Raw genomic sequence first — 446098 nt, forward strand, 5'->3', positions numbered from 1 at the left:
AATAGAGTGACTGTAGATCGCGCAGGCCGCCTTTGCCTTCTTTCACGTTGGGCTCGACCACATAGCGCTGGCCCTGCTTGCGGTGCCGGGTCTCGCGCTCGGCGAGCTTGGCCTCGACAAAGGCGCGTTCTGATCCGGAAAACAGGTCGTTGCGCAGACGCTTGGCGAGCGTCGCGGCCAGCTCGGGGTCGCCTGCCAGATGTCGCTGTTCGAGAAGTGCGGTCCGGATCGTGAAGTCTTCGCCACCAAGGCGCAGACATTCCTTGATCGTCCGGCTGGCGTGGCCCACCTTCAGCTTCAGATCCCACAGGATATAGAGCATGGATTCGATCACGCTCTCGGCCCAGGCGGTGATCTTGTAGGGCGTGAGGAACAGCAGATCGACGTCGGAAAACGGCGCCATCTCGCCCCGGCCATACCCGCCCACGGCGATCACCGAGAGGTGTTCGCTGGCTGTCGGGTTGGGCTTGGGGTGGAGGACCTCGCGCGCCACATGCAGGGCGGCTTTCACAAGTTGATCGGTCAGATAGGTATACGACCGAGTCATCGGTCGGGCGGCGAAGGGTGCAGCGGCAAAGGCTTCGGCAATCCGCGCCCGCCCTGCTGTTTGCCGCGCCTTCAGCAGGCCCACGGCAGTCGAGCGGATCTTGCTGGCCGAAGTGACGCCTTGCAAGGCCTTATGCAGTTCCTCGTCAAAGGCGGCCTGATCAAAGATCAGATCGGGCGCGCAAATCAACTCCTCAGTCGGAGCTGTGTCGACCCGCTGTGCTGTGAGAGACATGGGCCCGCCTTAGAAGCCCGCACCGCCAAAGGACTGGGGCGCGGGGCTCAGGATCGTGACCTGAGACTCGTTGATGGTCGCCACCGCAAGGCCCCGCTCGTTTGTGCCATCGGGCCGCAGGCGGAAGATACCGCTGGCGCCGCGGAAGCCCGCCCCTTGCGTCAGGGCAGCGCCGGTGAGCGCGTCGGGATTGCCTTGGCTCACAAGCGCGCCGATGGCGGCGATCCCGTCAAAGGCAAGGCCGCCGATGGGGTGGGGCAGGCTGCCGTATGCGTTCTGGTACTGCGCGCTGAAGGTCGCGGAGGCTGCGGGGTCGGGGCCGGCGAACCAGCCACCCTGCACACCCGGAAGGCTCAGCGTCTGCGGAGGGATGTCCCACCGTGTGAGGCCCATGAATTGCGAGGTCTCGGAGGTGATGCCCGCTTCGGGCAGGAGCTGCGAGAGAAGGGGTAGCGCGCTGGCGGTGTCCGTGGTCATGAACAGCGCATCTGCCGCATTGCCTTCGACCGCCGACTTGATCTGCGGGATCGAGGCGATGACGTCCTGCTGCGACAGCGCATAGCTCACCGTGCCAACGACCGAGCCGCCTTGCGCGGTCACGGCGTTGTTGATCGCGGCGCTGCCCTGGTTGCCAGCAGAATCCTGCGCATGGACGATGACGAACCGCGATTTGCCCTGCCCTCTGGCATAGCTCACCATGCGATCCGCAGTGTTCTGGAAGGTCTGGCCGAGCACGAAGACGTTGCCACCCGCAATGGCCGCATTGTTGGAGAACGACAGCACGGTGATGCCATCATCCGCCACCGCATTGCCTACTGCGTTAGCGGAGGCCGCGTAGACGGGGCCCAGGATGATCTTGGCGCCTTCATCGACAGCCTGCTGTGCGCGCGCCGCTGCGGTACCGGCGTCGCCGGCGGTCTGATATACTCGGAGGTCCACGCTGGCGCCGTTCAAGTCGCGCATCGCAAGACGTGCCGAGTTTTCAAGGCTTTGTGCGAGAATTTCATCGGTTGTCTGGCCCGATCCACTGGGAACAAGCAGTGCAACCGGCACCGCATCGCCAGTGTTGATGCTGGGCCCGCCGCCAAAGCCCGCCCCTGGAAGTGTGTCGCACGCTGCCAGCACCAAGGCGAGGACGGGCAGGGCGATCAGATGCGCCACCTTGCGGGCGGATGGGAAAACGGCAAACATATGCGGATACTCCAGCGATCAGAATTCAGGCGCAGACGCGCCCACGCCGCAATCATAGACGTCACGAAAGGCGGGTCCAGCGTTGAATTTCCAAAAGGTAGCTCTGAGCGCGGGCCTCTACTTTGTGGGCGTGCCCATCGGAACAGCACGTGACATCACGCTGCGCGCGCTCGATGTGCTGGCCTCCGCCGATGTCTTGGCCGCCGAGGACACGCGCAGCCTGCGCCGCTTGATGGACATCCACGGCGTTCCCCTGGCCGGGCGTCCGCTGATCGCTTTGCATGATCACAGCAAGAGCGGCGTCGTCGCCCGGTTGCTTGCAGAGATCACGGACGGCAAGGCGGTTGCTTATGCATCAGAGGCGGGCATGCCGCTGATCGCCGATCCGGGGTTCGAGTTGAGCCGCGCGGCGGCGGAGGCCGGTGTGCCGCAGACCTGCGCGCCGGGTCCGTCCGCGGTGCTCACCGCGTTGGTTCTGGGGGGGCTGCCGACTGACGCCTTCCATTTCGCGGGCTTCCTGCCCAATGCAAAGGCCGCGCGGCGGTCTGCGCTTGAAGGCCTGCGCGAGATAGCCGGCACGTTGGTCATGTACGAGTCTCCCAAGCGGCTGGCTGCGATGCTGTCGGATGCGCGCGATGTCCTCGGAGCCGAGCGTCTGGGCGTCGTCTGTCGTGAGCTGACCAAGAAATTCGAGGAGGTCCGGCGCGGGACGCTCGCCGAGCTGGCGGACACCTATGCTGGGCAGGCCACGAAGGGTGAGGTCGTCGTGCTGATCGATCGCAGCCGTTCAGGATTTATTAGCCAAGATACCCTAGAGAACGATCTTAAAGAGGCGCTGGCGGCCATGACCATGCGAGATGCGGTTGATGTGGTGGCCAAGGCGCATGATGTGCCGCGTCGTCAGGTCTATCAGATGGCGCTGGATTTGGCGAAAGGATGACAAATGGCGGTTCTGGCGGAACGTGCGCTGCGCGGACACCTGGCGTTTCAGGCCGGGCACGCTGCGGAATCCAGCGTGGCGCGACATTACCGCAGTCTCGGCTACTCGGTGGTCGAAAACCGGTGGCGCGGCGCGGGCGGCGAGATTGATCTGATCGTGCGGGATATCGCAGGGCTCGTCTTTGTCGAGGTCAAGAAAGCGGCATCCTTTGAGAGCGCAGCCCAGAGGTTGAACCCGCGCCAGATGCGCCGGATCTATGCGGCAGCCGAGGGTTATTTGGGCACCCAGCCTAGCGGTGCTCTGACCGAGGCGCGCTTCGATGTGGCATTGGTGGATGGTGTTGGGCAGGTTCAGATCATCGAGAACGCCTTCGGAGAGCTGTAATCTTCTGACCGCGGAGCCATTGCACCTTTTCCTGTGCTGGGCCATCTAGGGGCGAGCAACGCGAGGAGCCGCCATGAAGATCGCCTTTCAGATGGATCCCATTGGGGATGTGGATATCAACGCAGACAGCTCCTTCCGCCTCGCCGAAGAAGCCCAGACGCGCGGCCATGAGCTGTTCTTCTATTCGCCGGATCACCTCGCCTACCAGGAAGGCCGGATCACCGCGCGCGGCCATGACCTTCGTGTTCAAAGGGTGCAGGGGGCGCACGCCCAGCTCGGTCATGCGCGAGAGGTTGACTTGTCGGATTTCGACGTGGTCTGGCTGCGGCAGGACCCGCCGTTCGACATGCACTACATCACCTCGACACATCTGTTGGACCGACTGACCCCGGGGACATTGGTGGTGAATGATCCGTTCTGGGTCCGGAACTATCCAGAAAAACTGCTGGTGCTCGACTTCCCGGAGCTGACGCCACCAACCAGCATCGCGAGAGATCTGAGCACGATCAAAGCGTTCAAGGAAAAGCATGGCGATATCATTCTCAAGCCGCTCTACGGCAATGGCGGGGCCGGGGTGTTCCGGCTCGACGCCAACGACCGCAATCTGACCTCGCTGCATGAGCTCTTCACCGGCTTCTCCCGCGAGCCTTTGATCGTGCAAAAGTTCCTGCCCGATGTCTCGAAGGGAGACAAACGGGTGATCCTCGTTGATGGCGAGGTCGTGGGTGCGATCAACCGGGTGCCAGCTGAAGGTGAGACCCGCTCCAACATGCATGTGGGCGGTCGGCCCGAAAAGATCGGGTTGACCGACCGCGATCGTGAAATCTGCGCGGCCATCGGGCCGTTGTTGAAAGAGAAGGGGCAGATTTTCGTGGGGATCGACGTGATCGGGGACTATCTCACCGAGATCAATGTGACCTCGCCGACCGGTATCCAGGAACTGGAGCGGTTTGACGGCGTGAATATCGCAGGCCGGATCTGGGAGGCGATCGAGGCGCGACGAGCCTAGGCGTCTGCCGAGCTGACCAGGCGAAAGCTGATCGCTTCGGCTATATGTGGCTTGCGCACATCATCAGAGTGGTCGAGATCGGCAATCGTGCGCGCGACGCGCATCACCCGATGGTAGCCCCGCGCCGAGAGATTGAACCGTTCTGCCGCGCGCAACAACAGCTCGCGGCCCTCGGCGTCGGGACTTGCGATTTCCTCCAGGGCCTCGCCTGCGGCATCGGCATTCGAGCGCAAGTCTGTTCTCTCCGCAAAGCGGCGCTGTTGCACCGCCTGGGCGGTCGCCACGCGCGCGGCGACGGTGCTGGAGCTATCACCATTCGCCGGAAGGTCGAGATCGGTGTAAGCCACGGGCGGCACATCGACCCTGAGGTCGAACCGATCCATCAGCGGGCCAGAGATGCGGCCCAGATAGTCTTCTCCGCATTGCGGAACCCGTGCACAGGCCCGCTCGGGGTCGGGCAGGTAACCGCATCGGCAGGGGTTGGCGGCGGCCACCAGCATGAACCGGCAGGGATATCTGACATGTGCGTTTGCGCGGGAGATCATAACCTCACCCGTCTCAATGGGTTGGCGAAGCGTTTCCAGTACATTGCGTTGGTACTCGGGGAACTCATCCATGAAGAGCACACCGTTGTGCGCCAGTGACACTTCGCCCGGCTTGGCCAGACGCCCGCCGCCGATCATCGCGTCCATGGATGAGGTGTGGTGTGGGTCGCGAAACGGGCGGTCGCGGGTGATGCCACCTTCGTCCAGCAACCCGGCGACCGAGTGGATCATTGAGGTCTCGAGCGCTTCCATGGCGGTCATGGGTGGCAGGATGCCCGGCAAGCGCTGTGCCAGCATGGATTTGCCGGAGCCCGGCGTGCCGACGAAGAGCAGATGGTGACGCCCGGCCGCAGCGATCTCGAGCGCGCGCTTGGCCCGCTCCTGCCCCTTGACTTCCGACAGGTCCTTCGTCGGCGCGGTTGTCGCGACCTCGCCCGGTTCGGCCTGTGCGATGGGCACCTGCCCCGTGAAATGCCGCACGACGTCGCCCAGCGTCTTGGCGGCGATCACGCGCGCATCGCTGACCCAGGCGGCCTCCTTGCCGCAGGCTTCGGGACAAAGCAGGCCATAGCCTTCCGAAGCCGCCGTCATGGCGGCGGGCAAAGCACCCGTGACGGGGATGATCTTGCCGTCCAGTGACAGCTCTCCGAGGGCGACGACGGATTGGGTGATGTCCTGCGGGATGATTTCGAGCGCGGCGAGCAGAGAGACGGCAATCGGCAGGTCAAAGTGGCTGCCCTCTTTCGGCAGATCCGCCGGGCTCAGGTTGATAGTTACTTTTTTAGACGGGAACGCGATGGCCATGCAGGAGAGCGCCGCGCGCACACGCTCTTTGGCCTCCGACACGGCCTTGTCAGGCAGGCCTACGACGCTGAAGCCCGGAAGTCCGGGGGCGAGTGAGCATTGGACCTCGACCAGACAGGCCTCGACCCCGCGGAACGCAACGGAATGTGCAACAGCAACCATAAGTCCCCCTCTTGACCAATATGGTTAATCGGTACGTGAGGGGTGTTTATGAAAGGTTAACCGTCCTGGTGTGCCGCTGCTGGCCAATCTGCTGTGGGACAGCCCATCGGATAGGGGAAGGGGTCGTATGACACCTTCACCGCCTCTGCGCGCCAGGCGATGAACGCAGGGTCGTTGATGGTTTGCAGGCAATAGGCACGGCTGTGATCGGACACTGGCAAGTCGTAGCCAATGATGCGTGCTGCCACTGGCGCGAAGAACACATCTGGCAGCGAATAGGCCCCCATCAGCCAACCATCCGTCGCACCGGAGAGCGCACGCGCCGCAGTCCAGATTTCTTCGAGGCGCGCAAGGTCTGCGGCCACGGCATCTGAAACCTCAAAGCCCTGATTGACATGGTGCAACTGCATCGGGCAGGCGTCACGCAGCGCCGTGAAACCACTGGCCATCTGGGCGCAGAGCCACCGCGCACGTGCGCGCAGTGCTGCAGATTGTGGCCAGAGGCCCGCATCCGGATGTCGCTCGGCCAGGGTTTCCGCCATCGCAAGCGTTTCGCCGACGATGTCACCCTCCGGCGTCTTCAACACAGGCACGAGCCGGGCAGGCGCAAGCGGCGTCAGATCGGCCGCCATCGTGCCGCTATAGAGCCCGACAAGGTGTGTCCGATAGGGTAGCCCGAATTTCTCAAGCATGAGCCAGCCTCTGAGTGACCAGCTCGAAAACATCCGGTCGCCGATGTAGAGATCATATGTCATGAGCGGCACGCTAGCGCTGCGTGGGCCCTCGCATCAAACGATCATTTGTGACGGCGTTGATCACGGGCAGTGATTGATCTGATCTACGGAGGCGGAGGGCCCACTCCAAACAATGCGCGTGCATGACAGGTTGTCGATCTTGTGCGACAGCGCCTCGTAGGGCGTCACGCCCAATCCGCGTTGCACTTGTGTCAGGATCACACCGATATGCGCCGTGGCGATGATATGGGCCTCTGGATGGGCGATGTTGAGCGCGTCGACAAAAGCATTGATGCGTGCGGCCGCGGTGTTCCAGCTTTCGCCGTCCGGTGGGGCAACATCGCCAGGCGTCTCCCAATAGGCGCGGCTGAGCTCCGGGTCCCGCTCGGCCACTTCGGTGAAATGCAAACCGTCCCAGGCGCCGAAATGAAACTCCCTCAGCGCGTTTGTGTTCGACAGGCGGTGATGATCTGGGCCCTCGACCGCGTCGGCGGTCGCGGATGCGCGGATGAGATCTGATGACACCAGCAGCGCCGTTTGTGGCAGATGCGCGCGCAGCCGGGCAAGCTGCGCGGTGTCCGAGAGATCGGCGGGCACGTCGCGCCATCCAACAAATGTCTTCTCATGAGTAGGCCCGTGGCGGACCCAGTGCCAGACGGTCATGGCAACTGACCCTTCAGCACCAGCGGCAGCCCTGCCGTGACCTGAACCGCCAGATCGGCCTGCGCCGCAAGCGCGATGTTCAGACGCCCCTGGGCATCGCGGAACCTTCGCGCCAGCGCGTTTTCCGGCACAATGCCATGGCCCACTTCGTTCGAGACGATGATGACCGGTGCTGCGCAGTCACGCAGAGCGGATAGCAAGTCTTCTTGCGCGGTCTGAACGTCGAGATCGTCCATCATCAGATTCGTCAGCCACATCGTGGCACAGTCAATCAGGACAGATTGGCTCGACTCGAGCCGCGAGAGCACCGGTCTGAGTTCGATTTGTGCCTCATAATTCAGCCACCGGTCACTTCTGCGCGATCTATGGGTTTCCACGCGCATTTTTATTTCGTCATCAAAGACCCGGGATGTTGCAAGGTAAACAGGGTCTAAATGGCTGCTTAACAAAAAGTTTTCGGCCCAGACTGACTTTCCCGAGGCGGCGCCTCCTAGCACGAAGGTCAGTTTTGGCAACATTTTATAAACCTTTGAAGTGAACCAATCGACGCTATGGTGCGTACCTATATCAATTGTACACGGCAAGGTGTGCTTCATCTGACTGGGAGATGTCGCTATGGCTTTGGACACTGCAAGAGATATGTCACTGTCGCGGACCGCTATGAAAGCGGAGCTGCTGGACGCGGAAACCGAGCTTAGGCTGGCCTACGCGTGGCGCGACGAGCGATGCGAGAAATCTCTGCACAGGCTGATCACCGCATACATGCGGCTCGCCATTTCGATGGCGTCAAAGTTCAAGCGCTATGGCGCGCCCATGAACGACCTCATCCAGGAGGCCGGGCTCGGCCTGATGAAGGCCGCTGACAAGTTCGACCCGGATCGCGGGGTGCGATTTTCGACCTACGCGGTATGGTGGATCAAAGCGTCTATTCAGGACTACGTGATGCGGAACTGGTCGATGGTTCGCACGGGCTCGACCTCGTCTCAGAAGTCGCTCTTCTTCAACATGCGCCGCGTGCAGGCCCGACTTGAACGTGAAAGTGCGGCGGCTGGCGAGGTTCTGGACCGCCATCAACTGCGCCAGATGATTTCCACCGAGATCGGCGTTCCGCTGCATGATGTCGAGATGATGGAGGGCCGCCTGTCCGGTTCCGACTATTCTTTGAACGCGACCCAGTCCACAGATGATGAGGGCCGTGAATGGATCGATGCGCTGGAGGACGACAGCGCGCAAGCAGCGGAAACGGTTGAACACTCTCATGATACCGAACAGCTGCGCGAATGGCTGCTGAAGGCCATGAGTGACCTCAACGACCGCGAGCGCTTCATCGTGCGGGAGCGCAAGCTGCGGGACCAGCCGCGGACACTTGAAAGCCTCGGACAGGAACTGAAGCTCAGCAAGGAGCGGGTGCGCCAGTTGGAGGCCGCTGCTTTTGGCAAGATGCGGAAGTCTCTGGAGAGCCAGTCTCGCGAAGTTCATCACTTCCTGGTGTGATACCGCAACCGTCCAAATGGTTTATCTCGGTAGGAGCGGCCATTTCGGTCGCTTCTTTTGCCTTTGCAGACGCGGTGCCACCGGAGGCTGCGCAAAATGCCGATGTTGTTTTCATCGGCGAGCAGCATGACAATCCGGGTCATCATGCAGTGCAGGCGGAGTGGACAGGTCTGCTCGTACCCTCGGCGCTGGTCTTCGAGATGCTGACCCCGGAGCAGGCGGCACGGGTCACCGATGAGGTGCGCGGTTCGGAGGACGCGCTCGGCGCGGCTCTCGACTGGGCGGCGTCGGGCTGGCCGGATTTCGCGATGTACTACCCGATTTTTGCCGCAGCACCAGCGGCCGTGATCTATGGTGCCGGTGTCCCGCGGGACAAGATTCGCGGTGTGATGGACGAGGATATCGCCCAGATTTTCGGGGCAGCAGACGCTGCCGCATTCGGGCTCGACCAGCCCCTGCCGCCTGACCAGCAGGCCAGGCGCGAGATGATGCAGGCCGAAGCACATTGCAACGCGCTCCCCGACGAGATGCTGCCCATGATGGTCTCCGTTCAGCGGTTGCGGGATGCCACGCTTGCCCGTGCGGCGCTGGACGCGGTGGAACAGACTGGCGGACCCGTCGTCGTGATCACCGGCAACGGGCATGCAAGAGCCGATTGGGGCGCGCCATCCTATCTGCAAACCGCTGCGCCCGAGCTTACCATCTTCGCCTTGGGGCAGGGCGAACAGGGGCAGACACCGGCTGGCGCCTTCGATGTGACGGCGGACGGGCCCGCGGTCGACCGGGGCAATCCCTGCGACGCATTCAACTGAGGTGCAGGGCTGGCGATTGCTGCGCTGACGGCCTATGGTCGCCGCGATATCCACCCACTGGGGCTGCATGATGCTGACCGGAAAACATATTTTGCTCATCATCGGCGGGGGGATCGCGGCTTTCAAATCACTCGATCTGATCCGGCGGCTGCGCGAACGCGGTGCGGTGGTGACCCCCATTCTGACGAAGGCGGGTGAGGCTTTTGTCACGCCGCTGTCGGTCTCGGCCCTCGCTGGCCGGAAGGTCTATGGCGAGCTTTTTGATCTCACGGATGAAGCCGAGATGGGGCACATTCAGCTCAGCCGCGTCGCCGATCTGGTCGTGGTGGCCCCGGCGACAGCTGACCTGATGGCGAAAATGACCAGCGGCGTCGCTAACGATCTGGCGAGCACGGTGTTGCTGGCGACCGATACACCGGTGCTGATTGCACCTGCGATGAATGTCCGCATGTGGGAGCATCCCGCGACCCAGCGCAATGCGGTGCGGCTCGCCGAAGATGGTGTGGCCTTTGTCGGGCCGAATGACGGTGATATGGCCTGCGGAGAATACGGACCCGGGCGCTTGGCCGAGCCCATGGAGATCCTCGCCGCGATTGAGGCTCATCTTGCAGGTGGGCCTCTTTCGGGCAAACGCGTGCTTGTGACCTCCGGACCGACACATGAACCGATTGATCCGGTGCGTTACATCGCGAACCGATCTTCCGGTGCGCAGGGCACCGCAATTGCCCGTGCGCTTTCGGCGCTCGGGGCCGAGGTCATCTTCGTCACCGGCCCCGCAGAGGTACCACCGCCGGATGGCGTGACCGTCGTTCCCGTCGAGACGGCGCACCAGATGCTGGAGGCCGTGCAAGCTGCCTTGCCCGTGGACGCTGCGATCTTCGCGGCTGCTGTCGCCGATTGGCGCGTTCAGGGGGCCAGCGCGCACAAGCTGAAGAAGTCGAAAGACGGTTTGCCAACGCTTGCGTTTGAGGAGAACCCGGACATCCTGAAAAATATTTCTCATCTTGAGGCAGGTCGGCCGGCGCTCATCGTTGGCTTCGCCGCTGAGACGGATGATGTGCTCGACAACGCAACCGCGAAACGCGCGCGCAAAGGGTGTGACTGGATTGTCGCCAACGATGTCTCCGAGGCCTCGGGCGTGATGGGTGGCGCGGACAACACCGTGACTGTGATCGACGGGACCAGCGCGGAGACGTGGCCAAAGATGACCAAGACGGAAGTTGCCAAGCGTCTTGCGACGCGTGTCGCCGAGGCGCTGAGCTGATTTCATGACCGCGCGCTCCGAGCAGATTGAGATCACCCTGGCATGGGTGGAGGGCGCCGACCAGAGTGTCGGATTTCCCAGCTATCAGACGGCAGGCGCCGCGGGTGCAGATGTGCGGGCCAATCTGCCAGACGGTGATGTGGAGCTTGCGCCCGGTGCGCGCGCGCTGATCCCCACGGGCTTGAAAATGGAGATCCCGGAAGGATATGAGGTGCAGGTGCGGCCACGGTCCGGGCTGGCGCTCAAGCACGGGCTCATGCTGGTCAACAGCCCGGGCACGATCGACAGCGACTATCGCGGCCCGCTTGGTATCATTGTCCTGAATGGGGGGCAGGTTCCCTTCACCGTGACCCACGGGATGCGGATCGCCCAGTTGGTTGTGGCGCCCGTGGTGCAGGCCGGGTTTGTCCTCGGCGACGACCTTACCGACACGGCGCGCGGTGCTGGTGGTTTTGGCTCGACGGGGCCGAGCTGATGCTTTTGGTGCTGATCATGGCCGCCGCTCTTTGGGGGATTGGCGCGCTGATGGGCGCGCCGCGCGCGACACGCTTGACCATGATCGGGGCGCTCTATCTCGGTGTTCTGATCATCCAAGTCACCCTGCCCGATGGCAATGCGCTGCGCCTGGCAACCGGCGAGAGCCCCGCACTCTGGCTGATCCTGGGAGGATTCGTGCTGCTGATCCTTGGCTATCGCCGCGGGCTGCGGATCCTGCAGAGCCGTGCGGATGACGCACAGACGGCTGATCGCGAGCCGATCAGCAAACCCGGCTTCAGCGAGACGGAGCTGAACCGATACGCCCGCCATATCGTTTTGCGCGAAATCGGGGGGGCGGGCCAAAAGCGGCTCAAAGAGGCGAAAGTTCTGGTGATTGGCGCAGGCGGTCTGGGCGCCCCCGCCTTGCAATACCTCGCCGCTGCCGGGGTGGGCACAATCGGCGTGATTGATGACGACACGGTCGAGAATGCGAACCTCCAGCGTCAGGTGATCCACAAGGATCAGGCCATCGGGACGCCCAAGGTCTTCTCGGCGCAGGCCGAAATGATCGCGCAGAACCCTCATGTCATCGTGCGGCCCTACCACCGTCGATTGACCGAGGAGATCGCCGAGGATCTCTTTTCTGACTACGATCTGATCCTTGATGGGACCGACAACTTCGAGACGCGTTATCTGGCCAATCGTGTGGCTGTGGCGCAGGGCAAGCCTTTGATCTCGGGCGCACTCAGCCAGTGGGAGGGCCAACTTAGCGTGTTTGACCCTGCCTACGGTGCGCCCTGTTACCAATGCATCTTCCCCGAAGCACCCGCGCCAGAGCTCGCGCCGACCTGCGCCGAGGCGGGTGTTCTTGGCCCGCTGCCCGGCGTGATCGGCGCGATGATGGCGACGGAGGCGTTGAAAGTGACCACAGATGCCGGGACCGTTCTGCGCGGGCAGATGGTAATCTATGACGCGCTTTACGGTGAAAGTCGGACGATCAAGATCGCGCCACGCGCCGACTGCCCGATCTGCAGCGCGGGCCGCTCGGCATAAACCCGAACACCGCCTTGTTCATCCCGAGACCGGGACCTAGCTTGTCAGTCAAAGGAGACGCGCATGACCAATCCGCTGTTGCAGGAGTGGACGACCCCATTCCAGATCGCCCCGTTCGACGCCATTTCCGACGATGACTTTGCGCCTGCACTGGACAGCGCACTGGCCGAACACCGGGCCGAGATCGAGGCGATAGCGACCTCGCCAGAGACGCCGAGCTTTGCCAATACGGTCGAAGCGCTTGAAGCTGCAGGGAAATCGCTCGACCAGGTCTTGAGCGTGTTCTTCAGCGTTGCCGGCGCCGACAGCAACCCGGCGCGCGAGGCGCTGCAGCGGGAGTTCTCGCCAAAACTGGCGGCACATTTCTCGCAGATCTCAAGCAACAAGGCGCTGTTCGGCCGGATCGCCGAGGTTTGGGAGCGCCGTGACGAACAGAACCTGAGCGATGAGCAGGCGCGCGTATTGATGCTCACCCATCGCAGCTTTGTCCGGGCCGGAGCCGCGCTTCAGGGCGCGGATGACACGCGCATGAAGGCGATCAAGGAGCGGCTGGCAGTCCTCGGCACCGAGTTCACGCAAAACCTGCTTGCCGACGAGCGCGACTGGTTTTTGCCGCTGACCGAAGACGACCTCGACGGCCTGCCGGATTTCGTGGTGGCAGCCGCCCGCGCAGCAGGTGAGGAAAAGAAGGCGGATGGCCCGGTCGTCACACTCTCGAGGTCGTTGATCGTGCCTTTCCTGCAGTTCTCGCCTCGGCGCGATCTGCGCGAGATCGCGTTCAAGGCCTGGGCCGCGCGCGGTGCAAACGGTGGGGCCACGGACAATCGCGCTATCGCGACCGAAATCCTCGGCTTGCGGGAAGAGCGCGCCAAGCTGTTGGGCTATGCCAGTTTTGCCGACTACAAACTCGAAACCGAGATGGCTAAGACACCGAGCGCCGTGCGCGATCTTCTCATGGCGGTCTGGGAGCCCGCGGTCGCGCAGGCCAATGCTGATGCTGATGTGCTCACCGAGATGATGCAGGCGGATGGGGTCAACGGCCCGCTGGCGCCCTGGGACTGGCGCTATTATTCGGAGAAGCGCCGCGTGGCAGAGCATGATCTCGATGAGGCCGCGCTGAAGCCCTACTTCCAACTGGAGCGGATGATAGAGGCGGCCTTTGCCTGCGCAACGCGGCTTTTCGATCTGTCTTTCGCGCCGCTCGACGTGCCGCTTTACCATCCCGATTGCCGGGCATGGGAGGTGACGCGCAACGGTGAACATGTGGCGGTGTTCATCGGCGACTACTTCGCGCGTGGCTCGAAGCGCTCGGGTGCCTGGTGTTCCGCCATGCGCTCCCAAGCGAAGTTTCCGAAGGTGCAAACGCCGGTCGTGATCAACGTCTGCAACTTTGCCAAGGGTGACCCTGCGCTCTTGTCTTACGACGACGCCCGCACCTTGTTCCACGAGTTCGGCCACGCGCTGCACCAGATGCTGTCCGATGTCACCTATGAAAGTGTCTCCGGCACATCCGTGGCGCGCGATTTTGTGGAACTGCCGAGCCAGCTTTACGAGCACTGGCTGGACGTGCCGCAGGTGCTGGCCGAGTTCGCAACCCACGCCGAGACCGGCGAGGCGATGCCGCAGGAGATGCTCGACAAAGTGCTCGCCGCTGCGACCTATGACATGGGCTTCCAGACTGTCGAATACGTGGCCTCAGCGCTGGTTGACCTGGATTTCCATGAGGGTGCGGCGCCGAGCGACCCGATGGCCCGGCAGGGCGAGGTGCTGGCCGAGATTGGTATGCCTGGGGCCATCGTGATGCGCCATGCCACCCCGCATTTCGCACATGTCTTTGCAGGCGACGGATATTCCAGCGGCTACTATAGCTACATGTGGTCCGAGGTCATGGACGCGGATGCCTTCGCCGCCTTCGAGGAAGCGGGCGGGGCCTTTGACCCGGAGCGGGCGGCGGCGTTGGAAGAGCACATCCTCTCCACCGGCGGCAGCCGCGATGCGGCCGAACTCTACACCAAGTTCCGTGGCAGGCTGCCGGGTGTCGAGGCGCTGTTGAAGGGTCGTGGCCTCGCCGCGGAGTGATCAATAGCCGCTCTTGCGGTCGACCAGATGCAGGAAAGGCTCACCCGCTTCGCCGCGCCTGATGTTCTCGGCGATGACCCGGGATGCGGTCGTCGGGCGCGTCTCGGCAGCGACATGCGGGGTGACCGTGACCTTCGGATGCGCCCAGAACGGATGGTCCTGTGGCAACGGTTCGACGCGAAACACATCGAGGGTCGCGCCTGCGAGCTGCCCGCTGTCGAGCGCGGCAATCAGCGCGTCATCGTCGATCAGCGGCCCCCGCCCCGGGTTGATCACGAAGGCCCCGGTCGGCATATGCGCGAGGGTCTCGGCATTCAGCGTGTTTTCCGTTGCAGGCGTATCAGGCAGCAGCAGCACGACAATCCCGGCCTTTGACAGCGCTGTTCTCAGCCCCTCAGGGCCATGATGCATGGAGACGCCAGCGAGGTGTTTTTCACGTCGGCTCCACCCCGAGACGGCAAATCCGAGGGATTTAAGCACCTCGGCCGTAGCAGTGCCCAACTCGCCCATGCCAAGGATCGTGACCTGTCGTTCGGCGGCCAGCGGCGGTGTATGCGGTTGCCAGCGCCGGTCGGGGTTGTGGATGTGCCGATCCATCCCGAGATGGTAGCGCATCACGTGGCCCGTGACCCATTCGGTCATCGATGTGGTCATGCCCGGGTCCACCATGCGCGCCAGCGGTTGGGTCAAGGTGGGGTTGTCGACAATCGTCTCGACGCCCGCCCAGAGGTTCAGGACCGCCTTGGTGCGCGTGAAAGGTGTGAAATCCTGAAGCGGTGAATTCGGCGCGTAGACGATGTAATCGACCTCCTCGGGCGGGATATCCTGCGCCAAATGCGCATCCAGTCCAAGCTCGACAAACGCCGCATTGAGAGGTGCGTCATAGGTGGTCCAGCGATCAGGGCGGGCAGCGAAGAGGACGTTTAGTGTCACGGGCGTTCTATCTCAGTCGGTGCACATGTGCGCTTTGCATGAGGCCGAACGCCAGCATCAGAACCAGCATCGCCGAGCCCCCGAAGCTGACCAGCGGCAGCGGCACGCCGACGACAGGCGCGAGGCCCATGACCATCGACATGTTTACGGCGAAAAACAGGAAGAAGTTCAGCGCGATCCCGAGGATCAGTAGCGACGAGAACCTGTCCTTGTTGATCAGCGCCGACCAGATGCAGAAGAGGATGATCAACGCGTAGAGCCCGAGTAGGGAGATGCTGCCCAGGAAACCGAATTCCTCGGCCAGCGTCGTGAAGATGAAATCCGTATGTTTTTCGGGCAGGAAATTGAGCCGCGTTTGCGTGCCCTGCATGAACCCGCGCCCCGTCCACCCGCCGGACCCCAGAGCGATCTTTGATTGGGTAATGTGGTAGCCCGCGCCCAACGGGTCCGTGCTCGGGTCGAGGAACGTGTCGATACGGCGGAATTGGTAGTCTTTGATCAACTGCCATTCCGTCCCGCGGGATCTGAAAACGGCGGTCACTAGACCAATCGCACTGGCGAGAACGGCGGCGAAATAGGCCCAGTGAACACCCGCCAGAAACATCAGCCCGCCACCCGCCGCAAGCAACAGGATCGACGTGCCAAGATCGGGCTGTTTCAGGACAAGAAGGGTTGGGATCATGATGGCGATCAGAGGCAGCAGCACCCAGAACGGGTGTGACGTGCGCTTGGCGGGCAACCAGTCGTAGTAAGCGGCCAGGAACATCACGAGGGTGATTTTCATCAACTCGGAGGGTTGCAGACGCATGAAGCCAAGGTCGATCCAACGCTGCGCGCCCATCCCGACAGTGCCGAAAAGCTCCACCGCCACCAGCAAGGCAATGGTGACCAGATACCCGATGCCAGCGAGCGACCGCCAGAACCAGATGGGCACCATGGCGACGCCGATCATCAGCACGAAACCGACGGCAAAACGTTTCATCTGCGGCTCGGCCCACGGGTTGAACGATCCGCCTGCGACCGAGTAGAGCATCAGGAAGCCGACGCCCGAGACCGATGCCAGCAGGATCGCAACTGGCCAGTTCAGATGCAGGATTTTGCGAAAACCGGTCGGGGCGGTTTTGACCTGATACTCGAGATAGCTCATGCCTGGTCGCGCCCGACAAAGGAGGCCTGGGGTTGCATCCCGCGCAGCCGCTCCTGCTGTTCTTCGATGCGCTCGCGATCCTTGGTGGGGTAGGCCTCAAGCGGTGGCTGCCCGCCATAAAGCGCCTGTAACGTGATGTCCCGCGCGATCGGTGCCGCCGCCTTCGAGCCGCCGCCGCCGTGTTCGACGACAACCGAAACCGCGTATTTCGGCGCGCTGATTGGTGCGAAGTTCACGAAGAGCGCGTGGTCGCGCCGCTCCCACGGCAGGTCCTCGTTGCGGATCACGCCTGCGCGCCGCTCGGCTGCGGTAATGTTGCGGACCTGGCTGGTGCCGGTCTTGCCCGCCATGCGCATCTCATCCTCGATGATCCGCGAGCCATAGGCTGTGCCGCGCCGGTCGTTCACCGTGACATCCATCGCGCGGCGCATCTTGCGCAGATTGTTTTCGTTCATGCCAAGGCTTTCGCCGCCCCGTGAGGGCTGTTCGACGCCATCGATGGATTTGATCAGTCGCGGCTCGACCGCTCGCCCGGTGGCAAGCCGCGCGGTCATCACCGCAAGTTGCATCGGTGAGGCCAGCATGAAGCCCTGACCGATGGAGACGTTCACCGTGTCCCCCACCCGCCAGCTCTGGCCGTAGGTCTGCTGTTTCCACTCCATGTTGGGCGCCAGCCCTTGGGCCACGGCGGACATCGGCACATCGTGCTTGATGCCAAGTCCGAAGCGCTTGGCCATCTCTGAGACCTTTTCGATCCCGACCTTGATCGCGAGATCGTAGTAATACACATCGCAAGAGCGCTTGAGCGACGTCTCCAGGTCGACCCAGCCATGCCCGCCGCGCTTCCAGCAATGGAACCGCCGCCCGGAGACCTCGAGATGCCCCGGGCAATAGACGGTTTCATTGGGCCCAATCAGCCCGGCCTCCAGCGCGGCCATCGCCGTGATCATCTTGAAGGTTGATCCGGGCGGGTAGAGGCCCTGTACGGTCTTGCTCGCCAGCGGCCGGTACTTGTTGTTCGTGAGTGTGCTGTAGTCCTTGACCGAAATGCCGCGGACAAACAGGTTCGGATCGAAGGTCGGCGCCGAGGCGCAGGCGACCACATCACCGGTGTCGCAGTCCAGAACAACCGCGCTGGCGCTCTCCTGGTCGAGCCGCGCCTGCACATAGCCCTGCAGCTTGGCGTCGATGGTGAGCTGGATATCGGAGCCCGGAATGCCTTCGCGACGGTCAAGCTCGCGCATCACCCGGCCCGCTGCGTTCACCTCCACCCGTTTGGCGCCAGCCTTGCCGCGCAACACCGGCTCAAGCTTGGTCTCAACTCCGACCTTGCCGATCTGGAACCGGGGGATGCGCAGGACCGGTTCCGGGTCTGCGATCTTTTCCAGATCATAATCCGACACCGGACCAACATAGCCGAGAACATGCGCAAAATCGGAGCCTTGCGGGTAGACACGGCTGAGGCCGACCTCTGGCGTCACACCGGGCAGGGCGGGTGCGTTCACGGACACGCGGCTGATATCTTCCCACCGAACGTCCTCGGCGATGGTCACGGGCAGGAAGGAGGGCGACCGCGCCAGTTCTTCCTTGGTGCGGGTGATGTCCTCGGGTTCGAGGGGAATGATCCGGCTGAGGCGGTCCAGCACAGCATCGGTGTCGCCCGCATCCTCGCGCACGATGACGATCCGGTAGGATGGGGCATTCTGGGCGAGCCGCATGCCGTTGCGGTCAAAGACCTCGCCGCGCGACGGCGGGATGAGCCGGACGTTGATGCGGTTTTCTTCGGCGAGCAGACGGAACTGATCGGCCTGCTCGACCTGCAGAAACCGCATGCGCGCAGCGAGCCCGCCGATGAAAAGAAGTTGCGCACCCCCCAGCAGAGCAGCGCGCCGGGAAATGCGGCGATGGCTGAAATCGCTCTCGGCGCGTGTCTTCTTCATGCCGGTGCTCCGATTCTACATGCGATCTGCGTCATAGCCTTGCCCCCGCGCCATCCAGATCACCAGGGGCGGCCTTGCGGACGCCCATGAGGCCGTGCGTGGTGGCCACAACCAGCGGATAGAACAGCATTGTCATGACCGCTTCGAAGACCGTCAAGCCGAAGGGTGGCAAATCGACCAGGGTGATGATCAGGATCAGGCGGTACAGCAGCGCAATTCCGGCGATCACGATGCACACGCGCAGCCATTCGCTGGCAAAGCCCGTGTCACGCAAGCCGCGAGCCCGACGCTTCAGGCTCTCGCAGCCGATGAGCGCGACCATGGCCCAGAGCCCAGGAGGCCGTTGCAACAGAAGATCGGCCAGCAGAAACAGCAGGGCCAGGGCCAGCATCGGAACATACTCCGGGCGGCGCATAGACCAGGCGCAGGCAAAGGCCAGCAGAAGGTCGGGCCCCACCCAGCGGCGCGGCGTGGTTTCGAGCGGCAGCAGGTGGAAGAAGAGGATCACGCAGACCAGCAGGGCGAACCCGATCCGCATCGTCCAGAGGCGCGTTTGCGGCAACTCGCTCATTGGCTGAGCTCCTCCCGCGCGATGACGGGTTGTTGTGGTAGCTGGGGGCCAATGATCTCGGGGGTGTCAGACACCGGCTGTGTGCCGTGGTGGCGCAACACGCGCAGGAATTCGAGCCGCTGATAGTCTGCCGAGAGGCGCACGCGCAGCTTGCCGCCGGGGTCGAGGGCGACCTGGCCGATCAGCAGCCCCGGAGGGAACACACCGCCGTCGCCAGAGCTGATCACACGGTCGCCCGGACGCACCTGATCGCTGTCTTCCAGAAACTCGATGGGCGGGGCAGAGGAGTTGTCGCCCGCTACGATGACACGCTGGCCCGAGGGCTGGATCACGGCGGGAATGCGGCTAGAGGCATCGGTGAGCAGGATGACCCGCGCGGTGTTCTCGCCTACGCCCGAAATCCGCCCGACGACGCCGATCCCGTCCATGGTGGCCCAGCCATCGACCACACCATCGCGCGCGCCGACATTCAGCAGAACGGATTGCCGGAACGGCGAGCCACTGTCGGCGAGCACGACACCGGTGATATAGGTCAGCCGTGGATCGAGCCGGACCTTGTTCAGATCAAGCAGCCGTGCGTTTTCCTGTTCCAGCTGCAGCGCGGCTTCCTTCCACGCCTGCATGCGGCGCAGCTCCGAGCGCAACTCGCTGTTTTGCTCGGCAAGCCGTTGATAGCTCTGGAAGTTCTTCAGCAGGTTGATCGTGCCGGTGACCGGCGCCATCGCCCAGTCGAGGCTGGGCACGAACTTGTCCGTCACCTGCGCGCGGAACCGCTCGACCCGCGGGCTGTCGATCCGCCAGACAAGGAACACGGCAAAGAGGCACAGGACGATCACGCTCAGCAACAGCCGGCGTACCGGGCCGGTGTATTCGCTGCTGCTTGGTCGGTCCTTGGCCATATCTCGGCGGTCTCCTGCCCCGTCACAGGCAGGGCAGACCTGCCACTGAGCGGGGAGTTATGGTCGGGTGCGCTTAGCTGTCGTAGTCGATGGCGTGGCGCAGTTGTTTCTCGTATTCCAGTGCCTTACCGGTGCCGAGTGCCACACAGTTGAGCGACTCGTCTGCGATAGACACCGCGAGGCCCGTCTGTTCGCGCAGGGCAAGGTCCAGATCGCCTAGCAGCGCTCCGCCGCCGGTGAGCATCACGCCCCGATCAACGATGTCGGCGGCGAGATCCGGCGGTGTGGTCTCGAGCGCGGTCATCACCGCTTCGCAAATCTGTTGTACAGGCTCGGCCAGCGCTTCGGCAATCTGTGCCTGGGTGACTTCGATCTCTTTGGGCACCCCGTTCAGCAGGTCGCGCCCGCGGATCTGCATAGACGTGCCGCGCCCATCATCCGGCATCCGCGCGGTGCCGATGGAGGTTTTGACGCGCTCCGCCGTGGTCTCACCCACCAGCAGGTTTTGCTGGCGGCGCAGGTAGCTGATGATCGCCTCGTCCATGCGGTCGCCGCCGACGCGCACGGAGCGAGCATAGACGATGTCGCCAAGGCTCAGAACCGCCACCTCGGTGGTGCCACCGCCTATGTCGACGACCATGTTGCCCGTCGGGTCGGTGATCGGCATGCCAGCCCCGATGGCAGCCGCAATTGGTTCAGCGATCAGACCTGCGCGACGGGCGCCCGCGCTCAGCACCGACTGGCGGATCGCGCGTTTTTCAACTGGTGTCGCGCCGTGTGGCACACAGACGATGATTTTGGGCTTCGAGAAGGTCGAGCGCTTGTGCACCTTGCGAATGAAATGTTTGATCATCTCTTCGGCGGTGTCGAAATCGGCGATCACCCCTTCGCGCATGGGCCGGATCGCCTCGATGCTGCCGGGGGTGCGGCCCAGCATCAGCTTGGCATCTTCGCCCACCGCGAGCACCTTCTTTACCCCGTCCTTCACGTGGTAGGCGACCACCGAAGGCTCGGACAGGATCACGCCGCGCCCCTTGACGTAAACCAGCGTGTTGGCGGTGCCGAGATCGATGGCCATGTCGGATGAAAACAGCCCGCGAATTTTGTCAAACATTCTGTTGATACCTTGCCCGAAATTTTCTTGGCCCGCGCTTTCAGAAAGGCGGGCTTTCCTCCCTTATAGGCTTAGGCGCTAAAGGGTGAAAGGGGCGTTAACGATGATGCGGGCGACGTATTGCTTTTGACAATGAGGTGTGCCTTGCACAACACCATTCTCGCAATGTGCCACAAAACCGCCGCGATAGCGCCGCAGAACCGCCGTGGTCTCCGGACGAATACACCTATAAGGCGATCTTGCCCAGAGACGGAAAACGGCGTTTTGGGCCGGTCCAGAAGCCATTTTTGCGTCTGCCGTTCTGGCGCCGTTCCGGAGCGTCCCGACATCACCGAGACGCTCCGGAGCCGCGTTGGTCAGCTCACATCCTTGTAGCTGATCTCGCGCTTGTCTGAACCGCTCTTCTCGCGCCGCACCAGCAGACGGTTCAGGGCGTGGATATAGGCCAGCGCTGATGCGACCACCGTGTCGGTGTTGGCCGACTGGCCGGTCACGATGCGCCCGTCTTCTTCCATTCGCACCGAGACCGTGGCCTGCGCGTCGGTGCCCTCGGTCACGGCGTGCACCTGATAAAGCTGCAGCCGCGCGGTGTGCGGCACCAGCGCCTTGATCGCGTTGAAGGAGGCATCGACGGGGCCATCGCCCGTCTGCGTGGTGGATTTCTCCTCGCCGTCGATTTCCATCACAAGATCAGCCTGTTGCGGGCCATCGGTGCCGCAGACGACCTTGAGCGACTTGAGCTGCAGCCGGTCATTCTCGGGATCGGTCGAGGTGCGCATCAGCGCGATGAGATCGTCGTCGTAGATTTCCTTCTTGCGGTCGGCCAGTTCTTTGAAGCGCACGAAGACGTCCTTGAGCTGGTTGTCGCCCAGCTCGAACCCGAGGTCTTCCAGTTTCGACCGCAAGGCCGCGCGGCCCGAATGCTTGCCCATGACCAAGTTGGTCTCGGACAGGCCCACATCCTCGGGGCGCATGATCTCAAAAGTTTCGGCGTTCTTGAGCATCCCGTCCTGGTGGATGCCGCTTTCATGCGCGAAGGCGTTTTTGCCCACGATGGCTTTGTTGAACTGCACGGGGAAGCCCGAGACCGTCGCGACCCGGCGCGAGATGTTCATGATCTTGGTCGCATCGATACCGGTCTGGAAGGGCATGATGTCATTGCGCACCTTCAGCGCCATGACGACCTCTTCCAGCGCGGTGTTGCCTGCACGCTCGCCCAAGCCATTGATTGTACACTCGATTTGACGCGCACCGGCTTCGACGGCGGCGAGGCTGTTGGCCGTCGCCATGCCCAGATCGTTGTGGCAATGGGTGGCAAAGGTGATCTCGTCGGCGCCTGGCACGCGGTTGATCAGCATCGCAATCAGCTCCGCCGACTCGCGGGGCGCGGTGTAGCCCACCGTATCGGGGATGTTGATCGTCGTGGCGCCGCATTTGATGGCGATTTCAACGACCCGGCAGAGGTAATCCTCCTCCGTGCGCGTCGCATCCATAGGCGACCACTGCACGTTGTCGCAGAGGTTGCGGGCATGGGTGACCGTCTGTTCGATCCGCTCCGCCATCTGGTCCTTGTCGAGGTTCGGGATCGCGCGATGCAAGGGGGACGTGCCGATAAACGTATGAATCCGCGGGGCTTTCGCGTGTTGCACCGCTTCCCAGCAGCGGTCGATGTCGCCGATCTGGGCGCGCGCCAGCCCACAGATCACAGAGTTCTGGGTCTGCCGCGCGATCTCGCTCACCGCGGCGAAGTCACCTTCGGAGGCGATCGGGAAGCCGGCTTCGATGATGTCGACGCCCATCTCGTCGAGCAGCCCCGCGATCTCGAGCTTTTCGGCGTGGGTCATGGTTGCGCCCGGGCTCTGCTCGCCGTCGCGCAAGGTGGTGTCAAAAATCAGGACGCGGTCCTGTTTCGCTTTGTCTGTCATGTCTGGTTCTTTCGATGTCTGCTGTTGTCCTTGGCGCGCGGCACGGGTCCCTCTGAGCGGGCGCGCCGAAGGGCACGCTCAGAGGCGAGTTAGCAGCAGCAGAGCGGCGGCTGGGCGCAAGGAATAGCGCGGGCATATGATATGCGACACAGGTGCCATGCGCGTAGTTATACGCAGGCTGACGCAAATGGGAAGGTGATTTTTTGGCCCGAGGCCAGTGCGGCGACTGCGACCTTTGAGCCGCGCGGGGTTGAAGCCGCAGACCGCCCGCCTAGGTCGCCGCGGATGAAAAGAGTATTGATCATAGGGGCTTCGGGCGGGATCGGGCAGGCCATGGTTTCCGCCTGCCGGGCGCGTGGCGACGATGTGACGGCACTGTCCCGCTCGCACGATGGGTTCGAGATCACCGATGAGGCCTCGGTCGCGGGTCACCTTGAGGGGCTTGAGGGATCGTTTGATCTGGTGCTGGTGGCCACCGGCGCGCTGGAGATCAACGGCGCGGCGCCGGAGAAGTCGATCAAGGCCGTAACCGCACAGGCCATGATGGATCAGTTCGCGGTCAACGCGCTGGGGCCTGCGATGGTGCTGCGCCATGCCGCCGAGCTGTTGCCGCGGGATCGGCCCGCAGTGATGGCCGTGCTGTCGGCGCGCGTGGGCTCGATTGGCGACAACCGGATCGGCGGGTGGATCAGCTACCGCAGTGCGAAGGCAGCGGTGAACCAGATCGTGCACACGACGTCGATTGAACTGAGCCGGACGCACAAGCAGTCGGTCTGTGTGGCGCTGCATCCGGGCACGGTGGCAACACCCTTTACGGAGAAGTATCTGGGACGGCATCCGTCGGTGCCGCCGGAGGAGGCCGCGCAGAATTTGTTGAACGTGATCAGCGGGTTGACGCCTGATCAGACGGGCCAGTTTTTCGACTGGGCCGGGAAGGCGGTGCCCTGGTGAGCCGGTTGCTTCTGGTGCTGGGCGACCAGCTGAGCGTGGGGCTGAGTGCGCTGCGCGAGGCGGACCCTGACAGCGATGTCGTGGTGATGGCCGAGGTCGCGGAAGAGACGGACTATGTGCGGCATCATCCGAAGAAGATCGCGCTGATCTTCGCGGCGATGCGCAAGTTTGCGGCGCGGCTGAGAGACGACGGCTGGGACGTGCGCTATGCGCAGCTGGACGACACGCAGAATGCGGGCTCGATTGTCGGCGAGTTGCTGCGACGGGCGGAGGAGACGGGCGCCTCGGAGGTGCTGGTCACGGAGCCCGGAGAGTGGCGGTTGATCGACAAGCTGAAGCACGCGCCGATCACCACGCATATCCTGCCTGACGACCGATTTATTGCGTCACATCAGGAGTTTGAGGCTTGGGCCGACGGGCGCAAGGCGCTGCGGATGGAGTATTTCTATCGCGAGATGCGGCGCAAGACGGGGCTGTTGATGGATGGCTCGGACCCGGTGGGGGGCAAGTGGAACTTCGACCATGAGAACCGCAAGCCCGCACCGGGTGAAGTCGACTTCAACGGGCCGATGCAGTTCAGCCCGGATGAGACCGTCGAGGACGTGCTGGCGCTGGTTGAGGCGCGGTTCGGCAACCACTTCGGTGACCTGAACCCCTTCTGGTTTGCGACCACGGAAGGTGAGGCGCGGCGGGCGCTTTCGCATTTTATTTCAAAGGCTTTGCCGAAGTTCGGTGACTATCAGGATGCGATGCTGGCGGACAATCGGTTCCTCTATCACGCGGTGATCTCGGCCTATATCAACATCGGGCTGCTGGACCCGCTGGAGGTCTGCGAAAAGGTGGCCGAGGCCTATGCGGCGGGAGATGTGCCGATCAATGCCGCCGAAGGATTCATCCGCCAGATCATCGGCTGGCGCGAGTACATGCGGGGCATCTATTTCCTGAAAGGCCCGGACTATGTGACGGGCAATGCGCTGGGGCATTCCCGTGACCTGCCCGAGCTCTACTGGGGCGGTGAGACCAAGATGCGGTGCCTGTCGAAGGCGGTGGAGCAGACGGCGGCAGAGGCCTATGCGCACCACATCCAACGCCTTATGATCACAGGGAATTTCGCGCTCCTGGCGGGGATTGATCCGCACCAGGTGCACGAGTGGTATCTGGCGGTTTACATGGATGCCTTCGAGTGGGTCGAGGCGCCGAATACAGTGGGGATGAGCCAGTTTGCCGACGGCGGGGTGATTGCCTCGAAACCCTATGTGTCGAGCGGCGCCTACATCAACCGGATGTCGGATTACTGCAAGGGGTGCGCCTATTCGGTCAACACCAAGACGGGGGAGGGCGCCTGCCCGTTCAACCTGCTCTACTGGCACTTCCTCGACCGGCATCGGGACCGGTTCAAGGACAATGCGCGCATGGGGAACATGTACCGGACCTGGGACCGGATGGATGCGGACCGGCGCGCGACGGTGATCGCGGAGGCGGACGATTTCCTGCGGCGGTTGGAGGCGGGCGAAAAGGTCTGAAGGCAGCGCGCGCCTGCATTTTCGTCCGAGACGCCGAATCGGGGGTTAATCCTTTCGTTTCATGGCAAAACCGACGTCGGTATCACGTCGGTATTTTGTCGGTATTGCGTCGGTGCGGATGTCGGTGCCTGCCCGGGTTAACAGGGCGGCCTTTACTTTTGGACGTCGGGCCGGCGCTGGGCTGCGCCCTCGCCCCGCCCACCGTCCCGCATTGGCACCCAAAGGGGCGCCACCGGCACCCCGCATCCGGGTGGGGTGGTGGGGTGCCGGGGCCCACCCGCGGCCATGCACGGGAGCGGGTTCTATCAGGTATGTCGTGGAGCCCGGCGGCGCAGGAGGGCGACGGCGCCGAACCCGGCCAGCAGAAGCGGCAGGGAGGCGGGCAGCGGGACAGCGGTCACGGACGGCGGATGGGAGAGCCCGAGCGCGCTGAGCGTCCCGCTGTCGGGGCCGCCGAGGCTGTGCGTCAGGGTGTAGGTCTCTCCGGCGAGAAAGACCGGGATGGTGCCCATGTCGAAGGCAAAGGTCGCATCCGACCCGAAGCTGTTCGGCCCCGACGTTCCATTGACCCCGCTGATCTGGAACGGGCTGCTGCCCCGGCTGGATCCGACGCTGTAGGTCTCGATGATCGTATCGATGTTGAAGACCAGTTCGACGCTGGGGAGTGTGCCGACAACCAAACGCGAAAAGATGACCCCATTGGACAACACAGTGGCAGGCCTGGGCCCGAGCGGCTGGACGTTCTGGAAGGTCAGGGAAAACTCTCCGGCGCTGACGGTATCGCCGTTGTTGACGATCCCATCTGCAAAGGCGGGCGCGTTGGTTGTGAGGTCCAGCGTGACCGTGGCGGCCTGTGCGGGCAGGGCGAGGATCGCAAGCGCGCAGAGACCAGCGATGTTCAGACGCGTCATCATGGGGGTCTTCCTTTCGTTTCAGGGGGCGGTGCCGTCCTGTGAGGCCGGGTGTCGGCGGCGCAGGAGGGCGATGGCGCCGAAACCGGCCAGCAGAAGCGGCAGGGAGGCGGGCAGCGGGACAGCGGTCACGGACGGCGGATGCGAGAGGCCAAGTGCGTTGAGTTCTGCCAAGCTGGCCCCGGTCACCGTATGTGTCAGGGTGTATGTCTCTCCGGCGCGGAAGACCGGGATGGTGCCCATGTCGAAGGTGTTTGCTCCCGTTTTCTGCAAGCTGTTGCTGCCGGAGGTGCCGTTGCGCCCGGTGATCTGGAACGTACCAGGATCGGTAACTCCGATACCATAGGTCTCGATAACGGTGTCGATGTTGAAGGTCAGATCAACGCTGGCAAGATCGCCGGTGATGCGGCCTAGGATTATGCTGCCGCCCACCAACAAAGCTTCATCCCTTCCGTTGGCGTCAATATTCTGAAAGGTGAGCGAAAAGGGCCCGTCGCTCACAGTGTCGCCGTTGTTGAGAGACCTGTCTGCGAAATCAGGTGCGTTTTCCGTCAGGTCCAGCGTGACAGTGGCGGCCTGCGCGGGAAGGACGGTGATGGCGAAGGCGCAGAATAGGGCGGTGATCAGTTGTTTCATTGCGGGGTCCTTTCCGATGGATCAGGATGGGTTGCCGTGTTTTGCGGCGGGTCTGCGTCGGCGCAGGAGGGCGACGGCGCCGACACCCGCCAGCAGGAGCGGCAGGGAGGCGGGCAGCGGCACCACCGCCGGCGGGCTGGAGACTTGCAAGCTGCGGAGCATCGCGACATCACGCGATCCTCTGATGGTGTGCGTCAGGGTATAGGTTTCACCGGCCAGAAAGACCGGGATCGTGCCCATGTCGAACGTGGATACCCCGGTTTTCCCGAAGTCATTCCGGCCGGACGTGCCATTGACCCCGCTGATCTGAAAGATATCGCCGGTGGCATTGGAGTATCCGAGGTCATAGCTGTGGATGATTGTATCGGTGTTGAAGGTCAGGCCGACGCTGATGATCCCGAAGGCATGCCACTCGCCGAAAATTGTCCCAATTGGGAGAGCAAGGCCGCGTGTTGCATCCTGTGCAACGACGGATTGGAATGTCAGCGTAAAGCCCCCCGCGCTGGTGGTTGTGCCGTCCGTAAGTATTTGGTTTCCCAAGGTGGGAACGTCCGCGTGCAGACCGAGGGTGACGGTGGCGGCCTTTGCGGGCAGGGCGAGGGCGGTAAGAGCGCAGAAGAGCGCGATCTGGAGGAGTTTCATCGGTGAATCCCTTTGTGAGATGTCGAGGTGCGGCGCTGTGATCAGCGCGCCACGGAGGTCCGGCGGCGCAGGAGGGCGACGGCGCCGAACCCTGCGAGCAGCAGTGGCAGGGAGGCGGGCAGGGGGACCGCGGTCACGGACGGCGGATGCGAGAGGCCAAGTGCGTCGAGGTATCCCCTGTCTGTATCGTGGGTCAGGGTATAGGTTTCACCCGCCAGAAAGACCGGGATCGTGCCCATGTCGAAAGTGTTTGCGGTGCCCGAGGCGAAGCTGTTTACGCCTGAGGTGCCGTTGGGCCCGGTGATCTGAAACGTACCATTGCCTCTGTCTCCGCTGCCATAGGTTTCGATAACGGTGTCGATGTTGAAGACCAGATCGACGCGGGTAAAGCTTATGCTGCTTCTGGCAAAGAACACTCCATCTGTATCTACCCAAGTCCAGTTGGATCCATTGGCGACAAGATTCTGAAAGGTGAGCGAAAACGGTCCGTTGCTCACGGTGTCGCCGTTGTTGAGAAGACTGTCGGAGAACGCCGGTGCGTTGCGTGTCAGGTCCAGTGTGACCGTGGCGGCCTGCGCGGGCAGTGCGATGGCGGTCAGCGCGCAGAAGAGCGCGGTGTGCAAGAGTTTCATACTATCCCCAATTCATAAAAGTATACCTCCGTTCTGTTCAGCATCCCGGGGGGGCTTTGGGGAAGAGTGGGCGGTGCTTTTGTCCCGGATGCGTCGAGATTTGTCCGAAATGGCATGGGAGGCACCGGCGGGACGGCGCTGGGCTGCGCCCTCGCCCCGCCCGCCGTCCCGTGAAACGGGCGATGCAGCCCGCGTCGGCGCGCCTCGGTTGGTCCAGAGGCCGCCATCCCTGTTTATTTTGACGGCTGCGCCTCAGCTGCCTAAGATGCCCGATATTTGAATGCTGCCGACACCATGTCTGATCGTAAGCCACCCTATGATCCCGGTTCCGAACCCGTTGCCCTTGCGGCGCCAGCGGTGTTGCCTGCCGAGACCGAGGAGTTCCGTCTTGCCCTGCCGGTGGGGCTGGGCGCGGTGCTCGCCGCATCGGCGTCGCTGATCACCTGTTACTCGGGTATTCTGGCCAGCTATGTGGTGGGGACGCAGGCGTTCATGATCAATCCGCATGTGCAGGCGGTTCTGATGTGGGGGCTGGCGCTGTGTGCGGTGCTGTTTCTGTGGCGAGACCGGCGGCGCCATTGGAACGCGGCCCCGCTGGCCACCGGTGCGCTGGCGGCGGCGACGCTGATCGTGACGCTCTATTTCGGCTATGACGAGCGGGTGGAGGCGCTGGCCTATGTGCTGCTGGTGGTGGGCGCGCTGCTCAACCAGGTGCTGCTCTTGAACACGCTGAACCGCAAGGTGCGCGAACAGGCCCAGCAGATCGACGCGTTCAACCAGCATCTGACGCATCAGGTGCGGCGGCAGGAGCATGAGATCGACCGTCTGGGGCGGCTGAAGCAGTTCCTGGCGCCGCAGGTGGCCGAGCTGGTCGTGGCCGAGGGCAATGAGGCGCTGCTCGACACGCACCGGCGCTATATCGCGTGCCTTTTCTGCGATATCCGGAACTTTACCGCCGTCTCCGAGGCGATCGAGCCTGAGGACGTGATCGCCATTCTACAGCAGTTTCATGACCAGGTTGGCGCGCTGGTGGACAAACATGGGGGCAGCATCGGGTACCGGGCGGGCGATGGGCTGATGGTGTTCTTCAACGATCCGATCCCGCGGGAGCAGCCGGTGCTGGAGGCGGTGCGGCTGGCGCTGGAGATCCGATCCGCCTTTGAGGAGATCCGCGCGCCCTGGAGCAAGCTTGGCCATGCCATTGGGTTGGGTATGGGCGTTTCGAGCGGATATGCGACGCTGGGGCTGGTGGGGTTTCACGGACGGGCCGACTATACGGCCATCGGTGGCGTGGTGAACACGGCGGCGCGGCTCTGCGATATGGCCGAGGACCGGGAGCTTCTGATCAGCCACCGGGCGCAGATCGATGTCGACGGGGCCGTGGAGGCCGAGCCTCTGGGGCATGTCGAACTCAAGGGGCTGGCCAACCCCGTCGAGATTCACCGGGTGATGGGCTTGAGCAAAGAGGCGCTGTCTGATGACCGCTAGGACGGAAGCGCCGTCGCAGAGCCCCGCTCGTCCTGATCTAGCGCATTCTGCTGGGACGTTCTAGTCGGGCGCCTCTGCCCGCTGCGGGGTGGGCCCCCATGCCGTTGCGCGGGGCTTCCGCGCCAGCCGGCTTGTCAGCCGTCGGTCAGCGCGCCGTTTTCCCAGTCGCCCGTGGCTTCTTCGCCAGTGGCATAGCGCATGGTGCCGGTGCCCTGGCGCTTTCCGGCCTGGAACATGCCTTCGTAGACATCGCCATTGGCGTAGGTGGCCACGCCGAGGCCTTCGATCTCGCCCTCGACCCAGGCGCCTTGGTAGGTGAAGCCCGAGGGCATGGTGATCTTGCCCTGTCCATGGCGCTGGCCGTTATTGAACTCGCCCACATAGATAGTGCCGTCGGGGTAGGTGGCGGTGCCCTGGCCCTGGCGCTGGCCGTCGACCCAGGTGCCGTCGTATTTGTAGCCGTCGGCATAGGTCATCACGCCCTGGCCGTGGTTGCGGGCGTTCTTGAACTCGCCCTCGTAGACCACGCCGTTGGTGTAGGTGGCCTTGCCCTTGCCGTCGATCACGCCGGTCTTCCAGGCGCCCTCATAGGTGGAGCCATCGGGGTAGGTGATCAGCCCTTCGCCATCGGCCAGACCGTCAGAGAAGCTGCCCGCGTATACCGAGCCATCGGGATAGATCACCCGGCCCTGGCCTTCGATCTCGCCCGCGACCCAGGAGCCGGTGTAGGTATAGCCGTCCTGGGCTGTGAAGGTGCCCTGGCCGTCGCGCAGATCGTTTGCGAACTCGCCCTCATAGGTGTCGCCGTTGGCGTAGATCACCTTGCCGATGCCTTCGCGGCGCCCGGCCACGAGTTGGCCTTCATAGACATCGCCGTTGGCTTGCGTCAGCTTGCCGGTGCCGTCGATCTGCCCGTCCCGCCAGAGGCCCACGTAGACCAGACCGTCGGGCATGGTGAGCGTGCCCTGGCCTGCGCGTTTGCCCGCCTTGATCTCGCCTTCGTAGACCGCGCCATCGGGGTAGGTGATGGTGCCGGTGCCGTCCTTGACGCCATCGACCCAGTCGCCCTTGTACTCATAGCCGCCGGGGCTCTGCATCGTGCCCTTGCCGTGGTGCTTGGCGTTGCGGAACTGGCCCTCGTAACGCACGCCGTTGGCATAGAGCGCGATGCCCGTGCCCATGATCGCGCCCGCCTGCCATTCGCCTTCATAGGTGCCACCGTCGGCGAAGGTGATCTTGCCGAAGCCATCGGGCTTGCCCTTGGCGAAGACACCCTCATAGACCGAGCCGTTGGGGAAGCGCGCGATGCCCTTGCCCTTGATCTCGCCATCGACCCACTCGCCGGTGTACTCGTAGCCGTTGGGCAGTTTGTAAGTGCCGGTGCCGTGCTGCACGCCGCCGCGGAAGGTGCCTTCGTAGACGCCGCCATCGTCATATTGTTTGGTCAGGACCTGCGCCTCCTGAGCGATAAGCGTGCTCGGCAGGAAGGCAAGGCAGATGATCAGGCGGCGAAGAGACATAAGACCCCTTGGGCATGACGTGGCTGTAAGAGCGGGACCTGACCCCCTGGACGATCCCTTGCGGGAACTTAGGCAAAGGCCGCTTTGGGGGCAATCTTCTTTTGCGTGATAGCCCGGGCAGAGGCTTTTCACCGCTCTGCAATCTGCTACATGGCTGTAAACTGGTGAAAAAGGGCTGGGCGCATGGCAGATCGATTTCGGATAACTCTGGGGCAGCTCAACCCCACCGTGGGCGATCTGGCTGGAAATTCAACCTTAGCGCGAAATGCCTGGGAGGCCGGGCGCGAGGCGGGCGCCGATCTCGTGGCGCTGCCCGAGATGTTCCTGACCGGCTATAATGCCCAAGATTTATGGATGCGCCAGGCGTTTCAGCTGGATGTGGCGCGGCATGTGGAGGCACTGGCGGAGGCCTGCGCCGAGGGTCCGGCGCTGGCCATCGGTGCGCCCTGGGTCGAGGGCGCGAAGCTCTACAACGGGTACCTCATTCTGAAAGGCGGGCGGATCGCGAGCCAGGTGCTCAAACATCACCTGCCCAATGACACGGTCTTTGACGAGGTGCGCATCTTTGACGCAGGGCCTCTGGGCGGCCCCTATTCGGTGGGCAACTCCCGCGTGGGCTCGCCCATCTGCGAGGACGCCTGGCACGAGGATGTGGCCGAGACGCTGGCCGAGACGGGGGCCGAGTTCCTGCTGGTGCCCAATGGCTCGCCATACGACCGCAAGAAGTTCGAGGTGCGGCTCAATCACATGGTCGCACGGGTGGTCGAGACCGGGCTGCCGCTGGTCTACCTCAACATGGTGGGCGGGCAGGACGATCAGGTGTTTGATGGCGGCTCCTTCGCGCTGAACCCCGGAGGCGCCCTGGCGGTGCAGCTGCCCGTCTTTGAGGAAACGGTGGCGCAAGTGGACCTGGAGCGCACGCCCGAGGGCTGGCGCGTGGTCGCGGGCGAGAAGGCGCCGCGCCCGGATGCCTGGGAGCAAGACTATCGCGTGATGGTGAAATCGCTGCGCGACTATTGCCGCAAAACCGGCTTCGGCAAGGTGCTACTGGGCCTGTCGGGGGGCGTGGATTCCGCGCTGGTGGCGGCGATTGCGGTGGATGCGCTGGGGGCGGAGAACGTGCGCTGCGTGATGTTGCCGTCGGAGTATACCTCGCAAGCCTCGCTGGAGGATGCGGAGGCCGTCGCGCAGGCGCTGGGGTGCCGCTACGACTATCTGCCCATCTCGGGGCCGCGAGCGGCGGTGACCGAGACGCTGGCACCGCTTTTTGAGGGGCTGGAGGCCGATCTCACCGAGGAAAACATCCAGTCGCGGCTGCGCGGCGTCTTGTTGATGGCGCTGTCGAACAAGTTCGGCGAGATGCTGTTGACCACGGGGAACAAGTCCGAAGTGGCCGTGGGCTATGCGACGATCTATGGCGATATGGCGGGCGGCTACAATCCGATCAAGGATCTCTACAAGACGCGGGTGTTCGAGACCTGCCGCTGGCGCAACGCCAACCACCGGGCGTGGATGAAGGGCCCCGAGGGCGTTGTGATCCCTGCCCGGGTGATCGACAAGCCGCCCTCGGCCGAGCTGCGCGACGATCAGAAGGACAGCGACAGCCTGCCGGATTACCCGGATCTCGACGCGATGCTGGAGATCCTGGTGGACCGCGCGGGCTCCATCGAGGATTGCGTCGCGGCGGGGTTCCAGCGGGAGGTGGCGAAGAAGGTCGAGCACCTGATTTACATCAGCGAATACAAACGCTTCCAGTCCGCCCCCGGTGCGCGGCTGACCGAAGGCGCGTTCTGGCTTGACCGGCGGTATCCGATTGTGAATCGGTGGCGCGATCCCTCGTAAAGAGGCGGTGGCCTGAAAGCCCACCGTCACCTGCCAGAACCGACCGTCTGAGCAGGCAGGTTCGGTGGGCTTTCAGGCCACCGCGGCGCACAGGCTTGTGACTGGACGTGCGGTGATCATCAGGCCATCGTCGCGGAAATTTTGCGAGGATTTGTGATGCGCGTTTTTTCATGTCTTACCCTGTGTCTGACCGTGCTCGGCGGCCCCGCGCTGGCCTGTGGCCCGGACAGCAATTGCACATTGGGCGACCGGCATTACCGGATCGCGATGCCGGAGGGGCATGACGGCACCACCCCGGTCCCTGCCATCGTCTTCGCGCATGGCTACCGCGGGTCGGCCCAGGGTGTCATGCGCAATGGCTCGCTGCGGCGCATGGCGTCAGACATGGGTGTGGCCCTGATTGCTGCGAAATCCGAGGGTGACGATTGGGTGATCCCCAATGCACCGCGCCACATGGACACCGACGGCGCGCCCGAGTTCGACTATTTCGCCGCCGTACTGGAGGATGCGATGTCGCGCTATCCCATCGATGGCGACCGGATTGTTGCGACGGGGTTCAGTGCGGGTGGTATGATGACTTGGAACCTCGCCTGTTCCATGAGCGACCGCTTTGCCGGGTTCATCCCGATCTCCGGCACCTTCTGGCTGAAACCGCCCGAGCGTTGCACCGGCCCGGTGGCCAGCATTGTGCATATTCATGGAACCACCGACCGCACCGTCCCGCTCGATGGCCGTCCCATCGGGCCCACGCATCAGGGCAAGGTGAGCGCGGCGCTGGAGATGTATCGTGACTATGGCGATTTTCGGCCGCAGGGTGAGGCCACCTATGGTGATCTGGAGTGTGTCGAAGAGGCGAGCAGCGCGGGCGACATGCTGAAATTCTGCCTCTTCGAAGGTGGCCACTCTTTCCGTACCGAATTCGTTCGGTTCGGGTGGGACCAGTTGGATCAGGCGGGGCGGCTCTGAACCGGCAGGTTCGGCGGGCTTTCAGGCCGCCGCCCCGCTCAAGTTCAGAGCATCAGCTGGTAGCTGTGCGGCACATAGGCAAAACCATCGCCTGCCGTTTCCACATAGCCGATGCCGGGCCAGGGCATGTGGTAGCCGACAAAGGCCGTCTTGTCGGCGGCCATCATGTCGAGCAAGCGCCGACGGGTCGCCGCCGCCGCTGCTTTGTCCATGTCGAACTTCACCTCCCAGTCCGGGTGCGCCAGCGACCAGACATAGTGGTTGGCAAAATCCGCGCCGATAACCAGCTGGGTGCCGCCGTCCTCGACCATATAGACCATATGCCCCGGCGTGTGGCCGAAGGCGGCCATCGCCGTGAGGCCCGACCCGACTGAGCCACCGTCTTCAAGGAATGCGAACTGTTCGGCGAAGGGTTCGATCTTGGCCTTGAAATTGTCATTGTCCTGCGCCGCCCAGGCGTCGAACTCGGCCCGACCCGTCATGTAGCGTGCGTTGGGGTAGGTGAGCGACCCGTCCTCGCGCGTCATGCCGCCGATGTGGTCGCCGTGCATATGGGTGATCACCACCACGTCGATCTGATCGGCGGTGTAGCCCGCGGCCTCGAGCGCGGCGGTGGTGCCCTCGCCCGAGAGCCCGGTGTCGAAGATCACCAGCTCGGAGCCTGTGTTCACCACCGTGGGCGTGAAGAAGAATTGTGCGGCATCGGTGGGCAGGTTCGCCTCTGCCGAGACCGAGGCGAAGGTGTCCGCATCGACGTTCAGACCAAAGATGTTATGGGGGCCCTCGACCGCGCGGCTGCCCGCGAGCAGGGTCGTGACGTCGAAGCCACCGACTTTCACGCGGTGAAACGGTGACATGCTGGGACCCGTGATGGGGGCGGCAGCACGGGCCATACCGGAGGCGGCGGCAAGCGGCAGAGCAGCGGCGCCCGCGAGAGCCGCGCGGCGGGAGACAGTGATCCGGTCGGACATGATCATTTTCCTTTTTCCTGTTGGATACCCTTTGAGGTAGTATGGGTCCGCGATGCGCCCATGAAAAACAACAGGGGCGCGATCATATTCCTGCGAGGTGGCCCGATGAGTGCGGCGGTGGATGTGGCGACGTTTCTGGCAGCGGTCACGCCGGACCGGCGACACCGCGAGGCGGGTGTGCTCGACCGGCTCTTTCGCGAGGTGACGGGATGGGGGCCGCGGCTCTGGTCGGGCGGGATGCTGGGCTATGGCACCTATGACTACACCTATGCCTCGGGGCGGTCGGGGACGTTCTTTGCCACCGGCTTCGCACCGCGCAAGGCGAAGCTTTCGGTCTACATCATGCCGGGATATGCGGATTTCGGCGCGATCCTCGACCGCTTGGGCAAGCACAAGATCGGCAAATCCTGTCTTTACATCAACAAGCTGGAGGATGTGGACCTCGAGGTTCTGAAGCGGCTCATTCGTGCGGGGCTGGACGATTTGGCCACGCGCTGGCCGGTGCATCGGACCTGAGCGCTCGGCTGGACAAATCCGTAGACCTGTGAGAGGACGCGAGCCAACAGGAGACCTGCATGACCACCACCCGTTTCGCGCCGTCCCCCACCGGCCATATCCACATCGGCAACCTGCGCACCGCGCTGATGAACTATCTCATCGCGCGCAAAGCAGGCGGCACTTTCATTCTGCGCATTGACGACACCGACCCGGAGCGCAGCAAGGAAGAATATGTCGACGGGATCAAGCAGGATCTGGAGTGGCTGGGGCTGCATTGGGACCAGGTGGAGCGGCAGTCTGAGCGGCTCGACCGCTATGCGGCGGCGGCGGACCGCTTACGGGAGATCGGGCGGTTCTACGAGGCGTTCGAGACGCCGACGGAGCTGGACCTGAAGCGGAAAAAGCAGCTCAACATGGGCAAGCCGCCGGTCTATGACCGGGCGGCTCTGGCGTTGAGTGACGCGGAGAAGGACGCTCTGCGCGCCGAGCGGGGAGACGGCGTCTGGCGCTTCAAGCTCGATCAGCAGCGGATCGAGTGGGCGGATGGTATTCTCGGGGACATTTCGATTGATGCGGCGAGCGTGTCGGACCCGGTCCTCATTCGCGGCGACGGGCAGGTGCTCTATACGCTGGCCTCGGTCGTCGATGACACCGAGATGGGTGTGACCCATGTGGTGCGCGGCTCGGACCATGTGACCAACACGGCGACGCAGATCCAGATTATCGAAGCGCTTGGAGGCAACGTCCCCAGTTTTGCGCATCATTCGCTGCTGACCGGGCCACAGGGCGAGGCGCTCAGCAAGCGGCTGGGCACACTGTCGTTGCGCGATCTGCGCGCGCAGGGGGTGCAGCCGATGGCGCTGCTGAGCCTGATGGCACGGTTGGGGTCCAGCGATCCCGTAGAGCTGCGCGCGGAGATGGCGGAGCTGATCGAGGGGTTCGATATCTCGCGCTTTGGCTCGGCGCCGACGAAATTCGATGAGCAGGATCTCTTTCCGCTCACCGCGCGGTATCTCGCGGGGCTGCCGCTGGCAGAGGTTTCTGGTGCGATTTCTGACGCGGGCGTGCCGGAGGAGAAAGCGGCGCAGTTCTGGGAGGTCACCCGCGAGAACATCACCACGCTGCACGATCTCGCGGGCTGGTGGGCGCTGATGCGCGACGGGGCGGAGCCGGTGGTGGACACCGAGGATGCCGATTTTGTGGCTGAGGCGATGGCGCTTCTGCCGGAGGGGCCGTTTGATGATCAGACCTGGGGCGCCTGGACCGGCGCTGTGAAAGAGGCCACGGGGCGCAAGGGCCGGGGGCTCTTCATGCCGCTGCGCAAGGCGCTCACGGGGCAAGCACACGGGCCGGATATGTCGGCGCTGATGCCGCTGTTGCAGGTGGTCAAGGCGCGCGGATGAGCGCGCGTCCCGCATATGGGCTGGTGCGGGATTTGAGTATTTCTGGAAGGGTGAAGCTGCGGTGCGGTCGTGGCTGAGGCGCAGGCGAAGTTCCTGACAGGCAATCTTTTTGCCCATATCACCGTGATGGCGAGCACCTTTTCCATCGGGTTGATGGCGGTCTTTGCGGTCGATTTCATCGACATGATTTTCATCGCCATGCTGGGCAAGGAAGAGCTTGCGGCGGCGGTGGGATATGCGGCGGCGATCCTGTTTTTCAACACGTCGTTTGGCATCGGCATGGCGATTGCGGCGGGGGCGCTGGTGGCGCGGGCGCTGGGGGAGGGGAATGCCGCGCAGGCGGAGGCGCGCAAGACCCATGCGCTGACTTATGGGGCGATCTTCGGGGTGTGTTTTGCGGCCCTCGTTTGGACGCAGTTGCCCTGGCTGGTGACACTGATGGGCGCGACGGGGGAGACGGCGGATCTGGCGCTGTCGTATCTGCGGATCACGGTGCCGGCACTGCCGTTCCTGATGATCGGGATCATCGGTGGGGCGATCCTGCGGGCGCATGGGGATGCGCGGCGGGCGATGATGTCGACGATCTGGGGCGGGCTGGTGAATGCGGTCTTGGACCCGATCCTGATTTTTGGGCTGGGGCTGGAGCTGACCGGGGCGGCGCTGGCCTCGGTGGCGGCGAATATTGCGATTGCGATGACCGCGCTGCGCCCGATCATGCGGTTTTATGGCGGGTTGGGACGGCCACAGTTGGGGCCGATGCTGCGCGATCTGGGGCCGATCCTGGCGATTGCGGCGCCTGCGATCCTGACCCAGATTGCGACGCCTGTGGGGCAGGCGATTGTCACGCGGGCGATGGCGCAGTTCGGTGAGGCGGCGGTGGCGGGGATGGCCATCGTGGGGCGGCTGACGCCCTTGGCGTTTGCGATCATCTTTGCGCTTTCGGGTGCGGTGGGGCCGATCCTGGGGCAGAACTTCGGGGCGCGGGATCATGCGCGGGTGCGGAGGGGGTTTAACGATGCGGTTCTGTTCACGGGGATCGTGATTGCGCTGGTCTCGGCGGCGCTCTTTGCGCTGCGCGGGCCGATTGCGGACCTCTTTGACGCCAGTGGTGTCACCCGCGAGCTGGTGTTCCTGTTCTGCGGGCCGCTGTCGCTGCTCTTTTTCTTCAATGGGGTGCTGTTTGTCGGCAATGCGGCCTTCAACAACATGGGGCGTCCGTTCTACTCGACCTTCCTCAACTGGGGGCGGAACACCTTGGGCATGGTGCCGCTGGTGCTGGGCGGGGCCTGGCTTTTGGGGCCGGCGGGTGTGCTGATTGGGCAGGCGTTGTCGGGCGTGATCTTTGGCGTGATCGCCTGGCTGCTCGCGCGGCGGGTAATGCAGGAGGCGATGGCCGAGGCGGAACCGGTTGCGGCTTCAGAATTCGGGCGGCAGGGGCGCCTCGTGTCGCTGTTTAACCTGCGCCGATAAGGCCTCGAGGTGGCCGTCGACCAGGGCGGTTTGCTGCTTGGTGAGCTGCTGATGACGGGGGTAGCGCGGGTCATCGCGGTCGTTCAGGATCGGCGTGTCCCAGCCGTCGGTGGTCTCGAAGAACCGCTCCACGCCTGCTTCGCCGAAGACCTCGTGGAAGCCCTGGACCACCACGTCGAGATAGCTGAGCAGGATCATCTGGCTGCTGCGTTTCAGCATGTTTTCGCGCTGGACGGCGTAGACCGCGATCTCGGGCGTGGCGGGGTGGGCGTGATCGACGGCCTGATGCGCGGGCAGGCGGGCATAGCCGGTTTCGCGCGCGTCAAGGGCAGCCCAATCGGCGTTTGGCACGGCGGCGATCAGCCCGTCGATGCTGTGGCCGGGCGTCGGCACACCAGTGAGCAGGACAACGCCAAAGCGCGGCGTGGCAACCCAGGCGCGGCGCCAGCCGTTGAGCGTGGCGGGGTGCGGGTCGGGGTAGCTGTGGCTTTTGGTGTTGACCAGGCTGCCGTAGCCGAAAAAGTAAGGATCGCTCATCAGGTCTCTCGCGGAATTGCGCTGCACTCAAACATTTGATCGCGACCGGCACAAGACGTCTTGACCGCGGCGCATACCTGCGCATACCGTCCCAACATCCCGCCCGGGAGAACCGGCAGTCATGCCGGTGCCGAAGGAGCAACCGCCCCGGAAACTCTCAGGCCACCGGACCGTGTGGGACAAAACACTCTGGAGAGAGGTGCCGGATGGCATCCGCCGAAGGGATAACGATCTCAGGCGAAAAGACAGAGGGGGCATCTTGAGCGTGCGGGCGCACGCGAGATGCCGGATGCCATGACGCAGACCCGGCGGGAAAGAGAGGCCGGATGAGCGATTTGGCGATCACGCCGCTTTACGATCTGCATGTGGAGCTGGGGGCCAAGATGGTGCCCTTCGCGGGCTATTCGATGCCTGTGCAGTACCCGATGGGGGTGCTGAAGGAGCATCTGCACACGCGGGCACATGCGGGGCTCTTTGATGTGAGCCACATGGGCCAGGTGATCCTGTCGGGGCCGTCCTGGGAGGCGGTGGCTTTGGCCTTTGAGGCCTTGGTGCCGATGGATGTGCTGGGGCTGGCGGATGGGCGGCAGCGCTATGGGCTCTTCACCAATGAGGCGGGTGGGATCGAGGATGATCTGATGTTTGCGCGGCGGGGGGATGACCTGTTCGTCGTGGTGAATGCGGCCTGCAAGGCAGCGGATATCGCGCAGATGCGGGGGGGGGTGCCCGAGGAGATCACGGTGACGGAACTGGTGGACCGGGCGCTGATTGCTTTGCAGGGGCCGGGGGCGGCGGCTGTGATCGAGGATCTGGATGCGCGGGCGGCGGAGATGCGCTTCATGGATGTGGCGGACCTGAGTCTCTGCGGTCATGCGGTCTGGGCCTCGCGGTCGGGGTACACCGGAGAGGATGGGTTCGAGATGTCGGTGGCTGGGGATGAGGCCGAGACGCTTGTGCGATCGCTGCTGGAGCAGCGCGATGTGGCGCCCATTGGGCTTGGCGCGCGGGACACGCTGCGGCTGGAGGCGGGCTTGTGTCTTTACGGGCACGACATTGATGCCGAGACGGGGCCGGTGGAGGCCGGGCTGACCTGGGCGATCCAGAAGGTGCGCCGGGCCGGTGGCCCGCGCGGGGGCGGCTATCCCGGTGCCGATGTGATTGACCAGCTGTTTGAGCAGGGAGCCGAACGGCGGCGCGTCGGGCTGCGGCCCGAGGGGCGCGCGCCGATGCGGGAGGGCGTGCAGCTTTACGATGCGGAGGAGGGCGGTGCGCAGGTGGGCACGGTTACCTCCGGTGGCTATGGTCCGTCGGTCGAAGGGCCCGTGGCCATGGGCTATGTGGCGACACCGCAGGCTGATCAGGGCACGCGGGTCTGGGGTGAGGTGCGGGGCAAGCGGCTGCCGGTGGATGTGGTGCCGCTGCCGTTTGTGCCCGCAAACTTCAAGAGATGAGAAACAGGAGACAGGTATGAAATTCACGGAAGAACATGAGTGGTTGCGCGAGGAAGATGGCGTAATGGTGGTGGGCATCACCACCCATGCGGCGGAGCAGCTGGGGGATGTGGTCTTCATCGAACTGCCCGAGGAGGGCACCACGGTGAGCAAGGATGACGAGGTGGTCGTGATCGAGAGTGTGAAGGCGGCGAGTGACATTCTGGCGCCGGTCGATGGCGAGATTGTCGAGGTGAACAGCGCACTGGCAGACAATCCGGGCGCGGTGAATGACGACCCGCAGGGCGAGGCTTGGTTTTTCAAGATGTCTGTCAGCGATGCCAGTCAGATGGACGAGTTCATGGATGAGGCGGCGTATCAGAAATTCATCGCCTGAGCGGGCACGTGACGTTCGGGATTTGAGTATTTCAGGAAGGGTGAAGCGCAGGGGCGCGGAAGGAGCGATGTGATGGTCTATAAGCCAACCGAGTATTTGCCGTATGATTTTGCCAATCGGCGCCATATCGGGCCGTCGCCTGCGGAGATGGCGGAGATGCTGGAGGTGGTGGGGGCCGCGTCGCTGGAGGCGCTGATTGATGATACCTTGCCTGCGGGCATTCGGCAGGCGGAGCCCCTGGACTTCGGCAAGGCGATGTCGGAGCGGGAGGTGCTGGAGCATCTGCGCAAGGTTGGGGCGAAGAACCGGGTGCTGACCTCGCTGATCGGGCAGGGGTATCACGGGACGGTCACGCCGCCGGCGATCCAGCGGAATATTCTGGAGAACCCTGCCTGGTACACGGCTTACACGCCCTATCAGCCGGAGATCTCACAGGGCCGCTTGGAGGCCTTGCTGAACTTCCAGACGATGGTCTGCGATCTGACGGGCCTGGAGATTGCCAATGCCTCGCTTTTGGATGAGGCCACGGCTTGTGCCGAGGCCATGACCATGGCGCAGCGGGTGGCGAAATCGAAGGCCCGCGCGTTTTTTGTGGACCGCGATTGTCATCCGCAGAACATCGCGGTGATGCAGACGCGGGCGGCGCCTTTGGGGATCGAGGTCATTGTCGGCAACCCGGCGAAGATGGACGCCTCGAAGGTCTTTGGTGCGATCTTTCAATACCCGGGCACCTACGGCCATGTGCATGATTTCACTGATAACATGGCGGCATTGCATGCGCAGGGGGCGATTGGCGTGGTGTCGGCTGATCCCCTGGCGCTGACGCTCTTGAAAGAACCCGGGGCGATGGGGGCGGATATTGCCGTGGGCTCGACCCAGCGGTTTGGGGTGCCCGAGGGCTATGGCGGGCCGCATGCGGCCTATATGGCCTGTCGTGACGCCTACAAGCGGGCGATGCCGGGGCGGATTGTGGGTGTGTCGGTCGATGCCAATGGCAACCGGGCTTATCGGTTGTCGCTCCAGACGCGGGAGCAGCACATTCGGCGTGAAAAGGCGACCTCGAATGTCTGTACGGCGCAGGCGCTTCTGGCGGTGATGGCGTCGATGTATGCGGTGTTCCACGGGCCAGAAGGGCTCAAGGCCATCGCGCAGCGCATCCACCGCAAAACCGTGCGACTGGCCAAGGGGCTGGAGGCGGCAGGGTTCAAGGTGGACCCGAAGGCCTGTTTCGACACGATCACCGTGGATGTGGGGCCGTTGCAGGCAGCGGTGCTGAAATCTGCTGTCGATGAGGGGATCAACCTGCGGGTCGTGGGGGAGCGCCGGGTCGGTATCACGCTGGACGAGCGCTGCAAGCCCGCGACGTTGGAGGCGGTGTGGCGGGCGTTCGGGATTGACCGGAAGGACGAGGATTTCAGGCCCGATTATCGCTTTCCGGATGAGATGCTGCGGACCTCGGAGTATCTGACGCATCCGATCTTTCACATGAACCGGGCCGAGACCGAGATGATGCGCTACATGCGGCGGTTGGCGGATCGGGATCTGGCGCTCGATCGGGCGATGATCCCGCTGGGGTCCTGCACGATGAAGCTGAACTCGGCGGCGGAGATGATGCCGGTGAGTTGGCGTGAGTTCTCGCTGATCCACCCTTATGCGCCCAGCGATCAGGCGCAGGGCTATGCGGAGATGATCGCCGACCTCAGTGCGAAGCTTTGTGAGATCACCGGCTATGATGCGATCTCGATGCAGCCCAACTCGGGCGCGCAGGGGGAGTATGCGGGGCTGCTGACCATTGCGGGGTATCACGCGGCGCAGGGGCAGGGGCATCGCAACATCTGCCTCATTCCGATGAGTGCCCATGGCACCAACCCCGCGTCGGCCCAGATGGTCGGCTGGAAAGTTGTGGTGGTGAAATCGGCGGAGAATGGGGACATTGATCTCGACGATTTCCGGGCCAAGGCCGAGCAGCATTCGGAGCACCTGGCGGGCTGCATGATCACCTATCCCTCGACCCATGGGGTGTTCGAGGAGACGGTCACGGAAGTGACGCGCATCACCCATGCCCACGGTGGGCAGGTCTATATCGACGGGGCGAATATGAACGCGATGGTGGGGCTGTCGCGGCCCGGCGATCTGGGCGGGGATGTGAGTCACCTGAACCTGCATAAGACGTTCTGCATTCCGCATGGCGGGGGTGGCCCGGGTATGGGGCCGATTGGCGTGAAAGCGCATCTTGTGCCGCATCTGCCCGGAGAGCCGAACGGCGGAGAGGGGGCCGTGTCAGCGGCGCCCTTTGGCTCGCCGTCGCTGTTGCCGATCTCCTGGGCCTATTGCCTGATGATGGGCGGCGAGGGGCTGACACAGGCGACACGTGTTGCGATCCTGAATGCCAACTACATCGCCCGGCGGCTCGAAGGGTCTTATGACGTGCTCTACAAAGGGCCGACAGGCCGCGTGGCGCACGAATGCATCCTCGACGTACGCCCCTTTGCCGAGAGTGCGGGGATTACGGTGGAGGATATCGCCAAGCGGCTGATCGATTGCGGGTTTCACGCGCCGACGATGAGCTGGCCGGTGGCAGGCACGCTGATGGTGGAGCCGACGGAGAGCGAGACGAAGGCGGAGCTCGACCGGTTCTGCGATGCGATGCTTGCGATCCGGGCGGAGATCGCTGCGGTCGAGGCGGGCGAGATGGATGCGGAGAACAACCCGCTGAAACATGCGCCGCACACGGTTGAGGACCTCGTCGGCGACTGGGAGCGGCCTTACACGCGCGACGAGGGATGCTTCCCGCCGGGCGCCTTCCGGGTGGACAAGTACTGGCCGCCGGTGAACCGGGTCGACAATGTCTATGGTGACCGGCATCTGGTCTGCACCTGTCCGCCGATGGAGGAGTATGCCGAGGCGGCGGAGTAGGGCATCTGAGACAGAGAAACGGGGAGCGGCTCTTCCAACCCCTCCCCGCTTAAGAAGCATTTTGCTCCTCCTGGCGCGGTGACCGGTGCCCCCACCTTCGCCGCAAAATCTCTTTTGCATAGGTGGAGTTAACATCCGGTTTTCAGCGCGGTGAGGTCTATTCCCGGGCGCGCAGCACCTGGGCGGGTTTGGCGTTGATCGGGGCCCAGGCAAAGGCAAGGCCCGCCAAGAGCGTTGCCAGCGCACCGCCGAGGATGATCCCGAGCGCCGAGGACCACATGACCGAGAAGTCGGTGTCCATGATGAAATGGCTGACCGCCCAGCCGCCCGCGATACCAGCGGCCAGCGCCACAACGCCCGCGCAAAGGCCCAGCAGCGCCGAGCGCAGGGCAAAGCTCATCAGGATGCTGCGGCGACTGGCGCCGAGGGTCTTCAGCACGGCGGCCTCGTAGACCCGCGCGTTGGTGCCAGCGGCGGCGGCGCCGATCAGGACGAGGAACCCGGTGAGCAGGGTGGCCGCGGCCCCGTAGGATGTGGCAGCGGCCAGCCCGGCAAGCACATCGGCCACGCGGTCGATGGCGTCGCGCACGCGCACGGCGGTGATGTTCGGGTATTGGCCTGCGAGGTCGCGCAGGATTTGCGCTTCGGCCGCTTCCTCTGCGTAAACGGTCGAGATGAAGCTGTGCGGGGCGCCTGACAGCGCGCCCGGGTTCATCGCGAGGATGAAGCCGATGCCTGCGGTGGAGAAATCGACCTCGCGGAAACTGGCGATGGTGCCTGTGATGTCGCGCCCGAGGATGTTCACGGTCATCTCGTCACCGATCTGCAGGCCCATCTCGGTGGCCTCCTCTGCGGCGAAGCTGATGAGCGGCGCGCCTGCATAGTCAGGCGCCCACCAGTCGCCCGCGGTCAGCCGGGTGTTCTCGGGCAAGGCTTCGGAATAGGTCACGCCACGGTCGCCCTGCAGCACCCAGTGATCACCTGCCACCTCGCGCGCGGGCTGGCCGTTGATCTTCGTGATGATGCCGCGCAGCATCGGGGCGGATTGCACGCGTTTGACCGCCAGGTCGCCGGCGAGTCGGTTGGTGAATCCATCCATCTGGTCTTTCTGGATGTCGACGAAGAAGTAGGACGGCGCCACTTCCGGCAGGTTGCCGGTGATTGCGTTGCGCAGGTTGCCGTCGATCTGGCCGACGGCGGCGAGCACTGACAATCCGAGGCCCAAAGAGAGCACCACCGATGTGGCGCCTTCGCGCGGCCCGGAGATGGCGGCCAGCGCCCACCTGGCGCGGGGCGTGCCCCGCGCCAGGTGGGCGCCCCGGCGCGAGAGGTGACGGATGAGCAGGGCGGCGCCCGCGAGGAGCAGGAGTGCGCCGCAGATGCCGCCCGCGGTCCAGAAGGTCAGCCACCAGGTGCCCGAGAACCAGCCCGCGAGGCCCAACAGCAGCGCAAGCGCAAGCGTCGTGGCCGCGAGGTAGCGCGCGGCGGGCAGCGCGCGGGCGGATTGCAGCGCGTCGCGGAAGAGTGTCGCGGGTTTGATCTCCTCAGCCCGGGCGAGGGGCCAGAGGGTGAAGAGGAAGGCGGTGAGCAGCCCGTAAATGGCCGCCTCACCCAGCGGCGCGGGGTAGAGCGCGAAGGCCGCGGGGATCGGCAGGCGTGCTTCGATGAGCGGCGCAAAGACCAGCGGGGCGAGCCCGCCGAGCGCCACGCCAATGGCGATACCACATAGCGACAGCGCGCCGATCTGGAGGAAGTAAGTCTGGAAGATCACCGCCCGCGTCGCTCCCAGCGTGCGCAGCGTGGCGATGACGTTGGTCTTGCCCGCGAGATAGGCACGCACGGCGGAGGACACCCCGACGCCCCCCACCGCGAGGCCGGAGAGGCCCACCAGGATCAGGAAGGCACCGAGGCGGTCAACGAATTCCGACACACCCGGCGCGCCGTTGCGCGCATCGGTCCAGCGCAGGCCGGTGGCCTCAAACCGACCGCGCGCCTCTGCGGCCAGGGTGGCGAGGTCCGCCTCTGGGGGCAGGTCGAGGCGGTATTTGGTCGAGAAGAGCGTGCCGGGGGCGAGCAGCTGAGAGTTTTCGAGGCTCGGGGTGGTCACGATGGTGCGCGGACCAAGCGCAAAGCCACCTGCTGCGCTATCGGGTTCGCGGGTGAGCTCGGCGCTGAGGCGGAACTCTTGCGTACCGAGCCGGAAACTGTCGCCGATGGCGAGGCCAAGGCGGTCGATCAGGACGCGTTCCATCACGGCCCCGGGCAGGCCGTTTTCGACCGCCAAGGCCTGATCAAGTGGGATGTCGGGGGTCAGCACGACCGAACCGATCAGCGGGTAGGCGGTGTCAATGGCCTTGATTTGGGTGAGGCCGCGTTCGGCAGTATCCCCCTCGCCCACCACCGCCATGGAGCGGAAATCGACGATCTCGGAGACCGCATCGGAAACGTCTTCCATCCATGCCCGCTCTTCCTCGGTGGCGAAACGGTAGGTGAAGTCCATCTCGGCATCGCCACCCAGGAGAGCGGCGCCCTCGCGGGTGAGTCCGGCTTCGATGCCGGAGCGGACGGAGCCGACAGCAGCGATGGCGGCGACCCCAAGAGCGAGGCAGGCGAGGAAGATGCGGAAGCCGCGCAGACCGCCACGCAACTCGCGCCGGGCAAAGCGGGCAGCGAGAGCGAGACTCATTCCGCCGCGCGCTCCAGCGGGACCACGCGGCCATCGCCCAACCTTACCACCCGGTCGCAGCGGGCCGCGAGGCTTTGGCTGTGGGTCACCAGCACGAGCGTGGCGCCATGGCGGTCGCGCAGACCAAAGAGCAGGTCGATGATTGCAGCTCCGTTCGCGCCGTCGAGGTTGCCCGTAGGCTCATCGGCAAGCAGGATGTCCGGGCGCGGGGCGGAGGCGCGGGCGAGGGCCACGCGCTGCTGCTCGCCGCCGGACATCTGGCTGGGGTAGTGATCGGCGCGGTGGGCGAGCCCGACTTCGGCCAGCTCAGCCTCAGCCTTGGCGAAGGCGTCGGCGTCCCCAGCCAGTTCCAACGGCGTGGCGACGTTCTCCAGCGCGGTCATCGTTGGGATGAGATGAAAGGACTGGAACACCACGCCCATATGATCGCGGCGAAAACGGGCGAGTTGGTCTTCAGACATCTGCGTGAGGTCCTGCCCGAGTGCGGCCACGGTGCCGGAGGTGGCGCGTTCCAGCCCACCCATCAGCATCAGCAGCGAGGATTTGCCGGAGCCCGAGGGCCCGATCAGCCCGAGGCTTTCGCCCGTGTGGACCTCCAGCGAAATGCCGTGCAGGATATCCACCCGCCCGGCATTGCCATCGAGTGACAAAGTCGCATCTTGGAGAGAGAAGACGGGGTCGGACATGCGCGGGCTCACCTTTTGAGCGGTATACGTGTGGCATATGGAGGCTGGATCAAGATGCACAAGGTTGTGATGGGTTTGGCGCTGCTGTGGCCCGTGGCGGGTGCAGCGGAGGATGTTGTGATCGCAGCCCTGGGCGACAGTCTTACGCAGGGCTACGGGCTGATCGAGGCCGAGGGGTTTGTGCCGCAGCTGCAAGGCTGGCTGGAGGATCAGGGCGCAGAGGTGCAGCTGATCAATGCAGGCGTGTCGGGTGACACCACGGCGGGCGGGCTCTCTCGTGCGGCCTGGACGCTGACGCCCGAGGTCGATGCGATGATCGTGGCGCTGGGGGGCAATGATCTTCTGCGCGGCATCGACCCGGGTGTGAGCCGATCGAACCTTGACGGCATCCTGCAGGCGGCAGAGGCGGCGGAGGTCGAGGTTTTGCTGGTGGGGATGCAGGCGCCGGGGAACTACGGGCCGGAGTTCAAGGCAGCGTTTGATGCGATGTATCCGGAGCTGGCGGAGACCTATGGCGCGGTCTATGCGCCGAGCTTCTTTGAAGGGCTCGGCGCAGCGGCGGAGGATCCGGCAGCGGCAGCACCCTTCATGCAGCCCGATGGCATTCACCCAAGCGCGCAGGGCGTCGAACGGATCGTCGAAGGGCTGGGGCCCTACGTGATGGACCTGATTGCGCGGACCGGCGATTAGGATGCCCGGGCGGTTCTTCCTGACCTCGCCCATGACGGAGCTGGCCGCGGCTGTGGGTCAGGACCCGGAGCCGGTAGTGGATGAGCCGCCGCGGCGCAACGTGGCGCCGGGAGAGGCCATCGTGGTTTTGACGGGGAACGGCCTCGCGCGGATGCGCTGGGGCATCATCCCGGTGGGGCGGGTGAATGCGCGGGGCCGCCCGGTGATGGAGACCATCGTGAATGCGCGCAGCGAGACCGTCTTTGACAAATCCGCCTTTACCGGCACGGGCCGGGCGGTGGTGCCGATGAACGGCTGGTACGAATGGACGGGCGAGAAACGGCGCAAGACGGCGTGGCGGATCGCGCCGAAGGTCGGGGGCTTTCTGTTTTTCGCGGCCATCACCGACCGCTGGCAGGGGCCGGGTGGGATCGAGGTCGATCAGGTGGCCACGCTGACCTGCGCTCCGTCGGGGGACGTGGTGGACATCCACCACCGCATGGGTGTGATCCTGGAGCCTGAAAATATCCCGTTGTGGCTGACTGGCGCGGAGGAGGCGGTGACTCCGCTTCTCACGCCCTGGCCAGACGGCAGCCTCAAGGTCGAAAAGGCCGAGGATGTAGATTGGGACGCGCCCTGAGGCCCCGTGCGGGTTCGCAAATTTTTGGAACAGTGATGAGGCTGGGGCGCCCCGGTGGCAGGCCGATGCGCATTTAGGGCACAAAAAACGGGCACCGCGGCGCCCGTTTGCAAATCATGTGAGGTGCCTGAGATCAGGCGAGTGCGAGGTTGCCTGCGCTTTCGCGGCCGTCACGGCCCGCTTCCACGTCGAAGGTGACCTTCTGGTTGTCCGCCAGACCTGTCAGGCCTGCGCGCTCAACTGCAGAAATATGCACAAAGATGTCTTTGCCGCCGCCATCAGGGGCGATAAAGCCGTAGCCTTTTGTGGTGTTAAACCATTTCACGGTGCCAGTGGCCATTCCCGTGTCTCCTATGTAGTGCTGCCCGCAGCATGCGGCAGCTTGGCTCGGTCGAAAGCAGATCGAATGACTGGCCGGAAGGAGCAGTGGTCGATAGTTTGTCGCGTCGCTCTCTTCATATCGGGGCTGGGTGGGCCAAAAGCAAGTCAAATAAAAATGACAGCGCTTACGTCGAAAGGGTCGGCAGATTCCCGCCAGCCGTGTATTGCACAATAATTCATCACAGCGTTTTGCAGGCTGCGTGAAATAATTTTTACCAGTTGATAAAAAAATTATTCCGTGTCAGCGTTTCGGAAATGAACAAGCCAGAATGGGGTCAAACCATGTCCAGCGACGCATTTACACCGGGCATTGTGCCGGGCCGGATCGCGCCCGAGGCCTATGCCGACCAGTTCTCTGACCTGCACCCGCGGCTCGACGATCACGAGGCGCTGGTGGCCGCCGACCGGTGCTATTTCTGTCATGATGCGCCCTGCATCACGGCCTGTCCCACGGACATCGACATCCCGCTGTTCATCCGACAGATCGCGACGGGCACCCCGGATGCGGCGGCCAAGACGATCCTGAGTCAGAACATCATGGGCGGCATGTGCGCGCGCGTCTGCCCGACCGAGCAGCTCTGCGAAGAGGCCTGCGTGCGCGAGATGGCCGAGGGCAAGCCGGTGCTGATCGGGCAGTTGCAGCGCTATGCCACCGATCATCTGCAGGAGCAGGGCATCCATCCGTTCTCCCGCGCTGCGGTCACCGGCAAGTCGGTGGCCGTGGTGGGGGCGGGGCCTGCGGGGCTGTCCTGTGCGCATCGGCTGGCGATGCTGGGGCATGACGTGGTGGTCTATGATGCGCGGCCAAAGGCGGGCGGGCTGAATGAATACGGCATTGCCACCTACAAGACGGTCGATGGCTATGCGCAAGAGGAGGTCGACTGGCTGCTGAAGATCGGGGGCATCACGATTGAATACGGCAAGGCGCTGGGGCGTGATGAGACGCTGGAAAGCCTGCGCGCGGCACATGATGCGGTGTTTCTCGGCATCGGGTTGGGCGGCGTGAACGCGCTGGACGCCGAGGGCGCCGACAAGGACGGCGTGCTGGACGCGGTCGATTTCATTGCCGATCTGCGCCAGGCCGAGGATTTCGCGGACGTGCCCGTGGGCCGCGATGTGGTGGTCATCGGCGGCGGGATGACGGCGGTCGATGCGGCGGTGCAGGCGAAGCTGCTCGGCGCGCTGAACGTGACGCTGGTCTACCGGCGTGGGCGTGACCGGATGAATGCGAGTGTGTTCGAGCAGGATCTGGCGGCAAGCAAGGGCGTGCGGATCGTGACCCATGCGGTGCCAAAGGCGGTCATCGGCAATGGGGCGGTGCGCGAGATCGAGTTCGAATATGTGGACGATGCGATGCAGCCGACCGGGCAGACCTTGCGGCTGGCCGCCGATCAGGTCTTCCGCGCGATTGGTCAGACGCTGGTGGGCGAGGGCCTGCCCGAGCTCGACGGGCGCAAGATCAAGGTGACCGACGCTGGACGCACGTCGCTGGATGGCGTCTGGGCCGGGGGCGACTGTGCGGCGGGCGGTGACGACCTGACCGTCACGGCTGTCGCGGAAGGTCGCGATGCGGCGATGGATATTCACGAGGCACTGACCGGGGCGGCCTGAGCTGCGCCCGACGGAGGACCCAAAATGGCTGATCTGACAAGCGAATTTGTGGGCATCAAGAGCCCGAACCCCTTCTGGCTGGCCTCGGCGCCGCCGACGGACAAGGAATACAACGTGCGCCGCGCCTTCGAGGCGGGCTGGGGTGGTGTGGTCTGGAAGACGCTCGGGCTCGACCCGCATGTGGTGAATGTGAACGGCCCCCGCTATGGCGCGGTTTACGGGGCGGACCGGCGGCTTCTGGGGCTCAACAACATCGAGTTGATCACCGACCGGCCATTGCAGACCAATCTCGATGAGATCAAGGTCGTGAAGCGGGACTATCCGGACCGGGCCATGATCGTGTCGCTGATGGTGCCCTGCGAAGAGGAGCCGTGGAAGTTCATCCTGCCGCAGGTCGAGGAGACCGGCGCGGACGGGGTCGAGCTGAACTTCGGCTGCCCGCATGGGATGTCGGAGCGGGGCATGGGCTCGGCCGTGGGGCAGGTGCCCGAGTACATCGAGATGGTGACGCGCTGGGTCAAGGCCAACACGCGCATGCCGGTGATCGTGAAGCTGACACCGAACATCACCGACATTCGCAAGCCTGCCGAGGCGGCGATGAAAGGTGGCGCGGATGCGGTTTCGTTGATCAACACGATCAACTCGATCACGTCGGTCGATCTGGATTTGTTCGCACCCGAGCCAACGATTGACGGCAAGGGCGCGCATGGCGGCTATTGCGGCCCGGCGGTGAAGCCCATCGCGCTGAACATGGTGGCGGAAATTGCGCGCGATCCGGCGTTGGGGCAGATCCCGATTTCGGGCATAGGTGGCGTGACCACCTGGCGCGATGCGGCGGAGTTCATGGCGCTCGGCGCGGGCAATGTGCAGGTCTGCACGGCGGCGATGACCTATGGGTTCAAGATCGTGCAGGAGATGATTTCCGGCCTTAGCGATTACATGGACGGCAAGGGGCTGACCTCGGTGGATGAGATCGTGGGCCGCGCGGTGCCGAATGTGACCGACTGGCAGCATCTGAACCTGAACTACGTGGCCAAGGCCAAGATCAATCAGGATCTGTGCATCTCTTGTGGACGCTGTTTTGCGGCCTGCGAGGACACGTCGCATCAGGCGATTTCGATGTCGCCCGACCGGGTGTTCGAGGTGATCGACGAGGAATGCGTCGCCTGCAACCTCTGCGTCAATGTCTGCCCGGTTGAGGACTGCATCACCATGGAGGCGATGACGCCGGGCGCCGTGGACCCGCGCACGGGCAAAGTGGTCGAGCCGGACTATGCCAACTGGACCACGCACCCGAACAACCCGGCGGCGAAGGCGGCAGAGTAAGCGCCTAGGCGTCGTCGCGCTGCAGGATCGGCGCGGTCGGCAGCGGGTTCGGCAAATCGACCTCGGGCTCCGCTGCTTCGGCGGCGGCCTCTGCGGCGGCAGCGGCCCGCTCCGCTGCGCGTTCCGCATCGCGGGCTTCCTGTAAGGCTTTGGATTCGGCGCGGATCGCCGCTTGCTGATTGAGGAAGGCGTCGGGCACCTTGTTGTCGGCTTGCGCCTCGACCACCGATTTCGGCGAGGCGTCGACCGGTGGCATTGCCACGCGGCCGCGTTTCAGCAGGGCCGCAAGCTGTGCCCCACCGGTTCCGGTGCCATTCCCCGCGCCCTGGCCGGAGTGATCCGATGCCATGTTGGCACTGTTGCCCGATGCGGATTTGGCCAGCGGCGCAAGTGTCGAAACCGCCGCGGCCTGCGCGTCGGTCTGTGCTGGGGCCACGGGCTGTGGCGCATATGGGGCATTAAATGAAATCGCACTCATGGTAAGCTCCAATCTTGATCACAGTCAGAAGCCGCCACCCGGAAACCATTAAGCCAATATGAATCCTAACGAGGTCTTAATGACCACGGGTTTTTGGCACCAAGGTTACTGTCGGGTTAAGGCGTGAGCAGTCGGGTAAACATCGTCTGCAGGTACGTCCCGGCGCCCTCGTGCCCGCTTGCGTCGTCGCGCAAGAGCACCCGCACCTGCGCGTCGAAGTCCGCATAGTGCTGGGTCGTGGCCCAGATCGAGAAGATCAGATGGCGAGGGTCAACGGCGGCAAGCGCGCCGCGATCCATCCAAGCCTTTATGACAGCGCATTTTTCGTCGAAGAGCGGCTGCAGACCCGAGACCAGATGCGGCGCCATGCGCGGCGCGCCTTGCAAGATTTCACCGGCAAACAGCCGGCTTTCGCGGGGCAGATCACGGGCCATGTCGAGCTTGCGCTGCACGTAGCTGAGGATCTCCTGCAAGGGGTCGCCGTTGGGATCAAGTGTTACCAGCGGGTCGAGCCAGGTCTCCATCAGCTGGTTCAGGAGGGTCACGTGGATCTCTTCCTTGCCGTCGAAATAGTAAAGAATGTTTGGCTTGGAGAGCCCTGCCGCCTCGGCGATCTGGTCAAGCGTCGCGCCGCGATAGCCGTGCTTGGAGAAGACATCGAGCGCGGCATCGAGAATGCGGCGGCGGTTGCGTTGCTGGATCCGGCTGGGCTTCTTCTCTACGCCATCAGGCAAAGGAGGTCTCCGCAAAGGGGTGCTGCAAAATTTGGCATTTCAGACTATGCAGGTACACTCCCACGGGACACCCGCAAAAGGAAGTCTTGACTTGGCATATCCTAGCCGCAATCGTGTCTTTACCAAATGGTAAAAATTGCCATCGGTCAACACCAGCACTGCCAGGAAGGACCCCAGCAATGCCCGCGCCCGGACAGAACCTGAAGATCAACCCCGACCGTCTGTGGGACAGCCTGATGGAGATGGCCAAGATCGGCCCCGGTGTGGCGGGGGGCAACAACCGCCAGACGCTCACGGATGAGGATGCGGAAGGCCGTGCGCTGTTTCAAAGCTGGTGCGAGGCGGCGGGTTGCGAGATGGGACTCGACCAGATGGGCAACATGTTTGCGCGGCGCGAGGGGACCGACCCGGAGGCGCTGCCCGTCTATGTGGGCAGCCATCTGGATACCCAGCCCACGGGCGGCAAGTATGACGGGGTGCTGGGCGTGCTGGGGGGGCTCGAAATCCTGCGCACGCTGAACGATCTGAATGTGAAGACCAAGCACCCGATTGTGGTGACCAATTTCACCAATGAAGAAGGCACCCGCTATGCGCCTGCAATGCTGTCCTCAGGGGTCTTTGCGGGTATTCACACGCAGGACTGGGCTTACGCGCGGGTCGATGCGGAGGGCAAGAGCTTTGGCGATGAGCTCAAGCGCATCGGATGGCGCGGCGAGGAAGAAGTCGGCGCGCGGAAGATGCACGCTTTCTTCGAGCTGCACATCGAACAGGGGCCCATTCTGGAGGCTGAAGAGAAAGACATCGGCGTGGTCACCCACGGGCAAGGGCTGAGTTGGACCGAGGTGACGATCACCGGCAAGGACAGCCACACGGGCTCGACCCCGATGCCGATGCGCAAGAATGCGGGCCTTGGCATGGCGCGGGTGCTGGAGAAGGTGGATGAGATCGCCTGGAGCCATGCGCCGCACGCGGTGGGGGCAGCCGGGCATATCGACGTTTATCCGAACTCGCGGAACGTGATCCCGGGCAAGGTGGTTTTCACGGTCGATTTCCGCTCGCCCGACCTGAGCGTGATCGAGGATATGGAGGCGCGGCTGCGCACCGAAGCCCAGACAATTGCCGATGAGATGGGCCTGGAGATTGCCTTCGAGAAGGTCGGCGGGTTCGACCCGGTGGCTTTTGACGAAGGCTGCGTGACGGCGGTGCGCTCGGCAGCGGAGCGGCTGGGCTATTCTCATATGAACCTGATCTCGGGCGCCGGGCATGACGCCTGCTGGATCAACCGCGTCGCACCCACGGCGATGGTCATGTGCCCCTGCGTGGATGGCTTGAGCCACAACGAGGCGGAAGAGATCTCGAAGGACTGGGCCATGGCGGGTGCGGATGTGCTGCTGCATGCGGTGGTCGAAACGGCGGAGATTGTCGGGTGATCAAGCTCGACCTGACCATAGCGGAGCGGGTCTCGGGGCTGGTCGAGGCGGAACTCGCGGAGGCGCTGGACGGCACCGACATGGATCTGCGCAAGACGGCGGAGCTGATGCGCGAGGTCTTGTGCCCGCCGCGCAAGATCAAGGTGAACTTCTCTGGTGGGATCACGCAGGACTGCTGGAGCGTGACGCGAGGCGATGGCGACTACCGGGTCATGTACATGCCGGTCGCCGGATATTTTTCGCTCTGCGTTGAGAGTGATTTTGGACCTTTGGACATCGGCGTGCACGGGACGGCGCTGGGATGTTTCGGGTCTGTCTGAGATGGGAGAGATGAGATGAGCAAGGTGATCAAGGGTGGTCAGGTCTGCACGGCGGATCGGACCTGGACAGCGGACGTGCTGATCGAGGGCGAGACGATCAATCAGATCGGCGAGGACCTCAAGGGTGATGAGTATATCGACGCGGAGGGCGCCTATGTGATCCCGGGCGGGATCGACCCGCACACGCATCTGGAGATGCCGTTCATGGGCACGACCGCCGCCGAGACCTTCGAGTCCGGCACTTGGGCCGCGGCGGTGGGGGGCACCACGATGGTGGTGGATTTCTGCTTGCCCGGTGAAGACGGCTCGATCAAGAACGCGATCAACGAATGGCACCGCAAGTCTGCGCCGCAGATCTGTTCGGATGTGGGCTATCACATGGCCATCACCGGGTGGAACGAGAGTGTCTTCAACGAGATGAAAGACGCCGTCGACATGGGCGTGAACTCCTTCAAGCACTTCATGGCTTATAAGGGCGCGCTGATGGTGGAGGACGACGAGATGTTCGCCTCCTTCCAGCGTTGTGCCGAGCTGGGTGCCTTGCCGATGGTGCATGCGGAGAACGGCGATGTGGTTGCCGCACTGCAGGAGAAGTATTTCAACGAAGGCATCACGGGGCCCGAGGGCCATGCCTATTCGCGCCCACCCGAGGTGGAGGGCGAGGCCGCGAACCGCGCGATCATGATCGCGGACGCGGCGAATGTGCCACTCTACATCGTGCATGTGTCCTGTGAGCAGGCGCATGAGGCGATCCGGCGCGCGCGGCAGAAGGGCATGAGGGTCTATGGCGAGCCGCTGGTACAATTCCTGACGCTGGATGAGAGCGAGTATTTCAACAAGGATTGGGATCACGCGGCGCGGCGGGTGATGTCGCCGCCCTTCCGGTCGAAAGACCATCAAGACTCGCTCTGGGCCGGGCTGCAGGCGGGGTCCTTGCAGGTGGTGGCGACGGACCATGCGGCCTTCAACACCGAGCAGAAGCGGGCGGGGCGGAACGATTTCCGGATTATTCCGAATGGGTCAAATGGGTTGGAGGAACGCCTCGCCGTGCTCTGGACCGAAGGGGTGGAAACGGGACGGCTGACGCCCAATGAGTTCGTCGCCTGCACTTCGACCAATGTGGCGAAGATCCTGAACATCTACCCGCGCAAGGGAGCAATTGTGGAAGGGGCGGATGCCGATATCGTGGTGTGGGATCCGAAGATCACCAAGACGATTTCACCGTCGAACCACCACTCGGTGCTGGATTACAACGTGTTTGAAGGCTTCGAGGTGACGGCGCAGAGCCGCTATACGCTGAACCGCGGCGAGGTGATCTGGGCCTGGGGGCAGAATTCGCAGCCGAACCCGGGGCGCGGGCGGTTCATTCCGCGGCCAGCCTTCCCGAGCGCGCACACAGCGCTCAGCAAGTGGAAGGCGCTGACCGCGCCCAAGATGATCGAGCGCGATCCGATGAACATACCGGCGGGGATTTGATGGCTCCAGACGTTTTGCGCGTGCCAGGCGACGCGCCAGGGCGGTGCAGCGCCGTCAGGGCCAATGGGCTTGCCTTCGTCGTGGCGAATGATCCCGACTGTTTCCCGGAGATCCGGCAGCAGACCGCCGGATGCCTGCGGGAGTTGGAACGTTTGCTGGTGGACGTCGGCAGCGGCAAAGACCGAATCCTTCAGGCAACCGTTTACCTTGCCGACGTTTTGGACAAGCCCAAACTGGACGCCGAATGGGTGCCATGGATCGGACCGGAAGAGAACTGGCCGCAACGGGCGTGCGTGGGGGCTGCGCTCGATCCGGGGTATCTGGTCGAAATTGTTGCGATCGCGGACGCCGCATGAGTGTGATTTCGGCACAGGGTCTTGATCTGACCTTTCAGACGAATGACGGGCCGGTGCACGCGCTGAAGGATGTCTCCTTGCAGATCGGCAAGGGCGAGTTTGTCAGTTTCATCGGGCCTTCGGGCTGTGGGAAGACGACGTTTTTGCGCTGTATGGCGGATCTGGAGCACCCGACGGGGGGCGAGATCACCGTGAACGGCGTGAGCCCTGAGGAGGCGCGAACCGCGCGCGCCTATGGGTACGTGTTCCAGGCCGCGGGGCTTTATCCGTGGCGGACGATTGGCGGGAACATCCGGCTGCCGCTGGAGATCATGGGGTATTCGAAATCGGATCAGGCGGAGCGGGTCGCGCGGGTGCTGGAGCTGGTGGAGTTGTCGGGCTTTGAGAAGAAGTATCCCTGGCAGCTCTCGGGAGGTATGCAGCAGCGCGCGTCGATTGCGCGGGCACTGGCGTTTGATGCCGACATCCTGCTCATGGACGAGCCCTTTGGGGCGCTGGATGAGATTGTGCGGGATCATTTGAATGAGCAGCTTTTGCACCTTTGGGCGCGGACGGAGAAGACCATTGCCTTTGTGACGCACTCGATCCCGGAGGCGGTGTATCTCAGCACCAAAATTGTGGTGATGTCGCCGCGGCCGGGGCGGATCACCGATGTGATTGAAAGCCCGCTGCCGAGGGAGCGGCCCTTGGACATTCGTGATAGCCCTGAGTTTCTGGAAGTGGCGCATCGGGTCCGGGATGGGTTGCGGGCGGGGCATATAGATGACTGAGGTGCGCGCTGGTGGAGAGCGGCCCTCCGGGGGGAGTTTTTTCGGAAGGGTGAAGCTGGACGGGGCGCCGGTGATCTGGCGGCTTGTCCTTTTTGTGTTTACGGTGCTCGGTTCATTGGCAGGTCTCGTTTTCCTTGTCGGGTTGAGCGACTATAGGGTTCGAGGGTGCGTCGAGATGTCGGCAAACCAATGCTCAGATGCAGTTCGCACAACGCGGATGATGGGGGCGATGTCCGCGGTCGCTGTCTTTGCAGCCTTCTGGCTTTGGCCGAGGGGCAAGACCCGTGCGTAGTTTGGTGCCTGTTCTGACTGTCGTCGCCGCCATATTTGCGATCTGGTATCTCGCGGCGATCTGGCTGAATGCGGCCTGGGCCTATGACAAGGCGACGCGCTCGGGCGAGGAGTTGGGCGTTGTGGCGCTGGTGGCGGACACCTGGAGCCAGGAGAAGCCGAAGTTGCCTGCGCCGCATCAGGTGGGCGTGGAAATCTGGGACACGACGGTTGAGAAGAAGATCACCTCGAAGCGGTCGCTGATTTATCATTCCTGGATCACGTTGAGTGCCACGCTGTTGGGGTTTGCGCTGGGGACGGGGCTCGGGATCGCGTTGGCGGTGGGGATTGTCTATAACCGGACGATGGATATGTCGGTGATGCCCTGGGTGATCGCCAGTCAGACCATCCCGATCCTCGCGATTGCGCCGATGATCATCGTGGTGCTGAACGCCGTGGGAATCTCCGGGCTGCTGCCCAAGGCGATGATTTCGATGTATTTGTCGTTCTTTCCGGTTGTCGTTGGCATGGTGAAGGGGTTGCGCAGCCCGGATGCGATGCAGCTCGATCAGATGCGCACGTGGAATGCCTCGCCCAGCCAGATGTTCTGGCGGCTGCGGTTGCCCTCGTCGATGCCGTACCTCTTCACGTCCTTGAAGATCGGGATGGCGGCCTCGCTGGTGGGGGCCATTGTTGGTGAGCTGCCGACGGGGGCCGTGGCGGGTCTGGGCGCGCGGCTGTTGGCGGGCAGCTACTACGGGCAAACGATCCAGATCTGGTCGGCTTTGATCATGGCGGCGGTCTTGGCTGCGGCGCTGGTGGCGCTCATCGGGCTGATGCAACGGGTGACGCTCAGGCGGATGGGCATGGCATGATCTGGCTGGTCTTTGCATTCGGCGCCTGGGCCTTGGGGTGGTGGGTGAACGCCTGGCTGGCCGCCCGGCCCCGCACGCGTGTGACCGGATTGGCGGTGCCGATCATCTTCGGGATCACCCTGATCGCGATCTGGGAGGGGCTGGTGCGGGGGCTGGAGATCAGCCCGGTGCTGCTGCCCGCGCCTTCGATGATCGCGGCGCGGTTTGTGGCCTCGACCGATATCCTCTGGGAGGATTTCGTTCAGACGGTGATCAAGGGGGCGCTGAGCGGTTATGTACTGGGCTGCGGCTCGGCCTTCCTGGTGGCTATCCTGGTGGATCGGTTCGACTTTCTGCGCCGGGGGCTCTTGCCGGTGGGCAACTTCGTGGCCGCCCTGCCGGTGATCGGCATGGCGCCGATCCTCGTGATGTGGTTCGGGTTTGACTGGCAGTCGAAGGCCGCGGTGGTGGTCGTGATGGTGTTCTTCCCGATGCTGGTGAACACGGTGCAGGGGCTCGCCGACAGCTCGGCGATGCAGCGGGATCTGATGCGCACCTATGCCGCGGGCTACTGGGCGACGCTGCTGAAACTGCGGTTGCCCGCGGCGATGCCGTTTATCTTCAATGGTTTGAAGATTGCGAGTACGTTGGCCCTCATCGGGGCAATTGTTGCCGAGTTTTTCGGCTCCCCCATCCGCGGGATGGGGTTTCGGATTTCCACATCGGTGGGACAGCTTGCGCTTGATCTGGTCTGGGCGGAAATTGTTGTCGCGGCGGTGGTGGGATCGGCGTTCTACGGGATCGTGGCGCTGGTCGAACGGGCGGTGACCTTCTGGCACCCGTCCCAGAGACACACATAAAAAGACCAAACAAGGAGAGTATGATGAAGACGATAACGACAGTGGCGGCAGGTGCCGCCTGGGCGGCATGGAGCGTGGCGGCGCAGGCCGCGGACGACGTGACCCTGCAGCTGAAATGGGTCACGCAGGCGCAGTTTGCGGGCTACTACGTGGCGCTCGACAAAGGGTTCTACGAGGAGGAAGACCTCGATGTGACCATTAACCCCGGCGGCCCGGACATCGCACCCACACAGGTGCTGGCCGGTGGCGGTGCGGATGTGACCGTGGAGTGGATGCCCGCCGCGCTGGCCGCGCGGGAGAAGGGGCTGGGGATGGTCAACATCGCGCAACCCTTCAAGTCTTCGGGCATGATGTTGACCTGCCGCAAGGATGCAGGTGTCACCAGCACGGACGATTTTGCCGGTAAGACGCTGGGCGTCTGGTTCTTCGGGAATGAGTTTCCGTTTCTCAGCTGGATGAGCAAGCTCGATATTCCGACGGACGGGTCGGACAATGGGGTCACCGTTTTGAAGCAGGGCTTCAACGTCGATCCGCTGTTGCAGGGGCAGGCGGCCTGTGTCTCGACAATGACCTATAACGAGTATTGGCAGGTCATCGACGCCGGGCTGACCCCGGAGGATCTGACCGTGTTCAAATATGAAGAGCAGGGGGTCGCCACGCTGGAAGACGGGCTCTATGTGCTGGAAGAAAACCTCGAAGACCCGGCGTTCAAGGACAAGATGGTGCGCTTTGTGCGGGCCTCGATGAAGGGCTGGAAGTATGCCGAAGAGAATCCGGATGAGGCGGCCGAAATCGTGCTCGACAATGATGCGAGCGGCGCCCAGACCGAGGATCATCAGAAGCGCATGATGGGTGAGATTGCCAAGCTGACCGCGGGCAGCAATGGCGCGCTCGATCCGGCAGACTACGAGCGGACGGTGGCCTCGCTGCTGTCGGGCGGGTCGGATCCGGTGATCACGAAGGAGCCGGAAGGGGCCTGGACCCATGACATCACCGATGCGGCGCTGAACTAGGGCGTTTCCTTTCTGGAGGCGCCTCCCGATGGAGATGTGGTAGGCGGTTTTCCACAGATTGAAGGCAAGGCCGGTTGCAGGACCGGCCTTTTTCCATGTGACAGACTGGATTTCTCAGATGCTCGCCCCATCTGGACTCGCAAGCCAAGGGAGCACCGTATCACATGAGTAACATGGAAAATCTGGAACAACAGTTGAGTGAACAAGAGCGTCAATCGCAGGTAACGGCGCAGGCCCTGTCGTCCATCAAGGCGCGGGACGTCCGGCGGGAGGCCCGTGGCTATGCGGTGATGGCGAGCTTTCTTGGATATGGCGAAGGCGCTCTGGGCGATGGCAAGTTTGGCAAGATCAGCCATGCGGCCAAGCTGTTCTGCATCGGCTTCGCATTTCTCGTGCCGAGCCTGCTGGTCTGGCAGGTTTTACTGTAGCGATCTGAAGTGTTCGCGTTCGTGTGATGATGTCCCTTGCGGGACGGCCTTCGCGTGAGCCGTGCTGCGCGATCTTGGCGTATCAGCCGCTCCGCTTTGCGAGCGTTGGGTGGCCTGCTGACGGGTAGCGCGCTCTGGACGTGGTCGAGGACGCGACGGTGATCAATGCGCGCCAGGTCAGTGCTGCGGTTATCAGCAATCCGGTCAGGCCGAGCCCCACAAGCGCGTAGAGGCCGAGAGCCGACAGAAAGCCGACATTGAAGAAGATCAACGCGGTCAGAAATGTGATAAAGCCGCAGACGCCTCCGATCAGGGTAGAAATGATTGCCATTTCGCCTCCTCCTTCACCACGGTAACAAAGATTGCGTTGATCAAATGTTAACGGCAGGGCGAAATTGGGGCGTGCGCAGGCGATTTCTGTGGTGCACGGCGCAAATTTTGCTCGAATTTGAGCTTTTTCCGATCTACGGCGCGGCCAAGATATGGATGTGCGCCAAAGCCTCACGCCTAGATATAGATGATTCGGATTGGGGTGGCCGCGGTTGTCCTTGCGGGCTCAGGGCAGGACCTGCAGCCGCGTGACCTGCGGCGGCCCACCGGGCTGCAGCGTGATGACCCCGATCTCGCCATACTCCTGTGGCGCGTCTCCGGGGGCGCCCAGTTCCTCCCAGATGGTGCGCAGGTTGCCCTTGTTGCCGATCCAGATGACCGTGCCGTCCGGGTAGGCCCGCGACATCTGCGCGCCGGCACGCTCCTTTGCGATGATGGTCACCGGCAGGTCGCGCGCTTGCGACAGGGGGGCCGCCGTTTGCAGGTTGCGCAGGATGTCCGGGCTGTAGATCGCATCGAGATCATAGGCGCTCAGCGCATCAGACAGATTTGCAGCACGCGCTTCGCCCTGGGCGTTCAGGACCTCGCCCGCGCGGTCGGCGTGGCGCACCAGGATTATCGTGGTGCGTGCATCGGGGCGGATGCCAGCGGGCGCACAGGCGGCGAGGCCTGCGGCACTGAGCAGCCCAAGACAAACCAACCGTCGATCCATCACCGAAGCCTCCTTTTCGCGAGTGCTGACACCAGTTTCGCGCCACCGCCGCGGGTGTCGCCAGAAAAAAGTTAAGGATTCGGAAAAAACATGCGTTCAGTGTGAACCCGATCACATACCCCGAGTTGAAAATGCCGCAATGTGAGGACGTGAGCCGGGGTGATGTACCTCCTCGGAAGTGGAGTAAAGATTGTGACCAGAGTACCAACATTGAATGACGACCGCCGGATTATTGTTCCGGATGTCTCCCCGGTTCCGCGCACCTCTTCCTGGCGTGCAACGGAGCGCAGCCCAGTCAGCCGTCGTCCCGGCCCGAAATGCCCCTCTTCCTGGCGTTTCACAGACTGGGCTGCTCTCTGACGACAGGGAGCGCAGCCTCTCCCCCTGCGTCTCCCTCTTCCTCTGGCGGGTCGGTGTTTCACCGGCCCGCATTTTTTGCGTCGGTCCCGCATCTGTATCGCGTCGGTAAAACGTCGGTTTCACGTCGGTGCGCAGCGCGCGGCCTGCTCAGGCGGTCTTAACCCGCCCGCGGCAGGCTGCGGCGCGAAGGAGACCGCCCCATGTCCATGACCAAGACCGAACGGCTTGCCCGCCGCCGCCTGATGTATCACCTCTGGCTGCAGGATGAGGACAGCCTGCCGCTCGATGCGATGCGCGCCGAGTTGCCCGATGCCTGGCACACGGTGGAGGCGGATATTGATTGCTATGAGCCCAAGGCGAAGCTGACGCTCTACCTCGATCAATCGGTGGCCAAGCTCTTCAAGGGCATGGGCAAGGGGTACCAGGCGCGCATCAACCGCATCCTGCAACTGTGGCTGCAGATGAAGATGGCGGGGCTGATGGAAGAAGGTACCAGCCTGATCGAACGCCGCCAGGCGCTGCTCGCTGCCGAGAAGCAAACCGGTGCGCATCCGGGCTGGGGGCCGATGGTGGATTGAGGCGCCAGATTGCGCTGGCTCTGCCTGGACGGAGGTGGCAGAACCTGCCTCGGGTAGAAGAAGGACCAGCGAGATGGGCGACATGGTGGTGAGTGGCGTGATCATGGGGGTGATCGCGACGGGGCTGATGGACCTCTGGGCGCTGCTGTTGCGCCGTGTGGCTGGGGTGCCTGCGCCCAACTGGGCCATGGTCGGGCGCTGGGTCGCGCATATGCCACGCGGGCAGCTGGCGCATGCGGATATCGGTGCCGCGGCCGAGGTGCCGGGTGAGTTGGCGGTGGGCTGGCTCTTTCACTACGCGGTGGGCGTGGCCTATGGCGTGGCGCTGGCGCTGATCATGGGGCCCGCGTGGCTGGCGGCGCCGAGTGTTCTTCCGGCGTGGATCTTTGCGGTGCTGACGGTGGGCTTTGGCTGGTTCGTGCTGCACCCGGGCATGGGCCTTGGCTGGGCGGCGTCGAAGACGCCTGCACCCTGGCGCGCGCGGGGGCTGAGCCTGGCGGCGCATACGGTCTTTGGCGTGGGGCTGTGGCTGGGCGCGCTGCTCTGATCAAGCGTCCAGTGTGGACGGGTGCAGTGGCCAAGAGTGCAAGGCGCGGCGCTGTGCCATGGGCCCGTGCGGCGTAGCGCATCAGGCTTTAAACCTGAGACATCCAACAGAAGCGCCGTTCCGAGGGGTGGCGCCCTCGCGCCGCCCCGTGGGGGCGGAACGGCGCGGCGCAACAGTGCCTGTTGCGCGGGTGCTCTGAGCGACCGGTTGTCTCTAAGGTTTAAAGCCTGATGCGCTAGGGCTCGCGCGTTTCGCCGTGGACCCAGGCCTTGTAATCAGCATTGGCCTCGACCGGGATGCGGATGATCGGCGGCACCTCATAGGGGTGCAGCGCGCGGATGGCGTCTTCGGCCTGTTGCGCGAGCTCCGCGCGGGTTTTCAGGAGCAGCGGGTGCTCTTCCTCCTGTTCGAGCTTGGCCTGCCAGCGATAGCTGCTCTGAATCGGCGCGTAGCGGTTGGCGCAGGCGACGAGGCGCTGCGCGATCAGGGCCGCGCTGATGGCATCGGCAGATTCAACCGTAGGGCAGTTGACCCAGATATCGATGATCGGCAGGCTGGTCATATTGAATGATTAAAGCATTGAAAGGGAGTCATTTCATGAAAAATCGCTTTATGGCGACGGTTCTGTCGTCTGCGTGCGCTGCAATTTGTGCGACGGCGCTGGCCGCGGACCCGATCACGGATGCCATTTCCGGCAAGACGGTGAAAGACCCGCAGGGCAGCACGATCAAGTTTGCCAAGAACGGACGGCTGACCGGGAAGGTGGGGCCGAAGCAGAACGTGGCGCTCGAGGGCGCCTGGACCATCCGCGACGGCAAGTTCTGCCGGACGCTGCAGAAGCCCGAGCGCATCGCTGGGACGGCGTGTCAGGACATCACGGTGCACGGCGACGGGACAGTGACGATTGTCGGCACGAATGGGCCGGTGGTCTGGACGATCCAGTAGGATGATCGAGACCCAAGGGCAGTTGAGCTAATCACCGCACAGACGCCCCCGCGTTTGTACCGCCCCCGACCAGAGCGATTGCTGTGCAATCGCGGAGCCGACAGTTCATTGCACAGCAATGAATGAGAGGCGCCCCCTTTCGAAGCATTGGGGCTGATCACCGCGGAAACGCCCCGCGTTTTCGCCGCCCCCGACCGCCCCGTCACGCCGAAGGCGTGCCGTTAAAAGCTGGCGCACCTTTGGTGCGACGGCGGGGGCGACTGCGTCACCCCCGGGGCTATCGCCCTCTCCGGCCTCAAACTATCCACTGGACAGTTTGCAAGACGGCCTCCGACCCGCGGTCGGTGGCTTACAATCTGCAATACTCCTTGTGAGGATTCCGAAGCAGGGCAATTAAGCTCTTCGTTTCTTGGTCTGACGTTACATCGTCAAGGTTCTGAATTAGCTTTAAGCCCGCGTCGACGATCAAGCCGTTTCGCTTGGCAAAAAATCGAGGAGCCAATTCTCGCAAGTATCGCCCTTCGGTCAAGCAGTGCATTTTTTCATCTCGCCTAAGAAGGCAAAACAATGCGTGGGCACCGATGTCGGAAACCCACATACATGGCTCGTCTCTCTTCTTAATGGTCGTAATCGAAAACCGATCAATGTTTCTCAGCAACCGAGCATTGGAGTTTAACGGAGTCGCCTGAATTCGTTCAATGTAAAAGAGCAGTGAGCTGTATTGTTGCTCCCGAGCTTCAAAAACGATGCGAACGTTTTCTTTAGGGACTGAGTAAGCGCCAAGTAGCGCGCCAACTCTTTCGAGTAAGTAATGTGTGACTTTGTTGTAAAAGTGCGTTGGTGTCTGCTTTGCTGCGGCCAGGTAGTTTCCAAGGGTCAATTTGTTGGAAATTACACCCACCATCGCGACTGGTAGTTCAGAAATCACCTTGCAGGCGTGGACTTTGTCGAAGTGTCCAAGGTGTTTGGCATGTTTTCTCTTGGACGAGTTCCAAGGAAAACTAGAATAGGCGTCTTCAATCAGGCCACGGTTGTCTTCTCGAAACAAAGTGGCGCACATTGTAAAATATTGTGATGGTCCAAAACTTGGATCGGCTTGTACGCCGTTGACACCGGGATCACCAGATTCGTCAATTACTACCGTAAACACATTAGGTGTTTAGCAAACTCAACGGGGTGCTTCTACGCGCGTTTGCTACGCAAACACGCCTTCACGCACTCCTTGAGCGCAAACGTAGACAGAAAAACTCAGTTCTACCGAACGAATTTCTTGTGCTTCAACCGCTTTGGCTCCAGCGCATCTGCGCCTAGTCGCCGCTTCTTATCTTCCTCGTAATCCTCGAAGTTGCCTTCGAACCATTCCACGTGGGCTTCGCCTTCGAAGGCCAGGATGTGGGTGCATATGCGGTCGAGGAAGAAGCGGTCGTGGCTGATGACCACGGCGCAGCCTGCGAAATCGACGAGGGCGTCTTCGAGGGCGCGGAGGGTTTCGACGTCGAGGTCGTTGGTGGGTTCGTCGAGCAGCAGCACGTTGCCGCCGGATTTCAGCAGGCGCGCCATGTGGACGCGGTTGCGCTCGCCGCCTGAGAGCAGGCCCACTTTCTTCTGCTGGTCGCCGCCCTTGAAGTTGAAGGAGGAGCAATAGGCGCGGGAGTTCACCTCGGCGTCGCCGAGCTGGATGAGTTCGGCGCCGCCCGAGATGGCCTCCCACACGGTCTCGTCGGCGCCGAGGTCGTCGCGGGACTGGTCGACGTAGGCGAGATCAACCGTGTCGCCGATCTCGATGGCACCGGCGTCGGGCTGTTCCTGCCCGGTGAGCATCTTGAAGAGCGTGGATTTACCGGCACCGTTGGGGCCGATCACGCCGACGATGCCACCCGGGGGCAGGGAGAAGTCGAGCCCTTCGACCAAAAGCTTGTCGCCCATGGCCTTTTGCAACCCGGAGACGTCGATGACCTTGCTGCCCAGACGTTGGCCGGTGGGGATGACGATCTGCGCGCGGGAGAGCTTTTCGCGCTCGGACTGATCGGCGAGCTCGTTGTAGGCGTTGATGCGGGCCTTGGACTTGGCCTGCCGGGCCTTGGCGCCCTGGCGCATCCATTCGAGCTCGCGTTCGAGGGTCTTCTGGCGGGACTTGTCCTCGCGCGCTTCCTGCTCCAGCCGCTTGGCCTTCTGTTCGAGCCAGGCGGAGTAGTTGCCTTCATACGGGATGCCGCGGCCGCGGTCGAGTTCGAGGATCCAGCCGGTGATGTCATCTAGGAAGTAACGGTCGTGGGTGACGATCAGGATCGTGCCCTTGTAGTCGATGAGGTGCTGTTGCAGCCAGGCGATGGTCTCGGCGTCGAGGTGGTTGGTCGGTTCGTCGAGGAGCAGCATGTCGGGCGCTTCGAGCAGCAGTTTGCAGAGCGCGACGCGGCGCGCCTCACCGCCCGAGAGCTTGGTCACATCGGCGTCATCGGGCGGGCAGCGCAGGGCCTCCATGGAGACGTCGATTTGGCTGTCCAGATCCCAGAGGTTCTGGGCGTCGATGTCGTCCTGCAGCTTGGCCATCTCATCCGCGGTCTCGTCGGAGTAGTTCATCGCCAGCTCGTTGTAGCGGTCGAGGATCGCCTTCTTGTCGGCGACGGCGAGCATGACGTTTTCGCGCACGGAGAGGTTCGGGTCGAGTTTCGGCTCCTGCGGCAGGTAACCAACGGTGGCACCCTCGGCGGACCAGGCCTCGCCCTGAAACTCGGTGTCGAGGCCCGCCATGATCTTCATCAGCGTGGATTTACCTGCGCCGTTCACGCCCACAACGCCGATCTTCACGCCGGGCAGGAAGTTCAGGTTGATGTTCTCAAAACACTTCTTGCCGCCGGGGTAGGTCTTGGAGACGCCGGACATGTGATAGACGTATTGATAGGCGGCCATGGGATGCTCCGAGTTGGTGGTGAGATCGTTTTCGGAGTGATAACGAAGCGGCCCGGCAGGGGCAATGCGTGACGCGGCTGTGCGGGGCGTCGGGCGTGGCCCGGCTTTGCGTTATGTGACCGTGCGATGCCGCTTTTTCATGTGCGCGACATGGCGCCGAGCTGTGGCTTAAGACCCTCGCAAGTGGTACTATCTCATCATACATCATCACTGTGGAGCAGCATCAGGTGGAGCCGGTATGAGCAGACTGGGCGGATGCACGATTCTCGTCGCCGAGGATGAGGGGCTGATTGCGCTCAATCTGGAGATGTCGCTGCGGGAGGCGGGCGCAGATGTGCGCGTGGTCAGCACCGTGGGGGACGCGGTTGCGGCGGTCAGCAGCGGCATCGATGCCGCCCTGCTCGACGTCTCGCTGGCGGATGGCGATGTGTTCCCGGCAGCCGATGTGCTGGCCGAGCGAGCCCTGCCGATGGTCTTTCATTCCGGTCATGCCGAGGAGGCCGATCTGCTGGCGCGCTATCCGGAGGCGCGGGCGCTGCCCAAGCCTGCGCATGACCACCTGTTGTTGGCGACGTTGGAAGAGGTGTTGCGATGATGTCGGTTCTGGACGGACAAATGCTGCGCGGCGAAGTGCGGCGCGCCCAGCTGATGGCGCTGCCGCCGGAGGTGTTGTTCAACCAGGCGGCGCTGGCACTGGATGCCGGTGACATGGGCGCCTTTGAGTGGAACTCCACAACCGATCACCTGGCTGGTGATGCGAATTTCTGCGGGCTCTGGGGAGTGGACCCCGACGCAGACCTCACCGGTGAGGTGGTGTTTGCCCGGGTGCACCCCGATGATCTGGGTGTGCTGCGGGCCGAGATCGCCCGGTCGATGGAGACCGGCGAGGATTACAAGGCCGAATTCCGGGTCCAGGTGGCTGATGGCGAGATGCGCTGGCTGGGTGCGCGCGGCATGGTGACGAAACGCGACGCGCAGGGCGCGCCCGTGGTGCTGACGGGCTTGAACTGGGACATCTCGGAGACCAAGGCGCTGCAACACCGGCTGGAACATCTTGCGCGCGAGATGAACCACCGGGTGAACAACTCCTTTGCGGTGATCGAGTCGCTGTTGTCGCTGGGTGCGCGCACCTCGCCGGATGTGGCCAGCTTTTCCAGCATGATGAAGAACCAGATCCACGCGCTGGCGGATGCGCACCGCCTGCTGGCCGATCACGCGCTGCATGACATGGGCGCGGCCACCGGGTCGGATGAGGTCAATTTGCAGAAGCTGGCGACAACGGCGCTGAGCGCGTGGTCGCAAGGTGCGCATGGCGACCGGCTCGAGATCGATGTGGACGCGGCGCTGCATCTGACGCCGCGCAAGGTCTCGGGGCTGGCGATGCTGATCTATGAGCTGGCGACCAATGCCACCAAATACGGTCCGCTGGGCACGGCGCCTGGGCATCTGCGCTTTGCGATGACCGCCGAGGCCGAGGGCAGGTGCCGGCTCTTCTGGCGCGAGACGCTGGAGGCGCCGCGAGCCACGGCGGCAGATGTGGACGACGATGCGGCGGCCTCCTCCTCCACCGGCTTCGGAACGATGCTGATCAGGCATTGCCTGGACCTGCTGGACGCTAAGGTGGAAGAGCGCAGCATCACTGCGGACGGGTTCACATTCGCGGTCCTCTTTCCGCTGCGCTGAGCCCTGCGGTCGGGGCGGCATTCTCCGCCGGTCACGGACAGTGTGATTTGATTTTTGGCCCACCCATGTTAGCGCTGGACCGGTGAGGTCAGCAGGGGGTGGTGGCATGCGGATCATGACGGCGTTGGCGGCTCTGACACTGCTGCTGGCAGGCTGCGCGGTGCGCGAAGTGATGCTGGCGCCGCCGCCGAACCTGTATCTGGAAGGCCGGAACTATCCCGCCGCCGAGGTGCCCGAGGTGCTGCGCAACGTGGCGCCGCTGATGTTTTACGTGACCGACCGCGCACCGGAGGAAACCGAGGGGCGGCTGCTTTATGGCCCCGAGCGGTCGAACTCCATGGCGCTGGGCGCTGTGCAGGTGCAGTTCGGTGCGGCGGATTGGGACGACCTGGTGGCGCGCACCTCGATTGACGGCAACCGGCGGATTTCGCAGCTCGACGTGCAGGAGGCGGCGGAGCTGGTGCGCTTTGTCGACGTGCCGCTGGCCACCCGGCGGCAGGACGGGCAGCTGTCGTTCCAGCCGGATGCGCTGGCCGCCTACGAGGCGAGCGGGCGGGCGTTTCAGGATGCGATCCGGGCCGAGATCGCCCGCACGGGCAACCGGCGGGTGCTGATCTTCACTCATGGGGTGCGCAATGATTTCGACCGGGCGATGGCGACGCTGGCCAACCTGTGGCATTACGAGGGGCGCGACAGCATCCCCATTGCCTTCACCTGGCCTGCGGGGAATTCCGGGCTCCTGAGCTATTTCCGTGACCGCGAGGCGGGGGATTTCAGCGTCTATCACGCCAAGGAGTTCCTGCGGCTGCTGGCCGAGATCCCCGAGCTGGAGGATATCGACATCGTGGCGCATTCGCGCGGCACGGATGTGATGTCGACGGCGATCCGCGAGCTGGTGATCTATCATCGCGGGCGCGGGGTGCATCCGAAGACGGCGATGAAGGGCGGCACGCTGATCCTGGCCGCCGCTGATCTGGACATCGGCGTGGTGGAGCAGCGGCTGCAGACCGAGCGGGTGTCGGAAGCCTTTGAGCAGATCAACGTCTATGTGAACCCCAATGACAGCGCGCTGCGGCTGTCCTCGATCCTGACGAATGTGCCGCGGCTGGGCTCGATCACGCCGGAGGAGGTGGTTGTCGAGGATATCGAGCGGTTGCGGACCTCGGAGCTGGTGCATTTCATCCGGGTCGAGCAGGTGCGCGGGCGCGGTCACGCCTATTTCCGGGACAACCCGGCGGTGTTGTCGGACATCGTGCTGGCGCTCCGGACGCGGGCCTTTCCCGGCGGCACGCTGCGCCCGCTGGAGCTGGGCGAGGACGGATTCTGGCAGCTGCATCCGAACTATCCGCTGGAGCGGTTGCCGGATCTGTTGCGGGTTGAGGGCAGCGATCGCTGAGGGCGCCCGTGGCGCTGCCGTGAGATCTCGGGCCTGTTTGGGTTCTCGTCACGACCTGGACCTGAGTGCTGGAACCAACCGGTCGTGAATTATGCGACGAATGGATGGAAGAGCCCATACCTACCAAGCTGACACGATGCAGCGAACGTCGGCTTGCGGGAAACCGGTCTAGAAATTTCCGCTGATTTCGATAGGGTCCCACTATGAGTGACTGGCCTGTGTATTCCCGCAAGCAATGGATCAAAGCTGTTAATCTGTCCGCTTTGCTGGGTTACGTAGCAGTGGTTGGGGTGCCCTCTATACTCAGCGCAAATCCCGGCGGCATTATTGGTGGAGCAATTCTGGGTGTTCCGTTTGCCTTGTTGTGTTGCTGGGTAGTAGGCGCGCCAATCCTTAAGCGGGTCATGCAAGAGGAAATCAGTTGGATTTCAGCAGCTTGTTGGGGTGCAGCAATAGCTGCGGTTTTGGCGGCGATGAGTATCGCAATAGGTCGCTACTCCGGTTGGCGGCAATCAAATAACCCCAATTTTAACTCAGTTGTTGGTGGCGGTGACTATGTCAGGTCAATCGATGGAATTTTAACGCCATATGGCTGGCAGGTGTTGGCGCAAAGTACACTACTCTTCATCGCAACTGGAGCGGTTATAGCAGTTATCGTTAAGTGGTTGATCGGACAGCCTGCTGCGTTCAAGACCGATTAGATTTGAAGGTAACTGACATCTGCCTTGTAAGTTAAACGGCTGCTAAGTCCGCAGAGACGCCATTGACAAGCGCGCGTGCGGGTCTTTCAAGGGTGCGATGAGACAGCGCAAGGCAAGGCACTGATGGCGCAGGGATTTCCCATGGCACGGGCCGGTGAGGTGATCGGCCTTTTGGGCGGGTCGTTCGATCCGGCGCACGCGGGGCATGTGCATATCACCCGCGAGGCGCTCAAGCGCTTTGGGCTCACGCGCGTCTGGTGGCTGGTGAGCCCGGGCAACCCGATCAAGCCGCATGGGCCTGCGCCGCTGGCCACGCGCATGGCCCGCGCCCGCGCGCTGATGCAGCACCCGCGGGTGGAGGTCACCGACATCGAGGCGCATCTGGGCACGCGGTACACGGCAGAGACGCTGCGACGGCTGACCGCGCGCTATCCCGGCGTGCGCTTTGTTTGGCTCATGGGCGCGGACAACCTCGCGCAGTTCCACCGATGGCAGGACTGGCGCGGGATCATGGCGCGGGTGCCGGTGGGCGTTGTCGCCCGCCCCGGCGACCGCATCTCCGCCCGCATGAGCCCGGCGGCAAAGGTCTTTGCCGAGGCGCGTATCGCCGGGCGCGCCTCGCATCTGCTGGGCCGGGCCGAAGCGCCTGCGTGGTGCTTTGTGAACGTGCCGATGGTGGCGCAATCCTCCAGCGCGATCCGGGCGGCCGGCGGGTGGCAGCCATGACGCGCCGGGCCTCACGGAATTTTAAACTCTCCCGCCTAGCCTCGCGGTTGTTTCCGCCCGCATGCTGAGGTTTAGTCACCCCATGAGCAAACGATCCCTGCCGTCTCTCTCGCGCCGCGGCTTTCTCGCCGGAGCGCTGGCCAGCGTGGCGCTGCCCGCCGTGGCCGAGGCGCCTGCCGTGTCGCTGCGCCCGCGGCTGCGTGATCTGCAGCGCGCCAAGAGTTCCGGGCTCGACCGGATGCTGCGCGAGGCCGGTGTCAGCGGGCAGGTGGTCTTCGCGGTCGCCGATGCGGAGACGGGCGAAGTGCTGGAAGGGCGGCGCACCCGCGTGGGGCTGGCGCCCGCCAGCGTGACCAAGGCGATCACGGCGCTTTATGCGCTCGATGTGCTGGGCGCCGAGCACCGCTTCGTGACCGAGGTGGCCGCAGAGGGCGAGATCAAGGACGGCGTGCTGACCGGTGATCTGGTGTTGGTGGGTGGCTGTGATCCGACGCTGGACACCCGCGCGCTGGCGGGTCTTGCCGCTCAGCTGAAAGAGGCGGGGCTGCGCGAGGTGCGCGGGCGCTTCCTGGTCTTTGAGAACGAGCTGCGCCCACTGCATTCGATCGACCCGGGCCAGCCGGATCACTTGGGCTATAGCCCGGCGGTGTCGGGCATCGCGCTGAACTACAACCGCGTGCATTTCGAGTGGAAGCGCGCGGCGGCGAAGACCTACAAGGTCACCATGGACGCGCGCACCGCCGGGTACCGCCCCGAGGTGACGATGGCGAAGATGAAAGTCGTGGACCGGTCGCTGCCCGTCTACACCTATGAGGCGGCCGAGACGCACGACCAGTGGACGGTGGCGCGCGGGGCGCTGGGCCAGGAGGGTGCGCGCTGGCTGCCGGTGCGGCGCCCGGGCCTCTATGCGGGCGATGTCTTTGCCACGCTCGCGCGGTCGCATGGGATCGTGCTGAAGACGCCGGAGCTGGTCGAGACACGACCACGGGGCACGCGGGTGGGCGCGGTCAAAAGCCCGCCGCTGCGCGAGATCCTGCATGGCATGTTGAAGTATTCCAACAACCTGACAGCGGAAATGGTGGGACAGGCGGCGACGCGGGCGCGGGCCGGGCGCCCGCATACGCTGGCGGCCTCTGCCCGGCAGATGAACCTCTGGGCGATGGAGGCGCTGGGCATGGAGGGCCCGGCCTTTGTCGACCATTCGGGGCTCGGCGGGGGCAGCCGGGTGAGCGCGCAGGATATGGTGCGGGGGCTCTCTGCGGCGCATCGCGACGCGGCGCTGCGCCCGATCCTCAAGCCGGTGACCATGCGCGACGCCCAAGGCCGCCCCGTGAAGGAGCACCCCGTGAAGGTGGACGCCAAGACCGGGACGCTGAACTTCGTCTCGGGGCTGGCGGGCTATATCACGGCGCCCGGCGGGCGGCAGATGGTCTTTGCCATCTTCTGCGCTGACGAAGAGATCCGCGCGACGATCACCCGCGCCAACCGCGAGCGCCCGCAAGGTGCGCGCCCCTGGGCCAGCCGTGCGCGGCGGTTGCAGCGGGAGCTGCTGGCGCGCTGGGGGACGGTGTTTGACGGCGCGCCGGTCAGCCGGGACGCGCAGTTGTCGACCGAGCAGCTTTGAGGGCATCCACCTGATGCAGAACGGGCGACCCTGGGTGGGCCGCCCTGTCTTGAGGTGTGATGCGCGGATCAGGCCTTGCGGCGGCGCAGGACCCCGAGGCCGCCCAGACCGGCGAGCATCAGCCACATGCCAGCGGGGAGGGGCACGACGTTCACATCAGGGTTGTCGCCGCCACCGGTGTCGCCACCCGCGGAGCGCGCGGTGACGATGGTCACGCCGCATCCGGCGTTGATGCCGCTGCCTGCCAAGTTGATGGCGGTGTAGCCGGTTACGCTGTCAAAGCAGGCGTGCGAGGAGGTGCCCCAGTTCGAGAGCCCCGCATCGGTGAGCCCTTCGTTGATCGGAAAACCGCCCTGGCCCGGCCCGATGTCCACATTCTCCATTTGCAGGAAGAACGGTGCATTGCCGAGTTCATCCTTGAGGAAGCTGCCATCGGCGGTCCACCAGCCGCTGTTGTTGAGGTAGCGGTCGGTCATGGAGACGATGCCGAGGCCGGTGCCGGATGCCGCCCAGTTCACCGCGTTGATGATGAAGCCCTTTGGTCCGTTGTCGACGAGGGGGCCCGGGGAGCCATCGTAGAGGTAATGGTAATCGGCGTCCTGGCCGGAGAGGAATGTGCGGTTGCCACGTGCTGCGGCGATTTCGTCGCCGTAGCTCAGCACGCCATCCGCCGTCAGGCCGTTGCCGAAGAAGCCGTTGCTGCCGCCGCAGTTTCCACTGCCCCCCGTGTTGCAGGTCGAGCCGATGACGAGCACGTCATAGTTCGAGAAAGTAGGGTCCGAGAGCCCGTCCCAGAACGTCAGGTTCCAGTCGAGCGCGCCGTCGCCATCGGGGTCAAAGCTGCCCGCATTCGCGGCGAGCGTCGAGATGCCAGCGTTGTGAGACGCCACGCCCGATGTCCAGAGAACGTCGATCGTAACGGCCTGTGCGGTGAGCGGGAGGAGGGAAAAAACGGCAAAAGCGCCGCTGTAGAGAATGCGTTGCATAAAATGCTCCTGTTTCTGCTGCAGCTTTGCAGGGTCGAAATACGACTCTTCGCTGCCCCTCGATCATACTCCCTTTGTTCACATTTTTGTGAAAATTCTACTTTAACGCTAACATGATCAACCTAAGCGGTTGTCGGATCAGCGGGTGGTTTGACCGGTTGTCAGCCGCGCTGTCTGCGGCGCAGCAGGCCGAAACCACCCAGGGCGGCCAGCAGCATCGGCAGGGCCGCGGGCAGGGGCACGGGCTGCAGATCGAGCGCGTCGGCGAGGCTGGCCGCGGTGTAGCGTTGGCCGCCCACGCGCCAGTCGATGAAGTTCAGGAACGAGCCCGAGATCGTGTCGCCATTGGCGAGGAAAGACAGGTCCACCTGGTCGCCGGTGATCTTGAAGCTGAGGAAATCGCCCAGGCCAAGCGTGCTGAAGACCAGCCGGTTGGTGCCGGCGCCACCGTCGAAGAGCCCGTCGCCGAGCAGGCCGGAGGTCAGATCTCCGATGCGGAGGATGTCGTTGCCGCCGCCAAAGCGCACGTCGCCGAAGATCTGGCTGTCACCGAAGAGGCGCAGGCGGCTGTCGCCCTGGCCCTCGGCGAGGCGGATCGCGGTGCCGCCGCGGCCCAGCAGTGTGCCGCTGTTGACGACCCGGATTTGCGAGGTCGAGGCGGCGTCGGTTCCGATGGCGCTGGGGCCTTCGATCAGGCCGCGGTTCACGATGGTGAGCGGGCCGGGTGCGCGTTCGGGGCTGACCTCGTCGTCATAGACCTCGTCCACGTCGATGCCGCTGTTGCTGTTCTCGTCGGGGGCGGTCGAGCGGATAATGCCGGTGGCCTGGTTCACGATGCGGCCTTCGTCGACGTCGATGCCGTCGTCGCTGCCTTCGATCAGGCCCCAGTTGCGCACGCGGCCACCCGCGAATTGCACGCCGTCCTCATCCTCGATGCTCGGGTCGTTGAGCTTGATGGTGCCGTAGTTGCGCAGGGTGAAATCGCCCCGCGCTTCGACCACCTCTTCGGCGCCGATCAGCGTGCCGCGGTTGACCACGGTGGCGCCGAAGGAGCGCAGCTGCAGCGCGCGGCCCTCGGTGGAGGTGATGGTACCATTGTTGACGACGCGGGCGCCCGGCGCATCTTCCTGCGCGCGCACCGCCTGGCGGCGGGCGTCGATGGTGGCACCTGCCCGGTTGATCACGGTGAGGTCCGAGCCGTCTTCCATCACGATGCCACGGTCGCCGCTTTTGATCTGGCCGCTATTGACGACGCGCAGCCCGTCACCGTCGCCGAAGATCGCAAAGCCGCCGTCGTCGGTCTGTTCGATCAGGCCGCGGTTGCGCACGGTGGTGTCATTGCCGCTGAGCGCGATGGGGCTGATGTCTTCGTCGTCGCTGATCACGGAGGCGGGGGTGCGCACCAGGACGCGGACCCCGTCCTCGGCCGAGGACACAGGGTCGCTGTTCGGGGCGGAGCAATCGATTGTGCCCGGCAGCACCCCGCAGGTGGCGGCCTGCGCGGAGAGTGCGGTGGACAGAACCAGGGCCATGGAGGTGCCGGCAAGAAGAGATAGGCGCGTGATCATCATGAGCTTCTGAAATCCCGATCAAAACAAGTCATTTGGTGCAAATGCACGTCTGCTGCGCGCCGGAAAGGACGCGGTCCGCATCGGGCTACAGTTGGTTAATGACAGTTTTTTGACAGCAACCGTTTTTTAATGTGTCGCGCGTCGGTCAGGTCAGATGCCGCGCGCGGGCGCCGCGTTCGATGGCGGCGGCGTGCAGCCGGTCGAGGTTGAGCTCGTAGCGGATCTCTTCCAGCAGCCGCAGTTCGGCCTCGTCCAGCGTGCCATCGGCGGCGGCCACGTCACAGGCGAGCGCGTAGCCGGTCTCGAACAGCCGTTCCGGCAGGCCCTCGCGGATGAGACCGAAGAGCGCATCGAGCCCGTCTTCCTGCTCGAAGAGGTCAAAGACCGCCTGGCTCACCACCTTGAGGCGGTCATCGTCATAGCCTGCAAAGATCGGCAGCATTTGCACGGCGGACTGGATTTTCACCAGCTCGGCGGTGCGAATGTCTTCATCCGAGGCGGACACCGCCACCATGAGGGCCACGAGGCTGTCCTGGGGCGAGAAGGAATGGGGGGCGTCATCTTGCACGGGGATGGGTTCTTTCCTGAGTGTCAGCCGGGCCAGATTATTGACGCCAATGCTGCAACGCAATAGGGACGGGCGGACCCGGCGCATGGGGCGCCGCGGTGAAGCATCTGGTGAGATATGTCCGAGATACGCGACGCTGCAATGACAAGCAAAGCCTGGCCCTTTGAAGAGGCGCGCCGCATTCTCAAACGCTATGAGAAAGCGCCGCCTGAGAAGGGGCATGTGCTGTTTTCCACAGGCTACGGGCCCAGCGGTCTGCCGCATATCGGCACCTTTGGCGAGGTGCTGCGCACGACCATGGTGCGCCGCGCGTTCGAGCAGCTCTCGGATATTCCCACGCGGCTGATCTGTTTTTCCGACGATCTCGACGGGATGCGCAAGGTGCCGGGCAATGTGCCGCAGCAGGAGATGCTGGCCGAGCATATGCACAAGCCGCTGACGGATGTGCCGGACCCCTTTGGTGAGTTCGAAAGTTTCGGGCATCACAACAACGCCATGCTGCGGCGGTTTCTCGACACCTTCGGGTTCGAGTATGAGTTCTATTCGGCGCGCGAGTTCTATCGCTCGGGTCAGTTCGACGAGGTCTTGCGCCGCGCGGCGGAACGCTATGACGACGTGATGAAGGTGATGCTGAAAAGCTTGCGCGAGGAGCGGCAGCAGACCTATTCGATCTTCCTGCCGATCCACCCGGAGACGGGGCGCGTGCTCTACGTGCCGATGAAGCATGTGGATGCGGCGGAGCATACCGTCACGTTTGATGACGAGGACGGGCGCGAGTGGACGCTGCCCGTCACCGGCGGCAACGTGAAGCTGCAGTGGAAGCCGGATTTCGGCGCGCGCTGGGCCGCACTGGGCGTGGATTTCGAGATGTACGGCAAGGAGCACGCCACCAACACCGCCATTTATGACCGGATTTGCGAGATCCTGGGGGGCCGCAAGCCTGAGCATTTCAGCTATGAGCTGTTCCTCGATGAGAACGGTCAGAAGATTTCGAAGTCGTCGGGCAATGGTATCTCGATTGACGAATGGCTGAGCTATGCCAGCACCGAGAGCCTGTCGTACTTCATGTATCAGAAGCCCAAGACGGCCAAGCGGATGCATTTCGACGTGATCCCTAAGGCCGTGGATGAGTACCACCAGCAGCTGCGGGCTTACGAAGGCCAGGATATAGTTCAACGGCTGAACAATCCGGTGTGGCACATCCATTCGGGCGATGTGCCGACGTCGAACCTGCTGGTGCCCTTCTCGATGCTGCTCAATCTGGCGAGCGTGTCGGCGGCGGAAGAGAAGGCGCAGCTCTGGGGGTTCATCCAGCGCTATGCGCCTGAGACCTCGGCGGAAACCCACCCGGATATGGATGCGGCGGCGGGCTTTGCGGTGCGGTACTACAACGATTTCGTGAAGCCGAAGAAGGTGTATCGTCTGCCCAGCGATCTGGAGCGCGAGGCGCTGACAGACCTGCGTGATCAGCTTGTGGCTTATGATGGTCCCGTGGAGGACGAGGCGCTGCAAAGCCTCGTCTATGCCTGTGGGCGTGAGCGGTTCGAGCCGCTGCGGGCGTGGTTCACCGCGCTTTACGAGGTGCTGCTGGGCGCAAGCCAGGGGCCGCGGTTCGGCGGCTTCATCGCGCTTTACGGGGTGCAGGAAACCGTTGCGCTGATTGATCAGGCGCTGGCGGGGGAGCTGGTCAGCGACAGCTGATGCCTTGCCCTGCGCCCGGCGCGCCTTACTCTTTTCGCATGACAAGAGGGAGGCGCGCCATGCGCAACATGATTTTGGGGCTGACACTGGCATTGGGGATGGCGAGCGCGCTGCCCGCGCAGGAGGCCGATATCCAGGCGACGATCACCAGCCAGCTGGACGCGTTCCAGGCCGATGACTTCGTAGGCGCCTTCCAGTTTGCGAGCCCGAACATCCAGCGCCTCTTCGGCACGCCCGAGAATTTCGAGCGCATGGTCACCCAGGGCTATCCGATGGTCTGGCGTCCGGGCGAGGTGCGTTATCTCGAGCTGGAGCAGCAGGGCGGCACCTATGCGCAGCGGGTGATGATCACCGACCAGAGTGGCCGCGTGCATGTGCTGGAGTACCGCATGCTGGAAACGGGCGCGGGCTGGCGCATCAACGGGGTGCAGATCCTCGACAGTGCCGAGTTGAACGCCTGATCCTTGCGCCACCGTGACGGTGGTCAAGGGCGGCTTTAACCCTTCCGACATAGGTCTTGGCCTCACGCGATGGACGCGTTTGAGGGCAGATCATGAACAAGGCAATCACCGATGGGGCGGAGCTGATGCCGCCCCCCTATGCGCAGGCGTTTGACGCCTACGCGGGCGAGGATGGCAGCGCGGATGCGCCCGCGCTGGGCCCCGAGGTGCGCCTTGTGGAGGACGACCCGGACTTGGGCCCGTGCCTGGAGCTTGAGAAGACCGAGAGCCTGCATGCGATCCGCTACCGTGGTGAGACGCCGTTGCTGCCGGGGTGTTATCTGCGGGTGACGGTGCGGCTGAAGGTTCTGGACGGCGCGCTGCCCTCGGCCCGGATCGCGGGCTTTGCGGGCGGGCCGGGTGGTGTGCCGGTGGCCGATGCCCAAACGGCGGGCCCGACGGTGCGCCTGCCGGAGATCGGCAGCGTGGCCGAGGTCTCGGCCATCGTGGGGCCGGGCGCGCGGCTCGGGGTCGACATGGTCTGGGGGCCGGATGCGCTTTACGGGCACTTCGGGCTTGATGTGACGGGCCCCGGCGCTTCGGTGCTGCGGATTGGTCCGATTGTCATCGAGGATGTGACCGCGGTCTTTCTGACCCAGCAGATCGCGCAGGTTGATGTGCGCGATTTCGGTGCCGCCGGAGACGGCAAGACCGATGACAGCGATGCCTTCGAGGCGGCGGATGCGGCGGCCTGCGGGGGCAGTCTGCTGGTGCCGCAGGGGCGGTTTTTCTTGGGGCGGGACGTGACGCTGTCGGCGCAGGTGCGGTTTCAGGGCCATGTGGTGATGCCTGAAGAAGCAGTGCTGCTGCTGCGCGAGCAGTTCGACCTGCCCAGCTATTACGCCGCCTTTGCCGATATGCCGCTGGCGCTGGGCAAGGCGCTGCAGGCGCTGCTGCTGCCGCATGCGCCCAATCGGCTGGACATGCGGGGCCGGGCGGTGGCGCTCTCGGAACCGCTGCGGGTACCGGCACCCCGGCGCACCTCGCCTATGCCGCAGCGCAAGACGCTCTGCAACGGGCAGATCATTGCGCAGGCGGGGCCTGAGTGGATCCCGCAGGAGCGGCGCGCGATCGCGCAATGGGCGCCCGATGCGCCCCGCGTGTTGCGTGAGGTGCGCATCGCCGCACAGATCCCGCCGGGCGCGCATGTGAGCGGGCCCGGTGTGCGGGACGAGACCTATGTGTGCGGTGTCGAGGCCGCGATCGGCGCGCTGACCCTGAACGGGCGGCTCGGCGGTGGCACCGGCCAGCGCGAGCTCACCTTCACACGCTTTCAGTATCTGCTCGATTTCAGCGCCGTGCCCGCGCTCTATGATTTCACGCTGTCCGGCATGGAGCTCTGCTGTGAAGGGCTGGCGAGCGGCATCCTGCTGGCGCCGCGCGGCGCCAACTTCCGGCTGCAGGACAGCACCATCCGCGACATGCGCGACCGGGGCCTGACCTCCTGCGGGTCCGGGTGCAACTGTCTGGTGCTCGACCGCAGCGCCTTTATCAGCCGCCAACGCACCGCCTTGCCGCATCTGGGCTTCAACGCAAGCTCCAGCGGGCTGCGGATCGTGAATTGCCGCTCGGAGGGGCCGCATGCGTTCGGTCATTTCGCGGGCACGCATATGCTGATGTCGGGCTGTCACCTCAGCAACACCACCGGCGCGCTGCACCCCGGCCTGGTGCTGGCGCAGGGGCCGGTCTGCCTGCTGACCGGCAACCATTTTCAGGATTGCACGGTGATCGTGGGGCGGGACCAGGAGCCTGTGCGGCCCGATGGCAACCTGTTTTCCACCACGGCGGAGGAGTGAGCCGTGCTCAGAAGTCGCGCCAGAGGCCGAGCTTGAACTGCGTGTCGCCGCCGCCGGAGACGGGGATTTCCGCGCTGAGCTGGATCGTGGTGCGCCCCTTGCCGGGGATCACCAGCAGCGAGGGCGCGACTTTGGCAAAGACCTCGCCGCCCTGGTGGGTCAGGAAGACCTGCGCCATCCCCTTGACGTGATCGGTGAACCCGAGCCCGATGGTGCCATCGAGCTTGATGCGCGTCTCGAGTTCCGAGCCGGGGATGTTGAGGCTGCTGTCGATCACCGCCCAGCCATAGCGCTCGCCCAGCTTGATGCCGCGCCCCCAGGAGAGCCCCGCCTCGACCGCGGGCGTGATGACCGTGTTGAGCGAGCGCGCCCCGAGCCCGAGGTGCCAGGCCCATTTGTGGGTCGCATCCGGTTTGCTGAGCGGGAAGCGCAGGAAGACGATGCCCGAGCCCGATTGCTGCAGCGTGCGGTCGATGCCATAGAAGAGGTCGGCGCCGAGCGTGATGGTCTCGCGCAGCCCGTACTCGAGATAGATCGAGCCCGAGATGTCTTTCTCCGCCGTGACGCTGCTGGAGGCGGCGGCGAAGCCCTTGCCCTTCTCGCGCAGCCACGGGCCCGCGGGCGCGGTCTGCGCGCTTGCCAGCAAGATCCCAATGGCCAGCGCGAAGTGCCGCATCATACCAGTCTCCCGGCGCGGATCATGGTTAACGGGCCTTAACAATTGGTAAATGCCCGTGTGCGCGTGGAGGATCCCCTCCGCAATGCGCGCGTTACGTCAAGGACGGCGCCGGAGACTTGGGGGGAAAGCGCCCTCACCCCCATTGAGGGGGATCGGGCGCTGCGCGGGCGTCGCCGCGCGGCGACAGGCGTCACCGGCACGCACTGGCTTTCTTCTGTGGGGCGCTAAGCCCCGGCGCGGGCCTCGCAGCGGCGGAACTGCTCGACCGGCTCGGCGGCGCCTTGCAGCGGGATCGCGACGCGCTGATCGCCCAGGGTGGCGATGGCGGTGTCGTTGAAGGCAAGCCCGCGCAGCACGTTGCCAAAGCCCCGGTCGGTCACGGTGAGCGCGGTGCCGTCCCCGCTGAGCTGATGCCGGTCGGTCGCGATGCCAAGGGCCGCACTCCCTTCGAAGTCCATCGCGAAGACCGGCGCGGGGGCCCAGGGCGCGGAGCGGGTCAGCGTGATGGAATAGAGCGGCTGGGTCGGGTCATGGGTCAGTTCGACCGCCACCTCCGCCGTCTCATGGGTGAGGCGGCAGGGCAGGCCGGGCGTGAACTCCCACGCGTGGGCGGTCGTGGCGGCGAGCATCAGGGACGGGAGCACAGCTTTCATGACGCACAGCTAGGCTGGCGGCGGGGCTTGACCAGCCTAGGCGAAATCTCGGGCCTGCCGGATGAAAACCGGCGCCCGCGCCCCTACATGTACCGGAACGTATCGCAACCAGAGGAGACCGCCTTATGAAATGCCCCGTGGATGGAGCAACACTTGTGATCACCGACCGCAGTGGGGTCGAGATTGACTATTGCCCGGACTGCCGCGGGGTCTGGCTGGACCGGGGCGAGCTCGACAAGATCATCGACCGGAGTGCGGCGGCAGCCCCACCTCCGCCGCCGCAACAGCGCGGCTATGACGACCGGGGCGACCGCGGATACCGCAAGAAGAAGCGCGGCGGGTTTCTCGAAGACATCTTCGACTTTTAAGTGGGCGCGGCTGGCGGGTCAGGCCAGCCGGCTCATCAGCACCATCGACAGCAGCGCGCAGCCGAGCCCGGCGTATTCGCGCGCGTGCAGGTCTTCGCCGAACCACACGGACCCGATGATCGCCAGGGCGACCAGCGTGAGCATGGAATAGGCCACGCCCGCCTGTGCGAGGGTGACGTGCTGCATCGCAAAGAACCAGAAGAGCGCGGAGACGCCGTAGAGGGCCACGCCGATGGCGACATAGGTCGAGGTGATCGTGTGGCCCGCGTCGGCGGCGGTTTTGATGGCGAAATCGCCGATGATGACGATGAGCGCGGTGAAGAGGGCGAAAGCATAGCCGAAGGCAAATTGGGTCATAAATACTCGCGGTTTAAAATGGATTTGATCTGAAATGTGGACAGCATAGCACAAAAACCCGTCCAAGGGGACCGTGCTGCTGTTGCATGTGGCCTGCCACGGGAAAAGCGCTCAGAGCTGGCCGGAGTTGGGCTCCCGAGCGCCTATGACATTATTGTGAAACCGGCGAGATTTCAGGCAAGCGGGGGCCCTATCGCTGCGTGTTGTCAGCGGCTTATGCCACCAGTGGGGGAAAATCCGCCAGAGTGTCCCGTTCCCTCCCGTCAAAGTAGTGGCTTGACGTAACGTGAGCAAAGCTGGCAAGCGAAATTAAGGATATTTAAAGTGGGGGATTTTTCATGATGAAGCGTTTCGTTTTGGCGGCAGCTGTGATGGCGGTATCGGCCACCGCATCGGCGGCAGCCACGATTTCTTTTTCGGACACCGTGGCGATTCAGCCGACCGATTGGTCCGAAACAGCATCCGTCAGCCAGTTTGACCCGTCCCTGGGCACATTGACCAGCGTGCGCGTCACGCTGTTTGGTGAGGTGGAAGGGAATGCCGCTGCCGAGAGCCTTGATGGATCGCCGTCCGAGGTGACATTGGATGTCGAGGCCCGGATCACCGCCACGGGCGCAGGTCTGCCGGCGGCACTTGGTGTTGTCGCCCCGGTGGCGAGCGTGGTCGAGACCTTTACCGCTTTTGATGGCGTCGTCGATTTCGATGGAGGCTCCGGCGCGACGTTCCTGGGCCTTACCAGCGATGACAGCGTGGTGAATATCTTTAACGATGCGGCCACGCTGGCCTTCTTCACCGGTCTCGGCACCGCCGACATCGACCTGACCGGCGAAGGCTTGTCCAGCGGCAGCGGCGCAGGGACCCTGCTCACACAGTTCTCGACCTCCGCAGGTGCTACGTTGACGGTTGAATACACCTTTGATGAGGACGGGGGTCTGACCCCGGTCCCGCTTCCAGCGGGTGCCCCGCTTCTGCTTGGAGCATTAGCCGGGCTGCATCTGCTGCGCCGCAGACGCGGCTGACGACCGAAGGGCTCCAAAGGTATCGTCGGCGCGCTACCTTGGCGCGCCGGTCTTCATTTTCGGCCAGGCCGTTACCGCCCCTTGCGTTTCCGCCGCGTGCCACCCCGCATGCCGCCACGGCCCATGGTGCTGCGGCCTGAGGCTTTCTGGGCGTCGTCGACGGCCTTCTCGACAGCATACTGCCGAGCCATGGGGTCGTCGGCGATGGCGAGGTCCACCGCCTCAAGCCGTTTGACCTCGTCGCGCAGGCGCGCGGCTTCTTCGAATTCGAGGTTTTCCGCCGCTTTCCGCATGTCGGCGCGCAGCCCGTCGAGCACCGCCTGCAGGTTGCCACCAGCCATCTGGGTGTCGATCTTTGCCGTCACGCGCGCCTGATCGGTGTCGCCCTGGTAGAGCCCGGCGAGGATGTCCTCGACGTTCTTCTTCACGGTCTCGGGCGTGATCCCGTGTTCCTCGTTATAAGCGATCTGCTTGGCGCGGCGGCGGTCGGTCTCGGCCAGCGCGCGCTCCATCGAGCCGGTGATCTTGTCGGCATACATGATCACGCGCCCGTCGGCGTTGCGCGCGGCACGGCCGATGGTCTGGATCAGCGAGGTTTCGGAGCGCAAGAAGCCCTCTTTATCCGCATCAAGGATCGCGACCAGCCCGCATTCGGGGATGTCGAGCCCCTCGCGCAGGAGGTTGATGCCGACCAGCACGTCGAAGGCGCCGAGGCGCAGGTCGCGCAGAATCTCGATACGCTCGATCGTGTCGATGTCGGAGTGCATGTAGCGCACGCGGATGCCCTGCTCGTGCATGTATTCGGTCAGGTCCTCCGCCATGCGCTTGGTCAGCGTGGTGCAGAGCGTGCGGTAGCCCGCCTCGGCGACCTTGCGCACCTCGTCGAGCAGGTCGTCCACCTGCATCTCGACGGGTCGGATCTCCACCTCCGGGTCCAGCAGGCCGGTGGGGCGGATTACCTGTTCAGTGAACACACCACCGGTCTGTTCGATCTCCCATGACGCAGGTGTGGCCGAGACAAAGACGGACTGCGGGCGCATCGCGTCCCACTCCTCGAACTTCAGGGGGCGGTTGTCCATGCAGGAGGGCAGGCGGAAGCCGTGCTCGGCCAGCGTGAACTTGCGCCGATAGTCGCCCTTGTACATGCCGCCGATCTGCGGAACGGAGACGTGGCTTTCATCCGCAAAGACAATCGCGTGATCGGGGATGAACTCGAAGAGCGTGGGGGGCGGCTCACCCGGGGCGCGGCCCGTGAGATAGCGCGAATAGTTCTCGATGCCGTTGCAGACGCCCGTTGCCTCCAACATCTCCAGATCGAAGTTCGTGCGTTGCTCCAACCGCTGCGCTTCGAGCAGTTTTCCTTCGGAAACAAGCTGATCCAGCCTGATCTTCAGCTCTTTCTTGATACCGATGATCGCCTGCTGCATCGTCGGCTTCGGTGTCACGTAGTGGCTGTTGGCATAAACGCGGATTTGGTCAAAGTTATCGGTTTTCTCACCGGTCAGCGGGTCAAACTCGGTGATAGATTCCAGTTCTTCGCCGAAAAAAGATAACTTCCACGCGCGGTCTTCGAGGTGCGCGGGGAAGATTTCCAGGCTGTCACCACGCACGCGGAACGACCCGCGCTGGAACGCCTGATCGTTGCGGCGGTACTGCTGGGCCACGAGGTCGGCCATGACCTGTCGCTGGTCGTACATGGAGCCGGTCTTGAGGTCCTGCGTCATCGCGCCATAGGTCTCGACCGAGCCGATGCCGTAGATGCAGGAGACGGAAGCCACGATGATCACATCGTCGCGTTCGAGCAGCGCCCGGGTGGCGGAGTGGCGCATCCGGTCGATCTGTTCGTTGATCTGGCTCTCTTTCTCGATGTAGGTGTCGCTGCGCGGCACGTAAGCTTCGGGCTGGTAGTAGTCGTAATAGCTGACGAAATACTCCACCGCGTTCTCCGGGAAGAAGCCCTTGAACTCGCCATAGAGCTGCGCGGCAAGCGTCTTGTTGGGCGCGAGGATGATCGCGGGGCGCTGGGTCTCCTCGATCACCTTGGCCATGGTGAAGGTCTTGCCCGTGCCGGTGGCGCCGAGCAGCACCTGGTCGCGCTCGCCGTCCAAGACACCGGCGCTCAGCTCTTCGATGGCGGTGGGCTGGTCGCCCGCCGGTTCGAACTCCGTGGCCATGACGAATGCCTTGCCACCCTCCAGCTTGGGGCGGCTGCGCACATCGGGTGCGGGGTGGGCCATGACGGCGGGCACGTCGGACGAATCGGTCTGGGCGTAGGGCATGGGAGGTCCTTTTGGAGGTCCTCTTAAGGTGCCACGAATTGTCAGGGGTTCAAGAGGCGCAGAGGTCGCTCGTGACAAAAACTGTCAACTGGGCAGGCGGCCTTTTGCACCCGCCCGCTGCCCGATCAGCTGGCAGCCCAGCGTGCGGGTCAGCGCCTCGGTCAGCTCGTCCAGCGTCTCGGCGGAGGCATAGGTGCCGCCGGTGCGGTCGGCGAGGCAGCGGGCGACGGTCACCCGGCGCTCGTAGTCGTCATCCTGCGGATCATCCCACCCGAAATGATCGTCGCGCACCTTGAAGCCGATCACGTGAACGGTGAGGTCATGGGCCTCTGCGGCCAGCGTCGTCGCAAGCGCGCAGGGCTGACCGTCGCAGGTCTCCTTGCCGTCGGTGAGCAGCACGATCGCGCCCGGCTCCTCGCGGTAGTTCAGCACCTCCGCGGCGCGCTCGACGGCCTTGGTCAGCGGCGTCTCGCCTGCGGGCTGCAGCCGTTCCACCGCGTCGATGATGGGCTTCGCCGCGTTCGGGCGCGGGCCGAAGCGCAGCTCGATATTGCCGCAGGCCTGGGGCTGGCCGGGGCCGTAGATCACCAGGCCCACGCGGCGCACGGCGGCGATCTGCGGCATGCTGTCCTGCACCGCGCGGCGCGCCTCGAAGATGCGCGGCTCGTCCAGAAGGTTGAACCCCATCTCGGACATCGAGCCCGAGCCGTCAAAGACCAGCATCGCGTCATCGGTGCAGCTTTGCGAGGCGGGCAGGGCCGCGGGCAACAAGGCCGCGGCGAGGGTGGTCAGGGCGCGCAGGGGCAACCGCATGGGGTGTGCCTTTCGTAGGGTCTCGGCCCACTGTCACAGGGCAGGGCCGCGGCTGTCAATCTTGCAGGCGCTCAGAGCAGGCCGAGCGTCTTGAAGGAGGTCTCCTCGGTCTTGCCGATGATCACGTGGTCATGCACCCGCACATCGATGGCTTTGCAGGCCACCACGATGGTGTCGGTCATCAGCACATCGGCATCGCTGGGCGAAGGATCGCCCGAGGGGTGGTTGTGCACGAGGATCAGCGCCGAGGCATTGAGCTCCAGCGCCCGTTTGACCACCTCGCGCGGGTAGACGGGCACGTGGTTCACGGTGCCGCGCGATTGTTCCTCGTCAGCGATCACGGTGTTGCGGTTGTCGAGAAACAGGATGCGAAACTGCTCGGTGTCGCGGTGCGCCATGGTGGTGCGGCAATAGGTGATCAGGTCGTCCCAGCCCTGCAGTGCGCAGCGTTCCAGCACCTTGGCCTGCGCCATGCGATGGGCAAAGGCTTCGACGATCCGCAGTTGCAGATAGACCTTTTTCGTGGTGCCGCGCACCTGCATGAGCCGGTGTTCCGAGGCGGCGATCACGCCGTTGAGGTCGCCAAAGGTCGACAGCAGCCGCTTGGCCAGCGGTTTTACGTCGATCCGTTCGATCGCATTGAAAAGCAGAAGCTCGAGCAGCTCGTATTCGGGCATCGGCGCATGGCCGCCCTGCAGGAAGCGGTCGCGCAGGCGTCCGCGGTGGCCGATGTAATGCGGCGAGGGGCCGCCGCCGCGGCTCGGGAATTCCCCAGGGTCCAGCGCCCGTGTCTCTGCCCAGGAGGGGATGCGCCTGTCCAGATCCTCGAGCCCGCGCATGGCCTCTTCTGAAAACCCGTGTTGATTGCGTCCCACCGCCATCGCTCCTTTCCCGATTCCCAATCGGCATCAAGGGTGAAAGGACATGGTTAGCGAAACGTTAACGCGCGAAGGGATCGCGGGGCGTTGTCGCCGTTGCGCCACAGGGCGGCCCGGTCTTTGGTCAAATACCCTGCATTGCCGTCTTGCCGAAGGCACGCAAAATGCTGATATAGAGGGGATCAATGTGAGGATGTCATCGATGCGCGCCCGGATTTATCAGCCCGCCAAGACCGCCATGCAGTCGGGCACGGCCAAGACCCACAACTGGGTGCTGGAGTTTGCGCCGGCTTCGGCGCGCGAGGTCGATCCGCTGATGGGTTGGACCTCGTCGGATGACATGCAGAGCCAGGTGCGTCTGCGCTTCAAGACCAAAGAAGCGGCGGTGGAATACGCGCAGGACAACGGGATCGAGGCGGATGTGCAGGAGCCCAAGAAGCGCCGTCCCAATATCCGCGCGGGCGGATATGGCGAGAATTTCGCCACAGGACGGCGTGGTGCCTGGACCCACTGATGGCGTTTGATATCGCGCGCGCCGAGGTCACGGAGCCGGATGTCGCCGCACTGCTCGACCGGCACTTTGCGCTGATGCGGGCGCAAACCCCACCCGAAAGTTGCCATGTGTTGCCAAAGGACGAATTGGCACATCCCGATATCACCTTATGCGCCTTGCGCGAGGAGGGGGTGCTCTTGGCGGTGGGCGGCATTCGGGACTTCGGCACCTGGGGCGAGGTGAAATCCATGCACACGGCGGAAGAGGCGCGCGGGCGCGGCGTGGCGCGGGCCCTGCTCGAGGCGCTGATCGCCGCGGCGCAGGCGAAAGGTCTGCAGCATCTCAGCCTCGAGACCGGGTCTGGCCCCGAGCATCTGGCGTCGCGCCGGCTCTACGAAAGTGCGGGGTTCAGCGATTGCCCGCCCTTCGGCAGCTATACCCACGATCCGCTCAGCCATTTCATGACGCGCGCGATCTGAGGCTTGCGCGCCTCGCCCCGCTGCGGCATGAACGACAGCAGCGGTCCCTTAGCTCAACTGGATAGAGCAGCTGACTTCTAATCAGCAGGTTGAGGGTTCGAGTCCTTCAGGGATCGCCATACCTGTCACTTAGGGGTCGAGCCCCGTCACCGTCACCACCGCCTTCATCGGGAAGTGGTCCGAGCCCACGTGTTCCAGCCGCCCGAAGGACACCAGTTCGACCCCTTGGGTGAGGTAGAGCTGGTCGATGGGAAAGCGCATGATCCAGGAATTGGCGTCAAAGCTGGGCAGCATGCCCCGGCCCACGCGCGGGTCGCGAAAATCGCCATAGCGCTTGAACCGCTCCGACGTCCAGGACCAAGCGACATCGTTGAAATCGCCCATCGCCACCACTGGCAGGATGGTGCGGTCGGCCAGCTGTGCGGCGCGCTTGATCTGGGCATCACGCGCTTCGGTGTCGGTGCCCGGCACCGGGGGCTGCGGGTGCAGGCCGACGAAGAAGAAATCGCCCGTGGGCGCGGTGAGCTGGGCGAGCACCGCGGGGGTGTCGTCATCGCTGAGAAAGACCATCTCGGCGCGGGTGGTGGGCAGGCGCGTGGCAAAGACGGCGCCATAGTAGTTGGACAGCGGATGCCGCAGCACCGTCTCGTAGCGGGCAAGCTGGTCCTCCAGCGCGTCGATCCACACCTGATCGGTCTCCATCAGGAAGAGCACATCGGGGTCTTCCCGATCGATCAGCGCGCGCAGCCGGTCGTGATCGGTGTTCTCCATCAGCACGTTGACGGCAAGGACCGAGACCTGCTGGTCGGCGGGCGTTTCGGGGACGAGGGCCAACTCTTTCTGCGCCAGCGGTGTGTAGGGCATCACCCGGTAGGCCTGGTAGAGCGCGCAGCAGATCAGGACAATCATCGCACCGCGCGCGGGCAGACCGGTGATCGCGAGCCCCAGCGCCGCTGTCGCCAGTGCGGCCGCAGCGATATGGACCCGTGGGAAATCCCAGCCGCGCACCCACCACTGCGCGCTGTTGGTGAGCGGCGCCAGCGTGGTGAACAGCACCGCGGCCAGAAGGAGCCAGAAGAGAACGGTGAGGCCGAAATACATGTGGTGCACGCTCACTTGTCGATTTGGGCGCGCCCCGCGCACACCCTGAGATCAACCACACTGTCACAGGATGGTTCCAAGAGGATGACGGTATTTGCCACCGGGCGCGGCCCAGATGCAACCGCGCCGTCAGGGTGTGGCCGGTGCCGCCGCCTTGGGGATGCGCAGCGCCGTGCTGGTCGGGGTCCGCACCACCTGCCAGCCGGCGCTGGCCTCGGGCGGCTCGGGCATGGCGTCACAGCGCGTCTCGGCGGCATCGCACAGGATGATCTCATGTCCGGTGAGCTGTTCCAATCGATACTTGAGCGCGAGGTCGGACTGGATCGAGGCCGTGCGCCCGGCGGTGCTCTCCATCGCGCGGCCGAAGACATGGACGGGGCCGGGCAGGGCGGCAAGTTCTGTGCCGACGGCGCGGGTCTGCTCTTGCCACATGTGAAAGCCGGCATAGCGCTGGTACGCAGTGTTGCCATGGGCGAGCACTATGACGACGCAGGCGATCAGCCCCAGGGGCGCGACCGGGCGCGGCTCGGCACTGAGCATCTGCGCGCCGCGCATGAAGATGAGCGCCAGGAAGACCCAGGCGAAGATCATCGCGCGCGGCGGCACGAAGACGCCCAGTTTGGCGGCCTGCAGCGTCACGAGAGCCAGGCCTGTGACCAGCCCTGCGCAGAGATAGAGCAGCTCCATCGGGGCCCGGCGCAACATGATCCAGGCCGCAGCGGCCAGGCCCGCGACCTGAACCATGAGCAGTGCAGAGGAGCCCATGCTGATCCGCGCCAGCAACTTGGAAAAGGAGGTCTGGACCCAGTCGAGGTTGGCCCAGAGCCCGGCCAGATCGGCGGCGGGTTCGGCTTCGCGCCAATCCGCCAGCGGCACGCCAAAGATGCCGTGCACGTGCCAGTTCAGCGTATAGGTGATCAGTACAGCTGCCAGGAAACTGGCGCAGAAGAGCAGCAGGAGACCGGCCAGATCGGCCAGCGTGCGCCGCTCGGTGGCCACAAGGCACAGGGCCAACAGCAGCAGCGGATAGGTCGTGTAGGCCATGAAGGCCGGCACGGTGAACACGGGCAGCAGGAGCCGCGCGGTTCGTTGCGGCGCGCAGCAGACGATCACGCCATAGAGCGCGACGAGCGCGAGGCCCGGCTGCAGCGTGTTGAACCAATGCGAGATCAGCGTGGCGGGGGGCGCCACGAGGATCAGCGCCGCGATGAGCGAGGCAGCGATGAGCGACCGGTCGTGGCGCGTCGCCGCAACCGCCAACGCGGTGGCAAAGATCGCCCAGCAGAGCTGGTAGAGCGCGAAGTTGAGCCAGGCGGGCGTGATCACCCCGCGCAGGTGCCAGATGTAGTTGAGCCAGCGCCCCTCGTGCAGCGTCTTGTTCCAGAACAGATCCGCATGGCCGAGCAGAGCGGGGAAATCATCGTGCCGGATCATCGGATCCCGCAGGTTCGGCAGGGAGATGAGCGCGAGCACGGCCAGTGCGATCCAGAACACCGGCGGGATCCGAACCCGCGGGGCCGCGGGCGCCCGTGTCATCTCGGTCACCGCCATGAGATCAGGCCGAGGCCTGCGCGCGGGTGGCCGCAGAGCGCGCCCGCATGGCCAGAAGCGCTGCGCGCATCTGGGCGATGCGGGTGACCGTGGTCTGCGGCAGGCGGGCGAGCACCGCGCAGCGCAGGCGCCACAGGGAATCGCCGCCGTTCATTACCTTGGCGCCGTCGGGGAGCGCATGGCGCAGCACCGCCTCGGGCAGCCCGGCGCGGCCTGCGTCATTCACGTAGAGCACGGCGTTGTAGCGATACCAGGGCGCCACCGCGCGGGTGTCCTGCAGATGCGGGCGCACACAGTCATAGGCGCGATAGCCGCGCGCTTCGAAGAGCCCTTGCCAGTAGGATAGCGGGCGTTCGTTCACATGGAACTCGCCGCCTTGCCCGACGACGGCGGCGGAAAACAGCACCCGGTCGGAGGCGGCGGTCAGGCTGTCGACCAGCGTCTCGGCGGCGCTCGCGGGCAGGTGTTCGCCCACCTCGAGGCTCTGCGCGAGGTCAAAGCGGCGCCCGGGGGTCAGCGGCCGGGTCAGGTCCGCGGGCAGGAAGGTCGCCCGGTCGATCTCGAGCGCGTCCTGGTCCACATAATCGCCATCGGCACCCAGCACGTCTGTCGCACCCGCCCGCAGCCATTCGTCCAACCACACGCCGCGCCCGCAGCCCAGGTCGATCACGCTCGTGGGCCGCAGCATCGGGAAGAGCAGCGCGGTGAAGCGCTGCGCCGAGGCGCGCGCGCTGGCGTCGATGTAGTCAAAGAATGTGCCGCTGTAGATATGTCTCATGAGGGTGTCCCTCCCGTTTCATGTGTGGCGAAGACCCAGGCGCTCATGATGATGTAGTTCTGCACCGGCAGCACCACGGTCACGATCACCGCGGCGGCCCAATCCGGCAGGCCGAGCCCCGGCGCGAGCCAGCCGGTGATCACGGCGGAGGTCACGAAACCGAGGGCCACCATCACGCCAAAGCGCGCCATCTGCGCGTTGTTCAACAGCCTTTTGCGGAAAGTGAACCCGGCCTGGCCCACGTATTGCAGGCAAATGGCGCTTGCGAAGGCCAGCGCATTGGCCAGTCCGCGCGGCAGATCGAGCGCGAGAAAGCCCAGGTAGAGCAGCAGATAGCTCAGCGCCACGAGGCCGCCGATCAGGGCAAAGCGCGCCATCCGCATCAGGCCGACTTCCGGATGGAGGCGGCAGGTGTCTCGCGCAGCTCCTCGCTGACGAAGTAGAGCGGGCGGTTCTTGGCCTCGACATAGAGGCGCCCGATGTATTCGCCCATGATCCCGAGGGTCAGCAGTTGCACGCCTGAGAAAAAGCTGATCGCCAGCACCACCGAGGCCCAGCCGGGCGCGGTCTGGTAGAGGATCAGCGAATAGGCCACATAGACCGTCATCAGCGCCGTGATGCCGAGGCTCGCAAAGGACAGCCGCGTGGCAAGTTTCAGTGGTTTGGTCGAGAAGGACGTCATCGCGTCCACGGCAAAGCGCAGCATCGCGCGGAAAGGGTACTTCGTCTCGCCCACTTCGCGCGGGGCGCGGGTGTATTCAATGCCGATCTGCCGGAACCCGGCCCAGGCGAACATGCCCCGGATGAAGCGCGCGCGCTCGGGCATGGCCAGCACCGCGTCCAGCGTCTTGCGGTTCACCAGCCGGAAATCCCCGGTATCGCGCGGGATCGGCACATCCGACAGCGTGTTGAGGATGCGGTAGAACGCAAAGGCCGTGGCGCGTTTGAAGAGGCTCTCGCCCTGCCGCTCGATCCGGCGGCCATAGACCACGTCATAGTCCTGGTCCATCATCAGCATCATGTCGGGCAGCAGCTCGGGCGGGTCCTGCAGGTCCGCGTCGAGCATCATGATCCGTTCGCCCTGTGCCGCTTCCAGCCCGGCGGTCAGCGCGATCTGGTGGCCCCGGTTGGCCGAGAGCCTGACGCCCACGAGGTTGGGGCAGCGCAGGCGCGCGTCCTGGATGGCTTCCCAGGTGCCATCGGTCGAGCCGTCATCGACCAGCACGATCTCCGCCGTATTGCGCCAGGGCGCAATCGCAGCCGACAGCCGGTCGACCAGCGCCGGGATGACGTCCTGCTCGTTCATGCATGGAACGACGATGGAAAGATGCATTGGTGCGGCCCCGCAACTGTCGCAATTCATCGAAATCTAGCGGTGCAATGCGGTCGGAATAAGGCAATTTCAGCACGAAACTGCGGAGGCGCGGCGACCTGATTGTGCCCTGTTCTGGAAACAGAGCGTTGTCAGATCTGGCCTGCGAGGCGGGAAAAACCGTTAAATATCAAGCTCACCAACCAGCGCGGCCCAGGAGGCGCCGTGCATGTCACGGTCGCCGATCGCGCCTTGCACCGTGGGGCGGGGCAGTGAGAATTTAACCACGTTGAGATCGGGCATGTCGAAGCGTTTCACGGTCTGGCTGTCGGCCTGAAACACCGCGGCGATCTGCTGGGTGCTCAGGTCGTCGACGACACGCGCATAGGCCTCGGGGCTGCCGCAGAAGATGTCGATGGTTAGCCAGAACGGCCCCGCATTCTTGCTGCGGACCTTGCTGACAAGGGTGCGGAGCTCAGCCAATGTCGATCACCTCCAGCCGGAAGGCTTCCATCGGGTCGTCCAGATGCAGCAGGTGGTGCAGTGCGAATTCATAGACGGTGCCCTGGTGCATGTCGGGCGGCGAAAAGAGGAAGGCGAAGGTGGGCTGTTCCTCCTCCTGTGTTAGCGGGTGGTGCAGCAGGTAGGGGTTCAAGAGCTTGCCGATCTCGGCGGCCTGGTCTTCGGTGGGCGCGGTGATGATGCCGATGACGCCGATCTCCACCGGGTCACTGACCCGCGTTTCCAGTGTACCGAAGCTGGCCGACTGACCCATAAGCCGGATTTCCAGCGTGAAGTCTTGCGCCGTGATGTCCATGCGATCCAGCACTTTGGCGCTGCATTTGGTCACGATATCCGCGGCCCAGGCGGCAGCGTTGGCCACATAATGGGGATCGCGGAGGAGCGCCATGAGCACCGTTCGACAGCCCGCGGGCCGCGCGCCTTCGAGCTTGACCGTGTAGCGGTCAGAGGGCACCCATTCGGAGCCCTCGACGCGCACGGAGGTGTCGTCCACCGCGGTGTAGCGGGCGCCGGTCACATCCAGATGGCCGCCGGGTTCATGCAGGATGAACGGATCGGAGTTCTCATAGAGCATATGCGCCGAGACGGTGTGCGGACTCGCGTGGGCGCCATCGGCCAGCGGCGTCACGGTGAAGCCTGTATCGTCGAAGTCGATCAGGATGACACCTGACTGCGGGTTCGTGGCGCAGAGCGCGCCGCATTCGCCGATCTTGGCGCCGTGCCAGGCGCCGCCCGTGTGATCTCCGCGCATCAGCGGCAGGGCGGCGATGATCGCGGTGTCGGTGGTGCGCCCGGCGAGGATGATATCCGCGCCGGTCTCAATGGCCGCGGCGATCTGCTCGGCCCCCGCGAGCGCTACGATGTTGGAGCAGGCGCGGATGTCCTGCGGCGTCACCTCTGGCGCACCGGAGAGCGGGGTGATCTCGCCCGCTTCGAAGGCTGTGGCGATGCGCTCGGGGTCTTGCGAGGACCGCAAAACCGCGACCTTGAGCGGTGTGCCCTGCTCGGTGGCGATTTCGCGCGTGATGTCGAGCATCCAGTCCACGGCCGTGTCCGCGCCACAAGTGCCTGCGGTGCCGATGACCAGCGGAACCTCCGCTTCGGCGCGGGCTGTCATCAAGCCGGCCCACTCCAGCTTGGTCGAGGCGCGGGCGTATTTCGACACACCCTGTCCGAGATAGGAGGGCCCGCTGTCGGTCGAACCACCGTCGATGGCGATAATATCTGGCCTGGCCGCGATCCCGCGGGACAGGGCCGTGGCGTCGTAGTTCAGGCCAAGAGCGCCAGAGGGGATCAGAACCCGGGTCATGAGACCGAACGGTGGCGCGGAGCGCGGGGAGCCGGGGCGCAGGCGGGCGCGGGCCTTGGCCCGCGCCCGCCTGCGCCCCGGCAATGCCCGGCAAGGCCGGGCAGGGCGGCTGCGCCGCCCATCAATCCGTCACCGCTTGGGGTTTCTTCAGGATGTTGCGCAGGAACATGGGGGCGACGAAGCCCGCGATGGCCGCCACCCAGAGCCCAATCGCGATGGGGCTGGAGAAGAGATAGGTGGGGTCCCCATCCGACAGCGTCATGGCTCGGCGCAGCGCGTCTTCCATATTGCCGCCCAGCAGGATCCCCAGGATCACTGGCACAGTGGGCACATCGAGCTTACGCAGGATGTAGCCCAGCACACCGAAGCCCACCATCAGCAGCAGATCGAAGTAGCTGCCCGAGAGCGAGTAGATCCCCACGAAGGAAATCATCGTGACGCCCGGCAGCAGCACCCAGGCGGGGACCGAGAGGATCTTCACGAAGATCTTCACCATCGGCACGTTCATCAGCAGGAGCACCACATTGGCGATCAGCAGGGAGGCGATAAGCCCCCAGACCACATCCGCCCGTTCAGTGAAGAGTGTGGGCCCCGGCGTGATGTTCAGTGTCATCAGCAGGGCCAGCAGCACCGCTGTAGTCCCGGAGCCCGGAACGCCCAGCGTCAACATAGGCACCAGCGCGCCACCGGCGGCGGAGTTGTTGCCGGCCTCCGGGGCGGCTACGCCTTTCGGCACGCCAGTACCGAACCCGCCTTTCTCACCGGCCACGGATTTCTCCGACATATAGGCGAGGAAGGAGCCCAGCGAGGCGCCCGCACCCGGCAGGATGCCCGCGATGAAGCCCACACCAGAGGCGCGCAGCATGGTCCATTTCGTGGACATGATATCCTTCCAAGGGATGCGCACCTTGTCGAGTTTCACGCCGATGGAGGAGCCTTTGCCATGGCTTTCGATGAAGAAGAAGACTTCTGCGATGGCGAAGAGCCCCACGATGGCGACAAGGAAGTCGATGCCGTCAAAGAGGTGCAGGTTGCCGCCCGTGAGGCGCGGCAGTCCGGAGGAGCTGTCCACCCCGATCATCGCGATGCCGAGGCCCATACAGGCCGCCAGCGCTGCCTTCGCCTGGTTGTTCGACGCCATGCCGCCCAGCGTGCAGAAGGCCAAGAGATAGAGCGCGAAATACTCCGCCGGGCCGAAGTAGAAGGCCACCCGCGCCAGCGTCGGCGCCAAGAACATCAGGCCCACGGTTGCCAGCAAGGCACCGACGAAGGAGGCGACGCCGGAGAGCACCAGCGCGTCGCCTGCGCGGCCCTGCTTGGCCATCGGGTAGCCGTCAAGCGTGGTCATCAGCGCGGGCTCGTCGCCGGGGATGTTCAGCAGGATCGAGGAGATCCGCCCGCCGTACATCGCGCCGTAGTAAACTGAGGTCATTAGCACTAGCGCCGAAGTCGCATCGAGGCCCAGCGTGAAGGTGATGGGGATCAGGATCGCCACGCCATTGGACGGGCCGAGGCCGGGCAGCGCACCTATGATCGTGCCCAGAAAACAGCCGCAGACCGCGAGAAACAGCGTGAAGGGCGAGAGCGCCACGGAAAACCCGAGCGCAAGATTGGCAAGGATATCCATGTCAGTGCCCCACGAATGGAATGAGAATGGTGAGCGCATCCCAGAGCTTGGCGGCGGTCGGCACCTTGTAGGCGACGATATTGCCCAAGCCCAATGCGAATTTGAACAGAACGAACAGCCCCAGCGACAGCCCGACACCCGCTGCAATCGCGGGCTTCACATTGGGCGAAATCTGATAGCTCAGAATGCCCGCTGCAATCGCCGTGGGCAGGATGAAGCCCAGAGGCGTTATCATCACCGCGTAGATGCAGAGTACCAGCACCGCCACCGCCATGGCACCCCATGTGCGCGCGACCGGCCAGTTCGGGTCCGGGTCTGGCCGGAACATGATGGTGAGCGAGCAGAGCGCCGCCACGCCGCCGATCATCAGCGGGAAAAGCTTGGGCAGGAATTCACCCGAGAAGAGGTTCGTCTGGATCTGGGTGGCGGCCGCGATGTACGCGACCGCCGTGATCAGACAGACCAGACCAAAAATCCGGTCCGAGGCCATTACTGCAGGACCCCAAGCTCTTTCGACATGCTGTTGATCTCGGTCACGAGGCCATCAACATAGGCTTGGAAGTCGCCGCCCACCTTGGTGAAAGGGGCCAGGCCATTGTCGATCATCGCTTGCGCCCAGGCATCGCTGTCCGCGACCTGTTGCAGCTTGCCGGCCCACTCGTCGAACTTCTCATCCGAGATGTCCTTGGGCACGTAAAGGCCACGCCAGTTCACCGCGACCACGTCAAAGCCTTGCTCCTTCGCGGTGGGAATGTCGTCAAAGCCCGGCACCCGCTCTTCGGTCAGCACCGCGATCACGCGGATGTCGCCATTCGCAAGGAAGGAGACAATTTCCGACATGTCGCCGGTCATGGCTTGGGTGAAGCCGCCCACCGTCTGGGTGATTGCATCCGCGCCACCGTCGACACCGATGTATTTCACCTTCGTGATATCGGTGAACCCGGCCTCTTTCAGGATCATCAGGGGCTTGAGGTGGTCAAAACCACCCACCGCGGAGCCACCGGCAAAGGCCACCGAACCCGGATCGGCCTTGATCGCCTCAACCAGATCGCCAAGGTTCTGGTATTCGCTGTCTGCCGCCACGGCGATCACACCCGGGTCTGCCCCGATGGCGCCGACAAAGCGGACCTGATCCGCGGTCATACCGGCATAGGCGTTCTGCGCGAGACGCGTGGTGGTGGCCGAGGAGGCGGCGATGATCACATCCGCATCATCCGAGCGTTCGGAGACCACGTGGTTGTAGGCCAGACCGCCGCCCGCGCCGGGCATGTTGGTGACCTGCACGGGCTGATCCACCGCGCCGATGTCATACATGATCTTGCCGATCTGACGGCAGGTGAAGTCCCAGCCGCCGCCGGGGTTCGCAGGCGCGATGCACTCCGCCGCCGTGGCCCCACTTGCCACGCCAACAGACAACACGGCACCCGTCATGAGCGCCTTCAAGAAGCGTTTCGTCATTGGTTTCCTCCCATTTGACTTGACGAGTTTGCACTCGTTTCATGTGGTCAAAAGACTGTAGGAACCTGACACGAACCTGTCACGCTGGAAGAATGAGCCGATCCGAATGAGATTTTTGCTGGTCGAAGACAACGCCGACCTGGCCCGTGCGCTGACCGGGCGCTTTGCGGTGGATGGGCATGTGGTGGACCATGCGGGCAACCTGGCGGATGCGGAGCTGGCTACACGCACCGTCGCTTACGATCTGATTTTGCTCGATATTATGCTGCCCGATGGCGACGGGCGCGAGTTCCTGCGCCGCCACCGCGCGCAGGATGATCCGACGCCTGTCATTGTGCTGACCGCGCGGTCTGAGGTGTCGGACCGGGTCGGGTTGCTTGATCTCGGGGCCGATGACTACATCACCAAACCCTTCGACTTTGCCGAGCTTGAGGCGCGCGCCCGCGCCGTTATGCGCCGTCTGGGCGGGGCGGCGGACAACAAAAAGGAATTCGCGGGGCTCATATTCGATTCGAATGCGGGCACCATCTCGGCGGGGGGGCGTTCCGAACAGCTGCGCAATCGCGAGATGCGGCTGTTGGAGGTCTTCTTTGCCGCGCCCGGCCAGATCTTTTCCAAGTCGCACCTGATGGATCGGTTGTTTTCCTTTGCTGATGATGTTTCGGAGAATGCCATCGAGGTCTATGTGGGCCGGTTGCGCCGCAAGCTGAGCGAGACCCAGGCCACCATCGAGACGGTGCGCGGCCTCGGCTACCGCATGGTGCGGCGGGAATGACAGGTGCGCCCAGTTCCATACGGCGGCGTCTGGTGGTGCAGCTGGCGCTGGTCGCGGCCCTGCTGTCGGTGGTCTTCTTCCTGGCGCTGCGCGTGGTGGCCGAGCGCGCCACGGAGGCCACGCAGGACAATATCCTCGCCGCCTCCGCCACTTCCATCGCCGATGCGGTCTATACGGACGCGGGCGTCGTGCGGGTGGAAATCCCCTACTCGGCGCTCTCGATGCTGGGCACGGTCAGCGAGGACCGGGTGTTCTACCATGTGATCCTCGATGGCGAGACGCTCACGGGGTATGACGATCTGCCCGTGCCCGAGGCGCGCGGGGCCGGGCGCGACCCGCGCTTTGCCACCTATCTCTATCGCGGTGACACGGTGCGCGCGGTGGTGGTGCGCCGCGCGCTGAACGCCGAGCGTATCCACCGGGTCGAGGTGGTGGTGGCGCAGACGCGGCTGGGCCTCGCCGCGATCTCCTCGCGCATCACGACAACGGCCACGGCCATCGGCGTCGTGTTCTTCCTCGCCGCCACCGCGCTCAGCACCTTCGCGGCCCAGAACGCGCTGGCGCCGCTGAGCCGTCTGGCCGAGGCGGTGCGTCGCCGCGGCCCGCGCGACCTGCGCCCTGTGACCGCCGAGACGCCCACGGAACTCACGCCGCTGGTGGGCGGGCTCAACGGGTTCATCGACCGGCTGCGCGCGGCGCTGACACGCTCCGAAGACCTGATCGTCGAGGCTGCGCATCGGGTGCGCACGCCGCTGGCCACCGTGCGCACGCAGGCCGAGATGGTGCATCTGCAGATGGAAAAGCCGGAAAACCGCGCGGCCCTGCGCCAGATGATCCGCGCCGTCGATGAAAGCTCCCGCTCCGCCGGTCAACTGCTTGATCACGCGATGGTCACCCTGCGCTCGGACCAGCTGGAAACCGACGAGATCGACCCGGGCGAGCTGCTGCGCGACGCGGTCGACCGGCTCTCGCCCACGGCGGACCTAAAGGACATAGCGATCACGCTTGATCTGCCCGCGACCGACTTGCGGGTGCAGGGCGATGCGATCCTGCTGCAGAATGCGGTGCGCAACATTCTCGACAACGCGATCAAATACTCGCCTGCTGATACCGAGATCACCGTGCGGCTGATCCCCGGCTCTGACTGCCGACTCGAGGTCTGCGATCAGGGACGCGGGTTCGTCGCAGAAGACGTGGCCCGCATGCCCGAGCGCTTCTCGCGCGGCTCGAATGTGGAGGATGTGGTCGGCTCCGGCCTCGGCCTCACCATAGTGCGCGACGTGGCCGAGGCCCATGGCGGCAGGCTCGAGATCACGCCCAACACAGGAGGCCCCGGCGCATGCGTCACGCTTGTCTTGCCCTGCTCCTAAGCCTCTGGGCCACGTTGGCGAGCGCCTTCGAGCTTGAGGAAAGCCGCAGCTATCCGGCGCCGGGCGGCACTGAATTGCGCATCCTCTCGACCGCGGACGCGGATGTGTTCGAGCCGATCATCGAGGCGTTCCAGGCCGTGCATCCGATCCCGATCACCTATGATGTGGCAAGCTCCGCGCAGGTGATGATGGCGCTATACGACGAAAACGCGCGCTACGATCTGGCGATCTCCTCGGCGATGGATCTGCAGACCAAGCTGGCCAATGACGGGCTCGCGCAACGCTACAGCTCGGACGCCACCGCCGCGCTGCCACCCTGGGCCAAGTGGCGCGACCAGATCTTCGCCTTCACGCAGGAACCCGCCGTGCTGGTGCTCAACGCGCGCACCTTCGAGCGGCTGCCTCTGCCCAAAAACCGCGACGGGCTGATTGCCCTCCTGCGTGACCATCCGCAGGTCTTCGACGGGCGCATCGGCACCTATGATGTGCGCGTCTCTGGCCTCGGCTATCTCTTCGCCACGCAGGATTCACGCAACACCGAGAGCTTCTGGCGGCTCACGGAGGTCATGGGGCGGCTCAACACGCGGCTCTATTGCTGCTCGGGCGAGATGATCGATGCGGTGGCGCGCGGTGAGCTGGCCCTGGCCTACAACGTGCTGGGCTCCTACGCGCAGGCGCGGCTGGAGGACACGCCGGGGATCGTGATCGTCGAGATGGATGATTTTGTCTCCGTGATGCTGCGCACCGCTCTCATCCCGCAGACGGCCGAGGCACCGCAGGCGGCCGGGCTGATGATCGACTTTCTGGCCGGAATGCGCCTGCGCCCGGAACTGGTCGCGGCAACCGGCCTGCCGCCGGTGGTCAATGGCGCGGGCGCGGATGAAAGTGTGATCCGCCCGATCCGCCTCGGGCCCGGCCTGCTGGTCTTTCTCGACAAGCTGCGCCGTGACACCTTCCTGCGCAGCTGGACCGGCTCTATTGAACAGGAGTGAGCGCGGCTAGAGCCTCAGCGCGTCATTCTGCGCCTGACCGACCTGCCGGATGATCGCGCCCAGCTCCAGCAGCTGCTTGCCCAGCGGATTGGTCTTGCGCCAGACCATCCCGATGGTGCGCTTGGGCGTGTTGCGCGCAAACCGCGAGATCGACAGCTGCGCGCCCGTCGTCTCCAGCGGCACCGCCATTTCGGGGATCAGCGTGAGGCCCAGCCCCGCGCTCACCATCTGCACCAGCGTTGCCAGCGAGGAGCCCTCCATCACCAGGCTGGGGTCCGAGGGCCGCATGTCGCAGAACGAAAGCGCCTGATCGCGAAAGCAATGGCCCTCTTCGAGCAGCAAGAGCTTCATCTCCTGCAGCTTGTCGGGGCTGGGCACCGGGCGGTCCGCATCCCTGGCCGAGCGGACCAGCACGAAGTCTTCCTCGAAGAGCGCGAATTCCCGCAAGGCGGGCTCCGAGACGGGCAGGGCGGCGACAACCACATCCAGCCGGGATTGCAGCAAATCCTCGACCAGCGAGCGGGTGATCGACTCGCGCGGCATCAGCTCCAGGTCAGGCAGGCGCTTGGAAAGCTCCTGAATGATCGCAGGCAGAAGATAGGGTGCCACCGTTGGAATGACCCCGATGCGCAGCGTGCCCTGCAGCGGCCCGTCCGACAGCCGGGCCAGTTCGGACATCTCCTCCACATCGGTCAGCACCTTGCGCGCACGCAGCAGAAACTCCTCGCCCAGGGTGGTCAGACGGATCTGCCGCGCGGCCCGTTCGACCAGCGGCGCGCCCAGCATCGCCTCCAGTTCCTTGATCTGTGACGACAGCGCCGGCTGCGAGATCGAGCAGGCCTCCGCCGCCCGGCCAAAATGACCAATCCGGGCCAAAGCATCAAAATATCTGAAGTGTTTGAGGGTGAAATTTATCATAGGCTGAAGTTATCGTTAATAAAAGTTTTTTCAATTGGAATTTATGGCACCCAACCCGTATCTCGGAGGCATCACCCTAGAATCGTTTTAAACTCGAGGAGACCCAGCATGGATGGAAATCAATTCAAAGGCCTCGGCGGATGCCCCGTGAACCACGGTGGCAATACGGCGATGGACAAGCCGGTGACCAAGTGGTGGCCGAATGCGCTGAACCTCGATATCCTGCACCAGCATGGGGCGCGCACCAACCCGATGGATGCGGATTACGACCATCGCGCGGCGGTCAAGGCGCTCGATTTCGAAGCGGTCAAGGCGGATGTGAAGGCGCTGATGACCGACAGCCAGGACTGGTGGCCCGCCGACTGGGGGCACTACGGTGGTCTGATGATCCGCCTTGCCTGGCACTCCGCAGGCTCCTACCGCATGCAGGACGGCCGCGGCGGCGCGGGCTCGGGCAACATCCGCTTTGCACCGCTGAACTCCTGGCCGGATAACGCGAGCCTCGACAAGGCGCGGCGGCTGCTCTGGCCGGTGAAGAAGAAATACGGCAACGCGCTGTCCTGGGCCGACCTGATCATCCTTTCGGGCAACATGGCCTATGAATCCATGGGCTTCAAAACCTTCGGCTTCGGCTTTGGCCGCGAGGACATCTGGGGCCCGGAAACCGACGTCTACTGGGGCTCCGAGAGCGAATGGCTGGCGCCCTCCGAGCAGCGGTACGGTGATCTGGAGGATGCCAGCACGCTCGATAACCCGCTCTCAGCGGTGCACATGGGTCTGATCTATGTGAACCCCGAAGGTGTGAACGGCCAGCCCGATCCGGCCAAGACCGCCGCGCATGTGCGCGAGACCTTCGCGCGCATGGCGATGGACGACGAAGAGACAGCCGCGCTGACCTGCGGCGGTCACACGGTCGGCAAGGCGCATGGTGCCCAAGTCGGTGTGGAGATCGGCGTCGAACCCGAAGCGGCAGGCATCGAGGCGCAAGGCTTCGGCTGGGCCAATACCGAACATGGCGGCACCGCATCGAAGTCCTTCACCTCCGGCATCGAAGGCGCCTGGACGAAGGAGCCCACCAAGTTCGACATGGGCTATTTCGACTACCTGTTCGGCTATGAGTGGGAGCTGAAAAAGTCCCCCGCAGGCGCCTGGCAGTGGGAGCCGGTGGACATGCCGGACAGCGAAAAGCCGACCAACGCGGGCGACAGCACGACGCCGCAGAACCCGATGATGACCGACGCCGACATGGCGATGAAGGTCGATCCGATCTACAACGAAATCTGCCAGAAGTTCATGGCTGATCCGGAGTATTTCAAGGACACCTTCGCCCGCGCCTGGTTCAAGCTGACCCACCGTGACATGGGGCCGCGCGCCAACTACTACGGGCCGGATGTGCCTGCCGAAGACCTGATCTGGCAGGACCCGATCCCCGCAGGCCCCACCGGCTATGACGTGGCGGCGGTCAAGGCGAAGATCGAGGACAGTGACCTGACATCGGCCGAGCTGATCGCCACCGCCTGGGACAGCGCGCGGACCTTCCGTGGCTCGGACAAGCGTGGCGGCGCCAACGGTGCGCGCATCCGTCTGGCCCCCCAGAAGGACTGGGCCGGCAACGAGCCGCAGCGTCTGGCCAAGGTGCTCGGCGTGCTCGAGCCCATCGCGGCAGAGGCCGGTGCCTCCATCGCCGATGTGATCGTTCTGGGCGGCAATGTCGGTCTGGAGCAGGCGATCGAGGCCGGTGGCCATTCCGTCGAGGTGCCCTTCACCCCGGGCCGGGGTGACGCGAGCGACGCGCAGACCGATGCCGACAGCTTCGACGTGCTCGAGCCCGTCGCCGATGGCTTCCGCAACTGGCAGAAGGACGAGTATTCCGTCTCGGCTGAAGAAATGCTGCTCGACCGGGCGCAGCTCATGGGCCTCACGGCGGCGGAGATGACCGTTCTGCTGGGGGGCATGCGCGTCATGGGCACCAACCACGGCGGCAGCGCGTATGGCGTGTTCACGGATCGCGAAGGGGCCCTGACAACGGACTTCTTCGTCAACCTGACGGACATGTCCTACAGCTGGCACCCCATTGATGACGGCAGCTACGAGGTGCGCGACCGCGCCTCGGGCGAGATCAAGTGGCCTGCGACCAGCGCCGATCTGGTCTTCGGGTCCAACTCGATCCTGCGGTCCTATGCCGAGGTTTACGCGCAGGACGACAACGCCGAGAAGTTCGTGAAGGACTTCGTGGCCGCCTGGACCAAGGTCATGAACGCCGACCGCTTCGATCTGGTCGCTTAACATCTTCGCCCGGGCGGCGTGTTGCTGCCCGGGCGCTCTCCGGTTGCGCGCTCAGCTGCGCGGCGGACGGCTCTTGTAGACCGGCAGGCGCCAGCCAAAGGCCAGCGAGCCCGCGCGTAAGCTCCACGTCACCCCTGCACAGAGGATCAGCGGCACCAGCGCGTCTGGGAAATAGGGCCGCGCCAGCGCCGCCACGGTGGCCCCGGCAAAGGCGGCGGTCACATAGAGCTCGCCCTGCTTCAGCACCAGCGGCACATCGTCCAGCACCACGTCGCGCAGCAACCCGCCCATGCAGCCCGTGATCGTGCCCATCAGCACCACCACCAGCACCGGCTGCCCCAGCGCCAGCGCCACGCCTGTGCCCGCAGGCACGGCAACCGCCAGCGCGAAACTGTCGAGCCAGATGAGCGTTTTCAGCCTGCTTTCAAAGAGATGCGCGGTCAGGAAGACCAGCAGTGCCGCCGCACAGGCGACGCCGATATAGCTGGGCTGCGCGATCCAGAAGATCGGGTTTCGGTCGAGCAGCACATCGCGCACCGTCCCGCCGCCCACTGCCGTGAGGCAGGCGACAAAGGCAAAGCCCACGATGTCGAGCTGCTGGCGCGAGGCGACCAGCGCGCCGGTCAGCGCAAAGATGAAGACCGAGGCATAGTCCAGCAGGGCAATCAGGGTCATAGGTGGCCTCGAATCCAGTTAAAGGCCCGCTGAAACGGCGGCGCAAACCCCTCGGGCAGCGGCGCATCCAACTCCAGCCAGAAGAAGCGAAAGAGATGGCCGCCGTCATCTGCGCAGTGATGCTGCCAGCGCTCGCGCAGCGGCCCCGCGAGGCGGCAGAGGCTGAAATGCCAGCGTGCCTCCGCATCAATCTCCGTGCTCTCGCCCAGAGCGATCGCAGCCCGGGTCTCCAGCCCGCTTTCCTCGAAGAGCTCGCGCGCCGCCGCCTGCTCCGGCCGCTCTCCCGGCCGGATGCCGCCTTTCACCAGCTGCAGCCCCGCCTCAGGGTGCTCGAACGCCGCGATCCGCCGCGGCACCCCGTCGAGATGCAGCGCGACGGGGCAGGCGACCTCACGCACCGGCGGCCTTCTTGAAGGGCGCCATGCCCGCGCGCGCCAGCTCGTCCGCGCGCTCGTTCTCCGGGTGGCCCGCATGGCCCTTGACCCATTTCCAGGTCACATCATGGGCGGCATTGGCGGCATCCAGCCGCTGCCACAGCTCCGCATTGGCCACCGGTTTTTTCGCCGCGTTCTTCCAGCCGTTCTTCTTCCAGCCGAAGATCCAGCCGGTGATGCCATTCTTCACGTAGTTGCTGTCGGTCACGATGGTGATCGTGCTGCGGCGGCTCAGGCTTTCCAGCGCGTGGATCGCCGCCAGCAGCTCCATGCGGTTGTTGGTGGTCTCCGGCTCGCCGCCTTTCAGCTCGCGTTCCTTCACGATGGCCTCACCGTCCATCGCGCGCAGCAGCACGCCCCAGCCGCCAGGGCCCGGATTGCCCGAACAGGCGCCATCGGTATATGCGAAAAGCTCAGCCATGAGCGGCGAGGCATATCCAGTCTGCTTCGACACCGTCAAGGCCCTTTTCGCGCCCCGTCGCCCGATCCGTGACGGTCAGCCCCACGTCCGCCAGCAGCCCGGTCAGTTCCGCATCGGTGTAATAGGTGTAAAGCCGCCCGATGGGGTCGCGCTTTTCCCCGGTGCCGGTCTTCATGCCGATGTGGAACCGCCCGCCGGGTTTCAAGGCGTCGGCAATCGCCGCCAGATGCCGGGGCATGTCGGACCGAGGCGCGTGCAGCAGCGAGAAATTCGCCCAGATGCCGTCGTAAAGATCGCAGCCGGTGACATCGTCGAACCCTGCGACCCGCGCCGCCACTCCCGGCTGCGCCGCTGCGAGCGCGACCATCTCGGGCACCGGGTCAAACGCTGTGACCTGAAGGCCCGCCGCGGCCATCTCAGCGGCGGCATTGCCCGGTCCACAGCCCAGATCGAGCGCATGGCCGCCCGTGGGCAGCGCTGTGATGAAGGCGGCCAGCTGCGGGTTCTTCGCCGCTCCGCCGGTTACCAGCGTGGCATACTCGCCTGCCTTCGCGGCATAGACCTTCAGGGTTTCTTCATCGCTCATCAGATCACCGTGACCACGAGGCAGGCGACCACCACAGCGGTCAGCAGCACCCGCAAGGACATCCACCAGCGCGGCGTGAGCCCCCATTGCGAGAAGGCGAAATCCAACACCAGCAGACCCAGAAAGCCGAAGATCAGGTTCATCGCCGCCGTGGTCGGGCCACCGCCGGTCATAAAAAACGCCCAGAGCGCGGGAATGACCGACAGCGCATAGCCCGTTGCCGCCCGCGCGCCGGAGGTCTTCGTCGCAAAGCCCCAGAGCACGCCCGACATGAACGACAGGATCACCGAGCCATAAAAGAGTTGCACGTAAGGCCCCACGAAGCGCGGCCCCAGCGCCTCGGCGCCCCAGGCCGCGAGCGGGGCGCTCAAATAGGTAGCCGCCCCCCAAACAAAAGGAATGAGTCCGGCGAGGCCAAGGATCAGCGGTGCGGTGGGGATGCGGCTCATAGGCCGGAGACCAGTTTGGCGATACGCTTGGCGCGGGTCTCGGCGCGCTTGGCGGTCGTCACGTTGTGCAACAACCCGCGCTGCTTGCCGGGCGTGAGCGCAGCCCAGTCGGCTGAGCGCCCTGCACCGCGCAGGGCGGCCATCACATCCTCCGGCACCTCGACCGCATCGGGCGAGGCAGGCCGCAACCGCGCCTCGAACACCTCACCGGGTTCCAGCCCGGTCTCGCGCAACAACGCCTTCCCGGTGTAGAGAAACACGCCGTCAATCGCGGGCGATTTGGTGAGCGCGAGGTTCACCGGATGATCGTTCAACTCACCTTCCACCCGGCGCGCGCCCTGCGCCTCCAGCTCCGCCGTGACCTCATCGGGCAGGCGCAACACGGTGTAGGTGTTCTTGCCCCACTCCATCGGGGTGATCACAGCCTCGAAACTGATCCAGTCGCTCACGCGCGCTCCAGCGCCAGACGCCCGGCGAGGGCCGCAAAGATCGCCGCGAAGGAGCGGTTGAGCCAGCGCATCACCGCCTCTGAGCCCAACAGCCACGTCCGCGCCTGTGCCGCGAAGAGCCCGTAGAGCACGAAGACCGCAAAGGTCAGCGCCATGAAGATCGCGCCCAGGACGGTCATCTCCAGCGTCGCCGTGGCCGGATTGCCCGAGAGGAACGGCGGCAGGAGGGCGAGGAAGAAGATCGAGAGCTTCGGGTTCAGGATGTTGATGAGCGCCCCGCGCCGCGCGATGCGCCAGCCGTTCTCGACCTTGCGGTCCGCGGAGATCGCCAGCGCCCCGCCGGAGCGCAGCGACTGCCACGCGAGATACAGAAGATAGGCCACGCCCGCGAATTTCACGATGGTGAAGAGCACCGCCGAGGTATGCAGCACCGCCGCCAGCCCAAGCGTCGCCGCCGCCAGATGCGGCACGATCCCGAAGGTACAGCCCAGAGCCGCCCAGAGCGCCGCGATGCGCCCCTGACCCAGCCCCAACGCCAGCGTGTAGATCACGCCCGTGCCCGGGGCCAACACCACGACAATGGCCGTGAGAAGAAATTGCAGCGAAATCATGCGGGCACCCTCAATATGCGTGGAACCTTGAATTCGACGTTCTCGATGGCGGTCTCCAACACCTCGCGGGTCACGTCGTAATGCTCGGAAAAGGCGTCCATCACCTCGTTGATCAGCACCTCAGGCGCCGACGCCCCCGCCGTGATCCCGATGCTGCGGATGCCCTCCAACGCGCGCCAGTCGATATCCGTCGCGCGCTGCACCAGCTGCGCATACTCACAGCCCGCGCGCGCGCCCACCTCGACCAGCCGTTTGGAGTTTGACGAGTTGGGCGCGCCCACCACCAGCATAGCATCGCACTTCGGCGCCATCGCCTTGACCGCCTCCTGCCGGTTGGTGGTGGCGTAGCAGATATCTTCCTTGTGGGGCCCCACAATGGCCGGGAACCGCGCCTGCAGCGCCGCCACGATATCCGCCGTGTCATCCACGCTCAGCGTCGTCTGCGTGACATAGGCCAGCTGCTCCGGGTCGCGTACCGTAACTCGCGCCACATCCTCCACCGTCTCGACTAGCAGCACTTCACCCTCGGGCAGCTGCCCCATGGTGCCGACGGTCTCGGGGTGGCCCGCGTGGCCGATCATGATCATCTGCAAGCCGTTGTCGGAATGCCGCTGCGCCTCGATATGCACCTTGCTCACCAGCGGGCAGGTTGCATCCACATAGATCATCTCGCGCGCGGCGGCGGCGGCGGGCACCGCCTTCGGCACCCCATGGGCCGAGAAGATCACCGGGCGGTCATCGGGGCACTCATCGAGCTCTTCGACAAACACCGCTCCCATTTCGCGCAGCCCGTCAACCACAAATTTATTATGAACGATTTCGTGGCGCACATAGACCGGCGCCCCCCATTTTTCGAGCGCCATTTCCACGATTTTGATCGCACGGTCCACGCCTGCGCAAAAGCCGCGTGGCGCGGCGAGATAGAGGGTCAACGGGGGTTTGGTCATCGATGCGCTCCGGTCATGTCACCAGAGGTAAGGCTTCGGGCGCGCAGCGTCCAGAGCGACGTGGCCGCAGGTCAGCCGTTGGCCGCATCCGGCATGTCGCGCGGCGGGCGCCCGATCACGTCTTTCAATTCATCGAGCTCGATAAAATTGTCGGCCTGGCGGCGCAGATCATCCGAGATCATCGGCGGCTGGCTGCGGATCGTCGAGACAACCGAGACGCGAACGCCCTGGCGTTGCAGGCTCTCTACCAGCGGGCGAAAATCGCCGTCGCCCGAGAAAAGCACGATGTGATCGACCCGCGGTGCGAGCTCCATCGCGTCCACGGCGAGCTCGATATCCATGTTTCCCTTGACCTTACGGCGTCCCATGCTGTCGGTGTATTCTTTGGCGGGCTTCGTCACCATGGTGAAGCCGTTGTAGTTCAGCCAATCAACCAGAGGGCGAATGGGGGAATACTCGTCATTCTCCAGAAGGGCCGTGTAATAGAACGCACGGAGCAGCTTTCCCCGACGCATGAATTCCTGACGCAGCAGTTTGTAGTCGATGTCAAAGCCCAGTGACTTCGCCGCGGCGTAGAGATTCGAGCCGTCGATGAACAGCGCAAGCCGTTCGTCCTTGTAAAACATTTTTGGTCCTTCCGATGGGGCCGGCCGCTGGTGCTCACGAAACAATTTGATTACTTATTGGGCGAACCGATCAGTTCAAAAATAGGGTTTTTTGATCTTGCCGCAAGAGACACTCGTACCCCAAACAGGCGAAAAGCTGCCACAAATCCGAACAATTGCGCTGGTTGCCGTAGGGTCAAATCGCTCATCGCGGGAAGATGCGCCCGCGCAGGTGGTCAGAAAAGCTTTTTCTGCGGTCGCGAAATCGCTGGGGGTGATTCGCGCCACAAGCAGGCTCTACCAGACCCCGGCTTTCCCGCCCGGGAACGGTGCAGACTACGTCAACGCCGCGCTCAGCGTCGAGACGGATCTGCCGCCGCGCGCGGTCATCTCGGCGCTGCACGAGGTCGAGCAGGAGATGGGCCGCACCCGTGTCAAGAGGTGGGAGCCCCGGACCCTCGATCTCGACTTGATCGGCATGGGCGATTTGCTGCTACCCGACGTTGAAACCCATGCCCGGTGGCGCGCGCTGCCGCTTGAGGACCAGGTCCGCGCCATCCCCGACGAGCTCATCCTGCCTCACCCTCGGCTGCAGGAGCGCGCGTTCGTACTGGTCCCGCTTGCGGACGTGGCGCCCGATTGGGTGCATCCCGCGCTGGGCCAGAGCGTGCGCGAAATGCTGGACGCGCTGCCGCCCGACAACGTCGCGCAGGTCCAGGCACTTACCGACTGAGCCCGCAGCCACAGGCCGCGGAGGCCTGCGCGTCTTGCTGTTGGCCCCGAGGTTTTCTCCTCGGCGCGCGCCCACGGCGATGTGACGACATGCGCTGTGACCGCACATGCGTCAGCAGCGCCAAACCCCCTGCTTTCGGGGCATAAAATGCAAATCACGAGACGTCGATCTTCATAAAATCTCCATGGCACAAACGTCATTGGTCAGTGACCGGGTCGTTTGAGTATTGACCAAAACGCCCGCACCAGCGGGATCTTAAAATGGAGACTCATATGATCAGAAAACTTATCATGGCGTTTGCTGCCGCCCTGGGCCTTGCCATCGCCACCTCGCCCGCGATTGCAGGAAACCAGTTGGCCGTCGCAATTGGGGGTTATGATACAGTATCTTACCACCAGGGTGGTCCGACGCCGGGAGAGGCTCGGATCAACCATTTCTGGAACGGAGCAATCTGGTACTTCGCGTCGACCGAGAACCGCGACGCCTTTGCAGCCGATCCGGAACGATATGCTCCCGCTTACGATGGTTATTGCTCCTGGGCGGCCAGCCAGAACTACAAGGCACCGGGCGATCCGAACGTCTGGCAGATCGTGGATGACGTGCTTTACGTGCAGGTCCATCCGCGTGCGCAGGAGCTTTGGCAGGCCAACATCCCGGCGCATATCGTCGCGGGCGATGAGAACTGGCCGCGCATTCACCCGTTCTAAGGGATCGGACCAGGCGCCGTCTGACACCTGCTTTGGGTCCCTCGCCATCACGCGGTGAGGGACCTCTTTACCATTCAGATTTGATGGCAGATCCGATGATGAAGGTCTTGCCAGAAGCGGGCGGCCCAGGGGGCCGTTGCCCTGTCCGGAGACGCAAACGGTCGTGCGTTTTTAGCATCCGCGATCTTGGGCGCAACGCCGACGGCTCGTTGATATCGCAGCGCGATCAGCATGGGCCGCGTCTCTTGCGCCGCCAGGCACCGCAGGGCGGGTCACCGCTCCATAAATGCGAGCAGTTGCGGCGGAGGCGGTGCCCGTAATAGCCGCTTGTAAATCGGGCGAAAGGGGCCTACATAGGCCACTTCTGACCCACCCCCTCGAGATATGGAGTGTTCCATGGCCCGCGTCACCGTCGAAGATTGCGTCGATAAAGTTCCGAACCGGTTCGAACTGGTCATGCTGGCGGCCCATCGGGCGCGCGAAATCTCCTCAGGTGCTGCAATCACCGTGAACCGCGACAACGACAAGAACCCGGTCGTGTCTCTGCGCGAGATTGCGGATGAGACCCAGAGCGCGGATGAGCTGCGCGAGCGTCTGATCGAGAGCAACCAGAACCAGATCGAAGTGGACGAGCCGGAAGAGGACGCCATGGCGCTTCTCATGGGGGCCGAGCAGGACAAGCCCGAAGAAGACAGCATGTCCGAAGAGATGCTCCTGCGGCAGTTGATGGCCGCGCAAGGGCAGAGCTGAGCACAGCCTGCCCCGGAGCCCTGCGAGGCTGATGGATGACAACCACGCTGGACCCGATCGAGATTACCGCTGACGATCTGGTCGCTCTGGTCGCCAAGTACAATCCAAAGACGAACGAAGCCCTGATCCGCGCGGCCTATGATTACGGTCGCGCGATGCATGAGGGCCAGTACCGCCATTCCGGCGAGCCCTATTTCACCCACCCCGTCGCCGTCGCGGCGATCCTGACCGAACAGCAGCTGGATGATGCCACGATCATCACCGCGCTGCTGCATGACACCATCGAGGATACCAAGGCCTCCTATCAGGAGGTCTCGGACCGCTTCGGGGTCGAGGTGGCCGAGCTGGTTGACGGTGTGACCAAGCTCACCAATCTCCAGCTCAACTCGACCGAGACCAAACAGGCCGAGAACTTCCGCAAGCTCTTCATGGCGATGTCGAAGGACCTGCGCGTGATCCTGGTCAAGCTCAGCGACCGTCTGCACAACATGCGCACGATCAAGGCGATGCGCCCCGAGAAGCAGGCCCAGAAGGCGCGCGAGACGATGGAGATCTTCGCGCCGCTCGCGGGCCGCATGGGGATGCAGTGGATGCGCGAGGAGCTGGAAGACCTCGCCTTCCGCGTGCTCAACCCCGAAGGCCGCGCCAGCATCATCCGCCGCTTCATCAACCTGCAGAAGGAAACCGGTGACGTGATCGAGCGCATCACCGGTGACATGCGGCTCGAGCTAGACAAGGCCGGGGTCGAGGCGGATGTCTTTGGCCGCGCCAAGAAACCCTATTCGATCTGGCGCAAGATGCAGGAGAAGGAGCAGACCTTCTCGCGGCTGTCGGACATCTACGGCTTCCGCGTGATCACCGAGACGGAGGAGGACTGCTACCGCACCCTCGGTGCGATCCACCAGCGCTGGCGCGCGGTGCCAGGCCGGTTCAAGGACTACATCAGCCAGCCGAAATCCAACGGCTATCGCTCGATCCACACGACCGTCTCGGGGCGCGATGGCAAGCGGGTCGAGGTACAGATCCGCACCTCCCAGATGCACGATGTGGCCGAGACGGGCGTGGCCGCCCACTGGTCCTACCGCGACGGGGTGCGCAGCCAGAACCCCTTCGCCGTTGACCCCGCGAAGTGGATCACCCAGCTGACCGAGCAGTTCGACGCCGAGGAAGACCACGAGGATTTCCTCGAAGCGGTCAAGCTCGAGATGTACTCCGACCAGGTCTTCTGCTTCACGCCGAAAGGCGAGGTGGTGAAGCTGCCGCGCGGCGCCACGCCCATCGACTTCGCCTTCGCGATCCACACGCGCATCGGCACCGCCTGCGTGGGCGCCAAGGTCGATCACATGCGCGTGCCGCTCTGGACCCGGCTCAAGAACGGCCAGAACGTCGAGATCATCACCGCTGAAGGCCAAAGCCCGCAGGCGACGTGGATCGACATCGCCACCACCGGCAAGGCCCGCTCGGCGATCCGCCGCGCCCTGCGCGACGAGGACCGCGCGCGGTTTGTGAAGCTTGGCCGCGAACTGGCACGCTCCGCCTTTGAACACGTGGGCCGCAAGGCCACCGACAAGGCGCTCAGCACCGCGGCCCGCCACATGCGCTTCAAGAACCGCGACGACCTGCTTGCCCGCCTCGGCAGCGCCGAGATTACCGGGCGCGAGGTGGTGCAGGCGGTCTATCCCGATCTCACCCCCAAACCCGGCGAGCGTATCGATGCGCGCCGTGCCGTCGTCGGCCTCACCCCTGGTCAGTCCTTCGAGCGCGCCTTCTGTTGCCAGCCGCTGCCGGGCGAGCGCATCGTGGGCATCACCTTCAAGGGCCGCGGCGTGGTCGTGCATGCGATCGATTGCGACCGGCTCAGCGCCTATGAAGACCAGCTCGACCGCTGGCTCGACCTGCGCTGGCACGAAGGGCCGCATTCGGCGATCTACGGCACCACACTTGATGTGACGCTCAATAATGATGCAGGCACGCTGGGCCGCATCTGCACTTTAATCGGAGAGACCCGCGCGAATATTTCAGATTTGCAATTTATCGATAGGAAACCTGACTTTTACCGTCTTCTGATTTATGTGGAACTGCGGGACGTTGCGCATCTGCATTCGTTGATGTTGACCCTGGAAGCCGAAAGCGATGTGGCGGCGATTTCGCGCGCGCGCAATCTGGCGCAAGGGTCGGCTGAAACACCTGGCTGATGCCGCGGCCCGGCCATTGATCGGTCACATTTTCGGAGTGTTCTGCGGGGGCAGACGTCCGACATCATGCTGAAAAGGAACCCCGCCCGTTGGTCTTCAAACGCCGCGATCCCAAAAGCTGGCCCCGCGCCGTGGCAGAGTTTCTCTGGCCCCGCGGCGGATGGGCGCGCGCGTTCCACTACGTCAAGCACCGAATGCGGCGGTTGCCCGACAGCCCCGAGCGGATCGCCCGCGGCATCTGGGCCGGGGTCTTCGCGGCCTTCACACCGTTCTACGGCTTCCACTTCTTCATCGCCGCGGGCCTCGCCTTCGTGCTGCGCGGCAATGTCATCGCCTCGCTCATGGGCACCTTCTTCGGCAATCCGCTCACCTATGTGCCCATCGGGGTGGCGGCGCTCTCCACCGGGCACTGGCTGCTGGGCGACCAGGTGGACGAGCGGATGCACCGCTCCTTCGTCGGCAAATTCGCCGATGCCGCCGCTGACCTCAAAGACAACTTCATCGCCATCTTCACCGATGCCCGCGCCGACTGGACGCGGCTCAGCGTATTTTACGACGAGATTTTCTTCCCCTACCTCGTGGGCGGCATTCTGCCCGGTATCTTCTTTGCAAGTCTCTGCTATTACCTCTCCGTGCCGGTAATCCGGGTTTACCAGGCCCGCCGTAAAGGTATGATCAAAACCAAATTCGACGCCCTCAAGGCCAAGGCTGCTGCAAAAGCAGACGCAAAACGCAAAGCGGAACATCCAACCGGGGACTAACACGTGCTGCGGCTAGCAGCATGACCAGATGGGGGGTCGGAAATGGCCAATCAGGAACACCTGCGCCTCGGCGTAAACATCGATCACGTGGCCACGGTGCGCAATGCACGCGGCGGGGCTTATCCGGACCCGCTGCGCGCCGCGCGGCTGGCGGAACAGGCGGGCGCCGACGGCATCACCGCTCACTTACGCGAAGACCGCCGCCATATCTCGGACGCTGACATTGAGGGGCTGATGGAGGTGCTGACCGTGCCTTTGAACTTCGAGATGGCCGCCACCGACGAGATGCAGAAGATCGCGCTGCGTCACAAGCCGCACGCGGTCTGCATCGTGCCGGAAAAGCGTGAAGAGCGGACCACCGAAGGCGGCCTCGACGTGGCCCGCGACGAAAACCGCCTCGCGCATTTCATTGCGCCTTTGCGCGATGCGGGTTGTCGTGTCTCAATCTTCATTGCCGCCGACCAGCGCCAGGTCGAGGCGGCCCACCGCATCGGCGCCGAGGTCATCGAGTTGCATACGGGTGCGTATTGTGACGCCTATGCCGATGGCGAGCTCGACACCCACCATGACGAACTGAAGGCGCTGGGTGAGATGGCCACTTTCGCGCATTCGCTCGGTCTCGAAGTGCACGCGGGCCACGGGCTGACCTATGACACCGTGATGCCCGTCGCCGCCTTCCCCGAGGTGCGCGAGCTCAACATCGGCCACTTCCTCATTGGCGAGAGCATTTTTCTGGGCCTCGAACCTGCGATCCAGGAGATGCGCCGCCTGATGGATGAGGCCCGCGCATGATCACCGCACAATTTGCCGCGATCTGGGTCGCCTGGGTGCTCGCGGGCGGCTCGCCCGGGCCCGCCACCATGGGCATCGCGGGCACCGCCATGTCGGCGGGTCGTGGCTCGGCGCTGGCCTTCGCGCTAGGCATCCTCGCAGGCTCCGCCAGTTGGGGCATTGCCGCGGCCCTTGGCCTCTCCGCGATCATGCTCGCCAACGCCTGGGTCTTCGAGATGATCCGCTACGCAGGCGCGCTCTACCTCGGCTGGCTCGCGCTCAAGGCGCTGCGTCGCGCGGCCTCCGATGACAGTGCTGCCATGGGAACACCCTTTTCCGGCAGCGCCCGCACGCTTTTCCTCAAGGGCGCGGCGATCCACATCACCAACCCCAAGGCGATCCTCAGCTGGGGCTCGATCTACGCCATCGTCGCCCCGCACGACGCCACACCGCTGATGCTGTTTGGCTATTTCGGCCTGCTCTACGCAGGCTCCATCCTGATCTTCATCGGCTACGCGCTGCTCTTTTCCTCGGCGGCGGTGGTGCGCGCCTATGCCCGCGCCCGGCGTTGGTTCGATCTCGCCTTCGCGGGCTTTTTCGGCTTTGCCAGCTTCAAGATCCTCACCGCCCGGCTGCAATGATCCTCGGCATCGGCACAGACCTCGCGAACATCGAGCGGATCCAGGGCACCCTGGATCGCTTCGGCGACCGCTTTCGCAACCGGGTCTTCACCGAGGTCGAACAGCGCAAGGCGGAGCGGCGCAGGGATGTGGCTGGCACCTATGCCAAACGCTGGGCCGCCAAGGAGGCCTGCTCCAAGGCGCTTGGCACCGGGCTCGCAATGGGCATCGCCTGGAAGGACATGTCGGTCAGCAACCTCTCCACTGGCCAGCCTGTCATGCATGTGACCGGCTGGGCGAAGGAGCGGCTCGACGAGATGACGCCCCCGGGGCATGAGGCCGTGATCCATGTCACGCTGACCGATGATCACCCCTGGGCGCAGGCCTTCGTGGTGATCGAGGCGCTGCCGCAGAGCCGTTAACACTTTGGTCACGAACCCGGGCGCGCGCCCTGTTAACGACGCCTCGCACCGATGATCCACCGACGCAATACCGACGTCACACCGACGTGATACCGACGTGGGTTTTGCCTGCAAGTAAGGGATTAACCCCCGATTCGGGCGAAAGGTCGCAAGGGGGGCACCGACCGTTGCGTGGGGCCGCCTTGACTCGCCCCTCTCCCACCCGCATTTAGGCGCAGATCAACGAGTGGGAGCGCCCGATGGCCGCCAAAGAAGAAAAGCAGCAGAATGCCATTGTCGAGACGATCAAAACCATCGTCTACGCGCTGCTGATTGCCGGTGTCTTCCGCACCATCTTTTTCCAGCCGTTCTGGATCCCCTCGGGCTCGATGAAAGAGACGCTGCTGGTCGGCGACTTCCTCTTCGTGAACAAGATGGCCTATGGCTATTCCTACGCCTCCTGCCCCAGCCTGATCATGCCGCGGTTTGGCATCAACGTGGATGCCAAGGACATCTGCGGGGTCTTCGATGGCGACAACACGCGGCTCTTGGGGGGTGAGCCGGAACGCGGTGATGTGGTGGTCTTCCGTCACCCGGTCTCGGGCCGCGATTACATCAAGCGGCTCATTGGAATGCCGGGCGACAGCATCCAGATGCGTGACGGTATTGTCTTCATCAACGGCCAGGCAGCACCGCAGGAACCTGCTGGAATCTTTGAAGAAATCATGCAGCCGCAGGGCCCCGAAGGGCGGCGGCCCCGCTGCAGCAATGGCCCGATCGGCGATGGCGGCATCTGCCAGAAGGCCCGTGCCATCGAGACACTGCCCGGCGGTGTCCAGCACATCGTGCTCGACATCAGCCCGCAGGCCTCCGACCGCACCGGTGTCTACACGGTGCCGGAGGGGCATTATTTCTTCATGGGTGACAACCGTGACAACTCCGCGGACAGCCGCCTCGCCCAGCAGGTGCAGGGTGTGGGCTTTGTGCCCTACGAGAATCTGATCGGTCGCGCCGACCGGATCATGTTCTCCTCCGCAGGCCGCTCGATGCTGTTCTTCTGGACCTGGCGCAGCGACCGGTTCTTCAAGGCCGTCGAGTGAAGCTCTCGGCAGAACTCAAGTCCTTCCAGGACCGTCTGGGGCATACGTTCAAACGCCCCGAACTGCTCGCGCAGGCGGTCACACATGCTTCGATGTCCTCGGCCAATCGCGATGACAACCAGCGGCTGGAATTCCTTGGTGACCGGGTGCTGGGCCTGGTCATGTCCGAGGCGCTGCTCAGCCTCGACAAGGGCGCGACCGAGGGCCAATTAGCTCCGAGATTCAATGCTTTAGTACGTAAGGAAACCTGCGCGGACGTGGCGCGCCAGATCGACCTCGGCGCCGTGCTGCGGCTTGGCCGGTCCGAGATGCTCTCGGGTGGGCGGCGCAAGCAGGCGTTGCTCGGCGACAGCATCGAGGCGGTGCTGGCCGCGGTCTATCTCGACGCCGGGTTCGACGCGGCCAAGGCGCTGATTTTACGGCTTTGGGGTGACCGGTTGCACAATGTCGAAGAGGACGCGCGCGACGCCAAGACGGCTCTGCAGGAATGGGCGCAGGCGCGCGGGCTGCAGCCTCCGTCTTATGTGGAGGTGTCCCGCTCCGGCCCCGATCACGCGCCGGTCTTCACCATCGCCGCCGAGCTTGAAACAGGTGAGCGCCGCGAGGCCACTGCGGGCTCCAAGCGCCAGGCCGAACAGGCCGCGGCGGGCACATTGCTCACGGCGCTGGAGGAGACGGAATGAGCACGCGGGCTGGATTTGTTGCCCTCATTGGCGAGCCCAACGCGGGCAAATCGACCCTACTGAACCGTATGGTGGGGGCGAAGGTCTCCATCGTGACCCATAAGGTGCAGACCACGCGGGCGCGCATCCGTGGCGTCGCCATGGAAGGCGACGCGCAGATCGTCTTCGTGGACACACCGGGCCTCTTTCAGCCGCGCCGACGGCTCGACCGCGCGATGGTCGCCGCCGCCTGGGGCGGGGCGGCAGATGCCGACATCATCATGTTGCTGGTCGAGGCACAGCGCGGCGTAACCGAAGGGGTGGAGCGCATTCTCGAGGGGCTGGGCGACATCGGTGAGGGCCGCAAGGTTGCGCTGGCGATCAACAAGATCGACCGGGTGCAATCCGAGGTCTTGCTGGGCCTGACCAAGGACTTGAATGACCGCTTCCCCTTTGTGGAGACGTTCATGATCTCGGCCGAAAGGGGCCATGGCGTTGACGCCTTGCGCGTGTGGCTCGCGGCGGAGCTGCCCGAGGGGCCATGGCTCTACCCGGAAGACCAGATCGCCGATTTGCCGATGCGCATGATCGCCGCCGAAATGACGCGCGAAAAGCTGACCCTACGCCTGCATCAGGAGCTGCCGTATCAGCTGACCGTCGAGACCGAGAGCTGGGAGGAGCGCAAGGATGGCTCGGCCAAGATCGACCAGCTGATCTATGTGGTCCGGGACGGGCATAAGGGCATCGTGCTCGGCCACAAGGGCGAGACGATCAAGGCGGTGTCGAAGGCGGCGCGAGAGGAGCTGGAGGAGTTTCTGGGCCGAAAAGTTCATTTGTTCCTGCAAGTTAAGGTGCGCCCGAACTGGCTGGACGAGGCCGAGCGGTATTCAGAGATGGGGCTGGAGTTCAAGGATGGTAACGGCTGAGCGAGGACGATCCGGCGGTGTCGCGTGCCCGACGGTGGGATTGAGTATTTTGGGAAGGGTGAAGGGCGCGGCATGACCCGGCTGACGGCGCGGTTCTGGATTGATGCCTATCTGATGCGGTTGCGCGGGCTCGACATCCCCGCGTTTATCGTTGCGCATGGCGATGACGATGCGGGTAGCGTGTTGGTCAAGCTCAATCGGCTCGACGGCCAGGCGACCGTCTATCAGCGCAGCTATAACTTGATGGAGGACACGCGCAGCTGGTCGATCCTCGAGCAAGGCACAGAGGCGGATGTGGATGCCTGCATTGGCCGCCAGCGGGCCTATGACCCTGACGTCTGGGTCATCGAGGTGGAGGATCGGCAAGGTCGCCATATGCTGGATCAACCCGGTCTCGCGTGATGCAGTGGCGCGATCAGGGGATCTTGCTCAGTACCCGGCGCCACGGCGAAACCTCTGCAATCATTGAAGTTTTTACGCCCGCGCACGGTCGCCATGCCGGGGTTGTGCGCGGTGGCACCAGCCGCAAGATCGCACCCATCCTGCAGCCCGGTGCACAGCTTGATGTGACATGGCGGGCCCGGCTGGAAGATCACATCGGCAGCTTTCAGGTTGAGCCCGTGCGCAGCCGGGCCGCTGCCGCCCTCGGGGACCGCCTCGCGTTGGCGGGTCTGAATGCGGTGACGGCTCTCTTGGGTTTCTCACTGCCAGAGCGCGAACCGCACCCTCGTCTCTATCAGAGCAGTGAGCAGTTGCTCGACCTGCTTGATCAGCCAGACCTTTGGCCGCTGGCCTATCTGCGCTGGGAGCTCGGGCTGCTGGAAGAGATGGGCTATGCGCTTGCGCTCGATGTCTGCGCCGTGACTGGAACAGCGGATGATCTTGCCTTTGTCTCGCCCAAGTCCGGCCGGGCCGTGTCGCGCGGGGCGGCGGGGGCCTGGGCGGACCGGCTGTTGCCCTTGCCGGATGTGTTGCGTGGGGTCGGTACGGGGGCGGATGCGGAGGTAGCCGAAGCACTGCGCACCACCGGTCATTTTCTGTCGCAGCATCTAGCCAAAGACCTCGGCAACACACCTCTTCCGGAGGCGCGTGCGCGCTTTGTCGAGGCGTTTACTCGGCGGCTGTGAAGACCATCTTGCGCCCGTCCGGCGTCGAGAGGATCAGCGTACCTCCCAGAACCTCCGACAGCGTCATCTCGGATAGCGCTGTCAGATAGGCCGTTTCGTCCTGCAGCCCCGGGCAGGCTGCGCGGGTGGCCACGACATCTGTAGCCTCAAACCAGGGGTAGGGCACCATCATGGCCCCGCTGAAGCTGTTGCAGGGTGCGCGCCCGACGATCTGCCCAGGCTCGGGGAAGCGCAGCGTGGCGGTGTAGGAGACGGTTTCGCCGTCAAGCTCAACCAGCTGCCAGGTCTTGCCCGCGGCCCCATAGGCGGTGACCGTTTCGTCGCGGCGACAGGCGGAGAGGGCAGTGCCGAGGATCAACACGCCGACCGTAAACAGCCGCAGCGGCGTCATTGAAGCGCGAGTACGAGGTCAATCATCGTGTCGAAGGCCTGGCCGGGCTTCGTCTTGCCGTGCAACTGCGGCAGGCCGATCAGCGCGCCCAGGCAGCTTTGCGCAAAAGCCGGATTGCGCACACCGAGCTGGGTCAGAATGTTCACCAGATAGGTCAGCCGCTCGGTGTCCACATCGCTGACGGCCCGCGCGACCATCGGTGAGGTCTGCGCCCAGGCGCGGAAGGCCGGGTCCTGCTTGTCGGCGAGAAACTGTTTGCCAAAGGCGCGGAGCCGTTTTTCAGCATTGCCGCTCTTGGCCAGCTCCTCGGCGATCCGCGACAGCGCGCGCGATTGCCAATCCTTGACAACCGCCTCATGCAGCGCGGGCACATCCTTGAAATGCCAGTAAAAAGAGCCCTTGGTCGCCCCAAGCTCGCGCGCGAGCGGCTCGGCGGCCAAGGCGGGCGGTCCCTTCTTGACCAGCGCGTCAAGGGCTGCGTCGATCCACTTCTGTCGGGTGAGTCGCTGTGTTGCCATGGATCAGCCATACGCAGCTGACTGTGATGCTGCAAGTGCGAAGCGCCGATGGGACGTGGACCGGCGTTTGCCTTCTGATGGTGGCGGATTTCCGCGCGAATGCTCGCCGTTGCAGCGGTGTGAACCCTATCAGCCGAGCAGCCGTCGCGCGATGACCTGCGCCTGAATTTCAGCGGCGCCTTCAAAGATGTTCAGGATTCGCGCATCACAAAGCACGCGGCTGATCTTGTATTCCAGCGCGAAGCCGTTACCGCCATGGATTTGCAGCCCATTGTCCGCCGCCGCCCAGGCCACCCGGGCGCCGAGCAGCTTGGCCATCCCGGCCTCCACGTCACAGCGGCGCCCCTCATCCTTCTCAAAGGCCGAGAAATAGGTGAGCTGGCGCGCAATGGTCAGCTCCACCGCCATCATGGCTAGCTTGCCCGAGACGCGCGGGAAGGCGATCAGCGGTTTGCCGAACTGCTTGCGGTCCTGCGCATATTGCATGGAGATATCGAGCGCCGATTGGGCCACGCCCACGGCGCGCGCCGCGGTCTGGATGCGGGCGCTTTCGAAGGTTTCCATGAGCTGTTTGAAGCCCTTGCCTTCCTCGCCGCCGAGCAGGTTCTCGCCCTTCACATGGAAGTTGTCGAAGGCCAGCTCGTATTCCTTCATGCCGCGATAGCCCAGCACTTCGATCTCGCCTCCGGTCATGCCCTCTGTGGGGAAGGGGGCTTCGTCTGTGCCGGGCGTCTTTTCAGCCAGGAACATGGACAAGCCTTTGTAATCGGTGGTCTCGGGGTCCGTCCGCGCCAGCAAGGTCATCACATGGGTGCGGGCGGCGTGGGTGATCCAGGTCTTATTACCGGTGATCTTGTAGTCCTCGCCGTCTTTAACTGCACGGGTACGCAGGGCGCCGAGGTCAGATCCGGTGTTGGGCTCGGTGAAGACGGCGGTGGGCAGGGTCTCGGCACTGGCGAGCTGCGGCAGCCACTTTTCTTTCTGCGCGTCGGTGCCGCCTGCAAGGATGAGTTCGGCCGCGATCTCGGACCGCGTGCCCAGTGAGCCCACGCCGATATAGCCGCGCGACAGCTCTTCCGAGACCACGCACATGGACGCTTTCGACAGGCCGAAGCCGCCATATTCTTCGGGGATCGTGAGGCCAAAGACGCCCATCTCTGCCAGTTCTTCAATCACCTCCAGGGGGATGAGCTCATCATTCAGGTGCCAGTCGTGGGCGAAAGGTTCGACCTTTTCGACCGCATAGCGGCGGAACTGCTCGCGGATCATCTCAAGCTCGTCATCAAGGCCCGATGCGCCCGTGATGATGTTCGCGGAATGCTCCTGCATCAGCTCAACGAGCCGTGTACGCGCGGCTTGCGTGTTGCCCTGCTGGGTCAGCGTCATGATCGCTGGTTCCATCATCGCCCGCATGTCGGACTGGTCGAGGCCGAGGTCCTGCAGGCGCAGCATCTCGCCCTGGTTCATCTGCAGGCCGCCATAGAGCTGCCAGAGGTATTCACCGAACGCGATCTGGTGGATCAGCTGCTCGGTTTCACCGAAACTGCCATTTGCCGACAGGCGTTCCGCCCAGGCCTGCATCTGCCGCAAGGCCTGCACATAGGTCGCAACCCAGGCCAGCCCATGAGCCGCCGTCTGATGCTGTTCGACCAGTGCGCTCGAGATGCGGTCCCCGTCGGTGACCTGCGCTTTCACCCGCGCGGTTGCAGTCTCAAGCAAGGCGTCGAGGGGGGGCAGGGCGGCAGCCGTGTGGCTCAGGAGGTCGTCCAGGATCACGGGGTTTTGCGTCGGCGGGGTCTGTCCATCATGGGGCATGCTAGCATCCTTCATCGGTTGAGGGACGATGTAAGTCTTTCGCAGTTGCAGCGCAACAAAAATGCGGGAGGATGCGTCAATTTGGACGAAAATTTCGCCACGGTTTTTGTGGCTGATTGGCGGTTGATCCGGAAACACTCTGTTGAGCGCCATCATACGCAACCTGGACATGAAAAAGCGCCGCTCGCGCGGCGCTGATCAGTCACAAACTCACTAACGATTCTTGATTTACAGGAGACGCATCGGAAGACAGATCAATCCGCCTACCGATGCGCCGGTCACCAGGGGCTCAGCCCTGACGCGCTACAGTCACGCCCGAGACATCTTCAATGAATGTCACGATGCGTGTCTTGATGGTATCGTCGCGGATGGCAGCCAGTGCCGTAACGATCTCAAGGCTCGGATCACGGCGTTCAGATTTTTCTGCCGCCGCATCAAGGCCTTCGAAGAAGTAAGACGTAGGAACGTCAAGGATTCGCGATAACTCGTAAAGCCTGCTGGCGGCAATTCGATTCGATCCGATTTCGTATTTCTGAATTTGCTGAAATGACAAATCCAACTCACGGGCAACGTCTGTCTGGGACAGGCGCCGCATCGTGCGAATCTGCTTCAATTTGCGACCAACGTGAACATCGACTGGATGGGACATAACTATTTAACACCTCTGGTTGTGACTGTTCACACTCTTTCCGGGAATCACCGAATCGTTCAATTGGGTACGTTTTTCATTTTTTTGATTAAAAATGTTCTGGTGATGGGTGAAAAATGTTGCATTACTGGGTGATTTATTTACCATCTGTCTTATGAACCGTATCGTGGACCCGGCTGATACTTCTGAGGCGGTCAAGAAGACTGCGGATTCTCATGGCTTGCTGCATGAGATGATCCGGTCGTTCACGACTCTGGCGCGGACGCTCAACCTCAGTCATGCGGTGAAGGAGTTGGGCAGCACGCGTCAGACGGTGCGCCGCCATATCGCCCAGCTCGAAGAGGCAAAGGGTGAGGCGCTCTTCACGGTGGAAGACCGCCAGTATCATCTGACCGAGGCGGGCGAGCGTGCCTTGCCTGAGGCCTTGGGTATCCTGGCGCGCGGCAATGCCTGGTTGAACAGCAATGTCAGCCACGTGCATGGGTTGCAGCTCTTCAGTTCGGTTCTGCCGGATGGCTGGTGTTTCTGGCAACAGCAGCATTCGCTGGGACGGGTATGGGATTCACCCTCCTGTCTGCAGCGCGAAACGCTGCGCAGTTGGGCCATGGCAGGGGGCGATATCGAGTCGCCCCATATGGAGCATGTGCGCCCCTACCTCATCGTTTATCGGCATACGATCGCGGGCTGGATCTGCGTGGAATTCGGTGAGGAATCGTTTTTTGTTAAGTGGTTTGGTTGGGCCAAAGCGCGCAGCAGCGTGGGGCGGTCACTTGGGCGGATGCCCGGTGGTGACGACTTCGCGCGGATGCTGGACGAGCCCTTCCACGAGGTCCAAACGACCCAAAGTTTGCGCTTGGACCATGTTTTCACACTGGTGCCATCCGAGGCGGATGGGACCCTCAAACCCGTCAACTATCAACGTCTAATGCTTGGGGGGCGATTCCCTGACGGCAGTCTAGCGCTCTATTCCCTGGTCGAGCCTTCGTCCGATATTGAGATATTTGGGCTCGATCAAGGCAAGATTGTGCAACCTTCTGCCGATATTATGGTAAATTTCGATCCAGCTGGCGCAAAGTTCGAGCGTTAAGCACTTATTTAGTCTAACCTTTGCATGAGGATGCTCGTGCAAAGGAGTTTTGGCATGTCTTTTCAAAGTTTGAGTGCAGGGACACAATTCGTGGCCACAAGTCGCGATATTCTGCACCAAAACCGGATTTCTGTCACGATAGGGTCAAATTTCCTCAAGTACCGGGCCATGCTGAAGGCCGAAAGACCGCAGCAGGTCCTCGGCGCTCCGTTTGATCCTGACGTGCACGACCTCAACGATAAAAACTCCTTTTGGCTGATCGCGCGCGATGCCGATGGCATGTTGATGCACACCCAAGCCTCCAGGTTGATCGATCTGCAGGAGAAGACGCTCGGGGGGTATATGCTCAAGCGCTTCCGGGACTTCCCGCCTGCGATCCCTGATCTTGATCTGCGCCGGTCCCGGTTCCGCGCCAGCCCGGGCGCCAACCGTATCACCGGGCAGGTGGTCTATCATGGCGAGGTCTGGATGGGCGACACCGGGCCTTATCGCGGCACAGGCCTCTCAACCGTGCTCGCGCGTTATGGCATCCATGAAGCGATGTGCCGGTGGAACCCCGACACGATCTTTGGGTTCATGGCGCGCACCGTGGCCTTCAAGGGCTTTGCCGAGCGCATGGGCTACATGCACAACGAACCCGGTGCGCTACGGTGGTATCGCAAGGGCTCTGACAGGCCGCTGGAGGGCTTCCTGAGCTATCTGACGAACGAGGATACGCGCTACCTGCTGGAGATGCCCATCATCGACGTTGTCGACGTGCCTGAGCCGCAGAAAAAGGCCGCTTAGACCTGCACACCTTGTCTCCGATCAGCTGATCGCGGCGGCTTTCACGTCGTCGTCGATGAACGGCAGATATCGTTCGAAGTTGTCCGAGAACATCTTGACCAGCTTCGCTGCCTGACGGTCGTAAGCGTCCGCATCATCCCAGGTGCGGCGCGGGTCGAGCAGGATGGTCGGCACGCCTTTCACGTCCACCGGCACGTCGAAGCCGAAATTCGGGTCCTTGCGGAAACTCGCATCGGCCAGCGAGCCGTCGAGTGCAGCCGTCAGCAGTCCGCGCGTCGCCTTGATCGGCATACGTGAGCCGGTGCCGTGGGCGCCGCCTGTCCAACCGGTGTTCACAAGCCAACAGGTCGCGCCATGGGTCGCGATCTTCTCCCGCAGCAGGTTGCCATAGACCTCCGGGCGCCGGGGCATGAAGGGCGCGCCAAAGCAGGTCGAAAACGTCGGCTCCGGCTCTGTCACACCGCGCTCGGTGCCCGCGACCTTCGAAGTGAAGCCTGAGAGGAAGTGATACATCGCTTGGGCCGGTGTCAGCCGCGAGATCGGAGGCAACACGCCAAACGCATCGCAGGTCAGCATGATGATGTTTTTCGGATGCCCCCCGCGCGCCGAGGCAGAGGCGTTCGAGATGTAATGCAGCGGGTAGGCACAGCGCATGTTGGCCGTCAGGCTGTCGTCCTCGAAATCGAGCTCCCGCGTTTCCTCATCATAGATCATGTTCTCGATCACGGTGCCGAATTTTTCGGTCGTGGCATAGATCTCGGGCTCGGCATCTGCGCTGAGGCTGATCGTCTTGGCATAGCAGCCGCCCTCAAAATTGAAGGTGCCGGTGTCGGACCAGCCGTGTTCGTCATCGCCGATCAGCGTGCGCGCCGGGTCGGCCGACAGCGTTGTCTTGCCAGTCCCCGACAGGCCGAAGAACACGGCTGTGTCGACCGGGTTGCCGGTGGCGTGGTTGGCCGAGCAGTGCATCGGCATCACGCCCTTTTCGGGCAACAGGTAGTTCAGCAGGGTGAACACCGATTTCTTGTTCTCACCGGCGTATTCCGTGCCGCCGATCAGGATCAGCTTCTTGTCGAAATTCATTGCGATAACGGTTTCGGACCGGCAATCGTGTTTCGTCGGATCGGCCTGGAAGCTGGGGCAGTTGATCACCGTGAAATCGGCGATGAAATCATCGAGGTCTTCGCGATCCGGGCGGCGCAACATGTGCCGGATAAAGAGCCCGTGCCACGCCAGCTCTGTCACCATGCGCACATTGATCGCATGTTTCGGGTCGGCCCCACCGGTCAGGTCTTGAACGAAATAATCCCGCCCTTCCATATGCTTGAGCATATCGCCGTGCAGCGCATCGAACCCCTCGGGGGACATCGCCGCATTGTTCTCCCACCAGATTGTGTCGGCCACGCTGTCGGTCTTGACCACATGCTTGTCCTTGGGCGAACGGCCGGTGAATTTTCCCGTCGAGACGAGAAAAGCGCCACCCTTGCCAAGGCGTCCTTCACCGCGCGCAAGCGCCTGTTCGATCAGGTCGGGTTCGATCAGGTTGTAGTAGACGGTGCCGACGCCCTTGATCCCTTGATCCTCGAGTGTGAAGTCCGGGTTTACCCGCCCATGTGTCATCCGTCGTACTCCTGTTTCAACGCCTCGCGCGTCGGCGCTGACGCCTCATAACATGACGTTTTTATTGTTGAACAGGCGCGCGCCCGTAGTTAGCGCCACCATTTCGAAGTTTGTTCCTGAAGGCTTATGAGCGTGCGGATTTGAGCAGAGATGGTGGCCAAAAGGCGGCGGTAATGTGCGGCAATTTAGTCATTCGTAATCAAATTATGGCCCAATTGTTTTGGTGCACTGTGCTGATTCGCACTTAAGCATTGATTCGGAGGGCTAAAAGATGGTGAATGGCTCAAAAAATCAAAGAAACGAGCAGTACAAGGAAACGGGTAATGTCTAAAATTGCATTGGTGGATGACGACAGGAATATCCTGACGTCGGTGTCCATGACGCTGGAAGCCGAGGGTTTCGAGGTGGAAACCTACAACGACGGGCAAGCCGCACTGGATGCCTTCAACAAGAAGCTGCCGGATATGGCCGTGCTGGACATCAAGATGCCCCGCATGGATGGGATGGATCTGCTGCAGCGGTTGCGCCAGAAGACGGCGATGCCGGTGATTTTCCTGACCTCGAAAGACGATGAGATCGACGAGGTGCTCGGGTTGCGCATGGGCGCTGACGACTACGTCAAGAAGCCTTTCTCACAGCGGCTGCTGGTCGAGCGCATTCGCGCACTGCTGCGTCGGCAGGATGCGGTTGCCGGTGACGTTGTTGCCGACACCGAAGACACCAAGGTGATGGAACGCGGCGATCTGCGCATGGATCCCCTGCGCCACGCCGTCAGCTGGAAGGGCAAGGACGTGTCCCTGACCGTGACCGAGTTCCTTCTGCTGCAGGCGCTGGCGCAGCGTCCCGGCTTCGTCAAGTCACGCGACCAGCTAATGGACGTGGCTTATGACGACCAAGTCTATGTCGATGACCGCACCATCGACAGCCACATCAAGCGGCTGCGCAAGAAGATGCGGACCGCTGATGAAGAGTTTTCGGCAATTGAGACCCTCTACGGTATCGGATACAGATATAACGAAGATTAACCGAAGAGATGGCCTTGGCCGAGAGGACCTTTGTGCGGGATATGACCCCTCCTCCTTCTCGGGACGGCGACGTCGTTCTGGGCGAAGACTGGGTTGCGCCAGACAGCACGGCTGAAAACGAAGTGCGGGCCCCGCGAGAGCGTCGCGGGCTAATGTCCCTGCGCGGCTCTCCTCTTACCCGAAAGATCGTCACGTTTAACGTTATCGCGCTTTGTGTGCTGGTGACGGGTATCCTCAACCTCAATTCATCGCGCGACAGTCTCGCGCTGCAGCGCGCGGCCTCCTTGCTGTCGGAGGCCGAGCTGATTGCCGATGTGATCGAAGCGCAGCTGCCCGCAGGCGCGCCCGTGAACCTCGCAACGGGCGATGGCATTGACGTGGCCGCCACCCTTGCGGATCTCGACCTGCGCAATGGTGTCGAGGTTTTCGTGTATGATCGCGCCGAGGTGCTCATCGCCAATGTCGACGGCCAACTTCCAACCAGGGAGTCCGAAGGCGGATTTGGTGACAAAACCTATCTGACCGATGGGTTGAACTGGCTCTGGTCCGCGGTGTCCGCACCTTTCGCCGAACCGAGGCCGGTTGACCCCACGCCGCTCAGCGAGAAGCTCAAGCCGATGATCGGTGCGGGTCTGACCGAAGGCACGCAGATCCGGAACGAGCTCGATATCGTGGGCGGGAAGCTCTTCACGGTCATCACGCCCATCGTTCAGAATGGCGAGGCGATCGGCGTCGTGGCGGTCGCGACCGCGGCGGGTGAAATCGATCACCTCGTGCGTATCGGTCACGAACGGGTGCTGCAGATGTTCGTGATCGCTATTCTTGTCTCCGTTGGTCTCAGCCTCGTGCTGGCATCCACCATCGCCAATCCGCTTGCGGAGCTTTCGGCTGCGGCGGAACTCGGGCGCGACAAGAACGCCCGCAAGATGAACTCTGGTCGCATCCGCATCCCCGATTTGACCGCACGCCCTGACGAGATCGGGCGGCTCAGTGGTGCGCTGCGCGGTATGATCTCGGCGCTCTATAACCGCATCGATGGCAATGAACAGTTTGCTGCCGACGTTGCGCATGAGATCAAGAACCCCCTTGCTTCCCTGCGCTCCGCGGTCGGCACCCTGCGCATGGTCAAGCGCGACGACCAACGGGAAAAGCTGCTTGATGTGATCGACCACGACGTCCGGCGGCTCGACCGTCTGGTCAGCGATATCTCGAACGCGTCGCGGCTCGACAGCGAGCTGGTCAAAGAGGAAGAAGAGCCGTTCGATGTGCTCACCACCCTGACCAATCTCAGCCAGTATCTGGGTGAAGAGGCGCACGCCAAGGGCATTGATTTCATCACCGATCTGCCGAATATCCCGATCACCGTGCACGGGCTTGAGGCCCGCCTGGCCCAGGTGTTTGTGAACCTGATCACCAACGCGATTTCCTTTTGCGAAGATGGCGACGCGATCCGCATCTGGGCGCGCAAGAAAGAAAATCGCGTGCTGATCGTGGTCGAGGACACAGGGCCCGGCATTCCGGATCAGGCGCTGGCGAAGATCTTTAAGCGCTTCTACTCGCAGCGGCCCGATGAGCACTTCGGCAACAATTCCGGGCTTGGGCTTGCGATCTCGAAACAGATTGTCGAAGCACATGGCGGGGTGATCTGGGCCGAGAACATCCGACCGACGGAAGCGGATATCACCTCCGATCCGCTTGGGGCGCGGTTTGTGGTTGGCCTGCCCATCTGAGAGATGGACCGCGGTCAGCAAGAGCACACGCAGGCAGCCGAGGGTATCACGTTGCACGCGACCACGGTTGTGTTCGAAAGTCGCGCTGCGCTGATCGTCGGTGCCGCGGGGCAGGGGAAATCGACGTTGGCGCTGCAACTCATGGCCTTTGGTGCGCAGCTTGTCTCCGATGATCGCACCCAGATCACACGCGACGCGAACGGCCTCTGGGCAAGCGCGCCGGACACCATATCGGGCTTGATCGAAGCGCGCGGGATCGGCCTGTTGCAGGCAGAGGCGATCCCCCGCGCGAAACTGTGCGTCGTGATCGACTTGGACCAGCTCGAACACGACCGTCTGCCCGTCATCCGGGACAGGGTTATCGTGGGTGTGGCACTGCCTTGTCTTCACAAAGTGGACAGCGCCGGTTTCCCTGCCGCTGTTTTGCAATATCTGAAAGGTGGCAGAAGAGACCCGTCATGACCGACCCCGAACCAACCGCGCGCAGGATTGTCTTCGTCACCGGACCCTCCGGCGCGGGACGCTCCAGCGCGCTCAACGTGCTCGAGGACGCGGGGTTCGAGGCGGTGGACAACCTGCCGCTGCGGCTGCTGCCATCCCTGATAGAGGGTCCAGGGACCGACCGGCCGTTGGCGCTTGGGATTGATCCCCGCAATCGGGACTTCTCGACCAATGCTATCATCGACGTTCTGGGACGGTTGACGGGCGTTTCGGGGCTGGCGCCGGAGCTTCTGTACCTCGACTGCAGCACCGAGGTCTTGCTGCGGCGGTTCTCCGAGACGCGGCGCAGGCATCCGCTGGCACCCGATGACCGCCCGTCGGAAGGGATCATCCGCGAGTTGGAGATCCTCGGGCCGCTGCGGTCGCGGGCCGATGTGCTGATCGACACCAGCGATCTCAACGTGCACCAGCTCCGCGCAGAGGTGGAACACTGGTTCGCGCCGGGCGGTCAGCGGCGGCTGACCGTCTCGGTCCAGTCGTTTTCCTACAAGCGGGGTCTGCCCCGAAGCGTGGATATGGTCTTTGATTGCCGCTTCCTGGCGAACCCCTATTGGGAGCCCGAGTTGCGGGAGTTGAACGGCACGCAAGCGCAGGTCGCGGCCCATGTGACCGCCGATCCGCGGTTCTCCGATTTCGAACGCCAGGTGCTGGATCTCAGCCTGCTTCTGCTGCCCGCTTATCGCGATGAGGGAAAGTCGTACCTCTCAATCGCCTTTGGGTGTACGGGTGGCAAACATCGCTCTGTTGTGATGGCTGAAAGGCATGCTTTGCGCCTTGCGGAGGAAGGCTGGCAGGTGTCTATAAGACACCGCGAGTTGGACCTGCGCAAAAAAGAAGAGGCTTGAGCCCGGTGATCGGTATCGTGATTGTTGCCCATGGTGGGCTGGCCAAGGAATATCTGGCGGCCGTCGAACATGTGGTGGGGCGCCAGCCGGGCATTCGGGCCATTTCGATCGATGCAGACCACGACCGGGCCGCCAAGGAGCGTGAAATCTGTGAGGCCGCAGACGAGGTCGACACCGGCGGCGGGGTTGTTGTGGTCACCGATCTCTATGGCGGATCCCCGTCGAACCTGAGCCTTCTGGCCTGCCGCCCCGGCAATCGTCGCATCCTTTATGGTGCAAACCTGCCGATGTTGATTAAACTGGCGAAAAGCCGTCAGAAGCCGGTTCCGGATGCCGTGCGGCTGGCGCTGGAGGCCGGAAAAAAGTACATCGACAGCCAAAACGTGAGCCCCGAGCAGGATACCCGACAAGATCAATGACTGAATGCACACTGAAAATCGTGAATGAAAAGGGCCTGCACGCGCGCGCCTCGGCCAAATTGGTCGAGGTTGTGGAAGGCTTTGACGCCAGCGCCGAGGTTCTGAAAGACGGCCAATCCGCCTCAGGCGACAGTATTATGGGACTTTTGATGTTGGCAGCGTCCAAGGGAAGCTTTATTGACATACGGACCTCTGGGCCCGACGCGGATGCGCTTGCGGAGGCGCTGACAGCCCTTGTGGCCAACAAGTTCGGCGAAGGCCAATAGCGAAACGATGCGGTCAGAGAGCTGCAGAACGGGATAACAGGTCTTGGTAGAAAGCTCGCAAGACATCGACGTGCCGACGAGTGTCGCGGAGCCGGTCAATTTCACCAAATATGACCGCAGCAGCCTCTCCTACGCGTCGACCTTCGAAGACCCGTGGAAATCCACCGTCATCCGCATCATCGAGGCGCTGACCGGCAAGCTCACGATCCTGCGGCTGGTGCGCAAGTTCGAACGGCGCGGGGCGCCGCAGGGGCAGGCCTTCTGGCGAGCAGCTCTTGACGTGATGGGCATCGACCTTCTGACGCCCGAAGAACAACTGGCGCGCATTCCCAAGACCGGGCCGGTCATCGTCGTCTCGAACCATCCGCACGGCATGGTGGACGGGATGATCTTTGCCGATCTGATCGGGCGCGTGCGACCGGACTACCGCATCCTCACGCGCTCACTGCTGACCGTGATCGACGAGGTCGCGGGCTCCTACATGATCCCCGTGCCTTTTCCGCATGACCCCGATGCACAGCGCAAGGGCGTGGAGATGCGTGCCAAGGCGATGCAGCATCTCAAGGACGGCGGTGTCGTGGCACTCTTTCCCTCTGGCGGTGTGGCCGCGTCTGAGACCTTCTTTGGCCCAGCCATCGAGGGCGAATGGAACGTGTTCACCGCCAAGCTCATTCGCCGATCAGGTGCGACGGTGGTGCCGATCAGGTTCCCCGGTCAGAACTCGCGCGCCTATCAGATCGCCAACAAGCTCTCGCCGATCCTGCGGCAGGGCCTCTTGCTGCATGAGATCGTGCATTCGCTGAACAAGTCCCAGGCGCCCGTGGTCGGCCATCCGTTGGATCAGGACGATTTGCGCAAATGGGATGATGACCCGCGCGGCTTCATGGCCTGGCTGCGCGACCACACCCTGTCTCTGAAGGACTAAGCGCTCAGCGCGTGGGCACTGGCGTCTCGCCGCGATAGTCGTAAAACCCGCGCTGCGTCTTGCGCCCCAGCCACCCGGCTTCGACGTATTTTGTCAGCAAGGGGCAGGGCCGGTACTTGGTGTCTGCCAGCCCGTCGTGCAGCACATTCATGATCGCCAGGCAAGTGTCGAGCCCAATGAAATCCGCGAGCTCAAGCGGCCCCATCGGGTGGTTCGCACCCAGCTTCATCGAACTGTCGATGGATTGCACGCTGCCCACACCTTCGTAAAGCGTATAGACCGCCTCGTTGATCATCGGCATCAGGATGCGGTTCACGATGAAGGCGGGGAAGTCCTCGGCAGAGGCCGCGGTCTTGCCAAGCCGGTCGACCACCTCCTTGCAGGCGGCATAGGTTGCCTCATCCGTCGCGATCCCGCGGATCAGCTCGACCAATTGCATCACCGGCACCGGGTTCATGAAATGGAAGCCCATGAACTTTTCGGGGCGGTCGGTGCGGCTCGCCAGCCGGGTGATCGAGATCGACGATGTGTTCGACGTCAGGATCGTGTGCGGCTGCAGATGCGGCACGAGATCCTCGAAGATGGCCTGCTTGACCGCTTCGCGTTCCGTTGCGGCTTCGATGATCAGATCGGTCTGGCCGAGATCGGTGAGTGTCTGTGTTGTCTTGATGCGCGCCAGCGCGGCGTCTTGATCGGCGTCCGTGATCTTCCCACGACTGACCTGGCGCGCCATGTTCTTCGACATCAACTCCATCGCCGCATCAAGCGCGTCCTCGCTGATGTCATTGAGCAGCACGTCATACCCGGCCAGCGACATCACATGCGCGATCCCGTTGCCCATCTGCCCCGCGCCCACAATCCCGATTGCCTTGATGTCCATCGGCTGCCCCTTTTCGATTTGACGCACCTTAGGGTGCCGGACGGTCCGGCTGCAAGGCCACCTGTCGCTTAAAATACGGAACAAAATGAGGGTTTAAGGGAATCTAAGGACGCAGCAGGCACACTCCGATCTGGGTGAGTTAAACAAGGTGGGTGTTATGTCCTACGATGTGCTGGGAGCGGGGGCTCTCGACTATATGCCGTGCCGGTATGGCCGGTCCAAATTGCTGTTCCGCGGGCCGGAACGGCGCCTCGATGCGCCTTATGTGGCGTTTCTCGGAGGTACCGCAACCTACGGAAAATTCATAAAAACACCGTATCCGGCGCTTGTCGAAAGCGGCCTCGGGGTGAATTGCCTGAATTTCGGCATCGCGAATGCAGGCATTGACGTGCTGCTGAACGATGCCTTCCTGAAAGACGCCTGCTGCAAGGCCGAGGTGACGGTGGTGCAGATCTTCGGCGCACAGAACCTGTCGAATCGCTTCTACACCGTGCACCCGCGCCGCAATGATCGCTTCGTGAAAGCCTCTCCGCTGCTCAGTTCGATCTATCCCGAGGTGGATTTCGCGGAGTTCCATTTCAACAAACATATGCTCAGCCGTCTCTACAACGTCTCGCAAGAACGGTTCGCAGCCGTGCGCAACGAGGTTCAGACCGCGTGGCTGGCCCGGATGAAGCTGCTTCTGAAGAAGATCACCGGCAAGGTGGTCCTTGTCTGGTTCGCCGATCACGCGCCCTTGCCTGAGGCCGAGGATGCGGTGGACCCCGCCAAAGGGGGGTCTCCCCTGTTCGTCACGCGCGAGATGCTGAACGATCTGGTGCCTTATGCCGCCGCTTTCGCGGAGGTGGTCGCGACGCCAGAGGCGATGGCGGCAGGCACAGATGGCATGGTCTTCAGCCAGCTCGAGGCGATGGCCGCAGCCGAGATGCTCGGACCAAAGGCGCACGGCGAATTGGCGCAGGCCCTTGGGCCGGTCTTGCAAGACCTCACATGACAAAGGGCCGCGCCCCGAAAGGCACGGCCCTCACAACATCTCGACGGAGCGCTGGGATCAGAGCTTCTCGATCAGCTCCGGCACAGCGGTGAAGAGGTCCGCCACAAGGCCGTAGTCCGCCACCTGGAAGATCGGTGCTTCCTCGTCCTTGTTGATCGCGACGATGATCTTGCTGTCCTTCATGCCCGCAAGGTGCTGGATCGCGCCGGAAATGCCGACTGCGACGTAGAGATCAGGTGCCACCACCTTGCCGGTCTGACCAACCTGCCAGTCGTTCGGCGCATAGCCGGAATCGACCGCCGCGCGCGAGGCGCCAACGGCAGCGCCCAGCTTGTCGGCCAGCTTCTCGATCAGCGCGAAGTCATCTTCGGAGCCCACACCACGCCCCCCGGAAACCACAACGCCCGCGGATGTCAGTTCCGGACGGTCGCTCTCGGCCACCTTGTCCTCGACCCACTCACTCAGGCCCGGGTTATCCGCCGCCGAAATGGTCTCGACCGGGGCCGAACCGCCTTCGCCAGCCGCGTCAAAGGTCGATGTCCGGAAGGTCACGACCTTCTTGGCATCCGCCGATTTCACGGTCTGCACCGCGTTGCCCGCATAGATCGGACGCTCGAAGGTGCTGCCATCGACAACACCGGAGGCATCCGAGATCACCATCACGTCGAGCAGAGCGGCCACGCGCGGCATCACGTTCTTGGCGTCCGTGGTCGCAGGGGCCACGATGTGCTCGTAGTCACCGGACAGCGACACGATCAGCGCGGCAGTCGATTCCGCGAGACGATGGCCAAGGGTCGCGTCTTCCGCCACCAACACTTTGCTGACACCGTCGATCTTCGCCGCCGCTTCACCGGCTGCAGCGGCCGAGCCACCTGCGGCCAGAACAGTCACATCGCCCAGCATCTTGGCGGCGGTCACCGCTTTCGACGTGGCGTCCATCGACAGTTCGCCATCGGTTACTTCTGCAAGGAGTAGAACAGCCATTACACAGCCCCCGCTTCTTTAAGTTTCGACACCAGCTCTTCGACAGAGCCCACCTTGATCCCGGCCGCGCGGGCTTCGGGTTCAACGGTTTTCACGATTTCCAGGCGCGGGCTGACGTCAACGCCATAATCCGCCGCGGTCTTCTCATCGAGCGGCTTTTTCTTGGCCTTCATGATGTTCGGCAGCGAGGCATAGCGCGGCTCATTCAGTCGCAAGTCCACTGTGATCACGGTCGGCATCGAGACCTTGATCGTCTGCAGCCCGCCGTCCACTTCGCGGGTCACTACAGCGTTGTCGCCCTCAATCGCCACGTCAGAGGCAAAGGTCGCCTGGCTCCAGCCCATCAGTGCTGCGAGCATCTGGCCCGTCGCGTTCATGTCGTTGTCGATGGCTTGCTTGCCACAGAGCACAAGGCCCGGCTGCTCTTCATCGACAATCGCCTTGAGGATCTTCGCAACGCTCAGCGGTTCGATGTCCTGGTGCACATCATCTGCGGCGATGACGAGGATGGCGCGGTCGGCGCCCATCGCAAGTGCTGTGCGCAGCGTTTCCTGGCTTTGCTTGACGCCGATGGACACGACCACGACTTCATCCGCCTGGCCGGCTTCCTTGAGACGGATCGCCTGTTCGACGGAAATCTCGTCAAACGGGTTCATCGACATTTTCACATTGGCGAGATCAACACCCGATCCGTCCGCTTTCACGCGCACCTTCACGTTGTAATCGATCACGCGTTTGACAGGTACCAGAACCTTCATTGGCGTCTCTCTCCTTGGATAAGCGACTCACACTCCCCGTGAGCCTTTTGTTCACTGAGCGGTGGTTTACCCAAGCTGGGACGCATGAAACAGTGTAAAATCGTCACGCCTGCGCGCAGGAACGCCGCGTTTTTGATGATTTTCACCGATCAGAGCAAAAATTTCCGATAGGCCGCGCGATACGATAGCCAGCAAGTCAGGCCGCGAGTGGCGGGTCCGCCTTTAGCGGTTCGCGCCCACCATGCCAGGCCTTGGCTCCGCCCTTCCGGTCGCCAACGCGTCCAATGGACGCGCTGGCGCTTTCAGCGGTTCGCGCCCGGAACCCAGAGCACGTCGTCCTTGCCGCTGTTGTTCGCCATGCGCGCGGCGACAAAGAACCAGTCACTCAAACGATTGAGATATTTCACCGCCGCGGGGTTGATGGCTTCCATCGTGGCCAGTTCCACCGAGAGCCGCTCGGCCCGGCGCGAGACGGTGCGGCAGACGTGCAGATGCGCGGCCAACGCGCTGCCGCCGGGCAAGATGAAACTGCGCAGCGGGTCAAGCTCGGCATTCATCACGTCGATCTCGCTCTCAAGCCGGGACACCTGCTCATCAACCATCCGCAAGGGCGGGTATTCGGCCTCGGCATCCTGCTCCATATCCGGGCGGCAAAGATCGGCGCCCAGGTCGAAGAGGTCGTTCTGGATGCGGCTCAGCGCTTCGTCAACAGCACCCTCCGCCTCGAGCCGTGCGACGCCGACAAAGGAATTCAACTCGTCCGAGGTGCCATAGGCCGTGACCCGCAGCGCATGTTTGGCCACCCGCGCGCCGTTGCCGAGTGCGGTTTCACCGGCGTCGCCGGTCTTGGTGTAAATCTTGTTCAGCACAACCATTTGGCTCAGCCCCCTTGCTGGCGCAGGAACACGTAAAGGACGATGAGGAGAACAGCGATGAACTGCGCCGCGATCCGGTAGCGCATCAGCTTGTTGGAGTTCTTCTTGTTGAACTCGCCACCCCCCGCGAACCCGCCCAGGCCGAGCATCAGCACAACGACGACGGCGAGACAGGCCAGGACGATCAAGATGAATAAGGGGTCACCCACGGTATATTCCTTTTCTATGTCAGCGGCACATGTAGGCGCCCGCGTTGAAAAAGCGAACCGGTTTTCCGGCTCTGGCCGCCTCAGCTCTTCGACAGCACCCAGTCGAGCGCCCGGGTCGGCAGGATCCGGCGCAGCGCGCCCATGATGAAGGTCGGCGTGGTCACATAGTAGCGGGCCTGCGGACGCGGCGCCTCGCAGGCGTGGATGAGTTTTTCCAGCACCGCAGTGGCGGGCAGTTCGAACCGATCCGGTCCGTTGTCCTCGTAAAGCCGTTTGTTCAGCCCGGTCTCATACTGCGTACGCCGCGCCGAATTCTGCCAGTCCACCCAACGCTCATAGTGCGGGATCGCGTTTTCGCGTATCTTCGATGTCACCGGGCCGGGCTCGATCAGGCTGATGTGCACGGGCGTGTCGCGCATTTCGATGCGCAGGGTGTCGGTCAGCCCCTCGAGCGCGTATTTCGTCGCGTTGTATGCGCCGCGCCAGGGCAAGGTGATGAACCCCAGAACCGACGAACACTGGATGATCCGCCCGTGCCCTTGGTCGCGCATCACTGGAATGACCGCGCGGGTCAGGTGGTGCCAGCCAAAGAAATTCGCTTCGAAGATGGCGCGCAGGGCATCGGTCGGCAAATCCTCGACAGCCCCGGGCGTACCATGGGCGCCATTGTTGAAGAGCGCGTCCAGCCTGCCGCCCGTGGCTTCAAGGACCTCGGCCAAGCCCGCTTCGATGGTTGTCTCATCCGTGTAGTCGATCAGCGGGCTCTCGAACCCCTCGCCGTTCAACCGGTCGCAGTCTTCCCGCTTGCGGCAGGCTGCAAAGACCCGCCAGCCCCGGGCACGCATTCCGACCGCCGCGCAATATCCGATACCCGAGGAACACCCCGTGATGAGGATCGATTTTTGCGCCATGGCTTGCCCCGTCTCTGCCTGCACCAGCAATGGCAAGTCGGGGCAGAGCGCGCAAGCCTATCCGCTGGTCAGCAGGAAATCGGCGATCCAGCCTTCGGGGCCGCCATCGACGGGGCGCAGCTTGACCCAGCCCGATCCGTCATCCTGCAAGACTTCGACCTGCGTGTTCCGTTCCAGCTGGGTCACCACGTCAAAACCGGTGCCCGGGCCGCCGCGCATGTTCACCCGATCCGCTGATATTGCGCGCAGATCGCGCGGGTCGGCCACCTCGTCAGAGGATGCGCGGCTGGTGTTTCCGGGGAAGATCAGGCTCGGCAGGACCACATCGTCATTCGCAGTGAATGTCACCGGGGTCACCGACGCGGCTTCGGCGGTGGGGGCAATGGCGGGTGTGGGCTCGACAACGGGCGCGTCGTCCCGCTCCAGCACATCACCCAGCGAGGTCAGGTTTAGCGAGACCTGCGTCACTTCCGGCAGCGGCGCGCTCTGGGCCAGTTGCACGGTCTCTCCCGTCTCGGCCCCGGACGGCTCGGTGCTCAGGTCCACGCCGCTCCGGGCCAGCACGGCGTCATTGCGCGCGGCAATCGGGTCGAAATCCGCCCCGCCGCTGAGCTCGTAAAACCCGAGCCCCAGGAATGCAAAACTCAAAAAGATGAATCGTTTCATATCAATACCCTCGTTACCCGTGGCAACAGTCTAACACATTTCAGCCCCGTTTGGGTCCATAGCAATCGAAATTGGTTTCCGTGAGGGAGAAATTCCTTATGGCTGCGTCATCGCTGAAGTGTTGCCGGGTGGACACGACATCGCGCTTGTTCGACCGTAAATCGGAGGCTACACAGCCCTAATGGCCGACGATCTCGACACCCCTGACACGCCCCCCGCCGATCTGTCCGAACCCTTGCGTCGGGCGCTTGGCGACCGCTATCTGACCTATGCGCTCAGCACAATCATGCACCGGGCGCTGCCCGATGCGCGCGACGGGCTGAAGCCGGTCCATCGGCGCATTCTCTACGCCATGCGCGAGCTGCGGTTAAGTTCCACGGGTGGCTATCGCAAATCGGCCAAGATTTCCGGCGACGTGATGGGCAACTATCACCCGCATGGGGATGCCGCGATTTATGATGCGATGGCGCGGCTCGCGCAGGATTTCAACGTGCGCTACCCGCTGGTCGACGGGCAGGGCAACTTCGGCAATATCGACGGCGACAACCCCGCGGCCAGCCGCTACACCGAAGCGCGCATGACCGCCGTCGCCGAGGCGATGCTGGAAGGGCTGAACGAAAACGCCGTCGATTTTCGCGAGAATTACGACGGCACGCTCACTGAACCGGTGGTGCTGCCCGCACAGTTCCCGAACCTGCTGGCCAATGGTTCCAGCGGGATCGCAGTGGGCATGGCGACGAACATCCCACCGCACAACATCGCCGAGCTGTGCGACGCGTGCATTCATCTGATCAAAACGCCCGAGGCGCGGGATGATACGCTTCTGAAATACGTGCCAGGCCCGGACTTCCCGACGGGTGGCGTGCTCGTGGAACCCGCCGACAGCATCGCAACGGCCTACCGCACCGGGCGCGGCTCCTTCCGGTTGCGCTGTAAGTGGGAGGTCGAGGATCTGGGCCGCGGGCAGTGGCAGATCGTCGTCACCGAAATCCCCTATCAGGTGCAGAAATCCAAGCTGATCGAGAAGATCGCGGAGCTCATTCAGACCAAGAAAATCCCAATTCTCGCCGATGTGCGTGACGAATCTGCGGAGGATGTGCGCATGATCATCGAGCCGCGCTCGCGCTCGGTGGACGCCGAGGTGCTGATGGGCATGCTCTTCCGCAACTGCGATCTGGAGGTGCGGTTCTCGCTTAACATGAATGTGCTGATCGACGGGGTGACGCCCAAGGTCTGCTCAATGAAGGAGGTGCTGCGCGCCTTCCTGGATCACCGGCAGGAGGTGCTGCTGCGCCGTTCACGCCACCGGCTGGAGAAGATCGACCACCGCCTCGAAGTGCTCGAAGGGTTCATTGTCGCCTTTCTGAACCTCGATCGGGTGATCGACATCATCCGCTACGATGACGACCCCAAGGCCGCGCTGATGCGCGAGGATTGGGGCAAATCGCACGCCCGCGCGACGGACGAGAAAGACTATGTCTCGCCGCCGCCCGGTGAAGGTGAGCTGAGCGAGGTGCAGGCCGAGGCAATCCTCAACATGCGCCTGCGCTCGCTACGCCGGCTCGAGGAGATGGAGCTCTTGCGCGAGCAATCCGCGCTCATGGAAGAGCGCGCGCACCTGGAGGACCTGCTCGAAAACCCAGCTCTGCAGTGGGAGACCATCACCACCCAGCTGCGCGAGACCAAGAAGCAGTTCGGCAAAGATTACGCGGGTGGCGCGCGGCGCACGCTGATCGAAGAGGCCGCCGAGATCGAAGAGGTGCCGATCGAGGCGATGATCGACCGCGAACCCATCACCGTGGTGTGCTCTCAGATGGGCTGGGTGCGCGCCATGACCGGGCATATCGATCTGACCCGCGAGCTGAAATTCAAGGATGGCGACGGCCCGCGCTTCATTTTCCATGCGGAGACGACCGACCGTCTGCTGGTCTTCGGCTCCAACGGGCGGTTCTACACCGTCTCCGCCTCGAACCTGCCCGGCGGGCGCGGCATGGGCGAGCCGCTGCGCCTGATGGTCGATCTGCCGAATGAGGCCGAGATCGTGACGATCCTCACTCATCAGCCCGGGCGCAAACTGCTTGTGGCGTCGACAGCAGGCGATGGCTTTGTGGTGCCGGAGGATGACGTGGTGGCACAGACCCGCAGCGGCAAACAGGTGCTGAACGTGCGCGGCGAGGTCAAGGCGCTGGCCTGCAAACCCGTGACCGGTGACAGCGTCGCAGTGGTGGGGGAAAACCGGAAAGTGCTGGTCTTCGACCTCGATCAGCTGCCTGAGATGGGGCGCGGCAAAGGGGTACGTCTGCAGCGCTACAAGGACGGTGGGCTCTCCGATGCCACGACCTTCACCCGGGCCGAGGGTTTGAGCTGGCGCGACCCTGCCGGGCGCACCCGCACCGAGACCGAGTTGGAAGAATGGGCCGGCAAACGCGCCAGCGCCGGTCGCATGGCGCCCCGTGGGTTTCCGCGGGACAACAAGTTTACCTAGGCAGACAGGGTACCGCTAGGGGGCGCCCGCTGCAGGGCGGGGTGCGCGCACCCCGCCCTGCAGCGGGCGCGGGCCCGGCGGTTCCCGCCGGGCGGCACAGTTGCAAGTGGTGGTCAGGCTCTTGATACGGGTGTCTAGATCGGCTCAGCCATCAGCCAGACCCCGCCTTCCGGCCGCAGGGTCAGGATCATCACGGGTTTAGGATCGCGCCCGGGCACCGGCGCAAATCGGAACCGTGACAGCAGCGTTGCGAGGATGATCACCGCCTCCTGCAGCGCAAAGGACGCGCCGATGCAGATGCGCGGGCCATCTCCAAATGGCAGGTAGGCATAGCGGTCGATGGCCTTCCGGTCGGCAAACCGCTCGGGCTTGAAGCTGTTCGGATCGTCCCACAGCAGCGCATGCCGCCCAAGCGCGTAGATCGGGATCATCACGGTGTCGCCGGGCCGGATGTCAGCGCCATTGAGATCATCCGCCTTTTGCGCAGTGCGCGAGACGACACCGGCAGGCGGGTAGAGGCGCAGCGCTTCGTCGATGATTTGGCGGATGTAGGGCAGCTGGTCCACGTCATCGGCCGTTGCCGCGCGACCCTGCAGCACCGCCTGCGCCTCGGCCCGCGCGCGGTCCTGGACGTCCTGATCGAAGGCGCAGAGATAGAAAGACCATGCGAGCGACAGCGCGGTTGTCTCGTGGCCCGCGACGATAAAGGTCAGCAGGTTGTCCCGCAGTTCGCCCGTGCTCAGGCGGCGCTTGGTCTTGGGGTCTTCACCGGCCAGCAAGAGATCGAGAAAGTCCGGCACCGGCCCGGGGCCGCGGGCGGCGCGCGCATCGATGGCCGCATCCGCGCTGCGCCGCATCTCTGCCATGGACTGTGCCGAAAACACCCGCGCCGGGCGCGGCAACCAGTCGGGGGCACCCAGAACGTCGAGCAGCGACACGCGCCCGGCATCGGCCACGTAGTCTTCGATGGCGCGGTGGATTTCGGCGCGATCAAAGCTGCCGTCATCGCTGAAGGTCACTTCCGAAATCACGTCGAATGTGGCCGCGATCATCTCGTCGAGCAGGTTGACCGCCCGGCGCCCCGCGCCTGCAAGCCGCTCGGCGCTGCGCTCCGCCGCGACCGTCATCACCGGCGCGAGGTTGCGCACGTTGCGATGCGAAAACGCAGGTGCCGCGAGACGGCGCTGCCAGCGCCAATGCGGGCCTTCCGCAATAAAGAGCGAGTCGCCCACCGCCGGACGCAGCAGGTTCTTCGTCACAACCGATTTCGGATAATCCTCGACCCGGTCGAGCAGCATCCGCCGGATCGACGGCGGGTGCATGATCATATGCCACCTCCGCGCCGTGCGCCCGGACACCACAGGCTGGTGGGTGGCCACCTCGGGAATGATATTCAGGATATTCTCGCGCATCAGATTGAAGCTGCGCAGGATACCCAGCTCCTCCCGTGCCAGCGGAACACGGACAGGTTGATCGAGGTCTGAGGCGTCCAGAAGTGTGCTGTTGTCCATATGCAAAAGATAGGGCCGCAAGCACGGCGGTCCACCGACCCACGTGCCCGTGGATTGCGTGCGCGGCGCGCTTGGGCTAGTCATACAGGCAACAAAAAAACTGACGGGGCGCAGTATGATCAGGCGAATGTTACTCCTCTTGGCGGGCGTGTCGCTCGCGGCATGCACTGGCGCGCGAGACCTTGATGAGCCCATGGTGCCCTTGGGCAACTTCAGCCTGGGCCACAACGTCGTCGTGGCCCCCAAGGTCCAGACCACGGCCACTGTCAGCCGCGAAGTGCCCAAGGAGCAACTGACCGACGCGCTGCAGAGCGCCATTGCCGAGCGGTTTGACCGCTATGAGGGCGCCAAGGACTATCACTTCGGGGTCAGCATCGAAGGCTACGTGCTGGCCAAGCGGGGTGTTCCGGTCGTGGCGGCCCCCAAATCGGCGATGATCATCCGGCTGACGGTCTGGGATGATGCGCAGGGCGTAAAGCTGAATGAGGAACCGGAGCAGCTCACCGTGTTGGAAACCCTCGACGGCGCCAGCATCGTCGGTACCGGATGGAGCCAGTCCGCCGAGACACAGCTTCTCAACCTGTCACGGAACACCGCGCAGGCGATCGAAGACTACCTGGTCAAGAAGAACACCGAAGAGGGCTGGTTCCAGGATGAAACGGCCCCCGCACTAGGGGACGGCGCCTCCGCATCGCCTGCGGTGATCGAAGAAGGGCTGGTCGCCCCAGCCGAGTAGGCCTCCTGCAGGTCGTGCTTGATTTTCCCAGCACTTCGCAATACATCGCGCGCCATGTGAAGAATGGGTCGGTGATGACCCCCTGGAAACAAAAGGGCGCCTCTTACCATGGCAAAGGAAAAGTTTGAACGTAATAAGCCGCACGTGAACATTGGCACGATTGGTCACGTTGACCACGGCAAGACGACGTTGACGGCTGCGATTACGAAGTATTTCGGCGACTTCAAGGCCTATGACCAGATCGACGGCGCGCCCGAAGAGAAAGCCCGCGGCATCACCATCTCCACCGCGCACGTGGAGTACGAGACCGACGCGCGCCACTACGCCCACGTCGACTGCCCCGGCCACGCCGACTATGTGAAGAACATGATCACCGGTGCGGCGCAGATGGACGGCGCGATCCTGGTGGTGAACGCCGCGGACGGCCCGATGCCGCAGACGCGCGAGCACATCCTGCTCGGCCGCCAGGTCGGCATCCCGAAGATCGTCGTCTTCATGAACAAGGTCGACCAGGTCGATGACGCCGAGCTGCTGGAGCTCGTCGAGATGGAAATCCGCGAGCTGCTCGATACCTACGAGTACCCCGGTGATGACACGCCGATCGTGGCGGGCTCGGCGCTGGCGGCGATGGAAGGCCGTGACGCGGAGATCGGTGAAGAGAAGATCAAGGAGCTGATGGCGGCTGTGGACGAGTACATCCCGACGCCCGAGCGCGCCGTGGATCAGCCGTTCCTGATGCCCGTGGAAGACGTGTTCTCGATCTCCGGCCGTGGCACCGTGGTGACCGGTCGTGTCGAGCGCGGTGTGATCAACGTGGGCGACGAGATCGAGATCGTCGGCATCCGCGACACCCAGAAGACCACCTGCACCGGTGTCGAGATGTTCCGCAAGCTGCTCGATCGTGGCGAAGCGGGTGACAACATCGGCGCCCTGCTGCGCGGCATTGACCGCGACGGCGTGGAGCGTGGCCAGGTGCTCTGCAAGCCCGGCTCCGTGACGCCGCACACCAAGTTCGAGGCCGAGGCCTACATCCTGACCAAGGACGAGGGCGGCCGTCACACGCCGTTCTTCGCGAACTACCGCCCGCAGTTCTACTTCCGCACGACGGATGTGACCGGCACGGTTCAGCTGAACGAAGGCACCGAGATGGTGATGCCGGGCGACAACGTGTCGTTTGGCGTTGAGCTGATCGCACCGATCGCGATGGAAAACGGCTTGCGCTTCGCCATCCGCGAAGGCGGCCGCACCGTCGGCGCGGGCGTGGTCTCCAAGATCACGGAATAAGACTTTGGCGGCAGCGCCGGGCGGGTGGCAGTCGTTCTGCAAGAACGAGGAGAACCCGCGCCCTCGACTATCTGGGCGCAGCGCCCCAAACAACCCGGTGCTGCTCCCGTCTTCGTAACGCTCGATAGAGAGAAAAAGAGCCACCAGCAGCTGGTGGCTCTTCTTTTTGTGCAGCGCCCCCGAGGCAGAACGCAACACCAGGTCCCGATGATGTCCGGCATCGGGTGCCTGCTAGGTCAATACCGGGCCATGTTCGGTGCCGTCATGAACTGCACCGAGTCGCCGGGCTGTACCGCTGCCCCGGTGAAGGGGTATTCAGACTGGCTGGCACAGCCTGCCAGAATGATCGCGGCTCCGGCGATAAATGAGACAAATTTCATATGCATGGCCCTGGTCCTAAAATGTAAGGCGCCGGTAATGCGTCCGGCTGGTCTTGAAATATCCGCAGCTACCAAAAACACGATCACTCAACACGCTGCGTGTGCCCTTTGTGACGCAAGATCGCCGCACGATCAGTGAAGCGGATCACACTTGGCGATCTTTTTTGAAAATTTGTTCATTTTCTTCCCCGGCCATTTCGATAGAAGGGCTGCAATGTGGCCCTGATTGGAGAGTTTCGATGAGTTTTCCATCCCCTGAGACCGTGCACCCGGTCACGTTTCCCGATGGCGCGGCGCTGCCGAACAACGTGTTTCTTAAGGCAGTTATCGACCATCCGCGCATCGAGGTGGGCGACTATACCTACGCCAATGATTTCGACCCGCCGGCGGAGCCCTCCGGCTGGGCGGCCCGGCTGGCGCCATATCTCTTCCCAACCTCTCGGGACCGGCTGCTCATCGGCAAATTCGGCCAGATCGCGCATGGGGTCCGCTTCATCACCCACAGCGCCAATCACGACATGCGTGGGTTTTCCACCTTTCCCTTCGCAATCCACGACCCCGACCGCTTTCTGACCTATGCTGATGCGTTGCCGCCGGGCCGCGACACGGTTGTCGGCCATGACGTCTGGATCGGAGCCGAGGCGCGCGTCTTGCCGGGCGCGCAGATCGGTCATGGGGTGATCATCGGCACCGGCGCGGTCGTGGGCGGTGAGATCCCCGACTACAGCGTGGTGGTGGGCAACCCCGGCCAGGTCATTCGCCGCCGCTTTGAGGCGCAGACCGTGCAGCGTCTGATCGAGATTGCCTGGTGGGACTGGCCGATTGGCAAGATCATGGATCACGAGGCGCTGATCGTCGGCGCGGACATCGCCGCTCTGGAGGCTGTGCGCTGAGCGTGCGCCGCTGCTTTTTCCGACCGTTGACGTGCGATGCCTCTTGAACCCGGCGACGTTTCCGACTAGGCCAAGCACCGGCATAGGGGTTTAGCTCAGTTGGTAGAGCATCGGTCTCCAAAACCGAGGGTCGTGGGTTCGAGTCCCTCAGCCCCTGCCAACCTCTCCCGACATGATTTTGCCACGATCTCGCCACCAGATCGCCCAACTCGTTACGCACAAATGCCGTGATGGGGGTGCGCTGGATCAGGTGAACATAAAGATGACGCAAAGCCAGGAGTTGGATGAGGATGTGGCGGCGGTGCGGGCCATGATTGCAATGGCGGACGCGCCCGCGGCCTCTCGTAACGCGCAGATACAACCTGTTAAGCGCGTCAAGACGGACCGCCCGTGTCAGCCCGACACCCCGCCAAAACCCGCCAAAACCGGCTCTCGGCGTCTGAGCATTCTGAGCCGGATGATCCTGCGGATCCGCAGCTATCGGCCCCGAAGCCGCACGATCCTTGGCACCAGCTCCGTGCTGCTTGTGCTCTTGCAGCCGGTGCTCGTGGTGAGCGTCCTGCTGATCGCCTTGGTCGGGCTGGCGGTGACCCTGCTGATCATCGGCACGGATACATTCTGGCGCGGGGTCCTGGCGGGCCTCGATGTTTGTGCCAAATGGTTCCCGCAGGCGGCCCGCAGCCTGCGCGTACGTGCACAGGTCATGTCCCGCAGATGGGATCTCCTGCTCGACCGCCTGCCGGGGTCCTGGACGGATACGTTGCGCATGCCCGACCTGCGCGCGCTGGCCCGCGCGGACCAGCGGCACGACGATGCGGTGGCGCTGCGCTTGCGCCGCCTCGCGGACGACTCCGTCTGATTTGATCGCGCAGCCCGTCACCCGCTCTTGAAATCCACGGCTATGCTCGTTATGTCGCGCTCATCCATCGCGTAGAGAGATGCTTCATGGCCACGACCAACCCGCTTCAGTTTATCCAGCAAGTCCGTGCCGAAGTGGCCAAGGTGGTATGGCCGACCCGCCGCGAGGTGATGCTGACCACCGTGATGGTGTTCATCCTCGCCGCGCTGACTGCGGTCTTCTTTGCAACCGTGGATATCATCATCCGTTGGGGCCTTCAGGCCGTTCTGAACGTCTTCGGGTGACCCCCGCGAGGGTGGGCAAAAAACGCATCTGACCCCTTGAAACATTGGCTTGTGCGGAGTATGCCGCACACCTGACCAGAACAGGGGCGTGCGGCGATTCGAGTTGCGCGCCGATTTTTTGTTTAAAGTCAGCGGGTGAAATGCCTGAAACACGGTGAAATTTCGCGCTTTTGCAAGCGCCGGGTAAGACAGGAACCAAAGATCAGATGGCAAAGCGGTGGTATTCGGTCAGTGTCCTGTCGAACTTCGAGAAGAAGATCGCAGAACAAATCCGGACGTCGGTGACCGAGCAGGGCCTCGAAGAGCAGATCGACGAGGTGCTGGTGCCGACCGAAGAGGTGATCGAAGTGCGCCGTGGCAAGAAGGTCACGACCGAGCGGCGCTTCATGCCCGGCTATGTGCTGGTGCACATGGAAATGTCGGATCAGGGCTATCACCTGATCAACTCGATCAACCGCGTCACCGGGTTCCTGGGCCCACAAGGTCGCCCGATGCCGATGCGCGATGCGGAAGTGAACGCGATCCTGAACCGGGTTCAGGAAGGCGAAGACGCCCCGCGCACGCTCATCCATTTCGAGGTGGGTGAGAAGGTCAAGGTGGCCGACGGTCCGTTCGAGGATTTCGACGGCATGATTGAAGAGGTCGACGACGAGAACCAGCGCCTGAAGGTGTCGGTGTCGATCTTTGGCCGGGAAACTCCGGTCGAGCTGGAATTCACTCAGGTCAACAAACAGACCTGAGTGCGCAAACGTGGGAGGCGAGGGGGCCGCGGCACCCGGACCGGACCACGACAACATAAACCTGAGACAGCGCGCTGTCGAAGGGTTGGAAAAGGAGAAGGCCAATGGCCAAGAAACTTGCCGGGACTATGAAGCTTCAGGTTCCCGCCGGTCAAGCAAACCCGTCCCCGCCGGTTGGTCCGGCGCTCGGTCAGCGCGGCATTAACATCATGGAATTCTGCAAGGCGTTCAACGCCAAGACGCAGGAGATGGAGCCCGGTGCGCCGTGCCCGACCGTGATCACCTACTATCAGGACAAGTCCTTCACCATGGACATCAAGACGCCGCCCGCGTCCTATTACCTGAAGAAGGCCGCCAAGCTGAAATCCGGTGCCAAGACACCGTCGCGCGAAGTTGTGGGTCATGTGACCACCAAGCAGGTGCGCGAGATTGCCGAAGCGAAGATGAAGGATCTCAACGCCAACTCCATTGAGGCGGCGATGCAGATCATCCTGGGCTCCGCCCGCTCCATGGGCATCGAGGTGAAGTAACATGGCAAAGCTTGGAAAAAGAACCCGCGCCGCGCGTGAAGCTTTCGCTGGCAAAGAGAATGTGACCGTCGAAGAGGCGGTTGCTCTGATCAAGGGTAACTCAAACGTCAAGTTTGACGAGACCGTCGAGATCGCGATGAACCTCGGAGTGGACCCGCGCCACGCAGACCAGATGGTCCGCGGTGTGGTGGGCCTGCCGAACGGCACCGGCAAGACCGTCCGCGTGGCTGTTTTTGCCCGTGGCCCCAAGGCCGATGAGGCAACTGCTGCTGGTGCGGACATCGTTGGCGCCGAAGACCTGATGGAAACCGTGCAAAGCGGCAAGATCGAGTTCGATCGCTGCATCGCCACGCCCGACATGATGCCCATCGTGGGTCGTCTGGGTAAGGTGCTTGGCCCCCGGAACCTGATGCCGAACCCCAAGGTTGGCACCGTGACCATGGACGTCGAAGCTGCCGTGAAGGCCGCCAAGGGCGGTGAAGTGCAGTTCAAGGCCGAAAAAGGCGGTGTCGTGCACGCAGGCGTCGGCAAACTGTCCTTTGACGAAGCCAAGCTGGTCGAAAACATCCGCGCGTTCGTGGGTGCCGTGGCCAAGGCCAAGCCGACCGGTGCCAAGGGCGCCTACATGAAGAAAATCGCGCTGAGCTCCACCATGGGCCCTGGCGTGTCGGTTTCCGTCGACAACGCGGTCACCGAGTAGTCGCGTGCGGCAGGACTTCTAAAAGGCGTCCACTTGGGGCGCCTTTTTTGTTCTGGTTGTAATCGTCGAAGTCAACTCTGAGCCCATTTCGACCGATGCTGCGCTGAGTATGAACAGCGACTTTTGCGTCATCACATCGTGGTCTCAGGGAGGTAGACATTGTGTTAGAACCAGTGGAAACAAATTGTTTCCTTGCAGTGCTCCGGGTCTCCATCAATAAGTTAACCAATCTTTTCTCGAATAAACCACTAGGGCGCTGTTTACAAAATTTGAACTGTTCGGTTTAGTGCGATTGCATCCTGGGTTAGCCAATTGAAGAGGTAATGATGTTCAGATCCTTATTCGTCTCTGTCGTGTTTGCACTGCTTTCGACGACAACTGCAATCTCATCCCCGATACACTTCAAGATTTCTGACCTGTCCGGGGACGGATTGGCAGCGTTTGGATTGCAGTCCCCAACACTAACCGGCTATTTTGAAAGCGCGACAACCCCATATTTTGCTCGAGCGGCCACGCCCACATCCCGTGGATTGGCTTTTTGGGATGTCGTCGATTTTGAGATGAATTTTGGAGCAACCTCCTTCGATGTCTCTGATTCAAGCCGCGCGTACACACAGCTTATCGATGACGGTAGTTCGGATTACTTCGCATTTATTGCGCAGGGGGTATTCGACAACATCCCCGGTGTCACCAGCTCCAACGCAACACTTTACTTCACTGATGGGGCAGCGTTTTCAGGCAATACTCCAAGTTTTGAAGAGATTGCATCGCTTCCCTTTCGCGGTTTCAATGCATATTTTGACGATGCCGATAACAATCGATACAACATAACGTCCTATTCAATCCAAATCAGTGAAACGGCGTTTCTAAATGACGTGGCACCTGTCCCTTTGCCAGCAAGTATGGCGCTACTGTTGTTCGGACTTGGCGGTGTTGCAGCAATCGGCGGAAAAAAATCTCAGCGTCGCACGCAAGTTTGAAGTCCCGGCGGCTCTCTATGACCTCGCTGCGCGCCAATAGCTGTCCCCAGCAGAGCTGCCAACAGCAAGTTCAGACCCAAGACCTGCATTGCGCGTCTCGCCCGCCTTCATAGCACCTCCCACAAGACCCCTTGTCCGGCAGGCAGCTTACCTTTAGGGAAAAGCGACCGGTCGCACGCGTTGATTCGCGCGCTGCTGGGTTTCGTCCGAGACGGTGGGTTGGAGAAATCCTGTAATTCCTGCCCGAGATGGGAACAGACGTACTCTCCAGATGCTCAACCGTAGAGCCTCTGGCGGTTCTGGCCCGTTGTTTCGAGGACCAAAACTGCCGGAGTGATCCGGTGCAAACTGAGCCGGGCGGGGCAACCCGTCCACAATTGGAGTGAAACTGTGGATAGAGCACAAAAAGAACAGCTGGTCGACGAACTCGGCCAGATCTTTGAAAGCTCTGGCGTCGTCGTGGTCAGCCACTACGCCGGTCTGACAGTTGCTGAAATGCAGGACCTGCGCGCCAAAGCACGCGAAGCGGGTGGGTCTGTGCGTGTTGCCAAAAACAGGCTCGCCAAGATCGCCCTTGAGGGCAAGCCATGCGCAAGCATTGCTGAGCTCCTCACGGGTATGACCGTTCTGACCTTCTCTGAGGATCCTGTGGCCGCGGCCAAGGTTGCTCAGGACTTTGCCAAGGGCAATGACAAGTTCGTCATCCTCGGCGGGGCCATGGGGGAGAACGCGTTGGACGTCGCCGGTGTCGAAGCCGTGTCCAAAATGCCGTCGCGCGAGGAGCTTATCTCCACCATCGCGGGCATGCTGGGCGCACCTGCATCGAACATCGCCGGGGCCATTGGCGCACCTGCAAGCAACATTGCCTCCATCCTGTCCACCATCGAGGACAAGGCGGCAGCATAAAGCAACGTCATATTGGCGTCGTGGACAAAGCGCGACGTTGGAACACACATATCGTAACGGAAAGAGCTAAACATGGCTGATCTGAAGAAACTGGCAGAAGAGATCGTTGGTCTGACCCTGCTTGAAGCACAAGAACTGAAAACCATCCTCAAGGACGAGTACGGCATCGAGCCCGCCGCTGGTGGCGCTGTGATGATGGCGGGTCCTGCTGGCGGCGACGCCGGTGGCGCAGAGGAAGAAAAGTCGGAATTCGACGTTGTCCTGAAAAACGCGGGCGCCTCCAAGATCAACGTGATCAAGGAAGTGCGCGGCATCACCGGTCTGGGCCTGAAAGAAGCCAAAGACCTGGTCGAAGCTGGCGGCAAGATCAAGGAAGGCGTCGACAAAGCCGAAGCCGAAGAGATCAAAGGCAAGCTGGAAGCAGCTGGCGCCGAGGTCGAACTAGCCTAAGCCTGGCGCTTATGCGAATGGAAAGGCGCTCCGGAAACGGGGCGCCTTTTTGTTGATAGAGAGTGAGCCTAACGCAAGTTTCATGCTGAAACCGACGGACTCGCACCTACTTGATCACCCTAAGCGCAGCTTAGAGGATACAATATGTCTAAGTCTTCGATTTCATGCGCTGCATTTTTTTGTCTAATAGTATCGACGCAGGGTCAGGTCAATGCTCAGTTGTCCGCAAACCAATGCGATCTCATCGAAGCCTACGAGAACCATCATTCCGACCATGACTTTCCGATACTAGTCGGGCACATGGCACACACATCCGAGCTGTGCGATGATGGCCAAGGTATCAATTGCGAAATTGCCTTGGCAAAGAGGGAAAAGCCCTTCTTCGTGACTACAGATGACCCGCTGTCAACAGACCTTGCAACAATCATAGGTACGAATTTCGCTTACACCGCGGAGTTCCTATCGGCTTTCGCAGGACCTAGCCTTGATCTAAAGCCAAAAGTCGAAAAGCACGAAAGTATCGTTCATCTCATTTTGATCGAAGCAGATGAACCGGCAAACGCATATTCCTCTGCCTATCCACAGTTTTTAGAGCGCTTTGTCGCGACCGAGGCCTGGCCCTGCGCGGGCTTGAATTCAGTTTGGCAAGGTGAACTGGTTGAGTACTCCGAAGTTTGGATCAAAGCAGATATCGGCGACGTTGCTATCGCAAATTGCGTAAAGGAGGAACTCTACAACGTCTCCGGCGTGCCGGGCGATCCCATTGGCTTAGCCTCTCTGTTTTCACCTACGAGATTCTCTGGCGAAGCGCTTGATCCGCCTGTGTATAAGGGCTTTTCGCTCAGAGACGGTATCGTTTTAAAGCTCGTTTACGACGCGAGAATGAGAAACGGACAACCGAGGGCAGACACTGAGCGCATCGCCGGTGCCATCATCGACGCTGAGTGCAACTAGCATCCGGTGTCTTTCCGACCTGAGACCCGATCTAACAGGCGTCATGAAAATTTGAAAATGAACAAACGGATGCTGGCGGAGGGTTCTCCATCCACAGGGGTCGCGTGTTTCTCAGTGCTGAGGCCAAGGTGTTTAGCCAGAGTTCTTGGGCTGGAATGCGGTCAATCTGCAATCGGTTCCAAACACCTGTACATAGGAACTGTCGTTGGCCGCTCTCAGGACGCGGTCGACGCTGACCCAAAAAACCACTTTTCTCCGCCCGCCCTGTTGTGCTTTTGTTAATCACGGCCTATGTGAAGGCTTCCGCTGGGAGCGATGATTCGCGCCCGGCTTTTTGCGTCTTTGACACAGGCAGGAGCAGGCACACTCACATACCCCTGAAATCTTTCGCAAAAAGCCGCCCCACCCCAAGCAGAGCGGCTTTTTCCGGAGAGATTGTGATCGGGCGCGTGCTTTCGGGCAAGCACGCAGGGATAGATCTTCTTTTCGATCTTTGAGCGTTCGCGACGGGCCGCCCTCCCGCTGCGCGAACAGACAAAGATATGGAGTGCGACCTCGCATGGCAAACACGTTCCTTGGCCAGAAACGTCTACGCAAATACTACGGTAAAATCCGCGAAGTGCTGGATATGCCGAACCTCATCGAGGTGCAGAAATCCTCGTATGATCTCTTCCTGAACTCCGGCGACGCCGATGTCCCCACGGACGGCGAAGGCATCGCGGGTGTGTTCCAGTCGGTCTTCCCGATCAAGGATTTCAACGAGACCTCCGTGCTTGAATACGTCAAGTACGAGCTGGAGAAGCCCAAATACGATGTCGAGGAGTGTCAGCAACGTGACATGACCTACAGCGCGCCCCTGAAGGTGACGCTGCGCCTCATCGTGTTTGATGTGGATGAGGACACCGGCGCCAAATCCGTGAAGGACATCAAGGAGCAGGACGTCTTCATGGGCGACATGCCCCTGATGACGCCAAACGGTACCTTTGTTGTGAACGGCACCGAGCGGGTGATCGTGTCCCAGATGCACCGCTCGCCGGGTGTGTTCTTCGATCACGACAAAGGCAAGACGCATAGCTCAGGCAAGCTGCTCTTTGCCTGCCGGATCATCCCCTACCGTGGCTCGTGGCTCGACTTCGAATTCGACGCCAAGGACATCGTCTTTGCGCGCATCGACCGTCGCCGCAAGCTGCCGGTGACCACGCTGCTCTATGCGCTGGGTCTCGACCAGGAAGCGATCATGGACGCGTATTACGATACGGTCACCTATACGCTGAAGAAGAACAAGGGCTGGGTTGCCCCGTTCTTCCCGGACCGTGTGCGCGGCACGCGCCCGACCTATGATCTGGTCGATGCGAAATCAGGCGAAGTGCTGTTTGAGGCCGGCAAGAAGGTCACGCCGCGCGCGGTCAAGAAGCTGATCGACGAAGGCACCGTGACCGAGCTTCTGCTGCCTTACGATCACATCGCGGGCAAGTTTGTCGCAAAGGACATCATCAACGAAGAAACCGGCGCGATATATGTCGAAGCGGGCGATGAGCTGACGCTTGAGTACGACAAGGATGGCGACCTGATCGGCGGCACCGCGAAAGAGCTGATCGACGCAGGGATCACCGAGATCCCGGTGCTCGACATCGATAACGTCAACGTCGGCCCCTACATGCGCAACACCATGGCGCAGGACAAGAACATGAACCGCGACACCGCGCTCATGGATATCTACCGCGTCATGCGCCCGGGTGAGCCGCCCACCGTCGAGGCCGCCTCGGCGCTCTTCGACACGCTCTTCTTCGACAGCGAGCGATATGATCTGTCGGCTGTTGGTCGTGTGAAGATGAATATGCGTCTGGCGCTCGATGCGGAAGACACGCAGCGCACGCTGCGCCGCGAAGACATCGTGGCCTGCATCAAGGCTCTGGTTGATCTGCGTGACGGGCGCGGCGACATCGACGATATCGACCACCTCGGCAACCGCCGGGTGCGGTCTGTCGGTGAGCTGATGGAGAACCAATACCGCGTGGGTCTGCTGCGCATGGAGCGCGCGATCAAGGAGCGCATGTCGTCGGTCGAGATCGACACCGTCATGCCGCAGGACCTGATCAACGCGAAACCTGCTGCCGCCGCCGTGCGTGAATTCTTCGGCTCCTCGCAGTTGAGCCAATTCATGGACCAGACCAACCCGCTTTCCGAGGTCACGCACAAACGCCGTCTCTCGGCGCTTGGGCCGGGCGGTCTGACGCGGGAGCGCGCGGGCTTTGAGGTCCGCGACGTGCACGCCACGCACTATGGTCGGATGTGCCCGATTGAGACGCCGGAAGGCCCGAACATCGGTCTGATCAACTCGCTCGCCACCTTTGCCCGGGTGAACAAATACGGCTTCATCGAGACGCCGTATCGCAAGGTTGAGGACGGCAAGGTGACGGACGACGTGCACTACATGTCCGCCACCGAAGAGCAGCGTCACACCGTGGCGCAGGCCAATGCGGCGATTGATGAGAGCGGCAAGTTCGTCAATGAGTTCGTGAACACGCGCCAGTCAGGTGAATACACGCTCGCGCCCAGCGAGTCGGTCGACCTTATCGACGTGTCGCCGAAACAGCTAGTCTCGGTTGCGGCCTCGCTGATCCCGTTCCTTGAGAATGACGACGCCAACCGCGCTCTGATGGGTTCGAACATGCAACGTCAGGCCGTGCCGCTGCTGCAAGCCGAGGCGCCGCTCGTCGGCACCGGCATCGAGGAAGTGGTCGCGCGCGACTCCGGCGCGGCCATCATGGCGCGCCGCGCGGGTATCATCGACCAGGTTGACGCCAGCCGGATCGTGATCCGCGCCACCGAAGATCTGGAACTGGGTGACGCAGGCGTGGACATCTACCGCATGCGCAAGTTCCAGCGCTCGAACCAGAACACCTGCATCAACCAGCGCCCGCTGGTGAAGGTGGGCGACATGGTGCGCAAAGGCCAGGTGGTGGCCGATGGCCCGTCCACCGACATGGGGGAGCTGGCGCTCGGCAAGAACGTCGTCGTCGCCTTCATGCCCTGGAACGGCTACAACTATGAGGACTCAATCCTGATTTCCGAGCGGATTGCCCGGGACGACGTCTTCACTTCGATCCACATCGAGGAATTCGAAGTCGCCGCCCGTGACACCAAGCTTGGGCCGGAAGAGATCACCCGTGACATCCCCAACGTCGGCGAGGAAGCCCTGCGCAACCTCGACGAGGCGGGCATTGTCTACATCGGTGCCGATGTGGAGCCGGGTGACATTCTCGTGGGCAAGATCACCCCGAAAGGTGAAAGCCCGATGACGCCGGAGGAGAAACTCCTGCGCGCCATCTTCGGTGAGAAAGCTTCTGACGTGCGCGATACCTCGCTGCGCGTGAAGCCGGGTGATTTCGGCACCGTCGTTGAGGTGCGCGTCTTCAACCGCCATGGTGTGGAAAAAGACGAGCGTGCGCTGCAGATTGAGCGTGAGGAAGTCGAGCGTCTGGCCCGCGACCGGGACGACGAACTCGCGATCCTCGATCGCAACATCTATGCGCGTCTCAAAGGCATGATCCTCGGCAAAGTTGCGGTGAAAGGCCCGAAAGGCGTCGCCTCAAACTCCGAGATCACCGAAGACCTGCTGGAAATGCTGACCCGTGGTCAGTGGTGGCAGCTCGCGCTCAAGGATGAGGCCGACGCACAGGTGGTCGAGGCCCTGAACGAGCAGTACGAGATCCAGAAGCGCGCGCTTGATGCTCGCTTTGAGGATAAGGTCGAGAAGGTCCGTCGCGGCGACGATCTGCCCCCGGGCGTGATGAAGATGGTCAAGGTCTTCGTCGCGGTGAAGCGCAAGTTGCAACCCGGCGACAAGATGGCCGGACGCCACGGCAACAAAGGTGTGATCTCGAAAGTGGTGCCGATGGAGGACATGCCGTTCCTCGCCGACGGCACCCCGGTCGACTTCTGCCTCAACCCGCTGGGCGTGCCCTCGCGCATGAACGTCGGGCAGATCCTCGAGACGCATATGGGCTGGGCTGCGCGCGGTCTGGGCCTGAACGTGGACGAGGCGCTGCAAGAGTACCGCCGGTCGGGTGACCTGACCCCGGTGCGCGACGCGTTGCACCACGCCTATGGCGAGAACGTCTATGACGAAGGCATCGCCGGTCTCGACGAGGAAACGCTGATCGAGGCGGCCAGCAACGTCACACGCGGTGTGCCGATTGCGACGCCGGTCTTCGACGGTGCGAAAGAGGGCGACGTGAACGATGCGCTCGTCCGCGCAGGCTTCTCCGAGTCGGGTCAGTCGATCCTCTTCGACGGCCGCACGGGCGAGCAATTCGCGCGGCCGGTGACCGTCGGCGTGAAGTACCTGCTCAAGCTGCACCACCTGGTGGACGACAAGATCCACGCGCGCTCGACCGGGCCGTACAGCCTCGTCACCCAGCAGCCGCTGGGCGGGAAGGCGCAGTTCGGTGGCCAGCGCTTCGGGGAAATGGAGGTCTGGGCTCTGGAAGCTTATGGCGCCGCCTACACCCTGCAGGAGATGCTGACCGTGAAGTCGGACGACGTGGCCGGACGGACGAAAGTCTACGAAAGCATCGTCAAAGGCGAGGACAACTTCGAGGCCGGCGTGCCGGAAAGCTTCAACGTTCTGGTCAAAGAAGTCCGCGGCCTCGGCCTCAACATGGAACTCCTGGATGCGGAGGAGGACGAGTAACGGCGGCCCAAAGGCCCACCGTACCTGCCAGCGGGCAGGGGTGGGCATACGGCCACCTTCCTCCTAACGCACCCCTTTCAAGGATTTGAAAATGAACCAGGAACTGACAAACAACCCGTTCAACCCGCTCACACCGCCCAAGGTGTTTGACGAAATCAAGGTGTCTCTGGCCTCGCCGGAGCGCATCCTGAGCTGGTCTTTCGGGGAGATCAAAAAGCCCGAGACCATCAACTACCGGACCTTCAAGCCTGAGCGGGATGGTCTTTTCTGCGCGCGCATCTTTGGTCCAATCAAGGACTACGAATGTCTTTGCGGCAAGTATAAGCGCATGAAGTATCGCGGCGTTGTCTGCGAGAAATGCGGCGTCGAAGTCACGCTGCAAAAGGTCCGCCGCGAGCGCATGGGTCACATCGAGCTGGCCTCACCCGTGGCCCATATCTGGTTCCTGAAGTCGCTGCCCTCCCGGATCGGTCTCATGCTCGACATGACCCTGCGCGATCTGGAGCGGGTTCTGTACTTCGAGAACTATGTGGTGATCGAGCCGGGCCTGACAGACCTTCAATACGGTCAGATGATGACCGAAGAAGAGTATATGGACGCGCAGGATGCCTATGGCATGGACGCCTTCACGGCGAACATCGGTGCCGAAGCGATCCGCGAGATGCTGGCGGCCATCGACCTTGAGCAGGAAGCCGAACAGCTCCGCGCTGACCTCAAGGAAGCGACCGGTGAGCTGAAGCCCAAGAAGATCATCAAGCGCCTGAAAGTGGTCGAGAGCTTCCTCGAATCCGGCAACCGCCCCGAGTGGATGGTGCTGACCGTGATCCCCGTGATCCCGCCCGAGCTGCGCCCGCTGGTGCCGCTCGATGGTGGCCGTTTTGCGACGTCCGATCTCAACGACCTCTACCGCCGGGTGATCAACCGGAACAACCGTCTCAAGCGGCTGATCGAGCTGCGCGCGCCCGATATCATCGTGCGCAACGAAAAGCGGATGCTGCAGGAATCTGTTGACGCTCTCTTCGACAACGGTCGCCGTGGTCGCGTGATCACAGGCGCCAACAAGCGCCCGCTGAAGTCGCTCAGCGACATGCTGAAAGGCAAGCAGGGCCGCTTCCGTCAGAACCTTCTGGGTAAGCGCGTCGACTTTTCGGGCCGTTCGGTCATTGTAACCGGCCCGGAGCTGAAGCTGCATCAATGTGGTTTGCCGAAGAAGATGGCCTTGGAGCTCTTCAAGCCCTTCATCTATTCGCGGCTGGAGGCCAAGGGGCTTTCCAGCACCGTGAAGCAGGCGAAGAAACTGGTCGAGAAAGAGCGCCCCGAGGTCTGGGACATCCTCGACGAGGTGATCCGCGAACACCCCGTCATGCTCAACCGCGCGCCGACGCTGCACCGTCTGGGCATTCAGGCGTTTGAACCGGTCCTCATCGAAGGTAAGGCGATCCAGCTGCACCCGCTGGTCTGCTCGGCTTTCAACGCCGATTTCGACGGTGACCAGATGGCCGTGCACGTGCCGCTGTCGCTGGAAGCCCAACTGGAAGCGCGCGTGCTGATGATGTCGACCAACAATGTGCTGTCGCCTGCCAACGGTGCGCCGATCATCGTGCCCTCGCAGGACATGATCCTCGGTCTTTACTACACCACGCTGGAGCGGGAAGGCATGCCCGGCGAAGGCATGGTCTTCGGCTCCGTCGAGGAGGTCCAGCACGCGCTCGACGCGGGCCTTGTGCACCTGCACTCCAAGATCACCGCGCGGATTCCGCAGATCGACGAGAATGGCCTCGAAGTGATGAAACGCTACGAGACCACGCCGGGCCGTATCCGCCTCGGTGCGCTTTTGCCGCTGAATGCCAAGGCACCGTTCGAGCTGGTGAACCGTCTGCTGCGCAAGAAAGAAGTGCAGCAGGTCATCGACACCGTCTATCGCTACTGTGGTCAGAAAGAGTCCGTCATCTTCTGTGACCAGATCATGACCATGGGTTTCCGTGAAGCGTTTAAGGCCGGGATTTCCTTCGGTAAGGACGACATGCTGATCCCCGACACCAAATGGCCGATCGTCGAAGAGACGCGCGACCAGGTGAAGGATTTCGAACAGCAGTACATGGACGGCCTGATCACTCAGGGCGAGAAGTACAACAAGGTCGTGGACGCCTGGTCGAAGTGCAACGACAAGGTCACCGAGGCCATGATGGGCTCGATCTCGGCCAGCAAGAAGGACGAGAACGGCGCCGAGATGGAGCCGAACTCGGTCTACATGATGGCGCACTCCGGTGCCCGTGGCTCGGTCACACAGATGAAACAGCTCGGTGGGATGCGCGGCCTCATGGCCAAGCCCAACGGCGATATCATCGAGACACCGATCATCTCGAACTTCAAGGAAGGTCTGACCGTCCTGGAGTACTTCAACTCCACCCACGGCGCGCGGAAAGGTCTGTCGGACACCGCTCTGAAAACTGCGAACTCCGGGTATCTGACCCGCCGTCTGGTGGACGTGGCGCAGGATTGCATCGTGCGCATGCCCGACTGCGGCACCGAAGCCTCGATCACCGCAAATGCGGCGGTGAACGATGGCGAGGTCGTGGCCTCGCTCTCCGAGCGCATTCTGGGCCGCGTTGTGGCCGAGGACATCCTGCGCCCCGGCACCGACGAGGTGATGGTGGCCGCAGGCACGCTGGTCGACGAACGCATGGCGGATGCCATCGAAGAAGCCGGTGTGGCCTCTGCGCGCATCCGCTCGCCGCTGACCTGTGAGGCGGAAGAGGGCGTCTGCGCCATGTGTTATGGGCGGGACCTCGCGCGCGGCACCATGGTCAACACCGGCGAGGCTGTCGGCATCATCGCCGCACAGTCCATCGGTGAACCCGGCACACAGCTGACGATGCGGACCTTCCACATCGGCGGCGTGGCCCAGGGTGGCCAGCAGTCGTTCCTCGAGGCCAGCCATGCGGGCACGGTCGTCTTCGAGAACGCTCAGACCCTCGAGAACGCCTCCGGCGAGACCATGGTCATGGGCCGCAACATGAAGCTGATCATCCAGGACGAAAACGGTGAGGAACGCGCCAGCCACAAGGTTGGATACGGCTCCAAGCTCTTCGTCAAGGACGGGCAGGACATCGCGCGGGGCGACAAGCTTTTCGAGTGGGATCCCTACACCCTGCCGATCATCGCGGAAAAGGACGGCACGGCCAAGTTCGTCGATCTGGTGAGCGGCATTGCTGTGAAGGACGAGACCGATGACGCCACCGGCATGACCCAGAAGATCGTGATCGACTGGCGCTCGGCGGCGAAAGGCAACGAGCTCAAGCCCGAGATCATCCTTGTGGGTGGTGACGGCGAACCCGTGCGCAACGATGCGGGCAACCCGGTGACCTATCCGATGTCCGTCGATGCGGTTCTGTCCATCGAGGATGGTGCCGAGATCAAGGCCGGTGACGTGGTTGCGCGGATCCCGCGGGAAGGCGCCAAGACCAAGGACATCACCGGCGGTCTGCCGCGTGTGGCCGAACTCTTCGAGGCACGGCGCCCGAAGGATCACGCCATCATCGCGGAAATCGACGGCTATGTGCGCTACGGCAAGGACTACAAGAACAAGCGCCGTATCGCGATCGAGTCCTCGGAAGATCCGGACACCAAGGTCGAATACATGGTGCCCAAGGGCAAGCACATCCCGGTGGCCGAAGGCGACTTCGTGCAGAAGGGCGACTACATCATGGACGGCAACCCGGCGCCGCATGACATCCTGGCCATCATGGGTGTCGAAGCGCTGGCGGACTACATGATCGACGAGGTGCAGGACGTCTACCGCCTGCAGGGTGTGAAGATCAACGACAAGCACATCGAGGTCATCGTGCGCCAGATGCTGCAGAAGTGGGAGATCCAGGACTCGGGCGACACCACGCTGCTGAAAGGCGAACACGTGGACAAGCAGGAGTTCGACACCGCCAACGAGAAGGCGATTGCCAAGGGCGGGCGCCCCGCGCAGGGCGAGCCGATCCTTCTCGGCATCACCAAGGCGTCGCTGCAGACCCGCAGCTTCATCTCGGCGGCCTCCTTCCAGGAGACCACGCGCGTTCTAACCGAAGCCTCCGTGCAAGGGAAGAAAGACAAGCTCGTGGGCCTGAAAGAGAACGTCATCGTGGGGCGTCTGATCCCGGCGGGCACCGGCGGGGCCACCATGAAGGTCCGCCGCGTGGCGCAAGACCGCGACAATGTCGTGATCGAAGCGCGCCGCGAGGAGGCCGAAGCGGCTGCGGCACTCGCCGCGCCAATGGCCGATGACATGGTCGGCGGCGATGTCTTCGACCAGGTGATCACACCGGACGAGGACAGCCGCGACTAGGTCGCAGCCCATATCACTCTCGAAACCCCCGGCGACATCTGCGCCGGGGGTTTTTCTTTGCCCCGCACGGCTTCTCCGTCCACGAGGCAACACGGACCCTGCGCAACTGGTCCCGCCCCGCGACCCTCGAAAAACTGTGGCAAACCGACTGTTTCACGGCTAGCGTCCGATCATTCTTCGCCGGTTCCCCGACCGTGCCCGCATTGATCCAGAAGGTCGCCCATGTCCGACACCCAGCATCCGCTCACCCCGCATCACCTGCCGCCCTACTTCGCCGGCGCCGATGGCAGTGACAGCCTCTTCACCGTGATGGTTTTCTTTGTGCTGGGGCTGATCCTGCTGCTCGGCATCGCCTATTTCACCCTGCACGCGCTGCCCGAACGCATGGCGCATAAGGGCAACAGCGCACAGTTGCAGCTCATCAGCATCCTCGCGATGCTGGCGCTCTTCACGCACAACAACCTCTTCTGGATCATCGCGCTGGTTCTGGCCGCCTTCCGCCCGCCGGATCTGGTCAGCCCGCTCAATTCGATGGCGCAATCGCTGCAAAACCTCGTAAATCGGGAGCGCTAGGCCATGCTCGAGGTCATCCTGTGCTCGCTGGTCACGGTCCTGCCGGACTACCTCTTGCGCCGCCGGTTTCAGGGCAAGCGCTGGGGGCAAGAGATCAATTTCTTCACCGTCTGGTACGAGCTGCGCTGGGGCATCACGCTCTGCGCCATGCTGACGATCAGCCTGATCACCATCGTCTTCTACTACCACCCCACGACCTCGAACGTGGCCTCCTTCTTCCGCACCGTGACCATCCTGTCAGAGCAGGGCGGGCGCGTCTCGGATGTCTATGTGGAGATCAACTCCGAGGTCGCGGCGGGCGACCCGATCTTCAAGCTCGACAGCGGCAGCCAGGAAGCCGCCGCCGAGACCGCACGCCGCCAGATCGCCGAGGTCGAGGCCGCACTTGTGCTGGCCGAAGCCCAGCGGGCCGCCTCTGTTGCCGTGGTCGATCAGGCCCTGTCCGCCTTTGAGCAGACCCGCGAAGACCTCGAGCGCCAGCGCGACTTGCGCGCCCGCGGCTCGGCGGCGGTGAGTGACCGCGATGTGGAACTTCTGGAAAACGAGCTTGGCGTGCGGCAAGGCGAGGTCGATGCCGCCCGCGCCGGGGTCGAGGCGGTTGACGCCCAGATCACCGTGCAGCTGCCCGCCCAACGCGCCACAGCCGAGGCTGCGCTGCAACAGGCGTTGAACGAGATCGAAAAGCTCACCGTCTATGCGGGCGTCGACGGCACCATCGAACAGTTCACCCTGCGCGTCGGCGATATCGTCAGCCCGGTGCTGCGCCCCGCAGGCATCCTCGTGCCCTCCGAGGCGGGCCGCAACCGCTTCCAGGCCGGCTTCCCGCAAATCTCCGCGCAGGTGGTGAAAGCGGGTGGCGTGGCCGAGATCATGTGTGTCTCCAAGCCCTTCACCGTCGTGCCCATGGTCATCACCGAAGTGCAGGATGTGATCGCCGCCGGACAGGTGCGCCCGTCCGACCGCCTGGGCGACGCGCAGAACATGGGCGCGCCCGGCACCATCACCGCTTTCCTCGAGCCGATCTACCCGGGCCAGACCGATGACATTCCGCCCGGCAGCCGCTGCATGGCGAACGCCTACACCTACAATCACGATCTGCTGGGCAACCCCGAGCTTGGCTTCGGGCGGCGCATCTTCCTGCATGTGGTCGATACGGTGGGCGTGGTGCATGCCGCCGGTCTGCGCATCCGCTCTCTGCTGTTGCCGCTGCAGACCCTCGTCTTCACGGGCCACTGAGGCCGGTATGGCATCCGCTGACACGACGCCGCGCGCGACATGCTGAGCCGGGTGGAGCGGAGCAGCCTGTCGCCCAACGCCATCGGGGCGCTGCTGATGGTCGCGTCGATGGCCTGCTTCACGATCAATGATGCCTTGCTCAAGGCGACCGGCGGTGCGGTGCCGCTGTTTCAGCTGCTGGCGCTGCGCGGTGTGCTGGCCACCGCGCTGATTGCCGGTCTGGCCTGGTCGCGCGGTGCCTTCGAAGCGCCGATTGCGCGGCAAGACCGGGGGTGGATCGGCCTGCGCTCGGCCTCGGAGGTGGGGGCCGCGTATTTCTTCATGACCGCGCTTCTGAACATGCCTCTGGCCAACATCACGGCAATCCTGCAAATCCTGCCGTTGACCGTCACCTTGTGCTCGGCGCTGATCTTTCGCGAGGCGGTGGGCTGGCGGCGGATGACGGCGATAGCGGTGGGGTTCTGCGGAATGCTGCTGATCGTGCGCCCGGGCACGGAGGGCTTCACGATCTGGTCGGTCTATGCGCTGGTCGCGGTGGTCTGTGTCACCGCGCGCGACCTGATCACCCGCCGCATCTCGCCCGCCGCACCATCGCTGCTCGTCACCTTCTCTGCCTCGCTCGGTGTCATGCTCGCGGCGGGGGCCGCGTCGCTCACCACTGCCTGGGTGCCGCTGACTGTGCCGCTCGGCCTGTTGATCGCGGCGTCTTCGGTCTTCATCGTCGGCGGCTATTACTTCAGCGTGCAGGTGATGCGGCAGGGCGATGTGTCCTTCGTGGCGCCCTTTCGCTACACCGGGCTCCTCTGGGCGCTGATCCTCGGCTGGCTGGTGTTCGGCGAGTGGCCCACCGCCCTCACGCTCCTCGGCGCGGGTATCATCGTTGGGGCCAGCGCCTACACGATGGTGCGTGAACGCCGGGTGTCACGCCCACGCTAGACCGGCAGCGGCCCCGGTTTACAAGGCCGCGGCGCTGCGATCCGAAAGCGGGCCGAAATCCGGCCTGCTGCTGTTGACAGCTTGTCCGACTCCTTCTATACGCCGCACATCTCGACGGCAGGGGTCCGCCTTGCGCGCCGAAATCAGAACTGAAGTGGTCACGATCCGGCCCCCTATCGGCCCGATCCTCTGTAAACCCACCGCGTCGTTTCCTCGGTACGGAAACGTGGCGGTCTTTTCGCATTGCGTCATAGGCGCATGTCATCGCGCGCCCCACCGGCGCATCCAGATCACGGGCGGACGCGTTCGTGAAAGAGTCAAACCGCATGGGGGTCGTCCTCGTGCACACATATGTGAGCTTAGACGGGGAAAGAACCGGAATGCCAACGATCCAACAGCTGATCCGCAAACCGCGGCAGCCAAAAGTAAAACGCTCCAAGTCCATGCACCTGCAGGAATGCCCGCAGAAGCGTGGCGTTTGCACGCGCGTCTACACCACCACACCGAAGAAGCCGAACTCGGCGATGCGGAAAGTGGCCAAGGTCCGCCTGACCAATGGCTTCGAAGTCATCAGCTACATCCCCGGTGAAAGCCACAACCTTCAGGAACACTCCGTGGTTCTGATCCGCGGCGGTCGTGTGAAAGACCTTCCGGGTGTCCGCTATCACATCCTGCGCGGTGTTCTGGATACCCAAGGTGTGAAAGACCGTAAGCAACGTCGTTCGAAATACGGCGCGAAGCGTCCGAAGTAAGGAGAGACCAAGATGTCCCGTCGCCACGCAGCCGAAAAACGCGAAGTCCTGCCCGACGCCAAATATGGCGATCTGGTGCTGACCAAATTCATGAACAACCTGATGATCGACGGCAAGAAGTCGGTCGCAGAGCGCATCGTCTATTCCGCGCTGACCCGCGTTGAAGACAAGATCAAGCGCGCGCCCGTCGAGGTCTTCCACGAAGCGCTCGACAACATCAAGCCCAGCGTCGAAGTTCGCTCCCGCCGCGTCGGTGGTGCCACCTACCAGGTGCCCGTCGAAGTGCGCCCCGAGCGCCGCGAAGCGCTGGCGATCCGCTGGCTGATCAAAGCCTCCCGCGCCCGCAACGAGAACACGATGGAAGAGCGCCTGGCCGGTGAGCTTCTCGACGCTGTTCAATCTCGCGGCACCGCGGTGAAGAAGCGCGAAGACACACACAAGATGGCAGACGCCAACAAAGCGTTCAGCCATTACCGCTGGTAAACACTGTCGCGCCTTCCGGGCGCGACGTTCCGTTTTTAGATACCTCGAGGAAGCAGCCCCATGGCACGCGATTATCCGCTAGACCGCTACCGCAATTTCGGCATCATGGCTCACATCGATGCCGGCAAGACCACGTGTTCGGAACGCATCCTGTACTACACAGGCAAGTCCCACAACATCGGTGAGGTGCACGATGGTGCGGCCACCATGGACTGGATGGAGCAGGAGCAGGAACGCGGCATCACCATCACGTCGGCTGCGACCACCACCTTCTGGGAGCGCACCGAGGACGGTCAGACCGCTGATACGCCCAAGCACCGCCTGAACATCATCGACACCCCCGGCCACGTGGACTTCACCATCGAAGTCGAGCGCTCGCTGGCTGTTCTCGACGGTGCGGTCTGCGTGCTGGATGCGAACGCCGGTGTGGAACCGCAGACCGAAACCGTCTGGCGCCAGGCCGACCGTTACAAGGTGCCGCGCATGGTGTTCGTCAACAAGATGGACAAGATCGGCGCCGACTTCTTCAACTGCGTCAACATGATCGAAGACCGCACCGGCGCGCGCGCCGTGCCCGTCGGTATCCCGATCGGCGCCGAGAATGAGCTCGAAGGTCTGATCGACCTCGTGACCATGGAAGAGTGGCTCTGGCAGGGTGAAGACCTGGGTGCGTCCTGGGTGAAAGCGCCCGTGCGCGACAGCCTCAAGGACATGGCTGACGAATGGCGCGGCAAGATGATCGAAGCGGCCGTCGAAGAAGACGACGACGCGATGATGGAATACCTCGAAGGCAATGAGCCCGACATCCCGACCCTGCGCAAACTGCTTCGCAAGGGCACACTGGCGCTGAACTTCGTACCGGTTCTGGGCGGCTCCGCCTTCAAAAACAAAGGTGTGCAGCCGCTGCTGAACGCCGTGATCGACTACCTGCCGAGCCCGCTCGACGTGGTCGACTACATGGGCTTCAAGCCGGGCGACGAGGAAGAAACCCGCAACATCGCGCGCCGTGCGGATGATGCGATGCCCTTCGCTGGTCTTGCGTTCAAAATCATGAACGACCCCTTCGTGGGCTCGCTGACCTTCACCCGCATCTACTCCGGCGTGATGAAGAAGGGCGACCAGCTCCTGAACTCGACCAAAGGCAAGGGCGAGCGCGTGGGCCGCATGATGATGATGCACTCCAACAACCGCGAAGAGATCGAAGAGGCCTTTGCGGGCGACATCATCGCACTGGCGGGTCTGAAAGACACCACAACCGGGGACACGCTCTGCGACAAGAACGATCCTGTGGTTCTGGAAACCATGACATTCCCCGATCCGGTGATCGAGATCGCGGTTGAGCCAAAGACGAAGAACGACCAGGAGAAAATGTCTCAAGGTCTTGCACGTCTGGCCGCCGAAGACCCGTCCTTCCGTGTGGAAACTGACCTGGAATCCGGTCAGACCATCATGAAAGGCATGGGCGAACTGCACCTCGACATCCTCGTCGATCGTCTCAAGCGTGAATTCAAGGTCGAGGCGAACATCGGTGCGCCGCAGGTGGCCTATCGCGAGACCATCTCCAAGGAATATGAAGTCACCTACACGCACAAGAAGCAGTCGGGTGGCTCGGGTCAGTTCGCGGAAGTGAAGATGATCCTCACGCCGACAGAGGCGGGCGAAGGCTATTCCTTCGAGAGCCGCATCGTCGGCGGTGCCGTGCCCAAGGAATACATTCCGGGCGTGGAAAAGGGTATCAAATCGGTGATGGACTCCGGCCCGCTGGCGGGCTTCCCCGTGATCGACTTCAAGGTCGCGCTGATCGACGGCAAGTTCCACGATGTGGACTCCAGCGTGCTGGCGTTCGAAATCGCGGCCCGCATGGGAATGCGCGAAGGCATGAAGGGCGCGGGCGCGAAACTGCTCGAGCCGATCATGAAGGTCGAAGTGATCACGCCGGAAGAGTACACCGGTGGCATCATCGGCGACCTCACCTCCCGTCGCGGGCAGGTGTCGGGCCAAGAGCCGCGCGGCAACGCGATTGCCATCGACGCTTTCGTGCCGCTGGCGAATATGTTCGGCTACATCAACACCCTGCGGTCGATGTCTTCCGGACGCGCCCAGTTCACCATGCAGTTCGATCACTACGATCCGGTGCCGCAGAACATCTCCGACGAGATCCAGGCAAAATTCGCGTAACCCCGGGGCGCGGCGACGCGCTCCGACCCCAAATATTGGGCAGGTCCGCTGCCCGCAGGAACACCTAAGGAGGCCATCATGGCAAAGGAAAAGTTTGAACGTAATAAGCCGCACGTGAACATTGGCACGATTGGTCACGTTGACCACGGCAAGACGACGTTGACGGCTGCGATTACGAAGTATTTCGGCGACTTCAAGGCCTATGACCAGATCGACGGCGCGCCCGAAGAGAAAGCCCGCGGCATCACCATCTCCACCGCGCACGTGGAGTACGAGACCGACGCGCGCCACTACGCCCACGTCGACTGCCCCGGCCACGCCGACTATGTGAAGAACATGATCACCGGTGCGGCGCAGATGGACGGCGCGATCCTGGTGGTGAACGCCGCGGACGGCCCGATGCCGCAGACGCGCGAGCACATCCTGCTCGGCCGCCAGGTCGGCATCCCGAAGATCGTCGTCTTCATGAACAAGGTCGACCAGGTCGATGACGCCGAGCTGCTGGAGCTCGTCGAGATGGAAATCCGCGAGCTGCTCGATACCTACGAGTACCCCGGTGATGACACGCCGATCGTGGCGGGCTCGGCGCTGGCGGCGATGGAAGGCCGTGACGCGGAGATCGGTGAAGAGAAGATCAAGGAGCTGATGGCGGCTGTGGACGAGTACATCCCGACGCCCGAGCGCGCCGTGGATCAGCCGTTCCTGATGCCCGTGGAAGACGTGTTCTCGATCTCCGGCCGTGGCACCGTGGTGACCGGTCGTGTCGAGCGCGGTGTGATCAACGTGGGCGACGAGATCGAGATCGTCGGCATCCGCGACACCCAGAAGACCACCTGCACCGGTGTCGAGATGTTCCGCAAGCTGCTCGATCGTGGCGAAGCGGGTGACAACATCGGCGCCCTGCTGCGCGGCATTGACCGCGACGGCGTGGAGCGTGGCCAGGTGCTCTGCAAGCCCGGCTCCGTGACGCCGCACACCAAGTTCGAGGCCGAGGCCTACATCCTGACCAAGGACGAGGGCGGCCGTCACACGCCGTTCTTCGCGAACTACCGCCCGCAGTTCTACTTCCGCACGACGGATGTGACCGGCACGGTGCAGCTGAACGAGGGCACCGAGATGGTGATGCCGGGCGACAACGTGAGCTTCGGCGTTGAGCTGATCGCACCGATCGCGATGGAAAACGGCCTGCGCTTCGCCATCCGCGAAGGCGGCCGCACCGTCGGCGCCGGCGTGGTGTCCAAAATCACCGAGTGATTTTTGACACAGTGGGCGTCACCTGCGGCAGTTGATCAGAAGGATCAATGAGAGCAGAGACGCAGCACCCGGTTCAGCACCGGGACCAGATTGCGGAGCGCCTCCGGGCGCTCCAAAAACAAAGCAACGCGATGAAGGGTGGCAATAAGGCTGCTCTTCCTCTCCGTTTGAGACCCGAGTAAGGGAAACAAAAAATGGCCATTCAAAGCCAAAACATCCGCATCCGCCTCAAGGCGTTTGACTACCGTGTGCTGGACACCTCCACACAGGAGATCGTCAACACCGCCAAGCGCACCGGTGCCTCCGTTCGCGGCCCCATTCCGCTGCCGAACAAGATCGAGAAATTCACCGTTCTGCGTGGCCCCCACGTGGACAAAAAATCCCGTGACCAGTTCGAGATCCGCACGCACAAGCGTCTGCTGGATATCGTTGATCCGACCCCCCAGACCGTGGACGCGCTGATGAAGCTCGACCTGGCTGCTGGTGTGGACGTCGAGATCAAGCTGCAATCGTAAGCGTCAGGGAGGGTTTCAGATATGTTGCGCTCAGGCGTTATTGCAAAAAAGGTCGGGATGACCCGGCTGTTCATGGAAGACGGCAAGCAGATCCCTGTGACCGTGCTTCAACTCGACAAGCTGCAGGTTGTGGCTCAACGCACTGCCGAGAAAGACGGCTATTCCGCCGTGCAACTCGGCGCGGGCACAGCCAAGGCCAAGCGGACGTCCAAGGCCATGCGCGGCCATTTCTCCGCCGCCAAGGTGGAACCGAAGCGCAAAGTGGCCGAGTTCCGCGTGGATGCCGAGAACCTGATCAACGTCGGTGAAGAGATCACCGCGAACCACTACTTTGAAGGTCAGTTTGTCGACGTGGCGGGCACCTCCATCGGTAAAGGCTTTGCCGGTGCGATGAAGCGCCACAACTTCGGTGGTCTGCGCGCCTCGCACGGTGTGTCGATTTCGCACCGTTCGCACGGCTCCACAGGCCAGTGTCAGGATCCGGGTAAGGTCTTCAAAGGCAAGAAAATGGCCGGCCACATGGGTGCCGCCCGGGTCACCACACAGAACCTGCAGGTCGTGCGCACCGACGCCGACCGTGGGCTGATCATGGTCAAAGGCGCGGTGCCGGGCTCCAAGGGAGGCTGGGTCACAGTCAAGGACGCGGTGAAAAAGCCGTTCCCTGAGAATGCCATTCTGCCCGCCGCGCTGAAGTCCGCAGCCGAGGAAGCCGCGAAAGCCGCTGAGGAAGCTGCGGCCGCCGCTGCAGCCGAGGCCGAAGCCGAAGCCAAGCGTCTCGCCGAAGAGCAGGCCGCAGCCGAAGCCGAAGCGCTGAAAGCCGCGGAAGCCGAAATCGCAGCCGAGAAGTCGGATGAGGCCCCTGCCGAAGACGGCGAAGAGAAGAAAGAAGGTGACGCATGAAACTCGATGTCATCAAACTCGACGGCAAGAAAGCCGGGTCGGTCGATCTGAGCGAAGAGCTCTTCGGTCTCGAGCCGCGCGCCGACATCCTGCACCGCGTCGTGCGCTGGCAGCGTAACAACGCGCAAGCCGGCACCCACAAGGTCAAGACCCGCTCGGAAACCAGCTACTCGACCAAGAAGATCTATCGCCAGAAGGGCACCGGCGGCGCACGCCACGGCGACCGCAACGCGCCGATCTTCCGCAAGGGTGGGATCTACAAGGGCCCGACCCCGCGCAGCCATGGTCACGAGCTGACCAAGAAGTTCCGTAAACTCGGCCTGCGCCACGCGCTCAGCGCCAAGGCAAAAGCGGGTGAGCTGGTCATCCTCGACGAGGCCGCCGCAGAGGGCAAGACCGCCGCTCTGGCCAAGCAAGTGGCCAACCTGGGCTGGAAACGCGCGCTGGTCATCGACGGGGCGTCCGTGAACGAGAACTTCGCCCAGGCCGCACGCAACATCGAAGGTCTGGATATCCTGCCGACGATGGGCGCAAACGTATATGACATCCTCCGCCGTGACACGCTGGTGATCACCAAGGCGGGTGTCGAAGCACTGGAGGCTCGCCTGAAATGAGTGCCAAGGCAGAACATTACGACGTGATCCGCAAGCCGATCATCACCGAGAAAGCTACCATGACGTCCGAGAACGGCGCGGTTGTCTTCGAGGTGGCGATGGACAGCAACAAGCCGCAGATCAAGGAGGCCGTCGAGGCGCTCTTTGGTGTGAAGGTCAAGGCTGTGAACACCACGATCACGAAAGGCAAAGTCAAACGCTTCCGCGGCCAGCTCGGCAAGCGGAAAGACGTGAAGAAAGCCTACGTGACGCTGGAAGCCGGCAACACGATCGACGTGTCCACCGGCCTCTGAGCCACGCGACAACGAAAAACGAAGAGCCCCGGTCTGGAAACAGGCCGGGGTTTTGTCTTTTAAACGGATGTCCGCTTGGAGCCCTTTTCGACCGATGCTGCACCTTGCGCAAATGTCTGCTGTTGAGCATCAGACGGGATGATGTTCAAAATGCAACGAGCAGAGTTGTCAGGTTTGAGTGCGAATAAATGCAGTGGATACTTCAGGATTTTGAGGACACTCGGAAAATGGCCGATGCGCTTGATCGGCTAGAAATTCCTTACACTTGGCACAAAGTCGTTCCATTTGTCGGCGAATTGACGCCCGCTCCGAATATCAAAGACCCAAACGCGGTAGTCATGTTCGGCTCTTATACCCTATGGCGATACGCACAAGCGAACGACCTTAAGCCCGGCGTCTTCAGGATAAGGCCATTTGTCCACGAGAAGCCATGGCATCCATTCCTCCTTAACGGAGCGGACGCTCTTTTTTTGACGCTGCGAGATGTTCCAGAACAACTCCCTGATGACGGAAAAAGCTGGTTTCTTCGCCCGGTAGAAGACAGCAAAGAAGAGCCAGGTAAGGTAAAGACTGCGGGTGAAATCATTGACTTGGCCAACAAGGTGCTCGCGCTTGAAGAGCACGAGATACCTAAGGGGTCGCTTCGTCACGATACAGAATTGATGTTCACGAAACCCGTTAGCATTCGCAAGGAATGGCGACTGTGGGTAGTCAGAGATGAAGTTGTTACTTTCTCACTCTACAAGGAGGGATCACGTGTCGTTTATCGACATGAGATTGACGACGATGCCTTAGAGTTTGCCAAGGGGCTAGTGATGGCAAACCCGAACTATTCTCCCGCCTACGTAATTGATGTTTGCCGTACAGACGATGGACTTAAGATGCTCGAATCGAACTGCATCAATGCAGCGGGTTTCTATGAAGCCGACCTTCTGAAACTGGTGTCATCAATCGACGCAGTTTCGGATGGTCACACAAAAAGCTGACATCGGCGCAAACGCAGCGAAAGGGCGCTTTAGTCCGCATACATGACATTTGAGTGGTCGCAGGCGCTTTGCTTCAAACCAAAGGCGCCGGGCGCGCGCTCAGCTTGCATTCTAACAAGATCCGTTAACGCACGGCACCGTGCGTTCGATTAACCGGCCCCGAAACCGACCTTCGCACCGACGCCATACCGATAAAATACCGACATGATACCAACATGCGGTTTTCCATATTTTTCGGGGGTTCAAGCCGCCTTGGGGTGCCGGGCCTGAAAACAGGCCCGTCCGGTCGATTAACCAACGTGCGGCCCGAAGCTCAGCCCAGAGGAGCGACCCCCATCCGCGCGTGGATCGCGTCGCGTTGGTCGTCGCTCAGGCCGAGGCCCGTCGCGAGCTGCCGCATGTAAGTCGCCTCCGCCGGGTTGTCGATGCGGATCGCGGCGAGCGAGGTCGAGTAGATCTGCTCGCGCCCCACGGTCCCCGCGTCCTGGATCAGCCCCGCCAGATCGACCGGCGCCTGCAGCTCCGCGCGAACAAACTCGCGCTCTTCTTCGCTGATGTCCCCCAGCCGCTCGACGATGGCCGCCTGCTCCTCGGCGTCGATCTCGCCATCAGCCTTGGCGGCCTGGATCATCGCGCGGATCATCAGCTTGGCCTGCTGTTCCATTGCATCGCCCACCGGCGTGTTGCCGAACATCGCGTCCATCATCGCCGCCGACTGCTTGCTGCCCGCTTCGGCCGCGCCACGCATGCTGGCCATCAGCCCGCCGAGACCCGCGGCACCTGCTTCGGTCGCGCCCGCGGTTGCCCGACCCATCTGGCCAAAGAGGGTCTTGACCTGCGCCGATCCGCCCGGGATGCCGAACTGATCGGCCATGCGCCCCAGCTGATCCGCCATATTGCTGCCGCCTGCGCCCTGCATCATGTCCTGCAGACCGGCCATGCCGCCCATCTGCTTGTACTTGTCCATCCCCTTCGCTGCGGCAAACCCGACAGCGACCGCGGCAAGTGCTTTTACAAAACTCATGGTATTCCCTCCACCCAAGACCACCCGAGCCTAGCATCCCGCTCGCAAAGTTAGAAAGACAGAAGATCAGGGTCGCTGGCGCGCGGCGATTCCGCGCCCAGACAAAGGCCCATGCCCTGAAAAACATGAAGTTTTCGCAGATCATGCGCTTGACCCCGCAAGCGCACTCTCTTAAACGGATGCATCGGCAAGGCCCCGGATTCGTCCGGGGCTTCGTTGTTGTTCTCCGTCAGGTCTTTCTGACGATCAAGAACAGTGAACTCGGGCACCTACGGGGGCCTTCATACCATAGGCGGGGCGAAGCCTCGTCGTTAGCAAAACGGAAGACAGACAACATGGCACTCAAGTCGTACAAACCGACGACGCCGGGCCAGCGTGGGCTGGTACTGATCGACCGTTCGGAGCTCTGGAAAGGCCGCCCGGTCAAAGCCCTCACAGAAGGCTTGACCAAGAATGGCGGACGGAACAACACCGGACGGATCACGATGCGCCGCAAAGGCGGCGGGGCCAAGCGCCTCTACCGGATCGTTGACTTCAAACGGAACAAACTGGATGTGGCGGCCACGGTCGAGCGCATCGAATACGACCCCAACCGCACAGCTTTCATCGCGCTCGTGAAATACGAAGACGGTGAGCAGGCCTACATCCTGGCGCCACAGCGTCTGGCTGTGGGGGACAGCGTGGTCGCAAGCGCAAAAGCAGACATCAAACCCGGCAACGCGATGCCCTTCTCGGGCATGCCCATCGGGACGATCGTGCACAACATCGAGATGAAGCCCGGCAAGGGTGGTCAGATCGCGCGTGCTGCCGGCACCTACGCCCAATTCGTGGGCCGCGATGGTGGCTACGCTCAGATCCGTCTGAGCTCTGGCGAGCTGCGCCTCGTGCGTCAGGAATGCATGGCAACCGTGGGTGCCGTGTCGAACCCCGACAACTCCAACCAGAACTACGGTAAAGCGGGCCGCATGCGCCACAAGGGCATCCGCCCCTCTGTACGTGGTGTCGTGATGAACCCGATCGACCACCCGCATGGTGGTGGTGAAGGCCGGACCTCTGGTGGTCGTCACCCGGTCACGCCTTGGGGCAAGCCGACAAAGGGTGCCAAGACCCGGAACAAGAAAAAAGCGTCCAGCAAGCTTATCCTGCGCTCGCGGCACGCCAAGAAGAAGGGGCGCTAAACTATGGCACGCTCTGTTTGGAAAGGTCCTTTTGTCGACTCTTACGTGTTGAAAAAGGCCGAAGCGTCCCGCGAAAGCGGCCGCAACGAAGTGATCAAGATCTGGTCGCGCCGCTCGACAATTCTGCCCCAATTCGTGGGCCTGACGTTTGGCGTCTACAACGGTCACAAGCACATCCCTGTCAACGTCAGCGAAGACATGATTGGTCAGAAGTTCGGTGAATACTCGCCGACACGGACCTACTACGGTCATGCCGCCGACAAAAAAGCGAAGCGGAAGTAGGCCATGAGCAAGGATAAAAATCCCCGCCGCGTGGCTGACAACGAAGCACGTGCAAAACTGCGCATGCTCCGCACCAGCCCGCAGAAACTGAACCTCGTCGCCGCGATGATCCGGGGCAAGAAGGTGGACAAGGCCCTGACGGACCTGACCTTCTCCAAGAAACGGATCGCACTGGACGTGAAGAAATGCCTTCAGTCCGCCATCGCGAACGCGGAAAACAACCACAACCTCGACGTGGACGAGCTGATCGTCGCTGAGGCTTATGTGGGTAAAAACCTGACCATGAAGCGTGGACGTCCGCGCGCGCGTGGCCGGTTCGGCAAGATCATCAAGCCGTTCTCGGAAATCACGATTCTGGTGCGTCAGGTAGAGGAGCAAGCCTAATGGGTAACAAAGTCAATCCGATTGGCATGCGCCTGCAGGTGAACCGCACCTGGGACAGCCGCTGGTACGCCGATACGAAGGACTACGGTGATCTTCTGCTGGAAGACATCGCGATCCGTGAGTTCATCAAGGAAGAATGCAAGCAGGCCGGTGTGGCCCGTGTGATCATCGAGCGTCCGCACAAGAAGTGCCGCGTGACGATCCACACAGCCCGCCCCGGTGTCATCATCGGCAAGAAGGGTGCAGACATCGAAGGTCTGCGTCAGAAAATCGCCAAGATGACCGACAGCGAGCTGCACCTCAACATCGTTGAAGTGCGCAAGCCCGAGCTGGATGCGGCCCTGGTGGGTGAGAGCATTGCGCAGCAGCTGGAGCGTCGGGTGTCTTTCCGTCGTGCCATGAAGCGCGCCGTGCAGAACGCCATGCGTATGGGGGCTCTGGGCATCCGTGTGAATGTGGCCGGCCGTCTCGGTGGTGCCGAAATCGCGCGTACTGAATGGTACCGTGAAGGCCGTGTGCCGCTGCACACGCTGCGCGCCGACATCGATTACGCACACGTGGAAGCGACGACTGCCTATGGCATCATCGGGATCAAAACCTGGATCTTCAAAGGGGAGATCATGGAGCACGATCCGTCCGCGCGTGACCGTAAAGCACAGGAACTCCAGGATGGCCCTGCACCGCGTGGTGCCGGCGGTCGTCGCTAAGGAGGAATGATCAATGCTTCAGCCAAAGCGTACTAAATTCCGCAAACAGTTTAAGGGCTCCATCAAGGGTCTGGCGAAGGGTGGGTCTGACCTGAACTTCGGCACCTATGGTCTCAAAGCCCTTGAGCCCGAGCGGGTCACAGCGCGTCAGATCGAGGCGGCACGCCGCGCGATGACGCGTCACATGAAACGTCAGGGCCGTGTCTGGATCCGCATCTTCCCGGATGTACCTGTCACAGCCAAACCCATCGAAGTCCGTATGGGTAAAGGTAAGGGTTCGGTCGACCGTTGGGCGGCCAAGGTTAAGCCTGGCCGTATCATGTTCGAGATCGATGGCGTGAACGACGACGTGGCCCGCGAAGCCCTGCGTCTGGCGGCGATGAAACTGCCGATCAAGACACGGGTCGTCGTCCGCGAGGACTGGTAAGTATTTGATCTTGGGCGCAAAGGCCTAAGATTAGATCGTCAAAGACATGAACCCTCGCCATTGGCGGGGGTTTTTCTTTTTCGATTTTGTAGGTTGGGCCTACGGGTCAAAATAGCGATCCGCCTGTCGCAGAGCACCGATTGCCACGGCTGCAAAGCCCGTTACGGCGATCATTTCGCCGCCGTCCTCAACGAGCATCAGAAGATTCCGGTATCCCGTCACGTGCACCATATCGACGACGACGCCAAAGAAGACCAGAACGGCAAAACACAGACCGGTGGCGAGCAGGAGGCCCAGATCGCCTGGCCTGAGCGCGCGGAGCGCCCAGAGCAGGATCAGACCGAGGACACAGGCCGCCCCAAGCCATGCGAAAATCTCGCCGTAGTCCTGAAGGCGCAGACCAAACCGTGGCTCCAGTGCGATGTGGTCCTTGAGCGCTGTTCCGACGCGTTCGTGGAACCGCGCCGCGTCGTCAAACCAGACGAACGCGCTCAGGCTGGCAAGGAAGAATGCCGCGCGCGAGCCGACATGCAGAAAGCAGATCAGGAAGAGCGTCGCGGCGAGAAACGACAGACCATGGGTGAATTTCTCGGACAGGCTGTCGTCTGAGCCGAGATCAAGTTCCTCGTACACCTGCGCGGCCAGCGGCAGGTTATCCCGCAGCAGCGAGGCGATGGCGAAGAGCGCGATCAGACCGATTACACCCCCAAGAAACAGCAAAGAGGCGCTGCGGGTCGCGCGGTCGGTCACGCAGAGGCGTACGAGGCGCGCGAACTCGCGGCAGGCGATGATCACCGGATTGGCGCGGCGCCGCGATGCCAGGGCAGGTGCGTTGGTGTCTGTCATATTTACTTCGCAAAACTGTTACATTCACACGTTAGTGCACAGTTCCGGGAAGGAAAAGGTCAGGGCAGGTGCGTGGCCTGGACGCGCGGACTGGTGCCATATTTTTGGACGAACTTGGGTCTGCCGAGACACCTTGGGGATCAGGACCAGGCGTAGTTGAAGCTGATGCTGATGCGCTCTTCCTCAGCCATGTTGAGCGGTACCTCGTGCCGCAGCCAGCTTTCCCAGAGCAGCACGTCTCCCGGTTCGGGGGCGACGTAGGTGAAGGCTTGCAGGTCGGCGGGTGCGGTTTTCAGGCGCGGTGGGGCGGCCATCATCATCGGTAGGCGCGGGTCTTCGAGCTTGAGCGCGCTAGCGCCGGGCGGGACGGCGACGTAGGTGGTGCCGCTGATCACCGAATGCGGATGGATGTGGGACGTGTGGATACCACCCGGTGGCAGGATGTTGATCCAGATGTCTTCCAGTTTCAACGGCTTGTCGCCGAGATCAAAGGCGAGCTCCTTGGCGAAGGATTTCACGTGTTTGTCCAGTGACTTGACCAGATCCTTGAAGATCGGGAAGCGGTAGGGCAGGTCGGTGAGCGAGGCGTAGCTGGTGTAGCCCGGGTAGCCGTTTTCGTCGCACCAGTCCTGGCCCGCCTCGTCATCCTCGGCGATGGACCAGCAGGAGGCCTCGAGCTCGGCCGTGTCGATCTCGGGTTTTTTCTCGGAGAGCCGCGCGCGGTAGAGGCGGGTGACGAAGAGGGTGTCTGTGGTGCTCATGGGGTCCTCTTAGCGTAGCGCGCGCTGCGTGGCGAGAGGGGTTAACGGAGCGGGCGCGCAACGGCTTGGGGCGCTTGGAGAGCCGCAGCGGGGTTCTGGCCCGATGTCCCAGGGAAACAGGTAAAATCCGGTGTCGGTATCACGTCGGTGTTGCGTCGGTATCACGTCGGTGCGTACGGCGGTGTTTGGGCCGCTGTCCGGGCTTAAGCGGGCGTGCGGTGTGGAAAGGTTGACCAAAGCTGAACGGAGGGTCCCAGGGGGAGGATCGGTCGCTCGATGGCGTCGGGTCAGGGGCATGTGTGATCAAAAGGCGGCGGCTTCGAAAAAAGGCGCGGTTTCCCGCACGTCAACGCGAAAACCTGCGCTGCCTTTAACACCGCGTTAACCAATCTTACTCACAAAAATCGAAAAAGACCGACACCAACATTGAGGACTCCATGACCGTCGACACCGCGCCCGAACTCCTTGATCTGACGAGCGTGAATTCCCCCGATATCAGACCCTTTCGACCGCAAGTGGACATGGACGCGATCCTGTCGCCTGCCCCAAGACCCGAGGTCGCGATTTCAAGCGAACAGGCGAATGTCTTCGATGTGGCGCAGGGGCTGAAGATCCCCGTCACCTTTGCCGACCCGAACCTGCCGGACACGCCGCTTGTCTTCGCCAACCGAGCGTTTGAGTACCTGACGGGATATCGGTCCTCGGTGCTGATCGGAAGCAATTGCAGATTTCTGCAAGGACCCGAGACCAGCCGGGCCGAGGTGGCCAAGATCCGACAGGCCGTGGAGGAGCGCCGCCGGTGCGACGTTGTTCTGGTGAACTACAAGGCCAATGGCGATGCGTTTCACAGCCTGGTGGTGATCAGGCCCATCTGGCTCAACAACGACCAATGCCTGCTGATGGGCAGCCAGTATGAGTTCAACTTTGGTGCGCGGCGGCGGGAGATCGAGAGCGATTGCTATAGCCGCTTCGATCACGCGGAAGAAATGTCGCTCAAGCTTCGAAATCTGGAGACGACGGCGCGTACGAGCCTGCTGGCCCGGTCCGAGGCTGCGGCGGTGCATATCGAGCACAGCATCCTGCGGCGGCGGGTCGGGCTCTGAGCGAGAGCGAGCGGATCGGAGCCAGGCGATGGCAGGCAGCGGGCAAGAGACGTCGTCCAGACCGGAGGTGTCATGCTTGCAATCTCCACATGCGAGTGCAAGCGTGCACCTGAGTGAGTGATGAGATCTGTAGGGTAATTATGCGCGCGTATTTGGTAGTTTTCTCGGTGGTGCTGGTATTGTCTCTGGCGGTTGGCCCCGCATCGGCACAAAGACTGAAATCCATTCCAATTGATGACAGTTTCGTTTTTACGCCATTTCGGCCCGGAGGTATTGTCAACGGACAGCGGACCTATGGCATGCTTGCGCTGCACAAGATCGTAAACGTAGACGGCAGAACGTTCGTCTGTGGTGGCGTCTACAACATGCCCATTGTGCCTTACGAGCAGGAGATTTTTCAACGCGCTGCGATTATCGCGTCTGATGGGACTCTGATCAAAAAGGGGCTCACGCGGCTGTCGAGAGACATTCATACGAATGAACAGCTTGCAATTTTTGCGACACGCACCGACGTCTCAACGCCTTTGGGGGAGGACGCCCTAAAGGAGCATCAAGCAAGGTTGAGCAGATCGATTCAGATCACAGCACATTCGAAACACTTCTCGGGTCAGACGGTTAAATGCATGAGAAGCTTCAAGAGGTGGCGCCCGGTTTTCGCAGACGGGCGATCCACGTTCACCTTCCCATCTCAGATTCTCGTGCGTATCCCCGACTAGACGGGCTGAGTGACCAAGCCGCACGGACCATTGTCGCGCGATCGGTCGCGCTGCAGGTTCTGTGGTGGTCGAAACGGGGCGCGCAATCTCTTGTCGGACAGGCACGCGCGTTACTGATAGGTCTGCAACTGCTCCTTCACCAGATCCGAGGATATGCTGAGGATAACCCAGTACTCGGACTGACCCACAACCTTGGCGCCGGTGCGGCGGCGGTCTTCGGTGGCGCCGGTCTCGTGTTTTGGGCATGCGATCAGGTCCTGGCCAGCGGCTCTCATGGAGGCAGTGTTCTCGCTGTCGCCGAGCAGAACGCAGACGTCATCGAAATTCGGATAGGGGCGCTGCATGTTCAGAAATGCCTTTTCGGAGGGGCTGAGCCAGGTTTGCTCCGGCGCGCCCGAGGGCAGGGTGCCGCCGGCGCAGCCTGCGAGGGATAAAATCAGGCAGGCCGCTGCGACAATTCCGGGTCGGGTCATGATGGGTCTTTCTCAATCTCTTGCGTTTATGGGGTGCAGTGTGGCCCGGATCTGTGTAATTGCCTAGTCTGTTGATCTTGCTGGGATGATGTTCGGGTTTCGGCTGTTGCTTGATCACGTGACAAGAGGGGTTGCCATAGGCCCGCAAGCCTCCTATACGGCCCCTTCATCATGGACTCCACGGGAATCAGGGTGACCAGAGTGCACTGCACGTTGGGCCTTCCCGTGATGTTGAAAGGAATAAGGCGATGGACGCCAAGGAATTGCATGACAAGACCCCGGACCAGCTCCGTGAAGAGCTGGCCAATCTGAAGAAAGAACAGTTCAACCTGCGCTTTCAGCAGGCCACCGGCCAGCTGGAAAACCCGGCACAGCTGCGCACAGCACGCCGCAATGCGGCCCGTGTGAAGACCGTGTTGAACCAAAAAGCAGCGGCAGCTGCTGCATCTGAGTAAGGAGAGCCCCCCATGCCAAAGCGTATCCTGCAGGGCGTCGTTACTTCTGATGCCAACGCCCAAACAGTCACCGTCAGCGTCGAGCGCCGCTTCACGCATCCGGTTCTGAAGAAGACCATCCGTAAGTCCAAGAAGTACCGGGCGCACGATGAGAAGAACACCTTCAAGGTAGGTGACACGGTCCGCATCATCGAATGCGCGCCGAAGTCGAAAACCAAACGTTGGGAAGTGCTGGAGGCCGCTGAGGCCTAAGGCACCGCCCTTACAGTCGAAACCCTGGGGATATGGCCACGCATCGGCCCCCCAAAGGTCGGGAGAAACCAAATGATCCAGATGCAGACCAACCTGGATGTTGCTGACAACAGCGGCGCACGCCGTGTTCAGTGCATCAAGGTCCTGGGTGGTTCCAAGCGTAAATACGCCTCCGTTGGCGACATCATTGTCGTCTCGGTGAAGGAAGCCATCCCGCGCGGCCGTGTGAAGAAAGGCGACGTGCGCAAGGCCGTCGTCGTGCGCACCGCCAAGGAAGTCCGCCGCGAAGACGGCACCGCGATCCGTTTCGATCGCAACGCCGCCGTCATCCTCAACAACAACAACGAGCCGATCGGGACACGTATCTTTGGCCCGGTTGTCCGTGAGCTGCGCGCGAAGAACTTCATGAAGATCATCTCGCTTGCGCCGGAGGTGCTGTGATGGCTGCGAAACTGAAAAAAGGTGACAAGGTCATCGTGCTGGCCGGCAAGGACAAGGGCAAGACCGGGACGATTTCGTCTGTGAGCCCGAAGACCGGCAAGGCCGTGGTCGATGGCATCAACATCGCCATCCGCGCCACCCGCCAGAGCCAGACCACCCAGGGTGGCCGCATCCCCAAGGCGATGCCGATTGACCTCAGCAACCTGGCGTACGTCGATGCCAAGGGCAAACCGACCCGCGTGGGCTTCAAGATGGAAGGCGACAAGAAAGTGCGCTTTGCCAAGACAACGGGAGATGTGATCGATGCTTGATGCTGCAAATTACACCCCCCGCCTGAAGGCCGCGTACAAGGACAGCATCCGCGCGGCGATGAAGGAAGAGTTCGGTTACAAGAACGACATGCAGATCCCGCGTCTGGACAAGATCGTCCTGAACATCGGCTGCGGTGCGGAAGCCGTGCGCGACAGCAAGAAGGCCAAGTCGGCGGTTGAAGATCTGACGCTGATCGCAGGCCAGAAGGCGCTGACCACAACGGCCAAGAAATCCATCGCGGGTTTCCGGGTTCGTGAAGACATGCCGATGGGCGCGAAAGTGACCCTGCGCGGCGACCGCATGTATGAATTCCTCGACCGTCTGATCACCATTGCGATGCCCCGCATCCGCGACTTCCGCGGCGTGTCGGGCAAGTCTTTCGACGGACGTGGCAACTATGCCATGGGCCTGAAAGAGCATCTGGTGTTCCCGGAGATCAACTTCGACAAGATCGATGAGAACTGGGGAATGGACATTGTGATCGCCACAACGGCGAAGACCGACGCTGAAGCAAAGAGCCTGTTGAAAGCCTTCAACATGCCTTTCAACAGCTGATCGGGAGGGATTTGATATGGCTAAGAAATCAATGATCGAACGCGAGAAGAAGCGCGAACGTCTGGTGGCGAAATATGCCGCCAAGCGCGCCGAACTCAAGGCCATCGTGAACGACCAGGAAAAGCCGATGGAAGAGCGGTTCCGCGCTTCCTTGAAGCTGGCGAAGCTGCCGCGCAACTCTTCGGCTGTGCGCCTGCACAACCGTTGCCAGCTGACCGGTCGTCCGCACGCCTATTACCGTAAACTGAAGATTTCGCGGATCGCGCTGCGGGACCTGGGCTCGAATGGCCAGATCCCCGGCATGGTCAAGTCGAGCTGGTAAGGAGGGACTGAGATGAACGATCCTATCGCAGATATGCTCACCCGGATCCGGAACAGCCAGATGCGCGGCAAGTCCACCGTCATGACCCCGGCGTCAAAGCTGCGGGCCTGGGTGCTGGATGTGCTGGCCGACGAAGGCTACATCCGCGGCTATGAGAAGGTCACCGGTGCCGACGGCCACCCGGCCATCGAGATCAGCCTCAAATATTACGAGGGCGAACCTGTCATTCGCGAGCTCAAGCGGGTCTCCAAGCCCGGGCGCCGCGTCTACATGGGCGTCAATGACATCCCCGTGGTCCGCCAGGGCCTGGGCGTGTCGATTGTCTCCACCCCCAAGGGTGTGATGTCGGACCAAGCAGCACGCAGCGCCAACGTTGGCGGCGAAGTGCTCTGCACCGTCTTCTAAGGAGGGCATGATGTCTCGTATTGGTAAAAAACCGGTCGAACTGCCCAGCGGTGTTTCAGCATCCGTCAGCGGTCAGACCATCGAGGTGAAAGGCCCGAAAGGCACACGCTCGTTCAAGGCGACCGATGACGTGGATCTGAAGGTTGAAGACAACGTCATCACCGTGACACCGCGCGGCAAATCCAAGCGCGCGCGTCAGCAGTGGGGCATGTCGCGCACCATGGTGGCGAACCTCGTCACCGGCGTGACCGATGGCTTCAAGAAGGAGCTGGAGATCCAGGGCGTGGGCTACCGGGCGCAGATGCAGGGCAACACCCTGAAGCTGAACCTCGGCCTCAGCCACGACGTGGATTACACCGCCCCCGAGGGTGTGACCGTGACGGCGCCGAAGCAAACCGAAGTTGTGGTGGAGGGCATTGACGAACAGCTTGTTGGTCAGGTTGCCGCGAACATCCGCGCGTGGCGCAAGCCCGAGCCCTACAAGGGCAAAGGCATCCGCTACAAGGGCGAGTTCATTTTCCGCAAAGAAGGCAAGAAGAAGTAAGGACGCAAACAATGGCAAACAGCAAAAGAGACCTGTTCTTGAAGCGCCGCCTGCGCGTTCGGAACAAACTGCGCAAGGTGAACGCAGGGCGTGTGCGCCTCTCCGTGCACCGCTCCAGCAAGAACATCAGCGTGCAGCTGATCGACGACGTGGCGGGCAAGACGCTGGCCTCGGCCTCTACGTTGGAAAAGGGCCTCGGTGTGGTGGGCAAGAACAACATCGAAGCGGCCACCAAGGTGGGCGCGGCGATTGCCGAGCGCGCAAAGAAAGCTGGCGTGGAAGAGGCGTATTTCGACCGCGGCGGTTTCCTCTTTCACGGGAAGGTCAAGGCCGTGGCCGACGCCGCCCGCGAGGGTGGTCTGAAGATCTGACCGAGGCGGTGGCCCAAGGCCCACCGGACCTGCCAACACATCGCGTGGAACCGGCAGGTGGGGTGGGCTTTCAGGCCACCCTTGGTCGCAACAGCGAAGGTGGCCTTACGGGGCCACCTCGATGATCCGGGGGCCGCTGGCCCACTTGGATTGAAACAACCGGGCGCTTGCCCACTGAGAAAAGGATGTTCTGATGGCAGAACGAGAAAACCGTCGCGGCCCGCGCCGCGATCGTGACGAAGCACCGGAGTTTGCCGACCGCCTGGTCGCAATCAACCGTGTGTCCAAGACCGTTAAAGGTGGTAAGCGCTTTGGTTTCGCAGCCCTTGTGGTTGTGGGTGACCAGAAGGGCCGTGTGGGCTTTGGCAAGGGCAAGGCCAAAGAGGTGCCCGAGGCGATCCGCAAGGCCACCGAACAGGCCAAGCGCCAGATGATCCGCGTGCAGCTGCGCGAAGGCCGCACGCTGCACCACGACATGGAAGGCCGTCACGGTGCCGGTAAAGTGGTCATGCGGACAGCGCCTGAAGGGACCGGGATCATCGCCGGTGGTCCGATGCGGGCCGTCTTCGAGATGCTGGGCGTGAAGGACGTGGTCTCCAAATCCATCGGCTCGCAAAACCCCTACAACATGATCCGCGCCACCATGGACGGGTTGAAGAAAGAGTCGAGCCCCCGCTCGGTCGCGCAGCGTCGCGGCAAGAAAGTGGCCGACATCCTGCCCAAGCGGGAAGAGACCGTCGAGTCCTCCGCGCAAGTGGCTGAGGAGGCGTGAAGATGGCCAAGACAATCGTGATCAAGCAGATCGGCTCCCCGATCCGCCGCCCCGCCAAACAGCGCGCGACGCTGATCGGGCTGGGCCTGAACAAGATGCACAAGACCCGTGAGCTGGAAGACACACCTTCCGTGCGTGGCATGATCAACTCCATCCCGCATATGGTGGAGATCGTGGAAGAGAAGGGCTGAACGTCTCTCGTCATTGAAATTGAAAACGCCCCGCCGGAAACTGCGGGGCGTTTTTTAAGTTGATGGATGTCAACTTGGAGCCCAAAGTGACGCCTACTGTATAACTGATGCTTCATAACTCACGAATACCGCCAAGTGCGTGAGAAGCCGTCATTGGTGACAATGAGGCCGACCCATTGCTTAGGTTGACCTTGCTTTCGACTTGCTATGGTGCCGCAAGCAAAAATCACACTTTTCTGTTCCCTGGCTCGGCGAACACTCTCTAGTCGCCGCAACTGCCGCATCCCGAGCCGCAGTCACCGGCGTTATCATCCGCAAACGGGTCGCCGCTTTCAAAAGTGAGTATGAATTCACCCCGCGTTGTCATGCCATTTAGCGCAGAAAAGAAAATCATCAGCGCGATGCCCGAAAAGAATAGTCCGAACAAAAGTGGAAAGCTGCCTTGGACTGTTGACCAGACGCCGATGCAAACGAACACTCCAGAGACGATGAGGCGACCTACTTTATCAACGGTTCCTTTGTGTCTCCAGATACCTTTTGGCGGTGAACCAAAGAGCGCCTTGTAGGCCGATACAGTTGCCTTGTAGTCATCCAGAAGGGCCACACCTTCGCCACCGGGGTTGTGGTGGACCGGCTTGCCAAGCTTTTTGCAGAACACATCCCAATAGTCACGACTGTGTTGCATGTGCAGATGCCAGACCAAGTCCACCGCCTTCGAAGGTACGTTGCGCTTGGTTCTTGTGGCGCAAAGATACATGAACTTGCGATATTCCTCGACAGCCACACTTGCAGTCTCACGCGTGATGCCGTGTTGATCCATTAGTTGTTGAAGGAATGGTCGCCCTGATGCCTCATCAGGCATCTTATGCGAAGAAATCAGCTCCCATAGCTGAGTATTGAGAGAGGTCATCGTAGCCTCCTATGTTCTTCTCTTTTCTTTACAGTATCTTCATGGCGCCACAATGTAACAGTTACATGACAGCGGCAAATGCTCGACGCGGTATACGATTTCTGACGGGCGCATAAAGCGGATCTTGAGAGTCGAAGATCCAACGTTACAGAAGTCTCGCATCGGCGACATCAAGCGTGCGTCGCAGCTAAGCCAAGGGTGCTCGCTTTCAACATCACGTTCCGAGACCAAAGCAATTCAATCGACAATGCTGAACTATCCTTTTCACACTCATGCCTGGCAATATGTGAAGGTGCTAGGGGCAGGGCGTTTCGAAACGCTCCTTGCCGGGTTGCAGGCTGCACTTCCAGTACGCTCAAACTGACCCTTGATCCACGACCAAACCCCGTCTATACGCCCACGATCATCCTTGGGGTGACAGAATCGAAACGCCGCGTTTGCCCGCTCCCGTCGCTGGGGGGTACATCCGGCCAGAGGAGAAGCGACAATGAAACTGAATGAACTGTCTGACAACGCAGGCGCCACCAAGAAACGCAAGCGCGTGGGGCGTGGCCCGGGTTCCGGCACCGGTAAGATGGGTGGCCGCGGGATCAAAGGTCAGAAGTCGCGCTCGGGCGTGGCGATCAACGGGTATGAAGGCGGGCAGATGCCGCTCTACCAACGCCTGCCGAAGCGCGGCTTCAACAAGCCGAACCGCAAGCAATTCGCCGTTGTGAACCTTGGGCTGATCCAGAAATTCGTGGACGCCAAGAAGATCGACGCGAAGAAGGCGATCACCGAAGACGTGCTGGTCGAAAGCGGCCTGATCCGGCGCAAGCGCGACGGCATCCGCGTGCTGGCCAAGGGCGAGGTGACCGCCAAGCTCGACCTGACCGTCACCGGCGCGTCGAAATCGGCCATCGAAGCGGTCGAAAAAGCCGGCGGGTCGCTGACCGTGGCGGCGCCGGTCGCGGAAACGTCAGAGGGCTGAGACCCGAGTTGAGGCTTGTGGGCGGCGTCCGCGCCGCTTACATAGGCCCTAGTTTTCCTGAACGCCGCCCGCCGGAAAACGGCCCGGGCGGCGCGTCCGTATAAAGAGAGAGCCAATCCATGGTATCTGCCGTTGAGAACATGGCCGCCAACACCAGCTGGTCCGCGCTGGGCAAGGCGACCGATCTCCGAAACCGCATCCTCTTCACCCTTGGCCTGCTGATCGTCTATCGCCTGGGCACCTTCATCCCGGTGCCGGGCATCGATGGTGTGGCGCTGCGCCAGTTCATGGAGCAGGCGGGGCAGGGCATCGGCGGTATGGTGTCGATGTTCACCGGCGGCGCGCTGGGACGGATGGGCATCTTTGCCCTGGGAATCATGCCCTATATCTCGGCCTCGATCATCGTGCAGCTTCTGACCTCGATGGTGCCGAGCCTCGAACAGCTCAAGAAAGAGGGCGAACAGGGGCGCAAGAAAATCAACCAGTACACGCGCTATGGCACGGTGCTGTTGGCCACGCTGCAGGCCTATGGGCTCGCCGTGAGCCTCGAGGCGGGCGATATCGTGACCGATCCGGGCTTCTTCTTCCGGGCCTCCTGCGTGATCACGCTGGTGGGCGGCACGATGTTCCTGATGTGGCTGGGTGAGCAGATCACCGCGCGGGGCGTGGGCAACGGGATCTCGCTGATCATCTTCGTGGGCATCATCGCCGAACTGCCTGCGGCATTGGCACAGTTCTTTGCCAGCGGACGCTCTGGCGCGCTGAGCCCGGCGGTGATCATCGGGGTGATCATCATGGTGATCGCGACGATCATGTTCGTGGTCTTCATGGAACGGGCCTTGCGCAAGATCCACATCCAGTATCCACGCCGACAGGTGGGGATGAAGGTTTATGACGGCGGGTCGAGCCACCTGCCGGTGAAGGTGAACCCGGCGGGCGTGATCCCGGCGATCTTTGCTTCCTCGCTGCTGCTCTTGCCGGTCACGATCAGCACCTTCTCGGGCAATTCGACCAACCCGATTATGTCGTGGCTGTTGGCCAACTTCGGGCCCGGCCAGCCGCTTTACCTCGCCTTCTTCACGGTGATGATCGTCTTCTTTGCGTATTTCTATACGTTCAACGTGAGCTTCAAGCCGGACGATGTGGCGGACAATCTGAAGAACCAGAACGGCTTTGTGCCCGGCATCCGGCCCGGCAAGAAGACCTCGGAATACCTTGAATATGTGGTCAACCGCGTGCTGGTTCTGGGCTCTGGTTATCTTGCGGCGGTCTGCCTTCTGCCGGAAATCCTGCGCGGGCAGTTCGCGATCCCCTTCTACTTTGGTGGCACTTCCGTGCTGATTGTTGTATCCGTAACCATGGATACCATCCAACAGGTCCAGAGCCACCTTCTGGCCCACCAATATGAAGGCCTGCTCGAGAAGTCGCAGTTGCGTGGCAAATCGGGCGGTAAGACACGCAAGAAACGGAGCCCCGTCCGACGATGAACATTATCCTGCTGGGGCCTCCGGGGGCCGGTAAGGGGACGCAGGCGCGTCACCTGGTAGATACACGCGGCATGGTCCAGCTGAGCACGGGCGACATGTTGCGCGAGGCCAAGGACTCCGGCACCGAGATGGGCAACATCGTCGCTGATGTGATGGCGCGCGGCGCGCTTGTGACAGATGAGATCGTCATTGGGCTGATCAAGGAAAAACTGGAGACGGTGAAGGCCGCAGGGTTCATCTTCGACGGCTTCCCGCGCACGCTGGCGCAGGCGGATGCGCTGGGCGCGTTGCTGGAGAGCCAGGGCGAGAGCCTTGATGCGGTGGTCGAGATGCGCGTTGACGATGCGGCGCTGGTGGCCCGGATCGTAGCGCGCTCGACCTGTGCGATGTGCGGTGAGGTCTACAATGACAACACCAAGCCGATCCCCGCGGATGGAAAATGCACCAACTGCGGCGGCACCGAGTTCAAACGCCGGGCGGATGACAATGAGGAGAGCCTCAAGACCCGCCTGATGGAATACTACAAGCAGACCTCGCCGCTGATCGGCTATTACTATGCCAAGGGCATGCTGTCGCGCGTCGACGGCCTGGGTGCGATCGAGGCGGTGCAGGGCGAGATCAAGGCGGTGCTTGACGCGAAGACGCCTGCGCCGGTCTGAGCGCATGGGCGCGCCGCACTAGACCTCGTCAGGCTTTCTGATCTGTTTGGCAAAGTCCGGCAGCCGGCTCTTTATAAATGCGTAGAACATGGTGTTGCGCTGGTTGATGTCGGTGACGCCGTCGATGTGCTTCAGCGCAGCCATCAGCACCGACACCACCTGTTTGTTGGTCTCGAACTTGGCGGCGATGCCGCGGGACGGGTGCCAGCTTTGCACCTTGCCGTTGCTCACTTTGGTAAAGATCTCGAAGAGCGTGATGTTGTCCGGCGGGTTGGCAGCCGACGTGTCAAACGCGTCGTCGGGGCCGGTCACCTCCGTGACCCAGTCGGGCAACTGGTCTAGCGGCGCCAGTTTGAGATACACCGCGAGCCACTGACTGTATTGTTGGTACAACATCATGGCGGCGACCTCTTCCCGCTGTTCCTTCGACAGGGACGTGTCTGTCTGGGCGTAGAAGAGCTCGTAGATGCCCCTGTTTCTCGTCAGGAACAGATCGAAGGCCTTTTCCTGGTCGAGGTTGAAACGCCGGGTGTTTTCGGTGGGTTCGTCCCGTTCCAGCTCGGGGCCGTCACCATGGGTGGTGCGAATACGGCCATTCGCGAAATAGATGCTGCCGATCTTGCCATCCTTCACGCTGGCGATCAGCGTGACCTTGGAGTGTGCCTTGTATTCGTCTTTGGCCCATTTGGGCACACCGGTTGGGTCATTCTTCTGCCAGCTTGGGGTCTCGTTCGGCCCGTAGTCGGGCATGCGGGGACCGGGAGAGGTATCCACCGTGCCCGTTTTCCCGACCTTGTCGACATAGTCTTTCTGTGCCCAGTCGGGCGCGCCTGACTTGACCACCTCGCGCTGGACGACGCCCGCGGCCTTGCGCTGCAGCGCATGGAGCTGGCGGACGGGTGTGCTGTCCTGCGCCTTCGCCTGCAAGGCGCCGAGCGACGCATCGGGGGCGACCCGGCGCGGGCCCGTGTCTTCGCGAGCGGTGGGGTGCCGCGGGCGGCGGGGTCTGGGACGCGGTGACTTCAAGGCAGAGCCCTTCCGGTTGTGACGGGTAAAATACTACTCTGAATTGAAATCATGATCTGGCGGTGCGGGCAACAGCCCTCTCGTCACATCAAGCTGCGCGCCGGGCGATGCCGGTTTTTCCGGCGCCCGTCGCCGCTTTTCAGCGCGATGACGCCGGGTGTCTGCCTGGACCTTGGGTGCTATGTCTTCTTGGGTTTGACCTTGATCTCGTCAGGTCTGCGGATGAGTTTCGCGAAGTCGGGGATCCGCTTCTGGATAAACTCATAGAACTGCTTGTTCCGTTCGTTGACGTCCTTCACCCCGTCGATGTGCTTCACCGCCGCCTCCAGGACCGAGATCACCTGTTTGTTGGTGGCGAACTTGGTGGCCACCCCGCGCGAGGGATGCCAGCCCGCGACCTTGCCGTCGCTCACACGGACGAAGACCTCGAACAGTTTCATGACAGGATCCGGAGCCCCGTTTTCCGGATCATGCGCGGTGTCGGGCCCGGTGACCGGCACGATCCAATTAGGCAGGCTGTCGTTGGGGATCGAGATGAGCTGATTGGACAGCCACCTCTTGAAGGCGCGATCATATTCTTTTCCGGCGAGTTTCTCGCGCTCTTTCTTGGGCAGCTTGACGTCGGTCTTCCAGTAGAGGTTCGGGAAGAGATCCTTGTTGTTTGCATCGAAAATGCCCTGTGCCCGCGCCAAATGCAGATTGTAGCGTTGCACGGCCCGGTCCGCCTTGTCCGGGGCCTTCTCGGGCCCCGAGCCATGGGTGGTGCGGATGCGGCCGCCGGGGAAGTAGATGCTGCCGATCTTGCCGTTTTTCATCGAGCAGATCAGCGTCGTCTGAGCCTCGGCTTCATATTCATCCTTGGCCCATTGCGGCACGCCTGTTTTTGCGTCCCAGGCCGGTGTCTCGTCGTCCTCGTAGTCCGGCAGGAAGGGGCTGGAGGAGGTATCGACCTCGCGTTGCACGATACCACTCGCGCGGGACTGCATGCGCATCAGCTGTGCAACGGCGGGGCTGCCATCAGCCTTGGTTTGCAGCAGGTCGAGCGTGGGATCGGCGGGTGCGGCGCCCTGGGGCTGGGTCTGCTTGGCGGCGGGCTGCTGGATGGGCGGCTTGGGCGCGCGCGGGCTCGCGGTTTTCGGCATCTGTGGACCTTTGGCTGGCGGATCGGTATGCACAACCTAGCGTAGAGACATCATCCGGTCCACAATCGGATTGCGTGTTGACCTGCGGCGCCAATCGGCTCATGTGAGAAAGGCCCGAGGGGCGGGTTGACGATAGGCGAAAAACCCCATAACACGCGCTATCTCGACTGAGAATCAATTTGTCTTAAGGGTCGCTCCCAAGAGGCAAGATCACCTGATCAGCTGACGCCCGATGCCCTGAAAAGCCTCGGGCTTACGTTGTGAAAAAAGGGTCTGGAATTACGGACCCGCAACGAAAAGGAATAGGACACGTGGCACGTATTGCCGGCGTAAACATCCCGACTGCAAAGCGGGTTCCCATCGCCCTCACCTACATCACCGGTATCGGCAACGCCTCTGCAAAGGCAATTTGCGAAGCGGTTGGTATCGACGCGACCCGCCGGGTCAACGAGCTCTCTGACGCCGAAGTGCTGGCCGTGCGCGAGCATATCGACGCCAACTACACCGTCGAGGGCGATCTGCGCCGCGACGTGCAGATGAACATCAAGCGCCTGATGGACCTGGGCTGCTACCGTGGCCTGCGCCACCGTCGCAACCTGCCGGTCCGTGGTCAGCGCACCCACACCAACGCACGTACCCGCAAAGGCCCCGCGAAGGCCATTGCCGGTAAGAAGAAGTAAGGGAGGGTCTGACCAATGGCACGTGATCGCGTACGCGTTAAGAAAAAGGCCAGCAAGAACATCGCCGCCGGTGTGGCGCATGTGAACAGCTCCTTCAACAACACCAAGATCCTGATCTCGGATGTGCAGGGCAATGCGATCTCCTGGTCGTCGGCTGGCACCATGGGGTTCAAGGGCTCGCGGAAATCCACGCCCTACGCGGCGCAGATGGCCGCCGAGGATGCAGGCCGCAAGGCACAGGAACATGGCGTCAAGACGCTGGAAGTGGAAGTGCAGGGCCCCGGGTCCGGCCGTGAGAGCGCGCTGCGCGCCCTGGCCGCGGCGGGCTTCAACATCACCTCCATCCGCGACGTGACACCCATGGCGCACAACGGCTGCCGCCCGCCGAAGCGTCGCCGCGTTTAAGGATCTTTATTATCAGCGGGGTTGCGCATGTCTGCGCGGCCCCCATCCGCTTTTTGAAACCTCGAGAGTCTTGGCCTTTCGGACATGGGGCTTAGACAGGAATGGAGGGACGCATGATCCACAAGAATTGGGCCGAATTGATCAAGCCGCAACAGCTTGACGTGAAGCCGGGCAACGACCCCGCACGTCAGGCCACCGTGACGGCTGAGCCGCTGGAGCGTGGCTTTGGCCTGACCATGGGCAACGCGCTGCGCCGCGTGCTGATGAGCTCGCTGCAGGGTGCGGCCATCACCAGCGTTCAGATCGACAATGTGCTGCACGAGTTTTCCAGCGTGGCCGGTGTGCGTGAGGATGTGACCGACATCATCCTGAACCTCAAGGGCGTCTCGATCCGCATGGAAGTCGAAGGACCCAAGCGCCTGTCGATCTCGGCCAAGGGGCCGGGCGTTGTGACCGCGGGCGACATTTCGGAGAGCGCGGGCATCGAAGTGCTGAACCGCGATCACGTGATTTGCCACCTCGACGATGGTGCCGACCTCTACATGGAGCTGACCGTCAACCAGGGCAAAGGGTACGTGTCTGCGGAGAAGAACAAGCCCGAGGATGCGCCGATCGGCCTCATTCCGATCGATGCGATCTATTCGCCGGTGAAGAAAGTCAGCTATGACGTGCAGCCGACCCGTGAAGGTCAGGTTCTGGACTATGACAAGCTGACCATGAAGGTCGACACCGACGGCTCGATCACGCCAGATGACGCGGTGGCCTTTGCCGCGCGCATTCTGCAGGACCAGCTGGGCATCTTCGTGAACTTCGATGAGCCCGAGTCCGCCAGCCGCGCCGATGAGGACGATGGTCTGGAGTTCAACCCGCTTCTGCTGAAGAAAGTGGACGAGTTGGAGCTGTCTGTGCGGTCTGCTAACTGCCTGAAGAACGACAATATCGTGTATATTGGCGATCTGATCCAGAAGACCGAAGCCGAGATGCTGCGCACGCCGAACTTTGGCCGCAAGTCGCTCAATGAGATCAAGGAAGTGCTTTCGGGCATGGGTCTGCATCTCGGGATGGACGTGGAAGACTGGCCGCCCGACAACATCGAGGATCTGGCCAAGAAATTCGAAGACTCCTTCTAAGGGGTCTTCAGACATGCCCGCATCTGGCGGGGAAGATCTGGGCTTCACGGCCCCAAGGAGAGCCGGGTGACACGCATCACCCGGTCAGACAAAGCAAAACCGCCCGTAGAGGGCACATTTGGAGATTGAAAATGCGTCACGCACGTGGATACCGCCGCCTGAACCGCACACATGAGCACCGCAAGGCGCTCTGGGCGAATATGGCGGGCTCGCTCATCGAGCATGAGCAAATCAAGACAACTCTGCCGAAGGCAAAAGAACTGCGCCCGATCATTGAAAAGATGATCACGCTGGCGAAACGCGGCGATCTGCACGCGCGCCGTCAGGCGGCTGCCAAGCTGAAGCAGGACCAATACGTCACTAAGCTCTTTGACGTGCTGGGCCCGCGTTACAAGGACCGCCAGGGTGGTTATGTGCGCGTGCTGAAAGCGGGCTTCCGCTATGGCGACATGGCGCCGATGGCGATCATCGAGTTCGTGGATCGCGACCGCGACGCAAAGGGAGCTGCCGACAAGGCGCGCCTGGCTGCGGAAGAAGCCGCCGACGAATAAGACAGGCGCTTTTGCGCTGCTGTGGCCCCTGTCCCACGCGGGACGGGGGCTTTTTTTATGCGGTCAGGGGGGGTATCTCGAGCAGAGACGTCCTAGGATGCTGGCGGTGATCTCTGTGCTGAAGCGGTGCGACTTGCATATTTTTGGAACACTGAAGCGGCTGGTCTTGCTGCTGGTTTGCCTCGGCCCGCTCTGGGCGCATGCGGAGACGCGGGTGCCGCAGAGTGCCGCCGAGATCACCTTGAGCTTTGCGCCGCTGGTGCGGGAGACGGCGCCTGCGGTGGTGAACATCTATGCGCGGTTCGTGACCGAAAGCCGCCGCACGCCGTTTATGGATGATCCGTTCTTTGACAGGTTCTTCGAAGGCTTCGGGCGGCCCGAGCCGCGGGTGCAGAACTCGCTGGGGTCGGGCGTGATCCTGTCGGCGGACGGCATCATCGTGTCGAATTATCACGTGGTGGGCATGGCGACGGATATTCGTGTGGTGCTGGCCGACCGGCGTGAGTTCACGGCGCGGGTGTTGCTGGGCGATGCGGAGAGCGATCTGGCGATCCTGCAGCTGGAGGGTGCGGAGGACCTGCCGTTTCTGCCGCTGCGCACCTCGGACACGGTGGAGGTGGGCGAGCTGGTGCTGGCCATCGGCAACCCTTTTGGCGTGGGCCAGACCGTGAGCAGCGGGATTGTCTCGGGGTTGGCGCGCTCTGGCGCGGCGACCGGGTCGGGCCGGGGGTATTTCCTGCAGACCGATGCGCCGATCAACCCCGGCAATTCGGGCGGTGCGCTGATCGACGTGCGCGGTGAGCTGATCGGTGTGAACACCTCGATCCTCACGCGCTCCGGCGGCTCGAACGGCATTGGGTTTGCGATTCCGTCGGATCTGGTGGCGGCTTTCGTGGCACAGGCGCAGGACGGGCTGACGAGCTTCGCGCGGCCCTGGGCGGGGATGGGTGGCCAGCCGGTCGATGCGGAGATGGCCGAGGCCTTCGGGCTTGAGCGGCCCGGGGGGATCATTATCTCGGCGATGCATGCCGACAGCCCCTTTGCACAAGCGGGCGTGTCGGTGGGCGATGTCATCACCGCGGTCGACGGCCAGCCAGTGAACACGCCGCCCGAGATGGTCTACCGGATGAGCGTGACGGGCCTTGGCCAGCGCGCGCGGATCAGCTTTCTGAGCGAGGGCGAGATGCGCGAGACCGAGGTGCGGCTGATCGCGGCGCCAGATGTGCCGGACCGCGAGGCGCTGACGCTGGGGTCGGATGATATTCTGCCGGGGCTGGGTCTGGCGCGCGTGAACCCGGCGGTGATCGCGGAATTCAACCTGGCGCTGGAGAGCACCGGCGTGGTGGTGACCGATGCGGGGCGGTTTGGCGGCCGGGTCGGGGTGCGCGTGGGCGATGTGATCGTGGGCATCAATGACCGCCCGGTGACGCGACCGCGCGATGTGGTCGCGGCGTTCCGGTCGCGCGCGCGCAGCTATGCGGTCAGCGTGATCCGCGGGACGAGCCGCGTCGTGCTGCGGTTCGGGGTCTGAGGGGTGGCGGATCTCTTTGCCACCGAGCCCGCGCCGGAGGCGGGTGGGCATCGGCCCCTGGCGGACCGGTTGCGCCCGCAGACCTTGGCCGAGGTGATAGGGCAGGACCAAATCCTGGGCCCGGAGGCGCCGCTGACCGTGATGCTGGACGCGGGTGCGCTGGGGTCGCTGATTTTCTGGGGGCCACCGGGGGTCGGCAAAACCACGATTGCACGGCTACTGGCGCATGAGACCGAGATGCATTTCGTGCAGATCAGTGCGATCTTCACCGGTGTGCCCGAGCTGCGCAAGGTCTTCGAGGCGGCGAAGATCCGACGACAGAACGGGCAGGGCACGCTGCTGTTTGTGGATGAGATCCACCGCTTCAACAAGGCGCAGCAGGATGGGTTTTTGCCGCATATGGAGGACGGGACGATCCTTCTGGTGGGGGCAACGACGGAGAACCCGTCGTTCGAGCTGAATGCGGCGGTCATGAGCCGGGCGCAGGTCATGGTGCTGGAGCGGCTCGATCTGAAAGACCTCGAACTGCTGGCACAGCGGGCCGAGCAGGAGCTGGGTGCGCCGCTGCCGCTCGACGGCCCGGCGCGCGAGGCGCTGCTGGAGATGGCCGATGGCGACGGGCGGGCGCTTCTGAACCTGATCGAACAGGTGAGCGCCTGGACCGTTGAGGGCAAGCTGGACCCGGACGCGCTCGGCACCCGGTTGATGCGGCGGGCGGCGCAATACGACAAATCAGGGGATGCGCATTACAACCTGATTTCGGCGCTGCACAAATCGGTGCGCGGCTCGGACCCGGATGCGGCACTCTACTGGTTTGCGCGGATGCTGGAGGGCGGGGAGGACCCGCGGTTTCTGGCACGGCGACTGACCCGGATGGCGGTGGAAGACATCGGGCTGGCCGATCCGCAGGCGCAGGCGATCTGTCTGCAAAGCTGGCAAACCTACGAGCGGCTCGGCAGCCCCGAGGGCGAGCTGGCGCTGGCGCAGGCGGTGGCCTATCTCGCGCTCGCACCGAAATCCAACGCCGCCTACGTGGCCTATAAAGGCGCGCGCAAATCGGCGAAGGAGACCGGATCGGAGCCGCCGCCAAAACACATTCTGAACGCGCCGACCAGCCTGATGAAGGATCAGGGCTATGGCGCGGGCTATGCCTATGACCACGATGCCGAAGACGGGTTTTCGGGGCAGAATTATTTCCCCGATGGCATGGCGCGGCAGAGCTTCTATGCACCCGTCGAGCGGGGGTTCGAGCGGGATTTGCAAAAGCGCATGGCCTATTTCGCAAAGCTGCGCGCCAAGCGCGAAACTTGACAATCTGGCAGGGGTGCGGGACAGACCGCGCATGATGACATCTCTGATCATGGTGGCCTGCGGCGGGGCCCTCGGCGCGACGTTGCGGTTCCTCTGGGGCGTGGCGTTTCTGCGCCTGACGGGGCCGTCGGAGTTTCCGCTGGCGATCATGACAGCGAACATCCTCGGGTCATTTCTGATGGGGGCGTTCGTGGTGCTGGCCGCGCATAAGGGGCTCACCCATCTGAGCCCGTTCGTGATGACGGGGTTGCTCGGCGGGTTCACCACCTTCTCGGCCTTTTCGCTGGAGACGATGACGCTGGTGGAGCGGGGCGATCTGGGGGCGGCAGGGCTCTATGTGGTGCTGTCGGTGGCGCTGTCGATTGGCGGGCTGATGCTGGGGCTGTGGCTGGCACGCGGGGTCATCGCATGAGCCGGGTGCAGACGGTCACGGTGGCGCAGGATGACGCGGACCAGCGGCTTGACCGGTGGTTCCGGCGGCAATTTCCGCATGTGCCGCAAGGCCGGATCGAGAAGATGTGCCGCAAGGGCGAAATCCGGGTCGATGGCGGGCGGGTGAAGGCGGCCACGCGGCTTGAGGCGGGCCAGCAGGTGCGGGTGCCGCCGCTGCCGGACGGCCAGGCGCCTGCGCCGGAGCGCAAGACGGTGTCGGACGCCGATGCCAGGATGATCCAGGCTTGCGTGATCTACCGCGACGATCAGGTGATTGCGCTGAACAAGCCCGCCGGTTTGCCGACGCAGGGTGGGTCGAAACAGACGCGCCATGTGGACGGGCTCGCCGAGGCGTTGAAGTTCGGGTTCGAGGAAAGGCCGCGGCTGGTGCATCGGCTCGACAAGGACACCTCGGGGGTGTTGCTGCTGGCGCGCACGCGGGCGGCGGCCAAGGCGCTGACCGCGTCGATGCGGCATAAGGAGACACGCAAGATCTACTGGGCGCTGGTGGCCGGGGTGCCCGCACCGTACCTGGGCGAAATCCGCTTTGGGCTGGTCAAGGCGCCGGGGCGCGGCGGCGGTGGCGAGGGCGAGAAGATGATTGCCCTGCACCCGCGCGAGATCGACGAGACGCCGGGGGCCAAGCGCGCGCATACGCTCTATGCCACCCTTTACCGCGTGGGCGCGCGGGCGGCCTGGGTTGCGATGGAGCCGATCACCGGGCGAACCCATCAGCTGCGCGCGCATATGGCCGAGATCGGGCACCCGATTGCGGGCGACGGCAAATACGGCGGCTCGGGGCAGGAGAACATGGGCGACGGCTGGGGCGCGCAGCTGGGCGGGATCATCTCGAAGAAGCTGCACCTGCACGCGCGGATGATGCGGTTTGAACAGCCCGAGACCGGCAAGATCATCACGGTGACAGCGCCCTTGCCAGAGCATATGGCGCAGAGCTGGGAGACCTTCGGCTGGACCGAGGACCTGGCCGCCGAAGACCCCTTCGAGGCGCTGTGATGGCAGGCGATCTGCGGCTGGTGATCTTTGACGTGGACGGCACGCTGGTGGACAGCCAGGCCGACATTCTGGCGGCGATGGCGCAGGCCTTCGAGGCCGTGGCGCGCCCCGCACCGAGCCGCGATGACATTCTGGGCATCGTGGGGCTGTCGCTGGACGTGGCGGTGCGGCGGCTGGCGCCCGATGCCGATCATGCCCGCATGGTTGCGGCCTATAAGGAGGCCTATGTGGCCCTGCGCGCGCAGATCGGTGCGGCGCAATCCTCACCGCTCTATCCCGGCGCGCGCGAGGTGCTCGACCGGCTGAACGCACGGCCCGAGGTGTTGTTGGGCGTGGCCACCGGCAAGTCGAAGCGCGGGCTCGACAAGCTGATAGAGGCACACGGGCTCGAAGGCGTGTTCATCACCCAGCAGGTCGCTGATTTTCACCCGTCCAAGCCCAACCCGTCGATGATCTACCAGGCGATGGCCGAGGCGGGTGTTTCGAAAACCCAGACGGTGATGATCGGCGACACCAGTTTCGACATGGAGATGGCCGCGGCAGCGGGGGTGCCCGGGTTCGGGGTGAGCTGGGGCTATCACCCGGTGCGGTCGCTGCGGGCTGCGCGGAGCGTGGCGCATGATTTTGCGGCGCTGGAAGACGCGCTGGCCACGCATTGGGGGCAGCAGGGATGAGCGAATGGAAGGCCAAGCGGTTCTGGACCGCGGCGGAGGTGACCGAGACCGCCGAGGGGTTTGGTATCGCGCTCGACGGGCGCCCGGTGAAGACCCCGGCGAAGCGGGCGCTGGCGGTGCCAACGCGCGGGCTGGCCGAGGCGGTGGCTGCGGAATGGGCGGCGCAGGGCGATGTGGTCGACCCGCTGACCATGCCGTTTACGCGCACGGCGAATGCGGCGCTCGACAAGGTGGCGGTGCAGCAGGCTGAGGTGGCCGAGATGCTGGCGGCCTACGGTGACAGCGATCTGCTGTGTTACCGCGCCGAACAGCCCGCCGAACTGGTGGCGCGGCAGGCCGACCAGTGGGACCCGATCCTCGACTGGGCGGCGGAGGCGCTGGATGCCCGGTTGCAGCCGCGCACGGGGGTGATGCACGCGCCGCAGGAGGCCGCGGCCCTCGCGCGGCTGGCCGCTCAGGTGCAGGCGCTGTCGGTCTTTGAGTTGACGGCCTTTCATGACCTTGTCAGCCTGTCGGGCTCACTGATTCTCGGCTTCGCCGCAGCGCAAGATGTGCAAAAAATCGACGTGCTTTGGGACATTTCCCGTCTCGATGAGATATGGCAGGCCGAACAATGGGGCCGGGACGAGGAAGCTGACGCCGCGGCAGCTGTGAAATTCGCTGCCTTCCGGCACGCCAAAGTGGTTTTTGATCTCTCAAATCCCGCATTTTAGCGCTCACAGTAAGCATTCCGTTCAGAAGCTGTTTCGCGGGTCTCATTTTCGGCTGCGTACCCTTGACCTCTCTAAGGGATTGCGACCAGTATATGGCCCACTTGGAGGGGCAAACCCTGCAAATCGCCTCCGGCCAACGAGTGCCGGTCGACCCGCCTGACACGGGCGGAAAATCAGGAAGAGGTAAAAATGAAAAAATCTGTAATTCTCGGCGCGCTGACCGTCGCTGGCCTGTCGGCTGGTGCGGCTGCTGCCGGTACGTTGGACGACGTGAAAGCACGCGGCACGCTGAACTGCGGCGTGGCCACCGGCCTGGCCGGTTTCGCGGCGCCGGATGCGAACGGCGAATGGAAAGGCTTTGACGTCTCGGTCTGCCGCGCCGTCGCTGCCGCCGTTCTGGGCGACCCATCCGCAGTTGAATTCGTTCCGACAACCGGCAAGACACGCTTCACAGCGCTTGCGTCGGGCGAGATCGACATGCTGGCACGGAACACCACTTGGACCTTCAGCCGCGACGTTGACCTGAAGTTCACCTTTGTTGGTGTGAACTACTACGACGGTCAGGGCTTCATGGTCCCGAAAGGCCTCGGCGTGTCTTCCGCGAAGGACCTCGATGGCGCAACTGTCTGCATTCAGACCGGCACGACGACCGAGCTGAACCTTGCGGACTTCTTCCGCACCAACAACATCAACTATGAGCCGGTGCCGATCGAGACAAACGCGGAAGCGCAGCAGCAGTACCTGGCTGGTGCCTGCGACGTCTACACCACAGACGCCTCCGGTCTGGCGGCGACACGCGCGACTTTCGAAGCACCGGGCGATCACGTCCTGCTGCCCGAGATCATTTCGAAAGAGCCGCTCGGCCCGCTGGTCCGTCATGGCGACGACGAATGGGGTGACGTGGTGCGCTGGACGCTGAACGCGCTGATCACCGCAGAAGAGCTGGGCGTGACCTCGGCCAACGTGAGCGAGATGTCCGCGAACACTGGCAACCCCGAAGTGGCGCGCCTGCTGGGCACCGAAGGCACGCTGGGCGAAATGCTCGGCCTTGACGCCGACTGGGCACAACGCGCGATTTCCGCGCAAGGCAACTATGGGGAAATCTTCGCCAAGAACATCGGTGAAGAGACGCCAATCGGGCTGGCCCGCGGGCTCAACGCCCAGTGGACCGACGGCGGCCTGATCTACTCGCCACCGTTCCGGTAAAGACAACGGACAAGGGCGCAGGACCAACCTGCGCCCTTTTCTTATGACGACCCAAAATAAAGAGACCCGACCACCGAGGCGCAGAACGTGCCCGTCAAAACCAAGGTCGGAACCACGGGGAAAATTCAAATGACAACACTGACGGACCCACCGCAGGAGTCCTTCCGCCTGTCTATGTTGATCAACGACACGCGGTACCGGTCCCTGACGTTTCAGGGGATCACGCTGCTGGTGCTGATCATCGCCATTGCCTATCTGGCGAACAACCTGCTGACAAATCTCGCCGCTGCTGGTTTGAACATCGCCTATGACTTCCTTGGCGACCCGGCAGGCTATGACATCAACCAGGCGTTGTTGGAGTACAACAGCCAGTCGAGCCACGCGCGGGCGGCCCTTGTCGGTGTTCTGAACACGCTGCTGGTGGCCTTCCTGGCCTGTGTGACGGCAACCGTCTTCGGTGTGATCGCCGGTGTGCTGCGCCTGTCGAACAATTGGCTGGTGCGCAAGCTGATGTCTTTCTACGTGGAGATCTTCCGGAACATCCCCGTGCTGATCTGGATCATCATCATCTTTACCATCATGACCGCCGTGATGCCCGCCCCGCGGGCCTTCCGCGGCGACGAGCCCGAGGCGACAATGCTGATGGGCCTCTTTGCCTTTACGAACCGGGGCGTCTATATCCCCGCGCCGGTCTGGGGACCGGGGTCGATGGTGGTGGTCGCAACCTTCATCGCGTCGATCATCGGCGTTGTCGGTTATCGCCGCTATGCGACGAAACTGCTTTATGACACGGGCAAGCTGCTGCCCACGGGCTGGCCGAGCCTTGCGATCCTCTTCGTGCCGACCATCCTGATGTTTTACATCATGGGGCGACCGATCGGGCTCGATATTCCCGAGTTGGGCGGCTTCAACTTCAGGGGCGGTATCCAGGTGGGTGCGCCGCTGATCGCGCTGTGGTTCGCGCTGTCGATCTACACCGGCGCCTTCATCGCGGAAAACGTGCGTGCGGGTATCCAGGCGGTGAGCAAGGGCCAGACCGAGGCGGCCTCGGCCCTGGGGCTGCGGCCCGGGCGGGTGATGAAACTCGTGGTGCTGCCGCAGGCGCTCCGCGTGATCATCCCACCGCTGATTTCGCAGTATCTTAACATCACCAAGAACTCGTCGCTGGCGATTGCGGTGGGCTATGCGGACATCACCGCGACGCTGGGGGGCATCACGCTGAACCAGACGGGTCGGGCGATTGAATGCGTGCTGCTGCTGATGCTGTTCTATCTGACCATCTCGCTGCTCATCTCGGCGGTGATGAACGTCTACAACAATGCCGTGAAGCTGAAGGAGCGCTGAGCCATGTCAGATACACATGCCCATTCCGTTGCCTTCGTGCGTGAAACGGAAATCCCGTCGGCGCCACCGCCCTATGCGGCCACGGGGCCGGTCAAATGGCTGCGCGAAAACCTCTTTGCGACGCCGGCCAACAGCCTGCTGACGATTGTCGCGCTCTATGTCATCTGGATGATCCTGTCGGGGGCGATGCCGTGGATCCTGAACGGCATCTGGAACACCTCGAGCCTTGCAGAGTGCCGTCAGGTGCTCGATGGGGCCGTGGGCGCTTGCTTCTCGGTTCTGACCGAACGGTGGCACCAGCTGCTCTTTGGCTTCCAGTACCCATCCGAGCTCTACTGGCGTCCGACGCTGGCGCTGCTGCTGTTGTTTGTCGCAGCGGCACCGGTGTTGTTCTTTGACCTGCCGCGCAAGCTTCTGGCCTTCACGGCGGTCTACCCCTTCATCGCCTTCTGGCTCATCTGGGGCGGCACAATTCTGACGCCCATCGTGGCCTTCCTCGGCGTCGTTGCGGGCGCGGTTGTTTATCAGCGCCTCGTGACCGGCAGCTTCGCCTACGGATTCTTCGGAGGGATCATCGCCGCCTTCATCGTCTGGACGGTGGGCGGCTGGATCATCCCGGACGGCGCGTCGGAGACAGCGATGCTGACAGCTGTGCCCAGCCGTGACCTGGGTGGCTTCATGCTCAACATGATGTTGGGCGTCACCTGTGTGACGCTGTCGATCCCCATCGGGATCGCGCTGGCGCTTGGGCGACAGTCCTCCATGCCGCTGATCAAGGTGGTCTGCGTGGTCTTCATCGAGTTTGTTCGCGGTGTGCCTCTTATTACGCTGCTCTTCGTGGCGAGCGTGATGCTGGCGTATTTCTTCCCGCCTGAATCCTCGCTCGATCTGTTCCTGCGCGTGGTGATCATGATCACCATGTTCTCATCGGCCTATATCGCCGAGGTGATCCGGGGTGGCCTCGCCGCTTTGCCGAAGGGGCAGTATGAGGCGGCGGATTCGCTGGGGCTGGACTATCCGCAGGCGATGCGGCTGATCATCCTGCCGCAGGCGCTGAAGATCTCGATCCCGGGGATCGTGAACATCGCCGTGGGGCTCTTCAAGGATACCACGCTCGTGTCGGTGATCGGCATGTTCGACATCGTCGGCATGATCCGCGGGCCGATCCTCGCCTCGACGGAATGGAACGGGGTCTATTGGGAGCTTCTGGGCTTCGCCTCGGTGCTGTTCTTCATCGTCTGCTACGGCATCTCGCAATACTCACAATGGCTCGAACGTCGCCTTGCGACCGACCATCGCTAATGCGCCCTCACGCAACGAAAGTGGTAGGGCATAGATAAGGAGGTTTCAGATATGGCTGAAGCTGCGACGCAAATGAAGGTCTCCGACGAGATCGCAATCACCATCAGCAAGATGAACAAGTGGTACGGCACGTTCCACGTGCTGCGCGACATCGACCTGACGGTCAATCGCGGCGAGCGCATCGTGATCTGCGGGCCCTCGGGCTCTGGGAAATCCACGCTGATCCGCTGTATCAACGCGCTGGAAGAGCACCAGCAGGGCTCCATCGAGGTGGACGGTACCCTGCTGTCGTCGGACCTGAAGAACATCGACAAGATCCGGTCCGAGGTCGGCATGTGCTTTCAGCACTTCAACCTCTTCCCGCATCTGACGATCCTGGAGAACTGCACGCTGGCGCCGATCTGGGTACGCAAGACACCGAAGAAGGAAGCCGAAGAGACGGCGATGCATTTCCTGGAGAAGGTCAAGATCCCCGATCAGGCGAACAAGTATCCCGGCCAGCTCTCGGGCGGTCAGCAGCAGCGGGTGGCGATTGCGCGGAGCTTGTGCATGCGTCCGCGGATCATGCTTTTCGACGAGCCCACCTCGGCGCTCGACCCGGAGATGATCAAGGAGGTGCTCGATACGATGATCGAGCTAGCCGAGGAGGGGATGACCATGCTCTGCGTGACCCATGAGATGGGCTTTGCGCGGCAGGTGGCGAACCGGGTGATCTTCATGGATGCGGGCCAGATCGTCGAACAGAACGAGCCCGAGGCCTTCTTCAACAACCCGCAGAGCCCGCGCACCCAGCTGTTCCTCAGCCAGATCCTCGGCCACTGAACCACGGGTGGCCTGAAAGCTCACCCAACCTGCCAGCACGGCGGTCAGGACAGGCAGGTGCGGTGGGCTTTCAGGCCACCGCTACGTCAACTCTCGCGGGACGACGAAATCAATCGGCTGGCCCTCGTGCCAGCCGATTTCGCTCCAGCTTTCGGCGTCAAACTGCACCACCAGCGTGGCGCCAGTGGGGTAGTCCTCGAACCGCAGGTGCTCCGGCGCCCGACGCACGAGCCGATGTGCGAAATCGCAGATGCCGGGGTTATGCCCGACCATCAGCACGCAAGTTCCCGTGGCGCGTTTCAGGACCTCGCGCATCGCTGCCGCCTCGGCATGGTAGAGATCACTTGTGTAGCTGACAGGTATCTCAGCGGGCAGGTCCAACCTCTGGAGCGTCTCACCCGTGCGGGTCGCGGAGGAGCATAGCACCTCGTCAGGCAGATGCCCCTGCGCGCGCAACCAATCGCCCAAGGCCTTGGCCGAGACCCGCCCGCGCCCGTTCAACGGTCGCTCGTGATCGCGTAGGCCGGCATGGGTCCAGTCGGATTTGGCGTGGCGCATCAGGATCAGGGTGCGGGTCATTGTGGGTGAAACGCTCTCATGTGGAAGGCGGATTGGGCGGGCGGGCGGTCAAACTGCGCGGAGACAGGGCAGGCGCGCCGCACACGGCACCCCTGTGTCATGCAGTCTGCACCCTCTGTCGTTTCGAGGAAACCCTTGCAGCGTGGGACGTCATAGGCCTCTTCCGCCGAAAGCGCGCCCACTGGGCAGGCGGAGACACAAGGCGTGTCCGCGCAGCTGTCACAGGGGCTGGTCTGTGTGGGCGCTTCAGTCAGGAGCGGCGTGTCGAACAGCAGCGCCCCTCTAATCGAAATCATCAACCCCGCCGTGTCATGCACCATCATGCCGGTCGGGCTTTGGAAAAACCGGCCGGTTTGCAGGGCCCAGGCAATGAATGGGAGATAAGGCGGCCCGTCGGAGGGGTAGGCCGTCCGCGCCCCCACCTGCGCCGCAAGGGCGCCAATGACCCGCTTGGACCAGCGGTCCAGCGGGTCGGCCCGGCCATCTCGGTACTCCGCCGATGCGGTGAAGACCGGCCAAAGCTCTGCGGTGGCGCCGATCATCACCAGACCTGTTTCGTCCTCAAGACGTGCTGTGCCCATGATGAAAATGCCGGAGGGCTCTGCCAAAGCGGCGATACGGTCGAGGGTCATTTCCGGGAGAAGGGCAGCGCAATCGACCAGCCAAACCGGCTCGGGCGGTCATCCTGCCATTCGAGACCCACCTGCATCTCGTCATGCCCCGCCTTGGGCTGAGCGATGTAGGTGCCGAACATCTGGTCCCAGATCGACAGCGCAAAGCCATAGTTGCTGTCATGCTCCGCGCGGTGCACGGAATGGTGCACGCGGTGCATGTCGGGCGTGACCAGCACACGGCGCACGATGGCGTCAAGCCAGAGCGGCAAGCGGATGTTGGCGTGGTTGAACATCGCCGTGCCGTTCAGCAGGATCTCGAAAATGATCACCGCGAGCGCGGCGGGACCCATCAGGTAGACAAGCCCGATCTTCAGCACCATCGACAGGGCAATCTCGACCGGGTGGAAGCGGATAGCAGTGGTCACGTCCATGTCCACATCCGCGTGGTGCACACGGTGCAGCCGCCAGAGGATCGGCACCTTATGGGTGATCAGATGCTGCAGCCAGATCGCGAAATCCAGCACCAGGATGGCAATGACGATCTCCAGCCAGACCGGCCAGCCGATCATGTTGAAGAGGCCCCAGCCCTGAGCCTGCGCGTCGATGGCGGCGCCCACGGCCAGCAGAGGCAGGGCAAAGGCCATCAGCCGCAGGGTCAGCGTGTTGGCGATGGTGATGCCCCAGTTCGTCGTCCATCGCCGGCTGCGCGGCTGGCTGCGCACGCGCCTGGGCGCGAGGGCTTCCAGCGTGGCGAGGACCGCGAACAGGCCCAGAAAGATACCGAGGCGAATGATGGCTTCGTTTTCCATGGCTTACATGTAAGCCAGAGCGCCGTCTGAACCAAGCGACAGCGTGACACATCTGCGTCAGCGCGGGCGGGTCAGTCGGCGCGGATGATCGACCCGGCGCCGTGCTCGGTGAAGAGCTCCAGGAGACAGGCATTGGGGGCCCGGCCGTCCAGGATCACCGCCGCGCGCACGCCGCCGTCGATGGCGGCCAGCGCCGTCTCGGTCTTAGGGATCATGCCGCCTGCGATGACGCCGTCCTCGGTCAGGCTGCGGATTTGGGTCGCACTCAGCTCGGTCACTACGGCGCCCGCAGCATTCTTCACGCCCGCCACATCGGTGAGCAATAGGAGCCGGTCGGCTTTCAGCGCCGCGGCCACGGCCCCCGCAGCGGTGTCGCCGTTGATGTTGAAGGTCTCTCCCTGTTCGCCAGCGCCCAGCGGTGCGATCACGGGGATGTATTCCTTCTCCGCCAGATCACGCAGCACCTGCGCGTTGACCACATCCGGCGTGCCGACAAAGCCGAGATCGGGGTTTGTGGGCGTGCAGCGGATTAGATGCGCATCCTTGCCGGACAGGCCAATGGCGCGCCCGCCCTGCCGGTTGATGGCCTGCACGATACGCTTGTTCACGAGGCCCGCGAGCACCATCTCGACCACCTCCATGGTGGCGGCGTCGGTCACGCGTTTGCCATCCTTGAATTCGGAGGTGATCTGGAGTTTGTCCAGCATCGCGTTGATCATCGGCCCGCCGCCGTGCACGATCACCGGGTTCACGCCGACCTGCCGCATCAGCACCACGTCGCGGGCAAAATCCTCCATCGCGGCATCGCTGCCCATGGCGTGGCCGCCGAGCTTGATGACCACGGTGGCCCCCGCATAGCGCTGCAGATAGGGCAGGGCCTTGTTCAGCGTGCTTGCGGTTGCAATCCAGTCGCGGTTCATGTCTTGGGTCTTCATCTTTGCACCATCCGTCCGGGCGTTATGATGCCGCGCGCGCCGCTGCGCAAGGGCGCGCGCTAATCCAGTGTGGCGATGATGGCGCGCAGGGTGGGGATGCCCCAGCCTTTCTCGCTCGAGGTGACGACGATCTCGGGGTAGGCGGCGGGATGCCTGGCGAGTGCTGCACGCACCTGGTCGAGCACCTTTGCACGCTCCTTCTCCTTGACTTTGTCGGCCTTGGTCAGCACGGCCTGGAAGGTAACCGCGGAGGTATCCAGAAGGTTGAGGATCTCCTCATCGACCTTTTTCACGCCATGGCGGGCGTCAATCAGAACGAAGGCGCGGCGCAGGGTCTGGCGGCCCGAAAGATACTGTTTGAGCAGGCGCTGCCATTTCTCGACCACCGCAACGGGCGCGTTGGCAAAGCCGTAGCCCGGCAGGTCGACGAGGTAGTGCGCCTCTCCGGCGGTGAAGAAGTTGATCTCCTGCGTGCGGCCGGGCGTGTTGGAGGCGCGGGCCAGCCCCTTGCGGCCGGTCAGCGCGTTGATCAGCGAGGATTTTCCGACGTTAGAGCGGCCCGCAAAGCAGACCTCGAGCCGGTCGGGCGCGGGCAGGCCGGACATGGCGACCACGCCCTTCACGAACTCCGTTTCGCCGGCAAAGAGCAGCCGCCCCTGTTCGAGCGTTTGCGGGTCGGGTTCCGGTGCTGTGGGAAAGGGCAGGGTGCTCATCCGAGCGTGTCGCCAACGCGGGCTGTGCCTGCCGTCTTGACCTTGAAGTAGACGCCGAAGTTGCGTGTGTCCCAGCCGTCTTCGAGCAGGCGGAGCATGCCGATGTCGCGGGTGCCGTTGGCCGGGTTGGCATCGGGCGCGCGGCAGCGTTCGATGGGTTCGACCGGGCTGAGCGTTGCGGTGCCGAGGGTGATATCACGGTCCAGCAGGTCGATCTCTTCCCATGGGGCGAGCCCGTCAAGCCAGAGGTTGATGCGGAAGCGGCGCATGTCGATCTCGAACCCGGCCTTCTGGCTGAGCGCGCGCAGGGACGCGAGGTTGCCGATGGAGACGGAGGCGTACTCCACATCGGTCATGCCTTGCACCGGCGCCTTGACGAGACGCGCGGGCCCGGGCCTGTTGTCGGGCCAGAGGTCTCCGATCCAGGTGCCAAGGGCCTGTCCGTCGCTGGCGGGGTCCATCTCCAGCGGTGCGCGGTCGGGGTGGGTGAGGCGGATGCCGTGGCCGGTGTTTTCCGCCGTCAGGGCCGCGAGTTTCGGGCCGGAGGCGACCTGCAGGAAATTGCGCCGGGGCTGCCACGCGTCGGTGTCGTCGGCGTCGGCGTTCAGTAGGGCCCAGAGCCTATCGCCCACGACCGCCTGCGCGGGGTCGAGCTCCACTGTGTCAACCGCCTCGCTGCCCAAGCCTTTCAGCGGATGCCGCCAGATGTGCGTCAGCGTCGCGGTCACTTCTCCGCGTCCTCACCCGCCTTGCGTTTGAAGCTGCCCTTGATGTTGCCGAAGACATCCGGCGTATAGCCTTGGCTGCGCATGATCAGGTACTGCTGGGCGAAGGTGATCGTGTTGTTGGCGATCCAGTAGACGACGAGGCCGCTGGCGAAACTGCCCAGCATGAACATGAAGACCCAGGGCATCCAGGCGAAGATCATCTGTTGCGTTGGATCCGTGGGCGCTGGGTTCAGCTTTTGCTGCAGCCACATTGAGATGCCCAGCAGCAGTGGCAGGATGCCGATGAAGATCAGCGCGAGGATCGAGGTGGGCTCCGGTCCTTCGAAGGGCAGGAGGCCGAAGAGGTTCATGATCGAGGTGGGATCCGGTGCGCTGAGATCCTGGAAGGGGCCGAAGAAGGGCGCGTGCCGCAGTTCGATGGTGACGAAGATCACCTTGTAGAGTGAGAAGAAGATCGGGATTTGCAGCAGGATCGGCAAACAGCCCGCGGCGGGGTTCACCTTTTCGCGCTTGTAGAGCTCCATCATGCCCTGTTGCATCTTCTGGCGGTCGTCGCCCGCTTCTTCCTTGAGCTTCTCCATCTGCGGCTGCAGCTCTTTCATCTTCGCCATGGAGACGTAGGACTTGTAGGCGAGCGGGAAGAGCAGCGCCTTGATGATCAGCGTGAGCCCGATGATGGCCCAGCCCATGTTGCCGATGAGCAGGTTGAGCTCGTGCAGCAGCCAGAAGATCGGCTTGGTCAGGAAGAAGAACCAGCCCCAGTCGATGCTGTCGATGAAGCCCTCCACGCCCGCGGATTGGTAGTTGCGGATGGCTTCCCATTCCTTGGCGCCGGCGAAAAGCTGGCTGGTCACCGTCACGGAGGTGCCGGGCGCAACGGTCTGGGCCGGCATGACCGTTTCGGCCTGGTAGATATCGCGGCGCTCGTCGTATTTGGCGACCGATTTGAATGCGGTGCCGGGGGCCGGGATGAGCGTGGACATCCAGAAGTGATCGGTGAAGCCGACCCAGCCGTTCTGGGCCACTTGCGTGACCTCGGCGCGGGCGCGTTCGCGGTCCGAGAACTCGAAATCGGGCATGTCGGACCAGTCGGTTTCGGTCAATTCGCCATCGGCCATGGCGACGACGCCTTCGTGCAGGATGAAGAAGTTGCGCAGATCCGAAGGCTCGCCGTGGCGGGCGAGAACGCCATAGGGGGCGACGGTGACCGGGGCGTCGCCTGTGTTGGCGACGGATTGGGTGATGGTGAAGAGGTAGTCTTCGTCGATTTCGATGGTGCGGGTGAAGGTCTGGCCCGCGCCATTGTCCCAGCTCAGCGTGACGGGGCTGTCAACGCTGAGCGCCTCCCCTTGCGCGACGCTCCACAGGGTGTTGGGACCGGGCACGGAGGCGGGGTCGAGCCCGCCGCCGGGTGCCCAGCCGTAGAGCGCGTAGTAGGCATCGGGCGTACCGACGGGCGAGAGCATCTTGACGATCTCGGCGTCGGGGTCTTGGGTGACGCGATAGTCGTTCAACGAGAGGTCGTCGATGCGGCCGCCGAGCAGGGAGATCGACCCGCTGACCCGATCAGTCATCACGGGGATGCGCGGTGCGTCGGCCAGCGCGTCTTCGCGCGTTTCGGTCTCGGGCGCGGCCTGGCTCTCCGTCGTCGTGGCGGGGACCGAGGCGGTGCCATCCACCTCCGCCTGCGAGGATTGCGCGGGTGGCAGCGTGTCGAGGGCTGTCTCGGGTTCAGGCGGTGGGAACAGAATAAACCACACCAGGATCACGAGGAAACTGAGTGCCGTTGCAAGAATGAGGTTCTTGTTCTGATCGTCCATCTGGGACAGCCACCTGATGTCATTGATATCAGCGTGGGTTCAACAGAGTGCAAGACCAAAGGTCAAGCGGAATCGCCCTTTTTTCCCTCAATTCGACGCCAGTTCGGAGCCGGTCTGATCAGTGGTTTGCGATGGGTTCGACCCGGTAGGCCCAGACCTTAGCCCGTCCGGTTTCCAAAGATGCGCGGCACGTCCTGAAGCTTGGCGTTGTGCTGTGCGATCCACTCCACCGTCTCTTCGAAAGGCATGGGTTTCGCAATGCCAAACCCCTGCACGTGATCGCAGCCCAATTGGGCCAGAAGCGCGTGTTCGCCTGCGGTCTCAACCCCTTCGGCCAGGGTCTGGACGCCGAGACGTTCCGCCATCGTCAGAATGGCGCTGATCATGCGTTGCTGATCCGGGTCGCGATCCGATTTCATGACAAAGGACCGGTCTATCTTGATCCGGCTGACAGAGAAGCGGCGGATGGAGGCGATCGAGGCATGGCCAGTACCGAAGTCATCCAGATCGATGCGGCAGCCCAACTGCCCCAGCCCGTTGATATTGCGGGTGATGATGTCGTCGGGCGCGCGCGCCACGACAGTTTCTAGGACCTCAACCGCGAGCCGTTCCGGCGTCAGATCAAAACGGTCGAGCTCCCACTTCACCTTGTCGATCAACCGGGGGTTCTTGAGTTCGGGCCCGGCGAAGTTGACCCCGATCTGCGGCACATCCACGCCAGAGTCGTCCCAGGCTTTCAGTGCGGCGAAGGCATGATACATCATCACCTCGGCGAGCCGTTCCAGCATATCGGCCTGTTCAATCGCGGGCAGAAAGTCGGCGGGCGAGATCATGCCGCGCTCGGGGTGATCCCAGCGGGCCAGCGCTTCAAAGCCGGTCACACGCCCGGTGTCGGTCGAGATCTGTGGTTGGAACCAGGGGCGGATGTGGCCACTTTCCAATGCGTTGGCCACTTCCTGACGGAGTTCCGCTCGCGTCTCGGTCCGCCGCTTCATCTCGCTCGAATAGGCGCGGATCGCGTTGGGACCATGCGCCTGTGCCTCGCGCAGCGCGGTGCGGGCCGCCTCGATCCATGCACGGGGGGAGGTGTTGATCACGTGGGTGTGCTGGGAAAAGCCGACCGAGCTGGTCAGATAGACCGTCGTTCCATCCAGAGAAATCGGTTCTTCCAAGGTGGCCTGCAGCCGCCCGGCGAGTTGAATGCACAACTCGAGATCCAGTTGGCGCACGGGCTTGAGGCAGACGGAAAACTTGTAGTCCCCGGTCTTGGCAACGATATCGCCCTCCCGCAGGGCCGCAAAGATGCGCTCGCCTGCGCGGGCGAGAATGGTGTCCGTGGCGGTTTGTCCGAACCTGTCGGCAAACTCCGCAGCATCATCGATCTCGATCTTGAAGATCGCCGCAGTGAGCGAGGTTTCACGACATTCCTTGAAGCGCTCGGCCACCAGATCGTCAAAGGCACTCTTGTCCGTCAACCCGTTTTGCAGCGTGGTGGATCGGTCAAAACTGGTGCCGGAGGGCCCGAAGGCGAGCAGGTAAATCATCGGCATGACGGCGGCCACGGCGATCAGGGCGCTGTCGCCGCCCATCCAGTAGATCGCCAGCGAGACGGCAGGCAGACAGGCCAGAGCAGCGGGTCGCGTCAGAAATCCAGCGATCTCCGCCCGCACGCGCGCCACTTTTTCCCAAGAGAGCCCTGCCATTCCACTTCCTTTTCAGACCGGTATGCGTCTTGCACCCGGCGGAAGCTAGCCCACCAGCCCTCACCTCCCCGTTAACGCCAATGCGGTTAATGCGCAGGGATTTTCTAAAACTGTGTCTATTTCAGGCTCAGCCCGGTGAAGTCGAAAAGCTTTGGATCGAGCAGGTGGGAGGGGCGCGCATTCATCAGCGCGCGGAACATCACCTGCCGCCGTCCGGGGCTGTTTTTCTCCCAACCATCCAAGATCGCCTTGACCTGCTGGCGTTGCAGCCCGTCCTGGCTGCCGCAGAGATCGCAGGGGATGATCGGGTAGCCCATGGATTTGGCGAACTTGTCGCAATCCGCTTCGGCCACATGGGCGAGGGGGCGGTAGAGGAAGAGATCACCCTCTTCGTTCACCAGTTTTGGTGGCATGGTTGCAAGGCGCCCGCCGTGAAACAGGTTCATGAAGAAGGTCTCGAGAATGTCGTCGCGGTGATGGCCGAGCACCACCGCGCTGCAGCCTTCTTCGCGCGCGATGCGGTAGAGGTGGCCGCGGCGCAGGCGCGAGCAGAGCGCGCAGAAGGTGCGGCCCTGCGGGATCTTGTCCATGACGATGGAATAGGTGTCCTGATACTCGATGCGGTGCGGTACTCCCATCTTTTCAAGGAATTCGGGCAGCACGGTTGCGGGAAACCCGGGCTGACCCTGATCGAGATTGCAGGCGAGCAGATCGACGGGCAGGAGCCCGCGCCATTTGAGCTCGTAGAGCACCGCGAGCAGCGTATAGCTGTCCTTACCGCCAGACAGGCACACCAGCCATCGTGCCTTGGGCGCGCCGGACGTCTCTGTACCCGGTTCGATCATGCCATACTGCTCAATCGCCTCGCGCGTGGCGCGTACGATGCGTTTGCGCAGCTTCTTGAATTCCGTCGTGGACGGTGCACCGGCAAAGAGTGGGTGAATATCCTCGGGTGTGTCGAACATGGGGGCGTCCCGGTCTGAGTTTGCGCCTCTATACCGCTAATGTGGGTGAACCAAAAGCGGACGCGCGACGTAAAATGATCAGACAGGGAGAGCGTCATGATCCGCATCATCGGCATTCTGAGTTGCGTCTTTGTGCTCGCGGGTTGCGTGGGCAAGCCGTCGCTGGAAGATGAGGCGCTCTCGAGCCGGGAGCTGAACCTCGAGGAGTTCTTCGACGGGCGCCTGGTCGCGTTCGGGCAGTTCCAGGACATCTTCGGCACCGTCAGGCGGCGTTTCGATGTGGAGATCGAAGGCACCTGGGACGGGGAGACCCTGCGCCTGGTGGAAGACTTCATCTATGAAGACGGCAGCACCGAACAGCGCATCTGGACATTGCAGAAGACCGGCCCGGAGACGTGGCGTGGCACCGCGCCCGGGGTGATCGGCGAGGCAACCGGCGAAGAGCGGGGCGATACGTTCAATTGGCAGTACGAGATCGACCTGCCGGTGCCGGATGGCACGCTGCGCGTGACCTTTGACGACTGGATGTGGCTCTTGAGCGAAGACCGGGTGTTGAACCGGGCCTACATGAAGCGCTTTGGGGTAGACATCGGCGAGGTGATCATCACCTTCGAGAAACTGTCCTAACCTATGGGTCGGTCGGGTCTTTTAGATCGGGCACCGGATCATATCCGCTGGCTCCCCAGGGGTGACACCGCCCGATCCGGCGCAGCGTGAGCCAGGCGCCTTTCACAGCGCCATGCTTCTCCAGAGCCTCAAGCGCATAAGCGCTGCAGGTGGGCTGGTAGCGGCAATTGTGTCCGACCCAGGGGCTGAAGAGCAGGCGATAGGCGCGGACAGGCAGAGAGAGCAGGCGGGCGACGGGGCTCATTTCAGCCGCGCGTGCAGGTGCTGCACCGCCGTTTGCAGATCGGCCACCAGTTGCGTGAAGGGCAGGGTGGCCGTTTCGTCGCGGCGCCCGATCAGCACATAGTCGATGCCGTCGCGGCCCTCGCGGCTGAGCACCTGTCGGGCCGCTTCGCGCAGGCGCCGCTTGGCGCGGTTGCGGGCGACGGCATTGCCCACCTTCTTGGAGCAAGTGTAGCCGACGCGGATGCCGTCGGCATCGCCAGCCGCACGGGCACGCATCTGCAGGACAAAACCCGGCATCGCCGCCCGCATCGCGCGGGAGGCGCGTTGGAAATCAGCGCGCTTCGTCAATGTGTGCAAACGCAACGACGCCGCCGGAGGCGGGTCTCCCCCGGCGGATGCACGGGTCGGAGAGGCCTGCGGCGGCGTCATGTCTTTTACAGGTGCCAAAGGCGCTGGCTTACGCGCTCAGCGACTTCCGGCCCTGGGCGCGACGCGCATTGATGATCTTGCGACCCGCTTTGGTGGCCATGCGCGCACGGAACCCATGGCGCCGCTTGCGCACGAGGTTGGAAGGTTGGTAGGTGCGTTTCATCGCTCCGTCTCCATGTCTGCTGTCCAGCGGCGCGGAATCGGATCGGCCCCCGGATGTCATTCGAAGCCCGTGCTCTAAAGCGGTCTGAACCCCAAGTCAAACCCTGTGGACGGCAATCTTCGCTGATATTGCAATATTTTCGCGCAATTCAGCGTAAGGCGACGTCAACTTGTTTCAGTTACGTGGGGTCGCGGCGGTTTTGGCGCTGCAAACCGTCACGCCAGATCAAGCGCCCGTGATGGGGCTATCGCCAGCGCCCGTAAGCCGTCATCTACCAATTGAATTGAAACACGCGCTCTGAGAGGACAGTGTAATGTCAGACATGACCAACCATCCCAAATCCAGGGCCGAGCCTGCGCCCAAGTCGGGCCTGATGCGGCATCTGCCGTTGATCATCATCCTCGGGGTCGCGGTGGTGGGGGCGATCACCCTGAAGGACTACATCAGCTTTAACGCCCTGCGCGACAACCGCGAGGCGCTGATCGCCTTCCGGGACGCGAATTTTGTCATGACCGTGCTGGCGTTTCTGATCGCCTACATCGTGATCGTTGCGTTCTCGCTGCCCGGCGCGCTGGTGGCGACGCTGACGGGTGGCTTCCTTTTCGGCACCTTTGGCGGGTCCGCCTTGAGCGTGACGGCGGCCACCATTGGGGCCACAGTGATCTTCCTCGCGGCCCGATATGGCTTGGGCGAGAAGCTGAAAGCGCGAATGGACGCCTCGCAGGGCACCGTGCGCAAGATCAAGGAGGGGATCGACGAGAACCAGTGGTCGATGCTGTTTTTCCTGCGCCTCGTGCCGGTGGTGCCGTTCTTCGTGGCCAATCTGGTGCCCGCGTTTCTGGCCGTGCCGCTGCACCGCTATGTGATTTCCACATTCCTCGGGATCATTCCCGGCTCGCTGGTGTATTCCTCGGTCGGCGCAGGGCTTGGCACGGTGTTCGAGCGTGGCGAGAGCCCGAACCTCGGGATCATATTCGAGCCGCATATCCTTCTGCCGATCCTCGGGCTCAGCCTGCTGTCGGTGCTGCCGGTGATCATCAAGGCCGTGACCGGCAAGAAAGGGCTCTGAGCCATGACGCGGATCAAGACGGATGTGCTGGTCATCGGCGCCGGCTCTGGTGGGCTGTCCGTTGCGGCGGGGGCTGTGCAGATGGGCGCGGACGTGGTGCTGCTGGAAGGCCACAAGATGGGCGGAGACTGCCTGAACTATGGCTGTGTGCCCTCCAAGGCGCTGATCGCCAGTGGCAAGGCGGCCTATGCGCAGCGTCATTCGGCGCAGTATGGTGTGGCGGACGCGTTGGGAGCGGCGGATTACGCGGCGGCGAAGGATCATGTGGCTGATGTGATCGCGCAGATTGAACCGGTCGACAGCCAGGAGCGGTTCGAAGGGCTTGGCGTGAAGGTCATTCGGGAGTTTGGCCATTTCATCTCGCCCACCGAAGTGCAGGCTGGGGATACGGTGATCACCGCACGGCGCATCGTAGTCGCCACCGGGTCTGCGCCGCTGGTGCCGCCCATCCCCGGGCTCGACAGCGTGCCCTATGAGACGAATGAGACCCTCTTCGATCTGCGGGAACCGCCGGAGCATCTGCTCATCATCGGCGGTGGCCCCATCGGCATGGAAATGGCGCAGGCGCATGTGCGGCTGGGCAGCAAGGTCACGGTGATTGAAGGCGCCAAGGCGCTGGGCAAGGACGATCCGGAACTGGCCGAGGTGGTGCTGAGCAGCCTGCGCGACGAAGGCGTCGTGATCGAGGAAGATGCGAAGGCGGCCAAGATCAAGGGCGTGGCGGGTGCCATCGAGGTGGTGACCGAGGATGGACGGTCGATCACCGGCACACATCTGTTGATGGCGGTGGGACGCAAGACCAACACCGAGAAGCTGAACCTCGAGGCCGCAGGGGTGGAAACCACGCGGACGGGGATCAAGGTGGACGACAGCCTGCGCACGACGAACCGTCGTGTCTATGCCATTGGCGATGTGGCGGGTGGGCTGCAGTTCACCCATGTCGCCGGATACCACGCAGGCGTGATCATCCGCTCGACGCTCTTCGCGCTGCCGTCGAAGGCGAAGACCAGCCATATCCCTTGGGCCACCTACACCGATCCGGAGCTGGCGCAGGTGGGCCTGACCGAGGCTCAGGCGAAGGACGCGCATGGCGAGGCTGTGGAGGTCGTGCGGTTTCATTACGAGCACAACGACCGCGCGATTGCCGAGCGCAAGACAAAAGGGTTCATCAAGGTGATGGTGGTTAAGGGCCGCCCCGTTGGCGCGTCGATTGTCGGGTATCAGGCGGGTGAGCTCATCAACCTCTGGGCGCTGGCGCTGGCGAACAAGATGAAGATGAGCCAGATCGCCGCGATGGTCGCGCCCTATCCCACGATTGGCGAGATCAACAAGCGCGCGGCCGGCGCCTATTTCAGCCCGCGGCTCTTTGACAGTCCCATGGTCAAACGGGTCGTGGGGCTTGTCCAACGCTTCATCCCGTGAAACGCTGACGCCCATGTTCAATTCGCTCTCAGGTCGGCTGATAGTCTTGACGATCATCTTCGTGATGATCGCCGAGGTGCTCATCTTCGTGCCGTCGATTGCGCGGTTCCGCGAAGACTACCTGATGAACCGGCTGGAGCGGGCGCAGATCGCTTCGCTTGCCCTGCTGGCCGACGATATGATCGACCGGGAGCTGGAAGCGGAGTTGCTCGAAAACGCAGGGGTTTTCAATGTGGTGCTGCGCCGCGACCAGGTGAGACAGCTGATGCTGGCCTCCGATCTGCCGCAGCCCATCTCGCAGACCTATGACATGCGGGACAATTCGCCCGTGCTGCTGATCCGCGATGCGTTGACGCGATTTACGTCACCTGAGAACGAGGTGATCCGTGTCATTGGTGCGCCGGTGCGAGATGCCGGGCTCTTGATTGAGATCACCATGGAGACGGCGCCGCTGCGCATGGCGATGATCGACTATGGCATCCGTATTCTGATCCTCTCGGCCGTGATTTCCATTGTCACCGCGTCCCTGCTGTTCGTGGCCATGCGGGCGCTGCTGCTGAAGCCGATCAAGGGTGTTGTCGGCCATATGCAGAACTATGCCGCCGCCCCGGAAGATGCGCGCAGGATCATCACGCCCTCGGCCAGCGTGACCGAGCTGCGGGAGGCGGAAGAAGCGCTGAAGACGCTGGAGACGGATCTGACGCAAGCGTTGCGCCAGAAGGACCGGCTCGCGCAACTCGGCAGTGCAGTCAGCAAGATCAGCCATGATCTGCGCAACATCCTCACCTCGGCCCAGCTCTTCACCGACCGGATCGAGATGAGCGAGGACCCGACGGTCAAGCGCATGGCACCGAAACTGGTGGGCAGCATCACGCGTGCTGTCCATCTGTGCGAGAGCACGTTGGCCTTCGGCAAGGCGGAGGAGCCAAGCCCGACCCTGACCGTGCTGCCTCTGGCGGATCTCGTGGAGGAGGTAATCGACAGCGAGCGACTTGCGGTCGGTGAGGCCGAGATCAGCTTTTCCTGCGCAGTGCCCTTTGGCATGACCGTTCGCGCAGACCCGGAACAGCTTTACCGTGTGCTCGCCAACCTCATTCGCAACGCGCGCCAGGCGTTGATGACGGCAAGTCGGGCGGGAGAAATCAGCGTCGATGGCCGCGAAGACGATGCGGCCTGGTGGATCGAGGTGACGGACACGGGCCCCGGCTTGCCGCCTAAGGCGCAGGAACACCTGTTCACGCCCTTCCAGGGTGGGGCAAGCAAAGGCGGCTCGGGCCTTGGTCTCGCGATTTCAGCTGAGTTGATCCGGGGGCATGGGGGTACGCTTGAACTCGCCGGCACCGGGCCTGAGGGGACGCGGTTCCTGATCTGCCTGCCGAAAGGCGACGGAACGCTGGCACCGCGGCCGGTTGATGGCGATGCACGGAAAGAGGTGGCCTGAGAGCGCTGGCAAGGCAAATCCGCGTGCGCATAGCTTGGTGCTCTTTTTGCTCCGATTGGGCTTGCATAAGGCGCCGCACAGCACTAAACCGCGCGTCAGTGGACCGATAGCTCAGCTGGATAGAGTACTTGACTACGAATCAAGGGGTCGGGGGTTCGAATCCTCCTCGGTCCGCCACTTCCCCTTTTGTGAGGCGACACATAGTTCTTCCTTTTGCGACAGAACCTTTCCTTTGCCGACGCATAGCTTTGCTTCTGATGAGTATGGGTTCGCGGGTCAGACTTCCCCTCTCAAAAAAGGTTTTGAGCGAAGCCCTTCAGGGCGCTCGTCTCTAAAACCTGCTCCCGGCGAGGGTAGGGGGTAGCAAGTGCAACTCAATTCGATAGGGTAGGCGCGGCCCGCAGGCGGAGCCGAGGACACGGCCCTGTCTAATTGAGTTGCAGGCGCGTGGGGACGAAGTCCCCTAGCTCTTCACTAAGGGCGCAATCCTCAGTTTTGAGAAGTATCCAAGTCTACCGGAACACAAAAGCAGTCATTCGAGAAGACGCAGCAAGAGCTCACTTCGTCACGCACTGCCGTCTCGATGTTCTTTGCGGCTAAGGTCGGAGAGGAGCCCAGATTTGACGAATGCTGCGATATGCCTGAATGTCCGATGCTTAAGGCATCCTGTTGGATCTGTTGACTAAGAGCGAGTAGTCTCCAGCGAGCAGATTGGAAAGGGACCGGTTTGTGATCGACATCATTGACCGAGCTACGCTTTGCGCCTGGCTCGAGGGACGCAACGAAGCCGATGAATTGATAGTTGCTTCTCGAATCGCATGCAGGAAACTGCCACGGCTAGTAAGTGCTGTCGTCGGAGATCCAAGCGTGAAGACACGGGAGAAAGTGGTTCTGCCTGTTTTCCGTTGTATTGCCGCCGTGGTCACAAGTGCAGTTCAAAGCGATTTTCACGCTGAGATTCGGCCTCACCTACCGAGTATCGCCAACGCGGCAAACGAAGCCTATCAGACTTGCGCAGCCATTGATGCAGCAAACACTGATCATCAGACAGCTTTCAGCGTGGGCGCCGCGGACACAGCAACTGCCGCATTTGAAGCGGCAAAGGTGGCGATTGGCTCCTTCGGATCCGCACATTACGCAGCCGCAGCAGATATCGAAGAGTTTTGGAGAGCAATTCGACATGATGCTCGTCTGATTGAACAAGGTGAACAAGCTTTCCAGTTCGGTGTGCGCTGTCTTTGGCCTGACCCGATAGGACTTCATGGAACTCCAGACGAACTACTTACAAAATGGTTTCAGCTTCGAGACTATCTCTCCCAAGTGAACGACGATTGGCAGGTTTGGATTGGTTGGTACCAAGACCGCCTCGACGCGAAACCGATCAACAAGTTGGAAGAACTTAAGAAAATCCTCCTTCCAAATAACACCACCGCACAGGGAACCATCAAGTTAGATACAAAGAATTCGGGAGATGTTCACGTTGGTCGCGCTCCTGGCCACAGTGACGGCCCCGCGACAGCCTGCGCGGGAGGTCTTTCGAACATCTCTAATTTCGAGGGAGAAACAGATGTTCGCAAGTGCGCTGGATCTCAAGCAGTGCAAGCAATCAAAAACAATCCAGTAGCCATAGGATTTCAGCTTTCCGATCTTCTTGGGCGGGTCTCACAGGAGATCGCCCTACGAAAGGAAGAAAGACGAAATGATCCATACGCAGTTCGGAACATTGCGCTTTTAGAGAACATCGAAATCTCTCTCAATGAGCTTTCATCCGCGACCTTTGAACTAGCAACAGAGGAAGCCCCAAGATCTTCTGAAGCGGTCAAAAAACGCGCTTGGACAGTTCGTGATCAGCTTGAAGAGTCCTCAGGGTGGATTGCAGGTGATGAAAACGCCAGAGCCATTGCGAACGGGGTTTTGTTTAGTGGGATGGCTGGTGTGCTGATACAAGTCGTGGGGATGTCAGCTCTTCCCGTGACTGTGTTCGCCGTAACTGCGATGGCCGGTGAGAAGTTCAACAACAAGATTGCGGACTTGATTAAGCGAATGAAAGGGGGTTGGATTTAGGTATTCATTTTCGACGGTAACAGAATTTGATGCGTGAAAAACCCGTCCTACACGTACAGTTTGGGCTGGCAACGTCATTGATACGTTGAGCGGCTAAGGACTGCAAAGAGCCCATCTTGCCGGATACTGCACGTCCCACCAAGATCCGCTCATTCAGGGTGGCCAAAAACGTGAAAAATCCAAAGACGGTTGCCGTAAACTTCCAGATCTCGTTCGATACTGTTCGCCCGAAAATGAAAACTGCCCCATTGCGTGATTGAACGTTGCGAACCAGCCAGGTGTCAAAAGAGCGATTAGTTCGCAAAAATGCCGGACTGATCGATCAACTCCCATTCGTCAGCTCACCTTGGCGCTTCAAGTACTGCCCTATGGTGTTGTGTATCCCGTCAGCACCGCCCGCCAGCACCAACGTCGTGATCAGGATGTCCAGAGCGGAGAACCAAACCTGTTGCGTTTCATTTTTGATCGCAGACGAAAACTCACCCTCCACGAACTGTCCGAGTATCCGAAAGCCAATCACCGCCGCAAAGGCGCTTATTACCACGCTCGCGAGTGTCGCAGTGAAGGCTTTCTTTTCTTTCAAAGGTTTCAGTTCCTTCACCGCTTCTGAAACCCTTTGCTGATGCAACTCAACAGCAGAAACAAACGCGGCTTCAGCTTCTTTCTCGCCCGCGCCACTGGACCGCGCTGCCAGCACCGCCTTGGCAGCGTTTTCCTTTACGATACGCGCAGCCGTGACTTCGTCGGTCAAATCGGCCTCTTGTGACCCATGATTCGCACTCACTACGACCTCAACCGCTCGCTCAATAAAAAGCGCCACAAAGATGATGGTGAGGAACTTCTGACCAATGTCCGTTACGCTAAGAGCTGTGAGGTTGACGTTCTCAAAGCCGATACCAAAGGAAATCCAGGCAGCAGCGACAGCGACGCCGGCAATGATCACTGACGGCAAGTAATTCATCAATTCTGTCCAATTATGTGCGAGTTACGACGTAGTTTGCTCTTTGCTACCATCAGAGATGTATGATGGGTTCGAGGTTTGTGTTTTTTCTGTGGCTTTGAGCCGGTTCTCCTAAGATGCCGGTGCTGTATTTGATATCGTAAGCAGTCGTTCGCGCAGCCACAGCGAAGGTCGGAGTTGCCCCGCGCCCTGGGCGTCTGATGCCGTCAGTGAATTTCCAGTTTGGGCTGGTAGCACCCTCACTGGTGCATCGCGCGGCCAAGATCGGCGAAGAGCCCAGACCAGACTTATTGATTTTGTGCTGCATGCGCTTGCAGCGTGAATGTTGCTGCAACAGAATAAACTCCCATGCCGCTGTGCTGCGAGAAAACCAGTCGTTCAAGCGGCTATGGGCCGAAATTTGCGAGTTTGCAGCAATAATGCGTGCTACAAGTGCATCTTCAGATTTATCTTGTTTCATTGTGTCATCCATTGTTCTGAATTTGGTAAAACATGAAATTTTGTTCCGAGGTCAGCCCCGAGAACTCAAGATCATCGAGCGTTTGCGCCGCTAGTTGATAACTGGCATCAAGAAGGCCACGAACTCAGATTCAACGGTTCCATCCGCAGCTTCGACGCGACGGGGATACACTTTTTCCTTGACTGTGTTGCCCTGATTTCCGCCGAGCAATTTGACGTGGGTGTCTGAGTAATCCACGACAAACCCAACATGACCCCGGCCCGTCGTCCAGTCTGCATCCATAAAGGGCGCGTATCTGCGAACCGCTATGCAGAACTTCCGCGGTTCATTGAGCTTGATGAACTGATTTCTCTTATTCCAGAAAAAAGACCGAGCACCGGGATGGTTCGTTCCCACGTAACCGCTTGTTTCCAAACAGTAGTTCACAAATACGGCACACCAGTCTGTTTCGTCGCCATTCTCGGGGTCAAACCACGACGCGCCAACCTCAAAGTAGTTCAGAATACGTGGATTGCTTTGAGGTCCAGCGATCTCGCTGCGGGCCTCCGGGTCTAGGGCCGCTTCGCGTTGCGCTACCTCGATCCAGTCTGATGCCGCGCCAATTGCTGCGCTCACACCTGTTCCGTTTCCCGCAACCAGCGGGGTTGCGTCCGAAAAACCGCTTGAGGGTAAATGCGGGCGCTGTTCCCCTTGCGTCCAGCCTTCCATCAACTCTATGGCCGACGTAATCTTCCGTATATATGCGATCTTGAGGTCATCAAGGACAGCGTCACGACTTAGACCAGTTTGCGTAGCGACAAAGGACACGTAGGCGCCCGTGTCGTTCTCGGATGACGGCGCGTAGCGACTGATGGCCGCTTCCAACGTCAAAGGCCCGTAACTGCGTCCACGCAGCAGGACCTCGATTGCCTTTTGCCCTGTCGTCTTGTCCGGGAAGATCGCAAAGCTTCCATCATTGCCAATGGCGCCATTATTACTTGAAAAATCGCCCTTTCGGATGTTGCCAGGGTTGAAATTGCGCCAGGAGCGAGAGCCGCCGACGCGCAAAAACTCGCGCCCTGCATCGTCCACAAGAAGAATGGTCTTGGTCGCCGTTTTGTGGGCCGCAACAAAAGCGGACGGCCCACCCGGAGGCGCTGGGTTCGGCGTGTCCATGATCGCAACCGGGGGCGAGGTAAGCGTAGTCTCGACAATGTCACTGTTTAAGTCAGTGCTGTCGCTCTCCGAAGTATAAGGAAAAACGCAAGACACGGAGTAAGTGCCATTGGGGTCTTTTTGTGCGCTGAATATACCGTTTGCAACAGTACAGAAATTCCTGTGTCCGTCGACCTGATCCTCCAAGACGCCGTGTACAACGACTTCCGTCATAACCTTCTCCTCCCTAGAGTTTCTTGAGCGTGATGAATTGCGCATTCAAAGCGGCGTTTTTGCCGTCAGACACGGCTTGGTATGCACGAGGTAAATCCGCCCCCTCACTTTCGAAGGTGCCACCGAAACGCTGGAGGAAATCGAGATATTCCAGCGCTTTGGCGTTAGTCGTAGCTGGTTCAGAGATGAACCAATCGCGAATTTTGGCACTGTTTTGCTGGTCAGACCGCGCTGCTGGCGCGGCGACTCCCGAGCGTTCAAAGATGGCCTGGACCGCCTCGTTGTTGCCACCGGCTGAAACGGCGGCCTTGCCGGAGGCAAAGCTCGTCTCAATGGTGACTTTGGCTAGCAAGGGGTTGTTGTTTGAATCGGGTGTGCGTTTGAGGTTGAAGGAAGAAAGCATGTTCACCGCCTCACTCCCTTCTGGATTGCGGGGCGGCACATAACCCACAACGCGTCTTTGCAGACCGGTGTTGACTTCAAGGGGCTGGCCTTGCGGCGCATCGGTGCGGATCGCAATATTCAGGCCCGTGCGTTCGCCGTAAACGAGAGTGTCTGAACAGGCACTGATCAGCAGTGTCGCGACGAAGCCTATCGTGAGATATGAACGCATCATTCGTTCTCCTTGGCGAGTTGGTCACAACTGGTGGCCGAGCGGATACGAGCCGGATCATTGGCTATCTGATCAGCTGCTTTGCCAGTGGCGGTGAAGTCCCTGTATTCCGCAAGGTAAATCCCATCAGCCACGAGCCGTGTGCAGTGCACGAGGGCCATAGCCTCGGTCTCTTGTTCGTTGTCTTCAACGGGCACGTTAGTCGGAATAATCGTCACAAAGTCGCGGTCATAGCCAAACAGCAATTGGCCCTGCTGACGCGCCTGATTGACCTTGGCATTTAGGCCGACCACACTCTCGTGGGCGACATAAAGGTTTTGTGGCGTGCAGTTGCACAGGAAAAGTGCCGCCAGCGCGGCGGGTACAGTCTTCATGATGCGTTCTTCCTCTGGTTTTGGAGCTGGCAATTCGATTGGTCGGGAAGGCTGATCTCGATTGACGCGCGTTCGGGTGAGGCGGGGTCAAATCGCACAGCACTTGCCCCGTTCGGAGCGCCGGTTGCCGCAAGCAATACTTCGCGGCGCCCGAGCGTCAGCCCGAATTCTAGACTCGAGGCGACAAGCTGGAGGCCAGCTGTCTCTTGGTAGTGCAATCGCGGCGCGAGCCGACCACAGGATTTGATGTGAAGATGCAGGGCTTCGACCCGGCCGAAAGACAAACCAGCCATCGGGCCGCGTGTCTCAATACGCAGCCCGTTGGCCACGATATGACGCGTGCGCGTCTCATAAGTTTCGCGGGTGTTGACATTGACGAAGCCAAAATCATTGAACGAGCATCCCGGCAAGACTAGCAGGCCTAGGCAACAGGCCACGCTCCTGCTGCACGTATCAATAGCCAGCGTGATTTTCTGAAATTTGCGACGTGTCGGTGCAAAGATCATAACGTAGTCACTGTTCCTAAAGGGCTCGCGGCTGCACGAACCAGTCGATCAACAATCCAAAACTCAGCGTGAATTTTGCGGGAACGGCGCGTGAAGATGGTGTGAAATCGCACTCGATGTTGCAAGAAAAAGCGATAATGAGGACCCGCGCACCAAGCATAGCCCTGCGATGTCAGGAAAGGCCCGCTGCGCGCAGCATATCTGCCATTGAGGTAGTCGGCGCATGCTTGCCGGGCTTAAACTCCTGAGGATTCAGTGCGGAGATTCTTGCGGTCTTCGATCACTGCCTCCATGCGCCCTCGGTGCGAACGTTCCTGCATCAATCTGGAGCTCACTCTAATCGCGATCGGTCCCGGCGGTAGTATCGTGATCGATAAATTGTCCCAGATAAATCAGGATCGACGGTCGCTAGCTGTTATCAACTGGTTGTGTGGTTGTGCGACCATGGCTGTACCAAACGCATCACGAGCCGCCAGAAACTCTAGGTCGTCCGGCTGGGCCGGGGGCATCCGGCACGCAATAGGTAAACGGGGCGCACTGAAGTTTCGAGCCGTCCGGGTTGTGAACATCGCTGACGAGTGCGGCACCATGAGAACGTTGGCAAGACATGTGAATCTCCAAAGGTTAAGTTGAGACTACCGTCACATTTGTGGTGTGCAGAGCGCGTTAAACTCGTGCGAAAGTGCCGTAGATCGTATGTTAAGACTGAGCCCAACTGGGCGGCAATTACGCCACAGCGGCGCCTGGCGTTTGTGCGATGCGCGTAGATTTTAGCTGTCAGGGATGTTGCGCAGAGCACTGGCCCGTTCGCCTAGGCGCGAAATCCGCTTCGTTCCATCTGCTCAGCGACGCCGCCACCCTCTGCCGTCAATCGAGTATCGCGTCCGCGTAGCCAATTGATCTTGTTCTGATTGTGATCAGACTCAGTGTTGATGACCAAGGCGCCAAGGTTGAGTGAGCTTACGGTATCGGACCCGCCAAATGCTAAACTGTTGACCAAGGCTTGTGTCAGCGCATTGACGACCTGCGGAACCGCCACACTCGTGCCGTTCAATGCCACTTTCACCGCCGATCTGCTGCCTGCAGCCAGAACACCACCTAACACGCGCGAGCGGTCGCTGATTGCTGCCATGTCCGGCGATCGGACACTGTCCGACCCTGCTGAAGAATAGCTGGCACAAGAGGCATCCCGCCACCGATACCCAGCAACCACAATCATGCTTTCGGCGGTTGCGATGCCGTTGAGGGTGCCATAGCCGGTCACGCGCCCGCTCTTAGCAAACCAGTCTACATATTCGGAAATTTCGTTGTCGATCTTTTGCGCGCGGGACTCTTGGTGGTTCAGAAGCCGCGAAGGTTGGCCGGGTCTGCGATAGCCATAGGGTGGCTCATCTCGTTGAATCCATGCACAAATATCATCATTGGCCCGCAATGTTGCCGAGACCCGAATTTTCCAAACACCAGCAGGTGCAAATGGCGGTTCAAGCCGCGGGACATAGGTGGGCGCAATGGCCACCAGGAGCCTGATTTTGCCAACTCTGTTTCGTTGCGCATCCAGTTCGACATCCGCTGCGGCCCAGGCAACACCTTTCTTGCTGTCGCTGTCAACCAGTTCCAGATACCCGCCTTTCTCTTGGATTAATGCTGCTGCGCCGAAGCGCGCGTTTGGCGGGACCAGTTCGATCGTTCGATCTAGGGCTGTTCCCGGCAGCCAGATCTCCAAAAAGTTGGGCGATTGATCCTGTGCGGGGAGCATCCAATCAAGTTCCAGCTGATGCTGCCCATTATGATCTGCAATCAGAGCAGCATGCCCATCCGCGCGGAACCTGTTTCCCGCTGGAAGGACCACATGCACCGGGTTGACCGAATCATTCGAGTCGCCCGCATCTGTGATTTCGGCAAAGCATTTTTCGACCGGATGCGAGCCCAGACGGCTGCCTGCACCCAGCCCATAGCTGAAATTCACTACAAGTGGGACGCTACCCTGACCAAGCGCACGTGCAATTTCGCGAGCGCGGGCTTCGATGTAGCGTATGGCGGCTTTTACAAAGAGATGTAGGATAGACCCCGACGCTTCAAGGATCACACGGCGCGGCAGTTGAACGGAAATGATCCGTCGGTCTTGCCCGTCCTCGTCTTCGGGCTCGTAACCGCATGCAAGATCCATAACATGCGTGCCGTGGCTAATCCGCTTAGTCAGCCCAATCGTTTCGTTTTGGGCGAAATCTGCGAGCTCAAGCTCTTTCAAAACCGCATCTTCGCTGTCTGAGCTTTTCAGGACGTGCTCAATTTCAGCATTCGACCATTCGCGCCCAAACGGTACGGTCGGCGCAGCCGGGTCTTTGGGCGTGCCATCCATCACCCACGCATAATCAACGCGAGACGTCTTGTTGGCCCCCTGAAATCTATGATGTGCGAAATTGGTCGCATCATCGACTACGGCAACGATGACAAGCTGCTTATCCTGCTGAGGCTTGGCTAGGCCGGGGCTTGGCGCTGCTGCCAAATGGTCGTAGCTTTGCGGAACACTTTCGGGCCTGAGCGGCGCACGATGCCACGGCTCGGGTGGGATCAAAGAGCCATCTGTATCCGGATCCCAAGGCTGCATGGAAGTGATCCGAATTCCGTCCAGGGCCGCTGCGGGATCCCCCGATTTTGTCGCGGCCACGTTGCTCGTGTCTTTAATCCAGAATGGCTGCTGATTCACTGGCTCGCCAGGATAGCCAGCCTCGAAGCGCTGGCCGAATTTCTCGTACCAAATGACGTACGGACTTTCGAATGTCCGCTCAGAAATCTCCGGCCGATGCTCCCACTCAAACTGTGTCATAGCGCGCCCTCACATGTCCGCCGCGCGCCGATCTGGCCATTCCGCCTTGGCCTTTTCCCATAGCCAAGTTAGCGGCAGGCACTCGGTTGCGGTTACGACATTCACTTTGGCCCCAAGCTCAACAATTCTACGGCCCGCAGCATCTAAAGATTGTCTCTGCCCTTTGTCGAACAGCGTCCTCATTCGAAAATCCTCATTGCCGACGACTGTGCCATCGAAATGTGCGGTGCTGACAAAATTGCTGGTTGTCTCAGTATAGGGGCCAGCAGCGCCTGGCCCAAGTCCACGCCCACGCGCCACGAAATAATCGCCCAGCCCCAGACCAAGCATGGCTCCAGCAATGGAGTCGGCCGGGAAGTGCACACCTGCAATCGTCCGGTTGATCGAGATTCGTTCGGCCTGATGCATGAGTTGGTCTTGTATTCCAAACTCGATGTCACGATCATCGATCAGCAGGGACATAACGCGTGCGACCGTGAAGGCTTCCGTGGCATGGCCGCTCGGCAAAGTGCCATGACCCGGCATGGGGATCATGGGTTGGATCTGGCTTGAGAACATGTCTGGACGCTTGCAGGCCAACGCGTGTTTGACCCGCTGGGCGATACCGGTTGCAAATAGCTGTGCCGTTGCCATCAGTTCGAGCGTATATTTGGTGCGCGATGGGTGCAGCCCCAATATCACGCCAAAGAAATGCTCTGGATAGCCAGTTTGTGACAGGATTTCTGCAGAGCGGTCCATGCGCAATTCGGCATATGTGTTGACGTAATCCAACTGCTCCTTGAAGTCTTCGATCCTTGGGCGCCGGAAGCTGAACAGGGGCTCGGACTCGTAAGTTGTCTTGCCTTCGGTCAAAATGCCCGCGCCAAGATGGGACACCTGGAAGTCGATGCCGTCTTTAGGCGCAGTTTCAAAAACCATACCAGCCAGTAAATCTGACTGGATGACATAGCCGCGCGCCCAAACTGGCCATTCGGACATGTTGCCAGCCTCTCCTGCCGTGTAGGCGGACACGTTGCGGTTGGGCCCGGCCCACCGCCCCATGATTCCGTCGCGGGCCGTTGTGACGGCGTACGATTCACCGGGTGTAAAACCCCGCCCGCCGACCCCGCCCCCGGCCCCGGTCGCGCCGGTTGCTCCAGTAGCGCCCGTGGCACCAGTTGCACCCGTGGCACCAGTTGCACCGGTGGCGCCTGTTGAAAACGGCATGACATCTCCCCTTCGTGCCAATCAAGATTTACGAATTCCGGCTTCCTCCAGGGCTTTTGCCCATCGCTTACCGGTATCAAATTGTGCGGCAGGATGCGTGCTGAGATAGCCACTAATGGTCAGGTTCGGCTCGCGTCGGGCCAACTCTCGTGCGGAGGCTTTCGCCTCTTCCATGCGCCCCAGACCATGCAGGGCGATGGTGCGAGTGCGTAGTGTAGAATTGTGCATGGGGTTGCGCTGGTAGGACCGCTCCGCCAGCGCAAGTGCTTCAACATAGCGCATCGCCGACAGTTCAGCCGTGGCTGACAGTGTGTCGAACAGATATGCCCCCGGATCCAGAGGGGACAGGATGCGCGACTGTCGCGTTTGAGCGACTGCCGGCTCATACGCACCCTGGATCGCATGCGATACGCCGGAAAATAGGCATCCATAGGCGTTGTTCGGATCAAGATCGAGCGCATGTTCGAACCGCTGCCGTGCGACATCGAAATTCTTCAGCACATTGCTTTCCAGAATCCCATCCACAGAAAGCGAGAACGCGCAAGTCGGGTTCAAATCCAGCGCCCTCGCGGTGCAATCCTTGGCCCGCGTTGCGTCCAAACTGGCATTGTCGTGCCATCCCTGCGACAGACAAAGCACGTACCACAACCCAAGCCAGCTATGCACAACCGAGTTGCGCGGCGCCCGGCGGAGCAGCTCTTCTAAATACTTGCGTGATCTGGCACTGCTTGCGATGTCCTGCTTATGTAGAAGATACACAGCGGACATGAACAGATCATGGGAGTTGGTATCCGGGAGCGGCGTCGCGCTTGCCAAATCAAGCGAGGTGCGCAGCACTGATTTCGACACTGCGAGCGCGATTTCGGCGGCAACCGTAGATTCGCTTGCAAAGAATGCGTTCAGATCTCCCTTGAATTCGGAAGACCAGACAAAGTCACCTGTTGCCATTTCGATCAAGTCGACCGTCACGCGAAAGCTGTTCGCCTTGCACACAAGCGCACCCGAAACGACGTAGTCCACATTCAAAGCGTTCTTCAGAGTGTCCAAGTCCACATGTCGTGCGTTGATGCTGCGGCAGGAAAAATGCGATTTGATATTGGCGAAATGCGATTTCGAAAGTGTGCGCGCGACTTCTTCGGCCAGCATATCCCCGAGCAATCCGTGCTCGTTGCCTTTGTGAAGAGACAGAAAAGGCAACACGCCAAGCGCAGGAATAACTCGATCGACGGGGCGTGTGGCTACAGGTGGCAATGACGTAGGTGGTGCCAAGGTCTGGGCGAATACCGTGTTTTTGCGTTGATCGCGGAGCCAATCCTCGAACTCCGTCAGTCCGGTTAGATCGAGCCCTTCCAGAAAAAGGCCATCTGTTGGCAATCCGATCACCTCGACATGCTCAAGGTTGAGCTTGACGCAACTGCGATCACTGTCATCCAGCACATATGCGCAGGCCGGACCTAATGCGCCGCGTAGGCTGGATATGCACTGCCGAAGCGAGCTGTTGCCGCGTTCTTCATCGTAGGCAAGCGGCCAAAGCATTGAGCGCAAAAATGTGCGCGAGCGGCGGCCATCTGGCGCGCTAATCAATAGAGCAATCATTGCGCGCAATTTCTGATTTTTGATGACCAGCCGCTCATTTTCAACCAACCAGGCATCAAAAGCGCCATAAAGGCGAACTGAGAATTTATAATCTGCCATCTATCTTCCTCAGCAGGTAGCAACCGAGGGAACCTGTGGTGCGGTGAGGTATCGACTTTGCAGCGCAGGTCTTGAAAATGGTATTGGGCGTTGGATATTTGAGTCGTGGCATAAGTCTGTCGTGCAGTTATTGAATCTGGCTTTGAAGGTCTGTGTGAAGTCCCCCATTGGCACACATCCTTCCCTAAATTACGTGCAAAGCTCCCCCAGGACCAAACCGGTCCGCTTGCTAATTGTTAAGCGAGAAAAATAGATCTGTGAAGGAGCTTAACGTTTTATTCACGCTGATTTCACACGGCAGTCCTTCTGTTTTCAACGCATTTCCAGCACTCTTGGTGTAGCTGTTCGGAGGAAATGAAATGTCGGATACAGACGATACACGCCTCGCGACTGCCCGGCGAAAACTGAAAGGTCTACGGGACCTTAGCGACTTTTGCACAGAGTGGGACGCCCTGAGGTATCTCGTTTCCGAACAAGAACTACGCAATTCCAATTTGCCAAAAGAGGCATGTGAAGTTGTTCTCTTGATGGCGCAGTTCACGGATAAGGCCGTGTTGCTACCAAAGTCTCTTTCATCCATTTCGGATACTGAGTGCTAGGATCAGGACCCATTGATTTCCGCTTAGGAGCGTGATTCACGGTTCGAATATCGAGCGGTGAACATGTCTGACCTATTCTGGCTGGTAGACGCGCAGATAGAGCGTCTTGATTCCTACTTCTCGAAGTCGCACGGCAAGCTGCGCGTTGATGACAGGCGCGTCCTTAGTGGGATTATCTTCATCAATCGCAATGATTTGCGGTGGGGCGATGCGTGGTTCTGCGACCCGCAAGCGCCGTACCAAAAAGGCACGGTCGAGAACACGAACAACAGGCTGCGGAAGTACCTGCCCCGCTCAACCGAACCGCTGGCGCTGATAAATCGATATTTGAGGTCGATTTGCCACCGCCTCAATTCCACGCCGCGCAAATGCTTGGGCTATCACACCCCTGCTGAGATCTTCGAAGCCAAGCTGATGGAAATCCAGAACCGTCTGGAACAAACGACATATCAAGAACTGCACTTCACCGTGAGTTCACATATGCGGGATCAATGAAGTAGGGCGGCGCAGAAAACTGGTGCGAGCTGGAGATCCGCGTTGCAGCTCCACAACCGAACAGCGTAGAAAGTGTTTGGAGAAGCACGTCAGTAGGTCTATTAGTTTTTGGTAGCCGCAAATTGTATAATGTCTACATTTTTGAACGGGGCTGAGATGCGTAGGTGGAAATACGTCATTTTATTCGTGGCGATCAGTGTAGTTGCGTATGTCGTCTATAACTCGTTTCGTCTACCTGTAGGTATGGAGCCGCTCGGCGGCAATGAAGAGACAATCGCGAATATCAGCCTTTGGACCGCAGTAATCAGTGCTGTCGGGGCGTTCTTTAGCCTTCTGAAAGACGTTATCGGCCTATTCAACAAATCCGAGGACTAGCGATCCGCCTGACCGCACTCATCCTCTGCGCACTGTTGCAGCTTATGGCTACGTCGGCACCGGCCCAGCAGGCAGCGGACGTGCACAGAAATATCGACACCTCTCTGACTTGGTGGGACCGCGTCAACAACGAATATAAATGGCTACGAAACAGCCTAGGCAACAGGTACAAATTCGAACGTTCTATCGGCGTGGTTATCGCGATCGGGGATTATATCGGTGATTTCAAGCCCTTGTCTTCGCCCGCCAAGGACGCTGTGCGCATGCGTGATTTCCTTTTGAATGAGGCCGGTTTTGACGAAGTCCACGTCTTAATCGATGAAGACGCTAGTAGCGAGAATATACGGCATTTGATGGAAGATATCATCCCTGATCGCGTTACCGAGGATGATAGGCTGCTCCTTTATTGGTCTGGTCATGGAGGTTCTGGAAAGGATTCCAGAGACTACCCTTATGGCTTTCTTGCATTGCAAGACGCTTCGAAGGATGGAAAGCAGGGCTCGATTTATATGGATGAGGTGCGGCGATGGCTTAGGCGGATCGACGCGCGGCATGTCTTGTTCCTAATTGACGCATGCTACAGCGCGCGCGCGCTTCAAATGATGTCGAGCGGGGAAGATCCAGTTTGGGAGCAAATGGCTGCACCGGCGGAGCATATGCTGACATCGAGCGGCGGCCAGGATGTGTCCTACGGCTATACAGATGGATCCGGTGGTTTGTTTACCACAGCTTTTTTGCGAGCTGCTCGCGGTTCGGCCGACGCAAACAAGGACGGGCTGACAACGATCACCGAGATCGCCAGCTATTTGGAGCCGCAGCTCAGCAAAATGACACATTTGGGTTTCACTCAATCCCCGCAATTTGGCGCTATTGGCCTGGATACTGGTCGTTTCTTTTTCCTCAGCGGCCACAGCCCACCGAACAGTCAAGCTCCATCAGAGCCGAAACCAATCGAATCCTCAGGGTTTGACGCTTGCACCGCCGCAAACGCAGATTACGAGATCTTCGTCCGCGGCGCTCAGGACTGTTTGGAAGTGGAAATCTTCCTCGAAAACCACAAGGAGTCCAGCGATTGCACAGCGGTAAAAGCCGCCGAAAGACGCAAAGAGAGCTTGTGTGAATTCGCGGCTGCTGCGCCGCCTCGCGATCCTTGTTCCTCAGTGGTCCCGCCGGAAGGCATGCGCTGCTCTGTTGATCCGCAGGGCCGCGCGGTGTTCCAAGATATCGTCAGCGTGCCGCTCGCGACAATAAATACCGATCCCGTGACGCTTCGGGTTCAGACACATTACTCACCCGAAACCTCAAGCGGCAGGGCCGTTGCCCAATTTGCTGATGCGGTGAGCAGCAGGAGCGGAGGCAAAGTTAGTTTTGAAGTATTCTATTCCTCATCCGTCGTCAGATCGGTCGATACCTTCGATGCGGCAGCTACGGGCATCCTCGATTGCGATATGACCGGTGGCGGTTATCAAACCGGAAAAGACCCGGCTTTTTGGCTAGTAGGTGACATCTACGGAGGGTACGAAACGCCAGAGCAACAGATCAAATGGTTGAATTTCGGCGATGCCGAGGAAATAGTGCAAGAGCTCTACTCGAAGTATGGTATGCACTTCGTTGGCTGGTGGATTGCGGGCCCAGAGTCCCTAACAGCGTCGACGCCGATCAGGGGTCTAGAGGACGTCAAAGGGCTGAAGATCCGCACGCCTCCCGGCGTACTGTCTAGAACTTGGCAACGGCTGGGCGCGAGCCCTATCGTCATGGATTTCACCGAGATATTCACCGCGCTTGAGACTGGCATTCTGGACGGCGCTGATGCCTCAAATCTTGTAAATAACGTTGGGTTGGGGCTCTACGACATCTCACGCCACACCGCCTATCCGGGCTTCCATTCCATGCCGTCGGATCATCTGGCCTGCAACAAAGACATGTGGGATGGACTTCCAGTGGTGGTTCAGAATCTGATTGGTGAAGAGCTTCGGGCGATGGCAGCGGATTTGGCCGCCAGTACGCGGATCGAAAACGATGAAGCGGCGAGAGAAGTACGCGATCAAGGCGTAAGCATCTACGTCTGGTCGCGGCAGGACCGCATGACTTTTCGCCAGGCCGCGCTCGACGAATTCGAGGCGACGCTTGTGTCAAACAGTCTTGGCCAAAGATTACTGAGAAGTCATCGGCAGTACATGGGTCAGATCGGTTTACTGAATTAGCGCCCGTTTTTTTGTATGTCAGAGGCCCCTTCAAAATACACCTTAAACACGAACCCTCAATCAATTGAAAATAATGAACCCCATGGTTGTGCGGAGTGCGTTGTTCGGCTGACCAACAGCAGCCATTGGAGCAAAGTGCAGCGAATTCACGTTTTGTCCCGCGTTGCAGACCTATCATACTGATCGAGGCGATCAGCCGCGGCAAACGGCAGCTTTGGCGGGCCACACCGCAGCATCGAAAGATCTCGGTGAATGGCAGGTATGGGCCGAGTTTACGGACAGTACCTCAAGAGCCCGCATTCTGCTTAGGTTTGAGCGACAAGAGTTTCGGACGCACCAAGCAGCAAACAAAGAAGGAGTATTCTTTTATGAAGTACCCACCATTCCTTGACTTGCTAGCGCTCAGCAGTAGCCTTAGGCGAACAAATAAACAAAGGAAATTAAGGGGACTTATCCTCCAGGTATGGCGTGCCGAAGCATGCTTGGGCGATCTGCTGCAAGCTAGTGACTGTTGCAAAATCCTTAGGGCCAAGGTGGATGAGAAAAACGAGATGTTTGGGCCGGAGGAGCAGACAATTGTCAAAGCTCTCCAAACTACGGCCGTCAATTTGTATGTTCGCGCAACGTCAACTGCCGGGAAGTCTGGAGAGCGCGGCTCAATTCAGTTGAACATCGGCCAACTCACCAAAGACCAAAAAGAAGATCACGCCGCTCTCATCTTGCTTCGAAACAACGCTCTCGCCCATGTAAATCCCGAACACAAGATGAGGGATCGGGTCTGGCACAAAGCTTCTGTGTTTGCTGTACCCAATCAAACTGGGCAGTGGACGCTAGCGGCAGCGACGAATGAAACAACCTGGAATCGTGCAACTCTAGAATGCCTGGAACGCATGCTCCCGATAGCCGTCGAATTCATGAAGGAGAACTTTGGTGCCAAGTTGAAGATGGCCCAAGATGCTCTCAACGATGCAGGAGTAAGTGAGAAGACCTTTCAAAAATTTTGCTTCGATCCGCTCGATGTCTTCGGGAGCGACGCTGTCGTGCAACGCATCCTAGAATCCCGTGGCAAAGCAAGCGATCGCTTTTGGGTGGAGGGATAGCAGGAGCGTCAGCACAAATGGCTTACGACTTTCAAACTGTCGGACGAATGCTGGTTTCGGTCATTGACTTGATCGCTACTCCGCTTTGGATTTGGCACTTGGCGTTACAACATGCGTCAACCTGAAGTGCCTAGGCTCAGGACTCACAGCCAGTAGATGACAATGGCCGCGAGAGGGATTGCTGAGAGGAAGGCCTTCGGGCACCGGTCGTATCGGGTTGCGACACGCCGCCAGTCTTCCAGCCGTCCGAACATGATCTCGATCCGATTGCGCCGTTTGTAGCAGCGCTTGTCGTATTTGACTGTCTTCTTACGTTGCCCACGACCCGGGATGCAGGGCCGTATCCCTTTGTCTCCCTACATCAATCAAACAATCGGGCCGCCCCGTCCTACGCTCACACCACAAGATTGCCGCAAGAATCCTTGTCGTAGGGAAACACATATGCGACGCTGGTTTGGACAAGTAAAGTGCTGATTGACTGGAGAAAGAGATGGGAGTGAACTTCCTACGTACTGTGTGTATCTCATTGGGTATTTTTGCGGGTACCGTTGCGCATTCCCAATCTGACAATGCACCAGTATCAGCTGTAATTGATGCCATAAAGGCCGAAGTCCAAGCAGCGTCAATAGATACTCTGGAACCGCAGTTGATTATTGAGTTTGTTGACGTCGTATTAACTACAATCACTGAAAGGTCCGCTGGTGGCGGCATCGATATCTCGGTTCCCGTTTTCTCGTCCCTAGCCCAAGTGGAAGCTAACGCCGAGTTGTCAGCAAAGTCGACAAGCTCAATCAGCCTTACCCTGACGCCAAGCGAAGAGACATCAACGTCTACTGCAGAAACCCTTGGTCTTCTTGAGGCAATTGAGCAAATAAAAAACGGAATTCGTGAAGCGGTGTCCAACCCTCCCAAAATGGCCGTTAGCTCTATCAGTTACAAAACTGAATTTGTGCTAAGCAGAGCGGCTGACGGGAAAGTTAAGTTCTTTTTCGCCACCGGCGAAGGCGGTCTGTCAATTGAAGAAGCAAGCTCGATAACGTTTCATATAGGTGTGGCGGCCAGATAAATGAAAAAACTAATCCCATTTTACTCTATTATTCTATTTTTTTTGCTTCACGGGGCTGCATTTGCTCGTGAGGAATTTTTAATTGAGGTTTGGGCGCCATCTAACGCCTTGAACCCAACATTATACTCACCCATTGGAACCGGATTTTGGATTACAGATGAAGGACATGCGTTGACTGCCGCTCATGTGGTTCTTGGTGACCGCGATGACGGCCGAACGATACTGGCTCGCGCTGCTTCATCCACAGCTTTAGAGTTGCGCCAAATTGATCGAACAGATCGTCTGAGGATCCAAGATTTGATAAGTGAGGGAAAGCTGTTCGAGTTAAATGTACTCGAGTGCGATCTCGAGATAGACATATGCTTACTGCAAGCACAAGACTTTCAACCAGAGTTGCAAAATGTTGAGATCGGCGGTTACTTTGATGAACAAGACCGCCTTGAATTGTGGGGAGTTGAAGTCTCATCAACGAATGTCGCCAATTTCAATCGATTCTATACCAATCTTCGAAGAATAGACTCCGGACTAATTGAAACCTCTGAGCCAATGAGGCAAGGCTATAGTGGTGGTCCAGCCTTCAATGGAGAGTCTTTGGTTGGCATATCTTTGCGACGTAACGATACGATCGCCTCCGGTACAGTTCTTCCTATAGAGCGAGTGGGCGGGTTGCTAGCCGCACAAGAAATTCGATTGCGCGGAGATCAGTTTTGGACTGTCGAGGCACGTATAAGCGCTTTAGAACGTGAGGTTGGATCTCTACTTTCCGAAGTTGAGCAAAGCCGGAATGCCCTTAAAAGGCTGCAAGCTGAGTTATTCTTCGATGTCGGCATCAGATATGATCCGCTGAGGGAGGGCTTTGGAGTAAGCCGAAAGTTGTACATAGACTATGGCCACAGGTTTAGGGGGCAGTTCTCACCGCAAAGAATTTCTGTGACTATTGTTCCAATCATATTGTCAATAGAAGAGGAAAGGCCAGAAGCAAACTTTATAGCCTTCCAAGATTGGAGGGTTGTCGACTCCTTCTCGGGACGCGAACTTTCATCCCCACTGGTTATTGACGATGTTATGGACAGGGTCGAAGACCGATTTACGGTTTGGATGGAAGAAACAAAAGAGTTTGTCCTCACACAAGCGGGAAATGATCCGGAAAAAGCGGCTAATTGGGGACTTTCAGAAGAGCATTTGTCTTGGGAGAATCTCCCCTTGCCCGAGTTCAAAGACATTCGCGCGCTTCGTGTAGAGGTGAAGGCTTGGTTTCCAGAGCTAGGAGAGATCTCTGCGGGCAACTATGTACGTGAAATTCACCGAATACCTATGTAAACGAGACAGTCATGAAGAGACCTGCATTCCTTTTAGCCTGCCTAACCTTTGCCGCGAGTATTGGTTATGCTGAGAATTTGGTAACCAAAACTGGAATTCAGTTTGATAATTGTGGACCTCAATCTGTGGTCCAACAAGATCGCGGCAGACTAAGTAGCATCTTACATGTTGCGTGCATTTCTTCGCGAGAAATAATGTCTATTGATTTAGCGACATCAGTTCTAATTGGTCGAGTGAAGCTCGCCTTTGAGCCGCTCGTTCTAAATTCTGACGGTCGATTTCTTATTGCTGTTGGGCGAGACGACGTGTTTGCTAGGGCCGAAAAGATAGATTTTGCTACGGGCGAATCTGTTTCTTCTCTACAAACCCCACTAGAAGGCTGGGAGCCCTCAATTTCTTTGATCCACCGCGGATTGTTGTTCTTAAATGACTTCAACAGATCCGTTATTAGGGTTATTGATGTAAATTCTCTGATTGAAGTCGCTGAGATCCGACATTTCAAGGGCCCAGTTATCGATATGGACGTTCTGCAAAATGATATTGTGTTTATTACCGAGAACGAAGAATATTTGCATTTTTTGCCGATAGGTGTGATCGGTAAGTCGCTCCCATCACGTAGTGCTAACTTTCTGAGAGAAGATTATTCTAATTTGATTTATAGTGAGCACCTAGGCTTTTCTCCTACTGCAGTCAGTGTAAACGGTAGCACGATTGCTATACTGCAACGCGCGGGCTTTAGATTGCTCGAAATGGCCGTTGAAGAATTTGCATTTGTAGAGAATGAATTTGTCAAGGGAGCATGGGGTGAAATAAATCGACGACCAATCGAGCATAATCGGACGAAGTACTCGATAGGCCGTTTCATCGCTGAATTTTTTCCAGAGGAAAACGAACAGGGCAATTGGAACCGTTCTTTGTTCAACGAGCCAGGTTTTGTTCCTTACGCATATTTTAGCTCACCCAGCATTAGTATAGACGAGAGAGGAGTTCTTGCGTGGTTTCCGTTTAGTGGTGCTTTGGTATCAGTTGAAGGCAACCAACGACCTAAAGCCGCTTATCAACACGGGATAGAGGTCGACAAGGCTGTGGTGATCTCTAGTAGGCGGGTTGTACTAATTGATTCAGCTGGAGACCGTTTGATCATAGTTGATCTTTAAGAGAATCCGGATGGGTTCTGGGCCTTGACCGTACTGGCAGACCATCGCAATCACAGAATTCTCTTGCAATGCAGGAGCCATTTTCACAGGACTGCTCTCTACAGGGACGGTTCAAAAACGAATTTCATAACGCGGCGCGCACGGCGATCTTGAAGTCACGGTTTGTGCGGCTGTTTGGCCTCCGCTGCTCATAACTACGTTAAACTCAACTACTCCAACGAAAAACTGCGCAAGAAGTGGTCCGGCGGAGTTCTCGATCTGACAACCAAGCGTTGAAGCTCGGCATCGTCTCGGTCTCCATCGATCCCTGTTCTGACCAATGCCGTTTTGAACCCGGCTGAAGCGCCTCCGGCAATATCGTGATGTAGACTGTCGCCGATGCAAAGCGTGGCCCTTGGACCTGCACCCTTCAACATGGTCCGTGCGTATTCGTAGATCTTGGCATGAGGCTTTCCAAACCACCGAACTTCTCCGCCCAAGTCTTCAAACATCTGGGCCAGATATCCGGCCGACTCCGTGATTCCGTCGGGTGTCAGCATCTTCAGATCTGGATTGGTGCAGATGCATGGTATCTTTCGCGCCGCAAGCCGCTGCAGAATTGGCTTGTAGAAAGCGATTTCGCGCGACGGATCACGGTTGACGATCAAAAGAACATCCGCGGCCTCCAGATTGTCGGTGCGGCGCAGAGGCAGATCGTCGAAAGGTGAAGGATCATCATCCCGCAGGATCACCAGCGCTTGCGCTTGGTGCGGGATTTCCTTCCCAAGCGCTCCGCGTAAATAACTATGCGCGACCTCGCCCGAGGTGAGAACGGTTTCAAAGTGGCTTCGGTCAAACCCGTTCTGAACCAGTCGTTCGTTGTTTACAGCAGATCGCTTTCCAGAATTGGACAGGACAACCACCGGCTTCCCGCGTGCGGCAAGATCACCAAGGGCTTCTGTCGCGCCGGGGTAGGGACCGTCACCGCTCATGAGCACGCCAAACTGATCGATCAGAAACGCATCGTAGCGGTCGAACACTTGGGTGAGACTGTCGTAGGTCAAGCTCACTGTCGCATCCCATATCGCGCCAGGACCGCCGCACCAAATGCGGCTTGGTCATTGCGTGGACTTTGCATATCGACGCAGAGGGCGCGTGCTCGGATCTCGGTCCATGCAGTATTCTTCGCGCCACCTCCAACCGTTCGAACCGAATTCACCGCAGGCGCACCGAGCTCGTGGAGTTTTCGATAGCCGAGGGCTTCGACATCCGCGATCCCTTCCAATACTGCCTGCAAGAACTCCACAGGCCGGTCTGGGCGTGGTGTCATTCGAGGCGGCAGAGCAGGATCGTTGATCGGGAAACGCTCGCCGGGTTGGCGCAGCGGGTAATAGGACAATCCCGAAGAGGCAGAGGTGTCTACTTCTTGGCTCAGAGTTTCGATCTCGTCTGCTGTGAAGTGGTCGAGCAGAACACCGCCGCCAGTATTCGACGCCCCTCCTGCGAGCCAAAGGCCCATGATATGATGCGAGTAGATCCCGCTTTCCGGTGCAAAGACCGGTTTGTCAGACAAAAGCTTCAACACGAGAGTTGTGCCAAGAGAGGTGACACCATCTCCGGCATTTGATGCCCCTGTTGCGAGAAAGGCCGCACACCCATCCGTCGTGCCGGAGAGGACTTGTGTGTCAGTGGGCAAGCCGAATTCGGATGCGACGTCCTTGAGGACAGAAGCAAGGGGCGTGCCGGGGCGCTTCACATCCGGAAGCATCTCCATCTTCGCGCCGGTCCTTGCAATCCAGTTGGGCCACTGTGCCTCCACCGGGTCGACCCCCGTTTTCAATGCATTATTGTCGTCGGATGAGGCCACACCGCAGAGGCAGGCCGCAATCCAGTCGGCTTGATGCAATATCTGAACGGCGCCGGGCGTATCTTGCAGCATCAAAACCTTTGCCAGGCCGCTGGTCGCACCATGTGCTGCGCTATTCGACGGGGCGTGCTGTGAGATGAGGTCCAGTATCGCATCGTCAGAGCAAGTGTCATTATACATGCGCCCGTCGGTTAGAGGGGTGTTGGCCCCGTCCACCGGCACCATGGTCCCGGACGTGCCATCGATGCAGATTGCCTTGACATGACGCCGCTCAATGCGAGAGCAAAGCTGCGCCAATGCGGCCCGCGCGGCACCAAGCCAGCTTTGCGGGTCGCGCAACGATTGACCGTGGCGCGCCATGGAGGACTGTCCGACACCGATCTCTTCGCCATTGGCTGACATCGCAACAGCACGGGCGCCGGACGTGCCGATGTCGAGGCCGATAAAGACGTCAGGAGGCATTCAACCGTTGCCGATACTTTTCGGCGTCCCAATCGAGAAGTTCCAGGTTTTGCTCGATGCTCAGATAGCTGAGCTCTGCATCCGTCGGAACACGGGCCAAAACATCTGCAAGACATCGCATCATAATCCGTGCAGGAAGGCTGGCATCCTTGCGTACGAGCGTTCCGGCACCGGGTACAGTTATCCATAGGGGTGGGGGAGCGCCTGCCCGCACAATGCGGTCAACACCCTGTTGCAGTGTTTCTCCCTCCTCCAAAACGGCGACTGCGATGCCACAGAAAATGACGTGATCGGGGTAGAGACTGCCTGCGACGACCTGCTGAACTCTGCCAGGATCGAGAGCCAATTGATGCAAAGCAGGATCGTCAGCAGGGGCATAGTCGCCTTCGTCGGACAATGCCCGCAGTGTCTTGAGGTCTGACGGCAAGACCGGGGCCGCCGGCAGTGCCAGCGCAGCATGCACCTGCGTCTGAAGGGCCGCGACCTCCGAGGTACTGCTTCCGGCAACGATCAGCCCATGATTGCCCAATATGACGACATTCGTGGTCGGTTTCAAAACGGCTTCGACATTCCGCGCGAGGGTCGCGCCGGGCTTTGCATAGTCGACATAGGCCCAATCCAGCCCGTGCAAGCGGGCAGCCAATAGGTTCGCGGCGTCCTTCCGGACCGCATGCGCAAGCGTGTGGATGCAATGGGTATGCAAGACAATCGGCTGGGCAAAGACGGCGTGCAGACTTGTTTCGATAGACGGACGCAGTTCTGTCTGTCCGGGCAACAGGAACTCCGCAGGTCGGTCCGCAGACCTTTTGGCATTTGCTAATGCGGCACGCATCTTACGCAGATCGGTGGCCACGAAAATGTCCTGATCGTTCGCATTTGCAAGCAAGGTTCCCGATGCCTTGATCCACATGACATCGCCGGACTTGAGTGAGGAATTCCCTCCAGCCCCTTGGATGTGCATCGTATCGGCGCCGAACCTTGCGGACAGTTGCTTGAGTTCGTCAAACCCCTCAGGCGGTTTTGGACATCCGGTCATGGAACCAAACCTCCAATCTCTCTTTTTCGGCGGAACTCAGATGCAGACCATGCTTGGTGCGCCTTACCAGCACATCTTGCGGGCTTCGCGCCCATTCGTTTTTGATCAAATAGAGAACTTCGGCTTCAAAGAGCAGCGCGCCGAAGTGCTGACCAAGACTGCCGAGGTTGTCACTGTCGCCGATAATTTTCCGCGCGTTTGTCCCGTAGAGCCGCGCGTAATGCTTGGTGAGGTCGCGCGGCAGCCATGGATATTCATCCTGCAAAGCGCCCAAGAAAGCTTCGAAATCCGCATCTGGCATATCGCCACCTGGAAGGCTTGTTTCGGCCGTCCAGGATGGGCGCATGTGTGGAAAGATGGTCTTCAACTCGTTGACGGCATGTTCAGCCAGTTTGCGGTAGGTCGTGATTTTGCCGCCGAACACGTTCAGTATGGGAGGGCCGCGACCGGTCTCCAGATCCAATACATAGTCACGGGTAACTGCGCTGGGGTTACCTTGCCCATCATCGAACAAAGGACGGACGCCTGAGAATTTCTCCAAAACGTCCGACACCCGAAGCTTTTGTTTGAAGTACCGGTTTACGGCAGCAATCAGATAATCGACCTCATCCTGATCCGCTGCCACGGCGTCAGGTGCACCATCGTAGGAGATGTCAGTCGTGCCAATAAGTGCCTTGTCGCCCTCGTAGGGATTGATGAAAATCACGCGTTTGTCGTTGTTTTGCACAAGGTAGGCCTGCTGGCCTTCCCAGAACTTCGGCACGATAATGTGGCTGCCCTTGACCAAACGAACGAGGCGCGTGGAGTTGCTGCGGGCGACGCGACCGATGACATCGTTCACCCATGGCCCCGCAGCATTTGCAACGGCCTTGGCGCGCACCTCGCGCTCGCGTCCTGTCTCTGTGTCCTTTAATACGGCGCACCATTGACCGCCCTCGACGTGGAGTGAGTGGACCGCCGTGCGCGTCAGGATTTCGGCACCCGCCTCTCTGGCGGCTACAGCATTGAGGACAACCAGCCTCGCATCATCAACCCAGCAATCGGAATACTCGAACCCTTTGGTATACTTGTTGATGATTGGCGCACCCTCCGGATCACGCTGCAAGTCCAGCACGCGTGTACCCGGCAGTTTTCGCCGTCCACCGAGATGATCGTACAAGAACAGGCCCAGCCGCACGAGCCATGCTGGGCGATCTTCCGGGCTATGGGGCAAAACAAAGCGCATCGGCCAGATGATATGCGGCGCGGCCTTCATAAGAACTTCGCGTTCAATCAATGCCTCTCGCACAAGGCGGAACTCGTAGTATTCGAGATATCTCAACCCGCCATGGACCAGTTTACCCGACCGGGAGGATGTGCCCTGTGCAAGGTCGTCTTTTTCGCAGATCATGACCGACAGTCCGCGTCCCGCCGCATCGCGCGCGATGCCAGCGCCGTTCACGCCGCCTCCCACAACCAGAAGATCGACCTGATCTGACATCAGTTTTTGCTCACCTCCTGCGGACCATACGACTCGAAGGATTTCGCGGTTTCGGCGATTTCTGCATCACTCAGGACATGCGGCTGTCCGGCAAGCAGGCTGTGGTAATACTGGCTGGCAATCAGTTCCAGCTCGCCGGCCAACCACATGGTGCGCGTCATATTCGGGCCGGCGACAACCATGCCGTGATTGGCCATCAGGCAGCCGTTTGCGCCCGCCATCGCCTTGATGACGGCCTCAGACAGTTCCGGTGTCCCGTAGCAGCAGTAATCTGCAACCTTGATCTCCGTCGTGCCAAAGGCGGCCATCATGTAATGCACTGCAGGGATCGGTTTGCGCAGGATCGAAAGGATTGTGGCAAAGGGTGCATGGCTGTGCACCACCGCACCGGCATCTTCGCGGCTGCGCAAGATGTCGCGGTGAAACCGCCATTCCGAAGAGGGCTTGCACGGGCCTTCATATGTGCCAGCGTCGTCGTCAATGCGGAGTTTGGCGACCTGTTCGGGCTCCATAAGCGCGGATGGAATACCCGACGGCGTGACCAGCATATGATCGCCCAACCGGGCGGAGACATTGCCCGACGCCCCCTTGTTCATCCCCTCGCGGCTTAGCTCCTGATAAGCTGCAACGATTTCTTTTCTCAGGTTGGTCTCATTCATGAATTTTGCCTCAACACAGGTTTAAAAGCGGTTCGCCGACAAAGTACCGGCGGACATCTTCGGCGAGGACCTCCGCCGCGTAGGTGGTGGTGCGCACGGATGCACCGGCGATATGGGGGGTCAGCGTCACATTGGGGAGCTGAAGCAACGGCCAGTCTGCAGGCACTGGTTCGACACCAAAGGTCTCGAGCATTGCGCCGCCAATCACGCCATCCCGCAAGGCCGTGTAGAGGTCGTCGTAATTGCACAACGGGCCGCGGGCGGTATTGATCAAAAGCGCATCGGATTTCATTCGCGCCAGACGTTCCTGGTTGATCATCTGGGTGGTTTCAGGAGTGACGCGTGGATGAAGTGTTACCACATCGCTCTGTTCCAACAGGGTCTCGAGAGAGACCTGTTCGACACCCGCCCCGGCATCCTCGGGGTCAAGCTGCACATAGGGATCGTGGACCAGGACATTGCTTCCGAACGCGCGCAGTAGTTTCGTGACGCGGCTGCCGATTTTGCCGTAGCCGATCACACCCACGGTCATTTCGTTCAGCTCACGTCCGGTCGTGTCGGCCCGGTAGAGATCGCCCCGCCAGTTTCCGGTTCGCAGCGCCTCGTGCCCGGCTCGAATTTTGCGACTTTCAGACAGAATTGCACCGATGGTGAATTCTGCTACCGCCGAGGCGTTCCGCCCTGGCACACGTGTCACCGCGACGCTTCGGGCACGCGCTGCTTCGATATCGATGTTGACAGGACCGCCGCGCGAGCACGCGATCAGCCGAAGATTGGGCAACCGTTCAAGCATCGCGTCCGTCATTGGCGATTGGTGCATGATCAGGACTTCCGCGTCGCCCACAAAACCCACGACCTGATCGAAATCGCCCAAGTATTCCTTGATCGTGACGGTTTGGTCTCCGGCATATCCATGCTCCACGGGACTGTTCGGCCAATCGTTTTGATCCAGTCGGCAGGTCAGATCGACAGCCTTGCACGCATTACGCAATTCCCGTTCGAAGACCTCTGGCAGCATAAAGTAGTCACCGATGATAGCGACGTGACGGCTCATGATCGTTGCCTCCTGAATTGCGACAAGTCTTGCCACGTTGGCCGAATGGATTCGCGAGATGACTGGTAAAGGCGAAACAGCTCGTCGTATCGCGCGTGCAATACTGGTAAGTGCGGCTCGGGCGCGGCCAGCGTTGGCGTCACCCAATCGTGAATACAGGCGGCCATGTCAGAGTAGGCACCAACTCCGACCGCAGCCATCATTGCGGCTCCCGCCGCTCCGGCTTCTTCGCGCGAGGACCGCTGGACAGAGACACCTACAGCATTCGCGAACGTGTCACGCACTGCATCAGATCGCGCCGCACCGCCGGTGAGCGTGACCGTATCTGGCAGATCCCCCATGGCAGCATAGCAATCGCGTGCCGCCAGCGCCAAACCCTCGACGGCGGCGCGCATAAGATCTGCAAACCCATGGGACATTGAAAAACCGATCAGATTTGCGCGTGCAGTCTGGTCGATAAACGGCCCGCGTTCGCCCGCCTCGGAGACATGTGGATGATAAATCAGGTGGGCCGGATCACTTTGGCCCAGCCAGTCCTCCATATGGCCCAATAGGTCCTCCCGGCCGGCATCGATCTGTAATGTCGCGCAAATGTCCGCCGCGAGGCCAAGCACCCAGTCTATGTTCATGGTGCCGGCCATATTCGTTTGCAACTGCGCCACAACACCATCGACAGGCATCAGCATCACGTATCCGGTACGTGCATCAGGGTTCAGCCGCACAGCACTGTCAGATTTGCAGGACACGTGAACGCCGGTCGTGCCCAGGATGGTGCAGCCTGTATCTTGGCCCGGCAGATAGCCGCCCCCACCCAACGCCGTGCAGACAACGTCGACATGTCCAAGAACAATTGGTGTTCCCGCAGGTAACCCGGTTGCTATCGACCCTTGCTGGCTTAGTGGATGCCGTGTTGCCATCCCGTCGCAGATGGGCGGCAGGAGGTGGCGAAAACCGGTTAAATCCAGAAAGTCCAGAATGGTGTCATCGTAGGTGCGACTGCGGAAATCACCGAATGTGAAGCAGGCCTCGGAAGGGTCTGTGGCACGCACACCAGTCAGTTTCAGATAAAGCCAATCCTTGCAGTGCAGCGCGCATTCCGCCTGTTCCAACTGATCGGGGAGCTGATCTTTCATATACGCCAGTTGCACGCCCTGTTGGCAGGCATTCAGGCCGGTGCCCGTGATCAGAAACCGCGCATTGTCGCCGTCGTCTTGGCGCAGTTCTTCGGCCAGGCCGCCAGCGCGCGCATCGAGCCACAGCCACCCGTCGCCCACCGGCGCGTCATCCTTGCCCACCAGCCAGGTGCCATCGCCTTGGCCTGTGACAGAAACCGCCACAACGCGCGAGGACAGATCGGGTATCATGTCTCCCAATTTACGCAGCGTGGCAGCGCAATCGTTCCAGGTGCGCTCCAGGGGCTGCGTGACCGCGCCGCCGGGGCCGTTGTCATAGCTGTTGGGGATTGAGGCCACCATAAGTTGATTGCCTTGCAGATCGAAGGCCACCGATTTCATGACCGAGGTGCCCGCATCAATGCCTATGATGATCTCTCCGCTCATCCGACCAGCGACGCCCCGTGAGAGACAGCACGTCCGGTTTGGGGATCGAAAATATGCAAATCGCTGGCATCCAGATGCACGGAGATTGCGTCGCCTTCGGACAGGTCCGCGCGATCATGTTCGACCAGCACCAGGCTGCCGCCGGCAAATGCGGCAGCGATATGGCTCTGATCTCCAAGCCACTGGTTCGCGAGCACCACGGCCGCCGCGCCACCTGATGCGCGACGGACCGCATAGGGCCGAACCCCAAGCGCGACCTCGCCGAGCCCCACGATGCGTTGATGCAGCTCGTCGGCGAAGGCGGTCTTGGGAAAGGAGAGGGTCGAGCCGTCTGCGAGTGCAAAGACCAGCGCGTCATCTGATACAGCAGCCCTTGCCGAAAACACGTTCATCGGCGGCTCACCAACAAAGGTGCCGGTAAAGAGGTTTGCCGGTGCCTCCTTGATCTCTTCGGGGCTTGCGTATTGCTGCATCTCACCGTCTTCCATGACGGCAATCTTGTCGGCCAATGCATTGGCCTCGGTTTGGTCATGGGTGACCAAGATCGCGGTCAGTCCGCGCTCCTTGATGTAATATTTGATCCGCCCGCGAAGGAGGGTGCGCAGTTGTGGTTCCAACTGCCCCATGGGTTCGTCCAGCAGGTAAAGGTCAGCCTCGCGTATCAGGGCGCGCGCCAGGGAGGCCCGTTGTTGTTGTCCGCCGGAGATAGACGTCGGGTAGCGCTCAAGAATATCCGTGATCTCAAGCATTTCTGCGACTTCGGTGACCTTGCTGGCAATGTCGGTCGCCGATTTGCCGCTACTTTTGAGCGCAAAGGCGATATTGTCACGTACCGTAACCGTCGGGTAGAGCGAGTATCCCTCAAACGCCATTGCGACATTTCGCTTGACCGGTGGCAGCATATGCACCTCGCGCCCGGCGATCAGGATGCTGCCCCGGCTCACGGCTTCGAACCCCGCAATCATCCGCAAGGTGGAGGTCTTTCCACAGCCGGAAGATCCCAGAAGTGCGATGATGTCACCGCGCGCGACGTTGAGCGAGACGTCTTTGACCGCGTGGACCCCCTTGTCCATTGGGCCGTAGAATTTATCGACGTTGCGGATTTCCAGCATTTGATCGGTCATGCCACTTTGCCCGCTGGGTTTGCGTCACCAGGCGGCACCAATGCCATGCTCTCGCGATCGAAAAGGAGCGCCGCACGTTCATTGATCCCAATATATGCCGGACCCTGCGCAGGCCCTGGTGTTCCTGCCGGGCGTGACAGCATGATTTCGCGCCCGCGCGCGGTTATGGCGAGCGTTACGGTCTTTTCGTTCAGGGGGGTCTCGGTTTCCACCGTGACGGGGATCGCCCCCCGTGTTTCAGTGGTTACGAAATGAAGCGCTTCGGGCCGCAGCCCTAAGATGCAAGGTCTGTCCACGCATTTGGTGTGGCTTTCAGACAAGACCACCGGCTGGTCGGAGACCATAGCATAGGGTCCGGCAGGCCCCATCTTGGGTGTCACATCCAAAAGGTTGATGACGGGGTCTCCGAAGAGACGCGCGATATCCGTGTTGGCCGGGCTGAGGTAAATCTCCTCTGGACTGCCGATCTGCTGAATCTGACCGTCGTTGATGACGGCGATCTCGTCCCCGAACGCCATGGCTTCCTTATAGTCTTGCGTGACGTAGATGACGGTGGCGTTCTGATCCTTGATTAAGCGCGGCAGCTCCAGCCGCATTTCGAACCGCAACTTGGCGTCGACGTTGCGCAGCGGATCATCGAGAAGAAGGACACCAGGCGCGCCCGCCAGTGCGCGGGCCAATGCCGTGCGCTGTTTCTGCCCATTGGAAAGCTCTTTGGGTTTGTGCCCCAGGACGTGATCGATTTTCAGCAGGCGAGCCAGTTTCTGCACGCCCGACTGAATGGTTTTTTTGTCATGCCTTTGAGCGGCAAGTGGCGCGCCAATGTTGTCCATGGCGGATAGGTGCGGAAACAGGGCAAAGTTCTGGAAGGCCATTCCAATGCCGCGGTCTTCAGGTTCGACGCCGGACATGTCACGCCCGGCGATGGTGATCTCGCCGGCATCCGGCTCGATCACACCTGCAATCAGGCGTAGCAACACGGTCTTGCCGGCTCCTGAAGGCCCAAAGAGAACCAGCGTCTTTCCAGTGGGTACTTCAAACGAAATGTCGTCGAGGACGACGTCTTTCTTGAAACTTTTCCGGATGGTGTTGAGCTTGAGCGACATAGCCTATCCCTTCACCGCGCCAAGCGACAGGCCTTCGACAAGATACCTTTGGGCATAAAGCGCCAAGGCCAAAACCGGTGCGATAGAGAGCATGATGCCCGCGGCAATCTGGCCATAGTTGATGCCTGCGGCGGTGATGAACGCCAACGCGCCAACGGTTACCGGTTGCTTGTCGGCAGAGGCAAGCACGAGCGCGAAGATGAAGTTGTTCCAAGCGAAGATAAAGGCAAGCAGACCGGCGGCCGCGATTCCGGGGCCTGCAAGTGGCAGCGCAACTTTTGTGAAGGTGGACCAGAACCCATGGCCTGCGATGCGGTGGGCATATTCGATGTCGCTCGGGATATCCTCGAAATAGCCGCGCACAATCCACAAGATCAGCGGCAGAACGATCAGCTGATAAACCCAGATCAGTCCAAGATAGGTGTCCGCCAGGCCGATCTTCTGGAAGTATATGGTCAGCGGAAGCAGGACCAGAAGCGGCGGCGCAAACCGAAAGGACAGCAAGGTAAAGGCGATATCCTCAGAACCGCGGAATTTGAGTTTTGCGAACGCATAGGCCGCAGGGACACCAAGGAGCAGACCAACAGCCACGGAGGTCACCGACAAGAACAAGGAGTTATAGAGATTACTCATAAATCTAATCTCCAAGGTCGCGGTGCTCCCCTCCAATGTGCCTGAGATCAGAGAGCGATAGTTGGTCAGGGTCGGCTCGAAGAACATCGACGGCGGAACCCGCAAAATGGTCTCGTTTGTCTGGAACGACATTAGGAAGATCCAGAAAATCGGGAACATGAAGAAGAAGATCACCAGGCTCAACGCGATGCCTCGCAGGATCCGCTCTATTGGACTGATCGCATACATCTTGCTCTCCTATGCCTCTCCGCGGGCGCGTTCACGCAGGCGCAGCCAATTCTTGATGAAGATCGTCGAGAGAATGTAGGTGATGACCCAAAGGATCATGAGAAGGGCCGCAGACCGCCCGACATTCGTCGATTGGAAGAAGTTCAGGTAGGCCTCGACCTGAAAGACCGTCAGCGTGTCGCCGGGGCCGCCTTGGGTCATGGCATAGATGATGTCGAACTGCTGGATGGACTCGATCACCCGGAAGAGCACGGCCGTCAGCAGGAAGGGCGTGAGCATGGGCAAGGTGATTTTCCAGAAAACGAACAGGCGCGGCACGCCATCAAGTTCTGCCGCTTCGAACGGCTGACACGGCAAAGATCGCAGCCCGGCCAGCAAAAGGATCATGATGAAGGGCGTGTAGACCCAGACGTCAACCATCACGACCGTCAACATTGCGGTTGATGGATCAGACGCCCACTTCATGTCCTCGATGCCAAATAGGGTCGCCCAATAACTGAGGACACCGAAGCCAGGGTTTGTCATGAGTTTCCACATCAAGGATGCGAGCGCAGGCGCGGTCATCAGCGGCATCAGCAGCATGATGGAGACAAAGTTGTTGAACCGTGTGCGCTTTTGCAAAAGCAGAGCGATGCCAAGGCCTAGCAAAAGCTCAATCCCGACCGTCAGGAACGCATAGGTCAACGAGACCTGAAGTGTGTTCCAGAAGGCCGGGTCCGTCATGAAATTCAGGTAGTTTTCGCCCCAGTTGTATTTCTGAGCCCAGGGTTGCGACAAGCGGTAGCGCTGCAACGAATATGCAACGGCCGTGAAGAATGGGATCAAGATTCCGATGCACACCAGCAAAGCCGGCAAGCTCAGGACATACGGCAGCATGCGCTTGCTGATTTTGACGCGTGGTTTTTGCGGCGCTTCAGTGGAGTGAGCGGACATGGACATTCAACCCTCGCGCTGAGATGGGTGCCTCAGTCGGTGACAGGGTGCCCCACCCCTAAGAGGGTGAGGCACAAGGAGAGACTTTCGGCGGCAGTTAAGCCAGGCCCGCCTCTTTGAGCTGTCGGTTGACGCTCTCTTCCAACTGACCGAGCCCTTCATCCACGGGCACTTCATTGGCAACCATCTTTTGAAGCGTTGCGGCCCACTCGGTGGTCAGGTCAAAGAACAGCGGTTGCGCTGTAAAGTGAATCTTTGCACCCGGTGCCGACAGGTCGTGCATCTCGACATATCCCGGATAGCTCTTGTCGATCCGCTCCCGGAAACCTGCGTCGGCCCAAACCGATTTGCGCACAGGGTTCACAAAGTCCATCTGAGTCGCACCGAAAAGGCCATGCTCAGGACCTGACGCCCATTGCAGGAAGTACCAGGTTGCATCCTTCTGACGACCCGCACTTGCCATCGCAAGCGACCAAATCCAGATGTTTGGCGTGGGCGCACTTGCGTCCGGGTTTGCCGCGAAGGGTGCGAATTGCAGGTTGCCCGCTTCGGCGTTCTCTCCGCCATTCATGAAATAGCCAAGAATGTCGGCATCAAAGATCATCGCAGACTTGCCCGCGCCGAGGTCGGTACCGGCTTGATACCAGGTGTGAGTCGACCAATCCGGAGCCCCACTTTCCTGGATCATCTTGACCCACTTCTCATGGAACTCTCGCGACACATCCGTGTTCATCGCCGCGGACAGCAAGCCGTCATCGGACACGTTAAGGTCCTTTTCGCCGAAGTTCGCATACCCGGACAGGAAACCGGGGTGGATCGTCGCCCAGGACCGTGAACCCCGAACGCCGATGCCGTAGGCTCCGTCGATCTTGGCTTTGGCTTCAGCAGCCGTTGCAACCAATTCGTCGATATTGGTGGGCACTGTCAGGCCTGCTTCACGGAACATCCGCCCGTTGTAGGACAAATTGTTCTGCTCATAGCCCCACGGGATGCACCACTGCTTTGCATCCTCGGACCCAAGTGCACCGCCGGGCTGGCCGTTCCACGCACAGGAGGCGCGCACGCCTTCCAGCATGTCTTCCCAATTGTAGTCAGGGTTCGTTTTCTCGGGGTCGCTGATGTATTCGTTCATATCATCGATCCAACCAGCCGGGCCGTATGTCCAGGTCATGTAAGCGCCGGTCATGAAGGCATCGTATTCGCTGGAACCAGAAGATAAGGCGGCGGTAACTTTGTCGAAGTAAACGTCTTCCGGGAAGATGTCGTATTCGACTTCCATGCCAGTCAGGGTTTTGAAGTTTTCAAGATTGGCGATCATTGCATCCGCATAGGGGTGCTGGTTCAACAGCAGCTTGACCTTTGTGCCGGAGTGCTTCTTCCAGTCGAAACCATTTTGCGCCAATGCTTCGGTGGCGGCGGCGTTGACAAGGACACTCGCAGTGGCCGCTGTCACCCCCATTGAAGCGAGACCGCGCAGCATACCGCGCCGGCTGATGTTGCCGTTCATGTAGGATTGGACCAACCTCTTTTCTTTATCATACATAGTTTTTCCTCCCTAGGATTGTTGACGAAGGACCGCTTGGGCGGTTCTTTCGTCGGTTATCAGGCCATCCAGAAGTCCGCTCCTGAGGATCGCCAGAATTGCAGTGACCTTGCCTTCGCCGCCTGAAATCGCGACGGTCTTGCTTTGCGACAAGGCGCCTATTTCTATTGAGAGCGTCCGCTCTGAAAGCTCGGTTTCCACGAGTTTGCCGTCGCGGTCGAAGAAATGACCGACCAGTTCACCGACCCCGCCGCGGTTGCGAACATCGTCCATGGCATCCGCAGAGATGACCCCTGCGCTGACAGTCTGTGCGGACGCGCCGACTTCACCAATGCCCACAAATTTCAGATCAGCCTGCGCGGCCATTGACATGACCTCGGGAACACCGCGCTGACCAAGCATGGTTTCACGATCTTGGGCGTTGTTGGCGAAAAAAGGCACCGGCATGAAATACGCCTCGGCTCCGGTCTTTTCCGCCAACCGGTGCATCACGTCATGTGGGTTGGCGGCGAAGTTTCTGGTGAGCCCGCCCATCAGGGATACAAATTTGGTCTTTTTCGCAGGCTGAGACGCCATGTTGCGCACACAGGACTGAAGCGTGCGACCGTTTCCAATTCCGATAACCTTGTTGGCAGGGTGTGTGATTTCACGCGCAAGCCATCGTGCGCCACCCAGACCCAACGCGCGAATAGGCAGGTCTGTCTCGTCCAAATCGGGAACGACTTCACAGTAGTTGAGGCCGAACTGTTCGCTGAGGTTCATCTCCAGCGATGCGCATTCCGCGATCTCGCCGTCGAAACTGATCTTTACGAAGCCTTCCTGGTTCGCCCTGTTAATCAGCCGGTGCGCCTTCACCTTGGTAACGTTCAGGCGCTTGGCAACATCGGTTTGAGATAGCCCACCTCCGTAGTGAAGCCACGCGGCCCTTGTCGCCAAGCTCAGCTCATCCTGCAGATTTTGTCCCAAGTCGCGCCCCACGAATCTGTGTGTTGGGAAAAAAGTTACAGTAAATGAAATTTATTACAAGTGAGGCAGTGGCGCAGTGAGCGACCACTACCGTCAACCGCGCATACGGATATCTCAGACGTGGCTGAGTTCACGCTGCTCCAGAGCACCGCGCGAAAGTCCCAGATGAATGATGGAACTGACAACAATCGCCGGAATAGGCGCCGCCAGTTTTGTCATGCGACATGTCATTCAGCCTTTAATGCATCGCATGATCAACTTGGGTTTCCGCGTTGCTAAGGTCTGAAGGACCGTGAAAACCAGAAATTCGCTGCAGCAAAGCAAACAACGTGCAGCGCGCGCAAGTGCGGGCTGATGCTGCAGTGTCTGAGCGATTTACTGGACGCGGCGCCTCAGGGGCGATCGCCTTCAACTCCTGCACATTGAGAGAACGGCGAAGGGAAGGCCTGAGCCGACCTAGTCTTAATCCAGTCGATCACCCGGGGACTAGTTCCCCCGGCAGCGAGTTCACTGTCATTGTCTGATCCGGCTGGAAGTGGATCACCGAGCGGATCGACTCGCCCGCTTTCAACAGATCAAACGCGGTGTTGATCTGACTGTGGGTCATGTGGTGTGTGATGTAGGGGTCCACGCTGAAATCACCGCGCATCCATTCATCCACCATGCCCGGCAGTTCGCTGCGGCCCTTCACGCCGCCAAAGGCGGTGCCGCGCCAGACCCGGCCCGTGACCAGTTGGAAAGGCCGTGTCGAGATTTCCTGACCCGCGCCCGCAACGCCGATCACCGTGCATTCGCCCCAGCCCTTATGACAGGCCTCGAGGGCGGCGCGCATCAGATCCACGTTGCCGACGGCTTCGAAGGTGTAATCCAGGCCGCCGCCAGTCATCTCGACCAGAACCTCCTGGATCGGCGCGTCATAGTCCTTGGGGTTGATGCACTCAGTGGCCCCAAGTGCCTTGGCCAGCAGGAACTTGGATGGGTTGACGTCAATCCCGATGATTTTCGATGCCCCACTCATCACCGCGCCTTGAATGACGGCCATGCCGACAGCGCCGAGGCCAAAGACCGCGACGGTCGCACCCGCCTCAACCTTGGCAGTGTTGCGTACGGCCCCCATACCGGTCGGCACCGCACAGCCCATGACCGAGGCCTTCGACAGCGGTGCCTCTTTCGCGATCTTCGCCACCGAAATCTCTGGCAGCACGGTGTATTCGCTGAAGGTGCTGGTGCCCATGTAGTGCAGGATCTGCTTACCCTTGTAGGAAAACCGCGACGTGCCATCGGGCATTAGGCCAGCCCCTTGGGTCTGCCGGATTGTCTGGCAGAGGTTGGTCTTGCCGGATTTGATGTAGGGGCAGTTCGGATCCTCCGGCACATAAAGCGGGATCACATGGTCACCGGGTTTAACCGACGTCACGCCTTTACCGACCTCTTCGACGACGCCGCAGCCTTCGTGACCCAGAATGCAAGGAAAGAGCCCCTCTGGGTCTTCACCGGACAGGGTAAAGACGTCCGTGTGGCACAGGCTGGTGGTGACGATCCGGACGAGGACTTCGCCGTCTTTCGGGCCTTCCAGATCAATTTCTTCGATCTCAAGTGGGCGGTTGGGCTCCCACGCGATGGCTGCACGTGTTTTCATTGGTCGGACCTCCTCTTTCCTTCAATGACGGATGACAGTTCCAAGCTCCGGCTGGTCTTTCAGATCGACGACCGGATCGAGCACGAGGACAAGCCGCGTCTCGCCGGTCCCTTCAATGGGCGGCGAGCGGTGCAGCAGGCCGGACTTTGGCGTTTCAGGCCAGAGCGTTCCACGTAAGATGATTGGCGCACCTGTTGGGGTCGTAAAGACGCGGGTGGGCTCGGCCCCATCGAGTGACACCCCGTATTGCGTGCCCGTGCCACGATAGGTGCAGACCAGCCGTGCGGTGACCGCATCGATATGGAAGCGCCGACAGGCGTTGGTGGTGATCACATCGAAGCGCAGCCGCAAGTAGGGCGCATTCATCAAGCGGGCAAAGGAGGTGGCGAGCGCGCTGGCATCCTCGATCAGCTCGGCGCGTTCAGCGCACTCCGGCGTCTCTGCAATCTCACAGATCTGCAGTAGGGCGTCTTTGACGCGGTCGGGACGGAGGACCACTCGGGTCTTCGGTAGTTGATCGGGCGCAAGACTGTCCAGCCAAGCCGCAAGCCTTTCGCTGCGGTCCCGCAGCCAGAGGCTGGCAGCGCATCCGGGATGGTGAATGGCCGACAACCCCTCGAGCCCACTGGCAACGCCGACGCCAACGGCAGCGTCTTTCACGGTTTCACGCAGCATGTTCATGCGGCGTCCTCCACCCGACGCCACCCCGGGAAGGGGTCTGGCATGTCCAAGGGCAGCGCATCGGGTCCTGCGGCTACAACGGCAGGCACGAGGCAGGCATCCAGCTTGGCTTTGAGCGCCGCCCAGTCGATGTCGGACCCGATGAAGACCAGCTCTTGCCGACGGTCGCCCCAAGGCTCCATCCAATGTTGCTTGATGTAGGCCTGCGCTGAGGCATGTTCGGGCCAGCGCTCTTTTGGAACGTTAGCCCACCAGGTCCCGATCGGTTTCACGCTGGAGAGCGCCCCGGCGAGTGAGAACTCGGCGACCCATTCGGGCCTTGTCGCGATCCAGAAGTGCCCTTTCGCGCGGATCACCCCGGGCATATCGCCATTGAGCACGGCAAGGATTTTTTCAGGGATGAACGGCTGTCGTGCACGGTAGACGTAGCTGGTGACCCCATATTCCTCGGTTTCGGGCACATGGTCCGCAAAGCCGTAGAGCTCCTTGGCCCACATCGGGTGCTCATGCGCCTTGTCGAAGTCAAAGAGACCTGTATCGAGGATCTTTTCCGCCGCAACCTGTGAATGGTTGGTCTCGATGATCTCCGCATCCGCATTCAGGCTGCGGATGATCTTGCGCGCCGCGTCGACCTGGTCCGGCGTTGCATCGGCGACCTTGTTCAGGATCACCACATCGGCAAACTCCATCTGATCGGTCAGCAGATGCACCAACGTGCGTTCGTCTGCTTCGCCCATCACCTCGCCACGGTCACGCAGGAAGTCGTGGCTTGAGAAGTCCTTCAGCAGGTTCACAGCGTCCACGACGGTGACCATCGTGTCGAGCCGGGCCACGTCGCTGAGGCTATCGCCAAATTCGTCGCGGAAATCGAAGGTGGCCGCGACGGGGAGGGGCTCCGAAATCCCAGTGGATTCAATCAGCAAATAGTCGAACCGACCTTCTGCGGCGAGGCGGCGCACCTCGTCCAGCAGGTCGTCGCGCAGGGTGCAGCAGATGCAGCCGTTCGACATCTCGACCAATGTTTCATCCGTCCGCGACAGCTCGGTATCGGCCCGCACCAGATCGGCGTCGATGTTCACCTCGGACATATCGTTGACGATGACCGCAACCCGGCGGCCTTCGCGATTATTGAGCACTCGGTTCAGCAACGTCGTCTTGCCGGCACCAAGAAAGCCGGACAACACCGTAACGGGAAGGCGGGGATCGTTCATTTCGTTACCTCTCAGGATAGGGGATCGGAAGGAGCGCTGCGCGCGCGACGGGCTTCTTTTGGTGAGCGTTCGACTGGGTCGGCGCGGTGGCCCGGATACTCCGTGACTTATACATCAAAAGATATAATGTAATAACGTTACATTTTGGATTGGCGCTCGATTTGCAGTGGCGATTCATCTTGTGTGCTGGCTCGGTCGTGAGTTGTGTCCCCGGCTGCCGTCACGCGGCAGCCGGATCAGGTTAAAGGATTACAGGCAGTCGGCGAGTGTCTTCGCCATATTGGCGATCAGTTCTTGATAGAGCGCTGCACCGGGTTCGAGCGCGGCGCCCAACGGGTCGATCACGCCGGTCTTGGCGGTGGTGCCGTCAAGAACTGTCGCCACGATGCCTGGGTTGAACTGAGGTTCTGCCAGAACGCAGTCGACGCCTTCATCGCGAATACGAGCCTGGACTTCGGCAATCCGGGCCGGACTGGGGTCGGAGGCATCGCCCAGAGAGATCGCGCCAGAGGCCGGGAAGTCGAAGTCGGCTTCGAAGTACTGGTACGCATCATGAAAGACGATGAAACGACCGCCGCGCACGGGATCGAGTGTTGCCCGGACATCTGCTGACAGGGTTTCCATCTCTGTTCGGGCCGCGGCGGCATTGGCGAAGTAGGCCCCCGCATTGTCCGGGTCCGCCGCCGAAAGCTGCGCGGCAATCACGTTCAACCAGGTGCTGGCATTTTGTGGGGACAACCAGGCATGTGGGTCGTGATCGCCATGTGCGTGATCATGCTCTTCGTCATGGCTCGCGTGCTCTTCATGGTCGTCGTGGGCATGGTCATCATGATCTGCATGGTCCTCGTCGCCATGCGTGTCGTGATCCTTATGCTCTGCGTGATCCTCGTCACCATGATCGTCATGATCGTCGTGGCCCGCATGATCTTCTTCAGAATGGTCATCGTGATCATGCGCCTCGAACAGCGCGCCTTCCCTGAACTCAAGCAGAGTTGTCCCATCCGCCTCCAGAAGTGCGGTGACCGCGGCGCCGGTGGCTAATGTGTCGACGGCATCTTCCATCCAGGGGGCCAGGTCTTCGCCAATCCAGAACACGAGGTCAGCCTCTTGCAGAGCCGCCGCCTCGGACGGGCGCAGGCTGTATTCGTGCGGCGACGCTCCGGGCTGAACGATCAGGCTTGGTTCGCCGATCCCCTCCATCACGCGGGCGACGAGCGAGTGGACCGGCGCAATGTCAACAGCAACATTGGGCACGTCGGCAAGTGTCGTGCCGCCGATCAAGGCTGCCGAAACGGAGATGGGGAGAAGCATTCTGGACATCGGGTCTCTCGTGTGATTTTATAACGTTACTTTCCTCTATCCGATATGAAACTTTATGACAAGCAACCTCAATTCCGGGCCGGACGAGACCCAGACGCGTGGCTTCGAAGAACACGATCACGGTCTTTGTGTGGATCATGCGCTCGCGGCCGCCGAAGCAAAATGCGCGGAAATGGGTCTGCGTTTGACGCCTGTGCGGCGCAAGGTGCTGGAGTTGTTGCTTCAGGAGCATCGGGCACTTGGGGCCTATGCCATCTTGGACATGCTGCGCGAAGCCGGTTTTGGATCGCAGCCCCCGGTGGCTTATCGCGCCCTCGATTTCTTGTCTGAGCACGGGTTTGTGCACAAGATCGAACGGTTGAATGCGTTTGTTGCCTGCGCCCATCCCGGTGAAAATCACTCACCCGCCTTTATGATTTGCCGCCTGTGCGATGCTGTGGCTGAAACGCAGTCGGCGCCTGCGCAAGGAGAGCTTGGCAAAGCAGCACGTGCCGCCGGGTTTCAAATCGAAAAAACGGTCGTTGAAGCGGAAGGCGTCTGCCCGGACTGTCTGGACAAGGCTGACGCATGAGCCTGATCGCAGTTCAAAACCTCGCCGTCACGTACGGCGGCCATACCGTTCTCAAAAACGTCTCCTTAACGCTCGATCCTGGCGAGATCGTCACCATCGTCGGGCCGAACGGGTCGGGCAAGACGAGCCTCTTTCGCGCCATTATCGGTGCCACAGACGCGGCCAAAGGTGACATTTCATTGCAACCCGGCCTGAAGATTGGATATGTGCCGCAACGCCTGCATATCGATCCGACCTTGCCGATCACTGTTGAACGTTTCATGCGCTTGACCGAGCGTGTGTCGCGCGCGCGCTGCAAAGAGGCATTGAGCACGGCTGGCGTTCCTGACCTTTTGAAGCGGCAGATGACGCAGCTTTCGGGCGGTCAGTTTCAGCGTGTCCTTCTGGCACGGGCCCTGATAAACCAGCCTGACGTCCTGCTTTTGGATGAAGCGACCCAAGGGCTCGACCAACCGGGGTCGGCGGCCTTCTACCGGCAGATTGAAGCCGTTTGTCGCGAGACCGGCTGTGCCGTTCTGATGATCAGCCATGAGTTGCACGTCGTCATGAGCGCGTCGGACCGGGTGATCTGCCTCAATGGTCATGTATGCTGCGAGGGTACGCCTGCGGTTGTCGCATCCGCCCCTGAGTACCGCGCGCTCTTTGGTACGGGAACCGGAGGCGCGCTGGCGCTCTACCGGCATGATCACGATCATGACCATTCCCACAGTCACGAGGCCGCCGAGTAATGCTTGATGATTTCATGACCCGCGCCACGCTGGCCGGAGTGGGCGTGGCGTTTGCAGCCGCGCCTTTGGGCTGTTTCGTGGTCTGGCGGCGGATGGCGTACTTCGGCGATGCCACGGCCCATGCCGCCATTCTCGGCGTAGCCCTATCGCTTGCATTCGAGGTGTCGATCTTTCCGGGCGTGCTTGCCGTGGCGCTGGTCATGGCGTTTGCCGTGACACTGTTGGCTGGGCGTGGGTACGCGATGGATACGCTTTTGGGCGTGCTGGCCCACTCCGCCCTCGCATTTGGTCTCGTCGCTGTCTCCTTTCTGTCCGGGGTTCGGATCGACCTTATGGCCTATCTCTTTGGAGACATTCTTGCCGTCTCGCGCTTAGACCTCTTGATCATCTGGAGCGGCGCGGTTCTCGTGATTGCCCTCATCGCCTGGAGGTGGTCCTCCCTTTTGACTGCCACGCTGAACGAAGAGCTGGCCTACGCGAGCGGTCTAAACCCCCACCGTGAGCAACTGATCCTGACCCTATCCTTGGCGATCACTGTGGCTGTGGCGATCAAGGTGGTCGGGGTTCTCTTGATTGCCGCGTTGCTGATTATACCTGCGGCCGCTGCGCGGGGTTTGGCGCGCACGCCTGAAGCCATGGCGGTGATCGCGGCTGTGATCGGAGCCGTTTCCGCAGTCGCTGGTCTGCAAGGCGCATATGTTCTCGACACACCTGCCGGCCCGTCGATCGTCTGCGTCGCGGCGATCCTCTTTGCCGTTTTGAACCTCTTCGGATGGCGCAGCAGAATTGGCGCCTAGAGCGGCCGATTGAAACCTGAAAGGGATATGCCAAGCGCCGACCGGAGCAACTTACGGGAGGCAAGAAACGCGCGCCTACTTTCGAAAGACGGAACTCTTTATCCTTAGGGACGCGGGCAACGTGGCGGTTGACACAACAGCGCGTACCCTGATGCTTCGCTCAGCGGGCCGAATTGCGTAAAGCCCCCAAGGGCGTCCACGTCTTTGCGGACAAGGTTTCGCTTTGCCACATGTCGCGTCTGAGTGCTGTGACTAAAGCACTGCTTGGGGAAACTCGATGGCCTCGACTCCGAGAATGGTCGGCAAGTGCCGCGCAATCTCTTCCCAGGTGTCGCCTTCGTCATGGCTGGCAAACACGGAACCGCTGTTTGTGCCGAAGTATAGACCAGCTGGATTTCGGCCATCCCCTGCCATCGCTTGACGCAACACCGTGAAGTAGCAGCCAGTCTGCGGCAACCCATTGCGCAAGGCTTCCCAACTTTTGCCGCCGTCTCGAGACCGCCAGACGGCGGCCGCCGCATCGGGTGGGAAGCGACCGATTGAGTCGCCGTTGAGTGGCACTGTCCAGATCGTATCGGGATCGTGGGGATGGACGCGGATCGGGAAACCAAAGGTCGATGGCAGGCCATCGGTGATGTCGTCCCAACTGCGCCCGCCGTCAGAGGACCGCCAGACGCCATGGTGGTTTTGCTGATAGAGCAGGTCATCCGCCCCCTTGGCGCGCATGATGTTGTGCACGCAATGCCCCGTTTCACCGTCACGCGGGGCTGCTGGGTGATCGTGATGCCCGCAGTTCTGCGCATTAGACAGCCGGTTTCGCCGCTCCCATGACTTGCCGCCGTCCTCCGTCGCAAACACGCCGGCGGCCGAAATGCCAATCCAGAGCTTCTTCGGGTTGTCCGGATCGGAAATGATGGTGTGCAGAACGAGCCCGGCCGCGCCGGGAGCCCAGGTGTCGGCGGAGTCGTGCTCCGTCAGACCGCTCAGTTGCTCCCATGTCTGTCCCCCATCGTGGCTGGCCAGCAGGTTTGCAGGTTTGGCACCCGCATAGAGCGTGCCGTTGGTATGATGCAGCGACCAGATTTGAGAGAACGTTTCGCCAAATGGCAGCTCTGTTTCCGTCCACCCGATCATTTCAGCGAACCCTGGGTCGTTGGCGGCCCAGGTGTCCATCTCGCCCTTGGTCAATCGCGTGACGTCCCATGTCTCTCCGCCATCATCCGACCGCCACACGCCAGCGCCGCTCCAATCTCCGCCACCGCCGGCCCAGATGGTGCCGGTCTCCGGATCGCCTGCGAGGTGATTGATCGGCCAGCCGTCACAGAACGGGCCGTGGGTCGACCATTGGCCGCCTATTGGGTCTGGCCGAAGGAGAAACGCACCCTTTGTGGTGCCAACGAGGATCGTCAGGTCCGTCTCTGACATTGGTGGCCCTTTTTCATTTAATGCGTTTGGAGCGTTCCCTCGGCCACCCTATGCCTCAACCACCGTCTGGAAACTGGCGAAGATCATGCGCTTGCCATCGAAGGGCATGGGGTTGTCCTGCATGGCGTGCTCCATGTCCGCCATGACATTCTGCATATTGGCGTCATGCGTCTCCTTGTCCGGCCAGATGATGTGGGAATAGGCGACGGTCTCGTCCGCTTCGCACTTCACCGCCATCGGAAAGGATGTGGTCTCGCCGTCCGGCACGTCATCGCCCCAGGCATCGACGGCGGCGAGAGCCCCGTGCTTCTTGAAAAGGGGCGTGAGTTCCTTTGAGTGCGCGATAAAGGCCTCCCTGTTTGCCGTCGGTACGGCATAGGCGGCTACGGTAATGTAAGACATGAGGATCTCCCTATGTTGAGGAGCCGGCAAACGCGGCGTTCAAGGCGGCAATGTTGAGCTTCTTCATTGTATACATCTCTTGACGGGCCCGTTCGGCGGCCACCTGATCGTCTGCGGTTTGCATATCGAGCAGGGCCTGCGGATAGATTTGCCAGGACACTCCCCAGCGGTCCTTGAGCCATCCGCACTGGCCTTCCTCTCCGCCATTCGCCGTCAGCGCATGCCAGAGCCGGTCAATGTCCTCCTGGTCATTGGCGAGCACACTGATGGAGGCCGCCTCGGAGAACTTGAAATGGGATCCACCGTTGAGGATCTGATAGGGCGTCCCCGCCAGCGTGAAGTTGACCAGCAATGGCTCGGCGCCGCCGGGCGCCAGAACCGTTTCCATCTGGCTCCCGGGCAGCAAGGACACGTAGAATTCGGCCGCATTCGCGCCGTCCTTTTCGAACCACAAACAGGTGCGGACGCGTTGCATCAGGTTGCTCCCGAGGCGGCTTGGGTGTCCATCCAGAAGGGCTCCCAGATATGGCCATCCGGATCGGTGAAGGCATGACCGTACATGAAGCCATGGTCATCTGGCGCGCGCGCCTCCGCACCACCGTGTTTTACAGCCGTCGCCATCATGTCGGTGACCGCGTCTTTGCTCTCCAACTGCAGCGCGACCAGGACCTGGATGGTCTTGCTGGTGTCGGCAATCTGCTTATCGGTGAAGCTGCGAAATTTCTCATGTGTCAGCAACATCGCGAAGGATGTCTCTCCGATGACCATGCTGAGCGCGGTCTCATCACTGAACTGGTCGTTGAAGGCAAATCCAAGCGCCTCAAAGAACCGCCGCGAGCGTGACAGGTTCTGAACCGGCAAGTTGATGTAGGTGTTCATGAGCATGCCCCTTGAGGAATCACTCCTTGGTTCTTCAAAATATTGACAATTACGTTGATGTCAACGTAATTGATATCCATGAGAGCAGATCTGCCAATCGAGGTGACGCATGAGGTTCGCGACCGGTGCCTGTGCTTGCACCTTCAACGCGCCGCGCGAGCGATGGCGCGCCGCTTTGATGAGGCGCTGCGGCCCCTTGGGTTGAGCCACGGGCAATACTCGCTCCTCATGGCGTTGAATCGTCCTGGCGCGCCGCGGGTTGGGGAGCTTGCCCACTTTCTGGCCATGGACCGGACGACGATGACGGCCAATCTCAAACCTCTGGAACGACGGGGTCTTTTGATGCTGGTTGTTGATGAGGAGGACAAGCGAAGCCGACGTATCACGCTGACGGACGCCGGGCGTGATCTTCTGGTCCAGGCAGTGCCAATCTGGCGGCAAACCCACGATGATGTCGATGCAGTGCTTGGCAGGGACGACAACGCATCCTTGAAGGAGGACTTGCAAGCGTTGTCCTTCGGCTGATCTCGGCATGTCTTGATCGGCGCCCCAAATCATCAGAGAAGCCAGCGTGATCAAGCGAAGCAACACCATTCCCAAGGCGCGGCAAAGTCGCAGTAAAGCGAGCATTGCGAAGTGTCGCGCAGCGGTTCGGCAAACCTCATAGGTTTTGGCGACCGGAGCAAGCCCGACACCGCTCTTTCCGATGACATCGTGCATTGTCGCCCTCTGCTGCCAACGGCACGGGCGGATGCGATTTGCTGCACATCAATCGTGCAAGGGCGCGCCGAATTTGAAAGGGCGGGGCGTTTTGATCGTCGCACACGCCCGACGATAGAACTGCCATTTTCATCCATCCTATCTGCTCGGACACTTCCGCATAGTCGGTCACTGTGAACGACATCAGCAAACTCGGTGGGAGAGATGTGATGACTGTTTTGAAGCAACTTGCGACCTGCGCAGGTGCCTTTGTTATGCTGGGGCTCAGTGCCCTGTCTGCATCCGCTGACGCGCTGGACGACATCAAGGCGGCGGGCCAGATCAAAGTGGGCATCTTTTCGGGCTTCCCGCTGTTCTCCTCGGCCAGTTCCGATCTGAGCATCCAAGGATATGACGTCGATGTTGCGAATTTCATTGCGGAGAAGATGGGGGTAGAAGACAATCTGGTCAGCGTGACTGGTCAGAACCGCATCCCTCTGCTGAATGATGGGCGTGTCGATATCCTGCTCAGCGTTGGCTATAGCGACGAACGCGCCCAGGTGATCGACTACGCAGCGGCCTATGCGCCTTCCTAAGTTGCGGTCATTGGTCCGGTGGTCATGACGGTTGAAGGGCCGGATGATTTGGCCGGTAAGACCGTCGCGGTCGACCGGGGTACGCTGGAGGCACGTCGCTGACCGAGGTGGCCGCTGAGGACACCGAGGTCGGCCGTTTCGACAATTATAGCGCGGTCAATAGGCCTTCATCTCGGGTCAAGCCGACCCGATGGTCGTCGGCAACGATGTGGGCGCACAGGTTCTGGCCCGGCAGGAGGCGCTTGCCCCGGAGCAGAAGTTCCAGCTTTTGACCTCGCCGTCGCGGGTGGCACTCAACAAGGACGAAGAACCGTTTAAAGCCGTCTTGGATGAAGCCATTGGGTAAATGCTATCCTCGGGGGCATTGAATGCGGCGTCCGAGAAATGGCTGAGCACGCCGCTCGATCCGGCCAATCTGAACGCGGAGTGATCTGAAGGGGCTTTGCCTTGACGCCCGACATCGCTTGGGAGGCGCTGGCGGCTATCGGTCGCCGCGCCTCGACCACGTTGATGCTGATCGCGATCACGACCGTTATCGGGGTGATCCTCAGCATCTGTCTCGCTGCGGCCAAGCGCAGTGGCCTGCGGCTTCTGCGGGCTGACGTGGTGGCCTATGTCGAAGTGATCCGCAACACACCCTTTCTGGTGCAGCTGTTTTTCATCTTCTTCGGACTGCCCGCAATCGGGCTTCGGCTGGACCCGATGGCTGCGGCGTTACTGGCGATGACCCTGAACATGATCGCCTACACGACCGAAGTGATTGGCGCCGGGCTGGACGCGGTGCCCGATGGTCAGCGCGATGCGGCCAAGGCGCTCGGGCTGCGGCCCTATGTGAGTTTCGGGAAAATCATCCTGCCGCAAGCGATGGTCTTGATCTATCCCGCACTCGTCAGCCAGATCATCATCATGATGCCGGAATCAGCCGTCGTGTCGCAGATCGCCGTGCGCGAGCTCACCCATGAGGCCGAGCTGTGGCAGGCACGCACCTTCCGCGCCTTCGAGACTTATCTCACCATCGCTCTGGTCTATCTGGCCATGTCTCTCGCGCTGAGGCGCACGCTGGTCTACCTGGGCAAACGCCATCTGGCGGCGGGGATCACATGATCGAGTTCAGCAACTGGGACATCCTGCGCAACTTGCTCCTCGCCGCCCGCTGGACGATTGTGCTATCTTTTGTAACCTTTGTCGGCGGCGGGGTCGTCGGCCTGATCATCATGTCGATGCGCATCTCCAAGCGCAAACTGCTGCGCCGCGCGGCCGCGGCATCAATCGGCTTGTTTTAGGGCACCCCGCTTTTGCTGCAGCTCTCCATGATTTTTTTCGGCTTTCCCATGATCGACGTTAGGATCGAAGCCTCGACTGTCGCAGCCCTTGGTCTGACCTTCTATGCCAGTGCTTTTCCGGGTGAGATCTGGCGTGGCGGGGTGGCGGCTGTTGACGAGTGCCAATGGGATGGCAGCACCGCACTGGGTCTGCTTGGAGCCAGCAAATGCGGCTGGTGATCCTGCCGCAGGCGCTGTCCTACGTGCGCGCGCCGACGGTCGGGTTTCTGGTCCAGCTCATCAAGGCAACTGCCGTCACCTCGATCATCGGTTTCGAGAAACTGGTGCGCGTCTCGGGCGTAATCAACAATGCCACCTTCGAGCCCTTCAAGGTCTACGGGATGGTTGCAGTGATCTTCTTCTGTCTGTGCTTTCCACTGACCTGGTACGCCCGTTTTCTGGAGAAACGTGCCGAGAGACAGAGGTAGGTCGGCCGAGGCCATGCGCTTGTTCAGCATTGACCATCGCGCAAATCAGAACACCTCAAGAGAGGAACAGGATGATGAGGATCACATGCGCACGGGTTTGATGTTTCTCCTGATGATGGCCGCAGCTCCACCCGCAGCTGCTTTGGACTTGAAAGAAACCGGGCGATACGATCTCAACCGCCCGGCCAGCCTCGATTATGATCCCACATTCTGTGGCTTGTGGATCGCGAATGAGGGGCCAGAAGCGGTGTTGGTGACCCTGCAGGGCGACGAGTTGCGGCGGGTGAGCAGTGATCTCTTTCGGATCAAGGCAATCTCACTCGAGGGTGATCACCTGCTTGTCGGGGATGGCTCTGGCAAGCTGCAGAGACTGACGAAAGATGGTGAAGCCTTGGGGCCACCTTTCACCCTAGACGGTGGGTTCGCGGACACCGAGGGCATTGCAATCGCCGCGAATGGAGACATCGTGACGGTCGAGGACGACCCTGAGCGCTTGTCCTGGTTCAGCCCAACTGGCACGCTGAAGACCCAGATGAATACGATGGAATTGTCGCCACCGCTGAGCGAGGCGCAGGGGATCGCGATCGATCCGCGCACCGGTCACCTCCTGATCGTCGATGATTGGGAAGGGTCCAACAGCCTGTATGAATTTGCGGCCGACGGGGAGCTTTTGGCGCAAGCGAGCCTGCTGGAATACGGCAACGACCCCGAGGGGATCGCCATCCGGCCCGGGTCCGATCAGCTGTTCATCGCGTTTGACGGCGGCGCGCAAATTGTGACATTCGACTACACGCCCACGCTGCCACTGGGTGCCGCGCCCTTGCCGCCGGGCGCCGATTGCATGATGTTTTGAGCTCGCCCAGATCGTGCTCGAGCAGATGGCGGCGGCTGGTCTTGCTGCGCATCAGTGGAAGCTTGGTTGTCCCCGTCATCGCGCCGACTGAAAGCAGTTGGACACGAAGTCACTGAACAATTCGATCTTCATTGCTGAGCGCGCTTCGGGTGGATAGACGAACCAAATTGGCGCATCGGGCGCCCAGAGCGATCCCGGCGAAACTTCGACGAGACGCCCGCTGTCCAGTTCATCCTTGACGGCAAGCCGTGATTTGATGCCGAGGCCCAGACCGCGCACGACCGCATCGGTGAGCGTGTCGGAGTTTGACACGAGCACACTGGACCGGACCGTAACATCTCTGCGTCTGCCCTTGGCATCGGCCAGCGCGATCCTCGTCTGCCATGGCAAGCACACCCACGGATAGTCGAGCGTGCTTCGGCCATCCTGCGGCGTACCGTAGCGGGACAAGAACTCCGGCGCGGCACAGATGATGCGCTGGTTGTCGCAGAGCTTTCGGGCGACGAGGGCGCTGTCGGAGAGAGTGCCCACGCGAATTGCGCAATCCTGCCCTTCCGTAGACAGAGAAACGAAACGATCCACGGCCAGGAAATCAAACGTCAGCTTTGGATGCTTTTGCTGAAAGGCGGGCAGGGCGGGCAGGACAAAGCGGGACAGGATCCAGGGCGACATAGTTACCCGGATGCGACCGGCTAACTCGGCCAGCCCACTTCCCGCGTCACGTTCCGCCTGAACGAGATCGGCAAGAATGTTCTGGGTGCGCTCAAAGAAGATCTGCCCTTCGTGGGTCAATTTCAACATGCGGCTATTGCGATGAAACAGAGTGAGTTTCAGCGCTGTTTCAAGCTTGTTCAGCCGATGGCTGGCCGTCGCGGGCGAGATGCCAACCCTCCGGGCACCGGAGGTTACGCCCTCGGCCTCCGCGATAGCGACAAAGGTCCTGAGATCATCAATTGAATACATTCGATATTTTCGAACACTGGTTTCTGAATCTGACGCCTTCATTTAACCAGTTCAACTGTCGTACTCCAGATGCAACGTAATGGAGGAGATAGTCATGCTACGCTTGCTCAGCGCCACCGCCACAGTTGTTGCTCTTGTCGGCCCGGTCGCCGCAGGGGGTTTGGAGACATATCTGGAGTTTCCCAAAGATATGCCGCCCGGCAATCTGGCCATTGGCCCCGACGGCCGAATGTTCATGTCTGTTCACGAGTTTTACGGTCCGGAGTTACGCGTGGTCGAGGTGATGCCGGACGGCAGCACCAAGCCATATCCGACAGAGACTTGGGCCCGCGCGCCGCAACAGGACGCGGACGGCTTGCGGGGCGTTTTGGGCCTGCGCGCGGACCGCGAAGGTATTCTCTGGATGCTCGACGGACAAGGTGAGGGGCAGACCGGGCGAGTTGTCGGTTGGAACACGAACACCGAAGAGTTGCACGCGATTTACTATGTTGGTCAGCCCGCAGCGCGTCCGACATCGTTTCTGAACGATCTGGCGGTCGACCGAGAGCATGAAGCGATCTATATCTCGGACACCGGTGATGGTGCGAACTCCGCCATCATCGTGATCGACATGACCACCGGTCGCGCGCGCCGGGCGCTCGAAGGCAGCCGCTTCACAGTTCCGGAAGACACGCCAATGATCATCGACGGGCGCGAGATCAAGCTCGGGGACAATCCCGCGAAGATTGGCATCAACCCGATCACGATCGATCCGACCAACACCTGGGTGTATTTTGCGCCGATGACCGCGAGTGCGATGTACCGCGTCCGCACCGCAGATCTGCTGGACGAGAGCCTGAGCGATGACGGGCTGGCGGCAAAGGTCGAGCGCTACGGCAACAAGGTCATCTCTGACGGCTCCACCATTGACGCCGATGGCAATGTCTACATCACCGCGATGACCGACAACGCCATCGGCGTGACCAAGCCGGACGGCACATATGAGGTGCTGTTCCAGTCCGATGAGGATTTGCCCTGGCCGGACGGGTTTTCCATGGGCATCGACGGGTATGTTTATGCCACGATCAACGAGTTGCACCGCTCTCCTGTGCTGAACGGCGGCGAGGATGCGTCGCTTGGCACCTACCGCATCGTGCGCTTCCCCGCGCTTGGACCGGCCATCAACGGAAGGTAATGGGCATGCTGTATCGTCTGGACTTTACGGTGGAATACGACGCCACAATGCAACAGCAGGGCCTGCTCGGCGTCTGGGCCGAGGAAGCCGAGGCTGCGCTAGGTGCGAAATCTGCCGGAGTGGTGAAAGACCTTTGGAAAGTCGTGGGCGAGCGCAAGGTCCTCGCCATTGTCGATGTCGCGTCGCCTGATGCGCTGGATCAGATCCTGTTCGATCTGCCGATCATGCAGAAGATGGGTCACCATGTTCAGGTCGATGTGAAGTCGCTTCGGCGCTACGAAGACTTTGCAGCCGACGTCAAGGACCGGATCGGCCGCTAGGGAGGCGGTTTCGAACGAGCAGCATGGTCTTACAGCGGACGATAGGCTTTGGGCGGCCCGCGGCGAAACGGCATCAGCTCCAGGCGCATAGCCGGTCGCATTTGACGTCAGCCGCCAGAGCGCATTGCGAAAGTGCCAAGACGATGGACCTGAGTTCTGAGAGGCCGTGCACTCAGTTGCCGGTCTCTCGCACATCCAACGCGTCCCGCAGCCCATCGCCGACAAAGTTGATTGCCAGAACAACCAGCATGATGGCGACACCTGGGTAGACGCCAAGCCACCAGGCTTGCGAGATGAAGCTGCGGCCATCTGCCAGGATCAGCCCCCACGTCGGTGTGTTCGGTCCTACGCCGAGCCCCAGGAACGACAGCGACGCCTCGCCAAGAATAGCGTAAGAGACGCTCACGGTGGCCTGTACGATGATGGGGGCCAGGGCGTTGGGCAGGATGTGTCGGAACATGATCCGCGCATCGGAAAACCCCTGGACGCGGGCCGCATCGATGAATTGTTCTTCCTTCAGGGTCAGCACCATGGACCGCGCGATGCGGGCAAAGTCGTCCAGGAAAGCCAGCGCAATGGCCACGATGACATTCAGCAACCCGGTCCCGAAAACCGCGACCAGATAGACGGCGATGATGAAGTTGGGGAAGGCCCACTGCAGATCGATGTAGCGCATGATGATGTTGTCGATCCAGCCGCCGTAGTAACCCGCCAGCACGCCAAGCGCCACACCCGCCACCAGCGCAAGCGCGACCGTGGAGACGCCGACCAGCAAGGAAATCTGCGTGCCCCAGATGATCCGTGACAGCAGATCACGCCCCAGATCGTCGGTGCCCAGCCAATGTTTCGCCGAGGGGCTGTTCATCATGTCCAGCGTCATCTCGTTGGGGTCGAACGGCGCGATCAGCGGGGCAAGCAGAGCGGTCAGCAGAAAGAAGACGAGAATGACGAGGCCAACCTGCGCCTTTCGGTCGCGCGCAAATGTGCTGCGCAACCGAGACTTCGGCGGGACGGTTTCGGGGAGGTCGAGGTTGCCTGTGGATGCGTCGGTCATCAGGAATACCGGATTCTGGGGTCAATGACCGCGTAGAGGATATCGACCGCGAGATTTGAGAGCACAAAGAAGGCCGAGACGACCAGCACCGCGCCCTGCACAACCGGATAGTCCCGGTTCTGAATGCCCTGGATCAGGACACGGCCCAGCCCCTTGATGGCAAAAACGTTCTCTACCACCACGGCGCCGGAGATCAGCAGCGCAAAGGCGATCCCGATCACGGTCACAACGGGGATCAGCGCGTTGGGAAACGCGTGGCGCAACATCTGAGCGCGTACCGTGAGGCCTTTGGAGGCTGCAGTGCGCATGTAGTCGGCCTTCATCACCTCCAGCATGGAGGAGCGGATCATCCGCGCGATAATTGCGGAGAAACCGGTTCCGATGGCAATTGACGGCAGGATCAGGTGGCTCAGCCACGGCCAGAACCCTTCGGACAGCGGTGCATATCCGATTGCGGGCAGCCATTGCAGGTTGGCGGCGAAGACAATGATGAGCAGGATCGCCAGCCAGAAATCGGGCATCGACAAACCCAGAAAGGCAAAGAGAGACACGGTCGTATCGGTGGCCGTATTCTTGCGTGTGGCCGATAGGATGCCTGCCGGGATGGCAATGGCGAGGGCGATGACAAACGACAGGAAGGCGAGCGACAGTGTCCGCGGTAGGGCCTCGAGCAGGATCGTCGAGACCGGCTGGTTGTTGCCGTAAAGCGACGCCCCGAGGTCGCCCTGCAGCATCGCGGTGAACCACTTCCAGAACTGTACGATGAGCGGTTGATCGAGACCAAGCCTGCGGATCATGGCCTCGCGCGCCTCGGGGCTGCCGCTGTCCGCGAGCATGGCGGCAATCGGATCACCGGGCACAAGGCGGATCATGAAGAAGACAAGCGTCGCCACCGCAAGCATGACGAGCGCCGATCCGATCAGGCGTCTGAGGATGTATGATGCCATGAGATGTCGGGCGGGCCCGGGTGGCCCGCCCGCCTTTCGTTCAATCAGGCCAGCGAGATGCGATCAAGCTCATGCAGCCCGGGAATGCGCGCGTCTTCGGGCACGTTTACCGCGGTGCCGTGTACAAGCACATCGACCGGGTGATAGAGGAACGCGCAGGCCACCTTGTTGGACGTGATCGCATTCGCCTGTTGCACGAGTGCGCGCCGGGCTTCTGGGTCCGCGGTCACCGATTGCTGGTCGACCAATGCGTCGGTTTCCGCCTCGCTCCAGAAGCCGAAGGGCATCATCTCCTTGTCGCGGTCCGGGCCGTTGAATTTCGACGCGGTCTGCATCCAGTCGACCAAGCCGTCATCCGGGTCGTAGTCGCCGCCGGAACCCCCAAGGCGCAGGTCGATATCCATGGCGTTGAACTCCTCGATCCCTATGGAGAAATCTTTCGGATCGACCAGGACGTTGATGCCCAGCACCTGCTTGAGGATGTTGGCCACGACTTGGCCGTCGCGCTTGGTGTTGGGGGTGGTCTGCAGCTTCAGGTCGGGGAAGCCGGCGCCATCGGGGTAGCCTGCCTCAGCCATCAGCGCCTTTGCACCCTCGGGGTCAAAGGCCTGTTCGGATGTTTCCGCCAGCCCGTCGTCGAAGAAAAAGCTCATGGCCGGGTTGATCGTGCCATGCGCTGGAATGCCAAAGCCGAAGCGGCCCTGCTGGACGAAGAGATCGCGATCAAGCGCCTTGGCGATGGCCAGCCGCACCATGAAGCCCTTGTCCTGCTTCAACTCTTCCAGCGACTTGTCGAAGTCGGTCACTTTCATGGACTCGTGCCACGGGTTGATCCAGACAGACTGGAAGCCGGGCGCCGGCTTCACGTCGACCACCAGATCGGGGTTCGACCGCATCCGGTCGATCAGTTGCGACGGGAAGGGATTGCCGCCGACATATTGGATATCACCGGACTCAAGGGCTGCCGCCAAGGGCTCGACCCCATCGACGGGCTGGATTGTGATCTTGTCGAGCTTGGGGCGGTCGGGGTCGTAGTAGTCTGCAAACTTCTCCAGCACGACGGCCTGGCCGAGCGTGTGCGACGTCACCTTGTAAGGCCCCGTCCCGATAGGCGTGATGCCGTATTGCGCCGTTCCGAGCGCTTCCAGACCGCCGCGGGACACGATGGTCATCGCCCGGCCGGACGCGCGTTCCAGCGCTTTTGTCATGAAGGAGGCTTGCGGCTGCTTGAGGATGAACTTCACTTCGAAATCGTTCAATTTCTGCAATTCGGCCACATTCGCGATCACGCGGCTGTGGCGGGACTTTTCCGGATCGCTTGAGCGCTCGAAGGTAAAGACCACGTCGTCCGCGTTGAAGGCGTCGCCGTTGTGGAAGGTCACACCTTCGCGCAGCTTGATCGTGTATTCCAAACCGTCGTCGCTGACCTCCCAGCTCTCGGCGAGATCGCCCTGCGCGACCAGGTTGTTGTCGATGTGCATGAGGCCGCCATAGATGTTCGACGCGATCTGGAATTGCAGAACCTGACCGATCTGAGCTGGGTCGAGCGTTGTGATCTCGCCCACCCCGGCCCAGGCGCAGTTCAACTCGCCACCGCCGTGTCCGTCCGCCATCGCCGCGCGCGGGCGCAGTCCCGGCAGAACCTGCGCCAGGCTCAACGCACCACCGGCTGCAAGCAGGCGCAAGGTCGTGCGCCGTGTCATCTTGCTGCCGCGCAGGTCGTCCTTGCTCAGTCCAAACAGCGGATCGCGAGGATCGAAGTCATATGCGTCCCGCAGTTCGGCCTCGGCGCGTTTGATAACATCTTTCTCTGTCATGGGTCTCTCCTGTTGGTGGTAGTTTTTTCATTCAATTGTTGTGTTGCGATGCTGCTGCGTGACAGGCGGCAACATGGCCGGGTCTGAGCAACTCGGCTGCCGGAACCGTCCTTCTGCATACATCCATTGCGATGGGGCAGCGGGGATGGAACACGCAGCCTGATGGCGGATCGAGCGGGCTGGGCACTTCGCCTTTGAGCGTCACGTGGTCCCTTGTGCTTTCAGACAGCGGGTCAGGGTTGGGCACCGCGTCTATCAACGCCTGCGTGTAGGGGTGCTGAGGATTGGCAAAGAGTTCTTCGGAACTTGCACTCTCCATCACCCGCCCAAGGTACATGACCGCAACTCTGTCGCAGAGATGGCGCACGATTGACAGGTCATGGCCGATGAAGAGGTATGTCAGGTCGAGACGCGCCCGCAGGTCTTCCAGCAAGTTGATGATCTGCGCCTGGATCGAGACGTCGAGCGCGGAAACCGCTTCGTCACAGACGATCAGATCTGGCTCAAGTGCAAGGGCTCGCGCGATCCCGACGCGTTGACGCTGTCCGCCGGACATCTGGTGAGGGTAGAGGTCGACAAAACGCTCCGACAGCCCGCAGAGCCCCATCAATTCAACCACACGCTCCCGTATGTTTCCCCGATACGCATGGACGGCCAAGACCTCGGCAATGATCGCCTCCGCTTTCATTCGGGGGTTCAATGAGGAGAACGGGTCCTGGAAAACGGCGGCAACCCGTTTGCGATAGGGCGCCAGCGATCTGCCCTTGAGATCAGTGATATTCTTGCCATCAAACCAGATCGCACCTTCCGTGGCGTCGACCAGCCGCAGCACGGTTCGGGCCAGAGTCGTCTTGCCGCAGCCGGACTCACCCACGAGGCCAAACGCCTCACCGCGGTTGAGCGAAAGCGTCACGTTCTCGACGGCTTTCACCTCGGAGACCTTCCGTTGCAACACACCCCTCCGTACGGGAAAATGCACCGAAACACCCTCGATCCTCAGAATCGGCTGGCCCATCAGGATGCTTCCCGCTTTTCAGAAGCGAGGGGATAGTGGCAGGCGGTCTTGCCGTCGAAGCGAGGCACCTCGGTGCGGCATCTCTCCTGAGCATACTGGCACCGTGGGTGGAACCTGCATCCGCTTATGGTCGTGAAGGGGTCTGCTGGGTTGCCCATGATCGGCTGCAACGGCTCTCTGCGGCTTTGGTCCAGCCGCGGAACGGAGCGCAGGAGTCCTTGCGTGTAGGGATGATGCGGCGCGTGGTACACATCGGCTGCAGAGCCGGTTTCCACGATCCGCCCGCCGTACATCACATTTACCCGGTCTGCATAGCGTGCGACGATCCCGAGGTTGTGCGTGATCAGGATCAGCGCCGTTTTGTGCTCGCGGCAAATCCCGGCCATCAGATCGAGGATCTGCGCTTGGATGGTGACGTCCAGCGCGGTGGTTGGCTCATCCGCGATGATGAGCTTGGGTGACGCCGCGAGTGCGATTGCAATCATCACGCGCTGCCGCATTCCGCCTGAGAAGTGATGCGGATATTGGCGCATTCGTCGTTCGGCATCGGCCACGCCCACTTCGTTCAACAGCGAAATCGCCCGCTGCCGCGCCTCTGCTTTGGAGAGGCCAAGGTTCTCTTCGATGCTCTCCGTGATCTGGCTGCCGATCGTGCGGACCGGGTTGAGGGACGTCATGGGTTCCTGAAACACCATCGACATGTCGCGCCCACGCCGTTGACGCATCTGTTCGGGCGACAGGTCCACAAGGTCGGTCCCATCCATCCTGATCGAACCGGACGCGATCCGCAGATCGCTCGACAGCAGACCCATGACGGCAAGGGAAGACAGAGATTTGCCCGACCCGGATTCCCCAACGATTGCCAGAGTTTCGCCGGGCGCCACGGTGTATGACAGATCATCCACCAGCTTTGTTGTCACACCGTCGGACTGGTGTTCAACCGTCAAGTTTTCAATTTCCAGCAGGTTCATGGATGCCGTCCGGCAGGTAACAAGTTAATGCTGAGTTAGCTTGTTGGATGCTGATTGACAGTTTCTTAGGCGCCAAAACCCGGCTCACGAAGTTGTTTGAGCCTGTTTTATATGCAGAAATTTTCGCGCGCGCTGTGGATGCATTTTATTTGGGCGCCTGTCTGGTAGTCTGTTGCTGATATCCTGGTTTAGGATGGCATAGCCGCGACGGCGTGGTGTTGCCCCTCAAGATGTCAGATGCTGTCACACCAGATCGGAAGAGGTGCACCATGACCTATTCAATCGTTGCTCGACATTCGGAAACCGGCGAGATCGGCATTGCGGTGGCCAGCCGCTTCTTTGCCTGCGGTGTTCAAGTTCCATGGGTGTCGCCCACCGCTGCGGTTGCCAGTCAGGCCTTCGTCAACCCGCTCTGGGGCATCGAGGGGCTGTCGCGGCTGGACGCGGGAGAGCCGCCCGCTGATATTCTAGCCGATTTCGTGGCTCGCGATGCAGGTCAAGGTTCAAGGCAGGCGCATTTCCTCGCACCGGATGGCCAGATGATCCAGCATACAGGCTCTGATTGCGTGCCTTGGGCGGGGCATGTCTCCGCCCCCGACGTTTCGGTTGCCGGGAACATGCTTGTCGGCCCCGAAGTCATTCAGAAGACGCTGGTGAGTTTCCTTGACCACCCGGAGTTGCCCTTTGCCGACAGGTTGCTGACCGCGATGGAGGCGGGTGAGGCTGCGGGTGGGGACAGACGTGGCCGCCAGGCCGCCGCTCTGGTGATCTTCAAGCGGCAGCCCTATCCATTGATCGACATCCGCGCCGATGACCATTCGGATCCTTTGTGGGAGCTTCGGCGGCTACTGGCCGTGAGCGATGAGCGCTACGCCTTGTTTGCGCAAGCGATGGCTACTACCGACAACTTTTCTGGCATGGTGGATCGCAGCCCTCTCGATGAAGCCATTGCTCAAATGGAGAAACATCGCAAAGAACACGGTGTCAAATCGAGATCGTTGGCTGTGGATGTGCCTTGATCCCTCGCTTTCGATGACATCGAAGCTGTCACTTTCTGTCGTTGCAGGCCGTTCTCGCGGTTGCCTGGCGCGTGTCAAGACGCAGCTGACCGCCTTTGTGCTGGTTTAAGCGCCTGCGAACGCGCTGTCTGACAGTGGAGATTTAGCCTCTTCGATAAAGGCTTCGCTGTGGTGCTCGTGGCTTTCAAAAAGACAGATGGACGAGCCTGCAATCGCGTCAAGATCGGCAGTGTACAAAGGTCAAATCGTCCAAGTGCAAAGCCGTCGCGCTGCTGACGCAGATCAACTGGAAACGAGAGCTAGATGTCGCTGCATTACAGCCGCAGTTTAATTTTTATTATACAATCGTACAAATAATTATTAGAATGATTGGCAATCGAGCGAATCGTAGGATTACGCGTGACGCCAGAATTCACCATCGAATGCCTTCTCACTGCCGATAATCACCTCGGCGAAGGACCTGTGTGGGATGTCGCTGACCAGTGTCTCTACTGGGTGGACAGCACCGGCAGGCGGGTTGGGAAGGACGCGATCTGGCGTCTTGATCCGGAGAGCGGCGAGGTCAGAAGCTGGTCACTGGATGCGGATGTTGGCGCGATGGCGTTGCGCAAGGACGGCGGGGCAGTCCTTGCCCTGTCCGATGGTTTTTACGGCTTCAATTTCGGCACAGGCGAAACCCAATTGATCGCCAAAGTTGATGATGATCCGACGCGCGCTCGGCTGAATGATGGAAAGTGCGACCGTCGGGGCCGGTTTTTCGCTGGCGGCATGGATGACCAGGAAGAGCTTGGCGTTTGCGGTCTCTGGCGGCTGGACCCCGATCTGAGCCTAACCAAAGTCGAAAGTGGGATCATTTGTTCGAATGGCCCCTGTTGGAGCCCGGACGACAGCACATTTTACTTCGCAGATACATTCAAGAACGAGATCTGGGCCTACGACTACGACATCGATACTGGCGCGGTTTCAAATCGGCGCGTCTTTGCATCCACCTCCGACGACGCAGGATTTGCCGATGGCTCAACCGTCGATGCTGAAGGCTACCTTTGGAATGCGCAGGTCATCTCGGGTGATCTTATTCGTTATGCGCCGGACGGCCAGATCGACCGGAAGATTTCGATGCCGGTCAAAAACATTACGTCTGTCATCTTCGGCGGGCCGGACCTCGACGAGATTTACGTCACATCGATGGCGCGCGTGAGCCATCCGGCAAGCCATGACAACTTCGCCGTCGAAGCGAAGCCACAATTCGCGGCAGGGGGGCTCTTTCGTATTCGCGGTCTCGGGATCCGCGGCATTGCGGAGCCCCGCTTCGCCGGCTGAGAAAACAGGGAGGAAATCATGAAACCAGCGCCTTTCGACTATCACAGGCCAGAGGACCTGCAGGGCGCGCTCGCCCTGCTGGGTGCCCACGATAGCGCGAGCATCATCGCGGGTGGGCAAAGCCTTGTGCCGATGATGAACTATCGGCTGGCACAGCCTGAGCATTTGATTGACATCAATCGCCTGTCCGAACTGGATTACATCCGCGACAATGGAGACACGATCGCAATTGGCGCGCTTGCCCGCCACGCTGTGATCCAGTCGTCCCCCTTGATTGCCAAGACTGTGCCCCTGATGGCCCACGCGTACGAGTGGATCGCACATAAGGCGGTGCGCAATCGCGGAACACTCTGTGGCAACCTCTGTCATGCTGATCCGGCCTCTGAAATGCCAGCAATAGCTCAGGTATTGGACGCCTCTCTGGTCCTTGCGCGCGACGGGTCCACACGTGACGTTGCGGCTACGGATTTCTTTGTCGGAACCTATGAAACGCTACGCGATGACGACGAGATGCTGGTGGAAGTCCGAATACCAAAACCCGCTCCACGGAGCGGCTGGGGCTTCGAGGAAGTGAGCATGCGCAAGGGTGATTTCGCTTGGGCGGCCATCGCCTGCATGCTGCGCGTGGATGGGGGCGCGCTGACAGACGTCCGCATCGCAGCTGCCGGAGTGGGTGTGGCCGCGATGCGTCTGCGCGATATCGAGGACGCCCTCTCCGGGCAAGCCCCGTCGGCTGACCTGTTCGAAGCGGTCGCAGCTACGGCAGCCGACGCGCTGGAGCCGTCGGGCTCTGGCGCCGTGACCGCCGATTACAAGCGCGATCTTGTGCGCGCTTTGGTGCCGCGTGCGCTCGCCGCGGCAGTTGATCGCGCCAGTTGAAGGGGAGGGTGACATGAAAAAGATAGCAATAGAACTGATCGTCAACGGACGTAAACGCGAGGCTACAGTCGCGCCAAGGAAACTGCTCAGTGATTTTATCAGACAGGATCTTGCCCTTCCGGGAACGCATGTGGGGTGCGAGCATGGGGTCTGCGGGGCCTGTACTATTCTTGTTGACGGCGTGGCTGTGCGCGCCTGCCTGATGTTTGCCGTTCAGGCCGATGGCGCCTCGCTCACCACCGTGGAAGGATATGGCAGTGCCGGCACACTGCATCCCATCCAGGAAGCGTTCTGGGAAGAGCACGGGCTGCAATGCGGTTTCTGTACCCCGGGCATGTTGGCCGCCGCACAGGAGTTGCTGGCCGAAAACCCAGACCCCTCGGACGCGGATATCCGCGAGGCGATCTCGGGCAATCTATGCCGCTGCACCGGCTACGAATACATCATCGACGCGATCCGCTCGGCAGCGAAGAAGCTGCGCGCTGAGCAGGCCGATGATGCATTGCAAACCGCCTGACGACCGGCAAAGGAGGAAGATCATGACTTCGCATCTGAAAAGCAACGTCATCCCGCCGAGCCGTCAGCGGGAGAAGCCACGTGCCGGGATGACCTGGATCGGCCAAAGCATGAAACGGGTGGAAGACCCACGCATTCTGGCTGGCAAAGGCGGCTATGTGGACGATGTCGTTGTGCCGGGCATGGCCCACGCCGCCATGGTCAGCAGCCCGCACGCGCACGCGCGCATTGTCTCCATTGATACGTCGAAGGCCACGGCGCTACCGGGTGTGATCGGTGTGTATACAGGCGCTGATCTCGCAACGGTTGTCGATCCGTGCCCAAGTTTCGCATCTCCTCCGGTGACCCAGCATGCCATCTGTATCGACAAGGTGCGCCATGTCGGGGAGGTGGTCGCCGCCGTTGTGGCGGAGGATCGCTATATCGCCGAAGATGCGGCGGCCCTGGTGGAGGTTGAGTGGGAGGTGCTTCCCGCGAATGTGGACATCGAGGCGGCGCTCGACGCAACGGGAGATGCCGTGCTGCACCCTGAAGATCGTGACAGCAATAGCGCGCTTGACGAGAGCTTCAGCTTCGGCCCGGTCGAAGACGATTTCGCGGGCGCGGATAAGATCATCAAGCGGCGTCTGCGCTGGAACCGGTCCTCGGCCCAGGCCATCGAAACCTGTGGTGTCGTCGCGGAGTACGATGCGTTCAAGGGCGGCTACACGATCCACGCCAACACCAACTTCTACAACTTCATTCCCTTCGTGATCGGTGGCAGCCTGCGGGTGTCCCCCGGAGAGTTGCGCCTGGTCCCGGTGCTGACCGGTGGTAGCTTCGGCTCAAAGGTCTTCATCCACAAGATCATCATCCTGACCGCTGGTCTGTCGCGGCTGGCCGGTGTGCCGGTGAAATACATTGAGGATCGGCTCGAGCATTTCACCAATTCGGACAGTCACGGCTCGGACAGGCTCTATGACTGTGAGCTGGCGGTGATGAACGATGGCACCTTCAAGTCCCTGCGGTTCACTGTTCTCGATGACTACGGCGCCTATCTCCAGTTTGGCGTTGGGACCCACGGCAATGCCATGGCCCAGGTGACCGGCCCTTACCGGATCGAAAGCTTCGCCATGCGGGTGATTGCCGTGCTGACTAACAAGTGCCAGCAGGGCCCCTATCGCGGCTTCGGCTCGGAAGTCACGAATTGGGTGATGGAACGCATGGCGGATGCGGCGGCAGAAGAGCTCGCCCGCGACCCCGTGGAGTTGCGTGAGCAGAACATGATCCAGCCGGACGAGTTTCCCTACATGATCACGACGGGGAATATCTATGACAGCGGCAACTTCCAGGAAGTCTTGTCACAGGCAAAGTCTTTGTTCGACCTTGACGGCTGGAAGCAGAAGGCCGCCGCCGCCCGCGCCGAAGGGCGCTGCGTGGGTGTCGGTGTGGCCACCTGCATGGAGCGCAGCGTATATGGCCCGACCGAATGGTGGTTTCTGAACAACAAGGAGACGCCTGGCTTCACGCTCACCTCGACGCCGGAAGGGATTTCGGCCCGGTTTGATCCCTCGGGCAAGCTCTTTGTCACGCTCAATTCCTGTATGGTGGGCACGAGCCCCGAGACCGTGGTGACCCAGGTTCTGGCGGAGCGTCTGACCGTTGCGCCCGAGGACATCGCGTTCAACTACGCCGACAGCCAGACCGGATTCAACGGCGTCGGCCCGCAGGGCAGCCGCTTTACCGCCATGGTCACCGGGGCCTGTGTCACAGCGTCGATCCGCCTTGAGGAGAAGCTGAAGCGATTTGGGGCGCACTTGCTGCAAAGGCGTCCCGAGGACCTGGAACTCCGGGGCGGTAGCGTCGCGGTCAAAGACGGGCTCGAAGATCAGGCCAAGAGTTTTGCCGAGATTGCCTTGATGTCGAGCTTCTTCCGGTTGAGCTTTCCCGATGGGGAAGAGTTCGACAGCGGGCTCGAGACGACCGCGGTCTATGACCATCCCATCTCCGCCGAACCGCACCCCGAGCGGGAGCATCTCGGCATCTTCTATCCCATTGTCGGGCATATCTGCCACATGGCGGCGGTTGAGGTTGATCCTGCGACGGGCAAGGTCGAGATCCTTGACTACGCAGCCGTACATGACAACGGCACCATCGTGAATCCGCGCACCCTTGGTGGGCAGGTTTGGGGCGGCACGGCAAATGGCATCGGTACAACCCTGACCGAGCAGTTCATCTATGACGAAGACGGGCAATTCACCAACCCCAACTTCGCGGAGTTTGCGCTGCCCTCGGCGCATGAAATGCCGACCAACCTCAAGCTCGGTCATGTCGAAACACCAAGCCCTTACACCGAATACGGGATCAAGGGCGGTGGCGAAGGCGGGCGCTTGGGTGCACCTTCTGCCCTGACGACCGCAATCGAGGATGCGCTGCGCGAAAAAGGCGTTAGGATTTCCGCACTGCCGGTGACCCCGCCCGTTCTGCGGGGTTTGATCCGGGAGGCGGAAGCGGCGCTTGCCGCAGAGTAGAAGAGAGTAGAATGGCAAACCCGAGACCGGTCATCATCACCTGCGCCATCACCGGCGCCATCCATACACCGTCGATGTCTCCGCATCTTCCGGTGACGGCTGAAGAGATTGTGGCCTCCGCCGTCGAGGCAGCCGAGGCAGGTGCAACCGTCCTGCATCTCCACGGGCGTGACGAGGAGACAGGACGGCCGGACCAGAGCGTGGCGGCGTTTCAGCGCATCGTCGGCCCTCTGGCTGCGGCGACTGATGCGGTGCTCAACCTGACCACCGGTGGCAGCCCTTACATGACAGCAGCCGAGCGTGTCGCGCCCGCGCGTGAACTGGCGCCACAGCTCGCCTCGCTCAACATGGGATCGATGAATATGGGGCTCTTCCCGATGCTGAAGCGCCACTCGGATTTCCGGCATGATTGGGAGCGAGAGCATCTGGAAAACAGCCGCGATCTGGTCTTCCGCAACAGCTATAGCGACATCTCACACATCCTGCAGGCCTGCAGTGAGAACGGGACGCGGTTCGAGTTCGAATGCTATGACACCTCCCACCTCTACAATCTGGCGCACTTTGCGGAAATCGGCGCGGTTAAGCCGCCGTTCTTCGTGCAGACGGTCTTTGGCCTGATGGGCGGGATCGGTGCGCATGTGGACGACATCACCCATATGCGCCGCACCGCCGAACGGCTCTTCGGCTCGGATCTGGTTTGGTCTGCGCTCGGCGCTGGGGCGCATCAAATGCGCGTCGCTGCGACGGTTGCTGCGTCGGGTGGGCATGTCCGTGTCGGGCTGGAGGATTCGCTTTGGTCTGGACCCGGTCGACTGGCGACATCGAATGCCGAACAGGTCCGGCAGGTGAAAACCATTCTGCAAGGCCTGGGGCTACGCGCTGCAACGCCTGAAGAGGCCGCGGAGATTCTGCAGCTTTCGCCGAAGCGGTTGGACAGGAAAGGTGCGGCGTGACGCAAGGCATGGACCGGTTGGATGAGGAGATCAGCTTGGAGACCGCCTTCGCGGCCACCCCGCCGACCCCGAAGAAGGCGTCATCGCGAAAGCCAGGGCGTCCGAAGGGGAAATCATCTGACGGGACACGCGAACGCATCCTCGATGCTGCCGAACAGCTCTTTGCGGACGAGGGTTATGACGGGGCCACGCTGCGGGATGTTGCCAACGCGGCGGACGTTCAGTTGCACGCGGTCGGGTATCACTTCGGGCCGAAGGACGCGCTTTTTGATACCGTAATCGCGCGGCGGTCCGTGATCATGACCGAACTCAGGATGGCCGCCTTGACCGCTGCCAGAGGGGCTTCGCCGGGGGCCCAGATTCCCATCGAAACGCTCGTGCGCGATTACATCAGCCCGTTTGTGCTGTCAGCGGGGGAAGGGGACAAAGGCTGGAGAACCTATGCCGCCCTGATGGGTCGCCTGGCGAACTCCCCGCTCGGCACAGAGATCATCGCCCGTCACTATGATGCGACGGCACGGGAATACCTGATCGAGTTTCGTCGCACCCTGCCGGATGTGCCCGAGGCCGACGTGATCGAGGGGTTTTCGGCCATGGTCGCTGCGATGCTGGGGCTGTGTGCCGACACGGGCCGTCCAGCCCGCCTTGGACAGTCGAAAGGCGTGGGGCGCGGGCCGTCCGAAAGCCTTGAAACACTCGTCAGGTTCCAGACGGCAGGGTTCAAGTCGCTGAGCGGCCTGACAAACAGACATGGAGCGTGACATGACACTGGAAATCGGTCAGTCCGCCAGTTTCTCTGCAGATGTCGATATGGCGCGAACGGCGGCGTCTCTGTCGCACGAAACCGGGCCCAAGCTGCCCTGTGTTTTCGGCACCCCTTTTGTGGTCGCCCACATGGAGCGCGCCTGTGCCGAGCTAATGCGCCCGTTGCTTGACGAGGGCGACGTCTGCGTGGGCGTGCACGTCGACGTGCGGCATCAGGCGCCGACACTGGTCGGCGCTCGCGTCACCTCGACAGCCACATTCTCTGAGCAGGACGGCAAGCTCTTCTGGTTCACCGTTAAGACCGAAGACGCATCGGGTGTCGTGGGCGAGGGCCGGATCGCCCGGGCGATCGTCAAAGAGAAGACGCTCTGCGACATCGCCGAGGACAGACAATGACCGACCCGAAACTCCTCCGTGCGATCGAAAAGAAGCTGCTCTGGTTCGCGTGCTGGATGGTCCACAACGCCAACCACATCCGCGAGAAGGATGAGATCAAGGTCGGCGGTCATCAGGCGTCATCGGCCTCCATGGTCACGATCATGACCGCGCTCTATTTCGCCACGCTGCGACCGGAAGACCGGGTGGCGGTCAAACCGCACGCCTCGCCGGTATTTCATGCGATCCAGTACCTTATGGGCAATCAGACCCGTGAAAACCTGGAAAGGTTCCGCGGTTACGGAGGTGCCCAGAGTTATCCCAGCCGCACAAAGGATGTCGATGATGTCGATTTCTCGACAGGATCGGTTGGGCTCGGTGTCGCGATCACGGCCTTCGCGTCGATGGTACAGGACTACATCCAGGCCAAAGCGTGGAGTGCGCCGCGCGACGAGGGGCGGATGATTGCGCTGGTCGGAGACGCGGAGCTGGACGAGGGCAATATCTATGAATGCCTGCAAGAAGGCTGGAAGCACGGGCTCCGAAACACCTGGTGGGTGATCGATTACAATCGTCAAAGCCTGGACGGCGTGGTGCGCGAGGGTCTGTACTCCCGGGTCACCGACATCTTCCGGGCCTTTGGCTGGCATGTCGAAGTGTTGAAGTATGGTGTGCTGCAACGCGAGGCCTTCAAGCGCCCTGGCGGTGAGCGATTGCGTGCATGGATCGACGCGTGTCCGAACGCGGTGTACTCCGCGCTCACGTTTCAGCGGGGAGCGGCGTGGCGGATGCGGCTGCTTGCCGATCTCGGTGACGAGGGCGACACGCGAGGCTTAATTGAAAGCTACAGCGACGACGCCCTTGCCGGTTTGATGGAAAACCTCGGAGGCCACTGCCTTGAAACGCTGATGTCGGCGTTTCAAGGTATCGATCACGATGAGCCAGTGGCCTTCATCGCCTACACCGTAAAAGGGTGGGGCACACCGCTGGCGGGTCATAAGGACAACCACGCGGGGCTGATGACCGAAGCTCAGATGGAGCGGTTCCGAGAGCAGATGGGGGTCCGCAAAGGCCACGAATGGGATCTCTTCGAGGGTCTGGACGTCGATGAAGCGGATGTCCGCGCCTGTCTCAGCCGCGCCCCGTTTTTCGCCGAAGGCCCACGCCGCCGCCGCGCTGAGCGTGTCTCCGTGCCCGAAATCATAGTACCTGGGGAAACAACGACCTCGACCCAGGCCGCTTTCGGCAGAATACTCGACGCACTGGCAAAGGGCGACAGTGATCTGTCCACGCGCATCGTGACAACCTCGCCTGACGTAACCGTATCGACAAACCTCGGCCCGTGGGTAAACCGCCGCGGTCTCTTCGCCCGGCAGGAGGTCCCCGACACTTTCCGGGATGAGCGTGTCCCGAGCACGCAGAAATGGCGGTTTTCGCCGTCTGGTCAGCATCTTGAGCTGGGTATCGCAGAGATGAACCTTTTCCTGCTCCTCGGGGCAGCAGGTCTGTCGCATTCCGTGTTTGGAGAACGGCTGATCCCCATCGGCACGCTCTATGATCCCTTCGTCAGCCGTGGGCTTGATGCGCTCAACTACGCCTGCTACCAGGACGCCCGCTTTATCCTCGTCGGCACGCCTTCCGGTGTGTCTCTGGCGTCCGAGGGTGGCGCGCATCAATCCATCGCGTCACCGCTGATCGGGATGAGCCAGGACGGTCTTGCAGCGTTCGAGCCTGCTTTTGCCGATGAGCTGGCCGTTATCATGGAGTGGTCGTTCGACTACCTGCAGCGCGATGGAGAAGGCGATCCCGACGAACGCACCTGGCTTCGGGATGAAACAGGCGGCTCGGTTTATCTGCGCCTGACCACGCGCCCAATCGAGCAGATGAGACTGCCGATGTCCAAGCCGCGGCGGCAAGGTATTCTGGACGGAGCATACTGGCTGCGCGAACCGGGCCCGAACTGTGAAGCGGTTCTGGTCTATCAAGGTGGGGTTGCAACCGAGGCGATCGCAGCCGCTGGGCATGTGGGCGCAGACCGACGCGATCTTGGCGTACTTGCGGTGACCTCCGCTGACAGGCTGAACGCGGGGTGGCAGTCGGCGCAGCGGCAGCGCGCCCACGGAAACGCTGGTGCCACCTCACACATTGAAAACCTTCTGGCCTCGGTCCCGCGACATGCCACGCTGATTACCGTGATCGATGGCCATCCCGCCACGCTGAGTTGGGTCGGCGGCGTGCATGGCCATCCCACAGTCAGTCTCGGTGTGGAGCATTTCGGTCAAACTGGTACAGTGGCAGACCTCTATCATCACTTTGGCATTGACCGGCACGCGATCCTGTCAGCTCTCGACCGGCTCAGCGCTGGCCGACCAATCAGCCTCGCGCGTCTTTAAGCGCAGAGATCATACCAAGGAAGGGAGCGCTCACATGGAGATCCAACGGCTCGATCATGTAAACGTCCGGACGAGCAAGCTCGACGAGATGATACAGTGGTACGAGAAGTATCTGGGACTGAAAAGCGGTCCCCGACCGGACTTCGGCTTTGGGGGGGCATGGCTCTATTCAGGGGATCATGCGATGGTTCATCTGGTTGAGGTGGAACAGGACTGCGCATCGGTCGAACCCAAGATCGAGCATTTCGCGCTCAAGGCCACGGGCTACTCCGCTTTTATCAAACGACTGGAAGACAACGGTATTGTCGCCGATGTGGTGCGCGTGCCCGGGCTGCCAATCGTTCAAGTCAACGTCGAGGATTGCGACGGCAATCATATACATGTTGATTTTCCAGCGGATGAAATGTGACCGACGCTGGTCGGCTCAATCACGCTGCTTCACCTGACCCCGCCGCGGGCTATGCGTAGCATTTTTTCGCTTCTGTAACCTGACAAAACCATTCGCGCATCTGGCGTCCGTGTGATCAGCACCCACCGCAGGCTTTGCAAAAACTTCATAGTTTCGTCACCCAGTGTTTTTCACCCGAGTTCACTCTCAAAGCATCGATCCGCTCCGTCCCGAATGCGGGTCGGATCGGGATGCTTTTGGGAGACGAATTCATGCAAGACCCCTTCAAGAACTGCACCGCGGCCATTGCCACGGCCTGCGCGCTGATTGCTCCGACTCCCTCTTTGGCTGCGACGGTCGATAACGTCATTCTGTTCATCTCCGACGGGGCGTCCTGGGGCACCGTTGATATGGCCAGCTACTGGGAATTCGGCGAGAAGGGGCGGCAGCCATACGACGACTTCTCGGTCAAGCTGGGGATGACAACCGAGCCTTTCTCGAACCCGCAACAAAGATACGATCCAGAGGCAGCCTGGGATACCACACCAACCGGTGACGGCGACTTCATCGAGGGATACAAAAGGATCAAGCAGGGCGCGACGGACAGCGCGGCAGCTGGGACGGCCCTCGCCACCGGTGTGAAAACAACCAACGGTCGGATTTCGTCCGATCCTGATGGCAACCCGTTGCCTTTCATAACGCAAGACATGAAGGCTTCCGGCCGGTCGACTGGCGTGGTCTCCAGCGTTGGTTTCAGCCATGCAACGCCAGCGGTCTTCGGGGCGCAGAACGTCAGCCGCAACGACAACCACGCGATTGCCCATCAGATGATCAACGAGGGCACGCTTGATCTGATCATGGGCGGCGGCAACCCCAATTATGACGACAATGCGCAGCGGCTGGCCACTCCGGAGTTCAACTGGCTGTCGGAGGAAGACTGGAGCGCTCTGAATGCGCCCGGCGCGCCCATGACACTGATCGAATCCACGTCGGATTTCGAAGCGCTGGCCGACGGCTCGCTGGAGATCGACGGACGCCTGATCGGCCTTCCGCAAGCTGGCGCAACGCTGAAGGCCAACCGCGACCCCTTCACGACACCGCTGGACCCGAACGCGCCCGGGTCCCCCAACCTTGGCTTCCCAATAGGTCACGAACTGCTGCCCAATGTGCCGACGCTAGCAACGATGACGGCCGGGGCGCTCAATCATCTTGGCAAAGATGACGATGGCTTGTTTCTGATGGTCGAAGGCGGGGCCGTCGACTGGATGGCGCACGCAAACGCGACGGGGCGGGTGATCGAGGAGCAGATCGATTTCAATCGCGCGGTGGGCACCGCCGTGGACTGGGTGATGGCCAATTCGTCTTGGGATGAAACGCTGATGATCGTGCTGACAGATCACGGCAATGGCGCGCCGATGGGTCCGAATTCTGACACCGTCCCGTTTCAACCGATCGAGAACAATGGGAAGGGTGTGTTGCCCGGTGTTCTTTGGCATTCCGACAACCACACGACCGAGAACACCCTGCTGTGGGCAAACGGCGCGGGGTCCGAGGCGTTTCTGTCCATGGTGGTTGGAGAGGATCCGTTTCTCACGTCTGTCCTTGGATTCAACGACGGGCGCTACATCGACATCACGGGGGTCAACCCGGCTATCCGGGAGGCTGCAGGACTGGTGGCACCCACACCGGTCCCACTTCCCGCGGCGGGATGGATGTTGCTCGTCGGCGTGGGGTTGATTGCAGGGCTGCGGCGCCGTGCAGTGTCTGCCTGATCCATTTGATCGTTACGTTTGATGAAGCTGCTGTTGCGTTCGGGCGCAGCGTTTCGATAAAGAAGCCGGAGAAACAGATGTGACCGAGCCTCGTAGAGAAATCACATCTCGAGTGCCAGTTCGGAGCAGGCGTCCGCGCGCACTGCTCAGGTGGCGAGCACCTCGGAAATCGAGGTTTCGCCGAGCCTTTCAATCAAGCTCCGTTCGACATCTTCCAAAACACTTGAGACACGCTCGTGCAATGCATGTTCCACGGAACACGCGGGGGCATCGTTGATCTGGCCGCTTGCGACGAGTCTTTCGTCCAGGGCGAGATAGACATCGGCGAGTGTGATTGCCTCGGGCGCGCGTGCCAATCGCCAGCCTCCCGCATGTCCCTTTTCGGAAGCCAGCAACCCCGCCTCACGCAGCCTGCCCAGGACACGCCTTACGACCACGGGATTTGTACCCGCATGCTCCGCGATATCGGCCGAGGTGCGCATCCGACCTGGGTCGCCAGCCATATGGCTAAGGGTGTGAAGGGCCAGGGACAGGCGACTGTTTCGCTTCAATGTGGTTCTCCGCGCATCTGTCGTGTCACGTAACATTATGTGTTGCGTGTATCTAGTAACTTCGCTAGTTGCGTGAGTGGATATCTCAAATTTCCGGCGAATAGAATGTCTCGACAACCCGCCCGCAACCTGGGGCAGACAAGCCTCCGCGCCAAGCGCCGCTCTGGTGATCCCATGCAGACCTATGATGCATTGCCAGCCCCGCTGCGCCGCTGGCTCGGTCAGGCGGCCTTGCCCTGGTCTCCGGCATCTGCGCGCCGCATTTGGCAAAACGCGCAGGCCAAAGGGTTGAGTGTTGAGGAGGCGCTCTCCTCACTTTCGAAAGCCGAGGCCCGAACGCTGGCCCGCGACAGCTACGCCGCTCAAGTTCTGCCCAACCCATAAGCCTGAAGGAAATCGCCCATGTCGTTCATGACGAAACTTGCTGTTGCCGCCCTCTTGGCGTTTGGCGCGCTGCCCACATCGGCGCAGGAGGGGAGCTTCACTATCTCCGTGGGTTTTGGGCCAACGGCCGAGGTGCCCGACCCGCGTGCGGGGTACAATGGCTGGATGTCGAACCAGACTGGCGTCACGGAAACCCTGATGGGCATCGATTACGAGTTGAACCTCTATCCACGGCTGGCGGCTGGTCTTGAACAGACTTCCCCGACAACATGGCGCGTCATGCTGCGCGAGGGCCTAGCGTTCCACGACGGCACGCCTGTGACGGCGCAGGCCGTGGTCGACGCGATTGCCCCGATTTCCGAAGAAGGTCACCCGGGCTACAATGCGCGCATCGCAAACCTGCTCGACCTGGCCTCGATATCTGCCGATGGGGACCGCGTTATCGTGTTTGAAACGAACAGCCCCAATGCCGCCTTCCCGTGGAGCCTGTCGGAGCCTGGCCTTGCCGTCCTTGGCACCGCATCGGATGAGTTTCCGATCAACGCCACAGGCCCTTATGTCTTCCGCGAAGCCATTCCCGAGCAGCTGTATCGTGTCGAGGCCAATACAGACTACCGCCTTGGCGCGCCTGGCTTCGAAGAGGTGCGCGTCGTCGGCATTCCCGATCCTGGAGCAGCGGCGCTCGCCTTCGAGGCGGGCGAGGTTGATATGGTGATCAACTATCCCGAGACGGACTTCACGCGCATTCAGGAGACCGGGGCGCTTGGTTTCGCGGCGCCGACGGCCCGGCTCTATTTCTACACCATGAACGCCGCCAGCGGCCCGATGGCCAACCCGCTCATCCGGCGCGCAATTTCGGCTGCGATTGATCGTCAGGGGATCGTGGATGCAGCCCTGTCTGGTGTCGGCGGCGTGCCCGCAAGCACCGTCTATCCGGATGGAATGGGATGGGCGGCGGACATCGCGCCTGTTTATGATCCGGCCCTGGCCGAGACGCTTCTGGCCGAGGCCGGTGCCACCAAGGACGGCGGCCTCTGGATGCTGGACGGCGCCCCGCTTGAGATCGACATCGTGACTTATTCCTCCCGCGCCGCATTGCCGCCCACGGCTGAGCTGACCCAAGCCTTCCTACAGGCGATTGGCGTTACGGCGAATGTGCGCGTGGGGGAATATGGCGCCAGCAACGATGCGATTGCGGACGGGACCGCGGACATGTTCCTGCAGGCGTGGGTGACGACGCCGCAGGGCGACCCGGGTGCCGTTCTGGAGGCGCTGCTCAAGTCCACTGGCGGGTCCAATGCCGGTGGGTACAGCAATGCCGAACTGGACCAGTTGCTGGCGGATGGGCGGACGACATTCGATCAGGAAGCGCGGGCGGAGATTTACGATCGCGTGCAGGAGATCATCGCTGCAGAGGCGGCTATGATCCCCGTGTTTCACGTCAGCCAGACCAATGTCGCACGGGCTGGCTTGACGGGCTACGCCGTACATCCGACTGAAACCTATTGGATCACGCATGAGACTGCCTTGATCGAATGACAATTGCCGCCTCCGGCCTGAGTGCTGTGCGCTCGGGCCGCACTATCCTGCATCCCACAAACGTGCACATCGGGCCCGGCGAACGTGTCGGGCTTGTTGGCGCGTCGGGCTCTGGCAAGTCGACGCTCGGTCATGCGCTCATCGATGCGCTGCGCACGGAAGGCCAGAGTGTCGCCCATGTGCCGCAAAGTCCGGACGAGGCGCTCGACCCGCTCCGGTCCATGTCCTTTCACTGGCGCGAGGCCGAACGCGCGTTGAACGTCGCACCGGATGCGGCGCGACAAGCAGAGCTCTTTGCAGCGCTGCGGATCGAGGGCGGCGATATGAGCAAACGCCCCTGGGGGTGGAGCCGGGGTATGCAGCAGCGCTTTGTCATCGCGATGGCCCTGATCGGCACGCCCAGCCTGTTGGTGATGGACGAGCCGACCTCGGCCCTGGATCCGGTGGTGGCGGCAGACACGATGGACCTACTCGACAGTTATTTACAGGACAGACAGACAGCGCTCCTCCTCATCACGCATGATCTTGGTTTGGCGGCTCGGCGCGTTGGCCGGCTGATGGTGATGGAGGCCGGACGGATTGTCGAAGATGCCCCAACGGCACAGTTTTTGTCAGCGCCCGGAACACAGGCGGCCAAGTCGCTTTGCGCCCATCGCAATTGGCTCGAACTACCATGCTGAGCGTCGAGCATGTCTCGGTCCAGCGCGGGTCTGCCGTGACCTTGGAGGATATCTCTCTGTCCCTCGCGGCGAACCGAACACTTGCGGTTGTCGGCGAAAGTGGAGCGGGCAAGTCCACGTTGATCGGCGCCATTCTCGGCCTCGTGCCGTGCATTTCCGGCCACGTGACCTGGGACAATGCGCCTGTGCCGCGCTGTCGGCCTGCGCTGGTTATGCAAGAGCCGCGCAGTGCCTTTAACCCGCGCCTGTCGCTGCTCCGGTCGGTGATGGAGCCACTGGTGGCGCAGGGCAGACCCCGGGACCCGAAGCGGTTGGATCACCTGTGCGAAGGCTTGGAGATTTCACCCGATCTGCTGGCTCGCCGTCCCGCACAGGTATCCATTGGGCAGGCGCAGCGGGTCGGCATTCTGAGGGCGCTGATTGCAGCACCACCGCTGGTTCTGTTCGACGAACCGCTGTCGGCGCTCGACGCGGTCACCCAAAAACACACCGCGCGCCTGATCGCGGAGTTGCAGCGCGCGGAAGGCTTTGCCGCCCTGATCGTGACGCACGATCTGGGCTACGCCGCCGCTTTCGCAGATGATATCGCCGTCCTGCGCGCCGGTCGCGTCGAAGAGCTGACCGAGGCGCGCGCCTTCGTCGAAGCGCCGCAAACGGACTATGGTCGCACCTTGCGCGACGCGGCCTTCTCGCTCGGGGCTCTGGAACTGGTGGCATGATCCACTTCACCGCCAGCCTGATCTTGCGCGCCGCTGTCGTGTTGACGGGCACAGCACTGGCAACCTTTGCGCTGCTGTGGCATGCGCCCGGCGATCCCGCGCTGGCCATTGCTCTGGCACGGTACAACCTCGTAGTGCCGCCCGAAGTTGTGGATCAAATCCGGTCCGAGGCCGGACTGGACGCCGGGTTCTGGCCTGCCTTTCACGCCTGGATTGCGCCTCTTTTGGTCGGGGATTTCGGACAGTCTTCCGTCACCGGGCGGGATGTCTGGCCGGACCTTGTCTCGGCCCTGTCCGACACCATGCTGCTGGCGCTTGCGGGCCTCACCGTTGGCATCGCCATCTCGGTACCGCTGGCTCTGCTCGCCACGCGACGACCGGGCAGTTGGCTGGATCGGTTTGCCGTGGCGCTAGCCTCGATCGGAGCGGCGATCCCGGCCTACTGGCTGGGTCTCTTGCTTATCCTGCTCTTCGCCGTCCAACTCGCATGGCTTCCGGCCATGGGCGCACGCACGCCCGCCCACATCATCCTACCCGCCCTCACGCTGGGGCTGGGCGTTGCGGCCTCCTTCACACGCATCCTGCGATCCGGCATTCTGGAGGCACGTGGCCAACCCTTCCTGCCCGCCCTAAGACGCCGTGGTGTGGCAGACCGCGACATCGAACGCGACCATGTTGCTCCACATGCTGCCATCCCGGTCGTGACGGTCTTCGGTTTGGAACTGGCGTTCCTCTTGGAGGGCGTCGTCATGATCGAAGTGATCTTCGCACGCCCGGGTCTTGGCAGCTTTCTGGTAAGCGCCATCGGCGCCCGCGACTTCCCCAAGGTGCAGGCCGTCGTTCTGCTGACGGCAGTGTTTTTTGTAACCATCAACCTGCTGATCGATCTGATCTATCGCGCCCTTGATCCCAGGATCGGAGACCGGGATGCGTAGTGTCGGTTTGCTGGTCACCGTCTTTGTGCTGCTTGCGTTGCTCGGGCCAATACTGGCACCCCACGACCCCACGCAGATCAACATCCCAAACCGCCTGAGCCCGCCAAGTGCCGAGTGGCCGCTGGGGACTGATGCCTTGGGCCGAGATATCCTGTCGCGGCTGCTGCACGGGGCGCGTTGGTCCCTCGGGCTTGCTTTCCTGATCTCCATCATTGGCTTGGCTATCGGCACGCTGATGGGTCTGATTGCGGCGCAAGGGGGCAAGCTGGTTGATTGGGCGGTGATGCGGACAACGGATACCTTCCTGGCTTTCCCGGAACTGGTTGCAGCCGTCGTCATCGCCGGGGTCTTGGGGGCTGGAACCGGCAGCCTCATCTTTGCGCTGACGGTGACCGCATGGATGCGCTATGCGCGCGTTGCCCGGGGCATCGGCTTGTCCATCCAAACCCGTGGATACGTTGTTCAGGCCCAACTGGCCGGCCTGTCGCCGCTTGCCATTGCCCGCTGGCACTATCTGCCGTCACTACTGCCGTCCCTCACCGTGGTCTGGACCGGCATGTTTGCTCGTGCGATTCTGGGGATCTCGGCACTCGGGTTTCTTGGGTTTGGCGTCCAGCCGCCGATGCCCGAATGGGGCACCATGCTGCTGGACGCGCGCATTCACATGCGCTCAACGCCGCTTCAGATGATCTGGCCGGGTCTCGCAGTGGTGCTTTGTGTCCTCGCCATCCATCTGACCGGGGACGCCTTGCGCGATGCACTTGCCGAACAGGAGCGCCGGGAATGACCGGTGCCGACCGCCCGGGCCTCGGCATCGGGCTGCGGATCCTGTCCGGGGTGCTGATGGCGGGTATGTTCGTCTGTGTCAAAGCTGTCAGCGCGGACGTGCCGCTGGGCGAGATTGTCTTTTTCCGATCCGCCTTTGCCCTGATCCCGTTGATCGTTTTCTTATGGATCCGGCGCGAGTTCCCTCGAGGATTGGCCACCAAAAGACCGCTCGGCCACCTGCTGCGGGCAGGTTTCGGAGCCCTGGCGCTCTTTGCCTCCTTCGCCGCCATCGCGCGGCTCAACGTGGCCGAAGCGATCCTCATTGCGCAGCTGTCTCCGATCCTGATGGCGATGGCTGCCGTGGGACTGCTTGGCGAGCGCCTGACCTTCTGGCGGGTCGGCGGACTTTTACTCGGGTTCGCTGGCGTGGTTGTCATGGTCTGGCCGGAAATTGGCGGAGAGCGCGCAACAGGAACACGTCTCGTCGGCCTATTGCTGGCCCTGATCTCCGCCTGCCTCTCGGCGCTGGCGTTGATCATGGTCCGCAGCCTGAACCGCACTGAGAGCCCCGGCGCAATCGCCCTCTACTTCGTTCTTGCGTCTATGCTCGGAGCGCTGGCAACGCTGCCATTCGGATGGGTGGCTCCGGGTGGTTGGGCGCTTCTTCTGCTGATCGGGGCGGGCCTGTTTGGGGGGGGTGCGCATATCGCAATGACCCTCGCTTTTCGCTACGCCGAAGCCACAAGATTGGCGCCTTTCGAATACGTCGCACTTCTGTGGCCCATTCTAGCCGACCTTCTGATCTTCAAGCTTTCGTTTGCGACGAGCTTTCTGTTTGCACTGCCCCTGATTCTGCTGGGGGCCGCTATTGCGGCGGCGGAGAAGCCGCGGGTCGTGTGATGGAGAACCAGATTTGCGAGCGCGAGGCTCTGATCTCCGGCGATGTGAGCAGCGACAGATGCCCCCCGGTTTCAGTTGTCAGACTGCCCCCATCTTTGCGTTGCGCTTGTTCTCCGTGTTTGCGTCTCTGCGTAAGCAACGAACTTTTGGAATGTGCGTCGCCCCGCGGAACGAAAGCCTACACCTCAGTAACCCTCCTGGACAGAACGCGCTGTCGTGCAGGGGGAACCACGTCACCCAGTTCCATGCAACGCTGCGCAGCTACGCCGACAGACAAGTCAAGAGATTAGGTAGCGACCGATCCTCTGCTGACCAACAAAGGCTGCCGCCTCCACTTGCGGAAAAGTGAAGAGGCAGTGTTGGCCAAAGTGCATCTTCCACACCCCCAACACGAGACCGTCGATCAATTTTCATCCCGTTGATCGCTCCCAAGATGGCGTCTTCCCAACTTCGCCAATCAGGAAGTCCATGAACACCCGAACCTTCGGCGACAGCACGTTGGATTTGGGATAGATGAGCCAAAGGACATTGTCCTCGGCACCGACGTAGGCGGGCAGGACACGGACAAGCTGCCCCGAGGCAAGCGCGTCATGCACACTCCAAAGCGAATTCAGTGAGATGCCGGCACCGGCCAGCGTCGCGCGCATTTGGCTCAGCCCGTCGTCCATGATCAATCTGCTCTGTGCCGCGCTGGGATCGAACGCGGCGGTATCGCCAAGCGCGGTCTTCAAAGGTCGTGCATGCAAATGCCGAAAGGCGATGAGCTTGTGATCTGCCAGATCGGACGGCGTTTGTGGCGTGCCATGGGCAGTGAGATATGATGGCGAGGCGCAAAGGACGCGCGTGTCGTCCGCCAGTTTGCGTCCCTTGAGACTGGTGTCGAGGAGGGGCGCGTTGCGCAGCGCAAGGTCATAGCTGCCCTCGATCAAATCAAACTGCACGTCCGACAAACGAAGATCCAATGTGATGTCTGGGTGTTGGCTCAGGAATTTCGGCAGGATCGGTGCAATGTAGATCTGGGCAAAGGTGCTGGGAGCGGCAAAGCGCAAGGTGCCGCTGACATGAGCCGAGGCCTGACCCAAGGCGGCGCGCGCCGCATCTTCCTGTGCGATCATCTCGCGCGCGAAGGGCAGGAAATCGGCACCGTCTATCGATAGTGAGACTTTGCGTGTGGTGCGGTGGAGCAGATCAGCACCCACACTGTGCTCAAGCTTTGCCAGTTTCGAACTGGCAACAGCAGGCGCCATACCCAACCTGCGGCCCGCCGCGCTGATGTTCAGCAAATCGGCTGCAAGGACGAACAAGCGCAGACCATCGGTATCGATACTCATTATATCCATTTCCCGAATTATGAATGCGGATATGCCTCATTTATCTGAAGATCGTTAGGAACTAAATCTCTTATCAATCGAAGGCACAGCATACAGGAGCGCGGACCGATGGCCCTCACAGCGACAGTCAACTACCATGTGCACAAAGACGAACGGCAGGCCTTCGAATTGGACGCAGGTGGCATCGTTGGCAATCTGATATCGCCCGAACTCGCGCCGACAACGGTAGAATTGACCGATGTGCGTGTCTCCAACGAGGCGGTGCGGTTTGCCGAGGATGCGGTGGAGTTTGTCAGCTTTCCCACTGCGGTCGAGGACTTCATCGGAGACGCATGGAACGAAACGTATGATCGTGAGCTGGCCCAGCTTCTGACCACCAGGCTGGGTGTGCAAGACGTTGTGGTCTTCGATCACACCGTACGGGTCGATGATCCTGATGCGACGCGAAAACCGGCGCGCAATGTGCACAGCGACTATAGTGAAGATGGCGCGAAACAGCGCCTGACCGATCTGCTGGGCGCGGAAAAGGCCGCCGAGTGGCGTGAGGGTCACTATGCCTTTATCAACGTGTGGCGGCCCGTCGACCACCCGATTAACAGCGCACCGCTTGGCTTTGTCCGCCCGTCCAGTGTCGATCCGTCGGACTGGATTCTGCTGGACCTGATCTACCCGGATCGAAAAGGCCAGATCATGGGTCTTGTCGGCAGTCCGGCCCATGACTGGCTTTACCAGTCAAAGATGACACCCGACGAGGTGGCGGTCTTCAACATCTATGACAATCGCGGTCTGCCGTCTATCGCGCACAGCGCGCTGGATCGGGTTGAGGACCCGGATGTCACGACCATCCGAAAGAGTATCGAGAGCCGCACCTTGGTGCGGTACTGAGCGAGGAGCCCCGATGTTGGACAAGACAGAGACAACGGTTTTTCCGCGGATCAATTCAGCCTACGATCAGGTCTTCAAGCCCACCCGCTTGAGCATCGGCCTGGTGCTGCCGCTGGAAGCTTATCCCGTTGGGACAGAGCCGACCATGCGAGGCCATATCCAAGCTGCGCAATTGGCCGAGCGTCTGGGGTTCTCGGCACTTTGGCTGCGCGACGTTCCCTTCAACGTGCCGAGCTTTGGCGACGCAGGGCAGTTGTTCGATCCGTTTGTCTACCTGGGCGCGCTGGGAACGGCGACGGACCGCATTGCGCTTGGGACAGCCAGTGTCATCCTGCCGTTGCGCCATCCTGCGCATGTGGCAAAGGCGGCGGCGACGGCGGATGTCCTCTCCGGTGGCCGGTTGCTGCTCGGTGTGGCCTCGGGGGATCGGCCTGAAGAGTATCCCGCAATGGCGCAAAGCTATCTGGATCGCGGGGCGCGGTTCCGCGCCAGCGTGGATTACATTCGGGCTGTCGGTGGGCCGTATCCGCGCCACGAGAATGAATTCGGCAGCTTGCCCGGCCATATCGACCTGTTACCCAAACCCGCGGGGGCCCGCCTGCCGGTGTTGATCACCGGCGGCAGCCAACAGTCGCCCGACTGGGTGGCGCAGAATGGCGATGGTTGGATGACCTACCCGCGCGATGCCACCGCACAGGGTCAGGTCATCGCGGACTATCGCGACCGGCTGAAGGCTGCGGGCGAACCCGACAAGCCGGTCATGCAGTCCCTCTATATCGACCTGCTGGATGATGCGGATGCACCCGCGCGCGCCATCCATCTCGGCTTTCAATCCGGCGCCAAGGTCCTGCGGCGCTACCTGCGCGAGATCGAGGCGCTCGGCGTGAACCACGTGGCCCTCAACTTGCGCTTCAATGGCGCACCAATCGATACAACGCTCAATCGGCTCGCGGATGAGCTGTTGCCAGACTTTTCCTGAAGGAGATCTCCCATGACCAAGACAATCCTCATCACTGGCTCAACGGACGGGATCGGCCTGCTCACAGCCAAAAAGCTCGCGGCAGAGGGTCACCGCGTGTTGGTGCATGGCCGCAGCGCGGCAAAGCTCGAAGCTGCGGGTGCTGATATCGGTGGTGCGGTCGAGACCTTCAACGCGGATCTGTCCGACATGGCCGCGGTGGAAACTCTCGCCCGTGAGATCCGTGCGAAACACGACAGGCTGGACGTGCTGATCAACAATGCTGGAGTGTTGAAAGCGCCGCAAACGGTTCTCGATAACGGGTTCGATATCCGGTTTGTGGTCAACACCTTCGCGCCGTACCAACTGACCGAGCTCTTGTTGCCGATCATGCCTGCGGGCGGTCGCGTGGTGAACCTCTCCTCGGCGGCGCAAGCACCGGTCAACATCGATGCGATGTTGGGCAAAGAACGCCTGTCGGACATGGACGCCTATGCGCAAAGCAAGCTGGCGATTACTATCTGGACCCGGGAATGGGTTAAGGAACTGCCCCAAGGGCCCGCAATGATCGCGGTCAACCCAGGGTCGCTGCTGGCCTCCAAGATGGTCAAGGAGGGCTTCGGAGTCGCGGGCAGCGATCTGAACAAGGGCGCTGACATTCTGATCGAAGCGGCACTCGGCGACAGGTTCGCGGATGCGTCTGGTGCCTATTTTGACAATGACAGCGGCAATTTCGCTGACCCGCATTCCGCAGCTTTGAACGCCCGGCATGCGAGCGAGGTCATGGAAAGCATCAAGAGCATCCTGCGCGAAGACGGCTGATCCCCACGGCGCGCTGCGCCCTCACACCCAATCCCATTAACCCAACCCCTCGCATCGCTGATGTCGAGACCAAGAGAGGACCGCCCAATGAAGTACGAGAACTTTCAAACATTCACTGTGGATGTGAAGGACGCTGTTGCCACTGTTACCTTCGGCTTCGGCTCCGTGAACGTGCAAGGCCAGGAAATGCTGGCCGACCTCAACAGCCTCGCCATGCGGCTGGAACGCGACCGCGACACCAAGGTTGTCATCTTCCAGTCGGCCAACCCGGAGATCTGGGTCTGCCACTATGACACTGAATTGCTCAAGGACATGTCGACCGAGGCCGTGTCCCGCGAAGATGCACAGCTGCTAGATCTGCAAGCTGTCTGCGAACGGATCAGCAAGGTCCCGCAGGCGACCATTGCCAAGCTCGAAGGGTTCGCGCGCGGTGGCGGACATGAGCTGGCGTTGGCCCTCGACATGCGGTTTGCCGCCCGCGGCAAGTACAAGTTTATGCAGATGGAGGTTGGCATGGGCATTCTGCCCTGCGGCGGTGGTGCCTCGCGGATGGCGCGTCAAACCGGTTTGGGCAAAGCGCTGGAGATCATCCTCAGCGCGCAGGACTACGATGCCGACGACGCGGAACGTCTGGGGACAATCAACAAGGCGCTCGAGCCGGATGAGATCGGACCCTACGTCGATGCTCTGGCGCACCGCATCGCGCAATTCCCGGCGGAGTCGATCAACGCGTGCAAGCAGATGGTTTACGAGTCCATCGACAAACCCATCAACGAAGCGCTGAAGGCGGAAGCCTATTGGCTTTATCAGGCGACGAGCAAAACGCCCGCAGTCAAGCGCTTTGCCATCGCGGATGAGCAAGGGTTGGAGCATGACATCGAGAACCAGCGCAACTGGGGCGAGCTGGTCATGAAGGTGCAAGAGATCAACTGACAGTTTCCGTGCGGCAATTGCTGGCTGTCTGTCGTCTGGAGATGGCCAGTAGTCCGCTTTGCATTGACCAATCGGCGCGCTGCTAGGAATGACGTGCTCTCGTTTAGCAAGGCTGTCCTTCAGAAGACACCCACCCGGCAGCGGACAATGGTACAAACGAAGGGAGACATGGCTTTACAAGCTAGTCTGATTTTCGAAGGTTGCCTCTCGGGTCGCGCTGACAGGCAGTGTCCAGACTTGGCCTGCCAGCTGACATCAAAACCAGTTATTCGTCGGCACAGCAGATTGCACCGAGCGAGACCTCAAACGTGCTGACCGCCATTGATTTCGATTTCGGTGCCATTCACATAAGAGGCTGCATCTGAGCACAGAAAATAGATAACGTCGGCGACTTCACCGGTCCCTCCAATCCGCCTCAAGGGGAGGTTTTCCACGATCTTCTCTGTGCCGGGTGACAGAATGGATGTTTCGATCTCCCCCGGCGCAATGGCGTTGACGCGCACTCCCAATGGCCCGAAATCATGTGCCATTTCTCTGGTCAGAGCGGCGAGTGCCGCCTTGGACGTGGCATATGCCGCCCCGGCGAAAGGGTGGACACGAGAACCAGCTATTGAGGTTACGTTGACCACAGAGCCTTTCGCTTCGACCAACTCATCTTTCAAACCACGAGACAACACGATCGGGGCAAAGAAATTGACATGAAACACCTTTCCCCAGTCCAGCAGATCGGTGTCGATGGTGTTCAAGCGCGCGCCGTCCGCCCCTTTCGGCGAGATGCCAGCGTTATTGACCAATCCATGCAGCGGCCCATCCAAGCGCTCGCGAATGACCTCAACAGCATTTATGATATCCGCTGGATCGGACAGGTCGATCTGGATGTGATTCTCCGCACCTCCCGGCCAGGGGCAATTCGCATCGAAGGCATGGCGTGAGCATGTCAGAACGCGCCATCCCTCACGCGAGAACTTCTTGACCGTTGCATGTCCTATGCCTCGGCTTGCTCCGGTCAAAAGAAGAGATTTGGGCACGGGGATGTCTCCTTTTTCGTGTGGAGCATTGTACTCAGTAAGTAGCCTCTGAGCGCCAACCAGCAAATGTTTTGAAAGCCGTTGGCAAAGATCCAACCTTTCGAACATAGCGCGATAAGGCCCCGACCAGTGTGGGCAGCTGTCGATTGCAGCCAACGCTGCGCTTGGAGAGCATTTTATGCCATCAACATAGGCCCACCGGATGGCGGTACTGCGTCTGGTTGCGATATGACTTACGGCGACATCAGAACGCGTTACGCGGACAAGCAATAAACGGGGACCTGATCTGAAAACCCGTCGATCTTTCGCGTGCCGCGCGCGCTAAAGCGTTGGTGGCTATTGCACAGCCGCCTTGTTGCGTCATCCACGAGAATGGCCACACCCAATTCCTTGCACTGGCTTTCTAATCTCGCTGCCAGGTTCACGGGATCGCCGTACACGGTAAACGACTGCCGCTCGGATGACCCGATTGTCCCGGTCACGAGATCTCCGCTGGCGATCCCGATCCGGATGGCGAAGTCGTGTGCGCGGGCGGTCTGCAACAACTGCTGAGCTGTGTCGATGGCTGCCTGGCCAGGTTGGGCAATGCTGATCGGCGCGTTGAACGTGACCAGAAATCCGTCGCCCAGATAGGACATCACGATGCCGCCATGACGGGAAACCACATCGCTTGCATCCGCGAGGAACGCGTCAAGGACGGCGATGACATGTTCGGGTGGGTGATGTGATGAAAAAGTGGTGAAACCCGCAATGTCCATGACCAGCGCCGTCCCAGCGGCCCGCTGCGGGCGCATGGGCCCGTCATTTGCGATGAGCGAGCGGGCAACGGCGGCGGGCACGTATTTGCCGAACAGCGCGCTGACCCGTTCCCGTGCCGTACGCTCGCGCCTCCACTCAAGGTCAGCGGCGACCTGGGCAAAGAATACTCCGCGTGCCCGGTAAACCGCGACCGCCAGTGCGAGGGCCGCAAAAAAGATCATTGCGGTTTCCTCGATCCGGTTGCCGCGACCAATGAAGTCGATGGACAGGAAAATGGATTCGTAATCGGCGCGGCTGGCGGCAGATGGAATGTTGGCCCAGGACAGATAACTGTCCATGCCGGACACGACCCAAAGAAATGCGCCCCACCAACCCACCACACACATCAGCCCTGTCCAAAGAACCAGCCTCCACGACAGGCTGAGACACGACATCGCGACCAGTGGAAACAGGAAGTAGATACCGTAGGCCCGGAACGCGATGATCTGCGGTACGTCGCCAGCGCGGCTGATCGGGATCAAGGCGAAGGTTGCGCAGATCGCCAACGTGTCGAGTAAGTAGACCGCATACTTCATCCACCGCCGGTCGAACCGGGTGCCGATCACCAGCAGATGCGCAACCCCGACGGCAGTGAAGGCCAGCAGAACAAGCATTGCCGCCAGCCGTGGTTCGAAATTGTCGAAGAACAGGGGAGCACCGCCGTACCAGCCAAACGCCAGCCCGGTGATCAGTGTGCGACAGCCGATGGCGAGGCGCAACCCGGCTTGTTCAGCCCGGATCAGACGGGCGGCTGCCTCGGTTTCGAAAAGATCGGCGTTTTGTGTGGTCATGTCGGACGTGGCCCCTGTTAGTACCTTTGAGCTAACGATGTGCTGCGCCATGGCGCCTCGACCACAATTTTGATGCAGAAACGTCAAGGCCCACACCAAAGCCGGCCAAGATGATCGCAACACCAATGCACTCAGCCAATGTGGGTGCAGTGCCGAAGGCCATGCCGTCGAGGCCCAGGGCGACGACTGGTGTAAAGATCGGCAAAAGGGCTACCTGTTGGACCGGCAGGACCCTCACAGCGCTGATCAGCGTCGCTACGCTGATGATCCCGCCAACAATGCCTTGCATAACGACTTGTAGAAACACGCTGATGGGGTCCACGGCGTGCATCTCGCTCCAGGCGGCGTGTCGCAGAAGCGGGAGTGCCAGCAGAGCTGATCCGGCCGCAATGCCCAACGTGCCCTGTAATAGCGGAATGCGCCAATGGCGCAGCAGCACCGTGTAGCCTCCCCACATGCTGCCCGCGAGAAAGAATAGCCCCACACCCCGCATCCAGGTCGGTCCGAAGCCGCGCAGGTCCAGCCCAACCAGGACTGCAAGGCCGAAAAACATAGCTGCAGCTCCACCAAGGCGTCGCGGGGTCACTTGCTCCTTCAGGAGGACGGCACCCAGCAGGCTGCTTGTCACAAACACTGCAACCGGGGCGAAGAGCAACCCGTGCGAGAGCGGTCCGTGGACATAGCCGCTCACTGCCACCAGGCCAAACACCGGACCGCCAAGCAGGACTAGTACGATCAGTCGGAAGGGCGAGACCCCCAAAGGTACGCCGTTTGTGTAGCGCAGAGCCAGAAGGGGTATTACCACAAGCCCGGGGACCGAAAAGCGCAGGAACGCAAGCAACTCGGGAGACAGTCCGGTGTCGATCCCGTGTTTGGCTGCGACGTTGTACCCTGACCAGCACAAGATCGTCGCGGCACCCAGACATGGTCCCAGTAAAGTAGACTTTGACATGCCACACGTCCCTATTGATCTCGCGAAAGATGACTGTTGAGAGCGATGCTTTCCAATGCTAATTGGATGCCATTTTGATAGCAGAAGGGCATTGATTATGGAGCTTCGGCATCTTCGCTACTTCGTGGCGGTCGCTGATCATGGCGGCGTCAGCCACGCTGCTGCGCGCCTGAACATTGCGCAGCCCGCTGTCTCGCGTCAGATCCGCGATTTGGAAGCGGAACTGCGGATTGATCTTCTGGTGCGTGAAGGACGGCGCGTGCACCTGACCGATGCGGGGCGGGTATTTGCAGACCGCGCGCGCGCCATCCTCGCCGCGGCAGAAGACGCTGCAGATGAGGCTCGTCGGATTGATCGCGGGGAGGCCGGCCATCTTCGAATTGGGCTGTTGGAGAATGCTTCATGGGCAGGACATCTCCCGCTTGCCCTCAATCGGTTTGCGCGCACCTATCCCGGCGTGCGTATGGATGTTGTACCGATGGGCTCCGTTGACCAGATTCAGGCTTTGCTAGCGGGCGATCTGGATGCGGGCTTCGTCTACAGGCAGGACAGCCTGGTCGAAGACGCGTTGAACATTCTGCCACTGCGTCAGGGTAATGTGGTCTTGGCGACGTCAGCAGACCTCGAATTTGAAAAGGAGGGGCCGCTTGACCTGGACGACATTGACGGGCTGCCCATCGTGGCCTTCCCGCGTGCCGTGGCGCCTGCCTATCACGATGCGTTATTCGCCGCGTTAAGGGGTATCGGCTTTGACCCTGTCATCGTCCAAGAGGCAGACGACGAAACAACCATGCTCAGCCTGGTGGCTGCCGGGGTCGGGTGCGCCTTTGTCAACTCGGCCAACATGTGCCGCCCCCCGCAGCAGGTGTGGTTTCATCAGGTCAGGGGTCTGTCGGTGCCCATCGAGTTTTTGTTCGTAACGCCCAAGCAGGCTGGCAGCCTCACCCAGCGATTGGGTGACATCGTCAACGATATTGATGCCTGAGAGGTATCAAAACTATATCAATACAGAATTTCTATTTATGCAATAGATACTCCAAATATGTCCCATCACACGAACCGATGGAGACAGATTATGCCCCGCTCTTTCACAGCCCCGGTTGTTGCAGCAATGCTTGCCATCGTTGCCCCGGCCCATGCAGAGACCACTGCTTTCAGCGGAACGCCCATCACGGCCGAGACCATCGTGGCCCAAGCCGAGATGGTCAGGATCGTCGACGCACTTGATGCCGCCGTTGACGCGAAAGACTGGACGCGCGCGCGGTCATTCTTCACTGACACAATCGACGTCGACTTCACCTCGCTCATCGGCGGAGACCCCGCCACAATCCCGGCAGACGCGTTGATCGACGGTTGGTCGGCCAATCTAACGGATGAAAAGGCGTCGTTTCACCTGCGCGGCAATCACCGCGTCACCTTTGAAGACGATGGTCGCGCCACGATGCTGTCCCACGGCTATGCCTGGAACCGGATGGAGCGCGGCGCGCTGCCTGAAAACGGGGGTGACGGGCTCTGGGAAGTCTGGGGCACCTATATCCATGGCTTTGTCGCAACCGCCGCCGGATGGAAGATCGATGCAATGACCTTCGCCGCCACGGCGCAACGGGGCAACGCCTTCGTCCGCGACACGCCGGGCAGCTGATCTGACCCTTTCTTTCTGAAAAGGAAAATCCCCATGACAAATCCATTCAACTCGACCCGCCGTTCTCTTCTGACTTCAGGCGCCGCTGCCATGGCCCTTGGTGGTATCGCCGCGACCCGGGCAGTGGCCCAGTCCACAAGCACACCGTCTGCGCAAGGTCGGCGGATGCTCGGCACGCTCGAGGTGTCGGCCATCGGCCTTGGCGTGCAAAACCACAGCCGCACCTTTCACACCACGATCCCCAACCGCGCCGAAATGCATCGGATCATCCGCACCGCGTTCGACGAAGGCATCACCTTTTTCGATACAGCAGAAGTGTATGGACCCCACGAGTCCGAGCACATTCTGGGCGAGGCAACCGGCCAAATCCGGGATCAGATCCAGATCGCAACCAAGTTCGGGTTCAACGTGGACCTCGAGACCGGCGCCTGGGCCCCCGGGCTGATCAGCCGACCCGCGCATATCAAGCAGGCGGTCGAGGGATCGCTGAGGCGCCTGCGGACCGACCGGATAGATCTGCTCTATCAGCACCGCGTCGATCCAGAAGTGCCGATCGAAGATGTCGCGGGTGCGGTGCAGGACTTGATAGGTGAAGGTAAGGTCCTGCATTGGGGCCTGTCCGAGATGGGCCATGACACATTGCGCCGGGCCCACGCCGCGCTGCCAGTCAGTGCTGTTCAGAACGAGTACTCGATGCTGTGGCGCGAACCGGAAAGCGGCCTGCTTGATTTGTGTGCAGAGCTAGATGTCGGCTTCGTCCCGTTCAGCCCGCTGGGATACGGGTTCTTGACCGGCGCCATCGACATGGGCACCAGCTTTGCGCCCGGCGATTTCCGAGCCGGCACCTCGCGCATGGATCCCGAGAACCGGGAGGCGAACTTGGCGTTGGTCGAGCTTGTCAAAGCTTGGGGTCAGCGGAAGTCCGCCGCCCCAAGTCAGATCGCTTTGGCCTGGCTGATGGCTCAAGGCCCGTCTATCGTTCCGATCCCAGGTACGACGCAGATGCCGCATCTTATGGTGAACGCGGGCGCGACAGCTGTAACCTTCACACCGGATGAATTCGCACAACTGAATGCCGAGGTTGCGGCGATTGAGGTTCAGGGCGCGCGCATGCCGCCCATGGTCGCAGCCTGGTCGAATATCGAAGCTCCCAAACAGGGGTGAGATAAAGACCTTAGTTTTGATGCGGGGGCTATAGCGTTCAGGTCAGCCCCCGCCGTCAGCCTCACGCGGCATGTTCACTGGGCTGGCTCAGGTTCGAGGTGGCCAAATACCCTTTACGGTCGGTGCGCTGGGTACATCGAGAACACGCTGCCACCCTATGCAGCCAGCAGTAACGGTTCTCTTTTTCAATATCGCCAGATTATCCGCAGCGGTAGTGTCGCCTCCCCGGCCCCTGTATCAGGATGTAGACGGCCTTGCCACTTTACACTTTCGCGGCGGACCTTTGCCCGGGCGCGATCTCTGTTCTGAAGAGTTGGACATGGCGAACGATCTTATTGTTATGCAGTGTGAAGACATCAGCCCAGTCAGACAGCATAACTTGGCCAGATTGGCGATCAACCGGCTCGATGTCGAGATAGACCGCGATCTGGTCGTCTTCCTCGACAATCATGCGCGGGACCTAGCCGCGGGCATCGTCGTCGCACCAAAAGGGTTGTGTGACGCATGACGCTGTGCTGCCCATTGTACCGTCCACCGTGGGGAAAGAGCTCAGACGGCGTGGTCGCGAACAAAATCATATCCTCTGCCAATATCTCCTACAAGGGCCGGACATCGCCCTCAACGACGCTGCGATAGAGGCTCGAGATCAGTGCTTTGCACTGGCTGTCACTATTACTGATGACCCCGACTGATAAAGCCGCCCGGAAAGAGTGGATCATCGACGCGGCTTCCGCGAAAGAGAGCCTGTCATCGCAGGCGTCAAAGAGGCTATGTCCGAAGATCCCGGTCCCGTAGGTTTCGCTAGTGCTCAAGGCTAATCTAGCTACCGTTCCGCCAAGACGTCGATGCTGTCGGCCCAACCAACAACCCCGATCGCCGTCTCGTGGGTGCCGATGGCGCCGCCAGAGATGATCAGTGGCAGGCGTTAGTCGAGGATGTCTTACACCGCGGTGGAATCAATGTTGATACCAGTCACGTTGCGCGAGTTGAAAAGGATGCCATAGATCGCATTCATGATGCCAACGGTTGCAACGGTCGGGTCACACCGCCATGCTGATCAACCTCGATGCCCACATCTGTCGGGCCTATAACGGCGCCTCGTCTGCTGTCGAACTAGATGTCTTTGCCATCGTCTGCTATTACCGCGATACCGCTCGAGCCTCCCGTGACGTGGATGATGACAAAGCTGATATCTTATCCAAAGAGGGACTCGACCACGATGCCGTCCGCGATGTGTGCAGTCACGGCGCCACCTCAGATGGAGCCGCAGATCTCACCAGAATCGCCGTCATAATGTCGATCGCGAGTCACTGGTTACATCCAATTTCGTTTGATATCCGCGCAGCAGGTGTAGTCCAGCTGAGCATTGGTGTCCTCGGCCTCTCCGCCCGTGACCGCTCCGCCAGTGACATCGAGATCGAGTTAGTCTGCACCTGACGGATTAAGATCCATCCCGTGGTTAACGCCGATAACCTCGCCAGTGTAGAAGTAACTGCGGTTTTGAATCGTCAGAGTCACTTCGATGCCGGCACCACCCCTGCCTTCGACGGTACCTGCGATTTTGTCGATGCGAATGTCAGAACCTATGTTGCTGTCAACGAAACTCTGCCGTCTTCGCCGCCAATCATTGCTCCGCCTGCGGTACGAACGGTGATGCAATCCGTGTTATCGGTTTGCAGGTCGAGCCCTTCCTTGATCGCGTTCATCGTGCCAGTCCGGGCCTCAATCCCGAGGTCTTTTTAGCTTTCCAAAGAGATGCCGAACGCGGTCTGGTTGCCGATCACGCCTTCGGTGACGTCGATGAAAATATCATCATTGCGTGCGCTATCCGGCAAGCTGGCGTCGTCTTTTGAGTTAATCTCTAGCCCGTTCAGGTCGATGATCTGAGCACCCCACCGCGGCTTGCTCGCGGCCTTGCATGGCGCTGATCGAGTACCAGGCCGCGGAACCGTTCTTAACGCGGCATGGACAGATTAACAAAGGCACGATAGCGCGCGAAGGACACTGACGAACAAAACTCGGGCAAAGGTTGTCGAGTGACATATGGCTTCACCACCGTTGTTCGGCTTCCCCGCGGACGCGAACTTACCGGTGCTTGCACTCAATACTTAGAGCTTGCGACAATGCACTTTCGGCGAATGCCGCATTGCAAGACGCCGACACATGATTCCATCTTTGCAGATCTCCATGACGGTCTTATAGTCCCCTCAATAATCTCGCCAGCTATTGATCGTGTCCGATGCCCTCACCGTGGTGACGGACGCAGGTGCCCGCCCCCTACGGAGACCGTTGATGTGGTGGCGGTTTCCATCCAACGGATCGGACATGTCGGGCGCCGGCTAGACCAGTTCGAAGGAACGCTCAGGGTCCACCGCTGCGAGACAGTTCAACCGTATATCCGCGAAGACCGGAGCACCGTTTTTTACGGGCCGACATCATGTGTGTCTGAGTGACGCAGACGTGGATCGACCCCGGCACTACGAAGACATGATAGGTGTCATGACCGGCTCTTTGGTCGTGAGACCTGACGCCCAACGCAGAATCTGGCTGCATGTGCCCAGCACAAGCTGACCGTCCACCTCAAGCCGGAACCCCATCAGCTTTGCGAAGCGCGATTGATCCAGGTTGATGCGTGCAAATTCCGTCCGTCTAATCATGCAGGTGAAGCTGATTGGTAAAAGGTGAGGGCCCCGGGCGTGTCAAGTTGCGCTAGATATTTGGCGAAGCTGCCGGAGGTTGAGACTTGGGAAGAATAGTCTAATGAGCCGTGGCTTTTCAGCGAAACCGGAGTGCTCAGTGAACTCACAACAATAATCATTGTGAAAAAACGACACCGATCAACCGCGACGCGAGGCCGGCATTGCGGAGGCTTTGTGGTCGCCGACTTGCTCGAAGGGGTAGGGTTTGAGGTGCGAAGGGTGGTGAGTGCGTTCGCTGTTTTGAATCTGTTGGCGGTCGGCGGCGATTGGCTGTTTTGTGGACAACTGGACTGCCAACGCGTGAAGCTAGATGCCGCTAGCGCAATGAGAGCAGTGGAAGACGATGCCGAAGCTCTTGATGGTGCCCGGGCAACGCTTATCTATCGCTTAGGCTTTCCGGAGCGGGCTGATCCGGTAACTCAGTCGCCCTATTGGTCCGAACAGAAGCAGTTCACCCACCGAAATTGGTAAAGAAAGGGTCTGCTATGTCGTTCACGATCCGACCCGCCAAGCTCTCCGACCTAGAGCAGATCGTTGCGCTGATGATTGCCGATGCGGAAGAGCGCACCATCTCGGACCCCGGTCTGTGGCGGCTGGACAGTGTGGCGCGGGACAAGACGCTGCAAACGATCAAAGCAGCGATGGAAGCGGAGGCACCGCCCGTCCGACAGCAATGGTTGGTTGCTGAGCAGGGTGACGACTTGGTTGGGGTCACGCACACGATTCTTCTGCCCGTGCCACCGATCTACGCTGGCGAAATGGGCCCGCCGGGTCTGGTCATGGAGGATTGCTTCGTCGCCCCACATGCTCCGCCCGAGACACGAGATGCGCTTCTTACGGCGGCTGAGAGTGATCTGGTGGACGCCGGCGCGCTGGTCCTGCTCGCCTCCAGCGTCGCTGGCGGGGCCTGGGAGGAGGAGTATGCTCGGCACGGCTACGAACCATTGACGATGTACTTTGCTAAAACCGGGCTCTCCAAGGCCAGTAAATCCACGCATGTTCAGCCCGCGAGCGACAGCGATGTTCCCGATATTGTCGCATCAAGTGCGGTCAACCGGCAGATCCTTGATCAGCTTCACCGCAGGTTCTGGAAGCCACACGCCGAAGCGGACGCGCGTTTTGGAGCGTGGATGACACGCAGTTTGACACTTGAAGACCGTGATATGTTTGTCTCAAGTGACGGTGACAAGGTTTGCGGCTACGCCATTTCACAACCGGCGACCGCTCTCCATTTTCCTGCCCCGCATGACATCACCGGCATTGGCGTGATTGATGACTTTTACCACGACGCCTTGGAGGAACCGCAATCGACTGATGTGAGGTGCGCGCAAGCCTTGGCTCTCTTCGAAGCGGCAGAGGCGGCCCGCGGTCGGCGCGGGGACCATTCGGTCTTGGTGGTCTGCCCGGTCGCCTGGCGATCCAAAATCGCGCTTCTGGAACAGGCTGGATACCGCAATGCGATGACCTGGCACGTGAAATTCGTGACCTGAGAAGAGGCCTTGGATCGCGCTGATAGCTCGGGTCAAGGTTTGCGATTGGCACTGGTTGGAGCCGCGCGGGCCCAAATAGCGCTTAGGCTCTGTCCCGGAGCGTCTTGAGACCCAGCATGATAGCGGCGCCGATAAGAAACATGCTGCCGATGCGATGCACGACGGCTGTTGCCCTGCCTTTTAGCCGTGACGCCAACCAACTCGCACTGACCCCGTAAGTGGCCAGAAACGCACCGTCTATGATGAGGTAGGTGATCGATAGCGCCAGGAACTGAGGCACAAAGGGTTGTGCAGAGTCGATGAATTGCGGAAAGAGCGCGGCAAAAAATACCACGGCCTTCGGGTTGGCGGCTGAGGTCAGGAAGCCTTGCGCCCATAATGTCTTCAACGAAGCCGAAGGCGCTGCACCCGCTGTCGATGCGGCGACGCTCGCGTGGCGCCACATCCGGATGCCCATCCAGATCAGATAGGCGACGCCCGCCCATTTCACGACGGTCAGGGCATGCTGGGATGCAACAAGCAGCGCAGCCAAGCCCAGACCAGCCGCGAGCATTTGAAGGGCGTTCGCCGTCAAATCACCCGCGGCCGTGGCCAGGGATCTGCGATAGCTGTGCGCCATACTGTTGGACAGCATGAGCAAATGGCTTGGGCCGGGGGTGATCATGAAAGCGAGAACCGTCGCCACATATGTGAGCCAAATCTCAAAGGTCATATTCGGGTCCTTGCGTTGTCTCGCGCATCGGCGCCAGGCTGTTCCGTACAATGGATAGCACCAATGCCATCCCGACGCGACGCTGTCGCAATTCGGGTCCACGCAACACTTTGACGTGCCAAAGGGATCGAATGATCGAAAGCCGTTCCGCAGCAGCCGGGCGTCCGTCCCTAACGCCTATCTCGCGCTTGAGCGCTGGAGGGCCCGGTTCGGCTGCTAGAGGCGGGGACTGTCCAAAGGTCGATCAGGGCCTCTGCCATTTCAGCGCTCTTGTCTGCATAAATCGCGACTTGGAGGGGTTCTTTGCCGTAACGGTTTACCAACGAGATCAGTGCACCACTTTCGATTTCCTGATGCGCCATGCTGAAGGGGAGCCATCCAACCCCGAGCCCGCGTAAGACCAACTCGCGCGTCCCGCTTGAAAAGGCCGAGATGCTAAAGGCGGCTGGACTGAACCCCGGCGTGCCAAAGGCACGTTCGGTCTTGCGCAACACCTCACCGAAATAGCTTTCTTCAGGGTAGACGATCGCTGGGGTGTCGGGTGGGACGTCTCCGCTGTCGCGCACAGTGTAACGCAAGGCACCGCCAATCACCGGGATCAGATAATCAGTCCCCCACAGTCCGCGGCGAACTTCGGGACCAAATTGCATGGGCCGGACGCTTTCGGCCTCGTAGCACAACAACATGCTGGTGTCGCCGCGCAGGAACATCGACAGGCAGTCGCCGAGGTTGCCTGCGCGCAGGCGGAATCGGACGCCGGGAAAGCCGTGCTTCGCACGCAAGGCCATGTCCGGAAAGGTTGAACAGATCGGCGCATGCTGGGCTGCGATGGCCACCGTCGTCTGTGTCGCTTCGAATTGCGCAATTTTTGTGCGCAGCTCCCGTAGCCTTGCCATCAAGGCGCGGATCTCAGCTTCGCTGGATATCAGAGCCTCGCTGATCTCGACCCGGTTCGTTCGGCGGTCGAGCACTGTGACCCCCAACCAGTTTTCAAATCCGCGGATTCGCCTTGAAAACGCAGGTTGCGTGATGTTGCGACGGCCTGCCGCCCGGGACATATTGCCCTCCTCCAGAAGGACAAGAACATCATCCAGCCATTCCAATTGCATTGTCGTCCCCCTATCGCTCAAATCAGAAGTATGATCAGCCATAGAAAAATGCACTGTTTTTTTGTCTCGCCCCAGATGATGTTTTGATCAGCTAGGGCAAGGGGGCGAGTATCATGACCATGACCGATGAAGCGAAGGGGCTTGATCACGCCGGATCAGCTGATTTGACAGCGAGCCGCTGCAAAGAGCTCGCCGTCCGGTTGGCGAAGTTTCCACGGATCGCGTTGGGGCATCTCCCGACCCCGTTGGAGCCGATGGACCGTCTGAGCGAAATGCTGGGTGGCCCGCGCCTTTGGGTCAAGCGCGACGACTGCACCGGTTTGTCGACTGGTGGAAACAAGACCAGGAAGCTCGAGTTTTTGATGGCGGACGCTCAGCAAAAAGGGGCGGACGCGATAATCACCCAAGGGGCGACACAGTCGAACCATGCCCGGCAAACTGCGGCGGCGGCCGCGAAGTTGGGCATGGCCTGTCACATCCTGCTGGAAGATCGCACAGGATCAAATGATGACAGCTATATCCTGAACGGCAACGTTCTGTTGGATCGATTGCACGGTGCGACCGTATCAAAGCGCACCGGAGGCACGGACATGAATGCCGAGATGGAGCAGCTGTCCGACATGCTGCAACAGCAAGGCAAGACACCCTATATCATCCCGGGCGGCGGTTCGAATGCCATTGGCGCGCTTGGCTATGTCAATTGCGCGCGGGAGCTCGTCGAGCAGGCCAACGGGCTTGGGCTGGAGATCGACGCTCTCGTACACGCAACCGGCAGCTCTGGCACGCAGGCGGGGCTGGTGACGGGGTTGGCCGCGATCCAGAGTGATATTCATCTGCTTGGTATCGGCGTCCGCGCGCCGCAGGACAAGCAGGAAAGCATGGTTTTTGAGCTCGCGCAGCGTACCGCTGAGCACCTTGGCATGGCGGAGGAGATCGCTCGCCGTGACGTGCGCGCAGATTGCAACTACGTCGGGCCGGGCTATGGCCTGCCCACCGACGGTATGATCGCGGCCCTCAAGTTGCTGGCGGAAACCGAAGGGTTGCTGTTTGATCCGGTCTATTCCGGAAAGGGGCTCGACGGGCTGATCGACCTGATCCGCAAGGGGTATTTCGATGGTATGAGCAATGTTGTCTTTCTGCATACCGGCGGGAGTGCAGCGTTGTTCGGATATCCCGATACCTTCGATCTGCACGGTTATACGGAATGAAATAATATCAAAAAACGACCAACAAGGAGACCAACCTAATGACACTCAAGACAAAGTTGATAGCGGCGGCGCTGGTGAGCGTGACCGGCGTGCAGGCGATGGCCGAAGAGGTGAAGATCGGCGTTCCCACCTGGACCGGCGCGCAGGCGATTGCCTATCTTCTGGGTGAGATCGTCACCACGCGCATTGGCGGTACGGTCGAATACGTGCCGGGCAATAACGCCACAATCTTTCAGGCGATGGATCAGGGCGAGGGTGACATCGATGTGCATCCGGATGTCTGGCTGCCGAACCAGGAGAGCTTCACCAAGCAATATGTGGATGGCGCGGGCACCGTGACCCTGTCGTCCAATCCTTACCAGGGCAATCAGGGCTTCTGCGTCTCGAATGATTTTGCCGATGCCAACAGCATCACGGATATCGCGGATCTGGGCCGCCCGGATGTGGCTGCTCTGATGGACAGCGACGGCAATGGCCGTGGCGAGATGTGGATTGGTGCGCCCGGGTGGGCCTCGGCCAACGTGAATGAGGTCAAGGTGCGTGACTATGGGCTGCTTGATTTCATCGAGCCCATTCGCGCCGAAGAGGCGGTTAAAACGGCGCGGATCAAAGACAGCATCGCCAAGGGCGAAGGCTATGCGTTCTACTGCTATGAGCCGCATGCGGTGTGGTACATGTTCGACGTGAAAATGCTGACCGAGCCGACGTTCGACCCTGCGAAATACGTCATGATCCAGCCGTCGGATGATGCGGATTGGTATGAGAAGTCCAAAGTCGCGACCAAGGACGATCTGAAACAGGTCCAGATCGCGTGGTCGAATTCGCTGGGCGACCGTTCGCCAGCCATCGCCGAGTTCTTCGCGAACTTCTCCGTGACAGCCGATGATGTCAGCAGCCTGGCCTATGAGATCAGCGCCCAGGGCCGCGAGCCCGCAGATGTTGCAAAGGACTGGGTCGAGGCGAACACCGATCGTGTCGACGCGATGCTGGGCCTCTGATCCCGGATATTCTGTGACCAGCGTCGGCACGGTGAGGCCGTGCCGACACGCCAACGGGTGGGCGAAGCGATGATGGACGACACGGACTGCGTCATTGAAATATCCAACGTATGGAAGATCTTCGGCGCCAAGCCAGAGCAGGCGCTGCAGGCCATACGAGAACGCGGCCTGACCAAGGCTGAGGTGCTGGCCGAGTACAACGCTGTCGTTGGTGTCGCCGATGTCAGCCTGTCGGTCAATCGCGGCGAGATTTTCTGCATCATGGGGCTGTCGGGCAGTGGCAAGTCCACGCTTGTCCGCCATTTCAACCGGCTTCTGGAACCGACCGCTGGCAAGATCGAGATCGAAGGAACCGATGTGATGGCCCTCGGGCCGCAGGAACTGCAGAAGTTTCGCAACCGGAAGATCGGTATGGTCTTTCAGAATTTCGCACTCATGCCGCACAGGTCGGTGCTCGACAACGTGGCGATGCCGCTGGAAATCCGGCAGGTCGCCAAGAACGAGCGGATGCGGCAGGCGGCCGCTATTCTCGAGATCGTTGAACTTGGCGCCTGGGGGTCCAAGTTTGCGCATGAGCTGTCAGGGGGGATGCAACAGCGCGTTGGTCTGGCACGGGCCCTGGCGGCCAATCCAGATGTCCTGCTGATGGATGAGCCCTTTTCCGCGCTCGATCCTTTGATCCGGAGGCAGTTGCAGGATGAGTTTATCCGCCTCTCGAAGATCCTGAAGAAGACGACGATCTTCATCACCCACGACCTTGATGAGGCGGTCCGCATTGGCGACCGCATCGCGATCATGCGGGACGGTAAGATGGTTCAAACCGGGACCGCTGAGGATATCGTCATGAACCCGGCCGATGACTATGTGGCGGACTTCGTAGCGGGCATCTCGCGCCTGAAGGTCGTACATGCCCACGCTGTGATGCAGCCAATCGAAGGGTATGTGACACAGAAGGGCCCGCTGCCTGCGGGCGCTCCGCAGGTCGATGGGCATGAGACGCTCAGCAACCTGATCAATCTCGCCATTGATGACGCCAACCCGATCATCGTGAAGGAGGCTGGCGCTGACGTGGGCATCATCACCCGCTCGGATCTGTTGCGCACGGTGATCGAAGGGACAGAAGTATCATGAAGGATGACACTGTAAATCCGCTGGACGATCCGAACAGCGATGCCGCGATTGCCTACACAGAGGAGCGGCATGAGAACATCCGCACTTTCGTGCGGACGAGCCCGGGGTACTACATCAAGAACTTCGACAAGATCGGTGCGTCCGCGCGGTTCACACCGACCTTCAACCTGATGGCCGGGCTGTTTGGCCCGGTCTGGTTTGGTGCGCGGGGCCTGTGGTCCTGGGCGTTGCCGTTTCTGATTTTGGAAGCGCTGGCGCTGGTGCAGATCGCCCGCGGGCTCTTCGGCGACCTGGCTGCAGATGCCATGGCGCGCATCCAATCCATCGAAGGCACCTTGGAGCTGCGCCGTCAGCAACTGGCCGCCGCGATTGAAAGCGGGTCGGACCGGGTCGATGCCTTTCGCCGTACGGTCGAAGGGCTAGAGGCCAATATCGGCGGCATCCGCGACGAAGCCGCTGCGCTTGCCGCACAAGGCCCCCAGATTGCCCTGATGGGGCTGGGGATCTTACTGCTGGCGAAAGCGGCACAGGCGACGGTGGCAAACTGGGCGCTGGAGGCCCGGTTTTCCGACTGGCTCTCTGATCGCGCGATCCGATCGGGCATGCCGGTGGCTCAGATCGTGTTCAGCGCGGTCTTCATGGGGCTGATCGTCCTGGCCGCCATGCTGCACTACAGCTTCCCCGATCGGTTCGACCTGCTCAGCCAATTCCCGACCGATCCAGACATCCGCCTGACCAGCATCGAGTGGGTCGAAAGTTTCTTCAACTGGGCCGTTCTCAATGGCGAGGCGCTCTTTGACGGAATCACCTTTTTCATCCGGCTCGTGCTGGATGCCCTTGAAATCGTTTTTGTTAGCACACCATGGATTGTGATTGCGGCGTTGATCATCCTGCTGACGTGGCTCACGGCTGGTGTGCGCATGGCGATCTATTCCGGGGCCTTCCTGTCTTACATGGGGCTGCTGGGGTTCTGGGAAAAGGCGATGACGACGCTCGCCTTGCTGGGCACAGCGGCCTGTCTCTCGATCCTGATCGGTATTCCGCTCGGCATGTTCGCCGCTCGCAAGCCGCGGTTCTACGCAGCAATCCAACCGATCATGGACTTCATGCAGACGATGCCCGCCTTTGTCTTCATGATCCCGGTAATTGCCTTCTTCGGCACTGGCAAACCCGCGGCGGTGGTGACCACCATGATCTTCGGCGGCACGCCCGTCGTGCGTCTCACGGTTCTGGGGTTGCGGGGCGTGCCGGAAAGCGTGCGGGAGGCTGCGATCTCCTTTGGCGCCAACAAATGGTACCTTCTGACCCGGGTCGATCTGCCACTTGCGAGCCCTTCGATACGCGCGGGTATCAACCAGACCATCATGCTGTCGCTGGCCATGGTTGTGGTGGCATCCCTGATCGGCGCCAAAGGGCTCGGCGAGGACGTCCTCGAAGCTCTGCAATATGCCAATGTGGGCCAGGGCATTCTTGCCGGTTTCGCGATCCTTTTCTGCGCCATGATCCTCGACCGTATCGTGCAGGGTCAGCGTAAGTGACACCGCTTGTCCTGGTCCATGGGTTCATGGGCGGCAGCGCGCAATGGGGCGGGCAGGTCGAGGCCCTCTCGGACACCTATGACGTGATCGCCCTCGACCTCCCCGGTTTTGGAAAGAACGCGCATCTGCCGGTCATTCGCAGCATCGGTGGCTTTGCGGATTGGGTGATGGCGACGCTGGATTCCATGGGTGTGAACCGCTTTCATCTGCTTGGCCACTCGATGGGCGGTATGATCGTTCAGGAGATTGCGGGCCGCAGCCCCGCGCGCATTGAAAAGCTCGTGCTTTATGCGACTGGCGCGATGGGCGTGCTGCCTGGACGGTTCGAGACGATTGCGGAAAGCAAAACCCGTGCGCGCGCCGATGGCGCCCGAACGACGGCTCGTCGCATCGCCGCAACCTGGTTTTGCGATGGAGAGGCTGCGTCCGGCTATGACGCCTGTGCCGCCATCGCAGAGCAGACTACGGTGGACGCAATCCTGGCTGGCCTGGACGCGATGCAAGCGTGGTCGAACGAAACCGCTCTGCCAGATTTGGAGATCGACACATTGGTCATCTGGGGAGATTGCGACCGAACCTACCAGTGGGAGCAGACCGAGTTGCTGTGGAAGAGCATACCCAAGGCGAACCTCGCCGTCGTTCCGGCCTGTGCCCATGCGATCCATCTCGAGCAGCCTGAGGCGTTCAATCTGCTATTGCGCACTTATCTCGAGGGAGGCGCGTGAACAGACAAAGGGCTCTTTTCGGACGGTTGTCCGTGTTTCGCGGTGTGACGCTGAGATCGGACCGCCAAGCCTCTTTGTCCGCCGAAAAGCTCATCGCCGAAAGACGGCCGCGTCGAGTGGGTGGTCGCAGGTATCAAGCGAGACTTCTGTTAAACGGGCAAATCTGTAGCGGGCCGCTTCGATACCAGTTGAGCCAAGGCCGTTTCTTCATCGCACCCGTCGCGACGCGGGGCATAAGGAAATCAAGGAGCATTTCCTCACTCTTTCACCTCTACACGGCGTCTAAAGATAGGTTTGGAGAGCTGTCTGGTGCGGGTGGCAAACCGACTAGGAATGGGCCCTGCTCAACCAGAGCAGACTGCGTGCCGCGCATTCAACGGGGTCGATTGTCTCGATCTCTAGCGCGCGTCGAACGTCCTTGACCACTTGCACCATGCCTGCGCAACCGAGGATCACCGCGGCGATGCTGTCTTTGTCTTGGGCGAGCAGGGCCTCGCGCTGAATCTGGTGCCCGGATTGCTTAGGGTCAGCCTCCAGTTCGAGAACGGGTATGTCCGACGGGCGCACACGGGCCAGATATTGACCTAACCCCAGCCCGAGGATGTTCTTTTCAAGAACTGGCGCTGATGCGGCGAGGGTGGTGACGACGCTGAACCGCCAGCCTCGCAGCGCTGCATAGTGGTAGGAAGCCTGGCCCAACCCGATGACCGGGCAACTTGCCAGTGTGGCGGCTTCGCCAAGCGCTGTGTCATCGAAACAGCCGATGATGATCCCATCCGCTCCGTCTTGGGATGCGCGCTCGACGAGGCGCAGCAAGTGGGGGGCGGCCGCCTCTCCGTCCGCTTCGCCCTGGATCGCCGGTGGGCCCTTATGGGACGTCCAGCCCTCGAATTTCAACGCGGGCGCTGCGCGCCGGGCAACGGCAACCATCGCATCCGTCATCGACGCCGTGCTGTTGGGATTGATGATGACGACTGCCATCACACCATCCCTCGTCCCGCGTCGGACCCTTGTTTGGCGCGACGGCGGTTCATAAGCCAGACACTCATCAGGAACAGGACGATGATGAGCAACGAAAAAACCGTGGTCAGTGTTCCGAGCGCGAACAGGACCGGTGTCGTCACATTGGTCGTCATCCCGAAGATCTCCAGCGGGAGAGTGTTGTAGCTGCCTGATGTGAGTAGGGTTCGTGCAAACTCGTCATAGCTGAGGGTGAAGCCGAACAGTGCCACGCCGATCAGGGAGGGCGCGATGATCGGCAAAACCACATGTCGGACCACCTGCCAAGGGCTGGCGCCCAGATCGCGGGCGGCTTCCTCGTAGGATCGGTCGAACCGGTTGAAGACGGCAAACATGATGAGCAAACCAAAAGGCAGTGTCCATGTCAGCTGGGCGCCGTAGCCGGATGTCGACCAATGCACCGGCAGACCTGATTGCGACCAGATCAGGCCGACACCGAGCGAGATCAGGATCGACGGGATCACCAGGGACGTGATGATCAGATAAAACAGTATGGTCGATCCCGCGAACCGTTTGCGAAAGGCAAGCCCGCCCATGACCGACACCACCACCGTGGTGACCATGACCATAAGCCCCAGCACGAATGACCGGGAGAATGCGCCCCAGATATCGCCGACCGCTTGTTCTTCGAACAGGTCTCGAAACCAATGCAGTGAAACCCCGCGCATCGGAAAGGTCAGGCCGCCGCCGGGGCCCTGAAAAGACAGGATCGCGATTGTCAGTGTCGGTCCATAGAGGAAAATCAGGAACAGGATGAAGAAGGCTGTCAGCGCATAGAAGGATCTGGGTCGTGGTTCCATGATCAGAGCTCCTTCCGGATGTCGACGAAACGCAGCAGCGTGCCGATCAGCAACAGCACCGTCACCAGCAGGATGACAGCCGTTGCGGACGCAGATGGATACTGCAGCAATCCGACATCGTTCTGGATCATCCTGCCAACATTGGCCGACTGGCTTCCCGACATGAACCGCACGGTAATGAAGTCGCCCATCACAAGGGCCACGACGAAGATCGTACCGATCATGATGCCCGGTTTGGTCAGCGGGAGGATCACATGCCATAGGGTCTGCCATCCGGTCGCCCCGGCATCCGCCGCCGCCTCGATCAGGGATTTGTCAATCCGCATCATCGTGTTGAATATCGGTACCACCATGAACAGGGTATAAAGATGAACGAAGGCGAGGATCACGCTGAAGTCGCTGAAGAGCAGCCATTCCAGCGGCTCCTCTATCACACCCGCCGAGATAAGCGTCGAGTTGGCAATCCCGTTCCGGCCCAGAAACGGGATCCACGAGATCATGCGGATGATGTTCGAGGTCAGAAACGGGATCGTACACAGCAGGAAGAGCGCCACCTGCCACGTCAGGCTGCGGATATGAAATGCGAGGTAATAGGCGACCGTAAAGCCGATGAGCAGCGTGCAGATCCAGGTGATGGCCGCGTATTTGAGCGTGTTGAGGAACACGCGGTAGGTGACGTCAGAGCTCAGCAGGAATTCATAGTTGTCGAACTGAAAGGCCGGGTAGATCGACCACTCCGTCGCCCCCCAGAAGCTGACGATGACGATCATTGCGATCGGCGCCACCAGGAACACCAGCAGGACCAGCGAAAGAGGTGCTGCCAGAAGCCAGCCAATGAGTGAATTCTTCTGCACGTGGATGTGATGCTTTTGCTAGGGGAGGGGGCACCGGAAGGCCGCAGCCCTCCGATGCCCTGTGTCGATCAAGCGGCGATGAACTCGTTCCACTTGCGAACCATGTATTGGTTTTCGTCCATAACGGCGTTCCAGCAGGCCACGGCGCCCATGCGGTCATAGAACGATCCGCCGTCGCGGACCGCGCCCGCTTTCTCCATCACGTCGCCGAAGGGGTTGGTGATGTCGCCTTGAGCTTCCTTGCCTTCGAACCAGAAGCCCCACTCGTCTTCGCTCATGAAGGCCTTGGAGGTTTCCGGCACGGCTGAATAGTAGCCCTGGCGCATCAGGAAGCCGCCGACCCAACCGGAGAGATACCAGTTGATGTAGTCATAGGCCGCGTCCAGCTCCATGCCTGACAGCGAGGCCGACAGGCCGATCCCGCCGCCCCAGGACCGATAACCCTCTTCCAGCGGCTGGTAGACGCATGGGATACCCTGGCTGCGCACGGCGGTGATGGCTGGTGACCACATGGACTGGATTACCACCTCACCCGAGGCCATCAGGTTGACGGATTCGTCAAAGGACTTCCAGAAGGCGCGGAACTGACCGTTCTTCTTGGCTTCGGTGAAGATGCCAAGGGTCAGATCAATTTCTTTCTGGGTCATGTTTCCCTTGTCGGGGTATTTGTATTCGCCCATGGATTCCACGACCATCGCCATGTCCATGATCCCGATGGACGAGATGTCGAGGATCGACGCCTTGCCCTTGAATTCCGGGTTCAGCAACTCGGACCAGTTGGAGATCGGACGGCCGATCAGGTCCGGCCGGATGCCCAGTGTGTCGGCGTTGTAGATCGTGGGGATCAGGGTCATCCAGCCGGATTCTTCGTCGACAAACTCCGTCCCATCGGCGCCGGTCGTGAAGCCCACCGTATGAGGGGCGGTGCCCTGTGCAATCACGCTGTCCGGTGTCAGCTTGCCGTTGCGGAAAATCCCGACGATCTTGTCGTAGTTGGCGATCTTGGAGGTATTCATCGCCTGCAGGTTGCCGGTGGGCCAGACCTTCTTGCAGATCCAGTACTCGATATCTGCAATATCGAAGCTGTCGGGCTGGGTGGCGGCGCGCTGGGTCACGCTGTCGGAATCCAGAGCTGTCATCTCCAGCGTAAAGCCCAGGTCCTCCTTGACCTTCGTTGCGACCTCGTTGAGATTGGACACCCCGGTACCAAATTGGCGCAAGGTGATGTTTTTCGTCTCTTGTCCCCATACCATTGGAGCCGGAAGCGCGGCGGCCGCCACCGCCGCGCCACCTGCCTTCAGCATGGACCGACGCGAATAGCGTATTTTCGAGATTGTCGTCATGGCAATGTCCTCGTGTTGAACGTGTAGTTAATTGGCCAGGGCGTGTGCCGCCTCGACCTCCCAGTCGAGGCCGATTGCCTCTCCCAAATCCTTCGGGTTGCCGAAGAAATCCTTGTCCGACAGCAGCGCCGTGACCTCCTGATCACCTGGGATCGCGGCGGTGAGCGCGACATGCGTGCCCTGATACTCGATGCCGGTGATGGTGCCGGGCAGCCGCGCGCCATCGGGCGCGCTGATCCGCAACGCATCGGACCTGATAGCCATCGTACCCTCGGGCATGGCCACCACATTGTGGGATCCGAGGAACCGCGCAACGAAGGCTGTCTTGGGGGCGTCAAACACCGCCCGCGTATTGCCCGCCTGTTCGATGCGGGCGTCGTTCATCACGACAATCTCGTCCGCGAGGGCGAGAGCCTCGTCCTGTCCGTGCGTGACGTGAATGAAGGTGATACCCAACTCCCGTTGCAGCTTTTTCAGCTCTGCCCGCATCCGCACGCGCAGGAAGGGGTCGAGCGCCGACAGCGGTTCGTCCAGGAGCAGCACGTCCGGCTGGGTGATCAGCGCCCGCGCCAGGGCGGCGCGCTGTTGTTGCCCGCCCGACAGCTGCGCTGGCAAACGGTCGGCCAAGGCCGACATATCGACCAGTTCCAGCATCTCGCCCGCGCGCGTGGCGCGTACGGCCGCATCTTGCCCCTGCATTTTCAGGCTGAACGCGACATTGTCGATCACGCTCAGATGCGGAAACAACGCGTAGTTCTGAAACATCATCGCGGTGCTGCGTTTGGCGGGCGGCAGGTGTGAAATGTCCCGTCCGCCCAGCGTCACGGCCCCGTCCGACACCACTTCATGTCCCGCGATCATCCTTAAGGTCGAGGATTTTCCGCAGCCCGAGGGGCCCAGCAGACAGGCATAAGTGCCAGCGCCGAAATGATAGCTGATCGCATCGACCGCGACCGTGTTGCCGTATCGCTTCGTGAGGCTAACCAGCTCAAGATCAAGTTTTTGGGTCATTGCCACTCCCGAGTTGTGGAAAGTCTGACCGTGCGCGCGCACGGTCACCAAGGGTATTCGGTTTACTGAAACGGCTGGGTTGGGAGGGTGCCCTCTTTCGAGCAATGCTGCGGGAGTTTGTGCAAAAAATGAGCATAGATTGTATACGATTTGCCCATCTCTTGTTTTCAAACTTGAGAACCCGCCCGCCCATCGCCACCTTCGGAGCAGGAGAAGATGCATGTCAGCTGTTACCGATTCCCCTGTTTCGACCGTGGAAGAGATCGTTGCTCGATTGACCGAAGCCGTGCACGAACACCGGGTTCAGCCGGGCACCAAACTGCGTGAAGATGAAGTCGGTGAGATTTTCGGGGTAAGCCGGACGCTGGTGCGCCAGGCACTGCGCTCAATGGAGCATGACGGGCTGGTCACGATTGAGCGCAACCGCGGCGCCTTTGTTGCCAAGCCCACGTTGAAAGAAGCCCGGGAAGTCTTTGAGGCGCGCGCACTCCTTGAACCTCGTACCGCCCGCGCGGCTGCGGAACGCGCGACTGCGCAAGACATCGCTCTGCTGGAAAGGCACATAGAGAAAGAGCACGCGGCCCTGGACCGGGATGAGGCGGGTTTGGCGCTGAAACTGTCCGGCGAGTTTCACGTGGCCATTGCCCGGATCGCCGACCAGCAGACGATCGAGCAGTTTTTGCGTCAATTGGTGTCGCGCTCGTCGCTTGTGATCGCGCTCTACTGGCGCCGTCGGAACGCCCTGTGCGAAAGCAATGCGCATCACGCGCTCTTGCAGGCCCTCCGCGACGGCGACGGCGACAGTGCCGAAGAGTTGATGAAGGGCCACCTTCTGGACCTTCTGTCGCAACTCGACCTTCGAGACCGCCCTACGGGTCCGGCGTCCTTGCGGGACGCCCTCCAGAAATGACGCGGTTTCGGACCGCAACTCTGGCTGAATTGCACCTCATGTTGGATTGGGCGGCGGCCGAGGGGTGGAACCCGGGTCTGGATGATGCACAGGCATTTCATTCTGCCGACCCGCAGGGGTTCTTCGTGGCAGTCGATCCGGTCGACGTGCCTATCGCCGCAATTTCCATCGTCAATCACAACGAAGCTTTCGCCTTTCTTGGGCTCTACATCGTGCATCCTGAACATCGGGGAACAGGTATTGGGCTGGAGCTTTGGACCCACGCGCTTGCGCACGCTGGGAACCGTACCATCGGGTTGGACGGTGTCGAAGACCAGCAAAGCAACTATGCCGCGTCGGGTTTCAGGCATGCCGGCGGCACAACGCGCTATTCGGGCAATATCGTTGGTGTGACGCATAAGAGCATTGAGCTTACGCGCCCTGAACATGTTTCGACGCTCATCGGGCTGGAGGCAGAGGCATCAGGCGTCGAAAAGCCAGCCTACATGCGGGCTTGGTTTGGACGGACCGATCATCGGGTCACCTTGATCACTCACGAGGGCGGGGAGATCCGCGGTCTTTGCACAGTACGGCGCTGCAGAGACGGAGCGAAAGTTGGTCCCTTGATCGCGGACGATACCGACGCCGCGCGCCGTTTGATCGACCATGCCGCAACCCTCTTCGAGGGTCCGCTGATCATCGATGTGCCAGACACCGCCAAACCGCTCATCGACCTATGTGAGGCCTATGGGCTGACCGCTGGATTCAAAACGGCACGGATGTATCGGGGCACACCGGTTTTCGGGAACAGTGACATCTATGCCGTTGCCACTCTGGAACTCGGGTAAGGCAAGAGGGACAGTTCGAATGGCGCGCGCGGTGTCACGATGATCCAGCCCGTTGATCTATTCAGGCGGCTGCGGCGCGGATCACAGCCCCCGAGCGTCAAACTGTAGACTTTAGGGTCCGCGCAATCCCCGACTTTGCAAGATAGTCGAGCACGGCGCGGATGCGCCCGACGCGCGCGAGATCCGGATGGGTCAGCAACCACAAATCCACGCCCATCTCATCGATAAACTTACCGATGCGCACCAAGTCCGGATCGGTTTCGGCCAGATACAGCGGCAAGACCGAGGCGCCGACCCCGTTGCGAACGGCGGAGTACATGCCGAGCAGACTATCCACCCGACAGTGACAGCGATCATCCAACCGCTTCTTGCGCATCCAACGATGGAGTTGGGGATAGACCATGGACGTGCTCGGCCCAACCCAAGGCATATCCGATAAAGCCTGCGCATCGGCATCCGTGCTGCGAGTTCGATGAACGTAAATACCTTGCCGTATTGTGCCCAAACGGCGCCCGACGAGATGCTCATCCGGCGTTGTCATCGGACGAATGGCGATGTCAGCGTGCCGCAGGGAGAGGTCGGCAACCTCGTTCGACAGGATCACGTCGATGGAGATGTGAGGTTCCTGGATGCGCAGCTCGGCAAGTGCTGATGCGAGTAGACCGCACAAAAGCGTGTCTGTCGTTGCGATACGGACGACACCAGAGGGTCGCAAATCCCGTCCAGAAACGCGCCGTTCTGTCTCATTTGCGAGGTCGGCAAACTTCCGGGCTGTCGCAATGACCTCCTCACCGGCGGGTGTCGCTTGATATCCCGTCCGAAACCGCTCGAACAGCCGCACCCCAAGTTTGTCTTCGATCGCGTTGATCTTGCGAAACATCGTTGGGTGGCTTGAATTGGCCAGGCGTGCGGCTGCCGCCAGACTGCCTGCGTCTGCAATCTGCAACACCGTTTCGTAGTCCGCCCAGCTCAGCTTTCTGTTCAGTTTTGAAATCTCTGTTTCCAGTATTGGCCGATTATATATCATGAAAGAAAGCGGTAGCCTAGTTGTAGGATCAAAGCGCCGGGAGGCAGACATGCAGTTTCACTTTGTTCATGCGCATCCTTCACCGGGCTCTTACAACGCTGCACTGACCGAGACGGCCGCGCACACCTTGCGGCAAGGTGGCCACACGGTCTCGATTTCCGATCTCTATCAGCAGCGTTTTGATCCTGTTGAAGGAGCCGCGCATTACTCGTGCCACGCGCCCTCGGACGATTTCGTGGCATTGCGCGAGCAGCGCGAGGCCTGGCGTGCCGGGTCGCTTCCTGGGGATGTTATCAGCGAGATCAAAAACCTCGAGCAAGCCGATGTTGTGATCTTTCAGTTTCCTCTGTGGTGGCATGGACCGCCAGCGATACTGAAAGGGTGGATGGACCGGGTTTTCGTAAATGGGGGCCTCTACACGAGCCAGAAGCGCTATGACACGGGCCATTTCAAGGGACGGCGCGCGTTGCTCTCCGTGACGACGGGCGCGCCGCGCGAGGCTTTCGGGCCGGGAAGTCGTGGCGGCGACCTCGACGTGATGCTGTGGCCACTCCAGTATTCGCTGCACTATGTCGGTTTTTCTGTTTTGCCGCCGTTTGTGTCTTACGGCGTGCAGGGGCACGGGTACCGCTATGAAGACGAGGAGGTCCTCGACGCTCGGCTAAGGGATAATCTCGAAACATGGTCGGCAAGGCTGTCGGAGCTGGAGGCATTGGCGCCAATCCAATTTCCGAGCTGGAAGGACTGGGACAGTGCTGGCAGTGCGCTGAGGTCAGAGGGTTTAGCCAGTTGAACCGCCTTTGCGGTGGCTGACCGTTTTTTCCTCTGTGCCCAAATTTGGGGAGACAGCGGTATCTGCCATATGCGATTCGACCACGCTGTATAGCTGAGGCCGTCGTCCCGGCGACGGTCGAGTGGGTGTTTCATACGCAAACCCCCAGCGAATTGCGGTCTCAGATCTCGGGGCCTTGTATCCAATCAATCCGCCAACGGCGCTCTGCATAAGGACATGATTGTGCACATGTCGTCGCGTCGTTTTGGCGTCGGGCGGTGAATCATCCGCCGATCCGTCATGGCAGCTGGAGACATCTCTGTCGAATTGGACGCGCGGATTTGATTCAGCGCAAAGTATACCCCTCGTCTTCAAAGTAGCTCGGGACCAGTAGTCATTCCCAAGGTGTCAGCTCATGAAAACACGTTCCAAGATAATCCTTGCGATAACGGCGGCGGTCCTCGCCGGAATAGCCGTTTTCACGGTCGTTTCGGACCAGCCTGATGCGTTGTCGGCGGGCTTTGTTCAGGGGAATGGCCGGATCGAGGCGGAACAGGTCGAGATCGCGCCGACGATCGCCGGTCGGGTTGCACATGTCATGGCGGCGGAAGGCAGCCTTGTTGCCAAAGACGACCTGTTGGTCGAAATGGACACCGATGAGCTGTCCGCCGCACTTGACCGTGCCAGGGCCGAGGCCGCGCTCGCGCGTCAGACCAAGGCTGAGGCCGAGGCGGTCGTTATTCAGCGGGAGAGCGAGCAGCGCCGGGCCAAGCAGGAGTTCGACCGCGCTGCCGCCTTGCTGACCGGGGAGAACATCTCGCAGGCCGTGTTCGAAGACCGTGAAACCGACTATCAGGTGGCCGACGCGGTCCTGGGAGCCGCCAAGGCCCGGGTTGCTACGGCGGACAGTCAGATCGCGGCCGCAGAGGCCGATGTGCGCCGGATCGAGGCACAGATTGAAGACAGCGCGCTCATCGCTCCGATGCAGGGACGTGTGCTCTATCGGCTGGCGGAACCGGGCGAGGTTGTCGGTGCCGGTGAGCCGATCCTGACGCTTCTCAGCCTTGAGAACGTGTATATGGAGGTCTTCCTGCCAGCCGGTGAAGCGGGGCTCTTGCGCCTCGGAGCCGAAGCCCGGATCGTCCTCGACGCGCTGCCGGACTACGCCATTCCAGCGACCGTCACCTTCGTTTCGCCGGAAGCGCAGTTCACCCCAAAACAGGTTGAAACCCTGGACGAACGCGAGCAACTGGTCTTTCGGGTCCGCGTCCGCGTCCCGGAAGACCTGATCGCAGGGCGGATTGAACACGTGAAGACTGGCCTGCGCGGCGTCGCCGTGATCCGGTTGGATCCCGAGATCGCCTGGTCTGATGCGCTGGAGCGTCGCATCCCGGCCGAGCTGTTCGAATGACCGCTGAGACCGATACGCCGCCGCTTCGCATCGCGGGCGTCACCCATCGGTATCGCAAGCACATCGCGCTTGACGACGTCTCGCTCGATTTGCCCGCCGGTCGGTTGATCGGGTTCGTTGGGCCGGATGGCGTGGGGAAGTCTACACTGCTTGGCCTGATCACCGGCGCCAAAAAGCTGCAGGCTGGAGAGATCGACATCCTTGGTGGGCCGATCAACGATCCCGCGCACCGGCGCCGTATCTGCCCCGCCATTGCATTCATGCCGCAAGGGTTGGGCCGAAATCTTTATGCCGAGCTCTCGGTGCGCGAAAATCTCGAGTTCTTCTCGCGATTGTTTGGACAAGGACCAGAGGAGCGCGACACGCGGATCGCGGCGCTGCTGTCGGCGACCGGCCTGGCGCCCTTTGAAGACCGGCTGATGGGCAAGCTTTCGGGCGGAATGAAACAGAAGCTGGGGCTCTGCTGTGCGCTGATCCATGATCCGAAACTGCTGGTGCTCGATGAACCGACAACTGGTGTTGACCCGCTGTCACGCCGCCAGTTCTGGATGTTGGTCAATGCCATTCGGGACGTGACGCCCGACCTCTCGGTGCTGGTCTCAACCGCCTATATGGAAGAGGCACAGTCTTTCGAGCACATTATCGCGATGGATGCTGGGCGCGTGATCTTTGAAGGCAGCCCTGATGCTTTAAGGGGCCAGGCGAAAGACCTCGAAACCGCATACCGAACACTGCAGGCAAAAGATGCACTGCAAGCATCCTCCGATGCTGTCCCCACCCGCCTCATTGAGCATGATCCCGTCATCACCGCGCGCGGGCTGACCCGTCGGTTTGGTGACTTCATAGCAGTCGATAGCGTTGACTTCTCGATCAACCGCGGAGAGATTTTCGGGTTTCTTGGGTCAAACGGCTGCGGCAAATCGACGACCATGAAGATGCTGACCGGCCTGCTTCCCGCCAGCTCGGGCGAGGCGTCGCTCTTTGGCAAGCCAGTGGACGCACGTAATCGCGAGATGCGCCGCGAGATCGGTTACATGAGCCAGGCATTCTCGCTCTACGGTGAGTTGACCGTGGCGCAGAACCTTCAACTGCACGCGCGCATCTTTGCGATTGCGGACCGGGCGGCCCGGGTCGATGCGCTCATAGAGCGTTTTGGCCTCGGTACCCATCGCGATACGTTGGCTGCAAACTTGCCACTTGGCATCAAGCAGCGCCTCTCCCTGGCCGTTGCCGTGATCCATCGTCCGCGCGTTCTGATCCTCGACGAGCCGACGTCGGGCGTGGACCCGGAGGCGCGCGATGCCTTCTGGGCGCTGCTGGTCGAACTCTCGCGCGAGGACAGTGTCACAATCTTTGTGTCGACGCACTTCATGGGCGAGGCGGAACGCTGCGACCGCGTCTCGTTCATGCATGCGGGCAGGGTCCTCGCGGAAGGGACGCCGGACGAATTGATCGCAGCGGAAGGGGCGGCCAGCCTCGAAGACGCTTTCATTTCGATCTTGAAAGCGGCCGAACCACCCACGCCGGTTGTGGCCCCGGAAGTTGAGGTCGAGACCCCACAAGGGGGATCGGGCGGGGGTATTGGCCGTGCGTTGGCCTATGCCCGGCGGGAAACGGTTGAGGTGCTGCGCGACAGGGTGCGGCTAGCCTTCGCCTTCCTCGGTTCGGCGATCCTGATGCTGGTGTTCTGCTTTGGCATCACGCTTGATATCGAAGAGCTGGATTTTGCTGTGCTAGATTTCTCGCAAGGACCCGAGAGCCGTTCTTACGCTGAAGAGATTTCCGGGTCGCGATACTTCAGTCCGACCGCACCACTGAGAAGCGCCGAGGATGGGCGCAACCGCCTGATCGCGGGCGATGTATCCCTTGTGGTCGAGCTGCCGCAGGACTTCGGGCGGAAGCTGCGGGCAGGCGAGCCCACCGAGGTGTTGGCCACCGTGGACGGCGCCATTCCGTTCAAGGGCGAGACGGTGGAGGGCTATGTCGCGGGGCTGCACCAGACCTTTCTGAACGAACTGGCTCGCGACAGCGGTATATATCAGCCAGAGATCGCCACCATTGAACCGCGGTTTCGGTACAACCAGAGCTTTGAGAGCATTGCCGCGATGGCGCCAGCCATGCCCGCGATTTTGCTGATCATGCTGCCCGCCGTTCTCACCGCGGTGAGCGTCGCACGCGAGAGAGAGCTGGGTTCTGTCACCAACTTTTACGTCACACCGACGACGCGCTTCGAATTCCTGATTGGCAAACAGCTGCCCTACATCGCCATCGCCTACGCAAATTTCCTGTTGCTGGCTGGTATGACGGTTCTGGTCTTCGGCGTCCCGCTCAAGGGTGACCCGATCCCGCTGGCTATCGGCGCGTTGCTGTACGTCTGGGCGACCACCTCCTACGGGCTGCTGATCGCCACCATGACCTCCAGCCAGGTGGCCGCCACCTTCGCGACCGCCATCGCCTCCGTCGTGCCGACCATCCAATTCTCGGGGCTGCTGCAGCCGGTCTCGACGCTGGAAGGCGGAGCGCAGATGATCGGCTCTCTCTGGCCATCCTCCTACTTTCTGCATCTGAACGTGGGCGCCTTCACCAAGGGCCTCGGGTGGGAAGCGCTCGCGCCAGACATCCTCGCTCTTGCATGCTTCGGGCCGGTGCTGACGCTGATTGCCGCGCTGTCGTTGCGCGCGCAGGAGGTTTGAATGCGACGCCTTTCCTGCATCCTCTGGCTTGGTCTGAAAGAGATGATGAGTCTGCGGCGTGATTGGGTGATGATGGCGCTGCTGGTCTGGTCGTTCACCTTGGCGCCGATCATGGAGGCGACCGGCGTTGCGAGCTCCGTGAACAATGCCTCCATCGCCTTTGCGGATGAGGATAATTCGCCACTGTCCCGGGCATTGTCAGCGGCCTTTTTCCCCCCTGAGTTTCAGCCGGTTGAGCAGATCGTGCCAGGGTCTGGCCCGGCGCATATGGATGCGGGCCGGTTCCTCTTTGTTGTCGCTGTGCCACCCGGTTTCGAGCGCGACGCGCGGGCGGGTCGCGTGCCGGAGATACAAGTGCTGATCGACGCCACCGCGATGGAACAGGCGGGGATCGGTGCGAACTACATCACCAGCATCCTCGCGGCTGAAATCCAGCGCTTTGCTGTGGGTGCCGATCTGGTCGATCCGCCGCAGGTGGATGTCATCCTGCGCAGCGCCTTCAACCCGAACCGGGACACGGTGCGTTTTGCCGGGATCGTCGCGCTGATCGGTCAGATCATGTGGCTGACGACAATCCTGACGGGTGCCGCCATGATCCGCGAGCGTGAGCACGGAACAATCGAGCATCTGCTCGCCATGCCGCTTGCTCCGTTTGACATCGCCGTGGCCAAGATTTGGGCCAATGCTGCCGTCGTACTGGTCGCCGCGGCCCTGTCGCTGACATTTGTGATGCAAGGCTCGCTTGGGATTACAGTTGCAGGTTCGAAAACACTGTTCCTGCTGGGCACGGCGCTATTCTTATTCACAGCCACCGCGCTCGGCGTTTTTCTGGCGACGCTCGCGCGCTCCATGGCGCAGTTTGCGCTACTGGTCATGTTGACCGTCTTGCCGATGCTGATGCTGTCCGGAGGCGAGACGCCCATCGAAGGTCAGCCGGGCTGGCTGCAGATCGGAACGCTCATCCTGCCTTCGCGCCACTACATGTCGGCGAGCCAGGTCATCGTCTTCAAAGGGGGCGGGATCGAGACGGTGTGGCCAGAATTCATCTGGATGGCGCTGCTGGGCGGCGCCTTGCTGACGGTCAGCTTGCTGATGTTTCGGCGTTCGGTGGCACAAGAGAAGTAAAGCGCTCTGATGTGCGCGGCATCCGGCCACTCGTTCTCCTTGAGGCTGAAGACAGCGAATGGCATCTCACGCTGTCCAACATATGCCGCGATCCAGCGGTGGGACGGTTCAGGTGCTTGAACGGGCCGGATTTGACGTGGTGACGCAAAGCGAACGACGGTTCGTGGGAGCTCAAGAATTCGCTGACCTGCGAAAAAGTGTTCCTTCCGTAAGCGGGCCAAACCAAACAAGAAATGGAACTTATCCCCAAGCTACCAACAGTTGAAACCACAATAAATTCAATAGATTATCCACAAGAAATTTCCCAAATTCGTCATTTTTCTGTTGCACGACTCACCTCTTCGGACGCAACCTTTATTTACCGCAGCAGAGTTCACTGAACGAAGCTGAGGTCGCAAAGCCCCCTCGGGGTGGTGGCGAGACGGAATAGGCCTTCGGGTCAGGTTCGGGTCGCAAACCCCACGAGGAAGCAGGTCGGATCGTGTGGAGGCGAAAGTCTCGTGGCGAAAGGGCGGTGGAGGCTTGGTGCTGAGAGGTCGGCGCGGCTCGCAAGGGCCAAACTGGCAAGGATGTGTCAGGCAGGGATGATGCGGGGGATGGCCGGTTTTCGGACAGGTTGTCTCGGCGGAGAGTGGTGACGCTCTCACGCAAGCTGGGCCTGCTGTCGCCCTCTGGGGGGATATAGAGGTTCAAGAAGGCGTCAGGATGTGCTTCGGCACGGAACGGACCTCGGTTCGATCCCCTGGCGCCTTTCGCTTGTTTGCGGCTTCGAAATCGTAGCGTGTCTCCAAATACTTGACCCACATCAATGCAGGCTGACGGCAGCTATGCGAGGTCTCTGTCCGAAAGGAAGGAGAACGCGATGGATGATGCGAAAGCAAAGGACATCCTGCTCGCGCGCCGGGCGGAATTGGTCGGTCACCTTGCGGAGGTGGAGCACCAGCTCGACGAAACGCCCCCCAAGGACTGGGAAGATTTTTCGTCCGAACGGCAAGGGGATGAGGTGCTGGAAGCACTGGGTCAGGCCGAGTTGAACGAGCTCCGCCGCATTGACGCCGCACTAGGGCGGGTCGCGGCCGGCTCCTACGGCGTGTGCCTCGAGTGCGGCGATGACATCTCCGACGCGCGGCTGGCAGTCCTTCCCGATACACCGCTGTGCAAGACCTGTGCAGCCAAAGCCGCCTAAGGAGGGCGTGACCATGCTCCGTTTGACCGCAATTCTCTATTGTTTCGTGGCCGCGACTATGGCCGGGATCGGGGTGATCACGGTGCTGAGCGCGGGCTATACCGCAGCGATGCCCATTCTGATCGCTGCCGGGGCCGGTGCGCTGTTGGCGCTGCCTGTCTCGTGGCTGGTGGCGGCGCGGATCTCGGCCTGACGCGCGTCAGATCGCGTCGTCGAGTGCCTGACCTGCGTTCTGGATATCGCGGCCCACGCCTTTGGTGGTCTCGCAGGCGGCCAGAGCAAGGATAGCCGCGAGGGCGAAGGCAAGTCTGATCATCTCGAAAAGTCCTTTGTTGATCGGTCGTAGCCGCAGGGTATACCGAATTCGCAGGCCAGTTCACGCAAAAAAAGAGGTGGCGCAGGCCACCTCTTTCCGTCGTCCGCATGTCGTGCTGTCTTAGGTCGCGGCATCCTGAATCGCTTCGCCCGCGTCTTCCACATCGCGGCCGACGCCTTTTGTTGTTTCACAGGCGGCCAGCGCGGTCAGAACGGTGATTGCAGCAACAAATCTCAACATGGTCTTTCCTCTCTTTGTTCCAAAGAGCAACGCCCGTGGTGCGGAAAGGTTCCCCCGCGCGTGTCAGCGCGCGCGATAAAAGAGGTATCGGTCAGGCGCGATCGTTTCTGGGCCACAGATCTTCTCAAAACCCGTCAAGGGCTGCTGGCTGACGATCAGCCCACCCGGCACCATGAGCGGGGCAATCAGCGGTGAGAGACGCGCGCCCTCGGCTACGTCCTTCTCTTTGATACCAAACCCGAAATCATAATGCGCCAGGACGATGCGGGCGCCCTTTTCGGCCAGTCGGATCAGCATCGCATCGGCCTCGCCTTCGAGGAAGCAGTCGGCGGGCGGTATACAGGAGGGGTGCGGCTGCAACACCCGGTCGATGACCCAAATGCGCCGGTCGGGCAGGCGTTCGCGCAGGTGATCGTAGGTGCGCCCGTTGCCGAGGCCCATCTCAAGCACATCGCCCTGCAGCGCTGCCACCGTCTCTGTCGCCCAATTGATCCCGTCGATCTGGGCTGTCAGCCTGCGGCGCATGGATTCAAGGCGGCTCATGAGGTCTCCTTCAGGACTTGGGTCAGCGGCATGCTCACCGCGCCTCCTTCCATGAGTTCGGTCAGAAAGGCGCGGGAAAATGACCAGATATCAGCATCATGCACAAGGTGGTGAGTGAGATAGCCGAAGGGTTCCGTCGGGTCAGACGCACCGTCCCGCCGATCTCTCAAGGCCTTCACAGTCTCGGCAATGATTTGATCGGGCGCTGTGAGGCCACGTGTGCCCCTCCATTCGATGGGGTCGATGTGGGTGTTGATCTGTACCAGACCCGGAACAGGGCTGACGGCGGTGCGTGGCGCAAAAGTCGACACCGCGCGGTAGCCTGCGGTGACGAGGTGCGGCAGCACGTCGGAATGCAGACGGTTCCATGGGGCAACAAACGCCGGAACAAGGCGTGTTCCGAAGCGCGCGCGCAGCTCTGTCAAACCGCGGGCCAGCAGTTGCTCCGTATCTGTGTGAACCGCCCCGAACTCCGCCTTCTTCTGACCCTCGGGCGCGCGGTTTTCGTGCGCCCATCCGTGCACCGTGGGGATCAGAAATGGCGTCTTTGCCACGGCCTTGGCCACAGCCTCGTCCGCAAAGGCGGGTATCACCGCAAGGTGCACGGGCAGGCTCAGCTCCTCGGCTATCAGGCTGAGTTTCTCGAGCGCCGGGGTCGCCGAGATCGCATCGTCGTCACGCCACCAGACCGGCAGTACCTGACAGGCGCGGCGCCAGTTGGCCAGTTCTGCGCGCAGCGGGGTCCAGTCAATACCCATGCCGCTGCTCCAACAGGTGCTGAACAATCCGGACAGTTTCAGCGGCGCCATCCAAACCGTCTCTGCGCGGTGTCCGGCGAGGTCCATCGATGACCTGCTGCAGGGCGGCCAGAAGTCTCTCTGCAGAAAGATCGCCGCTTGGCACGACAGAGATCCCGGGCAGGCGGGCCAGGGCCCCAGCGCGCAGGCCCTGCTCGACTTCTCCACCTGCATCGAAGGGCACCAGCACCGCGGGCGCGCCGGTCTGCAACAGATCCAGCGCCGTGTTGTAGCCTGCCATGGAGATCGATGCGGCTGCGTGATGCAGCATCTGGCGGAAGTCGGGGCGTGCGGGCTCTACTCGCGCGTTGGGTGGGGCAGCTTGCGCGATGGCGGCGATGCGTGCTGCGGGGTCGCTGCCACCCACCAGCAGACGCCAGACCCGCTGTGGATCGGTCTTGGCCGCCTCAAGCGCTGCGGCGAAGATATCGCCTCCTACGTTACCACCACCCGCGCTGACCATGACCTCGCCTGCGCCAAGATGCTTCGGATGCGGGGGCGCCGGAGGTGGTGCAACGAAGCCGGTGTACTGCAGACGCGCCGCCAGATCGGGGCTTGCCGGCCAGCTGGCTTCGAGCGGAGTGATTTGCCGGTCAGAATGCACAAGGACCGCATCATAGTGCTGTTTGATAACCTCATGCGTGGCTTTTGCTTTGGCTGGCTTCGACGGTGGCGCGAGAATATCGCGGATAGAGCTGCAGATCAGAGGTTGGCGAGGCAAGCTCTGGGCGGTCTCGATTGCGGCGAGGAATTCGGCCCGCAGTACCCGGCGGCCAAAGGGGAAGAGCTCGGTGATCAGGACATCGGGTGGGTCCTTGATCAGCGTCTGCGTGATCAGCGCCTGGCGCGAGCTGAGATAGGCTGTGCTGGCGACATTGCCTTCGGCATCGAGCAACCGCGTGAAATTCACACCATCCGATTGCAGCGGCGGGAGTTGCACCAGCGTGACGCCGCTCGCGTCGAGATGCGGCGCTGGCAACCCACCGGAGAGCACCACGGCGCGATGACCTGCTTCGGCGAAAGTCCGTGCGAGGGTGAGCGCGCGGGCAATATGGCCGGTGCCCAGCAGATGGGTGACGAGGATCGTGATCGTCATGGCTCGGTCGCCTCCAGCCGAACCGGCGTATCGCTGGCTTGCCAATGATCGCCGGTGATGGTGACCACGTAGAGGCGGTTCCGTTTGATCTGGAAAGGAGCGGGGCCTTGGAAGTTCCAACCTGTGGCTTCGGCCATCAGCACGCGCATGATCCCGATATGGCAGACGGCGAGTGCGGCGCCGTCCAGTGTTGCGACCCAGGGCAGGAGACGGGCCCGTAGATCGGCTGGGCTTTCACCGGCGGGAGGTTGGAAGTCCCATCCCCAGTCGTCGATGTCGCGAAAGCCGCTTGTTGGGTCTGCGCTTAGGTCGGCTCCGTATTGGCCTTCCCATGCGCCCCAGTCCATCTCGATGAGCGCAGGCTCCGTCTGCGGCGGGCGGTTCGCAATGAGCTCTGCAGTACGCCGGGCGCGTTCAAGCGGGCTGGCATAGAGCTGCACCGTGTCCCACGGTTCCGGCAGGCGTAGGCTGGAAAGCTGCGCTGTCGCCTCCGCATCCAGGGGCACATCCGTGCGTCCCTGGATGCGGCCCGCCCGGTTCCAGGCCGTATGGCCGTGTCGCAAAAGCGCGAGGCGGATCATGCGATCAACTCCGCGATGGTCCCGCAGAGCGTGGCGCTTGCCGTGGAGAGCAGGTGATGGTTGGCCACATGGGCGCGGGCCTGCGTGCCTAGATCGAGACGCTTGCCCGGGTCGTCGAGCAGCGCGTCGATCCGGGCGGCAAGCGCTGCCGGACCTGCAGCGGGGTCGGGGTAGGTCCCTGGAGCCAGTACGTCGCGCACCCCCGGGCGATCCTGCGCCACCACTGGGAGCCCGGCAGCCTGCGCCTCGAGATAACTCATCCCAAAGGCCTCGTTCACGCCGGGCCAGAACAGCAGGCTGGCGTGTTGGTAGGCGGCTTGCATCTGGCGCGCATCGAGCGAGCCGCGCAACGTAACGCGCTCGCCGATGGGCTGCATCATCGACGCTACGGCCCCAAGTGCCGGTCCGTCGCCAGCGACAACGATGCGCCAGTCGGGTGTTTTCAGTAGGCTGAGAGCGTCGGCAATGAGCTCGTAGGACGCAAACTTGTCGCCGTAGCGCAGCATGCCCACGGCCAGCATTGGCCCCAACCGCGGACCGAGCGGCGGCAGGTCTTCACGCGCAAGGAATGGGCGCAGATGCACCACCCTCTGCCTGCACGGCGCATAGGCGCGTATCGCCTCGCCATCACGTTCAGTCAGGTGGAAGATGGCGGCAGCGGCATCACTTCCGGCCTCGGCGGCTTCGGCAAAGGCCGCCCACGGCCCGTCTAGCCGCTTGCGTGCACGGGTTGCCTCGATTTGCAGATAGGGGATGTTGAGTGCGGCGCTGACCTTGGGGCCGAGCAGGTCGGGCGCCTTGTAGTAGCTGTGATAGGTTACCCAGGCACGCCACCCCGTGGTGCGGCCTTCGGCAATTAGGCGTGTCGCCTCAGCCTCCGCGCTGGAAAAAAGGCGGGCCTGCACGTCTTTGTTGCCAGCCTTGTCACGGGTCTGCAGGGTTGAGACAAGGTCCGACTGGAGCCCTCCATGGGCGAGCGCCTTTAGTACCGCACGCGCCATGGTCCGGTCACCGGACGGCACCGGGTGAATTGGTGATTTCATGGGGGCGTAAAAGGCGACCTGCGTCATCTGTCGGCCTGGATCATCGCGCGCAATCGGCTCGCAAGCGTGGCAATTCCCGGTTGCATCCGGAACTCGACGCGCAGCCGTTCATAAGCCGCCTCCGCCATGCGCATTGCGCCCTCCGGGTCACTCGCGAGATCGGCCATGGCTTGCGCGAGGCTGTCTGGCGCATCGTCGCTGAGCAGGCCGTGGGTGCCACTATCAATGAATTCGGGGATCGCCGAGACGGGGGTGGAGAGGATTGCGAGCTTCTGGCTCGCGGCTTCCATCAGGACGTTCGGCAGGCCGTCGCGGTCGCCGTCAGCGGCCACGCGGCTGGGCAGCACAAAGAGGTCAGCAGCGCGCATCGCCGCGATCACCTCGGGCTGGTCGCAGGCGCCACGCCAAGTGATGCGATCGGCCACTCCGCGCGCCTGCGCCTGTGACTGCAACGCCTCTTTCAGAGACCCGCCGCCAATATGCGTCCAGTGCCAGTCAAGCTCCGCCGGTAGCAGCGCGAACGCATCGATGAGCCGGTCGAACCCCTTTTTCTCCACCAACCGCCCCACGGACATGAGCTGCATCGGATCGCCGGGCCGTCGTGCCGGGCGGTCTGGTGGGGCCGGGAAGCGCGCCAGATCAAGCCCGTGATAGATCAAATCGACCCGCTGTGGCGTATCGGCGAGCGCTTGCAGGTGCTCTGCGCCAAAGCGGGTGCAGGTCGCCCCGAAGTTGGCGCCAAAGCTTTCGGGATCAAGCTTTTCGCGCAACTCCCACTCGGGGGAGGTCCATATATCCTTGGCGTGGGCGGAGAATGACCAGGGCAGGCCGCGCAAGATCGCGGCATAGCGCGCGACCGAGGCAGGTGTGTGCAGAAAATGCGCGTAGAGCCCTGGCGCGTCGTTGGGCAACTCGCGTGCAAGCACGCAGGCCTGGCCGAAGCGGCGCAAGCGGTTGGGCGTGCGGTCACGGGCATAATCGCGGCGCAAGGCGCGCCAGGCCGCCCGAAACCCTGGACGGCGCAGAGCGTGTAGCACGCCGCGCAGCACGCGGAGCGGTTCGTCTTTGAGGTACTCTGGCAGGTAGCGCACCGGCGCTTGTAGCCGGTCGTGCAGCGGGTGGGTCTTGGTGTCGGTCGGGTGGCGCAGTGACCAGATTTCGAGCGCCAGCCCCGCCTCTTCCAGAGCCACAAGTTCCTGTGCGATGAAGGTCTCGGACAGGCGTGGCCAGCCTTTGACCACCACCGCCAGCCGGCCGGTGGTGCGTGTCATTTCTCGGCCAATAGCGCGGCCGCGCGGGCCACAACCACGTCAAGCCCGTCGAGCAGACCGTCGGCCCCCGCTTGAGAGGGCTTACTCTGAGCGGGCAGGGCACGAATGAAATCGACCATCGTCTGGGCGCTCATACCGTCGCGTTCTTCGTCGAGCATACGCACGAGGCCGAGCTCTTCAGCGCGGGAGGCGCGAATCCACTGCTCAAGTCGGGGCACCGTCCGCGGCACGATGACCGCGCGTTTGTCGAAGGACAGCACTTCGCAGAAGGTGTTGTAGCCGCCCATGCAGACCACGCCTTCAGCGCCCGCAAAAAGCGATTCAATGCGGCTCTCGAAGCCGACCGCGATGACGCGGCCGTTCAGCATGGCGACCCGGGCCTCGAAGGCGTCGCGCACTTCGCCCGAGAGGAAAGGGCCGTAGACCAGAACGGCGTTCGGCTGCAATGTTGGGTCGAGCTCATAGGCTTCCAGCACCAGATCGACCATCGCCCGACCATCGCCGCCACCGCCTGGGGTGATCAGCACGTAGGGCGTATCCGGAGTTTCGGCCACATCGGTAACCTCGCGGCGGAGATATCCCGTCCAATGTATGCGGGCGCGGGTGGCCGCGCTCAGCGGCAGGCCTTGCGTCGGGTCATAGACCGAGCGGGGACCGTACACCCAGATCTGGTCATAGAAGCGCTCAGCCGCCTCCGTAGCGCCCTTGCGTGCCCATTCGGCGGCAAGCGCTTTGGGTTCGTCCAACACGTCGCGCAGGCCGAGCACGCAACGTGTGGTCCCGCGGTTCGCGATCCACTCCAGTGTTGGCAGCAGTTCGCCGCGAAAGCCCGTGGGCTCCTTGTCTACGATCAACAGGTCGGGCTCGTATTGCTCGACCGCTGTCTGGATCAGGCCGGAGCGCAGGCTGGTTGTGTCATCGATGTCGAGACCGAGCGTTTGACTGACGTAGGTCCCATCAGTCAGTTTTGTGACGCCGGGCAGGCGCACGTGGTCGACCTTTTCCGGGAACGTGAAGCGGCCCGCGACGGGTGACCCGGTGAGGATAATGGCGGATGCATCGGGGTCATAGGCTGTGAGCGCCGAGGCGAGAGCCCGCGAGCGTCGAAGATGCCCCAGTCCGAAGGTGTCGTGGCTGTAAAGCATGACGCGGTGCTGCCGCTGCGGCCCCGCGTTCTCACCGTCTGCCGCAGATGGTGCAGCTGCATTCATGTGTTTCTGCACGTTCATCAGAGGGTGCGGTATCCAACGAGAGACAAAAGGCTGTGAAGCCGCCACTTGGGGATGTCAGGACCGCTGGCCACGGCATCTGGAACATAAATCAGCCGCATCGGCCAGTCCTTGCGTCATAGAGGAGCGCTGCACTCCCTTGGTCGTATTTGTATGTGGCATAAAAGTTAACCGGGTGCAAAACACGACTGATCGCCAGAGTTTGCAATGATGTTCAATTGCAATGATCTGCGGCCTCCCCTACCGTTTCGGTCGATTGTTACTCTTTTCGGACGGTTTTTATGCGTCTCGCCCAATTTGTCGCGCTGCTGTGCTGCATTCTTCTGACAACAGCGCTGTTTATCGCGCCACTGCAGGCACAGGGGGTCGGGTCTCTCTTCCCCGGTGCCTCAACCGGCAGCAGCGAAAGCGATGACCAGATATCCGAAATCATGCGACAGGCTGCGGAGAATGGCGTTGGCGTTGTTGTCATCGACAGCGAGGGGCAGGTCCTAACCACGCCGACTGAGGCCGAAACCGCTGTGCCGGAGCCAACCGACAGTTCCGGTCTGATGCAGGCCCAGGATGCGGCCGTACAGTTCCGCGCCGCCCTAGTGGAACGGGTTCTGGATTTGCCAAATGCGTTCAACGAGGTGCTCTACATCCTGCGCGCCACCAGCCCGACCGGGCAAATCTGGACCTTCGGGCAGGTGCTGGTCTATTCGCTGGGGCTTTTCTTTATCGGCTGGCTTGTTGAGCGGTTCGTCTATGGCAGGCGCATTGCCATCCATTGGGTGGTGGCCCGCACCCGCGAGAACCCCCAAGGGTACTCCGAAAAGATGCCCTGGCTGGTCTTTCGCTTCTTTCTCGGGGTCATCGGCATCCTGATTTCCATGGTCGTCGCCTATGTGCTGGGGGCGCTGTTTTTTGGGCCGATCGAGGACCCTGCGGTGCAATTCACCGCCAGCATCGTAAACGCCGGGTACTTTCTGTGCCGCGTTCTTGCCGGTCTGTGGCGTATGATCCTGTCGCCTTATATGGCACAATACCGCATTCCCCGGATGGAGACGCGCGACGCGCGGCGGTTACACCTCTGGCTGGTCACGGTCGCCATCGTCGATGTGTGCGCCATTCTCTTCGGCGTCTGGATCGGCGAACTGGGTCTGAACTACGACGTCTACGCCTTCCTGTCGTCGATCATGTCGGGCCTTGTCGTGCTGCTGAACATCGTCATGGTGCTGGTTAATCGCAGGGCCATTTCCAACGCGATCCGCAACGGGAAGCCGCCGCAGCAGACAAGCTGGATCGTGAAGGTGCTTGCGACGAGTTGGGCGCCGCTGGTGATCGTCTATGTGATCTTTGCCTGGGTCGAGCTGACCTATGATCTTGTCCTCGGCAACCCGTCTTCCATTCCGCTGATCGGCGGCGCCTACGGCATCCTGATGACGATCATCGTGGTCTATGGCGTGATCAACTTCATGATCGAGCGCAGCTTCCAGCGCGCCCGCGCCCTGCGCGAGTTGAACGAAGCACGCGCGGACGACAGCCTCACACCGGAAGAGGAAGCCGAGATCGAGGAGGAGGTGCGCCAGCTCCAGCCGCGCCACGCGCTGAACTCCTTCGAAGCCTTGGCCCGGCGGGTGGCGGGCATTCTGGCCTTCGTCGCCGGTGTCTATGCGTTTTTCTATATCTGGGACAACGAATCCGCGCAGATGGCCGAGACGTTTGCCAACCGTCTGCTCGACATCATGGTAATCATCTTCATCGGCTACATCGTCTATCACATCTTCCGCATCTGGATTGACAACAAGATCCTCGAAGAGCAGGGCGATCTGGACGAGGGCGAGCTGGGCGACGAGGGCGGCGGCTCGAGCGCGAGCCGGCTAGCGACGCTGTTGCCGCTCTTCCGCAATTTCATTCTGGTCATCCTGGTGGTGACCATTGCGCTGATCGTGCTGATGGAGATGGGGGTCAACGTGGGCCCGCTCTTTGCCGGTGCAGGTGTGATCGGCGTGGCTGTGGGTTTTGGCAGCCAGGCACTGGTGCGCGACATCTTCTCGGGTGGGTTCTTCCTTTTCGATGATGCCTTCCGCAAGGGTGAATACCTGGATGTGGGCGGCGTGAAAGGCACGGTGGAGAAAATCTCGGTGCGCTCCTTCCAGTTACGCCACCACCTCGGCGCGCTGCATACGATCCCCTTTGGCGAGATCCAGGTCATGACGAACTATTCGCGCGACTGGGTGATCATGAAACTGCCGCTGCGCGTGACCTATGACACGGATGTGGAGAAGGTGCGCAAGCTGATCAAGAAGCTGGGTGTCGAGCTGCTGGATGATCCGGTGATCGGCGAGAATTTCATCCAGCCCCTGAAGTCACAGGGCGTGATTGAGATGCAGGATTCCGCGATGATCATCCGCGTGAAATTCATGACCAAGCCGGGCGATCAGTGGCTTGTGCGCAAGAAGGTCTATGAGGAAATCCGCGCGCTCTTCGAGCGAGAGGGCATCAAATTCGCTCATAAAGAGGTCACCGTGCGGCTCGCCGACGGCAAGGTGGAGGAGCTCTCGGAAGAGGACAAGAAGGCGGTCACCGCTGCGGCACAGGCGCAGATCGAAGAGGAGCTGCTCGACGGTGAAGAGGCGGGCGACGACCGCTAAGGCCGCTGCCTGAGGTATTCGGCAATGGCATCTAGGGCGGCGCGGATCGGCGGCTGATTACGGCCTTCGTGATGTGAAACCAGCCATTGCGCGCTGCGCAACTCTTCAATCGGGTCCGAAAGGCGCGCAAGCCCATGCATCCGGTCTCCCACGAAGACCGGCAGCACCACCCGGCCCACGCCTGCACGCGCCAAGGCGCAGGCCAGATGCGGGTTGTTCACCTTGGTCACGATCCCGTCGCCATGGTTCTGCTGGATCCAACGGGTCGATGGGGTGATCACGGCGTCCCATGAGGGGCCGATCCAGCCCTCGACACCATCGTCGGCGGAATAGACAGCATAGTCCACCCACCCGATCTGTTGCCGGGCGACCCAGGGCTGGTCCGGGCGCCGGTTGCGGATGCCGATGTCGACCTCGCGGCGGGCAATGTCGAGATCGAGATCGCAATACATGAACTCCGGCACCCATGCGTCCGACGGGCTCCAGTAGTCAGACAGTCGCTCGGCCAGATCAAAGGCCGTCCAGGTGCCTGCGGAAATGCGCACGCAAACGGGGCCTGCGACCTGCCCCTGCCAGATGTCGATCTGGCGCGCGGCATCCTCCATGCTGCGGGTCTGCTGGGCCAGCGCGCGGCCGTCGGACGTGAGCTTGTAGCCGTCCGAACCATGCAAGAAGAGCCGCCGCCCAAGTGCGGCCTCGAACGCCTTCATCCGGCGGCTGAGGGTGGCGGCACTGACCCCAAGCTCCTCGGCGGCGCGCATCAGCCCACCAGTGCGGGCCACGGCGGAGAAGTAGGCGAGGTCATTCCAATCGGGGCCGGTTTTCATTCGTGAAAGTCCACCTGCGGTTTCGGGGGCTGATGGGCGCGCCAGCGACGCTTTACCTATGAGGCAACCCAGAAAGGAGACGCCCCATGATGCCTCTGATCCAACCCCTGCCTAACGCATACTCAAAGCCCACGGAATATGAAAAGGAACGCGCCCGCGTTGCAGAACTGCAAGTCGAGTTGCGTCGGCGCAAGGGCTACGCCTCGCGTCTTGTGCCAGCTTTGCGGAGTGCGCGCGTTGCTCTTGTGCAGGTTTTCCAGCGGCTTTGGCCATTGAGGCGCAGGCGCGTCGGTCAGGATTTGTAAGGATCGAGCGAGGCGCGCAGCCCGTCGCCGAGGAAGTTGAACGCAAGCACGACGAAGATGATCGGCAGCATCGGGATCGCCGTCCAAGGGTAGATCTCAATGCTGGCGAGGTTCTGTGCGTCATTGAGCATCACACCCCAGCTGACCGCAGGCGCCCGCAGGCCGAGGCCGAGGAAGCTGAGCGCGGTTTCCCCGAGGATCATCGCCGGGATAGACAGCGTGGCTGAGGCGATGAGGTGGCTCATGAAGTTGGGCAAGAGGTGCCTTCGGATTACCCGACCTGGCTTGGCTCCCATCATCTCGGCGGCGCGGACATATTCCTCCTCTCTCAGCGAGAGGAACTTACTTCGGACGGCCCGCGCCAGTCCCGGCCAGTCGAGGATGCCGAGGATGATTGAGATGATGAAGAAGACGGCAACCGGCCCCCAGTTGGAGGGCACGGCCGCCGAGAGCGCCAGCCAGAGCGGCAGTTCCGGCAGTGAGCGCAGAATCTCGATCACGCGGTTGATCAGCCAGTCGGTTTTGCCGCCGAAATAGCCCGCAATCGAGCCAAAGAAGATACCCAAAGCGAAGGAGACGGTGATGCCGATCAGGCCCACCGTCAGCGACAGCTGCGCGCCATAGAGGATGCGGCTGAAGACGTCACGACCCAGCCGATCGGACCCCCAGAGGAAGACGGTTGCACCTTCTGGCGCGCAGAAGAGATGGGTGTTGGACGGGATGAACCCGAAGAGTTTGTAGGTGTCGCCGTCGCAGAAGAACTGCAGAGGCATTGGCGTTGTGGTGTCGGTCTCGTAGGTCCAATGGTAGTTGACCAGATCGGCGGTGGCCTCGGTCGGGTAGACGAAGGGGCCGATGAACCGCCCCTCATGCCAGAGGTTGATCGACTGCGGCGGCGCGTAGAGATAGTCCGAACTGCGCTCGTTCGGCGTATAGGGTGCAATGAAGCCCGCGATGGGCAGCATCAGGTAGCTGATCAGCAGAAAGATGCCAGATATGAGGCCCAGCCGATGCCGCTTGAACTTGCGCCAGACGAGGACCCAGTTGGGCGCGTCCATGTCTGAGCGTTCGAGTGCCGAGAGGTCCTGATCATCCGACCAGGGTGCCTCGTCCACATAGCGGCCATCGGGCAATTGCTTCATCCGCCGCGCGCCCCGTATCGGATGCGCGGGTCAAGCAGGACCAGCAGCAAGTCGGAAATCATCGTGCCGATAAGCGTGAGCAGCGCCACGAACATCAGCACGAAGCCCGCGAGGAACTGGTCTTGTGACTTGAGTGCCGTCAGCAGCGAGGGACCGATCGTCTGCAAGCCAAGAACCACCGAGACCAGCACAGAGCCGGACACCATCGCGGGCAGCAGATTGCCAATGTCAGCCACGAAGGGGTTGAAGGCCATGCGCAGCGGGTATTTGGCAAGCAGTTTGGACGGGCCCAGCCCCTTGGCCTTGGCGGTCTCCACATAGGGTTTGGACAATTCATCAAGCATATTCGCGCGCAGGCGTTGCATCATGGCCGCCGCCCCGGAGGTGCCGATTACGAAAGTCGGCACGATGAGGTGCACGAGGATGGATTTGACTTTCTCCCAGGACATCGGTTCACCCTCGAACTCCGGTGCCATCAGCCCGCCGATGGGCAGATCAAAGTACTTGTTCCCGTAGTAGAAGAGTATCAGCGCGAGCAGGAAGTTCGGTGTCGCGAGGCCCAGATAGCCCACGAAGGCGGCGGTGTAGTCGACCCAGGTCTCGGATTTGGCGGCGGCGATCACGCCCAAGGGCAGGGCGACCAGATAGACGAAGAGCACCGCGGCGAGGTTCACCAGAACGGTGAGCCAGAGCGCGTCACCGACAACCTCGCTCACCGGGCGGTCGAACTCGAAGGACCAGCCGAAGTTGCCCTGGATGAGCCCGTACCAGCCCTGCGGGCCGGGGGCCATGCCAACCCAGATAAGATATTGCTCCCAGATCGGACGGTCGAGCGCGTATTCGGTGCGCAGAAACTCGGCCTTTGCAACCCCTTCGGCCTGGCCGGTCGCGCGCAGCTCGGCGATCTGATTGGACAGATAGTCGCCCGGGGGCAGGTTGATGATCACGAAAATCAGGATGGAAACCACCCACAGGGTGAGCAGCATCGTGATGAACCGATAGATGGCGTAGCGCAGAAACATCATTGCGTGAGCTGCTGGAACGGTTCGTCGTAGTAGAATTCATCAATGCGGTGGATGCCGAAATGTGCGCCCGGGTCCCAGGCCCATTTTGCCTCTTCCGGCACATTGCGCAGGCGTTTCGAGACGACGATGGGCTGCGGCGCCTCGGCTAGAATGCCGATGCCGAACTGCTGTTCCGCATGGATCTCCAGCATTTCGCGCCAGATCGCCTCGCGCTCTTCGGTGTCTTCGGTGTGATCCCAGTCCCAGCTGAGCTGCATCAGCCGCTCGGCGGCAGGCATGTCGGGCGGCTCGCCCACCTCACCGCCGGTCTGGTAATACTGTCCCCATTTGGGCCAGGCAAAGAACTCCTGATGGGTGGGGGCCAGATATTCGGGTGGCGTATAGGCCTGCGGCAGCCCGTTGTCCCAGCCGAACCAGACCGCGGCCATGCTGTGCCCCGCATAGACGCGGTTGCGCAGGATGTCGCGGTCGAGCGGGCGCATGATCAGCTTGATCCCGATCTCGCGCCAAGTGTCTGTCACGATGGCCAGGGCGTTTTCCACCTCCTTGCGCTCGCCTGCGGTCTCTATGACGAATTCCATGGGCCGTCCGTCCGGCAGCTTGCGGATGCCGTCGGCGGTGCGTTCGGTCAGCCCCATCTCGTCGAGCAGCGCGTTGGCCTTGGCCGGGTAATAGATTGACCACCGGAAGAGGTTGGCGGGATCGAACAGTGGGCTCTTGGCCAGCGCCGTCATGCCGCCCTCCTTGGCCAGCCCGAAATAGAGCGCGCGGTTGATCATGCGTCGGTCGATCCCAAGACTCAGCGCGCGGCGGAAGCGCACGTCGCGGATCACCTCACGCCAGACCGGGTCAGCGAAATTGAGATTGGGGTAGATCGCGATCTGGTTGGCCGCCCCATTCGCCCAGAGCAGCGTCCGGTAGCCCGCTCCGTCGGCTTCGCCTTTCTTGAGAATCGAGATGTCGGGGAAATTGAGCCCCCGCGCCTGCAAATCCACCTCGCCAGCGTTGGCCTTGGCGGCGATGAGACCGCCCCCCACGACGGTCATCTCCACCACGTCGATGTAGGGAAGCTGCACGCCCCGCGTGTCGATCCGGTGATAGTAGGGGTTGCGCACGAAGACATGGCGGCTCGACTTGGTGCCGGATGCGTTCATCCACGGCTGCAACGTCGGCAGGTCCGGATTGTCGAACTGGTAAAGGTTGTCACGGTCGTTGTGCAGTGGCGCCCAGGACCGCATCCGGGCCTTCTTGATCGCGCGGCGCAGCGTTGCCTTGTCGGTGAACTCGGCGTGGAACTGCTTGAGGTAATGCGCGGGGCGGTAAATGAAATAAGGGCTGGCCTGCGCAAGCAGTTGTAAAAACTGCGGGTTTGGCGCGGGCCATTCGATCACAACTGTGGTCTCGTCGGGGAAGCTGACATCGGCCAGCACGCCGTCGACGATCATGCTTTGCGGCGGGCCAGCGGGGCTGAGCTCGCGGTTCAACGCCACATGCTCCCAGTAGTAGCGGAAGTCCTCGGAGGTGAACGGGTGCCCATCCGACCAGCGGTGCCCTTCGCGCAGATGCAGCGTGAACTTGCGGCCCTCTTCGACCTCGATGTCGCGCAGGATGTCCGGGTAGAGCTCGTAATTTTGGTCATAGCCGACGAGCCGTGCGTAGCCGTAAACGACCATCTGGCGGACGTCCTTGGACCGCGACACCAGCGTGCGCAGCGTCCCACCCTGTTCGCCAAAGCTGCGGCCCTTCGCTTCCAGATCAACGACCAGCGGTTCGGATGGCAGGCGCTCAGCCACGGGCGGCAGGATGTCATTGCGCACCTCGCTTTTCCAGAAGGTGCTTTCAGAGGGCACTGGGACCTCAGCGCGGGCAGCAAGGGCAACGCATAGGGTGCAGAGGAAAACGAGATATCTAAACATGACAACGCACCTTATGGCCGGGTTCCAGCTCGGTCAAAGCGGGCGCAGCCACGCCTTCAAAACGGAAAGCCTCCGGCCAGCTTGAGGGTTTGCCCGCGCCCTTGGCCACCAGCTTGAGGTTGATCGGGCGGTTCACGTCCGGTTCGGGCTGTGCCGCAATCAACGCGCAGGTGTAGGGGTGGCGCGGGTTGTAAAACAGCGTATCGGGCGGCGCCTGTTCTACGATCACACCCTGCCGCATCACCGCGACCTCGTCAGCGATCCGCGCCACCACGGCAAGGTCGTGGCTGATAAAGAGATAGCTGAGACCCATACGGTCTCGTATGTCTTCGAGCAGAGTCAGGATCTGTTCCTGTACCGAAACATCGAGCGCGGAAGTCGGCTCGTCACAGACCAGCAGCACCGGGTCGAGGGTGAGCGCGCGGGCGATCGACAGCCGCTGGCGCTGACCACCCGAGAAGGCATGCGGATAGCGGGTGAGCATCGACGGATCGAGCCCGACCCAGCGCAGCATCTCCGCGGCTTTCTCGCGCCGCTCGGCCCGAGTACCAAGCTCATGGATTTCCATCGGCTCGGTCAGGGTCTGGCCGATGCGCATGCGGGGCGACAGCGATGAGTAGGGGTCCTGAAAAACCATCTGGGCCTGACGCTGGAAGCACACGCGTTCTTCCGTCGACATGTCGTGGATTTTCACCACATCTGCATTCGCACCCGGCCGGAAGAGCACCTGTCCGCCCTCATCGGGCAGCTCGGCGCCCAGGGCAATGCGGGCACAGGTGGTCTTGCCCGAACCACTTTCGCCCACGACGGCGAGCGTCTTGCCGCGCTCCAGCGAGAGGTTGACCTCATGACAAGCGGTGATCGCCACCGGCTTGCTCCAGCCGCCCGCCCGCATCGTGTAGGTCTTGGAGACATTGCGCAGGTCGAGAATGAGATCGTTGCCCTTTTCGGACCGCGCGGGGGCAGCCACCTCGGGGATCGCCGGCGCAGCGGCAAAGAGCTTCTGGGTATAGCCATGAGCGGGTGCGCCCAAAACAACAGGCGCGGGCCCACGCTCCATCACGCGGCCCTTGTTCATCACCACGACCTGCTCGGCCATGTTGGCCACGACGCCGAGATCATGGGTGACCAGGATCACCGCCATGCCGGTCTCTTTCTGCAGGTCCTTGATCAGCCCGAGCACCTGCGCTTGCGTGGTCACGTCGAGCGCGGTCGTCGGCTCATCCGCGATCAGCAGTTCCGGTTTTGCAACCATGGCCATCGCGATCATCGCACGCTGACGCATGCCGCCTGACATCTCGAAAGGATACGATTTCCACACCCGCTCAGGTTCGGGAAAGCCCACGCGGTCGAAGGTCTCGAGCACCCGCGCCTTGGCCTTGGATTGGGTCATATCGCGGTGCAGCCGCAGCACTTCCGAGACCTGGTCGCCCAATCGGTGCAGCGGCGAGAGCGAGCGCATCGGCTCCTGAAAGATCATGGAGATCTGGTTGCCGCGGATCTTGCGCATCATGCGCCGCGACTCCGCCAGCAGGTTGCAGGATTTGCCGCCGGTGCTGAAGGTGATCACCCCGCTGTGAATCCGGGCCGTGGGCGGCAGGATCCGCAACACCGAGCGACAGGTGATCGTCTTGCCCGACCCGCTTTCGCCGACGAGCGCGAGTGTTTCGCCGGGCATGACCTGAAAGGAGACGTCGCGCACGACGGGCTGCGCTGACCCGAAGCCGATGCTCAGATCGCGCACATCAAGCAGCGGCGTTACCACGTCTCTACCTCTTCCCTGTTCCGCATACGTCCTTAAAAACTGTCGTCCCGCAAAGTCAGTCAACGCGATTTCGCTGCTCGCGTCCAGCGCACAGATGTGTGAGCGGCTTTCGACTGGTGGTTTTGAACAAAAAGAGGCATCTGAAGATGAAGGTTTTGTTAAGGAGTGGCCATGAGCCGTCTGGATCTCTTCATCGACCGCATGGTGTCGCAGCGGGCCTGTTTGAATCACGCGGCTGCTCTCGTGCGCGAGATGACTGGTCCCGTGTTCGAGCTCGGGCTGGGCAATGGTCGCACCTATCATCATATATGCAGCATCCTGCCGCCGCGCGACATCTATGTTTTCGAGCGGGCCGTGGCCTCGCACCCGGACAGCACCCCACCCGACGACCGTGTGGTGCTGGGCGATGTGTTCGAGACGCTGCCTGAAGCGTTGGATCGGTTCGGGCCAACGGCGCGGCTGATCCACGCGGACCTTGGCGGGCACAATGCCGAGAAGAATGACATCTTTGCCCGCAAGATCTCGCCCGTGATCGCGCCGCTGCTCGCGCCCGGCGGGCTGATGGTGTCGAGCGACCGGATGTATTTTGACGATCTGACAGAGATCGCGCTGCCTGACGGCGCAGTATCGGGCCGCTGCTTTGTCTATCAACGCTGAGGGCCTTGCGCTTGCCCGGGTTCTGAGGAACCCTTGGCGGGCCGCGCAATTCTGAAAGGCCCACTGATGACCGAGATGATCGCATATGAGACCCATGGCGATGTGGCGGTGCTGCGCCTGCAGAACCCACCCGTGAACGCGCTCAGCCACGCGGTGCGCCAGGGTCTGATGCACGGCATGGACCGGGCCGAGGCGGACCCGGACGTGCGAGCGGTGCTGATCGTCGGTGACGGTCGCGCCTTCATCGCCGGGGCAGATATCAAGGAGTTTGGCAAGCCACCGCTGGAGCCACATCTGCCAGACGTGTGCAACCGGATCGAGGCCTCGCCGCTTCTGGTGGTGGCGTCAATGCATGGCGTCAGTTTGGGTGGTGGTTTAGAAGTGGCACTGTCAGCGCACTACCGCATCGCCCAGCCGGACGCGCGGGTGGGCCTGCCCGAGGTGCATCTGGGCTTGATCCCCGGCGCGGGCGGCACCCAGCGATTGCCGCGCCTGACCGGTGCGGAGCCAGCCATTGAAGTGATCACCAGCGGGCGGCATGTTCCTGCAGATGAGGCCGCGCGTCTCCGCGTCATTGACCGGGTTGAGGCGGGGGACCCTCAGGAGGTTGGGATCGCCTACACCCAGGCGTTGCTAGAGAGCGGCGCCAAACCGCGCCCGGTCAGCGAGATGCCCCCGCCTGCCCCCATCGATTGGGACGCGACCTATGCGCGTGTGCTGAAGAAAGGCCGCGGACAGCTTTCACCCGCGCAGGCGGTGCGCGCGGTGCAGGCCAGCGTCGAGTTGCCCTTCGCCGAAGGGCTGGCAGCGGAGCGCCGGATGTTCCGGGACTTGATGGAGACCGATCAGCGACAGGGCATGATCCATGCGTTTTTCTCTGAACGGGCAGTCAGCAATCTGCCCGAGCTGAAGTCGGTGGAGCCGCGAGCCGTCGACCTGATCGGCGTGATCGGCGGCGGAACGATGGGCGCAGGCATCGCCACCTCGGCTTTGCTGGCGGGGCTGCAGGTCGTGCTGGTCGAACGCGGCCAGACGGCGGCAGACGCCGCGCGCGGGCGCGTCGCCGACAATCTCGCGGGGGCACTCAAGCGGGGCAAACTTACCCAGGAGCGGCACGATGCCTTGCTGTCGGAGGCTTTGCAGGTGGCGACGGATTATGCCGCGCTGTCAGACGCCGATGTGGTCATCGAAGCGGTTTTCGAGGATATGGCGGTGAAGGCTGCGGTGTTTGCCGAGCTCGATGCCGTCTGTAAGCCCGGCGCGGTCCTGGCGACAAACACATCCTATCTCGACATCAACGAGATCGCGGCGAAGACGTCGCGGCCCGCCGACGTGATCGGGCTACATTTCTTCTCGCCCGCTCATGTGATGAAGCTCCTGGAAGTGGTTGTGCCCGACCAGACCACGCCTGATGTTGTGGCGACCGGGTTTGCGCTCGGCAAACGCATGGGCAAGGTGTCGGTGCGCTCGGGCGTCTGTGATGGCTTCATTGGCAACCGGATCATGCGCGCCTATCGAACGGCGGCCGATCACATGGTGCTTGAGGGGGCCACACCCTTCGAGATTGACGATGCGCTGACCGACTTTGGATTTGCGATGGGGCCCTTTGCGGTCTCCGATCTCGCGGGGCTCGATATCGCCTGGGCGATGCGCAAACGCCTGGCGCCCACGCGCGATCCGCGCGAACGGGTTGGGCGCTATCCCGACAAGCTGTGTGAGGCGGGGCAGTTCGGGCGCAAGACTGGCAAAGGGTTTTACCTCTATGACGCCGGCGATGTTGTGCCGAACTCGGAGGTCATGGAGCTGGTCACCGCCGAGCGAGCAGAGCGCGGCATCACCCCACGCAGCTTCTCAGCCGAGGAGATTCAGCGCAGGTACATGGCCGCGATGGTCAATGTGGCGGCGAAGATCGTTGGCGAAGGCATTGCACGGCGGCCTTTGGACGTCGATATGGTGCTGCTCTTCGGCTACGGGTTTCCGCGGTATCACGGTGGGCCGCTGAAATGGGCGGACCTGCAGGGCGTTGAGGCGGTGCTGGCGGACATCCAGCGCTATGCGGAGGAGGATGCCTTCTTCTGGCGGCCCGCGCCGCTGTTGCAGCAGATCGTGGCAGACGGGCGCCGTTTCGACGATCTGAACAAGGAGCCTCAGACGTAGGTGCCCGCCGCGGCCTCACGGATTGCACGAATGTTCTCGCCATAGGGCGCCGGGTCGCTGACCGAGCCGCCGCGGAAGACGGCGGAGCCTGCCACCAGTACATCGGCGCCTGCCTTGGCGACCAGCGGCGCCGTCATCGGGTCCACGCCGCCGTCAATCTCGATATGGACAGGTCGGTCGCCGATCATCTCGCGCAGGGTTCGAATTTTGGCAGTCATGTCGATGAACTTCTGTCCGCCAAAGCCCGGGTTCACGGTCATCACGCAGATGAGGTCCACGCTGTCGATCAGCTCCGCAACTGCACTGGCTGGCGTGCCGGGGTTCAGCGCCACGCCCGCCTTGGCGCCCGCGCCACGGATCGCCTGCAGTGTCCGGTGGATATGCGCGCCTGCTTCCACATGGGCCGTAATCACATCCGCCCCCGCCTGCGCAAAGGCGTCGATGTAAGGATCGACCGGCGCGATCATCAGGTGCACGTCCATCACACCCTTGATATGGGGTCGGATCGCCGCACAGGTTGCCGGGCCAAAGGTGATATTAGGCACGAAATGCCCGTCCATCACGTCCACATGCACCCAATCAGCACCCTGGGCCTCGATGGCCTCACATTCCGCGCCGAAATTGGCGAAATCAGCGGCGAGGATCGACGGGGCGATCTTGATGGAGCGATCGAAGGACATGGGCGCACCTTTGGTCATTGCAGGGGTCATGCGCGCTATAGCGGGCGCGGCCGGCGTGAAGCAAGGGCCGTTTGGGCGCTTGCAGCGGTCGTGTCGTCAGGTAAGCTTTGTATTGCAGGGCCGGACCACTGCCCACGGGATCAGGGAGGATACCATGCCACATCTTAACCGCCGCGATGTTCTTGGGTCGATGGGGGCAGCGACAGTGCTCGGGCTGGCAGCGCCTGCCTATGCGGCAGGGCGCAAGATTACGGTCGGTGCGCTGCGGTTTACCAGCCACTCGGGTAGCTTTGTCGCGTTCGAGCGGGGGTATTTCGCTGAGGCTGGGCTCGAAGTGGAGCTGAAGTTCTTTCAGGCGGCGCAACCTATGGCGGTGGCGATTGCGAGCGGCGATGTCGACTATGCGGTGACCGCGATCTCGGGCGGGCTCGTGTCGCTCGCCGACAAGGGTGCGATCAAGGTGATCGGCGGCGCGCTGTCCGAGGAGCAGGGCATCGACGGGCAGAAGATCCTCGCGAGCGACGCCGCCTTCCAGGCCGGTTTGACCTCGCCAGAAGCGCTGGATGGCAAGAGCTTTGGCATGTCGACCGCCGGTTCCTCCTTCCACTACATGGGGTCCAAGGTTGCGGAGGCCGAGGGGGCGTCGCTGTCGTTCAAACCACTGCAGAAGGTGGGCGCGATCATCGGGGCGCTGAAGTCGGGCCAGATCGACGCGTGGTCGATCGTGCCGCATATCGCCAAGCCGCTGGCGGCCTCGGGCGCCGTGCATATCATTGGCGACATTGCTGATTATCTTCCCGACTATCAGGTCACGACGGTCTTCACTTCGGCGGGGAACGCGGCGAACGAGCGGGAGATGACAGGGGACTATCTCGCGGCCTATTCGCGCGGCGTGGCGGACTACAACGCCACGATGATTGCACAGGAGAGCGGGCAGGACGGCATCGACGGGATGGTCGATCTCATCCACAAATATGTCTATACCGACCGCCCGCGAGACAAGGCGGCGCCATCGATCATCAACGGAACCATGCGGCTGAACGAAGGCGCGGCGCTGAACGTGGCGTCTGTCCGAGATCAACTAGAGTGGTTCCAGTCCGAAGGGCTGGTGGACGCGGATATCCCGCTGGAGACGCTGCTCGATACCTCCTATGTCCAGACGGTTGGCAGCTGACATCGATGGAATTACGCCTGCAGGGAGTTGGCCACAGCTATGCAGGCCGCGAGGTGCTGCGCGGCATTGATCTGGAGGTCCCCGAGGGCGAGATCGTGTGTATTGTCGGGCCCTCGGGCTGTGGCAAGTCCACCTTGTTGCGCATGATGGGCGGGTTGGAAGAGCCTCAGCGCGGTGAGGTGCTGCAGGTTGGGCGGTCACCGGAGGGGTGCTTGAACCCGCTCACCTTCATTTTCCAGGACTTTGCTCTTCTTCCGTGGCGAACGGTCGCGGGAAACGTGTCACTGGTGCTGGAAGACCACCCGATCAGCCGGTCGGAGATGCGGACAAAGGTCGCCGACGTGTTGGGCCGCACGCGGCTTACGGAGTTCGCCGATGCTTTGCCGCGGCAGCTCTCGGGCGGGATGAAACAACGGGTGGCAATTGCGCGGGCCCTGGTGGTGAAACCCGCCGTCATGCTGATGGATGAGCCGCTCTCCGCACTCGACAGCCAGACGCGCGAGTTGCTGATGGACGATTTGATCAACCTGTGGACAAGGACGCCATTTACAGCAGTTTATGTCACGCACAACTTGGCCGAGGCCGTGCGACTGGGGCACCGCATCGTGGTCCTCTCGCGCAGGCCTGGTGAGGTGCGTGAGGTGGTCAAGCTCGAAAAACCGCTCGCCGAACGCGGTTATGGCGATGCGGATTTGGAAGCGCAGCAAAAGCACCTCTGGGAGCTGATGCGGGCCGAAGCCGCTGCCGCGGATGCCGAGCTTGTCCGTGGATAAATCTGCACAAAAAGTTGCATTTAGAGGGGGTGGTTTTGCACCTCAGCGCCGCAGATGGGTGGGCTTCGCCGTCTTCGCGGTACTGCTTCTGCTGGCCGAATGGGGCACGCGGACGGGTGTTATTTCGCCGCTCACATTGCCCCGTCCGACGGATGTTTTGCAAACCTTCGCAGAGCTTTACAGCTCGGGGCTCTTGTTCCAACACCTCATTCCGTCCCTTCTGCGTCTGTTGGTTGGTGCGGCGTTGGGCGCGTCGCTGGGGATAGGTGTGGGTCTTCTGATCGGATTGTTCTCTTTTGTGCGCGCGGGTCTGGTGCCATTGGTTGCCGCGATCTTTCCAATCCCGAAGATCGCGCTCTTGCCGCTCTTCGTGATCTGGTTCGGGATCGACGAAGGTAGCAAATATGCTCTGATCGCATTTGGCACCTTCACGCCCACGGTTGTGGCGACGTTTGCGGCTGTGGATAACGTGGATCGTACGCTGATCCGCATGGGGCAGAGCTTTGGGCTGAGCTGGCTCAGCATCGTGCGCAAGATCGTGCTGCCCGGGGCGATGCCCGGTATCCTCGCCGGGCTCCGGATCAGCCTCGCGATTGCGATCATCCTGCTCGTGGCGGCGGAGATGCTGGGGGCCGAGTATGGAATTGGCGCCTATATTCTGGAAGCGGGGTCGCTCTATGATCTGGAACGGCTCTTTGCCGGCGTGGTGATCCTGTCGGTTTTGGGTGTCCTGGTGAGCGCGGTGATCGGAGCCATCGAGCGACGCCTGCTCGACTGGCGCACTTGAGACGGCACAAGGGATCGTGAACGGAGCCCGCTGGTCATTGTCCGGATTTCGTGAAACCAAATCGGCACATTTGATGAAGGAGACCCACCCATGCTGCTGCCCCGCCAGAAAACACCCGATCTTCAACTGCCCCTGCTTGGCGGCGGAACCTTCGATCTTGCGAGTGATGGATCAGAGCGGGGTACGGTTGTCTGTTTCTATCGCGGGCTTCACTGTCCGCTGTGTGCGACCTATTTGGCAGAACTGGAAAAGCGCACGCCGGAGTTTGCTGAACGCGGCGTGAAGACCGTTGCGATCAGTAGCGATGGGGAAGAGCGCACGCAGGCGATGGCGGACAAAATCTCGGCCAAGGCGCTGCGGTTCGGTTACGACCTGTCGCTGGCCAAGGCGAAGGAGTGGGGGCTCTATATCTCGACCTCGCGCGGTAAGACGTCGATCGGGATCGAAGAGCCTGCGCTTTTCTCCGAGCCGGGGCTGTTCATGGTGACGCCGCAGCAGACGCTCTATTACGGATCGGTGCAGACGATGCCCTTCGTCCGCCCGCATTTTTCGGAGCTGGTCGGTGCGCTCGATTTCGCCATCAGCAACGATTACCCGGCGCGCGGCGAATACACCGGCGCTGTCTAGTCGCGCGGCTGGCGCCGCATGACATGTCCCGGGCATCTCCTTTCAGGATATGCCCGGTGCTGGCACACGACGGCACCTCTCAGGTCACTTTGGCGAGGTCAGCAACCATCTGATCCCGCATAATGAATTTTTGCGGTTTGCCCGTCACGGTCATCGGCAGCTCCGATTTGAGGTGGACATGTGCGGGAACCTTGAAGTGCGCGATATTGTCCTTGCAGAACTGTTTTATGTTCTGCGATGTCGCCGTGGCTTTGTCATGCAGAACAACCCAGGCGCAGACGATCTCGCCCAGTGTATCGTCCGGGATGCCGAAGACCTGCGCTTGTGCAATGTCGGGGTGCGTGTAGAGGAACTCTTCGATCTCGCGGGGGTAGATGTTCTCGCCGCCGCGCAGGATCATGTCTTTGACCCGACCAGTGATCGCACAATAACCCTCAGCGTCCAGCGTGGCGAGATCACCAGTATGCATCCAACCGTCCGCATCGATGCACTGGACTGTTTTGGCCTCTTCGCCCCAATAGCCTTTCATCACGGAGTAACCGCGTGTGAGCAGCTCCCCCTGAGTGCCAACCGGCACGGTCTGTCCGTCGGCATCGACGATCCGAACCTCTACATGCGGGTGGATGCGCCCCACTGATGAGACGCGTTGGTCGAGCGGGTCATCCACGTTGCTCTGGAAGGAGACGGGTGAGGTTTCGGTCATGCCGTAGGCGATGGTGACCCCGGTCATATGCATCTGCGATTGCACCTGTTTCATGACCTCGCGCGGACAGGGGGCGCCGGCCATGATGCCCGTGCGCAGGGTGCTGAGGTCGAAACTTTCGAAGTCGGGCAGGGCAAGTTGGGTTACGAACATCGTTGGAACGCCGTAGAGCGCGGTGCAGCGCTCCTCCGACACGGCGCGCAGAATGGCATCGGGCTCGAACCCTTCGCCGGGGATCACCATCGTGGCTCCTTTGGTCACGCAACCGAGCGTGCCCATGACCATGCCGAAACAGTGATAGAAGGGCACGGGGATACAGAGCTTGTCCGCTTCGGTGAGCTCAAGCGTCCGGGTCACGAAATGTGCGTTGTTGACGATGTTGTGGTGTGTGAGGCTTGCGCCTTTCGGGCTGCCGGTGGTGCCGGAGGTGAACTGGATGTTGATGATGTCCTGCGGATCAAGCGCGGCGGTGAGAGTGTCCAGATCAGCCTTGGTTGCGGTCCCACGCGCACAAATCGCGTCGAAGCCGAGCATACCCTCTGGGACATCGCCGCCCATCACCAGCACATGGCGCAGGTGCGGCAGGCGGTCAGCCTTGAGAGGTCCGGACGACCTTGCAAACTCAGGGGCCAGAGCTTGCAACATTCCGGTGTAATCGCTGGATTTGAAGGAGCGTGCGGTGACCAGAGCTTTGCAGCCGACGGCATTCAATGCGTATTCCAACTCGGACAAACGGTAGGCCGGGTTGATACAGACCAGGATTGCGCCGATGCGCGCCGTGGCAAACTGTGTCAGCAGCCATTCGGCCCGGTTGGGCGACCATATGCCAACGCGGTCCTCCCTTTCGATCCCGAGGGTCAGCAGGCCTGCAGCCAGGCGGTCCACCTCGTGGCTCAACTCTGCATAGGACCAGCGGATGCCTTGCGCGCGGAAGATGGCGGCGGGGTGGTCGGGCAACCGCGCTGTTGTTTGCGCGAGAAGATCGGGCAGCGTGATGTTCAGAAGTGGTTCGGACGTATCTCCGATGACATGGGAGAGGCCGTCGCGTGGGGTTCTGTCATGCTCGGTCACAGAGCCTCCTCAGGTAAATTTGCGGAAGAGTTTGGTCTGATCGAACATGTCTTCCAGCGTTTGCATGCGGTCTTTCGTGTCGGTCCAGGACAGATCCTGCACCGCTGCGATCAGGGTTTCCACCAGCAAGAGTGTTGTCGCCGCGGAGTCCCAGGCCGAGGGCACGACAATACGACTGGAGAAGCAGATGTCGGCCAGGCTGTGAACCGGCGAGCGCCACTGGTCGGTGAAGAGAATGATCCGGGCGCCGCGGCTGCGCGCCATTTCGGCCAGTTTCAGCGTGTTGCTCTCATAGCGGCGGACATCGAAGATTACGAAGGTATCGCCGTCTTTCACGTCGAGCAGATAGTGCGGCCAGGCGTTCGAAGTGGATTGGATGTGAATGACGTCCGGGCGGATCATCTGCATGTGCAGGAAGAGGTATTCGGCCATCGTGTGGGTGATGCGGCCTCCCACGATGTGCAGCCGCGAGGTGCTGTCGGCGAGTTGCGCGCAGGCGGTGTCGAAATCATCGGTGTCGATCTGGGCCAGCGAATGACGAATGTTGCCGATCACCGCTTCGGTGAAGCGGTTAAGCATATGTTCTTCAGGCGCGCCTTCAGCCCAGGTGTCATGCTTGGCGATAGGGCCGCTGAGCTGCGCCTTGAGCTCGTCGCGCAGATCGGCCTGAAACTCCGGGTAGCCTTTGAATCCCAGCTTCTGCACCATTCGCGCCACCGTCGGCGTCGAGACATCGGCATCCTGCGCGAGTGAGGCGATGGGCCCAAGGCCGGACGCGGGGTAGTTTTCGAGGATCGCATCGGCCAGTTGCCGCTCGGCCCTCGTCAGGGTTTCCAGCCGCGCCTGAATACGGTCTGCGATGGTCAATGTGGCGTCATGCACGGGCTGTGCCTTCGTTTTGACGGGTTTTATTACAGAAGACTTCAATCTGAACGAATGCTTTCATTATTGTGTTGACAGAATCCGGATCCGGCAAGACATTTGTGCGAGACCGGGGGCGAAATGTCTGATCAAAACCGCAGATATGGCGATGATGCAGCGGTGCGCGTGACGCGTGGGCAAGCCGCGTCGGGGATCGTTTTAGTATGTGAACATGCCAGCCACCATATGCCGGATGCGCTTGCACATTTGGGGTTGCCGGAAGAGATGCGACAGGGCCACGCCGCATGGGACCCAGGCGCGTTGGGCGTGGCCGAAGGACTCTCGGAGCTTTTGGATGCACCGCTCGTCGCAGGTGGGGTGTCGCGGCTTGTCTATGATTGCAACCGTCCGCCTGAGGCACCTTCGGCGATTTTGGAGCAGAGCGAGGGCCGTGATATTCCGGGGAATATTGGGCTGAGCTATCAGGACCGGGCGGATCGGGTAGCGCGGTATTATCTGCCTTTTGAGGCTGCAGTGCGAGAGACGATGGCAGCGGCGAAGGCACGCGTTCTGGTCACGGTGCACAGCTTTACACCTGTCTTCATGGGGGTGTCGCGGGCTGTCGAGATTGGGATCCTGCATGATGACGATACTCGGTTGGCCGATGCCATGCTGGCCACCTGTGCGCGGCACACCACCTTTCTTGTGGAGCGCAACGCGCCTTACGGCGCGCAGGACGGGGTGATGCACACGCTGCGGCTGCACGGCCTCACGCGCGGGATTCCGAATGTCATGATCGAAGTACGCAACGATCTGATCGCGACGCCGGAGGCACAGGCCGAGATGGCGCAGATGCTGGCCGGTTGGATCAGCGAGAGCCTTGGTGCGCTGGAGGCTGCCGCGTGAGGCGGGTCGCTGGACTCTACGTGCGCTGGGTCGATACGGTGAACTACCGGATCGGGCGCGTGATGATGTATGGCATCTTCGTGATGATGGCGATCCTGCTGTGGTCGTCGATCTCAAAGACTTTCTTTCTACCTACGCTCTGGACGCTTGAGATGGCGCAATTCGCCATGGTTGCCTACTACATCACCGGCGGGCCTTACGCGATGCAGCTGGGCGCCAATGTGCGGATGGATCTGTTCTATCACGACTGGTCGGTGCGCAAAAAAGCGTGGTTTGACGCCTTCACCGTGCTGCTGCTGATCTTCTATCTTGGCGTGCTGCTTTACGGCGCTCTGGGATCGACCGCCTATTCGCTGGGGTACTGGGGGCAGGAGCCTTTGGCCTATTTCGCGGGGCTTCTGGTGGGTACCGAAGAGGTGGGGCGGCTGGAGCGCTCCAGCACCGCCTGGCGGCCCTATATCTGGCCGATCAAGGCGGTGATGATCCTCGGGTTCTTCCTGATGCTGCTGCAGGCGATTTCCGAGCTGATCAAGGACATTGCGACGATCCGGGAGGTCGATCTCAATGTCGTATGAGCTGATTGCGATCCTGATGTTTGCGTCGATGATGCTGATGCTCATGACCGGGCAGCGGGTCTTCGGCGCCATCGGCGGTGTGGCAGCCTTGGCCGCGATCCTGCTGTGGGATCCGGGTGGGTCGAATATTCCCTTTTCGGCGGCGATGAAGCTGATGAAGTGGTACCCGCTGCTCACGCTGCCGATGTTCATTTTCATGGGCTACGTGCTGTCGGAATCGAAGATCGCCGATGATCTCTACCATATGTTCCATGTGTGGATGGGGCCGGTTTCGGGCGGGTTGGCGATTGGCACGATTGGGCTGATGGTGTTAGTCTCGGCAATGAACGGGCTGAGCGTCGCGGGTATGGCCATTGGCGCGACAATTGCTTTGCCGGAGCTTTTGCGGCGCGGGTACGACAAGCGGATGGTCACGGGCGTTATTCAGGCCGGGTCAAGTTTGGGTATTCTGGTGCCGCCCTCAGTGGTGCTCGTGCTCTACGCGATGATCGCCCGGCAGCCGGTGGGGCAACTGTGGCTGGCCGGTGTGGTGCCGGGGCTGATGATGGCGGCGGCCTTCATTCTCTACATCTACTTGCGGTGCAAGGCGAACCCGGCGCTCGGCCCCGTGCTGCCCGCTGAAGAGCGCACTGTGCCGATGGTCGAAAAGCTGCGCTTGCTGCGCGCAGGGCTGCTGCCCATCGTCATTTTTGCCGCGATGATGATGCCCTTCGTGAACGGCTGGACAAGCCTGGTGGAAAGCTCGGCCATCGGGGCGCTGACGGCCTTTGCGGCGGCGGTGCTGAAGGGCCGCATGACCCGCGAGGTCTTCGAGGTCTCGGTGCGGCAGACCCTTGCGATCTCCTGCATGTTCATGTGGATCATTCTCGCGGCCCTGGGGTTTGGTGCGGTTTTCGACGGGTTGGGTGCGGTTAAAGCCATCGATCAGCTCTTTACAGAACAGCTGGGCCTGAACCCCTGGATGATCCTGATCCTGATGCAGCTATCCTTCCTGCTGATGGGCACCTTCCTCGATGACACCGCGATGTTGGTGATTGTCGCGCCCCTCTATGTGCCGTTGGTGGCCGCCCTTGGCTTCGATCTAATCTGGTACGGCGTGCTCTACACGATCACCACGCAGATCGCCTATATGACGCCGCCTTTCGGCTATAACCTCTTCCTGATGCGCGCCATGGCGCCGCCCCAAATCACGCTCAAGGACATCTACGGCTCGATCCTGCCCTTTGTGATCGTGATGATTGGCTGTCTGGCCCTGATCATGACCTTCCCGCAGATCGCGCTGTGGCTGCCAGAGTATGTTTACGGAAAATAATCACGACCCCGGCTGACCGGGGCATTCATCTCAACAAGGAGTAAGACCTATGACCACAAGACGTAAGTTTCTCACAAGCGCTGCGGCGGGCGCGGCAGCAGCCCCGTTGGCCGCCCCGGCGTTGGCGCAGGGCACCATCCAATGGCGGATGCAGACCTATGCGGGCCCGGCGCTCGCCGAGCACGTGATCAAACCCGCCATCGACAGCTTCAACAAGATCGCGGGCGACCGGATGCAGATCGAGCTGTTCTTTGCGGATCAACTGGTGCCGACGGGTGAGCTCTTCCGCGCGATGCAAAACGGCACCATCGACGCGGTGCAGTCCGATGATGACTCGATGGCCTCGCCCACCGAAGTCACCGTTTTTGGCGGCTATTTCCCCTTCGCCTCGCGCTACTCGCTCGATGTGCCGGTGCTCTTCAACCAGTACGGCCTGAACGAAATCTGGGATCAGGAATACTCCGCCGTTGGTGTGAAACACCTCAGCGCAGGCGCATGGGACCCGTGCCATTTCGCCACAAAGGACCCGATCCGCAGCCTCGAAGACCTCAAGGGCAAGCGCGTCTTTACCTTCCCAACTGCAGGGCGGTTCCTGACGCAATTCGGTGTGGTCCCCGTGACCCTGCCATGGGAAGATATCGAAGTGGCCGTGCAAACCGGTGAGCTCGACGGCATCGCGTGGTCCGGCATCACCGAGGACTACACCGTCGGCTGGGCGGATGTGACCAACTACTTCCTGACCAACAACATCTCGGGCGCTTGGGCGGGCTCCTTCTTTGCCAATATGGAAAGCTACAATGCGCTGCCCGATGACCTGAAAGAGCTGTTGAAGGTCTGCATGGACCAGTCGCACTACTACCGCCAGTGGTGGTACTGGGGCGGCGAAGCCAATCTGCGCGTGAACGGCACCAAGATGGAGCTGACCTCGATCCCCGATGCCGAATGGCAGCAGGTTGAGGACGCGGCGCTCAAATTCTGGGACGAGATCGCGGCAGAAAGCGAGACCAAGGCGAAGGTCGTTGAGATCTTCAAGCAATACAACGCCGATATGGTCAAGGCCGGGCGGCCCTACCGCTACGGCTAACCCTTCTTGGGGGCGGCGCGCGTCGCCCCCGACCCCTTTTGCAAACGGACACTCCCATGGCAGGCACACTGAGCTTTGAGCAGTTGAAATCGCAGGTGGTGGAGGGCGTGATCGACACGGTTCTGGTCTGCTTTGTGGACATGCAGGGCCGGTTGATGGGCAAACGCTTTCACGCCGCGAATTTCATCGACCACTCCCATGCCGAGACCCATTGCTGCAACTACCTGCTGGCCACCGATCTGGAGATGGCCACGCCCGACGGCTATGCCAGCACCTCCTGGCAGGCAGGCTATGGCGACTATGTGATGCGCCCTGATCTGAGCACGATCCGACCCATGCCCTGGCTGGAGGGGACAGCGATGGTGCTCTGCGATGTCCTCGATCACCACACGCATGAGCCGGTGCCCCATGACCCGCGTGCGGTGCTGAAACGCCAGGTGGCGCGGCTGGCCGAGATGGGCTTTGACGCGATGATGGCGACGGAGTTGGAGTTCTTCCTCTTTGAGAAGAGCTATGATGAGATCCGCAAATCTGGCTTCCGCGATCTGGCTCCGATCAGCGGGTACAATGAGGACTACCATATCCTGCAGACCACCAAGGAAGAAGGGATCATGCGTCCGCTGCGCAATCACCTCTATGCCGCTGGCGTGCCGGTTGAAAACACCAAGGGGGAAGCCGAGACGGGGCAGGAGGAACTGAACATCCGCTATGCCGCAGCACTCGACTGCGCCGATCACCACAGCATTGCGAAACACGCTGTGAAAGAGATTGCCTGGCAGCAAGGCCATGCCGCGAGTTTCCTGCCGAAATGGGTGGCGGACAAGGTGGGCAGCTCGTCCCACGTGCACCAGTCGCTCTGGCAGGGCGGCGAGGCGGCGTTTTACGACGCAGACGATGCCTTGGGCATGTCCCAGCTGATGAAACACTACATGGCCGGCCTGATCGCCTATGCGCCGGACTATACGTTCTTCCTCGCGCCTTACGTGAACAGCTATAAGAGGTTCGCCAAGGGCACCTTTGCGCCGACCAAAACCGTCTGGTCGGTGGACAACCGCACCGCAGGCTTCCGGCTCTGTGGCGAGGCGACCCGCGGCGTGCGCGTCGAATGCCGGATTGGCGGGTCTGACCTGAACCCCTACCTCGCGCAAGCCGCCATGCTGGCCGCGGGCATCAAGGGGATCGAGGACAAGCTGGAGCTGGCCCCGCCCACCAAGGGCGACGTCTATGAAGACGCCAAGGCCGCTGACATCCCGCAGACCCTACGCGCCGCCACCAAAACACTGCGCGGCTCCTCCATGCTGCGCGCGGCGATGGGGGACGACGTGGTCGACCATTACACCCGCTGCGCCGAATGGGAGCAGGAAGAATTTGACCGTGTCGTGACCGATTGGGAAATCGCGCGCGGCTTTGAAAGGGCCTGAGCCATGACCATCACCTGTATCTCGCCCATCGACGGCTCGGTCTATGCAACGCGGCCGGTGCTGACCGAATTCGAAGCGGCGGAAGCCGTGGCAAAGGGCAAAGCCGCGCAACTGGCGTGGGCCGCGCGCCCCTTGCAGGAGCGGATCGATCTGGTCCTGAAGGGCGTGGCCAATGTGGGCGCGATGAATGACGAGATCGTGCCCGAACTGGCCTGGCAGATGGGTCGCCCGGTGCGCTACGGCGGAGAGTTCGGAGGCTTTGAGGAGCGCGCAAGTTACATGGCCCGGATTGCTGAGGAAGCACTGGCTCCCCTCGCGTTGGAAGACAGCGGCGCGTTTCGCCGCATGATCAAACGCGTACCGCACGGGCTGGTGCTGGTCCTCGCCCCCTGGAACTACCCCTACATGACCGCGATCAACACCGTCGCGCCCGCGCTGATCGCGGGCAATGCGGTGATGCTGAAACACGCAAGCCAGACGCCGTTGGTGGGCGAACGCATGGCGCGCGCGTTCCACGAGGCGGGCGTGCCAGAAGAGGTATTCCAGAACGTCTTTCTGGACCACAAAACCACCTCCGCCCTGATCGCAGATCGCGCGTTTGGGTTTGTGAACTTTACCGGCTCGGTCGGTGGAGGACGTGCGATGGAGGTGGCGGCCTCTGGCACCTTCACCGGGCTGGGCTTGGAGCTGGGCGGGAAGGACCCCGGCTACGTCATGGACGACGCTGATGTCGAGGCAGCGGCGGAGACGCTGATTGACGGAGCCATGTTCAACTCTGGCCAGTGCTGCTGCGGGATCGAGCGGATCTATGTGGCGGAGCCTCTGTTCCAGACGTTTGTGGATAAGGCGGTCTCAATCGTCGAATCCTACAAGCTCGGCAACCCGCTGGACGCGGAGACAACCCTTGGCCCGATGGCGCAGGCGCGCTTTGCAGAGGATGTGCGGGCGCAGACAGCCGAGGCTTTAGAGGCAGGCGCCAAGGCTTTGATTGATAAATCGCTTTTCCCTGAGGATGGGGGTGCCTATCTCATGCCTCAGATCCTCGTGGGTGTGGATCATTCCATGCGCGTGATGCGCGAGGAAAGCTTTGGCCCGGTTGTGGGTATCATGCCGGTCAAAGACGATGCCGAAGCCATCCGGCTGATGAATGACAGCGCCTATGGGCTGACCGCCTCGCTCTGGACGCCGGACATCGCGCGGGCCGAAGCCATTGGCGACGCCATCGAGACGGGCACCGTCTTCATGAACCGGGCCGACTACCTCGATCCGGGCTTGTGCTGGACCGGCTGCAAGGATACCGGACGGGGCGGGGGGCTGTCGGTGATTGGCTATCACAATCTGACGCGCCCGAAATCTTACCACCTGAAGAAGGCCTGAGCCGATGACACTGACTGCCAATTGGTCCTACCCCACTGCCATCCGTTTCGGCGCCGGGCGCATCTCGGAGATTGCCGAGGCCTGTGCGGCAGCGGGCATCACCAAGCCCCTGCTGGTCACTGACAAAGGGCTGGCCGATCTGCCGATCACCCAGAACACGCTGGAACTGCTGACCTCCGCCGGTCTGGGCCGCGCGATGTTCTCGGATGTGGACCCGAACCCGACGGAGAAGAACGCCGAAGCCGGTGTTCGCATGTACCGGGACGGTGGGCACGATGGCGTGGTGGCCTTTGGCGGGGGCTCGGGGCTTGATCTCGGCAAGGTCATCGCCTTCATGGCCGGGCAAACGCGGCCTTTGTGGGATTTCGAGGACATCGGCGACTGGTGGACGCGTGCGGATGCAGACGCCATTGCGCCCATCGTTGCGGTGCCGACCACCGCCGGGACAGGCTCGGAAGTGGGGCGCGCCAGCGTGATTACCAATTCTGAGACGCATGAGAAGAAGATTATTTTCCATCCCAAAATCCTGCCGTCCGTGGTGATCTGTGACCCGGAGCTGACGGTGGGCATGCCGCCCGCGATCACCGCAGGCACCGGAATGGACGCTTTTGCCCATTGCTTGGAGGCCTATTGCTCGCCGCACTACCACCCGATGTCGCAGGGCATCGCGCTTGAGGGCATGAAGCTGGTCAAAGACAACCTTCTAACTGCCTATGAAGATGGAACGAATCTGGACGCGCGGGCGCACATGATGTCGGCGGCGGCGATGGGTGCGACAGCGTTCCAGAAGGGGCTGGGCGCCATCCACGCGCTGTCGCATCCCATCGGGGCGGTGCATCACACGCATCACGGCACCACAAATGCTGTCGTGATGCAGCAGGTGCTGATGTTCAACCGCCCAAAGGTACGCCGGCACCTCGCACGGGCGGCGAACTATCTCAGCATCTCGGGTGGATTCGATGGGTTCTATGCCTTTGTGGGCGATTTGAACCAGAAGTTGAGTATTCCAAAGTCTCTGACGGACTTGGGTGTAAAAGACGCCAACATCGATCAGCTTGTGACATCCGCGCTCCAAGATCCAAGTGTCGGTGGAAACCCTGTAAAGATGACGGCGAAGAACACCACTGAGCTGTTGGAGGCATGTTTCTGAGGCTCAGCCATACCAGATCGCACGGCGGATCAAATTGAGCCCCATCAGGACAAAGACGACGAGGATTGCCGTCCGGAACCCGTCGCCTGAAAGGCGGTTTCGGAACACTTCACCAAGGCTGAAGCCGATCAGCGTGGGGATCAACATCGCCGCCGAGACGCCGGCCAGCGGACCTGTCATAAAGCCCAACTGGATGTAGGCGAGACACAGAGGCAGGCTGCCGACGAAGATCAGAAACCCGCTGGCGCGAACAAACTCGTCTTTGTCGACCTGTTTGGTCGCGAGATACATGGCTAGGGGCGCACCCCAGCCCGCAGTCATGCCGCCGACGACACCTGCAAGCAGTCCAAATCCCACTTGCGCTGCGCTGTCGTATCGCGCTGCGAGCGGTGGTACCAGTCCGCGCCACGAAACGGCAACGAAGAACAGGATCACCAGGCCCAGGACGGCGAGTAGCGCGCGGTCACCTGTGGTTTGCGTGGCAAAGACGGTGACGGTGACACCGGCCAGCAGGATCACCGCGAAGAGCGCATACCGGCGCACCGTCCGGCCAAGGCGCCCTGCGCGCCACAGCTGCCAGGCGTTGGAGCCGATCATCGGGAATAGAACCAGTGCAATGGCGGTGCGCGGGTCGAGAAACAGCGTCATCAGAGCGATTGCCGCCGTCGGCATGCCGATGCCCGCCAGCCCTTTGACGGCACCCGCCGCGAGAAAGGCGGCGGCAGCGATGACTAGAGTTGTGCTGTGGTCCAAGGGGATCAGTCCTGCTGTGGCCCTGCGACGGGCACAGGTCGCGCGAAGGTCATCCGAAACCACTCGGGTGTCAATTCGGCGATTTGATGTGCTTGATCGGTGGTGCCGCAAGGACCTGCAACAGTCTGTCGCAGCTCCTGTGGATGCATGCCGGACAAGCTGAGACTGGTAGACTGGGAGAGCAATCTTGGTGCGGGGGCGAGCCGCGGCAGAAGTTGATCAATTGGTGCGACATCACGCGAGATCCTGACGCGGTGCACAACAGGCCATACAGTCGAAAAGATCTAAGATGCTGTGAAGTATGACTTTTTTGAGGCGCTCCAGTCGATCCTGGCCTCTACACCTCCAACGCGCCGTGCCAGATCAGAAATTTAGCGACCCAATGTTTGGCGATACTAGTACCCGTATCATGATCACGAAAACCCGGTTTCCGCGAGATTAACAACCGATAGGCGTCTCCCGCGCCAGGTCTCACGACTGCGCGTTTCGTCGCACAGACACTGAAGTTCAGGCTTTGAAAACTATTTTTACTCTAGCAGGCGCGCCGTGCTTGCTGAATTTCTACGAGGGTAAACCATGGACACGTTGCTTCTGTCTCGCATCCAGTTTGGGGCGAATATCTCGTTTCACATCCTGTTCCCGACGATCACAATTGCGTTGGGCTGGGTCCTTCTGTTCTTCAAGCTGCGCTTTAGCGCGACGGGCGAGCAGAAGTGGATGGACGCCTACATGTTCTGGGTGAAGATCTTCGCGCTGTCCTTCGCGATGGGCGTGGTCTCGGGCATCACGATGTCCTTCCAGTTTGGCACCAACTGGCCCGGGTTCATGGAAACCGTCGGTAATGTGGCGGGGCCACTCTTGGCTTACGAGGTGATGACGGCCTTCTTCCTTGAGGCCGTCTTCCTCGGGATCATGCTCTTCGGTGCCTCGCGGGTGAAGCCCTGGGTGCACACGCTGGCTACCTTTCTCGTCGCTTTCGGCACCACCATGTCGGCCTTCTGGATCCTCGTGCTGAACTCCTGGATGCATACGCCGCAGGGCTATGAGTTGCGGGATGGGATCGTCTATGCGACCGACTGGTGGGCGATCATCTTCAACCCGTCGATGCCCTACCGGCTGGTGCATATGCTGCTTGCCTCCGGCTTGACCGTGGCCTTTCTGGTTGCCGGTATTTCGGCGCTGCGTCTGCTCTGGGGGGACCGGTCCGAGAGTGTGAAGACCACGCTGCGCTTTGGTATCATCACGGGTGCTGCGCTGATCCCGCTGCAGATTCTCGCTGGGGATTTCCACGGCCTGAATACGCTGGAGCATCAGCCGGCCAAGGTTGCCGCGATGGAGGGGAACTGGGAAACCGGGCCGAACATTCCGCTGCTGCTCTTTGCGGTGCCGGATGAAGAGGCGCGTCAGAACAACTTCGAGATCGGTGTGCCAAGCGGTGCGTCGATCATCCTAAAGCACAAGCCGTCTGGCGTTGTGCCCGGCCTGAACGACTTTGTGGCCGAGGATGGGACAGCGCTGCACCCGCCGGTAGCGCCCGTCTTTTACAGCTTCCGCATCATGGTGGGGACTGGCATGGCGATGCTGCTCCTGTCGTGGGGCGGGCTCTACCTACTGCGGCGCTATGGGGCAGGTGACATGCCGACACTGCCGCTGGTGGGCTTTGCCGCCATGAGCTTCAGCGGATGGATCGCCACGCTGGCGGGCTGGTACACCACCGAGATCGGGCGGCAGCCCTGGCTGGTGCAAGGGGTGCTCAGCACCAAGGATGCGGTCAGCGATGTGCCTGCTGGCATGGTGATGGGCACGCTGATTGGTTATCTGGCGATCTACGCGGCGCTGACCATCGCGTATATGTCGGTGATCACCTATCTGGCGCGCAAGGCGTCGCGGGGCGAGCCGCTTTCGACCCGGCGCTATCCGCGCAGTGGCGAGGCCGAAGTGGCCGTGATCCCGGGGGAATAGCAGATGGAGACGTTTGGCGATCCGGCGGTTTGGCTGCCTTGGACCTTCGCAGCCCTGATGGGGCTTTCGATCCTGATCTATGTGATCCTCGACGGGTTTGATCTGGGCGTCGGGCTGTTGATGCCGCTGGCCGACGATGCGGAGAAAGACCGGCTTGTTGCCTCAATCGGCCCGTTCTGGGATGCAAATGAAACCTGGCTGGTGCTGGCCATTGGCCTGTTGCTGGTGGCCTTCCCGCCCGCCCATGGAATTATTCTGACTGCCCTGTATCTTCCCGTTTTTGTGATGCTGTTGGGGCTGATCCTGCGTGGCGTGTCGTTTGAATTCCGCGCAAAGGCACCCATCGCCCAGAAGCCGCGATGGAACTTTGCCTTCTTTGCGGGCTCGCTGCTGGCATCGATGAGCCAGGGTTTCATGCTGGGCATGTATGTCATGGGCCTGACGTGGACGCTGCCGCACGTGGCCTTCGCCTTGCTAACGGCGGTCTTTCTCACCGTCGGCTACAGCTTTATCGGCGCGGCCTGGCTCATCGCCAAAACCGATGGCGCGCTGCAAGAGCATGCGGTCCGCTGGGCACGGGGCGGCATCTGGGGCTTGATCTTGGGCATTGGCGCGATCTCGCTGGCGACGCCTTTCGTGAGCCCGCGTATCTTCGACAAGTGGTTCAGCCTGCCGGAGTTCTTCTATCTCTCGCCGATGCCGCTCTTGTCGCTGGCGCTGGTGGGTTATCTCTGGTGGCAAATCCGCCATCTGCCGCACGCCGATGATCGCATGGCATGGGGACCCTTTGTTGCGGCCATGGCGCTCTTTGCGCTGGCTTTTGCCGGAATGGCCTATTCCTTCTACCCTTATGTGGTGCCCGAGCAGATTACGATCTATGACGCCGCGGCGGCGCCAGAGAGCCTGTTCATCATCCTGATCGGAACGCTTTTCGTACTGCCGGCGATCCTTGGCTATACGGTCCTGTCCTACTACATCTTCCGCGGCAAAGCGACGGAGCTGCGCTATGACTGACGCGGCCTGAGGGTCTGGCCGACACCTTGGAAATCTCCTTTTGCTAAAGGGGGATGGGCCGTGGCATCCTGCGCAAAAAGCAGGGACCGAGGGTGATGCAGACAGAGGTTTTTGGGCAGGTGGATGGCCGCGCGGTCGAGGCGGTGCGGCTGACCAATGGTGGCCTCGAAGCCCATCTGATCACCTACGGCGCACGGCTAACCCAGCTCTGGGTGCCGGACGCCAACGGGGTAAGGACAGACGTCGTGCTCGGCTTTGATGAGCTGCAAAGCTACATCGAGGATGATGCCTACATCGGCGCCACCTGCGGGCAATACGCCAACCGGATCGCTCATGGGCGCTGTCTCATTGAGGGAGAGCGTGTTCAACTCGACGTCAACGAGGGTGCGCATCATTTGCACGGCGGCAGGGTGGGGTTTGATCGGAAGATATGGCGCATCGCGGCGCTCGACGATCACAGCGTAACGTTTGCCGCGACATCGGAGGCAGACGAGATGGGCTTTCCCGGCCGCTCTCAACTCACGGTGCGCTACACCCTGACCTATGGGGGCGTGCTCGAGATCGAGATGACCGGGGACACTGATCAGACGACGTTGATGAATATGGTCAACCACGCCTATTTCAATCTCGCCGGGCACGGGGCGGGCGAAGTGCTGGATCATCAGCTTCAGATCGAAGCTGCTTTCTATACGCCCGTCGATGACGACCTGCTGGCCACCGGTGAGGTGCGTGCTGTTACAGGCACCCCCTTCGACTTTCAGAGCGCCAAACCCATCGGTCAGGACATCGCCGCACTCTGCTTGAACCCGGAGGGCGGTGGGTATGATCATAACTGGTGCTTGGACGGATCGGAGAGTGCCGCAGTGCTGTTTGATCCGGGTTCGGGGCGTCGGATGACGCTCAGCACGACTCAACCCGGTCTGCAGGTCTATACGGGCGGGTTCCTGCATGGCGGGATAATCGGCAAAGCTGGCCGCCCACTCTGCCGATTTGCCGGGGTCGCGCTCGAGACCCAGGCGTTCCCCTGTTCGCCCAATTTCAAACATTTCCCGGACACCACGCTCAGCCCCGGAGAGACCTATCGGCACGTGACCCGGTTGCAATTCAGCGCCGAAGCCTTCGGTTAGTGGCCTTGCTCGGTGCTCAGGAGCTGAAGATGCCCGGCTCTGTCCAATCTGCGAACACCTTGGCACAGCTATCGGCGGGCAATTCGCTGTTCAGATAGCCGCCAGAGTAGAGCCAGAAGTCGACACCAGCAGCACGCGCGGTCTCGCAATCGACCGCGCTGTCCCCGACAAAGACCGTCTCTGCCGGCACTGCGCCGAGCGCATCAATCATGTTGAGCAGCACCTCGGGGTCGGGCTTTTTCGGCTGGCCATCACGCGCGCCGACGATCCGCCTAAAGAGCGGTGATAGACCGAGATCGTCACAGATATGCTGTGCCGGATCCTGCGGTTTGTTCGTGCATATGCCGAGCGCCTTGTCCGCATCCCGCAGCCGCTGAAGGTGCGGCAGCGCGCCATCATAAATCCGGGTCAGCGCGACACCATTCGCCTCATAGGCCGTCAGAAAAGCCTGTAGGGTCTGGCGATGCAACTCAGGCTCCAAGCCGCCGGTGGCGGTCAGCCCACGCTCCACCAGTTTCTCCACCCCGTTGCCGACAAAAGAGATCACGGCCTCAAGGCTCAGCGGCCCGCGTCCGAGTGGTTCCAGAGCCGCGTTCAAGGCGGCGTGAAGATCGGGCGCGCTGTCGATGAGCGTGCCATCGAGATCGAAGATAAAGGTGGTTTTCTCGGCCATAGGTCCGCTTAGTCTGAGGTGACAGGTGTGACCAGCCCGTTCTGACTATCGCCTGCGAAAAGGCTCTGGGTGACATCAGACTGTCACAGACCTATGTCTCTGGTCGCGGGATGTGATGGGGCAAGGCGGGGAAACTGCAGTGAGTATCTCGGTTCAGGGGCTGACCAAGAGGTTCGGCGCGTCGACGGCTGTCGACGACATCAGCTTTGACGCTGAAGAGAACGAGTTTTTCACGATTGTCGGTGCCTCCGGCTGTGGCAAAAGCACGTTGCTGCGTTTGATCGCCGGGCTCGAGACACCGGATGCGGGTGAGATCGTGCTCGATGGTCAGGTTGTCGCCGGCGCGGGCCTGAACGTCGCGCCAGAGGAGCGGTATGTGGGCGTGGTGTTCCAGTCCTATGCGCTCTGGCCGCATATGACGGTTCTGGGGAATGTGGCCTTCCCGGATCAAGCACGCGGGCTGGATGCGGCGGCAGCGGAAGACAGGGCGCGCCGTCATTTGGGCACGGTGTCGCTGACCACCTTTGCGGATCGTAAGCCTGAGAACCTCTCGGGCGGGCAACGCCAGCGTGTCGCGCTGGCGCGCTGTCTCGCAGGCGATGCGCGCACCATTCTGATGGACGAACCGCTGGCAAATCTCGACCCGCATCTGCGGGGCGAAATGGAGCAGGAGTTGCACGCCTTTCACCGCGCCTCCGGTGCAACGACGCTTTACATCACCCACGATCAGCGCGAAGCGATGGCACTTGCGGACCGGATGGCAGTCATGGAGGCGGGCCGGTTTCTGCAGGTCGGCACACCGCAGGACATCTATGACGCGCCGCGACATGAGACCGTGGCGCGGTTCATCGGGCGCGGCGCTTTGGTGCGCGGCGTTTGTCGTGCAGGCGAGGCCGCGATTGCCGGACAGCGGTTCCCAGTGCGCGCGCAGCCGGGCCAGGCGGAGGGCGATGCCATGCTCTTTCTCCGATCGAGCGACGTAAACGTCGGGCCGGGAGGCGTCGCGGCAGAACTGGTGTCGGTCAAATATCGCGGCGGTGTCTGGGAGGCCCAGGCGCAGATTGACGGTGTCGATGCGCTCTTTGACGTCGATCTTGACCAGCCCGCCCGGGCCGGTGAGACCGTGCCGCTGATCTTTCGGAGCGGTTGGGTTATGCCGTCCTAAAGCCGCCACGGCACAACTCCGGGCGGTGCCCTGCGACCGAGCCTGTCCAGCGCAACCATGAGAAGCACCGTTGCGATTACGGTGACAGCCGACATGGCTGCAGCCAGCGTCGTGTATCCGCCATCCTCGTAGTTGAAGATCGTGGTGCCGATGGTCTCCGTCCCGCTTGACCACAAGAGGGCGGAGACCGTGATTTCATTGTAGGCCGTTAGGAACACGAGGATTGCGCCCGAGGCTGCAGCTGGTGCCATGAGAGGCGCCGCGATCCGGCGCATGCGCAGCCCGTAGCCCGCGCCCGAGACACGCGCGGCTTCGTCCAGCGCGGGATCGAGCTGCAGGTATGCGGCACTGATCGGTTTCAGGGCAATTGAAAAGAATGCGCAAACGTAGGCGAGAAAGATTATGGTCAGAGTGCCGTAAATCGAGATGCCGATAAGCGGAAGCGGCTTGATGAAGGCGAGGATGAAGGCGATGGAAATTACCAGGCCGGGGATCGCGTAGGTCATCTCGGCCAATGTCGCCAGACCTGTGCTGAGCTTTCGCGCGCCTCCCTGCGGTGCCGCCATGAAACGGGCCAGCGGCAGGCAGAGAGCGGCGATGATCAAGGCGGCACTGCCGGCCGCGAGGGTCGAGTTGAGAAAGGCGCGCGCGGTCACGGATTGGCGAAACAGGATTTCGCTGAAGTTGTCGAATGTGAGCGTGGCCCATGTGAGCGGCAGGCCGTAGGTCTTCACCAGAGCCGTGGCGAAGAGCGAGGTGACCGGCAGCACCAGCGTGACGAGGATCAGGCTCGCCAAGGCCAGCTCGACCCAACCGCGGGTACGGCCAAGCGCAATGCCGAGCGCGGGCTGAGGTGGACCGATCAGAGCGTTGCGGCGCCGCTGAGACAGCTGCATTTGCAGGACAATCACCGCCACCGCGACGACTGCAAGCAAGGCAGCGATCACAGCAACATCGGTCAACACCGATGGGCCAAAGCTCGCCAGCCGCTGCCACATCAGCACGGGCAGCGTGGTGTAGCGCGCGGGAATGCCCAGGAGCGCCGGGATGCCGAAATTGCCAAGTGCCGAGACAAAGGCAAGCGCGAAGCCTGCGATCAGGGTTGGAGCGAGCAGGGGCAGGATGATGCGCCGCAGCAGGACCAGCGGTCGCGCACCGGACACCCGCGCCGCCTCGGCCATCTCGCGGGGCAGGGCGCGCAAGGCGGCCAGCAGCACGAGAAACACCAGCGGGCCGTGCTGGATACCGAGCAGGGCAACGACGCCTTCCCGCGAGTAAAGCGGATGGGTCGCGCCGAGTTCGGGTGCGATCCCGAGGCTGCGGAGTATAGGCGAGGATGGTCCCATCGCCTGGATCCACGCGATGGCAGTCACATGCGGCGGGATCATCATCGGGATCAGCAGCAAGAACGTGTAGAGCCCCTTGCGGCGGATATCGGTGAGCCCGATGACCAGCGCGGTGATCACGCCGTAGATAACCGCAAGCACCGCCGACAGAAACCCGCTCTCGAGGCTGTTCCACAGGGCACGCCGCACCGCGCGGCTGTTCAGCGCGTCGATCATCGGCTGAAGGCTCACGCCGCCATCGGCGCCCTTGATCGCCACCTGCAACAGCAGGCCCAGCGGCAGCACAAAGAGCGTGAGGCCCAGAAGAATGAGAGCGGCGAGGGTCAGCCCCTCGCCGCTGCGCAGGTATCGGATCATGCGGGTGCGTCAGCCGCCGAAGATGTCGACGAACCGTTCCTTGTTCGCCTGATCGTTGGCCAGAGCCTCCGCCGGGTCAAAATCCAGCAGTTTGATCTCGCTGCGGGGCGGGAAGCCCTCGGGTGGCGTGATGTCGGGATGAGCGGGCAGATACCCCATGTCGGCGGCCAGTTGCTGGCCTTCTGGCGAGATCAGAAAGTCGACAAAGGCCTTAGCGGCCTCGGGGTTCTGCGCGGTTGACAGGATCGCAACGGGCTCGGTGACCGCGCTCACACCCTCTTCCGGGAAGACGAAGGCTACGGGTGCGCCATTGGCCATTTCGCGGATCGGCAGAAAGTCCACCACAAAGCCGTAAAGCTTCTCGCCGCCCGCGATCGCCTTGTAGGTCCCACCGTTGCCGCCCTGCGGGTTCGCGCCCTGATCTGCGAGCTGTTCATAAAAATCCCAGCCGAGGTCGGGGTTGCCGGTGATCGCCGCCATATGGATCGTGGCCGCCCCAGAGGTCAGCGGCGAGGGCATCGCCAGCTTGTCCTTGGCATCGCTGTCCAACAGGTCCTTATAGGACGTGGGCACCATCGGCGCGCCGGTGTTGTAGACGATCCCCGTGGTGATCAGCTTGGTGGAGAAGTAGTGCCCTTCGTCATCCATGAGCGCCGGATCATAAGTGCTTGTATCAGCTTCTGGGTAAGCCATCAGGCGGCCTTCGGCTTCCAGGCCCTCCATGGTGACCATGTCCGCGATCAACAGCACGTCAGGCTGCGGCGCGCCCGCTTCGAACTCGGCGCGTAGCTTGGCCATCACCTTCGTGGTTCCATCGCGGATCCAGTCAACCTCTACATCGGGATACTTGGCCTGGAAGGCATCGACGGTGCGTTGGGCATCCTGGTTGGGCTGCGAGGTGTAAAGGACCAGTTTGCCCGAGATGTCTGCCGCAAAGGCAGAGGTCGCCAACAGCGTGGCGGCGAGCGATGCGACAAGCTTGCGCATGAGATACTCCATTGGTTTCGGCTTTAGACCCCGAAGGCCTACAGGGTCATTGTGACAGCCTGACAACAAGGCATCAGGACAGACATCATCCAGGCATCTGCGTGACGCGTGGACCCGGCAGAGGAGTTTGCGCTGGACTGTGTCATGGAACAGGGTTTGAATTCGGCTCGGGATACTTGGAAGGTGATCGCATGTTTCTCAAGAACGCCTGGTACGTCGCCGCATGGGACTATGAGATCACGCGCGCGTTGCAGCAAATCGTGGTCCTGGGCGAGAAGATCTGCATCTTTCGCTCGGAAAGTGGCGAGTTGGTTGCTCTGGAGGATGCCTGCCCACACCGCAAGCTGCCGCTCTCGAAAGGCCGGATCAAAGGGGACACGGTCGAATGTGGCTATCACGGGCTGACGTTCGATTGTGCCGGGCAATGTGTGTGGGCTCCGGGGGCGGGACGCATTCCTTCAGAAGCGCGGGTGCATGCCTATCCCTTGCATGAGAAGTACGGTCTTGTCTGGATCTGGATGGGCAACCCTGCGCTCGCCGATCCATCCGAGATTTTCGAAATCGCGCACTATGGCGATCCGGCCTGGGGGATCAACCGCGGTGCCGCGATGGAGCTTGAGTGCAACTACCTGCTGATGTGTGACAACCTGCTCGACCCCACCCATGTGGCCTGGGTGCATGAGAGCAGCTTTGGCCAGAGCGCCACGAAGGATGCGCCGCTCCGGGTGACCAAGACCGATGCGGGGGTGATCGTGCATCGCTGGATGATGGACGTGGAGCCTGCGCCCTTTTACAAGAAGGTCGTGAGTTTTGAGGGAAATTGCGACCGGCTGCAGCACTATGAGGTGCGATATCCCAGCCATGCGCTGATCAAGGCGGTGTTCACGCCGGCGGGCACGGGCGGGCCCGATGGTCCGCTGCACGAGGACGTCTTCCTCATGGACAGCTATAACTTCATGACGCCAACGACCGAAAGCACGACGCGATACTACTGGTTCCAGCTGCGCAATATCCGGCCCGATGATGCCGCGCTGTCCAAGATGATGAGCGCGGATGTGCAAAAGGCCTTTGAGGAGGATCGCGCAGTCTTGAACGAGGTGCAGAAGGGGATGTCTTCCAAACGCACACCGCATATTGATTTGCCGATTGATGCGGGCCAACTGCGGTTCAGGCGGCAGCTGCAGGCGATGATCAACGAAGAGCAGCAGGTGGATCGGCAGATGGCGGAGTAGCCCGCCGGTCAGAACCCGACCGCAGCACCGTCTTTCCGCGGGTCGGACCCCGCCACATAGCCGCGCCCGGGCAATCGGTGGATCAGCTGTGCACCGCCGAAGCCGAAGGCATTGTCCGGCGCCTCCAGTGTGATCTCGTGGCCCATTGCCCGCAATGCCTCGAGCGTGGGCTCGGGCAGCGTGGTTTCGCAGGCAACGCCCAGTCCGTGGGTCACGCGCCACCGCGGCGCATCCACCGCCATCTGCGGGTCCTGACCGAAGAGCTGCGTGCGCAAAACCGTCTGCACATGCCCCTGCGCCTGCATTGGTCCGCCCATCACCCCAAAGCTCATCTTGGGTTGCTCGGGTCCCATCAGGAAGCCGGGAATGATCGTATGAAAGGGGCGCTTGTTGGGCCCCACGCAGTTCTGGTGCGTCGGATCGAGGCTGAATCCTGCGCCTCGGTTCTGCAGCGCAATCCCTGTGCCCGGCACCACCACGCCCGAGCCAAAACCTGCGTAGTTCGACTGGATGAAGGACACCATCATGCCTGAGGCATCCGCCGCGGTCAGATAGACTGTCCCGCCGTGTTTGGGTGCACCTGCGCCAAAGTTCGTGGCACGGCTCAGATCGATCTCTTTCGCGCGGGCCGCCAGATAGCCGTCGTCCAGTAAGTCGTCGACGGTGATCGTCTTCATATGGTCGAGATCGGCGACATAGTGTTCGGCGTCGCGCAAGGCGAGCTTCATCGCTTCGATCTGGAGATGAAGGGACTGCGGGTCGTCCGGGTCCATGTCGCGGATGGCGGTGTTCGACAGGATGCCAAGCCCCATCAACGCGGCAATGCCTTGGCCGTTGGGCGGGATCTCATGCAGGGTGACATCGTCGAACGTTTTGTTGATCGTCCCGCACCAGTCGGCTTTGTGCGCCGCGAGATCATCCACCGAGAGAGCCGCACCGTGCTGCTCGGCGAACGCGGCGATCTTGCTGGCCAGCTCGCCCTCGTAGAATGCCTTGCCCTCGGTCTCGGCGATCAACCGCAAGGTTTGGGCATGGGCTAGGCTGGTGAAGTACTCCCCGGCACGTGGGGCTCTTCCGCCCGGCATGAAGGCCTCCGCAAATCCGGGCTGCTCCGCCAGTTGACCCGCGGCGCGCTGCCAGAGCGCAGCAATCACAGGGGACACGGGAAAGCCTTTCTCCGCATAGCCAATGGCTGGCTCGAACAGGGCCTCGAAAGCAAGCTTGCCAAAGCTCTCAGACAGCGCAACCCAGGAGGAAACCGCACCGGGAACGGTAACGCTCTCCCACCCGTGAAACGGCATCTTGTCGAGATGTGCAAATCGGTCCGGTGTCCATCCCGCAGGCGACCGACCAGATGCATTGAGCCCGTGCAGCGCGCTGCCGTCCCAGAGGATGGCGAAGGCGTCCGAGCCGATCCCATTGCCGGTCGGCTCGACGACCGTCAGCGTGATTGCTGCGGCCAGCGCGGCATCCACCGCATTGCCACCGCGCGCGAGCATGCTCAGACCCGCCTGCGCAGCGAGTGGATGAGACGTGGCAACGAGGTTGTCCGCGGCCACGGCTGACCGGCGGGATGGGTAGGGGTGATGGGCGCGTAGCTGCATGGATTGATCCTTCGCTACGTCACTCCGGTTTTGTGCTCGGGTGACGCAAGGAAGGATGTGGTCCAAACTTGATCGCCCGTCAAGCAAGCCCGCCCCTTTGGCTATAGTCGTTAGCCGACCTTGAACCCCCAGAAACTGGTCTGAGCGGCCATGAAGTAGCCGTCAAAGTCGCGCAGGCGGCCCTGCAGCTCCACCGTGTCGCCAGCCGCGAGCTGTACCATCGTTTGAACATTGACCGTCGTCGCTTCCGACACATGCGGCCCGGCGTTCTCGTTCAGCGAACCGGCGATGACATCCGTGCCGTTGCGCAGCAGCCGCGCGCCCATCCGTGCCTGATCGGAGGCGTTCTCCTTGAAGGTCAGCGCTGCGCCGAAGACATAGCTGCCCGCAACCGGGGCCACGAATTGATTGGCGCCAGCATCCAGCGCGTTCTGGTCGTTGAACTCCGCGTCGTTGATCGCGATGGTCGTCCAGACGTCGGCTGCGCTATAGTTGTCGAAGTTGGTCACCGCCTTGAACCGGGGCAGGTTCGGCTGCTCTACAACGCCCGTGCTTGCGTCGACGATCAACCCATCGCGAAAATCGGTGCCGTTGGCGGAGGTGGCGAGGCGAATGTCGTCGCTGCCGAAAAGGCCAAAGAGGGCGCGGGTGCCGAAATCCTGCTGGAACACGAAACCTGCGTCATCGCCCGTGGCCTCCTTGTTGATGGTCGAGATCATGTCGCCATCGCCACCATCGGCCTGATAAAGCGCAGTCCAGACCGCACCGTTGATCTTGGCCGAAAACGGCGCCGTGGGCAGCGAGACCATTCCAAGGCCGAACGCCTCGATTTCCTGCAACTCGTCGCTGTCGAGGTCGATCCATTCGGTTCCGTCAAACACGACGAGCGTCTCGCGCCCTGTCACATAGGCCCGCCAGCCGGGTTTTGGATCAAAATACTGCCAAAGGCCATTTTCAAAGAGCGTCAGCCGCCCATCCTGCCCGGCCCAATCACCGCTTGCGGCATCGCCGACGATATGGCGGTCCCCTTCTGCAGGCGTGCCCGGAGGCGCTGGCTGATCGTCCGTCAAAACGGCCAGCTGCGTCAGCACATCGAGAATGCGCAACGCCTCGTTATGGGTGACGTGCTTCTGAGCCTGATTGGGCTGAATGAACGGCAAGGACAGGCAGCTTGAGGTATCGGCCATTGGAGTTCCCATGAGAAGATATGTACATGGGTCAACCTCGGCGAAACATCTTGCAGCGCGCTTAAGCCACCGTGCGTTGGGGTACGCGTCGGCGTTTTCGGTCGCTTTTCGCTCGGCGATCAGATGTCCTCGCGTTCCTCTCTTCTGTCGGGCCGCGTTTGGTGATACGCACAGGGACGTCGAAGGTGTCGTCGGACATGTTGAAAAGGGGCTGGCCAATCGCCCGGTGGCGGCAGGTCAGCGGTGAAAGGCTATGTCTATGAGTATGTTACGTATTGGTGTTGCACAATTGACCTTGGCCCTGGTGGTCGCTGCCGGACCTCTGCAGGCGCAGGTGCCGCCGAATTGCACGGTGGAAACGGCCACTGATCCCGAGCGGCAGGTGCTGTCCTGTGACTTCGGTGTCGTGATCGAGATGGAAGCCGCCGCGCAGATGGGCTTTGTCGATGCCGCGGACGACGAGGCACCCAGTGTCATCGATCTGGAGACCGGCGCGGTTCTGATCGAGGCGGAGAAGGGCGAGGCGCGCCCTCAGATTCGCACGCCGCATGCCATCGCCGCTGTGCGCGGCACGGTCTATGTCGTGGATGTCACCGCCGATCAGACCTCCGTCTTTGTCGTTGAAGGCGAGGTCGCGGTCACGCAGACCGGAACCGACAGCGCGCCTGTGCTGCTGGGCACCGGCGATGGCGTTGACGTAAGCGCCTCCACCACACCCCTGGAAGCGCGACCTTGGCCTGCTGACCGCGCCGCTGCATTGCTTGCACGCTTCGGACGATGAAGCAAAGCGCCCGGGCGCCGCTGCTCCTCGGCGTCCTGACACTGATCGCTGCTGGTGTCTGGGCCGCCGCTATCGCTGCCCCCCACCTGGCGGCCCGAGAAAGCAGTCTCGATCGGCTCGAGGCCGCCCTGCTTGACCTGCGGTTGTCGATTTTTGGGCCAGTGGATCCTGTTGCAGATGTGGCTATCGTCGCCATCGATGATGCGACGCTTGCCAGCAGCCAAAGCGCCGCAGGCTCCAACCGTGAGCTCATGGCGCGGACCCTCAGCGCGATTGCCGAGGCCGGGCCAACAGTGATCGGCCTCGACGTGGTGCTTGCCGATCCGGGGGATGCGGAGGTCGATGCACAGTTGGCGGAGGCACTGTCTCAGGTTCCAACCGTCATTGCCGCTGCTGGCAGTTTTTCGGATGCTGCCTTGGCCTCCGACGTTGCGCGGCCCTCCTCAATCTTGAGGCCACAGCCAGTCTTTGCGGATGCCGCTCAGGTGGCCCTCGTCAACGTGTCGACGGATGCAAACGGGACACCCCGCTACATCTCCACCGTCTTTGCGACGGACAGGGGCGTCGAGCCGTCCTTTGCGCTTGCGATCGCGTCAGGCTTTCTTGGAACAGAGCCGGAGATCAACGCCAATGCGCTTGATTTCGGCAGCACTCCGGTGCCGCTCGATATCGGGTTGGCGATGCCGCTGCGCTTGATCGGGGCCGAGGGGCGCGTCCCGACCTATTCGGCAGCGGCTGTCTTGAACGGCGCCCACGCAGAAGCGTTGGCGGGCAAGGCCGTTATCGTCGGGTTTACTGCCACGGCCTTTGGTGACCGCTTTCGCAGCCCCTATGACGACAGCGTTCCAGGTGTTGAGATCATGGCGGGCGCGGTCTCACAGATGTTGGGCAGCCGATCCTTGCGCCGCGATCTCCAGACCCGTCGCATCGACGTCAGCGCGACCGTCATTCTGGCACTTCTGGCAAGCGGCTTGGTTTTGATCCTGCCACTGTCGAGCGGCATTCCCGCAGCCCTTGCGCTCGTTGCGGCCTGGGGTGGCGGGGTTTTCTTCGCTTTCTCTGCGGGTATCTGGTTGAGCGCTGCGGTGCCATTGGCCGGCGCGCTGGTGCCCGTCGCCGGAGCTGCCGTGATGCGCTACTACACCGAGAAGCGCCGCGCGGCTCGGGGCGCAAAGGCGCTCGAGGCTCTGAAGCAGTTCCAGTCGCCGCTCCTGGCCGAGATGATCGCGGACGACCCGAACTTTCTCAAACAGCCGACCGCCAAATCGTTGTCTGTCTTCTTCATCGATCTCAGCGCCTTCACGCTGCTCTCGGAGCGGCTTGGCCCGGTGGGGACGCAGGATTTGCTCAAGAGTTTTCATCAGATCACCGCTGCAGCGGTCGAGCGTGAAGGCGGTGTGGTGCTCAACTACATGGGTGATGGCGCGCTCGCTGTTTTTGGCATGATCGACGATGGTGAGGGCAGCGCGGATCAGGCGCTGCGCACGTCCTTCACGCTGATCCGCGATCTGGCCGCCTTGGGGCAGGGGGAGTTCACGGTCGGCTGCCGGATCGGGCTGCACTACGGCGATGTGATCCTGTCGCGGCTGGGGGGCGATCATCACCAGCAGGTCTCCGTGGCTGGGGACAGTGTGAACCTGACCAGCCGCCTGCTGGAGATCGCGAAAGCCGAAGGCGCGGTCATCGCCGCCACAGAGCCATTCCTCGAGATGACGCAAGAGCCACCGCAACGCCCGGCCGATCACGTCAAACCGGTTGAGGTCCGCGGTCGGGAAGGCGGTGCCAATGTACATTTCTGGGTCGGCTGAGCGGCCAGATCAGCTGTTGATCAACGCGCTCAACTCTTGCGCCGCGCCACGCAGGTCATCAATATGCTGGCTCAGTGAGGTAATGTCGTGGCGCTGCAAGGGCGCATGTACGGACAGTGTCGACACCAGGCGTTTGCGGTCATCGAGGATTGGCACCGCGACGGCGACCATGTCCTCCATGAACTCCTGATTGTCCATCGAATAGCCGCGCTTGCGGGTGGCTTCGATCTCGGACTTGAGCGCGTCCTTGTCGGTGATGGTGCTCGGCGCATGGCTTTCGAGTGTGGCTGCAGCGAGATACCGGTCGAAATAAGCCGGGCGCAGCGACGACAGATACATCTTGCCGCTGGCGGTGCAGTAGAAGGGCACTTGTGTGCCCACGGGCAGTTGGATCCGCAGTGGCCAGTGTGTCTCGACCCGGTCGAGATAGGTCATGCCGTCCCGATCCGGGGTGGCAATGTTGCAGGTCTCGCCGATCTTTTCGGCCACGCTGCGCAGGATCGCCAGCCGCACCGTGCGGATCCGTTGCGACGAGGCGGTATGCACCGACAACTGCCGCAGACGAGGGCCGGGCCCGTAGGACCGGCCGTCGATGTCTCTTTGCAAGAAGCCCTCAGCCTCTGCCGTGTTGAACAGCCGATGCAAGGTGGGCTTCGGCAGATTGAGCGTGTCCTTCAGCGCCGTCGGCGTGACGGGCACTCCGGCTTTGGCAACTTCCTCAAGCAGGACCAGCAACCGGAGGTTGGTCGGGATCTGGCCCTGCTGTTGGTTTGCTAAATCGTCCGGCATGATCGCTCGTTATCTGTTCGGCAGAAGTGCCAGTGCCAGATCCGGGACGAGGGCCACGAGGAACCACACCGCCAGAAGTGACATAAGGTACATGGTGGAGTACCGCAGAAGGCGGAAATAGGGAACACCCGTTACCCCGGATGCGACATAAAGGTTAAGACCGTAGGGCGGCGTGATAAAGCCGATGGAGGCCCCAACGAGGAAGATCACCGAGAAGTGGATCGGGTCAACGCCCACGGATGCCGCAATCGGCGCGAGAATAGGCGCCAGAATGATCGTGACAGGCAGCGATTCCAGCACCATGCCCGAGACGAACACGATGACCATCGCCGTTGCCAGAACCGCGTAGTAGCCGCCCATGGAGATCACGAAATCACCGATCACCTGCTGTGCGCCGAGCAGTGAGAGGATCTGCTGCATCACCACCGAAATCGCAATCAGCGGCGCAAGAATGCCGGTGATCTGCGCCGAGCGAACGACGATGCCGGGGATCTGTGGAATGGTGAACCCTTCGACCAGCAGCATCTCGGCATAGCTCTTCTCGGTCCAGTCCTTATCCTCGCGGATGCGGAAAAGGTGGCTCAGCGCCCAGCTGAGCAGACCCGCGATGACACAGAAGCCCACGGTCACGCCCGCCGCCTCTGTGGGGGAGAACTTGCCGGTGTAGATGCCCCAGAGCACGAGGCCGATGGCAAAGAAGCCGAGCCAGGCGCCAAAGGCAGTCTTGAGCACACGGTTGAGCTGCAGCGGGATCAGGAACCCCCAGCCGTTGGCGCGGCAGATGACCCAGCAGGCGAACTGCATGCCGAAGACCATCAGCGCGCCAGGAATGATGCCCGCGACGAAGAGGTCCGAGATCGGCAGGTTCATCAGGAAGCCGTAGACGATGAAGATGATCGACGGCGGGATGATGATACCCACGGTACCGCCGGCGGCCGCTGTCGCCGCCGAGAAGCGCTCGTCATAGCCGCCCTTGACCATTTCCGGGTGCAACATAGACCCGATGGTCGCCGTGGTTGCGGAGTTGGAGCCCGAGATTGCCGCGAAGAGACCGCAGGCGCCCAGGCTCGCCATGGCGAGGCCACCGCGCAGCCAGCCGAGGCAGGCGTATGCGAAGTCTGACAGTCGTCGTGCGATCCCTGATTTGTTGATCAGGTCTCCGGTCAGGATGAAAAGCGGCATCGCCAGCAGGGCAAAGCCCTTGTTGAAGACGTTCATGAGCTCGGCGCCCATGTTGTCCAGCGTGAGCCCAAGCACGAAGGAGCAACCGATCACCCAATAGGCAATGACCAGAAGTACCGGCACGCCAAGCATGAACAGGCCGGTGACCCCAAGCGAGATAAGTGTGATGAGTGTACCGTCGGCCATTATGTGTCCCCCCCGATAACAGCTTGTTCGATCAGAGGTTCACCCGACCGGAATTTGCGCATGTCTTCCGCGATGTTCTGGAAGGCCCGTCCGGCCATCAGTACGGCGGCGATGGGCGCTGTGATCAGGAACCACCACTGCATGGTGTTGTCGGTGCCCAGCACGATCTGAAAATTGGCCGCCGAGTTCGCGGTCAGCCGGCATGTGGTCACGAAGAGGATCAGCGCAAAGCCGAACCACAGAAAGAAGTCGAGCCACAGGCAGGTGATCTGCCCGCCCCGTGGCATCTTTGTGCGGAATTCTGAGAAGCTCAGGTGCGTGCGGAGCCGGATATTGTAGGAGGCGCCGAACCAGGCCATGACCATAAAGAGGAACGGCGGAATGGTTGTCGACCAGGGCTGCTGGTTGTTGAACACGAAACGATCCACCACGCCCCAGAAGATGATGAAGGCGATGGCGAGATAGGAATAAACCATGACGGTCCGCTCCAGGTGACGTTCGATGAACGGGACCGAGCGGTAGATGAGCGAGACGAGATATCCGCCGATGATCAGGGCGATTGTGCCAAGATACCATTTGGCGTCAAGGCGTAGAGCGTTGGTGATCTCGAAACTGTCTTGCGAGGCTATCGCTGACAGGATCGTCCCCATATCCGATAACATAGACAAACCTTGTTCCTCCCAGAAGGTTTGATCCGCGGATCAGCGCAGGGCTGACAAAACATGGCGTGGCTCTCAGCGGCCACGGCCAGTCTTATGCGGAAAAAATGGCCGGCCCCCGCATGAGGGACCGGCTGTGTGCATGAAGCGCGCGGCTTATGCCTTCCACCAGCGACGTGGCTCGACGTTTTCGGCCAGCGTGTGGGGGTTGTTGCGGACTTCGTTGTAGATGTCCTGGTAGGTGTCGATGCCACCGGCCCAGCCGTTGATCCGCTCGCGCCACTGCTCCCAGAGTTGCGGCTGGAACTCGGGCGAGCACATCTCTTCGGCTTTCCGGCGCTCTTCGTCCGACAGGGTCGCCATGCGGACGTTGTTCTCGGCAAAGATCGTGCCGGGAAGCTGCGGGTCGGTTGCACCAACGGTATTGACCAGAGCCGCTTCGTTGGCCGCCTGTACGTGCACCTGTGTGAGGTAGGACGCTTCCATGACCGCGTCCTGCAACTCGCCGCCGAGGCTGTCGAAGACGGATGCCGACATCGCGGTGTGCTCTGTGCCGCAGAAGAAGCGCAGATCAACGGACTGGCTGACCACGGGCGACATGTTCGCGTAAGCCACAGCAGAGGCCCAGGTCTCGGCGCCGTCAATCAGGCCTTGCTTCAGACCATCGAGCGTCTCTTCCCAGGCGATTGGCACCGGATTCAGCTGCAGCGCGTTCATCGCGATGCGGCCCAGCTGTGTGCCGGTGACGCGGTTCTTGGAGCCGAAGAGCTCTTCGATGCTGGTCACGGTGGGTTTGTCTTCCCAAGCCAGACCCAGCTGGATGCCCCGCAGTTCGGCGTGGCTGAACAGGAATTTCAGGCCGTGGCGCTTCTCGAAGGGCTCGCGCAGGATGCGCTGCGATTCCGGGCTGTACATGAAGTAGTATTGGTCCGCACGGGTCCGGAACATGTAGGCGTAGTCGAGAACGTTCAGATAAGGCGCACCACCTGCCGAGTTCTGGGTCGAGGCGGCGTACATATCGACGATGCCCTGCTGCGTTTTCTCGACACAGGAGAGCTGGTTGCAGATCTGATTGTTGCCGATGAACTCGACGCGAATCTCACCGTCTGTACGGCTTTCCAGGTCCCGCGCGAACTCCAGAACGCCAGCACGCTCGATCAGCAGGTTTTGCGGGTTGAAGCCCGCCGCACCCATCTTCAAGGTGAACTTCGGCTCTTTCGCAAAGCGCTTTTCATATGAGGATTCAGCGGCTTGCGCCAGATTCGACAGGCTCATGGCCCCGCCGAAAGTACCCGCGGCCAGCAGCGTCGAGCTGAGACCATAGCGGCCCGCGACGCGGAATAAATCCCGACGCGACAGGTGCTTGATATTATTCTGAACTTTCATGACTTCCTCCCTGAATGTCATTTATTGAGACTAGTAGTCCCAAAAAACACTAGTATGATTAGTTCTTTTTGCATAGACTTTTTTTCACAGTGTACTTGGGAGGTCGAAGTGGAAGCTGATTTTATCGTCGTCGGTGCCGGGTCTGCCGGGTGTGTGCTGGCCAATCGGCTGAGCGCCAACCCCAACAACAAGGTGATCTTGCTCGAAGCGGGCGGACGGGACTGGAACCCCTGGATTCACATCCCCGTTGGCTACTTCAAGACAATCCACAATCCGTCCGTTGACTGGTGCTACAAGACCGAGCCGGATCCGGGGCTGAATGGGCGCTCCATCGAATGGCCCCGCGGCAAGGTCCTGGGTGGGTCATCTTCCTTGAACGGCCTCCTCTACGTTCGCGGTCAACCTCAAGACTATGACCGTTGGCGTCAAATGGGCAATAGCGGATGGGGCTGGGACGACGTTTTACCTCTTTTCAAGCGCGCCGAGAACAACGAGCGCGGGGCAGACGAGTACCATGGCGATGAAGGCCCGCTGTCTGTGTCCAACATGCGCATTCAGCGCCCGATCACCGATGCCTGGGTCGCGGCAGCACAAGCAGCGGGGTACAAGTTCAACCCGGATTACAATGGCGCAGACCAGGAAGGCGTAGGATTTTTTCAGCTGACCGCGCGCAACGGGCGCCGGTGCAGTTCTGCGGTGGCGTACCTGAACCCGGTGAAGAACCGACCAAATCTTCAGATCATCACCCATGCGCAGGTGGACAAGATCGAAATCACCGAAGGCCGCGCCACCGGCGTCAGCTATCAGGATCGCGGCGGTAACCTGCAAACCGTGACCGCGCGCCGCGAAATCGTGCTCTGTGGTGGTGCTATCAATTCGCCACAGCTGTTGATGCTGTCGGGCATTGGCGAGGCGGAGCAGCTTGCTGAACACGGGATTGAGGTGAAGAAGGATCTCAAGGGTGTGGGAAAGAACATGCAGGACCATCTGCAGGCGCGCCTGGTCTATAAATGCAACGAACCGACGCTGAACGACGAGGTCTCAAGCCTCTTTGGGCAAGCCAAGATCGGGCTGAAATACCTGATGTTCCGCGCAGGCCCCATGACGATGGCAGCCAGCCTCGCCACCGGATTCCTGAAGACCCGTGAAGATATCGAGACGCCGGACATTCAGTTCCACGTCCAGCCGCTCTCGGCAGAGAACCCGGGCAAGGGCGCGGATAAGTTCTCCGCTTTCACGATGTCCGTGTGCCAGCTGCGCCCTGAAAGCAAAGGGGAAATCCGGTTGAATTCAGCCAAGCCGCGGGAGTATCCGAAGATCATCCCGAACTACCTCTCAACCGAGACGGACTGCCGGACGGTCGTGGCCGGGGTGAACATCGCGCGCCAGATTGCGCGCCATGCCCCGCTGACCTCGAAGATTTCAGAAGAGTTCCGCCCGCATGCAAGCCTCGACATGGAGGATTATGACGCTACGCTCGATTGGGCGCGCAGCAACACCGCGTCGATCTATCACCCGACGGGCACCTGCAAGATGGGCTCGGACGCGGATGCGGTTGTCGATGCCGAGCTCAAGGTACATGGCATTCAGGGCCTGCGCGTGGCGGATTGCTCGATCATGCCCGAGATCGTCTCGGGTAATACCAATGCGCCCGCGATCATGATCGGAGAGAAAGCCTCGGACCTGATGCTGGCCGCGTCTTGAGAGTTCATAAAACTGATACATAAGCGTCATCTCTTTGTGTCGTGAGCCTGCGCCCTTGCCGGCATCTCAAGACCATGGAGTTTTCAATGACCAAGACACTGCTGCTGACCAGCACGCTGCTCGCGACTGCTGCGTTCACGCCTGCCTATGCCGAAATGAATTTCAACCGCATTGCGTCCTTCCCCGTGACGTCGAATTTCGACGGCGCAGTGCCGGACAAGACATCGGCCGAGATCATCGACGCGACGGCAGATGGCATGACCCTGGTCTATACGGACAGCCCGGCCGGTGTGATTGGCGCGATTGATATCACCGAACCGGCAGCACCCACGCCCAAGGGTACACTGGCGGTGGATGGCGAGCCGACCGCCGTGTCGATCATCGGCAACACGGCCTTCGTCGGGGTAAACACCTCCGAGAGCTACACCGCGCCCTCCGGGTTCGTGAAGGCCGTGAACCTCGCGGACATGAGCATCACGGCCACCTGCGATCTGGGCGGCCAACCTGACAGCACCGCGCGGGCCAAGGATGGGTCGTTCATAGCGGTAGCGATCGAAAACGAACGCGATGAAGACCTGGGCGATGGTCGCGTGCCGCAAATGCCAGCAGGTGATCTGGTGATGATCGACGTCGCAGACGGGACTCTGGATTGCGGCACCCTGCGCCGGGCGAGCCTGACCGGGCTGGCCGATGTGGCAGGTGAAGACCCCGAACCGGAGTTCGTGGATATCAATAACCTTGGCGAGGTTGTGGTCACTCTGCAGGAGAACAACCACATCGCAGTTGTGGCCAAGGACGGCAGCCTCGTGTCGCACTTTTCGGCAGGTGCCGTAGATCTCGACGGCATCGACATCACGGACGAACGCGCCGCACTGACCTTTGACCAAAGCCAGCCGGGCCGTCTGCGCGAGCCTGATGGCGTGCAGTGGATCGACGACAACCATTTCGCCATCGCCAACGAAGGCGACATGGACGGCGGGTCCCGTGGCATGACCATCTTCCACAAGGACGGCACGCTGGTCTGGGAGAGCGGCGCCGCGCTCGAACATGCGATTGTCGAGATCGGGCATTATCCGGACAAGCGTTCTGACAGCAAGGGCGCTGAGCCTGAAGGCATGGAGTTCGGGATCTTCGAGGGGACACCTTACGTCTTCGTGATGGCCGAACGTGCGTCGGTGGTCGCGGTCTATGACGTGAGCGATCCGGCCAATCCGGTGCTGAAACAGCTGCTGCCGTCGGGGATTTCGCCAGAGGGTGCGGTCGCGATCCCCGAGCGCGGTCTGTTGGCTACAGCCAATGAATTTGACGGCCTCGAAGATGGGGCGGCCCGCGCGCATGTGATGCTCTATCAATATGCCGAGGGGCCCGCGTCGTACCCGCATCTGACGTCCGCGGGCATGGACACGCTGACCGGTTGGGGCGCGATTTCGGGCATGGTCGCGGATGCCGCCGGCATGATCTACGCGGTATCGGACAGTTTTTATGGCTATCAGCCGCGCATCTTCAAGATCGATCCGTCCGGCACACCTGCGCGGATCGTCGAGGCGATTGACGTGACCCGCAACGGGATGCCAGCGCAGAAAATCGACATGGAGGGGATCGTCCTCGATGGCGAGGGCGGCTTCTGGGTGGCCTCCGAAGGCCGCACCGACCGTGTCATCCCGCACGCGCTCTACCACGTTGGCGCTGACGGCCAGATTGAAGACGAGATCGGCCTGCCGCCCGAGTTGATGGCGGTGGAGAAACGCTTCGGCTTCGAAGGCATCACGATGGTGGGCGACATCCTCTGGATGCCGGTTCAGCGGGAGTGGAAGGACGACCCGGAGAACCACGTGAAACTCGTTGCCTACAATCTCGATACCGAGGAATGGGGGGCCGTGCTCTATCCCAAAGCGGCGCCTGATAAGGGCTGGGTGGGCCTCAGCGACATGACCGTGCACGGCGATCAGGTCTACGTCGTGGAGCGTGACAACCAGCACGGGCTCGAGGCGGTCACCAAGAAGATCTATTCGGTTCCGCTGGCAGAAATGACCCCCGCCGCGCTCGGCTCCGAGCTTCCGGTCGTGACCAAAACCCTGGTCCGCGACCTGATCCCGGACCTCACATCGACCGGTGGCTATGTGCTCGACAAGGTCGAAGGGCTAGCGATCATGTCGGATGGAACGGCCTGGGTGTCGACGGACAATGACGGGGTCGATGACCATTCCGGCGAGACAATGTTCTTCAGCATCGGATCGGTCGAAGAATAATTTGGCTCAATCTCAAGGCATTGGACGGCGCTTGGCCCATTTCGGGTCGGGCGCTGTCAAACTCTGCATGACAGAGACGTGATCGGCCCAGTAATCTGCAGTCAGAGAATCGCTTGGGTCGGGGGATACGATGAAGCACGAGACCATTTCCGAAACGAAGATGTCGCAAGGTGTTTTGGGTCTCGATGAAAACGATGTTGCTCCCTTTGTCAGACGATGCATCAAGGAGCGGTCCTTGAGCCGGGTGGTGACCACCCTCAACAACGACCTTCTGTTTGGAACTCAGACCGAACGCGACGATGCCAAGAAAGCCCTCGACCGCCTCGGATTTCTCTGACACCTGATCCGCCGTTGTGCGGATCACTGCCTATCTTATCCACCAAAATTGACCGCTCAGGCGGGTAATTCTGTCTCTGGTAGGAATTTTTCATATACCTTTCAAATGCTTGGGCCTGTTACAAAATCTTATTGATTTTGTCACAGTCGGTTCATGAGCACTCCGTAAGCAGCCCCCAACGTCGGGGGATACGATGCTGACAATAACAGATCTGACCAAAGAGTTCGGACAGAATACGGCAGTTAAAGCCGCCAATATTGAAGTCTCAAAACCGTCGATGATCGGGATCATCGGGCGGTCCGGGGCGGGCAAGTCCACGCTCTTGCGCATGATCAACCGCCTGACGGATGTCACCAGTGGGCGGATCGTTTTCGACGGGCGCGAGGTGACGGCGCTGCGCGGCGCGGCCAAGCGCGCGTGGCAGTCCGAATGCGCGATGATCTTCCAGCAATTCAACCTCGTGCTGCGCATGGATGTGGTGTCGAACGTTTTGCACGGAACGCTGAACCGCCGGTCGACCTTTGCGACGATGTTCAACCTGTTTCCAGATGCGGATATCGAACAGGCCATCGCCATTCTGGATCGGCTAGGCATCGCCGAACATGCGGCGAAACGGGCAGAGGACCTCTCCGGCGGGCAGCAGCAGCGCGTGGCGATTGCCCGGGCGCTGATGCAAGACCCCAAAATCATCCTTGCGGACGAGCCCATTGCATCGCTTGATCCGATGAACGCCCAGGTCGTGATGCGCGCGCTGCGTCGCATTCACGAAGAAGACGGGCGCACCGTCATCGCCAACCTGCACACGCTCGATACCGCGCGGCGCTACTGCGACCGCGTGATCGGGATGCGCGACGGGCGCATCGTGTTTGATGGCACGCCGGAGCAGCTGAGCACCGCAGCCGCCCGCGACATCTATGGCGCCGATGCGGATTTCTCCGAAAGCGCGACCTCGACCGAGATCGAACAGCTCGACCGGTCTGACGCTGACGAAGCCGCCCGGCTTCGCGCGCTCGCCGACGTTTAACCTTTCCTTTTTCACAGCCGCGTCTTTGGGAGGGGCGGCGCAAACCAAGAGAGACTTGACCCATGAAAAAACTGATCTGCGCCCTCGTGGCCACAACGGCCCTGACCTCCACGGGCTTTGCCGAAGGCATCACGGAATTCCGCATTGGCATCCTAGGCGGTGAGAACGCTCAGGACCGTCTGAACGCGCATGAGTGCCTGAAGGAATACACTGAAGAAGCCCTTGGCGTGCCGGTCAAGATCTTCACGCCCGCTGACTACAATGGCGTGATCCAGGGCCTGCTGGGTGGCACCATGGACTATGCTTGGCTGGGGGCGTCCTCTTATGCAGCGGTCCACATTCAGGACCCGGAAGCGGTGGAAGCGGTGCTGGTCAAGATCAACCTTGACGGCTCCTATGGCTATCACTCCATCGGGTTTGCCCGCAAGGACAGCGGCATCACCTCGCTGGAAGACCTGCAGGGCAAGGTCTTTGGCTTCGGTGATCCGAACTCGACCTCCGGCTACCTGATCCCCTCCATCGAGATCCCGCAGGAAGGTGACGAGATCACCATGAACTCCGGCGACTACTTCGGTGAAGTGAAATTCACCGGCGGTCACGAGCAGACCGTTCTGGCGGTCGTGAACGGTGACATCGACGGTGGCGTGACCTGGGCCGACGGCCAGGGCAACTGGGAAGACGGCTACAACTCCGGTCAGCTGCGCAAGATGGTCGACAATGGTCTGATCGACATGAACGACCTGGTGGAAATCTGGCGCTCCAAGCCGATCCCGGAAGGCCCTATCGTGCTGCGCAGCGCCCTGCCTGAGGACGTGAAGGCGACGATGACGACGCTGATCGACAATATGTACGAAACCGATCCCGAGTGCGCCTACAACATCTCGGCCGGTGAAAGCCTGGGCTTCGATCCGATCACGCATGAGGCCTACGTGTCCATCGTCGAAGCGCGCAAAGCCAAAGCCAACTGATCCAAGACTTTTCATGACGACAAAGCGGGCCTTTCTTCCGAGGGCCCGCTTTATTCGATGCGGGGGGCGCGAATGGCGGATACAACGGTTCAGGCAGGTGGCCTGTCGGACATGCAGGCAGGCTATGCCCGGCTGATCCGCACCCGCCGCATGTGGAATGGCGCGATGCTCGCTCTGTTTGTCGCGCTGCTGGTCGCAGGCTTCATGACCGCAGATGCGCGCAATGCCGGTGGGTTCTGGAACGGTATCGACAATATCTTCGACTTCCCGGCAGAGGTCGTGGCCGAAGCCTGGGAAAAGTCGCACCTGCTGCCCGGCCATCTGATCAAGTATCTGCCGTCGCTTCTGGAGACGATCAACATCGCCGCCGCGGCCACGCTTCTGGGCGTGATCGCCGGCACGATCCTGTCGCTGCTGTCGACGCGCGGGCTGGCCCGCTGGCCGTCGCTCGTGGGTGTCTTTCGCAGGACCAGTGACATCCTCCGCGCAATCCCGGAGATCGTGATCGCGCTGGTGCTGATCTTCATGCTGGGCGTAGGACCAGTACCCGCGATGATCGCCATCGCGCTGCATTCCGCCGGCGCGATTGGCAAACTCTTCTCCGAGGTGAATGAAAACGCGTCACTCAAACCGGTGGAAGGCCTCGCCTCGGTTGGCGCCAACTGGTCCCAGCGCATGATGCTGGGCGTGGTGCCGCAGGTCGCACCGAACTACCTCAGCTATGCGCTCTTGCGGTTCGAGATCAACATCCGCGCCTCCGCCATCCTCGGCTTCGTGGGCGCAGGCGGTATCGGCTATGACCTGAAAAACACCATGAGCTGGGGGCAGGGCAAGTTCGACGAGGCGGCAGCCATCTTCATCCTGCTGTTCGGCGCCATCGTGTTCTTCGACCAACTGTCCTCTTACGCCCGCCACAAACTTGTAGAAGGGGGCAGATCATGAGCGACACAGCCATTCTTTCCGACGCGCGTCGTCTGCTCCGGCGCAAGCGGCTGGTCGCCGCTGCGATCCCTACGATCATTCTGGGCTATCTCGTCTACACATTCTTTGCCTTTGGCACGCCGGAGATGATCCGCAAGGCCGACCCGGAGAACGCCCGCATCCTGATTTCGGACAGCTACAGCTACAAGACCCACGTCACCCGTGACAATCGGGACGGCGAGGTCGATGTTGCCATCGAGGGCGACCGCAAGGGCCGCTATGCGCCTGGCACGTCGCCGTCGTGGGTTGCGTTGGGCGAGACCACCCGGATTGATCTGGACGACGGCCATGTTGTTTTCTTCGGGCCGGAAGAGATCCGGTACGACATTCCCGGCTACGGGCTTGTCACCGCACGCCCCGGGCGCACTGGTGTCAATGCAACACTGCCCGATGGCGATGTGCCGGAGTGGATCAGCGCGTCGAAAAATCGGCTGGCGATCACCACCGATGCGGGGCGCTTGACGATCACCCGGAACCGCACCGAGGTCTTCCGATATTTCACCGGCTGGGAGCTGTTCTTCTTCACGCTCGACAGCCCCTATCACGGGATTAGCCCGGGCGAGGTCTTGAAACGCGCAACATCGGGTGAGGCGAGCGCGATCTGGCACGACTTCTGGACCAACCGGATGTGGCGGCACGGTGACGTGGCGTGGGCCATCTTCGAGACCATTCTGATGGCGTTCCTCGGGACCATCGGTGGCGCGATCATCGCCTTGCCGCTGGCGTTCTTGGCGGCGCGCAACTTTACCCCGCTGGGGGCCGCGCGCTTCGCCGCCCGCAGGCTCTTTGACTTCGTGCGCGGGGTCGATGGGCTGATCTGGACGGTGATCCTCAGCCGCGCGTTTGGCCCGGGTCCTCTGACGGGTGCGCTGGCCATGTTGATCACCGACGCGGGCACCTTTGGCAAGATATTCTCCGAAGCGCTGGAGAACGTGGATGACAAGCAGATCGAGGGCATTCGTTCGACCGGAGCGAAGCCCATGCAGCGCTATCGCTTTGGTGTGATCCCGCAGATCACGCCGATCCTGCTCAGCCAGATCCTCTACTTCCTCGAGTCCAACGTCCGCTCCGCTACAGTGATCGGTGCCATCACGGGCGGGGGCATCGGGCTCTTGCTCACCCAGGCGATCATCACCCAGAAGGACTGGGAAGAGGTGACCTATTACATCATTCTGATCGTCCTGATGGTCATGCTGATGGACACGGTCTCGGGCTGGCTGCGGCGTCGTCTGATCCACGGGAAACCGGCGTGAAACTGAGTGCTTCCGAGCCGACAATCCACCCCGACTGCGAGATCACTGAGGTGGAGATGGGTCGCTATGTGGAGATCGGGCGGGGCAGCCGGATCGCTCATGCGAGCCTTGGAGACTATTCCTACTGCGACCGTGTTTGTGACATTGCCAACGCCAGCATTGGCAAGTTCGCCAACATTGCGAGTTTTGTCCGGATCGGCGCTACGGACCATCCGCTCGACCGCGCCTCGCTGCATCATTTCATGTACCGCTCCTCGGACTATTGGGACGACGCCGAGCACGATGCCGCGTGGTTCACCAAACGCCGGGCGCGGCGCGCGGTGATCGGGCATGACACCTGGATTGGTCACAACGCGCAGATCAAGCCCGAAGTCGAGATCGGCCATGGCGCTGTTGTGGCCGCGGGCGCGGTGGTGACGAAATCTGTCGCACCCTACACCATCGTTGCGGGGCTGCCCGCAAAACCGCTGCGCCGTCGTCAGCCCGATGCAATTGCCGAGCGGCTGATCGCCTTGGCTTGGTGGGACTGGGATCATGCACAGATCCGCGATGCGCTGGAGGACTTCCGCAGGCTGCCCGCCGAGGCCTTTCTCGAAAAATACGAGACCTGATGCCTACTCGGCGGCCTGTGCCAGTGGGGCCACACCTGACATGAATCGCTGCCCCGTCTCGCCGCTCAGATGCGCGAGGCGCCCCGCAGAGATCGTCGCTGTGACGCGATGGGTTTCCTGATCTACGACAATCAAATCCGCGCGCTTTCCAGGTGCCAGCGTGCCCCGGTCAGACAAGCCCATCACCCGCGCCGGGCGGCTGGAGATCAACGCCCAGGCCTCCGCCAGAGGCAAGGTTCCAGCGGTTACCAGCGCAAAGGCCGCCTGCGCCAGCGAGGGGTAGTGATAGTCGGAGACCAGCACATCGCAGAGCCCCGCCTTGATCAGCTCCAATGCGGCGACGTTCCCGGATTGCGAGCCGCCGCGCACCACATTCGGCGCGCCCATCAGGATCGGGTTTTCAAGGCTGCGCGCCGCGCGCGCTGCCGCCTGGCTCGTCGGAAACTCGCAGATCTTTGCGCCGATTTCGTTATAGTAGCACCGCGTCTCCGCCGACCCGTCGTCGTGGCTGCCGTAGCGCAGACCCTGCGCGTCAAAGAAGGCGGCCAGGTTGCAGAGGTATCGCGGCACCCGCGGCGCCTGCAGGAAGGCCTCATCGACAACGGCCATGTGTTCATCCGGCGTCCGCTTGGCCTTCTTTGCCCACCCCAGGATTTCTTCCGGGTTGGAGCGTGCCATTTGCCGCGCCTCAGGCAGATGGTTGTTGAAGACCGCATAGTCCACGCCATGGATGGCGATCGCGTCCTTCAACTGCTCCAGCGTCTCAACGGTGTGCGTTTCGATGCGAAGCTGCACCCGCAAATCCGTCATTGCCTGAGGCCGGTATGTGGCCAGCGCATCCAGCAGGCGCAGCGTGAACTCCGGACCCCGCAGCCCGCCTTCCCAGGACCAGCTCTGCGCCATCCAGGCGGTGGTGACCCCGTGGGCGGCGGCTTCGCAATCGGTTGCCCGCAGCGCCTGGTCGAGGGGGAAGACGGCAGAGGGGCGCGGGGCCACCTGCCGCTCGAAGGCATCGCCATGCAGATCGATGATCCCGGGCAGGACGTAATTGCCGCGCAGATCGACCGGATGCCCGGCCTCTTCGGTAATCTTGCCGTCCCGGATCGACAGGGGCGCGTCCGTCAGCCCCGCAGGCCCGAGAACCATCGCGCCATTCAGCGTGAGAGGGGGGAGTGTCATCGGAAATTCGCTGCTCTGAGAATCGTTTTCACGATCCATGGCAGAAAAGCACAACAGCTGTGTGACAGCTAGTCTGGTGTGTCGAGGGTCAGCGTCACCCGGTCGCCGACAAACCACGTGCGGCCGTATTCCACCGGTGTGCCCTCCAGGTCTGCATTCACTCCGACCGAGCGCATGATCGGGCCGCCTTCTTCGATGCGCAGAAGGCCCGCTTGTGTCGCCGTGGCCCGCTTGGCGGTCAGCCGGGTCCAGATGCGCGTATAGTCGGTCACCCCATGTGCGCGCATGGCAGCGGTGACGGAGGAGCGGCGCTCCAATTGCTCAGGCAGCGTGGCAAAGCGATCCGCTGGAAAGATGCTTTGAAACAGCGCAATCGGCATCCCGTCAGCCAGTGACAGGCCTTCGTAGCAATGCACCATTGCGTGCGGCGGCAAGGCCAACGCCTCGGCCTCTGTCCCCGTCGCGCGGCGCGTTACGACGCTCAGCACCTCCTTGGCAGGGGTGCGGCCCGCTGCTGTGATGTTTTGGTGAAACCGGACCCGCTTGCCGATGGGGTAGTCGGTGGGTGTGCTGGTCACGAACACACCCGCACCCCTGCGCGCGACGATCAACCCCTGCGACGCCATATACGACAGCGCATGGCGCACAGTGTGCCGGTTGACGCCAAAACGTTGCGACAGCGCGGCCTCGGTCGGCAGCTTGTCTCCGGTGGTATAAATCCCTTCAGCGATCTCGCTGCTCAGCGTGGCGCTGATGGCGCGCCAGACAGGGGTCTTCTTGGTCTGATGGGGCGTCGTCATGAAATCTTCACAAGGCTTGGGATTGCGACACGTAGCGTTTCGCGATATATTTGTATAGTTGTATATTAAATGTGGAGAGTTGTCTAGGATGACGGCGTCCGTTCAAATATCGGATCGGCAGGCTTGGATGAGCTTGCTGGCCAAAGCCCCGGCCGACCGACTTGCAGATCTCTGGGACGCTGCTGGCTTTGTGCCTGAGCACAGCTTTCTGCGCGCCCCCGAGCAGGGTGCGGTCATGGTGCAGGGCCGGGCCGGCGCGACCGGCGCGCCCTTCAACCTCGGCGAGATGACGGTCACGCGCTGTGCAACCAAGCTCGCCTGCGGGACCGTGGGGCACGGCTATGTCCAGGGTCGCGACAAGCCAAAGGCAGTGACAGCTGCGCTGGTGGACGCCCTGATGCAGACCGATGCAGCGCCTGCGGTGCGTCGCATCATCCTGACGCCCTTGGCCGAAGAAGCGGACGCAGCGGCCCGGCAGAAAGCCGCGAAAGCGGCGGCGACAAAGGTCGAGTTCTTCACGCTGGTTCGGGGGGAAGATTGATGCAGGTGCAGACACTGACGGGCGGGTTTGAAAATGCCCCCCACCAATCCGCAGCGGCGTTTCGGGGCGCGATGCGGGCCATGGCGATGCCCGGGCGCATCGAGGCCCTCTCCGGCGCTGTTGGCCCCGCGCCGCTATCGGAGGCCGCGGCGACCTTGCTGCTGACTGTGTGCGACCCGGAGACTCCCGTTTGCCTCACAGGTGATCATGACACCCCGGCGATCCGGGAGTGGATCACATTTCATACCGGCGCCCCATTTGTAGAGGCGCGCGGGGCCATGTTTGCGCTTGGTACATGGGCGGCGCTCGCCCCGCATGACGCCTATGCAATTGGCACTGCGGAATACCCCGACCGGGCCGCCACACTGATCGTCGAGATGCCGGACCTTTCGACCGAGGGTGCGCGGCTGACCGGGCCGGGCATCGAAACCGAAACGCAGCTCTCTGTGCCCGACCCAGCGTTTTCGCAAGCCAATGCGCGGCTCTATCCGCTTGGCGTGGATATGTTTCTCACCCACGGCAGCCGCATCGCCGCGCTGCCCCGAACCACACAGGTGCGCTGATGTATGTTGCTGTGAAAGGGGGCGAGCGGGCGATTGACAACGCCCACGCCCTGCTGGCGGAAAAGCGGCGTGGCGATGTCTCTGTTGCCGAACTCAGCGTCGCGCAAATCCGCGAGCAATTGAGCCTCGCGGTGAACCGGGTGATGGCTGAAGGCTCGCTCTACGACCCTGACCTGGCGGCACTTGCGATCAAGCAGGCGCAGGGCGATCTGATCGAAGCCATTTTCCTGATCCGTGCTTACCGGACAACGCTGCCGCGGTTCGGCGGGTCCACACCCATCGACACAGGCGAGATGGCATGTGCGCGCCGCGTCTCGGCCACCTTCAAGGATGCGCCGGGGGGGCAGGTGCTCGGGCCGACCTTCGATTACACGCACCGCCTGCTGGACTTCAAACTGATGGCCGATGGCGAGGTGCCGGAGGCAGCCGTGGCCGAGCCCCGCACTGACCCCACGCCGCATATTACCGAGTTTCTCAACAGCGAGGGTCTGATCCAGGACGAGGTGCCGAGCGACGAGATGCCCGCGGACCTCACGCGTGAACCATTGGAGTTGCCCGCGCAACGCCCGTTGCGCCTGCAGTCTCTGACCCGGGGCGACGAGGGGTTCATCCTCGGCATGGCCTATTCCACGCAGCGCGGCTATGCGCGCAACCACGCGTTTGTGGGCGAGCTGCGCATCGGCACTGTGCCGGTCGAGATGGACATCCCCGAACTGGGCTTTGCCATCGAGATTGGCGAGATCGAAGTCAGCGAATGCGAGACCGTGAATCAGTTCAAAGGCTCAAAGACCGAGCCGCCGCAGTTCACCCGCGGCTATGGGCTGGTCTTTGGACAGTCCGAACGCAAGGCGATTTCCATGGCGCTGGTCGACCGGGCGCTGCGTTGGAAGGAGCTGGGCGAAGATGACGTGGGTGCCCCAGCCCAGGATGAGGAATTCGTCCTCTATCACGCGGATAACATCCAGGCGACGGGCTTTCTGGAGCACATCAAGCTGCCCCACTACGTCGATTTTCAGGCCGAGTTGGAACTGGTGCGCAAGATGCGCGCCGAAGCGGAGAGCCCCATGCAGGAGGCCGCCGAATGATCTCAGTCGCCCCCATCCCCGCCACAGTCGTCGGCCCCGCTGCCGTCGGACATGGTCGGACCATCATCCACAAAGTCAAAAGTGTTTTCGCACCAATACGCAAACCCGCTGTCGGGCCAGAAGATAATTACGGCGGATCGCAGCAGCAAAAGCGCAAGAAGACCGCCAATCACAAGCGTTACAATCATTTCTCCGTCCATGCGGTCACCTCCGGTATGGCTCGACGGGCAGTGTCGCGCCCAAAGGAGGCGGCAATATGACCGACTATAACTTCGCCTATCTCGACGAGCAGACCAAGCGCATGATCCGCCGTGCGATCCTGAAAGGGCTGGCCGTGCCCGGGTATCAGGTGCCCTTTGCCAGCCGCGAGATGCCGATGCCCTATGGGTGGGGCACCGGTGGCGTGCAGGTCTCGGCCGCGATCATGACGCCGGAGGACACCTTCAAGGTGATCGACCAGGGCTCGGATGATACGACGAATGCGGTCTCTATCCGGCGGTTCTTTGAACGGACAGCAGGCGTTGCGGTGACCGAAGCGACGACCGAGGCAAGCGTGGTCCAGACGCGCCACCGCATCCCCGAGACGCCGCTGAGCGAAGATCAGATCCTCGTTTATCAGGTCCCGATCCCCGAGCCCTTGCGGTTCATGGAACCCTCAGAGATCGAGACCCGCAAGATGCACAGCCTCGAGGAATACGGGCTGGTGCATGTGAAACTCTACGAGGATATCAGCCAGCACGGGGCCATTGCGACGTCATATGCCTACCCGGTGATGGTCGAGGACCGCTACGTGATGGACCCATCGCCGATCCCCAAATTCGACAACCCGAAGCTGGAAAGCCCGGCGATCCAGCTTTTCGGGGCGGGGCGCGAACAGCGTATCTATGCGGTGCCGCCTTACACCAAGGTGGTGAGCCTCGATTTTGACGATCACCCCTTCGAGGCGAGCAAGGCGGAGGGTGACTGTGCGCTCTGCGGAGCCGGTGACAGCTATCTTGACGAGGTGATCATGGACGACGCGGGCACGCGTATGTTTGTCTGCTCCGACACCGATTATTGCGCCAGCCGCCGCGCGGACGGGCACATCGGCACGGAAGGGGTGGCGGCATGAAGGACCTGGTACACACCGCTGACGTGCTGCTCTCCGTGCGCCGGCTGTCGAAGTTCTATGGCGCGCGGATCGGCTGCAAGGATGTGAGCTTCGACCTCTACCCCGGCGAGGTCATGGGCATCGTCGGCGAAAGCGGATCAGGCAAATCGACCCTTCTGAATTGCATGGCAGGCCACCTCGTACCGGATGCGGGCGAGGTTCAGTTTTCAACACGCGAGGACGGTTTGCGCGATACGCTGCAGGTGTCCGAGCCCGAGCGGCGCATGTTGGGCCGCACCGACTGGGCCTTCGTGCACCAGCACGCGCGCGACGGGCTGCGCATGAATGTCTCTGCGGGTGGCAACGTCGGCGAGCGGTTGATGGCCGTGGGCGCGCGGCATTATGGCGACATACGGGGCAGTGCGATTGACTGGCTCGGCCGGGTTGAGATTGCGGAAGACCGCATTGACGACCGGCCCACGGCTTTCTCGGGCGGCATGCAGCAGCGTCTGCAGATCGCGCGCAATCTGATCACCGGGCCACGGCTGGTGTTCATGGATGAGCCGACGGGGGGGCTCGATGTCTCGGTGCAGGCGCGGCTGCTAGACCTGCTGCGCGGACTGGTGCGCGAGATGGGCCTGTCTGCGATCATCGTCACGCACGATCTTGCGGTGGTGCGCTTGTTGGCGGATCGGTTGATGGTGATGAAGGACGGGCATGTGGTGGAAAGCGGGCTCACCGATCAGGTGCTGGACGATCCACAGCACGGCTATACGCAGCTGCTCGTTGCGTCGGTATTGCAGGTGTGAGGGCGTCATGATCGCAGTCAAAAACGTTTCAAAACAGTTCGTTCTGCACAATCAGGGCGCTGCGGTGATCCCGGTGATGCAGGGTGCGGATTTGGCGGTGCAGCCCGGCGAATGCGTCGCGCTCACCGGCAGCTCCGGTGCGGGCAAATCGACGCTGATGCGCATGGTCTATGGCAACTATCTTGCGGATGCGGGACAGATCGTCGTCGACGGCGTCGATCTTGTCACCGCCGCGCCGCGGGACATTCTGGCCTTGCGGCGCCAGTCGCTGGGCTATGTGAGCCAGTTTCTGCGGGTGGTCCCGAGGGTACCGACGCTGGATGTGGTCGCCGAACCGCTTTTGCAGTTGAAAGTGGAGCGGGATGCGGCACTGGCGCGGGCTGAACAGCTGCTACGTCAGCTCAACATCCCCGAGCGCCTCTGGCCGCTCAGCCCCACCACATTCTCCGGCGGTGAGCAGCAGCGGGTGAATATCGCGCGCGGCTTCGCGCATGAATATCCTGCTCTGCTGCTGGATGAGCCGACCGCCAGCCTCGATCCGGTGAACCGCGCCGTGGTGCTGTCGCTGATCGAGGAGGCGAAGGCGCGCGGGGCTGCGATCCTGGGGATTTTCCATGACGCGGAGGCGCGGGCACAGGTTTGTGACCGCAGCGTCGATGTCTCCGGTTTCGCGCCGAGGGCGGCCTGATGGCGGGGCGCCTCATCGCGGTTGTGGGCCCGTCCGGTGTCGGGAAGGACACTGTGATGGACGCGCTCTGCCAGGCGCGGCCCGATCTGCATCGGGTCAAACGGGTGATCACGCGGCCCACCGACTCGGGCGGGGAAGACTTCTTTGGTGTTGATCGCGCGGAGTTTGAGCGCCGGAAGTCTGCGGGAGAGTTTGCGCTGTCCTGGGGGGCGCATGATCTGCAATACGGGATTCCGCGCGATGTCAGTGAGGTTCTGGCCTCAGGGCAAGACGCGCTTGTGAACCTGTCGCGCGGCGTGCTGCAGGAGGCCAATGACGTCTTTCCCAAGGTCAAAACCATCTGGCTGACAGCCGCGCCGGAGGTGCTTGCCAAGCGCCTCGCTGGACGCGCGCGCGAGACCGCCGAGGCCATCGCAAAGCGGTTGTCGCGGGAGGGTGCAGACCTCCCGGAGGGGCTCGACATCACACAGGTGCGCAATGACCGCCCGCTGGGGGACACCCTTGCCGAGATCGAGGCGCTCTACTTTCCGGTGAGGGTATAGCGTTGAATTTCCTCGAACATATCGCCATCCCGCTCACCGACCAACGTGAGGCTGTCGATGACGAACGGGCGGGGTGGCACGTCGCCGAAATGCGCATTGGCATCCGCCATCACCTTGCCAGTCAGGCCACGTGGCAAGGGGCCGGTGAGCGTCATGTGAAATTTGAACGCCTCCATCACATAGGGATAGCCCCAGCGCGCGAGGTTCTCCTCTTGCAGGGGCGTCAGGTTCGATTGGCGGCGGCGCGCGACTTCGGCTTCTGTCTGCGGCGCCCGGAACGGGTCGAGGTCCTTGACGACCGAGGCGGCCAGCTCGGCCAGATCACGGACATCTCCGGTGGGCGTCAACGCAATGAACGAGCCGATCTGCGACAGCGTCAAACCGTCCAGCGCGACGGGCGCGAGGCGGGTGCTCAGATTGGTCACAGCGTCTTGCAGACCCTCGAACCGCGTGCCCTCTGTCAAACGAAAGGGCGGCTTGATCGTCCCGTGAAAGCCATATTTTCGGGGTCGCTTGGTCACGCCATCATCGGGCGTGCCCACTGGAGTACCCGTCGCGATGTCCCAACCGAGCCACGCCGCGCCGGCTTCGGCGAAAGCGCCTGGCCGAGGCGTGAAATAGACCCCGTATCGCGTATAGCTCATGCGTGTATGTCCCTCTCACTGCTCACAGTTTTTCAAGTCAGGTTAACATGCCCATGACATCCCGGACCATCTTCGCCAATGCCAAAATTGTCCTGCCGGACGAGGTGATCGAAGGGGGCGTGACCATCACGGATGGCAAGATCACAGCCATCGACACGGGCACGACCACGGCGGCGGATACTATCAACTGCGAAGGAGATTACCTTTCTCCGGGTTTGATCGAACTGCATACGGACAACCTCGAGCGGCACATGCAGCCGCGGCCAAAGGTCGACTGGCCTCATGACGCGGCCATCGTCGCCCATGACGCCGAGCTTGCAAGTGTTGGTGTCACAACGGTTTTTGATGCGATCCGCGTGGGTTCGATAGTCGATGACACGCCCAGCCGCTTTCCGCGATACGCGCGCAAACTGGCGGATGAGATCGAGGCGATGCGCCAGCGCGGAGCCCTGCGGATCAGCCACCATCTGCATTTGCGCGCCGAGGTCTGTTCCGAAACGCTGCCAGAGGAGCTGGATGAATTCGGGCCCAATGACCGGGTGGGGATCGTGTCGCTGATGGATCACACGCCGGGGCAGCGGCAGTTCCGCAACATGGCCCAGTTCGAGGCCTATGTGCGGGGCAAACGGGGCCTGAGTGCCGAGGAGTTCGAGGCGCATGTGATCCGCTTGACGGAGCTGCGCGCGCGGCTTGGCGACAGGCATGAGACCGCGACGGTGGCCGCCGCCCGCCGCTATGGCGCGACGCTGGCGAGCCATGACGATACCACGTCGGACCAGGTGCAGGCCTCGGCTGCGCATGGGGTGAGCGTGGCCGAGTTTCCCACCACCACGGAGGCTGCAACTGCTTGTCGTGACAAGGAAATCCAGATCATCATGGGCGCGCCCAACCTGGTGCGGGGTGGATCCCATTCGGGCAATGTGGCGGCGCGGGAACTGGCCGAGCATGATCTGCTCGATATCCTGTCATCGGATTATGTGCCCGCCGCGCTGCTGAAAGGGGCGGTGCAGCTGGGTGAGGTCTGGGGCGACATGGCGCGCGGCCTTGCCACGGTCACGGCGAACCCGGCCGCAGGCAGCCATCTTGCCGACCGGGGGCGGATCGAGACGGGGCTGCGGGCCGACCTCATCCGGTTTCGGGTGCTGGGCGAGGCGCCGATTGTGCGCGGCGTCTGGTCGAACGGGACCCGCGTCAGCTAGCATTCCGCTTGCACATCCCTGCGCGCTCTGGCCTGATCTGCGCGAGCAGATGAGAGGTCAGATCATGCGCGCAATGCAAGTCACCGAACTCGGTCAACCGCTGAGCCTGCGGGATGTTTCAACACCCGAACCGGGGCCGGGGCAGGTGCAGGTCAAGGTGCATACCTGCGGGCTGAACTTCGGAGATTTGCTTGTCATCAAAGGCACTTACCAGGAAAAGCCCGAGCTGCCCGCGACCATTGGGATGGAGCTGTGCGGCACCATCACGGCGCTGGGCGAGGGGGTGACGGGCTTTGCCAAAGGACAGCGGGTGGCGGCCTATTGCGGCTTTGGCGCGCTGGCCGAATACGCGGCGATCCCGGCGGAGGTCTGCGTGCCGATCCCGGATGAGATGACCGCGGAGGATGCCGCCGCCTTCCTGATCACCTATGGCACCAGCCACGTGGCGCTGGATTACAAGGCGCATCTGCAGCCGGGCGAGCGGCTGTTGGTGCTCGGTGCCTCGGGTGGCGTTGGGCTGACGGCGGTGGAGCTGGGCAAGCTGATGGGCGCGGAGGTGATCGCGGTGGCGCGGGGCGCGGCCAAGCTGGAGGTCGCAAAATCCATGGGGGCCGATCACCTGATCGATTCCGAGACGGGAGATATTCGCAGCCTTGTCAAAGACTTGGGTGGCGCGGATGTGGTTTACGATCCCATCGGCGGGGAGCAGTTCAAAGCGGCGCTTCGGGCCTGCAACCCCGAGGCGCGGCTCATTCCCCTGGGCTTTGCGAGCGGCGAGGTGCCGCAGATCCCGGCGAACCATCTGCTGGTCAAGAACCTCACGGTGATCGGGTTCTACTGGGGCGGCTACACGCGGGTGAACCCAAAGGTGCTGACCGACAGCTTCAAGGTGCTGACCGCGTGGTACGTGCAAGGCAAGATCAAGCCGCATGTGAGTCACGTGCTGCCGCTGGAAGAGGCCAACGCGGCGCTGGACCTGCTGCGCACCCGGACGGCCACCGGCAAGGTGGTTGTTAAGGTCGATTAACGCGGCGGGCGCGCAACGGGTTTTGCCGTGTTTTCCAGCCGCCGCCACTTGGGGCGGGTTAACGTCGGTTTTCAGGTCGATCAGGCTGTCGGTTTTACGTCGGTATCACGTCGGTATTTTGTCGGTGTTTCGCACCGACGTGGTGGGGTTAAGCCTGCGCACGGTCGGGTTTCTGAAGGTGCGGTGACCGCAGCGCGCGGTGGGTCAGGTGCCGAGGGTCGGGGGGGGCTTTGCGGTGGCTGAGGGGCCAGGTGGGAGACCTCGGTGGGCGCCCCGCGCGTCAGGCCAGACGCGCGTTCAGCCGCTAGCCGCGCCGTCTTCCAGCACGCTGCGGGCCACGCGAAAGCATTCCAGAGCCTGCGGCACGCCGCAGTAGATGCCGATCACATGGATGATGGCCCGGATCTCCTCGGGCGAGACGCCGTTGTTGATCGCCCCACGGCAATGGATCTCCCATTCGCGCATCTTGCCCAAGGCGCCGATCATCGAGAGGTTCATCATCGACCGGGTCTTGGCGTCGATGACATCATCGCCCCAGCCAAAGCCCCAGCACCAGGCGGTCATCGCCTCCTGGAACGGGCGCGTGAAGTCATCGGCGGCGGCGAGGTTCTGTTCGACATAGGCGGCACCCAGCGTCGCCTTACGCTGTTCCAGCCCCTTGAGGAAAAGGTCCTCGTCGAATGTGCTCATGGCTTACCCTTTCAGTCTGATCGCGATGTTCTTTGTCTGAACGTAGTTCCACAGGGCCTCGCGCCCTTTCTCGCGGCCATAGCCTGATTTGCCATAGCCGCCGAACGGTGTTTCGACGCCGCCTGCGTACCATTCGTTGACGAAGACCTGGCCTGCGCGCAGGTGCCGGGCGGCGTGGGTCGCGCGGTCGAGATCGCGGGTGAAGACGCCGCCGACCAGGCCGTAGGGCGTGCTATTGGCGATGCGCAGGGCCTCGGCGTCAGACGAGAATTTCAGAACCGAGAGGACGGGACCGAAGACCTCTTCAGTGGCGATGGGCATGTCGGGGGTGACATCGGTGAGGATCGTGGGTTCGAGAAAGGCGCCGGGGATGTTGAGCGTATGGCCGCCGGTGGCGATGCAGGCACCGTCGTCCTGTGCCTCGGCGATCATCGCGGCGGCGCGGTCGCGTTGGGCGTCCGAGACCATCGCGCCCATGGTTGCGCCAAACTCCGGCTGCTCGATCCCGGGTTTGACGGTGAGCGACCGGGCGACGCCCACCATGCGGTCGACCAGCGCGTCATGCAGGCTGTCGTGCACGATCACCCGGCTCATCGCCGAGCAGACCTGCCCGGCGTTGAAGTAGATGCCCCAGCGGACGTCCTGTTCGAAGGCGGCGAGATCGGCGTCGTCATGCACGATGGCGGCGGATTTTCCGCCCAGCTCCAACACGCAGGGCACCACATTCCGGGCGGCGGCGGTCGCGATTGCCACGCCGGTCTGCACCGATCCGGTGAAGACGATCTGGTTCACCTGGGGGTGGGCGGAGAGCGCGGCACCGGCTTCCTCGCCTCGCCCGCAGAGGATGTTCACGGCCCCGTCGGGCAGGCCCGCCGCTTCGGCGGCGCGGGCGATCCAGGCGCAGCTGAGCGGGGTCAGTTCGGGTGTCTTGATCACGCAGGCATTGCCCGTGGCAAGCGCCGCCGAGAGCGAACGGGCCGTCATCTCGACGGGGTAGTTCCAGGGAATGATCTGGGCCGAGACGCCGATGGGCTCGTAGGTGGTGAAATCGAAATAGTGCTTGCCGAGGGGGATCGAGCGGCCCTCGACCGTTTCGGCCTGATTGCCGTAGTATTCGAAGTAACGCGCGGCGCCCTCGATCTCGATGCGGGCTTCCCACAGCGGTTTGCCCTGTTCGAGCGTCAGAACCAGCGCGATCTCGTCGATATGCGCCAGCAGGTAGCGCCCCATCGCCTGCACCATGCGCCCGCGCACGACCGGCCTGAGATCGGAGAGGGCGCCGGACTGGTGCACGCGCTGCGCGGCCATCACGGCGCAGTGCACATCGGCGGCATCGGCAAGCGCGTGTTCCGCGAGTTTCTTGCCCGCCCCCGGATCGATCACGTCGATCCGGCCGCCGCCGCCATCGACCCAGGCGCCGTCGATGTAGTTTTGCCAGTAGGATTTCATGCAGGTCTGACCTGATCGGCGACGGCATGGGCGGCCCAGGGTGCGCGTGCCGGCTGGCGGAGGTGCCTGCGGTCGGGCGCGCCCGGAGGCGGCATCGCCGCTGGCTCAGCCATCGATTGCGTCCCGCATCCAGCGCTGCAGGTGCATCACCGGGTGTTCGGAGTTCACGCCACCGGCGGGGTCAACCACCAGCGGGCCGGGGGTGTAGCCACGCGAGCGCAGCCCGCGCTGAACGGATTCGACCAGGACGATGTCCTCTTCCACCGTTGTGGCGCGGTCTTGTGCGGCCAGTTGCCGGACCTTGAGGTCGTCCTCGCCACCCACTGAGTACCAGCCGCGCCAGACAACCACGTGGTCCGCATCGACCGCGCGCCAGTGGTAGGTGTTGAGCACGTTGCCCGGGTAGACCTGGAACGAGAACATCGGCCAGAGGAACCAGCTGGAGTATTCATCGAAGTGGTCGAAGCCTGAGTGGATGTCATAGGTCATCGCGGCGAGGCTCTGGCATTCGGTGGTGTGGCGCAGGCATTTGCCCTGGGGCTGGATGTCGTAGGTTTCGGGTTTGACCACGCCATTGGCGAAGGTCGGATGGTTGAGCGCGCAGTGGTAGCATTCGGAGTAATTCTCGACCGAGACCTTCCAGTTGCAGGCTTCGGGGATCTCGACCCAGGTCAGCGGCTTGAGATCGGCCCAGTTCGGCACCCACTCCTCGAGCTCGGCGCGGGCGTTGGGGAACCAGTCGTCCATCGGGGCGGCGTCGGGGTCGAGGTTGACGAAGACAAAACCGAGGAATTCCTCGGCGCGCACCTCGGTGAGGCAGACGGTGGAGGCGTCGAAGCCCGGGACCGCCTTGATGTTCGGCGCGGCGCGCAGCTGGCCGGTGAGCTCGTAGGTCCAGGCGTGATAGGGGCAGACCACCACGCGGGTGGTGCCGGTGCCGCTGACCAGCTGGTGCGCGCGGTGCTGGCAGACGTTGTAGAACACGCGGATCTTGTCGTCGCGGCCCCGGATCGCGAAGAGGCTTTCGCCTGCAATCTCGAAGGTCGCATAATCGCCGGTCTGCGCAAGATCCGACGCGTGGCAGCCGAATTGCCAAGTCTGGGCCAAGAGGCCATCGGTCTCGAGCCGGAACACCTCGGGGTCCGTGTAGTAGCGCGCGGCGAGCGATCGGATCGGCGCGGTCATGTGTCGTCCCGGTGATAGAGGCCGAGCTCGTGGCGGCGTTTGTGAAAGGTCTCGACCCGTTCAACGACCTCATCGCTGGCGACGGCGATGACGAAGGAGAGCAGTGTCTCGAGCAGGGCGATGGTGCTGACCGAGGAGGGGAAGAACTGGGGCGTGTCGCAGGAGATGACGAACCCGTGGTCGGCGGCGCGGATGATCGGGCTGGCGGGGCTGTCAGAAATCGCGACTATGCGCATGCCCTGGGCGCGGGCGCGCTCCACCGCGTCGACCACCTCGGCCCGGTAGGGTTTGCAGGTGATCGCGATCAGCGCATCGTCGGTGTCGGCCCAGGCCAGATCGTCGATGGCGTTCGAGCCTGCGCGGGGGATCGCGTGAAAGCGCACCATGCCGGTGGAGGCGAGATAGGTGAAGTTCCGCGCGCTGGAATTGTTCACGCCAACGCCGAGGGTGAAGATGTTGTCCGAGGCCCAGATCACCTCGGCCGCGGCCTTGAGGTCATCGGCGGTGATGCCCGCGAAGGTCTCTTCGACATTGCGCAGGGCGCCTTGCACCATATCGGCATAGAGCCCGCCCAGATCGCCGGATTTGCGGATGTCCTGCAGCCAGCGCGCCCGCTCGGGGAAATCGGCGGCGCCGCGCCGGATCGCCTCGCGGAAGGGCGCGCGGAAGTCCTCGTAGCCGTCAAAGCCCACTTGCCGCGCCATGCGCACGACGGTGTTGGGTTTGACGTTTGCGGCCTCGGCGATCTCGCGCACCGTCGACACGCCCACGTCGCGCGGGTTTTCCAGCACATAGGTCGCGGCCTTGCGGGCCTCGGGGGTCAGCTCTGCGAGCTCGCCGGCGAGCCGCTCCAGAATCGAATTTGATACATTTGTCCCATTCATGATTGACGATGGTACTTTTGTCCAATTAGCCTGTCGAGAGGAAAAGCGACTCAGAACAGGAAAACCGCCGTGGCAAACGAATTTCCAACCCAGGCCCGTGTCGTCATCGTTGGCGGCGGCGTCATGGGGGTCGGGCTGGCCTATCACCTGGGGCACGAAGGCTGGGGCGCTGACACCGTCCTGCTGGAGAAGGCCGAGCTGACGTCGGGCAGCACCTGGCATGCGGCGGGGCAGATCACCCATTCGACCTCGAGCTTTGGTCTGGGCAAATGCGTGGATTACAATATCGGGCTCTATGCGGGCGGGCTGGAGGCGGAGACGGGCCAGCCGGTGACATGGCACGGCTGTGGCTCCTTCCGGCTGGCGTATACCGAGGACGAGATGGACTGGCTGCGCCATACGCTGTCGGTGGGGCGGGCGCTGGGGTTCAACATCGAGCTGGTCGGCCCGGAGGAGGTCGCGAAGCTGCATCCCTTCTACAATCTCGAGGGCGTGCTCGGCGCGCTGCACACGCCCGATGACGGCCATGTGGACCCGACCAATGTGACCATGGCGATGGCGGCGGGTGCGCGGCAGAAGGGTGTGCGGATCATCCGGCAGTGTCGCGCGACGAACATCACCCAGATGCCCTCGGGCGACTGGCAGGTGGAGACCGAGCGGGGCACGATCACCTGTGAACATGTGGTCAACGCGGGCGGCACCTATGCGCGCCAGATGGGGGACTGGTCGGGCCTGCAATTGCCGATGACCTCGATGACGCACCATTATTTCGTGACCGAACCGGTGCCCGCCTTCGCCGAGCTGGAGAGGGAGCTGCCCGTCATTCGCGACGACAGGAAGGTCTCGGGCTACATCCGGATGGAGCAGCAGCGGGGCCTGATCGGGATCTACGAGAAAGAGGCCCCGAACTCGGTCTGGCACGATCATTGCCCCTGGGAGTATGAAAACTGGCTCTTTGATGCCGATTACGACCGGGTGATGCCCTACCTTGAGGAAGCGCTGGTGCGTATGCCGCTCTTTGCCGAGCTTGGCATTCAGCGCGAGGTGCATGGCGCGATCAGCCATCCGCCCGATGGCAACCCCTTGATCGGCCCGGCGCCCGGCGTGCGGAACTACTGGTGCTGTTGCGGTACGCAGATCGGCATCGGCTGGGGCCCGGGCCTCACGCGCGAACTGGCGCGATGGATGGTGCACGGGGCGGCGGATATCTCGATGCGCGAGTATGACCCGCGCCGCTTTGGCCGCTATGCCACGAAGGACTGGCAGGTGGTGAAGGCCGAGGAAGATTACTGCCTCCGGCACGAGATTCCCTTCCCGCATTTCAACCGGCTGGCGGGGCGCCCGGTCAAACCCTCGCCGCTGCATGATCTGCTCAAGTCCAAAGGTGCGGTGCATGAAGAGGTGTACGGCTTTGAACGCCCGCGCTTTTTTGCCAAGGGGATTGCACAGCAGGATCACTACTCCTTCAATCGCACGCCCGTGGACGACATGGTGGCCGCCGAGGTGGCCGCGGTGCGCGAGCGGGTCGGCCTGATGGATGTCACGGCCTTTACCAAGGTTATGGTCACAGGGCCGGGCGCCTATGCGCTGCTCGATCAGCTGACCGCAAACCGGATGCCGCAGAACATCGGCTCGATCAGCTTGACGCATATGCTCAATGGCGCGGGTCGGATCGAGCTGGAGACGACCATCGTGCGGATGGCCGAGGACCGGTTCTATCTGGTCTGTGCCGCCTTCTTCGAGCAGCGCCTGCTGGACCATCTGGAACAGCAACGCGCGGGCGAAGAGGTCACCATCTCGGCGATCTCCGAGGCGTGGTCGGCACTGGCGCTGAACGGACCACGGGCGCGCGATGTGCTCGCCGCCTGTACCGAGGCGGATCTGTCGAATGCTGGGTTCCGCTGGCTGTCGGCGCAGCAGATCACCGTGGCGGGGCACGACATCTGGGCCTTCCGCATGTCCTATGCGGGCGAGCTGGGCTGGGAATTCCACATGCCCAATGCGGCCTGCCGCGACGTCTATGCGGCCCTTTGGGCGGCGGGCGAGGCGCATGGCATTGCCGATTACGGCTCTTTCGCGATGAACGCGATGCGGATGGAAAAGGGCTTCAAAGGGGCCGGTGAGTTGACCAATGAGGTGACACTCGCCGAGGCGGATGTGTTGCGGTTTGCGCAGACGGACAAGGCGTATCTGGGGCGCGACGCGACGCTTTCCACCGATCTGCGCTGGGTCTGCGCCTATCTGGAGATCGCGCCCGACGGCACAGCCGATGGCCATGGCGGTGAGGCGGTGACGATGCAGGGCCGGGTGGTCGGCGCGACCGCCTCGGTGGCCTATGGCCCCACCGTCGGGAAGATCCTGGCCTTCGCCTATGTCGCCCCGGAGGCCGCCACACCGGGCACCGCGCTGGAGGTTGTCATCCACGGCGCGCCCCGCGCGGCCCGGGTGCTGGGCGCACCGGCCTATGACCCGGACAGCCTGCTGCCGCGGGCGGATGCGGCGCGGGAGGCGGCGGAATGAGCCTTCCAGACACAATGATGGCGATGGTGACCATGGGGCATGGCGATCTGGATCAGATGGTGTTGAAGACCGATTGGCCGCGCCCGGATCCGGCACCCGGCGAGGTGCTGATCCGGGTCGGGGCCTGCGGGCTGAACAACACCGATGTGAACACCCGCTCGGGCTGGTACTCCAAGACGGTGACCGATGCGACGACGGGGGGCGCCTTCGCGGAGGTCGGTGAGGACGATCCCGCCTGGGGCGGCTCGCCAATCAGCTTCCCGCGCATTCAGGGCGCCGATGTCTGCGGCGAGATCGTGGCCGTGGGAGCGGGCGTTGACCCGGCCCGGATCGGCGAACGGGTCATCACCGACAACTGGCTGCGCGATGCGGATGATCCCGAGGACATGACCAAGACGGGCTACTTCGGGTCGGAGCGTGACGGCGGGTTTGCCGAATACACCACGACGCCCGCGCGCAACGCGCTGGCGGTGCGGTCGGCGCTGTCGGATGCCGAACTGGCGACCTTCTCCTGCTCCTACTCGACCGCCGAGGGCATGCTGACCCGCGCGCAGGTGACAGGCCGCGACACGGTGCTGGTGCCGGGCGCGTCGGGGGGCGTGGGCGGCGCGCTGGTGCAGCTGGCCAAGCGCCGCGGCGCGCGGGTGATCGCCATGGCGTCCGAGGCGAAACACGCGGATGTGGCGGCCCTTGGCCCGGACCTGATCGTGCCGCGCGCGCCCGAGGACCTGCGCGCCGCACTTGGCGATGCGCAGATCACCGTGGTGGCGGATGTGGTGGGCGGGCCCTATTGGCCGACCCTGATCGACATTCTGGAACGAGGCGGGCGCTATACCTGTTCGGGCGCGATTGCGGGACCGATGGTCGAACTGGACCTGCGCACCTTCTACCTGCGGGACCTGACGTTCACAGGCTCCACCGTGATCCCGCCTGAGGTCATGCCGAACCTGATCCGCTATATCGAGACCGGCGAGATCAAACCCGCCCTGGCCGCGACCTATCCGCTGGCGCATCTGCGCGAGGCGCAGACCGCCTTCATCGCCAAGGCGCATACCGGGAACATCGTGGTCGTGCCGCGGGCGTCCGGAGACCGTGCCCCGTGAAGATCACCCGGATCTCTGTCTACCAGATCGATCTGCCGTTGGAGCATCCCTATTGGCTGTCCGGCGGGCGGCTGAAATTCGACGTGTTGGATGCGACGCTGGTCAAGGTGGAGACCGATGCAGGGGTCATCGGCTGGGGCGAGGGCACGCCCTGGGGGCACACCTATGTGCCCGCCCATGGGCCGGGTATCCGCGCAGGGCTAGAGACGATGGCGCCCGTCCTGCTGGGCCTTGATCCGCGCCGGGTGCTGGACGTCGAGCGGGCGATGGATCTGGCCCTGCCGGGGCATCTCTATGCCAAGAGCCCGGTGGATATGGCGTGCTGGGACATCGCCGGTCAGGCCGCGGGGCTGCCGATTGCCGATCTGATGGGCGGCGGGTCGCGGAGCCCCCGCGCCATTGCCTCCTCGGTCGGGGCCAAGACGGTGGAGGAGACGCGCGCGGTGATCGACCGCTATCGCCAGCGCGGCTATGTCGCCCATTCGGTCAAGATCGGCGGGGATGTCACGCGTGACATCGCCCGCATTCGCGATGTGGAGCGCCTCCGCCACGCGGATGAGATCGTGCTTTACGACGCCAACCGGAGCTGGTCGCGGCAGGAGGCGCTGCGGGTGATGGCGGCGACGGAAGACCTGCAGGTGATGTTCGAACAGCCCTGCGAAACGCTTGACGATATTGCCGCCATCGCCGGCAGGCACGCCGCGCCTGTTTCGGTCGACGAGGCGCTGGTCACCTTGCAGGATGCCACGCGCATTGCCCGCGATGGGCTGGCGGAGGTTTTCGGGATCAAGCTCAACCGGGTCGGTGGGCTGACCAAGGCGGCGCGCATCCGTGATGTGGCGCTGGCCCATGGCATCGACATGTTCGTGATGGCGACGGGCGGCACGGTTCTGGCGGATACCGAGGCGCTGCATCTGGCGGCGACGGTGCCCGATGCCAAGTGCCACGCGGTCTGGGCCTGTCAGGACATGATCACGGTCGATATCGCCGGGGGGCGCGGGCCGCGCAACATTGATGGCCATTTGCACCTGCCGGAGGCGCCGGGCCTCGGCGTGCATCCGGATGAGGAAACGCTCGGCCCGCCGGTGGCGGTCTACCCGTGAAGATCACCCGCATAACGCTCTGGGCGGTCGATCTGACCAGCCACGAGACCTATTACATGGCCGAGGGCAAGACCTGTGCCACGGTCAAGACGCATGTGCTGTCGCTGGAGACCGACACTGGCCTGACAGGCTGGGGCGAGGTCTGTCCGATCCCCCATTACCTGCCCGCCTTTGCCGATGGCGTGCCAAGCGCCATTGTCGAGATGGCGCCCGAAATCCTCGGCCTTGCGCCCACCGGGGTCGATGCGGCAATGCGCAGGCTGGACGGGGTGCTGCAAGGGCACAACCATGCGAAATCCATCGTGGATATGGCGCTTTGGGACCTTTTCGGGAAGGCCACGGGGCTGCCGCTCTACACGCTGCTCGGGGGGCGCACCCGGCGGGACATGCCGCTTTACCATTCCATCACCTGCGTGGCGCCGGACGAGATGGCCCGCATTGCGCGCGCGGCCTATGACACCGGCATCCGCCAGTTCCAGGTCAAGCTGGGGGCCGATGCGGAGTGGCAGGCGGACGCCGAACGCCTCGCCAAGGTGCGGGAGGCGGTGGGCGCGGGCCCGGTGGTCTATGGCGACTGGAACTGCGGCGCCACCAAGCTGCACGCAACGCGCACGGGCCGCGCGGTGGCGCATCTCGACGTGATGCTGGAGCAGCCCTGCAAGACGCTGGAGGCCTGTGCCGCGGTTCGGCAGGCGACCGGCCTGCCCATGAAGATCGACGAAGGGGTGCATGATCTGGCGTCGCTGATGCGCGCGCAGGAGCTTGGCGTGCTGGATGCTGTGGCGCTGAAGCTGTCGAAATTCGGCGGGCTCTCGGCGATGCGGCGCGCCCGCGACCTGACGGTGCATTTTGGCGCGGAGATTTGCGCGGAATGCACCTGGGGCTCTGACATTGTGACCGCCGCGTCGCTGCATTTCGCAGCCTCCACGCCGCAGGGCGCCCTGCTGAACACCTGCGATCTCTCCTCCTACGTCAGCCCGCGCATTGCACCTGATTGCCCGACCCGGGAGGCGGGGCGGATCGCACCCCCGGAGGGCCCGGGGTTGGGCGTGACCCCGGACCGTGCCACCCTCGGACACCCTATTCTGGAACTGGACTGAGCCATGCAGATCGTGACCTCTCAAACAGACTGGATCGCCCGGGCGCAGGCGGTGCTGCCCGCGGGCGGGTTTGGCAATTTCGACCCTGGAATCGTGATCGCGCGGGGCGAAGGCAGCCGCGTCTGGGACGAAGACGGGCGCGCTTATATCGACTATCTGATCGGCTCGGGCCCGATGCTTCTGGGGCATGGCCACCCGGAGGTGATGGAGGCGGTGCTGGAACAGCTGCCCAAGGGCATGACGTTTTTTGCCAACAACGCCAAGGGGATCGAGCTCGCCGAAGCGATTGTCGAAGCGGTGCCTTGCTGCGAGCAGGTGCGCTTTGTCGCCTCGGGCGGCGAGGCCGATATGTACGCGATCCGTCTGGCGCGCGCCTATACGGGCCGCGACAAGATCCTGAAATTCGAGGGCGGGTATCACGGCATGAGCGCCGAGGCGCAGATGAGCCTGGCCCCCGCGACGCACGTCAACTTCCCGCAAGCCGTGCCTGACAGCGCGGGCATTCCGCAGGGCGTTGCCGATCAGATGCTGATCGCGCCCTTCAACGATCTGGCCGCCGTTGACGCCCTGTTGCAGGAGCACGGCGATATCGCCGCGATCATCGCAGAGCCGTTGCAGCGGATCATTCCCGCCGCGCCCGGCTATCTGCAGGGGCTGCGCGATCTCTGCGATGCTCATGGTGTGTTGCTGATCTTCGACGAGATCGTGACCGGGTTCAGGCTGGCCTATGGCGGCGCGCAGGAGCGTTATGGGGTGACGCCGGACATCTGCACGCTGGGCAAGATCATCGGCGGTGGCTTCCCGCTCGCGGCGCTTGGGGCCAGCACCGAGATCATGCGGCATTTCGACAAGGCGGTGGTCGGTGCGGAGAAATGGCTGATGCAGCTTGGCACCCTCTCGGGCAATCCGGTGGCCGCCGCGGCGGGGCTCAAGACGATGGAGATCCTGCGCCGGGAGGGCAGCTATGATCAGCTGCGCGGCATCGGGCGCCGCCTGCAGGAGATGCAGCGCGCGGCGCTGTCAGAGGCGGGCATTCCGCATCAGATCTGCGGGGACGCGACCCTGTTCGATGTCGTTTTCACAGCCTCGGCCTGCCGCGATTATCGGACGGCGACGCATGACGATCCGGCGCGGAATGCGACGTATAATGCGAGCCTGCGGCGCCATGGCATCTTCAAGTCACCCGGCAAGCTTTACCCCTCGCTGGCGATTACGGAGGCCGATCTCGAGCAGACCGACGCCGCGGTGCGAGCGGCGGTGCGCGCGCTTCAGGTGGCGGGGACCGACGCTTAGGCGTTGACTGACTCCTTGACCCGGCCCCGGAACCACATGTGCCGCGGTGATTGAGTTTCGCGCCGGTGCCAGACCATGTCGTAGGTGACCCGCGGCAGGGACAGCGGCGGGACGGAATAGGCAAACCCCTCGAAGGCGGTGGTCTTGAGCTGGGACGGCAGGGTGGCGACATAGGGCGTGCCGCGCATCAGGGTGGCCAGCGCGTAGGAGTTCGCCGCCGAGAGCTTGATCGTCCGGGCGAGGCCGAGGCTGTCGAGCGCGCGGTCGACGATGCTCATCTGGTTCTTGCCGAAATCCAGCGTGGCGTGCCCCGCCTTGCTGTAGTCTTCCGGGGTCATCGGGGCGGGCAGCTGGTCGCGGTCGAAAAAACACGAGAGCGGGTCCTCGTAGAGCCTTTCAACGCTGAGCTCCAGCGGGTAGCGGCCCACGCCGGCGGTGATCGCCACATCCGCCTTGCCGCTGGCCAGATAGTCGAGCGCGTTCGAGGCGCCGCCAAGTTCGATGAACCGGAGCCGCACCGATTTCGCCTCGGCGCGGATGTTCTTCTTGGCCACGGCGAGGGTGGGCAGCAGCTCGGTCACATTGGTGGCGATGGTGAAATGCCCGAAGTCGCGCGCGGGTTCGTATTGCCCGGCAAGGGCCAGCGCCTCCATCTCGGCGATGATGTTGGCAATCTTGGGTGCGAGGGCCGCGGCGGCGGGCGACGAGACGATGCTGCGCCCCTGTTTGACGAAGAGCGGATCGCCAATGCAGTCGCGCAACCGGTTCAGACTGTGGCTGACGGCGGACTGGCTGGTGCCGAGATGGCGCGCCGCCTCGGAGACGGATTGCATCTCGTGCACGGCCATGAAGATTTTCAGAAGGTGCCCGTCGAGCGCCAACGTATTAATTTCTTTCATAGGTTCTTGCGCCTTCCCGCATTGATTGGCCCGAACGGCACCGTATTGTCCCATAAAAGAGTTACCAAGATAAGGATTTCGCATGTGCGACACGCGCAAAACGCCCTTTGCCGATAGCGGTCTCGCATTCGAGGTGGTCGAGGGTGGATTGTCTCTCACACCCCCGGAAACGCTGGCAGGGGACGGCATCGACTGGGTGCCTGGCGTTCTGGAAGACCTGGGCAAAGCGGTAGAAGGTGCGGGGTTCGGGGAGGCCGCACGGGAGATCTACGTGACCCGGTTACGGGTTACCGCTTTGCTGTCCATTGGTATGTAAGCGCTGTCATCAAGGGCGCGCGGTGTGATCTGGGCTGGCAGGGTTTCCGCCATGGTGATCCGACGTTAGCGCCGCATGACGGCAGTGCGCGCGACGATGCGGGCCTTCTGGCGTTCGCGCAGGAAGACGAAGAGACCGGAGCCGAGGATCAGCGCGATGCCCGCCCAGACTTCCCAGACGGGCAGGTCGGAGAAGATCAGCCAGCCCCAGAACACGGCGAGGGGCAGGCCAACGTATTCGAAAGGGGCGATGGTTGCAGCATCGGCCATGCGGTAGGCCTGGCTAAGGCAGTAGCCGATGATGGCGGCGTTGAGGCCGAGACCGATCATCACCCACCAATCCTCTGGGCTGGGCCAGACCCAGGGGCGGAAGAGGAACTGGATCGAAGGATTTTCGACGCCTTCCGCAAAGCGGCCATTGCCTGCGACCACGTAGAAGCCCAGCGAGACCACGATGAAGGTGGCCTGGATGTAGACGGCAAGGGCGGAGGCCTTGCTCTCGACGCCGAGCTTGCGGGTCATGAGTTGGTTCAGCGCATAGGTCAGCGCCGAGAGCACGGGTAGCAGCAGCACGAGGCGGGAGGCGTCGAGGCTCTCGGCATCGGCCCAGGGGCGCTGCATGATCACGACGCCCGCAAAGCCCACGGTCACGGCGGTCATGCGCATGACGCCGACCTTTTCGCCGAGGATCGGGATGCTGAGCACGGTGATGAAGAGGGGGGCCGCGAAGAAGAGCGCGGTGGCATCGGCCAGCGGGATCGCGGCGAGGGCCACGAAATAGCTCATGTTGGCCACGACGATCAGCAGGCCGCGGATGGTGTGCAGCACGGGGCGCCGTGTTTTCAGGATGTGCCAGCCGCCTTCCATCTGCACGATCATCAGAGAGAAGAGGATGCCGATGGCCGAGCGCAGAAACACGATCTCGTGCAGCGGGTATCCGCCCGAGAGTTGTTTGATCAGCATGTCGTTGATCGAGATCGCCACCATGCCGGCGATGACGAAGGCGATGCCGAGACCGGCGCGATTCTGCGGGAGGGCGGTCATGCGATCAGACCTATCAGGCACCGGGGCGCTGTCGAGCCCGGAAGCGACATCGGGTGAAATCGGATTGGCGCCGGGCGCGCGGCCACGGTAAGACGGGGGGGAGCAGCCATCGGAGGAGCACGCCCATGCAGATGTCAGACAGCCGTCAGATCGCCGCCAGCCCCGCGGAGGTCTATGCCGCCTTGCTGGACCCCGAGGTGCTGAAGGCCTGTGTGCCCGGCGCGCAGGAGGTCACCGGCTCGCCGCAGGAGGGGTTCGAGGCGACGGTGATGCAGAAGGTCGGGCCGGTGAAGGCGACCTTCAAGGGGGCGGTGACCCTGTCGGAGATGGTGGAGAACGAGGCGCTGACCATCTCGGGCGAGGGCAAGGGCGGGGCTGCGGGCTTTGCCAAGGGCGGCGCCGAGGTGCGCATGGCCGCCAAGGACGGCGGCACCGAGCTCAGCTATGACGTGGAGGCCAAGGTGGGCGGCAAGCTCGCGCAGCTGGGCAGCCGGATCATCGATGGTTTTGCCAAGAAGATGGCGGATCAGTTCTTTTCCAATCTGCAACAGGTGCTGGAAGGCCCACCCGAGGATGCGCCGGAAGCGGAGAAAAAGAGCTGGTTGAAGCGCGTGACCGGCAAGGGGTGAGCTTCGATCGGGCCCGTCGGATTTGAGTATTTCTGGAAGGGTGAAGCAGTGGGCTGCAGAGCATGCCGGGCGGCGCCTGAGAGCTGTCGGCGGGATGTGAGTTTTTGGGGCGGGTGACGAGCGGGGCGCTTTGCGGCGTGGCGCACAGAGGGTCCGGGTGTCTGTGCGGAGGTGCGCTGGTCTCCGGGCAGGCCGCGGCCTAGGGTGCCCCGCAATTGGCGGAGAGGAGTTCAGGCATGGCGGCCATTCTCGAGATCAGCGATCTGCGCAAGTCTTACGCGGACGGGTTTGAGGCGCTGAAAGGTGTGGATCTGCAGATCGAGCAAGGGGAGATCCTGGCGCTGCTCGGGCCCAATGGCGCGGGCAAGACGACGCTGATCTCGACGGTCTGCGGGATCACGCAGGCCAGCTCGGGGCAGGTGGCCGTGGGCGGGCATGACATCATCACCGACTTCCGGGCGGCGCGCGCGATGATCGGACTGGTGCCGCAGGAGATCAACCTGGAGCCCTTCGAGAAGGTGATCAACACGGTGCGGTTCTCGCGCGGGCTTTTTGGCAAGGCGCGGGATGACGCGGCGATCGAGCGGATTTTGCGGCAGCTGTCGCTGTGGGACAAGAAGGACAACCAGATCCGCGAGCTGTCGGGCGGCATGAAGCGGCGGGTGCTGATCGCGAAAGCCCTGAGCCATGAGCCGCGTCTGCTGTTTCTGGATGAGCCCACTGCCGGGGTCGATGTGGAGCTGCGCAAGGACATGTGGGAGATCGTCGAGGGATTGAAGGCGGATGGGGTCACCATCGTGCTGACGACGCATTACATCGAGGAGGCCGAGGCGATTGCCGACCGGGTGGGGGTGATCGCCAAAGGAGAGCTCTTGCTGGTGGAAGAGAAGGCGAGCCTGATGGCGCGCATGGGGCAGAAGCAGCTGGATGTGCAGCTGTCGGAGCCGTTGGACGCGGTGCCGGAGGCGCTGGCGAGGTACAACCTGACGCTCTGTGATGGGGGCTGCACGCTGACCTATGCCTATGACACGCGGGCCGAGCGGACGGGTATCACCAAGCTGTTGCGTGATGTTTCGGAGGCGGGGCTGGTGCTGCGGGATGTGGTCACGCGGCAGAGCAGCCTGGAGGACATCTTCGTGGGGCTGGTGCATGAGGAAGCGGAGGAGGCGTCATGAACTGGACGGCGATCAAGGCGATCTATCTCTTTGAGATGGCGCGGTTTTTCCGGACGTTGGCGCAGAGTTTCCTGTCGCCGGTGCTGTCCACATCCTTGTATTTCGTCGTCTTCGGCGCGGCCATCGGCAGCCGCATTCAAGAGATCGAAGGCGTGAGCTATGGTGCTTTTATCGTGCCGGGGCTGATCATGCTGTCTGTGATCACCCAAGCGATTTCCAACGCGTCGTTCGGCATCTATTTCCCGAAGTTCATCGGCACGATCTATGAACTTTTGTCAGCGCCGATCAACTTTCTCGAGATCGTGGCGGGCTATGTGGGCGCGGCGGCGACCAAGGCGCTGTTCATCGGGGTCATCATCCTGATCACGGCATTTTTCTTCGTTGATGTGACGATCCAGCACCCGCTGGCGATGGTGGCATTCCTGCTGCTCACCTGCCTGAGTTTTGCACTCTTGGGCTTCATCATCGGCATCTGGGCGGGCAGTTTCGAGCAGTTGCAACTGGTGCCGCTGCTCATCGTGACACCGCTGGTCTTTCTGGGGGGCTCGTTCTATTCGATCTCGATGCTGCCCCCCGTTTGGCAGACGATTTCCTACTTTAACCCGGTGGTCTATCTGATCTCGGGCTTCCGCTGGGCGTTCTTCGGATCGGCGGATGTGCCGATTGCCATCTCGCTGCTGGCCATCGCGGGCTTCACCGCGGCCTGCCTGCTGGTGATCGGCTGGATCTTCAAAACCGGCTGGCGCATTCGGCAATAAAGCCGCATCATAAATCCTTCTTGCCTCCCTCCTTGTTTGCGGGGGGTCGCCATTCTACATGGGGTCACATGAAACGCTGGATCCCCTTCATGAAATCCGACCCGACGGTCGCTGTCATCCGCCTCTCGGGGATGATTGCCGCCTCCGGACGGGCCACGCTGAATGACGCAAGTCTTGCCCCTGTCATCGAAAAAGCCTTCACCCGCGGCAAGCCCGCGGCGGTGGCGCTGGAGGTGAACTCGCCCGGCGGCAGTGCCGTGCAGAGCTCGCTGATCGGGGCGCGCATCCGGCGGTTGGCGGAGGAGAAAGAGATCCCCGTGATCGCCTTTGTCGAGGATGTGGCCGCTTCGGGTGGCTATTGGCTGGCCGCAGCGGCGGATGAGATTTATGCCGATGAGAGCTCGGTCGTGGGCTCGATTGGCGTCATCTCGGCCTCCTTTGGCGCGCATGAGTTTCTGGTCAAGCAGGGGATCGAGCGGCGCGTCTATACGGCCGGCAAGTCGAAATCTATGCTCGACCCCTTCCGCCCGGAAAACCCCGAGGATGTGGCCCGGCTGAAGGACATCCTCGAAGACATCCACACCAACTTTAAGGCCCATGTGAGCGCGCGCCGCGAGGGCAAGCTGCCCGAGGATCGCGACCTTTTCACCGGAGAGATCTGGCTGGCGCGCAAGGCGACCGAGTTGGGGCTGATCGACGGTGTCGGGCATTTGAAACCGATGATGCAGGAGCGTTTTGGAGAGAAGGTGAAGTTCCGCCGCTACGGGGTGCGCAAGCCCTTCCTGGCCCGGTTTGGCGCGCAGCTTGTGGGCGACGCCCTGCACGGGCTGGAAGAGCGCAGCGCCTACGCGCAGTTCGGACTGTAACCTTTATGATCTTCAAGATTGTCACCCTGTTCCTGATCGTCATGGGCGTCCTGGCGATGTTCGGCAAGATGCATTGGCTCGGGGGCAAGCGGTTGGCAAACACCAAGTGCCGGTCCTGCGGGCGCTACCGGATCGGGCGTGGCCCGTGCTCCTGTGGCAAGGATGATCGCGCATGATCATGCCGTGGATTCTCTGCGGCTTTGGACTGGTTCTTCTGCTTCTGGCGGGGGATGCGCTGGTCAAGGGGGCGGTGAACATGTCGCTACGCCTCGGGGTGCCGGCCCTGATCGTGAGCCTCACGATCGTGGCCTTCGGGACCTCGGCGCCGGAGCTGCTGATCTCGGTGCAGGCGATCCTCGACAAGGCGCCGGGGCTGGCCCTGGGCAATGTCGTGGGCTCGAATACTGCGAATATCCTGCTGGTGCTGGGGGTGCCCGCGCTTCTGGCCACGATGCACACGGCGGAGTGCAACACGCGCAAGACTTATAACATCATGATCGCGGCGAGCCTGCTGTTCATCGCGCTGGCGTTCCGCGGGGTCTTTGACTGGATTGCGGGCACGGTGCTGCTGGCGGGCCTTGCACTGATGCTGGCGGATGCGTTCCGCGATGCGCATCAGCACCGTCAGGCCTGCAAGGGCGAGCCCGAGGACGAACCCGAGGGCGCGGACCCGGACCTGCCGTGGTGGCGGATCATCATGTTCCTGCTGCTGGGGCTCGCGGGGCTGCCGCTGGGCGCGAACCTTCTGGTCGAGAACGCGACGGTCATCGCCAAAACCTATGGGGTGTCGGATACGGTGATTGGCCTCACGCTGGTGGCCATCGGAACCTCCCTGCCGGAGCTGGCCACTACGGTGATGGCGGCGCTGCGGCGGCAGGCGGATGTGGCCCTCGGCAACGTGATCGGCTCGAACATGTTCAACCTGCTCGCCATCATCGGCATCGCGAGCTTCGTGGGGCCGATCCCGGTGGATCGCGAATTCCTCACCTTCGATCTCTGGGTGATGCTCGGCGCCTCTGTTCTTTTACTGCCCTTCGTCTATCTGTCCTGGAACATCACACGGATCTGGGGCGTGATCCTGAGCGGGCTCTACGTGGCCTACCTGGTGATCGTTCTGGCCTGACGGGCAACGAAGGGGGAATTCATGCCAACAGCTCTGGTGACAGGCGCCGGGCACCGAATCGGGCGCGCCATGGCGCTCTATCTGGCCGGGCGCGGGTTTGACGTGGCGGTGCATTATGCGGCCTCGCAAGCGGGGGCGGCACAGACGGTTGCGGGCGTTGAGGCGGCAGGCACACGCGCCGTAGCGCTGCAGGCGGACCTGTTGGAGGATGCGGCGACGGAGGCGCTCTTTGATCAGGCGGTCGAGGCGCTGGGTGGGCCGGTGACCTGCCTGGTGAACAACGCCTCGATCTTCGAGTATGACACGGTTGAGACGGCCACGCGCGCCAGCTGGGACCGGCATATGCAGAGCAACCTGCGCGCGCCGTTTCTCCTGACCCAGAAGATGGCTGCACAAGGGCTTGCCGCGGAAATGGATGCGGCGGGCGAGCCGCAGGCGGCGGGGCTGATCGTGAACATGATCGACCAGAGGGTGCGCAAGCTGACGCCGGAGTTCATGACCTATACGCTGGCCAAGATGGGCCTTTGGGCGCTGACGCAGACCGCGGCGCAAGCGCTGGCGCCTGCGATCCGGGTGAATGCCATCGGGCCCGGCCCGACGCTGCAGGGTGGGCGGCAATCGGCGGAGCATTTCGCGAAACAGCGCGCGGCAACGGTGCTGGAGCGCGGCTCGAACCCCGCGGACATGACCGCGGCCCTGGGCTATTTCCTCGATGCGCCCGCGGTGACCGGGCAACTCTTGTGCGTCGACGGTGGCCAGCATCTGGCGTGGCAGACACCCGACGTTCTGGGCGTGGAATAAGCGCAGCTTCAGAAGAGTTTTGCACCGGATTAATGAGTGTTACAAATCCGTTACTAAAATGTCTTTGTTTTCAAAAACTTGCGCTGTGTGTAAGAAAATATCATTTGAAAACAGGGGTTTAATTGTGTGCCTAAAAATTAGGCAAATCCTTGAAATCCCCCAACTGAAAAGGAAAATTCTGGATGGCCGGAAGTTATCGTCAGAGTTATCCACATGATTGGTGGAAAGGTTCTCCCTTGCAGTCGCTTCAACTCCGGTGCAGCCGCAGCTAAGAATCATACCTATGGTTATGTCCGATCCGCCCGATACCACCCCCAAGGATGTGATCCCCGGTCACGAGGTGATCCAGGGGTACCTGAAAACGCTGGACACCTCGCCCGGCGTCTACCGGATGCTGGATGCGGAGAGCCGTGTGCTTTACGTCGGAAAAGCGCGCAACTTGAGGGCGCGGGTGAGCAACTATGCGCGTCCCGCTGGTCACAGCCCGCGGATCGCGCGGATGATCTCGATGACCGCGTCGATGATGTTCCTGACGACGCGGACCGAGACCGAGGCGCTGCTGCTCGAGCAGAACCTGATCAAGCAGCTGAAGCCCAAGTTCAACGTGCTGCTGCGCGACGACAAGAGCTTTCCGAATATCCTGGTGACCGCGGATCATGATTTTCCGCAGATCAAGAAACATCGCGGCGCGAAGAAAGAGAAGGGGGCCTATTACGGGCCCTTTGCCAGCGCGGGGGCGGTGAACCGGACGCTGAACCAGTTGCAGCGGGTGTTCCTGCTGCGCGACTGTTCGAATTCCATGTTCGACAGCCGCACGCGCCCTTGTCTGCAGTATCAGATCAAGCGCTGCTCGGCGCCGTGTGTGGGCAAGATCAGTGCGGAAGAGTATTGCCGGTCGGTCAAAGATGCGGAGACGTTCTTGACCGGCAAGACCACGGATATTCAGGCACGGCTGGCCGCCGAGATGGGCGCGGCCTCGGAAGCGATGGAGTTCGAGCGGGCGGCGGCGTTGCGCGACCGGATCAAGGCACTGACGCAGGTGCAGACGGCGCAGGGCATCAACCCGCAGAGCGTGGCGGAGGCGGATATCATCGCGCTGCATATGGACAGCGGGCAGGCTTGTGTGCAGGTCTTCTTCATCCGCGCCAACCAGAACTGGGGCAACAAGGATTACTATCCGCGGGTGGGCCCGGATGTGGATGCGGCGGAGGTGCTGGAGGCCTTTGTCGGGCAGTTCTACGACACGCGCGAGCCGCCGCGTCAGTTGATCCTCAGCAATGAGATCGAGAACCCGGACCTGATGGCAGAGGCCTTGACCAGCAAGCTGGGGCGCAAGGTGGAACTGCTGGTGCCGCAGCGCGGTGAGAAGGCGGAGTTGATTGACAGCGCCTTGCGCAACGCGCGCGAGAGTCTGGCGCGGAAGATGGCGGAGACGGCGACGCAGGCGAAGCTCATGCGCGGCGTGGCGGAAGCCTTTGACCTGAAGGCGCCGCCGGAGCGGATCGAGGTCTATGACAACAGCCACATCCAAGGCGCCTTTGCGGTGGGGGCGATGATCGTGGCGGGGCCCGAGGGGTTTCTGAAGAACCAGTACCGTAAGTTCAACATTCGCGGCGATGAGCTGACGCCCGGCGATGACTTCGGGATGATGAAAGAGGTGCTAACGCGGCGGTTCAAGCGGTTGATCAAGGAGGACCCGGAGCGCACCGAGGGGCATTGGCCGGATCTGCTGCTCATCGATGGCGGCGCGGGGCAGGTGAGTGCGGTGCGCGAGATCATGGACGAGTATGGCGTGGGGGACATCCCGATGGTGGGTGTCGCCAAGGGGATCGACCGGGATGCGGGCAAGGAGGAGTTTTACCGGACCGGCAAGCAGCCCTTCGCGCTGCGCCACAATGATCCGGTGCTCTACTACATTCAGCGGATGCGGGACGAGGCGCATCGCTTTGCGATAGGGACGCACCGGGCCAAGCGGGCGAAATCGGTCGGCGCCACGCCCTTGGATGACGTGCCGGGCGTGGGCGCGGCGCGCAAGCGGGCGCTGCTGGCGCATTTCGGCTCGGCCAAGGCGGTGGCGCGGGCGAACCTGAGTGATCTGAAGGCGGTTGACGGTGTGTCGGGCGCGCTCGCAGAAAAAATCTATGATTTCTTTCACGAGCGCGGCTGATCCGAAGGCCGCGCTGGCGCGCGACATCATTTATGGATTGGGCGCGGGCGGGGATGCGCGCACCCGGAAGGGCGAGCGGTCGGTTGTCGCTTTCGCCCGGTTTGGCCGCGTTGTAGGGTGAGGTCATGACGCTGACCCTGCCGAATATTCTGACCATTGTCAGGCTGGTGGCCGCGCCCATGGTGGCGGTGATGTTTCTCTATTTCACGCGGCCTTACGCGGATTGGTTTGCGCTGGTGCTGTTTGTGTCGGCGGCGATCACCGACTGGTTTGACGGCTATCTGGCGCGGGCGTGGAAGCAGGAGACCAAGCTGGGCGCGATGCTCGACCCGATTGCCGACAAGGCGATGGTGGTGATTGCGCTGATGGTCATCGTCGGGTTCTCGGACGTCTACTGGACGCCCTGGCTGGTGTTGCCGTCGACCGTGATCCTGTTTCGGGAGGTCTTCGTCTCGGGGCTGCGCGAGTTCCTGGGGGACACCGCGGGCACGCTGAAGGTGACGCCGCTGGCGAAGTGGAAGACCACGGCCCAGATGGTGGCGATTGCGGTGCTGTTCTCGCGCGGGATTTTCGAGCATCATCTGGTGATGAACAGCTATGGCATGGACCCTGAACTGATCGCGCAGGTGATGAGCGGCGAGGTCGAGGATGTGAATGGCCTGCGCTTCTACTATCATGCGATGGTGTGGTCGGGGCGCGTGGGGCTTTGGATGCTGTGGATTGCGGCGGCGATGACGTTGGTGTCGGGTTATGATTACTTCCGCAAGTCCACGCCTTACTTGAAGGATGAGAGCGCATGAATGTGTTGTATTTTGCCTGGGTGCGCGAGCGGATCGGGTTGCCGCGCGAAGAGGTGGAGAGTTCGGCCGAGACCGTGTCGGAGCTGGTTGATGAGCTGGTGGCGCGGGAGGATCGCTATGCGGCGGCCTTTGCCGACCGCTCGGCGCTGCGCGTGGCGATTGATCAGGAATTGAGTGATTTCGATGCGCCGCTCGAGGGCGCGCGAGAGGTCGCCTTTTTCCCGCCGATGACGGGCGGCTGATGCGCGTATCGGTGCAGGAGGCGCCCTTCGATCTGGGCGCGGAGACGGCGCGGTTCGCGGCGGGGCACCAAACGATGGGCGCCGTGGTGACCTTCACCGGCGTGGTGCGCGACAGCGATGCGGGCGGGCTACAGGTCATGGAGATCGAGCATTATCCGGGCATGACCGAACGGGCGCTGCGCGAGATCGCCGAGGAGGCGCAACGGCGGTGGTCTCTGGGCGATGTGCTGGTGATCCACCGCCATGGCAGCCTGACACCGGGCGAGATGATCATGATGGTGGCCACGGCGGCGCGACACCGCAAGGATGCCTTCGAGGCGGCGGAGTTCCTGATGGACTATCTGAAGTCGCGCGCACCCTTCTGGAAGCGCGAAGTGACCGACGAGGGCGCCGATTGGGTCGCTGCAAAAGCCGAGGATGAGGACGCGCTGACCCGCTGGTGAGCGGTTTGACGTGCATCAAGGCGGGGTGTGATCACAGTCTGTAGTCTCCTTTCGAACCTGAAAAACGAGAGGAGATACGAGCGATGTTCAAGAAAATCACGGTAGGATTTGACGGGTCGGAACCGTCGGAGAACGCGCTGCGGATGGCCTGCGATCTGGCGGGCAAATACGGATCGGAGGTGCATATCTCGCACACGCCGAAGGCCGAGACGGTGGCCTTCGCGATGGGCGCGGTGGCAGGCTATCACGTGGCCACAACCATGCCGACGGCGGAAGAGGTGGCCGAGGCCGCGCAGAAGGTGCTGGCCCAGGCGCGCGGCATCGCGACCAATGCGGGCGTCACGGAGCCGATTGCCCATGTGGGTGACGGCGATCCGGCCCATGCGTTGCTGGAATACGCGCGCGAGATCGGGTCTGACCTGATCGTGACCGGTCGGCGAGGCCTGGGGAACCTCTCGGGGCTGGTGCTCGGCAGCACGTCGCAGCAGGTGGCGCACACCGCCCGCTGCGCGCATCTGACGGTGACCTGACCTCAGGCGATGGGTGCGCGATTGACCTGTGCACGGAGCTCTTCGGCTTCCTGCCGGGCGTCGCGCAGCCCATCCATCGCCGCGCGCAGCTCCGCCTCGGTCTGGGCGAGCTGGTTGGTCAGCTCCGCCTCGCGCTGCTGCAGGTAGGTGATCGCCTGATCACGGGTCTCTTCGGCTTCGTGCAGCTCCTGGCTCATGCGGTCGAGTTGTGCCACGTCATCGGCGGCCACGCGGCTGAAGCGATGCACGATCCAGTTGGCGAACCACCCCAGGCAGAACGCCACGAACAAGATGATCGCTGTGGCAATGACAAACTCTGTCCTACTCATCCCCAGACCCTTCCGCACCTTCACCACCCTCTGTATCGCCGGATTCTGTGGCGCTTTCCAGTGTTGTTTCACCTTCCGGTTGAAATGCCGTGGGGGTTATCAGACGAAATTCGATGCGGCGGTTGGCCTCGCGGCCCGCTTCGGTGCCATTGTCGGCGATGGGCAGCGCTTCGCCATAGCCCTTGGCGACCAGCGAGCCGGTGAGCACCCGGCGCGCGCGCAACTCGTTCAGAACTGACTCTGCGCGGGCTTGGCTCAGGGCGAGGTTCATCTCCTCGCGGCCCTGGCTGTCGGTGTGGCCCTGCACCTCAAGGCGCAGGTCGCCACAGTCGCGCAGCACCTCGGCGATCATGTCCATGGTGCTGAGCGTGCTTTCGTCGATGGTGGCGCTGCCCGGCTCGAAGACGATCTTGGAGGCGGCGACGATCTCGCCGATGTCGGCCTCGCATTCCTGCGGCGTGGGCAGGGCGGCGATGGGGTCCAGCGCTTCGACATAGACCACGTCGATCTCGAAGGTGCTGTCCTGCCCGAGCTTGTCCGCCATGAACTGCGCCACGGCGGCGCGGGCATTCACGTTGCCGGTCTTGCCGGTGAGCGCGATTGTATCCGCTGTCACGGTCACAGCACCGTTGGCGAGATAGGCCAGCGCCTGGAGGCCGGTGAGCACGCGCGCCGACCAATCGGCAGGCAGATCCTCGACAACGCGGGCTGCGGTATAGACATTGTCCGAGCCGAATTTCGCGCGCGCGAAGCTGTCGGCCACCTCGCGCATGGTCTGGTCCGAGAGACGCCCCCGCAGTTGCACCTGGCCTTCGGGGCTGAGCGTGGCCAAGAATTGCGCCGGTCCGGCGGAGGGCTCAGGCGCCTCTGGCAACACCGGGGTGAGCGCGAAGACCTCGGGCAGGCCGGTTTCCAGCTCGCCCGTGACCCGGTCGAAGAGCCCCGGGTCGGTGCCTTCGGCGGCCACCAGTGTGACATCTGCGTTGGAGAAGGTGACGCTGCCGCCGCCCAGCTCGGCGAGTGCCGCGATGCCGGTCTCCACCGCTTGGGCCCAGTTGGGCGAGGGTACCCCCATGCCGATGGTGCAACGCGCCGCACCGTCGAGCCCGGCGGCCCGGGCGGCGGCGAGGATACGGGCCTCAGTGTCTTCCGTATCGGCGGAGCAGGCGTCGAACCGTGCGCCCTCGTCATTGAGAACAAAGCGCAGGGTGAAGGGGGTGATCACGGGGCGCGGCGCGGTGATGTTGAGCGTGAGCTGCAGCGCGGGCGGTGCTGCGCGGGTGAGCTCTTTTTCCAACGCGGCCTTGGCCTCGGCGCTGTCGGTGATGGCGGTCACCTCGACCCGACCTGCGGTGACCGAGACCTTGGCGCGGGGCAGGTCGTCGATGGCGGTGATGGCGAAGGCCAGCGCGTCTTCCCAACCGGTGGGCGCGGGGTAGTTCGCGGTCTCCAACAGGTCGGTCACCGGCAGATCGCTCATCGCGGTGAAGCCCGCGACCATCTCGTCCCGATCCGTGCTTTCGGGGATCAGCCCGATGATCGACACGCCGGAGGTGTTGCGCAGCACTTCCGCCGAAAAGCGTGGCGGGGCGATGGCCGCGGCAGCCTGCACCTGCATCTGGTCGATGATCCGCGCGGCATCGACGACCGAGCCCGCGACGCTGAGCGCGCGGAAGCGCAGCGCCTCGTTCGGGGCGGTGCCCGCCAGCAGCACGCGCAGCCCGTCAGCCTCGACCTCGGCCCAGGTGAGCGCGTTGGCGTCGAGCGCATCGCGCACGCCGATCTCGGAGGAATCCTCGACCACTTGCACCGATGAATTCGCGGCGACCAGCGCCACCGCGGCGGCGGCGACAAAGGCGGCGATGGTCATGGTTGTGGTGGGGCGCGGCATGGAATCCGGTGATCAGTTGCGAGTGCCCACGTGATACTCCCCCGCGCGAGGGGGTTCAATCACACCAGCAGGGCTGCGCCAAAAAAGAGCAGCGGGATCGCGCCGGTATCGCGGTTGGCGCGAAAGAGCTGGAGCAGTTTCGCGTTATCCTCGATATCGAGGCCGCGCAGCTGCCAGGCCATGTGCCAGCCCATGGCCCAGGGCCCGGCGAGCGCCAGTACCATGGCGAGCACCGAGGCCTGCGGCAGCGCGGCGCCGATCACCGCGAGCCCCATGAGCCCGACGGTGGCCATGAGGAAGCGGCGCAGCCAGGCGCCGGTTTTTTCGCCAAAGAGGCGCGCGGTGGACTTGATGCCAATGAGCGCGTCATCCTCGGTGTCCTGATGCGCATAGATCGTGTCGTAGAAGAGCGTCCAGGCGATGCCCGCGAGGTAGAGCAGCACGGCGGGCGCGTGCAGCGTGCCCGAATGCGCGGCCCAGGCGAGCAGCGCGCCCCAGTTGAAGGCGAGGCCGAGAAAGACCTGCGGCCACCAGGTGAACCTCTTAGCAAAAGGGTAGACGGCGACGGGCAGCAGGGCGAGGACGCCGAGCGCGATGGCGGCCACGTCGAAGGTCAGAAGGATGCAGAAGGCCAGGAGCGATTGCGCGCACATCCAGATCACCGCGCCGCGCACGGTGACCTGACCGGCGGGGATGGGGCGGGAGCGCGTGCGCTCGACCGCGCCGTCGAAATCCCGGTCGGTGATGTCATTCCAGGTGCAGCCCGCACCGCGCATGAGCCAGGCGCCCATCGCACAGCCCACCGCGATCCAGAGGTCGTGCAGGGAGGCGCTCTGGTCGTGCAGCATCGCCAGCGCCAGCCCCCACCAGCAGGGCAGGAGCAGGAGCCAGGTGCCGATGGGTCGATCCGCCCGGCTGAGCCGCAGGTAGGGGCGTGTCGGCATGGGGGCGTAGCGGTCGACCCAGTTGCCGGTGACCGCATCGGCGACCGAGCCATCTGGTGCAGGCGTCGGGCTTTGCATATGTATCTCCCCATGGATCAGGCGGTGACGGCCAAAATCAGGCTTTATGTAGAGCATGCCTTGGGCGCGGGGCAATCGGTTCCGTTGTCGCGGGAGCAGGCGCATTATCTCTTTGGGGTGATGCGGCTCGGTGTGGGCGCGCAGATCCTGGTGTTTGATGGAGAGAGCGGCGAGTGGCTGGCCGAGGTGGTGGAGGCGGGCAAGCGCGGCGGGGTGCTGAGCGTACTCAGCCAGACGAAGGCCTTGCAGATGCCGCCCGATCTGTGGCTGGTCTTTGCGCCGGTGAAGAAGGCGCGCACGGATTTCATTGTCGAAAAGGCTGTGGAGATGGGCGTGGCGCGGATCGTGCCGGTGCAGACGGCCTTCACCAATTCCGGGCGCATCCAGCGCGCGCGGCTGCAGGCCCATGCGGTGGAGGCGGCGGAGCAATGTGGGGCCACCTTTGTGCCGGAGGTGGCCGAGATGCAGCGGCTGGACCAGGTGCTGAGAGCCTGGGATGGCGGGCGGCAGATCATGTTTTGCGACGAGGGGCAGGTGGCCTCAAAGCCCACCTTACCTGCCGTTTGCGCGCCTTGGGCGATCCTGATCGGGCCGGAAGGCGGGTTTGCCGATGCCGAGCGCGACCGGCTGCACCGGATGGGGCCGGCGCATAGCGTCTCATTGGGCCCCCGCATTCTGCGCGCGGACACGGCGGCGGTCGCGGCGCTGACACTTTGGCAGCACGCCTTGGGAGACTGGGTGTGATCCGGGTCGCCGGCCCGGAGGACGCAGCGGCTCTGGAAGTGTTTCTGCAGCCCCATGCGCCGACCTCCATGTTCCTGCGGGGCAATCTGGCCGCGCATGGGATCGGGTCGTCAGACCACGCGAATGCGACCACGTATTTCTTGTGCGAGGGTGCCGGGCAGATCACGGCCGTGGCGGGTTGCACCAATGGTGGGTTCCTGATGTGCCAGGCGCCGGATGCAGCGCCGGAGTTCTGGGCCGCTTGCGCGCAGGCGTTGCGGGGGCGGAAGCTGGTGGGGATCACCGGTGTGCCCGCGCAGGTCGATGCCTTTGCCGAGGCCCTCGGGTTCGGAGATGCGGCGTTTCGGGTGAAGGACATCGAGCCGCTTTATGTGTTGCCGCTGGCCGATCTGACGGATTTGCGGGCGCATGATCTGTCGCTGCGCCGTCCGAGACCGGAGGAGGTGCCGTGGTTGGCCGGGTGGTTCGACGGCTATCATCGGGAGACCGGGTTGGGCATGCTCGACGGGGTCGACGGATTGATTGCAGCCCAACAGTTCATCGAGAAGCCCGACAGCCGGGTGATGGAGATCGGCGGCACGGTCTGCGCGATGTCTGCGCTGAACGCGCGCACGGCGGATATGGTGCAGGTGGGTGGGGTTTACGTCCCGCCGGAGCACCGCGGGCGCGGGTACGGCGGGCGCATCGTGGCGCTGCATCTGGCGGAACTGCGGGCGCAGGGCATCCGCGACGCAATCCTCTTTGCCGCGACCGCCATTGCCGCCCGGGCCTATGAGGCCATCGGGTTCCGGCGCATCGGGTCCTACCAGATTTCCCTGCTGAAGGAGCCCGTGGTCTTGGGGGTGGAGGCATGACCTTTCTGCGCCCCGAAGCGAAGGCGCAGCTTATCCGCTGGCGCGAGGTGCTGGCGGGTGGCGCGATGGTGTTGCTGGGGTTCTGGTGGTTGATCGGGCCCGGGCGTCTGCTGGTGCTGCCCGCGATTGCGCTGCTTGTCGGTGGGGCGGCGCTGGTCTGGGTGGGCGTGCAGCGCGCCCGGTTTCGCAGCGCGGGGCAGGGGCCGGGGGCCGTGAGCGTCGATGAAGGCGAGATCACCTATTTCGGGCCGCTGACCGGTGGGTCTGTGGCGCTGCGTGAGATGGTGGAGCTCACGCTCGACAAGACGCTCTATCCTGCGCATTGGCGGCTGGTGCAGCCCGGGCAGCCGGATTTGTTGATCCCCGTGAATGCGGAAGGCGCCGAGGCGCTGTTCGATGCGTTTGCAACGCTCGCGGGCCTGCGGACAGAGCGGATGCTGCATGCGCTGCAAGAGGAAGGCACGCACGCCATCGTGATCTGGCAGCGTGCGGGCAGCACCACCGCCCCCCTTCGTCTGCATTGACACCTTCGGAATTTCGGCTCATCCCTGACCTTCCAACCTACGGCAGTCCAGCGGAGCCTCCCCAATATGTCCATCCCTCAATCCGGCGGCGGGCCCATCACCGCGCATGATCAGTTGGCGCAATACCTGGCGGATGGCTGCAAGCCCAAAGACCAGTGGCGGATCGGGACGGAGCACGAGAAGTTCGGCTATTGCAAGGACACGCTGAAGCCGCTGCCTTATGAAGGCGAGCGGTCGATCCGGGTGATGCTAGAGGGGCTGCGCGACGCGCACGGATGGGCGCCGGTGGAAGAGGGCGGCAAGCTCATTGGGCTGGAGAAGGACGGCGCGAATATCTCGCTGGAGCCCGGCGGGCAGCTGGAGCTCAGCGGCGCGCCGCTGGAGACGATCCACGAGACCTGTGACGAGGTGAACACGCATCTGCGCGAAGTGCAGGATGTGGCGGACCGGATTGGAGCGGGCTTCATCGGGCTGGGCGCGGCCCCGGTGTGGAGCCATGACGACATGGATTTAATGCCCAAGGGCCGCTACAAGCTGATGAACGATTACATGGCGCGCGTGGGCACCATGGGGCGGGTGATGATGCGGCGCACCTGCACCGTGCAGGTGAACCTCGATTTCGGGTCCGAAGCGGATATGGTGCAGAAGATGCGCGTGTCGCTGGCGCTGCAGCCGCTGGCGACGGCGCTTTTCGCCAATTCGCCCTTCTTCGAAGGCCGCCCCAACGGGCACAAGTCGTGGCGCAGCGTGGCCTGGCGCAATCTGGATGCGGCGCGTACGGGCATGTTGCCCTTTGTCTTCGAGGACGGGTTCGGGTTCGAGCGATGGGCCGAGTATGCGCTCGATGTGCCGATGTATTTCGTCTATCGTGACGGAGAGTATGTCGATGCTCTGGGGATGTCGTTCCGCGATTTTCTCAAGGGCAAGCTACCGGCGCTGCCCGGCGAAATCCCGACGCTAAGCGACTGGGCCGATCATCTGACCACCATCTTCCCCGAAGCGCGGGCGAAGCGGTTCATCGAGATGCGCGGGGCCGATGGCGGCCCGTGGCGACGTCTCTGCGCGCTGCCGGCCTTCTGGGTGGGGCTGATGTATGATCAGACCGCACTCGATGCGGCCTGGGACGTGGTCAAGGACTGGGACATGGGCACGCGCGACCTGATGCGCGTGGCGGCCTCGGTCGACGGTTTGCAGGCCGAGGTGCATGGGATCAAGCTTCATGATGTCGCGCGTGAAGTCGTGGCGATCAGCCAGGCGGGGCTGAAGGCGCGCGCCAAAGCGGGCGCGGGTGGCATGGTGCCGGACGAGACCCACTTCCTCAATGCGCTGATCGAAAGTGTTGAGACCGGGAAGGTGCCTGCGGACGAGTTGCTGGACCAGTATAACGGCGCCTGGGCTGGCGATCTGAGCCGGATTTACGCGGAGTATTCGTATTAGTGTGCGGGGCGTTTGAAGCTGGCGCGGGCGTCTTCGGCGGCGGGGCGCAGGGCGCAGCCGGTGGCGTGATCGTTGATCAGCCCCATCGCCTGCATGAAGGCAAACATCGTTGTCGGGCCCACGAAGCGCCAGCCGCGGCGCTTGAGCTCTTTTGAGAGCCGGATGGAACTGGGGCTTGTGGACTGGCTTTGCGGCACCCCAAGCTCGTCGGTGGGCGGCTCGAAGCGCCAGAAGAAGGCGGCGAGGCTGCCTTCGGATTCGACCATTTCCACCGCGCGGGCGGCGTTGTTGATCACGGCGGTGATCTTGCCCCGATGCCGGACGATCCCCGCATCATCAAGCAGGCGGGTGACATCAGCCGCGTCGTAACGCGCCATCTTGTGAAAGTCGAACCCGTCGAAGGCGGCGCGGAAGGCCGGGCGCTTGTTGAGAATAGTGCGCCAGCTCAGCCCAGACTGAAAGGATTCAAGACAGATCTTTTCAAAGAGCCGGATGTCTTCGGCAACCGGGAAGCCCCATTCGCGGTCGTGGTAGTCGAGGAATTCCGGCGCGCTGCCCGCCCATCCACAGCGGGGGCGACCATCGGGGCCGGTGAAGACGTTGCTCATCGGCGGGTGTCCTTTTGCCTCATACGCTGCGCAGTGCGGGCGGCGTGCAGTTTGGGGCCCGCCGGACCGGTGTCGGCCTTGAGGTGCGACCTCACTCGCTGCGCAGCTTGTCGCGCAACCGATCGAACAGGTAGGTTCCGCTGCGGCGTCCTGCCAGTTCTTCGGCGAGGTTGGTCTTGGACACGCCCTCGAACCAGACCTCGATCAGACCCACCGGGCCACTCTGATCGGCGGTGAAATCGCGCGCCTCGATGCTGAGCTCTTCGGCGAGGGCCTGGGCGGGGATGCTGTCCTCGGCGTTGTAATAGCGGATATGCGGGGTCGAGACCGCAAATTCGACGCGCTGCACGTTCTCGACCGTCAACCCAGTGTTGGCCAGTTGGATCAGCTTGCCTTCAAGCTGGCCCGCAGGCACCGCGTCGGGCGCATAGACCCGCAGGTCGAGGATGTCGAGGTTCATGCCAGTGGCGCCAAGCTTGTCAGCCAAGATCCATTCCGCGCCCGGCAGCGGGTCGGGCGGGCTGACCGGAAGAGCGGCCTGATCGGCGGGCGTGTCGGTCGCGACGACCGGCTGCAGTGGAAGCCAGGCGACCAGCGAGAGTGCGCCTTCGGCCGGGACATCCGGTTGCGCCGCGGTATGTGTCTCGGTCAGCAGCGCCGGGGCGGCGGCGCGTGGCTCAACGGGTGGGCGAACGGCGATCTGCGCGGTGGGCTGGGCCAGCGTTTCGGGCGCAGGCTCCGGAAGCGCGGCGGGCTGGGCAACCGTCACTGGCGCAGGCTCCGGAAGCGCGGCGGTGACGACCGGCGCGGGCTCGGCATACATCGACGAGCTCTCCTCGGCGGGTGTCGGGGCCTTCTGTGTCGCTGTTTCTGCGGGCGGTGCGGTGCGCAGGACGCCGATACCGACGAGCGCGCCGAGACCAACCGCGAGGCCGAAGCCAAGGCTTGCGAAACAGGCCATGGTCACCAGCAGCGAGCGGCTGAGCCGGTCGGTGAGCGCGGTGAAGCGGTTCGATACGTCCGTCTCGGGTGCCTCGTCAGGGGTCATGTCCGGCGTCCCACCCGTGGGGGCCGTATGCTCGGGGCGCGGCAGCCCCATCGTGAAGGGCGCAACCTTCGGCGTGTCAGCGGCCTTGCGGTCTTTCTTTGCCTCAAGATGCCGGGCCAGCGCGCGCTCGCGTTGGGCGCGCGCAGCCTCGAGCCGTTCCTCCCAATTCGGGACGGAATAGAGCTCCTCAATACTTTGTTTGTCACTCTGGGGACCCTGCGGTTGGTCCGAGTGACCGCTGTCTTTCTCTAACATGTTATACGCCCCCCCGGGCGAACAGTTCATGAAGCGCAGACATCCCAGCGGCACTCAAAGGGATCGACCCGCAAAAATCAAATCAAAAAAACTGTCTGCGTTTTTAACAGCTTGAGTGGCTCTTTCCTACAACACCTCCGGATTTGGACGTTTGCGGATCGCGGTTGCGGACCGGACTTGGGCCATGGGTCAGCCTGGCGAGGCGCAGGTTTAACGCCAGCCCAATGGGTCCGCCTGAGCGGCCCGGCTTCATGTGAATGGCCTTGATTGTTAACCATTTTCTGGCGTCAGCGGAGCGGGACCAGGACAGGCTTGGGTAATAGAGCCCGGGCGCTGATTTCAGATGCGATGTACGGACCAGACACTTACATGAAAATTCCGTGACATGGCATGCTTTGGCGTATGTTTACCGCAGAAAACCAAGAGTGTGCGCGTGAAGCGCGCGTCACTGCAGCTCCGATAAGAATCGGAAGACGGGCATCAGGGGTCGGAGGTTCGATATCGTCCGCGGCACCAGGTCAGGGGCCGTGACGAAGCCGGTATCCGGCAGATCCGCCCAGGCTGAAAAGCCCTTTCGGCGCAGGGCTTCTGCATGGGGATGGTCACTGTCGAAACCGGGCGGCACGCGCTTCAAGTCGGGTGGCGAGATGCGCAGCCCCTCGCTTGCAAGGTGCTTTTCGAGCGCGATCAGCTCCGCACCCTTCCGCCCTGCCATCTGGTCCCGGAAGTGGATCAACCCCGCCTTGTCGAATTGAAAGATGCCGCAGCCGAGCGACAGCTTTTCCGTGCCTAACCCAAAGAACCACATCGGTGTGTTGGGCGGTGCCGGGTCGGGGGCGAAGGAGATGTGCAGATGCGCGTTGTACGGTGTCTTGTCTTTCGAAAAGCGGATGTCGCGGTTGATGCGGTAGATCTTGGCGCTGTGCGGCGCACCCGTCAGAGCCTCGAGCGCGGGGCACATCGCTTGGGTGAATTGCTTTGCGGGGGTTTTGATCTCGCGCTCGTAGGTCGGTTTATTGTCCTGGAACCAATCTCGCCGGTTGTTGGCCTTGAGGTCCGACAGAAAGCGCAGGGCCGCGGGCGAGAAATGGTCGAAGTCGGTCATGGCGGGCTCCGTCAGGGCTTCGGGGGCAGGGTGGTCACATGGTCCAGCGCGCGGCGGAGCCAGCCGTGCAAGGCCGGGTCGGGGCAGTCCTCGTGGTTCACGAGGATGTAGCCGCCCATCTTGCGCGTGCCCTGCATGAGCGGTCGGGCGGTGGGATCTTCCAGCGCGTCCGCCTCCTGCTCCTTGCCGACGCGGAACATGAAGCGGCGTGTGCCAGCCGTGTCGCGGCGCGCGCCGCTGAGCATATGGCCGTTCAGCAGGAAGACGGTGCCGCCCATCATGCGCCTTTCGGTGAGGCCCGCGTGCCCCGCGAGGGCGCGGCGCATGCGGTCTGTCAACTCCGGGTCCTGCGGCATCAGACCAGCTCCGCGACGCGCAGCAGGATCGTCGCGGAGAGCACGAGCATCGTGAGCGTGGTCAGAAGCGTGCCGATGAGACGCCCCGGCCCGTTCGGGTTCTGGCGAAAGCCCACATAATGGATCAGCCGCGCGGCGATCAGCACGACGCCGCAGGTGATCACCAGCCAGGGCGGCGCGCCCGCGATTTCGGCCCCCGCCAGGGCCAGCAGCGCCAGCGGCACGTATTCGGTGAAGTTGCCATGCGCGCGGATGCGGCGCAGCAGGTCGTCATCATCCCCCGCGAGCATCATGATGCCGGTTTTCGCCCGCCGCAGGCCAACGGCGATGGCCATGGGCACGCTCATGAGCGCAAGCAGCGCGGTGAAGATCAGCGCATAGGTCGGTGTCTGGTCCATGGTCGTGTCCCTCCTCTAGCTCAGCCCGCCATGCTCTCGTAGGTGATCAGTGCAAAGCGCGCGCCCTGCGGGTCGGTCAGCGTGGCCATACGTCCGACGCCGGGCATGTCCGTGGGCGGCGTGACAACCGCGGCGCCCTGGGCCTGCGCGGTCTCGACGCTCGCGTCCACATCCGCGACTGTAAAGTAGATCGTCCAGCTGCCGCTGTCTTCCGGCATCGGGGAAAACCCGCCGATCGCCGTCTCGCCGATGGCGGCGGCGGAGTAACTGGAGCCGTCCTGCATCGGCATGTCGTTGATCGCCCAGCCCAGCACCTCCTTGTAGAAGCTCTTGGCTGCGCCCTGGTCCGGCCCGGCGTGGCCAATCCAGCCCGCGTTGCCGATGGTGGTCATCTCGAGAATACTCATGGGTTTGCTCCTTGTTGTGCGCGTCCCCGACGGTGAGGACAGTCCTAGGACGCATGAGGCGGTGGCGATCCGACAGCGGTCAGACGTTTTTTCTTAGCGCGGCGATTTTCTCATCGAGCAGGCGGCGTTCTGGTGCGGTGGGTCCGAGATCCAGAGCGCGCATGTAGGCGTCTAGCGCCGCCTGCGGAGCGCCGGTGTCTTCGAGAAAGGCCGCCCGCATGGTGTGAAACCAGCGGTAGCTGTCGAGCTCGGGCGCGAGCGCTTGCATTTCGGCGAGCGCATGGGCGGGGCCCTTGGTCCGCGCCTGCACCGCGATCAGGTTCAGGCGCACCACGGGCGAGGGCTGCAGCGCATGGAGCGCGGCGTAATGCGCTTCGATCAGGGCCCAATCCGTGGTCTCGGGTGTGGTGGCGCGGGCGTGTTCGGCAGCGATGGCCGCTTGAATAAGGTAAGGGCCGTGATGGCCGATCCGCTGGGCCTTCTGGAAGAAGGCGCGGGCCTCATTCATCTCGGCGCGCGACCAGAGGATGCGGTCCTGGTCTTCGAAGGCGATGGGCCGCCCCGCGCCGTCGAGGCGCGCGTGGCGGCGGGCATGCTGGAAGAGCAGCAGAGCCAACAAAGCTGTCTGCTCACCCATGCCGGGGAACAGCTCGGCCAAGAGCCGGGCGATGCGGATGGCCTCTTCGCAGAGCAGGGGGCGCATCTGGGTTTCGGTTTCCGAGGCGGACCAGCCTTCGTTGAACATCAGGTAGACCATCACCGACACCTCGCCCAGGCGCCGCCCGCGCTCCTGCGGGCTGGGCGTCTCGAACGGCACCGGGTTGGCGGCGATGCGCTTCTTGGCACGGGTGATCCGCTGTTCCATCGCCTTGGGTTTGACGAGAAACCCCCGCCCGATCTCGGCCACCGACAGGCCCGCGACGACCCGCAGGGCAACGGCGATCTGGTCGCGCCGCTCCAGCGCGGGGTGGCAGCAGATGAACAAGAGCCGCAGCACATCGTCGCGCAGGGCGTCCGGGTCGGGCAGGGGTGGTTCGGTCTCGGTTAGCACGACCTGATTTTCGGCCAGCAGGCGCGACTGGCGCTGACCTTTGCGCAGCACGTCGATGCCGCTGCGCCGGGCAGTGGTCAGCAGCCATGCGAGCGGATCGTCCGGCTTGCCGCGCGCGGGCCAATGGGTCAGCGCCTTGAGGCAGGCGTCGGCAAAGGCGTCTTCGGCGAGATCAACCGAGCCGAAATAGCGGGTGAGCGCCGCCATCGCGCGTGGGCGCTGTTGCGCGACACTTGCCGCAAGCCACTCCGCCCGCCCGCTCATCCCTCTGTCGAGATCGCCCCGCCTGCCCAGGCGATGGGGCGCACTTCGAGCCGGGCGATGGGCGAGGAGATCATGCGGGCGTGCTCGAGCGCCTCATCGAGATCGCGGAACTCGGCGGCGTAGAACCCCAGAAAGCTCTCCTTGGTCTCGGCGAAGGGCCCATCGACGATCAGCGGGGCGAGGTCGGCGGAGGTGGGCGGCACAACGGTCACGGCGGTGGAGGGCGGCATGAGCTTGACGCTGATGTAGTCGCCCCGCGCGCCCAGCCTGTCCTGCAGCGCCTTGTGCCGGGCCATGACCTCGTCCTGCCGTGCCTTGGGCAGCTGGTCGAAGACGCCGGCCTCGCCGTAGATCGTGATCGCATACATCATCTGGGGTCCTCCTTCTGTGATGATGATGCGAGGACGCGCGGGGCAATGCAAATCCGACAGCATGGCGCCGCTTGAGGTCACTACACCTAAAGTATGATTTGCGCTTGGCGCCCGCCCGGCTAACATCGCCTTGGAACACAGAGGAGGAGTCCACCAATGGCTTGGAGTAAACCCGTCGCCCGCGAGATCAAATGCGGCATGGAAATCAACATGTACGGTCCCGGCGAGGACGATGAGCGCGGCGGCGAGCGCGACGTCATCTAACGGCACAGCCATTTCATGCACCTGATTGTTCTTGGGGCCGGCGCCGGCGGGGGGCTGCCTCAATGGAACTGCGGTTGCCGAAATTGCAAGGATGCACGTGACGGGACGATTGCGTCGATGACGCAGTCGTCCGTTGCCGTTTCGGCAAATGGATCGGAGTGGGCGGTGCTGAACGCCTCGCCCGACATCCGCGACCAGGTGCAGCGGGTGGCTCAGCTGCACCCCGAGTCACTGCGCGGCACCCCGATTGCCTCGGTGGTGCTGACGAATGGGGACATCGACCATATCGCGGGGCTGCTGACGCTGCGCGAGAATACACCGTTTACGACCTATGCGACGGCCTCCGGGCTGGAAATTCTGGAAAGCAATTCGGTGTTCAACGTGCTCGATGCGGAGCTGGTCGCGCGGCATCGGATCGAGTTGGAGGAGCCCTTTGAGGCGGCGCCCGGCCTGATGGTCACGGCGTTTTCGGTGCCCGGCAAGGTGGCGCTGTTCCTCGAGGGCGATACGTTGAACCTCGAGGAGGTGGGTGAGCAGACGGTGGGGCTGATCCTCGAGACCGAGGCGGCGCGGGCGGTCTATATCCCCGGCTGCGCCAAGGTGCCCGATTGGTTGCTGGAGCGGTTGGGTGGTACGGCTCTGCTGCTCTTCGACGGGACGGTCTGGAACAATGACGACATGCAGCAGACGGGAACGGGTGAAAAGACGGGCGCGCGGATGGGGCATTTGCCGCTGAACGGTGCGGAGGGCAGCCTGGCGCGGCTCAGCGGTGTTGACGCGCGCAAGGTCTATATCCACATCAACAACACCAACCCGATCCTGCAACCTGACAGCCCCGAGCGCGCAGAGGTTGAGGCGCGGGGCTGGGAGATCGCTTACGACGGGATGGAGATCACGCTATGACGATACATGCCCCGAGCCGCGAGACCTTCGAGGCGCGCCTGCGCCAGATCGGCGATGAGCGCTATCACGACAAGCACCCGTTTCATCAGTTGTTGCATTCGGGCGGCTGCACGCCGGATCAGGTGCGTGCCTGGGTGATCAACCGCTACTACTACCAGACGCGCATCCCGATGAAGGACGCCGCCTTCATGTCGCGGGTGAGTGACCCGAACCTGCGGCGCATCTGGCGCAGCCGGATCGAGGACCATGACGGGACCGAGCCGGGGACCGGGGGGATCGCACGCTGGTTGAAGCTGGCCGAGGGCGTGGGGCTCGACCCAGAGTACGTGGCCTCGGAGGTGGGCATCCTGCCCGCGACGCGCTTTGCGGTGGATGCCTATGTGCGCTTTGTGCGGGACGAGCCTTTGTTGCCCGCGGTGGCTTCGTCGCTCACGGAGTTGTTCGCGCCGAAGATCCACTCGGAGCGTATCGCGGGGCTGTTCGAGCATTACGCGTTCGCGAATGCCGATACGATGTCCTACTTCCAGAATCGGCTGAAGGAGGCGCCGAAAGATGTGGCATTCGGGCTGAAGTGGGTGCTGGATCATGCTGTGACGCAGGTGGATCAAGATGCCGCAGCCCGGGCGCTCACCTTCAAGACGGAGGTGCTCTGGGCGCAACTCGACGCGCTTTACTCGGCCTATGTGGAACCGGGGCGCATTCCGCCCGGCGGGTGGCAGCCCGGCGAAGGCCTCGCCTGATGGCGCCCGAGGATGTGCCCCTGCTCCCGCGCGGCGTGCGCTGTCATTTCGACAAGGTGCGCAAGGTGGATGTGCTGCTGGGACCGGAGCGGGTGTTGATGCTCGACCAGATCGGGCTTGCCATTTTGCAGCGGACGGATGGTGAGGCCTCGATTGCGCAGATTTCGGATGATCTGGCCCAGACCTATGAGGCGGAGCGTGATGTGATCGAGCCGGATGTGATCGCCTATCTGCAGGATTTGCGGGAGAGGGGGTTCGTGCATGTGCGCAGCACCTAACCCGCCGATGGCGATGCTGGCGGAGCTCACGCACCGCTGCCCGCTGGCCTGCCCCTATTGCTCGAACCCGACGGAACTGGCGGCGAAGGAGACGGAGCTGTCGACCGAGATCTGGGCAGATGTGTTCCGGCAGGCGGCAGACCTCGGCGTGTTGCAGCTGCATATTTCCGGCGGCGAGCCAGCGTCGCGATCAGATCTTGTGGAGCTGGTGATCGCCGCGCGCGAAGCGGGGCTTTACACCAACCTCATCACCTCGGGCATCGGGTTGAACGAACGACGGCTTAACGCGCTGGACGATGCGGGGCTTGATCATGTGCAGCTGTCGCTGCAGGGGATCACCGCCGAGATGGCGGACCGGATCGGCGGCTACAAAGGCGGGTTCAAGCGCAAGATGCATGTGGCGGAGCTGATTGATCAGATCGGGTTTCCGCTGACGCTGAATGCGGTGATGCATCGCGAGAACCTCGATGATCTGCCTGCCACCATCGAGATGGCGCTGCGCCTGAACGCGCGGCGGATCGAGATCGCTTGCGTTCAGTTTCAGGGTTGGGCGCTGACCAACCGTGCCGCGTTGCAGCCGCGGGCGGAGCAGGTGGCAGAGGCCAAGCGCACGGTGGCCGAAGCGGTCGAGCGGTTGCGTGGCCAGTTGGTGATCGATTTCGTGCCGCCGGATTACTATTCGGATTATCCCAAGGCCTGCATGAATGGCTGGGGCTCGACCGGGCTGAACATCTCGCCCGACGGGACGGTGCTGCCCTGCCATGCGGCGACGATCATCCCGGGGCTGGAGTTCGACAGCGTTCAGAACCGTCCGCTGTCCGAGATCTGGTACGACGGTGCGGCCTTCGACGCGTTTCGGGGCACCGACTGGATGCCGGAGCTGTGCCAGAGCTGCGAGCGGCGGGACATCGACTTTGGCGGCTGCCGCTGTCAGGCGATGGCGATCCTTGGGGATGCGACGGCGCCGGACCCGGTGTGCCGCAAGTCGCCCGGACGCGCGACGCTCGATGCGCTCCTGGCGGAGGACGGCCAAGGCGTCGAGGTGCCCGAATACGTCTATCGCCGCTAGCGGAGCGGTTTCCAAATCTCAGACAAACCTGTCCGCCTACCGACCCGGCGGGCACCGCCGGGCAGCGCCCGACCCCCTTCGACAGGAGGGAGGGCGCTCCCCTTTCGCCGCACCGCGCAACCGTCTGAGCAGCTCTGGACGCGGCCTCTAGGCCGTGCGGGGAACGGTTGTCAGAAATTCGGCGAGCACGGCACGGGACAGCGGCTTGTGCGCAAGGGCGACCTGCAGCGCGGCGCAGCTGTCGACCAACTCCTGCGAGCGGTTGGCGGAGATAATGGTGGTGGGCAGAGTGCCGTAGCGCTGCCGCAGCTGTGGTACCAGATCGGTCCCGCTCATCCCGTCGCCCAACTGATAGTCGAGCACGAAGCAATCGGGCACGACGCCAAGCTCCTCGTAAAGCTCAAGGGCCTCTTCCGCGCTGGGGCTTTGCAACACGTCCGAGCCAAGTGCCTCGATCGTGAGCGAGATCGAGTTCCGCAAGGCGGCATCGTTTTCGACCAGCCCGATCAGCAGCCCGCGGGTGGATTGGCTGGTAGCGCGCGCGGGCGCACGGGCCTGCGTGTTCGACGCGCGTGCGGCGGCCTTCAGCCCAACCGAGAAGCAGCTGCCCCGCCCAAGCTCCGACCACAGCTCCAGCTCGTGGTCGAGCATCTTGCAGGCGCGATCCACGATGGCGAGGCCGAGGCCGAGCCCCACCTGATCGCCGCGCTCTTTCTTGAGCTGCTGGAACTCCTGAAAGATCAGCGTCTGATCCTCGGCCGAGATGCCAGGTCCCTGGTCGCAGACATCGACGCGCAACATGCCACCGATCTGGCGGACGCCCACCAGGATCTTGCGGC

General features: G+C 62.0%; 457 protein-coding genes, 3 tRNA genes, 4 pseudogenes and 1 riboswitch (2 of these 465 running past the window's edge). Of the genes and pseudogenes, 271 read left to right on the forward strand and 193 right to left on the reverse strand.

From position 1 onward, the window contains the following. Both ACVC7O_RS02155 and ACVC7O_RS02160 read right to left on the reverse strand, forming a co-directional pair. Positions 1–781, reverse strand: the 5' end (the start) of a protein-coding gene (locus ACVC7O_RS02155; protein ID WP_458324469.1) for a [protein-PII] uridylyltransferase. It extends 1997 nt beyond the left edge of the window; the window shows 781 of its 2778 coding nt (coding positions 1–781); its start codon is at positions 779–781; its stop codon lies beyond the left edge, outside the window. 9 nt (positions 782–790) lie between these two features. Continuing rightward, positions 791–1972: a penicillin-binding protein activator gene (locus tag ACVC7O_RS02160; protein ID WP_458324470.1), complete on the reverse strand. Its 1182-nt coding sequence runs from the start codon at positions 1970–1972 to the stop codon at positions 791–793. A gap of 82 nt (positions 1973–2054) precedes the next feature. Between ACVC7O_RS02160 and rsmI the strand changes: the two genes are divergently transcribed. The 3 genes from rsmI (at position 2055) to gshB (ending at position 4305) form a co-directional block, all read left to right on the forward strand. Further along, positions 2055–2912, forward strand: coding sequence for a 16S rRNA (cytidine(1402)-2'-O)-methyltransferase (rsmI, locus tag ACVC7O_RS02165; protein WP_458324471.1), 858 nt, complete (start codon positions 2055–2057; stop codon positions 2910–2912). A 3-nt stretch (positions 2913–2915) separates the two neighbouring features. Continuing rightward, positions 2916–3296, forward strand: coding sequence for a YraN family protein (locus ACVC7O_RS02170; RefSeq protein ID WP_458324472.1), 381 nt, complete (start codon positions 2916–2918; stop codon positions 3294–3296). 73 nt (positions 3297–3369) lie between these two features. Continuing rightward, positions 3370–4305 (forward strand): glutathione synthase, encoded by a 936-nt coding sequence (gshB, locus tag ACVC7O_RS02175; RefSeq protein ID WP_458324473.1) that lies wholly within the window; start codon positions 3370–3372, stop codon positions 4303–4305. Here the strand turns inward: gshB and ACVC7O_RS02180 are convergent. Genes ACVC7O_RS02180 through cobU form a run of 4 tightly spaced genes read right to left on the reverse strand, consistent with a single transcriptional unit; the run spans position 4302 to position 7731 of the window. After that, entirely contained in the window at positions 4302–5816 is a 1515-nt protein-coding gene (locus ACVC7O_RS02180; RefSeq protein ID WP_458324474.1) for a YifB family Mg chelatase-like AAA ATPase, read from the reverse strand. The genes gshB and ACVC7O_RS02180 overlap by 4 nt on opposite strands. A 56-nt stretch (positions 5817–5872) precedes the next feature. Continuing rightward, a complete protein-coding gene (locus ACVC7O_RS02185; protein WP_458324475.1) occupies positions 5873–6571 on the reverse strand; it encodes a glutathione S-transferase in 699 nt (232 codons plus the stop codon). Between the two features lie 60 nt (positions 6572–6631). Beyond that, positions 6632–7213, reverse strand: coding sequence for a histidine phosphatase family protein (locus ACVC7O_RS02190; RefSeq protein ID WP_458324476.1), 582 nt, complete (start codon positions 7211–7213; stop codon positions 6632–6634). Then, entirely contained in the window at positions 7210–7731 is a 522-nt protein-coding gene (gene cobU, locus ACVC7O_RS02195) for a bifunctional adenosylcobinamide kinase/adenosylcobinamide-phosphate guanylyltransferase (RefSeq protein ID WP_458324477.1), read from the reverse strand. The genes ACVC7O_RS02190 and cobU overlap by 4 nt, the downstream gene beginning before the upstream one ends. Positions 7732–7828: 97 nt before the next feature. Between cobU and ACVC7O_RS02200 the strand changes: the two genes are divergently transcribed. From ACVC7O_RS02200 to ACVC7O_RS02225, 6 genes are all read left to right on the forward strand, one after another. Continuing rightward, positions 7829–8707: an RNA polymerase factor sigma-32 gene (locus ACVC7O_RS02200; RefSeq protein WP_458324478.1), complete on the forward strand. Its 879-nt coding sequence runs from the start codon at positions 7829–7831 to the stop codon at positions 8705–8707. A gap of 74 nt (positions 8708–8781) precedes the next feature. After that, positions 8782–9519: a ChaN family lipoprotein gene (locus tag ACVC7O_RS02205; RefSeq protein WP_458324479.1), complete on the forward strand. Its 738-nt coding sequence runs from the start codon at positions 8782–8784 to the stop codon at positions 9517–9519. Between the two features lie 70 nt (positions 9520–9589). Further along, positions 9590–10783 (forward strand): bifunctional phosphopantothenoylcysteine decarboxylase/phosphopantothenate--cysteine ligase CoaBC, encoded by a 1194-nt coding sequence (gene coaBC / locus ACVC7O_RS02210; RefSeq protein ID WP_458324480.1) that lies wholly within the window; start codon positions 9590–9592, stop codon positions 10781–10783. Between the two features lie 4 nt (positions 10784–10787). Continuing rightward, positions 10788–11258, forward strand: a complete 471-nt coding sequence (gene dut / locus ACVC7O_RS02215) for a dUTP diphosphatase (protein ID WP_458324481.1) — start codon at positions 10788–10790, stop codon at positions 11256–11258. Then, the gene (locus ACVC7O_RS02220) at positions 11258–12313 is read left to right on the forward strand and encodes a HesA/MoeB/ThiF family protein (protein ID WP_458324482.1); all 1056 of its coding nucleotides are present in this window, start codon (positions 11258–11260) and stop codon (positions 12311–12313) included. Before dut ends, ACVC7O_RS02220 begins: the two co-directional genes overlap by 1 nt. 63 nt (positions 12314–12376) lie before the next feature. Continuing rightward, complete coding sequence (locus ACVC7O_RS02225; RefSeq protein ID WP_458324483.1) at positions 12377–14392, forward strand: M3 family metallopeptidase; 2016 nt, start codon at positions 12377–12379, stop codon at positions 14390–14392. On the opposite strand, the gene ACVC7O_RS02230 is transcribed toward ACVC7O_RS02225, so the two are convergent. The 7 genes from ACVC7O_RS02230 to ACVC7O_RS02260 form a co-directional block, all read right to left on the reverse strand. Next, entirely contained in the window at positions 14393–15325 is a 933-nt protein-coding gene (locus tag ACVC7O_RS02230; RefSeq protein ID WP_458324484.1) for a 2-hydroxyacid dehydrogenase, read from the reverse strand. Between the two features lie 7 nt (positions 15326–15332). Next, entirely contained in the window at positions 15333–16472 is a 1140-nt protein-coding gene (gene rodA / locus ACVC7O_RS02235) for a rod shape-determining protein RodA (RefSeq protein ID WP_458324485.1), read from the reverse strand. Continuing rightward, the gene (gene mrdA / locus ACVC7O_RS02240) at positions 16469–18412 is read right to left on the reverse strand and encodes a penicillin-binding protein 2 (protein WP_458324486.1); all 1944 of its coding nucleotides are present in this window, start codon (positions 18410–18412) and stop codon (positions 16469–16471) included. Before mrdA ends, rodA begins: the two co-directional genes overlap by 4 nt. A gap of 31 nt (positions 18413–18443) precedes the next feature. After that, positions 18444–18983 (reverse strand): rod shape-determining protein MreD, encoded by a 540-nt coding sequence (locus tag ACVC7O_RS02245; protein WP_458324487.1) that lies wholly within the window; start codon positions 18981–18983, stop codon positions 18444–18446. After that, positions 18980–19882 (reverse strand): rod shape-determining protein MreC, encoded by a 903-nt coding sequence (mreC, locus tag ACVC7O_RS02250; protein ID WP_458324488.1) that lies wholly within the window; start codon positions 19880–19882, stop codon positions 18980–18982. The genes ACVC7O_RS02245 and mreC overlap by 4 nt, the downstream gene beginning before the upstream one ends. 73 nt (positions 19883–19955) lie before the next feature. Then, positions 19956–20996, reverse strand: a complete 1041-nt coding sequence (locus tag ACVC7O_RS02255; protein ID WP_195819615.1) for a rod shape-determining protein — start codon at positions 20994–20996, stop codon at positions 19956–19958. A gap of 356 nt (positions 20997–21352) precedes the next feature. Next, positions 21353–22921 (reverse strand): 2-isopropylmalate synthase, encoded by a 1569-nt coding sequence (locus ACVC7O_RS02260; RefSeq protein WP_458324489.1) that lies wholly within the window; start codon positions 22919–22921, stop codon positions 21353–21355. Between the two features lie 285 nt (positions 22922–23206). Between ACVC7O_RS02260 and ACVC7O_RS02265 the strand changes: the two genes are divergently transcribed. Both ACVC7O_RS02265 and ACVC7O_RS02270 read left to right on the forward strand, forming a co-directional pair. Beyond that, positions 23207–23872 (forward strand): SDR family NAD(P)-dependent oxidoreductase, encoded by a 666-nt coding sequence (locus tag ACVC7O_RS02265; RefSeq protein ID WP_458324490.1) that lies wholly within the window; start codon positions 23207–23209, stop codon positions 23870–23872. Next, positions 23866–25395 (forward strand): cryptochrome/photolyase family protein, encoded by a 1530-nt coding sequence (locus tag ACVC7O_RS02270; protein WP_458326019.1) that lies wholly within the window; start codon positions 23866–23868, stop codon positions 25393–25395. Before ACVC7O_RS02265 ends, ACVC7O_RS02270 begins: the two co-directional genes overlap by 7 nt. Positions 25396–25700: 305 nt before the next feature. Here ACVC7O_RS02270 and ACVC7O_RS02275 read toward each other — a convergent pair whose 3' ends face one another. Genes ACVC7O_RS02275 through ACVC7O_RS02290 form a run of 4 tightly spaced genes read right to left on the reverse strand, consistent with a single transcriptional unit; the run spans position 25701 to position 28216 of the window. Then, entirely contained in the window at positions 25701–26309 is a 609-nt protein-coding gene (locus ACVC7O_RS02275; protein WP_458324491.1) for a VPLPA-CTERM sorting domain-containing protein, read from the reverse strand. An 18-nt stretch (positions 26310–26327) separates the two neighbouring features. Further along, a complete protein-coding gene (locus ACVC7O_RS02280) occupies positions 26328–26942 on the reverse strand; it encodes a VPLPA-CTERM sorting domain-containing protein (protein ID WP_458324492.1) in 615 nt (204 codons plus the stop codon). Between the two features lie 21 nt (positions 26943–26963). Beyond that, positions 26964–27584 (reverse strand): VPLPA-CTERM sorting domain-containing protein, encoded by a 621-nt coding sequence (locus ACVC7O_RS02285; protein ID WP_458324493.1) that lies wholly within the window; start codon positions 27582–27584, stop codon positions 26964–26966. A 41-nt stretch (positions 27585–27625) separates the two neighbouring features. Beyond that, positions 27626–28216, reverse strand: coding sequence for a VPLPA-CTERM sorting domain-containing protein (locus tag ACVC7O_RS02290; RefSeq protein ID WP_458324494.1), 591 nt, complete (start codon positions 28214–28216; stop codon positions 27626–27628). Positions 28217–28510: 294 nt separating this feature from the next. Between ACVC7O_RS02290 and ACVC7O_RS02295 the strand changes: the two genes are divergently transcribed. Further along, positions 28511–29704, forward strand: a complete 1194-nt coding sequence (locus tag ACVC7O_RS02295; protein ID WP_458324495.1) for an adenylate/guanylate cyclase domain-containing protein — start codon at positions 28511–28513, stop codon at positions 29702–29704. 134 nt (positions 29705–29838) lie between these two features. Here the strand turns inward: ACVC7O_RS02295 and ACVC7O_RS02300 are convergent, their stop codons facing one another. After that, on the reverse strand, positions 29839–31224 hold the full coding sequence (locus tag ACVC7O_RS02300; RefSeq protein WP_458324496.1) for an MORN repeat-containing protein: 1386 nt from the start codon (positions 31222–31224) through the stop codon (positions 29839–29841). A 183-nt stretch (positions 31225–31407) separates the two neighbouring features. Here ACVC7O_RS02300 and ACVC7O_RS02305 point away from each other — a divergent pair, with 183 nt between their 5' ends. Together ACVC7O_RS02305 and ACVC7O_RS02310 are read left to right on the forward strand one after the other, a co-directional pair. Next, positions 31408–33066: an NAD+ synthase gene (locus ACVC7O_RS02305; protein WP_458324497.1), complete on the forward strand. Its 1659-nt coding sequence runs from the start codon at positions 31408–31410 to the stop codon at positions 33064–33066. Positions 33067–33222: 156 nt separating this feature from the next. After that, positions 33223–34032 (forward strand): alpha/beta hydrolase family esterase, encoded by an 810-nt coding sequence (locus tag ACVC7O_RS02310; RefSeq protein ID WP_458324498.1) that lies wholly within the window; start codon positions 33223–33225, stop codon positions 34030–34032. Positions 34033–34076: 44 nt separating this feature from the next. On the opposite strand, the gene ACVC7O_RS02315 is transcribed toward ACVC7O_RS02310, so the two are convergent. Continuing rightward, positions 34077–35003 carry an MBL fold metallo-hydrolase gene (locus ACVC7O_RS02315; protein ID WP_458324499.1) on the reverse strand — a complete coding sequence of 309 codons (927 nt, stop codon included), beginning with the start codon at positions 35001–35003 and terminating at the stop codon, positions 34077–34079. Between the two features lie 105 nt (positions 35004–35108). Between ACVC7O_RS02315 and ACVC7O_RS02320 the strand changes: the two genes are divergently transcribed. From ACVC7O_RS02320 to ACVC7O_RS02330, 3 genes are all read left to right on the forward strand, one after another. Beyond that, positions 35109–35519 carry a DUF1801 domain-containing protein gene (locus tag ACVC7O_RS02320; protein ID WP_458326020.1) on the forward strand — a complete coding sequence of 137 codons (411 nt, stop codon included), beginning with the start codon at positions 35109–35111 and terminating at the stop codon, positions 35517–35519. A gap of 59 nt (positions 35520–35578) precedes the next feature. After that, entirely contained in the window at positions 35579–36904 is a 1326-nt protein-coding gene (gltX, locus tag ACVC7O_RS02325) for a glutamate--tRNA ligase (RefSeq protein ID WP_458324500.1), read from the forward strand. 69 nt (positions 36905–36973) lie between these two features. Beyond that, positions 36974–38374, forward strand: a complete 1401-nt coding sequence (locus ACVC7O_RS02330) for an MATE family efflux transporter (protein ID WP_458324501.1) — start codon at positions 36974–36976, stop codon at positions 38372–38374. Here the strand turns inward: ACVC7O_RS02330 and ACVC7O_RS02335 are convergent. Then, the gene (locus ACVC7O_RS02335; RefSeq protein WP_458324502.1) at positions 38321–38911 is read right to left on the reverse strand and encodes a gamma-glutamylcyclotransferase family protein; all 591 of its coding nucleotides are present in this window, start codon (positions 38909–38911) and stop codon (positions 38321–38323) included. The two genes, ACVC7O_RS02330 and ACVC7O_RS02335, sit on opposite strands and share 54 nt — an antisense overlap. Before the next feature lie 94 nt (positions 38912–39005). Continuing rightward, a riboswitch (glycine riboswitch) is annotated at positions 39006–39094 on the forward strand. 143 nt (positions 39095–39237) lie between these two features. Here ACVC7O_RS02335 and gcvT point away from each other — a divergent pair. The 3 genes from gcvT (at position 39238) to gcvP (ending at position 43654) form a co-directional block, all read left to right on the forward strand. After that, a complete protein-coding gene (gene gcvT / locus ACVC7O_RS02340) occupies positions 39238–40362 on the forward strand; it encodes a glycine cleavage system aminomethyltransferase GcvT (RefSeq protein WP_458324503.1) in 1125 nt (374 codons plus the stop codon). Positions 40363–40378: 16 nt separating this feature from the next. Further along, positions 40379–40738 carry a glycine cleavage system protein GcvH gene (gcvH, locus tag ACVC7O_RS02345; RefSeq protein ID WP_458324504.1) on the forward strand — a complete coding sequence of 120 codons (360 nt, stop codon included), beginning with the start codon at positions 40379–40381 and terminating at the stop codon, positions 40736–40738. A 72-nt stretch (positions 40739–40810) separates the two neighbouring features. Then, on the forward strand, positions 40811–43654 hold the full coding sequence (gene gcvP / locus ACVC7O_RS02350; RefSeq protein WP_458324505.1) for an aminomethyl-transferring glycine dehydrogenase: 2844 nt from the start codon (positions 40811–40813) through the stop codon (positions 43652–43654). A gap of 157 nt (positions 43655–43811) precedes the next feature. On the opposite strand, the gene ACVC7O_RS02355 is transcribed toward gcvP, so the two are convergent. Next, positions 43812–46340: an ABC transporter permease gene (locus tag ACVC7O_RS02355; RefSeq protein WP_458324506.1), complete on the reverse strand. Its 2529-nt coding sequence runs from the start codon at positions 46338–46340 to the stop codon at positions 43812–43814. Then, a complete protein-coding gene (locus ACVC7O_RS02360) occupies positions 46337–47026 on the reverse strand; it encodes an ABC transporter ATP-binding protein (protein ID WP_458324507.1) in 690 nt (229 codons plus the stop codon). Before ACVC7O_RS02360 ends, ACVC7O_RS02355 begins: the two co-directional genes overlap by 4 nt. Positions 47027–47080: 54 nt before the next feature. Here ACVC7O_RS02360 and ACVC7O_RS02365 point away from each other — a divergent pair, with 54 nt between their 5' ends. After that, positions 47081–47716 carry an arylesterase gene (locus ACVC7O_RS02365; RefSeq protein WP_458324508.1) on the forward strand — a complete coding sequence of 212 codons (636 nt, stop codon included), beginning with the start codon at positions 47081–47083 and terminating at the stop codon, positions 47714–47716. A 1-nt stretch (position 47717) separates the two neighbouring features. Then, positions 47718–48335, forward strand: a complete 618-nt coding sequence (locus tag ACVC7O_RS02370) for an SOS response-associated peptidase (RefSeq protein WP_458324509.1) — start codon at positions 47718–47720, stop codon at positions 48333–48335. 133 nt (positions 48336–48468) lie between these two features. Here the strand turns inward: ACVC7O_RS02370 and ACVC7O_RS02375 are convergent, their stop codons facing one another. Then, entirely contained in the window at positions 48469–48675 is a 207-nt protein-coding gene (locus ACVC7O_RS02375; RefSeq protein ID WP_159977586.1) for a cold-shock protein, read from the reverse strand. 323 nt (positions 48676–48998) lie between these two features. Here ACVC7O_RS02375 and ACVC7O_RS02380 point away from each other — a divergent pair, with 323 nt between their 5' ends. After that, on the forward strand, positions 48999–50327 hold the full coding sequence (locus ACVC7O_RS02380; protein WP_458324510.1) for an NAD(P)-dependent oxidoreductase: 1329 nt from the start codon (positions 48999–49001) through the stop codon (positions 50325–50327). 24 nt (positions 50328–50351) lie between these two features. After that, positions 50352–51653 (forward strand): NAD-dependent dihydropyrimidine dehydrogenase subunit PreA, encoded by a 1302-nt coding sequence (gene preA / locus ACVC7O_RS02385; RefSeq protein WP_458324511.1) that lies wholly within the window; start codon positions 50352–50354, stop codon positions 51651–51653. A 4-nt stretch (positions 51654–51657) separates the two neighbouring features. On the opposite strand, the gene ACVC7O_RS02390 is transcribed toward preA, so the two are convergent. After that, positions 51658–52131: a hypothetical protein gene (locus ACVC7O_RS02390; RefSeq protein ID WP_458324512.1), complete on the reverse strand. Its 474-nt coding sequence runs from the start codon at positions 52129–52131 to the stop codon at positions 51658–51660. Positions 52132–52247: 116 nt separating this feature from the next. Continuing rightward, the gene (locus tag ACVC7O_RS02395) at positions 52248–52865 is read right to left on the reverse strand and encodes a TetR family transcriptional regulator C-terminal domain-containing protein (protein WP_458324513.1); all 618 of its coding nucleotides are present in this window, start codon (positions 52863–52865) and stop codon (positions 52248–52250) included. A 179-nt stretch (positions 52866–53044) separates the two neighbouring features. Between ACVC7O_RS02395 and ACVC7O_RS02400 the strand changes: the two genes are divergently transcribed. The 9 genes from ACVC7O_RS02400 (at position 53045) to ACVC7O_RS02440 (ending at position 60642) form a co-directional block, all read left to right on the forward strand. After that, a complete protein-coding gene (locus tag ACVC7O_RS02400; RefSeq protein ID WP_458324514.1) occupies positions 53045–54295 on the forward strand; it encodes a Zn-dependent hydrolase in 1251 nt (416 codons plus the stop codon). Next, the gene (locus tag ACVC7O_RS02405) at positions 54292–54615 is read left to right on the forward strand and encodes a hypothetical protein (protein ID WP_458324515.1); all 324 of its coding nucleotides are present in this window, start codon (positions 54292–54294) and stop codon (positions 54613–54615) included. The genes ACVC7O_RS02400 and ACVC7O_RS02405 overlap by 4 nt, the downstream gene beginning before the upstream one ends. Positions 54616–54630: 15 nt before the next feature. Next, positions 54631–56091 (forward strand): dihydropyrimidinase, encoded by a 1461-nt coding sequence (gene hydA, locus ACVC7O_RS02410; RefSeq protein WP_458324516.1) that lies wholly within the window; start codon positions 54631–54633, stop codon positions 56089–56091. Further along, the gene (locus tag ACVC7O_RS02415; protein ID WP_458324517.1) at positions 56091–56447 is read left to right on the forward strand and encodes a Rid family hydrolase; all 357 of its coding nucleotides are present in this window, start codon (positions 56091–56093) and stop codon (positions 56445–56447) included. The genes hydA and ACVC7O_RS02415 overlap by 1 nt, the downstream gene beginning before the upstream one ends. Further along, on the forward strand, positions 56444–57217 hold the full coding sequence (locus ACVC7O_RS02420) for an ABC transporter ATP-binding protein (RefSeq protein WP_458324518.1): 774 nt from the start codon (positions 56444–56446) through the stop codon (positions 57215–57217). The genes ACVC7O_RS02415 and ACVC7O_RS02420 overlap by 4 nt, the downstream gene beginning before the upstream one ends. A gap of 284 nt (positions 57218–57501) precedes the next feature. Continuing rightward, a complete protein-coding gene (locus ACVC7O_RS02425) occupies positions 57502–58362 on the forward strand; it encodes an ABC transporter permease (RefSeq protein ID WP_458324519.1) in 861 nt (286 codons plus the stop codon). Beyond that, positions 58359–59201: an ABC transporter permease gene (locus ACVC7O_RS02430; protein ID WP_458324520.1), complete on the forward strand. Its 843-nt coding sequence runs from the start codon at positions 58359–58361 to the stop codon at positions 59199–59201. The genes ACVC7O_RS02425 and ACVC7O_RS02430 overlap by 4 nt, the downstream gene beginning before the upstream one ends. Positions 59202–59224: 23 nt before the next feature. Beyond that, complete coding sequence (locus ACVC7O_RS02435) at positions 59225–60214, forward strand: ABC transporter substrate-binding protein (RefSeq protein WP_458324521.1); 990 nt, start codon at positions 59225–59227, stop codon at positions 60212–60214. A 164-nt stretch (positions 60215–60378) separates the two neighbouring features. After that, positions 60379–60642, forward strand: a complete 264-nt coding sequence (locus ACVC7O_RS02440; protein WP_458324522.1) for a hypothetical protein — start codon at positions 60379–60381, stop codon at positions 60640–60642. Positions 60643–60724: 82 nt separating this feature from the next. Here ACVC7O_RS02440 and ACVC7O_RS02445 read toward each other — a convergent pair whose 3' ends face one another. Then, the gene (locus ACVC7O_RS02445) at positions 60725–60973 is read right to left on the reverse strand and encodes a hypothetical protein (RefSeq protein ID WP_458324523.1); all 249 of its coding nucleotides are present in this window, start codon (positions 60971–60973) and stop codon (positions 60725–60727) included. A gap of 225 nt (positions 60974–61198) precedes the next feature. Then, a complete protein-coding gene (locus ACVC7O_RS02450) occupies positions 61199–61684 on the reverse strand; it encodes a histidine phosphatase family protein (protein WP_458324524.1) in 486 nt (161 codons plus the stop codon). Positions 61685–62244: 560 nt separating this feature from the next. Here ACVC7O_RS02450 and ACVC7O_RS02455 point away from each other — a divergent pair. Both ACVC7O_RS02455 and ACVC7O_RS02460 read left to right on the forward strand, forming a co-directional pair. Continuing rightward, on the forward strand, positions 62245–62622 hold the full coding sequence (locus ACVC7O_RS02455; protein ID WP_458324525.1) for a BrnA antitoxin family protein: 378 nt from the start codon (positions 62245–62247) through the stop codon (positions 62620–62622). 73 nt (positions 62623–62695) lie between these two features. After that, positions 62696–63169: a DUF2938 domain-containing protein gene (locus ACVC7O_RS02460; protein ID WP_458324526.1), complete on the forward strand. Its 474-nt coding sequence runs from the start codon at positions 62696–62698 to the stop codon at positions 63167–63169. A 235-nt stretch (positions 63170–63404) separates the two neighbouring features. On the opposite strand, the gene cutA is transcribed toward ACVC7O_RS02460, so the two are convergent. After that, complete coding sequence (cutA, locus tag ACVC7O_RS02465; RefSeq protein WP_458324527.1) at positions 63405–63731, reverse strand: divalent-cation tolerance protein CutA; 327 nt, start codon at positions 63729–63731, stop codon at positions 63405–63407. Positions 63732–63766: 35 nt separating this feature from the next. Here cutA and ACVC7O_RS02470 point away from each other — a divergent pair, with 35 nt between their 5' ends. Continuing rightward, on the forward strand, positions 63767–64114 hold the full coding sequence (locus ACVC7O_RS02470; RefSeq protein ID WP_458324528.1) for a hypothetical protein: 348 nt from the start codon (positions 63767–63769) through the stop codon (positions 64112–64114). A 349-nt stretch (positions 64115–64463) separates the two neighbouring features. On the opposite strand, the gene ACVC7O_RS02475 is transcribed toward ACVC7O_RS02470, so the two are convergent. After that, a complete protein-coding gene (locus tag ACVC7O_RS02475) occupies positions 64464–65264 on the reverse strand; it encodes a DUF3800 domain-containing protein (RefSeq protein WP_458324529.1) in 801 nt (266 codons plus the stop codon). A 104-nt stretch (positions 65265–65368) separates the two neighbouring features. Beyond that, entirely contained in the window at positions 65369–67024 is a 1656-nt protein-coding gene (gene ettA / locus ACVC7O_RS02480; protein ID WP_458324530.1) for an energy-dependent translational throttle protein EttA, read from the reverse strand. 238 nt (positions 67025–67262) lie between these two features. Between ettA and ACVC7O_RS02485 the strand changes: the two genes are divergently transcribed. From ACVC7O_RS02485 to dacB, 6 genes are all read left to right on the forward strand, one after another. Beyond that, the gene (locus tag ACVC7O_RS02485; protein WP_458324531.1) at positions 67263–67619 is read left to right on the forward strand and encodes a response regulator; all 357 of its coding nucleotides are present in this window, start codon (positions 67263–67265) and stop codon (positions 67617–67619) included. Beyond that, complete coding sequence (locus tag ACVC7O_RS02490; RefSeq protein ID WP_458324532.1) at positions 67616–68707, forward strand: sensor histidine kinase; 1092 nt, start codon at positions 67616–67618, stop codon at positions 68705–68707. The genes ACVC7O_RS02485 and ACVC7O_RS02490 overlap by 4 nt, the downstream gene beginning before the upstream one ends. A gap of 106 nt (positions 68708–68813) precedes the next feature. Beyond that, positions 68814–70103: an alpha/beta hydrolase gene (locus ACVC7O_RS02495; RefSeq protein ID WP_458324533.1), complete on the forward strand. Its 1290-nt coding sequence runs from the start codon at positions 68814–68816 to the stop codon at positions 70101–70103. A gap of 203 nt (positions 70104–70306) precedes the next feature. Further along, positions 70307–70804 (forward strand): hypothetical protein, encoded by a 498-nt coding sequence (locus ACVC7O_RS02500; RefSeq protein WP_458324534.1) that lies wholly within the window; start codon positions 70307–70309, stop codon positions 70802–70804. Positions 70805–70927: 123 nt separating this feature from the next. Further along, the gene (locus ACVC7O_RS02505) at positions 70928–71530 is read left to right on the forward strand and encodes a nicotinate-nucleotide adenylyltransferase (RefSeq protein WP_458324535.1); all 603 of its coding nucleotides are present in this window, start codon (positions 70928–70930) and stop codon (positions 71528–71530) included. Positions 71531–71612: 82 nt separating this feature from the next. Then, entirely contained in the window at positions 71613–73154 is a 1542-nt protein-coding gene (gene dacB, locus ACVC7O_RS02510) for a D-alanyl-D-alanine carboxypeptidase/D-alanyl-D-alanine endopeptidase (RefSeq protein WP_458324536.1), read from the forward strand. Between the two features lie 68 nt (positions 73155–73222). On the opposite strand, the gene ACVC7O_RS02515 is transcribed toward dacB, so the two are convergent. From ACVC7O_RS02515 to ACVC7O_RS02525, 3 genes are all read right to left on the reverse strand, one after another. After that, the gene (locus ACVC7O_RS02515; RefSeq protein ID WP_458324537.1) at positions 73223–74140 is read right to left on the reverse strand and encodes a VPLPA-CTERM sorting domain-containing protein; all 918 of its coding nucleotides are present in this window, start codon (positions 74138–74140) and stop codon (positions 73223–73225) included. Between the two features lie 161 nt (positions 74141–74301). After that, positions 74302–75708 (reverse strand): VPLPA-CTERM sorting domain-containing protein, encoded by a 1407-nt coding sequence (locus ACVC7O_RS02520; RefSeq protein WP_458324538.1) that lies wholly within the window; start codon positions 75706–75708, stop codon positions 74302–74304. A gap of 148 nt (positions 75709–75856) precedes the next feature. After that, a complete protein-coding gene (locus tag ACVC7O_RS02525; RefSeq protein WP_458326021.1) occupies positions 75857–76225 on the reverse strand; it encodes a tellurite resistance TerB family protein in 369 nt (122 codons plus the stop codon). A 171-nt stretch (positions 76226–76396) separates the two neighbouring features. On the opposite strand from ACVC7O_RS02525, the gene ACVC7O_RS02530 reads away from it, so the two are divergent. From ACVC7O_RS02530 to ACVC7O_RS02540, 3 genes are all read left to right on the forward strand, one after another. Continuing rightward, positions 76397–77980 (forward strand): lysine--tRNA ligase, encoded by a 1584-nt coding sequence (locus ACVC7O_RS02530; RefSeq protein ID WP_458324539.1) that lies wholly within the window; start codon positions 76397–76399, stop codon positions 77978–77980. A gap of 59 nt (positions 77981–78039) precedes the next feature. Further along, positions 78040–78441: a DUF4864 domain-containing protein gene (locus tag ACVC7O_RS02535; RefSeq protein WP_458324540.1), complete on the forward strand. Its 402-nt coding sequence runs from the start codon at positions 78040–78042 to the stop codon at positions 78439–78441. Positions 78442–78533: 92 nt separating this feature from the next. Continuing rightward, positions 78534–80276 carry a right-handed parallel beta-helix repeat-containing protein gene (locus tag ACVC7O_RS02540; protein WP_458324541.1) on the forward strand — a complete coding sequence of 581 codons (1743 nt, stop codon included), beginning with the start codon at positions 78534–78536 and terminating at the stop codon, positions 80274–80276. A 7-nt stretch (positions 80277–80283) separates the two neighbouring features. Here the strand turns inward: ACVC7O_RS02540 and ACVC7O_RS02545 are convergent, their stop codons facing one another. Together ACVC7O_RS02545 and ACVC7O_RS02550 are read right to left on the reverse strand one after the other, a co-directional pair. Next, entirely contained in the window at positions 80284–80955 is a 672-nt protein-coding gene (locus tag ACVC7O_RS02545; RefSeq protein WP_458324542.1) for a hypothetical protein, read from the reverse strand. A gap of 224 nt (positions 80956–81179) precedes the next feature. Then, complete coding sequence (locus tag ACVC7O_RS02550; RefSeq protein ID WP_458324543.1) at positions 81180–81608, reverse strand: hypothetical protein; 429 nt, start codon at positions 81606–81608, stop codon at positions 81180–81182. Between the two features lie 125 nt (positions 81609–81733). On the opposite strand from ACVC7O_RS02550, the gene ACVC7O_RS02555 reads away from it, so the two are divergent. Then, positions 81734–81976 (forward strand): TFIIB-type zinc ribbon-containing protein, encoded by a 243-nt coding sequence (locus ACVC7O_RS02555; RefSeq protein WP_458324544.1) that lies wholly within the window; start codon positions 81734–81736, stop codon positions 81974–81976. 18 nt (positions 81977–81994) lie between these two features. Here ACVC7O_RS02555 and ACVC7O_RS02560 read toward each other — a convergent pair whose 3' ends face one another. After that, positions 81995–82333 (reverse strand): EamA family transporter, encoded by a 339-nt coding sequence (locus tag ACVC7O_RS02560; RefSeq protein WP_458324545.1) that lies wholly within the window; start codon positions 82331–82333, stop codon positions 81995–81997. Between the two features lie 338 nt (positions 82334–82671). Here ACVC7O_RS02560 and ACVC7O_RS02565 point away from each other — a divergent pair, with 338 nt between their 5' ends. Beyond that, a complete protein-coding gene (locus ACVC7O_RS02565; RefSeq protein WP_458324546.1) occupies positions 82672–83352 on the forward strand; it encodes a choice-of-anchor E domain-containing protein in 681 nt (226 codons plus the stop codon). Between the two features lie 71 nt (positions 83353–83423). Here ACVC7O_RS02565 and uvrB read toward each other — a convergent pair whose 3' ends face one another. From uvrB to radC, 3 genes are all read right to left on the reverse strand, one after another. After that, positions 83424–85631, reverse strand: coding sequence for an excinuclease ABC subunit UvrB (uvrB, locus tag ACVC7O_RS02570; protein WP_458324547.1), 2208 nt, complete (start codon positions 85629–85631; stop codon positions 83424–83426). Positions 85632–85715: 84 nt separating this feature from the next. Next, a complete protein-coding gene (locus ACVC7O_RS02575) occupies positions 85716–86444 on the reverse strand; it encodes a vWA domain-containing protein (RefSeq protein ID WP_458324548.1) in 729 nt (242 codons plus the stop codon). 71 nt (positions 86445–86515) lie between these two features. Next, positions 86516–87319 (reverse strand): RadC family protein, encoded by an 804-nt coding sequence (gene radC / locus ACVC7O_RS02580; RefSeq protein WP_458324549.1) that lies wholly within the window; start codon positions 87317–87319, stop codon positions 86516–86518. A gap of 205 nt (positions 87320–87524) precedes the next feature. Between radC and ACVC7O_RS02585 the strand changes: the two genes are divergently transcribed. From ACVC7O_RS02585 to ACVC7O_RS02595, 3 genes are all read left to right on the forward strand, one after another. Beyond that, the gene (locus ACVC7O_RS02585; RefSeq protein ID WP_458324550.1) at positions 87525–87836 is read left to right on the forward strand and encodes an ETC complex I subunit; all 312 of its coding nucleotides are present in this window, start codon (positions 87525–87527) and stop codon (positions 87834–87836) included. Further along, positions 87836–88294 (forward strand): GNAT family N-acetyltransferase, encoded by a 459-nt coding sequence (locus ACVC7O_RS02590; protein ID WP_458324551.1) that lies wholly within the window; start codon positions 87836–87838, stop codon positions 88292–88294. The genes ACVC7O_RS02585 and ACVC7O_RS02590 overlap by 1 nt, the downstream gene beginning before the upstream one ends. A gap of 42 nt (positions 88295–88336) precedes the next feature. Further along, positions 88337–88413: transfer RNA gene (locus tag ACVC7O_RS02595), tRNA-Arg, on the forward strand. 10 nt (positions 88414–88423) lie between these two features. Here the strand turns inward: ACVC7O_RS02595 and ACVC7O_RS02600 are convergent. The 10 genes from ACVC7O_RS02600 to ACVC7O_RS02645 all read right to left on the reverse strand — a co-directional run bounded on the left by ACVC7O_RS02600 (position 88424) and on the right by ACVC7O_RS02645 (position 97952). Beyond that, positions 88424–89395, reverse strand: a complete 972-nt coding sequence (locus ACVC7O_RS02600) for an endonuclease/exonuclease/phosphatase family protein (RefSeq protein ID WP_458324552.1) — start codon at positions 89393–89395, stop codon at positions 88424–88426. A 129-nt stretch (positions 89396–89524) separates the two neighbouring features. Next, positions 89525–90931 (reverse strand): hypothetical protein, encoded by a 1407-nt coding sequence (locus tag ACVC7O_RS02605; protein WP_458324553.1) that lies wholly within the window; start codon positions 90929–90931, stop codon positions 89525–89527. A gap of 19 nt (positions 90932–90950) precedes the next feature. Continuing rightward, on the reverse strand, positions 90951–91724 hold the full coding sequence (locus ACVC7O_RS02610; protein ID WP_458324554.1) for a class I SAM-dependent methyltransferase: 774 nt from the start codon (positions 91722–91724) through the stop codon (positions 90951–90953). After that, positions 91721–92107 carry a GtrA family protein gene (locus ACVC7O_RS02615; protein WP_458324555.1) on the reverse strand — a complete coding sequence of 129 codons (387 nt, stop codon included), beginning with the start codon at positions 92105–92107 and terminating at the stop codon, positions 91721–91723. Before ACVC7O_RS02615 ends, ACVC7O_RS02610 begins: the two co-directional genes overlap by 4 nt. After that, on the reverse strand, positions 92107–93057 hold the full coding sequence (locus tag ACVC7O_RS02620) for a glycosyltransferase family 2 protein (RefSeq protein ID WP_458324556.1): 951 nt from the start codon (positions 93055–93057) through the stop codon (positions 92107–92109). Before ACVC7O_RS02620 ends, ACVC7O_RS02615 begins: the two co-directional genes overlap by 1 nt. Positions 93058–93219: 162 nt before the next feature. Continuing rightward, complete coding sequence (locus ACVC7O_RS02625) at positions 93220–93519, reverse strand: DUF4387 family protein (RefSeq protein WP_458324557.1); 300 nt, start codon at positions 93517–93519, stop codon at positions 93220–93222. Further along, a complete protein-coding gene (locus tag ACVC7O_RS02630) occupies positions 93512–94867 on the reverse strand; it encodes an acyclic terpene utilization AtuA family protein (RefSeq protein ID WP_458324558.1) in 1356 nt (451 codons plus the stop codon). Before ACVC7O_RS02630 ends, ACVC7O_RS02625 begins: the two co-directional genes overlap by 8 nt. Positions 94868–94988: 121 nt before the next feature. After that, the gene (locus ACVC7O_RS02635; RefSeq protein ID WP_458324559.1) at positions 94989–96494 is read right to left on the reverse strand and encodes a tripartite tricarboxylate transporter permease; all 1506 of its coding nucleotides are present in this window, start codon (positions 96492–96494) and stop codon (positions 94989–94991) included. 1 nt (position 96495) lies between these two features. Then, positions 96496–96984: a tripartite tricarboxylate transporter TctB family protein gene (locus ACVC7O_RS02640; RefSeq protein WP_458324560.1), complete on the reverse strand. Its 489-nt coding sequence runs from the start codon at positions 96982–96984 to the stop codon at positions 96496–96498. Beyond that, complete coding sequence (locus ACVC7O_RS02645) at positions 96984–97952, reverse strand: Bug family tripartite tricarboxylate transporter substrate binding protein (RefSeq protein ID WP_458324561.1); 969 nt, start codon at positions 97950–97952, stop codon at positions 96984–96986. The genes ACVC7O_RS02640 and ACVC7O_RS02645 overlap by 1 nt, the downstream gene beginning before the upstream one ends. A 106-nt stretch (positions 97953–98058) precedes the next feature. Here ACVC7O_RS02645 and ACVC7O_RS02650 point away from each other — a divergent pair, with 106 nt between their 5' ends. Genes ACVC7O_RS02650 through ACVC7O_RS02660 form a run of 3 tightly spaced genes read left to right on the forward strand, consistent with a single transcriptional unit; the run spans position 98059 to position 101089 of the window. Next, positions 98059–98727: a response regulator transcription factor gene (locus ACVC7O_RS02650; RefSeq protein WP_458324562.1), complete on the forward strand. Its 669-nt coding sequence runs from the start codon at positions 98059–98061 to the stop codon at positions 98725–98727. After that, positions 98724–100097 (forward strand): sensor histidine kinase N-terminal domain-containing protein, encoded by a 1374-nt coding sequence (locus tag ACVC7O_RS02655; RefSeq protein WP_458324563.1) that lies wholly within the window; start codon positions 98724–98726, stop codon positions 100095–100097. The genes ACVC7O_RS02650 and ACVC7O_RS02655 overlap by 4 nt, the downstream gene beginning before the upstream one ends. Continuing rightward, complete coding sequence (locus tag ACVC7O_RS02660; RefSeq protein WP_458324564.1) at positions 100067–101089, forward strand: ABC transporter substrate-binding protein; 1023 nt, start codon at positions 100067–100069, stop codon at positions 101087–101089. The genes ACVC7O_RS02655 and ACVC7O_RS02660 overlap by 31 nt, the downstream gene beginning before the upstream one ends. A 6-nt stretch (positions 101090–101095) precedes the next feature. Here ACVC7O_RS02660 and ACVC7O_RS02665 read toward each other — a convergent pair whose 3' ends face one another. After that, a complete protein-coding gene (locus tag ACVC7O_RS02665; RefSeq protein ID WP_458324565.1) occupies positions 101096–102007 on the reverse strand; it encodes a hydrogen peroxide-inducible genes activator in 912 nt (303 codons plus the stop codon). A 108-nt stretch (positions 102008–102115) separates the two neighbouring features. Here ACVC7O_RS02665 and katG point away from each other — a divergent pair, with 108 nt between their 5' ends. Continuing rightward, positions 102116–104293, forward strand: coding sequence for a catalase/peroxidase HPI (gene katG, locus ACVC7O_RS02670; protein ID WP_458324566.1), 2178 nt, complete (start codon positions 102116–102118; stop codon positions 104291–104293). A gap of 51 nt (positions 104294–104344) precedes the next feature. On the opposite strand, the gene ACVC7O_RS02675 is transcribed toward katG, so the two are convergent. The 9 genes from ACVC7O_RS02675 to ACVC7O_RS02715 all read right to left on the reverse strand — a co-directional run bounded on the left by ACVC7O_RS02675 (position 104345) and on the right by ACVC7O_RS02715 (position 109491). Further along, positions 104345–104968 (reverse strand): trimeric intracellular cation channel family protein, encoded by a 624-nt coding sequence (locus ACVC7O_RS02675; RefSeq protein WP_458324567.1) that lies wholly within the window; start codon positions 104966–104968, stop codon positions 104345–104347. Continuing rightward, entirely contained in the window at positions 104965–105366 is a 402-nt protein-coding gene (locus ACVC7O_RS02680; protein ID WP_458324568.1) for an NUDIX domain-containing protein, read from the reverse strand. Before ACVC7O_RS02680 ends, ACVC7O_RS02675 begins: the two co-directional genes overlap by 4 nt. After that, positions 105359–105823, reverse strand: coding sequence for a ribonuclease HI (gene rnhA / locus ACVC7O_RS02685; protein ID WP_458326022.1), 465 nt, complete (start codon positions 105821–105823; stop codon positions 105359–105361). The genes ACVC7O_RS02680 and rnhA overlap by 8 nt, the downstream gene beginning before the upstream one ends. Next, positions 105816–106409, reverse strand: a complete 594-nt coding sequence (locus tag ACVC7O_RS02690; protein ID WP_458324569.1) for a class I SAM-dependent methyltransferase — start codon at positions 106407–106409, stop codon at positions 105816–105818. The genes rnhA and ACVC7O_RS02690 overlap by 8 nt, the downstream gene beginning before the upstream one ends. Next, entirely contained in the window at positions 106409–106858 is a 450-nt protein-coding gene (locus ACVC7O_RS02695) for a DUF3429 domain-containing protein (protein WP_458324570.1), read from the reverse strand. Before ACVC7O_RS02695 ends, ACVC7O_RS02690 begins: the two co-directional genes overlap by 1 nt. Then, positions 106855–107307, reverse strand: coding sequence for a YdeI/OmpD-associated family protein (locus tag ACVC7O_RS02700; protein WP_458324571.1), 453 nt, complete (start codon positions 107305–107307; stop codon positions 106855–106857). Before ACVC7O_RS02700 ends, ACVC7O_RS02695 begins: the two co-directional genes overlap by 4 nt. Continuing rightward, on the reverse strand, positions 107304–107918 hold the full coding sequence (locus ACVC7O_RS02705; RefSeq protein ID WP_458324572.1) for a LysE family translocator: 615 nt from the start codon (positions 107916–107918) through the stop codon (positions 107304–107306). Before ACVC7O_RS02705 ends, ACVC7O_RS02700 begins: the two co-directional genes overlap by 4 nt. Beyond that, a complete protein-coding gene (gene ispH, locus ACVC7O_RS02710) occupies positions 107915–108865 on the reverse strand; it encodes a 4-hydroxy-3-methylbut-2-enyl diphosphate reductase (RefSeq protein ID WP_458324573.1) in 951 nt (316 codons plus the stop codon). Before ispH ends, ACVC7O_RS02705 begins: the two co-directional genes overlap by 4 nt. 71 nt (positions 108866–108936) lie before the next feature. Beyond that, positions 108937–109491 (reverse strand): LabA-like NYN domain-containing protein, encoded by a 555-nt coding sequence (locus tag ACVC7O_RS02715; protein WP_299780919.1) that lies wholly within the window; start codon positions 109489–109491, stop codon positions 108937–108939. 211 nt (positions 109492–109702) lie between these two features. On the opposite strand from ACVC7O_RS02715, the gene folK reads away from it, so the two are divergent. The 13 genes from folK to recO all read left to right on the forward strand — a co-directional run bounded on the left by folK (position 109703) and on the right by recO (position 120223). Further along, on the forward strand, positions 109703–110203 hold the full coding sequence (gene folK / locus ACVC7O_RS02720) for a 2-amino-4-hydroxy-6-hydroxymethyldihydropteridine diphosphokinase (RefSeq protein ID WP_458324574.1): 501 nt from the start codon (positions 109703–109705) through the stop codon (positions 110201–110203). A 272-nt stretch (positions 110204–110475) separates the two neighbouring features. Next, the gene (locus ACVC7O_RS02725) at positions 110476–110910 is read left to right on the forward strand and encodes a YHS domain-containing (seleno)protein (protein WP_458324575.1); all 435 of its coding nucleotides are present in this window, start codon (positions 110476–110478) and stop codon (positions 110908–110910) included. A gap of 396 nt (positions 110911–111306) precedes the next feature. After that, positions 111307–111660, forward strand: coding sequence for a DNA-directed RNA polymerase subunit omega (rpoZ, locus tag ACVC7O_RS02730; protein WP_195819676.1), 354 nt, complete (start codon positions 111307–111309; stop codon positions 111658–111660). Positions 111661–111695: 35 nt separating this feature from the next. Continuing rightward, positions 111696–113855, forward strand: coding sequence for a RelA/SpoT family protein (locus ACVC7O_RS02735; RefSeq protein WP_458324576.1), 2160 nt, complete (start codon positions 111696–111698; stop codon positions 113853–113855). Between the two features lie 89 nt (positions 113856–113944). Further along, positions 113945–114616, forward strand: a complete 672-nt coding sequence (locus ACVC7O_RS02740; protein ID WP_458324577.1) for a DUF2062 domain-containing protein — start codon at positions 113945–113947, stop codon at positions 114614–114616. Between the two features lie 42 nt (positions 114617–114658). Then, positions 114659–115408 carry a pyridoxine 5'-phosphate synthase gene (locus ACVC7O_RS02745; RefSeq protein WP_458324578.1) on the forward strand — a complete coding sequence of 250 codons (750 nt, stop codon included), beginning with the start codon at positions 114659–114661 and terminating at the stop codon, positions 115406–115408. Beyond that, positions 115405–116028, forward strand: a complete 624-nt coding sequence (locus tag ACVC7O_RS02750; protein WP_458324579.1) for a LysE family translocator — start codon at positions 115405–115407, stop codon at positions 116026–116028. The genes ACVC7O_RS02745 and ACVC7O_RS02750 overlap by 4 nt, the downstream gene beginning before the upstream one ends. Continuing rightward, on the forward strand, positions 116025–116429 hold the full coding sequence (gene acpS, locus ACVC7O_RS02755; protein WP_458324580.1) for a holo-ACP synthase: 405 nt from the start codon (positions 116025–116027) through the stop codon (positions 116427–116429). Before ACVC7O_RS02750 ends, acpS begins: the two co-directional genes overlap by 4 nt. A gap of 239 nt (positions 116430–116668) precedes the next feature. After that, positions 116669–117508, forward strand: a complete 840-nt coding sequence (gene lepB, locus ACVC7O_RS02760) for a signal peptidase I (RefSeq protein ID WP_458324581.1) — start codon at positions 116669–116671, stop codon at positions 117506–117508. Next, positions 117505–118191, forward strand: coding sequence for a ribonuclease III (gene rnc / locus ACVC7O_RS02765; RefSeq protein ID WP_458324582.1), 687 nt, complete (start codon positions 117505–117507; stop codon positions 118189–118191). The genes lepB and rnc overlap by 4 nt, the downstream gene beginning before the upstream one ends. Continuing rightward, the gene (era, locus tag ACVC7O_RS02770; protein WP_458324583.1) at positions 118188–119096 is read left to right on the forward strand and encodes a GTPase Era; all 909 of its coding nucleotides are present in this window, start codon (positions 118188–118190) and stop codon (positions 119094–119096) included. The genes rnc and era overlap by 4 nt, the downstream gene beginning before the upstream one ends. Before the next feature lie 72 nt (positions 119097–119168). Further along, positions 119169–119498, forward strand: a complete 330-nt coding sequence (locus ACVC7O_RS02775; protein WP_458324584.1) for a DUF1491 family protein — start codon at positions 119169–119171, stop codon at positions 119496–119498. Further along, entirely contained in the window at positions 119498–120223 is a 726-nt protein-coding gene (recO, locus tag ACVC7O_RS02780; RefSeq protein WP_458324585.1) for a DNA repair protein RecO, read from the forward strand. Before ACVC7O_RS02775 ends, recO begins: the two co-directional genes overlap by 1 nt. On the opposite strand, the gene ACVC7O_RS02785 is transcribed toward recO, so the two are convergent. From ACVC7O_RS02785 to ACVC7O_RS02800, 4 genes are all read right to left on the reverse strand, one after another. Then, complete coding sequence (locus tag ACVC7O_RS02785) at positions 120207–120614, reverse strand: META domain-containing protein (protein ID WP_458324586.1); 408 nt, start codon at positions 120612–120614, stop codon at positions 120207–120209. The genes recO and ACVC7O_RS02785 overlap by 17 nt on opposite strands. Next, positions 120611–121132 (reverse strand): TetR/AcrR family transcriptional regulator, encoded by a 522-nt coding sequence (locus ACVC7O_RS02790; protein WP_458324587.1) that lies wholly within the window; start codon positions 121130–121132, stop codon positions 120611–120613. Before ACVC7O_RS02790 ends, ACVC7O_RS02785 begins: the two co-directional genes overlap by 4 nt. A gap of 129 nt (positions 121133–121261) precedes the next feature. After that, positions 121262–122947, reverse strand: a complete 1686-nt coding sequence (locus tag ACVC7O_RS02795; protein ID WP_458324588.1) for an acyl-CoA dehydrogenase family protein — start codon at positions 122945–122947, stop codon at positions 121262–121264. Between the two features lie 289 nt (positions 122948–123236). After that, a complete protein-coding gene (locus ACVC7O_RS02800) occupies positions 123237–123596 on the reverse strand; it encodes a helix-turn-helix domain-containing protein (protein WP_458324589.1) in 360 nt (119 codons plus the stop codon). A gap of 109 nt (positions 123597–123705) precedes the next feature. Between ACVC7O_RS02800 and ACVC7O_RS02805 the strand changes: the two genes are divergently transcribed. Both ACVC7O_RS02805 and ACVC7O_RS02810 read left to right on the forward strand, forming a co-directional pair. Then, positions 123706–124683, forward strand: a complete 978-nt coding sequence (locus tag ACVC7O_RS02805; protein WP_458324590.1) for a helix-turn-helix domain-containing protein — start codon at positions 123706–123708, stop codon at positions 124681–124683. A 54-nt stretch (positions 124684–124737) separates the two neighbouring features. Further along, positions 124738–125469, forward strand: a complete 732-nt coding sequence (locus tag ACVC7O_RS02810) for a hypothetical protein (protein ID WP_458324591.1) — start codon at positions 124738–124740, stop codon at positions 125467–125469. Between the two features lie 21 nt (positions 125470–125490). Here the strand turns inward: ACVC7O_RS02810 and ACVC7O_RS02815 are convergent, their stop codons facing one another. After that, positions 125491–127089, reverse strand: coding sequence for a phosphoenolpyruvate carboxykinase (locus tag ACVC7O_RS02815; RefSeq protein ID WP_458324592.1), 1599 nt, complete (start codon positions 127087–127089; stop codon positions 125491–125493). A 323-nt stretch (positions 127090–127412) separates the two neighbouring features. Between ACVC7O_RS02815 and ACVC7O_RS02820 the strand changes: the two genes are divergently transcribed. The 7 genes from ACVC7O_RS02820 (at position 127413) to ACVC7O_RS02850 (ending at position 132800) form a co-directional block, all read left to right on the forward strand. Then, positions 127413–128114: a response regulator transcription factor gene (locus ACVC7O_RS02820; protein WP_458324593.1), complete on the forward strand. Its 702-nt coding sequence runs from the start codon at positions 127413–127415 to the stop codon at positions 128112–128114. Positions 128115–128155: 41 nt separating this feature from the next. After that, positions 128156–129844 (forward strand): sensor N-terminal transmembrane domain-containing protein, encoded by a 1689-nt coding sequence (locus ACVC7O_RS02825; protein WP_458324594.1) that lies wholly within the window; start codon positions 128156–128158, stop codon positions 129842–129844. Between the two features lie 3 nt (positions 129845–129847). Further along, on the forward strand, positions 129848–130306 hold the full coding sequence (locus tag ACVC7O_RS02830; protein WP_458324595.1) for an HPr kinase/phosphorylase: 459 nt from the start codon (positions 129848–129850) through the stop codon (positions 130304–130306). Then, the gene (rapZ, locus tag ACVC7O_RS02835) at positions 130303–131190 is read left to right on the forward strand and encodes an RNase adapter RapZ (protein WP_458324596.1); all 888 of its coding nucleotides are present in this window, start codon (positions 130303–130305) and stop codon (positions 131188–131190) included. Before ACVC7O_RS02830 ends, rapZ begins: the two co-directional genes overlap by 4 nt. A 5-nt stretch (positions 131191–131195) precedes the next feature. After that, positions 131196–131609, forward strand: coding sequence for a PTS sugar transporter subunit IIA (locus tag ACVC7O_RS02840; protein ID WP_458326023.1), 414 nt, complete (start codon positions 131196–131198; stop codon positions 131607–131609). After that, a complete protein-coding gene (locus tag ACVC7O_RS02845; protein ID WP_458324597.1) occupies positions 131606–131875 on the forward strand; it encodes an HPr family phosphocarrier protein in 270 nt (89 codons plus the stop codon). Before ACVC7O_RS02840 ends, ACVC7O_RS02845 begins: the two co-directional genes overlap by 4 nt. A 70-nt stretch (positions 131876–131945) precedes the next feature. Further along, positions 131946–132800 (forward strand): lysophospholipid acyltransferase family protein, encoded by an 855-nt coding sequence (locus ACVC7O_RS02850; RefSeq protein ID WP_458324598.1) that lies wholly within the window; start codon positions 131946–131948, stop codon positions 132798–132800. Positions 132801–132804: 4 nt separating this feature from the next. Here the strand turns inward: ACVC7O_RS02850 and ACVC7O_RS02855 are convergent, their stop codons facing one another. Further along, positions 132805–133680, reverse strand: coding sequence for a 3-hydroxybutyryl-CoA dehydrogenase (locus tag ACVC7O_RS02855; RefSeq protein WP_458324599.1), 876 nt, complete (start codon positions 133678–133680; stop codon positions 132805–132807). Between the two features lie 157 nt (positions 133681–133837). Between ACVC7O_RS02855 and ACVC7O_RS02860 the strand changes: the two genes are divergently transcribed. After that, complete coding sequence (locus ACVC7O_RS02860; RefSeq protein WP_458324600.1) at positions 133838–134674, forward strand: DUF6473 family protein; 837 nt, start codon at positions 133838–133840, stop codon at positions 134672–134674. Between the two features lie 57 nt (positions 134675–134731). On the opposite strand, the gene ACVC7O_RS02865 is transcribed toward ACVC7O_RS02860, so the two are convergent. The 6 genes from ACVC7O_RS02865 to ACVC7O_RS02890 form a co-directional block, all read right to left on the reverse strand. Next, positions 134732–135658: an electron transfer flavoprotein subunit alpha/FixB family protein gene (locus ACVC7O_RS02865; protein ID WP_458324601.1), complete on the reverse strand. Its 927-nt coding sequence runs from the start codon at positions 135656–135658 to the stop codon at positions 134732–134734. Continuing rightward, positions 135658–136416 (reverse strand): electron transfer flavoprotein subunit beta/FixA family protein, encoded by a 759-nt coding sequence (locus tag ACVC7O_RS02870; protein WP_458324602.1) that lies wholly within the window; start codon positions 136414–136416, stop codon positions 135658–135660. Before ACVC7O_RS02870 ends, ACVC7O_RS02865 begins: the two co-directional genes overlap by 1 nt. Before the next feature lie 302 nt (positions 136417–136718). Continuing rightward, positions 136719–137291, reverse strand: a complete 573-nt coding sequence (locus ACVC7O_RS02875) for a cob(I)yrinic acid a,c-diamide adenosyltransferase (protein WP_458324603.1) — start codon at positions 137289–137291, stop codon at positions 136719–136721. A gap of 5 nt (positions 137292–137296) precedes the next feature. Then, entirely contained in the window at positions 137297–137500 is a 204-nt protein-coding gene (locus tag ACVC7O_RS02880; protein WP_458324604.1) for a twin transmembrane helix small protein, read from the reverse strand. Between the two features lie 80 nt (positions 137501–137580). Beyond that, the gene (locus ACVC7O_RS02885) at positions 137581–138411 is read right to left on the reverse strand and encodes an SDR family NAD(P)-dependent oxidoreductase (RefSeq protein ID WP_458324605.1); all 831 of its coding nucleotides are present in this window, start codon (positions 138409–138411) and stop codon (positions 137581–137583) included. 57 nt (positions 138412–138468) lie between these two features. Beyond that, positions 138469–139077 (reverse strand): SH3 domain-containing protein, encoded by a 609-nt coding sequence (locus ACVC7O_RS02890; protein WP_458324606.1) that lies wholly within the window; start codon positions 139075–139077, stop codon positions 138469–138471. 181 nt (positions 139078–139258) lie between these two features. Between ACVC7O_RS02890 and ACVC7O_RS02895 the strand changes: the two genes are divergently transcribed. Beyond that, positions 139259–141562 carry a DNA topoisomerase IV subunit A gene (locus tag ACVC7O_RS02895; RefSeq protein WP_458324607.1) on the forward strand — a complete coding sequence of 768 codons (2304 nt, stop codon included), beginning with the start codon at positions 139259–139261 and terminating at the stop codon, positions 141560–141562. A 134-nt stretch (positions 141563–141696) separates the two neighbouring features. Here ACVC7O_RS02895 and ACVC7O_RS02900 read toward each other — a convergent pair whose 3' ends face one another. After that, complete coding sequence (locus tag ACVC7O_RS02900; protein WP_458326024.1) at positions 141697–143073, reverse strand: cytochrome P450; 1377 nt, start codon at positions 143071–143073, stop codon at positions 141697–141699. Positions 143074–143200: 127 nt separating this feature from the next. On the opposite strand from ACVC7O_RS02900, the gene ACVC7O_RS02905 reads away from it, so the two are divergent. Beyond that, positions 143201–143809, forward strand: a complete 609-nt coding sequence (locus ACVC7O_RS02905; protein WP_458324608.1) for a hypothetical protein — start codon at positions 143201–143203, stop codon at positions 143807–143809. A 108-nt stretch (positions 143810–143917) separates the two neighbouring features. Then, a complete protein-coding gene (gene tuf / locus ACVC7O_RS02910; RefSeq protein ID WP_458324609.1) occupies positions 143918–145093 on the forward strand; it encodes an elongation factor Tu in 1176 nt (391 codons plus the stop codon). A 236-nt stretch (positions 145094–145329) separates the two neighbouring features. Here tuf (ACVC7O_RS02910) and ACVC7O_RS02915 read toward each other — a convergent pair whose 3' ends face one another. Then, positions 145330–145479 carry a hypothetical protein gene (locus ACVC7O_RS02915; protein ID WP_458324610.1) on the reverse strand — a complete coding sequence of 50 codons (150 nt, stop codon included), beginning with the start codon at positions 145477–145479 and terminating at the stop codon, positions 145330–145332. Positions 145480–145712: 233 nt separating this feature from the next. On the opposite strand from ACVC7O_RS02915, the gene ACVC7O_RS02920 reads away from it, so the two are divergent. The 25 genes from ACVC7O_RS02920 (at position 145713) to ACVC7O_RS03040 (ending at position 172521) form a co-directional block, all read left to right on the forward strand. Further along, positions 145713–146366 carry a CatB-related O-acetyltransferase gene (locus tag ACVC7O_RS02920; RefSeq protein WP_458324611.1) on the forward strand — a complete coding sequence of 218 codons (654 nt, stop codon included), beginning with the start codon at positions 145713–145715 and terminating at the stop codon, positions 146364–146366. An 84-nt stretch (positions 146367–146450) separates the two neighbouring features. Beyond that, positions 146451–146526, forward strand: a tRNA-Trp gene (locus tag ACVC7O_RS02925). A gap of 102 nt (positions 146527–146628) precedes the next feature. Further along, positions 146629–147225, forward strand: coding sequence for a hypothetical protein (locus ACVC7O_RS02930; RefSeq protein WP_458324612.1), 597 nt, complete (start codon positions 146629–146631; stop codon positions 147223–147225). Positions 147226–147311: 86 nt separating this feature from the next. Then, complete coding sequence (gene secE, locus ACVC7O_RS02935; protein ID WP_263843913.1) at positions 147312–147509, forward strand: preprotein translocase subunit SecE; 198 nt, start codon at positions 147312–147314, stop codon at positions 147507–147509. 206 nt (positions 147510–147715) lie between these two features. After that, positions 147716–148249, forward strand: coding sequence for a transcription termination/antitermination protein NusG (gene nusG, locus ACVC7O_RS02940; protein ID WP_159978217.1), 534 nt, complete (start codon positions 147716–147718; stop codon positions 148247–148249). 104 nt (positions 148250–148353) lie between these two features. Continuing rightward, complete coding sequence (rplK, locus tag ACVC7O_RS02945) at positions 148354–148779, forward strand: 50S ribosomal protein L11 (RefSeq protein ID WP_299680271.1); 426 nt, start codon at positions 148354–148356, stop codon at positions 148777–148779. Position 148780: 1 nt separating this feature from the next. Continuing rightward, positions 148781–149479, forward strand: coding sequence for a 50S ribosomal protein L1 (rplA, locus tag ACVC7O_RS02950; RefSeq protein ID WP_458324613.1), 699 nt, complete (start codon positions 148781–148783; stop codon positions 149477–149479). 326 nt (positions 149480–149805) lie between these two features. Continuing rightward, a complete protein-coding gene (locus ACVC7O_RS02955; protein ID WP_458324614.1) occupies positions 149806–150459 on the forward strand; it encodes a VPLPA-CTERM sorting domain-containing protein in 654 nt (217 codons plus the stop codon). 390 nt (positions 150460–150849) lie between these two features. Further along, positions 150850–151365, forward strand: a complete 516-nt coding sequence (gene rplJ / locus ACVC7O_RS02960; protein ID WP_458324615.1) for a 50S ribosomal protein L10 — start codon at positions 150850–150852, stop codon at positions 151363–151365. Positions 151366–151437: 72 nt separating this feature from the next. After that, positions 151438–151815, forward strand: a complete 378-nt coding sequence (gene rplL, locus ACVC7O_RS02965) for a 50S ribosomal protein L7/L12 (RefSeq protein WP_458324616.1) — start codon at positions 151438–151440, stop codon at positions 151813–151815. Between the two features lie 144 nt (positions 151816–151959). After that, entirely contained in the window at positions 151960–152769 is an 810-nt protein-coding gene (locus tag ACVC7O_RS02970) for a hypothetical protein (protein ID WP_458324617.1), read from the forward strand. A 559-nt stretch (positions 152770–153328) separates the two neighbouring features. Further along, on the forward strand, positions 153329–157465 hold the full coding sequence (gene rpoB / locus ACVC7O_RS02975) for a DNA-directed RNA polymerase subunit beta (protein ID WP_458324618.1): 4137 nt from the start codon (positions 153329–153331) through the stop codon (positions 157463–157465). 91 nt (positions 157466–157556) lie between these two features. Beyond that, complete coding sequence (gene rpoC, locus ACVC7O_RS02980; RefSeq protein ID WP_458324619.1) at positions 157557–161801, forward strand: DNA-directed RNA polymerase subunit beta'; 4245 nt, start codon at positions 157557–157559, stop codon at positions 161799–161801. A gap of 222 nt (positions 161802–162023) precedes the next feature. Further along, positions 162024–162374, forward strand: a complete 351-nt coding sequence (locus tag ACVC7O_RS02985; RefSeq protein WP_458324620.1) for a hypothetical protein — start codon at positions 162024–162026, stop codon at positions 162372–162374. A gap of 3 nt (positions 162375–162377) precedes the next feature. Continuing rightward, positions 162378–163610 (forward strand): HlyD family secretion protein, encoded by a 1233-nt coding sequence (locus tag ACVC7O_RS02990; RefSeq protein ID WP_458324621.1) that lies wholly within the window; start codon positions 162378–162380, stop codon positions 163608–163610. Positions 163611–163649: 39 nt separating this feature from the next. Further along, positions 163650–164546 (forward strand): DMT family transporter, encoded by an 897-nt coding sequence (locus ACVC7O_RS02995; RefSeq protein ID WP_458324622.1) that lies wholly within the window; start codon positions 163650–163652, stop codon positions 164544–164546. Positions 164547–164926: 380 nt separating this feature from the next. Beyond that, positions 164927–165298 carry a 30S ribosomal protein S12 gene (rpsL, locus tag ACVC7O_RS03000; protein WP_007118826.1) on the forward strand — a complete coding sequence of 124 codons (372 nt, stop codon included), beginning with the start codon at positions 164927–164929 and terminating at the stop codon, positions 165296–165298. Positions 165299–165310: 12 nt separating this feature from the next. Continuing rightward, complete coding sequence (gene rpsG / locus ACVC7O_RS03005) at positions 165311–165781, forward strand: 30S ribosomal protein S7 (RefSeq protein ID WP_458324623.1); 471 nt, start codon at positions 165311–165313, stop codon at positions 165779–165781. Between the two features lie 60 nt (positions 165782–165841). Beyond that, positions 165842–167959, forward strand: a complete 2118-nt coding sequence (gene fusA, locus ACVC7O_RS03010; protein ID WP_458324624.1) for an elongation factor G — start codon at positions 165842–165844, stop codon at positions 167957–167959. A gap of 78 nt (positions 167960–168037) precedes the next feature. Continuing rightward, complete coding sequence (gene tuf / locus ACVC7O_RS03015) at positions 168038–169213, forward strand: elongation factor Tu (RefSeq protein WP_458324609.1); 1176 nt, start codon at positions 168038–168040, stop codon at positions 169211–169213. A gap of 200 nt (positions 169214–169413) precedes the next feature. Then, positions 169414–169728, forward strand: a complete 315-nt coding sequence (gene rpsJ / locus ACVC7O_RS03020; RefSeq protein WP_263843919.1) for a 30S ribosomal protein S10 — start codon at positions 169414–169416, stop codon at positions 169726–169728. Between the two features lie 21 nt (positions 169729–169749). Beyond that, positions 169750–170628 carry a 50S ribosomal protein L3 gene (gene rplC, locus ACVC7O_RS03025; protein WP_458324625.1) on the forward strand — a complete coding sequence of 293 codons (879 nt, stop codon included), beginning with the start codon at positions 169750–169752 and terminating at the stop codon, positions 170626–170628. Next, a complete protein-coding gene (gene rplD / locus ACVC7O_RS03030) occupies positions 170625–171242 on the forward strand; it encodes a 50S ribosomal protein L4 (RefSeq protein WP_458324626.1) in 618 nt (205 codons plus the stop codon). Before rplC ends, rplD begins: the two co-directional genes overlap by 4 nt. Beyond that, complete coding sequence (locus ACVC7O_RS03035) at positions 171239–171535, forward strand: 50S ribosomal protein L23 (RefSeq protein ID WP_458324627.1); 297 nt, start codon at positions 171239–171241, stop codon at positions 171533–171535. The genes rplD and ACVC7O_RS03035 overlap by 4 nt, the downstream gene beginning before the upstream one ends. Positions 171536–171762: 227 nt before the next feature. Then, positions 171763–172521 carry an ATP-grasp domain-containing protein gene (locus ACVC7O_RS03040; RefSeq protein WP_458324628.1) on the forward strand — a complete coding sequence of 253 codons (759 nt, stop codon included), beginning with the start codon at positions 171763–171765 and terminating at the stop codon, positions 172519–172521. Positions 172522–172834: 313 nt separating this feature from the next. Here the strand turns inward: ACVC7O_RS03040 and ACVC7O_RS03045 are convergent, their stop codons facing one another. Further along, on the reverse strand, positions 172835–173545 hold the full coding sequence (locus tag ACVC7O_RS03045) for a DUF533 domain-containing protein (protein ID WP_458324629.1): 711 nt from the start codon (positions 173543–173545) through the stop codon (positions 172835–172837). A gap of 335 nt (positions 173546–173880) precedes the next feature. Between ACVC7O_RS03045 and rplB the strand changes: the two genes are divergently transcribed. From rplB to rplP, 5 genes are read left to right on the forward strand one after another with little or no spacing between them, the layout of a single operon-like run. Next, positions 173881–174723: a 50S ribosomal protein L2 gene (rplB, locus tag ACVC7O_RS03050; RefSeq protein ID WP_458324630.1), complete on the forward strand. Its 843-nt coding sequence runs from the start codon at positions 173881–173883 to the stop codon at positions 174721–174723. 3 nt (positions 174724–174726) lie between these two features. After that, entirely contained in the window at positions 174727–175005 is a 279-nt protein-coding gene (gene rpsS / locus ACVC7O_RS03055) for a 30S ribosomal protein S19 (protein WP_071969830.1), read from the forward strand. A gap of 3 nt (positions 175006–175008) precedes the next feature. Further along, on the forward strand, positions 175009–175389 hold the full coding sequence (rplV, locus tag ACVC7O_RS03060; protein ID WP_159978173.1) for a 50S ribosomal protein L22: 381 nt from the start codon (positions 175009–175011) through the stop codon (positions 175387–175389). Beyond that, positions 175389–176096 carry a 30S ribosomal protein S3 gene (gene rpsC / locus ACVC7O_RS03065; RefSeq protein WP_299680343.1) on the forward strand — a complete coding sequence of 236 codons (708 nt, stop codon included), beginning with the start codon at positions 175389–175391 and terminating at the stop codon, positions 176094–176096. The genes rplV and rpsC overlap by 1 nt, the downstream gene beginning before the upstream one ends. 13 nt (positions 176097–176109) lie before the next feature. Beyond that, on the forward strand, positions 176110–176523 hold the full coding sequence (gene rplP / locus ACVC7O_RS03070; protein ID WP_458324631.1) for a 50S ribosomal protein L16: 414 nt from the start codon (positions 176110–176112) through the stop codon (positions 176521–176523). Positions 176524–176622: 99 nt separating this feature from the next. Here the strand turns inward: rplP and ACVC7O_RS03075 are convergent, their stop codons facing one another. Continuing rightward, a complete protein-coding gene (locus tag ACVC7O_RS03075) occupies positions 176623–177369 on the reverse strand; it encodes a hypothetical protein (protein ID WP_458324632.1) in 747 nt (248 codons plus the stop codon). 140 nt (positions 177370–177509) lie between these two features. Then, positions 177510–178130 carry a 2OG-Fe(II) oxygenase family protein gene (locus tag ACVC7O_RS03080; RefSeq protein WP_458324633.1) on the reverse strand — a complete coding sequence of 207 codons (621 nt, stop codon included), beginning with the start codon at positions 178128–178130 and terminating at the stop codon, positions 177510–177512. Between the two features lie 437 nt (positions 178131–178567). Between ACVC7O_RS03080 and ACVC7O_RS03085 the strand changes: the two genes are divergently transcribed. After that, positions 178568–179233: a PAS domain-containing protein gene (locus ACVC7O_RS03085; RefSeq protein ID WP_458324634.1), complete on the forward strand. Its 666-nt coding sequence runs from the start codon at positions 178568–178570 to the stop codon at positions 179231–179233. Between the two features lie 113 nt (positions 179234–179346). Further along, positions 179347–179949: a hypothetical protein gene (locus ACVC7O_RS03090; protein ID WP_458324635.1), complete on the forward strand. Its 603-nt coding sequence runs from the start codon at positions 179347–179349 to the stop codon at positions 179947–179949. A gap of 110 nt (positions 179950–180059) precedes the next feature. Here ACVC7O_RS03090 and ACVC7O_RS03095 read toward each other — a convergent pair whose 3' ends face one another. Beyond that, positions 180060–180422, reverse strand: a complete 363-nt coding sequence (locus ACVC7O_RS03095; protein ID WP_458324636.1) for a hypothetical protein — start codon at positions 180420–180422, stop codon at positions 180060–180062. 248 nt (positions 180423–180670) lie between these two features. Between ACVC7O_RS03095 and rpmC the strand changes: the two genes are divergently transcribed. From rpmC to rpmD, 11 genes are all read left to right on the forward strand, one after another. Next, positions 180671–180877, forward strand: a complete 207-nt coding sequence (gene rpmC / locus ACVC7O_RS03100) for a 50S ribosomal protein L29 (RefSeq protein WP_458324637.1) — start codon at positions 180671–180673, stop codon at positions 180875–180877. Between the two features lie 12 nt (positions 180878–180889). Next, complete coding sequence (gene rpsQ, locus ACVC7O_RS03105; RefSeq protein WP_159974576.1) at positions 180890–181129, forward strand: 30S ribosomal protein S17; 240 nt, start codon at positions 180890–180892, stop codon at positions 181127–181129. Positions 181130–181201: 72 nt separating this feature from the next. Continuing rightward, positions 181202–181570: a 50S ribosomal protein L14 gene (gene rplN / locus ACVC7O_RS03110; RefSeq protein WP_011567679.1), complete on the forward strand. Its 369-nt coding sequence runs from the start codon at positions 181202–181204 to the stop codon at positions 181568–181570. After that, positions 181570–181881 carry a 50S ribosomal protein L24 gene (gene rplX / locus ACVC7O_RS03115; protein WP_458324638.1) on the forward strand — a complete coding sequence of 104 codons (312 nt, stop codon included), beginning with the start codon at positions 181570–181572 and terminating at the stop codon, positions 181879–181881. The genes rplN and rplX overlap by 1 nt, the downstream gene beginning before the upstream one ends. Then, entirely contained in the window at positions 181874–182437 is a 564-nt protein-coding gene (gene rplE / locus ACVC7O_RS03120) for a 50S ribosomal protein L5 (protein ID WP_458324639.1), read from the forward strand. The genes rplX and rplE overlap by 8 nt, the downstream gene beginning before the upstream one ends. Positions 182438–182453: 16 nt before the next feature. Next, positions 182454–182759 carry a 30S ribosomal protein S14 gene (rpsN, locus tag ACVC7O_RS03125; protein WP_458324640.1) on the forward strand — a complete coding sequence of 102 codons (306 nt, stop codon included), beginning with the start codon at positions 182454–182456 and terminating at the stop codon, positions 182757–182759. A 12-nt stretch (positions 182760–182771) separates the two neighbouring features. Beyond that, the gene (rpsH, locus tag ACVC7O_RS03130) at positions 182772–183164 is read left to right on the forward strand and encodes a 30S ribosomal protein S8 (RefSeq protein ID WP_159974572.1); all 393 of its coding nucleotides are present in this window, start codon (positions 182772–182774) and stop codon (positions 183162–183164) included. Positions 183165–183174: 10 nt separating this feature from the next. Then, the gene (gene rplF / locus ACVC7O_RS03135; RefSeq protein ID WP_458324641.1) at positions 183175–183708 is read left to right on the forward strand and encodes a 50S ribosomal protein L6; all 534 of its coding nucleotides are present in this window, start codon (positions 183175–183177) and stop codon (positions 183706–183708) included. A gap of 11 nt (positions 183709–183719) precedes the next feature. After that, the gene (rplR, locus tag ACVC7O_RS03140; protein WP_195819746.1) at positions 183720–184079 is read left to right on the forward strand and encodes a 50S ribosomal protein L18; all 360 of its coding nucleotides are present in this window, start codon (positions 183720–183722) and stop codon (positions 184077–184079) included. Between the two features lie 193 nt (positions 184080–184272). After that, complete coding sequence (gene rpsE / locus ACVC7O_RS03145) at positions 184273–184851, forward strand: 30S ribosomal protein S5 (protein ID WP_458324642.1); 579 nt, start codon at positions 184273–184275, stop codon at positions 184849–184851. A gap of 2 nt (positions 184852–184853) precedes the next feature. Beyond that, positions 184854–185042 carry a 50S ribosomal protein L30 gene (gene rpmD, locus ACVC7O_RS03150; protein WP_011567687.1) on the forward strand — a complete coding sequence of 63 codons (189 nt, stop codon included), beginning with the start codon at positions 184854–184856 and terminating at the stop codon, positions 185040–185042. Between the two features lie 262 nt (positions 185043–185304). On the opposite strand, the gene ACVC7O_RS03155 is transcribed toward rpmD, so the two are convergent. Further along, a complete protein-coding gene (locus tag ACVC7O_RS03155) occupies positions 185305–185952 on the reverse strand; it encodes a glycine-rich domain-containing protein (RefSeq protein WP_458324643.1) in 648 nt (215 codons plus the stop codon). Positions 185953–186439: 487 nt separating this feature from the next. Between ACVC7O_RS03155 and rplO the strand changes: the two genes are divergently transcribed. The 3 genes from rplO (at position 186440) to ACVC7O_RS03170 (ending at position 189068) form a co-directional block, all read left to right on the forward strand. Continuing rightward, the gene (rplO, locus tag ACVC7O_RS03160) at positions 186440–186922 is read left to right on the forward strand and encodes a 50S ribosomal protein L15 (RefSeq protein ID WP_458324644.1); all 483 of its coding nucleotides are present in this window, start codon (positions 186440–186442) and stop codon (positions 186920–186922) included. 119 nt (positions 186923–187041) lie between these two features. After that, a complete protein-coding gene (secY, locus tag ACVC7O_RS03165) occupies positions 187042–188409 on the forward strand; it encodes a preprotein translocase subunit SecY (protein WP_458324645.1) in 1368 nt (455 codons plus the stop codon). Further along, positions 188406–189068, forward strand: coding sequence for an adenylate kinase (locus ACVC7O_RS03170; RefSeq protein ID WP_458324646.1), 663 nt, complete (start codon positions 188406–188408; stop codon positions 189066–189068). Before secY ends, ACVC7O_RS03170 begins: the two co-directional genes overlap by 4 nt. A gap of 18 nt (positions 189069–189086) precedes the next feature. On the opposite strand, the gene ACVC7O_RS03175 is transcribed toward ACVC7O_RS03170, so the two are convergent. Continuing rightward, a complete protein-coding gene (locus ACVC7O_RS03175) occupies positions 189087–190094 on the reverse strand; it encodes a hypothetical protein (RefSeq protein ID WP_458324647.1) in 1008 nt (335 codons plus the stop codon). Between the two features lie 179 nt (positions 190095–190273). Beyond that, positions 190274–191236, reverse strand: coding sequence for a hypothetical protein (locus ACVC7O_RS03180; RefSeq protein ID WP_458324648.1), 963 nt, complete (start codon positions 191234–191236; stop codon positions 190274–190276). Between the two features lie 311 nt (positions 191237–191547). Here ACVC7O_RS03180 and rpsM point away from each other — a divergent pair, with 311 nt between their 5' ends. From rpsM to ACVC7O_RS03250, 14 genes are all read left to right on the forward strand, one after another. After that, positions 191548–191916 (forward strand): 30S ribosomal protein S13, encoded by a 369-nt coding sequence (gene rpsM / locus ACVC7O_RS03185; protein WP_458324649.1) that lies wholly within the window; start codon positions 191548–191550, stop codon positions 191914–191916. A 15-nt stretch (positions 191917–191931) separates the two neighbouring features. Continuing rightward, entirely contained in the window at positions 191932–192321 is a 390-nt protein-coding gene (rpsK, locus tag ACVC7O_RS03190) for a 30S ribosomal protein S11 (RefSeq protein WP_159974560.1), read from the forward strand. Positions 192322–192434: 113 nt separating this feature from the next. Further along, entirely contained in the window at positions 192435–193451 is a 1017-nt protein-coding gene (locus ACVC7O_RS03195; protein ID WP_458324650.1) for a DNA-directed RNA polymerase subunit alpha, read from the forward strand. A gap of 131 nt (positions 193452–193582) precedes the next feature. Next, positions 193583–194002: a 50S ribosomal protein L17 gene (gene rplQ, locus ACVC7O_RS03200; RefSeq protein ID WP_195819755.1), complete on the forward strand. Its 420-nt coding sequence runs from the start codon at positions 193583–193585 to the stop codon at positions 194000–194002. A gap of 97 nt (positions 194003–194099) precedes the next feature. Beyond that, the gene (locus tag ACVC7O_RS03205; protein WP_458324651.1) at positions 194100–195533 is read left to right on the forward strand and encodes a trypsin-like peptidase domain-containing protein; all 1434 of its coding nucleotides are present in this window, start codon (positions 194100–194102) and stop codon (positions 195531–195533) included. A gap of 3 nt (positions 195534–195536) precedes the next feature. Next, the gene (locus tag ACVC7O_RS03210; protein ID WP_458324652.1) at positions 195537–196844 is read left to right on the forward strand and encodes a replication-associated recombination protein A; all 1308 of its coding nucleotides are present in this window, start codon (positions 195537–195539) and stop codon (positions 196842–196844) included. 31 nt (positions 196845–196875) lie between these two features. After that, complete coding sequence (gene crcB, locus ACVC7O_RS03215) at positions 196876–197256, forward strand: fluoride efflux transporter CrcB (RefSeq protein ID WP_458324653.1); 381 nt, start codon at positions 196876–196878, stop codon at positions 197254–197256. Further along, positions 197253–198290: an RluA family pseudouridine synthase gene (locus ACVC7O_RS03220; protein WP_458324654.1), complete on the forward strand. Its 1038-nt coding sequence runs from the start codon at positions 197253–197255 to the stop codon at positions 198288–198290. The genes crcB and ACVC7O_RS03220 overlap by 4 nt, the downstream gene beginning before the upstream one ends. After that, on the forward strand, positions 198290–198964 hold the full coding sequence (locus ACVC7O_RS03225) for an HAD-IA family hydrolase (RefSeq protein WP_458324655.1): 675 nt from the start codon (positions 198290–198292) through the stop codon (positions 198962–198964). The genes ACVC7O_RS03220 and ACVC7O_RS03225 overlap by 1 nt, the downstream gene beginning before the upstream one ends. Continuing rightward, the gene (locus ACVC7O_RS03230) at positions 198961–199677 is read left to right on the forward strand and encodes an ATP12 family chaperone protein (RefSeq protein ID WP_458324656.1); all 717 of its coding nucleotides are present in this window, start codon (positions 198961–198963) and stop codon (positions 199675–199677) included. Before ACVC7O_RS03225 ends, ACVC7O_RS03230 begins: the two co-directional genes overlap by 4 nt. 189 nt (positions 199678–199866) lie before the next feature. After that, on the forward strand, positions 199867–200883 hold the full coding sequence (locus ACVC7O_RS03235; protein ID WP_458324657.1) for an amino acid ABC transporter substrate-binding protein: 1017 nt from the start codon (positions 199867–199869) through the stop codon (positions 200881–200883). Positions 200884–201012: 129 nt separating this feature from the next. Further along, on the forward strand, positions 201013–202227 hold the full coding sequence (locus ACVC7O_RS03240) for an amino acid ABC transporter permease (protein WP_458324658.1): 1215 nt from the start codon (positions 201013–201015) through the stop codon (positions 202225–202227). A gap of 3 nt (positions 202228–202230) precedes the next feature. Next, positions 202231–203529 carry an amino acid ABC transporter permease gene (locus tag ACVC7O_RS03245; protein ID WP_458324659.1) on the forward strand — a complete coding sequence of 433 codons (1299 nt, stop codon included), beginning with the start codon at positions 202231–202233 and terminating at the stop codon, positions 203527–203529. Positions 203530–203580: 51 nt separating this feature from the next. Beyond that, positions 203581–204351, forward strand: a complete 771-nt coding sequence (locus tag ACVC7O_RS03250; protein WP_458324660.1) for an amino acid ABC transporter ATP-binding protein — start codon at positions 203581–203583, stop codon at positions 204349–204351. A gap of 81 nt (positions 204352–204432) precedes the next feature. Here ACVC7O_RS03250 and ACVC7O_RS03255 read toward each other — a convergent pair whose 3' ends face one another. The 9 genes from ACVC7O_RS03255 to ttcA form a co-directional block, all read right to left on the reverse strand. Continuing rightward, positions 204433–204930 carry a SixA phosphatase family protein gene (locus ACVC7O_RS03255; RefSeq protein WP_458324661.1) on the reverse strand — a complete coding sequence of 166 codons (498 nt, stop codon included), beginning with the start codon at positions 204928–204930 and terminating at the stop codon, positions 204433–204435. Then, positions 204927–205562 carry a ferredoxin gene (locus tag ACVC7O_RS03260; protein WP_458324662.1) on the reverse strand — a complete coding sequence of 212 codons (636 nt, stop codon included), beginning with the start codon at positions 205560–205562 and terminating at the stop codon, positions 204927–204929. Before ACVC7O_RS03260 ends, ACVC7O_RS03255 begins: the two co-directional genes overlap by 4 nt. Beyond that, positions 205559–206353 (reverse strand): sterol desaturase family protein, encoded by a 795-nt coding sequence (locus ACVC7O_RS03265; RefSeq protein WP_458324663.1) that lies wholly within the window; start codon positions 206351–206353, stop codon positions 205559–205561. Before ACVC7O_RS03265 ends, ACVC7O_RS03260 begins: the two co-directional genes overlap by 4 nt. A gap of 71 nt (positions 206354–206424) precedes the next feature. Continuing rightward, positions 206425–207288 (reverse strand): acetylglutamate kinase, encoded by an 864-nt coding sequence (gene argB / locus ACVC7O_RS03270; RefSeq protein WP_458324664.1) that lies wholly within the window; start codon positions 207286–207288, stop codon positions 206425–206427. Positions 207289–207347: 59 nt separating this feature from the next. Continuing rightward, a complete protein-coding gene (gene yihA, locus ACVC7O_RS03275) occupies positions 207348–208001 on the reverse strand; it encodes a ribosome biogenesis GTP-binding protein YihA/YsxC (protein WP_458324665.1) in 654 nt (217 codons plus the stop codon). Next, on the reverse strand, positions 207998–208729 hold the full coding sequence (locus ACVC7O_RS03280) for an MOSC domain-containing protein (protein WP_458324666.1): 732 nt from the start codon (positions 208727–208729) through the stop codon (positions 207998–208000). Before ACVC7O_RS03280 ends, yihA begins: the two co-directional genes overlap by 4 nt. Further along, positions 208726–210549, reverse strand: a complete 1824-nt coding sequence (gene yidC / locus ACVC7O_RS03285; RefSeq protein ID WP_458324667.1) for a membrane protein insertase YidC — start codon at positions 210547–210549, stop codon at positions 208726–208728. The genes ACVC7O_RS03280 and yidC overlap by 4 nt, the downstream gene beginning before the upstream one ends. Before the next feature lie 158 nt (positions 210550–210707). After that, on the reverse strand, positions 210708–212252 hold the full coding sequence (locus tag ACVC7O_RS03290; protein WP_458324668.1) for a putative bifunctional diguanylate cyclase/phosphodiesterase: 1545 nt from the start codon (positions 212250–212252) through the stop codon (positions 210708–210710). 116 nt (positions 212253–212368) lie between these two features. Beyond that, on the reverse strand, positions 212369–213217 hold the full coding sequence (ttcA, locus tag ACVC7O_RS03295) for a tRNA 2-thiocytidine(32) synthetase TtcA (protein ID WP_458324669.1): 849 nt from the start codon (positions 213215–213217) through the stop codon (positions 212369–212371). Positions 213218–213313: 96 nt separating this feature from the next. Between ttcA and ACVC7O_RS03300 the strand changes: the two genes are divergently transcribed. Then, a complete protein-coding gene (locus ACVC7O_RS03300) occupies positions 213314–213844 on the forward strand; it encodes a DUF3833 domain-containing protein (protein WP_458324670.1) in 531 nt (176 codons plus the stop codon). A 1-nt stretch (position 213845) separates the two neighbouring features. Here ACVC7O_RS03300 and yidD read toward each other — a convergent pair whose 3' ends face one another. The 3 genes from yidD to rpmH are packed head-to-tail and all read right to left on the reverse strand — an operon-like array spanning position 213846 to position 214661. Beyond that, the gene (gene yidD / locus ACVC7O_RS03305) at positions 213846–214088 is read right to left on the reverse strand and encodes a membrane protein insertion efficiency factor YidD (RefSeq protein ID WP_458324671.1); all 243 of its coding nucleotides are present in this window, start codon (positions 214086–214088) and stop codon (positions 213846–213848) included. After that, entirely contained in the window at positions 214085–214498 is a 414-nt protein-coding gene (gene rnpA, locus ACVC7O_RS03310; RefSeq protein ID WP_458324672.1) for a ribonuclease P protein component, read from the reverse strand. The genes yidD and rnpA overlap by 4 nt, the downstream gene beginning before the upstream one ends. 28 nt (positions 214499–214526) lie before the next feature. Further along, on the reverse strand, positions 214527–214661 hold the full coding sequence (gene rpmH / locus ACVC7O_RS03315) for a 50S ribosomal protein L34 (RefSeq protein ID WP_037911188.1): 135 nt from the start codon (positions 214659–214661) through the stop codon (positions 214527–214529). Positions 214662–214983: 322 nt separating this feature from the next. Here rpmH and ACVC7O_RS03320 point away from each other — a divergent pair, with 322 nt between their 5' ends. From ACVC7O_RS03320 to ACVC7O_RS03340, 5 genes are all read left to right on the forward strand, one after another. Further along, on the forward strand, positions 214984–215730 hold the full coding sequence (locus tag ACVC7O_RS03320) for a TVP38/TMEM64 family protein (RefSeq protein ID WP_458326025.1): 747 nt from the start codon (positions 214984–214986) through the stop codon (positions 215728–215730). 3 nt (positions 215731–215733) lie between these two features. Then, positions 215734–217152: a dihydrolipoyl dehydrogenase family protein gene (locus ACVC7O_RS03325; protein ID WP_458324673.1), complete on the forward strand. Its 1419-nt coding sequence runs from the start codon at positions 215734–215736 to the stop codon at positions 217150–217152. Between the two features lie 13 nt (positions 217153–217165). Next, positions 217166–218593, forward strand: coding sequence for a sensor histidine kinase (locus tag ACVC7O_RS03330; RefSeq protein WP_458326026.1), 1428 nt, complete (start codon positions 217166–217168; stop codon positions 218591–218593). Between the two features lie 100 nt (positions 218594–218693). Continuing rightward, positions 218694–218770: transfer RNA gene (locus ACVC7O_RS03335), tRNA-Arg, on the forward strand. A 552-nt stretch (positions 218771–219322) separates the two neighbouring features. After that, a complete protein-coding gene (locus ACVC7O_RS03340; protein ID WP_458324674.1) occupies positions 219323–220657 on the forward strand; it encodes a hypothetical protein in 1335 nt (444 codons plus the stop codon). Between the two features lie 322 nt (positions 220658–220979). Here ACVC7O_RS03340 and ACVC7O_RS03345 read toward each other — a convergent pair whose 3' ends face one another. The 9 genes from ACVC7O_RS03345 to ACVC7O_RS03385 form a co-directional block, all read right to left on the reverse strand. Next, the gene (locus ACVC7O_RS03345) at positions 220980–221618 is read right to left on the reverse strand and encodes a hypothetical protein (RefSeq protein WP_458324675.1); all 639 of its coding nucleotides are present in this window, start codon (positions 221616–221618) and stop codon (positions 220980–220982) included. Between the two features lie 52 nt (positions 221619–221670). Next, complete coding sequence (locus ACVC7O_RS03350; protein WP_458324676.1) at positions 221671–222078, reverse strand: hypothetical protein; 408 nt, start codon at positions 222076–222078, stop codon at positions 221671–221673. A 90-nt stretch (positions 222079–222168) separates the two neighbouring features. Continuing rightward, positions 222169–223446, reverse strand: a complete 1278-nt coding sequence (locus ACVC7O_RS03355) for a TIGR02594 family protein (protein WP_458324677.1) — start codon at positions 223444–223446, stop codon at positions 222169–222171. Positions 223447–223459: 13 nt separating this feature from the next. Further along, on the reverse strand, positions 223460–224062 hold the full coding sequence (locus ACVC7O_RS03360; protein ID WP_458324678.1) for a hypothetical protein: 603 nt from the start codon (positions 224060–224062) through the stop codon (positions 223460–223462). Then, positions 224059–224433 (reverse strand): hypothetical protein, encoded by a 375-nt coding sequence (locus ACVC7O_RS03365; protein ID WP_458324679.1) that lies wholly within the window; start codon positions 224431–224433, stop codon positions 224059–224061. Before ACVC7O_RS03365 ends, ACVC7O_RS03360 begins: the two co-directional genes overlap by 4 nt. Further along, entirely contained in the window at positions 224430–224939 is a 510-nt protein-coding gene (locus ACVC7O_RS03370; protein WP_458324680.1) for a hypothetical protein, read from the reverse strand. The genes ACVC7O_RS03365 and ACVC7O_RS03370 overlap by 4 nt, the downstream gene beginning before the upstream one ends. A gap of 811 nt (positions 224940–225750) precedes the next feature. After that, complete coding sequence (locus ACVC7O_RS03375; protein WP_458324681.1) at positions 225751–227766, reverse strand: hypothetical protein; 2016 nt, start codon at positions 227764–227766, stop codon at positions 225751–225753. A gap of 9 nt (positions 227767–227775) precedes the next feature. Beyond that, positions 227776–228972, reverse strand: coding sequence for a phosphatase PAP2 family protein (locus ACVC7O_RS03380; RefSeq protein WP_458324682.1), 1197 nt, complete (start codon positions 228970–228972; stop codon positions 227776–227778). A gap of 21 nt (positions 228973–228993) precedes the next feature. Further along, the gene (locus tag ACVC7O_RS03385; protein WP_458324683.1) at positions 228994–230667 is read right to left on the reverse strand and encodes a hypothetical protein; all 1674 of its coding nucleotides are present in this window, start codon (positions 230665–230667) and stop codon (positions 228994–228996) included. Positions 230668–231329: 662 nt separating this feature from the next. Between ACVC7O_RS03385 and ACVC7O_RS03390 the strand changes: the two are divergent. From ACVC7O_RS03390 to ACVC7O_RS03405, 4 genes and pseudogenes are all read left to right on the forward strand, one after another. Next, a pseudogene (locus ACVC7O_RS03390) lies at positions 231330–231479 on the forward strand (IS5/IS1182 family transposase); the annotation flags it as partial. Then, positions 231474–231761, forward strand: a pseudogene (locus ACVC7O_RS03395) (transposase); the annotation flags it as partial. The pseudogenes ACVC7O_RS03390 and ACVC7O_RS03395, both read left to right, overlap by 6 nt. 455 nt (positions 231762–232216) lie before the next feature. Then, entirely contained in the window at positions 232217–234340 is a 2124-nt protein-coding gene (gene dctP, locus ACVC7O_RS03400) for a TRAP transporter substrate-binding protein DctP (RefSeq protein WP_458324684.1), read from the forward strand. Between the two features lie 482 nt (positions 234341–234822). Continuing rightward, positions 234823–235440, forward strand: coding sequence for a hypothetical protein (locus tag ACVC7O_RS03405; protein WP_458324685.1), 618 nt, complete (start codon positions 234823–234825; stop codon positions 235438–235440). Between the two features lie 143 nt (positions 235441–235583). On the opposite strand, the pseudogene ACVC7O_RS03410 reads toward ACVC7O_RS03405, so the two are convergent. Continuing rightward, positions 235584–235793 (reverse strand): annotated as a pseudogene (locus ACVC7O_RS03410) (transposase); the annotation flags it as partial. A 137-nt stretch (positions 235794–235930) separates the two neighbouring features. Between ACVC7O_RS03410 and ACVC7O_RS03415 the strand changes: the two are divergent. From ACVC7O_RS03415 to ACVC7O_RS03425, 3 genes are read left to right on the forward strand one after another with little or no spacing between them, the layout of a single operon-like run. Next, positions 235931–236506: a trypco2 family protein gene (locus ACVC7O_RS03415; RefSeq protein ID WP_458324686.1), complete on the forward strand. Its 576-nt coding sequence runs from the start codon at positions 235931–235933 to the stop codon at positions 236504–236506. Next, positions 236507–237826, forward strand: a complete 1320-nt coding sequence (locus ACVC7O_RS03420) for a S1 family peptidase (RefSeq protein WP_458324687.1) — start codon at positions 236507–236509, stop codon at positions 237824–237826. It abuts the gene before it with no gap. A gap of 11 nt (positions 237827–237837) precedes the next feature. Then, positions 237838–238983 carry a YncE family protein gene (locus ACVC7O_RS03425; protein WP_458324688.1) on the forward strand — a complete coding sequence of 382 codons (1146 nt, stop codon included), beginning with the start codon at positions 237838–237840 and terminating at the stop codon, positions 238981–238983. Between the two features lie 209 nt (positions 238984–239192). Here the strand turns inward: ACVC7O_RS03425 and ACVC7O_RS03430 are convergent, their stop codons facing one another. The 17 genes from ACVC7O_RS03430 to ACVC7O_RS03510 all read right to left on the reverse strand — a co-directional run bounded on the left by ACVC7O_RS03430 (position 239193) and on the right by ACVC7O_RS03510 (position 258463). Continuing rightward, positions 239193–240032 carry a TIGR01459 family HAD-type hydrolase gene (locus ACVC7O_RS03430; RefSeq protein ID WP_458324689.1) on the reverse strand — a complete coding sequence of 280 codons (840 nt, stop codon included), beginning with the start codon at positions 240030–240032 and terminating at the stop codon, positions 239193–239195. Continuing rightward, the gene (locus ACVC7O_RS03435; protein WP_458324690.1) at positions 240029–241291 is read right to left on the reverse strand and encodes an FGGY-family carbohydrate kinase; all 1263 of its coding nucleotides are present in this window, start codon (positions 241289–241291) and stop codon (positions 240029–240031) included. Before ACVC7O_RS03435 ends, ACVC7O_RS03430 begins: the two co-directional genes overlap by 4 nt. After that, a complete protein-coding gene (locus tag ACVC7O_RS03440; RefSeq protein ID WP_458324691.1) occupies positions 241281–242327 on the reverse strand; it encodes a class II aldolase/adducin family protein in 1047 nt (348 codons plus the stop codon). The genes ACVC7O_RS03435 and ACVC7O_RS03440 overlap by 11 nt, the downstream gene beginning before the upstream one ends. Continuing rightward, entirely contained in the window at positions 242302–243807 is a 1506-nt protein-coding gene (locus ACVC7O_RS03445) for a glycerol-3-phosphate dehydrogenase (protein ID WP_458324692.1), read from the reverse strand. The genes ACVC7O_RS03440 and ACVC7O_RS03445 overlap by 26 nt, the downstream gene beginning before the upstream one ends. After that, complete coding sequence (locus tag ACVC7O_RS03450) at positions 243807–244466, reverse strand: class II aldolase/adducin family protein (protein WP_458324693.1); 660 nt, start codon at positions 244464–244466, stop codon at positions 243807–243809. The genes ACVC7O_RS03445 and ACVC7O_RS03450 overlap by 1 nt, the downstream gene beginning before the upstream one ends. Positions 244467–244476: 10 nt before the next feature. Further along, complete coding sequence (locus tag ACVC7O_RS03455; protein WP_458324694.1) at positions 244477–245520, reverse strand: 2-hydroxyacid dehydrogenase; 1044 nt, start codon at positions 245518–245520, stop codon at positions 244477–244479. Beyond that, on the reverse strand, positions 245517–247079 hold the full coding sequence (locus tag ACVC7O_RS03460) for an FGGY family carbohydrate kinase (RefSeq protein WP_458324695.1): 1563 nt from the start codon (positions 247077–247079) through the stop codon (positions 245517–245519). The genes ACVC7O_RS03455 and ACVC7O_RS03460 overlap by 4 nt, the downstream gene beginning before the upstream one ends. Further along, complete coding sequence (locus ACVC7O_RS03465) at positions 247076–248203, reverse strand: ABC transporter ATP-binding protein (protein WP_458324696.1); 1128 nt, start codon at positions 248201–248203, stop codon at positions 247076–247078. The genes ACVC7O_RS03460 and ACVC7O_RS03465 overlap by 4 nt, the downstream gene beginning before the upstream one ends. After that, positions 248200–249309 (reverse strand): ABC transporter ATP-binding protein, encoded by a 1110-nt coding sequence (locus tag ACVC7O_RS03470; RefSeq protein WP_458324697.1) that lies wholly within the window; start codon positions 249307–249309, stop codon positions 248200–248202. Before ACVC7O_RS03470 ends, ACVC7O_RS03465 begins: the two co-directional genes overlap by 4 nt. A gap of 3 nt (positions 249310–249312) precedes the next feature. After that, positions 249313–250170, reverse strand: coding sequence for a carbohydrate ABC transporter permease (locus tag ACVC7O_RS03475; RefSeq protein ID WP_458324698.1), 858 nt, complete (start codon positions 250168–250170; stop codon positions 249313–249315). A 9-nt stretch (positions 250171–250179) separates the two neighbouring features. Beyond that, entirely contained in the window at positions 250180–250995 is an 816-nt protein-coding gene (locus tag ACVC7O_RS03480; RefSeq protein ID WP_458324699.1) for a carbohydrate ABC transporter permease, read from the reverse strand. 205 nt (positions 250996–251200) lie between these two features. Next, a complete protein-coding gene (locus tag ACVC7O_RS03485; protein ID WP_458324700.1) occupies positions 251201–252646 on the reverse strand; it encodes an ABC transporter substrate-binding protein in 1446 nt (481 codons plus the stop codon). A gap of 12 nt (positions 252647–252658) precedes the next feature. Then, on the reverse strand, positions 252659–253612 hold the full coding sequence (locus ACVC7O_RS03490; RefSeq protein ID WP_458324701.1) for a sugar-binding transcriptional regulator: 954 nt from the start codon (positions 253610–253612) through the stop codon (positions 252659–252661). A 475-nt stretch (positions 253613–254087) separates the two neighbouring features. Continuing rightward, complete coding sequence (locus tag ACVC7O_RS03495; protein ID WP_458324702.1) at positions 254088–255251, reverse strand: S-(hydroxymethyl)glutathione dehydrogenase/class III alcohol dehydrogenase; 1164 nt, start codon at positions 255249–255251, stop codon at positions 254088–254090. Positions 255252–255272: 21 nt separating this feature from the next. Next, positions 255273–255932, reverse strand: coding sequence for a DUF1826 domain-containing protein (locus tag ACVC7O_RS03500; protein WP_458324703.1), 660 nt, complete (start codon positions 255930–255932; stop codon positions 255273–255275). Then, on the reverse strand, positions 255929–257143 hold the full coding sequence (locus ACVC7O_RS03505) for a GTP-binding protein (RefSeq protein WP_458324704.1): 1215 nt from the start codon (positions 257141–257143) through the stop codon (positions 255929–255931). Before ACVC7O_RS03505 ends, ACVC7O_RS03500 begins: the two co-directional genes overlap by 4 nt. Positions 257144–257392: 249 nt before the next feature. Beyond that, positions 257393–258463 carry a zinc ABC transporter substrate-binding protein gene (locus tag ACVC7O_RS03510; RefSeq protein ID WP_458324705.1) on the reverse strand — a complete coding sequence of 357 codons (1071 nt, stop codon included), beginning with the start codon at positions 258461–258463 and terminating at the stop codon, positions 257393–257395. Positions 258464–258518: 55 nt separating this feature from the next. On the opposite strand from ACVC7O_RS03510, the gene ACVC7O_RS03515 reads away from it, so the two are divergent. Genes ACVC7O_RS03515 through ACVC7O_RS03525 form a run of 3 tightly spaced genes read left to right on the forward strand, consistent with a single transcriptional unit; the run spans position 258519 to position 260559 of the window. Further along, the gene (locus ACVC7O_RS03515; protein WP_458324706.1) at positions 258519–259034 is read left to right on the forward strand and encodes a transcriptional repressor; all 516 of its coding nucleotides are present in this window, start codon (positions 258519–258521) and stop codon (positions 259032–259034) included. Further along, on the forward strand, positions 259031–259762 hold the full coding sequence (locus ACVC7O_RS03520) for a metal ABC transporter ATP-binding protein (protein WP_458324707.1): 732 nt from the start codon (positions 259031–259033) through the stop codon (positions 259760–259762). Before ACVC7O_RS03515 ends, ACVC7O_RS03520 begins: the two co-directional genes overlap by 4 nt. Further along, positions 259762–260559: a metal ABC transporter permease gene (locus ACVC7O_RS03525; RefSeq protein ID WP_458324708.1), complete on the forward strand. Its 798-nt coding sequence runs from the start codon at positions 259762–259764 to the stop codon at positions 260557–260559. Before ACVC7O_RS03520 ends, ACVC7O_RS03525 begins: the two co-directional genes overlap by 1 nt. A 252-nt stretch (positions 260560–260811) precedes the next feature. Here the strand turns inward: ACVC7O_RS03525 and ACVC7O_RS03530 are convergent, their stop codons facing one another. From ACVC7O_RS03530 to ACVC7O_RS03545, 4 genes are read right to left on the reverse strand one after another with little or no spacing between them, the layout of a single operon-like run. Beyond that, positions 260812–261984 carry a WD40/YVTN/BNR-like repeat-containing protein gene (locus tag ACVC7O_RS03530; protein WP_458324709.1) on the reverse strand — a complete coding sequence of 391 codons (1173 nt, stop codon included), beginning with the start codon at positions 261982–261984 and terminating at the stop codon, positions 260812–260814. 48 nt (positions 261985–262032) lie between these two features. After that, a complete protein-coding gene (locus tag ACVC7O_RS03535) occupies positions 262033–262386 on the reverse strand; it encodes a DUF1428 domain-containing protein (RefSeq protein WP_458324710.1) in 354 nt (117 codons plus the stop codon). A 10-nt stretch (positions 262387–262396) separates the two neighbouring features. Continuing rightward, positions 262397–262861 (reverse strand): VOC family protein, encoded by a 465-nt coding sequence (locus ACVC7O_RS03540; RefSeq protein ID WP_458324711.1) that lies wholly within the window; start codon positions 262859–262861, stop codon positions 262397–262399. Then, entirely contained in the window at positions 262861–263265 is a 405-nt protein-coding gene (locus tag ACVC7O_RS03545; protein ID WP_458324712.1) for a VOC family protein, read from the reverse strand. The genes ACVC7O_RS03540 and ACVC7O_RS03545 overlap by 1 nt, the downstream gene beginning before the upstream one ends. 228 nt (positions 263266–263493) lie before the next feature. On the opposite strand from ACVC7O_RS03545, the gene ACVC7O_RS03550 reads away from it, so the two are divergent. The 8 genes from ACVC7O_RS03550 to ACVC7O_RS03585 all read left to right on the forward strand — a co-directional run bounded on the left by ACVC7O_RS03550 (position 263494) and on the right by ACVC7O_RS03585 (position 267163). After that, positions 263494–263790 carry a MarR family winged helix-turn-helix transcriptional regulator gene (locus ACVC7O_RS03550; RefSeq protein ID WP_458326027.1) on the forward strand — a complete coding sequence of 99 codons (297 nt, stop codon included), beginning with the start codon at positions 263494–263496 and terminating at the stop codon, positions 263788–263790. A gap of 404 nt (positions 263791–264194) precedes the next feature. Then, positions 264195–264560, forward strand: coding sequence for a transporter substrate-binding domain-containing protein (locus tag ACVC7O_RS03555; RefSeq protein WP_458324713.1), 366 nt, complete (start codon positions 264195–264197; stop codon positions 264558–264560). Positions 264561–264750: 190 nt separating this feature from the next. After that, the gene (locus tag ACVC7O_RS03560; protein ID WP_458324714.1) at positions 264751–264906 is read left to right on the forward strand and encodes a hypothetical protein; all 156 of its coding nucleotides are present in this window, start codon (positions 264751–264753) and stop codon (positions 264904–264906) included. Positions 264907–265007: 101 nt separating this feature from the next. Then, on the forward strand, positions 265008–265664 hold the full coding sequence (locus tag ACVC7O_RS03565; RefSeq protein ID WP_458324715.1) for an amino acid ABC transporter permease: 657 nt from the start codon (positions 265008–265010) through the stop codon (positions 265662–265664). Beyond that, positions 265661–265843 carry a hypothetical protein gene (locus tag ACVC7O_RS03570; protein ID WP_458324716.1) on the forward strand — a complete coding sequence of 61 codons (183 nt, stop codon included), beginning with the start codon at positions 265661–265663 and terminating at the stop codon, positions 265841–265843. The genes ACVC7O_RS03565 and ACVC7O_RS03570 overlap by 4 nt, the downstream gene beginning before the upstream one ends. Before the next feature lie 27 nt (positions 265844–265870). Further along, positions 265871–266062: a hypothetical protein gene (locus ACVC7O_RS03575; RefSeq protein ID WP_458324717.1), complete on the forward strand. Its 192-nt coding sequence runs from the start codon at positions 265871–265873 to the stop codon at positions 266060–266062. Further along, positions 266050–266310: a hypothetical protein gene (locus ACVC7O_RS03580; protein WP_458324718.1), complete on the forward strand. Its 261-nt coding sequence runs from the start codon at positions 266050–266052 to the stop codon at positions 266308–266310. Before ACVC7O_RS03575 ends, ACVC7O_RS03580 begins: the two co-directional genes overlap by 13 nt. Before the next feature lie 85 nt (positions 266311–266395). Beyond that, positions 266396–267163, forward strand: coding sequence for a hypothetical protein (locus ACVC7O_RS03585; protein WP_458324719.1), 768 nt, complete (start codon positions 266396–266398; stop codon positions 267161–267163). A 75-nt stretch (positions 267164–267238) separates the two neighbouring features. On the opposite strand, the gene ACVC7O_RS03590 is transcribed toward ACVC7O_RS03585, so the two are convergent. Next, positions 267239–268168: a LysR family transcriptional regulator gene (locus ACVC7O_RS03590; RefSeq protein ID WP_458324720.1), complete on the reverse strand. Its 930-nt coding sequence runs from the start codon at positions 268166–268168 to the stop codon at positions 267239–267241. Between the two features lie 52 nt (positions 268169–268220). Between ACVC7O_RS03590 and ACVC7O_RS03595 the strand changes: the two genes are divergently transcribed. Then, a complete protein-coding gene (locus ACVC7O_RS03595) occupies positions 268221–269300 on the forward strand; it encodes an L-dopachrome tautomerase-related protein (protein WP_458324721.1) in 1080 nt (359 codons plus the stop codon). 5 nt (positions 269301–269305) lie between these two features. Continuing rightward, positions 269306–269620 carry a muconolactone Delta-isomerase family protein gene (locus ACVC7O_RS03600; protein WP_458324722.1) on the forward strand — a complete coding sequence of 105 codons (315 nt, stop codon included), beginning with the start codon at positions 269306–269308 and terminating at the stop codon, positions 269618–269620. 172 nt (positions 269621–269792) lie between these two features. Here ACVC7O_RS03600 and ACVC7O_RS03605 read toward each other — a convergent pair whose 3' ends face one another. The 5 genes from ACVC7O_RS03605 to ACVC7O_RS03625 are packed head-to-tail and all read right to left on the reverse strand — an operon-like array spanning position 269793 to position 275424. Continuing rightward, the gene (locus ACVC7O_RS03605) at positions 269793–270674 is read right to left on the reverse strand and encodes an ABC transporter permease (RefSeq protein WP_458324723.1); all 882 of its coding nucleotides are present in this window, start codon (positions 270672–270674) and stop codon (positions 269793–269795) included. Continuing rightward, on the reverse strand, positions 270674–271621 hold the full coding sequence (locus tag ACVC7O_RS03610; protein ID WP_458324724.1) for an ABC transporter permease: 948 nt from the start codon (positions 271619–271621) through the stop codon (positions 270674–270676). Before ACVC7O_RS03610 ends, ACVC7O_RS03605 begins: the two co-directional genes overlap by 1 nt. A 44-nt stretch (positions 271622–271665) precedes the next feature. Continuing rightward, a complete protein-coding gene (locus ACVC7O_RS03615) occupies positions 271666–273438 on the reverse strand; it encodes an ABC transporter substrate-binding protein (protein WP_458324725.1) in 1773 nt (590 codons plus the stop codon). Between the two features lie 31 nt (positions 273439–273469). Next, a complete protein-coding gene (locus ACVC7O_RS03620; protein WP_458324726.1) occupies positions 273470–274453 on the reverse strand; it encodes an ABC transporter ATP-binding protein in 984 nt (327 codons plus the stop codon). Further along, the gene (locus ACVC7O_RS03625) at positions 274453–275424 is read right to left on the reverse strand and encodes an ABC transporter ATP-binding protein (RefSeq protein WP_458324727.1); all 972 of its coding nucleotides are present in this window, start codon (positions 275422–275424) and stop codon (positions 274453–274455) included. Before ACVC7O_RS03625 ends, ACVC7O_RS03620 begins: the two co-directional genes overlap by 1 nt. Positions 275425–275693: 269 nt before the next feature. Between ACVC7O_RS03625 and ACVC7O_RS03630 the strand changes: the two genes are divergently transcribed. The 11 genes from ACVC7O_RS03630 (at position 275694) to ACVC7O_RS03680 (ending at position 288314) form a co-directional block, all read left to right on the forward strand. Then, positions 275694–276443 carry a DUF1028 domain-containing protein gene (locus ACVC7O_RS03630; RefSeq protein WP_458324728.1) on the forward strand — a complete coding sequence of 250 codons (750 nt, stop codon included), beginning with the start codon at positions 275694–275696 and terminating at the stop codon, positions 276441–276443. A gap of 399 nt (positions 276444–276842) precedes the next feature. After that, positions 276843–277763 carry an SMP-30/gluconolactonase/LRE family protein gene (locus ACVC7O_RS03635; protein WP_458324729.1) on the forward strand — a complete coding sequence of 307 codons (921 nt, stop codon included), beginning with the start codon at positions 276843–276845 and terminating at the stop codon, positions 277761–277763. Positions 277764–277781: 18 nt separating this feature from the next. Beyond that, the gene (locus ACVC7O_RS03640; protein ID WP_458324730.1) at positions 277782–278642 is read left to right on the forward strand and encodes an FAD binding domain-containing protein; all 861 of its coding nucleotides are present in this window, start codon (positions 277782–277784) and stop codon (positions 278640–278642) included. A gap of 13 nt (positions 278643–278655) precedes the next feature. Continuing rightward, a complete protein-coding gene (locus ACVC7O_RS03645) occupies positions 278656–279159 on the forward strand; it encodes a (2Fe-2S)-binding protein (RefSeq protein ID WP_458324731.1) in 504 nt (167 codons plus the stop codon). A gap of 22 nt (positions 279160–279181) precedes the next feature. Further along, the gene (locus ACVC7O_RS03650; RefSeq protein ID WP_458324732.1) at positions 279182–281668 is read left to right on the forward strand and encodes a xanthine dehydrogenase family protein molybdopterin-binding subunit; all 2487 of its coding nucleotides are present in this window, start codon (positions 279182–279184) and stop codon (positions 281666–281668) included. An 11-nt stretch (positions 281669–281679) separates the two neighbouring features. Further along, positions 281680–282621, forward strand: a complete 942-nt coding sequence (locus ACVC7O_RS03655; RefSeq protein ID WP_458324733.1) for a 3-keto-5-aminohexanoate cleavage protein — start codon at positions 281680–281682, stop codon at positions 282619–282621. Further along, positions 282618–283382, forward strand: coding sequence for a TetR/AcrR family transcriptional regulator (locus ACVC7O_RS03660; protein WP_458324734.1), 765 nt, complete (start codon positions 282618–282620; stop codon positions 283380–283382). The genes ACVC7O_RS03655 and ACVC7O_RS03660 overlap by 4 nt, the downstream gene beginning before the upstream one ends. 1 nt (position 283383) lies before the next feature. Then, the gene (locus ACVC7O_RS03665) at positions 283384–283782 is read left to right on the forward strand and encodes a thioesterase family protein (protein WP_458324735.1); all 399 of its coding nucleotides are present in this window, start codon (positions 283384–283386) and stop codon (positions 283780–283782) included. Next, a complete protein-coding gene (locus ACVC7O_RS03670) occupies positions 283779–286154 on the forward strand; it encodes a transketolase (protein WP_458324736.1) in 2376 nt (791 codons plus the stop codon). Before ACVC7O_RS03665 ends, ACVC7O_RS03670 begins: the two co-directional genes overlap by 4 nt. Positions 286155–286188: 34 nt before the next feature. Next, positions 286189–286563 carry a VOC family protein gene (locus tag ACVC7O_RS03675; protein WP_458324737.1) on the forward strand — a complete coding sequence of 125 codons (375 nt, stop codon included), beginning with the start codon at positions 286189–286191 and terminating at the stop codon, positions 286561–286563. Positions 286564–286814: 251 nt separating this feature from the next. Then, positions 286815–288314: an alkaline phosphatase gene (locus ACVC7O_RS03680; RefSeq protein ID WP_458324738.1), complete on the forward strand. Its 1500-nt coding sequence runs from the start codon at positions 286815–286817 to the stop codon at positions 288312–288314. A gap of 146 nt (positions 288315–288460) precedes the next feature. Here the strand turns inward: ACVC7O_RS03680 and ACVC7O_RS03685 are convergent, their stop codons facing one another. Next, a complete protein-coding gene (locus tag ACVC7O_RS03685; protein ID WP_458326028.1) occupies positions 288461–288865 on the reverse strand; it encodes an RrF2 family transcriptional regulator in 405 nt (134 codons plus the stop codon). Between the two features lie 105 nt (positions 288866–288970). Here ACVC7O_RS03685 and ACVC7O_RS03690 point away from each other — a divergent pair, with 105 nt between their 5' ends. The 7 genes from ACVC7O_RS03690 to ACVC7O_RS03720 are packed head-to-tail and all read left to right on the forward strand — an operon-like array spanning position 288971 to position 294790. After that, positions 288971–289249 (forward strand): DUF6525 family protein, encoded by a 279-nt coding sequence (locus ACVC7O_RS03690; RefSeq protein ID WP_458324739.1) that lies wholly within the window; start codon positions 288971–288973, stop codon positions 289247–289249. An 18-nt stretch (positions 289250–289267) separates the two neighbouring features. After that, a complete protein-coding gene (locus ACVC7O_RS03695; protein ID WP_458324740.1) occupies positions 289268–290788 on the forward strand; it encodes an ABC transporter substrate-binding protein in 1521 nt (506 codons plus the stop codon). Beyond that, positions 290785–291468, forward strand: coding sequence for an ATP-binding cassette domain-containing protein (locus ACVC7O_RS03700; protein WP_458324741.1), 684 nt, complete (start codon positions 290785–290787; stop codon positions 291466–291468). The genes ACVC7O_RS03695 and ACVC7O_RS03700 overlap by 4 nt, the downstream gene beginning before the upstream one ends. Beyond that, positions 291462–292187, forward strand: a complete 726-nt coding sequence (locus ACVC7O_RS03705; RefSeq protein ID WP_458324742.1) for an ABC transporter ATP-binding protein — start codon at positions 291462–291464, stop codon at positions 292185–292187. The genes ACVC7O_RS03700 and ACVC7O_RS03705 overlap by 7 nt, the downstream gene beginning before the upstream one ends. Next, positions 292184–293122 (forward strand): ABC transporter permease, encoded by a 939-nt coding sequence (locus ACVC7O_RS03710; RefSeq protein WP_458324743.1) that lies wholly within the window; start codon positions 292184–292186, stop codon positions 293120–293122. Before ACVC7O_RS03705 ends, ACVC7O_RS03710 begins: the two co-directional genes overlap by 4 nt. Further along, entirely contained in the window at positions 293115–293909 is a 795-nt protein-coding gene (locus ACVC7O_RS03715) for an ABC transporter permease (RefSeq protein ID WP_458324744.1), read from the forward strand. The genes ACVC7O_RS03710 and ACVC7O_RS03715 overlap by 8 nt, the downstream gene beginning before the upstream one ends. After that, the gene (locus ACVC7O_RS03720; protein ID WP_458324745.1) at positions 293906–294790 is read left to right on the forward strand and encodes a DMT family transporter; all 885 of its coding nucleotides are present in this window, start codon (positions 293906–293908) and stop codon (positions 294788–294790) included. The genes ACVC7O_RS03715 and ACVC7O_RS03720 overlap by 4 nt, the downstream gene beginning before the upstream one ends. 410 nt (positions 294791–295200) lie before the next feature. Here ACVC7O_RS03720 and ACVC7O_RS03725 read toward each other — a convergent pair whose 3' ends face one another. Beyond that, positions 295201–296115: a LysR substrate-binding domain-containing protein gene (locus ACVC7O_RS03725; protein ID WP_458326029.1), complete on the reverse strand. Its 915-nt coding sequence runs from the start codon at positions 296113–296115 to the stop codon at positions 295201–295203. Between the two features lie 114 nt (positions 296116–296229). Between ACVC7O_RS03725 and ACVC7O_RS03730 the strand changes: the two genes are divergently transcribed. The 4 genes from ACVC7O_RS03730 (at position 296230) to ACVC7O_RS03745 (ending at position 299719) form a co-directional block, all read left to right on the forward strand. Continuing rightward, entirely contained in the window at positions 296230–297006 is a 777-nt protein-coding gene (locus ACVC7O_RS03730; RefSeq protein ID WP_458324746.1) for a CmcJ/NvfI family oxidoreductase, read from the forward strand. A gap of 13 nt (positions 297007–297019) precedes the next feature. After that, positions 297020–297985, forward strand: coding sequence for an LLM class oxidoreductase (locus ACVC7O_RS03735; RefSeq protein WP_458324747.1), 966 nt, complete (start codon positions 297020–297022; stop codon positions 297983–297985). A 12-nt stretch (positions 297986–297997) separates the two neighbouring features. Continuing rightward, positions 297998–298786 (forward strand): SDR family NAD(P)-dependent oxidoreductase, encoded by a 789-nt coding sequence (locus ACVC7O_RS03740; RefSeq protein WP_458324748.1) that lies wholly within the window; start codon positions 297998–298000, stop codon positions 298784–298786. Positions 298787–298873: 87 nt separating this feature from the next. Continuing rightward, a complete protein-coding gene (locus tag ACVC7O_RS03745; protein WP_458324749.1) occupies positions 298874–299719 on the forward strand; it encodes an enoyl-CoA hydratase/isomerase family protein in 846 nt (281 codons plus the stop codon). Between the two features lie 302 nt (positions 299720–300021). Here the strand turns inward: ACVC7O_RS03745 and ACVC7O_RS03750 are convergent, their stop codons facing one another. The 4 genes and pseudogenes from ACVC7O_RS03750 to ACVC7O_RS03765 form a co-directional block, all read right to left on the reverse strand. Beyond that, on the reverse strand, positions 300022–300747 hold the full coding sequence (locus ACVC7O_RS03750) for an SDR family NAD(P)-dependent oxidoreductase (RefSeq protein WP_458324750.1): 726 nt from the start codon (positions 300745–300747) through the stop codon (positions 300022–300024). 254 nt (positions 300748–301001) lie between these two features. Then, positions 301002–302336 (reverse strand): adenylate/guanylate cyclase domain-containing protein, encoded by a 1335-nt coding sequence (locus ACVC7O_RS03755; protein WP_458324751.1) that lies wholly within the window; start codon positions 302334–302336, stop codon positions 301002–301004. A 31-nt stretch (positions 302337–302367) separates the two neighbouring features. Further along, positions 302368–302889, reverse strand: coding sequence for an EamA family transporter (locus tag ACVC7O_RS03760; RefSeq protein WP_458326030.1), 522 nt, complete (start codon positions 302887–302889; stop codon positions 302368–302370). Positions 302890–302922: 33 nt separating this feature from the next. Beyond that, positions 302923–303288 (reverse strand): annotated as a pseudogene (locus tag ACVC7O_RS03765) (hypothetical protein); the annotation flags it as partial. Between the two features lie 55 nt (positions 303289–303343). Between ACVC7O_RS03765 and ACVC7O_RS03770 the strand changes: the two are divergent. The 5 genes from ACVC7O_RS03770 (at position 303344) to ACVC7O_RS03790 (ending at position 307531) form a co-directional block, all read left to right on the forward strand. Further along, entirely contained in the window at positions 303344–304273 is a 930-nt protein-coding gene (locus ACVC7O_RS03770) for a LysR substrate-binding domain-containing protein (protein ID WP_458324752.1), read from the forward strand. 90 nt (positions 304274–304363) lie between these two features. Beyond that, complete coding sequence (locus tag ACVC7O_RS03775) at positions 304364–304930, forward strand: nuclear transport factor 2 family protein (protein ID WP_458324753.1); 567 nt, start codon at positions 304364–304366, stop codon at positions 304928–304930. 33 nt (positions 304931–304963) lie between these two features. After that, the gene (locus ACVC7O_RS03780; RefSeq protein ID WP_458324754.1) at positions 304964–306094 is read left to right on the forward strand and encodes an aldo/keto reductase; all 1131 of its coding nucleotides are present in this window, start codon (positions 304964–304966) and stop codon (positions 306092–306094) included. A gap of 319 nt (positions 306095–306413) precedes the next feature. After that, entirely contained in the window at positions 306414–306602 is a 189-nt protein-coding gene (locus ACVC7O_RS03785) for a hypothetical protein (RefSeq protein ID WP_458324755.1), read from the forward strand. 542 nt (positions 306603–307144) lie between these two features. Continuing rightward, a complete protein-coding gene (locus tag ACVC7O_RS03790; protein WP_458324756.1) occupies positions 307145–307531 on the forward strand; it encodes a hypothetical protein in 387 nt (128 codons plus the stop codon). Positions 307532–307677: 146 nt separating this feature from the next. Here the strand turns inward: ACVC7O_RS03790 and ACVC7O_RS03795 are convergent, their stop codons facing one another. Beyond that, a complete protein-coding gene (locus tag ACVC7O_RS03795; RefSeq protein ID WP_458324757.1) occupies positions 307678–307800 on the reverse strand; it encodes a hypothetical protein in 123 nt (40 codons plus the stop codon). A 1478-nt stretch (positions 307801–309278) separates the two neighbouring features. Here ACVC7O_RS03795 and ACVC7O_RS03800 point away from each other — a divergent pair. Further along, the gene (locus ACVC7O_RS03800) at positions 309279–310283 is read left to right on the forward strand and encodes a hypothetical protein (RefSeq protein WP_458324758.1); all 1005 of its coding nucleotides are present in this window, start codon (positions 309279–309281) and stop codon (positions 310281–310283) included. Between the two features lie 82 nt (positions 310284–310365). On the opposite strand, the gene ACVC7O_RS03805 is transcribed toward ACVC7O_RS03800, so the two are convergent. Both ACVC7O_RS03805 and ACVC7O_RS03810 read right to left on the reverse strand, forming a co-directional pair. After that, positions 310366–310947: a LysE family translocator gene (locus tag ACVC7O_RS03805; RefSeq protein ID WP_458324759.1), complete on the reverse strand. Its 582-nt coding sequence runs from the start codon at positions 310945–310947 to the stop codon at positions 310366–310368. 218 nt (positions 310948–311165) lie between these two features. Further along, entirely contained in the window at positions 311166–312104 is a 939-nt protein-coding gene (locus ACVC7O_RS03810) for a LysR family transcriptional regulator (protein ID WP_458324760.1), read from the reverse strand. 254 nt (positions 312105–312358) lie between these two features. Between ACVC7O_RS03810 and cuyA the strand changes: the two genes are divergently transcribed. From cuyA to ACVC7O_RS03835, 5 genes are all read left to right on the forward strand, one after another. Then, a complete protein-coding gene (gene cuyA, locus ACVC7O_RS03815) occupies positions 312359–313312 on the forward strand; it encodes a D-cysteate sulfo-lyase (RefSeq protein ID WP_458326031.1) in 954 nt (317 codons plus the stop codon). A 38-nt stretch (positions 313313–313350) separates the two neighbouring features. Continuing rightward, positions 313351–314310 carry an ABC transporter substrate-binding protein gene (locus ACVC7O_RS03820; RefSeq protein WP_458324761.1) on the forward strand — a complete coding sequence of 320 codons (960 nt, stop codon included), beginning with the start codon at positions 313351–313353 and terminating at the stop codon, positions 314308–314310. A 69-nt stretch (positions 314311–314379) separates the two neighbouring features. Then, positions 314380–315441: a quaternary amine ABC transporter ATP-binding protein gene (locus tag ACVC7O_RS03825; RefSeq protein ID WP_458326032.1), complete on the forward strand. Its 1062-nt coding sequence runs from the start codon at positions 314380–314382 to the stop codon at positions 315439–315441. Further along, complete coding sequence (locus ACVC7O_RS03830) at positions 315438–316979, forward strand: ABC transporter permease subunit (protein ID WP_458324762.1); 1542 nt, start codon at positions 315438–315440, stop codon at positions 316977–316979. The genes ACVC7O_RS03825 and ACVC7O_RS03830 overlap by 4 nt, the downstream gene beginning before the upstream one ends. Continuing rightward, positions 316976–317704: an alpha/beta fold hydrolase gene (locus ACVC7O_RS03835; RefSeq protein WP_458324763.1), complete on the forward strand. Its 729-nt coding sequence runs from the start codon at positions 316976–316978 to the stop codon at positions 317702–317704. The genes ACVC7O_RS03830 and ACVC7O_RS03835 overlap by 4 nt, the downstream gene beginning before the upstream one ends. A gap of 327 nt (positions 317705–318031) precedes the next feature. Here the strand turns inward: ACVC7O_RS03835 and ACVC7O_RS03840 are convergent, their stop codons facing one another. From ACVC7O_RS03840 to ACVC7O_RS03860, 5 genes are all read right to left on the reverse strand, one after another. After that, positions 318032–318685 carry an aspartate/glutamate racemase family protein gene (locus ACVC7O_RS03840; protein WP_458324764.1) on the reverse strand — a complete coding sequence of 218 codons (654 nt, stop codon included), beginning with the start codon at positions 318683–318685 and terminating at the stop codon, positions 318032–318034. Beyond that, positions 318685–319524 (reverse strand): ABC transporter permease, encoded by an 840-nt coding sequence (locus tag ACVC7O_RS03845; RefSeq protein ID WP_458324765.1) that lies wholly within the window; start codon positions 319522–319524, stop codon positions 318685–318687. Before ACVC7O_RS03845 ends, ACVC7O_RS03840 begins: the two co-directional genes overlap by 1 nt. A 2-nt stretch (positions 319525–319526) precedes the next feature. Next, complete coding sequence (locus ACVC7O_RS03850; protein ID WP_458324766.1) at positions 319527–320378, reverse strand: ABC transporter permease; 852 nt, start codon at positions 320376–320378, stop codon at positions 319527–319529. A gap of 68 nt (positions 320379–320446) precedes the next feature. Beyond that, positions 320447–321712 carry an ABC transporter substrate-binding protein gene (locus ACVC7O_RS03855; protein ID WP_458326033.1) on the reverse strand — a complete coding sequence of 422 codons (1266 nt, stop codon included), beginning with the start codon at positions 321710–321712 and terminating at the stop codon, positions 320447–320449. Between the two features lie 36 nt (positions 321713–321748). Then, a complete protein-coding gene (locus tag ACVC7O_RS03860) occupies positions 321749–322732 on the reverse strand; it encodes an ABC transporter ATP-binding protein (RefSeq protein WP_458324767.1) in 984 nt (327 codons plus the stop codon). A gap of 220 nt (positions 322733–322952) precedes the next feature. Between ACVC7O_RS03860 and ACVC7O_RS03865 the strand changes: the two genes are divergently transcribed. Together ACVC7O_RS03865 and ACVC7O_RS03870 are read left to right on the forward strand one after the other, a co-directional pair. Continuing rightward, positions 322953–323642 carry a GntR family transcriptional regulator gene (locus ACVC7O_RS03865; protein ID WP_458324768.1) on the forward strand — a complete coding sequence of 230 codons (690 nt, stop codon included), beginning with the start codon at positions 322953–322955 and terminating at the stop codon, positions 323640–323642. Beyond that, the gene (locus tag ACVC7O_RS03870; RefSeq protein WP_458324769.1) at positions 323639–324469 is read left to right on the forward strand and encodes a GNAT family N-acetyltransferase; all 831 of its coding nucleotides are present in this window, start codon (positions 323639–323641) and stop codon (positions 324467–324469) included. The genes ACVC7O_RS03865 and ACVC7O_RS03870 overlap by 4 nt, the downstream gene beginning before the upstream one ends. 97 nt (positions 324470–324566) lie before the next feature. Here ACVC7O_RS03870 and ACVC7O_RS03875 read toward each other — a convergent pair whose 3' ends face one another. Continuing rightward, positions 324567–325547 carry a LysR family transcriptional regulator gene (locus ACVC7O_RS03875; protein WP_458324770.1) on the reverse strand — a complete coding sequence of 327 codons (981 nt, stop codon included), beginning with the start codon at positions 325545–325547 and terminating at the stop codon, positions 324567–324569. Here ACVC7O_RS03875 and ACVC7O_RS03880 point away from each other — a divergent pair. From ACVC7O_RS03880 to ACVC7O_RS03905, 6 genes are all read left to right on the forward strand, one after another. Further along, complete coding sequence (locus ACVC7O_RS03880) at positions 325546–326289, forward strand: NAD(P)H-dependent oxidoreductase (protein WP_458324771.1); 744 nt, start codon at positions 325546–325548, stop codon at positions 326287–326289. The genes ACVC7O_RS03875 and ACVC7O_RS03880 overlap by 2 nt on opposite strands. 394 nt (positions 326290–326683) lie before the next feature. Then, positions 326684–327679 carry an HlyD family secretion protein gene (locus tag ACVC7O_RS03885; RefSeq protein WP_458324772.1) on the forward strand — a complete coding sequence of 332 codons (996 nt, stop codon included), beginning with the start codon at positions 326684–326686 and terminating at the stop codon, positions 327677–327679. After that, positions 327676–330372, forward strand: coding sequence for a ribosome-associated ATPase/putative transporter RbbA (rbbA, locus tag ACVC7O_RS03890; RefSeq protein ID WP_458324773.1), 2697 nt, complete (start codon positions 327676–327678; stop codon positions 330370–330372). The genes ACVC7O_RS03885 and rbbA overlap by 4 nt, the downstream gene beginning before the upstream one ends. Beyond that, positions 330373–331497: an ABC transporter permease gene (locus ACVC7O_RS03895; RefSeq protein ID WP_458324774.1), complete on the forward strand. Its 1125-nt coding sequence runs from the start codon at positions 330373–330375 to the stop codon at positions 331495–331497. 862 nt (positions 331498–332359) lie between these two features. Continuing rightward, a complete protein-coding gene (locus tag ACVC7O_RS03900) occupies positions 332360–332683 on the forward strand; it encodes a TraR/DksA family transcriptional regulator (RefSeq protein WP_458324775.1) in 324 nt (107 codons plus the stop codon). Positions 332684–332696: 13 nt separating this feature from the next. Beyond that, positions 332697–332876: a hypothetical protein gene (locus tag ACVC7O_RS03905; protein WP_458324776.1), complete on the forward strand. Its 180-nt coding sequence runs from the start codon at positions 332697–332699 to the stop codon at positions 332874–332876. 6 nt (positions 332877–332882) lie between these two features. Here ACVC7O_RS03905 and ACVC7O_RS03910 read toward each other — a convergent pair whose 3' ends face one another. The 9 genes from ACVC7O_RS03910 to ACVC7O_RS03950 all read right to left on the reverse strand — a co-directional run bounded on the left by ACVC7O_RS03910 (position 332883) and on the right by ACVC7O_RS03950 (position 339781). Then, complete coding sequence (locus ACVC7O_RS03910) at positions 332883–332999, reverse strand: entericidin A/B family lipoprotein (RefSeq protein WP_458324777.1); 117 nt, start codon at positions 332997–332999, stop codon at positions 332883–332885. A 120-nt stretch (positions 333000–333119) separates the two neighbouring features. Next, on the reverse strand, positions 333120–333239 hold the full coding sequence (locus ACVC7O_RS03915; RefSeq protein WP_458324778.1) for an entericidin A/B family lipoprotein: 120 nt from the start codon (positions 333237–333239) through the stop codon (positions 333120–333122). A gap of 63 nt (positions 333240–333302) precedes the next feature. Continuing rightward, positions 333303–333782: a class I SAM-dependent methyltransferase gene (locus ACVC7O_RS03920; RefSeq protein WP_458324779.1), complete on the reverse strand. Its 480-nt coding sequence runs from the start codon at positions 333780–333782 to the stop codon at positions 333303–333305. Next, a complete protein-coding gene (locus ACVC7O_RS03925) occupies positions 333779–334540 on the reverse strand; it encodes a polysaccharide deacetylase family protein (protein WP_458324780.1) in 762 nt (253 codons plus the stop codon). The genes ACVC7O_RS03920 and ACVC7O_RS03925 overlap by 4 nt, the downstream gene beginning before the upstream one ends. Next, on the reverse strand, positions 334530–335675 hold the full coding sequence (locus ACVC7O_RS03930; protein ID WP_458324781.1) for a glycosyltransferase family protein: 1146 nt from the start codon (positions 335673–335675) through the stop codon (positions 334530–334532). The genes ACVC7O_RS03925 and ACVC7O_RS03930 overlap by 11 nt, the downstream gene beginning before the upstream one ends. Continuing rightward, the gene (locus ACVC7O_RS03935) at positions 335672–336256 is read right to left on the reverse strand and encodes a histidine phosphatase family protein (protein ID WP_458324782.1); all 585 of its coding nucleotides are present in this window, start codon (positions 336254–336256) and stop codon (positions 335672–335674) included. The genes ACVC7O_RS03930 and ACVC7O_RS03935 overlap by 4 nt, the downstream gene beginning before the upstream one ends. After that, positions 336253–337326 (reverse strand): glycosyltransferase family 4 protein, encoded by a 1074-nt coding sequence (locus ACVC7O_RS03940; protein ID WP_458324783.1) that lies wholly within the window; start codon positions 337324–337326, stop codon positions 336253–336255. Before ACVC7O_RS03940 ends, ACVC7O_RS03935 begins: the two co-directional genes overlap by 4 nt. After that, complete coding sequence (locus ACVC7O_RS03945) at positions 337323–338570, reverse strand: glycosyltransferase family 4 protein (protein ID WP_458324784.1); 1248 nt, start codon at positions 338568–338570, stop codon at positions 337323–337325. The genes ACVC7O_RS03940 and ACVC7O_RS03945 overlap by 4 nt, the downstream gene beginning before the upstream one ends. Further along, positions 338567–339781, reverse strand: coding sequence for a glycosyltransferase family protein (locus tag ACVC7O_RS03950; protein ID WP_458324785.1), 1215 nt, complete (start codon positions 339779–339781; stop codon positions 338567–338569). Before ACVC7O_RS03950 ends, ACVC7O_RS03945 begins: the two co-directional genes overlap by 4 nt. Before the next feature lie 299 nt (positions 339782–340080). Between ACVC7O_RS03950 and ACVC7O_RS03955 the strand changes: the two genes are divergently transcribed. Beyond that, entirely contained in the window at positions 340081–342435 is a 2355-nt protein-coding gene (locus ACVC7O_RS03955) for a mechanosensitive ion channel domain-containing protein (protein ID WP_458324786.1), read from the forward strand. On the opposite strand, the gene ACVC7O_RS03960 is transcribed toward ACVC7O_RS03955, so the two are convergent. The 5 genes from ACVC7O_RS03960 to ACVC7O_RS03980 all read right to left on the reverse strand — a co-directional run bounded on the left by ACVC7O_RS03960 (position 342432) and on the right by ACVC7O_RS03980 (position 349415). Further along, positions 342432–343262 (reverse strand): LysR family transcriptional regulator, encoded by an 831-nt coding sequence (locus ACVC7O_RS03960; protein WP_458324787.1) that lies wholly within the window; start codon positions 343260–343262, stop codon positions 342432–342434. The two genes, ACVC7O_RS03955 and ACVC7O_RS03960, sit on opposite strands and share 4 nt — an antisense overlap. Positions 343263–343554: 292 nt before the next feature. Then, positions 343555–344709, reverse strand: a complete 1155-nt coding sequence (locus tag ACVC7O_RS03965) for an ABC transporter permease (RefSeq protein WP_458324788.1) — start codon at positions 344707–344709, stop codon at positions 343555–343557. Beyond that, positions 344706–345734, reverse strand: a complete 1029-nt coding sequence (locus ACVC7O_RS03970; protein ID WP_458324789.1) for an ABC transporter permease — start codon at positions 345732–345734, stop codon at positions 344706–344708. The genes ACVC7O_RS03965 and ACVC7O_RS03970 overlap by 4 nt, the downstream gene beginning before the upstream one ends. Further along, complete coding sequence (locus tag ACVC7O_RS03975) at positions 345731–347650, reverse strand: ABC transporter substrate-binding protein (RefSeq protein WP_458324790.1); 1920 nt, start codon at positions 347648–347650, stop codon at positions 345731–345733. Before ACVC7O_RS03975 ends, ACVC7O_RS03970 begins: the two co-directional genes overlap by 4 nt. After that, the gene (locus ACVC7O_RS03980) at positions 347643–349415 is read right to left on the reverse strand and encodes an ABC transporter ATP-binding protein (protein WP_458324791.1); all 1773 of its coding nucleotides are present in this window, start codon (positions 349413–349415) and stop codon (positions 347643–347645) included. Before ACVC7O_RS03980 ends, ACVC7O_RS03975 begins: the two co-directional genes overlap by 8 nt. A gap of 171 nt (positions 349416–349586) precedes the next feature. On the opposite strand from ACVC7O_RS03980, the gene ACVC7O_RS03985 reads away from it, so the two are divergent. Further along, positions 349587–350072: a class I SAM-dependent methyltransferase gene (locus ACVC7O_RS03985; protein ID WP_458324792.1), complete on the forward strand. Its 486-nt coding sequence runs from the start codon at positions 349587–349589 to the stop codon at positions 350070–350072. A 66-nt stretch (positions 350073–350138) separates the two neighbouring features. Then, positions 350139–352229, forward strand: a complete 2091-nt coding sequence (locus tag ACVC7O_RS03990) for a 3-hydroxyacyl-CoA dehydrogenase NAD-binding domain-containing protein (RefSeq protein ID WP_458324793.1) — start codon at positions 350139–350141, stop codon at positions 352227–352229. Here the strand turns inward: ACVC7O_RS03990 and rpe are convergent. Further along, the gene (gene rpe / locus ACVC7O_RS03995; RefSeq protein WP_458324794.1) at positions 352220–352909 is read right to left on the reverse strand and encodes a ribulose-phosphate 3-epimerase; all 690 of its coding nucleotides are present in this window, start codon (positions 352907–352909) and stop codon (positions 352220–352222) included. The two genes, ACVC7O_RS03990 and rpe, sit on opposite strands and share 10 nt — an antisense overlap. Before the next feature lie 154 nt (positions 352910–353063). Between rpe and ACVC7O_RS04000 the strand changes: the two genes are divergently transcribed. From ACVC7O_RS04000 to ACVC7O_RS04015, 4 genes are all read left to right on the forward strand, one after another. Then, positions 353064–354083 (forward strand): ABC transporter substrate-binding protein, encoded by a 1020-nt coding sequence (locus tag ACVC7O_RS04000; protein WP_458324795.1) that lies wholly within the window; start codon positions 353064–353066, stop codon positions 354081–354083. 5 nt (positions 354084–354088) lie between these two features. Further along, the gene (locus tag ACVC7O_RS04005) at positions 354089–354856 is read left to right on the forward strand and encodes an ABC transporter ATP-binding protein (RefSeq protein ID WP_458324796.1); all 768 of its coding nucleotides are present in this window, start codon (positions 354089–354091) and stop codon (positions 354854–354856) included. After that, positions 354834–355643 carry an ABC transporter permease gene (locus ACVC7O_RS04010; protein WP_458324797.1) on the forward strand — a complete coding sequence of 270 codons (810 nt, stop codon included), beginning with the start codon at positions 354834–354836 and terminating at the stop codon, positions 355641–355643. The genes ACVC7O_RS04005 and ACVC7O_RS04010 overlap by 23 nt, the downstream gene beginning before the upstream one ends. A 90-nt stretch (positions 355644–355733) precedes the next feature. Continuing rightward, positions 355734–356270 carry a peroxiredoxin-like family protein gene (locus ACVC7O_RS04015; RefSeq protein ID WP_458324798.1) on the forward strand — a complete coding sequence of 179 codons (537 nt, stop codon included), beginning with the start codon at positions 355734–355736 and terminating at the stop codon, positions 356268–356270. A 79-nt stretch (positions 356271–356349) separates the two neighbouring features. Here the strand turns inward: ACVC7O_RS04015 and ACVC7O_RS04020 are convergent, their stop codons facing one another. Further along, complete coding sequence (locus ACVC7O_RS04020) at positions 356350–358044, reverse strand: AMP-binding protein (RefSeq protein ID WP_458324799.1); 1695 nt, start codon at positions 358042–358044, stop codon at positions 356350–356352. 9 nt (positions 358045–358053) lie between these two features. Next, the gene (locus ACVC7O_RS04025; protein ID WP_458324800.1) at positions 358054–358926 is read right to left on the reverse strand and encodes a MurR/RpiR family transcriptional regulator; all 873 of its coding nucleotides are present in this window, start codon (positions 358924–358926) and stop codon (positions 358054–358056) included. A gap of 120 nt (positions 358927–359046) precedes the next feature. Between ACVC7O_RS04025 and ACVC7O_RS04030 the strand changes: the two genes are divergently transcribed. The 7 genes from ACVC7O_RS04030 to ACVC7O_RS04060 all read left to right on the forward strand — a co-directional run bounded on the left by ACVC7O_RS04030 (position 359047) and on the right by ACVC7O_RS04060 (position 366730). Continuing rightward, positions 359047–359811 carry an N-formylglutamate amidohydrolase gene (locus tag ACVC7O_RS04030; RefSeq protein WP_458324801.1) on the forward strand — a complete coding sequence of 255 codons (765 nt, stop codon included), beginning with the start codon at positions 359047–359049 and terminating at the stop codon, positions 359809–359811. 62 nt (positions 359812–359873) lie between these two features. Further along, a complete protein-coding gene (locus ACVC7O_RS04035; protein WP_458326034.1) occupies positions 359874–360386 on the forward strand; it encodes a TRAP transporter small permease subunit in 513 nt (170 codons plus the stop codon). Then, the gene (locus tag ACVC7O_RS04040; RefSeq protein ID WP_458324802.1) at positions 360376–361698 is read left to right on the forward strand and encodes a TRAP transporter large permease; all 1323 of its coding nucleotides are present in this window, start codon (positions 360376–360378) and stop codon (positions 361696–361698) included. The genes ACVC7O_RS04035 and ACVC7O_RS04040 overlap by 11 nt, the downstream gene beginning before the upstream one ends. Before the next feature lie 49 nt (positions 361699–361747). Then, positions 361748–362782 carry a TRAP transporter substrate-binding protein gene (locus tag ACVC7O_RS04045; RefSeq protein ID WP_458324803.1) on the forward strand — a complete coding sequence of 345 codons (1035 nt, stop codon included), beginning with the start codon at positions 361748–361750 and terminating at the stop codon, positions 362780–362782. A 56-nt stretch (positions 362783–362838) separates the two neighbouring features. Next, the gene (locus ACVC7O_RS04050; protein WP_458324804.1) at positions 362839–364203 is read left to right on the forward strand and encodes a glutamine synthetase family protein; all 1365 of its coding nucleotides are present in this window, start codon (positions 362839–362841) and stop codon (positions 364201–364203) included. A 3-nt stretch (positions 364204–364206) separates the two neighbouring features. Further along, positions 364207–365580, forward strand: a complete 1374-nt coding sequence (locus tag ACVC7O_RS04055; protein WP_458324805.1) for an aldehyde dehydrogenase family protein — start codon at positions 364207–364209, stop codon at positions 365578–365580. A gap of 4 nt (positions 365581–365584) precedes the next feature. Next, positions 365585–366730 carry an iron-containing alcohol dehydrogenase gene (locus ACVC7O_RS04060; RefSeq protein ID WP_458324806.1) on the forward strand — a complete coding sequence of 382 codons (1146 nt, stop codon included), beginning with the start codon at positions 365585–365587 and terminating at the stop codon, positions 366728–366730. Positions 366731–366733: 3 nt separating this feature from the next. Here ACVC7O_RS04060 and ACVC7O_RS04065 read toward each other — a convergent pair whose 3' ends face one another. Continuing rightward, the gene (locus ACVC7O_RS04065; protein WP_458324807.1) at positions 366734–367483 is read right to left on the reverse strand and encodes a sulfite exporter TauE/SafE family protein; all 750 of its coding nucleotides are present in this window, start codon (positions 367481–367483) and stop codon (positions 366734–366736) included. 576 nt (positions 367484–368059) lie between these two features. Between ACVC7O_RS04065 and ACVC7O_RS04070 the strand changes: the two genes are divergently transcribed. The 3 genes from ACVC7O_RS04070 (at position 368060) to ACVC7O_RS04080 (ending at position 371586) form a co-directional block, all read left to right on the forward strand. Beyond that, positions 368060–369445: a cytochrome ubiquinol oxidase subunit I gene (locus ACVC7O_RS04070; RefSeq protein WP_458324808.1), complete on the forward strand. Its 1386-nt coding sequence runs from the start codon at positions 368060–368062 to the stop codon at positions 369443–369445. A gap of 3 nt (positions 369446–369448) precedes the next feature. Next, on the forward strand, positions 369449–370459 hold the full coding sequence (locus ACVC7O_RS04075) for a cytochrome d ubiquinol oxidase subunit II (RefSeq protein WP_458324809.1): 1011 nt from the start codon (positions 369449–369451) through the stop codon (positions 370457–370459). 95 nt (positions 370460–370554) lie between these two features. Further along, complete coding sequence (locus tag ACVC7O_RS04080) at positions 370555–371586, forward strand: aldose epimerase family protein (protein WP_458324810.1); 1032 nt, start codon at positions 370555–370557, stop codon at positions 371584–371586. A gap of 16 nt (positions 371587–371602) precedes the next feature. On the opposite strand, the gene ACVC7O_RS04085 is transcribed toward ACVC7O_RS04080, so the two are convergent. Beyond that, complete coding sequence (locus ACVC7O_RS04085; protein ID WP_458324811.1) at positions 371603–372259, reverse strand: HAD family hydrolase; 657 nt, start codon at positions 372257–372259, stop codon at positions 371603–371605. A gap of 139 nt (positions 372260–372398) precedes the next feature. Between ACVC7O_RS04085 and ACVC7O_RS04090 the strand changes: the two genes are divergently transcribed. Beyond that, positions 372399–373424, forward strand: coding sequence for an ABC transporter ATP-binding protein (locus ACVC7O_RS04090; protein ID WP_458324812.1), 1026 nt, complete (start codon positions 372399–372401; stop codon positions 373422–373424). On the opposite strand, the gene ACVC7O_RS04095 is transcribed toward ACVC7O_RS04090, so the two are convergent. Beyond that, entirely contained in the window at positions 373421–375127 is a 1707-nt protein-coding gene (locus tag ACVC7O_RS04095; RefSeq protein ID WP_458324813.1) for an ABC transporter permease, read from the reverse strand. The two genes, ACVC7O_RS04090 and ACVC7O_RS04095, sit on opposite strands and share 4 nt — an antisense overlap. A gap of 9 nt (positions 375128–375136) precedes the next feature. Then, the gene (locus ACVC7O_RS04100) at positions 375137–376114 is read right to left on the reverse strand and encodes an ABC transporter substrate-binding protein (protein ID WP_458324814.1); all 978 of its coding nucleotides are present in this window, start codon (positions 376112–376114) and stop codon (positions 375137–375139) included. Positions 376115–376305: 191 nt separating this feature from the next. Between ACVC7O_RS04100 and ACVC7O_RS04105 the strand changes: the two genes are divergently transcribed. Further along, positions 376306–377346, forward strand: a complete 1041-nt coding sequence (locus ACVC7O_RS04105; protein ID WP_458324815.1) for an aromatic ring-hydroxylating dioxygenase subunit alpha — start codon at positions 376306–376308, stop codon at positions 377344–377346. An 8-nt stretch (positions 377347–377354) separates the two neighbouring features. On the opposite strand, the gene ACVC7O_RS04110 is transcribed toward ACVC7O_RS04105, so the two are convergent. Together ACVC7O_RS04110 and ACVC7O_RS04115 are read right to left on the reverse strand one after the other, a co-directional pair. After that, positions 377355–378950, reverse strand: coding sequence for a gamma-glutamyltransferase family protein (locus ACVC7O_RS04110; RefSeq protein ID WP_458324816.1), 1596 nt, complete (start codon positions 378948–378950; stop codon positions 377355–377357). A gap of 110 nt (positions 378951–379060) precedes the next feature. Next, positions 379061–380137, reverse strand: a complete 1077-nt coding sequence (locus ACVC7O_RS04115; protein ID WP_458324817.1) for a DUF2793 domain-containing protein — start codon at positions 380135–380137, stop codon at positions 379061–379063. 259 nt (positions 380138–380396) lie between these two features. On the opposite strand from ACVC7O_RS04115, the gene ACVC7O_RS04120 reads away from it, so the two are divergent. Together ACVC7O_RS04120 and ACVC7O_RS04125 are read left to right on the forward strand one after the other, a co-directional pair. After that, positions 380397–380918 carry a FecR family protein gene (locus tag ACVC7O_RS04120; RefSeq protein WP_458324818.1) on the forward strand — a complete coding sequence of 174 codons (522 nt, stop codon included), beginning with the start codon at positions 380397–380399 and terminating at the stop codon, positions 380916–380918. Next, the gene (locus ACVC7O_RS04125) at positions 380915–382726 is read left to right on the forward strand and encodes a CHASE2 domain-containing protein (RefSeq protein WP_458324819.1); all 1812 of its coding nucleotides are present in this window, start codon (positions 380915–380917) and stop codon (positions 382724–382726) included. The genes ACVC7O_RS04120 and ACVC7O_RS04125 overlap by 4 nt, the downstream gene beginning before the upstream one ends. A 9-nt stretch (positions 382727–382735) precedes the next feature. On the opposite strand, the gene ACVC7O_RS04130 is transcribed toward ACVC7O_RS04125, so the two are convergent. The 4 genes from ACVC7O_RS04130 to ACVC7O_RS04145 all read right to left on the reverse strand — a co-directional run bounded on the left by ACVC7O_RS04130 (position 382736) and on the right by ACVC7O_RS04145 (position 386928). Continuing rightward, on the reverse strand, positions 382736–383515 hold the full coding sequence (locus ACVC7O_RS04130) for an IclR family transcriptional regulator (protein WP_458324820.1): 780 nt from the start codon (positions 383513–383515) through the stop codon (positions 382736–382738). Between the two features lie 9 nt (positions 383516–383524). After that, on the reverse strand, positions 383525–384883 hold the full coding sequence (locus tag ACVC7O_RS04135; protein WP_458324821.1) for a TRAP transporter large permease: 1359 nt from the start codon (positions 384881–384883) through the stop codon (positions 383525–383527). Continuing rightward, on the reverse strand, positions 384883–385545 hold the full coding sequence (locus ACVC7O_RS04140) for a TRAP transporter small permease (RefSeq protein ID WP_458324822.1): 663 nt from the start codon (positions 385543–385545) through the stop codon (positions 384883–384885). The genes ACVC7O_RS04135 and ACVC7O_RS04140 overlap by 1 nt, the downstream gene beginning before the upstream one ends. A gap of 153 nt (positions 385546–385698) precedes the next feature. Further along, positions 385699–386928, reverse strand: a complete 1230-nt coding sequence (locus ACVC7O_RS04145; RefSeq protein WP_458324823.1) for a TRAP transporter substrate-binding protein — start codon at positions 386926–386928, stop codon at positions 385699–385701. A 108-nt stretch (positions 386929–387036) separates the two neighbouring features. Here ACVC7O_RS04145 and ACVC7O_RS04150 point away from each other — a divergent pair, with 108 nt between their 5' ends. From ACVC7O_RS04150 to ACVC7O_RS04180, 7 genes are all read left to right on the forward strand, one after another. Beyond that, entirely contained in the window at positions 387037–388632 is a 1596-nt protein-coding gene (locus tag ACVC7O_RS04150) for a GMC family oxidoreductase (protein ID WP_458324824.1), read from the forward strand. 86 nt (positions 388633–388718) lie between these two features. After that, positions 388719–390881, forward strand: a complete 2163-nt coding sequence (locus ACVC7O_RS04155; protein ID WP_458324825.1) for an esterase-like activity of phytase family protein — start codon at positions 388719–388721, stop codon at positions 390879–390881. A gap of 530 nt (positions 390882–391411) precedes the next feature. Then, a complete protein-coding gene (gene phnC, locus ACVC7O_RS04160; RefSeq protein ID WP_458324826.1) occupies positions 391412–392242 on the forward strand; it encodes a phosphonate ABC transporter ATP-binding protein in 831 nt (276 codons plus the stop codon). A gap of 62 nt (positions 392243–392304) precedes the next feature. After that, a complete protein-coding gene (gene phnD / locus ACVC7O_RS04165) occupies positions 392305–393210 on the forward strand; it encodes a phosphonate ABC transporter substrate-binding protein (protein ID WP_458324827.1) in 906 nt (301 codons plus the stop codon). A gap of 72 nt (positions 393211–393282) precedes the next feature. After that, the gene (gene phnE / locus ACVC7O_RS04170; RefSeq protein ID WP_458324828.1) at positions 393283–394152 is read left to right on the forward strand and encodes a phosphonate ABC transporter, permease protein PhnE; all 870 of its coding nucleotides are present in this window, start codon (positions 393283–393285) and stop codon (positions 394150–394152) included. Beyond that, positions 394149–395444 carry a phosphonate ABC transporter, permease protein PhnE gene (gene phnE, locus ACVC7O_RS04175; protein ID WP_458324829.1) on the forward strand — a complete coding sequence of 432 codons (1296 nt, stop codon included), beginning with the start codon at positions 394149–394151 and terminating at the stop codon, positions 395442–395444. Before phnE (ACVC7O_RS04170) ends, phnE (ACVC7O_RS04175) begins: the two co-directional genes overlap by 4 nt. Positions 395445–395500: 56 nt before the next feature. Further along, positions 395501–396055 carry a chloramphenicol acetyltransferase gene (locus ACVC7O_RS04180; protein WP_458326035.1) on the forward strand — a complete coding sequence of 185 codons (555 nt, stop codon included), beginning with the start codon at positions 395501–395503 and terminating at the stop codon, positions 396053–396055. A 3-nt stretch (positions 396056–396058) separates the two neighbouring features. Here the strand turns inward: ACVC7O_RS04180 and ACVC7O_RS04185 are convergent, their stop codons facing one another. Both ACVC7O_RS04185 and phnF read right to left on the reverse strand, forming a co-directional pair. Then, positions 396059–397234 carry an alpha-D-ribose 1-methylphosphonate 5-triphosphate diphosphatase gene (locus ACVC7O_RS04185; RefSeq protein WP_458324830.1) on the reverse strand — a complete coding sequence of 392 codons (1176 nt, stop codon included), beginning with the start codon at positions 397232–397234 and terminating at the stop codon, positions 396059–396061. A gap of 68 nt (positions 397235–397302) precedes the next feature. Then, a complete protein-coding gene (phnF, locus tag ACVC7O_RS04190) occupies positions 397303–398034 on the reverse strand; it encodes a phosphonate metabolism transcriptional regulator PhnF (protein WP_458324831.1) in 732 nt (243 codons plus the stop codon). A 127-nt stretch (positions 398035–398161) separates the two neighbouring features. Between phnF and phnG the strand changes: the two genes are divergently transcribed. Genes phnG through ACVC7O_RS04205 form a run of 3 tightly spaced genes read left to right on the forward strand, consistent with a single transcriptional unit; the run spans position 398162 to position 400223 of the window. Then, the gene (phnG, locus tag ACVC7O_RS04195; RefSeq protein WP_458324832.1) at positions 398162–398575 is read left to right on the forward strand and encodes a phosphonate C-P lyase system protein PhnG; all 414 of its coding nucleotides are present in this window, start codon (positions 398162–398164) and stop codon (positions 398573–398575) included. Beyond that, positions 398575–399138, forward strand: a complete 564-nt coding sequence (phnH, locus tag ACVC7O_RS04200; protein WP_458324833.1) for a phosphonate C-P lyase system protein PhnH — start codon at positions 398575–398577, stop codon at positions 399136–399138. Before phnG ends, phnH begins: the two co-directional genes overlap by 1 nt. After that, the gene (locus ACVC7O_RS04205; protein ID WP_458324834.1) at positions 399138–400223 is read left to right on the forward strand and encodes a carbon-phosphorus lyase complex subunit PhnI; all 1086 of its coding nucleotides are present in this window, start codon (positions 399138–399140) and stop codon (positions 400221–400223) included. The genes phnH and ACVC7O_RS04205 overlap by 1 nt, the downstream gene beginning before the upstream one ends. Before the next feature lie 2 nt (positions 400224–400225). Here ACVC7O_RS04205 and ACVC7O_RS04210 read toward each other — a convergent pair whose 3' ends face one another. Next, complete coding sequence (locus ACVC7O_RS04210) at positions 400226–400411, reverse strand: hypothetical protein (protein WP_458324835.1); 186 nt, start codon at positions 400409–400411, stop codon at positions 400226–400228. A 68-nt stretch (positions 400412–400479) separates the two neighbouring features. Between ACVC7O_RS04210 and ACVC7O_RS04215 the strand changes: the two genes are divergently transcribed. The 4 genes from ACVC7O_RS04215 to phnN are packed head-to-tail and all read left to right on the forward strand — an operon-like array spanning position 400480 to position 403352. Then, a complete protein-coding gene (locus tag ACVC7O_RS04215; protein ID WP_458324836.1) occupies positions 400480–401334 on the forward strand; it encodes an alpha-D-ribose 1-methylphosphonate 5-phosphate C-P-lyase PhnJ in 855 nt (284 codons plus the stop codon). Continuing rightward, positions 401331–402122 (forward strand): phosphonate C-P lyase system protein PhnK, encoded by a 792-nt coding sequence (gene phnK / locus ACVC7O_RS04220; RefSeq protein WP_458324837.1) that lies wholly within the window; start codon positions 401331–401333, stop codon positions 402120–402122. Before ACVC7O_RS04215 ends, phnK begins: the two co-directional genes overlap by 4 nt. A gap of 7 nt (positions 402123–402129) precedes the next feature. Further along, a complete protein-coding gene (phnL, locus tag ACVC7O_RS04225) occupies positions 402130–402810 on the forward strand; it encodes a phosphonate C-P lyase system protein PhnL (protein ID WP_458324838.1) in 681 nt (226 codons plus the stop codon). After that, the gene (gene phnN / locus ACVC7O_RS04230; protein ID WP_458324839.1) at positions 402810–403352 is read left to right on the forward strand and encodes a phosphonate metabolism protein/1,5-bisphosphokinase (PRPP-forming) PhnN; all 543 of its coding nucleotides are present in this window, start codon (positions 402810–402812) and stop codon (positions 403350–403352) included. Before phnL ends, phnN begins: the two co-directional genes overlap by 1 nt. Here the strand turns inward: phnN and ACVC7O_RS04235 are convergent. Beyond that, positions 403331–403996 carry a DUF1045 domain-containing protein gene (locus ACVC7O_RS04235; protein WP_458324840.1) on the reverse strand — a complete coding sequence of 222 codons (666 nt, stop codon included), beginning with the start codon at positions 403994–403996 and terminating at the stop codon, positions 403331–403333. The genes phnN and ACVC7O_RS04235 overlap by 22 nt on opposite strands. Before the next feature lie 53 nt (positions 403997–404049). On the opposite strand from ACVC7O_RS04235, the gene ACVC7O_RS04240 reads away from it, so the two are divergent. Together ACVC7O_RS04240 and ACVC7O_RS04245 are read left to right on the forward strand one after the other, a co-directional pair. Further along, positions 404050–405195: an alpha-D-ribose 1-methylphosphonate 5-triphosphate diphosphatase gene (locus tag ACVC7O_RS04240; protein ID WP_458324841.1), complete on the forward strand. Its 1146-nt coding sequence runs from the start codon at positions 404050–404052 to the stop codon at positions 405193–405195. 64 nt (positions 405196–405259) lie between these two features. Further along, complete coding sequence (locus ACVC7O_RS04245) at positions 405260–406222, forward strand: NADPH:quinone oxidoreductase family protein (RefSeq protein ID WP_458324842.1); 963 nt, start codon at positions 405260–405262, stop codon at positions 406220–406222. 297 nt (positions 406223–406519) lie between these two features. On the opposite strand, the gene ACVC7O_RS04250 is transcribed toward ACVC7O_RS04245, so the two are convergent. From ACVC7O_RS04250 to ACVC7O_RS04265, 4 genes are all read right to left on the reverse strand, one after another. Then, a complete protein-coding gene (locus ACVC7O_RS04250) occupies positions 406520–406912 on the reverse strand; it encodes a carboxymuconolactone decarboxylase family protein (protein WP_458324843.1) in 393 nt (130 codons plus the stop codon). 3 nt (positions 406913–406915) lie between these two features. Then, positions 406916–408361, reverse strand: coding sequence for an aldehyde dehydrogenase family protein (locus ACVC7O_RS04255; RefSeq protein WP_458324844.1), 1446 nt, complete (start codon positions 408359–408361; stop codon positions 406916–406918). A gap of 105 nt (positions 408362–408466) precedes the next feature. Further along, positions 408467–409546, reverse strand: a complete 1080-nt coding sequence (locus ACVC7O_RS04260) for an aromatic ring-hydroxylating oxygenase subunit alpha (protein ID WP_458324845.1) — start codon at positions 409544–409546, stop codon at positions 408467–408469. Continuing rightward, entirely contained in the window at positions 409543–410430 is an 888-nt protein-coding gene (locus tag ACVC7O_RS04265) for a MurR/RpiR family transcriptional regulator (RefSeq protein WP_458324846.1), read from the reverse strand. The genes ACVC7O_RS04260 and ACVC7O_RS04265 overlap by 4 nt, the downstream gene beginning before the upstream one ends. A 123-nt stretch (positions 410431–410553) precedes the next feature. Between ACVC7O_RS04265 and ACVC7O_RS04270 the strand changes: the two genes are divergently transcribed. The 5 genes from ACVC7O_RS04270 to ACVC7O_RS04290 are packed head-to-tail and all read left to right on the forward strand — an operon-like array spanning position 410554 to position 417549. Then, positions 410554–412950, forward strand: coding sequence for an FAD-dependent oxidoreductase (locus ACVC7O_RS04270; protein ID WP_458326036.1), 2397 nt, complete (start codon positions 410554–410556; stop codon positions 412948–412950). Further along, entirely contained in the window at positions 412947–414053 is a 1107-nt protein-coding gene (locus ACVC7O_RS04275) for an alcohol dehydrogenase family protein (protein WP_458324847.1), read from the forward strand. Before ACVC7O_RS04270 ends, ACVC7O_RS04275 begins: the two co-directional genes overlap by 4 nt. Further along, positions 414050–415156: a mandelate racemase/muconate lactonizing enzyme family protein gene (locus tag ACVC7O_RS04280; protein ID WP_458324848.1), complete on the forward strand. Its 1107-nt coding sequence runs from the start codon at positions 414050–414052 to the stop codon at positions 415154–415156. The genes ACVC7O_RS04275 and ACVC7O_RS04280 overlap by 4 nt, the downstream gene beginning before the upstream one ends. Then, positions 415153–416256 carry a mandelate racemase/muconate lactonizing enzyme family protein gene (locus tag ACVC7O_RS04285; RefSeq protein WP_458324849.1) on the forward strand — a complete coding sequence of 368 codons (1104 nt, stop codon included), beginning with the start codon at positions 415153–415155 and terminating at the stop codon, positions 416254–416256. Before ACVC7O_RS04280 ends, ACVC7O_RS04285 begins: the two co-directional genes overlap by 4 nt. A gap of 3 nt (positions 416257–416259) precedes the next feature. Further along, the gene (locus ACVC7O_RS04290; protein ID WP_458324850.1) at positions 416260–417549 is read left to right on the forward strand and encodes an aspartate aminotransferase family protein; all 1290 of its coding nucleotides are present in this window, start codon (positions 416260–416262) and stop codon (positions 417547–417549) included. Here ACVC7O_RS04290 and ACVC7O_RS04295 read toward each other — a convergent pair. Then, positions 417546–418448 (reverse strand): LysR family transcriptional regulator, encoded by a 903-nt coding sequence (locus ACVC7O_RS04295; protein WP_458324851.1) that lies wholly within the window; start codon positions 418446–418448, stop codon positions 417546–417548. The genes ACVC7O_RS04290 and ACVC7O_RS04295 overlap by 4 nt on opposite strands. 82 nt (positions 418449–418530) lie before the next feature. On the opposite strand from ACVC7O_RS04295, the gene ACVC7O_RS04300 reads away from it, so the two are divergent. Continuing rightward, positions 418531–418764: a hypothetical protein gene (locus ACVC7O_RS04300; protein WP_458324852.1), complete on the forward strand. Its 234-nt coding sequence runs from the start codon at positions 418531–418533 to the stop codon at positions 418762–418764. A gap of 65 nt (positions 418765–418829) precedes the next feature. On the opposite strand, the gene ACVC7O_RS04305 is transcribed toward ACVC7O_RS04300, so the two are convergent. Beyond that, complete coding sequence (locus ACVC7O_RS04305) at positions 418830–419807, reverse strand: DMT family transporter (protein WP_458324853.1); 978 nt, start codon at positions 419805–419807, stop codon at positions 418830–418832. A 125-nt stretch (positions 419808–419932) separates the two neighbouring features. On the opposite strand from ACVC7O_RS04305, the gene ACVC7O_RS04310 reads away from it, so the two are divergent. From ACVC7O_RS04310 to ACVC7O_RS04365, 12 genes are all read left to right on the forward strand, one after another. Beyond that, entirely contained in the window at positions 419933–420436 is a 504-nt protein-coding gene (locus tag ACVC7O_RS04310; protein ID WP_458324854.1) for a CoxG family protein, read from the forward strand. Positions 420437–420672: 236 nt separating this feature from the next. Further along, positions 420673–421611 carry an ABC transporter ATP-binding protein gene (locus ACVC7O_RS04315; RefSeq protein WP_458324855.1) on the forward strand — a complete coding sequence of 313 codons (939 nt, stop codon included), beginning with the start codon at positions 420673–420675 and terminating at the stop codon, positions 421609–421611. Then, the gene (locus tag ACVC7O_RS04320; protein WP_458324856.1) at positions 421608–422369 is read left to right on the forward strand and encodes an ABC transporter permease; all 762 of its coding nucleotides are present in this window, start codon (positions 421608–421610) and stop codon (positions 422367–422369) included. Before ACVC7O_RS04315 ends, ACVC7O_RS04320 begins: the two co-directional genes overlap by 4 nt. 68 nt (positions 422370–422437) lie before the next feature. After that, positions 422438–423235, forward strand: coding sequence for a S49 family peptidase (locus tag ACVC7O_RS04325; RefSeq protein ID WP_458324857.1), 798 nt, complete (start codon positions 422438–422440; stop codon positions 423233–423235). A 5-nt stretch (positions 423236–423240) separates the two neighbouring features. Continuing rightward, complete coding sequence (locus tag ACVC7O_RS04330; protein WP_458324858.1) at positions 423241–423411, forward strand: hypothetical protein; 171 nt, start codon at positions 423241–423243, stop codon at positions 423409–423411. Beyond that, positions 423408–424358, forward strand: coding sequence for a calcium/sodium antiporter (locus tag ACVC7O_RS04335; RefSeq protein WP_458324859.1), 951 nt, complete (start codon positions 423408–423410; stop codon positions 424356–424358). Before ACVC7O_RS04330 ends, ACVC7O_RS04335 begins: the two co-directional genes overlap by 4 nt. Before the next feature lie 21 nt (positions 424359–424379). Continuing rightward, entirely contained in the window at positions 424380–425159 is a 780-nt protein-coding gene (locus ACVC7O_RS04340) for an SDR family oxidoreductase (RefSeq protein WP_458324860.1), read from the forward strand. 289 nt (positions 425160–425448) lie between these two features. Further along, positions 425449–427326 (forward strand): excinuclease ABC subunit UvrC, encoded by a 1878-nt coding sequence (gene uvrC / locus ACVC7O_RS04345; RefSeq protein ID WP_458326037.1) that lies wholly within the window; start codon positions 425449–425451, stop codon positions 427324–427326. A 125-nt stretch (positions 427327–427451) separates the two neighbouring features. Then, positions 427452–428126: a CDP-diacylglycerol--glycerol-3-phosphate 3-phosphatidyltransferase gene (pgsA, locus tag ACVC7O_RS04350; protein WP_458324861.1), complete on the forward strand. Its 675-nt coding sequence runs from the start codon at positions 427452–427454 to the stop codon at positions 428124–428126. Next, positions 428123–428368: a molybdopterin converting factor subunit 1 gene (gene moaD, locus ACVC7O_RS04355; protein WP_458324862.1), complete on the forward strand. Its 246-nt coding sequence runs from the start codon at positions 428123–428125 to the stop codon at positions 428366–428368. The genes pgsA and moaD overlap by 4 nt, the downstream gene beginning before the upstream one ends. Then, on the forward strand, positions 428368–428811 hold the full coding sequence (locus tag ACVC7O_RS04360; RefSeq protein ID WP_458324863.1) for a molybdenum cofactor biosynthesis protein MoaE: 444 nt from the start codon (positions 428368–428370) through the stop codon (positions 428809–428811). The genes moaD and ACVC7O_RS04360 overlap by 1 nt, the downstream gene beginning before the upstream one ends. An 83-nt stretch (positions 428812–428894) precedes the next feature. Then, complete coding sequence (locus ACVC7O_RS04365; RefSeq protein ID WP_458324864.1) at positions 428895–429341, forward strand: universal stress protein; 447 nt, start codon at positions 428895–428897, stop codon at positions 429339–429341. 2 nt (positions 429342–429343) lie between these two features. Here ACVC7O_RS04365 and ACVC7O_RS04370 read toward each other — a convergent pair whose 3' ends face one another. From ACVC7O_RS04370 to ubiA, 3 genes are read right to left on the reverse strand one after another with little or no spacing between them, the layout of a single operon-like run. After that, a complete protein-coding gene (locus ACVC7O_RS04370) occupies positions 429344–429670 on the reverse strand; it encodes a hypothetical protein (RefSeq protein WP_458324865.1) in 327 nt (108 codons plus the stop codon). Beyond that, positions 429663–431561: an OmpA family protein gene (locus ACVC7O_RS04375; protein WP_458324866.1), complete on the reverse strand. Its 1899-nt coding sequence runs from the start codon at positions 431559–431561 to the stop codon at positions 429663–429665. The genes ACVC7O_RS04370 and ACVC7O_RS04375 overlap by 8 nt, the downstream gene beginning before the upstream one ends. 59 nt (positions 431562–431620) lie before the next feature. Continuing rightward, entirely contained in the window at positions 431621–432583 is a 963-nt protein-coding gene (gene ubiA, locus ACVC7O_RS04380; protein WP_458324867.1) for a 4-hydroxybenzoate octaprenyltransferase, read from the reverse strand. Positions 432584–432607: 24 nt separating this feature from the next. Here ubiA and ACVC7O_RS04385 point away from each other — a divergent pair, with 24 nt between their 5' ends. From ACVC7O_RS04385 to ACVC7O_RS04400, 4 genes are all read left to right on the forward strand, one after another. Further along, on the forward strand, positions 432608–433327 hold the full coding sequence (locus ACVC7O_RS04385; protein WP_458324868.1) for a 16S rRNA (uracil(1498)-N(3))-methyltransferase: 720 nt from the start codon (positions 432608–432610) through the stop codon (positions 433325–433327). Continuing rightward, positions 433324–434181, forward strand: coding sequence for a GNAT family N-acetyltransferase (locus ACVC7O_RS04390; RefSeq protein ID WP_458324869.1), 858 nt, complete (start codon positions 433324–433326; stop codon positions 434179–434181). The genes ACVC7O_RS04385 and ACVC7O_RS04390 overlap by 4 nt, the downstream gene beginning before the upstream one ends. After that, positions 434178–434705 carry a hypothetical protein gene (locus ACVC7O_RS04395; RefSeq protein WP_458324870.1) on the forward strand — a complete coding sequence of 176 codons (528 nt, stop codon included), beginning with the start codon at positions 434178–434180 and terminating at the stop codon, positions 434703–434705. The genes ACVC7O_RS04390 and ACVC7O_RS04395 overlap by 4 nt, the downstream gene beginning before the upstream one ends. Positions 434706–434771: 66 nt before the next feature. Continuing rightward, complete coding sequence (locus ACVC7O_RS04400) at positions 434772–436142, forward strand: glutamate--cysteine ligase (RefSeq protein ID WP_458324871.1); 1371 nt, start codon at positions 434772–434774, stop codon at positions 436140–436142. Here ACVC7O_RS04400 and ACVC7O_RS04405 read toward each other — a convergent pair. From ACVC7O_RS04405 to ACVC7O_RS04440, 8 genes are all read right to left on the reverse strand, one after another. Continuing rightward, on the reverse strand, positions 436139–436750 hold the full coding sequence (locus ACVC7O_RS04405; protein ID WP_458324872.1) for a DNA-3-methyladenine glycosylase I: 612 nt from the start codon (positions 436748–436750) through the stop codon (positions 436139–436141). The genes ACVC7O_RS04400 and ACVC7O_RS04405 overlap by 4 nt on opposite strands. Before the next feature lie 91 nt (positions 436751–436841). After that, on the reverse strand, positions 436842–438053 hold the full coding sequence (locus tag ACVC7O_RS04410) for a hypothetical protein (RefSeq protein ID WP_458324873.1): 1212 nt from the start codon (positions 438051–438053) through the stop codon (positions 436842–436844). A gap of 445 nt (positions 438054–438498) precedes the next feature. Then, positions 438499–439158, reverse strand: a complete 660-nt coding sequence (locus ACVC7O_RS04415) for a DUF2461 domain-containing protein (protein ID WP_458324874.1) — start codon at positions 439156–439158, stop codon at positions 438499–438501. 11 nt (positions 439159–439169) lie between these two features. Further along, the gene (locus tag ACVC7O_RS04420; protein WP_458324875.1) at positions 439170–439514 is read right to left on the reverse strand and encodes a TfoX/Sxy family protein; all 345 of its coding nucleotides are present in this window, start codon (positions 439512–439514) and stop codon (positions 439170–439172) included. Beyond that, a complete protein-coding gene (locus ACVC7O_RS04425; protein ID WP_458324876.1) occupies positions 439514–439912 on the reverse strand; it encodes an MAPEG family protein in 399 nt (132 codons plus the stop codon). The genes ACVC7O_RS04420 and ACVC7O_RS04425 overlap by 1 nt, the downstream gene beginning before the upstream one ends. 20 nt (positions 439913–439932) lie before the next feature. Next, on the reverse strand, positions 439933–440319 hold the full coding sequence (locus ACVC7O_RS04430; protein ID WP_458324877.1) for a VOC family protein: 387 nt from the start codon (positions 440317–440319) through the stop codon (positions 439933–439935). Between the two features lie 79 nt (positions 440320–440398). Further along, positions 440399–441634 (reverse strand): RNA polymerase sigma factor, encoded by a 1236-nt coding sequence (locus ACVC7O_RS04435; RefSeq protein WP_458324878.1) that lies wholly within the window; start codon positions 441632–441634, stop codon positions 440399–440401. Further along, positions 441631–442005 (reverse strand): YciI family protein, encoded by a 375-nt coding sequence (locus tag ACVC7O_RS04440; protein WP_458324879.1) that lies wholly within the window; start codon positions 442003–442005, stop codon positions 441631–441633. Before ACVC7O_RS04440 ends, ACVC7O_RS04435 begins: the two co-directional genes overlap by 4 nt. 156 nt (positions 442006–442161) lie before the next feature. On the opposite strand from ACVC7O_RS04440, the gene pqqA reads away from it, so the two are divergent. Genes pqqA through pqqE form a run of 5 tightly spaced genes read left to right on the forward strand, consistent with a single transcriptional unit; the run spans position 442162 to position 445259 of the window. After that, a complete protein-coding gene (gene pqqA / locus ACVC7O_RS04445; protein ID WP_263843048.1) occupies positions 442162–442269 on the forward strand; it encodes a pyrroloquinoline quinone precursor peptide PqqA in 108 nt (35 codons plus the stop codon). A 15-nt stretch (positions 442270–442284) separates the two neighbouring features. Further along, positions 442285–443172 (forward strand): pyrroloquinoline quinone biosynthesis protein PqqB, encoded by an 888-nt coding sequence (gene pqqB, locus ACVC7O_RS04450; RefSeq protein WP_458324880.1) that lies wholly within the window; start codon positions 442285–442287, stop codon positions 443170–443172. Continuing rightward, positions 443169–443912 carry a pyrroloquinoline-quinone synthase PqqC gene (gene pqqC, locus ACVC7O_RS04455; RefSeq protein WP_458324881.1) on the forward strand — a complete coding sequence of 248 codons (744 nt, stop codon included), beginning with the start codon at positions 443169–443171 and terminating at the stop codon, positions 443910–443912. Before pqqB ends, pqqC begins: the two co-directional genes overlap by 4 nt. Further along, complete coding sequence (gene pqqD, locus ACVC7O_RS04460) at positions 443912–444190, forward strand: pyrroloquinoline quinone biosynthesis peptide chaperone PqqD (protein ID WP_458324882.1); 279 nt, start codon at positions 443912–443914, stop codon at positions 444188–444190. The genes pqqC and pqqD overlap by 1 nt, the downstream gene beginning before the upstream one ends. Then, a complete protein-coding gene (gene pqqE, locus ACVC7O_RS04465) occupies positions 444174–445259 on the forward strand; it encodes a pyrroloquinoline quinone biosynthesis protein PqqE (protein ID WP_458324883.1) in 1086 nt (361 codons plus the stop codon). The genes pqqD and pqqE overlap by 17 nt, the downstream gene beginning before the upstream one ends. Before the next feature lie 147 nt (positions 445260–445406). Here the strand turns inward: pqqE and ACVC7O_RS04470 are convergent, their stop codons facing one another. Continuing rightward, positions 445407–446098, reverse strand: the final stretch of a protein-coding gene (locus ACVC7O_RS04470; protein WP_458324884.1) for a PAS-domain containing protein. It continues 1507 nt past the right edge of the window; 692 of the gene's 2199 nt are visible here — the last part of the coding sequence; its start codon lies beyond the right edge, outside the window; the stop codon is at positions 445407–445409.

The sequence above is a fragment of the Roseobacter cerffii genome (assembly GCF_054226325.1).

Coding starts and splice junctions, on each gene's coding strand:
- ACVC7O_RS02415 (WP_458324517.1), top strand. CDS start 56,091: ATGGCTCCAGACGTTTTGCGCGTGCCAGGCGACGCGCCAGGGCGGTGC.
- gcvH (WP_458324504.1), top strand. CDS start 40,379: ATGAAATTCACGGAAGAACATGAGTGGTTGCGCGAGGAAGATGGCGTA.
- rplQ (WP_195819755.1), top strand. CDS start 193,583: ATGCGTCACGCACGTGGATACCGCCGCCTGAACCGCACACATGAGCAC.
- ACVC7O_RS03875 (WP_458324770.1), bottom strand. CDS start 325,547: ATGTCTGCCTCCCGGCGCTTTGATCCTACAACTAGGCTACCGCTTTCT.
- rplF (WP_458324641.1), top strand. CDS start 183,175: ATGTCTCGTATTGGTAAAAAACCGGTCGAACTGCCCAGCGGTGTTTCA.
- ACVC7O_RS04040 (WP_458324802.1), top strand. CDS start 360,376: ATGTCGTATGAGCTGATTGCGATCCTGATGTTTGCGTCGATGATGCTG.
- nusG (WP_159978217.1), top strand. CDS start 147,716: ATGGCAAAGCGGTGGTATTCGGTCAGTGTCCTGTCGAACTTCGAGAAG.
- acpS (WP_458324580.1), top strand. CDS start 116,025: ATGATCCTCGGCATCGGCACAGACCTCGCGAACATCGAGCGGATCCAG.
- rplB (WP_458324630.1), top strand. CDS start 173,881: ATGGCACTCAAGTCGTACAAACCGACGACGCCGGGCCAGCGTGGGCTG.
- ACVC7O_RS04260 (WP_458324845.1), bottom strand. CDS start 409,546: ATGACCGCGCCGATCCGATCGCTCGCCGCGCGCTACTACACGGACCCC.
- ACVC7O_RS03985 (WP_458324792.1), top strand. CDS start 349,587: ATGAGCCGTCTGGATCTCTTCATCGACCGCATGGTGTCGCAGCGGGCC.
- ettA (WP_458324530.1), bottom strand. CDS start 67,024: ATGGCCGCCTATCAATACGTCTATCACATGTCCGGCGTCTCCAAGACC.
- ACVC7O_RS03605 (WP_458324723.1), bottom strand. CDS start 270,674: ATGACCGACGCATCCACAGGCAACCTCGACCTCCCCGAAACCGTCCCG.
- rplD (WP_458324626.1), top strand. CDS start 170,625: ATGAAACTCGATGTCATCAAACTCGACGGCAAGAAAGCCGGGTCGGTC.
- ACVC7O_RS03470 (WP_458324697.1), bottom strand. CDS start 249,309: ATGTCGCTCAAGCTCAACACCATCCGGAAAAGTTTCAAGAAAGACGTC.
- ACVC7O_RS02245 (WP_458324487.1), bottom strand. CDS start 18,983: ATGAGCGAGTTGCCGCAAACGCGCCTCTGGACGATGCGGATCGGGTTC.
- ACVC7O_RS03255 (WP_458324661.1), bottom strand. CDS start 204,930: ATGACCCGCACCCTGATCCTGATGCGCCACGCCAAATCCGACTGGACC.
- phnN (WP_458324839.1), top strand. CDS start 402,810: ATGGCGGGGCGCCTCATCGCGGTTGTGGGCCCGTCCGGTGTCGGGAAG.
- ACVC7O_RS03345 (WP_458324675.1), bottom strand. CDS start 221,618: ATGAATTACTTGCCGTCAGTGATCATTGCCGGCGTCGCTGTCGCTGCT.
- ACVC7O_RS02435 (WP_458324521.1), top strand. CDS start 59,225: ATGAAGACGATAACGACAGTGGCGGCAGGTGCCGCCTGGGCGGCATGG.
- ACVC7O_RS03715 (WP_458324744.1), top strand. CDS start 293,115: ATGCGTAGTGTCGGTTTGCTGGTCACCGTCTTTGTGCTGCTTGCGTTG.
- ACVC7O_RS03695 (WP_458324740.1), top strand. CDS start 289,268: ATGTCGTTCATGACGAAACTTGCTGTTGCCGCCCTCTTGGCGTTTGGC.
- ACVC7O_RS04410 (WP_458324873.1), bottom strand. CDS start 438,053: ATGTTAGAGAAAGACAGCGGTCACTCGGACCAACCGCAGGGTCCCCAG.
- ACVC7O_RS02655 (WP_458324563.1), top strand. CDS start 98,724: ATGACAGGTGCGCCCAGTTCCATACGGCGGCGTCTGGTGGTGCAGCTG.
- ACVC7O_RS04210 (WP_458324835.1), bottom strand. CDS start 400,411: ATGATTGTAACGCTTGTGATTGGCGGTCTTCTTGCGCTTTTGCTGCTG.
- moaD (WP_458324862.1), top strand. CDS start 428,123: ATGAATGTGTTGTATTTTGCCTGGGTGCGCGAGCGGATCGGGTTGCCG.
- ACVC7O_RS02355 (WP_458324506.1), bottom strand. CDS start 46,340: ATGAGTCTCGCTCTCGCTGCCCGCTTTGCCCGGCGCGAGTTGCGTGGC.
- ACVC7O_RS03910 (WP_458324777.1), bottom strand. CDS start 332,999: ATGATCAGACTTGCCTTCGCCCTCGCGGCTATCCTTGCTCTGGCCGCC.
- ACVC7O_RS02190 (WP_458324476.1), bottom strand. CDS start 7,213: ATGACCGTCTGGCACTGGGTCCGCCACGGGCCTACTCATGAGAAGACA.
- pqqB (WP_458324880.1), top strand. CDS start 442,285: ATGCACCTGATTGTTCTTGGGGCCGGCGCCGGCGGGGGGCTGCCTCAA.
- ACVC7O_RS02285 (WP_458324493.1), bottom strand. CDS start 27,584: ATGAAACTCCTCCAGATCGCGCTCTTCTGCGCTCTTACCGCCCTCGCC.
- ACVC7O_RS03705 (WP_458324742.1), top strand. CDS start 291,462: ATGCTGAGCGTCGAGCATGTCTCGGTCCAGCGCGGGTCTGCCGTGACC.
- ACVC7O_RS02790 (WP_458324587.1), bottom strand. CDS start 121,132: ATGGCAACACAGCGACTCACCCGACAGAAGTGGATCGACGCAGCCCTT.
- ACVC7O_RS04145 (WP_458324823.1), bottom strand. CDS start 386,928: ATGAAAGTTCAGAATAATATCAAGCACCTGTCGCGTCGGGATTTATTC.
- ACVC7O_RS03665 (WP_458324735.1), top strand. CDS start 283,384: ATGACACTGGAAATCGGTCAGTCCGCCAGTTTCTCTGCAGATGTCGAT.
- rnhA (WP_458326022.1), bottom strand. CDS start 105,823: ATGGCTGAGCTTTTCGCATATACCGATGGCGCCTGTTCGGGCAATCCG.
- rpoZ (WP_195819676.1), top strand. CDS start 111,307: ATGGCCCGCGTCACCGTCGAAGATTGCGTCGATAAAGTTCCGAACCGG.
- gltX (WP_458324500.1), top strand. CDS start 35,579: ATGACCACCACCCGTTTCGCGCCGTCCCCCACCGGCCATATCCACATC.
- ACVC7O_RS03800 (WP_458324758.1), top strand. CDS start 309,279: ATGTCGTTCACGATCCGACCCGCCAAGCTCTCCGACCTAGAGCAGATC.
- ACVC7O_RS04185 (WP_458324830.1), bottom strand. CDS start 397,234: ATGACACTCCCCCCTCTCACGCTGAATGGCGCGATGGTTCTCGGGCCT.
- ACVC7O_RS02265 (WP_458324490.1), top strand. CDS start 23,207: ATGAAAAGAGTATTGATCATAGGGGCTTCGGGCGGGATCGGGCAGGCC.
- ACVC7O_RS03425 (WP_458324688.1), top strand. CDS start 237,838: ATGAAGAGACCTGCATTCCTTTTAGCCTGCCTAACCTTTGCCGCGAGT.
- ACVC7O_RS02665 (WP_458324565.1), bottom strand. CDS start 102,007: ATGATAAATTTCACCCTCAAACACTTCAGATATTTTGATGCTTTGGCC.
- rpsN (WP_458324640.1), top strand. CDS start 182,454: ATGGCTAAGAAATCAATGATCGAACGCGAGAAGAAGCGCGAACGTCTG.
- ACVC7O_RS03535 (WP_458324710.1), bottom strand. CDS start 262,386: ATGTCTTACATTACCGTAGCCGCCTATGCCGTACCGACGGCAAACAGG.
- ACVC7O_RS03630 (WP_458324728.1), top strand. CDS start 275,694: ATGACCTATTCAATCGTTGCTCGACATTCGGAAACCGGCGAGATCGGC.
- ACVC7O_RS03325 (WP_458324673.1), top strand. CDS start 215,734: ATGACGCGGATCAAGACGGATGTGCTGGTCATCGGCGCCGGCTCTGGT.
- ACVC7O_RS04125 (WP_458324819.1), top strand. CDS start 380,915: ATGAAGCAAAGCGCCCGGGCGCCGCTGCTCCTCGGCGTCCTGACACTG.
- ACVC7O_RS03225 (WP_458324655.1), top strand. CDS start 198,290: ATGGCAGGCGATCTGCGGCTGGTGATCTTTGACGTGGACGGCACGCTG.
- ACVC7O_RS03195 (WP_458324650.1), top strand. CDS start 192,435: ATGATCCACAAGAATTGGGCCGAATTGATCAAGCCGCAACAGCTTGAC.
- ACVC7O_RS03230 (WP_458324656.1), top strand. CDS start 198,961: ATGAGCGAATGGAAGGCCAAGCGGTTCTGGACCGCGGCGGAGGTGACC.
- ACVC7O_RS03745 (WP_458324749.1), top strand. CDS start 298,874: ATGAAGTACGAGAACTTTCAAACATTCACTGTGGATGTGAAGGACGCT.
- rapZ (WP_458324596.1), top strand. CDS start 130,303: ATGACCGACCCCGAACCAACCGCGCGCAGGATTGTCTTCGTCACCGGA.
- ACVC7O_RS02820 (WP_458324593.1), top strand. CDS start 127,413: ATGTCTAAAATTGCATTGGTGGATGACGACAGGAATATCCTGACGTCG.
- phnC (WP_458324826.1), top strand. CDS start 391,412: ATGCTGACAATAACAGATCTGACCAAAGAGTTCGGACAGAATACGGCA.
- ACVC7O_RS03545 (WP_458324712.1), bottom strand. CDS start 263,265: ATGAACACCTACATCAACTTGCCGGTTCAGAACCTGTCACGCTCGCGG.
- ACVC7O_RS04275 (WP_458324847.1), top strand. CDS start 412,947: ATGAGCCTTCCAGACACAATGATGGCGATGGTGACCATGGGGCATGGC.
- ACVC7O_RS03615 (WP_458324725.1), bottom strand. CDS start 273,438: ATGACAGAGAAAGATGTTATCAAACGCGCCGAGGCCGAACTGCGGGAC.
- ACVC7O_RS03075 (WP_458324632.1), bottom strand. CDS start 177,369: ATGACAGACACCAACGCACCTGCCCTGGCATCGCGGCGCCGCGCCAAT.
- ACVC7O_RS02485 (WP_458324531.1), top strand. CDS start 67,263: ATGAGCAGACTGGGCGGATGCACGATTCTCGTCGCCGAGGATGAGGGG.
- lepB (WP_458324581.1), top strand. CDS start 116,669: ATGGCCGCCAAAGAAGAAAAGCAGCAGAATGCCATTGTCGAGACGATC.
- ACVC7O_RS03380 (WP_458324682.1), bottom strand. CDS start 228,972: ATGCCGTTTTCAACAGGCGCCACCGGTGCAACTGGTGCCACGGGTGCA.
- ACVC7O_RS02845 (WP_458324597.1), top strand. CDS start 131,606: ATGACTGAATGCACACTGAAAATCGTGAATGAAAAGGGCCTGCACGCG.
- ACVC7O_RS02460 (WP_458324526.1), top strand. CDS start 62,696: ATGGGCGACATGGTGGTGAGTGGCGTGATCATGGGGGTGATCGCGACG.
- ACVC7O_RS03510 (WP_458324705.1), bottom strand. CDS start 258,463: ATGTCCAGAATGCTTCTCCCCATCTCCGTTTCGGCAGCCTTGATCGGC.
- rpoB (WP_458324618.1), top strand. CDS start 153,329: ATGGCAAACACGTTCCTTGGCCAGAAACGTCTACGCAAATACTACGGT.
- crcB (WP_458324653.1), top strand. CDS start 196,876: ATGATGACATCTCTGATCATGGTGGCCTGCGGCGGGGCCCTCGGCGCG.
- ACVC7O_RS02590 (WP_458324551.1), top strand. CDS start 87,836: ATGGCGTTTGATATCGCGCGCGCCGAGGTCACGGAGCCGGATGTCGCC.
- ACVC7O_RS02815 (WP_458324592.1), bottom strand. CDS start 127,089: ATGACACATGGGCGGGTAAACCCGGACTTCACACTCGAGGATCAAGGG.
- ACVC7O_RS04440 (WP_458324879.1), bottom strand. CDS start 442,005: ATGATGTATGCGATCACGATCTACGGCGAGGCCGGCGTCTTCGACCAG.
- ACVC7O_RS02535 (WP_458324540.1), top strand. CDS start 78,040: ATGCGCAACATGATTTTGGGGCTGACACTGGCATTGGGGATGGCGAGC.
- ACVC7O_RS03455 (WP_458324694.1), bottom strand. CDS start 245,520: ATGAGCCGTCACGTCGCTATCATCGGTGACTACTTTATGCTGCCAGAG.
- ACVC7O_RS03220 (WP_458324654.1), top strand. CDS start 197,253: ATGAGCCGGGTGCAGACGGTCACGGTGGCGCAGGATGACGCGGACCAG.
- ACVC7O_RS02610 (WP_458324554.1), bottom strand. CDS start 91,724: ATGAGACATATCTACAGCGGCACATTCTTTGACTACATCGACGCCAGC.
- phnH (WP_458324833.1), top strand. CDS start 398,575: ATGCAGGTGCAGACACTGACGGGCGGGTTTGAAAATGCCCCCCACCAA.
- uvrB (WP_458324547.1), bottom strand. CDS start 85,631: ATGCCCTACGCCCAGACCGATTCGTCCGACGTGCCCGCCGTCATGGCC.
- mreC (WP_458324488.1), bottom strand. CDS start 19,882: ATGGCCAAGGACCGACCAAGCAGCAGCGAATACACCGGCCCGGTACGC.
- ACVC7O_RS03975 (WP_458324790.1), bottom strand. CDS start 347,650: ATGTTTAGATATCTCGTTTTCCTCTGCACCCTATGCGTTGCCCTTGCT.
- ACVC7O_RS04075 (WP_458324809.1), top strand. CDS start 369,449: ATGGAGACGTTTGGCGATCCGGCGGTTTGGCTGCCTTGGACCTTCGCA.
- ACVC7O_RS03905 (WP_458324776.1), top strand. CDS start 332,697: ATGCTCCGTTTGACCGCAATTCTCTATTGTTTCGTGGCCGCGACTATG.
- secE (WP_263843913.1), top strand. CDS start 147,312: ATGGCCACGACCAACCCGCTTCAGTTTATCCAGCAAGTCCGTGCCGAA.
- ACVC7O_RS03080 (WP_458324633.1), bottom strand. CDS start 178,130: ATGAGCACCACAGACACCCTCTTCGTCACCCGCCTCTACCGCGCGCGG.
- fusA (WP_458324624.1), top strand. CDS start 165,842: ATGGCACGCGATTATCCGCTAGACCGCTACCGCAATTTCGGCATCATG.
- ACVC7O_RS04340 (WP_458324860.1), top strand. CDS start 424,380: ATGCCAACAGCTCTGGTGACAGGCGCCGGGCACCGAATCGGGCGCGCC.
- ACVC7O_RS02575 (WP_458324548.1), bottom strand. CDS start 86,444: ATGCGGTTGCCCCTGCGCGCCCTGACCACCCTCGCCGCGGCCTTGTTG.
- ACVC7O_RS02830 (WP_458324595.1), top strand. CDS start 129,848: ATGGACCGCGGTCAGCAAGAGCACACGCAGGCAGCCGAGGGTATCACG.
- rplP (WP_458324631.1), top strand. CDS start 176,110: ATGCTTCAGCCAAAGCGTACTAAATTCCGCAAACAGTTTAAGGGCTCC.
- ACVC7O_RS02380 (WP_458324510.1), top strand. CDS start 48,999: ATGTCCAGCGACGCATTTACACCGGGCATTGTGCCGGGCCGGATCGCG.
- ACVC7O_RS04395 (WP_458324870.1), top strand. CDS start 434,178: ATGACCTTTCTGCGCCCCGAAGCGAAGGCGCAGCTTATCCGCTGGCGC.
- cobU (WP_458324477.1), bottom strand. CDS start 7,731: ATGTTGCCAAAACTGACCTTCGTGCTAGGAGGCGCCGCCTCGGGAAAG.
- ACVC7O_RS02275 (WP_458324491.1), bottom strand. CDS start 26,309: ATGATGACGCGTCTGAACATCGCTGGTCTCTGCGCGCTTGCGATCCTC.
- ACVC7O_RS02280 (WP_458324492.1), bottom strand. CDS start 26,942: ATGAAACAACTGATCACCGCCCTATTCTGCGCCTTCGCCATCACCGTC.
- rplL (WP_458324616.1), top strand. CDS start 151,438: ATGGCTGATCTGAAGAAACTGGCAGAAGAGATCGTTGGTCTGACCCTG.
- ACVC7O_RS03235 (WP_458324657.1), top strand. CDS start 199,867: ATGAAAAAATCTGTAATTCTCGGCGCGCTGACCGTCGCTGGCCTGTCG.
- ACVC7O_RS02185 (WP_458324475.1), bottom strand. CDS start 6,571: ATGACATATGATCTCTACATCGGCGACCGGATGTTTTCGAGCTGGTCA.
- ACVC7O_RS02785 (WP_458324586.1), bottom strand. CDS start 120,614: ATGACGCCGCTGCGGCTGTTTACGGTCGGCGTGTTGATCCTCGGCACT.
- ACVC7O_RS04255 (WP_458324844.1), bottom strand. CDS start 408,361: ATGAAATCCTACTGGCAAAACTACATCGACGGCGCCTGGGTCGATGGC.
- ACVC7O_RS03420 (WP_458324687.1), top strand. CDS start 236,507: ATGAAAAAACTAATCCCATTTTACTCTATTATTCTATTTTTTTTGCTT.
- ACVC7O_RS03155 (WP_458324643.1), bottom strand. CDS start 185,952: ATGACCTCTCTCAATACTCAGCTATGGGAGCTGATTTCTTCGCATAAG.
- ACVC7O_RS04030 (WP_458324801.1), top strand. CDS start 359,047: ATGTCTGATCAAAACCGCAGATATGGCGATGATGCAGCGGTGCGCGTG.
- ACVC7O_RS03170 (WP_458324646.1), top strand. CDS start 188,406: ATGAACATTATCCTGCTGGGGCCTCCGGGGGCCGGTAAGGGGACGCAG.
- ACVC7O_RS03465 (WP_458324696.1), bottom strand. CDS start 248,203: ATGACCGATCAAATGCTGGAAATCCGCAACGTCGATAAATTCTACGGC.
- ACVC7O_RS02520 (WP_458324538.1), bottom strand. CDS start 75,708: ATGATCACGCGCCTATCTCTTCTTGCCGGCACCTCCATGGCCCTGGTT.
- ACVC7O_RS02920 (WP_458324611.1), top strand. CDS start 145,713: ATGAGTTTTCCATCCCCTGAGACCGTGCACCCGGTCACGTTTCCCGAT.
- ACVC7O_RS02995 (WP_458324622.1), top strand. CDS start 163,650: ATGCTGAGCCGGGTGGAGCGGAGCAGCCTGTCGCCCAACGCCATCGGG.
- ACVC7O_RS03680 (WP_458324738.1), top strand. CDS start 286,815: ATGCAAGACCCCTTCAAGAACTGCACCGCGGCCATTGCCACGGCCTGC.
- ACVC7O_RS03870 (WP_458324769.1), top strand. CDS start 323,639: ATGACGCGGTTTCGGACCGCAACTCTGGCTGAATTGCACCTCATGTTG.
- ACVC7O_RS04115 (WP_458324817.1), bottom strand. CDS start 380,137: ATGGCCGATACCTCAAGCTGCCTGTCCTTGCCGTTCATTCAGCCCAAT.
- ACVC7O_RS02690 (WP_458324569.1), bottom strand. CDS start 106,409: ATGAGCGATGAAGAAACCCTGAAGGTCTATGCCGCGAAGGCAGGCGAG.
- ACVC7O_RS02225 (WP_458324483.1), top strand. CDS start 12,377: ATGACCAATCCGCTGTTGCAGGAGTGGACGACCCCATTCCAGATCGCC.
- ACVC7O_RS02300 (WP_458324496.1), bottom strand. CDS start 31,224: ATGTCTCTTCGCCGCCTGATCATCTGCCTTGCCTTCCTGCCGAGCACG.
- rodA (WP_458324485.1), bottom strand. CDS start 16,472: ATGAGCTATCTCGAGTATCAGGTCAAAACCGCCCCGACCGGTTTTCGC.
- ACVC7O_RS02470 (WP_458324528.1), top strand. CDS start 63,767: ATGAAAAATCGCTTTATGGCGACGGTTCTGTCGTCTGCGTGCGCTGCA.
- ACVC7O_RS03045 (WP_458324629.1), bottom strand. CDS start 173,545: ATGAGTTTTGTAAAAGCACTTGCCGCGGTCGCTGTCGGGTTTGCCGCA.
- ACVC7O_RS03735 (WP_458324747.1), top strand. CDS start 297,020: ATGTTGGACAAGACAGAGACAACGGTTTTTCCGCGGATCAATTCAGCC.
- ACVC7O_RS02530 (WP_458324539.1), top strand. CDS start 76,397: ATGTCCGAGATACGCGACGCTGCAATGACAAGCAAAGCCTGGCCCTTT.
- ACVC7O_RS03495 (WP_458324702.1), bottom strand. CDS start 255,251: ATGAAAACACGTGCAGCCATCGCGTGGGAGCCCAACCGCCCACTTGAG.
- tuf (WP_458324609.1), top strand. CDS start 143,918: ATGGCAAAGGAAAAGTTTGAACGTAATAAGCCGCACGTGAACATTGGC.
- ACVC7O_RS02650 (WP_458324562.1), top strand. CDS start 98,059: ATGAGATTTTTGCTGGTCGAAGACAACGCCGACCTGGCCCGTGCGCTG.
- ACVC7O_RS04265 (WP_458324846.1), bottom strand. CDS start 410,430: ATGAATGGGACAAATGTATCAAATTCGATTCTGGAGCGGCTCGCCGGC.
- ACVC7O_RS02800 (WP_458324589.1), bottom strand. CDS start 123,596: ATGTCCCATCCAGTCGATGTTCACGTTGGTCGCAAATTGAAGCAGATT.
- rpe (WP_458324794.1), bottom strand. CDS start 352,909: ATGTCCTTCGATCGCTCCATCAAGATCGCCCCGTCGATCCTCGCCGCT.
- ACVC7O_RS02955 (WP_458324614.1), top strand. CDS start 149,806: ATGTTCAGATCCTTATTCGTCTCTGTCGTGTTTGCACTGCTTTCGACG.
- rpsL (WP_007118826.1), top strand. CDS start 164,927: ATGCCAACGATCCAACAGCTGATCCGCAAACCGCGGCAGCCAAAAGTA.
- ACVC7O_RS03950 (WP_458324785.1), bottom strand. CDS start 339,781: ATGAATGCAGCTGCACCATCTGCGGCAGACGGTGAGAACGCGGGGCCG.
- ACVC7O_RS03250 (WP_458324660.1), top strand. CDS start 203,581: ATGGCTGAAGCTGCGACGCAAATGAAGGTCTCCGACGAGATCGCAATC.
- ACVC7O_RS03355 (WP_458324677.1), bottom strand. CDS start 223,446: ATGACGGAAGTCGTTGTACACGGCGTCTTGGAGGATCAGGTCGACGGA.
- rplV (WP_159978173.1), top strand. CDS start 175,009: ATGAGCAAGGATAAAAATCCCCGCCGCGTGGCTGACAACGAAGCACGT.
- ACVC7O_RS04300 (WP_458324852.1), top strand. CDS start 418,531: ATGTGCGACACGCGCAAAACGCCCTTTGCCGATAGCGGTCTCGCATTC.
- phnK (WP_458324837.1), top strand. CDS start 401,331: ATGAAGGACCTGGTACACACCGCTGACGTGCTGCTCTCCGTGCGCCGG.
- ACVC7O_RS03320 (WP_458326025.1), top strand. CDS start 214,984: ATGACCAACCATCCCAAATCCAGGGCCGAGCCTGCGCCCAAGTCGGGC.
- uvrC (WP_458326037.1), top strand. CDS start 425,449: ATGTCCGATCCGCCCGATACCACCCCCAAGGATGTGATCCCCGGTCAC.
- phnL (WP_458324838.1), top strand. CDS start 402,130: ATGATCGCAGTCAAAAACGTTTCAAAACAGTTCGTTCTGCACAATCAG.
- ACVC7O_RS03895 (WP_458324774.1), top strand. CDS start 330,373: ATGCGACGCCTTTCCTGCATCCTCTGGCTTGGTCTGAAAGAGATGATG.
- rpmC (WP_458324637.1), top strand. CDS start 180,671: ATGGACGCCAAGGAATTGCATGACAAGACCCCGGACCAGCTCCGTGAA.
- ACVC7O_RS02875 (WP_458324603.1), bottom strand. CDS start 137,291: ATGGTTGTGCTGAACAAGATTTACACCAAGACCGGCGACGCCGGTGAA.
- rpmH (WP_037911188.1), bottom strand. CDS start 214,661: ATGAAACGCACCTACCAACCTTCCAACCTCGTGCGCAAGCGGCGCCAT.
- ACVC7O_RS02725 (WP_458324575.1), top strand. CDS start 110,476: ATGATCAGAAAACTTATCATGGCGTTTGCTGCCGCCCTGGGCCTTGCC.
- ACVC7O_RS03505 (WP_458324704.1), bottom strand. CDS start 257,143: ATGAACGATCCCCGCCTTCCCGTTACGGTGTTGTCCGGCTTTCTTGGT.
- rpsG (WP_458324623.1), top strand. CDS start 165,311: ATGTCCCGTCGCCACGCAGCCGAAAAACGCGAAGTCCTGCCCGACGCC.
- ACVC7O_RS04405 (WP_458324872.1), bottom strand. CDS start 436,750: ATGAGCAACGTCTTCACCGGCCCCGATGGTCGCCCCCGCTGTGGATGG.
- ACVC7O_RS04005 (WP_458324796.1), top strand. CDS start 354,089: ATGGAATTACGCCTGCAGGGAGTTGGCCACAGCTATGCAGGCCGCGAG.
- rplN (WP_011567679.1), top strand. CDS start 181,202: ATGATCCAGATGCAGACCAACCTGGATGTTGCTGACAACAGCGGCGCA.
- ACVC7O_RS03415 (WP_458324686.1), top strand. CDS start 235,931: ATGGGAGTGAACTTCCTACGTACTGTGTGTATCTCATTGGGTATTTTT.
- ttcA (WP_458324669.1), bottom strand. CDS start 213,217: ATGTTCGACACACCCGAGGATATTCACCCACTCTTTGCCGGTGCACCG.
- pqqC (WP_458324881.1), top strand. CDS start 443,169: ATGACGATACATGCCCCGAGCCGCGAGACCTTCGAGGCGCGCCTGCGC.
- ACVC7O_RS04120 (WP_458324818.1), top strand. CDS start 380,397: ATGAGTATGTTACGTATTGGTGTTGCACAATTGACCTTGGCCCTGGTG.
- ACVC7O_RS03245 (WP_458324659.1), top strand. CDS start 202,231: ATGTCAGATACACATGCCCATTCCGTTGCCTTCGTGCGTGAAACGGAA.
- ACVC7O_RS03555 (WP_458324713.1), top strand. CDS start 264,195: ATGACTGTTTTGAAGCAACTTGCGACCTGCGCAGGTGCCTTTGTTATG.
- rplE (WP_458324639.1), top strand. CDS start 181,874: ATGCTTGATGCTGCAAATTACACCCCCCGCCTGAAGGCCGCGTACAAG.
- ACVC7O_RS03825 (WP_458326032.1), top strand. CDS start 314,380: ATGATGGACGACACGGACTGCGTCATTGAAATATCCAACGTATGGAAG.
- ACVC7O_RS04100 (WP_458324814.1), bottom strand. CDS start 376,114: ATGCGCAAGCTTGTCGCATCGCTCGCCGCCACGCTGTTGGCGACCTCT.
- ACVC7O_RS04070 (WP_458324808.1), top strand. CDS start 368,060: ATGGACACGTTGCTTCTGTCTCGCATCCAGTTTGGGGCGAATATCTCG.
- pgsA (WP_458324861.1), top strand. CDS start 427,452: ATGACGCTGACCCTGCCGAATATTCTGACCATTGTCAGGCTGGTGGCC.
- ACVC7O_RS02375 (WP_159977586.1), bottom strand. CDS start 48,675: ATGGCCACTGGCACCGTGAAATGGTTTAACACCACAAAAGGCTACGGC.
- rpsK (WP_159974560.1), top strand. CDS start 191,932: ATGGCACGTGATCGCGTACGCGTTAAGAAAAAGGCCAGCAAGAACATC.
- ACVC7O_RS02715 (WP_299780919.1), bottom strand. CDS start 109,491: ATGTTTTACAAGGACGAACGGCTTGCGCTGTTCATCGACGGCTCGAAT.
- ACVC7O_RS02810 (WP_458324591.1), top strand. CDS start 124,738: ATGTCTTTTCAAAGTTTGAGTGCAGGGACACAATTCGTGGCCACAAGT.
- ACVC7O_RS03805 (WP_458324759.1), bottom strand. CDS start 310,947: ATGATCACCCCCGGCCCAAGCCATTTGCTCATGCTGTCCAACAGTATG.
- ACVC7O_RS04315 (WP_458324855.1), top strand. CDS start 420,673: ATGGCGGCCATTCTCGAGATCAGCGATCTGCGCAAGTCTTACGCGGAC.
- ACVC7O_RS03435 (WP_458324690.1), bottom strand. CDS start 241,291: ATGCCTCCTGACGTCTTTATCGGCCTCGACATCGGCACGTCCGGCGCC.
- pqqD (WP_458324882.1), top strand. CDS start 443,912: ATGGCGCCCGAGGATGTGCCCCTGCTCCCGCGCGGCGTGCGCTGTCAT.
- ACVC7O_RS04235 (WP_458324840.1), bottom strand. CDS start 403,996: ATGAGCTATACGCGATACGGGGTCTATTTCACGCCTCGGCCAGGCGCT.
- ACVC7O_RS04330 (WP_458324858.1), top strand. CDS start 423,241: ATGATCTTCAAGATTGTCACCCTGTTCCTGATCGTCATGGGCGTCCTG.
- ACVC7O_RS04095 (WP_458324813.1), bottom strand. CDS start 375,127: ATGATCCGATACCTGCGCAGCGGCGAGGGGCTGACCCTCGCCGCTCTC.
- ACVC7O_RS04205 (WP_458324834.1), top strand. CDS start 399,138: ATGTATGTTGCTGTGAAAGGGGGCGAGCGGGCGATTGACAACGCCCAC.
- ACVC7O_RS04180 (WP_458326035.1), top strand. CDS start 395,501: ATGGGTCGCTATGTGGAGATCGGGCGGGGCAGCCGGATCGCTCATGCG.
- ACVC7O_RS04055 (WP_458324805.1), top strand. CDS start 364,207: ATGACCATCACCTGTATCTCGCCCATCGACGGCTCGGTCTATGCAACG.
- ACVC7O_RS03515 (WP_458324706.1), top strand. CDS start 258,519: ATGACAAGCAACCTCAATTCCGGGCCGGACGAGACCCAGACGCGTGGC.
- rnpA (WP_458324672.1), bottom strand. CDS start 214,498: ATGACGCCGCCGCAGGCCTCTCCGACCCGTGCATCCGCCGGGGGAGAC.
- ACVC7O_RS03900 (WP_458324775.1), top strand. CDS start 332,360: ATGGATGATGCGAAAGCAAAGGACATCCTGCTCGCGCGCCGGGCGGAA.
- ACVC7O_RS03785 (WP_458324755.1), top strand. CDS start 306,414: ATGGCGAACGATCTTATTGTTATGCAGTGTGAAGACATCAGCCCAGTC.
- ACVC7O_RS02505 (WP_458324535.1), top strand. CDS start 70,928: ATGGCGCAGGGATTTCCCATGGCACGGGCCGGTGAGGTGATCGGCCTT.
- ACVC7O_RS02455 (WP_458324525.1), top strand. CDS start 62,245: ATGTCCATGACCAAGACCGAACGGCTTGCCCGCCGCCGCCTGATGTAT.
- ACVC7O_RS04140 (WP_458324822.1), bottom strand. CDS start 385,545: ATGTTATCGGATATGGGGACGATCCTGTCAGCGATAGCCTCGCAAGAC.
- ACVC7O_RS02635 (WP_458324559.1), bottom strand. CDS start 96,494: ATGGATATCCTTGCCAATCTTGCGCTCGGGTTTTCCGTGGCGCTCTCG.
- ACVC7O_RS03710 (WP_458324743.1), top strand. CDS start 292,184: ATGATCCACTTCACCGCCAGCCTGATCTTGCGCGCCGCTGTCGTGTTG.
- ACVC7O_RS04305 (WP_458324853.1), bottom strand. CDS start 419,807: ATGACCGCCCTCCCGCAGAATCGCGCCGGTCTCGGCATCGCCTTCGTC.
- ACVC7O_RS02585 (WP_458324550.1), top strand. CDS start 87,525: ATGCGCGCCCGGATTTATCAGCCCGCCAAGACCGCCATGCAGTCGGGC.
- ACVC7O_RS04370 (WP_458324865.1), bottom strand. CDS start 429,670: ATGAGTAGGACAGAGTTTGTCATTGCCACAGCGATCATCTTGTTCGTG.
- preA (WP_458324511.1), top strand. CDS start 50,352: ATGGCTGATCTGACAAGCGAATTTGTGGGCATCAAGAGCCCGAACCCC.
- ACVC7O_RS03550 (WP_458326027.1), top strand. CDS start 263,494: ATGGCGTTGAATCGTCCTGGCGCGCCGCGGGTTGGGGAGCTTGCCCAC.
- ACVC7O_RS03840 (WP_458324764.1), bottom strand. CDS start 318,685: ATGGCAGTCGTCATCATCAATCCCAACAGCACGGCGTCGATGACGGAT.
- ACVC7O_RS02420 (WP_458324518.1), top strand. CDS start 56,444: ATGAGTGTGATTTCGGCACAGGGTCTTGATCTGACCTTTCAGACGAAT.
- ACVC7O_RS02490 (WP_458324532.1), top strand. CDS start 67,616: ATGATGTCGGTTCTGGACGGACAAATGCTGCGCGGCGAAGTGCGGCGC.
- ACVC7O_RS03370 (WP_458324680.1), bottom strand. CDS start 224,939: ATGATCTTTGCACCGACACGTCGCAAATTTCAGAAAATCACGCTGGCT.
- secY (WP_458324645.1), top strand. CDS start 187,042: ATGGTATCTGCCGTTGAGAACATGGCCGCCAACACCAGCTGGTCCGCG.
- ACVC7O_RS03915 (WP_458324778.1), bottom strand. CDS start 333,239: ATGTTGAGATTTGTTGCTGCAATCACCGTTCTGACCGCGCTGGCCGCC.
- ACVC7O_RS02705 (WP_458324572.1), bottom strand. CDS start 107,918: ATGATTTCGCTGCAATTTCTTCTCACGGCCATTGTCGTGGTGTTGGCC.
- ACVC7O_RS02675 (WP_458324567.1), bottom strand. CDS start 104,968: ATGACCCTGATTGCCCTGCTGGACTATGCCTCGGTCTTCATCTTTGCG.
- ACVC7O_RS02295 (WP_458324495.1), top strand. CDS start 28,511: ATGTCTGATCGTAAGCCACCCTATGATCCCGGTTCCGAACCCGTTGCC.
- ACVC7O_RS03945 (WP_458324784.1), bottom strand. CDS start 338,570: ATGACACGCACCACCGGCCGGCTGGCGGTGGTGGTCAAAGGCTGGCCA.
- ACVC7O_RS02515 (WP_458324537.1), bottom strand. CDS start 74,140: ATGCAACGCATTCTCTACAGCGGCGCTTTTGCCGTTTTTTCCCTCCTC.
- ACVC7O_RS02885 (WP_458324605.1), bottom strand. CDS start 138,411: ATGGCGCAAAAATCGATCCTCATCACGGGGTGTTCCTCGGGTATCGGA.
- ACVC7O_RS02865 (WP_458324601.1), bottom strand. CDS start 135,658: ATGGCTGTTCTACTCCTTGCAGAAGTAACCGATGGCGAACTGTCGATG.
- rpsH (WP_159974572.1), top strand. CDS start 182,772: ATGAACGATCCTATCGCAGATATGCTCACCCGGATCCGGAACAGCCAG.
- ACVC7O_RS02895 (WP_458324607.1), top strand. CDS start 139,259: ATGGCCGACGATCTCGACACCCCTGACACGCCCCCCGCCGATCTGTCC.
- ACVC7O_RS02735 (WP_458324576.1), top strand. CDS start 111,696: ATGACAACCACGCTGGACCCGATCGAGATTACCGCTGACGATCTGGTC.
- ACVC7O_RS04050 (WP_458324804.1), top strand. CDS start 362,839: ATGGCAGGCACACTGAGCTTTGAGCAGTTGAAATCGCAGGTGGTGGAG.
- ACVC7O_RS03360 (WP_458324678.1), bottom strand. CDS start 224,062: ATGATGCGTTCATATCTCACGATAGGCTTCGTCGCGACACTGCTGATC.
- ACVC7O_RS03790 (WP_458324756.1), top strand. CDS start 307,145: ATGCTGATCAACCTCGATGCCCACATCTGTCGGGCCTATAACGGCGCC.
- ACVC7O_RS04010 (WP_458324797.1), top strand. CDS start 354,834: ATGCCGAGCTTGTCCGTGGATAAATCTGCACAAAAAGTTGCATTTAGA.
- ACVC7O_RS04360 (WP_458324863.1), top strand. CDS start 428,368: ATGCGCGTATCGGTGCAGGAGGCGCCCTTCGATCTGGGCGCGGAGACG.
- era (WP_458324583.1), top strand. CDS start 118,188: ATGAGCACGCGGGCTGGATTTGTTGCCCTCATTGGCGAGCCCAACGCG.
- ACVC7O_RS02255 (WP_195819615.1), bottom strand. CDS start 20,996: ATGTTTGACAAAATTCGCGGGCTGTTTTCATCCGACATGGCCATCGAT.
- phnE (WP_458324828.1), top strand. CDS start 393,283: ATGGCGGATACAACGGTTCAGGCAGGTGGCCTGTCGGACATGCAGGCA.
- ACVC7O_RS02365 (WP_458324508.1), top strand. CDS start 47,081: ATGCACAAGGTTGTGATGGGTTTGGCGCTGCTGTGGCCCGTGGCGGGT.
- phnG (WP_458324832.1), top strand. CDS start 398,162: ATGAGCTTGCTGGCCAAAGCCCCGGCCGACCGACTTGCAGATCTCTGG.
- ACVC7O_RS02370 (WP_458324509.1), top strand. CDS start 47,718: ATGCCCGGGCGGTTCTTCCTGACCTCGCCCATGACGGAGCTGGCCGCG.
- ACVC7O_RS04000 (WP_458324795.1), top strand. CDS start 353,064: ATGCCACATCTTAACCGCCGCGATGTTCTTGGGTCGATGGGGGCAGCG.
- katG (WP_458324566.1), top strand. CDS start 102,116: ATGGATGGAAATCAATTCAAAGGCCTCGGCGGATGCCCCGTGAACCAC.
- ACVC7O_RS02605 (WP_458324553.1), bottom strand. CDS start 90,931: ATGACACGGGCGCCCGCGGCCCCGCGGGTTCGGATCCCGCCGGTGTTC.
- ACVC7O_RS03300 (WP_458324670.1), top strand. CDS start 213,314: ATGATCCGCATCATCGGCATTCTGAGTTGCGTCTTTGTGCTCGCGGGT.
- ACVC7O_RS03650 (WP_458324732.1), top strand. CDS start 279,182: ATGACTTCGCATCTGAAAAGCAACGTCATCCCGCCGAGCCGTCAGCGG.
- ACVC7O_RS02200 (WP_458324478.1), top strand. CDS start 7,829: ATGGCTTTGGACACTGCAAGAGATATGTCACTGTCGCGGACCGCTATG.
- ACVC7O_RS02775 (WP_458324584.1), top strand. CDS start 119,169: ATGACCCGGCTGACGGCGCGGTTCTGGATTGATGCCTATCTGATGCGG.
- ACVC7O_RS02890 (WP_458324606.1), bottom strand. CDS start 139,077: ATGAAACGATTCATCTTTTTGAGTTTTGCATTCCTGGGGCTCGGGTTT.
- argB (WP_458324664.1), bottom strand. CDS start 207,288: ATGAAGACCCAAGACATGAACCGCGACTGGATTGCAACCGCAAGCACG.
- ACVC7O_RS03720 (WP_458324745.1), top strand. CDS start 293,906: ATGACCGGTGCCGACCGCCCGGGCCTCGGCATCGGGCTGCGGATCCTG.
- ACVC7O_RS03350 (WP_458324676.1), bottom strand. CDS start 222,078: ATGAAACAAGATAAATCTGAAGATGCACTTGTAGCACGCATTATTGCT.
- ACVC7O_RS02660 (WP_458324564.1), top strand. CDS start 100,067: ATGCGTCACGCTTGTCTTGCCCTGCTCCTAAGCCTCTGGGCCACGTTG.
- gshB (WP_458324473.1), top strand. CDS start 3,370: ATGAAGATCGCCTTTCAGATGGATCCCATTGGGGATGTGGATATCAAC.
- ACVC7O_RS03620 (WP_458324726.1), bottom strand. CDS start 274,453: ATGGGCCAGCCGATTCTGAGGATCGAGGGTGTTTCGGTGCATTTTCCC.
- ACVC7O_RS02855 (WP_458324599.1), bottom strand. CDS start 133,680: ATGGACATCAAGGCAATCGGGATTGTGGGCGCGGGGCAGATGGGCAAC.
- ACVC7O_RS03575 (WP_458324717.1), top strand. CDS start 265,871: ATGATTTTTTTCGGCTTTCCCATGATCGACGTTAGGATCGAAGCCTCG.
- ACVC7O_RS02500 (WP_458324534.1), top strand. CDS start 70,307: ATGAGTGACTGGCCTGTGTATTCCCGCAAGCAATGGATCAAAGCTGTT.
- ACVC7O_RS04060 (WP_458324806.1), top strand. CDS start 365,585: ATGACACTGACTGCCAATTGGTCCTACCCCACTGCCATCCGTTTCGGC.
- ACVC7O_RS04105 (WP_458324815.1), top strand. CDS start 376,306: ATGTTTCTCAAGAACGCCTGGTACGTCGCCGCATGGGACTATGAGATC.
- ACVC7O_RS02615 (WP_458324555.1), bottom strand. CDS start 92,107: ATGCGGATGGCGCGCTTTGCCCTGATCGGCGGCCTCGTGGCGCTGAGC.
- ACVC7O_RS02290 (WP_458324494.1), bottom strand. CDS start 28,216: ATGAAACTCTTGCACACCGCGCTCTTCTGCGCGCTGACCGCCATCGCA.
- ACVC7O_RS04155 (WP_458324825.1), top strand. CDS start 388,719: ATGACCAAGACACTGCTGCTGACCAGCACGCTGCTCGCGACTGCTGCG.
- ACVC7O_RS02555 (WP_458324544.1), top strand. CDS start 81,734: ATGAAATGCCCCGTGGATGGAGCAACACTTGTGATCACCGACCGCAGT.
- ACVC7O_RS03520 (WP_458324707.1), top strand. CDS start 259,031: ATGAGCCTGATCGCAGTTCAAAACCTCGCCGTCACGTACGGCGGCCAT.
- ACVC7O_RS04400 (WP_458324871.1), top strand. CDS start 434,772: ATGTCCATCCCTCAATCCGGCGGCGGGCCCATCACCGCGCATGATCAG.
- ACVC7O_RS03610 (WP_458324724.1), bottom strand. CDS start 271,621: ATGGCATCATACATCCTCAGACGCCTGATCGGATCGGCGCTCGTCATG.
- ACVC7O_RS03690 (WP_458324739.1), top strand. CDS start 288,971: ATGTCTCGACAACCCGCCCGCAACCTGGGGCAGACAAGCCTCCGCGCC.
- ACVC7O_RS03330 (WP_458326026.1), top strand. CDS start 217,166: ATGTTCAATTCGCTCTCAGGTCGGCTGATAGTCTTGACGATCATCTTC.
- ACVC7O_RS03860 (WP_458324767.1), bottom strand. CDS start 322,732: ATGACCCAAAAACTTGATCTTGAGCTGGTTAGCCTCACGAAGCGATAC.
- ACVC7O_RS03590 (WP_458324720.1), bottom strand. CDS start 268,168: ATGAAGGCGTCAGATTCAGAAACCAGTGTTCGAAAATATCGAATGTAT.
- ACVC7O_RS03925 (WP_458324780.1), bottom strand. CDS start 334,540: ATGGGTATTGACTGGACCCCGCTGCGCGCAGAACTGGCCAACTGGCGC.
- rpmD (WP_011567687.1), top strand. CDS start 184,854: ATGGCCAAGACAATCGTGATCAAGCAGATCGGCTCCCCGATCCGCCGC.
- ACVC7O_RS02985 (WP_458324620.1), top strand. CDS start 162,024: ATGTCCGACACCCAGCATCCGCTCACCCCGCATCACCTGCCGCCCTAC.
- yidD (WP_458324671.1), bottom strand. CDS start 214,088: ATGAGCCCCGTCGCCCGCCTGCTCTCTCTGCCTGTCCGCGCCTATCGC.
- ACVC7O_RS02560 (WP_458324545.1), bottom strand. CDS start 82,333: ATGACCCAATTTGCCTTCGGCTATGCTTTCGCCCTCTTCACCGCGCTC.
- ACVC7O_RS04130 (WP_458324820.1), bottom strand. CDS start 383,515: ATGCCGGACGATTTAGCAAACCAACAGCAGGGCCAGATCCCGACCAAC.
- ACVC7O_RS04215 (WP_458324836.1), top strand. CDS start 400,480: ATGACCGACTATAACTTCGCCTATCTCGACGAGCAGACCAAGCGCATG.
- ACVC7O_RS04295 (WP_458324851.1), bottom strand. CDS start 418,448: ATGAAAGAAATTAATACGTTGGCGCTCGACGGGCACCTTCTGAAAATC.
- ACVC7O_RS04430 (WP_458324877.1), bottom strand. CDS start 440,319: ATGAGTATTCTCGAGATGACCACCATCGGCAACGCGGGCTGGATTGGC.
- rplC (WP_458324625.1), top strand. CDS start 169,750: ATGTTGCGCTCAGGCGTTATTGCAAAAAAGGTCGGGATGACCCGGCTG.
- ACVC7O_RS02640 (WP_458324560.1), bottom strand. CDS start 96,984: ATGGCCTCGGACCGGATTTTTGGTCTGGTCTGTCTGATCACGGCGGTC.
- phnD (WP_458324827.1), top strand. CDS start 392,305: ATGAAAAAACTGATCTGCGCCCTCGTGGCCACAACGGCCCTGACCTCC.
- ACVC7O_RS02310 (WP_458324498.1), top strand. CDS start 33,223: ATGCGCGTTTTTTCATGTCTTACCCTGTGTCTGACCGTGCTCGGCGGC.
- ACVC7O_RS04240 (WP_458324841.1), top strand. CDS start 404,050: ATGACATCCCGGACCATCTTCGCCAATGCCAAAATTGTCCTGCCGGAC.
- ACVC7O_RS03485 (WP_458324700.1), bottom strand. CDS start 252,646: ATGTATGATAAAGAAAAGAGGTTGGTCCAATCCTACATGAACGGCAAC.
- ACVC7O_RS02620 (WP_458324556.1), bottom strand. CDS start 93,057: ATGCATCTTTCCATCGTCGTTCCATGCATGAACGAGCAGGACGTCATC.
- ACVC7O_RS02315 (WP_458324499.1), bottom strand. CDS start 35,003: ATGTCCGACCGGATCACTGTCTCCCGCCGCGCGGCTCTCGCGGGCGCC.
- ACVC7O_RS03595 (WP_458324721.1), top strand. CDS start 268,221: ATGCTACGCTTGCTCAGCGCCACCGCCACAGTTGTTGCTCTTGTCGGC.
- ACVC7O_RS03670 (WP_458324736.1), top strand. CDS start 283,779: ATGACCGACCCGAAACTCCTCCGTGCGATCGAAAAGAAGCTGCTCTGG.
- ACVC7O_RS02440 (WP_458324522.1), top strand. CDS start 60,379: ATGAGTAACATGGAAAATCTGGAACAACAGTTGAGTGAACAAGAGCGT.
- ACVC7O_RS03585 (WP_458324719.1), top strand. CDS start 266,396: ATGCGCACGGGTTTGATGTTTCTCCTGATGATGGCCGCAGCTCCACCC.
- ACVC7O_RS03920 (WP_458324779.1), bottom strand. CDS start 333,782: ATGAGCCGCCTTGAATCCATGCGCCGCAGGCTGACAGCCCAGATCGAC.
- dut (WP_458324481.1), top strand. CDS start 10,788: ATGACCGCGCGCTCCGAGCAGATTGAGATCACCCTGGCATGGGTGGAG.
- ACVC7O_RS03930 (WP_458324781.1), bottom strand. CDS start 335,675: ATGACGATCACGATCCTCGTCACCCATCTGCTGGGCACCGGCCATATT.
- ACVC7O_RS02825 (WP_458324594.1), top strand. CDS start 128,156: ATGACCCCTCCTCCTTCTCGGGACGGCGACGTCGTTCTGGGCGAAGAC.
- ACVC7O_RS03780 (WP_458324754.1), top strand. CDS start 304,964: ATGACAAATCCATTCAACTCGACCCGCCGTTCTCTTCTGACTTCAGGC.
- ACVC7O_RS03530 (WP_458324709.1), bottom strand. CDS start 261,984: ATGTCAGAGACGGACCTGACGATCCTCGTTGGCACCACAAAGGGTGCG.
- ACVC7O_RS03265 (WP_458324663.1), bottom strand. CDS start 206,353: ATGGAAAACGAAGCCATCATTCGCCTCGGTATCTTTCTGGGCCTGTTC.
- ACVC7O_RS03865 (WP_458324768.1), top strand. CDS start 322,953: ATGTCAGCTGTTACCGATTCCCCTGTTTCGACCGTGGAAGAGATCGTT.
- ACVC7O_RS02970 (WP_458324617.1), top strand. CDS start 151,960: ATGTCTAAGTCTTCGATTTCATGCGCTGCATTTTTTTGTCTAATAGTA.
- ACVC7O_RS03540 (WP_458324711.1), bottom strand. CDS start 262,861: ATGCAACGCGTCCGCACCTGTTTGTGGTTCGAAAAGGACGGCGCGAAT.
- ACVC7O_RS02750 (WP_458324579.1), top strand. CDS start 115,405: ATGATCACCGCACAATTTGCCGCGATCTGGGTCGCCTGGGTGCTCGCG.
- ACVC7O_RS02870 (WP_458324602.1), bottom strand. CDS start 136,416: ATGAAGGTTCTGGTACCTGTCAAACGCGTGATCGATTACAACGTGAAG.
- ACVC7O_RS03450 (WP_458324693.1), bottom strand. CDS start 244,466: ATGAATGAGACCAACCTGAGAAAAGAAATCGTTGCAGCTTATCAGGAG.
- rplR (WP_195819746.1), top strand. CDS start 183,720: ATGGCAAACAGCAAAAGAGACCTGTTCTTGAAGCGCCGCCTGCGCGTT.
- ACVC7O_RS03700 (WP_458324741.1), top strand. CDS start 290,785: ATGACAATTGCCGCCTCCGGCCTGAGTGCTGTGCGCTCGGGCCGCACT.
- ACVC7O_RS03795 (WP_458324757.1), bottom strand. CDS start 307,800: ATGAACGCGATCAAGGAAGGGCTCGACCTGCAAACCGATAACACGGAT.
- dacB (WP_458324536.1), top strand. CDS start 71,613: ATGAGCAAACGATCCCTGCCGTCTCTCTCGCGCCGCGGCTTTCTCGCC.
- ACVC7O_RS04365 (WP_458324864.1), top strand. CDS start 428,895: ATGTTCAAGAAAATCACGGTAGGATTTGACGGGTCGGAACCGTCGGAG.
- phnF (WP_458324831.1), bottom strand. CDS start 398,034: ATGACGACGCCCCATCAGACCAAGAAGACCCCTGTCTGGCGCGCCATC.
- ACVC7O_RS02260 (WP_458324489.1), bottom strand. CDS start 22,921: ATGACAGACAAAGCGAAACAGGACCGCGTCCTGATTTTTGACACCACC.
- ACVC7O_RS02450 (WP_458324524.1), bottom strand. CDS start 61,684: ATGGATCGACGGTTGGTTTGTCTTGGGCTGCTCAGTGCCGCAGGCCTC.
- ACVC7O_RS03525 (WP_458324708.1), top strand. CDS start 259,762: ATGCTTGATGATTTCATGACCCGCGCCACGCTGGCCGGAGTGGGCGTG.
- ACVC7O_RS03935 (WP_458324782.1), bottom strand. CDS start 336,256: ATGATCCGCCTCGCGCTTTTGCGACACGGCCATACGGCCTGGAACCGG.
- ACVC7O_RS02540 (WP_458324541.1), top strand. CDS start 78,534: ATGAACAAGGCAATCACCGATGGGGCGGAGCTGATGCCGCCCCCCTAT.
- ACVC7O_RS03845 (WP_458324765.1), bottom strand. CDS start 319,524: ATGGAACCACGACCCAGATCCTTCTATGCGCTGACAGCCTTCTTCATC.
- ispH (WP_458324573.1), bottom strand. CDS start 108,865: ATGACCAAACCCCCGTTGACCCTCTATCTCGCCGCGCCACGCGGCTTT.
- phnE (WP_458324829.1), top strand. CDS start 394,149: ATGAGCGACACAGCCATTCTTTCCGACGCGCGTCGTCTGCTCCGGCGC.
- yihA (WP_458324665.1), bottom strand. CDS start 208,001: ATGAGCACCCTGCCCTTTCCCACAGCACCGGAACCCGACCCGCAAACG.
- ACVC7O_RS03820 (WP_458324761.1), top strand. CDS start 313,351: ATGACACTCAAGACAAAGTTGATAGCGGCGGCGCTGGTGAGCGTGACC.
- ACVC7O_RS03760 (WP_458326030.1), bottom strand. CDS start 302,889: ATGTTTTTCGGCCTTGCAGTCCTGGTTGGGCTGGACCTGCGCGGCTTC.
- ACVC7O_RS04425 (WP_458324876.1), bottom strand. CDS start 439,912: ATGGACCAGACACCGACCTATGCGCTGATCTTCACCGCGCTGCTTGCG.
- ACVC7O_RS03440 (WP_458324691.1), bottom strand. CDS start 242,327: ATGACCGGATGTCCAAAACCGCCTGAGGGGTTTGACGAACTCAAGCAA.
- pqqE (WP_458324883.1), top strand. CDS start 444,174: ATGTGCGCAGCACCTAACCCGCCGATGGCGATGCTGGCGGAGCTCACG.
- ACVC7O_RS02430 (WP_458324520.1), top strand. CDS start 58,359: ATGATCTGGCTGGTCTTTGCATTCGGCGCCTGGGCCTTGGGGTGGTGG.
- ACVC7O_RS03460 (WP_458324695.1), bottom strand. CDS start 247,079: ATGAGCGGAGAGATCATCATAGGCATTGATGCGGGCACCTCGGTCATG.
- ACVC7O_RS02160 (WP_458324470.1), bottom strand. CDS start 1,972: ATGTTTGCCGTTTTCCCATCCGCCCGCAAGGTGGCGCATCTGATCGCC.
- ACVC7O_RS04420 (WP_458324875.1), bottom strand. CDS start 439,514: ATGCCGCAGGACCCGGAGTTGACAGACCGCATGCGCCGCGCCCTCGCG.
- ACVC7O_RS03365 (WP_458324679.1), bottom strand. CDS start 224,433: ATGAAGACTGTACCCGCCGCGCTGGCGGCACTTTTCCTGTGCAACTGC.
- ACVC7O_RS03290 (WP_458324668.1), bottom strand. CDS start 212,252: ATGGCAGGGCTCTCTTGGGAAAAAGTGGCGCGCGTGCGGGCGGAGATC.
- ACVC7O_RS04080 (WP_458324810.1), top strand. CDS start 370,555: ATGCAGACAGAGGTTTTTGGGCAGGTGGATGGCCGCGCGGTCGAGGCG.
- ACVC7O_RS03740 (WP_458324748.1), top strand. CDS start 297,998: ATGACCAAGACAATCCTCATCACTGGCTCAACGGACGGGATCGGCCTG.
- ACVC7O_RS03960 (WP_458324787.1), bottom strand. CDS start 343,262: ATGAAAACCGGCCCCGATTGGAATGACCTCGCCTACTTCTCCGCCGTG.
- ACVC7O_RS04045 (WP_458324803.1), top strand. CDS start 361,748: ATGACCACAAGACGTAAGTTTCTCACAAGCGCTGCGGCGGGCGCGGCA.
- ACVC7O_RS03990 (WP_458324793.1), top strand. CDS start 350,139: ATGACCGAGATGATCGCATATGAGACCCATGGCGATGTGGCGGTGCTG.
- ACVC7O_RS03955 (WP_458324786.1), top strand. CDS start 340,081: ATGCGTCTCGCCCAATTTGTCGCGCTGCTGTGCTGCATTCTTCTGACA.
- ACVC7O_RS02360 (WP_458324507.1), bottom strand. CDS start 47,026: ATGTCCGACCCCGTCTTCTCTCTCCAAGATGCGACTTTGTCACTCGAT.
- rplX (WP_458324638.1), top strand. CDS start 181,570: ATGGCTGCGAAACTGAAAAAAGGTGACAAGGTCATCGTGCTGGCCGGC.
- ACVC7O_RS03260 (WP_458324662.1), bottom strand. CDS start 205,562: ATGACCCTCGACCGTATCGCCGCTTTGGCAGAGCCCTCCGGCATTTTC.
- ACVC7O_RS02860 (WP_458324600.1), top strand. CDS start 133,838: ATGTCCTACGATGTGCTGGGAGCGGGGGCTCTCGACTATATGCCGTGC.
- rpsS (WP_071969830.1), top strand. CDS start 174,727: ATGGCACGCTCTGTTTGGAAAGGTCCTTTTGTCGACTCTTACGTGTTG.
- rpsE (WP_458324642.1), top strand. CDS start 184,273: ATGGCAGAACGAGAAAACCGTCGCGGCCCGCGCCGCGATCGTGACGAA.
- ACVC7O_RS03560 (WP_458324714.1), top strand. CDS start 264,751: ATGGTCGTCGGCAACGATGTGGGCGCACAGGTTCTGGCCCGGCAGGAG.
- rpsC (WP_299680343.1), top strand. CDS start 175,389: ATGGGTAACAAAGTCAATCCGATTGGCATGCGCCTGCAGGTGAACCGC.
- ACVC7O_RS03085 (WP_458324634.1), top strand. CDS start 178,568: ATGACCGTCGACACCGCGCCCGAACTCCTTGATCTGACGAGCGTGAAT.
- mrdA (WP_458324486.1), bottom strand. CDS start 18,412: ATGAAGAAGACACGCGCCGAGAGCGATTTCAGCCATCGCCGCATTTCC.
- ACVC7O_RS02745 (WP_458324578.1), top strand. CDS start 114,659: ATGGCCAATCAGGAACACCTGCGCCTCGGCGTAAACATCGATCACGTG.
- hydA (WP_458324516.1), top strand. CDS start 54,631: ATGAGCAAGGTGATCAAGGGTGGTCAGGTCTGCACGGCGGATCGGACC.
- ubiA (WP_458324867.1), bottom strand. CDS start 432,583: ATGCAAAGCCCGACGCCTGCACCAGATGGCTCGGTCGCCGATGCGGTC.
- ACVC7O_RS04325 (WP_458324857.1), top strand. CDS start 422,438: ATGAAACGCTGGATCCCCTTCATGAAATCCGACCCGACGGTCGCTGTC.
- ACVC7O_RS04290 (WP_458324850.1), top strand. CDS start 416,260: ATGCAGATCGTGACCTCTCAAACAGACTGGATCGCCCGGGCGCAGGCG.
- ACVC7O_RS03675 (WP_458324737.1), top strand. CDS start 286,189: ATGGAGATCCAACGGCTCGATCATGTAAACGTCCGGACGAGCAAGCTC.
- ACVC7O_RS03240 (WP_458324658.1), top strand. CDS start 201,013: ATGACAACACTGACGGACCCACCGCAGGAGTCCTTCCGCCTGTCTATG.
- gcvT (WP_458324503.1), top strand. CDS start 39,238: ATGAGCGATTTGGCGATCACGCCGCTTTACGATCTGCATGTGGAGCTG.
- ACVC7O_RS03580 (WP_458324718.1), top strand. CDS start 266,050: ATGCGGCTGGTGATCCTGCCGCAGGCGCTGTCCTACGTGCGCGCGCCG.
- ACVC7O_RS03730 (WP_458324746.1), top strand. CDS start 296,230: ATGGCCCTCACAGCGACAGTCAACTACCATGTGCACAAAGACGAACGG.
- gcvP (WP_458324505.1), top strand. CDS start 40,811: ATGGTCTATAAGCCAACCGAGTATTTGCCGTATGATTTTGCCAATCGG.
- ACVC7O_RS03040 (WP_458324628.1), top strand. CDS start 171,763: ATGGCCGATGCGCTTGATCGGCTAGAAATTCCTTACACTTGGCACAAA.
- ACVC7O_RS04085 (WP_458324811.1), bottom strand. CDS start 372,259: ATGGCCGAGAAAACCACCTTTATCTTCGATCTCGATGGCACGCTCATC.
- ACVC7O_RS03970 (WP_458324789.1), bottom strand. CDS start 345,734: ATGATGTTTCTGCGCTACGCCATCTATCGGTTCATCACGATGCTGCTC.
- ACVC7O_RS02525 (WP_458326021.1), bottom strand. CDS start 76,225: ATGGTGGCGGTGTCCGCCTCGGATGAAGACATTCGCACCGCCGAGCTG.
- ACVC7O_RS03500 (WP_458324703.1), bottom strand. CDS start 255,932: ATGAACATGCTGCGTGAAACCGTGAAAGACGCTGCCGTTGGCGTCGGC.
- ACVC7O_RS04110 (WP_458324816.1), bottom strand. CDS start 378,950: ATGCAGCTACGCGCCCATCACCCCTACCCATCCCGCCGGTCAGCCGTG.
- coaBC (WP_458324480.1), top strand. CDS start 9,590: ATGCTGACCGGAAAACATATTTTGCTCATCATCGGCGGGGGGATCGCG.
- ACVC7O_RS03095 (WP_458324636.1), bottom strand. CDS start 180,422: ATGACCCGACCCGGAATTGTCGCAGCGGCCTGCCTGATTTTATCCCTC.
- ACVC7O_RS04320 (WP_458324856.1), top strand. CDS start 421,608: ATGAACTGGACGGCGATCAAGGCGATCTATCTCTTTGAGATGGCGCGG.
- rpoC (WP_458324619.1), top strand. CDS start 157,557: ATGAACCAGGAACTGACAAACAACCCGTTCAACCCGCTCACACCGCCC.
- ACVC7O_RS02545 (WP_458324542.1), bottom strand. CDS start 80,955: ATGATGCGGCACTTCGCGCTGGCCATTGGGATCTTGCTGGCAAGCGCG.
- ACVC7O_RS03770 (WP_458324752.1), top strand. CDS start 303,344: ATGCTAATTGGATGCCATTTTGATAGCAGAAGGGCATTGATTATGGAG.
- ACVC7O_RS04245 (WP_458324842.1), top strand. CDS start 405,260: ATGCGCGCAATGCAAGTCACCGAACTCGGTCAACCGCTGAGCCTGCGG.
- ACVC7O_RS04035 (WP_458326034.1), top strand. CDS start 359,874: ATGATGTATGGCATCTTCGTGATGATGGCGATCCTGCTGTGGTCGTCG.
- pqqA (WP_263843048.1), top strand. CDS start 442,162: ATGGCTTGGAGTAAACCCGTCGCCCGCGAGATCAAATGCGGCATGGAA.
- ACVC7O_RS02320 (WP_458326020.1), top strand. CDS start 35,109: ATGAGTGCGGCGGTGGATGTGGCGACGTTTCTGGCAGCGGTCACGCCG.
- cutA (WP_458324527.1), bottom strand. CDS start 63,731: ATGACCAGCCTGCCGATCATCGATATCTGGGTCAACTGCCCTACGGTT.
- ACVC7O_RS03375 (WP_458324681.1), bottom strand. CDS start 227,766: ATGACACAGTTTGAGTGGGAGCATCGGCCGGAGATTTCTGAGCGGACA.
- ACVC7O_RS02565 (WP_458324546.1), top strand. CDS start 82,672: ATGATGAAGCGTTTCGTTTTGGCGGCAGCTGTGATGGCGGTATCGGCC.
- ACVC7O_RS03475 (WP_458324698.1), bottom strand. CDS start 250,170: ATGTATGCGATCAGTCCAATAGAGCGGATCCTGCGAGGCATCGCGTTG.
- ACVC7O_RS02645 (WP_458324561.1), bottom strand. CDS start 97,952: ATGACGAAACGCTTCTTGAAGGCGCTCATGACGGGTGCCGTGTTGTCT.
- ACVC7O_RS02220 (WP_458324482.1), top strand. CDS start 11,258: ATGCTTTTGGTGCTGATCATGGCCGCCGCTCTTTGGGGGATTGGCGCG.
- rplK (WP_299680271.1), top strand. CDS start 148,354: ATGGCCAAGAAACTTGCCGGGACTATGAAGCTTCAGGTTCCCGCCGGT.
- ACVC7O_RS04250 (WP_458324843.1), bottom strand. CDS start 406,912: ATGAGCACATTCGACGAGGACCTTTTCCTCAAGGGGCTGGAACAGCGT.
- ACVC7O_RS04015 (WP_458324798.1), top strand. CDS start 355,734: ATGCTGCTGCCCCGCCAGAAAACACCCGATCTTCAACTGCCCCTGCTT.
- ACVC7O_RS03035 (WP_458324627.1), top strand. CDS start 171,239: ATGAGTGCCAAGGCAGAACATTACGACGTGATCCGCAAGCCGATCATC.
- ACVC7O_RS04270 (WP_458326036.1), top strand. CDS start 410,554: ATGGGGGTCGGGCTGGCCTATCACCTGGGGCACGAAGGCTGGGGCGCT.
- ACVC7O_RS02390 (WP_458324512.1), bottom strand. CDS start 52,131: ATGAGTGCGATTTCATTTAATGCCCCATATGCGCCACAGCCCGTGGCC.
- ACVC7O_RS02990 (WP_458324621.1), top strand. CDS start 162,378: ATGCTCGAGGTCATCCTGTGCTCGCTGGTCACGGTCCTGCCGGACTAC.
- ACVC7O_RS02550 (WP_458324543.1), bottom strand. CDS start 81,608: ATGAAAGCTGTGCTCCCGTCCCTGATGCTCGCCGCCACGACCGCCCAC.
- ACVC7O_RS03940 (WP_458324783.1), bottom strand. CDS start 337,326: ATGACGCAGGTCGCCTTTTACGCCCCCATGAAATCACCAATTCACCCG.
- rplO (WP_458324644.1), top strand. CDS start 186,440: ATGAAACTGAATGAACTGTCTGACAACGCAGGCGCCACCAAGAAACGC.
- ACVC7O_RS04435 (WP_458324878.1), bottom strand. CDS start 441,634: ATGAGCGGGCGGGCGGAGTGGCTTGCGGCAAGTGTCGCGCAACAGCGC.
- rpsQ (WP_159974576.1), top strand. CDS start 180,890: ATGCCAAAGCGTATCCTGCAGGGCGTCGTTACTTCTGATGCCAACGCC.
- ACVC7O_RS03205 (WP_458324651.1), top strand. CDS start 194,100: ATGCTGGCGGTGATCTCTGTGCTGAAGCGGTGCGACTTGCATATTTTT.
- ACVC7O_RS03655 (WP_458324733.1), top strand. CDS start 281,680: ATGGCAAACCCGAGACCGGTCATCATCACCTGCGCCATCACCGGCGCC.
- ACVC7O_RS04335 (WP_458324859.1), top strand. CDS start 423,408: ATGATCATGCCGTGGATTCTCTGCGGCTTTGGACTGGTTCTTCTGCTT.
- ACVC7O_RS02795 (WP_458324588.1), bottom strand. CDS start 122,947: ATGCCCCATGATGGACAGACCCCGCCGACGCAAAACCCCGTGATCCTG.
- ACVC7O_RS04135 (WP_458324821.1), bottom strand. CDS start 384,883: ATGGCCGACGGTACACTCATCACACTTATCTCGCTTGGGGTCACCGGC.
- ACVC7O_RS03830 (WP_458324762.1), top strand. CDS start 315,438: ATGAAGGATGACACTGTAAATCCGCTGGACGATCCGAACAGCGATGCC.
- ACVC7O_RS03385 (WP_458324683.1), bottom strand. CDS start 230,667: ATGGCAGATTATAAATTCTCAGTTCGCCTTTATGGCGCTTTTGATGCC.
- ACVC7O_RS02915 (WP_458324610.1), bottom strand. CDS start 145,479: ATGCATATGAAATTTGTCTCATTTATCGCCGGAGCCGCGATCATTCTG.
- ACVC7O_RS02445 (WP_458324523.1), bottom strand. CDS start 60,973: ATGGCAATCATTTCTACCCTGATCGGAGGCGTCTGCGGCTTTATCACA.
- ACVC7O_RS02305 (WP_458324497.1), top strand. CDS start 31,408: ATGGCAGATCGATTTCGGATAACTCTGGGGCAGCTCAACCCCACCGTG.
- ACVC7O_RS04375 (WP_458324866.1), bottom strand. CDS start 431,561: ATGCCGCGCCCCACCACAACCATGACCATCGCCGCCTTTGTCGCCGCC.
- ACVC7O_RS02170 (WP_458324472.1), top strand. CDS start 2,916: ATGGCGGTTCTGGCGGAACGTGCGCTGCGCGGACACCTGGCGTTTCAG.
- ACVC7O_RS03625 (WP_458324727.1), bottom strand. CDS start 275,424: ATGAACCTGCTGGAAATTGAAAACTTGACGGTTGAACACCAGTCCGAC.
- rbbA (WP_458324773.1), top strand. CDS start 327,676: ATGACCGCTGAGACCGATACGCCGCCGCTTCGCATCGCGGGCGTCACC.
- ACVC7O_RS02695 (WP_458324570.1), bottom strand. CDS start 106,858: ATGAGCCGCATCCCCACCGCACCGCTGATCCTTGGCCTCGCCGGACTC.
- ACVC7O_RS03775 (WP_458324753.1), top strand. CDS start 304,364: ATGCCCCGCTCTTTCACAGCCCCGGTTGTTGCAGCAATGCTTGCCATC.
- ACVC7O_RS02930 (WP_458324612.1), top strand. CDS start 146,629: ATGACGCAAAGCCAGGAGTTGGATGAGGATGTGGCGGCGGTGCGGGCC.
- ACVC7O_RS04310 (WP_458324854.1), top strand. CDS start 419,933: ATGCAGATGTCAGACAGCCGTCAGATCGCCGCCAGCCCCGCGGAGGTC.
- ACVC7O_RS03645 (WP_458324731.1), top strand. CDS start 278,656: ATGAAAAAGATAGCAATAGAACTGATCGTCAACGGACGTAAACGCGAG.
- ACVC7O_RS03885 (WP_458324772.1), top strand. CDS start 326,684: ATGAAAACACGTTCCAAGATAATCCTTGCGATAACGGCGGCGGTCCTC.
- ACVC7O_RS03880 (WP_458324771.1), top strand. CDS start 325,546: ATGCAGTTTCACTTTGTTCATGCGCATCCTTCACCGGGCTCTTACAAC.
- ACVC7O_RS03640 (WP_458324730.1), top strand. CDS start 277,782: ATGAAACCAGCGCCTTTCGACTATCACAGGCCAGAGGACCTGCAGGGC.
- rplA (WP_458324613.1), top strand. CDS start 148,781: ATGGCAAAGCTTGGAAAAAGAACCCGCGCCGCGCGTGAAGCTTTCGCT.
- ACVC7O_RS04415 (WP_458324874.1), bottom strand. CDS start 439,158: ATGACCGACTTCGACCATTTCTCGCCCGCGGCCCTGCGCTTTCTGTCG.
- ACVC7O_RS03180 (WP_458324648.1), bottom strand. CDS start 191,236: ATGCCGAAAACCGCGAGCCCGCGCGCGCCCAAGCCGCCCATCCAGCAG.
- ACVC7O_RS02400 (WP_458324514.1), top strand. CDS start 53,045: ATGCCCGCGCCCGGACAGAACCTGAAGATCAACCCCGACCGTCTGTGG.
- ACVC7O_RS02180 (WP_458324474.1), bottom strand. CDS start 5,816: ATGGTTGCTGTTGCACATTCCGTTGCGTTCCGCGGGGTCGAGGCCTGT.
- ACVC7O_RS03570 (WP_458324716.1), top strand. CDS start 265,661: ATGATCGAGTTCAGCAACTGGGACATCCTGCGCAACTTGCTCCTCGCC.
- cuyA (WP_458326031.1), top strand. CDS start 312,359: ATGGACCGTCTGAGCGAAATGCTGGGTGGCCCGCGCCTTTGGGTCAAG.
- ACVC7O_RS02335 (WP_458324502.1), bottom strand. CDS start 38,911: ATGAGCGATCCTTACTTTTTCGGCTACGGCAGCCTGGTCAACACCAAA.
- ACVC7O_RS02495 (WP_458324533.1), top strand. CDS start 68,814: ATGCGGATCATGACGGCGTTGGCGGCTCTGACACTGCTGCTGGCAGGC.
- ACVC7O_RS02900 (WP_458326024.1), bottom strand. CDS start 143,073: ATGGACAACAGCACACTTCTGGACGCCTCAGACCTCGATCAACCTGTC.
- ACVC7O_RS02600 (WP_458324552.1), bottom strand. CDS start 89,395: ATGTATTTCGGCCTCACCGTTCTCTTCTGGCTCCTTCTGGCCGCGGTG.
- ACVC7O_RS02905 (WP_458324608.1), top strand. CDS start 143,201: ATGTTACTCCTCTTGGCGGGCGTGTCGCTCGCGGCATGCACTGGCGCG.
- ACVC7O_RS03965 (WP_458324788.1), bottom strand. CDS start 344,709: ATGAAGCAATTGCCCGATGGCCGCTATGTGGACGAGGCACCCTGGTCG.
- yidC (WP_458324667.1), bottom strand. CDS start 210,549: ATGGACGATCAGAACAAGAACCTCATTCTTGCAACGGCACTCAGTTTC.
- ACVC7O_RS03600 (WP_458324722.1), top strand. CDS start 269,306: ATGCTGTATCGTCTGGACTTTACGGTGGAATACGACGCCACAATGCAA.
- ACVC7O_RS03755 (WP_458324751.1), bottom strand. CDS start 302,336: ATGACCACACAAAACGCCGATCTTTTCGAAACCGAGGCAGCCGCCCGT.
- ACVC7O_RS03810 (WP_458324760.1), bottom strand. CDS start 312,104: ATGCAATTGGAATGGCTGGATGATGTTCTTGTCCTTCTGGAGGAGGGC.
- ACVC7O_RS03445 (WP_458324692.1), bottom strand. CDS start 243,807: ATGTCAGATCAGGTCGATCTTCTGGTTGTGGGAGGCGGCGTGAACGGC.
- recO (WP_458324585.1), top strand. CDS start 119,498: ATGCAGTGGCGCGATCAGGGGATCTTGCTCAGTACCCGGCGCCACGGC.
- ACVC7O_RS02630 (WP_458324558.1), bottom strand. CDS start 94,867: ATGACCCGGGTTCTGATCCCCTCTGGCGCTCTTGGCCTGAACTACGAC.
- tuf (WP_458324609.1), top strand. CDS start 168,038: ATGGCAAAGGAAAAGTTTGAACGTAATAAGCCGCACGTGAACATTGGC.